Annotated in this window: 401 protein-coding genes, 6 tRNA genes and 1 other RNA gene (2 of these 408 running past the window's edge); 263 read left to right on the top strand and 145 right to left on the bottom strand. The window is 68.7% G+C overall.

The window, feature by feature from the left end:
- Both E4623_RS04670 and E4623_RS04665 read right to left on the bottom strand, forming a co-directional pair.
- On the bottom strand, window positions 1-822 hold the start of the coding sequence (locus E4623_RS04670; RefSeq protein WP_134765294.1) for an ATP-binding protein. The gene continues 1,155 nt to the left of window position 1, outside the view; 822 of the gene's 1,977 nt are visible here — the first part of the coding sequence; it begins with the start codon at window positions 820-822; the stop codon falls past the left edge of the window.
- Window positions 823-839: 17 nt separating this feature from the next.
- Window positions 840-1,397 carry a DUF6174 domain-containing protein gene (locus tag E4623_RS04665; RefSeq protein WP_134765293.1) on the bottom strand — a complete coding sequence of 186 codons (558 nt, stop codon included), beginning with the start codon at window positions 1,395-1,397 and terminating at the stop codon, window positions 840-842.
- Window positions 1,398-1,491: 94 nt separating this feature from the next.
- On the opposite strand from E4623_RS04665, the gene E4623_RS04660 reads away from it, so the two are divergent.
- Complete coding sequence (locus tag E4623_RS04660; RefSeq protein WP_245154864.1) at window positions 1,492-2,289, top strand: thioesterase family protein; 798 nt, start codon at window positions 1,492-1,494, stop codon at window positions 2,287-2,289.
- A gap of 40 nt (window positions 2,290-2,329) precedes the next feature.
- Here E4623_RS04660 and E4623_RS04655 read toward each other — a convergent pair whose 3' ends face one another.
- Window positions 2,330-3,346 (bottom strand): hypothetical protein, encoded by a 1,017-nt coding sequence (locus tag E4623_RS04655; protein WP_134765292.1) that lies wholly within the window; start codon window positions 3,344-3,346, stop codon window positions 2,330-2,332.
- Window positions 3,347-3,375: 29 nt separating this feature from the next.
- On the opposite strand from E4623_RS04655, the gene E4623_RS04650 reads away from it, so the two are divergent.
- The 5 genes from E4623_RS04650 (at window position 3,376) to E4623_RS04630 (ending at window position 7,129) form a co-directional block, all read left to right on the top strand.
- The gene (locus tag E4623_RS04650; RefSeq protein ID WP_134765291.1) at window positions 3,376-3,762 is read left to right on the top strand and encodes a (deoxy)nucleoside triphosphate pyrophosphohydrolase; all 387 of its coding nucleotides are present in this window, start codon (window positions 3,376-3,378) and stop codon (window positions 3,760-3,762) included.
- Window positions 3,759-4,046 (top strand): hypothetical protein, encoded by a 288-nt coding sequence (locus E4623_RS04645; protein WP_134765290.1) that lies wholly within the window; start codon window positions 3,759-3,761, stop codon window positions 4,044-4,046. The genes E4623_RS04650 and E4623_RS04645 overlap by 4 nt, the downstream gene beginning before the upstream one ends.
- A gap of 69 nt (window positions 4,047-4,115) precedes the next feature.
- On the top strand, window positions 4,116-5,054 hold the full coding sequence (mshB, locus tag E4623_RS04640) for an N-acetyl-1-D-myo-inositol-2-amino-2-deoxy-alpha-D-glucopyranoside deacetylase (RefSeq protein ID WP_134765289.1): 939 nt from the start codon (window positions 4,116-4,118) through the stop codon (window positions 5,052-5,054).
- A 104-nt stretch (window positions 5,055-5,158) separates the two neighbouring features.
- The gene (locus E4623_RS04635; RefSeq protein ID WP_134765288.1) at window positions 5,159-5,383 is read left to right on the top strand and encodes a hypothetical protein; all 225 of its coding nucleotides are present in this window, start codon (window positions 5,159-5,161) and stop codon (window positions 5,381-5,383) included.
- Window positions 5,384-5,392: 9 nt separating this feature from the next.
- A complete protein-coding gene (locus E4623_RS04630; protein ID WP_134765287.1) occupies window positions 5,393-7,129 on the top strand; it encodes a VanW family protein in 1,737 nt (578 codons plus the stop codon).
- Between the two features lie 94 nt (window positions 7,130-7,223).
- On the opposite strand, the gene aspS is transcribed toward E4623_RS04630, so the two are convergent.
- Window positions 7,224-8,510: an aspartate--tRNA(Asn) ligase gene (gene aspS / locus E4623_RS04625; RefSeq protein ID WP_134765286.1), complete on the bottom strand. Its 1,287-nt coding sequence runs from the start codon at window positions 8,508-8,510 to the stop codon at window positions 7,224-7,226.
- A 195-nt stretch (window positions 8,511-8,705) separates the two neighbouring features.
- Here aspS and E4623_RS04620 point away from each other — a divergent pair, with 195 nt between their 5' ends.
- Both E4623_RS04620 and E4623_RS04615 read left to right on the top strand, forming a co-directional pair.
- Window positions 8,706-9,662 carry a DUF389 domain-containing protein gene (locus tag E4623_RS04620; protein ID WP_134765285.1) on the top strand — a complete coding sequence of 319 codons (957 nt, stop codon included), beginning with the start codon at window positions 8,706-8,708 and terminating at the stop codon, window positions 9,660-9,662.
- Window positions 9,659-10,624, top strand: coding sequence for a cation diffusion facilitator family transporter (locus E4623_RS04615; RefSeq protein ID WP_134765284.1), 966 nt, complete (start codon window positions 9,659-9,661; stop codon window positions 10,622-10,624). Before E4623_RS04620 ends, E4623_RS04615 begins: the two co-directional genes overlap by 4 nt.
- Before the next feature lie 13 nt (window positions 10,625-10,637).
- Here the strand turns inward: E4623_RS04615 and E4623_RS04610 are convergent, their stop codons facing one another.
- Window positions 10,638-12,737, bottom strand: coding sequence for an acyltransferase family protein (locus E4623_RS04610; protein WP_134765283.1), 2,100 nt, complete (start codon window positions 12,735-12,737; stop codon window positions 10,638-10,640).
- 47 nt (window positions 12,738-12,784) lie between these two features.
- The gene (locus E4623_RS04605; RefSeq protein WP_134765282.1) at window positions 12,785-13,762 is read right to left on the bottom strand and encodes a GNAT family N-acetyltransferase; all 978 of its coding nucleotides are present in this window, start codon (window positions 13,760-13,762) and stop codon (window positions 12,785-12,787) included.
- A gap of 86 nt (window positions 13,763-13,848) precedes the next feature.
- Here E4623_RS04605 and fdxA (E4623_RS04600) point away from each other — a divergent pair, with 86 nt between their 5' ends.
- The 6 genes from fdxA (E4623_RS04600) to E4623_RS04575 are packed head-to-tail and all read left to right on the top strand — an operon-like array spanning window position 13,849 to window position 18,446.
- Complete coding sequence (fdxA, locus tag E4623_RS04600) at window positions 13,849-14,175, top strand: ferredoxin (RefSeq protein ID WP_134765281.1); 327 nt, start codon at window positions 13,849-13,851, stop codon at window positions 14,173-14,175.
- A 47-nt stretch (window positions 14,176-14,222) separates the two neighbouring features.
- Entirely contained in the window at window positions 14,223-15,317 is a 1,095-nt protein-coding gene (gene dapC, locus E4623_RS04595) for a succinyldiaminopimelate transaminase (RefSeq protein ID WP_280633630.1), read from the top strand.
- Window positions 15,317-16,120 (top strand): hypothetical protein, encoded by an 804-nt coding sequence (locus E4623_RS04590; protein ID WP_167736480.1) that lies wholly within the window; start codon window positions 15,317-15,319, stop codon window positions 16,118-16,120. The genes dapC and E4623_RS04590 overlap by 1 nt, the downstream gene beginning before the upstream one ends.
- Window positions 16,121-16,174: 54 nt before the next feature.
- Entirely contained in the window at window positions 16,175-17,023 is an 849-nt protein-coding gene (locus E4623_RS04585; RefSeq protein WP_134765278.1) for a prephenate dehydratase domain-containing protein, read from the top strand.
- Entirely contained in the window at window positions 17,020-17,946 is a 927-nt protein-coding gene (locus E4623_RS04580) for a prephenate dehydrogenase/arogenate dehydrogenase family protein (protein WP_167736479.1), read from the top strand. Before E4623_RS04585 ends, E4623_RS04580 begins: the two co-directional genes overlap by 4 nt.
- The gene (locus E4623_RS04575) at window positions 17,943-18,446 is read left to right on the top strand and encodes an NUDIX domain-containing protein (protein ID WP_134765276.1); all 504 of its coding nucleotides are present in this window, start codon (window positions 17,943-17,945) and stop codon (window positions 18,444-18,446) included. The genes E4623_RS04580 and E4623_RS04575 overlap by 4 nt, the downstream gene beginning before the upstream one ends.
- 52 nt (window positions 18,447-18,498) lie before the next feature.
- On the opposite strand, the gene E4623_RS04570 is transcribed toward E4623_RS04575, so the two are convergent.
- The 3 genes from E4623_RS04570 to E4623_RS04560 form a co-directional block, all read right to left on the bottom strand.
- Window positions 18,499-19,467 carry a hypothetical protein gene (locus tag E4623_RS04570; RefSeq protein WP_134765275.1) on the bottom strand — a complete coding sequence of 323 codons (969 nt, stop codon included), beginning with the start codon at window positions 19,465-19,467 and terminating at the stop codon, window positions 18,499-18,501.
- Window positions 19,468-19,524: 57 nt separating this feature from the next.
- A complete protein-coding gene (dapD, locus tag E4623_RS04565; protein ID WP_134765274.1) occupies window positions 19,525-20,472 on the bottom strand; it encodes a 2,3,4,5-tetrahydropyridine-2,6-dicarboxylate N-succinyltransferase in 948 nt (315 codons plus the stop codon).
- Window positions 20,473-20,635: 163 nt separating this feature from the next.
- Window positions 20,636-21,121, bottom strand: coding sequence for a DUF664 domain-containing protein (locus E4623_RS04560; protein WP_134765448.1), 486 nt, complete (start codon window positions 21,119-21,121; stop codon window positions 20,636-20,638).
- A 120-nt stretch (window positions 21,122-21,241) separates the two neighbouring features.
- Between E4623_RS04560 and E4623_RS04555 the strand changes: the two genes are divergently transcribed.
- Together E4623_RS04555 and E4623_RS04550 are read left to right on the top strand one after the other, a co-directional pair.
- Entirely contained in the window at window positions 21,242-22,420 is a 1,179-nt protein-coding gene (locus tag E4623_RS04555) for a hypothetical protein (RefSeq protein ID WP_134765273.1), read from the top strand.
- A gap of 10 nt (window positions 22,421-22,430) precedes the next feature.
- Window positions 22,431-22,886 carry a DNA polymerase ligase N-terminal domain-containing protein gene (locus E4623_RS04550; protein WP_167736478.1) on the top strand — a complete coding sequence of 152 codons (456 nt, stop codon included), beginning with the start codon at window positions 22,431-22,433 and terminating at the stop codon, window positions 22,884-22,886.
- Here E4623_RS04550 and E4623_RS04545 read toward each other — a convergent pair.
- From E4623_RS04545 to E4623_RS04535, 3 genes are all read right to left on the bottom strand, one after another.
- The gene (locus E4623_RS04545; protein ID WP_134765272.1) at window positions 22,781-23,431 is read right to left on the bottom strand and encodes a hypothetical protein; all 651 of its coding nucleotides are present in this window, start codon (window positions 23,429-23,431) and stop codon (window positions 22,781-22,783) included. The genes E4623_RS04550 and E4623_RS04545 overlap by 106 nt on opposite strands.
- A gap of 72 nt (window positions 23,432-23,503) precedes the next feature.
- Window positions 23,504-24,241 (bottom strand): hypothetical protein, encoded by a 738-nt coding sequence (locus E4623_RS04540; RefSeq protein WP_134765271.1) that lies wholly within the window; start codon window positions 24,239-24,241, stop codon window positions 23,504-23,506.
- Between the two features lie 23 nt (window positions 24,242-24,264).
- On the bottom strand, window positions 24,265-24,978 hold the full coding sequence (locus E4623_RS04535; RefSeq protein ID WP_134765270.1) for a PepSY domain-containing protein: 714 nt from the start codon (window positions 24,976-24,978) through the stop codon (window positions 24,265-24,267).
- Between the two features lie 375 nt (window positions 24,979-25,353).
- Here E4623_RS04535 and ileS point away from each other — a divergent pair, with 375 nt between their 5' ends.
- From ileS to E4623_RS04500, 7 genes are all read left to right on the top strand, one after another.
- Complete coding sequence (ileS, locus tag E4623_RS04530; protein ID WP_134765269.1) at window positions 25,354-28,617, top strand: isoleucine--tRNA ligase; 3,264 nt, start codon at window positions 25,354-25,356, stop codon at window positions 28,615-28,617.
- A gap of 112 nt (window positions 28,618-28,729) precedes the next feature.
- Window positions 28,730-29,410, top strand: coding sequence for a VOC family protein (locus E4623_RS04525; RefSeq protein WP_134765268.1), 681 nt, complete (start codon window positions 28,730-28,732; stop codon window positions 29,408-29,410).
- A 34-nt stretch (window positions 29,411-29,444) separates the two neighbouring features.
- Window positions 29,445-30,512: a succinyl-diaminopimelate desuccinylase gene (dapE, locus tag E4623_RS04520; RefSeq protein WP_209020483.1), complete on the top strand. Its 1,068-nt coding sequence runs from the start codon at window positions 29,445-29,447 to the stop codon at window positions 30,510-30,512.
- Window positions 30,512-31,237 (top strand): TIGR00730 family Rossman fold protein, encoded by a 726-nt coding sequence (locus tag E4623_RS04515; RefSeq protein WP_134765266.1) that lies wholly within the window; start codon window positions 30,512-30,514, stop codon window positions 31,235-31,237. Before dapE ends, E4623_RS04515 begins: the two co-directional genes overlap by 1 nt.
- Entirely contained in the window at window positions 31,234-31,584 is a 351-nt protein-coding gene (locus E4623_RS04510) for a DivIVA domain-containing protein (protein WP_245154862.1), read from the top strand. Before E4623_RS04515 ends, E4623_RS04510 begins: the two co-directional genes overlap by 4 nt.
- A gap of 13 nt (window positions 31,585-31,597) precedes the next feature.
- On the top strand, window positions 31,598-32,023 hold the full coding sequence (locus E4623_RS04505) for a hypothetical protein (RefSeq protein WP_134765265.1): 426 nt from the start codon (window positions 31,598-31,600) through the stop codon (window positions 32,021-32,023).
- Between the two features lies 1 nt (window position 32,024).
- The gene (locus tag E4623_RS04500; RefSeq protein ID WP_134765264.1) at window positions 32,025-32,840 is read left to right on the top strand and encodes a M14 family zinc carboxypeptidase; all 816 of its coding nucleotides are present in this window, start codon (window positions 32,025-32,027) and stop codon (window positions 32,838-32,840) included.
- Between the two features lie 20 nt (window positions 32,841-32,860).
- Here E4623_RS04500 and E4623_RS04495 read toward each other — a convergent pair whose 3' ends face one another.
- Window positions 32,861-33,667, bottom strand: a complete 807-nt coding sequence (locus E4623_RS04495; protein ID WP_134765263.1) for an enoyl-CoA hydratase-related protein — start codon at window positions 33,665-33,667, stop codon at window positions 32,861-32,863.
- 128 nt (window positions 33,668-33,795) lie between these two features.
- Between E4623_RS04495 and E4623_RS04490 the strand changes: the two genes are divergently transcribed.
- Genes E4623_RS04490 through E4623_RS04480 form a run of 3 tightly spaced genes read left to right on the top strand, consistent with a single transcriptional unit; the run spans window position 33,796 to window position 35,899 of the window.
- Window positions 33,796-33,963: a DUF3117 domain-containing protein gene (locus E4623_RS04490; RefSeq protein WP_091024313.1), complete on the top strand. Its 168-nt coding sequence runs from the start codon at window positions 33,796-33,798 to the stop codon at window positions 33,961-33,963.
- The gene (locus E4623_RS04485; protein WP_134765262.1) at window positions 33,960-35,561 is read left to right on the top strand and encodes a leucyl aminopeptidase family protein; all 1,602 of its coding nucleotides are present in this window, start codon (window positions 33,960-33,962) and stop codon (window positions 35,559-35,561) included. The genes E4623_RS04490 and E4623_RS04485 overlap by 4 nt, the downstream gene beginning before the upstream one ends.
- The gene (locus tag E4623_RS04480) at window positions 35,561-35,899 is read left to right on the top strand and encodes a hypothetical protein (RefSeq protein WP_134765261.1); all 339 of its coding nucleotides are present in this window, start codon (window positions 35,561-35,563) and stop codon (window positions 35,897-35,899) included. Before E4623_RS04485 ends, E4623_RS04480 begins: the two co-directional genes overlap by 1 nt.
- 150 nt (window positions 35,900-36,049) lie before the next feature.
- Here the strand turns inward: E4623_RS04480 and E4623_RS04475 are convergent, their stop codons facing one another.
- Window positions 36,050-36,709: an O-methyltransferase gene (locus tag E4623_RS04475; protein ID WP_134765260.1), complete on the bottom strand. Its 660-nt coding sequence runs from the start codon at window positions 36,707-36,709 to the stop codon at window positions 36,050-36,052.
- Window positions 36,710-36,819: 110 nt separating this feature from the next.
- Between E4623_RS04475 and sigE the strand changes: the two genes are divergently transcribed.
- From sigE to E4623_RS04455, 3 genes are read left to right on the top strand one after another with little or no spacing between them, the layout of a single operon-like run.
- A complete protein-coding gene (gene sigE, locus E4623_RS04470; protein ID WP_134765259.1) occupies window positions 36,820-37,467 on the top strand; it encodes an RNA polymerase sigma factor SigE in 648 nt (215 codons plus the stop codon).
- Complete coding sequence (locus tag E4623_RS04465) at window positions 37,464-37,985, top strand: hypothetical protein (protein WP_134765258.1); 522 nt, start codon at window positions 37,464-37,466, stop codon at window positions 37,983-37,985. Before sigE ends, E4623_RS04465 begins: the two co-directional genes overlap by 4 nt.
- A gap of 53 nt (window positions 37,986-38,038) precedes the next feature.
- Window positions 38,039-39,481 carry a trypsin-like peptidase domain-containing protein gene (locus tag E4623_RS04455; RefSeq protein ID WP_167736477.1) on the top strand — a complete coding sequence of 481 codons (1,443 nt, stop codon included), beginning with the start codon at window positions 38,039-38,041 and terminating at the stop codon, window positions 39,479-39,481.
- Between the two features lie 164 nt (window positions 39,482-39,645).
- On the opposite strand, the gene E4623_RS04450 is transcribed toward E4623_RS04455, so the two are convergent.
- Window positions 39,646-39,897, bottom strand: coding sequence for a helix-turn-helix domain-containing protein (locus E4623_RS04450; protein WP_134765255.1), 252 nt, complete (start codon window positions 39,895-39,897; stop codon window positions 39,646-39,648).
- Between the two features lie 100 nt (window positions 39,898-39,997).
- Here E4623_RS04450 and E4623_RS04445 point away from each other — a divergent pair, with 100 nt between their 5' ends.
- Window positions 39,998-40,684, top strand: coding sequence for a hypothetical protein (locus tag E4623_RS04445; RefSeq protein ID WP_134765254.1), 687 nt, complete (start codon window positions 39,998-40,000; stop codon window positions 40,682-40,684).
- On the top strand, window positions 40,684-41,952 hold the full coding sequence (locus tag E4623_RS04440) for a chromosome partitioning protein (RefSeq protein WP_134765253.1): 1,269 nt from the start codon (window positions 40,684-40,686) through the stop codon (window positions 41,950-41,952). Before E4623_RS04445 ends, E4623_RS04440 begins: the two co-directional genes overlap by 1 nt.
- A 77-nt stretch (window positions 41,953-42,029) precedes the next feature.
- Here E4623_RS04440 and E4623_RS04435 read toward each other — a convergent pair whose 3' ends face one another.
- Window positions 42,030-43,373 (bottom strand): hypothetical protein, encoded by a 1,344-nt coding sequence (locus tag E4623_RS04435; RefSeq protein WP_245154852.1) that lies wholly within the window; start codon window positions 43,371-43,373, stop codon window positions 42,030-42,032.
- Window positions 43,370-43,741, bottom strand: coding sequence for a hypothetical protein (locus E4623_RS04430; RefSeq protein ID WP_134765252.1), 372 nt, complete (start codon window positions 43,739-43,741; stop codon window positions 43,370-43,372). The genes E4623_RS04435 and E4623_RS04430 overlap by 4 nt, the downstream gene beginning before the upstream one ends.
- Before the next feature lie 129 nt (window positions 43,742-43,870).
- On the opposite strand from E4623_RS04430, the gene E4623_RS04425 reads away from it, so the two are divergent.
- The 4 genes from E4623_RS04425 to E4623_RS04410 all read left to right on the top strand — a co-directional run bounded on the left by E4623_RS04425 (window position 43,871) and on the right by E4623_RS04410 (window position 47,706).
- Entirely contained in the window at window positions 43,871-45,322 is a 1,452-nt protein-coding gene (locus tag E4623_RS04425; RefSeq protein ID WP_134765251.1) for a wax ester/triacylglycerol synthase family O-acyltransferase, read from the top strand.
- A complete protein-coding gene (locus E4623_RS04420) occupies window positions 45,319-45,669 on the top strand; it encodes a hypothetical protein (RefSeq protein ID WP_134765250.1) in 351 nt (116 codons plus the stop codon). The genes E4623_RS04425 and E4623_RS04420 overlap by 4 nt, the downstream gene beginning before the upstream one ends.
- Window positions 45,670-45,803: 134 nt before the next feature.
- Entirely contained in the window at window positions 45,804-47,441 is a 1,638-nt protein-coding gene (gene pruA, locus E4623_RS04415) for an L-glutamate gamma-semialdehyde dehydrogenase (protein ID WP_134765249.1), read from the top strand.
- Between the two features lie 46 nt (window positions 47,442-47,487).
- Window positions 47,488-47,706 carry a hypothetical protein gene (locus E4623_RS04410; RefSeq protein ID WP_134765248.1) on the top strand — a complete coding sequence of 73 codons (219 nt, stop codon included), beginning with the start codon at window positions 47,488-47,490 and terminating at the stop codon, window positions 47,704-47,706.
- Here the strand turns inward: E4623_RS04410 and E4623_RS04405 are convergent.
- Window positions 47,691-48,161, bottom strand: coding sequence for a DUF2505 domain-containing protein (locus tag E4623_RS04405; protein WP_134765247.1), 471 nt, complete (start codon window positions 48,159-48,161; stop codon window positions 47,691-47,693). The two genes, E4623_RS04410 and E4623_RS04405, sit on opposite strands and share 16 nt — an antisense overlap.
- Before the next feature lie 45 nt (window positions 48,162-48,206).
- The gene (locus E4623_RS22485; protein ID WP_167736476.1) at window positions 48,207-49,139 is read right to left on the bottom strand and encodes a hypothetical protein; all 933 of its coding nucleotides are present in this window, start codon (window positions 49,137-49,139) and stop codon (window positions 48,207-48,209) included.
- Window positions 49,140-49,213: 74 nt separating this feature from the next.
- On the opposite strand from E4623_RS22485, the gene E4623_RS04390 reads away from it, so the two are divergent.
- The 8 genes from E4623_RS04390 to E4623_RS04355 all read left to right on the top strand — a co-directional run bounded on the left by E4623_RS04390 (window position 49,214) and on the right by E4623_RS04355 (window position 65,343).
- Complete coding sequence (locus E4623_RS04390; RefSeq protein WP_134765245.1) at window positions 49,214-50,041, top strand: tryptophan 2,3-dioxygenase family protein; 828 nt, start codon at window positions 49,214-49,216, stop codon at window positions 50,039-50,041.
- 66 nt (window positions 50,042-50,107) lie between these two features.
- Window positions 50,108-54,958 carry an NAD-glutamate dehydrogenase gene (locus E4623_RS04385; protein ID WP_134765244.1) on the top strand — a complete coding sequence of 1,617 codons (4,851 nt, stop codon included), beginning with the start codon at window positions 50,108-50,110 and terminating at the stop codon, window positions 54,956-54,958.
- A 301-nt stretch (window positions 54,959-55,259) separates the two neighbouring features.
- Window positions 55,260-57,053 (top strand): ABC transporter ATP-binding protein, encoded by a 1,794-nt coding sequence (locus E4623_RS04380; RefSeq protein ID WP_134765243.1) that lies wholly within the window; start codon window positions 55,260-55,262, stop codon window positions 57,051-57,053.
- Window positions 57,050-58,909: an ABC transporter ATP-binding protein gene (locus E4623_RS04375; RefSeq protein WP_134765242.1), complete on the top strand. Its 1,860-nt coding sequence runs from the start codon at window positions 57,050-57,052 to the stop codon at window positions 58,907-58,909. Before E4623_RS04380 ends, E4623_RS04375 begins: the two co-directional genes overlap by 4 nt.
- Before the next feature lie 103 nt (window positions 58,910-59,012).
- Window positions 59,013-61,724 carry a M1 family aminopeptidase gene (locus E4623_RS04370; protein WP_134765241.1) on the top strand — a complete coding sequence of 904 codons (2,712 nt, stop codon included), beginning with the start codon at window positions 59,013-59,015 and terminating at the stop codon, window positions 61,722-61,724.
- 108 nt (window positions 61,725-61,832) lie between these two features.
- Window positions 61,833-62,732, top strand: a complete 900-nt coding sequence (locus E4623_RS04365; protein WP_134765240.1) for an ABC transporter ATP-binding protein — start codon at window positions 61,833-61,835, stop codon at window positions 62,730-62,732.
- Window positions 62,732-63,805 (top strand): ABC transporter permease, encoded by a 1,074-nt coding sequence (locus E4623_RS04360; RefSeq protein ID WP_134765239.1) that lies wholly within the window; start codon window positions 62,732-62,734, stop codon window positions 63,803-63,805. Before E4623_RS04365 ends, E4623_RS04360 begins: the two co-directional genes overlap by 1 nt.
- Before the next feature lie 35 nt (window positions 63,806-63,840).
- Window positions 63,841-65,343 (top strand): hypothetical protein, encoded by a 1,503-nt coding sequence (locus tag E4623_RS04355; RefSeq protein ID WP_134765238.1) that lies wholly within the window; start codon window positions 63,841-63,843, stop codon window positions 65,341-65,343.
- A gap of 91 nt (window positions 65,344-65,434) precedes the next feature.
- Here the strand turns inward: E4623_RS04355 and E4623_RS04350 are convergent, their stop codons facing one another.
- Complete coding sequence (locus E4623_RS04350) at window positions 65,435-66,391, bottom strand: Ku protein (RefSeq protein ID WP_134765237.1); 957 nt, start codon at window positions 66,389-66,391, stop codon at window positions 65,435-65,437.
- Window positions 66,392-66,484: 93 nt separating this feature from the next.
- Between E4623_RS04350 and E4623_RS04345 the strand changes: the two genes are divergently transcribed.
- The 4 genes from E4623_RS04345 to E4623_RS04330 all read left to right on the top strand — a co-directional run bounded on the left by E4623_RS04345 (window position 66,485) and on the right by E4623_RS04330 (window position 70,425).
- Entirely contained in the window at window positions 66,485-67,420 is a 936-nt protein-coding gene (locus tag E4623_RS04345) for a DNA ligase (RefSeq protein WP_134765236.1), read from the top strand.
- On the top strand, window positions 67,417-68,349 hold the full coding sequence (ligD, locus tag E4623_RS04340; protein ID WP_134765235.1) for a non-homologous end-joining DNA ligase: 933 nt from the start codon (window positions 67,417-67,419) through the stop codon (window positions 68,347-68,349). The genes E4623_RS04345 and ligD overlap by 4 nt, the downstream gene beginning before the upstream one ends.
- A gap of 188 nt (window positions 68,350-68,537) precedes the next feature.
- Window positions 68,538-69,227, top strand: a complete 690-nt coding sequence (locus E4623_RS04335; RefSeq protein WP_134765234.1) for a response regulator transcription factor — start codon at window positions 68,538-68,540, stop codon at window positions 69,225-69,227.
- Window positions 69,220-70,425, top strand: coding sequence for a HAMP domain-containing histidine kinase (locus E4623_RS04330; protein WP_134765233.1), 1,206 nt, complete (start codon window positions 69,220-69,222; stop codon window positions 70,423-70,425). Before E4623_RS04335 ends, E4623_RS04330 begins: the two co-directional genes overlap by 8 nt.
- Window positions 70,426-70,439: 14 nt before the next feature.
- Here E4623_RS04330 and E4623_RS22910 read toward each other — a convergent pair whose 3' ends face one another.
- Together E4623_RS22910 and E4623_RS04320 are read right to left on the bottom strand one after the other, a co-directional pair.
- On the bottom strand, window positions 70,440-71,192 hold the full coding sequence (locus E4623_RS22910; protein ID WP_209020481.1) for a peptidoglycan-binding protein: 753 nt from the start codon (window positions 71,190-71,192) through the stop codon (window positions 70,440-70,442).
- 159 nt (window positions 71,193-71,351) lie between these two features.
- Complete coding sequence (locus E4623_RS04320; RefSeq protein ID WP_134765232.1) at window positions 71,352-72,074, bottom strand: FCD domain-containing protein; 723 nt, start codon at window positions 72,072-72,074, stop codon at window positions 71,352-71,354.
- A 128-nt stretch (window positions 72,075-72,202) separates the two neighbouring features.
- Between E4623_RS04320 and E4623_RS04315 the strand changes: the two genes are divergently transcribed.
- From E4623_RS04315 to E4623_RS04295, 5 genes are all read left to right on the top strand, one after another.
- Window positions 72,203-72,754 (top strand): gluconokinase, encoded by a 552-nt coding sequence (locus E4623_RS04315; protein WP_134765231.1) that lies wholly within the window; start codon window positions 72,203-72,205, stop codon window positions 72,752-72,754.
- Entirely contained in the window at window positions 72,751-74,145 is a 1,395-nt protein-coding gene (locus tag E4623_RS04310; protein WP_134765230.1) for a gluconate:H+ symporter, read from the top strand. Before E4623_RS04315 ends, E4623_RS04310 begins: the two co-directional genes overlap by 4 nt.
- A gap of 144 nt (window positions 74,146-74,289) precedes the next feature.
- Window positions 74,290-75,318, top strand: a complete 1,029-nt coding sequence (locus tag E4623_RS04305; protein WP_134765229.1) for a hypothetical protein — start codon at window positions 74,290-74,292, stop codon at window positions 75,316-75,318.
- Between the two features lie 4 nt (window positions 75,319-75,322).
- Window positions 75,323-75,910 carry a 4'-phosphopantetheinyl transferase superfamily protein gene (locus tag E4623_RS04300; RefSeq protein WP_134765228.1) on the top strand — a complete coding sequence of 196 codons (588 nt, stop codon included), beginning with the start codon at window positions 75,323-75,325 and terminating at the stop codon, window positions 75,908-75,910.
- Complete coding sequence (locus tag E4623_RS04295; RefSeq protein WP_134765227.1) at window positions 75,907-76,416, top strand: thioesterase family protein; 510 nt, start codon at window positions 75,907-75,909, stop codon at window positions 76,414-76,416. Before E4623_RS04300 ends, E4623_RS04295 begins: the two co-directional genes overlap by 4 nt.
- 256 nt (window positions 76,417-76,672) lie before the next feature.
- Here the strand turns inward: E4623_RS04295 and E4623_RS04290 are convergent, their stop codons facing one another.
- On the bottom strand, window positions 76,673-76,879 hold the full coding sequence (locus E4623_RS04290; RefSeq protein ID WP_134765226.1) for a hypothetical protein: 207 nt from the start codon (window positions 76,877-76,879) through the stop codon (window positions 76,673-76,675).
- Window positions 76,880-77,140: 261 nt separating this feature from the next.
- On the opposite strand from E4623_RS04290, the gene E4623_RS04285 reads away from it, so the two are divergent.
- Entirely contained in the window at window positions 77,141-78,538 is a 1,398-nt protein-coding gene (locus tag E4623_RS04285) for an ATPase, T2SS/T4P/T4SS family (protein WP_245154848.1), read from the top strand.
- 1,583 nt (window positions 78,539-80,121) lie between these two features.
- Here E4623_RS04285 and E4623_RS04280 read toward each other — a convergent pair.
- The 9 genes from E4623_RS04280 to boxC form a co-directional block, all read right to left on the bottom strand.
- Window positions 80,122-80,856, bottom strand: coding sequence for an enoyl-CoA hydratase/isomerase family protein (locus tag E4623_RS04280; RefSeq protein WP_209020480.1), 735 nt, complete (start codon window positions 80,854-80,856; stop codon window positions 80,122-80,124).
- Window positions 80,857-80,891: 35 nt separating this feature from the next.
- On the bottom strand, window positions 80,892-81,752 hold the full coding sequence (locus tag E4623_RS04275; RefSeq protein ID WP_134765225.1) for a 3-hydroxyacyl-CoA dehydrogenase family protein: 861 nt from the start codon (window positions 81,750-81,752) through the stop codon (window positions 80,892-80,894).
- Complete coding sequence (locus E4623_RS04270) at window positions 81,749-82,285, bottom strand: DUF6158 family protein (RefSeq protein WP_134765224.1); 537 nt, start codon at window positions 82,283-82,285, stop codon at window positions 81,749-81,751. Before E4623_RS04270 ends, E4623_RS04275 begins: the two co-directional genes overlap by 4 nt.
- Window positions 82,282-82,845, bottom strand: coding sequence for a gamma carbonic anhydrase family protein (locus tag E4623_RS04265; protein WP_134765223.1), 564 nt, complete (start codon window positions 82,843-82,845; stop codon window positions 82,282-82,284). Before E4623_RS04265 ends, E4623_RS04270 begins: the two co-directional genes overlap by 4 nt.
- 3 nt (window positions 82,846-82,848) lie before the next feature.
- The gene (locus E4623_RS04260) at window positions 82,849-83,730 is read right to left on the bottom strand and encodes an amidohydrolase family protein (RefSeq protein WP_209020479.1); all 882 of its coding nucleotides are present in this window, start codon (window positions 83,728-83,730) and stop codon (window positions 82,849-82,851) included.
- Window positions 83,727-84,056 (bottom strand): ferredoxin, encoded by a 330-nt coding sequence (gene fdxA / locus E4623_RS04255; protein ID WP_134765222.1) that lies wholly within the window; start codon window positions 84,054-84,056, stop codon window positions 83,727-83,729. The genes E4623_RS04260 and fdxA (E4623_RS04255) overlap by 4 nt, the downstream gene beginning before the upstream one ends.
- 67 nt (window positions 84,057-84,123) lie before the next feature.
- Window positions 84,124-85,143 carry an NAD(P)/FAD-dependent oxidoreductase gene (locus tag E4623_RS04250; RefSeq protein WP_134765221.1) on the bottom strand — a complete coding sequence of 340 codons (1,020 nt, stop codon included), beginning with the start codon at window positions 85,141-85,143 and terminating at the stop codon, window positions 84,124-84,126.
- The gene (locus tag E4623_RS04245) at window positions 85,140-86,741 is read right to left on the bottom strand and encodes a benzoate-CoA ligase family protein (protein ID WP_134765220.1); all 1,602 of its coding nucleotides are present in this window, start codon (window positions 86,739-86,741) and stop codon (window positions 85,140-85,142) included. Before E4623_RS04245 ends, E4623_RS04250 begins: the two co-directional genes overlap by 4 nt.
- 8 nt (window positions 86,742-86,749) lie before the next feature.
- Window positions 86,750-88,408, bottom strand: a complete 1,659-nt coding sequence (gene boxC / locus E4623_RS04240; protein ID WP_134765219.1) for a 2,3-epoxybenzoyl-CoA dihydrolase — start codon at window positions 88,406-88,408, stop codon at window positions 86,750-86,752.
- Between the two features lie 314 nt (window positions 88,409-88,722).
- Between boxC and E4623_RS04235 the strand changes: the two genes are divergently transcribed.
- Window positions 88,723-89,580 (top strand): PaaX family transcriptional regulator C-terminal domain-containing protein, encoded by an 858-nt coding sequence (locus tag E4623_RS04235; RefSeq protein WP_134765218.1) that lies wholly within the window; start codon window positions 88,723-88,725, stop codon window positions 89,578-89,580.
- A gap of 7 nt (window positions 89,581-89,587) precedes the next feature.
- Here the strand turns inward: E4623_RS04235 and E4623_RS04230 are convergent, their stop codons facing one another.
- The 3 genes from E4623_RS04230 to paaZ form a co-directional block, all read right to left on the bottom strand.
- A complete protein-coding gene (locus tag E4623_RS04230; RefSeq protein WP_134765217.1) occupies window positions 89,588-90,154 on the bottom strand; it encodes a GNAT family N-acetyltransferase in 567 nt (188 codons plus the stop codon).
- Window positions 90,154-91,632, bottom strand: a complete 1,479-nt coding sequence (gene boxB, locus E4623_RS04225) for a benzoyl-CoA 2,3-epoxidase subunit BoxB (protein WP_134765216.1) — start codon at window positions 91,630-91,632, stop codon at window positions 90,154-90,156. Before boxB ends, E4623_RS04230 begins: the two co-directional genes overlap by 1 nt.
- 79 nt (window positions 91,633-91,711) lie before the next feature.
- On the bottom strand, window positions 91,712-93,259 hold the full coding sequence (gene paaZ / locus E4623_RS04220; RefSeq protein ID WP_134765215.1) for a phenylacetic acid degradation bifunctional protein PaaZ: 1,548 nt from the start codon (window positions 93,257-93,259) through the stop codon (window positions 91,712-91,714).
- An 86-nt stretch (window positions 93,260-93,345) separates the two neighbouring features.
- Here paaZ and E4623_RS04215 point away from each other — a divergent pair, with 86 nt between their 5' ends.
- From E4623_RS04215 to E4623_RS04205, 3 genes are all read left to right on the top strand, one after another.
- Entirely contained in the window at window positions 93,346-94,122 is a 777-nt protein-coding gene (locus tag E4623_RS04215) for an SDR family oxidoreductase (protein WP_134765214.1), read from the top strand.
- 66 nt (window positions 94,123-94,188) lie between these two features.
- Window positions 94,189-94,461, top strand: coding sequence for a hypothetical protein (locus E4623_RS04210; protein WP_134765213.1), 273 nt, complete (start codon window positions 94,189-94,191; stop codon window positions 94,459-94,461).
- 21 nt (window positions 94,462-94,482) lie between these two features.
- On the top strand, window positions 94,483-94,965 hold the full coding sequence (locus tag E4623_RS04205; protein ID WP_245154844.1) for a PaaI family thioesterase: 483 nt from the start codon (window positions 94,483-94,485) through the stop codon (window positions 94,963-94,965).
- Window positions 94,966-94,968: 3 nt separating this feature from the next.
- Here E4623_RS04205 and E4623_RS04200 read toward each other — a convergent pair whose 3' ends face one another.
- Both E4623_RS04200 and E4623_RS04195 read right to left on the bottom strand, forming a co-directional pair.
- Window positions 94,969-95,922, bottom strand: coding sequence for an electron transfer flavoprotein subunit alpha/FixB family protein (locus E4623_RS04200; protein WP_134765212.1), 954 nt, complete (start codon window positions 95,920-95,922; stop codon window positions 94,969-94,971).
- 15 nt (window positions 95,923-95,937) lie between these two features.
- The gene (locus tag E4623_RS04195) at window positions 95,938-96,741 is read right to left on the bottom strand and encodes an electron transfer flavoprotein subunit beta/FixA family protein (RefSeq protein WP_134765211.1); all 804 of its coding nucleotides are present in this window, start codon (window positions 96,739-96,741) and stop codon (window positions 95,938-95,940) included.
- Between the two features lie 154 nt (window positions 96,742-96,895).
- Between E4623_RS04195 and E4623_RS04190 the strand changes: the two genes are divergently transcribed.
- Entirely contained in the window at window positions 96,896-98,068 is a 1,173-nt protein-coding gene (locus E4623_RS04190; protein ID WP_209020477.1) for an acyl-CoA dehydrogenase family protein, read from the top strand.
- A gap of 54 nt (window positions 98,069-98,122) precedes the next feature.
- On the opposite strand, the gene E4623_RS04185 is transcribed toward E4623_RS04190, so the two are convergent.
- Genes E4623_RS04185 through E4623_RS22480 form a run of 3 tightly spaced genes read right to left on the bottom strand, consistent with a single transcriptional unit; the run spans window position 98,123 to window position 100,748 of the window.
- The gene (locus E4623_RS04185; RefSeq protein ID WP_134765209.1) at window positions 98,123-98,893 is read right to left on the bottom strand and encodes a PaaX family transcriptional regulator C-terminal domain-containing protein; all 771 of its coding nucleotides are present in this window, start codon (window positions 98,891-98,893) and stop codon (window positions 98,123-98,125) included.
- Entirely contained in the window at window positions 98,875-99,831 is a 957-nt protein-coding gene (locus E4623_RS04180; protein ID WP_134765208.1) for an MFS transporter, read from the bottom strand. Before E4623_RS04180 ends, E4623_RS04185 begins: the two co-directional genes overlap by 19 nt.
- A gap of 50 nt (window positions 99,832-99,881) precedes the next feature.
- Entirely contained in the window at window positions 99,882-100,748 is an 867-nt protein-coding gene (locus E4623_RS22480) for an antibiotic biosynthesis monooxygenase (protein ID WP_167736474.1), read from the bottom strand.
- A gap of 476 nt (window positions 100,749-101,224) precedes the next feature.
- Here E4623_RS22480 and E4623_RS04170 point away from each other — a divergent pair, with 476 nt between their 5' ends.
- From E4623_RS04170 to E4623_RS04145, 6 genes are all read left to right on the top strand, one after another.
- The gene (locus tag E4623_RS04170; RefSeq protein WP_167736473.1) at window positions 101,225-102,082 is read left to right on the top strand and encodes a branched-chain amino acid ABC transporter permease; all 858 of its coding nucleotides are present in this window, start codon (window positions 101,225-101,227) and stop codon (window positions 102,080-102,082) included.
- Window positions 102,079-103,146 (top strand): branched-chain amino acid ABC transporter permease, encoded by a 1,068-nt coding sequence (locus E4623_RS04165; protein ID WP_134765206.1) that lies wholly within the window; start codon window positions 102,079-102,081, stop codon window positions 103,144-103,146. Before E4623_RS04170 ends, E4623_RS04165 begins: the two co-directional genes overlap by 4 nt.
- Window positions 103,147-103,150: 4 nt before the next feature.
- Window positions 103,151-103,828, top strand: coding sequence for an ATP-binding cassette domain-containing protein (locus E4623_RS04160; protein ID WP_209020476.1), 678 nt, complete (start codon window positions 103,151-103,153; stop codon window positions 103,826-103,828).
- On the top strand, window positions 103,825-104,520 hold the full coding sequence (locus E4623_RS04155; protein WP_134765204.1) for an ABC transporter ATP-binding protein: 696 nt from the start codon (window positions 103,825-103,827) through the stop codon (window positions 104,518-104,520). Before E4623_RS04160 ends, E4623_RS04155 begins: the two co-directional genes overlap by 4 nt.
- An 86-nt stretch (window positions 104,521-104,606) precedes the next feature.
- Window positions 104,607-105,833: an ABC transporter substrate-binding protein gene (locus E4623_RS04150; protein WP_134765203.1), complete on the top strand. Its 1,227-nt coding sequence runs from the start codon at window positions 104,607-104,609 to the stop codon at window positions 105,831-105,833.
- Window positions 105,834-105,918: 85 nt separating this feature from the next.
- Window positions 105,919-108,153 (top strand): acetate--CoA ligase family protein, encoded by a 2,235-nt coding sequence (locus E4623_RS04145; protein ID WP_134765202.1) that lies wholly within the window; start codon window positions 105,919-105,921, stop codon window positions 108,151-108,153.
- Between the two features lie 593 nt (window positions 108,154-108,746).
- Here E4623_RS04145 and E4623_RS04140 read toward each other — a convergent pair.
- Window positions 108,747-109,643: a LysR family transcriptional regulator gene (locus E4623_RS04140; protein ID WP_134765201.1), complete on the bottom strand. Its 897-nt coding sequence runs from the start codon at window positions 109,641-109,643 to the stop codon at window positions 108,747-108,749.
- Window positions 109,644-109,725: 82 nt separating this feature from the next.
- Here E4623_RS04140 and E4623_RS04135 point away from each other — a divergent pair, with 82 nt between their 5' ends.
- From E4623_RS04135 to E4623_RS04125, 3 genes are all read left to right on the top strand, one after another.
- Window positions 109,726-110,901, top strand: coding sequence for a thiolase family protein (locus E4623_RS04135; protein ID WP_134765200.1), 1,176 nt, complete (start codon window positions 109,726-109,728; stop codon window positions 110,899-110,901).
- A 1,214-nt stretch (window positions 110,902-112,115) separates the two neighbouring features.
- Complete coding sequence (locus tag E4623_RS04130; RefSeq protein WP_167736472.1) at window positions 112,116-112,628, top strand: protein kinase; 513 nt, start codon at window positions 112,116-112,118, stop codon at window positions 112,626-112,628.
- A 1,689-nt stretch (window positions 112,629-114,317) separates the two neighbouring features.
- Window positions 114,318-114,647 (top strand): transposase, encoded by a 330-nt coding sequence (locus tag E4623_RS04125; protein WP_134765198.1) that lies wholly within the window; start codon window positions 114,318-114,320, stop codon window positions 114,645-114,647.
- Window positions 114,648-115,336: 689 nt separating this feature from the next.
- Here the strand turns inward: E4623_RS04125 and E4623_RS04120 are convergent.
- Window positions 115,337-116,242 carry a pyridoxamine 5'-phosphate oxidase family protein gene (locus tag E4623_RS04120; RefSeq protein WP_134765197.1) on the bottom strand — a complete coding sequence of 302 codons (906 nt, stop codon included), beginning with the start codon at window positions 116,240-116,242 and terminating at the stop codon, window positions 115,337-115,339.
- Window positions 116,243-116,322: 80 nt separating this feature from the next.
- Window positions 116,323-116,772, bottom strand: coding sequence for a VOC family protein (locus tag E4623_RS04115; protein ID WP_134765196.1), 450 nt, complete (start codon window positions 116,770-116,772; stop codon window positions 116,323-116,325).
- Between the two features lie 112 nt (window positions 116,773-116,884).
- Between E4623_RS04115 and E4623_RS23105 the strand changes: the two genes are divergently transcribed.
- Together E4623_RS23105 and E4623_RS04105 are read left to right on the top strand one after the other, a co-directional pair.
- The gene (locus tag E4623_RS23105) at window positions 116,885-117,436 is read left to right on the top strand and encodes a CGNR zinc finger domain-containing protein (RefSeq protein WP_245154841.1); all 552 of its coding nucleotides are present in this window, start codon (window positions 116,885-116,887) and stop codon (window positions 117,434-117,436) included.
- Window positions 117,437-118,115: 679 nt separating this feature from the next.
- Window positions 118,116-119,441, top strand: coding sequence for an SLC13 family permease (locus tag E4623_RS04105; RefSeq protein ID WP_167736471.1), 1,326 nt, complete (start codon window positions 118,116-118,118; stop codon window positions 119,439-119,441).
- 341 nt (window positions 119,442-119,782) lie between these two features.
- Here the strand turns inward: E4623_RS04105 and E4623_RS04100 are convergent, their stop codons facing one another.
- A complete protein-coding gene (locus tag E4623_RS04100) occupies window positions 119,783-120,616 on the bottom strand; it encodes an SDR family oxidoreductase (RefSeq protein ID WP_167736470.1) in 834 nt (277 codons plus the stop codon).
- 77 nt (window positions 120,617-120,693) lie between these two features.
- Between E4623_RS04100 and E4623_RS04095 the strand changes: the two genes are divergently transcribed.
- The 4 genes from E4623_RS04095 to mdlC all read left to right on the top strand — a co-directional run bounded on the left by E4623_RS04095 (window position 120,694) and on the right by mdlC (window position 127,039).
- Window positions 120,694-122,736: an FAD-dependent oxidoreductase gene (locus tag E4623_RS04095; RefSeq protein WP_134765192.1), complete on the top strand. Its 2,043-nt coding sequence runs from the start codon at window positions 120,694-120,696 to the stop codon at window positions 122,734-122,736.
- A 68-nt stretch (window positions 122,737-122,804) separates the two neighbouring features.
- Window positions 122,805-123,734 (top strand): fumarylacetoacetate hydrolase family protein, encoded by a 930-nt coding sequence (locus E4623_RS04090; RefSeq protein WP_134765191.1) that lies wholly within the window; start codon window positions 122,805-122,807, stop codon window positions 123,732-123,734.
- Window positions 123,735-124,321: 587 nt separating this feature from the next.
- The gene (locus tag E4623_RS04080; protein ID WP_134765189.1) at window positions 124,322-124,627 is read left to right on the top strand and encodes a putative quinol monooxygenase; all 306 of its coding nucleotides are present in this window, start codon (window positions 124,322-124,324) and stop codon (window positions 124,625-124,627) included.
- Window positions 124,628-125,437: 810 nt separating this feature from the next.
- Window positions 125,438-127,039, top strand: coding sequence for a benzoylformate decarboxylase (gene mdlC / locus E4623_RS04075; protein WP_134765188.1), 1,602 nt, complete (start codon window positions 125,438-125,440; stop codon window positions 127,037-127,039).
- Window positions 127,040-127,396: 357 nt separating this feature from the next.
- Here the strand turns inward: mdlC and E4623_RS04070 are convergent, their stop codons facing one another.
- The gene (locus tag E4623_RS04070) at window positions 127,397-128,017 is read right to left on the bottom strand and encodes a TetR/AcrR family transcriptional regulator (RefSeq protein ID WP_134765187.1); all 621 of its coding nucleotides are present in this window, start codon (window positions 128,015-128,017) and stop codon (window positions 127,397-127,399) included.
- Between the two features lie 305 nt (window positions 128,018-128,322).
- Between E4623_RS04070 and E4623_RS04065 the strand changes: the two genes are divergently transcribed.
- Window positions 128,323-129,024 carry a TetR/AcrR family transcriptional regulator gene (locus tag E4623_RS04065; protein ID WP_134765186.1) on the top strand — a complete coding sequence of 234 codons (702 nt, stop codon included), beginning with the start codon at window positions 128,323-128,325 and terminating at the stop codon, window positions 129,022-129,024.
- A 509-nt stretch (window positions 129,025-129,533) separates the two neighbouring features.
- Here E4623_RS04065 and E4623_RS04060 read toward each other — a convergent pair.
- On the bottom strand, window positions 129,534-130,682 hold the full coding sequence (locus E4623_RS04060; protein WP_209020475.1) for a PQQ-dependent sugar dehydrogenase: 1,149 nt from the start codon (window positions 130,680-130,682) through the stop codon (window positions 129,534-129,536).
- Window positions 130,683-130,877: 195 nt separating this feature from the next.
- On the bottom strand, window positions 130,878-131,624 hold the full coding sequence (locus E4623_RS04055) for an SDR family NAD(P)-dependent oxidoreductase (protein WP_134765185.1): 747 nt from the start codon (window positions 131,622-131,624) through the stop codon (window positions 130,878-130,880).
- Between the two features lie 103 nt (window positions 131,625-131,727).
- On the opposite strand from E4623_RS04055, the gene E4623_RS04050 reads away from it, so the two are divergent.
- From E4623_RS04050 to E4623_RS04035, 4 genes are all read left to right on the top strand, one after another.
- Window positions 131,728-132,561 (top strand): helix-turn-helix transcriptional regulator, encoded by an 834-nt coding sequence (locus E4623_RS04050; protein ID WP_134765184.1) that lies wholly within the window; start codon window positions 131,728-131,730, stop codon window positions 132,559-132,561.
- Between the two features lie 126 nt (window positions 132,562-132,687).
- The gene (locus tag E4623_RS04045) at window positions 132,688-133,422 is read left to right on the top strand and encodes a class II aldolase/adducin family protein (RefSeq protein WP_134765183.1); all 735 of its coding nucleotides are present in this window, start codon (window positions 132,688-132,690) and stop codon (window positions 133,420-133,422) included.
- Window positions 133,423-133,512: 90 nt separating this feature from the next.
- Entirely contained in the window at window positions 133,513-134,940 is a 1,428-nt protein-coding gene (locus E4623_RS04040) for an aldehyde dehydrogenase family protein (RefSeq protein ID WP_134765182.1), read from the top strand.
- Window positions 134,937-136,052 (top strand): iron-containing alcohol dehydrogenase, encoded by a 1,116-nt coding sequence (locus E4623_RS04035; RefSeq protein WP_134765181.1) that lies wholly within the window; start codon window positions 134,937-134,939, stop codon window positions 136,050-136,052. Before E4623_RS04040 ends, E4623_RS04035 begins: the two co-directional genes overlap by 4 nt.
- A gap of 24 nt (window positions 136,053-136,076) precedes the next feature.
- Here E4623_RS04035 and E4623_RS04030 read toward each other — a convergent pair whose 3' ends face one another.
- Window positions 136,077-136,622 carry a TetR/AcrR family transcriptional regulator gene (locus E4623_RS04030; RefSeq protein WP_167736469.1) on the bottom strand — a complete coding sequence of 182 codons (546 nt, stop codon included), beginning with the start codon at window positions 136,620-136,622 and terminating at the stop codon, window positions 136,077-136,079.
- A 314-nt stretch (window positions 136,623-136,936) separates the two neighbouring features.
- Between E4623_RS04030 and E4623_RS04025 the strand changes: the two genes are divergently transcribed.
- The 12 genes from E4623_RS04025 (at window position 136,937) to E4623_RS03970 (ending at window position 153,357) form a co-directional block, all read left to right on the top strand.
- A complete protein-coding gene (locus tag E4623_RS04025; protein ID WP_245154831.1) occupies window positions 136,937-138,406 on the top strand; it encodes an aldehyde dehydrogenase family protein in 1,470 nt (489 codons plus the stop codon).
- Window positions 138,403-140,550, top strand: a complete 2,148-nt coding sequence (locus E4623_RS04020) for a hydantoinase/oxoprolinase family protein (protein ID WP_134765178.1) — start codon at window positions 138,403-138,405, stop codon at window positions 140,548-140,550. Before E4623_RS04025 ends, E4623_RS04020 begins: the two co-directional genes overlap by 4 nt.
- Window position 140,551: 1 nt before the next feature.
- A complete protein-coding gene (locus E4623_RS04015; protein ID WP_134765177.1) occupies window positions 140,552-142,537 on the top strand; it encodes a hydantoinase B/oxoprolinase family protein in 1,986 nt (661 codons plus the stop codon).
- Window positions 142,538-142,951: 414 nt separating this feature from the next.
- The gene (locus tag E4623_RS04010; RefSeq protein WP_134765176.1) at window positions 142,952-144,085 is read left to right on the top strand and encodes a substrate-binding domain-containing protein; all 1,134 of its coding nucleotides are present in this window, start codon (window positions 142,952-142,954) and stop codon (window positions 144,083-144,085) included.
- A 7-nt stretch (window positions 144,086-144,092) separates the two neighbouring features.
- Window positions 144,093-145,649 (top strand): sugar ABC transporter ATP-binding protein, encoded by a 1,557-nt coding sequence (locus tag E4623_RS04005; RefSeq protein ID WP_134765175.1) that lies wholly within the window; start codon window positions 144,093-144,095, stop codon window positions 145,647-145,649.
- Window positions 145,639-146,712 (top strand): ABC transporter permease, encoded by a 1,074-nt coding sequence (locus E4623_RS04000; protein WP_134765174.1) that lies wholly within the window; start codon window positions 145,639-145,641, stop codon window positions 146,710-146,712. The genes E4623_RS04005 and E4623_RS04000 overlap by 11 nt, the downstream gene beginning before the upstream one ends.
- Before the next feature lie 73 nt (window positions 146,713-146,785).
- The gene (locus E4623_RS03995; RefSeq protein ID WP_134765173.1) at window positions 146,786-147,868 is read left to right on the top strand and encodes a Zn-dependent alcohol dehydrogenase; all 1,083 of its coding nucleotides are present in this window, start codon (window positions 146,786-146,788) and stop codon (window positions 147,866-147,868) included.
- A gap of 441 nt (window positions 147,869-148,309) precedes the next feature.
- A complete protein-coding gene (locus E4623_RS03990; RefSeq protein WP_348537281.1) occupies window positions 148,310-149,044 on the top strand; it encodes a zinc-binding dehydrogenase in 735 nt (244 codons plus the stop codon).
- Between the two features lie 222 nt (window positions 149,045-149,266).
- On the top strand, window positions 149,267-150,322 hold the full coding sequence (locus E4623_RS03985; protein WP_134765171.1) for a cupin domain-containing protein: 1,056 nt from the start codon (window positions 149,267-149,269) through the stop codon (window positions 150,320-150,322).
- Window positions 150,323-150,326: 4 nt separating this feature from the next.
- Window positions 150,327-151,514 carry an FAD-dependent monooxygenase gene (locus tag E4623_RS03980; protein ID WP_134765170.1) on the top strand — a complete coding sequence of 396 codons (1,188 nt, stop codon included), beginning with the start codon at window positions 150,327-150,329 and terminating at the stop codon, window positions 151,512-151,514.
- Complete coding sequence (locus E4623_RS03975) at window positions 151,511-152,416, top strand: fumarylacetoacetate hydrolase family protein (protein WP_134765169.1); 906 nt, start codon at window positions 151,511-151,513, stop codon at window positions 152,414-152,416. Before E4623_RS03980 ends, E4623_RS03975 begins: the two co-directional genes overlap by 4 nt.
- On the top strand, window positions 152,416-153,357 hold the full coding sequence (locus E4623_RS03970) for an amidohydrolase family protein (protein WP_134765168.1): 942 nt from the start codon (window positions 152,416-152,418) through the stop codon (window positions 153,355-153,357). Before E4623_RS03975 ends, E4623_RS03970 begins: the two co-directional genes overlap by 1 nt.
- 65 nt (window positions 153,358-153,422) lie before the next feature.
- Here the strand turns inward: E4623_RS03970 and E4623_RS03965 are convergent, their stop codons facing one another.
- Entirely contained in the window at window positions 153,423-154,349 is a 927-nt protein-coding gene (locus E4623_RS03965) for a MarR family winged helix-turn-helix transcriptional regulator (RefSeq protein ID WP_134765167.1), read from the bottom strand.
- Window positions 154,350-154,579: 230 nt separating this feature from the next.
- On the opposite strand from E4623_RS03965, the gene E4623_RS03960 reads away from it, so the two are divergent.
- The 4 genes from E4623_RS03960 to E4623_RS03945 all read left to right on the top strand — a co-directional run bounded on the left by E4623_RS03960 (window position 154,580) and on the right by E4623_RS03945 (window position 160,460).
- Entirely contained in the window at window positions 154,580-155,323 is a 744-nt protein-coding gene (locus tag E4623_RS03960) for an SDR family oxidoreductase (RefSeq protein ID WP_134765166.1), read from the top strand.
- 1,391 nt (window positions 155,324-156,714) lie between these two features.
- Window positions 156,715-157,752: an ABC transporter permease gene (locus tag E4623_RS03955; protein ID WP_167736468.1), complete on the top strand. Its 1,038-nt coding sequence runs from the start codon at window positions 156,715-156,717 to the stop codon at window positions 157,750-157,752.
- Window positions 157,749-158,936 carry a substrate-binding domain-containing protein gene (locus E4623_RS03950; protein ID WP_134765164.1) on the top strand — a complete coding sequence of 396 codons (1,188 nt, stop codon included), beginning with the start codon at window positions 157,749-157,751 and terminating at the stop codon, window positions 158,934-158,936. Before E4623_RS03955 ends, E4623_RS03950 begins: the two co-directional genes overlap by 4 nt.
- A gap of 6 nt (window positions 158,937-158,942) precedes the next feature.
- The gene (locus E4623_RS03945) at window positions 158,943-160,460 is read left to right on the top strand and encodes a sugar ABC transporter ATP-binding protein (protein WP_134765163.1); all 1,518 of its coding nucleotides are present in this window, start codon (window positions 158,943-158,945) and stop codon (window positions 160,458-160,460) included.
- A 685-nt stretch (window positions 160,461-161,145) separates the two neighbouring features.
- Here E4623_RS03945 and E4623_RS03940 read toward each other — a convergent pair.
- The 5 genes from E4623_RS03940 to E4623_RS03920 all read right to left on the bottom strand — a co-directional run bounded on the left by E4623_RS03940 (window position 161,146) and on the right by E4623_RS03920 (window position 166,811).
- Window positions 161,146-162,039: an AAA family ATPase gene (locus E4623_RS03940; RefSeq protein ID WP_245154899.1), complete on the bottom strand. Its 894-nt coding sequence runs from the start codon at window positions 162,037-162,039 to the stop codon at window positions 161,146-161,148.
- Between the two features lie 365 nt (window positions 162,040-162,404).
- Window positions 162,405-163,412, bottom strand: coding sequence for an aldo/keto reductase (locus E4623_RS03935; RefSeq protein WP_245154829.1), 1,008 nt, complete (start codon window positions 163,410-163,412; stop codon window positions 162,405-162,407).
- Window positions 163,413-164,105: 693 nt separating this feature from the next.
- Complete coding sequence (locus E4623_RS03930) at window positions 164,106-164,858, bottom strand: SDR family NAD(P)-dependent oxidoreductase (RefSeq protein ID WP_134765161.1); 753 nt, start codon at window positions 164,856-164,858, stop codon at window positions 164,106-164,108.
- A 134-nt stretch (window positions 164,859-164,992) separates the two neighbouring features.
- Window positions 164,993-165,847, bottom strand: a complete 855-nt coding sequence (locus E4623_RS03925) for a helix-turn-helix transcriptional regulator (protein ID WP_134765438.1) — start codon at window positions 165,845-165,847, stop codon at window positions 164,993-164,995.
- Between the two features lie 379 nt (window positions 165,848-166,226).
- Entirely contained in the window at window positions 166,227-166,811 is a 585-nt protein-coding gene (locus E4623_RS03920) for an XRE family transcriptional regulator (RefSeq protein ID WP_134765160.1), read from the bottom strand.
- A 47-nt stretch (window positions 166,812-166,858) separates the two neighbouring features.
- Here E4623_RS03920 and E4623_RS03915 point away from each other — a divergent pair, with 47 nt between their 5' ends.
- From E4623_RS03915 to E4623_RS03905, 3 genes are all read left to right on the top strand, one after another.
- Window positions 166,859-167,704, top strand: coding sequence for a class I SAM-dependent methyltransferase (locus tag E4623_RS03915; protein ID WP_134765159.1), 846 nt, complete (start codon window positions 166,859-166,861; stop codon window positions 167,702-167,704).
- A gap of 173 nt (window positions 167,705-167,877) precedes the next feature.
- Window positions 167,878-169,299 (top strand): MFS transporter, encoded by a 1,422-nt coding sequence (locus tag E4623_RS03910; protein WP_209020472.1) that lies wholly within the window; start codon window positions 167,878-167,880, stop codon window positions 169,297-169,299.
- Window positions 169,300-169,635: 336 nt separating this feature from the next.
- Complete coding sequence (locus E4623_RS03905; protein ID WP_167736467.1) at window positions 169,636-170,046, top strand: VOC family protein; 411 nt, start codon at window positions 169,636-169,638, stop codon at window positions 170,044-170,046.
- Between the two features lie 28 nt (window positions 170,047-170,074).
- Here E4623_RS03905 and E4623_RS03900 read toward each other — a convergent pair whose 3' ends face one another.
- The gene (locus E4623_RS03900; RefSeq protein ID WP_134765156.1) at window positions 170,075-170,887 is read right to left on the bottom strand and encodes a helix-turn-helix transcriptional regulator; all 813 of its coding nucleotides are present in this window, start codon (window positions 170,885-170,887) and stop codon (window positions 170,075-170,077) included.
- A gap of 67 nt (window positions 170,888-170,954) precedes the next feature.
- Here E4623_RS03900 and E4623_RS03895 point away from each other — a divergent pair, with 67 nt between their 5' ends.
- Window positions 170,955-171,248, top strand: coding sequence for a hypothetical protein (locus E4623_RS03895; RefSeq protein WP_134765155.1), 294 nt, complete (start codon window positions 170,955-170,957; stop codon window positions 171,246-171,248).
- Between the two features lie 516 nt (window positions 171,249-171,764).
- Here the strand turns inward: E4623_RS03895 and E4623_RS03885 are convergent.
- Both E4623_RS03885 and E4623_RS03880 read right to left on the bottom strand, forming a co-directional pair.
- Window positions 171,765-173,195, bottom strand: coding sequence for an MFS transporter (locus tag E4623_RS03885; RefSeq protein ID WP_245154826.1), 1,431 nt, complete (start codon window positions 173,193-173,195; stop codon window positions 171,765-171,767).
- A 249-nt stretch (window positions 173,196-173,444) separates the two neighbouring features.
- Window positions 173,445-174,581, bottom strand: coding sequence for an NAD(P)/FAD-dependent oxidoreductase (locus E4623_RS03880; protein ID WP_134765153.1), 1,137 nt, complete (start codon window positions 174,579-174,581; stop codon window positions 173,445-173,447).
- A gap of 62 nt (window positions 174,582-174,643) precedes the next feature.
- On the opposite strand from E4623_RS03880, the gene E4623_RS03875 reads away from it, so the two are divergent.
- The 5 genes from E4623_RS03875 to E4623_RS03855 all read left to right on the top strand — a co-directional run bounded on the left by E4623_RS03875 (window position 174,644) and on the right by E4623_RS03855 (window position 180,740).
- Window positions 174,644-175,351 carry a hypothetical protein gene (locus tag E4623_RS03875; protein ID WP_209020471.1) on the top strand — a complete coding sequence of 236 codons (708 nt, stop codon included), beginning with the start codon at window positions 174,644-174,646 and terminating at the stop codon, window positions 175,349-175,351.
- Window positions 175,352-175,920: 569 nt separating this feature from the next.
- A complete protein-coding gene (locus E4623_RS03870) occupies window positions 175,921-176,559 on the top strand; it encodes a (2Fe-2S)-binding protein (RefSeq protein ID WP_245154825.1) in 639 nt (212 codons plus the stop codon).
- Entirely contained in the window at window positions 176,556-177,539 is a 984-nt protein-coding gene (locus E4623_RS03865; protein ID WP_134765152.1) for a xanthine dehydrogenase family protein subunit M, read from the top strand. The genes E4623_RS03870 and E4623_RS03865 overlap by 4 nt, the downstream gene beginning before the upstream one ends.
- Window positions 177,536-179,803, top strand: a complete 2,268-nt coding sequence (locus E4623_RS03860) for a xanthine dehydrogenase family protein molybdopterin-binding subunit (RefSeq protein ID WP_348537280.1) — start codon at window positions 177,536-177,538, stop codon at window positions 179,801-179,803. Before E4623_RS03865 ends, E4623_RS03860 begins: the two co-directional genes overlap by 4 nt.
- A 628-nt stretch (window positions 179,804-180,431) precedes the next feature.
- A complete protein-coding gene (locus E4623_RS03855; protein WP_167736466.1) occupies window positions 180,432-180,740 on the top strand; it encodes a transposase in 309 nt (102 codons plus the stop codon).
- Window positions 180,741-181,793: 1,053 nt separating this feature from the next.
- On the opposite strand, the gene E4623_RS03845 is transcribed toward E4623_RS03855, so the two are convergent.
- On the bottom strand, window positions 181,794-182,273 hold the full coding sequence (locus E4623_RS03845) for an Lrp/AsnC family transcriptional regulator (protein WP_134765150.1): 480 nt from the start codon (window positions 182,271-182,273) through the stop codon (window positions 181,794-181,796).
- 140 nt (window positions 182,274-182,413) lie between these two features.
- Between E4623_RS03845 and ald the strand changes: the two genes are divergently transcribed.
- Complete coding sequence (ald, locus tag E4623_RS03840) at window positions 182,414-183,529, top strand: alanine dehydrogenase (RefSeq protein ID WP_134765149.1); 1,116 nt, start codon at window positions 182,414-182,416, stop codon at window positions 183,527-183,529.
- Between the two features lie 28 nt (window positions 183,530-183,557).
- Here the strand turns inward: ald and E4623_RS22475 are convergent, their stop codons facing one another.
- Window positions 183,558-184,214: a zinc-binding dehydrogenase gene (locus E4623_RS22475; protein WP_167736465.1), complete on the bottom strand. Its 657-nt coding sequence runs from the start codon at window positions 184,212-184,214 to the stop codon at window positions 183,558-183,560.
- Between the two features lie 365 nt (window positions 184,215-184,579).
- Window positions 184,580-185,725 (bottom strand): NADH:flavin oxidoreductase/NADH oxidase, encoded by a 1,146-nt coding sequence (locus tag E4623_RS03830; protein ID WP_134765147.1) that lies wholly within the window; start codon window positions 185,723-185,725, stop codon window positions 184,580-184,582.
- Window positions 185,726-185,842: 117 nt separating this feature from the next.
- Between E4623_RS03830 and E4623_RS03825 the strand changes: the two genes are divergently transcribed.
- Window positions 185,843-186,643, top strand: coding sequence for an alpha/beta hydrolase (locus E4623_RS03825; RefSeq protein WP_134765146.1), 801 nt, complete (start codon window positions 185,843-185,845; stop codon window positions 186,641-186,643).
- 12 nt (window positions 186,644-186,655) lie between these two features.
- On the opposite strand, the gene E4623_RS03820 is transcribed toward E4623_RS03825, so the two are convergent.
- Window positions 186,656-187,480 carry an IclR family transcriptional regulator gene (locus tag E4623_RS03820; RefSeq protein WP_209020469.1) on the bottom strand — a complete coding sequence of 275 codons (825 nt, stop codon included), beginning with the start codon at window positions 187,478-187,480 and terminating at the stop codon, window positions 186,656-186,658.
- A 118-nt stretch (window positions 187,481-187,598) separates the two neighbouring features.
- On the opposite strand from E4623_RS03820, the gene E4623_RS03815 reads away from it, so the two are divergent.
- The 4 genes from E4623_RS03815 to E4623_RS03800 all read left to right on the top strand — a co-directional run bounded on the left by E4623_RS03815 (window position 187,599) and on the right by E4623_RS03800 (window position 192,538).
- On the top strand, window positions 187,599-188,729 hold the full coding sequence (locus tag E4623_RS03815; protein WP_134765145.1) for a CapA family protein: 1,131 nt from the start codon (window positions 187,599-187,601) through the stop codon (window positions 188,727-188,729).
- Between the two features lie 244 nt (window positions 188,730-188,973).
- Entirely contained in the window at window positions 188,974-190,008 is a 1,035-nt protein-coding gene (locus E4623_RS03810) for a membrane dipeptidase (RefSeq protein ID WP_209020468.1), read from the top strand.
- Window positions 190,005-191,204, top strand: a complete 1,200-nt coding sequence (locus E4623_RS03805; protein WP_134765143.1) for a M20 family metallopeptidase — start codon at window positions 190,005-190,007, stop codon at window positions 191,202-191,204. Before E4623_RS03810 ends, E4623_RS03805 begins: the two co-directional genes overlap by 4 nt.
- A complete protein-coding gene (locus tag E4623_RS03800) occupies window positions 191,201-192,538 on the top strand; it encodes an MFS transporter (RefSeq protein WP_134765142.1) in 1,338 nt (445 codons plus the stop codon). The genes E4623_RS03805 and E4623_RS03800 overlap by 4 nt, the downstream gene beginning before the upstream one ends.
- Before the next feature lie 23 nt (window positions 192,539-192,561).
- Here E4623_RS03800 and E4623_RS03795 read toward each other — a convergent pair whose 3' ends face one another.
- The gene (locus tag E4623_RS03795) at window positions 192,562-193,521 is read right to left on the bottom strand and encodes a LysR family transcriptional regulator (protein ID WP_134765141.1); all 960 of its coding nucleotides are present in this window, start codon (window positions 193,519-193,521) and stop codon (window positions 192,562-192,564) included.
- A 113-nt stretch (window positions 193,522-193,634) separates the two neighbouring features.
- Between E4623_RS03795 and E4623_RS03790 the strand changes: the two genes are divergently transcribed.
- The 6 genes from E4623_RS03790 to E4623_RS03770 all read left to right on the top strand — a co-directional run bounded on the left by E4623_RS03790 (window position 193,635) and on the right by E4623_RS03770 (window position 200,076).
- Window positions 193,635-194,492, top strand: coding sequence for a MaoC family dehydratase N-terminal domain-containing protein (locus E4623_RS03790; protein WP_167736464.1), 858 nt, complete (start codon window positions 193,635-193,637; stop codon window positions 194,490-194,492).
- Entirely contained in the window at window positions 194,492-195,643 is a 1,152-nt protein-coding gene (locus E4623_RS03785; RefSeq protein WP_209020467.1) for an acyl-CoA dehydrogenase family protein, read from the top strand. The genes E4623_RS03790 and E4623_RS03785 overlap by 1 nt, the downstream gene beginning before the upstream one ends.
- On the top strand, window positions 195,640-196,809 hold the full coding sequence (locus E4623_RS03780) for a CaiB/BaiF CoA-transferase family protein (protein ID WP_134765139.1): 1,170 nt from the start codon (window positions 195,640-195,642) through the stop codon (window positions 196,807-196,809). Before E4623_RS03785 ends, E4623_RS03780 begins: the two co-directional genes overlap by 4 nt.
- Complete coding sequence (locus tag E4623_RS03775; RefSeq protein ID WP_134765138.1) at window positions 196,806-197,648, top strand: CoA ester lyase; 843 nt, start codon at window positions 196,806-196,808, stop codon at window positions 197,646-197,648. The genes E4623_RS03780 and E4623_RS03775 overlap by 4 nt, the downstream gene beginning before the upstream one ends.
- A 728-nt stretch (window positions 197,649-198,376) precedes the next feature.
- On the top strand, window positions 198,377-198,553 hold the full coding sequence (locus E4623_RS22470) for a hypothetical protein (RefSeq protein WP_167736463.1): 177 nt from the start codon (window positions 198,377-198,379) through the stop codon (window positions 198,551-198,553).
- Between the two features lie 881 nt (window positions 198,554-199,434).
- Window positions 199,435-200,076 (top strand): hypothetical protein, encoded by a 642-nt coding sequence (locus tag E4623_RS03770; RefSeq protein ID WP_134765137.1) that lies wholly within the window; start codon window positions 199,435-199,437, stop codon window positions 200,074-200,076.
- 236 nt (window positions 200,077-200,312) lie between these two features.
- Here E4623_RS03770 and E4623_RS03765 read toward each other — a convergent pair whose 3' ends face one another.
- The 6 genes from E4623_RS03765 to E4623_RS03740 all read right to left on the bottom strand — a co-directional run bounded on the left by E4623_RS03765 (window position 200,313) and on the right by E4623_RS03740 (window position 207,683).
- On the bottom strand, window positions 200,313-200,522 hold the full coding sequence (locus E4623_RS03765) for a hypothetical protein (RefSeq protein ID WP_134765136.1): 210 nt from the start codon (window positions 200,520-200,522) through the stop codon (window positions 200,313-200,315).
- 486 nt (window positions 200,523-201,008) lie between these two features.
- Window positions 201,009-203,111 (bottom strand): hypothetical protein, encoded by a 2,103-nt coding sequence (locus E4623_RS03760; protein ID WP_134765135.1) that lies wholly within the window; start codon window positions 203,109-203,111, stop codon window positions 201,009-201,011.
- Window positions 203,108-204,262, bottom strand: a complete 1,155-nt coding sequence (locus E4623_RS03755; RefSeq protein ID WP_167736462.1) for an AAA family ATPase — start codon at window positions 204,260-204,262, stop codon at window positions 203,108-203,110. Before E4623_RS03755 ends, E4623_RS03760 begins: the two co-directional genes overlap by 4 nt.
- Complete coding sequence (locus tag E4623_RS03750) at window positions 204,259-204,906, bottom strand: hypothetical protein (RefSeq protein WP_134765133.1); 648 nt, start codon at window positions 204,904-204,906, stop codon at window positions 204,259-204,261. Before E4623_RS03750 ends, E4623_RS03755 begins: the two co-directional genes overlap by 4 nt.
- 100 nt (window positions 204,907-205,006) lie before the next feature.
- A complete protein-coding gene (locus E4623_RS03745; RefSeq protein ID WP_167736461.1) occupies window positions 205,007-206,317 on the bottom strand; it encodes a DNA adenine methylase in 1,311 nt (436 codons plus the stop codon).
- A 4-nt stretch (window positions 206,318-206,321) separates the two neighbouring features.
- Complete coding sequence (locus tag E4623_RS03740) at window positions 206,322-207,683, bottom strand: DNA adenine methylase (protein WP_134765131.1); 1,362 nt, start codon at window positions 207,681-207,683, stop codon at window positions 206,322-206,324.
- 95 nt (window positions 207,684-207,778) lie between these two features.
- On the opposite strand from E4623_RS03740, the gene E4623_RS03735 reads away from it, so the two are divergent.
- Entirely contained in the window at window positions 207,779-208,060 is a 282-nt protein-coding gene (locus E4623_RS03735; protein ID WP_134765130.1) for a helix-turn-helix transcriptional regulator, read from the top strand.
- Window positions 208,061-208,375: 315 nt separating this feature from the next.
- On the opposite strand, the gene E4623_RS03730 is transcribed toward E4623_RS03735, so the two are convergent.
- A complete protein-coding gene (locus tag E4623_RS03730) occupies window positions 208,376-208,969 on the bottom strand; it encodes a hypothetical protein (protein WP_134765129.1) in 594 nt (197 codons plus the stop codon).
- A gap of 575 nt (window positions 208,970-209,544) precedes the next feature.
- Here E4623_RS03730 and E4623_RS23425 point away from each other — a divergent pair.
- From E4623_RS23425 to E4623_RS03710, 3 genes are all read left to right on the top strand, one after another.
- Window positions 209,545-209,811, top strand: a complete 267-nt coding sequence (locus tag E4623_RS23425; RefSeq protein WP_134765128.1) for a helix-turn-helix transcriptional regulator — start codon at window positions 209,545-209,547, stop codon at window positions 209,809-209,811.
- Window positions 209,812-210,720: 909 nt separating this feature from the next.
- Window positions 210,721-211,911 (top strand): site-specific DNA-methyltransferase, encoded by a 1,191-nt coding sequence (locus E4623_RS03715; protein WP_167736460.1) that lies wholly within the window; start codon window positions 210,721-210,723, stop codon window positions 211,909-211,911.
- A 192-nt stretch (window positions 211,912-212,103) separates the two neighbouring features.
- Window positions 212,104-212,466, top strand: a complete 363-nt coding sequence (locus tag E4623_RS03710) for an Lsr2 family protein (protein WP_209020466.1) — start codon at window positions 212,104-212,106, stop codon at window positions 212,464-212,466.
- An 846-nt stretch (window positions 212,467-213,312) separates the two neighbouring features.
- On the opposite strand, the gene E4623_RS03705 is transcribed toward E4623_RS03710, so the two are convergent.
- The 3 genes from E4623_RS03705 to E4623_RS03695 form a co-directional block, all read right to left on the bottom strand.
- The gene (locus E4623_RS03705; protein ID WP_134765126.1) at window positions 213,313-215,430 is read right to left on the bottom strand and encodes a hypothetical protein; all 2,118 of its coding nucleotides are present in this window, start codon (window positions 215,428-215,430) and stop codon (window positions 213,313-213,315) included.
- Window positions 215,431-215,510: 80 nt separating this feature from the next.
- Window positions 215,511-215,810, bottom strand: coding sequence for a hypothetical protein (locus E4623_RS03700; RefSeq protein ID WP_134765125.1), 300 nt, complete (start codon window positions 215,808-215,810; stop codon window positions 215,511-215,513).
- A 1,091-nt stretch (window positions 215,811-216,901) separates the two neighbouring features.
- A complete protein-coding gene (locus tag E4623_RS03695; protein ID WP_134765124.1) occupies window positions 216,902-217,240 on the bottom strand; it encodes a maleylpyruvate isomerase N-terminal domain-containing protein in 339 nt (112 codons plus the stop codon).
- Window positions 217,241-217,782: 542 nt separating this feature from the next.
- Here E4623_RS03695 and E4623_RS03690 point away from each other — a divergent pair.
- Complete coding sequence (locus tag E4623_RS03690) at window positions 217,783-219,276, top strand: ATP-binding protein (RefSeq protein ID WP_167736459.1); 1,494 nt, start codon at window positions 217,783-217,785, stop codon at window positions 219,274-219,276.
- Window positions 219,277-219,757: 481 nt separating this feature from the next.
- On the opposite strand, the gene E4623_RS03685 is transcribed toward E4623_RS03690, so the two are convergent.
- The 3 genes from E4623_RS03685 to E4623_RS03675 all read right to left on the bottom strand — a co-directional run bounded on the left by E4623_RS03685 (window position 219,758) and on the right by E4623_RS03675 (window position 225,371).
- On the bottom strand, window positions 219,758-220,843 hold the full coding sequence (locus tag E4623_RS03685) for a BMP family ABC transporter substrate-binding protein (RefSeq protein ID WP_134764663.1): 1,086 nt from the start codon (window positions 220,841-220,843) through the stop codon (window positions 219,758-219,760).
- 2,801 nt (window positions 220,844-223,644) lie between these two features.
- A complete protein-coding gene (locus tag E4623_RS03680) occupies window positions 223,645-224,391 on the bottom strand; it encodes a thermonuclease family protein (protein WP_134765122.1) in 747 nt (248 codons plus the stop codon).
- A gap of 662 nt (window positions 224,392-225,053) precedes the next feature.
- Window positions 225,054-225,371, bottom strand: a complete 318-nt coding sequence (locus tag E4623_RS03675; RefSeq protein ID WP_134765121.1) for a hypothetical protein — start codon at window positions 225,369-225,371, stop codon at window positions 225,054-225,056.
- Window positions 225,372-225,643: 272 nt separating this feature from the next.
- On the opposite strand from E4623_RS03675, the gene E4623_RS03670 reads away from it, so the two are divergent.
- A complete protein-coding gene (locus E4623_RS03670) occupies window positions 225,644-226,039 on the top strand; it encodes a hypothetical protein (protein WP_134765120.1) in 396 nt (131 codons plus the stop codon).
- 984 nt (window positions 226,040-227,023) lie between these two features.
- Here E4623_RS03670 and E4623_RS03665 read toward each other — a convergent pair.
- Complete coding sequence (locus E4623_RS03665; RefSeq protein ID WP_167736458.1) at window positions 227,024-228,760, bottom strand: ATP-binding protein; 1,737 nt, start codon at window positions 228,758-228,760, stop codon at window positions 227,024-227,026.
- Between the two features lie 956 nt (window positions 228,761-229,716).
- Here E4623_RS03665 and E4623_RS03660 point away from each other — a divergent pair.
- Window positions 229,717-230,937 (top strand): calcium-binding protein, encoded by a 1,221-nt coding sequence (locus tag E4623_RS03660; protein ID WP_167736457.1) that lies wholly within the window; start codon window positions 229,717-229,719, stop codon window positions 230,935-230,937.
- Window positions 230,938-231,367: 430 nt separating this feature from the next.
- On the opposite strand, the gene E4623_RS03650 is transcribed toward E4623_RS03660, so the two are convergent.
- Entirely contained in the window at window positions 231,368-232,030 is a 663-nt protein-coding gene (locus tag E4623_RS03650) for a GNAT family N-acetyltransferase (protein ID WP_134765117.1), read from the bottom strand.
- A gap of 593 nt (window positions 232,031-232,623) precedes the next feature.
- Between E4623_RS03650 and E4623_RS03645 the strand changes: the two genes are divergently transcribed.
- The 8 genes from E4623_RS03645 (at window position 232,624) to E4623_RS22465 (ending at window position 246,545) form a co-directional block, all read left to right on the top strand.
- Window positions 232,624-236,220, top strand: a complete 3,597-nt coding sequence (locus tag E4623_RS03645; RefSeq protein ID WP_167736456.1) for a LamG domain-containing protein — start codon at window positions 232,624-232,626, stop codon at window positions 236,218-236,220.
- Complete coding sequence (locus E4623_RS03635) at window positions 236,220-242,822, top strand: RHS repeat-associated core domain-containing protein (RefSeq protein WP_167736455.1); 6,603 nt, start codon at window positions 236,220-236,222, stop codon at window positions 242,820-242,822. Before E4623_RS03645 ends, E4623_RS03635 begins: the two co-directional genes overlap by 1 nt.
- Entirely contained in the window at window positions 242,786-243,238 is a 453-nt protein-coding gene (locus E4623_RS03630; protein WP_134765113.1) for a hypothetical protein, read from the top strand. The genes E4623_RS03635 and E4623_RS03630 overlap by 37 nt, the downstream gene beginning before the upstream one ends.
- A 589-nt stretch (window positions 243,239-243,827) precedes the next feature.
- Window positions 243,828-244,469: a hypothetical protein gene (locus E4623_RS03620; protein WP_134765112.1), complete on the top strand. Its 642-nt coding sequence runs from the start codon at window positions 243,828-243,830 to the stop codon at window positions 244,467-244,469.
- Entirely contained in the window at window positions 244,466-244,819 is a 354-nt protein-coding gene (locus E4623_RS03615) for an Imm8 family immunity protein (protein ID WP_134765111.1), read from the top strand. Before E4623_RS03620 ends, E4623_RS03615 begins: the two co-directional genes overlap by 4 nt.
- 187 nt (window positions 244,820-245,006) lie before the next feature.
- Entirely contained in the window at window positions 245,007-245,324 is a 318-nt protein-coding gene (locus E4623_RS03610) for a hypothetical protein (RefSeq protein ID WP_134765110.1), read from the top strand.
- A gap of 261 nt (window positions 245,325-245,585) precedes the next feature.
- Entirely contained in the window at window positions 245,586-245,822 is a 237-nt protein-coding gene (locus E4623_RS03605) for a hypothetical protein (RefSeq protein WP_134765109.1), read from the top strand.
- 453 nt (window positions 245,823-246,275) lie between these two features.
- Entirely contained in the window at window positions 246,276-246,545 is a 270-nt protein-coding gene (locus E4623_RS22465; RefSeq protein ID WP_167736454.1) for a hypothetical protein, read from the top strand.
- A gap of 270 nt (window positions 246,546-246,815) precedes the next feature.
- On the opposite strand, the gene E4623_RS03600 is transcribed toward E4623_RS22465, so the two are convergent.
- Complete coding sequence (locus tag E4623_RS03600; protein ID WP_134765108.1) at window positions 246,816-247,178, bottom strand: hypothetical protein; 363 nt, start codon at window positions 247,176-247,178, stop codon at window positions 246,816-246,818.
- A gap of 1,020 nt (window positions 247,179-248,198) precedes the next feature.
- Between E4623_RS03600 and E4623_RS03595 the strand changes: the two genes are divergently transcribed.
- The 3 genes from E4623_RS03595 (at window position 248,199) to E4623_RS03585 (ending at window position 250,509) form a co-directional block, all read left to right on the top strand.
- Entirely contained in the window at window positions 248,199-249,053 is an 855-nt protein-coding gene (locus E4623_RS03595) for a site-specific integrase (protein ID WP_134765107.1), read from the top strand.
- A 252-nt stretch (window positions 249,054-249,305) separates the two neighbouring features.
- Window positions 249,306-249,449: a hypothetical protein gene (locus tag E4623_RS03590; protein WP_209020465.1), complete on the top strand. Its 144-nt coding sequence runs from the start codon at window positions 249,306-249,308 to the stop codon at window positions 249,447-249,449.
- A gap of 220 nt (window positions 249,450-249,669) precedes the next feature.
- Window positions 249,670-250,509 carry a hypothetical protein gene (locus E4623_RS03585; RefSeq protein WP_134765106.1) on the top strand — a complete coding sequence of 280 codons (840 nt, stop codon included), beginning with the start codon at window positions 249,670-249,672 and terminating at the stop codon, window positions 250,507-250,509.
- Window positions 250,510-250,776: 267 nt separating this feature from the next.
- Here E4623_RS03585 and E4623_RS03580 read toward each other — a convergent pair whose 3' ends face one another.
- Together E4623_RS03580 and E4623_RS03575 are read right to left on the bottom strand one after the other, a co-directional pair.
- On the bottom strand, window positions 250,777-251,118 hold the full coding sequence (locus tag E4623_RS03580) for a hypothetical protein (RefSeq protein ID WP_134765105.1): 342 nt from the start codon (window positions 251,116-251,118) through the stop codon (window positions 250,777-250,779).
- 100 nt (window positions 251,119-251,218) lie between these two features.
- Window positions 251,219-251,830, bottom strand: a complete 612-nt coding sequence (locus E4623_RS03575) for a DUF4145 domain-containing protein (protein ID WP_167736453.1) — start codon at window positions 251,828-251,830, stop codon at window positions 251,219-251,221.
- A 255-nt stretch (window positions 251,831-252,085) separates the two neighbouring features.
- Here E4623_RS03575 and E4623_RS03570 point away from each other — a divergent pair, with 255 nt between their 5' ends.
- Complete coding sequence (locus tag E4623_RS03570) at window positions 252,086-252,742, top strand: hypothetical protein (protein WP_134765103.1); 657 nt, start codon at window positions 252,086-252,088, stop codon at window positions 252,740-252,742.
- Between the two features lie 1,379 nt (window positions 252,743-254,121).
- Window positions 254,122-254,622: a SigE family RNA polymerase sigma factor gene (locus E4623_RS03565; protein WP_134765102.1), complete on the top strand. Its 501-nt coding sequence runs from the start codon at window positions 254,122-254,124 to the stop codon at window positions 254,620-254,622.
- A gap of 730 nt (window positions 254,623-255,352) precedes the next feature.
- On the opposite strand, the gene E4623_RS03560 is transcribed toward E4623_RS03565, so the two are convergent.
- Entirely contained in the window at window positions 255,353-256,066 is a 714-nt protein-coding gene (locus E4623_RS03560) for a hypothetical protein (protein WP_134765101.1), read from the bottom strand.
- A gap of 1,074 nt (window positions 256,067-257,140) precedes the next feature.
- On the bottom strand, window positions 257,141-257,728 hold the full coding sequence (locus tag E4623_RS03555) for a hypothetical protein (protein WP_134765100.1): 588 nt from the start codon (window positions 257,726-257,728) through the stop codon (window positions 257,141-257,143).
- 157 nt (window positions 257,729-257,885) lie between these two features.
- Between E4623_RS03555 and E4623_RS03550 the strand changes: the two genes are divergently transcribed.
- From E4623_RS03550 to E4623_RS03530, 4 genes are all read left to right on the top strand, one after another.
- Complete coding sequence (locus tag E4623_RS03550) at window positions 257,886-258,749, top strand: tyrosine-type recombinase/integrase (protein WP_245154822.1); 864 nt, start codon at window positions 257,886-257,888, stop codon at window positions 258,747-258,749.
- 474 nt (window positions 258,750-259,223) lie between these two features.
- Window positions 259,224-259,517, top strand: coding sequence for a helix-turn-helix domain-containing protein (locus E4623_RS03545; protein ID WP_167736452.1), 294 nt, complete (start codon window positions 259,224-259,226; stop codon window positions 259,515-259,517).
- An 837-nt stretch (window positions 259,518-260,354) separates the two neighbouring features.
- Window positions 260,355-261,191, top strand: a complete 837-nt coding sequence (locus E4623_RS03540) for a hypothetical protein (protein ID WP_134765098.1) — start codon at window positions 260,355-260,357, stop codon at window positions 261,189-261,191.
- 2,136 nt (window positions 261,192-263,327) lie between these two features.
- The gene (locus tag E4623_RS03530) at window positions 263,328-265,184 is read left to right on the top strand and encodes a helix-turn-helix domain-containing protein (RefSeq protein ID WP_134765097.1); all 1,857 of its coding nucleotides are present in this window, start codon (window positions 263,328-263,330) and stop codon (window positions 265,182-265,184) included.
- Between the two features lie 615 nt (window positions 265,185-265,799).
- Here E4623_RS03530 and E4623_RS03525 read toward each other — a convergent pair.
- Complete coding sequence (locus E4623_RS03525) at window positions 265,800-269,918, bottom strand: hypothetical protein (protein ID WP_134765096.1); 4,119 nt, start codon at window positions 269,916-269,918, stop codon at window positions 265,800-265,802.
- A 287-nt stretch (window positions 269,919-270,205) separates the two neighbouring features.
- Here E4623_RS03525 and E4623_RS03520 point away from each other — a divergent pair, with 287 nt between their 5' ends.
- From E4623_RS03520 to E4623_RS03510, 3 genes are read left to right on the top strand one after another with little or no spacing between them, the layout of a single operon-like run.
- Window positions 270,206-271,585: a CHAT domain-containing protein gene (locus E4623_RS03520; protein ID WP_134765095.1), complete on the top strand. Its 1,380-nt coding sequence runs from the start codon at window positions 270,206-270,208 to the stop codon at window positions 271,583-271,585.
- Between the two features lie 46 nt (window positions 271,586-271,631).
- The gene (locus tag E4623_RS03515; protein ID WP_134765094.1) at window positions 271,632-271,988 is read left to right on the top strand and encodes a hypothetical protein; all 357 of its coding nucleotides are present in this window, start codon (window positions 271,632-271,634) and stop codon (window positions 271,986-271,988) included.
- A complete protein-coding gene (locus E4623_RS03510) occupies window positions 271,958-272,575 on the top strand; it encodes a hypothetical protein (RefSeq protein WP_134765093.1) in 618 nt (205 codons plus the stop codon). The genes E4623_RS03515 and E4623_RS03510 overlap by 31 nt, the downstream gene beginning before the upstream one ends.
- 28 nt (window positions 272,576-272,603) lie before the next feature.
- Here the strand turns inward: E4623_RS03510 and E4623_RS03505 are convergent, their stop codons facing one another.
- Both E4623_RS03505 and E4623_RS03500 read right to left on the bottom strand, forming a co-directional pair.
- On the bottom strand, window positions 272,604-274,862 hold the full coding sequence (locus tag E4623_RS03505) for a tetratricopeptide repeat protein (protein ID WP_167736450.1): 2,259 nt from the start codon (window positions 274,860-274,862) through the stop codon (window positions 272,604-272,606).
- Window positions 274,863-275,774: 912 nt separating this feature from the next.
- Window positions 275,775-276,338: a hypothetical protein gene (locus E4623_RS03500; RefSeq protein WP_134765091.1), complete on the bottom strand. Its 564-nt coding sequence runs from the start codon at window positions 276,336-276,338 to the stop codon at window positions 275,775-275,777.
- A gap of 1,025 nt (window positions 276,339-277,363) precedes the next feature.
- Here E4623_RS03500 and E4623_RS03495 point away from each other — a divergent pair.
- Window positions 277,364-278,095 carry a hypothetical protein gene (locus tag E4623_RS03495; RefSeq protein WP_134765090.1) on the top strand — a complete coding sequence of 244 codons (732 nt, stop codon included), beginning with the start codon at window positions 277,364-277,366 and terminating at the stop codon, window positions 278,093-278,095.
- A gap of 106 nt (window positions 278,096-278,201) precedes the next feature.
- On the opposite strand, the gene E4623_RS03490 is transcribed toward E4623_RS03495, so the two are convergent.
- A complete protein-coding gene (locus tag E4623_RS03490; protein ID WP_134765089.1) occupies window positions 278,202-278,786 on the bottom strand; it encodes a hypothetical protein in 585 nt (194 codons plus the stop codon).
- Window positions 278,787-279,303: 517 nt separating this feature from the next.
- Between E4623_RS03490 and E4623_RS03485 the strand changes: the two genes are divergently transcribed.
- The 12 genes from E4623_RS03485 (at window position 279,304) to E4623_RS03435 (ending at window position 293,726) form a co-directional block, all read left to right on the top strand.
- On the top strand, window positions 279,304-279,591 hold the full coding sequence (locus E4623_RS03485) for a hypothetical protein (protein WP_134765088.1): 288 nt from the start codon (window positions 279,304-279,306) through the stop codon (window positions 279,589-279,591).
- A gap of 105 nt (window positions 279,592-279,696) precedes the next feature.
- Window positions 279,697-280,149 (top strand): leucine zipper domain-containing protein, encoded by a 453-nt coding sequence (locus E4623_RS03480; protein ID WP_167736449.1) that lies wholly within the window; start codon window positions 279,697-279,699, stop codon window positions 280,147-280,149.
- Between the two features lie 835 nt (window positions 280,150-280,984).
- Complete coding sequence (locus E4623_RS03475) at window positions 280,985-282,124, top strand: hypothetical protein (RefSeq protein WP_134765086.1); 1,140 nt, start codon at window positions 280,985-280,987, stop codon at window positions 282,122-282,124.
- A gap of 824 nt (window positions 282,125-282,948) precedes the next feature.
- On the top strand, window positions 282,949-283,233 hold the full coding sequence (locus E4623_RS03470) for a hypothetical protein (RefSeq protein WP_134765085.1): 285 nt from the start codon (window positions 282,949-282,951) through the stop codon (window positions 283,231-283,233).
- Window positions 283,230-284,342 (top strand): hypothetical protein, encoded by a 1,113-nt coding sequence (locus E4623_RS03465; RefSeq protein WP_134765084.1) that lies wholly within the window; start codon window positions 283,230-283,232, stop codon window positions 284,340-284,342. Before E4623_RS03470 ends, E4623_RS03465 begins: the two co-directional genes overlap by 4 nt.
- A 67-nt stretch (window positions 284,343-284,409) precedes the next feature.
- On the top strand, window positions 284,410-284,574 hold the full coding sequence (locus E4623_RS22460; RefSeq protein WP_167736448.1) for a hypothetical protein: 165 nt from the start codon (window positions 284,410-284,412) through the stop codon (window positions 284,572-284,574).
- Between the two features lie 62 nt (window positions 284,575-284,636).
- Window positions 284,637-285,830 (top strand): hypothetical protein, encoded by a 1,194-nt coding sequence (locus E4623_RS03460; RefSeq protein WP_134765083.1) that lies wholly within the window; start codon window positions 284,637-284,639, stop codon window positions 285,828-285,830.
- A gap of 8 nt (window positions 285,831-285,838) precedes the next feature.
- A complete protein-coding gene (locus E4623_RS03455) occupies window positions 285,839-287,281 on the top strand; it encodes a hypothetical protein (RefSeq protein WP_134765082.1) in 1,443 nt (480 codons plus the stop codon).
- Window positions 287,278-288,900 (top strand): ABC transporter ATP-binding protein, encoded by a 1,623-nt coding sequence (locus E4623_RS03450; protein WP_134765081.1) that lies wholly within the window; start codon window positions 287,278-287,280, stop codon window positions 288,898-288,900. The genes E4623_RS03455 and E4623_RS03450 overlap by 4 nt, the downstream gene beginning before the upstream one ends.
- On the top strand, window positions 288,893-290,626 hold the full coding sequence (locus tag E4623_RS03445) for an ABC transporter ATP-binding protein (protein WP_167736447.1): 1,734 nt from the start codon (window positions 288,893-288,895) through the stop codon (window positions 290,624-290,626). Before E4623_RS03450 ends, E4623_RS03445 begins: the two co-directional genes overlap by 8 nt.
- A 284-nt stretch (window positions 290,627-290,910) precedes the next feature.
- Window positions 290,911-291,831 (top strand): arginase family protein, encoded by a 921-nt coding sequence (locus E4623_RS03440; RefSeq protein ID WP_167736446.1) that lies wholly within the window; start codon window positions 290,911-290,913, stop codon window positions 291,829-291,831.
- Window positions 291,828-293,726, top strand: coding sequence for a GNAT family N-acetyltransferase (locus tag E4623_RS03435; protein ID WP_134765078.1), 1,899 nt, complete (start codon window positions 291,828-291,830; stop codon window positions 293,724-293,726). The genes E4623_RS03440 and E4623_RS03435 overlap by 4 nt, the downstream gene beginning before the upstream one ends.
- 681 nt (window positions 293,727-294,407) lie before the next feature.
- On the opposite strand, the gene E4623_RS03430 is transcribed toward E4623_RS03435, so the two are convergent.
- Both E4623_RS03430 and E4623_RS03425 read right to left on the bottom strand, forming a co-directional pair.
- Window positions 294,408-294,965, bottom strand: a complete 558-nt coding sequence (locus E4623_RS03430) for a hypothetical protein (RefSeq protein ID WP_134765077.1) — start codon at window positions 294,963-294,965, stop codon at window positions 294,408-294,410.
- Window positions 294,955-295,188, bottom strand: coding sequence for a CopG family transcriptional regulator (locus tag E4623_RS03425; RefSeq protein WP_167736445.1), 234 nt, complete (start codon window positions 295,186-295,188; stop codon window positions 294,955-294,957). Before E4623_RS03425 ends, E4623_RS03430 begins: the two co-directional genes overlap by 11 nt.
- Before the next feature lie 447 nt (window positions 295,189-295,635).
- Between E4623_RS03425 and E4623_RS03420 the strand changes: the two genes are divergently transcribed.
- A complete protein-coding gene (locus E4623_RS03420; protein ID WP_134765075.1) occupies window positions 295,636-296,808 on the top strand; it encodes a hypothetical protein in 1,173 nt (390 codons plus the stop codon).
- Window positions 296,809-297,683: 875 nt separating this feature from the next.
- On the opposite strand, the gene E4623_RS03410 is transcribed toward E4623_RS03420, so the two are convergent.
- Complete coding sequence (locus E4623_RS03410) at window positions 297,684-298,535, bottom strand: hypothetical protein (protein WP_134765074.1); 852 nt, start codon at window positions 298,533-298,535, stop codon at window positions 297,684-297,686.
- A 571-nt stretch (window positions 298,536-299,106) separates the two neighbouring features.
- Here E4623_RS03410 and E4623_RS03405 point away from each other — a divergent pair.
- A complete protein-coding gene (locus E4623_RS03405) occupies window positions 299,107-300,747 on the top strand; it encodes a hypothetical protein (RefSeq protein ID WP_134765073.1) in 1,641 nt (546 codons plus the stop codon).
- Window positions 300,748-301,533: 786 nt separating this feature from the next.
- Here the strand turns inward: E4623_RS03405 and E4623_RS03400 are convergent.
- A complete protein-coding gene (locus E4623_RS03400; protein WP_134765072.1) occupies window positions 301,534-302,811 on the bottom strand; it encodes a hypothetical protein in 1,278 nt (425 codons plus the stop codon).
- A 791-nt stretch (window positions 302,812-303,602) separates the two neighbouring features.
- Window positions 303,603-305,165 carry a recombinase family protein gene (locus tag E4623_RS03395; protein WP_134765071.1) on the bottom strand — a complete coding sequence of 521 codons (1,563 nt, stop codon included), beginning with the start codon at window positions 305,163-305,165 and terminating at the stop codon, window positions 303,603-303,605.
- Window positions 305,166-305,655: 490 nt separating this feature from the next.
- Here E4623_RS03395 and E4623_RS03390 point away from each other — a divergent pair, with 490 nt between their 5' ends.
- Genes E4623_RS03390 through E4623_RS03360 form a run of 7 tightly spaced genes read left to right on the top strand, consistent with a single transcriptional unit; the run spans window position 305,656 to window position 309,233 of the window.
- Entirely contained in the window at window positions 305,656-305,898 is a 243-nt protein-coding gene (locus E4623_RS03390; RefSeq protein ID WP_245154820.1) for a CpaF/VirB11 family protein, read from the top strand.
- A 2-nt stretch (window positions 305,899-305,900) separates the two neighbouring features.
- The gene (locus E4623_RS03385; RefSeq protein WP_134765070.1) at window positions 305,901-306,755 is read left to right on the top strand and encodes a type II secretion system F family protein; all 855 of its coding nucleotides are present in this window, start codon (window positions 305,901-305,903) and stop codon (window positions 306,753-306,755) included.
- Window positions 306,752-307,684 carry a type II secretion system F family protein gene (locus E4623_RS03380; protein WP_134765069.1) on the top strand — a complete coding sequence of 311 codons (933 nt, stop codon included), beginning with the start codon at window positions 306,752-306,754 and terminating at the stop codon, window positions 307,682-307,684. Before E4623_RS03385 ends, E4623_RS03380 begins: the two co-directional genes overlap by 4 nt.
- Before the next feature lie 38 nt (window positions 307,685-307,722).
- Entirely contained in the window at window positions 307,723-307,950 is a 228-nt protein-coding gene (locus E4623_RS03375) for a hypothetical protein (RefSeq protein WP_134765068.1), read from the top strand.
- Window positions 307,950-308,345, top strand: a complete 396-nt coding sequence (locus tag E4623_RS03370) for a TadE/TadG family type IV pilus assembly protein (protein WP_134765067.1) — start codon at window positions 307,950-307,952, stop codon at window positions 308,343-308,345. The genes E4623_RS03375 and E4623_RS03370 overlap by 1 nt, the downstream gene beginning before the upstream one ends.
- Window positions 308,342-308,812 carry a hypothetical protein gene (locus E4623_RS03365; protein WP_134765066.1) on the top strand — a complete coding sequence of 157 codons (471 nt, stop codon included), beginning with the start codon at window positions 308,342-308,344 and terminating at the stop codon, window positions 308,810-308,812. Before E4623_RS03370 ends, E4623_RS03365 begins: the two co-directional genes overlap by 4 nt.
- Complete coding sequence (locus tag E4623_RS03360; protein ID WP_245154819.1) at window positions 308,796-309,233, top strand: pilus assembly protein TadG-related protein; 438 nt, start codon at window positions 308,796-308,798, stop codon at window positions 309,231-309,233. Before E4623_RS03365 ends, E4623_RS03360 begins: the two co-directional genes overlap by 17 nt.
- 3 nt (window positions 309,234-309,236) lie before the next feature.
- Here the strand turns inward: E4623_RS03360 and helR are convergent, their stop codons facing one another.
- The gene (gene helR, locus E4623_RS03355) at window positions 309,237-311,465 is read right to left on the bottom strand and encodes an RNA polymerase recycling motor ATPase HelR (protein WP_134765065.1); all 2,229 of its coding nucleotides are present in this window, start codon (window positions 311,463-311,465) and stop codon (window positions 309,237-309,239) included.
- A gap of 162 nt (window positions 311,466-311,627) precedes the next feature.
- Here helR and prfB point away from each other — a divergent pair, with 162 nt between their 5' ends.
- Together prfB and E4623_RS03345 are read left to right on the top strand one after the other, a co-directional pair.
- Window positions 311,628-312,746 carry a peptide chain release factor 2 gene (prfB, locus tag E4623_RS03350; RefSeq protein WP_134765064.1) on the top strand — a complete coding sequence of 373 codons (1,119 nt, stop codon included), beginning with the start codon at window positions 311,628-311,630 and terminating at the stop codon, window positions 312,744-312,746.
- A gap of 34 nt (window positions 312,747-312,780) precedes the next feature.
- Window positions 312,781-314,703: an alpha-amylase family protein gene (locus tag E4623_RS03345; RefSeq protein ID WP_209020464.1), complete on the top strand. Its 1,923-nt coding sequence runs from the start codon at window positions 312,781-312,783 to the stop codon at window positions 314,701-314,703.
- Here the strand turns inward: E4623_RS03345 and E4623_RS03340 are convergent, their stop codons facing one another.
- Window positions 314,704-315,372 carry a hypothetical protein gene (locus E4623_RS03340; RefSeq protein WP_134765063.1) on the bottom strand — a complete coding sequence of 223 codons (669 nt, stop codon included), beginning with the start codon at window positions 315,370-315,372 and terminating at the stop codon, window positions 314,704-314,706. It lies immediately after the preceding gene.
- A gap of 60 nt (window positions 315,373-315,432) precedes the next feature.
- Between E4623_RS03340 and ftsE the strand changes: the two genes are divergently transcribed.
- The 14 genes from ftsE to E4623_RS03270 all read left to right on the top strand — a co-directional run bounded on the left by ftsE (window position 315,433) and on the right by E4623_RS03270 (window position 333,417).
- Window positions 315,433-316,122, top strand: a complete 690-nt coding sequence (gene ftsE, locus E4623_RS03335) for a cell division ATP-binding protein FtsE (protein WP_134765062.1) — start codon at window positions 315,433-315,435, stop codon at window positions 316,120-316,122.
- Window positions 316,123-316,205: 83 nt separating this feature from the next.
- Window positions 316,206-317,126 carry a permease-like cell division protein FtsX gene (ftsX, locus tag E4623_RS03330; RefSeq protein WP_134765061.1) on the top strand — a complete coding sequence of 307 codons (921 nt, stop codon included), beginning with the start codon at window positions 316,206-316,208 and terminating at the stop codon, window positions 317,124-317,126.
- An 86-nt stretch (window positions 317,127-317,212) separates the two neighbouring features.
- On the top strand, window positions 317,213-318,460 hold the full coding sequence (locus E4623_RS03325; RefSeq protein WP_134765060.1) for a M23 family metallopeptidase: 1,248 nt from the start codon (window positions 317,213-317,215) through the stop codon (window positions 318,458-318,460).
- 54 nt (window positions 318,461-318,514) lie between these two features.
- Window positions 318,515-320,440 (top strand): ATP-binding protein, encoded by a 1,926-nt coding sequence (locus tag E4623_RS03320; protein WP_134765059.1) that lies wholly within the window; start codon window positions 318,515-318,517, stop codon window positions 320,438-320,440.
- A 62-nt stretch (window positions 320,441-320,502) separates the two neighbouring features.
- Window positions 320,503-323,397, top strand: coding sequence for a DUF4157 domain-containing protein (locus E4623_RS22455; protein ID WP_167736443.1), 2,895 nt, complete (start codon window positions 320,503-320,505; stop codon window positions 323,395-323,397).
- 8 nt (window positions 323,398-323,405) lie between these two features.
- Window positions 323,406-323,891 carry a hypothetical protein gene (locus E4623_RS03310; protein WP_134765058.1) on the top strand — a complete coding sequence of 162 codons (486 nt, stop codon included), beginning with the start codon at window positions 323,406-323,408 and terminating at the stop codon, window positions 323,889-323,891.
- Between the two features lie 79 nt (window positions 323,892-323,970).
- Window positions 323,971-324,450: an SsrA-binding protein SmpB gene (smpB, locus tag E4623_RS03305; protein WP_134765057.1), complete on the top strand. Its 480-nt coding sequence runs from the start codon at window positions 323,971-323,973 to the stop codon at window positions 324,448-324,450.
- Window positions 324,443-325,330, top strand: coding sequence for an amidohydrolase family protein (locus tag E4623_RS03300; RefSeq protein ID WP_134765056.1), 888 nt, complete (start codon window positions 324,443-324,445; stop codon window positions 325,328-325,330). Before smpB ends, E4623_RS03300 begins: the two co-directional genes overlap by 8 nt.
- 98 nt (window positions 325,331-325,428) lie before the next feature.
- Window positions 325,429-325,798, top strand: a transfer-messenger RNA (tmRNA) gene (ssrA, locus tag E4623_RS03295).
- Between the two features lie 235 nt (window positions 325,799-326,033).
- Window positions 326,034-327,494: a class I SAM-dependent DNA methyltransferase gene (locus tag E4623_RS03290; protein ID WP_134765055.1), complete on the top strand. Its 1,461-nt coding sequence runs from the start codon at window positions 326,034-326,036 to the stop codon at window positions 327,492-327,494.
- A complete protein-coding gene (locus tag E4623_RS03285; protein WP_134765054.1) occupies window positions 327,491-328,648 on the top strand; it encodes a restriction endonuclease subunit S in 1,158 nt (385 codons plus the stop codon). Before E4623_RS03290 ends, E4623_RS03285 begins: the two co-directional genes overlap by 4 nt.
- Window positions 328,648-329,568, top strand: a complete 921-nt coding sequence (locus E4623_RS03280; protein ID WP_134765053.1) for a restriction endonuclease — start codon at window positions 328,648-328,650, stop codon at window positions 329,566-329,568. Before E4623_RS03285 ends, E4623_RS03280 begins: the two co-directional genes overlap by 1 nt.
- Entirely contained in the window at window positions 329,565-329,951 is a 387-nt protein-coding gene (locus E4623_RS03275) for a RusA family crossover junction endodeoxyribonuclease (RefSeq protein ID WP_134765052.1), read from the top strand. Before E4623_RS03280 ends, E4623_RS03275 begins: the two co-directional genes overlap by 4 nt.
- A gap of 49 nt (window positions 329,952-330,000) precedes the next feature.
- Window positions 330,001-333,417 carry a DEAD/DEAH box helicase family protein gene (locus tag E4623_RS03270; protein ID WP_134765051.1) on the top strand — a complete coding sequence of 1,139 codons (3,417 nt, stop codon included), beginning with the start codon at window positions 330,001-330,003 and terminating at the stop codon, window positions 333,415-333,417.
- A gap of 184 nt (window positions 333,418-333,601) precedes the next feature.
- Here the strand turns inward: E4623_RS03270 and E4623_RS03265 are convergent, their stop codons facing one another.
- The 4 genes from E4623_RS03265 to E4623_RS03250 all read right to left on the bottom strand — a co-directional run bounded on the left by E4623_RS03265 (window position 333,602) and on the right by E4623_RS03250 (window position 337,761).
- Window positions 333,602-335,344 (bottom strand): hypothetical protein, encoded by a 1,743-nt coding sequence (locus tag E4623_RS03265; protein WP_134765050.1) that lies wholly within the window; start codon window positions 335,342-335,344, stop codon window positions 333,602-333,604.
- Entirely contained in the window at window positions 335,341-336,465 is a 1,125-nt protein-coding gene (locus E4623_RS03260; protein ID WP_134765049.1) for a hypothetical protein, read from the bottom strand. The genes E4623_RS03265 and E4623_RS03260 overlap by 4 nt, the downstream gene beginning before the upstream one ends.
- Before the next feature lie 125 nt (window positions 336,466-336,590).
- A complete protein-coding gene (locus tag E4623_RS03255) occupies window positions 336,591-337,319 on the bottom strand; it encodes a hypothetical protein (protein WP_134765048.1) in 729 nt (242 codons plus the stop codon).
- Between the two features lie 124 nt (window positions 337,320-337,443).
- Window positions 337,444-337,761 (bottom strand): hypothetical protein, encoded by a 318-nt coding sequence (locus tag E4623_RS03250; protein ID WP_134765047.1) that lies wholly within the window; start codon window positions 337,759-337,761, stop codon window positions 337,444-337,446.
- Between the two features lie 293 nt (window positions 337,762-338,054).
- Here E4623_RS03250 and E4623_RS03245 point away from each other — a divergent pair, with 293 nt between their 5' ends.
- Window positions 338,055-338,357 carry a hypothetical protein gene (locus E4623_RS03245; protein ID WP_134765046.1) on the top strand — a complete coding sequence of 101 codons (303 nt, stop codon included), beginning with the start codon at window positions 338,055-338,057 and terminating at the stop codon, window positions 338,355-338,357.
- Window positions 338,358-338,626: 269 nt separating this feature from the next.
- On the opposite strand, the gene E4623_RS03240 is transcribed toward E4623_RS03245, so the two are convergent.
- The 4 genes from E4623_RS03240 to E4623_RS22445 form a co-directional block, all read right to left on the bottom strand.
- Window positions 338,627-339,532: a hypothetical protein gene (locus tag E4623_RS03240; protein WP_134765045.1), complete on the bottom strand. Its 906-nt coding sequence runs from the start codon at window positions 339,530-339,532 to the stop codon at window positions 338,627-338,629.
- 54 nt (window positions 339,533-339,586) lie between these two features.
- On the bottom strand, window positions 339,587-340,618 hold the full coding sequence (locus E4623_RS03235) for a CHAT domain-containing protein (RefSeq protein ID WP_209020463.1): 1,032 nt from the start codon (window positions 340,616-340,618) through the stop codon (window positions 339,587-339,589).
- A gap of 68 nt (window positions 340,619-340,686) precedes the next feature.
- On the bottom strand, window positions 340,687-340,944 hold the full coding sequence (locus E4623_RS22450) for a DUF1883 domain-containing protein (protein WP_167736442.1): 258 nt from the start codon (window positions 340,942-340,944) through the stop codon (window positions 340,687-340,689).
- A 23-nt stretch (window positions 340,945-340,967) separates the two neighbouring features.
- Window positions 340,968-341,210 carry a DUF2188 domain-containing protein gene (locus E4623_RS22445; RefSeq protein WP_167736441.1) on the bottom strand — a complete coding sequence of 81 codons (243 nt, stop codon included), beginning with the start codon at window positions 341,208-341,210 and terminating at the stop codon, window positions 340,968-340,970.
- Window positions 341,211-341,381: 171 nt separating this feature from the next.
- On the opposite strand from E4623_RS22445, the gene E4623_RS03225 reads away from it, so the two are divergent.
- Both E4623_RS03225 and E4623_RS03220 read left to right on the top strand, forming a co-directional pair.
- Window positions 341,382-342,401, top strand: coding sequence for an XRE family transcriptional regulator (locus E4623_RS03225; protein ID WP_134765042.1), 1,020 nt, complete (start codon window positions 341,382-341,384; stop codon window positions 342,399-342,401).
- Window positions 342,402-342,849: 448 nt separating this feature from the next.
- Window positions 342,850-343,680 carry a ceramidase domain-containing protein gene (locus E4623_RS03220; protein ID WP_134765041.1) on the top strand — a complete coding sequence of 277 codons (831 nt, stop codon included), beginning with the start codon at window positions 342,850-342,852 and terminating at the stop codon, window positions 343,678-343,680.
- 60 nt (window positions 343,681-343,740) lie between these two features.
- Here the strand turns inward: E4623_RS03220 and E4623_RS03215 are convergent, their stop codons facing one another.
- Genes E4623_RS03215 through E4623_RS03200 form a run of 4 tightly spaced genes read right to left on the bottom strand, consistent with a single transcriptional unit; the run spans window position 343,741 to window position 347,433 of the window.
- Window positions 343,741-344,388 (bottom strand): response regulator transcription factor, encoded by a 648-nt coding sequence (locus E4623_RS03215; protein WP_134765040.1) that lies wholly within the window; start codon window positions 344,386-344,388, stop codon window positions 343,741-343,743.
- Window positions 344,385-345,554 carry a histidine kinase gene (locus E4623_RS03210; RefSeq protein ID WP_167736440.1) on the bottom strand — a complete coding sequence of 390 codons (1,170 nt, stop codon included), beginning with the start codon at window positions 345,552-345,554 and terminating at the stop codon, window positions 344,385-344,387. Before E4623_RS03210 ends, E4623_RS03215 begins: the two co-directional genes overlap by 4 nt.
- Window positions 345,555-345,601: 47 nt before the next feature.
- On the bottom strand, window positions 345,602-346,432 hold the full coding sequence (locus E4623_RS03205; RefSeq protein ID WP_134765038.1) for an ABC transporter permease: 831 nt from the start codon (window positions 346,430-346,432) through the stop codon (window positions 345,602-345,604).
- Window positions 346,429-347,433 carry an ABC transporter ATP-binding protein gene (locus tag E4623_RS03200; protein WP_134765037.1) on the bottom strand — a complete coding sequence of 335 codons (1,005 nt, stop codon included), beginning with the start codon at window positions 347,431-347,433 and terminating at the stop codon, window positions 346,429-346,431. Before E4623_RS03200 ends, E4623_RS03205 begins: the two co-directional genes overlap by 4 nt.
- Window positions 347,434-347,524: 91 nt before the next feature.
- Here E4623_RS03200 and E4623_RS03195 point away from each other — a divergent pair, with 91 nt between their 5' ends.
- From E4623_RS03195 to E4623_RS03170, 6 genes are all read left to right on the top strand, one after another.
- Window positions 347,525-348,991, top strand: a complete 1,467-nt coding sequence (locus E4623_RS03195) for a hypothetical protein (RefSeq protein WP_167736439.1) — start codon at window positions 347,525-347,527, stop codon at window positions 348,989-348,991.
- Between the two features lie 99 nt (window positions 348,992-349,090).
- Window positions 349,091-350,473: a M15 family metallopeptidase gene (locus tag E4623_RS03190; RefSeq protein ID WP_134765035.1), complete on the top strand. Its 1,383-nt coding sequence runs from the start codon at window positions 349,091-349,093 to the stop codon at window positions 350,471-350,473.
- 78 nt (window positions 350,474-350,551) lie between these two features.
- Window positions 350,552-351,715, top strand: coding sequence for a glycerophosphodiester phosphodiesterase (locus E4623_RS03185; RefSeq protein WP_134765034.1), 1,164 nt, complete (start codon window positions 350,552-350,554; stop codon window positions 351,713-351,715).
- 18 nt (window positions 351,716-351,733) lie between these two features.
- Window positions 351,734-352,147: an HIT family protein gene (locus tag E4623_RS03180; RefSeq protein ID WP_134765033.1), complete on the top strand. Its 414-nt coding sequence runs from the start codon at window positions 351,734-351,736 to the stop codon at window positions 352,145-352,147.
- Between the two features lie 240 nt (window positions 352,148-352,387).
- Window positions 352,388-353,155, top strand: coding sequence for a 3-oxoacyl-ACP reductase FabG (fabG, locus tag E4623_RS03175; RefSeq protein WP_134765032.1), 768 nt, complete (start codon window positions 352,388-352,390; stop codon window positions 353,153-353,155).
- A 144-nt stretch (window positions 353,156-353,299) separates the two neighbouring features.
- A complete protein-coding gene (locus E4623_RS03170) occupies window positions 353,300-354,313 on the top strand; it encodes a DUF3048 domain-containing protein (protein ID WP_167736438.1) in 1,014 nt (337 codons plus the stop codon).
- On the opposite strand, the gene E4623_RS03165 is transcribed toward E4623_RS03170, so the two are convergent.
- Window positions 354,300-355,037, bottom strand: coding sequence for a TetR/AcrR family transcriptional regulator (locus tag E4623_RS03165; RefSeq protein ID WP_134765031.1), 738 nt, complete (start codon window positions 355,035-355,037; stop codon window positions 354,300-354,302). The genes E4623_RS03170 and E4623_RS03165 overlap by 14 nt on opposite strands.
- Before the next feature lie 116 nt (window positions 355,038-355,153).
- Here E4623_RS03165 and E4623_RS03160 point away from each other — a divergent pair, with 116 nt between their 5' ends.
- The 4 genes from E4623_RS03160 to E4623_RS03145 all read left to right on the top strand — a co-directional run bounded on the left by E4623_RS03160 (window position 355,154) and on the right by E4623_RS03145 (window position 358,383).
- Window positions 355,154-355,681, top strand: coding sequence for a hypothetical protein (locus tag E4623_RS03160; protein WP_134765030.1), 528 nt, complete (start codon window positions 355,154-355,156; stop codon window positions 355,679-355,681).
- Between the two features lie 17 nt (window positions 355,682-355,698).
- Window positions 355,699-356,256, top strand: coding sequence for a YqgE/AlgH family protein (locus E4623_RS03155; RefSeq protein ID WP_134765029.1), 558 nt, complete (start codon window positions 355,699-355,701; stop codon window positions 356,254-356,256).
- A gap of 46 nt (window positions 356,257-356,302) precedes the next feature.
- The gene (locus E4623_RS03150; RefSeq protein ID WP_134765028.1) at window positions 356,303-356,581 is read left to right on the top strand and encodes a DUF3039 domain-containing protein; all 279 of its coding nucleotides are present in this window, start codon (window positions 356,303-356,305) and stop codon (window positions 356,579-356,581) included.
- 92 nt (window positions 356,582-356,673) lie between these two features.
- Window positions 356,674-358,383, top strand: coding sequence for a DEAD/DEAH box helicase (locus E4623_RS03145; protein WP_280633635.1), 1,710 nt, complete (start codon window positions 356,674-356,676; stop codon window positions 358,381-358,383).
- Between the two features lie 6 nt (window positions 358,384-358,389).
- On the opposite strand, the gene E4623_RS03140 is transcribed toward E4623_RS03145, so the two are convergent.
- Window positions 358,390-358,875 (bottom strand): helix-turn-helix domain-containing protein, encoded by a 486-nt coding sequence (locus tag E4623_RS03140; protein ID WP_134765026.1) that lies wholly within the window; start codon window positions 358,873-358,875, stop codon window positions 358,390-358,392.
- A gap of 55 nt (window positions 358,876-358,930) precedes the next feature.
- Between E4623_RS03140 and E4623_RS03135 the strand changes: the two genes are divergently transcribed.
- The gene (locus E4623_RS03135) at window positions 358,931-359,389 is read left to right on the top strand and encodes a PaaI family thioesterase (RefSeq protein WP_134765025.1); all 459 of its coding nucleotides are present in this window, start codon (window positions 358,931-358,933) and stop codon (window positions 359,387-359,389) included.
- A gap of 34 nt (window positions 359,390-359,423) precedes the next feature.
- Here the strand turns inward: E4623_RS03135 and E4623_RS03130 are convergent, their stop codons facing one another.
- From E4623_RS03130 to E4623_RS03120, 3 genes are all read right to left on the bottom strand, one after another.
- The gene (locus E4623_RS03130; protein WP_134765024.1) at window positions 359,424-360,257 is read right to left on the bottom strand and encodes a DNA-formamidopyrimidine glycosylase family protein; all 834 of its coding nucleotides are present in this window, start codon (window positions 360,255-360,257) and stop codon (window positions 359,424-359,426) included.
- Window positions 360,258-360,321: 64 nt separating this feature from the next.
- Window positions 360,322-361,029, bottom strand: a complete 708-nt coding sequence (locus tag E4623_RS03125) for a M50 family metallopeptidase (protein ID WP_134765023.1) — start codon at window positions 361,027-361,029, stop codon at window positions 360,322-360,324.
- Between the two features lie 24 nt (window positions 361,030-361,053).
- A complete protein-coding gene (locus E4623_RS03120; protein ID WP_134765022.1) occupies window positions 361,054-361,509 on the bottom strand; it encodes an Lrp/AsnC family transcriptional regulator in 456 nt (151 codons plus the stop codon).
- Window positions 361,510-361,591: 82 nt separating this feature from the next.
- Here E4623_RS03120 and hppD point away from each other — a divergent pair, with 82 nt between their 5' ends.
- From hppD to E4623_RS03090, 6 genes are all read left to right on the top strand, one after another.
- Window positions 361,592-362,785, top strand: coding sequence for a 4-hydroxyphenylpyruvate dioxygenase (hppD, locus tag E4623_RS03115; protein WP_134765021.1), 1,194 nt, complete (start codon window positions 361,592-361,594; stop codon window positions 362,783-362,785).
- 227 nt (window positions 362,786-363,012) lie between these two features.
- On the top strand, window positions 363,013-364,935 hold the full coding sequence (locus tag E4623_RS03110) for a prolyl oligopeptidase family serine peptidase (RefSeq protein ID WP_134765020.1): 1,923 nt from the start codon (window positions 363,013-363,015) through the stop codon (window positions 364,933-364,935).
- Window positions 364,936-364,966: 31 nt separating this feature from the next.
- Window positions 364,967-365,770 carry an ABC transporter ATP-binding protein gene (locus tag E4623_RS03105; RefSeq protein WP_134765019.1) on the top strand — a complete coding sequence of 268 codons (804 nt, stop codon included), beginning with the start codon at window positions 364,967-364,969 and terminating at the stop codon, window positions 365,768-365,770.
- The gene (locus tag E4623_RS03100; RefSeq protein WP_245154817.1) at window positions 365,767-366,834 is read left to right on the top strand and encodes an iron-siderophore ABC transporter substrate-binding protein; all 1,068 of its coding nucleotides are present in this window, start codon (window positions 365,767-365,769) and stop codon (window positions 366,832-366,834) included. Before E4623_RS03105 ends, E4623_RS03100 begins: the two co-directional genes overlap by 4 nt.
- A gap of 123 nt (window positions 366,835-366,957) precedes the next feature.
- Entirely contained in the window at window positions 366,958-369,054 is a 2,097-nt protein-coding gene (locus E4623_RS03095; protein ID WP_134765018.1) for an iron ABC transporter permease, read from the top strand.
- Between the two features lie 113 nt (window positions 369,055-369,167).
- Window positions 369,168-369,689: a DUF1697 domain-containing protein gene (locus E4623_RS03090; RefSeq protein ID WP_134765017.1), complete on the top strand. Its 522-nt coding sequence runs from the start codon at window positions 369,168-369,170 to the stop codon at window positions 369,687-369,689.
- Here E4623_RS03090 and E4623_RS03085 read toward each other — a convergent pair.
- On the bottom strand, window positions 369,652-370,899 hold the full coding sequence (locus E4623_RS03085; protein ID WP_245154815.1) for an MFS transporter: 1,248 nt from the start codon (window positions 370,897-370,899) through the stop codon (window positions 369,652-369,654). The two genes, E4623_RS03090 and E4623_RS03085, sit on opposite strands and share 38 nt — an antisense overlap.
- A complete protein-coding gene (locus E4623_RS03080) occupies window positions 370,896-371,483 on the bottom strand; it encodes a helix-turn-helix domain-containing protein (RefSeq protein ID WP_134765016.1) in 588 nt (195 codons plus the stop codon). Before E4623_RS03080 ends, E4623_RS03085 begins: the two co-directional genes overlap by 4 nt.
- A gap of 160 nt (window positions 371,484-371,643) precedes the next feature.
- Here E4623_RS03080 and E4623_RS03075 point away from each other — a divergent pair, with 160 nt between their 5' ends.
- On the top strand, window positions 371,644-372,195 hold the full coding sequence (locus E4623_RS03075) for a hypothetical protein (RefSeq protein ID WP_134765015.1): 552 nt from the start codon (window positions 371,644-371,646) through the stop codon (window positions 372,193-372,195).
- 27 nt (window positions 372,196-372,222) lie between these two features.
- On the opposite strand, the gene E4623_RS03070 is transcribed toward E4623_RS03075, so the two are convergent.
- On the bottom strand, window positions 372,223-372,993 hold the full coding sequence (locus E4623_RS03070; RefSeq protein WP_134765014.1) for an enoyl-CoA hydratase-related protein: 771 nt from the start codon (window positions 372,991-372,993) through the stop codon (window positions 372,223-372,225).
- 26 nt (window positions 372,994-373,019) lie between these two features.
- On the opposite strand from E4623_RS03070, the gene clpS reads away from it, so the two are divergent.
- Genes clpS through E4623_RS03055 form a run of 3 tightly spaced genes read left to right on the top strand, consistent with a single transcriptional unit; the run spans window position 373,020 to window position 374,509 of the window.
- The gene (gene clpS / locus E4623_RS03065) at window positions 373,020-373,328 is read left to right on the top strand and encodes an ATP-dependent Clp protease adapter ClpS (protein WP_134765013.1); all 309 of its coding nucleotides are present in this window, start codon (window positions 373,020-373,022) and stop codon (window positions 373,326-373,328) included.
- A gap of 7 nt (window positions 373,329-373,335) precedes the next feature.
- On the top strand, window positions 373,336-373,938 hold the full coding sequence (locus tag E4623_RS03060; protein ID WP_134765012.1) for a DUF2017 domain-containing protein: 603 nt from the start codon (window positions 373,336-373,338) through the stop codon (window positions 373,936-373,938).
- A 40-nt stretch (window positions 373,939-373,978) separates the two neighbouring features.
- The gene (locus tag E4623_RS03055; protein WP_134765011.1) at window positions 373,979-374,509 is read left to right on the top strand and encodes a hypothetical protein; all 531 of its coding nucleotides are present in this window, start codon (window positions 373,979-373,981) and stop codon (window positions 374,507-374,509) included.
- A gap of 21 nt (window positions 374,510-374,530) precedes the next feature.
- On the opposite strand, the gene E4623_RS03050 is transcribed toward E4623_RS03055, so the two are convergent.
- Genes E4623_RS03050 through E4623_RS03035 form a run of 4 tightly spaced genes read right to left on the bottom strand, consistent with a single transcriptional unit; the run spans window position 374,531 to window position 378,004 of the window.
- The gene (locus E4623_RS03050) at window positions 374,531-374,917 is read right to left on the bottom strand and encodes a universal stress protein (RefSeq protein WP_134765010.1); all 387 of its coding nucleotides are present in this window, start codon (window positions 374,915-374,917) and stop codon (window positions 374,531-374,533) included.
- A complete protein-coding gene (locus E4623_RS03045) occupies window positions 374,914-376,458 on the bottom strand; it encodes a tripartite tricarboxylate transporter permease (protein ID WP_134765009.1) in 1,545 nt (514 codons plus the stop codon). Before E4623_RS03045 ends, E4623_RS03050 begins: the two co-directional genes overlap by 4 nt.
- The gene (locus E4623_RS03040; protein WP_134765008.1) at window positions 376,458-376,979 is read right to left on the bottom strand and encodes a tripartite tricarboxylate transporter TctB family protein; all 522 of its coding nucleotides are present in this window, start codon (window positions 376,977-376,979) and stop codon (window positions 376,458-376,460) included. The genes E4623_RS03045 and E4623_RS03040 overlap by 1 nt, the downstream gene beginning before the upstream one ends.
- A complete protein-coding gene (locus E4623_RS03035) occupies window positions 376,976-378,004 on the bottom strand; it encodes a tripartite tricarboxylate transporter substrate-binding protein (protein ID WP_245154814.1) in 1,029 nt (342 codons plus the stop codon). Before E4623_RS03035 ends, E4623_RS03040 begins: the two co-directional genes overlap by 4 nt.
- Window positions 378,005-378,150: 146 nt before the next feature.
- Here E4623_RS03035 and E4623_RS03030 point away from each other — a divergent pair, with 146 nt between their 5' ends.
- The 6 genes from E4623_RS03030 to E4623_RS03005 are packed head-to-tail and all read left to right on the top strand — an operon-like array spanning window position 378,151 to window position 382,553.
- The gene (locus E4623_RS03030) at window positions 378,151-379,758 is read left to right on the top strand and encodes an ATP-binding protein (RefSeq protein WP_209020461.1); all 1,608 of its coding nucleotides are present in this window, start codon (window positions 378,151-378,153) and stop codon (window positions 379,756-379,758) included.
- Complete coding sequence (locus E4623_RS03025; RefSeq protein ID WP_134765005.1) at window positions 379,755-380,438, top strand: response regulator; 684 nt, start codon at window positions 379,755-379,757, stop codon at window positions 380,436-380,438. The genes E4623_RS03030 and E4623_RS03025 overlap by 4 nt, the downstream gene beginning before the upstream one ends.
- 28 nt (window positions 380,439-380,466) lie before the next feature.
- Window positions 380,467-380,922, top strand: a complete 456-nt coding sequence (locus E4623_RS03020; protein WP_134765004.1) for a M67 family metallopeptidase — start codon at window positions 380,467-380,469, stop codon at window positions 380,920-380,922.
- Between the two features lie 14 nt (window positions 380,923-380,936).
- Window positions 380,937-381,221: a MoaD/ThiS family protein gene (locus tag E4623_RS03015; RefSeq protein ID WP_134765003.1), complete on the top strand. Its 285-nt coding sequence runs from the start codon at window positions 380,937-380,939 to the stop codon at window positions 381,219-381,221.
- A gap of 13 nt (window positions 381,222-381,234) precedes the next feature.
- Window positions 381,235-381,792 carry an NYN domain-containing protein gene (locus tag E4623_RS03010; RefSeq protein ID WP_134765002.1) on the top strand — a complete coding sequence of 186 codons (558 nt, stop codon included), beginning with the start codon at window positions 381,235-381,237 and terminating at the stop codon, window positions 381,790-381,792.
- A complete protein-coding gene (locus tag E4623_RS03005) occupies window positions 381,792-382,553 on the top strand; it encodes a hypothetical protein (protein ID WP_134765001.1) in 762 nt (253 codons plus the stop codon). Before E4623_RS03010 ends, E4623_RS03005 begins: the two co-directional genes overlap by 1 nt.
- A 200-nt stretch (window positions 382,554-382,753) precedes the next feature.
- Here the strand turns inward: E4623_RS03005 and E4623_RS03000 are convergent, their stop codons facing one another.
- Complete coding sequence (locus tag E4623_RS03000; RefSeq protein ID WP_134765000.1) at window positions 382,754-383,578, bottom strand: class I SAM-dependent methyltransferase; 825 nt, start codon at window positions 383,576-383,578, stop codon at window positions 382,754-382,756.
- Window positions 383,579-383,703: 125 nt separating this feature from the next.
- On the opposite strand from E4623_RS03000, the gene E4623_RS02995 reads away from it, so the two are divergent.
- The 8 genes from E4623_RS02995 (at window position 383,704) to E4623_RS02960 (ending at window position 392,185) form a co-directional block, all read left to right on the top strand.
- The gene (locus E4623_RS02995) at window positions 383,704-385,332 is read left to right on the top strand and encodes a LuxR C-terminal-related transcriptional regulator (RefSeq protein ID WP_134764999.1); all 1,629 of its coding nucleotides are present in this window, start codon (window positions 383,704-383,706) and stop codon (window positions 385,330-385,332) included.
- A 128-nt stretch (window positions 385,333-385,460) separates the two neighbouring features.
- On the top strand, window positions 385,461-386,408 hold the full coding sequence (locus E4623_RS02990) for a pyridoxal-phosphate dependent enzyme (protein ID WP_134764998.1): 948 nt from the start codon (window positions 385,461-385,463) through the stop codon (window positions 386,406-386,408).
- 28 nt (window positions 386,409-386,436) lie between these two features.
- On the top strand, window positions 386,437-387,552 hold the full coding sequence (locus tag E4623_RS02985; RefSeq protein ID WP_167736437.1) for a DUF3152 domain-containing protein: 1,116 nt from the start codon (window positions 386,437-386,439) through the stop codon (window positions 387,550-387,552).
- Window positions 387,553-387,601: 49 nt separating this feature from the next.
- Window positions 387,602-388,588 (top strand): ribose-phosphate pyrophosphokinase, encoded by a 987-nt coding sequence (locus tag E4623_RS02980; protein ID WP_134764996.1) that lies wholly within the window; start codon window positions 387,602-387,604, stop codon window positions 388,586-388,588.
- A gap of 61 nt (window positions 388,589-388,649) precedes the next feature.
- Window positions 388,650-389,495, top strand: coding sequence for a glutamate racemase (gene murI / locus E4623_RS02975; RefSeq protein ID WP_245154813.1), 846 nt, complete (start codon window positions 388,650-388,652; stop codon window positions 389,493-389,495).
- Complete coding sequence (locus tag E4623_RS02970; RefSeq protein ID WP_134764995.1) at window positions 389,492-390,268, top strand: MBL fold metallo-hydrolase; 777 nt, start codon at window positions 389,492-389,494, stop codon at window positions 390,266-390,268. The genes murI and E4623_RS02970 overlap by 4 nt, the downstream gene beginning before the upstream one ends.
- 82 nt (window positions 390,269-390,350) lie before the next feature.
- Window positions 390,351-391,364 (top strand): ATP-binding cassette domain-containing protein, encoded by a 1,014-nt coding sequence (locus E4623_RS02965; protein WP_209020460.1) that lies wholly within the window; start codon window positions 390,351-390,353, stop codon window positions 391,362-391,364.
- Window positions 391,361-392,185, top strand: coding sequence for an ABC transporter permease subunit (locus tag E4623_RS02960; RefSeq protein ID WP_134764993.1), 825 nt, complete (start codon window positions 391,361-391,363; stop codon window positions 392,183-392,185). The genes E4623_RS02965 and E4623_RS02960 overlap by 4 nt, the downstream gene beginning before the upstream one ends.
- A 51-nt stretch (window positions 392,186-392,236) precedes the next feature.
- On the opposite strand, the gene E4623_RS02955 is transcribed toward E4623_RS02960, so the two are convergent.
- Together E4623_RS02955 and E4623_RS02950 are read right to left on the bottom strand one after the other, a co-directional pair.
- Window positions 392,237-392,893, bottom strand: coding sequence for a response regulator transcription factor (locus E4623_RS02955; RefSeq protein ID WP_134764992.1), 657 nt, complete (start codon window positions 392,891-392,893; stop codon window positions 392,237-392,239).
- The gene (locus E4623_RS02950) at window positions 392,890-394,050 is read right to left on the bottom strand and encodes a histidine kinase (RefSeq protein WP_245154811.1); all 1,161 of its coding nucleotides are present in this window, start codon (window positions 394,048-394,050) and stop codon (window positions 392,890-392,892) included. The genes E4623_RS02955 and E4623_RS02950 overlap by 4 nt, the downstream gene beginning before the upstream one ends.
- Before the next feature lie 127 nt (window positions 394,051-394,177).
- Here E4623_RS02950 and E4623_RS02945 point away from each other — a divergent pair, with 127 nt between their 5' ends.
- From E4623_RS02945 to rdgB, 4 genes are all read left to right on the top strand, one after another.
- Complete coding sequence (locus E4623_RS02945) at window positions 394,178-395,119, top strand: ATP-binding cassette domain-containing protein (protein ID WP_134764991.1); 942 nt, start codon at window positions 394,178-394,180, stop codon at window positions 395,117-395,119.
- Complete coding sequence (locus E4623_RS02940) at window positions 395,116-395,931, top strand: ABC transporter permease subunit (RefSeq protein ID WP_134764990.1); 816 nt, start codon at window positions 395,116-395,118, stop codon at window positions 395,929-395,931. The genes E4623_RS02945 and E4623_RS02940 overlap by 4 nt, the downstream gene beginning before the upstream one ends.
- Before the next feature lie 84 nt (window positions 395,932-396,015).
- Window positions 396,016-396,732 (top strand): ribonuclease PH, encoded by a 717-nt coding sequence (rph, locus tag E4623_RS02935; RefSeq protein WP_134764989.1) that lies wholly within the window; start codon window positions 396,016-396,018, stop codon window positions 396,730-396,732.
- Entirely contained in the window at window positions 396,725-397,354 is a 630-nt protein-coding gene (gene rdgB, locus E4623_RS02930; protein WP_280633629.1) for an RdgB/HAM1 family non-canonical purine NTP pyrophosphatase, read from the top strand. The genes rph and rdgB overlap by 8 nt, the downstream gene beginning before the upstream one ends.
- A gap of 3 nt (window positions 397,355-397,357) precedes the next feature.
- Here the strand turns inward: rdgB and E4623_RS22440 are convergent, their stop codons facing one another.
- From E4623_RS22440 to bcp, 3 genes are all read right to left on the bottom strand, one after another.
- On the bottom strand, window positions 397,358-398,107 hold the full coding sequence (locus E4623_RS22440; RefSeq protein ID WP_167736436.1) for a hypothetical protein: 750 nt from the start codon (window positions 398,105-398,107) through the stop codon (window positions 397,358-397,360).
- 39 nt (window positions 398,108-398,146) lie between these two features.
- A tRNA-Leu gene (locus E4623_RS02920) sits at window positions 398,147-398,227 on the bottom strand.
- Window positions 398,228-398,246: 19 nt separating this feature from the next.
- A complete protein-coding gene (gene bcp, locus E4623_RS02915; RefSeq protein ID WP_134764988.1) occupies window positions 398,247-398,723 on the bottom strand; it encodes a thioredoxin-dependent thiol peroxidase in 477 nt (158 codons plus the stop codon).
- Between the two features lie 159 nt (window positions 398,724-398,882).
- Here bcp and E4623_RS02910 point away from each other — a divergent pair, with 159 nt between their 5' ends.
- From E4623_RS02910 to E4623_RS02875, 8 genes are all read left to right on the top strand, one after another.
- Window positions 398,883-399,575 carry an energy-coupling factor ABC transporter permease gene (locus E4623_RS02910; RefSeq protein WP_134764987.1) on the top strand — a complete coding sequence of 231 codons (693 nt, stop codon included), beginning with the start codon at window positions 398,883-398,885 and terminating at the stop codon, window positions 399,573-399,575.
- Window positions 399,572-399,949: a PDGLE domain-containing protein gene (locus E4623_RS02905; protein ID WP_134764986.1), complete on the top strand. Its 378-nt coding sequence runs from the start codon at window positions 399,572-399,574 to the stop codon at window positions 399,947-399,949. The genes E4623_RS02910 and E4623_RS02905 overlap by 4 nt, the downstream gene beginning before the upstream one ends.
- Window positions 399,949-400,617 (top strand): cobalt ECF transporter T component CbiQ, encoded by a 669-nt coding sequence (gene cbiQ / locus E4623_RS02900; protein WP_134764985.1) that lies wholly within the window; start codon window positions 399,949-399,951, stop codon window positions 400,615-400,617. The genes E4623_RS02905 and cbiQ overlap by 1 nt, the downstream gene beginning before the upstream one ends.
- Window positions 400,614-401,369, top strand: a complete 756-nt coding sequence (locus E4623_RS02895) for an ABC transporter ATP-binding protein (RefSeq protein ID WP_134764984.1) — start codon at window positions 400,614-400,616, stop codon at window positions 401,367-401,369. The genes cbiQ and E4623_RS02895 overlap by 4 nt, the downstream gene beginning before the upstream one ends.
- The gene (locus E4623_RS02890; RefSeq protein ID WP_134764983.1) at window positions 401,366-401,614 is read left to right on the top strand and encodes a DUF3618 domain-containing protein; all 249 of its coding nucleotides are present in this window, start codon (window positions 401,366-401,368) and stop codon (window positions 401,612-401,614) included. The genes E4623_RS02895 and E4623_RS02890 overlap by 4 nt, the downstream gene beginning before the upstream one ends.
- A 4-nt stretch (window positions 401,615-401,618) precedes the next feature.
- The gene (locus E4623_RS02885) at window positions 401,619-401,954 is read left to right on the top strand and encodes a co-chaperone GroES (RefSeq protein WP_134764982.1); all 336 of its coding nucleotides are present in this window, start codon (window positions 401,619-401,621) and stop codon (window positions 401,952-401,954) included.
- Between the two features lie 144 nt (window positions 401,955-402,098).
- Entirely contained in the window at window positions 402,099-403,064 is a 966-nt protein-coding gene (locus tag E4623_RS02880; RefSeq protein WP_134764981.1) for a hypothetical protein, read from the top strand.
- A 55-nt stretch (window positions 403,065-403,119) separates the two neighbouring features.
- A complete protein-coding gene (locus E4623_RS02875) occupies window positions 403,120-403,401 on the top strand; it encodes a hypothetical protein (RefSeq protein ID WP_134764980.1) in 282 nt (93 codons plus the stop codon).
- Between the two features lie 64 nt (window positions 403,402-403,465).
- Here E4623_RS02875 and E4623_RS02870 read toward each other — a convergent pair.
- Window positions 403,466-403,538: transfer RNA gene (locus tag E4623_RS02870), tRNA-Lys, on the bottom strand.
- 70 nt (window positions 403,539-403,608) lie between these two features.
- The gene (locus E4623_RS02865) at window positions 403,609-405,201 is read right to left on the bottom strand and encodes an NAD(P)/FAD-dependent oxidoreductase (RefSeq protein ID WP_134764979.1); all 1,593 of its coding nucleotides are present in this window, start codon (window positions 405,199-405,201) and stop codon (window positions 403,609-403,611) included.
- Window positions 405,202-405,265: 64 nt separating this feature from the next.
- Between E4623_RS02865 and E4623_RS02860 the strand changes: the two genes are divergently transcribed.
- Entirely contained in the window at window positions 405,266-407,137 is a 1,872-nt protein-coding gene (locus E4623_RS02860) for a penicillin acylase family protein (RefSeq protein WP_134764978.1), read from the top strand.
- 68 nt (window positions 407,138-407,205) lie between these two features.
- Here the strand turns inward: E4623_RS02860 and E4623_RS02855 are convergent, their stop codons facing one another.
- The 3 genes from E4623_RS02855 to orn all read right to left on the bottom strand — a co-directional run bounded on the left by E4623_RS02855 (window position 407,206) and on the right by orn (window position 409,014).
- Window positions 407,206-408,078 carry a helix-turn-helix domain-containing GNAT family N-acetyltransferase gene (locus E4623_RS02855; RefSeq protein ID WP_245154810.1) on the bottom strand — a complete coding sequence of 291 codons (873 nt, stop codon included), beginning with the start codon at window positions 408,076-408,078 and terminating at the stop codon, window positions 407,206-407,208.
- 170 nt (window positions 408,079-408,248) lie between these two features.
- Window positions 408,249-408,324: transfer RNA gene (locus E4623_RS02850), tRNA-His, on the bottom strand.
- Between the two features lie 42 nt (window positions 408,325-408,366).
- Window positions 408,367-409,014 carry an oligoribonuclease gene (orn, locus tag E4623_RS02845; protein WP_134764977.1) on the bottom strand — a complete coding sequence of 216 codons (648 nt, stop codon included), beginning with the start codon at window positions 409,012-409,014 and terminating at the stop codon, window positions 408,367-408,369.
- Between the two features lie 71 nt (window positions 409,015-409,085).
- Here orn and E4623_RS02840 point away from each other — a divergent pair, with 71 nt between their 5' ends.
- The 4 genes from E4623_RS02840 to E4623_RS02825 all read left to right on the top strand — a co-directional run bounded on the left by E4623_RS02840 (window position 409,086) and on the right by E4623_RS02825 (window position 412,257).
- Window positions 409,086-409,577, top strand: coding sequence for a MauE/DoxX family redox-associated membrane protein (locus tag E4623_RS02840; RefSeq protein WP_134764976.1), 492 nt, complete (start codon window positions 409,086-409,088; stop codon window positions 409,575-409,577).
- The gene (locus E4623_RS02835; RefSeq protein WP_134764975.1) at window positions 409,578-410,297 is read left to right on the top strand and encodes a thioredoxin domain-containing protein; all 720 of its coding nucleotides are present in this window, start codon (window positions 409,578-409,580) and stop codon (window positions 410,295-410,297) included.
- A gap of 33 nt (window positions 410,298-410,330) precedes the next feature.
- A complete protein-coding gene (locus E4623_RS02830) occupies window positions 410,331-411,350 on the top strand; it encodes an adenosine deaminase (RefSeq protein WP_134764974.1) in 1,020 nt (339 codons plus the stop codon).
- Window positions 411,351-411,690: 340 nt separating this feature from the next.
- A complete protein-coding gene (locus E4623_RS02825) occupies window positions 411,691-412,257 on the top strand; it encodes a manganese efflux pump MntP family protein (RefSeq protein WP_134764973.1) in 567 nt (188 codons plus the stop codon).
- A 27-nt stretch (window positions 412,258-412,284) separates the two neighbouring features.
- Here the strand turns inward: E4623_RS02825 and E4623_RS02820 are convergent.
- Window positions 412,285-412,358 (bottom strand) — tRNA-Arg (locus tag E4623_RS02820).
- Window positions 412,359-412,468: 110 nt separating this feature from the next.
- Between E4623_RS02820 and E4623_RS02815 the strand changes: the two genes are divergently transcribed.
- The gene (locus tag E4623_RS02815; protein ID WP_134764972.1) at window positions 412,469-412,879 is read left to right on the top strand and encodes a hypothetical protein; all 411 of its coding nucleotides are present in this window, start codon (window positions 412,469-412,471) and stop codon (window positions 412,877-412,879) included.
- Between the two features lie 58 nt (window positions 412,880-412,937).
- Window positions 412,938-413,537 (top strand): hypothetical protein, encoded by a 600-nt coding sequence (locus E4623_RS02810; protein ID WP_134764971.1) that lies wholly within the window; start codon window positions 412,938-412,940, stop codon window positions 413,535-413,537.
- A 68-nt stretch (window positions 413,538-413,605) separates the two neighbouring features.
- Here E4623_RS02810 and E4623_RS02805 read toward each other — a convergent pair whose 3' ends face one another.
- The gene (locus E4623_RS02805) at window positions 413,606-415,030 is read right to left on the bottom strand and encodes an aminopeptidase P family protein (protein WP_134764970.1); all 1,425 of its coding nucleotides are present in this window, start codon (window positions 415,028-415,030) and stop codon (window positions 413,606-413,608) included.
- 79 nt (window positions 415,031-415,109) lie between these two features.
- On the opposite strand from E4623_RS02805, the gene E4623_RS02800 reads away from it, so the two are divergent.
- The 5 genes from E4623_RS02800 (at window position 415,110) to ettA (ending at window position 422,085) form a co-directional block, all read left to right on the top strand.
- On the top strand, window positions 415,110-416,231 hold the full coding sequence (locus E4623_RS02800; RefSeq protein WP_134764969.1) for a PrsW family intramembrane metalloprotease: 1,122 nt from the start codon (window positions 415,110-415,112) through the stop codon (window positions 416,229-416,231).
- Window positions 416,228-418,075: a dynamin family protein gene (locus E4623_RS02795; RefSeq protein ID WP_245154808.1), complete on the top strand. Its 1,848-nt coding sequence runs from the start codon at window positions 416,228-416,230 to the stop codon at window positions 418,073-418,075. The genes E4623_RS02800 and E4623_RS02795 overlap by 4 nt, the downstream gene beginning before the upstream one ends.
- Window positions 418,072-419,733, top strand: a complete 1,662-nt coding sequence (locus E4623_RS02790; protein ID WP_134764968.1) for a GTPase — start codon at window positions 418,072-418,074, stop codon at window positions 419,731-419,733. The genes E4623_RS02795 and E4623_RS02790 overlap by 4 nt, the downstream gene beginning before the upstream one ends.
- Before the next feature lie 129 nt (window positions 419,734-419,862).
- On the top strand, window positions 419,863-420,318 hold the full coding sequence (ssb, locus tag E4623_RS02785; RefSeq protein ID WP_134764967.1) for a single-stranded DNA-binding protein: 456 nt from the start codon (window positions 419,863-419,865) through the stop codon (window positions 420,316-420,318).
- Between the two features lie 84 nt (window positions 420,319-420,402).
- Window positions 420,403-422,085 carry an energy-dependent translational throttle protein EttA gene (gene ettA / locus E4623_RS02780; RefSeq protein WP_134764966.1) on the top strand — a complete coding sequence of 561 codons (1,683 nt, stop codon included), beginning with the start codon at window positions 420,403-420,405 and terminating at the stop codon, window positions 422,083-422,085.
- A gap of 85 nt (window positions 422,086-422,170) precedes the next feature.
- Here ettA and E4623_RS02775 read toward each other — a convergent pair whose 3' ends face one another.
- On the bottom strand, window positions 422,171-422,668 hold the full coding sequence (locus E4623_RS02775; protein ID WP_245154807.1) for a MarR family transcriptional regulator: 498 nt from the start codon (window positions 422,666-422,668) through the stop codon (window positions 422,171-422,173).
- A 146-nt stretch (window positions 422,669-422,814) separates the two neighbouring features.
- Window positions 422,815-424,029 carry an acetyl-CoA C-acetyltransferase gene (locus E4623_RS02770; RefSeq protein WP_134764965.1) on the bottom strand — a complete coding sequence of 405 codons (1,215 nt, stop codon included), beginning with the start codon at window positions 424,027-424,029 and terminating at the stop codon, window positions 422,815-422,817.
- Window positions 424,030-424,124: 95 nt separating this feature from the next.
- Between E4623_RS02770 and E4623_RS02765 the strand changes: the two genes are divergently transcribed.
- Window positions 424,125-425,006 (top strand): thioesterase family protein, encoded by an 882-nt coding sequence (locus tag E4623_RS02765; protein ID WP_134764964.1) that lies wholly within the window; start codon window positions 424,125-424,127, stop codon window positions 425,004-425,006.
- Here the strand turns inward: E4623_RS02765 and E4623_RS02760 are convergent.
- The gene (locus E4623_RS02760; RefSeq protein WP_245154805.1) at window positions 424,990-425,361 is read right to left on the bottom strand and encodes a globin; all 372 of its coding nucleotides are present in this window, start codon (window positions 425,359-425,361) and stop codon (window positions 424,990-424,992) included. The two genes, E4623_RS02765 and E4623_RS02760, sit on opposite strands and share 17 nt — an antisense overlap.
- Before the next feature lie 44 nt (window positions 425,362-425,405).
- Complete coding sequence (locus E4623_RS02755; protein ID WP_134764962.1) at window positions 425,406-426,422, bottom strand: mechanosensitive ion channel family protein; 1,017 nt, start codon at window positions 426,420-426,422, stop codon at window positions 425,406-425,408.
- A 65-nt stretch (window positions 426,423-426,487) separates the two neighbouring features.
- Here E4623_RS02755 and E4623_RS02750 point away from each other — a divergent pair, with 65 nt between their 5' ends.
- Window positions 426,488-426,874, top strand: a complete 387-nt coding sequence (locus E4623_RS02750) for a hypothetical protein (protein WP_134764961.1) — start codon at window positions 426,488-426,490, stop codon at window positions 426,872-426,874.
- A complete protein-coding gene (locus E4623_RS02745; protein ID WP_134764960.1) occupies window positions 426,861-427,241 on the top strand; it encodes a DUF5130 family protein in 381 nt (126 codons plus the stop codon). Before E4623_RS02750 ends, E4623_RS02745 begins: the two co-directional genes overlap by 14 nt.
- A 223-nt stretch (window positions 427,242-427,464) precedes the next feature.
- Here E4623_RS02745 and pepN read toward each other — a convergent pair whose 3' ends face one another.
- Complete coding sequence (gene pepN, locus E4623_RS02740) at window positions 427,465-430,032, bottom strand: aminopeptidase N (protein ID WP_134764959.1); 2,568 nt, start codon at window positions 430,030-430,032, stop codon at window positions 427,465-427,467.
- A 185-nt stretch (window positions 430,033-430,217) separates the two neighbouring features.
- On the opposite strand from pepN, the gene E4623_RS02735 reads away from it, so the two are divergent.
- The 6 genes from E4623_RS02735 to E4623_RS02710 all read left to right on the top strand — a co-directional run bounded on the left by E4623_RS02735 (window position 430,218) and on the right by E4623_RS02710 (window position 437,297).
- Window positions 430,218-431,888, top strand: coding sequence for a CHAP domain-containing protein (locus E4623_RS02735; protein WP_167736435.1), 1,671 nt, complete (start codon window positions 430,218-430,220; stop codon window positions 431,886-431,888).
- Between the two features lie 28 nt (window positions 431,889-431,916).
- The gene (locus E4623_RS02730; protein ID WP_134764957.1) at window positions 431,917-432,543 is read left to right on the top strand and encodes a disulfide bond formation protein DsbA; all 627 of its coding nucleotides are present in this window, start codon (window positions 431,917-431,919) and stop codon (window positions 432,541-432,543) included.
- A gap of 83 nt (window positions 432,544-432,626) precedes the next feature.
- Window positions 432,627-433,772 carry an N-acetylmuramoyl-L-alanine amidase gene (locus E4623_RS02725; RefSeq protein ID WP_167736434.1) on the top strand — a complete coding sequence of 382 codons (1,146 nt, stop codon included), beginning with the start codon at window positions 432,627-432,629 and terminating at the stop codon, window positions 433,770-433,772.
- A gap of 26 nt (window positions 433,773-433,798) precedes the next feature.
- Window positions 433,799-434,713 carry an MOSC N-terminal beta barrel domain-containing protein gene (locus tag E4623_RS02720; protein WP_209020458.1) on the top strand — a complete coding sequence of 305 codons (915 nt, stop codon included), beginning with the start codon at window positions 433,799-433,801 and terminating at the stop codon, window positions 434,711-434,713.
- 9 nt (window positions 434,714-434,722) lie between these two features.
- The gene (gene metG, locus E4623_RS02715) at window positions 434,723-436,534 is read left to right on the top strand and encodes a methionine--tRNA ligase (protein WP_134764955.1); all 1,812 of its coding nucleotides are present in this window, start codon (window positions 434,723-434,725) and stop codon (window positions 436,532-436,534) included.
- A 7-nt stretch (window positions 436,535-436,541) separates the two neighbouring features.
- On the top strand, window positions 436,542-437,297 hold the full coding sequence (locus E4623_RS02710; protein ID WP_245154804.1) for a DUF3626 domain-containing protein: 756 nt from the start codon (window positions 436,542-436,544) through the stop codon (window positions 437,295-437,297).
- Here the strand turns inward: E4623_RS02710 and E4623_RS02705 are convergent.
- Window positions 437,287-437,592 carry an antibiotic biosynthesis monooxygenase family protein gene (locus E4623_RS02705; protein ID WP_209020457.1) on the bottom strand — a complete coding sequence of 102 codons (306 nt, stop codon included), beginning with the start codon at window positions 437,590-437,592 and terminating at the stop codon, window positions 437,287-437,289. The two genes, E4623_RS02710 and E4623_RS02705, sit on opposite strands and share 11 nt — an antisense overlap.
- A gap of 19 nt (window positions 437,593-437,611) precedes the next feature.
- Between E4623_RS02705 and E4623_RS02700 the strand changes: the two genes are divergently transcribed.
- The 11 genes from E4623_RS02700 to E4623_RS02655 all read left to right on the top strand — a co-directional run bounded on the left by E4623_RS02700 (window position 437,612) and on the right by E4623_RS02655 (window position 445,971).
- Complete coding sequence (locus E4623_RS02700; protein WP_134764953.1) at window positions 437,612-438,223, top strand: LysE family translocator; 612 nt, start codon at window positions 437,612-437,614, stop codon at window positions 438,221-438,223.
- 14 nt (window positions 438,224-438,237) lie between these two features.
- Window positions 438,238-438,372, top strand: coding sequence for a hypothetical protein (locus E4623_RS23295; protein ID WP_280633628.1), 135 nt, complete (start codon window positions 438,238-438,240; stop codon window positions 438,370-438,372).
- Window positions 438,373-438,382: 10 nt separating this feature from the next.
- The gene (locus E4623_RS02695) at window positions 438,383-438,952 is read left to right on the top strand and encodes a hypothetical protein (protein ID WP_134764952.1); all 570 of its coding nucleotides are present in this window, start codon (window positions 438,383-438,385) and stop codon (window positions 438,950-438,952) included.
- A complete protein-coding gene (locus E4623_RS02690; RefSeq protein ID WP_134764951.1) occupies window positions 438,949-439,836 on the top strand; it encodes an alpha/beta hydrolase in 888 nt (295 codons plus the stop codon). Before E4623_RS02695 ends, E4623_RS02690 begins: the two co-directional genes overlap by 4 nt.
- Window positions 439,837-439,922: 86 nt before the next feature.
- Window positions 439,923-440,426 carry a ribose-5-phosphate isomerase gene (locus tag E4623_RS02685; protein ID WP_134764950.1) on the top strand — a complete coding sequence of 168 codons (504 nt, stop codon included), beginning with the start codon at window positions 439,923-439,925 and terminating at the stop codon, window positions 440,424-440,426.
- Window positions 440,419-441,285, top strand: a complete 867-nt coding sequence (locus E4623_RS02680) for a DNA-formamidopyrimidine glycosylase family protein (RefSeq protein ID WP_134764949.1) — start codon at window positions 440,419-440,421, stop codon at window positions 441,283-441,285. The genes E4623_RS02685 and E4623_RS02680 overlap by 8 nt, the downstream gene beginning before the upstream one ends.
- Window positions 441,286-441,337: 52 nt before the next feature.
- Window positions 441,338-442,441, top strand: coding sequence for a PP2C family protein-serine/threonine phosphatase (locus E4623_RS02675; protein WP_134764948.1), 1,104 nt, complete (start codon window positions 441,338-441,340; stop codon window positions 442,439-442,441).
- A gap of 78 nt (window positions 442,442-442,519) precedes the next feature.
- Window positions 442,520-442,593, top strand: a tRNA-Gly gene (locus E4623_RS02670).
- Between the two features lie 46 nt (window positions 442,594-442,639).
- A tRNA-Pro gene (locus tag E4623_RS02665) sits at window positions 442,640-442,712 on the top strand.
- A gap of 38 nt (window positions 442,713-442,750) precedes the next feature.
- Complete coding sequence (gene tig / locus E4623_RS02660) at window positions 442,751-444,166, top strand: trigger factor (protein WP_134764947.1); 1,416 nt, start codon at window positions 442,751-442,753, stop codon at window positions 444,164-444,166.
- An 89-nt stretch (window positions 444,167-444,255) separates the two neighbouring features.
- On the top strand, window positions 444,256-445,971 hold the full coding sequence (locus tag E4623_RS02655) for a serine/threonine-protein kinase (RefSeq protein WP_134764946.1): 1,716 nt from the start codon (window positions 444,256-444,258) through the stop codon (window positions 445,969-445,971).
- A gap of 18 nt (window positions 445,972-445,989) precedes the next feature.
- Here E4623_RS02655 and E4623_RS02650 read toward each other — a convergent pair whose 3' ends face one another.
- From E4623_RS02650 to E4623_RS02610, 9 genes are all read right to left on the bottom strand, one after another.
- Window positions 445,990-448,107: a transglutaminase domain-containing protein gene (locus tag E4623_RS02650; protein ID WP_134764945.1), complete on the bottom strand. Its 2,118-nt coding sequence runs from the start codon at window positions 448,105-448,107 to the stop codon at window positions 445,990-445,992.
- Window positions 448,104-449,297 (bottom strand): DUF58 domain-containing protein, encoded by a 1,194-nt coding sequence (locus E4623_RS02645; protein ID WP_134764944.1) that lies wholly within the window; start codon window positions 449,295-449,297, stop codon window positions 448,104-448,106. The genes E4623_RS02650 and E4623_RS02645 overlap by 4 nt, the downstream gene beginning before the upstream one ends.
- Window positions 449,298-449,319: 22 nt before the next feature.
- Entirely contained in the window at window positions 449,320-450,309 is a 990-nt protein-coding gene (locus E4623_RS02640; RefSeq protein ID WP_134764943.1) for a MoxR family ATPase, read from the bottom strand.
- Window positions 450,310-450,379: 70 nt separating this feature from the next.
- A complete protein-coding gene (locus E4623_RS02635; RefSeq protein WP_134764942.1) occupies window positions 450,380-452,938 on the bottom strand; it encodes a hypothetical protein in 2,559 nt (852 codons plus the stop codon).
- Window positions 452,935-457,263 carry an FtsK/SpoIIIE domain-containing protein gene (locus tag E4623_RS02630; RefSeq protein ID WP_209020456.1) on the bottom strand — a complete coding sequence of 1,443 codons (4,329 nt, stop codon included), beginning with the start codon at window positions 457,261-457,263 and terminating at the stop codon, window positions 452,935-452,937. The genes E4623_RS02635 and E4623_RS02630 overlap by 4 nt, the downstream gene beginning before the upstream one ends.
- 116 nt (window positions 457,264-457,379) lie before the next feature.
- Window positions 457,380-457,643, bottom strand: a complete 264-nt coding sequence (locus E4623_RS02625; protein ID WP_134764941.1) for a hypothetical protein — start codon at window positions 457,641-457,643, stop codon at window positions 457,380-457,382.
- Between the two features lie 46 nt (window positions 457,644-457,689).
- A complete protein-coding gene (locus E4623_RS02620) occupies window positions 457,690-459,495 on the bottom strand; it encodes a peptidoglycan-binding domain-containing protein (RefSeq protein ID WP_134764940.1) in 1,806 nt (601 codons plus the stop codon).
- A 222-nt stretch (window positions 459,496-459,717) separates the two neighbouring features.
- Window positions 459,718-459,987 (bottom strand): hypothetical protein, encoded by a 270-nt coding sequence (locus E4623_RS02615; RefSeq protein ID WP_134764939.1) that lies wholly within the window; start codon window positions 459,985-459,987, stop codon window positions 459,718-459,720.
- Between the two features lie 65 nt (window positions 459,988-460,052).
- Window positions 460,053-460,892 (bottom strand): hypothetical protein, encoded by an 840-nt coding sequence (locus E4623_RS02610; protein ID WP_209020455.1) that lies wholly within the window; start codon window positions 460,890-460,892, stop codon window positions 460,053-460,055.
- Window positions 460,893-461,071: 179 nt separating this feature from the next.
- Here E4623_RS02610 and E4623_RS02605 point away from each other — a divergent pair, with 179 nt between their 5' ends.
- A protein-coding gene (locus tag E4623_RS02605; protein ID WP_134764937.1) for an alpha/beta fold hydrolase crosses the window boundary here: on the top strand, window positions 461,072-461,373 show its beginning. 907 nt of this gene lie beyond the right edge of the window; the window shows 302 of its 1,209 coding nt (coding positions 1-302); the start codon lies at window positions 461,072-461,074; the stop codon falls past the right edge of the window.

Below are 461,373 nucleotides of genomic sequence, written 5' to 3'. Positions count from 1 at the left end.
CAGAAGCAGCACCGCCGTGGGGACGCTGAGCGGCAGGATGGCGACGAGGACCCGGCCGGCCGGCGGCGGGGCGACGTCGGTGGTCTCCACCCGGCTCGGCGCCCAGGGCGCGATCGACATCGCGAGGCCGCCGAGCATCCAACCGAGGTTGAGCAGCGGGTTGTCGGGGTCGGGGAGCCGCTCCAGCAGCATCAGGATGTCGGAGCAGAGCCAGCAGCCGATCCCGGCGATCAGCCAGGCGCCGCCCCACGCGCGACGGTGCCGGCCCAGCGCGACCCGCACCAGCAGCCCGAACAGGACCGCGTCGGAGACGGGGTAGGCGGTCAGGACGGCGAGGGCGAGGGCCGACCGGTCGTCGTCGACCTCGACGAGCCGGGTGCGCACGTCCCACAGCACGAGCACCGACACCACGACGATCGTGAGGGCGTCGATGAGGGCGTCCACCTCGACCCGCCGGCCGCGGCCACCCCAGGCGATGGCGACGAGGAGGGCACAGATGAGCAGCGCGATCGCGCCGAGGTAGAGCGCGTCGGCCGGGGCGGGGTTCGGCACCTCGCGGTGCGCGTCGTCGATCGCGTACGCGACGTCGCCGGCGGCGTAGACCGTCAGTCCCGCGGCGACGAGCAGCCCGACCCGGCGCTGGGCGCCCTGGTGGCGCCGGGCGCCGACGAGCGCCAGCCCGGCCGCGCCGCCGTTCACCCCGATGTACAGCGCGTTGGTCAGGTCGGACGGGAGCACGCCGTGCAGCAGCGTCGTCGCCACCGCGACGAGCAGGAGGCCGGATGCTGCCCAGAGCACCCGTGGCACCGGGTGCCTGAGCATGTGCTGCCTTTCCCGGGTCAGGGCTGGAGCCGGACCCCGACTGCGTAGTAGACCTCGTCGTCGACGGCACCGGCGATCCGGTCGACCGCGATCCGGCGCGGCACGCCGTTGCGGTAGCGCACCACGACCTCGTCGGCGGTGGCGTGGTGCTCGCGGAGCAGCTCGTAGACGGCGTCCATCTCGTAGCCGTGGCGGGTGAGCTCGCGGCTGCGGCCGACGTGGGTCACCGAGGTGACGCGCCGCCCCCGGACGACGGTCTCGACGTCCTTGATCGGCTCGGGTCCGCAGAAGCACGAGGTGCGGAGGACGGTGGTGTAGCGCCGGTGGTCCTCGCGCGACTGCCAGGTGCGCCACGCCCGGACCAGCCGCGGGTCGTCGTCGGCGCTCGGACGGAACGGGGTGATCCGGTACGGCGCGCTCGCCCCCGGCTGCGCCACGGCGGCTGCACCGGCTCCGGGTGCACCGGCGCGGGCGGCTCCTGCGGCGGGGGCGGGTCCGGCGGGAACGACGAGCGCGGAGGTCGCCGCGGCGGTGGTCACCGCCACGGTCAGGGTCGTGAAGACGTACCTCAGCATGCCGTTGCTTCCTGTCGGGGGGACGGGCCGGGCCCATCGTCCACGACGCGACGCCGGCGGGCCAGTGCCGGGCCCGGCTCGGTACGGTCCGATCGTGAGCGTCTTCGACACCGCGACCGCCGTGACCGCCGCCGGCGAGGGTCGCTGGACCGCCGACCTGAGCGACGGATGGGCGATCGGCGGCAGCCTGAACGGCGGCTACCTGCTGGCCACGGTCGCCCGCGCGGTCGCCGCGGCCCTGCCCGCGAAGCCGGACCCGCTCGTGGTCAGCGCGCACTACCTGTCGGCCACCCGTCCCGGCCCGGCCGAGATCGACGTCGCCGTCCTGCGCGACGGCGGCAGCGTGGGGACCGCCCGCGCCGAGCTGCGCCAGGGTGACGCGGCGCGGATCGCCGTGCTCGCGACGTACGGCGACCTCGACCGCGCACGCGACGACGTCCGCACCACCGCCACCGCGCCGACCCTCCCGCCCCCGGAGGACTGCGTGCTCAACGAGCCGCCGCCCGCGCTGGGCGACGCGGTGTCGCTGCTCGGCCGCTTCGAGATGCGCTTCCACCCCGACCACGTCGGCTGGGCCCGCGGGAGGCCGGACGGCAGCGGCGTCCTGACCGCCTGGTTCCGCCTCGAGGACGGCCGCGAGCCCGACCCGCTCTCGCTGCTGCTCGTCGTCGACGCGCTGCCACCGGTGACGTTCACCCACGGCCTGATGGGCTGGGCCCCGACCCTCGAGCTCACCGCCCACGTCCGCGCCCGGCCCGCCCCCGGCTGGCTCCGCGTCACCCACGCCACCCGCAACATCGCCGGCGGGATGTTCGAGGAGGACTGCGAGGTCTGGGACTCGGCCGGGCGGCTCGTCGCCCAGTCACGGCAGCTGGCGCGCCTGCCGCGGTGAGGGCCGGTGCGGTCCGCACGTCCGGTTGGCCGCGCGGGCGTCAGTCGAACCAGGACCGCCTCATCGTGAACAGCCACCGGACCGAGGGGTGCTCGGAGACGGAGTAGAGCAGGTCCTCGTCGGGGGAGTAAGCGACGTCCTCGTTGCCCATCGGCGTGGCGTGGCGGTGCTCGCGCAGCAGGGACGGGTCCCCGGCGGGACCGCTGAAGACCGATCCGCGGACGAACCGGCCCTGGGAGACCGTGACGTAGACGTGGTCGCGGCCCGCCGCGACGCCCTGCATCCGGCGGGGACCGCTGCCGAACGGCTCGATCGCCGCCCGGTCGACGGCGCCGTCGCCGAGGCAGAGGCGAGCGAGACGGCGGGTGCGGGCGGGGTCGTCGGTGTACTCGCCGGCGAGCAGGTCGGGGCCGGCCGGACCACCGCGTCCGGTTTGGTCCAGGGAGAGGAACGAGAAGCGGAACTTCTCGACGCCCTCGTCGGCGTGGGCGCGGTACTGCCAGCGCACCGGCAGCACGTAGCGGTAGCCGTGCGCCGCCGCACGGTCCGGCACCCGCACGAGGTCGTCGAGCAGGCAGGTGAACAGGCCGCGGCCGGTGCCTGCGACGTGGATCCGCGAGCCCTGCCACACCACGCCGCCGGCGTGCACGTGCAGCGGCTCCACCGTGCCGTCGTCCCGGGGGCGCACGAGGAGCACGTGCCGGTAGCGGCCGCGGTCGAGGTCCATCACGGTCAGCCGCGAGCCCTGGCCGGCGTCCTCGTGGGGGAGCTTCTTGGCGTACCAGGTGGTCATCGCCAGCCGTCGGCCGCGGTGGGTGCCCGCGTCGGCGTTCGTGGTCACCCCCTGCGGCCACCAGCGCAGGTCGAGCTGGTCGCGGGCGTCGTACCGGAACGCCTCGTGCACCGCGCGGCCCGGCGCGCGGGTGGTGCGCAACCGCCGGGGGAGGTCGTCGAGGAGGGCGTCGAGCGGCACCCGGCCGCCGGACCGCGCGACGACCGCCTCGACGGCGTCGGTGCGGTCGTCGACCCGGTCGAGGCGCAGTCCGCTGGTCGTCACCCGACTAGTCTCGCCCCCGTGTGGTCGCGATGAGGAAGCCGGTGGTCGGGGCGGCCGTGGTCCGGGACGGACGCCTGCTCGCGTGCCGTCGTACGGCGCCGCCGGCCGCGGCCGGCCGGTGGGAGCTCCCGGGCGGCAAGGTCGAGCCCGGCGAGACGCCCGAGGCGGCCCTGGTCCGCGAGGTCCGCGAGGAGCTGGGGGTCGACGTCACCGTCACCGGCTGGCTCGCCGGGTCCGCCGAGATCGCCGACACCCACGAGCTGACCGTGGCGCTCGCGACGGTCGCCGTCTGGACGCCGTACCCGCTCGAGCACGACCGGCTCCGGTGGTTGCGGGCCGGCGAGCTCGACGACGTCGACTGGCTCGAGCCCGACCGTCCGTTCCTCACCGAGCTGCGCGGGGTGCTCGCCCCGTGAGCGCCCGCGGCATCTTCTTCGACGAGGACGACGCCCGCGCGGTCGTGGCCCGCCTCGCGACCGACGGCTACCACGCCTCCCTCGCGCGGGAGCGGTTCGCCGGGGAGGACGACGACGAGGACCACCCGTGGGCGGTCGTGACCGACGCCCCGGACGTCGTCCTCGAGCTGCTGGTCGACCAGCACGACGGATGGTTCGACGTCGAGGAGCCGGCCCCGCCGAGCCTGCCGCCGCTCGACCTCCCGGCCGCGCCGAAGCGGATCAAGCGGCCACCGACGGCCTGATCCGGCCCGATCCGGCCCGAGGCCGCCCTCGGCGAGGCCCGGGCTCGCCGCGCTCACTACGCTCTCCCCATGAGCGAGACCCCTGAGCACCGCCTGCTGCTGGTGCACGCACACCCCGACGACGAGTCCATCGGCCAGGGAGCCACGATGGCCAGCTACGTCGCCCAGGGCCGCGGCGTCACGCTCGTCACCTGCACCGCCGGCGAGATGGGCGAGGTCCTCGTCCCCGAGCTCGAGCACCTCGCCGCCGACCGCGACGACAGCCTCGGCGAGCACCGCCGTGGCGAGCTCGCCGAGGCGATGACCGCCCTCGGTGTCACCGACCACCGCTTCCTCGGCGGCTTCGGCCGCTACCGCGACTCCGGGATGGCCTGGCACCCGGACGGCTACGCGATCGCCGCCGACCTGCCGCCGGACGAGGGCGGCCACGACAACGCGTTCTCCCGCGCCGACCTCACCGAGGCCGCCAACCACCTCGTCGAGGTCATCCGCGAGGTGCGCCCGCAGGTGCTGGTGACCTACGACGAGTTCGGCGGCTACGGCCACCCCGACCACGTGCAGGCCCACCGGGTCGCGACGTACGCCGCCGCGCTGGCCGCCGTGCCGTCGTACCGGATCGGCGACGGCGGTCTCGGCGAGCCGTGGGAGATCGCGAAGATCTACTGGGGCGCCATGTCGGAGAGCCGGATGCGGCAGAGCCTCCGCCTGCTCCGTGAGGCCGGCGACACCACGACGTTCGAGGGCATGGACCCCGACGGCCCGCTGCCGCACTTCGTCACGCCCGACGAGAACCTCGCCGCGGCCGTCGACGCCCAGGACTTCGTCGAGGCGAAGATGAAGGCGCTCGCCGCCCACGCCACCCAGATCACCACCGACGGTCCGTTCTTCGCGCTGTCCAACAACGTCGGCGCGACCGCCTGGGGCATCGAGTTCTACCGCATCGCCAAGGGCGAGCGCGGTCCGGTCGGCGACGACGGCCTCGAGGCCGACCTGTTCGCGGGGATCTGACGCTGAGCGCGCTCCGGGCCGCGGGGCTGGTCCTGCTCGGCGCGGTCGTCGGCGGGGCCTCGGTCCTGGTGCACGGCCGGCCGGTCGGGCTGACGCTCGCCGTCGTGGCGTCGGCGTCCGCGGCGTGGGCGCTGCCCGGCGGCTGGAGCACGCGGTTCGCGTTCGTCGCGGGCTGGGTCGCGGTCCTCGGCGCCGCGCTCGTCCCGCGCTCCGGCGGGGGCTACCTCGTCGCCGCGAACGCCGAGGGCTACGTGCTGCTGGGCCTCGGCCTGGTCCTGCTGCTGCTCGGGATCGTGACCGTGCGTCCGCTCCGCCCGGCCGATCCTTAGGATGGCGGCGTGAAGAGACCTGACGAGCGCGGCCGCGCCGGCGGCAGGACGACGGTCGTCGTCGTCCTGGTGCTCGCCCTCCTGGTCGGCGGTGGGTACGCCGCGGCGTACGCCGTCGCCGGCGACAAGACCCCCCGCGGCACCGTCGTCTCCGGGGTCGACATCGGCGGGATGACGCCGGCCGCCGCCCGGGAGGCGCTGGCTGAGGGCCTCGCCGACCGGCAGACCACGCCCTTGCAGGTGTCGCTCGGCGACCGCAGCGACGAGATCGACCCCGCCGAGGCGGGTCTCTCCGTCGACTACGACGCCTCCGTGGCGGCCGCCGGGGCCGAGCGCTCCTGGAAGCCGGGCCGGCTGTGGGACTACTTCACCGGCGGTGACGACGTCGACGCCGTCGTCGTGGTCGACGAGCAGGCCCTGGACGCCGCCCTCACCGACCTCGAGGCCGGGCTGGGCGAGGATCCCGTCGACGCCCGCGTCGTCTTCGCGGGCGGCGAGGTCTCGACGACGCCGGCCGAGCCCGGTCGCGGCCTGGAGCCCGACTCGACGCGCGCGGCCCTCGCCGCGGCGTACCTCTCCGGCGACCCGGTCGACCTCGAGATCACCCCGCTCGAGCCCGACGTCACCGACGCCGAGGCCGCCGAGGCCGTCGCGAGCTTCGCCGAGCCGGCCCTGTCCGGCCCGGTCACGCTGCGCTTCGGCTCGGCCGGGGTGCGCCTCGCGCCGGCCGACTTCGCCGACGCCCTCTCGCTCGAGCCGGGCGACGACGGCACCCTGGTGCCGGCGGTCGACGCCGACCAGCTCGTCCCGCTGGTCGAGGACGCCACCGCGGGCGACGGCGCCCCCGTCGACGCCAGCATCCGGCTGGTCGACGGCAAGCCGCAGGTGGTCAAGGCCAGGCCGGGCATCTCCTTCGAGCCCGCCGACGTGACCGCGGCCTTCCTCGAGGTCGTCACCCGGCCGAAGGGCGAGCGCAGCGTCGACGTCGAGGGCACCGTCGAGCAGCCGGCCTTCACGACCGCCGACGCCCGCGCCCTCGGCGTGAAGCGCGAGGTCTCCGAGTTCACGACGTACTTCCCGTACGCCGAGTACCGCAACACCAACATCGGCCGGGCCGCCGAGCTCGTCGACGGCACCCTGCTCAAGCCCGGCGAGACCTTCTCGCTCAACGACATCGTCGGCGAGCGCACCCGCGAGAACGGCTTCACCGAGGGCTACGTCATCAGCGACGGCATCCTCAAGCTCGACCTCGGCGGCGGCGTCTCGCAGATGGCGACGACGCTCTTCAACGGGATGTTCTTCGCCGGCCTCGAGGACGTCGAGCACAAGCCGCACTCGTTCTACATCGACCGCTACCCGGTCGGTCGCGAGGCCACCGTCGCCTGGGGCTCGGTCGACCTGCGCTTCCGCAACGACACCGAGCACGGCGTCCTGGTCAGCGCCGAGGTGAAGCCGAGCACGCCGTCCACCCAGGGTGAGGCCACGGTGCGGATGTACTCGACGAAGGTCTGGGACATCGAGACCACCACCGGCGACCGCTACGCCTACGTCGGCCCCGCCACCCGCGTCCTCGACACCCCCGACTGCGAGCCGAACGCCGGCTACTCGGGCTTCCAGATCGACGTCACGAGGATCTTCAAGCGGCCGGGCTCCGACGAGGTCGTGCGGACCGAGAAGTTCCACACCGACTACACGCCCAGCGACACCGTGGTCTGCCGGCCGCCCGGGTCGGTCAGGAACCCCTGACCGGGCGACCCAGCACCCACGCCGGCCGAGGAGGGCCCGTGGGCCCGTCCGGGGACCGCTCGTCGAGCGCCCCCGACCGGCGTGAGGGTGGCGCCTACGGCGCGAGCCGGTGCAGGTCGCGCGGGAAGAGCGTGACCTCGCGGACGTTGGCGGCACCGACCAGCCGCGACACCCAGCGCTCCAGGCCGATCGCGAAGCCGCCGTGCGGCGGGATGCCGTGGCGGAACGCCTCGACGTACGACGCGAACGGCTCGGCCGGGTACCCGCGCTCGGCGAGCACCCGCACGTAGTCGGCGTGCCGGTGCAGCCGCTGCGCCCCGCTGACCAGCTCGACGCCGCGGAAGAGCAGGTCGAAGGAGCGCGACCAGCGCGGGTCCTCGGGGTCGGGGTGGCTGTAGAAGGCCCGGGACGCCGTCGGGTAGCCCTCGACGACGAGGAGGTCCGAGCCGTGGGTCTCGCGCGCCCAGGCGCCCAGGGCCCGCTCGTGGGCCGGGGCGAGGTCGGGCTCGTCGTCCGGGGCCCCGACGAGCCGCAGCGCGTCGCGGAAGTGCAGCACCGGGACGTCGTCCGGCACGACCGGGACGTCGACACCGAGCCGCTCCACGGCCGCCGAGGCCCGCTCGCGCACGGCCGCGACCATCCCCGCGACGACGTCGCGCAGGCACGCGACGACGTCGCGGTGCGACTCGACGAAGCCCAGCTCGACGTCGAGCGAGACGTACTGCGCCAGGTGCCGCACCGTGTCGTGCGGCTCGGCACGGAAGACCGGCCCGACCTCGTAGACCCGCTCGAAGACCCCGACCAGCACCTGCTTGTAGAGCTGCGGGCTCTGCGCCAGGTAGGCCGGGCGGCCGAAGTAGTCGACCTCGAAGACGTTCGCCCCCGACTCGGTGGCGGCCTCCACCAGCTTGGGCGAGTGCACCTCGGTGAACCCGCCGGCGTCGAGGGTCGCCCGGAAGCCGTGCAGGCTGGCGGCGGCGATCTCCCAGCGGGCCCGCTGGTGCGGGTGTCGCCAGGTGGTCGCCGCGTGGTCGAGCAGGGTCGGCAGCGCGACGTTCAGCGTCGGGCGCCAGAGCTCGACGACGGGGGTGTCGGCGTGCTCGCCGAGCGCGGTCACCGTGGCCGCGGTGACCTCCACGCCGCCGGGGGCCCGGGCGTTGGCGGTCGCGGTGCCGACCACCTCGACCGGCGTCTCCTCCGGCGGCACGGCACCCCACGCGGCGTCGTCCTCGCGGACGACGACCTGGGCGAGGCCGGTGCGGTCGCGCAGGACCAGGAAGGTCAGCGCCGCGAGCTCGCGGCGGCGGTGGACCCACCCCTGCAGCCGCACGGGCTCGCCGGGGACGGCGTGGGTCAGGTCGGATGTGTGCGTACGTCTCATGGTCACCTCCAGCAGGAAAACCCTGGAGGTGTGGGCGGGGGTCAGGTCGCGGTGCCACCACACCTTCGCCGGTGACTCCGCACCACGGGTGGGAGGGCCGGCCTCTCGTCGGTGACGCCGGACGCGCGGCCCGGGCGTGTGCGGGATCGTCACTCCCCACCCGGGCCGTCCCAGCCTAGGTCGTAGCCTGCCTGCGTGCTCGCCCATTTCCGGCTGACCGTGCCGACGTCGCTCGCCGTCGACGTCCGCGACCTCCTCCTCGGTCACGACCACGTCACCAACGTGACCGTGCAGCCGGGCGCCGTCGTCCGGCCGGCCGGCGACCTGGTCGAGGCCGACGTGGCCCGGGAGTCCTCCGGCGCGCTGATGGACGACCTGCGGCGTCTCGGGTTGCACGAGACCGGCGGGATCGTCATCACCAGCCCCACCGGGACGCCCTTCGCGGCCGCCGACGCCCTCGAGGACCTCGCGCCGGGCCACCCGGACGACGCGGTCATCTGGGACGCCGTGGAGGACAACGCCGAGGCGGGGGCGGTGCCGACGCTGTCCTACCACCTGTTCCTCGTCATCGCCGTCGCGCTGGCGGCGATCGCCGTGCTCACCGACTCGGCCGTGCTCGTGGTGGGCGCGATGGTCGTGGGTCCGGAGTTCGGCCCGATCACCGCGATCAGCGCGGGCATCGTGCTCGGGCGGCCGGGGCTGCTCCTGCGGAGCCTGCGGCTGGTCGTGTTCTCGTTCGTCCTCGCGGTGCTCGTCGTCACCGCGCTGTCGCTCGCCGGCACCGCGGTCGGCTGGGTCGACGAGGAGCTCGTCACCCGCCCCCGGCCCAACACCGGCTTCATCTTCGCCCCCGACCACTGGTCGTTCGTCGTCGGCGTCCTCGCTGGTGCCGCCGGCGCGCTGGCCGTGGCCCTCCAGCGGGCCTCGACGATGGTCGGGGTCTTCATCTCGGTCACCACCGTGCCCGCGCTGGGCAACCTCGCCCTCGGTGTCGCGGTGTGGGAGCGTGACGAGGTGCTCGGCTCCCTCGCGCAGCTCGGCCTCAATGTGGCCGGCATGGTCGTCTCCGGCGTCGTCGTCCTCCTCCTGGTGCGGACGGCGTGGCCGTGGCTGGCCGCCCGGTCCGACCGGATCTTCGGGGTCGTGACGTGAGCGACGTCGAGCCCGAGGAGGGGCAGGGCGACTCGCTGCTGACCGTGCTGGTCGCGCTCGCGGCCAACGCGCTGATCGCCGTCGCCAAGTCGGTCGCGGCCGTGGTCACCGGGTCGGCGTCCATGGTCGCCGAGGCGGCGCACTCGTGGTCCGACACCGGCAACGAGATCTTCCTGCTCGTCGCCGAGCGTCGCGGACGGCGTCCGCGCGACGCGGAGCACCCGCGCGGCTACGGCCGGTCGACCTACATCTGGTCGCTGGTCGCCGCGTTCGGGCTCTTCTCGGCCGGCGCGGTCGTGTCGATCTGGCACGGCGTCACCCAGCTCGGCGTCGACGAGGGCGAGGCCAGCTTCACGATCAACTACGTCGTGCTGGCGATCGCCTTCGTGCTGGAGGGGACGTCGTTCCTGCAGGCGACCCGCCAGGTGCGCGGGGGAGCGGTCCGGTTCGGGCTGCGGCCGTGGCGCTACGTCACCCGGACGTCGAACCCGACCCTGCGCGCGGTCTTCTTCGAGGACGCCTCCGCGCTGCTCGGCATCCTGATCGCGGTGACCGGCATCGCGCTGCACCAGGCCACCGGGAACGCCGTCTGGGACGCCCTGGGCTCGATCGGCGTCGGTGTCCTGCTCGCCGCGGTCGCGGTCTTCCTGATGCGCCGCAACATGGACTACCTGCTCGGCCAGGGCGTCGACCCCGCCACCCGCCGCCAGGTCCTGGCGCGGCTGCTCGCGCACCCCGAGATCGACCGGATCACCTACCTCCACCTCGAGTACGTCGGACCGCAGCGGGTCTTCGTCGTCGCCGCCGTCGACCTGGTCGGCGACGACACCGAGGACCACCTCGCGCTGCGCTTCCGCCGGGTGGAGGCCGAGATCGAGCAGGAGCCGTTCATCGAGGACGCCGTCCTCACCCTCGCCCCGCCCGACGAGGCGGCCCTGACGCCGGAGCGCGACGGCAGCTGACCGACCGGCCGGGTCAGCCCGGCCAGATCCCCAGCGCCCGGCCGAGCGGCTCGGCCAGCTCGCGGGAGCGCGCCACGCTGAGGTGCCCCTTGTCGCGGTAGGCGATGGTCGAGCCGACCACGGCGGGGCACAGCCCCTCGGCGCACAGCCACGGGGCGGGGTCGACGACCTCGACGCCGTTCGCGGCGGCGACCGCGGTCGACATGGCGCGGGTGTCGAGGCTGACGTCGTCGGCGGGCACGGTGCAGTCGGCCATGCGTGCGCCGGGCGTCGAGAGGCACACGGCGGGGTCGATCGTCAGGCGCGGCACGTCGGCGAGCAGCACGGTACGCGCGGCCAGCGGCCGGTAGGCCTCGAACATCCGCTCCAGCCCGGCCGCGGTCTCGGCCTCGACGGCGGCGGCGTCGCGCACCAGGACGCCGTCCGCGAAGTAGGCGTTGACCGGCGCGGAGGTGACCACGAGGAGGTCGGGGTCGAGCCCGCCCAGCTGCTCCTCGGTCCAGGCGTGGAAGTCCTGGCAGGCCGGCCACGGCTCCTGGGTGAACGACGCGGCGATCTCGACCAGCGCGGCCGCGCACTGCGGCTTGACCAGGTAGTAGGCGCGGTAGCCGGCGCGCTCCGCGACCTCCTCGAACGCCGGCGTCCAGGCGAGCGCGTGGGAGTCGCCGACCACGACGAGCGTGCGGGTGCCCTCGTCGCTGCCCTGCGGGCACAGCTCGAGGGGGGCGCCGTCCTCGTAGAGGCAGTCGACCTGCGCGACGTCGTCCTCGAGGTCGACGAGGTCGGGGGTGAGGTCGCTCGGCAGCGGCCGGTCGTCGCGGGCGGCGAGCACGGAGGCCCGCACCAGGGCGGCCGGTCCGTCACCACCGATGCCGTACTGCTCGGCCGTGATCGCCGGGTCACCGCCGCGCTCGCCGACCCGGTACTCCGACCAGGCCCAGGTCGCCGTGGCGGTCATCGCGACGACGGCCAGGAAGGCCGGGTAGAGGAGCAGCGTGCGGCGCGGCCGGTTCCACGTCGCGCCGGTGCGGAACGGCGTCTCGACCAGCCGGAAGGTCAGCAGGGCCAGGCCGAACGTCGCGGCCACCACCAGCAGGGTCTCGCCCGCGGTCAGGTCGCGTCCCAGGGCCGTCGCGGGCACCACCAGGAGCGGCCAGTGCCACAGGTACAACGAGTAGGACCAGTCGCCGACGTGACGCAGGGGCGCGACCGAGAGCAGCCGGGCGGCCGAGCCGCGCTCCCCGGCCGTCGTCGCGGCCCCGGCCCACAGCACCGCACCGGCCCCGAGCACCGGCAGCAGCGCGGCCGACCCCGGGAACGGCGTCGCCTCGTCGTAGGCGACGCACGCGACCACGATCGCCGCGAGGCCGGCCCAGGCCACCACGTCGGCGGCGACGCGACCGCGCAGCGTCCGACCGGCGTGCACCGCCAGCGCGACCCCGGCCCCGACGGCGAGCTCCCAGGCGCGGGTCAGGCTGGAGAAGTACGCCGACTCCGGCTCGCTGCCGGTGCGGGCCACCGACCAGACCAGGCTGAGCGCACCCAGGACGACGATCAGCGCGACCAGCGCGCGGACCGCGACCGCCCGGTCGAGGGACCGGCGGGCCGCCCACCAGAAGCACAGCGCGACCAGCAGCGGCCACACCAGGTAGAACTGCTCCTCCACGGCCAGCGACCAGTAGTGCTGGACCGGCGACGGAGCCTCCTCGGCGGAGAAGTAGTCGACGCCCTCCTGGGCGAAGCGGACGTTGGCGGCGAAGACCGCCGACCACCACGCGTCCTTCGCGAGGTCGATCGCCTCGAGCACGCTCAGCCACACCAGCGAGGCGACCAGCGTGGCCACCAGCACCACGCCCGCCGCCGGCAGGATGCGCCGGGCCCGCCGGGCGTAGAAGCCGGCCAGCGACAGCCGCCCCGACCGGGCCGCCTCCCGCACCAGGAGCTGGGTGATGAGGAAGCCCGAGATGACGAAGAAGACGTCGACGCCGACGTAGCCGCCCGGGAGGAAGGAGACCCCGGCGTGCGCGGCGATGACGGTGAGCACCGCGAGGGCCCGCATCCCCTGGACGTCGTCGCGGAAGCCCGTGGTGCGGGGGGTGCCGGGGGAGTCCATGACCGCGCGAGGCTATCAAGCAGGAGCGCCGCGTCCCGGCCCCGGCGCTAGCGCGGCGTGAGGTACCGGTAGCGGTGGTGGGTGCGGAACCCGAGCCGCTCGTACAGCGCGAGCGCGGGTGCGTTGTCGCCGAGCACCTGCAGGAAGACGGTCGACGCGCCGCGCTCGGCGCCCCACCCGACGCAGGCGGCGACCACGGCGAGCCCGAGGCCCCGGCGGCGCTGCGCCGGGTCGACGGCGAGCCCGCCGAAGCCGAGCCAGTCGCCGTCGGGTGCGGGGTCGAGCGCGGCGTACGCCGTGGCGTGGTCGCCGATCGTGACCCGCGCCCAGTCGCCGGCCCGCTCGCCGGACCGGTCGCCGGCCCGCTCGCCGGGTCCGGCCTCGTGCACCTCGGCGTCGGGGTGGGCCGCGCCGCGCAGCGCCCGGCTCACCTGCGCGAGCGCGGCGACCTGGAACAGGGTGTCGGACTCGTTGCTCTCCGGCACCCACCCGAGCGCGGTGAGCCGGGCGTGCTCCGGAGAACCGGTCAGCACGGCCGCGATCGGACGGTCGTAGTGCGCGAGCACCCGGTCGACGTCGGTGTCGCCGTCGAGGCCGGACGCGCCGAAGGCGAGCACGGAGTTGGCGCGACGCGCGGTCGCGGTGGCGGAGTCGCGCAGCACCCAGCCGCCGAGCGCCTCGGTGACGAGGTCGGGGAAGAGCGCGAACCCGTGCTCCTGGGCCACCCGCGCGGGCACCCGGTCGCGCACCGACGGGCGCGGCGGCACCGGCTTGCCGGAGACGACGTCGCGCAGCGCGATCGTGACCGGGACGCCGTCCGCGGGCCGGACGACGCAGACGCCGTCGCCCCACGCCTCGCAGACGCCGAGCAGGTCGGTCATCGCCGGCCCGCCGCTCGGGCCGGTCTCCCCGGGCACCAGTCGGCGGACGACGACGCGGGAGCCGACGACGTGGGGGCCGAGGGTGTGCCGGCCCGGGGCGGGCCCGCCCACGCCGGTGTCCAGGGGTCGGGGTTCGTCGTTCACCGGCACTGTCGGGATACTAGGCTGCAGAAGGCTCTCGCACCGCCCGGACCCTGGTCCGGACGCCGCAGCATCAATTGGAGGAACTGATGACCTACGTCATCGCGCAGCCCTGCGTCGACCTGAAGGACCGTGCCTGCGTCGACGAGTGCCCGGTCGACTGCATCTACGAGGGCAAGCGGATGCTCTACATCCACCCCGACGAGTGCGTCGACTGCGGTGCGTGCGAGCCCGTCTGCCCGGTGGAGGCCATCTTCTACGAGGACGACACCCCGGAGGAGTGGAAGGAGTACTACACCGCCAACGTGGGCTTCTTCGAGGAGCTCGGCTCCCCGGGCGGTGCCGCGAAGATGGGCGAGATCGACCACGACCACCCGTTCGTCGCGGCGCTCGAGCCGCAGGAGCACGACCACTGAGCGGTCCCGTCTCGGCGCGGCTGCCCGCCGCCGTCCAGACCGGTCTGGTGGCCGTGCGCCGGCGCGCCGAGGCCTACCCCGGCCCGGTCGTCGACCTCTCGATCGGCGCCCCGACCGACCCCACCCCGGACGTCGTCCGCGCGGCCCTGGCCGCGCACGCCGACGCCCCCGGCTACCCGCTGACGGCCGGCCGCCCCGCCCTGCGCGAGGCGGTCGTCCGCTGGCTGGGGCGCGTGCACGGCGTGAGCGGCCTCGACCCGGCGCACGTGCTGCCCGCGGTCGGCACGAAGGAGCTGATCGGCTCCCTGCCGCTGCACCTCGGCCTCGGCGCCGGTGACGTCGTCGCCCAGCCGACGCCGGCCTACCCGACGTACGCCGTGGGCGCCGCGCTGGTCGGTGCCACCACGGCGTACGCCGACTCGGTCGCCGACCTCGACGCGCTCGCGGCCGAGCAGGTCGTGCCGCGGCTGGTGTGGGTCAACTCGCCGGCCAACCCGACCGGCCGGGTGCTGGCGCCCGAGGTGCTGCGCTCGATCCTGGCCTGGTGCCGCGACCACGGGGCGCTGCTGGCCTCCGACGAGTGCTACCTCGACCTCGGCTGGGACGTCGACCCGGTCAGCGTCCTGCACCCCGACGTCTGCGGGGGCAGCCACGACGGCGTCGTCGCGCTGCACTCGCTGAGCAAGCGCTCCAACCTCGCCGGCTACCGGATCGGCTTCCTCTCCGGTGACCCCGCCGTCGTCGCGGAGCTCGTCTCGGTGCGCCGCAACCTCGGCCTCGGCCTCCCGGACCCGCAGCAGGGCGCCGCTGTCGCGGCGCTCGACGACGACGAGCACGTCACGGTCCAGCGGGCCCGGTACGCCCGGCGTCGCGCCGTCCTGCGCCCCGCGCTCGAGGCCGCCGGCTTCCGCGTCGACCACAGCGAGGCCGGCCTCTACCTGTGGGCCACCCGCGACGAGCCGGGCGCCGCCGACCACCGGGGCGTCGAGCTGGTGGGCCGGCTCGCCGACCTCGGCCTGGTCGCCGTGGCCGGTGCCGAGTACGGCGCCGCCGGCCACGCCCACGTCCGCCTCGCCCTCACCGCCCCCGACGACGCGGTCGCCCTCGCGGCCGACCGCCTGATCCAGGAGTTCCGTCCGTGATGCCCACCGCCCTCTCCCTCGCGCACCCCAGCGTCGACCCGCCGACGCTGATCGACCGCACCCGGCAGGCGCTGGGCTGGTCGGGCAGCGAGTTCCTCGTCGGCCTGCGGGGCTACGACGAGCTGATGGAGACCCTCGAGGTCGCCTCCGACGTCGAGGGCCTGGCCCGCATCGGCGACCCGACGTCCCCGCCGGTCCGGCTGCTCCGCGCGCTCAACGCCTCCGGCGCCGGCCTCAGCGTCGGCCGCGTCGCCACGCTCGACGCGCCGTGGCGGTGGGCCCGGATCGGCGAGGGCACCGCCGAGATCACCGGCGTCGCACTGCGCCAGCAGGCCTACGCCGACGTCGTCGGCGCCCTGGGTCGCGCCGGCGTCTCGTTCCGGGTGCTGCCCGACGACACCACCACCGAGGCGCTGCTCGACGTCGGCCGGACGCTCGGCTCCGCCGTCCTCGACGTCGACGAGGTGCCCGCGGACGCCGTCCTGGTGCCCGGCTACCTCGACGACCAGCCGCCGCTCACCTACGGACTGCTCACCCGCCGCGCGTCGGAGTTCGCCGAGGACGTCGTCGTCTGGCTCTCGATGCGGCCCGAGCGGGAGTCGCCCGGCACGCTGATGGCGGCGCTGCAGCGCTTCAGCGACCTGGGCCTCAACCTCGACTTCCTGCACAGCGACCCGCTGGGCCCCGACGTCCACAGCTTCTACCTCGGCTTCCGCACCGACCCGGCCCGCGTCGAGGAGCTGCAGGCCTCCCTGCGCGAGGGCGGGCTCACCAGCCGCGTCCTCGCCGCCTTCGCCCTCTGACTCCCCGTCCGGCCCAGCACCCGGCGAGGGCCGTGCGGGTCTAGGCTCGCGGCCGTGAGCGTCACCTACCTGGGCCCGTCGGGCACCTTCACCCACCAGGCGGCCGTGGCGCTGCGTCCCGACCTCCGCGCCGACGCCGGCGACCTGGTGCCCGCGACGTCCGCGGCGGACGCCCTGGCCGCCGTCGAGTCGGGGGCGGCGGCGTACGCCGTGCTGCCGATCGACAACTCGGTCAACGGCGTGGTCGTGCCGACCCTCGACGGCCTGCTGCTGCGACCGGCGCTCTCGATCGTCGACAGCGTGGTGCTGCCGATCTCGTTCGACGCCTACACCCGCGACCCGACGATCGCGCCCCACGTCGTCGTGAGCCACCCGCACGGGCTCGCCCAGTGCCGCACCTGGATCGAGGCCCGGGGTCTCCCCACGCGCGAGGCCTCCTCGACGGCCGCGGCCTGCCGCGACCTCGGTCCCGGCGAGATCGGCATCGGCCCGCGCATCTGCGGCAGCCTCTACGACCTGCACGCGGTCGCCGAGGCCGTCGAGGACAACGCCGCCGCCTACACCCAGTTCGCGCTGGTCTCGTCGGGCCCCGTGCCGGACGACGGCCCCGAGCCCGGCGCCGGCGACGACGGGTTGCTGGTCGGGCTGTTCCCCGACGCCAACGTGCCCGGTCTGCTGCGCCGCCTGCTCGGCGTCCTGGAGGACCGCGGTGTCAACATGACCAACCTGGTGACCCGGCCGGTGCCGGCGACCCCCGGCATCTTCGTCTTCCTGCTCTTCCTGTCCGGGTCGTTCAGCGCCGACGACGTCGAGGAGATGCGGGCCGAGTGGGCCCACCTCGGGGCCTCGGCCCGGGCCCTGGGCCGGATCGCGCCGCTGGCCCGGATGGCCGCACGGCCGTGACCGGGTTCGAGCGGGTCGCCGTCGTCGGGGCCGGGCTGATCGGCGGGTCCGTGGCGCGCCGGCTGCACGCCCGCGGTGTCGACGTCGTCGTCGTCGACCCGGACCCCGGCACCCGCGCCGCGGCGTCCGCGGCCGGGCTCGCGGTGGCCGACGTGCTGCCCGCCGACCGCGACCTGGTCGTCCTCGCCACCCCGCTCGACGCGCTGGCGGTGGTGCTCGCCGACGCGGCGGTCGCCGCCCCGGACGCCGTCGTCGTCGACGTCGGCAGCGTGAAGGTCGCCGCCGCGCGGGCGGCCGCCGCCGCCGGCCTCGCCGGTCGCTACGTCGGGGCGCACCCGATGGCCGGCACCGAGCAGTCCGGGTTCGAGCACTCCTACCCCGACCTGCTCGTCGGCGTGCGGTGGGCCGTCGCCCGCGGCGACGGTCCGGTCGCGGACGTCGTCCGGTTCGTCGTCGAGGTCTTCGGCGCGACCGCCGTGGTGCTGGACGCCGCCGAGCACGACCGCGCCGTCGGACTGGTCAGCCACGCGCCCCACGTGCTCGCCAACGCGCTGCTCGAGCTCGCCGAGCGCGCCGACGAGCCGACGGCCGCGCACCTGGCCGCCGGCAGCTTCCGCGACGGCACCCGCGTCGCCGGCCGCAATGCCGAGCGCACCCGCAACATGCTCGCCGACAACGCCGACGCGCTCGCCGGCGTCCTCGACGACCTGGTGATCCTGCTCGCCCACTACCGCCGCGAGCTCGCCGACCCCGACGCCCTCGGCGCGCGGCTGCAGTCCGTCGTCGACGGCTCCGCCCCGGTGCGGCGTCCCGACGCCGACTGGCGGGCCTGCCCCGACCTCGGCGTCGTGCTGGCCGCTCCCGGCCCGGTGCTGGTCCGCGCGGGCGCGGGCGGGCTCGAGTGGGCGCCGGCCCACCCGTGAGCGCCGACGAGGTCGTCGCCCTGTACGACGACGCGGGCCGGCCGTGCGGATCGGCGCCGCGGTCCCGGGTCCGCGCCGAGAACCTGCGGCACGCGGCGACCAACGTCGTCGTCCGCGACCCCGCCGGGCGGATCTTCGTGCACCGGCGCACCGACACCAAGGACGTCTACCCCGGCTACTGGGACTTCACCGCCGGCGGCGTCCTGCTGGCCGGCGAGGACCCGGACGACGCCGCGCGCCGCGAGGCCGAGGAGGAGCTGGGTGTCACCTCGCCGCTGGTGTCGCTCGGGGCGGCCGACTACGCCGACGACCGGACGACGTACCGCGCCTTCCGCTACGAGACCGTCTGGGACGGCCCGGTCCGGCTGCAGCCGGAGGAGGTCGCCGAGGGACGCTGGATGACGCCCGCCGAGGTGGTCGCCATGATCGACGACGGGGCCGTCCGTATCATGCCGGACGCCGTCGGCGTCCTCGGCACCTGGCTGCGGGCCCGGGCGTGACGTCGCCCGGCGCCCGCGCACGACGCCTCCGGGGAGGCCCCGGCTGCGCGGGCTAGGCGAACACGTCCACGTGCACGTGGTCGCGGTGCTCGAGGATCGCCTGGGTGGCCGGGTCGTCGTTCGAGGGGGCGTCGTAGTCGCGCCAGGCCTGGTCGCGCCCGGCGACCCAGATCCTGTCGTCGAAGATGACCGTGCGCACGTCGAGCCGCTCGGCGTGCGCGACGAGGTACTGCGCGACCGCCCAGCCGCGCTGCTGGTTGGACGCGTCCACCGGCCGGAAGAAGAGGTCGACGGCGCGGCCGTCGTAGTGCGCCGAGCCCTCCATGTGCCCGGTGCTGACGCCGCCCGGGGCGAAGCCGCCGGTCTCGAGCTCGCCGAAGACCTGCTGCACGTCGCTGCGGACCGCGTCGGCACGCGCCGTCAGCCCGCGGCGGTTGAGCTCGGCGCTGCCCTCGTCGACGTCGCCGTCGACGTCGCAGGCGAACGACGACCCGCTCTGGCCGGTGAGCGCGGAGGCGAGCACCCGGGCGTCGTCCTCGTGGTCGGCGTAGGCGCCGGGGAACGCCGAGCGCTGCACGGCCTGCGCCGCGACGGTGATCTCGAGGGTGCGGTAGTCGTCGACGTCCTCGAGCGCGTCGTAGAAGGCGTTGGTGGAGTAGACGGGGTCGAGGATCTCCTCGACCGAGCCCCAGCCCTGGGACGGGCGCTGCTGGAAGAGCCCGACGGAGTCGCGGTCGCCGAAGTCGATGTTGACCAGGTCCGACTCCTGGTACGCCGTCGCCAGCGCGATCGACGCCGCCCGGGCCGGCAGCCCGCGGCGCACCGAGATGGCGGCGATGAGGGCGGCGTTCTCGCCCTGCTCGACGCTGACGTCGACGCTGCGGCCGTCGACCGTCGCGGTGCACCCCTCGGCGCCCTGGAGGAACGGGACGCGCACGTTGCGCAGCACGCCGACCGTCACCGCGGTCGCCACGACCAGCGCGGCGACGGCGACCAGCGCCGGTGCGGCTCCCCTCCTCATCGCGCCCTCCTCATGGCGGCAAGTGTGGACGACGCCCGGTTGAGAGGAGGCTGAGCGTCAGTTCGCGTGCAGCGCCTCGTTGAGGGCGATGCCGGTGCCCTTCCACGGGATCGCCTCGACGGCGCCGGTGAGCGAGTTGCGGCGGAACAGCACGTTGTCGTGGCCGGAGAGCTCGACCGCCTTGAGGTGCGCGGGCTTGCCGTCGCGGTCGAGGACGGTGAGCTTGGTGCCGGCGGTGACGTAGCAGCCGGCCTCGACGACGCAGTCGTCGCCGAGGGAGATGCCGATGCCGGAGTTGGCGCCGAGCAGGCAGCGCTCGCCGAGCGAGATGACCTGCTGGCCACCGCCCGACAGGGTGCCCATGATCGAGGCGCCGCCGCCGACGTCCGAGCCGTCGCCGACGACGACGCCGGCCGAGATCCGGCCCTCGACCATCGAGGCACCGAGCGTGCCGGCGTTGAAGTTGACGAAGCCCTCGTGCATCACGGTGGTGCCCTCGGCGAGGTGCGCGCCGAGGCGCACCCGGTCGGCGTCCGCGATCCGCACGCCGCTCGGGACGACGTAGTCGGTCATCCGCGGGAACTTGTCGACGCCGTACACGCTCACGTGCCCGAGGGCGGCCCGCACCCGGGCGCGGGTCAGCTCGAACCCGGCCACGGCGCACGGCCCGGCGGAGGTCCAGACGACGTTCGCGAGCAGCCCGAAGACACCCTCCATCGAGCAGCCGTGCGGGCGGACCAGCCGGTGCGAGAGCAGGTGCAGGCGCAGCCAGACGTCCTCGGTGGACGCCGGCGCCGCCGCCAGCTCGGCCTCCACCAGCCGGACCTCACGGCTGACCCGCCGGGCTTCGTCCGGGACGGCGAGGGCGGTGAGCTCCGCGGGCGCGTCGCCGTCGGTCGCACCCAGCACGGGGGCGGGGAACCAGGCGTCGAGCACGCCGCCGTCCGCGTCGAGGGTGACCAGGGCCCAGCCCGAGGCGGTGACAGCGGCGGCGGTTTCACTCATGGTGGCAAGCCTAGTGAGGGGAACCGCCGCGCGCCGGGTGCCGTCCCACCGCTCATGTCGACGAGGAAGGCCACCCACGGCGGGTCCGGCTACGCCGGACCCGGGCTGCGCCACGCGACCGAGAGCTTCACCGCCCGCCGGCGCTGACCCACGGCGTCCCGGGTCAGAGCCCGGTGCGACCGTCGATGCACTCGCGCAGGAGATCGGCGTGGCCGCAGTGCCGCGCGTACTCCTCGACGAGGTGCACCAGGACGTCGCGCAGCTCGACCTCGCCGTCGTCGTGGGTGCCGAGCACGTCGAAGGACAACGCGGCGTCGTACCACCGCTCGGCGTGGGCGACCTCGGTGCGCCACGCCGTCCACGCCTCGGCGACCACCGCGGGGTCGGCGACCGCGCCGTCGAAGTCGGCGTCGCGGTGCTCGTCCTTGCCGTACATCTTCGGGCGGTCGAGGCGGCGCTCCATGACCCGGCGGCACCACGAGTACTCGACGGCGACCAGGTGCCGCAGCAGCCCCAGCAACGACAGCGACGACGGCGGCACGGACCGCCGGGCCAGCTGGTCGGCGTCCAGTCCCTCGCAGGTGCGTTCGAACGTCGCCCGGTAGTGGCGCAGGTAGTCGAGCACCATGGCGCGCTCGCCGCGCAGCATGTCGGTCACGACGGTGACCCTCCCACGTGGGCGGAGGAGCAGGTGAGCCGTCCGCCCCACCGGGCGCGGCCGCTCCGGAGACGGGCGGAACCTCGCGGGACGCTCGATCGTCCACCAGACATGAGATCACTCCTGGTCGGTGCTGTGGCTGCCGCCGTCGTCATGCCGTTGTCCGTCGTCGTGCCCCAGGCCGCGGCCTCGGCTCGGCCGGGCCCGGGGACCGCGCGCGGAGCGGTCGAGGCCCGGGTCGGCGACCTGACCACGAGGACCGCGGGGACGCCCGGCACCGGGGCCAGGCGGCTGACGTCGGCGACGGTGCGGCAGGACCTGTACGCCGACCGGGTCACCGGCACGTTCGTGCTCGACGCGGCGCCGACCGGGCCGAGCACGACCTCGTACCTGCGGGTCGGGTTCGGGCACACCGACGACGCGGGCACCTGCGTCGGCGACCAGCAGTACTACACCGACACCCTCTCCCCGGCCGACGGTTTCACCCGCAGCGGGCGGACCCTCACCCTCGCCAGGACCGACAGTCGCGCGGGCTACATGGACTGGGACTGCGCCTTCGCCCTCCTCGACGCCGACCTCGACGGCGAGCAGTCGTCGATCCACTCGGTCCTGGGCGGCTCGCTGCGCGACGTCGCCACCCGCCCGGACCTGGCCGTCACGAAGGTCCAGCTCCTCGGGAAGGGGCGGATCGGCCTGGTGCGCGGGGTGTGGACGACGCTCGAGGTCACCGTCGGCAACCGCGGCACCGGCGACAGCACCGGCACCGTCGTCACCGGCGCCGGGAAAGGCGTGAAGGTCCGCAGGGCCGGCCTCGGCACGATCCGCGACGACGACACCGGCACCGCACGGGTGCAGGTCAAGCTCGTCGGCACGAGGGCGACGAGAGTCCGGGTCACCGCCAGCGGCGGCGGCGACCGCGCCACGCGCACCGTCCGGGTCCGCAAGGTCGCGCCGCCGGCCGGGCCGACGCCCGGGCGGTACGCCGGAGCGGGCGGCGACGTGAAGTTCGACGTCGTGAAGGGACGGGTGACCGGCTTCCGGATCCGCACCGTGACCACCTGCGGGGCCTTCCCCGACGTCCCGACGACCACGGTCGTCACCTACGACTTCCCGACGGTGAGGATCGCCCGCAACGGCATCGTCGACGCCCGGCAGAAGGGCCGGCTGTTCAGCGCCTACCTCCGGCTGCGGATCGCGAGGGGCACCGTCACCCAGGCGCGGTTCCAGTACTTCGGGCCGAGCTGGTGCCGGGCCAGCGAGTCGTTCACGGCCCGCCGCGTCGGAGGCTGAGGTCGCTGCCGTGCCACCTCCGATCTTCGTGCTCCACGACCACCGCAAGCCCCGTCCGCACTTCGACCTGCGGCTCGAGGAGGACGGCGTCCTGCGGTCGTGGGCGGTGCCGAAGGGGCTGCCCACCGACCCCCGGCACGACCGGCTCGCGGTGGCCGTCGACGACCACGACCTGGCGCACGCGACCTACACCGACGAGCACAAGGCCATCGCCGACCACGGCACCTGGACGCTCGTCGACCGCAACGACCGGCGGTTCGTCTTCGACCTGTGCGGACTCGGGGGCGTGCGGCGCTACGCCCTGGTCGACACCGGGCGCGACTGGCTGCTCCACCTGCTCAAGGGCAACCGTGAGGCTCCTCACCGGGCGGTGATGAACCCGGACACGCTGCACGGGTCGATCGCGGAGCCCGTGACGTCGGTCATCAGGGTGCCCTGGACGACGGCACCCGACGGGTCGCCGTAGGTGAAGGTCAGCTGGGCGAGATCACCGTCGTCACCGACGAGGAGGTCGAACTCGCCGGCGAGGGGCCCGAAGCTGCCGTTCTCGACGTCGCTCTCGAGCGGGGTCGCGCCGGGGGTGTCGCTGAGCACCACCGAGGTGATCCTCGAACCCGCGCGGGACGAGGTCGCGAGGAGCCCGACGCGGGTCCCGCCGCCGGTGACGGTGCAGCGGAGCTCGACGTCGAGCCCGGTGCTGCTGTAGAGGAAGCGGGGTCGGCCGGGACCCGTGCCCAGGAGCTCGTTGACCGCCCTGACCGTGAGGCCGCCGACCGTGCCGGCGTCCGAGGCGTACCTGGCGGTGTCGGCGTTGCGGACCTCGGCCAGGGTGTTCTCCTTCACGTCGGCCCCGGTGACCGCGTCGTTCTTGATCTTGGCACCGGTGACGGCGTCCTTCTTGAGGTCCTCGGTGCCGATCTTGACGGCGGCGTACGACGTGCCGCCGAGGGCGACGAGGAGGGCGAGGGTGCTGGCGACCGCGCTGTAGCGCACGGTGATCGAGGTAGGCATGCGCTGATCCTGCGCGGCAACCTTCCGGGAACGTGCGGGAATCGTGAGGGTGGGGCCGGCTCGCCACCCGGCTCAGCGCCGGGCCTGCCAGACACGGTCGACCTCGGGATGACGCCGGTGCAGGACGACGAGCGAGACCACGAGCGCGGCGAAGACGGCCACCAGCAGCCGCGCCACCCACAGCTGCAGGCCGCTCGAGCCGGCCGCCGGCTCCTGCACCCCGAGGACGGTGAGCAGCAGGTCCAGCACGCCGGCGCGTCGCCGGGACCCGGAGTCGACGACGAACCCGAGCGCGGTCGACATCGCCACCGTGTCGACCAGCAGCAGGCTCAGCAGCACCGAGGCGCGCGCCTCCACGTCGCCGCGGACGGCGGCGGGGGAGTCGAGCGCGATCCGGATCGTGGGCGCCAGCACCATCAGGTGCACCAGCATCGCGAGCAGCAGCGCGCCGCCCCCGATCAGCCAGACGACGAGCGGGACGACCCCGAACCAGCTGGGGTCGGGGTCGACGCCGTCCTCCAGGGTCACCGGGAAGAGCAGGAAGCCGATCACGGTCTCCAGGACCAGCGCGCTGACGACGGGCGCGACCGTCGCCGACATCGCCCGGCCGATGGAGCGCGGGTCGAGCGAGTCGCGGGAGACCAGGAAGGCCAGGCCGAGGACGACGTCCGCGGCGGCCACGACGGCGATCGGACCGCCGATCCGGTCGGCGTCGGAGGCCATCCACCCCAGGCCGGCGCCCGCCGCGACGACGGCGAGCACCCAGACGGTCCAGCGGACCCGACGGGTCCACGAGCGGCGTCCGGGCACGCGTCACCGTACGACGAGCGGGGTCAGTCGTCGCGCTCGACCCGGAGCACGGCGCCGCTGACGGCGTCGATGGTCACGGTCTGCTCGTCGGCGGTGTCCTCGTCGAGCTGGACGTCCCAGGTCGCGCGGCTGCCGTTGTCGTCGTCGAGGTCCAGGTCGATCGAGGTGACGGTGCCACCGGGCACCTCGCCCAGGGCGGCCTGCACGGCGGCGGGCAGGTCGACGGTCGCGTCCTGGAGCAGCCGCTGACGCTCGGCGAGGTCGTCGTCCCCGCCGGCGTCGTCCCCGTCGTCGTCCCCGTCGTCGTCGCGGTCCTCGACCGGCCCGCGGGTGACGGTGGAGCCGTCGGGGCCGACGGTGAGGTCGTGCTCGGTGCCGTCGGCGGTCACCACCGTCGCGTCCCACCCGTCGCGGTCCAGGGCGACGGAGAAGACGACGGCGCCGTCGAGCGCGCCGAGCGCGGTCCGGGCGGCGGCGAGGACGTCGCCGGCCGGCGCGGCCGGGTCGCTGGGGTCGCTCGGGGCGTCGGCGGGTGCCGACGACGAGTCGGTCGCGGCCGGGCTGTCGCCGGAGGACGACGGCGAGGAGGACGAGGCGGACGAGGCCGGCGCGGTGTCGTCGGCGGCGGCGTCCCCGTCGTCGCCGCCGCAGGCGACGAGCGTGAACGCCAGCGGCGCGACGGCGAGGACGGCGAGCCGGCGGCCGGACAGCGGGGACAGGAAGGACGGGCGGTTCATGGTGATCTCCTCGACAGGGTGTGCGACCGGTACCCCCCGACCTTCCCGCCGCGGCCGTCAAGGGGGCGCGAACCGGAGGTCAAGGGCACGCTAAGGCCCGGTCGGTGCCGCGCGGGCCCAACCAATTCGTCATCGTCGCCGGCGCCGCCCTACCCTGGGAGCACAGGCGTTCGAGCCGTCATCAGCGGCGAGCCTCCGGAAGAACAGCCCCTCCCGGGAGGGCGGGGCCCAGTAGAGCCGGACGGGTGGCCCGTCACAGCCGACAACGAAGTGGTCCCGCAGCAGGTGGGCGGGGCAATCGAGGTGGTACCGCGGCAGCCCGTCGTCCTCGTCGTGACATGCACGTGACGTCCGACGAAGCGCCAGGAGCCCCCGATGCCGTACCCCAAGAACGCACCCGAGCAGGGTGTCCCGTCGAGCCCGCGGTTCCCGGAGATCGAGGAGCGGATCCTCGCGTTCTGGCAGGCCGACGGCACCTTCCAGGCGAGCATCGACCAGCGCGACGCCGGCGCCGACGGCGCCAACGAGTTCGTCTTCTACGACGGCCCGCCGTTCGCCAACGGCCTGCCCCACTACGGCCACCTGCTCACCGGCTACGTCAAGGACCTGATCCCGCGGTTCCAGACGATGCGCGGGCGCCGCGTCGAGCGCCGCTTCGGCTGGGACACCCACGGGCTGCCGGCCGAGCTGGAGGCGATGCGCCTCAACGGCATCAAGACGACCGACGAGATCCTCGAGCTCGGCATCGAGAAGTTCAACGACGCCTGCCGCGAGTCGGTGATGAAGTACACCGGGGAGTGGCGCGACTACGTCACCCGCCAGGCCCGCTGGGTCGACTTCGACAACGACTACCGCACCATGAACCCCGACTACATGGAGTCGGTCATGTGGGCGTTCAAGCAGCTCCACGACAAGGGCTACGTCTACGAGGGCTTCCGCGTGCTGCCCTACTGCTGGAACGACGAGACGCCGCTGTCCAACCACGAGCTCCGGATGGACGACGACGTCTACCAGATGCGGCAGGACCCCGCCGTCACCGTCGGCTTCGAGATCACGACCGACGGCCCGCTGCAGGGCGCCAAGCTGCTCATCTGGACGACGACCCCGTGGACCCTGCCGAGCAACCTCGCCGTGATGGTCGGCTCCGACATCGACTACGTCGTCGTCGAGAGGGACGGCGACCGGCTGGTCCTCGCGGAGGCCCGGCTGGCGGCGTACGCGCGCGAGCTCGGGGACGAGCCGACCGTGGTCTCCCGCCACACCGGCGCGGACCTGCTCGGCCTGGTCTACCGCCCGCCGTTCGGCTACTACGAGGGTCACGAGAACGCCTTCCGGGTGGTCGCCGCCGACGAGGCCGTCACGACCACCGACGGCACCGGGCTGGTGCACAGCGCCGGTGCGTTCGGTGAGGTCGACAAGGAGGTTACCGACCGCGAGGGCATCGAGGCCGTGATGCCGGTCGGCAAGGACGGCCGCTTCACCGCACCGGTCACCGAGTACACCGGCATGCTCGTCTTCGACGCGAACCCGCACATCATCGACGACCTCAAGTCCGTCACGGCCGGCGAGCCGGCCGGCGCGGTCACCGCCGGCACGGTGCTGCTGCGTCGCGAGACCTACGACCACTCCTACCCGCACTGCTGGCGCTGCCGCGAGCCCCTCATCTACAAGGGCGTCTCGTCGTGGTTCGTGCAGGTGACGGCGTTCAAGGAGCGGATGCTCGAGCTCAACCAGCAGATCAACTGGGTGCCCGACCACATCCAGGACGGCCAGTTCGGCCGGTGGCTCGAGAACGCCCGCGACTGGTCGATCACCCGCAACCGCTTCTGGGGCAGCCCGGTGCCGGTGTGGGTGAGCGACGACGCGGCCTACCCGCGTGTCGACGTCTACGGCTCGTTCGCCGAGATCGAGCGTGACTTCGGCCGGGTGCCGACGAACGCCGCCGGCGAGCGCGACCTGCACCGGCCGTTCGTGGACGACCTCACCCGGCCCAACCCCGACGACCCCCGCCCCGAGGGGGAGCGTTCGACGATGCGCCGCGTCCCCGACGTCCTCGACGTGTGGTTCGACTCGGGCTCGATGAGCTACGCCCAGGTGCACTACCCGTTCGAGAACAAGGAGTGGTTCGACGGCAGCGCCGAGAAGAAGGGCCACTTCCCGGCCGACTTCATCGTCGAGTACATCGGCCAGACCCGCGGCTGGTTCTACACGCTGCACATCCTGGCGACGGCGATCTTCGACAAGCCGGCGTTCGAGAACTGCATCAGCCACGGCATCGTGCTCGGCTCCGACGGCAACAAGATGTCGAAGTCGCTGCGCAACTACCCCGACGTCCGCGAGGTCTTCGACCGCGACGGCGCCGACGCGATGCGCTGGTTCCTCATGTCGAGCCCGATCCTGCGCGGCGGCAACCTCGTCGTCACCGAGCAGGGCATCCGCGACTCGGTGCGCCAGGTGCTGATCCCGCTCTGGAACAGCTGGTACTTCTTCCAGCTCTACGCCAACGCCGCGAACGGCGGCGCCGGCTACGAGGCGACCTCCGACGCGTCGGTGCGCTCCTCGGTCCCGCTCGACCGCTACCTGCTGGCCAAGTGCCGAGAGTACGTCGAGGAGATGACCTCCGCGCTCGACGAGTACGCCGTCGCCGAGGCCTGCGACGCGACGCGCTCGTTCCTCGACGTCCTCACCAACTGGTACATCCGGCGTTCGCGCGACCGGTTCTTCGACGAGGAGCCGGCCGCCTTCGACACGCTCGGCACCGTGCTCGAGACCGTGTGCCGGGCGACCGCGCCGCTGCTGCCGCTCACCACCGAGGAGATCTGGCGCGGACTGACCGGTGAGCGGTCGGTGCACCTCACCGACTGGCCGCTGGTCGAGGAGCTGCCCGCCGACGTCGCCCTGGTCGTCGCGATGGACCAGGTGCGCGAGATCTGCTCGGCGGCGTCGGCGCTGCGCAAGGCCGCCTCGCTCCGCAACCGGCTGCCGCTGGCCCGCCTGACCGTCGTCGTGGCCGACCCCGACGCGCTCGCGGCCGAGGGCCTCGAGGGCCTGGTCGCCGACGAGGTCAACGTCAAGGAGGTCCGGCTGCTCGCCGTCGACAGCCCGGAGGCGGCGGCGTACGGCGTCGAGCAGAAGCTCACCGTCAACGCCCGCGCCGCCGGCCCGCGCCTGGGCCGCGACGTCCAGCTGGCCATCAAGGGCTCCAAGTCCGGTGACTGGTCGGTGGCCGACGACGGCACCGTCACCGCGGGCGGGCTGGCGCTGGTCGAGGGCGAGTACGCCCTCGAGACGGTCGCCGGCTCGGCCGACGCCGACACCGCGACCGGGGTGCTGCCGGGCGGCGGCTTCGTCGTCCTCGACACCGCGGTCACGCCCGAGCTGGCCGCCGAGGGCCTGGCCCGCGACCTGGTCCGCGCCGTCCAGCAGGCCCGCCGCGACGCCGGCCTCGACGTCTCCGACCGGATCGCGCTCACCCTCGCCGGTAGCGAGGCGGTGGTCGCGGCGGCCCGCACCCACGAGGCGCTGGTCGTCGGCGAGACCCTCGCGACGTCGTACGAGGTGGTGCTCGGCGACGGCGCGGGCGCCGCCACCCTCGTCGGTGACGGCGAGAAGGTCGCGATCACCCTCACCAGGGCCTGACTCCACGCTGACCCGTCACCTATAGGTGACGGGTCAGCCGGGAATCCACGCCGACCCGTCACCCATCGGTGACGGGTCGACGAGGGCCGGCGCACCTGAGAGGGTCGGGAGCATGACCGCTGCCTCCTGGCTCGAGCTCTGCCTCGACGTCCACGACCCCGGGAAGTTCGACGCGATGGCGTCGTTCTGGTCCACCGCCGCCGGGCTGCGCCGCGAGCCGTGGCCGGGCGCGGGCGACGAGCCCGACGACCTGGTCGGCGGAGCGGGGTGCGGTATCTCGCTGTGCCCCGTGCCCGAGCCGAGGACCGTCAAGCACCGCGTGCACCTCGACGTGCACGTCCGCGCGGTCGACGACCTCGTCGCCGCCGGCGCCACCGTCCTCCAGGAGCTGCCGCACTGGACCGTGCTGGCCGACCCCGAGGGCGGCGAGCTCTGCGCGTTCGTGCGCGCACCCGACCAGGACCTGCCCGACTACCGGGTCCACGAGGTCGTCGTCGACGCCGTGGATCCCGAGCGGATCACCCGCTGGTGGGCTGACCGGTTCGACGTCGGCGTCCAGAACGACGGCGAGCCGTGGTGGTGGGTCCAGGACGTGCCGGGCATGCCGTTCGACTCGCTGGTCTTCCAGCCGGTGCCCGAGCCGAAGACCGTCAAGAACCGCGTCCACTGGGACCTCGAGGGCGACGTCGACGACTTCCTCGCCGCCGGCGCCACCCGACTCTGGGACCAGCCGCGCTGGACCGTGCTCGCCGACCCCGAGGGCAACGAGTTCTGCGTGTTCGCTCCGCGTTGACCGGACGGTTCCGGGAGGCTGATTGACTGGGGCTGTGGAACTGGACCTCACCCTGGACGCCGTCACCCTCACCCGCGCCCTCGTCGACATCGAGTCGGTGAGCAAGAACGAGCAGGCCATCGCCGACGCCGTCGAGGGCGCGCTGACGACGCTGCCGCACCTCACCGTCGTCCGGCGCGGCAACACCGTGGTGGCCCGCACCGACCTCGGCCGCGACGAGAGGGTGGTCATCGCCGGCCACCTCGACACCGTGCCGCTCAACGACAACCTGCCGAGCCGGCTCGACGAGGAGACCGGCCTGCTGCACGGCCTCGGCACCTGCGACATGAAGGGCGGCGACGCCGTCATCCTGCGCCTGGCCGCGACCGTGCCGGAGCCGGTGCGCGACGTCACCTACATCCTCTACGAGGCCGAGGAGATCGACTCCGAGTTCAACGGCCTCAACAAGCTCTCCCAGTCCGACCCCGACCTGATGCAGGCCGACTTCGCGATCCTGATGGAGCCCTCGGACGCCGTCGTCGAGGCCGGCTGCCAGGGCACCCTGCGCATCGAGGTCCGCACGACCGGCGAGCGGGCGCACTCGGCCCGGTCGTGGAAGGGCGTCAACGCGATCCACGGCGCGGCCGACGTGCTGGCCCGGCTCAACGCCTACGAGGCGCGGCGGCCGGTGATCGACGGGCTTGAGTATCACGAGGGCCTGAACGCCGTGTCCATCCGCGGCGGCGTCGCCGGCAACGTGCTGCCCGACGAGTGCGTCGTCGAGGTCAACTTCCGCTTCGCGCCCGACCGCAGCGAGGCCGAGGCCGAGGCGTTCGTCCGCGAGTTCTTCGACGGCTACGACGTCCGCCTCACCGACACCGCACCCGGCGCCCTCCCCGGCCTCGACCGGCCGGCCGCCCGCGAGTTCATCGCCGCCGTCGGCGGGGTCGTGAACCCCAAGTTCGGCTGGACCGACGTCGCCCGCTTCACCGTCCTCGGCGTCCCGGCGGTGAACTTCGGTCCCGGCGACCCGATGCTCGCCCACAAGCAGGAGGAGTTCGTGCCGATCGAGCACGTCGAGCGCTGCGAGCAGCAGCTGCGCCGCTGGCTGGGCGGCCTCTGATGGTCAAGGCGAGGATCAAGGGCCCGATCGTCGAGCGACGCGCGCAGCGCGACGGCACCACCGCCGACCAGCGGCTCCTCGACCACCGCGCCCGGCTCGACACCAGCACCGACTACTGGCGCGTGCTGCGCATCCAGGCCGAGTTCGTCGAGGGCTTCGGCGCCCTGGCCGACCTCGGACCCGCCGTGTGCGTGTTCGGCTCGGCCCGCACCGCCGCCAGCGACCCGGCGTACGCCCAGGGCGAGGAGGTCGCCCGCCGCCTCGTCGAGGAGGGCTTCGCCGTCGTCACCGGCGGCGGTCCCGGAGCGATGGAGGCCGCCAACAAGGGCGCCACCGAGGCCGGCGGCGTCAGCGTCGGGCTCGGCATCGAGCTGCCCTTCGAGTCCGGCCTCAACGAGTGGGTCGACCTGGGCATCAACTTCCGCTACTTCTTCGTGCGCAAGACCATGTTCGTCAAGTACAGCCAGGGCTTCGTCGTCCTCCCGGGCGGGCTCGGCACGCTCGACGAGATGTTCGAGGCGCTCACCCTCGCGCAGACCCAGAAGGTCACCGCCTTCCCCGTGGTGCTGCTCGGCACGGCGTACTGGTCGGGACTGATCAGCTGGCTGCGCGACACCGTCCTGGCCGACGGCAAGATCTCCCCGTCCGACCTCGACCGGCTCGTCGTCACCGACGACCTCGACGAGGCGGTCGCCCTCATGGTCGCCGCCCGGGACGCGTCGTGACCTGGGTCTTCGTCGTCGTGGTCGTCGTCGCGATGGGCGGGATCGCCCTGGTCGCGGCCGGGCGCGGGGCGCCGATGAGCGTCGAGCACGACGACAGCCCCGACCTCTTCGTGCCGGCGCACGGCGACCTCACCGGCCGCGACCTGCGCCGGGCGCGGTTCCCGGTGGTGCTGCGCGGCTACCGGATGGCCGAGGTCGACGAGCTGCTGTCGCGGCTGGCCTCGCAGCTGGAGGCGCACGCTCCCGTCGACGGCTCGCCCGACCCCTCGCACCAGCCGGCCGCGGAGCCGGCCGACGAGCTTGGATTCGCGCCGGAGCGCCGGGAGGACGCCCCGCCGGCCGGGTGAGACACTGCGACCCGTGTCCCCGCTCGTCGTCTACCTGCTCACCGGCCTCGCCGCCGTCGCAGTGGTGCTCACCCGGCTGAGGCTGGGGCGCTCGCGCGGCGGCGCGGGCCGCGTCGACGTCGCCCGCGCACCGCTCGGCGTCCACACGGTGGTCGGTGCCCTCGCGCTGGTGGCCTGGGTGACGTTCCTCGCGGGCGCCGACGCACTCGGCGAGGACGCCACCACCCTGCTCGGCCTGGTCGCCCTCGTGCTGTGGTGGATCGTCGCGCTCGCCGGGCTGCTGATCCTCGCGCGCTGGCTCCCGGCCCGGGGCAGGCACGCGGCGGGCGGCCTCGAGGACTCCTGGTCGAGCGGGCCAGGGCTGTCGGTGCTCGCCCACGTCGGCATGGTGGTCACCGTCGGCGTCTTCACCTACGCCTACCTGGTCAAGGCGGTCTGACGTGCGCCCCCGGACGGCGGCCGGCCTGCTCGCCGCCCTCCTCGGGCTCCTCGGGCCGTTCGTCGCCGTCCCCGGCGCCGGCGCCGGTGCCGCACCGGACGCCGGCACGGCCGCAGCGACCGCCCGCCCCGCCGACGCGGTCATCGGCTCCCGCACCCTCGGCCGCACCGTGGGCGGGCGCCCGATCACGGCGTACCACCTCGGCGACCCGACCTCGCCCGGGCTCGACACCGTCGTCCTCTTCTCGACCATGCACGGCAACGAGCCGGACACCCGGCACGCGCTGCGCGGGCTCGTCGACGGGTCGTGGGTGGCCGGGGTCGACCTCTGGGTGGTGCCGGTCTACAACCCCGACGGGCTGGCCCGCGGCACCCGCAGGAACGCCCACGGCGTCGACCTCAACCGCAACTTCCCCTACCGGTGGGCCGATCTCGACGGCAGCTACGAGTGGGGGCCGCGGCCGGCGTCCGAGCCGGAGACCCGGGCGGCGATGGCGTTCCTGCGCCGGGTCGACCCCGACTGGGTCCTCAGCTTCCACCAGCCGCTGAACGGCGTCGACACCGACACCAAGCGGCCGGCGTTCGCCCGGCGGGTGGCGCATCACCTCGGTCTCCCGACCCGCACGCTCGACTGCGGCGGCGTCTGCCACGGCACCATGACCGGCTGGTTCAACCACCACTTCGACGGTGCCGCCCTCACCGTCGAGTACGGCGCCTCACCCTCGCGCGCCCGGCTCCGCCGCGACGTCCCCGACCAGGTGCTCGCGATCTTCGACGCCGCCCGCGGCACCGCCGTGGGCGAGCCGACCCGGCCCTGACCCCGCCGTCGAGGGCGGGCTCAACGGCCCTCGAAGACCGGCTTCTCCTTGGCGACGAAGGACGCGACGGCGGCCTGGTGGTCGGCGGTGGCGCCGGTGCGGTTCATCATCGTGCCCTCGAAGGCGAGCGCCTCCTCGAACGAGTGCCCGGCGGCGTACGCGACCGCGGCACGCATCGCGCCGAGGGCGACCGTCGGGCCGGTGGCGAGCCGGGCGGCCAGCGAGGCGACCTCGGCGTCGAGCCGGTCGGCCGGGACGACGGACGTCGCGAGCCCCAGGGCCAGCGACTCCTCGGCGCCGACCGTGCGCGGGAAGTACAGGAGCTCCATCGCCCTGGCCCGCCCGACGAGCAGCGGCAGGTGGTACGACGCCCCGGTGTCGCACGAGAGCGCGACCCCGGCGAAGGCCAGGTTGAAGCCGGCCGTGTCGGCGACCACGCGCAGGTCGCAGGCGAAGGCGAGGGACGCGCCAGCACCCGCCGCGACACCGTTCACGGCGGCGATGACGGGCTTCTCCATCCCCGCGAGCGCCGTGACGATCGGGTTGTAGTGGACCTCGACGGTGTCGAAGAGCTGCGCGCTGTCGCCGGACTGCAGGATCCGGATGTGCTCCTTGAGGTCCTGGCCGGTGCAGAACGCGCGGCCGGTGCCGGTGAGCACCACGCACCGGGCTGCTGGGTCGGCCGCGACCCGGCGGACCGTCTCGAGCAGCAGCTCCTTGGTCGCCACGTCGAGGCTGTTCATCGCCCCGGGACGGTTGATCGTGATGGTGGCGACCCCGTCGGTGAGGTCGAGGAGCACGGGTGCGTCGGCGGTGTCGGCGGGCATGCAGGGGAGTCTGCCACCGCCAACCTGCAGGTCGGGGCTGCGGCCGGTGCCACTCATGGGGGATAATGGCGGAGCACGTGAGCGGCAGTGTCGGACTGCGCTCCTCGTTCGACAGGAAGAGGTGCCGCATGGCGGCCATGAAGCCCCGCACCGGTGACGGTCCACTCGAGGTCACCAAGGAGGGGCGCGGCATCGTGATGCGCGTCCCCCTCGAAGGCGGTGGCCGGCTCGTCGTCGAGCTCAACGCCGAGGAGGCCGGCGCCCTCGGGGACGCCCTCAAGAACGTCGTCGGGTGAGTCGGGCGTCTCGGGTCCCGTCCGCTCCGAGCCTGCCCAGCCAGGTCTCGCCACCCCAGGTCGCGCTCACCCGCGTGCCGCTGCACGCGCTGGTCGGCGTCGACGTCGTCGCGCTGCCGGTGTTGCCGGGCGACGGTGTTGACGGGGCCGACGGGGCCGACGGGGCCGACGCGCCGCTGCTCGGACCCGGTGCGGCCGCGCTGGCCGAGGTCCTCGACCTCGACCTGGTGGCGATCGCCGAGGCCGGCGGCCTCACCGGCGCCGTCGGCGAGTCCCTCGTCGTCCCGGTGCCGCTCGGCGCGCCCGAGAACGCCGACCTGCGGGCCGTCGTCCTGCTCGGTGTCGGGGCGCAGACCCCGACCGACCTGCGGCGCGCCGCGGCCACGCTGGCGCGCGTCGTCCGCGACCGCGACGCCGTCGCGACCACGATCGCCAGCCTCGACCCCGAGCACGGCATCGAGGCCGTCGTCGTCGGGCTGATGCTCGGCTCCTTCGCCTTCACCTGGCGCTCGCGCCCGCCCGAGCACGTGCCGGTGCGCAGCGTCGTCCTGGCCGGCCTGCCCGAGCGCACCGCCGACCTCGACACCGCCGCCCTCGACCGGGCCCTCGCCCTCGGCGGCGCCGCCTGGCGCGCCCGCACGCTCGCGACGGTGCCCTCCAACCTCAAGAACCCCGCCTGGCTCGCCGCGCGGGCCGAGGAGATCGCCGAGGAGGCCGGGCTCACCTGCCGGGTCTGGGACGACGAGCAGCTGCGCGCCGACGGCTTCGGCGGCATCATCGGCGTCGGCCAGGGCTCGGCGACGCCGCCGCGGCTGATCCGGCTCGACTACAGCCCGCCCGGCGCCACGAGGAAGACCCCCACCGTCGTCCTGGTCGGCAAGGGCATCACCTTCGACACCGGCGGCATCTCCATCAAGCCCGCCCAGGGCATGGTCGCGATGAAGCGCGACATGACCGGCGGCGCCGTCGTCCTGTCCGCCATGGCCGCGCTCGGCGCGGTCGGCTGCCCGGTCCGGGTGGTCGGGCTGGTGCCGGCCGCCGAGAACGCCGTCTCCGGCAGCGCCACCCGCCCCGGCGACGTCCTGCGGCACTACGGCGGTCGCACCTCCGAGGTCACCAACACCGACGCCGAGGGCCGACTGGTACTCGGCGACGCCCTCGCCTACGCCGTGGCCGAGCTCGACCCCACCGTCGTCGTCGACGTCGCCACCCTCACCGGCGGCGCCAAGGTCGCGCTCGGCCAGCAGGTCGGCGCGCTCTTCGCCAACGACGACGCCCTCGCCGACCTCCTCCTCGACGCCGGCACGACGGCGGGGGAGCCGTTCTGGCGACTCCCGCTGTTCGCCGGCTACGAGGAGAAGCTCGCCTCCAAGGTTGCCGACGCCGACAACGGCCCGAGCGGGCCGGGCGCCATCATGGCGGCGCTGTTCCTGCAGCACTTCGTCGGCGGCCTCCCGTGGGCGCACCTCGACATCGCCTCGGTCGGCGACGTGCCCGACGACCGCTACGAGTGGACCGAGGGCCCCTCCGGCTTCGGCGCCCGCGCGCTGCTCACCTGGCTCGGGAGCCCCGACCCGCTCGCCGGCGTCGGCGCCTGATGCGCTCCCTGACGATCCGCTGGTCGCTCGCCGACGCGCCCGACGGCGTCGAGGACGAGCTGGCCGCGTTCGTCGCGGGCACCTCCCACGCGCGCTTCACCGGCATGCCCGGCCTGCGCTACAAGGTCTGGCGGGTCCGCCCCGGCGAGTGGTTCGAGGGGTTCTACGTCTTCACCACCGACGCCGACCGGGCCGAGTTCCAGCGGGCCTTCGTCGACACGATGGCCGAGGCGCCCGGCACCCGGATGATCGGCAGCCTCCCGGTCACCGTCGAGGAGTCCGAGGTCGTCGCCGTCGCCGAGGGGTGGGACGGCTTCCTGCCCGCGGCCCGCGCCTGAGGACCGGAGGCCCCCGGAGGCCCACGGAGGCCCACGGAGGCCTGGCCTCGGTGGGCCAGAGGTCTCGACGCGTCGGTTCACGCGCTTCGCAGGCTCAGCGCGTGACACCTTGCTCGACCACCGATGAGGCGGTCTGAGCTCGTTCCTCGCTCAGTCCGCCTCCGCCACCCACTCCTTCTTCGCGAGCAGCAGGCCGTCGCCCACGGGCAGCAGGACCGGCACCAGGCTCTCGTGCTCGGCGACCAGGCGGGTCAGGTCGCGGACGGCGATGGTCTCCTCGTCGCGCTGCGACGGGTCGGCGACGCGGTCGTGCCACAGCGCGTTGTCGAAGACGACGACGCCGCCGGGGCGCAGCAGGCGCAGCGCCTCGGTGAGGTAGCTGCCGTACTCGGTCTTGTCGCCGTCGGCGAAGACGATGTCGTAGTGGCCGTCGGTGAGCCGGGGGAGGACGTCGAGCGCGGCACCCGGGATCGTGCGGACCCGCTGGCTCACGAACCCGGCCGCGGTGAACGCCTCGCGGGCCAGGCGCTGGTGCTCGGCCTCGAGGTCGACCGTGGTCAGGACGCCGTCCGGGCGCATGCCGCGCAGCAGCCACAGCCCCGAGACGCCGGTGCCGGTGCCGATCTCGACCACGGCGCGGGCCTCCAGCACCGAGGCGAGGAAGCGCAGCGCGGCGCCGCCACCGGTGCCGATCGGCGTGACGCCGACCTCGGTGGCCCGGTCGCGGGCGGCGGCGAGCACGGCGTCCTCGGCGACGTAGTTCTCGGCAAAGGTCCAGCTGGTGGTCGCGAGGGGCGCGGTGCTCGGCATGGACGAACGCTATCGCCACCGTGGGCCCGGAGTCGGGAACACCGGCCGCCGGTCGCTCGTTGGTTGCTCACAGGGAACGTTCAGCAGGGACGTCTAGCGTGTGAGGGCAGATGGCGACCAGCCGCAGGGCACCACGGAAGACCAAGGATCGGGGCGCGACCATGAGCGAGGTCGTCGACACAGAGGTTCCCACCTGGGACGAGATCGTCGAGCGCCACTCCGACCGGGTCTACCGGCTGGCCTACCGCCTCACCGGCAACCGTCCCGACGCCGAGGACCTCACGCAGGAGGTCTTCGTGCGGGTCTTCAGGTCCCTGTCGACCTACACGCCGGGCACCTTCGAGGGCTGGCTGCACCGCATCACCACCAACCTCTTCCTCGACCAGGCCCGCCGCAAGCAGCGGATCCGGTTCGACGCGCTGTCCGACGAGCGGGTCGACCGCCTCACCAGCGCGTCCCCGGCTCCCGACACGGCCTACGCCGACCGCACCTTCGACGACGACGTCGAGCAGGCCCTCGCCACGCTGCCGCCCGACTTCCGCGTCGCCGTCGTCCTGTGCGACGTCGAGGGCCTCACCTACGAGGAGATCGCCTCCATCCTCGGCGCCAAGCTCGGCACTGTCCGCTCCCGCATCCACCGCGGGCGCGCGATGCTGCGCAAGGCCCTCGCGCACCGCGCCCCGGCGGCCGGGCGCGCCCGCTACTCCGGTCCGGCCGCGGCGGCGGTCGCACCGGTCGCGATCGGCGACGCCTCGTGAGCGCCCACCTCGGACGCCGGGTCAGCGACCTGCTCGACGGCCAGCTCTCGGCCACCGAGACCGAGGCCGCCTGGTCGCACGTGCACACCTGCCACCAGTGCCGCGACGACGTCGAGCGCGAGGGCTGGGTCAAGACGCGACTCTCCACGCTCGCCCTCGACGTCGACGACAGCCGCTGCGCCCCCGACCGGTTGAAGGGTGCGCTGCTCGGGATGCCGCCGGGCGACTGCTACCTGCGTCCCTCCGGCCCCGGGATGTTCGCCCACCACGACGGCCTGTCCAACGGCGACCACACGGGCGCCCACCGTCCGCGCGCCCGCCGCACCGCCGGGATGGCCGCGCTCGGCGGCGGCGCCGTCGGGGCGGCCGTGCTGGGCGTCCTCGCCCTCGGGACGGCGCCGGCCGACGCGCCGTCGTTCGACCGGCGCTACCAGCCGGTGCCGGCCAGCCCGGTCAGCTCGCCCAACCCGAGCCCCGCGCGCCTGCCGGTGCGCCTGCCGTCGCGGCTGCCGGGCTGAGCGCCCTCCCTCCGAGTGGAGACCGCTCACCAGGCACAGGGGATGATGGTCCGGTGAACGACCACGAGCCGGGCCCGACGGGCGCCGACGACGGCCTCGACGCCGACACCGACCCCGGCACCGACCCCGGCACCGACCCCGGCACCGACCCCGGCACCGACCCCGGCACCGACCCCGGCACCGAGGCGACCCTGCCGCTCTCGCTCGACGCGGGCCGTCACGTCGCCGACCCCGCCGTGGACGCCGCGCCGGCGACCGACGCCCTGGCCGCGCCGGGTCCCGTGCCGCAGTGGACGCCGCCGTCCGGGCCGCTGCCGTCCGCACCCGACCGGCCGTGGCACGACTACGCCGGCACGACGTACCCGATGCCGCTCGGCCCGGGCCCGATCCCCGCTCGGTCGTCGCGGCCCAGCGGGTGGATCTGGCCGGTCGTCGCGGTGATCGCCCTCGTCGTCGGGCTCCTCGGCGGCGTCGCCGGCGCGGTCGTCTACGACCAGGCCGCCGGCGACGACGCTCCCGAGCGCTACGCCGGCCTCGACGACGACGCGATCGTCGAGCTGCCCCCCGTCGAGACCGGGGGCGTCACCGCGGTCGCCGAGGCGGTGCTGCCCAGCACGGTGCAGATCGTCGCGGAGCTCGACGGCAACCCCCAGGGAGCCACGGGCTCCGGCTTCGTGATCGACGTCGACGGCCACATCGTGACCAACAACCACGTCGTCGAGTCGGCCGCCGAGAACGACGGCCCGGTCCAGGTCGTCGACCAGCAGGGCGACACCTACGACGCCCGGATCGTCGGACGGAGCCCGGTCTACGACCTCGCGGTGCTCCAGGTCCCCGACGACGCCGACCTCGAGCCCGCCGCGCTCGGCACCACCGAGGGGCTCCGCGTCGGCGACGGGGTCGTCGCGATCGGGTCGCCCCTCGGGCTCAGCGCCACCGTCACGGCCGGCATCGTCAGCGCGCTCAACCGCCCCGTCACCACCGGGACGCCGGGCGACGACTCGTCGTACATCAACGCCGTCCAGACCGACGCGGCGATCAACCCCGGCAACTCCGGGGGCCCGCTGGTCAACCTGCGGGGCCAGGTCGTCGGCGTGAACTCCGCCATCGCGACGTCGGGCGGGGCCACCAACGGCGAGGCCGGCAACATCGGTGTCGGCTTCGCGATCCCGGTCGAGCAGGTCCGGATCACCGCCGACCAGATCCTCCAGACCGGTGAGGCGCGCTACCCGGTCATCGGCGCCCAGGTCGGCGGCAGCGGCACCGGCGTCTCCGGGGCCTTCCTCTCGAAGGTGACGTCCGGGACGCCGGCCGACGAGGCAGGGCTCGAGGACGGCGACGTCGTCGTCGAGGTCGACGGCATGCGGGTGGTCGACGGGATCTCGCTGATCGTCAACATCCGCACCCACCAGCCCGGCGACACCGTCGACTTCGTCTACCTGCGCGACGGCAGGGAGCGCACGACGTCGATCACCCTCGACTCCGAGGTGGGTTGACCCGGACCAGGGACGAGGTCCGGGTCACCAACGGTGGTCGAGCAAGGAGTCCCGCGCTGAGCCTGCGAAGCGCGGGACCGACGCGTCGAGACCTCGTGCTCGACCTCGGGAGGGCTCGCGAGGATCCCCAGCGGCCCTCGCCTGCTCGACCTCCTGCGGACGGCTCAGCCGCCGAGGCGCGAGGCGTCCTCCTCGGCCTCGACGAACGGGTGCTCGGCGACGAACGTCGCGGTGTCGGTGTAGGCGCGGGCGATGTACTCCTCGAGCTTCGAGGCCTCGACCCGCCACTGGCCGCGGCCGCCGATCTTGATGGCCTCGAGCTCACCGCGGCGCACCATCGCGTAGACCTGGGCGCTGGAGGTGCTGAGCACCTCGGCGACGTCGGCGAGGGTGAGGAAGCGCGGGGTGCCGGCCATGCGTCCATCGTCGCACCTCCCCGGTGCTCGCCGTCACCCTCCCGGCAGGGCTGTGGACGAAGGGCTGGTCGATCCGGCCGCGCAGGCTCACAATGTCGGCGTGTCCAGGAAACTCGGGAGTCCTGACGACCTCGACGGCCGCGGCCCGGTGCCGCCCGCGGTCCGGTCGTCCTCACCAGGCTGGCGCGACCCACGGCTGTGGGTCGGCGTCGCGATCGTCGCGGCCTCGGTCGTGGTCGGGGCGCGCGTGCTCGCCGACGCCGACGACACCGTCCAGGTGTGGGCCGTGGCCGACGACGCCGGGGTCGGGGAGCGGCTCGACCCCGACGGGCTCGTGGCCCGGCGGGTGCGGTTCGCCGACGGCGACGACCAGACCCGCTACTTCACCGTCGACGACGAGCTGCCCGACGACCTCACCGTGCTCCGCGGCATCGGCGGCGGCGAGCTGCTGCCGCGCTCGGCGATCGGCACGACCGACGACGCGGGCACCGTCACGGTGTCGCTCGCGGTCACGCCGCTGCTGGTGCCGAGCGGGGTCGGACCGGGCGCCGTCGTCGACGTCTACGTCACCGGTGACGCCGCGCTCGACGGGCGGGCGTCCCGCGACGCCGGCGAGCCGGCGCTCGAGGGCGTGACCGTGGTCGCCGCCCCGCCCACCGAGGACGGGTTCGCGCCGGGCGGTGAGCGCCAGGTCGAGCTGGCGGTCCCGGACGCGGAGGTGGGCGAGTTCTACGGCCTGCTCGGCTCGATCAGCACGCCGGTCGTCTCGCTGGCCCAGGTCGCCTGATGATCGTCGTCCTGGTGGTCGCCGCCGGGGCCGCGTGGGAGTCGCCGGCACTGACGGCGCTCGGGGAGCACCCGGGCACCGTGGTGCTCAAGCGGTGCGTCGACGTCGACGACCTGCTGGCGGCGGCGTCCGCGGGGCAGGCGCAGGTCGCCGTCCTCGGCCTGGAGTCCCGCGGCCTCGACGCCGCCGCGGTGGCGCGGCTGCACGACCACGGCGTCCGGGCGGTCGCCGTCGTCGCCGACGACCAGCTCGACGCCGGGCGCGTGCGGGCGTCCAGGATCGGCATCGCGACCGTCGTGACCGTCTCGGCCATCACCACCCTGCCGGACGCCGTCCTGGCCGCCGACGCCGCCGCGACGCTCGGCCCGCCGCCGGCCGGGCCCCCCGCCGGGTCCGTGGCTGCGCGGTCGTCGTCGCTCCCCGACGCGGACCTCGCGCCCGGCAGCCCCGGCGTTCCTGGCCATCCCGGCGGCCCCGGCGGCCGGGTGGTCGTGGTGTGGGGACCCGCGGGCGCACCGGGGCGCAGCACGGTCGCCGCCGCCGTGGCCGCCGAGCTGGCCCGCCGCGGGCGGCGCACGATGCTCGTCGACGCCGACCCGTACGGCGGCACGGTCGGTCAGCAGCTGGGCATCATGGACGAGGTCTCCGGGCTGCTCTCGGCCGCGCGGCTGGCCACCGCCGGCGACCTGGAGGAGCGGTTCACGACCGTGCAGCGCGCGCTCGACCCCCGGTTGACGGTGGTCACCGGACTGCCGCGTCCCGACCGGTGGAGCGAGGTCCGCCCCGGCACCGTCGAGCACCTGCTCGAGCTGGGTCGCGGGCAGGGCGAGGTCGTCGTCGACACCGGGTTCAGCCTCGAGGGCGACGCCGCGGTCGACCTGGGCGCCCGACCGGCCCGCAACCAGCTGACCCTCGGCGCGCTGGACGTCGCCGACGAGGTGCTGGTCGTCGGGGGCGCCGACCCGGTCGGCCTCTCCCGACTGGCGCGCGCCCTGGTCGACCTGCGCGCCGTGGTCGACTCCGGCCCGCCGCGGCCGGTGCGGGTCGTCGTCAACCGGATGCGCCCCTCGCTCGGCTGGTCGGAGAAGGACATCGCCGGCATGGTCGCGGGCTTCGGGCGCCTCGCCGGGCTGCACTTCCTGCCCGACGACCGGGTCGCGGTCGACCGGGCCCTGGTCGCCGGCCGCACGCTGCTCGAGTCCGGCGAGTCCGCGCTGACCCGGGCTGTCGCTGTCCTCGTCGACTCCCTCCTGCCGCTCCCGCGCTGACCCGTCACCGATCGCTGACGGGTCGGTGGTTGCTCGCGCTGACCCGTCACCGATCGCTGACGGGTCGGCGCGGGCGGTCAGCTGGAGAAGAGGAGGAAGAGCCCGCCGCTGGTGATGCCGACCATCGCGAACAGCATCGGCAGCTGGCCGGTGAGCTGGTGGCGCGCGGGGAGCAGGCGCAGCGCCCGGTCGTGCGCGACGACCGCGGCGACCACGTGGCCGACGACGACGGCGCCGACCTTGAGGTTGGCCAGCAGGGTCGGGTGGTAGCCCAGCCAGACGATGCCGGTCCAGCTGCCGGTGCCGAGGATGTCGGCGCCGTTGCTGAGCGGGTCGCTGGCCAGCACGAGGTAGCGCGAGCCGACCTCGACGAAGTAGCTGAGGTAGTGCGCGACGACGTACCCGACGACGATCGGGACGATCGAGTGCGCGAAGAGGTTGGGCAGGTCGCTGCGCCGCTGGTCGGTGTGGACGCCGGTCAGCATCGACGCCCCCGCGACGATGCCCGTCGCGGCCAGGCAGAAGCCGAGCAGCGCCAGGTTGTCGAGCAGGTAGCCGCTGACCTGGGTGCCCTGGAGGAAGCGGACCCACGTCGGCGACTCGCCGAACGAGTCGAACCCGGTGCTACCGACCAGGACGCCGACGACGGCGACGAGCCCGGGCGCGACGCGGACGCTGTCGACGTTCGCGAGCGGGCTGCGCACCAGGAGGACGCCGTCGCGCTCGCCCCAGATCGACAGCTTGCCGACGAGGGTGGAGTAGACCTCGAACGGGTCGGCGTTCTCGTAGAAGCGGTTGCCGAACAGCGCGCCACCCAGCAGCATCGCGGCGACGTAGACGGCGCACCAGAAGCGCACCGGGCTGAGCTCGGCCATGTAGGGGTAGACCAGCTCGAACCACACGAACGCGTACAGGCCGACGGCGGCCGGCCAGTAGCCGAGCCGGTCGGGGTAGTGGTGCAGCCCGTCGTCGGGGTCGCTGCCGACCACCTTGGCGAGGAGCAGGTTGATCGTGCGGACCGGGCTGATCGCCTTCCAGAACGGTCCGAAGAGCAGCGACAGCGGCACGATGCCGACCCAGAGCCACACGAAGAAGATGCCGAAGATCGGGTTGATCACCTTGTCGACGCCGAAGAGCGCGACGAAGACGGTGTAGCCGAACAGCACCATGCCGACCACGCGCAGCGCGATCGTGAACGCCGGGTGCGCCACCAGCCGCTGGACGGCCTCGGGTGCGGGGCGGCCGCTCGTCGCGGCGTCGTAGCGAGGCTTGCGCCACGCCACGGCCAGGACGGTGAAGGAGACGACGAGCGCGGCGACCGCGCCCGCGATGGCCAGGCCCAGCGAGATGGGGAGGTCCTGCTGACCACCGATGCCGTGCGCCGACAGGTCGCCCCCGAACCGACCGGTGGGCGGGATCACTTGATCTGCAGCTCGAGCACGGGCAGGGAGGCCGGCTCGTGCAGCTCGAGCTCGACCAGTCCCGGTCGGTCGAACTGCAGCTCGATGGGAGCGTTCTCGCCCGCGTCGAACTCGAAGGTCTGCTCGGGCGAGGAGTGCAGGTGCAGGGTGCCGGGCTCGTCGGCGGTCACGACGAGGTCGATCGGCTGGTTCACGTCGACGTCGATCCGGTCGCCGTCCGGGGTGATGGTGCCGCCCTCGAGGCTCACCTCGATGACCTTCACCTCGGTGCTGCCGCCCTCGTCGTCACCGCCGCAGGCGGAGGTGGTCAGGAGCAGGGCGAGGGCGGCGGTCGCGGCAGCGCCTCGGCGGATGGTGGAGCCGGTCAAGAGAACACCTTCGAGCGATGGACGGCACGGTCTGCTGCCCCGCGGTGGGGGCCTCTCTGCCAGAATCCCACGAGGGACAAGCCCGGGAACCGCCGGGCCGCCGGGGGGCAGCTCGCGAGAGGACGTGTCATGGTCGAACGCCTGCGGGCCAGGGACCTGGCGTTCCTCACCGCCGAGACGGTCGTCGCGCCGCGGCACAACGCCACGGTGGAGGTCTTCGAGCCGGGCGGTGCGGGCTTCGACCACGCCCGGCTGCTCGAGCTCGTCAGCGACCGCATCTCGTTCGTGCCGCGCTACCGCCAGCGCCTGGTGGAGGTGCCCGGCCGCCTGGCGACGCCGGTCTGGGTCGACGACGAGCACTTCGACCTCGGCTACCACGTACGCCGCTCGGCCCTGCCGCGTCCCGGCACCGACGACCAGCTGCGCGAGCTCGTCGCGCGGATCGTGTCGCGCCGGCTCGACCGCAGCCGCCCGCTGTGGGAGATCTACGTCGTCGAGGGACTCGCCGAGGGCCGGTTCGCGCTGCTGTCGAAGTCGCACCAGGCGCTCGTCGACGGCGTCCACACCGTCGACCTCGGACAGCTGCTGCTCGACAGCGTGGCCGAGCCGAGGCCGCTGGAGCCCGACGACTGGACGCCGCGGTCGATCCCGTCGGCGCTGCGGCTGGTGGCGGGCGCCGTCCGCGACTCCGTCACCGCGCCGGCGACGTTCGTCGACACCGTCTCGGTGACCACGGGCTCGGCGCTGCGGACGGCCGAGCGCGCGTCGTCGCGCGCCAAGGTCGTCGCCGACGCGCTCACCGGACGTCGTCCGAAGCGGCGCGCGATGGCGGGCCCGCTCTCGCAGCAGCGCCGCGTCGTCACCGTCGAGACCGAGCTGGACGACTACCGCCGGATCCGCGAAGCGCACGGCGGGACGGTCAACGACGTGGTGCTGGCCACCGTCGCCGGCGGGTTGCGCGCGTGGCTGATGACGCGCGGGGAGGCGCTCGGCGGCACCCGGCACATGCGCGCCCTGGTACCGGTCTCGGTGGTCGACGAGGAGCTCGAGGCGACGTCGCTCGGCCAGATCGCCCCGCACTACGTCAACCTCCCCGTCGGCGAGGCCAGCCCGCTGGTCCGGCTGCACCAGGTGTCGTACTCCTTCCAGGCCCACGCCGACACCGGACGCAGCGTCGCGGCCGACCGGATCGCAGGGATCGCCGGCTTCGCGCCGACGACGTTCCACGCGATCGCCGCGCGGGTCGCGGCGACCGAGGTCCGCCGCGGCTACCAGCTCAGCGTGACCAACGTGCCCGGCCCGCAGACCCCGCTGTACCTCGCCGGCGCGCGGATGGTCGCGACCTACCCGGTGCCGCCGCTGCTCGAGGACCACCCGCTCGCGATCGGCGTCACCTCCTACGACGGCCGCGTGTTCTACGGCCTGAACGCCGACCGCGACCAGCTGCCGGACGCCGACCTGCTCGGCACCTGCCTGCGCGAGGCGCTCGACGAGCTGCTCTCCACCACGACCGCCACCCGGGCGCCGCGCGGTCACAAGCGCACGTCGTCCCGCCGGCCGCCGCGGGGTGGCGCGACGTGACCCGGGTCTACCTCCCGACCACCCTCGACCGGTTGCGCGACGCCTGGTCGGCCGGTGCGATCACGGTGCCGGACCCCGACGTCGTCGTCCTTGCCGAGGGCGACGACGAGGAGTCCGAGTACGCCGCCCTGATGACCGCCGCGGACGTCTCGGCCGACCTGCTCGCCGGACCCGGCCGCCGCGTCGTCGTCGTCGCCGAGGTGGCCGACGCCACGGCCGGGCACCCCGTGCCGCTGAAGCGCGTCGTCGCCGTCCACGCCGACACGGCTGACCGCCCCGCCGGCGCCGACCCCGACGACGACCTGGCCTGGTACGCGACCCAGGAGGTCCCCGACCTGCTGGCGTGACGGGGCTGTCCGAGGACGAGGACCAGCGCCGTCGGTGGTCGTGACCCGCGGGTCGGGACGGGCCGGTCCGGGGACCCCGACTGCTCGAGCGTCGGCGACTCGGCTCGGCGGCGCGCTCTCAGTACAGTCGCGGGATGGACGCGATCACCACCCCGCCGGCTCCCACCAACGAGCCCAACCTGACCTACGCGCCGGGCAGCCCCGAACGGGCCGCCCTGGTCGTCGAGATCGAGAAGCTCGAGCGTCGCCAGCACACGTTCCGGGCCCACATCAACGGTCGCCGGCGCAACGGCGGCGGCGCGGAGGTCAAGGTCGTGCAGCCGCACGACCACCAGCACGTGCTCGGCACGCTCAAGAACGCCACGACCAAGGACGCCGAGGCGGCGGTCAAGGCCGCCAAGGACGCCGCGCTGCCGTGGCAGCGGATGCCGTTCGACGAGCGCTGCGCGATCATCCTCAAGGCCGCCGACCTCCTCGCGGGGCCGTGGCGCCAGCGGATCAACGCCGCCACGATGCTGGGGCAGTCGAAGACGGCGTTCCAGGCCGAGATCGACGCCGCGTGCGAGCTCATCGACTTCTGGCGCTTCAACGTCCACTACGCCAAGCAGATCCTCGCGGAGCAGCCGATCGCCAACTCGCCCGGGATCTGGAACCGCACCGACCACCGCCCGCTCGAGGGCTTCGTCTACGCGATCACGCCGTTCAACTTCACCGCGATCGCCGGCAACCTGCCCACCGCCCCGGCGCTGATGGGCAACACCGTCGTGTGGAAGCCGAGCCCGACCCAGCAGCTGGCGGCGTCGCTGACGATGGAGCTCCTCGAGGAGGCCGGGATGCCGCCCGGCGTCATCAACATGCTGCCCGGCGACGGCCTCGACGTCTCGAAGGTCGCGCTCACCCACCCCGACCTCGCCGGCATCCACTTCACCGGCTCGACGCCGACGTTCCAGCACCTCTGGCGCACCGTCGGCGAGAACATCGCCTCCTACCGGTCCTACCCGCGGATCGTCGGCGAGACCGGCGGCAAGGACTTCATCCTCGCCCACCCCAGCGCCGACCCCGACGTCCTGCGCGTGGCGATGATCCGCGGCGCGTTCGAGTTCCAGGGCCAGAAGTGCTCGGCCGCCTCGCGCGCCTACGTCGCCCGCTCGGTGTGGGACAAGATGAAGGACCAGTTCCTCCAGGACGTCGAGAACCTCACGATGGGCGACGTCACCGACCTGTCGAACTTCATGGGTGCCGTCATCGACGACCGCGCCTTCGCCAAGCACCGGGCGGCCATCGCGCGGGTCTCCCGCACCAAGCACCTGACGACGCTGGCCGGCGGCCAGACCGACGACTCCGTGGGGTACTTCGTGCGCCCGACCGTCGTGGCCTCGACCGACCCGACCGACCAGATGTTCTCGACCGAGTACTTCGGCCCGATCCTCGCCGTGCACGTCTTCGAGGACCGCTCCTACGACCGGGTCCTCACCCAGCTCGAGGGCATCGCGCCGTACGCCCTCACCGGCGCGATCATCGCCCAGGACCGCCAGGCCATCGCCGACGCCCGCCGCGACCTGCGCTTCGCGGCCGGGAACTTCTACATCAACGACAAGCCGACCGGTGCCGTCGTCGGCCAGCAGCCCTTCGGTGGCGGCCGGGCGTCGGGCACCAACGACAAGGCCGGCGCGGCGAGCAACCTGCTGCGCTGGACCTCCCCGCGCTCGATCAAGGAGACGTTCGTGCCGCCGACCGACCACCTCTACCCGCACATGGGCAGCGAGGACTGAGCCCGAGGACCGGCGCCCGGCCCCGGGTGCGGCACAATCGTCGGTGATGACACCGCTGCACCTGGGGGCCCTGCACCCCGTCGAGCAGGCCCTGACGCTGGTCCTGGCGTTCGGGCCGTTCGTCGTCCTCGCGATCGTGGTCTGGCTGCGCCGGCGCTCGGACGCCCGGACGGACCCGACCGAGGTGGACCCGACCGAGGTGGACCCGACCGAGGTGGAGCCGCGGACGGACCCGCGGACGGAGCAGGCTCAGCGCGACAGGTAGGCGATCCCGGTCCTGTGCTCGGCCTTGAGGGCCTTGAGCAGCAGGTCGGCGATCAGGCCCTCGAGCTTGCCGCCGACGAGGGGGATCGAGACCTTCACGGTCAGCTCGACGGTCTCGAGGGTGCCGGCGCCGGACGGCACCAGCACCGCGGAGCCCTTCATCTCGCCGGGCTTGCCCGGGATGGACACCTCGACGTCACCGTGCGACGGCGTGCCCCACCGCTCGACCTGCACGATGTTGGTCTCGTCGCCGACGATCTTGCGCGCGAACGAGGGGACGCCGGCGGTCGGCAGCCACTGGTCGATGGTGACCGTGCTGCCCTCGACGCTCACGTGGTGGCGCACCGCGCCCTGGGCCCGGCACACCTCCTCGCGGAAGGCCGGGTCGGCGAGCATCGCTGCCACCGTCTCGACGGGGGCGTCGTAGGGCATCTCGTGACGGATCGACTTGGCCATGCCCCCATCATGCCGGGGCGGCGGCGCCGCGACCCGGGACACGCCTCAGGTGCGCGACTCGCAGGTCCGCACGGCGTCCTCCAGCGTGGGGACGTCGCCGTCGAAGGGCACCTGCAGCCGGCCGGGCGGGGCGGTGAGGTCGACGGGGGAGCCGAGCTCGCTCAGGGTGACGACCAGCTGGGCGGACCCGACCGAGTCGACGCCCTCGACGGGCGTGTTGCCGGCGGCGGTGGAGCTCGCGACCAGGTCGGCGAAGGTGGTGCGCCACCCGACCGGGACGCCGTCCTGGATCGCGACCTCGATCGGGGTCTGCTCGGACCCGCCGGCCCCGAGGCCGAGGATCTGCAGGAAGTGGTTGCCGAGCGATCCGACGACCTCGTCGAGCGACGCCGTCACCCGGTCGCCGTCGAACCTCGCCCCGAGGACCGTGGTGACCTCGTTGGGCGGTGCGCCGCCCTCGTAGCCCGGGCTGAGCTCTGTCAGCGTCTCCTGGTCGTAGCGGATCCAGCACTGGTCGAACTCGACGCCACCGGGCTGGTCGACCTGGGTGTAGACGACGCCGTCGACGGCGAGGGTGCGGGTGGTGACGGTCTGGTCGGTGCGGTTGACCACGGTGGTGCTGTACGACGCGCCGTCGGTGAGCCGGTAGATGCCGTCCTTGGTCTGCAGCGTCTCGCCGGCGTTGTCGAGCGAGAGCTGGAACCGGCCGGTGTCCGCGGTCTCGAGGGCCTCGGCCGCCGCGCTCAGGTCGGCCTGGTCGGCGGCCCCGCCCGCGGCGGGCCCGCCCGCGGCGGGCCCGTCCGTGGTGGCCCCGTCGGTGGTGGCCCCGTCGCTGCTGCTCGCGTCGGCGGGCGGCGTGGGGGTGGGCTCGTCGTCGGCCTCGGAGCTGCAGGCGGCCAGGAGGGTCGCGAGGAGCGGGACGACGACGACGGCGACGGCCGGACGCCGGGGACGGGAGTGCGAGCGGGTGCGGTTCATGGCCTCCGGAGCATCCCACGACCTGCGGACCGGTCCGGAGACGAACACCCGACCGGACGTGGTTGGCTGCTCGGATGAGTGACGAGAACCGCGAGCAGTTCGTCTCCTTCGGCGAGCAGGGCGCCCAGCTGACCTACGGCAGCTACCTGCGGCTGCCCGTCCTGCTCGATGCCCAGCACCTCGAGTCCGACCCGCCGGCGCACGACGAGCTGCTGTTCATCACCATCCACCAGGTCTACGAGCTGTGGTTCAAGCAGCTCCTCCACGAGGTGGTCGCGGCCCGCGACACGATGCTCGCCGCGGCGGCCGGGGGAGACCCCGCCGCGGGTCTCTGGCGCGCCCAGCACCTGCTGGCGCGGGTCCACGTCATCGAGCGGGTGCTGGTGCACCAGGTCGACGTCCTGGAGACGATGACGCCGCAGGACTTCCTCGAGTTCCGGCAGCGGCTCGCGCCGGCCAGCGGGTTCCAGAGCGTCCAGTTCCGCGAGCTGGAGTTCCTCTCCGGCGCCAAGGACCCGGCCTACCTGCGCCGCTTCCGCGGGCTCACCGAGGAGGAGCAGGCCCGGCTCCGGGCGCGGCTCGACGAGCCGACGTTGTGGGACGCGTTCGTCGCCGTGCTGCGCGCCCGGGGGCTGCCCGCCGACGACGACGAGCAGGTCGCCGACTCGGTGCGCACCGCCGCCCACGACCGCGACCGGCACGCCGCCGTCTGGGCCCTGGCCGAGGCCCTGCTGCAGCACGACGAGCTCGCCGCGAGCTGGCGCGCCCGGCACGTGGTGATGGTCGAGCGGATGATCGGCGCGAAGTCCGGGACCGGCGGCTCGAGCGGCTCGGCCTACCTGCGCGGACGGCTCCCGCTGCAGTACTACCCGGTCCTCTGGGACGTCCGCAGCATGCTCTAGGAGCGCCCGGCGCGACACCCACCCCGGCGGTTGTGGCCCTCGACGGCGGGCCCTAGGTTGGGCTGCGTGTCAACGACGACGCACGATGCAGACAAGGCCGAGCTCCTGGCGAAGGCCGCCGACCTGGCGAAGCACGGCAAGGGGAGCGGGGGGCCGCCGCACGACGCGGTGGACGGTCTCCTGCAGGCCTACTTCCGCCACGTCGCGCCCGAGGACCTCCTCGACCGCTCCGACGCCGACGTGTACGGCGCCCTCGCCTCGCACTTCAAGCTGGCCGACGTCCGGGCGCAGGGCACCGCGCAGGTCCGCGTCGTCACGCCGGTCTCGGCCGAGCACGGCTGGAGCGCGGGCGGTCACTCGGTGGTCGAGGTCGTCGTCGACGACATGCCGTTCCTCGTCGACTCGTTGACGATGGAGCTGAGCCGCCAGCTGCGCGACGTCCACCTCGTCGTCCACCCGAACTTCGACGTCGAGCGCACCCTCACCGGCGAGCTCGTGTCGGTGACGCCGGTGGCCGACGGTGCCTCGGAGCCCGACGATGCCCGCATCCGCGAGTCGTGGATGCACGTCGAGATCGACCGCCTCCGCGAGGAGGACGACCCGGCGACGATCGTCGAGGACGTCCAGCGGGTGCTGCGCGACGTCCGCGAGGCCGTCGAGGACTGGGCGAAGATGAACGAGCGGGTCGCCGCCATCACCGCCGAGCTGCGCGACGACCCGCCGCCGCTCGACCCCGAGGAGCTGCGCCAGTCCGGCGAGCTGCTCACCTGGCTGGCCGAGGGCCACTTCACCTTCCTCGGCTACCGCGAGTACACCCTCGACCGGGCCGAGGTCGACGGCGTCGAGGACGACGTCCTGCGCGCCGTCCCCGGCAGCGGGCTCGGCATCCTGCGCTCCGACCAGCACCTGTCGGAGTCGTTCGGTCGGTTGCCCGACCCGGTCAAGGCGAAGGCCCGCGAGAAGACCCTGCTGGTGCTGGCCAAGGCCAACTCGCGCGCCACAGTGCACCGCCGGGCCTACCTCGACTACGTCGGTGTGAAGACCTTCGGCGACGACGGCGAGGTCAACGGCGAGCGCCGGTTCCTCGGCCTCTTCTCGAGCGCCGCCTACACCGAGTCGTTGCTGCGCATCCCGCTGGTGCGCGAGAAGGTGCAGTCGGTGCTGCAGCGCAGCGGGTTCGACCCGCAGAGCCACGCCGGCAAGGCCCTGCTCGACACGCTCGAGACCTATCCGCGCGACGACCTGTTCCACACCCCCATCGAGGAGCTCGGCCCGCTCGCCGAGGCCGCGATGCAGGCGCGCGAGCGCCGCGCGGTGCGGATGTTCATCCGCAAGGACACCTACGGCCGCTACGTGTCGGTGCTCGTCTACCTCCCGCGCGACCGCTACAACACCGGCGTCCGCGAGAGGTTCGTGCAGATCCTCAAGGACCGGCTCGGCGCCGACGACGTCGAGTTCAACGTCCGGATCAATGAGTCCACGACCGCGCGGGTCCACTTCGTCGTCCACCAGCCGGCGGGGGAGTCGATCCCCGACATCGACACCACCGACCTCGAGCGTCGGCTCGCCGAGGCCTCCCGGTCGTGGCGCGACGACTTCACCTCCGCCGTCATCGCCGAGTACGGCGAGGAGGTCGGCGCCATCCTTGGCCGCCGCTACCTCGACTCGTTCCCCGAGGCCTACAAGGAGGACTTCCCGCCGCGGGTGGCCTCGGTCGACCTGGGCCGGCTCGAGGGCATCGACGGCGACGAGGGCATCGACCACTCGCTGTACCAGGACGTCGACGCCGGCCGCGGCGAGGCGCGCCTCAAGCTGTACCGGATCGGCTCGCCGCTGTCGTTGAGCCAGATCCTGCCGATGCTGAGCTCGATGGGCGTCGAGGTCGTCGACGAGCGGCCCTACACGCTCGTCGGGGTCGAGCGGCCCTCGCACATCTACGAGTTCGGGCTGCGCTACCCCGGCACCCTCCCCGAGGAGGGCCGGATCCTCTTCCAGGACGCGATCCGCGCCGTCTGGGACGGCTACACCGAGATCGACGGCTTCAACGCGCTCGTCCTCGGCGCCCGGCTCACCTGGCGCCAGGCAGCGCTGCTGCGCGCGTACGCGAAGTACATGAAGCAGGGCGGGACGCCGTTCGCCCTCGACTACATCGAGGACGCCCTGTCCTCCAACGTCGACATCACCCGGATGCTCGTCGACCTGTTCGAGGCGCGCTTCGACCCCGACCGCGACCGGTCCGAGGAGGCCGACGTCGAGCAGCGGATCCTCGTCGCCCTCGACGACGTCGCGAGCCTCGACCACGACCGGATCCTGCGGTCCTACCTCACCCACGTGCAGGCGACGCTGCGCACCAACTACTTCCAGCTCACCTCCGCCGGGGCGCCGCACACCTTCATCTCGCTCAAGCTGGAGCCGTCGGCGATCCCCGACCTGCCGGAGCCGCGCCCGGCGTACGAGATCTTCGTGTACTCGCCCCGGGTCGAGGGCGTGCACCTGCGCTTCGGCGCCGTCGCGCGCGGCGGGCTGCGCTGGAGCGACCGCCGCGACGACTTCCGCACCGAGGTGCTCGGCCTGGTCAAGGCGCAGATGGTCAAGAACACCGTGATCGTGCCGGTCGGCGCGAAGGGCGGCTTCTTCGCCAAGCACCTGCCCGACCCGTCGGTCGACCGTGACGCGTGGCTCGCCGAGGGCATCGCCTGCTACAAGACCTTCATCTCGGGGCTGCTCGACGTCACCGACAACCTCGTCGACGGCGAGACGGTGCCGCCGGAGCGCGTCGTGCGCCACGACGGCGACGACTCCTACCTCGTCGTGGCCGCCGACAAGGGCACCGCGACGTTCAGCGACATCGCCAACGGTGTCGCGAAGTCCTACGGGTACTGGCTCGGCGACGCGTTCGCCAGCGGCGGCTCGGTCGGCTACGACCACAAGGCGATGGGGATCACCGCCCGTGGCGCGTGGGTGTCGGTCCAGCGGCACTTCCGCGAGATGGGCGTCGACTGCCAGACCGAGGACTTCACCTGTGCCGGCGTCGGCGACATGTCCGGGGACGTCTTCGGCAACGGGATGCTCTGCTCCGAGCACATCCGGCTGGTCGCGGCGTTCGACCACCGCGACATCTTCATCGACCCCGACCCCGACCCCGCGACGTCCTTCGCCGAGCGCCGTCGCCTCTTCGAGCTGCCCCGCTCGAGCTGGCAGGACTACGACGCGTCGCTGATCTCCGCCGGCGGCGGCGTCTTCCCCCGCTCGGCGAAGTCGATCCGGCTCACGCCCGAGATCCGCGCGGCGCTGGGCATCGACGACGGCGTGGAGAAGGTGACGCCGGCCGAGCTGATGCGCGCGGTCCTGCTCGCGCCCGTCGACCTGCTGTGGAACGGCGGCATCGGCACCTACGTGAAGTCCGCGGACGAGACCCACGCCGACGCCGGTGACAAGGCCAACGACGCCATCCGCGTCGACGGCGGCGAGCTCCGGGCCAGGTGCGTGGGGGAGGGCGGCAACCTCGGCCTCACCCAGCTCGGCCGGATCGAGTACGCCCGCAACGGGGGCCGCGTCAACACCGACTTCATCGACAACTCCGCCGGCGTCGACACCTCCGACCACGAGGTGAACCTGAAGATCCTCCTCGACCGGGTCGTCGCCTCCGGTGACCTGACCGAGAAGCACCGCAACGCCGTGCTCGCGGAGATGACCGACGAGGTCGCCGGGCTGGTCCTGCGCGACAACTACGAGCAGAACCTCGCCCTCGCGAACGCCGACTCGAACGCCGCCCCGCTGCTGCACGTCCACGAGTCGTGGATGAAGCAGCTCGAGCGGGACGGCGTCCTCAACCGCGACCTCGAGGCGCTCCCGACCAGCCGTCAGGTGCGCCGCCGCATCGAGCGCGGCGAGGGGCTCAGCGTCCCCGAGCTGTCGGTGCTGCTCGCCTGGACCAAGATCGTGCTCGCCACCGAGCTGATCGACTCCGACCTGCCCGACGACCCGTACCTCGACCTCGACCTGCGCAGCTACTTCCCGACGCCGGTCCGCGAACGGTTCGCCGACCGCATCGTCGACCACCCGCTGCGGCGCGAGATCATCGTGACCCAGGTCGTCAACGACCTCGTCAACGGTGCCGGCATGACCTACTGGCCGCGGCTGGCCGGCGAGACCGGGGCCAGCGCCGCCGAGCTCACCCGCGCCAACTTCGTGGCCCGGGAGATCTTCGGGTCCCTGGCGCTGCGTCAGGAGATCGCGACCTACGACAACGACCTCGACGCCGCCGTGCAGACCCACATGCGCATCGAGATGCGCACGCTGGTCGAGCGCGGGTCCCGCTGGTTGATCACGAACCGGCGCCCCCCGCTCGACAGCCAGGCGCTGGTCGACGTCTTCTCCGGCCCGATGCAGGCCGCGATGACCGAGCTCCCCGACCTGCTGGTCGGCGGCGAGCTGGCGGCGTACGAGGGGCGGCGCGCGGCGCTCGTCGAGCGGCAGGTGCCCGAGGACCTCGCCTCCCGCGTGGCGATGCTGCCGACGGCCTACCAGCTGCTCAACGTGATCGAGATCGCCAGCCGCGAGGACCTCGAGCCGGCCGGCGTCGCGCGGGTGCACTTCGCGCTCGCCGAGCGGCTCGGGCTGCCGCTGCTGGTGCAGCAGATCCTCGCCCTCCCGCGTGACGACCAGTGGCAGACCATGGCGCGCGCGACCCTGCGCGACGACCTGCACTCCGTGCACGCCCAGCTCACCGCCCAGGTGCTCGCCGACAGCTCAGCCGACGACCCGGCCGCCGACCGGATCGCGGCCTGGGAGCACGGCGAGGACGTCCGCGTCACCCGCGCCGCGGAGACCGTGGCCCAGATCTGCGCCGACGGCGAGGTCGACCTGGCCCGGATGTCGGTCGGCCTGCGCGTGGTCCGGAGCCTGCTGGCCTGACGAGGGTCGTCGGGCGCGGCGGGCGCGACCGGCCCGAGCCGTGCAATTGCCGCGGATCGGCCAGCTTCGGCGCCCGAGATCGAGCCGATCGCAGCAATTGCACGCGTGGGGCCAGCGGGCGCTGCACCGACCGGCATTATCCGCGCAATTGCCGCGGATTGGCCAGTTCCGGCGCCAAGGATCGAGCCGATCGCAGCAATTGCACGTGTGGGGCCAACTGCGGGCGCGCACGGAGCGGACGCGGTCTGAGGTACCTCAGAGGTTCGTCGGTTGTCGGTGGGCCGACCTAGGGTCGTTGCCGATGGCAACGACTTCTCGCGACGTCGGTCTCGACCCCGACCCTGACCAGCCGCCTGCGGCCAGCGTCCGCTCCCTGTGGCGGCTGCGCGGCTACCTGTGCCCGCACCTCGGCTCGGTGGCGATCATGCTGCTCACCTCGCTGGCGGTGGTGGGCACCTCGATCGGGATCCCGCTGGTCACCCGTGCGGTGATCGACGGTCCGATCGCCGACCACGAGCTGGGACCGGTGCTGCCGCTCGGCCTGCTCGCGCTGGGCCTCGGCGTCGTCGAGGCGGTGCTGATCTTCGTGCGGCGGTGGGTCCAGAGCACCGCGGTGCTCGCCATGGAGACCTCGATGCGCCACGACCTCTACACGCGGCTCCAGGAGCTGCCGATGTCGTTCCACAGCAAGTGGCCGGCGGGCCAGCTGCTGTCACGCGCGATCCAGGACCTCAGCTCGATCCGCCGGTTCAGCGGCTTCGGGCTGATCTTCCTGGTCGTCAACATCGTGCAGGTCGTCGCCGTGACCATCGTCCTGCTCGGCATGTACTGGCCGCTCGGCCTGGTCGTCGCCGCTACCGCCGCACCCATCGTGTGGCTCTCGATGACCTTCGAGAAGAAGTACGTCGTGATGTCGCGCCGCGTGCAGGACCAGCAGGGCGACCTCGCCACCCTCGCCGAGGAGGGCGCACTGGGCTTCCGGGTCATCAAGGCGTTCGGCCGCAGCGAGCACGTCGCCTCCGAGTACGAGCGGCAGGCCCGTTCGCTGCACGCCTCCAGCATGGACAAGGTGCACCTCTCGGCCCGGTTCTGGACCTTCCTGGAGGTGATCCCCAACCTCGCCGTCTGCGTCGTCCTGCTCCTCGGCGCCATCGGCGCCGGCCAGGGCGCGCTGACCACCGGTGAGCTGGTCGCGTTCATCACGCTGCTGCTCTCGCTGGTCTGGCCGGTCTCCTCGCTCGGCGTCATCCTCGCCATGGCCCAGGAGGCGATGTCGGCGGCCGCCCGCATCCTCGAGGTGCTCGACACCGAGCCCGCGATCGTCGGCGGCGACCGCACGATCGCCGAGCCGCGCGGCCACCTGCGCTTCGAGCACGTCGACTTCGCCTTCCCCGACGCGCCCGACGAGATCGTCCTGCGCGACGTCTGCCTCGACGTGGCGCCCGGCGAGACGGTCGCGATCGTCGGTGGCACCGGCTCGGGCAAGACCGCCCTCACCGCCCTGGTGCCGCGGCTGCACGACGTGACGGGTGGGCGCATCACGATCGACGGCGTCGACGTCCGCGACCTCGAGCTCGGTCACCTGCGCTCGCTCGTCGCGACGGCGTTCGAGGAGCCCACCCTGTTCTCGATGAGCGCCCGCGAGAACCTCACCCTGGGGCGCGCCGACGCCACCGACGCCGACGTCCAGGAGGCGATCGACGTCGCCCAGGCCGGGTTCGTGCGCGACCTGCCCTGGGGGCTCGACACCCGCATCGGGGAGCAGGGCATGGCGCTCTCCGGCGGCCAGCGGCAGCGGCTCGCGCTGGCCCGCGCGGTCGTCGCCCGCCCCCGCGTCCTGGTGCTCGACGACACGCTGTCCGCGCTCGACGTCCACACCGAGAAGCTCGTCGAGGACGCCCTGCGGACCGTGCTCGGCGCCACCACCGGCATCGTGGTCGCCCACCGCGCCTCGACCGTGCTGCTCGCCGACCGGGTCGCGCTGCTCCAGGACGGCACCCTCACCCACGTCGGCCAGCACCGCACCCTCCTCGCCGAGGTCCCGGCCTACCGCGAGCTGCTCAGCGCCGACGCCGGCGACCGGGTGCCGGCATGAGCGCCGACGCCGGCACCAAGTCCGGCACCGGCACCGACACCGACCAGTCCTGGCGCGGCATCGCCGCGGGCGAGGCCGACACCATCGACAGCGCCGACCGGATCCGCTTCACCGGCGGGTCGGGCCAGCTGCTCCGCGAGCTGCTGCGCCCCTACCGGCGGGCGATCTGGATCCTCGTCGCCGTCGTGGTCGTCGAGAACGCCGCCCGCCTGGCCATCCCCTACCTCGTCAAGGTCGGCATCGACAGCGGCATCCCGCCGATCCGCGAGAACGACGACCTCGGCCCGCTGGGCGTCGTCGTCGCCCTCGTGCTCGGCGCGACGATCGTGCAGGCCATCACCCGGCAGATCTTCCTGGTGCGCTCCGGCCGGATCGGCCAGGACCTCCTCTACCAGCTGCGACGCCGCGTGTTCCGGCACTTCCAGCGGCTCAGCCCGGCCTTCCACGACGACTACACCTCGGGCCGGATCATCTCCCGGCAGACCTCCGACATCGACGCGATCTACGAGATGCTGGAGACCGGCTTCGACGGCCTGGTCACGGCGTTCCTGACCCTCGTCGGCACGGCCGTCATCTTGATGTTCCTCGACGTGAAGCTCGGCCTGCTGGCGCTGCTCTGCGGTCCGTTCCTGTTCTGGATCACCGCGTGGTTCCGGCGCGAGTCGGCGAAGAGCTACCGCGTCGCCCGCGAGCGGGTCGCGCTGCTGATCGTCCACTTCGTCGAGTCGATGGGCGGCGTCCGCGCGGTGCAGGCGTTCCGCCGCGAGCCGCGCGACCTGGAGATCTTCGACGTCCTCAACGACGACAACCGCCGGGCCAACCTGGTCGCGTTCCGGCTGGTCGCCTGGTTCATGCCGGGCGTCCGGCTGATCGGCAACATCACGATCGCCGCGGTCCTCGTCTACGGCGGCTACCTCGCCTACCACGGCGAGGTCACCGTGGGCGTGCTCGCGGCGTTCCTGCTCTACCTGCGGCGGTTCTTCGAGCCGATGATGGAGATCTCGCAGTTCTTCAACACCTTCCAGTCCGCCTCGGCGGCCCTGGAGAAGCTCGCCGGGGTGCTGCGCGTGGAGCCGTCGGTTCCCGAGCCGGTGACCCCGGTCCCGCTCGCGCACCGTCGCGGCGGGCTCACCTTCGAGCAGGTCCGGTTCTCCTACGTCGACGGCCGTGACGTGCTGCCCGGCCTCGACCTCGACGTCCCGGGCGGGCAGACGGTCGCCCTGGTCGGCACGACCGGCGCCGGCAAGACGACGCTGGCCAAGCTCGCGACCCGCTTCTACGACCCCACCTCCGGCCGGGTGCTCCTCGACGGCGTCGACCTGCGCGACCTGGCCTCCGACGACCTGCGCTCCTCGGTGGTGATGGTGACCCAGGAGAACTTCCTGTTCACCGGCTCGATCGCCGACAACATCCGCTTCGGCCGGCCGGGCGCCTCCGACGCCGACGTCGAGGCGGCGGCCCGCGCCCTCGGTGCGCACGACCTGATCATGGCGCTGCCCGACGGCTACGACACCCAGGTCGCCAACCGCGGGGGCCGGCTCAGCGCCGGCCAGCGCCAGCTCGTCGCGTTCGCCCGCGCCTTCCTCGCCGACCCCGAGGTGCTCATCCTCGACGAGGCGACGTCGTCCCTCGACGTCCCGTCGGAGCGCCTGGTCCAGCATGCGCTGCGCACCGTGCTCGCCGGCCGGACGGCCGTGATCATCGCCCACCGGCTCTCGACCGTCGAGATCGCCGACCGGGTGCTGGTGATGGCGCACGGCGACATCGTCGAGGACGGCGCCCCGGCCGACCTGGTCGCCGGGGGAGCCGGACACTTCTCCGACCTGCACCGGGCCTGGCTCGACTCGCTGGCCTGACCGGGCCCGGTTACATCGCTGTTTCGGCGGCCCGGTTTCCCGGCGGGTGGTTGGTGCGGAGCCCTAGGTTGAGCCGGTTCACCCACTCGACCGAAGGACGAGGATGACCAAGCCCCGCCCCCGCTCCACGAGGATCTCGGCCCGACTCCTCGCCCCGCTGGTCGCCGTCGCGGCCGTCGCGCTGCCGCAGGCCGCGGCACCGGCCCACGCCGAGGACCCGGTCGCCGGGGCGCAGACGTCCGGGGACTCGCTGTTCCCGAACGTCGGCAACGGCGGCTACGACGTGCAGCACTACGACCTGGACCTCGCCTGGACCCCGGGCGCGACGCTGGCGCTGAGCACGATCGCCGCGACGACCACGATCGAGGCGAGCACGACGGGCGCGCCGCTCTCCTCGTTCTCGTTCGACTTCGAGCGCGGCGGTCTCACGGTGTCGTCGGTGACCGTCGACGGTGCGCCCGCGGCGTTCGCGCACGACGAGGTGCCGGCCGACATCAAGCACAAGCTGGTCGTCACCCCGGCGGCCCCGGTCAGCGGCAGCTTCACGACCGTGGTCACCTACAGCGGCATCCCGACCCGCCACACCGACGCCGACGGCTCCTACGAGGGCTGGAACGTGACGGCCGACGGGGCGACGTTCGTCAACCAGCCGATCGGCTCGATGACCGGCTTCCCCAACAACAACACGCCCGCCGACAAGGCGACGTACACGATCGACGTCGACGTCCCCAACACGATCACCAACGCCGCCGGCACCGGCAACGCCGCCGCCGCGAGCAACGGTGAGCTGGTCGGGAAGGTCGTCGAGGGCGAGCGCACCACGTGGAGGTGGGTGCAGCAGGAACCGATGGCCTCCGAGCTCGCGATCATCTCGATCGGCAAGTACGACGTCCTCGAGTCCGACGTCACCCTGGCCAGCGGCCGGACCCTGCACGAGTGGAGCTTCGTCGACTCGGCGAGCACGACGTCGAACAAGAACAGCGTCAACGTGCAGCGCGCCCGCTTCAAGAGCGTCCTCGACGGGCTCGAGTCGCGCTACGGCCCCTACCCGGGCAACAGCATCGGTGTGGTCGTCGACATCGTCCCGAGCGCGATCAGCTACGCGCTCGAGACCCAGGACCGCTCCTTCTTCCCGACCAGCATCAGCGCCGGCACCTTCGTGCACGAGCTGGCCCACCAGTGGTACGGCAACAACGTCGCCCCCACGGTCTGGAACGACCTCTACATCAACGAGGGCATGGCGACCTGGATGCCGACGTACTTCGCCAACCAGCTCGCCGAGCCCGCGACGAGCGGTGCGACCACGGAGTACACCTACTTCACCAGCTGGTCGGCCACCGCCCCCGAGAGCGCGAGCTGGCTGACCCCGCCGGCCGGCATCACCGACGCAGCCGGCCTGTACGGCTACCAGACCTACACCCGCAGCGCGCAGTTCTGGGAGGCGCTGCGGCTCTCGATCGGTGACGACGACTTCTTCGCGCTGGTCCGGGAGTGGCAGGTCCGCCACGCCGGTGGGAGCCGCGGCACCGCCGCGCTGCTCGCCCTCGCCGAGGAGGTCTCGGGTGCCGAGCTCGACGCGTTCTTCCAGGACTGGGTCCACGACGCCGACAAGCCGGCCTGGCCGCAGCGCTACGACCTGGTCCTCGGCCAGGACACCGCCGACGGTGCTCTGGAGCCCGGTGACACCGTGACCTACACCGTCACCGCGACCAACGAGGGCTACGTCCCGCTGACGTCCAGCGTCGCGGAGGTCGACCTGTCCGACGTCCTCGACGACGCCACCCTCGGTGCGCTCCCCGCCGGGCTGACCCGCGTCGGCGACACCCTCGCCTGGGCGCTGCCGACCACGCCGCGCCACGGCCGCCAGACGGTGTCCTTCGACGTGGTCGTCGACGACGACGTCAGCGCCGCCTCGCTCCGCGCGAGCCTCGCGTCGCAGACCCTCGGCGGCTTCTGCGCCCCCGGTGCTCCCTGCACGACCCGCGCCGACGTCGCCGAGCAGGCGGTCTCCCCGGCGCCGCCGCCGACGATCACGGGCACCCCGAAGGTCGGCGCCGAGCTCACCGCCGACACCAGCGGCTGGGCGGCCGGCACCACGTTCTCCTTCGGGTGGACCGTCGGTGGCGAGGACGTCCTGGACGCCACCGGGCCGACCCTGCTCCTGGGCCCCGACGACGCCGGCAAGGTGGTCCGCGTGGCCGTCACCGGCTCGAGGGCCGGCTTCGGCGACGTCACCCGCACCAGTGCCGCCACCGCTGCGGTCGCCCCGGGCGACCTGACCGAGGCACCGGCCCCGACGGTCACCGGCACCGCCCGCGTCGGCGTCCCGCTGACCGCCGTCCCCGGCACCTGGGACGACGGTGTCACGCTGGCCTACCGGTGGACGCGCGACGGCACGCCGATCACCGGCGCCACCGCCGCGACGTACACCGCCGTGGCGGCCGACGCGGGCCGGCGGCTCGCGGTCGTCGTCACCGGCACCAAGCCGGGCTTCGCGCCGACCGAGGTCACCAGCGCGGGCACCGTGCCGGTGGCGCTCGGCCGGCAGGTGCGGCGGCCGACGCCGACGGTGGCCGGCCGGGCGGTCGTCGGTCGCACGCTGCGCGCCGTCCCGGGTGGCCGTGACGCCGGCGTGACGCTGACCTACCGCTGGTACGTCGGCGGCAAGGCCGTGGCCGGTGCGCGCGGCGCCGGTCGCACGTTCGCGGTCACCAGGGCCGCCCGCGGCCAGCGGGTCGTCGTGGTCGTCACCGCCACCAAGCCCGGCTACCTCACCGTGACCGGTCGGAGCGCCAGGACGGCCAAGGTCGCCTGACCCTCCCCACCCCGCACGGCCCGTCGCACGCCTGCGGCGGGCCGTGCGTCGTCTCCGAGCACGGGACCCGGGTTGGCCCCGTCCCGGGAGCGGACCTAGGGTCCCGGCATGGCGGCTATCGAGGTGGACGGCCTGGTCAAGCGGTACGGCGACCTGCGCGCGGTCGACGGGGTGAGCCTCGAGGTCGCGGAGGGCGAGTTCGTCGGCATCCTCGGACCCAACGGGGCGGGCAAGACGACGACCCTGGAGATGATCGAGGGTCTCCGGGAGCCCGACGAGGGCAGCGTCCGGGTCCTCGGCGAGGCGGTGTGGCCGCGCAACCCGAGGCTGCTGCCGCGGATGGGGGTGCAGCTGCAGGCCTCGGCGTTCTTCGAGCGGCTGACGGCGCGTGAGCAGATCCGGACCTTCGCCTCGCTGTACTCCGTGCCGCTGGCGGCGGCCGACGAGTGGCTGGAGCGGGTCGGGCTGGTCGAGAAGGCCGACACCCGCGTCGAGGACCTCTCCGGTGGTCAGGCCCAGCGGCTCTCGATCGCCTGCGCGCTCGTGCACGACCCCGAGGTCGTCTTCCTCGACGAGCCGACCGCGGCGCTCGACCCGCAGGCCCGCCGCAACCTCTGGGACCTGCTCGCCGGGCTCAACGACTCGGGCCGCACCGTCGTCCTCACCACGCACTACATGGACGAGGCCGAGGTGCTCTGCGACCGCGTGGCGATCATGGACGCCGGTCGCATCCTGGAGGTGGACAGCCCCGCGGCGCTCGTGCGCGGGCTCGACGCACCGGCCCGCGTCACGGTGGGCCCCGGCCAGGTCAGTCTCGACGAGGCCCGTGCGATCGACGGCGTCGACGACGCCGCCGAGTCGGTCGACGGCGTCGTGCTCACCACCCGGTCACCGGCCGCGGTGCTGACCCGGCTCGCCGAGCAGGACCGCCTCGACGGCGTCCAGATCAGGACCGCCACCCTCGAGGACGTCTTCCTCGACCTCACCGGACGGGAGTACCGAGCCTGATGCCGGCGACCACCACGACCTTCGAGGCGCTCTCCCTGGCGATCATCAAGGGCTTCCTGCGCGACCGGGCAGCGGTCTTCTTCGCGCTGATCTTCCCGCTGATGTTCCTGGTCCTGTTCGGCGGCATCTTCGACGACCAGGCCCGGTCGAAGGTCGACCTGGTGCAGGTCGGCGACGTGTCCCTGGTCGACGACCTGCCTGAGGATTCGCGCGAGGCCTTCGACGACACCTTCGACGTCACGCGGAGCGACGACCTCGACGCGGCGCTCGAGGACGTCCGCAAGGGCGACGCCGACGTCGCGATCGAGATGCAGGGCGACACCCTCGTGGCGCACTACACCCAGACCGACCAGGTCGGTGCCGCGATCACCCAGGGCACGCTGCGCGCGTTCGTCGACGGCGCGAACATCGCGATGACGGGGTCGCCGCCGACGTACACGCTGGAGACCGAGCCGGTCGAGGACGACTCGTTGACGACGATCCAGTTCGTGACCCCCGGCCTGCTCGGTTGGGCGGTGGCGATGAGCGCGGCGTTCGGCGCGGCCGCGACCATCCAGGGCTGGCGGCAGTCGAAGCTGTTGCGCCGGCTCCAGCTCGCTCCCGTCTCGACGCGGACCGTCGTCGGCGCCCGCGTCACCGTCGCGATCGGGATCGCGTTCGTGCAGATGGCGATCTTCCTCGGGCTCGGCGCCGGCGCCTTCGGGCTGCAGCTCTCCGGGTCGTGGTGGATGTCGATCCCGCTCCTCGTCGTCGGCACGCTCTGCTTCATGGCGGTCGGCCTGCTCGCCGGAGCGATCACCACGACCACCGAGGGCGCGGTGAACGCCGCCAACTTCATGGTGCTGCCGATGGCGTTCCTCAGCGGCTCGTTCTTCCCGCTCGACGCGGCGCCGGCCTGGCTGCGCACCGTGTCGAACGTGCTCCCGCTCAAGCACCTCAACGAGGGCATGCTGGACGTCATGGTGCGAGGTCAGGGACCGGGCTCGGCGCTGCTGCCGGTCGCGATCCTGGCGGGGTTCGCGCTCGTGGTCTCCCTGGTTGCCGCCAGACTGTTCCGGTGGGAGACGGCGTGAGCCGGATCCGGCACCGGACCGGCTGAAGGGAACCGATGGAGCTCCACGAACACCTGTACGACCTCGGCGTGCGTCGCGGCGACGCCGTCCTCACCGACGCGGACCTGCTGCGCGGTGCCCTGGAGGGCTCCTTCGCCGACGTCTCGACCGCGGCCGAGCGCGGCCTGCTCGTCGACGCGGTCCGGTCCGGGGTCTTCGGCTTCCTCCTCGGCCGCCTCGCCGCGGGCACCGCCGTCGACGAGGCCGTCGAGGACGCCGGCGACCGGCTCGCCCGGGTGCCCGGCGGCGACCCGGCGGCCGCCCGCTGGGCGTGCGCCGCGCTGGCCTTCGCGGTCGGCCGGGTCGACGACGCCGACGTCCGACGTCACCCGCGACCCGCTCCCGGCGTCGACCTCGACCTCGGCCTCGAGCCGGACGACACCCGCGAGCGGATGCCGGCGGTGCCGGCCCTGGCGCCGACGTCGATCCCGGTGCCGCTGCCCACGCCGGCGCCGGGCCTCGAGCCGGACGTCGTGTCGCGCCGGGGGTCGCGGGCCGATCGTGGTGCCGCCCGCCGGCGCTGGCCGGTCGTGGCGGCCGCCGTGCTGGTCCTCGCGCTGATCGTCGGCGTCGTCGCCGCGGTCGTGCTCGGCGGCGACGAGGAGCCGGCCCCCGCCGGGGGAGGGGCCGCGACGTCGTCCCCGCGCCCGAGCGAGACCGAGACGATCGATCCCGACGGGACGGACGCAGTCGCGGTGAACGCCAGGTACAGCGGGCTCGCCGAGGCCGTCGTCCCCGACGACGTGACCTGCAGGGCGGCCGGCCCCGCTCGTCCCCGCAGCGAGAAGCTGACCTGCGAGCTGCCGACCGGCACCCTCGAGCTCGTCACCTACGCCTCGGCCGCCAAGCTGGAGGCCGCCCGCGAGGAGCAGGTCGACCACGGCGTCGGCACGGTCCACGAGGTCACGACTTTCGGCACGCTGGCGGCCTTCGAGCGCGAGGACGACACCGGCGCTCCCGTCAAGGCCGCCGTGTACTGGGACGACGACGTCGCCCAGCAGTCCGCGAGGCTCACCGGACCCCGCGGCACCGACCTCGACGACCTCGTCGCCGCGGTCCGGGCGACGGTGCCCTCGATCGCCTACCCGACCGGTCCGTCCGACCCCGGTCTCGTCGACTTCCTCGGCGGCTGGCTCGACGTGGAGAGCTGTCACCGGATCGAGACCGCCGTCGACCTCGAGCTCGAGGAGAGCTTCTGCGACCCCGCCGGCCCGATCGAGGTCTTCGTCGGCCGCTTCGAGTCCGAGAAGGCCCTCGAGGCCTACCGCGACCTCACCCTCGCCGTCGCGAAGGACAGCGAGCGCCCGCTCCGCACCTGGGAGGCCAAGCGGGGCAAGGACGACGGCGCCCTCTACGAGTACACGACCGCCGCCCGCCTCCCGGTCCGCTACTGGGACCTGCCCGGCTGCTTCTGCTACGCCGAGGCCACGCTCACGAAGGGCGACGCCGACAAGCTCGCCACCTGGTGGCGCCGCGGCCCCGGCGTCGAGGGCGACTGAGCCGCTCGTCGGCCCTGTGGGCCGGGACCACGCGGCTGGCCTCGTCGGAGAGGTTCGCGGGGCGGTGCGGCTGGGGGTCTTGCCACGGCCGTCAGCTCGCCTTCTTGGCAGCCGTCTTCCTCGTCGTGCTCTTCTTGGCGGCGGTCTTCTTCGCGGGAGCCTTCTTGGCGGCCGTCTTCTTGGCCGGAGCCTTCTTGGCGGCGGCCTTCCTCGTCGTGGCCTTCTTGGCCGGCTTCTCGTCGGGGTCGTCCGCAGGGTCGTCGTCGGCGGCCTCGCCGCGCGCGGTCTTCGCGTTCTGCACCGAGCGCTGGAGGGCGGCCAGGAGGTCGACGACCTCGCCGGAGGACTTCGTCGAGGTGGGGGTCCGCTTGATCTCGCCGCCCTCGATCTTGGTCCGCACCAGCTCCTGGACGGCGCCGGCGTAGTCGTCCTCGAAGTCGGCGGCGTCGAAGTCGCCGGCGAGGGTCTCGACGAGCATGTTGGCCATCCGCACCTCGGAGTCCTTGATCTCGCCGGTGTCGATGGTGAAGTCGGGCTGGCGGATCTCGTCGGGCCACATCATCGTCTGCAGCACGATCACGTCGTCGCGCACGCGCAGCACGGCGACCGTCGTGCGCTGGCGCAGCGCGACCGTGACGACCGCCATCCGGTCGGCGTCGATCAGCGCCTGGCGCAGCAGCGCGTAGGGCTTGGCGCCGCTCTTCTCGGGCTCGAGGTAGTAGGACTTCTCGAAGAGCATCGGGTCGATCTGCTCGGTCGGGACGAACTTCTCCACCGCGATCTCGCGCGAGGACGTCGACGGCAGCTGCGCCATGTCGTCGTCGGAGAGGATGACCATCTCGCCGTCCTCGGTCTCGTAGCCCTTGGCGATGTCGGCGTACGCGATCTCCTCGCCGTCGATCGCGCAGACCCGCTGGTACTTGATCCGCCCGCCGTCGCTGGCGTGCACCTGACGGAACGACACGTCGTGGCTCTCGGTCGCCGAGTAGAGCTTCACGGGCACGCTGACGAGCCCGAAGGACACCGCACCCTTCCAGATCGCGCGCATGCTGAGGCCTTCCGAGGTCGTCTGCTCGTACGAGTCGCACCAGTCTGACGGGTGGGACGGGCGAAAGTCATCGCCCGCAGGCAGGATGGCCCCATGCGTCCCATGCTCGCCACCAAGGGTGACCACGTGCCCGCGGGCGAGGAGTGGGCCCACGAGGTGAAGTGGGACGGCATGCGCATCCTCGCCGACACCCGCTCCGCCGGCCGGACGGCGGGGAGCAGCACCCGGCTCACCAGCCGCAACGACAACGACGTCACCGCTGCCTGGCCCGACGTCGCCGACGCACCGCTGGCCGGCCGCGATCACCTCGTCGACGGCGAGGTGATCGCCCTCAACGAGCGCGGCCTGCCCGACTTCCGGGTCCTCCAGGAGCGGATGCACGTGCGGCGGGCGACCTCGGTGGCCCGGCTGGTGCACCAGGTGCCGGTCACGTTCATGGTCTTCGACCTGCTCCGCCTCGACGGCCGCGACCTCGTCGCCGAGCCGCTCGCCGCCCGACGCGCGCTGCTCGCCGAGACGTTCGAGGGCACGGCCTGGCAGGTGCCCCCGTCCTACGACGACGGCCCGATGCTGCTCGACGCGACCCGCGAGCAGGGCCTGGAGGGCATCGTCAGCAAGCGGCTGTCCGCGCCGTACCGCCCCGGCGAGCGCTCGCCGCACTGGCTGAAGTTCGCCCACCGCCACCGGGTGTCGTACGTCGTCGGCGGGTGGCGACCGCAGGAGGGCACCACCGACCGCCTCGCCGCCCTGCTCGTCGGCGAGGTCACCCCCGACGGCCTGCTCTACCGGGGCCGGGTCGGCAGCGGCATCGCCGCCCGGCAGAGCCGGTTGCTGGCCGACGCGGTGGCCGGGCTCGGCCGCGCCGACAGCCCGTTCGACGACGAGGTGCCGCGCGTCGACGCCACCGGCACCCGGTGGTGCGAGCCCGTGCTCGTCGTCGACGTCGACTCCCACGGTCGGGGCTACGACCGGCTGCGGCAGCCGTCCTTCCGCGGCCTGCGCACCGACCTGGGAGCAGCCGACCTGTGAGCCCGCGCGAGAGGCCCGACCCGCGGGTCGAGAAGGAGGAGCTCCACGTCGACGTCGACGGCCGGACGCTCAAGATCAGCAACCTCGCCAAGGTGCTCTACCCGCGCACCGGCACCACGAAGGGTGAGGTCCTCGACTACTACGCGCGGATCTCCCCGACGATGCTGCCGCACCTGCGCGACCGCGCCGTCACCCGGATCCGGTGGCCGCACGGCGTCCAGGACGGGAGCTTCTTCGAGAAGAACGCCCCGCCCGGGACGCCGTCGTGGGTGCGCACGGTCACCGTGCCGACCACCGGGTCCCGCGGCTCCAGCCGGCACGGCGACACCCTGGTGTTCCCGGTCGTCGACGACCTCGCGACGCTGACCTGGCTGGCCAACCTCGCCGCGCTCGAGCTGCACGTGCACCAGTGGCGGGTCGGACGCAACGGCCGACCCCGCAACGCCGACCGGGTCGTCGTCGACCTCGATCCCGGCGAGCCCGCCGGGCTCCACGAGTGCTGCCAGGTCGCGCTGCTCGCGCGCGACAAGCTGGCCGAGCGCGACCTCGTCGCCAAGCCGGTCCTCAGCGGCAGCAAGGGCCTGCACCTGTACGCCGACCTGCCCCGACGCCTCCCGCCGGAGGAGTCGACGGCGCTCGCCAAGGAGATCGCCGAGGAGCTCCAGGGCGAGCACCCGAAGCTGGTCACCGCCACCATGACCAAGGCCAGGCGGGGCGGCAAGGTCTTCCTCGACTGGTCGCAGAACGCCGGCTCGAAGACCACCGTGGCGCCGTACTCGCTGCGCGGCCGTGAGCGCCCCTACGTGGCCGCGCCGGTCTCGTGGGGCGAGGTCGAGGCGGGCGCCGACGACCCGCTCGGCCTCGAGCAGCTGCGTCACGACGAGGTGCTCGCCCGGGTCGCCGACCTCGGCGACCTCTTCGCCGGCTGACCGGCCAGGACCTGTTACCGAACTATGGGGCCGGCGTGGGCACGCGGTGGAGACACCGTGGCTCCGGTCCGCCTAGCGTTGTCGACAGGTGGGCCAGCCGCACGTCGTGGGGAGGGTGCGGCTCCTCGGAGTGGCCCACATCTCGCACTTGGCTCCGGACAGCGTGTCGCACCCCCTATGCTCCCCCCATGGGCCACAGAGTGCTCGTCGTCGAGGACGAGGAGGACATCGCGTTCCCCCTTGTCCGGACGCTGGAGCGCGAGGGCTACGACGTCGGCTGGGTCGACAGTGGTCAGAAGGCTCTCGACGAGCTCGCGGGGCGCTCCGCCGACGTGGTGATCCTCGACCTCGGGCTGCCCGACATGGACGGCCTCGAGGTGTGCAAGGACGCCCGCGCCGCCGGGTTCGAGGGCGCGATCATGATCGTCACCGCGCGCGCCGGCGAGCTCGACCGCGTCGTCGGCCTCGACTACGGCGCCGACGACTACCTCGCCAAGCCCTTCGGCCTCGCCGAGCTGCAGGCCCGGGTCCGCGCGCTGCTCCGACGTACCGGTGCCGGGTCCGCCCACGACGAGCCCGACGGCGGGCTGCGGATCGACGTGGACGCCCGCCGCGTGTACGCGGGCGACGTCGAGGTGCCGCTGACCGGCAAGGAGTTCGACGTGCTGTCGATCCTGGCCGCCAACAAGGACAAGGTCGTCTCCCGCGGCCGGCTGATGGCCGACGTCTGGGACGAGAACTGGTACGGCTCCACCAAGACCCTCGACGTGACGATCGGGCGGCTCCGACAGAAGCTCGAGAGCGTGGGAGTCACCGAACGGGTCGTGGCGGTGAGGGGTGTGGGGTTCCGCCTCGAGGCTCCCGCCCCCGATGCGTGAGCGACTCACCTTCGCGTTCATCGCGATCACGCTCCTCCTCCTCGTCGGCGCGGGGCTGATCCGCAGCTACGCCAGCGACAGCCGGGTCCGCGCCCACGAGGCCGCGGACCTCACCGCGACGGCCGAGGCGCTGGGGGCGGTCATCTCCGACGAGGTCGCCCGCGGCGGCGTCCTCGACCAGGAGCTGCTCGAGCCCTTCCTGACGCCGCGCAGCCGGATCGAGCTCACCCGCGAGGTCGGCGACCCGGTGGTGCTGACCGGCTCGGGCTTCGACACCGAGGCTCCGGCCGACCAGCTCGCGTCCGCGGTGATCCTCGGTGACGGCGACGAGGTCGAGCTGACCAGCGTCCACGACGAGTCGCTCGAGGGCGTGTGGGGCGACCGGCTCGAGATGCTCGCCGTGTTCGGGCTGCTCGCGATCCTCGCCGGCGTCACCGGGTACCTCGTCGCGCGGTCCCTGTCCGCGCCGTTCCGGCAGCTCGCCGTGGCTGCCGCCGCGCTGGGGCGCGGCCGGTTCGACCTCGACCTGCCTCGCGGGGGCGTGCCCGAGGCGCGGGCGATCGCCCTCGCCCTGGCGAGTAGCGCCACCCAGATGCGGGAACGGATGGAGCGCGAGCGCGCGTTCGGGCTGCACGCCTCCCACGTGCTGCGGACGCCGCTGACCAGCCTGCGGTTCCGGCTCGAGGAGCTCATCGAGGACCCCTCGCTGTCGGGTGAGGCCCGGGACGCGACGATCGGCTGCCTCAAGGCCGTCGGCCGGCTCGACCAGGTGGCCGGCGAGCTCGTCGAGCTCGGCGGCCGCGGCGTCCTGCTGGCCGGCGCGGCGCTGCCGCTGCGCGACCTCGCCACGCAGGTGGCGCAGCGCTGGGCCGACGTCCTCGACCTCGACCACCGGGGGCTCAGCGCGGCCGTCGAGGGCGACATCGAGCTGCGCTTCACCCCCGGCCCCGTCGAGCAGGTGCTCGACCTGCTGCTCGAGGACATCCTCGAGCACGACACCGGCGCGGTCCGCCTGGTGTTCGAGGGTGCCGCCAGCCGGCTGCGGATCGACGTCAGCTGCGACGACGGCGGTGGCACGCGGCGCGCCCCGGCCCGATCGGCCGAGGAGCGCCTCCAGCTCGTCCTCGGCTCCCTCGGCGGGCGGCTCGAGCGGCCTGCCGACGGCTCCGTGCTGCGGCTCCACCTGCCCCGGCGTTGACCCGGGCTGATCCTTCAGGCGACCGTGGTGACCAGGCCGGCCGCGGTCAGCACGGACGCGAGCGTCGCGCGGGTCGACGCCCCGAGGACGCCGTCGGGCCGCAGGCCGTGGTCGGCCTGGAACCGCCGGACGGCGTGCCGGGTGCGCGGGCCGTCGACCCCGCCCGGGAGGCCGGGGTCGAAGCCGAGCGACACCAGCGCGCGCTGCACGCCGACCAGGCTGCCGACGTCGATCGCCCACGTGTCGCGCAGGTCGGCGGAGCCGAGCAGGCTCCCGACCGGGACCGGCGGCACGTCGTCCTGCTGGAAGAAGGTCACCGTGATCGTCGTCTGGGTCATGCTCAGCTCGAGGTACGACGAGTACAGGTCGATCCCGGTCGGGCGACCCGCGACCAGCTCGCCCAGGGCCAGGTGCAGGTGCGAGGGGACGCCGTCGACGGACAGCACGGTGCCGAGCAGGTCGCCCTGCGCCACCGTCGTGCCGACCTCGAGGCGGGCGGGGACGTCGGTGAGGAAGGTGTGGAAGGCCGAGACCCGGCCGCTGGGGTCGGCGAGGGTCAGCCGGACGCCCGTGTCGGTGCCGTCGAGGCGCTCGGTGACGTGGCCCCCGAGCGTGGCGCGGACCGCGCTCCCGGGGGCGGCGCCGAGCCCCATCGCGGCGCTCTCGCGCCAGTCGAGGTCGGTGCGGCTGCGGGTGCCGGGCCCGCCGAGGCCGCCGGTGAAGGCCGACCCGAGCGGGCCGGCGAGGGTGAGGTCGAACGTGGTCACGGCTGCTCCTCCTCGTCGAGCCTGGTGCTCGCGGAGCTGGCGCCCCCCGGCACCTTCGACGGTAGGCGCGTCGGAGCGCCGTGCGTATGCCCCGACCGGGCCTTGACCGGGTGCCGATCGGGGGGTATCGGGGTAGTCAGGACCTGACCCGGCACCTGGTCAGGCGTCGCCGGACTGCTCGTCGGCGAGCGCCTCGGCGGCCTCGGCGATGATGTCGCGCATGGCCCGCTCGGCGGTCACGGGATCACCGAGCCGCACCGCGCGCGCCACCTCGTCGTGCAGCGCGATCGCCTCGGGCTTCGGCCGGCTCGGCATCATGCCGTACTGCGTGCGGCCGACCAGGACCTGCGTGACCACGCCGCCGAGGGAGCGGAGCATCTCGTTGCCGCTGGCCTCGAGCAGGGTGCGGTGGAAGACCGAGTCGGCCAGCAGGTAGGAGCCGAGGTCGCCGTCGCGGCCGTGCACGACCATGTCGGAGACGGCCGCGGCCAGGATCCGGCAGTGGTGCGCGCTGGCCCGCCCGCCCGCGGCGAGCGCGGCGGCGGTGGGTTCGATGCCGCGTCGCAGCTCCGACAACGAGGCGAGCTGGGCGTCGCGCTCGTCGCCGGCCAGGCGCCAGCGGATGACCTGGGGGTCGAGGACGTTCCAGCGCGACTGCGGCTGGATGGTGATGCCGACCCGGCGCCGCGACGCGACCAGGCCCATCGACTCCAGGACCCGGATCGCCTCGCGGGCGACGCTGCGCGAGACGCCGTACGTCGTGCAGATGCCGTCGAGGGTGAGCACGGACCCCGCCGCCTGGGCGCCGGTGCCGGACGCGATCCGTGCCCCGAGCGCGTCGAGGACGCCGGCGTGCTGGCCGAGGACGGGGTCGTTGGTCACCAACTCATCGTCTCATCTCGACCAATCGAATGAAAAGATCCGGTCAATATCTCGATAGGGGTTGCAATGGTCATACCTTTCGGGTCAGGATGTGGGCACCGTCACTCGTCGTCCACCAGGGAGCCCCGATGCCCGGATCCACCCGCAGGCCCCACCTGCTCGTCGTCATGGGGGTGTCCGGCTCCGGCAAGTCCACCGTCGGCGCCGCCCTCGCCCAGCGTCTCCGCGTCCCCTTCGCCGACGCCGACGACCTGCACCCGCCGGCCAACATCGCCAAGATGAGCTCGGGGGAGTCCCTCGACGACGCCGACCGGTTCCCGTGGCTGGAGATCATCGGCGGCTGGCTCGCCGAGCACGGCACGGCGCAGGGTGGCGTGATGAGCTGCTCGGCGCTCAAGCGCAGCTACCGCGACCAGCTCCGCCGGCACGCGCCCCAGGTGCGGTTCGTGCACCTCGAGGGCTCCCACGACGTGATCGCGGCCCGCCAGGCCAGCCGGCCGGGGCACTTCATGCCGGCGTCCCTGCTGTCGTCGCAGTTCGCGACCCTCGAGCCGCTCCAGCCCGACGAGGACGGCGTCGTGGTCGACGTCGGCCAGTCCGTCGACGAGATCGTCGAGCAGTCGGCCCGGCTGCTCGAGCCCACCGCCCCCGCAGGCACCCCCACCGAGGAGACCCGATGAGCACCCTGACCGCGCTGCTGCCGATGGCCGGCGGCGACCTGATCGAGCCGGTGGCGTCCGGCGGACAGCTGGTCTTCGCCGCGCTGGCCGCGATCGCGCTGCTCGTCGTCCTCATCACGGTGGTGAAGATCCACCCGTTCATCGCGCTGATCCTCGGCGGGCTCACCGTCGGCATCCTGGCCGGTGTCAACGTCAACGACGTCCTGGCCTCCTTCACCGGCGGCTTCGGCACGACGGCCGCGGGCGTCGGCGTCCTCATCGCGCTCGGCGCGATGTTCGCCAAGCTCCTCGCCGACTCCGGCGGCGCCGACCAGATCGTCGACACCATCGTCGGGCGCTCCTCGGAGCGGATGCTGCCGTGGGCGATGGCCGCGGTCGGCGCGATCATCGGCCTGCCGATGTTCTTCGAGATCGGCCTGGTCCTCCTGATGCCGGTCATCTACCTCGTCGCCCGCCGTACCGGCCTGTCGCTGATCACCCTCGGCATCCCGGCGCTGGCCGGTCTCTCGGCGATGCACGGCTTCGTGCCGCCGCACCCCGGCCCGGTCGCCGCGATCGGCTTCCTCGGCGCCGACCTCGGCCTGACCCTCGGCCTCGGCCTCGTCGTCGCGATCCCGACGATCATCGTGTCCGGCCCGCTGTTCGGCGCCCTCGCCGGCCGCTGGGTCGTCGTCGAGGCGCCGTCGACGTACGACGCCGACGAGCGCACCGAGGTCGACGACCGGCCGTCGTTCGCCGTCACCATCGCGACCGTCCTGCTGCCCGTCGTGCTGATGCTCGGCAAGTCGCTCGCCGACATCGTCATCGACGACGAGGACAACACGCTGCGCCAGGTGCTCGACGTGCTCGGCAGCCCCTTCGTCGCGCTGCTGATCGGCACGATCGTCGCCATGGTCACCTTCGGCTACGCCGTCGGCATGAACCTGCAGAAGGTCTCCGACGTGCTCGGGGAGTCGCTCCCGCCGATCGCCGGCATCCTGCTCATCGTCGCCGCCGGCGGCGGGTTCAAGCAGGTGCTCGTCGACACCGGCGTCGGCACCCTGCTGGCGGAGTGGGCGCTCGACGCGAACGTCTCGATCCTGCTCCTCGGCTGGGTGCTGGCCGTGCTGATCCGGCTCGCGACCGGCTCGGCGACGATCGCCACGATCACCGCCGCGACGCTCATGCAGTCGGCGATCGGGGACCTGTCCTCGCCGGAGATCTCGCTGCTCGTCCTGGCCATCGGCGCCGGCTCGGTGTTCTTCTCCCACGTCAACGACGCCGGGTTCTGGCTGGTGAAGGGGTACTTCAACCTCAGCGTGCGCGACACGATCCGCACCTGGTCGCTGATGGAGACGATCCTGTCGGTGAGCGGCCTGATCGTGGTGCTGCTGCTGGGCCTGGTCGTCTGACCCCTCGGCCGCGCCGTGGCCAGACCTCGCGCCAGGTCACGGTTCGGTGCGGATCCGGGCACCGCGCTTCAGTGGCGCCCGGCGGCGGTCGATGAGGGAGGTAGCGGCACCCGCCGCTGCCTCCCCGCGACCGAGGACCGAGCGATGACGAGCCACCGAGCGCCGACGCCACGGCGGTACGCGCTGCGCGACCGACCCGTCGTGCCGCTGCGCCGGGTACTCCTCCTCGGCACCAGCAGCCTGCTCACCGCCACCGGCATCGCGGCCGGGATGGTCGCCACGGCCACCGTCGGACCCGGCGAGTCCGCCCTCCGCGTCGACGTCGAGCCGGTCTCGCTGCCGGCGCGGGTGGCGCCGCCCACGCCCACGTCCTCGCCGGTGGCCGAGGCGCTCGACCCGCCCGTCGTCCTGGACGACGAGGACGCGCCGGTCCCGGTCGCCTCGGCGCTGCCCCGCCTGGGCGAGGAGCACGTCCGCGACGTGCCCCCGGTGGCGGTCGCCGCCTACGAGCGGGCCGCCTCGGTGGTGGCCGACCCCCGGGTCGGCTGCCACGTGAGGTGGACGACGCTCGCCGCCGTGGCGCGGGTCGAGTCCGACCACGGCCGTCGCGGCGGGGCGGACCTCGACGAGGAGGGCCGCGCGGCGCCGGCCGTGCACGGCGTCGCGCTCGACGGCGAGGACGGGCGGGACCGGCCCCGCGACACCGACCGCGGCAAGGTCGACGGGCTGGGCCGCTGGGACCGGACGTCGGGCCCGGCCGGCTTCCTGCCCACCGAGTGGGCGGTCTACGGCGTCGACGCCGACGACGACGGTCGCCGCGACGTCCAGGACGTCGACGACGCCGCGCTCGCGCTCGCCGTCCGGCTCTGCGGGACGGCGCTCGACCTCGACGCGCACCCCGCGCTCCAGGCGGCGTTGACCGCGCACCGTCCCTCCCGCGCCTACGTGCGGCAGGTGCTCCGCGTGGCCAGGGCCTACGCCGCCGACGTCCGGGAGCAGGACGCGGCGCCGACGGCCGACCTGCCCGTCGTCGTGGTGCACGAGCCGGTCGTCGAGGACGAGCCCGGCGAACCGACCGACGAGCCGACGGACGAGCCCACCGAGGAGCCGACCGACGAGCCGACGGTGCCGGTGGGGTCGCTGGGCGACCGGCGGCCGGGTCCGCGACGATAGGTCGGTGATCACGGTCGAGTGGTGCGAGCCGGTCGACGGGCCGGCGCTGCGCGACCTGCTGGACGCCGACGAGGCGGCCCGGGTGGAGCGGCTGGTCCGCCCCGAGGACCGGGCCCGCTTCGTGACGGGCCGGGCGCTGCTGCGGACCGCGGCGGCCACGGTCCTGGGCGGGGAGCCGCGCGCGGTCGTCGTCCGGGTGCGGTGCGCGCGCTGCGGCGGGCCGCACGGCAAGCCGGCGGTCGACGGGCTCGAGGCCTCGATCGCGCACTCCGGTGACCGCGTGGTGCTGGCGTGGCGCGAGCGCGGCGCGGTCGGTGTCGACGTCGAGGAGCGGCGCCCCGGCCGGCACGTCGAGGACGTCGTCGACCAGGTCCTCGCGCCGGGGGAGCGGAGCGAGGACCTGTTGCGCACCTGGGCTCGGAAGGAGGCGGTGCTGAAGCTGCGCGGCGTCGGCCTGACCGAGCCGATGACCGGCGTCCGGCTCGACGACCCGACGTTCCACGTCACCGACCTCGACCTGGGCGCGGGGTACGTCGCCGCGGTGGCCGCGCACGACACGGCGCCGGTCACGGTGCGACGATCACGGCCATGAGCCGAGCGCCGTCCGTCACCGACCTCCGGGCCCTGGCCCCCGCGTACACGACCGAGGTCACCGCCGACCTCGTCGACGCCAACGGCCACCTCAACGTGCGCCACCACATGGCGCTGCACGACGAGGGCGGCTGGGCGTTCTTCGCCGCGCTCGGCTTCACATCGGAGCGGATCGAGGAGGGCCGGCACAACTTCTTCGACCTCGAGCACCACGTGCGCTACCTGGCCGAGGCGCACCTGGGCGAGCGGCTGTCGGTGCACCACCGGCTGGTCGCACGCACCAGCAAGGCGCTGCACCTCGTCTCCTACCTGGTCAACGACACCACGGACACCGTCGCCAGCACCCTCGAGGTCATCACGCTCATGGTCGACCTCGACACCCGCCGCCCGGTCGACCTCACCGACGACGAGGTCGCCGTCATCGACGCGCGCCTGGCCGCCGACCGGGCGCTCGGGTGGGACGCCGGGCTGAACGGCGTCCTCGGGCTGCGTCCCGCGCGCCCCTGACGCTCCGCGGGGTCGACGAGCTGCGTCCTCCCTCGATGGCGCTCGGTGCGGACTCGCGGCCGAGTCGCACGCCGAAGGAGATCGCGGCGACCATCAGCGCGACGTGGCCCGCGACTCCGACCGCGAGGCCGAGCACGGCCAGGGTCTCGTTGCCGGTCTCCGTCGTCTGGCTGATGGCCTCGCCCGAGATGAGACTCGTCTCGGCACGGAGAACTGCCCGGCCCCTGGCCGTGTGGCGCGCCGCTCGACCGCAGGATCAGCGGCGGCGGAACAACCTGGGGCGCGAGCCGGTCTTGCCCCGGTACGCGGCGACCAGTGCGGCCTTCTCCCGGTCGTGGGCGACACCCAGGCTCTGGGCCGACTCGTCGTTGCCGGAGTCGATGGCGGAGTTGATGGCACGCACGTAGGAGGTGTGCAGGGACTGGAGCTCCTCGGCGAGGACGATCTCGGTTGTGGTGGTCATGTCCATGTCAGCAACGAAGGCTCTTGGATCGTTCCAAGAACGGCCCGCATGTGACTCGACGAACATCGGGATGGTGGTGCGCCGGTGGCCCGGTCGGGGCCTGCGCAGGGCCCCTGGTGAGGTGGGTGGGACTGGGGAGACCTCGTGGTGCGCCGTATGCCGGCTGTTCTCCACAGGGAGGAGGTTGCCTCTGTTCGTGGCGGGTTTCGAGGCTTACATTCGTTCGATCGCAGGCTTTCTCACTCGGGAAGGGGATGCCTGATGTCGGTGGTGCAGACCCCTGACGACCTCGGGTCGGTCGTCGAGCAGCTCGATCTCCACGTGCGTGAGCTGGTGCGGCGCGAGGGGGTCGATCCGCAGCGGGACGCCGCGGTGGTGCGTCGGATCGCGGAGTCGGTGGTGCGTGCGCACGACGAGCGGAGCCTGACCGGTCGGGTCGCCCCGGTCGGTGACGTCGGTGCGCTGGTGGGTGAGCTGGTGGCGCGGGTGTCGGGGTTCGGGCCGTTGCAGCCGTTCCTGGACGACCCGACGGTGGAGGAGGTCTGGATCAACGACCCGTCGCGGGTGTTCGTGGCGCGCAACGGTCGGCACGAGCTGACCAACCTGGTGCTGACGCAGGCGCAGGTGACCGAGCTGGTGGAGCGGATGCTGAAGAGCAGCGGACGTCGTCTCGACGTCTCCACGCCGTTCGTGGACGCGATGCTGCCGCAGGGCCACCGGTTGCACGTGGTCCTGGAGGGGATCAGCCGCGGGTTCACGGCGGTCAACATCCGCAAGTTCGTGCTGCGGGCAGGACAGCTCGACGACCTGGTCGAGCTGGGCAGCCTGAGCCAGCGGGCGGCGGCGTTCCTGGAGGCGAGCGTGCGGGCCGGGCTCAACATCCTGGTCGCCGGCGGGACCCAAGCCGGGAAGACCACGCTGCTGAACTGCCTGGCCGCCGCCGTGCCCGGTGGCGAGCGGGTGGTCTCGGCCGAGGAGGTCTTCGAGCTGCGCTTCCCGCACCCCGACTGGGTGCCGCTGCAGACCCGGCAGTCCGGTCTCGAGGGCACCGGCGAGATCCGGTTGCGCCACCTCGTGAAGGAGGCCCTGCGGATGCGCCCGAGCCGGATCGTCGTCGGGGAGGTGCGGGCCGAGGAGTGCCTGGACCTGCTGCTCGCGCTGAACGCCGGCCTCCCGGGCATGTGCACCCTGCACGCCAACAGCGCGCGGGAGGCGCTGGTGAAGATGTGCACCCTGCCCCTGCTCGCCGGGGAGAACATCTCGGCGCGCTTCGTCGTGCCTTCCCAAAGACACTCCCATCTTGGCAGGTCACCCAGACAGCTGGAGGACGCCGGCTCTGGACGGCAGAACGTCGCGGGGCGTCGCGCTTGTAATGGCGCATCCCACCCTCACTGTGCGTCGCGCGTCCCGTCGTTTGCGAGGCGTGGCGTGGCAGACGGCCACGAAAACTCGATGGAGGATCGGCACGACGAGGCCCCACCCCCTGGGTGGTGCGTGGCGAATCGCCCCCCGCACGACGATCCGGTGTCATACCGTTCGCGTCGTGAAGTCTCTGGTCAAAGCCCTTGTTGGGGGCCTGGGTGTGCTGATTTGCGGCTTGGGCGCTGTCGCACTTGCCCTGGGAGTCTTCTACCTCGCGTGGAAGCCGTTGGTGGATGAGGCAGTTTCGCGGGAAACCGGCCCAAACTTCGAGGAGCAGGAGTCGTCTATCGAGTCCTCGCAGCGTTACGTGAGGGAGCGCGATCGGGGTCGTCACCGAGAGTTCGCCCTAGATGAGGCCCGAGGCCAGGCGACTGGCGGCGGTGGGTTCTGGACTTGCGGTCTCGCGCCGACGATGAACTATGACTGGCATGACGATGTTCTGTGCAGCAACGGAACTGACGAGATCCGGCCGTACCTGTTGCCTCAGGACTCGTTCGTGACCGAGTCGGAACTTGTGCGAGCCGCTGTCCAGTACGCCGGAGAGTTGAACTCGCGCTAGTACCCGGGGAGTGCCAGGGGTTTCCTAGATGGCCGACCCGCTTCAGGTACGCCAGGTTCTCGGCCTCGGCCAGGTCGAGGCGGGCCAGGTCGAGGCGGGCCACGACGAGAGCGATCTCCTCGTCAGTTGAGTCGGCGGTGATGCCGTCGAGGACGCGACCTTTCAGGTCTCGGATCGGGTCGTCGGCACCCACTCGAGGGAGGCCGTGATGGCGTCGGCGGTCTCATAGACCGGACGGCGACCTGCGCGGGGACGCCGTCCCCGGCGGAACTCCTCAAACGATGGCGGCTGAAGGGGACGGTTCGTCGATTGTTCCAGATTCACGCCCACTAGATGACCTGACCAGTCGATCTGGTTCCATCCGGCTACCGCGGGTTCACGGTTCCATAGGCCGCGATGGCCACTCCCTCTTAGAATGAGTCAGAGCGGCTAGCGGTCTTGAACGGATCCTGCCCACATGATGCCCTGCGCAACGGCGGCCGGCAGGAACAACGCCTGACCGACCACGAGGAACACCGCAGCGAGCGCCGTCGGACCGTTCCCGTCAGCGAGGATGAGGGCGCCGAGCAACGACATAAGTGCACCCGGTACCCAGAGCGATGCGGGCGCGAGAGGCGCCGCTCTGGTGTGGGGTCGAGTGGCTGGACCACTTCTCGATGTCATGGCTTTCCTAGGCTTGAGGTGCCGTGTTGTCCCGATCATCATGCCTCAGTAGCGGACCCACAATCATCCGATCCCGCCCGCCGACGTGCTGGTCTAGTCGCCATCGACCAGATTCATCGATGCATTGCCAGATGCTTCTGACCAGCGGCGGTGAGGTGTGCCCGAGTGTCCGGACGGACCCCATAGACCCGGGAGAGACGTCAGCAGGGAACGCCCGTTCGGGCTCGGCAGGAACAGCGGGGGCTCGCGTCATGGATTCAGCGCCACCGACCACCACTTCATCCGACTCACCGCGAGCGATAAGGTCCTGCCCCCGCAATGGTTGCGCTAGTGACGATCCGCAAGCGGTTCACCGTATAGGGAGGGCCGGACGCCGGCAGTCCGGCAGGCGAACGGCCGCACGTGCGACGTTACGGTTGCCCTTGACCGGCTCCATGAGCCATTCCGAGAATCATCTCGTCCGCGAGCGACGGGTTGAGGTCAGACCCTTGAAGAAGCAACCCGCCGACCACGAGGGCGGCAAGGTCGTCTGGCACCCTGCCAGTGCCCCGGCGATTCGTCCGAACGGTGTCGGGACGGATCGACCGGATGGACGCGCTCAGTCATCATTTTTCCTGCTCTTTCGGTTGAGGAAGGCGTCCATGCGTTCTGACTTCTCCTCGGTCTCGAACAGAACGGCTTGGGCCACGTTGTCGATCACAGGATGGGCATCTCGAGGGGCGCTCATAGCCAGCTTGGTCATACGCAGCGCCAGCGGAGCCTGTTTGTTGATCCGGTCCACCCAAGCATTTGACGTCTCGATCAACAGTTCCGGCGCCACCAGCTCGTTCAGTAGACGCGCAGCGAGGGCGTCGGCAGCGTCGAGCATTCGGCCGGCGAGAAGGACTTCCTTGGCAAGTGACTCTCCGACCAGTTCGGCGAGTCTCCAGGAGGCACCGGCGGCCGCAAGGATACCCAACTGGCCCTCGGGGTTCCCGAAAATTGTGGTCGGGGTCCCGATGCGGAAGTCGCATGCGTACGCGAGCTCTGCGCCGCCTCCGATCGCCGACCCAGAGATCGCTGCGATGGTCGGCATGGGCAGTCGAGCGATGCGATCAAAGAGCCCGCTGTTGATGCCTGCGAGTGCGTCCTCCCTGCGACGCTCGCGCAACTGGCCGATGTCGGCGCCGGCAGCAAAGGTCCGGGTGCCGCCTGTGAGGATCAGCGTCCGTGGTCGGCGCTCAAGCTGTCCGCACACCGAGTGCAGGCTTTCGACCATCTCTGCGTTGATTGCGTTGCGCACCTCCGGCCGATCGAGCGTCACGACCAGACGATCCGGGGTCGCCCAGTCCACCCTGATCCCCGGCAACGCCTCCACAGTCCAGCCACTCAACGGGCCACCTCGTCCCACGAATAGAAGCCTTGGCCGCTCTTGCGGCCCAACTTGCCTTGCTGAACCATCTGAACCATCAGGGCCGGGGGGGCGAACCGTGGGCCGAGCTCGGAGCTCAGGTAGCGGGAGATTCCCAGACGGACATCGAGTCCAACGAGGTCCGTCAGCTTGAGGGGACCGACAGGGAAGCCGTAGCCCAATGTCATGGCGGCGTCAATGTCTTCGGCCGACGCCACTCCTTCCTCAAGCATGCGGATCGCCTCGAGGCCGATGGCCAATCCGAGCCGGCTGCTGGCGAACCCCGGTGCGTCACGAACTGTTACCGGTGTCTTGCCCCATGACAGCACCCATTCCTCGGCCCTCCGGCGGAGCTCAGGGGAGGTTCGTGAAGACAGCACGACCTCGACGAGGCGGCTCGAGGGCACCGGGTTGAAGAAGTGCAGTCCGATCACGCGCTCCGGGTTCGGGACCGCCTGGGAGAGTAGATCGACGGACAGGCTGCTCGTGTTGGTAGCCAGCACAGCGTCGGGAGAAACGTACGACGCCAAGGTGCTCAGGGTGGACAGCTTGAGGTCGAGGTCTTCAGGAACTGCCTCGACGACGAGTCCCGCATCGGACAACTCGGCCGGGTCAGTCGTGACACCTAGTCTGGTGAGCACGGACTGTGCTTCGTCGAGCAAGCCTCGCTCGACGGTGCGTCGCACCAGGGTTTTGACCCTGTCGTGTGCCGCCGACGCGGCGGACTCGTCCCGCTCAAGGAGCCGCACCGTCGAGCCGGCTAGGAGCAGCGCGTGAGCGATGCCTGCTCCCATCTGTCCACCACCCACCACTCCACAGGTCTTTGGGGTCTCGCTCATAGCAACTGGTCCCGTCCCGCACGAGTGATGACACGGTCCTGCAGGTCCGTGCGCAACAACGGCGGTTCCGCGCTGTAGAGACGTGCCAAGGCGGTCCGGTCGAGGCCCACCTCGCGTGCCACCTGGTGGAGTTCGAGCTTGTTCATTCGGCCGCCGGGGGTCGCCGCAACGCGACCGAGCAAGCTTCGCTGCGGATCGTCCTCCTCGCTGGCGGATTCAGCTCGAGGTGGGTGCTCAAGTAGGGCTTGCAACTGCTGCATGATGTTCCGCAGCGCTTGCTGCACAACCTGCAGCTGGGTCTCCTCTGACACGGCACCTCCGGACCCTTGCCAGGTCCGCTTCGGGTAGCGCTGCAGATACTCCTGCTCAAGCTCGAGCATGCGTGCAGTATGCGTCGCGAACTGCTCGGCCGATCCATGCAGGAACACCCAGTTGCGTGTTGCGTGCGCTTGCGTACCTTGCTGTTCGAGCTCAAGGTCGGTCAGTTCGTGGGCGGGACGCCCGAGCTGGTCGACGGCTGATGTCGCGGTCATGGGTGCACTCCCGGGTGAGATCGAGGTGTGTGGTCGTGGCGAAGGAGTCGTAGGTCGCGGTGGTAGGTCGCACCGTTCCCGATGTACTCCCGCACCGCGAAGTCGATCCAGGTGCTCTGCTTGTCCGGGTCGACGGGTCTAGTCCGCACGGGCACGCCCAGTGCGAGGCTGCCGGAGGGGATACGGCAGTCCTCAGGGACGAGCGCCTGCGCGCCCACGACGCTTCCGGTGCCGATGACGGCGCGGTTGAGAATCACGGTCCCGGAACCGATGAGGCACCGATCCTCTACGGTGCACCCCTCCATGTGGGCGACGTGGCCGACCACGCACTCGTCACCTACGACTGTCGGCCAGTCCTTGGTGGTGTGCAGCACTGAGCCGTCCTGAATGCTGGTACGGGTACCGATCCAGATCTCCCCGAAGTCGCCGCGCAGGACGGCGCCCGGCCAGATCGTGCTCGCGGCCCCAATGGAGACACGGCCGATGACGGTCGCTTCTGGGTGGACGTAGGCGGTGGGGTGGATATCTGGCTCGGACGTTCCGAGTGCGTAGATGGGCACGAGTCACTCCTTCGCGGCGTCGAGGTGGTCGAGTCCGCGGTAGACGCGGCGTGCATTGGCGCCGAGGACGTCTGCGGCGGTCGATGGGTCGTGCACCAGCTCCAGGACCGCACGGGCATTCGCCGAGATGCTGGGGACACCCGGCCAGTCGGTCGCGAAGATCCACTTACGTGCCAGCCGATCAAGGTCAAAGTCCTGGTAGTAGTGCGGGAGCTTCGTCGGGGGTAGGCCCGAGAGCTCAATCCAGACGCTTGGGTTGCTGAGCGCCATGAACGCGGCGGCGTTGTACCACCATCCGCGCCCCCCGTGCGCCAGGACAATGTTGAGGTTCGGGAACAGGCGCGTCACCGGGAGCAGGAACGCTGGATCGGCGAGTTCGTTCATCGACCCCGGGAACGAACTGGTGCCGCAGTGCACCACGAGGGGTACCTCACGTTCGACGAGGAGCTGGTAGGCAGGGAAGAGAGCGGGGTCGTCGCAGCGGAAGCCGCCGTGCACGGGGTGCAGCTTCAGCGCGGCAGCTCCCAGGTTCAACTGTCGCCGGAGCTCGACGTCGATGGGGTAGTGCAGGTGGGGATTGACGTTGGCGACGGGACGGAACCGCGAAGGGTTGTGCTCGACCAGCGGTAGCAGGTCATCAAAGGTCTGGTAGCCCGTCGCTTTGGGGCTGTACTCGCAGAACAGCAGCGCGCAGTCGACGCCCTGTCTGGCGAAGAGGTCGTCCAGAACTGCGGGACGCGGCCGACCCTCTGCGTCCCATATTTGGTCGAGTACGCCCGGCGGCCCGAACTCCTCGGCCCAGCTCAGCCATGAAGGTCGGAGCGAGCCGAGCACAGGCACGTGGATGTGCGCGTCCACCAGCACGTGTTGGTCGAGCACGATCACCAGTCGAGCACGAGCGGCGTGTCGGTATCGAGCTCACCGATCTTGGAAGCGCCGCCGGGTGCCCCGAGGGGCTCGGCGCGCCCGGGGAGGATTTCGATGAAGAAGGCACGGTTGTCGGCGATGAATGCCTTGTCGTTATCCGAGACTCGACGGTCCTGGCTGATTGCCTCGACGGGGCACACCGGTTCGCATGCGCCGCAGTCGATGCACTCCTTGGGGTTGATGTAGCTCTTGCGGTTTCCTTCGTAGATGCAGTCGACCGGACATTCCTCGACGCATGCCTTGTCGTTGACGTCGATGCAGGGGCTGGCAATCACGTACGGCATTCGGGCTCCTCGGGATTTTGTAGCGGCCGGTGACTGATCAGGTGCGGCCAAGGGCCGGACGGGTGGGTCAGGACGCGCCGCCCGGGTGCGGGTCGTCGGTGGAGTGCCCCGGGAAGAGTTGTGCTTCGGGGTTGACGTGCACTGCGGCGTTGTTGACGGCGGTAGCGGCCTCGCCGAAGCCCACCGAGATCAGCCGCACCTTGCCGCGATAGTCGGTGATGTCCCCGGCGGCGAAGACGCCTGCGACGTTCGTCTCCATCGAGGTGCCTACGACCACGTGCCGGTTGTCGTGCAACTCGAGCCCCCAGTCCCGGAGCGGACCCAGGTTGGCCGTGAAGCCGAGTGCGGCCACCACTGCCTGGCAGGGCAGGACGCGTGGGGCGTCCTCACCTTTCACCTCGATGCTCGCCTTCTCGACGAACCGGCCACCCTCGAGCGCCACGATCTGTGCGTCTGTGATGACCTCGATACTCGACGCCTCGACCTGCGCGACGCTCGCGGCGTGCGCCCGGAACGCCGAACGCCGGTGCACGAGCGTCACCGAAGCCGCGATCGGCTCCAGCATCAAGCACCAGTCCAAGGCACTGTCGCCACCTCCCACCACAATCACGTCGCGGCCTGCGTAGTCGTCCTTGGATGGGACGAAGTAGTCCAGTCCGCGACCGAGGAACTCCTCGCCGGCCGGTAACGGGCGAGGTGTGAAGGTGCCGATTCCGCCGGTGATGACGATGGCCGCGCAGCTGACCTCCAGGCCCGCACTGGTGCGCACCAGCTTGCGGGCACGACCGCCGTCGTCGATCATGTGCGCGAGATCTCGGGCCTCCTGGCCCAGCAGATAGGTCGGGTGGTACTGATCGGCTTGGGCCCGGAGGCCGCTGATCAGCTCGCGACCTGTGACGCTCGGAAGAGCCGCGATGTCGTAGATGTTTTTCTCTGGATACATCGCGCTAACCTGGCCGCCCACCTGGCTGAGCGAGTCGACGATCGCCGTCCTCAGGCCGCGGACACCGGCGTAGTAGGCGGCGTAGAGTCCGACGGGTCCCGCTCCGATGATAAGTACGTCGACTTCGTCGCGATTGCTGGTCACGGGGCTCCTCCTGAGGTGATGCCCTTGGGGGCGTCGGGGTGTGCTGGGACGAGAAGCTCGCGCACGCGGAAGCGCTGTAACTTGCCGGTCGGGGTCCTCGGGAGGTCCTTGGTGAAAACCACGTGCCGCGGAGCCTTAAAGTGCGCCAGTCCGTCCCGGCACCAGGTAATGAGCTCGTCCTCGGTGACGCCGTCCGCGACGACGACGGCGACCGGCTTGTCCAGACCGTCGTCGTCCGTCGCGCCTACGACAGCGGCCTGTTGCACCGAGGCATGCTCAAGGAGGCGGGACTCGACCTCGGTGGGGGAGACCCAGATTCCACCGGCCTTGAGCATGTCCGTGCTGCGACCTAGACATCGGAAGTAGCCGTCGTCGTCGGTGACGTACGTGTCGCCCGTGCTCAGCCATGCGCCCCTAAAAACTTCCCGGCTGGCTTCGACGCGTCGCCAGTAGCCTAAGCCGATTGAGTCGCCCCGGACGAACAGGGCGCCGGGTCGTCCAGGCGGGGTGACGTGGCCGTCCTCGTCGCGGACCTCAACGTCATAGCCAGGCACTGGGCGACCGGTCGTCCCGGGGCGGATGTCACCAGGGCGATTGGACAGGAAGATGTGCAGGGCTTCCGTGGACCCGATGCCGTCGAGGATCTCGACGCCGAAGCGCTCGGTAAAGCGCCGTTGCAGGGGCGCCGGTAGTGGCTCGCCGGCGCTAATGCACCAACGGACTGAGGCGAACGCGTCGTCCGGTAGGTCGCTACCGAGCAAGGATGCGTAGAACGTCGGGACGCCGAAGAACAGGGTGGGCCGATCAGCCCGGAGTCTGTCGAGTGCGACGTCGGGCGTCGGTCGCTTCGCCTCTAGTACGGACGTCGCGCCGGCGGACAAGGGGAAGAAGACGGAGTTGCCGATGCCATAGGCGAAGAAGAGCTTGGCCACCGACAGGGTGACGTCCTCGGACGTGATGCCGAGGACTCGGGATCCGTAGGACTCGCAGACGTGGCGGATGTTGGCGTGGCGATGCATCGCCGCCTTGGGCTGCCCGGTCGTCCCCGAGGTGTAGAGCCAGAGTGCCCAGTTGTCCTCGTCCGTGTCGTGGGCATTCAGGGCGATGTCGTCGGCGGCAATGGCCTCGCGGCCGCTCGCGAGCAGTTGGTCCCAGTCCACAAGCGCGGCGGAGCCTTCGCCCAGTGCTCCGGGCGAGCCCACGTGCACCACCTGGTCGATCGCACCGGCGATGGTGAGGCTCTCGGCCACGGTGTCCGCGTGCTCCGGCGTGCACAACACCGTGCGCGCTCCAGAGTCGCGGATGATCCCTCCGAGCTCGCGACTGGTCAGCATCGTTGAGATCGGCACGGCAACCATGCCCGCGTGGAAGGCTCCCAAGATGGTGGCCATCGCGGGCACACCGTCGGAGGCGACGAGGAGAACGCGGTCGTCCGGTCGTGCGCCCAGTAGACGCAGGCCGGCCGCGACCTCGCGCACCAGGGTGCTGAGTTCCGAGTACGTGAGTGTTTGCGTGCCGCTCCGCACCGCCACCTCAGCACCGCCACCAAGCACGTCGTGACGATGCACGAGGTAGTTCGCGATGTTGAACCGGGCCACGACGACCGTCAGATCCGCTCGTAGCCGTAGCTGCCGCGCTGGCCCGAGCCGTATCGGCGCAGAGCGCCATCGGGACCGGAGGCATTGGGCCGGTAGAAGATCCAGTTCTGCCACGCGCTAAGGCGGCCGAAGATCTTCGTCTCCATCGTCTCGGGACCGACAAAGCGATGGTTGGCCTCCATCCCGGTGAGCGAGTCCGGAGATAGAGACGCACGCTCCTCCAGGCCAATTCGGAGCTCTTCCTCGAAGTCGATGTCGTCCAGTGCCACCGTGACGAGTCCGGCCGCGTCGGCCGCGTCGGCCTCCAAACGCCTGCCGAAGAGCTCGCGCACCCCGGAAAGGGCCTGGTCGTGGCCCCAGAAACGGCTCGCCAGTCGGGTCAAACCGTTGCCCATCGGGAAGGGCCCGTCGTTGGACTCGGTCATCACGACTGCCGCCGGTGCGGCGTCCGCGTCGACGTCTTCGTATACCCCCTGGAGCATGTACTGGCGGTCGCAGGCCAGTGCGAGCTCTGCCAGCAAGCCCGCGAAGCAGCTCCCGGGCTCGATGACGGCCATCAAGCTTCGGCTCGTGACGTCGAGTCGCTTGAGAAACCTCTTGTAGAAGTGGTTCACCTCGTTGACGAACCAGTCGTCCGACAGCTCGCGAAGCTGCTGGTCGTAGGCCAGCACTGCATCGGCGTCGCCCTGGGTGCGAAAGACCCACGTGCCCAACTGCTGTTCGTTCGTACGCAGGCGCAGGACCAAGTCGTCCAGGGCGCGGGTGACGGCGAGTGGCCAGTAGTCGATGCCCTGCGCAAGAACCCCTTCAGCGTCGGAAGGCGGTGCCGAGTCCGGGCCGTGGACGGTGACGTCCACCCGGCGAGCCTCGTGGTCGAGCTGCGCGGTCACGAACGGGTAGCTGATCGCGTGATCCTCGATGGTGCGCTCAAGTGGGGTCAGGGAGACACCCTGCCCGCCGGCTCGGGTGGAACGAGCCGCCGCCGCCGTGGCGTGCTCCGCGATCTTCTCGCTCCACACCCGCTTCGGGTAGGTGGCGTCGATGAGGCCCCACTGCACGGCCGTCTCCCCGCGATATCCCTCCGACTTGGTGGCGAACTGGTCGGCACGGTCCTTGCGGACATGGCGCTTGTCGACCACACGTGTCAACCCGCCGGTGCCGGGGAGCACGCCGAGCAGCGGAACCTCGGGGAGCGACACGGTGGAGGACCCGTCGTCGATAAGCACGATGCTCTCGCACGCCAAAGCAAGCTCGTATCCGCCACCGGCCGCGGTGCCGTTGAGAGCCGCGATCCACGTCTGACCCGACGCCTCCGTCGCGTCCTCGATCCCGTTGCGGGTCTCGTTGGTGAACTTGCAGAAGTTGACCTTCCACGCGTGGGTCGACTGCGCGAGCATGCGGATGTTGGCGCCGGCACAGAACATCCGCTCCAACCCGCCCGTCATCACCACTGCGCGGACCTCGGGGTGCTCGAAGCGCAGACGCTGGACCGCGTCGTAGAGTTCGATGTCTACGCCGAGGTCGTAAGAGTTCATTTTCAAGGCGTATCCCGGGACGAGCCCGCCGTCCTCGTCCACCTTGAGGGTGATCGTGGCGACCTCTCCGTCAATCGAGAGCTGCCAGTGGCGGTAGGAGTCCGGGTGCGTGTCGAAGGTGACCACCGGCACGGACGGGGACTCCCCGGTGTCGGACGGACCGGCGGCTCGCTCGGTCGAAGTCGTGTCGTTATGGGCGTCTTGCACTGAAGTCATCTGGTGTGCGCCTCTCGCGGGCTCGGTCTGCGCTGGGGTTCAGGTCAGTAGCTGCGCACTACGAACTGTCTACGAAAAACCTGTGTATCGTCAAGTGTTTGTCGAATAAGACCGCGAGTGGCTCAAGATCTACAGGCTTGGTCACGCGAACTGGACCGCCGTCGTATGGCAAGGTGTGACCGGTCGGCCACCCAGATGTGGTCCGTTGTAGTCCGTTGAAGGAGGAGTAAGTGAGCCCAGGTGTGCCCCGGCCGCTAAACCGTCGCCGAGAAGTCGGCTCCGCAAGCGCCAGGTCGCTCCTCCTCACGGTTCTCGGCGAGTTCGCCCTCCCGCGAGACGAAGGAGTGTGGACTGCATCCGTTGTCGAAGCCCTCGGCACGCTCGACGTCGAGGAGCGTGCGGCGCGCCAGGCACTCGCACGGGCGAGCGCGGAGGGACTGCTAGTTTCGGAGCGGCACGGCAGGCGCACCGCGTGGTCGCTGACGCCGCGGGGTTCGGAGTTGCTGGCCGATGGCAGCACCCGCATCTACGCGTTCATGCGGCAGCCGCGCGCCTGGGACGGGCGCTGGTTCGTGCTGACCCTGTCAATCCCCGAGAGCCAGAGGCGACTGCGTCACCAGCTCCGCACCCAGCTGACCTGGCTCGGTCTCGGCTCGCCGACCTCGGGTCTGTGGGTCAGCCCGGATGCGGACCTGACCAAAGAGGTCGACAAGGTCGTGGCCGGGCTTGGCCTTAGGGCGCAGTCTTTCGCCTGGGTGGGCCCCACATCCGGCATTGGGGACGAGTCGCGTCTGGTGCGGGCGGCGTGGGATCTGGAGGATGTCGAGACGCGTTACCTCGACTTCCTTGGACAGTTTGAGGAGCGTCGGGCTGACTCGCCGGCGGAGACCTTCCTCGCGCAGATCGAGCTCGTGCACGAGTGGCGGCGCTTCCCGTTCCTCGACCCGGACCTCCCCCGGGAGCTCCTCGATCACAGCTGGCCGGGCCCCCGGGCGGCGTCCGTCTTTCACGAGCGTCATGCCCAGTGGCACCGGCACGCCCAGCAGGAATGGGACCGCCTCCAGGCCGAGGCCGCCACGAAAACGTGAACGGTCCTCAGTAGTTATGCTGGTCGACGTTGACGTAGCCGCCCTTGTCCTCTCGTCCAGGCCCCTGTCCTCCCGGGTCCGAGTCGACATCGTAGGGCTCCTCCGCGTGCGCGGGCTTCGAATCCGCGCGCGCTGCCCAATTTGAGCCCACGCGCTTACGCAGGTCCGAGTCGACGGGACCGCGGAATCCACGGACGACGAGCCAGTCATGGACGAAGTCGCGCCGGGGGTGGTCCGAGATGCGATTGTGGACGTAGTTGACGCCCTGAGAGACGACTTCGTCCTCGAGGTGTTGCAGGATGCTGCTGCCGATGCCCTCGCCCTGCCGCTCGGGGTCCACGGCGAGCAGGATCTCGGCGTCGCCTCCCCAGGTGAGGTCGATCCGGCCGAAGCCGACGACCGTGCCGTCGGAGGTGCGCGCAGCCCACCAGTCGCCGGGGAGTGCGTCACCGTCGGCGAAGGAGAGGGTGAAGGTCCCCTCCGGTGCGCCTCCGATCACGCGCTGTTTGTCGGCATTCCAGACCGGGTTCTCTTCCCGTGTCCAGACGAGCTGGGGGGCCGCGCGCTCGACCATTAGGCCACGCCCTCTTCAGCGAGGTGGACGTAGTCGAACTCGACAGGCTGGTCGTTGATGCCGCTCTTCGGTGGGGCGATCCAGCGGGCGAACTTGCCGTACTCGTACTCGGGAATCATCAAGGCTGCCACGGCCTCGCGGTCCTCGGACGTGGGCAGCCACTGACTGACCAGCCCGTCGTAGGCCGCCTCATCGAGCACCTCGCCCGCAGGCGAGACGAAGTGACCTGCGTACCCACCGACCTTCCGGTTGAAGCCCTCGTGCGGCAGGAAGAGTCGGTCGTTGAGGCCGGCTTCCTCGAGTTCTTGGTTCCAACGTGCCACGCCGTTGGCGCAGTCGGCGACGTATTCGTCGCGCAGGTCGAGGTTGAGCGCGGACAGCATCGGTACGATCTTCTGCTTGATCTGGCCGTCTTCGACGTAGTTCATTGACCGGCTGCCCTCCAGCAGGACGTGGTCGTCCTTGCGCCGCGTCTCTTGCCAACGACCCTTCAGGCCGGACGTATAGTAGTTGCCGGCGTTGGTGGACTGCTCGGACCCGAAGAGGTCCATCGATACGGAGAACTGGAAGTTCAGGTACTTCTGGATCACGTCCAGCGGGATGACGCCGTCTTCGAAGGTGGCCGGTCGACCCGCCTCCTTCATCACCTCAGCCGTGCGCTCGACGGTGCGCTGCACGCCCGTGGTGCCCACGAACATGTGGTGCGCCTCCTCCTTCAGCATGAACTCGCACGTGCGCGCCAGCGGGTCGAACGCCGACTCCTTGAGTGTGCCGAGCTGGAACTTGCCGTCGCGGTCAGTGAAGTAGGTGAACATGAAGAACTGGAGCCAGTCGGTCGTCTCCTCGTTGAATGCCCCCAGGATGCGCGGGGAGTCGAGGTCACCGGAGTTGCGCTTGAGCAGCTGCTCGGCCTCCTCGCGACCCTCGCGGCCGAAGTAGGCGTGCAGCAGGTAGACCATCGCCCACAGGTGACGGCCCTCCTCGACGTTGACCTGGAAGAGGTTGCGGAGGTCGTAAATGCTCGGGGCGGTGTTGCCCAGGACGCGTTGCTGCTCGACCGAGGCGGGCTCGGTGTCGCCCTGCACCACGATCAGGCGCATGAGGTCCGCGCGGTGCTCGCCCGGGACCTCCTGCCAGGCTTCCTTGCCCTTGTGCTTGCCGAACTGCACCGTGCGATCAGGGTCCTGCTCGGCGAGGAAGATGCCCCAGCGGTACTCCTCCATCGGCACGTGCTCGAAGTGGGCCCAGCCATCACGGCCCACCGCGACCGCGGTGCGGAGGTACACATCCTTCGTCGGCAGGGACGGGCCGAGTGTCTTCCACCAGTCGATGAACTGCGGCTGCCAGCTCTCGAGTGCCCGTTGCAGGCGCCGGTCGGCGGCTAGGTTCACGTTGTTGGGGATGCGCTCGCTGTAGTCGATCTTGCTGAGGGGGCCGGTGGGCCGGGGAGCGGCACCGGTGCGTTCCGTGACGGTCATGTCAGTGCTCCTTGATTTTGGTGTGTCCTCATAAGTTCTACACAACACTTGCGATGCTGCATAGGCAGTGTCAAATAATTTAGGTGGCGAGCGAGTTCGTGACCCGGGGCGCGCCCTGGATGGCGGTGCGCTGCAGGTGGTTGTGAACCGCTCGCAGGCCGCCCTCCTCCTCGCCACCTCCGGCCCGACCGGGGCCGCCGTGGACCAGCTGCGGCATCGGTATGCCGTGTCCGGTCGATTCGTGCGCGTTCGCACGGTCGATGATCAACACGCGTCCGTGGAACGGGGCGATGTCGATAAGTGTGTCGCTGACGAACCTGTCGTCGGCGCTCACTATGGACGCCGCCAACGACCCCTCTCCACGCTCCACCAGGTCGCGAAGGTGCGCGCCGTCGTCGTACGGCAGCAGGGTGCTCACGGGGCCGAAGGCCTCGACCGAGTGTGGCGTCGACGCGCCGTCGCGCGCGAGGAGAAGGACGGGGGAGAGGAAAGCGCCATTGCGGTCGTCCGCACCGACCACATCCACATGATCGGGGTCTCCGTAGACGAGATCGGCCTCGCGGGTGAGCTGCTGGATGCGAGCTCGCACGTCGTCGCGCTGGTCCAGGCTGACCAGGGCTCCCATAGTCACGCCCTCCGCTCCGGGCGCTCCAACCACCTCCCTCGCGAGGCGGTCGGCGACCGCCTCCGCAACAGCCGACACCGCGTGCCTCGGGACGAACGCCCGCCTGATCGCCGTGCACTTCTGGCCTGCTTTGACGGTCATTTCGTGCGCCAACTGCTCGACGTAGAGGTCGAACTCGGCGGTGCCGGGACCGGCGTCCGGCCCGAGGATCGACGAGTTGAGGGAATCGGCCTCAGCGTTGAAGCGGACTGAACGCTGGGTAACGCACGGGTGCTGCCGGAGCAGTGCCGCCGTGGCCGCCGAGCCGGTGAAGCCCACCGTGTCCTGCCCGCCGAGGTTGTCCATGAGTCCACGTGCCGAGCCGCTCACCAGTGACAGCGCGCCCTCGGGGAGCACGCCCCGCTCGAGCATGATGCGTACGGCGTGCTCGGTAATGTACGCCGTCTGTGTGGCCGGCTTGACGATGCTCGGCACGCCGGCGATCAATGCAGGCGCCAACTTCTCAAGCATCCCCCAGACCGGGAAGTTGAACGCGTTAATCTGGATCGCAACACCGCGCCGCGAGGTCAAGATGTGGCGTCCGGTGAAGCCGCCCGACCGGCTCAGCGGGATCAGTTCGTCCTCAAGTATGATGTTGCTGGCGGGCAGCCCCTTGCGCGCGAGGCTCGAAAACACCAGAGCAGTCCCGAATGCACCGTCAACGTCCACCGCCGAGTCGGCCCGGGTGGAGCCGGCGCGGGCCGACAGTTCGTACAACTCCTCCTTGCGCTCGGACAGGGCTAATGCGAGCTGCTTCACCATGTCTGCCCGCGTCGTGAAATCCATCGCCCTCAATGCCGCTCCTCCGACGGCACGCGCGTGGGTCACTGCGGCGCTGAGGTCGAGGCTGTCGGCGTTGACGCGGGCCACCTCTGCGCCGGTGACGGCATCGCGGACCGCGACTCCTTCTCCGTCTCCGATGGTCCAGCGATCCTGGAGATAGCTGGGAAGGACGTCGGGCATGTGAGCTCCTGTGGTCATGCGGTCATGTGAATTAGTGCGACAATGAATCGACGATACGACACGTAGCAGTAGAACAATAGAGTGCGGTGTGCGACCCGATCCGACGGGACGCGCAAACGAAGGAGGCAGACGTGCCCAACGTTCATGACGTGTCCCTGGTCCTAGGTGGAGCCGGAGGCATCGGCGCCGCCGTCACCCGGAGGTTGGCTCCAATAGGTCCGGTGGTCTTCACCCACCACCACAATCCTTCACGGGCGCGTGCGCTCGTCGATGAGCTGGCCGGCGGCGAATGGCCCTGTGTGTCCGTCTCGTGCGACGCGACCGTCGCCGCGGACGTGGAGCAGGCCTTCGCTAGTGCTCGCGGCCTCGGGTCCGTGACTCGGCTGGTGTTCTGCGTGGGCGGTTGGTCCTACCCGAAGTTGCAGGACCTCGACCCGGCCGCTATTCGGGCCGAGATCGACCTGAACCTAGTGTCCGCCCTGCTCGTTCTGGGCGCCGGGGCGCGGCGCGTGGCCGACGGGGGCCGCATCGTGCTGCTGTCGAGTGCGGCCGCGTACGTCGCCCCTCCCCGTCAGGCCGTCTATGCAGCGGCCAAAGCAGGGTTGGAAGCGGCAGCCCGAGTGGCCGGCAAGGAGCTGGCCCGTCGAGGAGTGACTGTCAACGTCGTGCGGCCGGGTGCCACCGACACCGCTGCCCTGCGCAGCGGCACCGATCCTCGCGCCGTCGATGCAATGTCCAAAGCCAACGCGATGCGTCGTCTCGGCACGCCTGATGACGTGGCCGGTGCGGTGATGCTATTGCTGTCACTGGACGCGGGCTGGGTGACCGGTGCGGTCGTCGACGCGAGCGGTGGTCTCTACTGAGTCGCCGTCCGTAAGGTGGACCCTTACGCGGGGGTTACGGCGGGCTCCGATGACGGAGCAGGAGGGGTGACCATGCCCGAGCCGGGAGCCGACCTTGAGGCCTTGAGTCGAGCATCGGCGCTCGTGATCGCGCAAGCGCGCGACATGGAGGCCGTCGCCAGTTCTGTTGCCGGTACCGACGATCCTGAATCGCAACTCATCCAACTCGGCGTGACGCTCGAGTCGCTGCGCGCGGCACGTCGTGCCCTCGACGATCTGATGCTTCAGATTGCCGAGGTGGTGATGGCGCGAGGTGCCGGGCCCCGATTCCTCGACTGGAACGACGGTACGGACGAGTAGGAGCCATGCGGGGGTTCCGTGGTGGTCGACACGGACCGGCGGCATGATGGCAGTGTGAGCAATTTTGAACAGCCTTTGCCGCCGCCCAGGACCACCGCCTTGTCGGCGAACGACGCAGGTCAATTCGTCTCTTACCTAGGCCTGGGGTTCACCCGTGTCGAAAAGGACGCGGTCGTTGCTTCGTGGACGGCCCGGCCCGAACTTCACCAGCCGTACGGCATCGTCCACGGTGGCGCGCACTGCGCGGTCGTGGAGACGCTCGCGAGCGTTGGGGCGGCGACGTGGCTCGGGGGGTCCGGGAAGGTCGTGGGCGTCAATAACAACACGGACTTCTACCGGGCGGTGTCCGAGGGTGAGCTCGTGTCGACGGCCACTCCGCTGCACCGCGGGCGGCTCCAGCAGGTGTGGATGGTCGAGACCCACGACGCGGACGGCCGGCTGGTGTCTCGGGGGCAGGTTCGCTTGCAGAACCTCGCGGACGACGCCAGCCGACCGAACCCTTGATCGTCAGTTCTTGCGCTCGTTGATCTGTTCGGTGGCGGCGGGCAGGACTGTGTGCAGGTCGCCGACGACGCCGAAGTCGACCAGTTCGAAGATCGGGGCTTCGTCATCCTTGTTGACGGCCACGATTGTTTTGGAAGTCTGCATGCCGGCGCGGTGCTGGATGGCGCCGGAGATGCCGTTGGCGACGTAGAGCTGCGGCGAGACCGTCTTGCCGGTCTGTCCCACCTGGAACGTGTGGGGCATCCAGCCGGAGTCGACGGCGGCACGCGAGGCGCCGACCGCCGCGCCGAGCGCGTCGGCGAGGCCCTCGATCGGCCCGAAGTTGCCGCCGGTGCCACGACCACCCGAGACCACGATCGCGGCCTCGGTGAGATCGGGACGGCCCGACGCTTTACGCGGCTGCTGGGCCACGATCTGGGCTCTCTTGGCGGCATCCGAGATGGTCGCGGCGAACTCCTCGACCACGCCGGCGCCGGACTCCTCGACCGGAGCGGTCGAGTTGGGCTTGACCGTGATGATCGGGGTGCCCTTGGTGACCTTGGCCATGACCGTGTAGTTGCCGGCGAAGACGGACTGGGTCGTGACCGGGCCCTCCTTGACGTCCACGGCGTCGGTGATCAGGCCGGACTCGATCTTGATCGCGAGACGCGCCGCGACCTCCTTGCCCTCGTAGCCGGACACGAAGAGCACCGCGGCGGGCGACGACTTCTCGACCAGCTGCTGCAGGGCCTCGGCCTTGGGGGCCACGAGGTAGCCCTTAATCTCCGCGTCGTCGATGACGTAGATCTTCTCGGCGCCGAACGCCTTGAGCCTTTCGGCGACCTCGCCGGCCTTGTCGGACCCGCCGAAGAACACCGCGGCGGGCTCGCCGAGGCGCTTGGCGATGGCCAGCAGCTCCAGCGTGGGCTTGCGGATCGCACCGTCGACGTGGTCGACGACAACCAGGACCTCAGACATGTTCGTTCCCCGTCCTCAGATGAACTTCTTGGAGGCGAGGAACCCGGTCAGCGCAGCGGCGCCCGACCCGTCCTCGTCCTTGACGATCTCGCCGGCCGTGCGCGGCGGGCGCTCGGTGGTGTCCTCGACCGCCGACCAGGCGACCGACAGGCCGACCTCGCCGGCGTCGACGCCGATGTCGCTCAGCGACCAGGTGTCGAGCGGCTTCTTCTTGGCGGCCATGATCCCCTTGAAGGAGGGGTAGCGCGCCTCGCCGGTCTGGTCGGTCACCGAGAGGACCAGCGGCATGGTGCCGCCGATGACCTCGGTGGCGGTGTCGCCGACGCGCTTGATCCGCACCTGGTCGCCCTGGGTCTCGATGACCGAGGCGAAGGTGACCTGTGGCAGGTTCAGCCGCTCGGCGAGCATCGCCGGGACGACGCTGCCGGACGCGTCCGTGGAGGCCATGCCGCAGACGACGAGGTCGGCCGCGCCCTTCTCCTGGGCGATCTTCTCGATCGCCTTGGCGAGGACCAGCGAGGTGGCGATGTAGTCGGAGCCCGCGATGGCGTCGTCCAGGACATGGACGCCAGCGTCGGCCCCCATCTGCAGCGCCTTGCGCACGGCGTCGACCGCCTTCTCCGGACCCATGGTCAGCGCGGTGACCGTGTTTTCCTCGCCCTGGCGCTTCTCCCGGAACTGCAGGGCCTGCTCAACGGCGTACTCGTCGAGCTCGGACAGCAGACCATCGACGCCCAAGCGGTCGACGGTGAAGTCGTCCTCGAATTTGCGGTCGGCCGTGGCGTCCGGCACGTACTTCACACACACAACAAGGTTCATGGTGGTTTCCTCGGATCGAGTCCTCAGCGTCCGCAGAGTTGACGGATCTTCAATCAATGTAACAAAAATATTGCGCAACGTGTGCGCAGTGTGTCATAAATGGGGGCCTAGCAGGGTGCGTCCGTCACCCGCCCGACGTCTCCGAGGAGAGCTCGTGCTCGATTTCAAGCCCACAGAGGAGGACCTCGCGATCGCCGCGACGGTTCGTGCGTTCGTCGACCGAGAACTAAAGCCACTCGAGTCTTTCCTGCTCGAGCGCGACATTGCCGGCGGGCCCCCCGGCCTCACGATGGAGGAGCGTGACGGTCTTCGCGCTAAGGCCGAGGCCTCTGGGTTGTGGGGTATCAGTGTGCCCGAGGAGTACGGCGGCCCTGGGCTCGGCTACGTCGCGCAGGCCATGGTCGCCTTCGAGCTCGGCCGCACCCCCATCGAGTTCTTCTTTGGAGGATTCGTTCCCGACATCCTCTACCTGCTCAATGACGAGCAGAAGGAGCGTTACCTCCTTCCGACGCTCAAGGGCGACCGCGAGTTCTGCTTCATGCTGAGCGAGCCGGGGGTCGGGTCGGACGCCCGGAACGTGCGCACGACGGCCACCCGGGAGGGCGACGACTGGGTCATCAGCGGCGAGAAGATCTGGATCAGCAACGGTAACGAGGCGGACTACGGAGTGGTGTTCTGCCGCACTGTGGACGGCGGGACGGAGAAAGGCATCACTGCCTTCCTTGTGGACCGCGACATGGGATGGAAGTCCTCCGAGATCAAGATGATGGGCACCCACCACGCGGCGTCCATCTCCTTTCAGGACGTCCGGGTGCCTGACGCTAACCGCTTCGGTGAGGTGGGCGAGGGCTTCACCACGGCCATGTCCTTCATCCACACCAATCGGGCACTCCTGCTGCCGGGTCTGATGGTGGGCGCATGCGAGCGGATGCTCGAAATGGCGATCGAGCACTCCAAGAACCGTGTCACGTTTGGGAAGCCGCTCGCCGAACGCGAGAACATCAAGTTCATGATCGCCGAGTCGGAGATCGAGCTCCGCGCGCTCAAGCTGATGGTGCTCCACGCCGCGTGGCAGGCGGACCAGTCGGTCGATATCCGCCACTCGGCATGCTTCACCAAGTTCTACGGTGCCAACGTCGCGAACCGCGTCGTAGACCGTGTCCTGCAGATCCACGGCGGTATCGGCTATTCCAAGGAGATGCCGATCGAGCGGTGGTACCGCGACCTGCGCGTGGCGCGCATCTACGAGGGATCGGACGAGATGAACCTGCAGACGATCTCGCGCAACCTGCTCAAGGGGTACGAGCCGGTAGGCAAGCTCTGGTAGTCCACGATGCGACGTGAGGGGGGCGCGGTCCGATGGACCGCGCCCCTTGCGTTGCTATCCACCCACCAGTGCGGCCCAGTGCAGCTTCGCTCGCGGCCACCATCGCTCGCGCAGGGAGCGTTCCAGCCGAACGGCCTCTTGTCCGGCCCAGTTGCGGGGGAGCAGCACCCCCGGGAGTGACGGGTCCTCGAACGGGAAGCGTCGGTAGCGATGGACCAGCTGCGTGAGTGCCACGAACGCGTCACGGTCGGATGTGACTTCGCGTCCCTCGAACTCGTCGACGAAGTCACGGTAGCTCTTTTCCAGTTCGGCCAGGTCCCACGCACTCGCGATGAGCTCGTCGACGTGTCCGATGCCGCCGCCGCGGCCGACGATCGAGTGGCTACGGATGCCTAGGTCGGCGACCACTGCCGCGGCTGCGCGTTCGGCGCCGATTTCGGTGCTGATCCAGATCCCGGGTCCGATGGAGCCGAATCCGCTCCACTTCATGCGGGTGCGGAGTGTGTGCCGACGCGCTCGCTCGGACTCCGGCACTGACGCGAACACGACGACGAGACTGCCGTCCCACTCGCGGTCGCTGTCCGCCAGGCGCTCAAGGCGCGAGGACCCTTCGTCCATGAGGCGGGTCCCCGCGCTCGTGAAACCCCAGAGCGAGCGTCGTCCGTCCTTAAATGAGGCGATCCAACCGTCGCTGGCGAGGCGATGCACCGCTTGGCGGGTGGCCCGGTGGTTGAAGTCGAAGAGGTCGAGGGCCGCGACGAGCGCCGAGGTCGGCACGGGAGCTGAGTCCGGGTAGGCGTACACACTCAGCACCGAGAGCACCATGGCGCGCGCGCTGCTCGTGTGCGTGGTTGGACGGTCCTGCGGCACGGTCCCCCCTTCCAAGTCCTCCGCACCGGATGGCCGGTGGAGTCGGTGGAGTCTAGTGGGCGGCGTGTGCCGTGGACGAGGGCGATGCCCGCTCCGAAAGCGACTGGCGAAATAGCGGACACGAACGGGAGCGCCGCGAGACGTCCGGCGATGCTAATGCCGGCCACGACTGTGATTGCGAGCGTCGCAGCGGGGATTTCGCGGTCGACACCTACTGCGACGATCGTGGTAAGTGCAGAGTTCTGGGTGAGCAGGATCAGGCTTACGACGGCGAACGTCCTCCAGAACACGCCGGACGTCAGGACCGACTCGGGAGATGTGGCAGTCGCCGCCTCCGCGCTCCTCGTCATCCCCGGTCGCGCGCGACCGTGAGGCGTGAGGAGAGCGGCGGCGATGAGAACGGTGATGCCGGAGAATGCGGCTAGCATGTCGCAGACGGCTGCGAACCCGATGCTGTCCACGGCTGCCCCGGCCACCGGCGCGATCACCAGTCCCCCGATCGGCATCCCGAGGGTCCCGACCACGAGGGCACGCTTCACGCTGGGCGCTTCGACGATGGCGGCCGTCGCAGGCACTAATCCGGCACACGCGGTGCCCAGCGCCAGGCCGGCGTAGGCGAGGAACGCCGTAGTGGAGTCCTGGGCCAGGCCGAGCGATGCAAGGGAGGCGGCGCCGGTGCCGCCTCCCACCAGGAGGATCGGCAGTAATCCCCACCGCCGTAGTCCCGCCGCGACGGCCGGACTCAGGGCGCTGGTGAGGAGGAGGAAGATCGTTGTGCCGAGTGCGGCCTCGGTCGCTGACACGTTCGAGCTGGCTGGCAACTCGGCCAGGTAAACGGGCGGGCAGTAGAAGCCGACGGCCATCGACCCCAGGAGCAGGACGAACGCGCCCACAACGATGCGTCGGCTTCCCCCCCGACCGCGCGTTCCGGTGCTGCGGCTCGCTACGCCGAGGCGAGGGAATCGTCCCCAGGACCCACCGGGCGGAACCGTTTTACCGACGGTGCCTCAGTGAGTAGGTCGGCAAGGAGGGCGTCGACTCGCCGTCGAGTGTTGGCCTCGGTGTGTTCGGCGAGGGCCTCGTTGTCGGACCACGTCTGGTGGATGACGATCTGGTCGTCGTCGTGGTGTGCTTCATAGCGCAGGCATCCCCGGTCTTCGACCCGAACCGTGGCGACTAGCGAGCGGACGACGCCGAGCGTTTCCTGGAGTTTGTGGGGGTGTGGCCTCAGCCTGGTAACGACGACCACCTGCGTCGCTGCCTCGTCCGTGACGTCCGGCCAGTTCGCTGCAACGAGCTTCAGGTTGGAGCGTGCGTAGGACGCGCCGAGGTCTCGGTAGGTCTGTTGATTCATTTCGACCCATGTCTTGGAGTGGCCAGCGACCGGACCCTTGACGAAGGCCGGGCTACCCAGCGCCAGCATTCGATCGGGTATCTCAGTGCGCGGAACGACCGTCGAGCCCGCTGCCACAAGGGCCTGCGCTCCGATGCGCGCTCCGTCTAGGACCACGGCGCCGTTTCCTATGAGCGCCTCGTCCCCAATGACGGCGCCATGCACGACGCAGCCGTGGCCGATCGTCGCCCCTGCGCCGATGACGGTGGCGTCGGGACCGCCGTGCACCACTGATCCGTCCTGAACGTTGGCGCCTGCCCGCACCACTATGGGGCCGAAGTCGGCTCGGAGGACGGTGGCGAACCAGACCGAGGCCCCTTCCTCGACAGTGACGTCGCCGACGACGCTCGCAGTTGGGGCGATCCACGCTGACGGGTGGATGCGAGGGGTATGGCCTCCGTAAGCGAACAGGGGCATGTTCAGATCGCTTCCTGCGACTGGGAGAGTTTCATGACGTATTCCTAACGCACAGCTCGCGTATTGTCACGCATCGCCTGGCCGAAGCGCGCTGACACAAGCGCCCCGCTTGCGGTCGATGCTCGCCCTCTCGATCAGGCGGGCAGCGTCTCCTGCGTAGGTAAGGGTGCCCTTCACTGTGCCGCGCGTGACTGTCGCCCAGCTTGGCGCGTCCGCGACTGGTGGTCGAAATTTGTCCATCGGCCGCGCAGCAAATCAGCAGACATGTAACGAAGTGCTTGCGTAACGCTTCAAATGTGTGGCATAACTATCCGCTACATGGTCTTATGATGCGCATCACACCCCGGTCCAACAACTTACACCGCGACGCCTTGCTCGGGCGCGGCGGAAGGTGCAGAAACGACCAGCGCAGCCCCGCCCGAAGTGGCGGGAGCGACATACGAGAGCCAGCACGCCGGACGTTGGGAGACAAGAGCTTGAACTCCATCCAGGTATTGAACGCGCTAGCCGCAGGTTCGTTGCTGACCCTGCTTGCCAGCGGTCTCGCCCTGATCTACGGGCTCCGTAACGTGATGAACTTCGCCCACGGGGCGATCTACATGTTCGCGGCGTTCATGACGGCCCGGCTCGTCGAGCACACCAACTATTGGGTGGCGTTCGTCGTCGTCCCCCTGACCTGCGCAGTACTGGGTCTGGTGCTGGAGTTCGGGCTCCTGCGCCCGTTCGCGGACAGGAGCGTTATCACGATCGCGCTCGTCACCTTCGGCCTCGCGTTGGTGCTGAGCAGCGCAACGCACTCGCTTTTCGGGACGCAGCCACGGGTGGTTTCGGCACCGGCTCCGCTCGACGGCACGTTGGACATCCTTGGAGACCCCTACCCCGTGTACCGGCTGTTCCTGATCACGGTCGGGCTCGGCTCGGTCGCCCTGCTCGTCGCGTGGCTCAAGTTCACACGCTCGGGCCTCCATGTCCGAGCGGTGAGTGCCCAACCCGATACGGCCCGCATGGCCGGCGTGAACACCAAGCGCCTCGGGGTGATCATCGTGTGCCTGAGCACCGGGTTCGCCGGCTTGGCCGGCGTGCTCGCCGCGCCCTACCTGTCAATCGACACCGGCATGGGGGACGCCATTCTCATCATCTCGTTGGTGATCGTCGTACTGGGTGGCATTGGCAGCATCGGGGGCGCGATCGTCTCGGCGCTCATCGTCGGCGGCCTCCAGACACTCGGCTCGGTGACCGCGCCCGCCGTAACGACCATCGCTCCGTACGTCTTGCTGATCATCGTCCTGCTCTGGCGTCCGCAGGGCTTGGGCCGAGGGAGGGTTGACCATTGAGTGCCAAGCAGATCACCTCAGGACCGACGAAGCCGTCGGTCGTCGGATCCCGCCGTGAGTCGACACTTCGGCAGCGGCCCGCCCACGTGCTTCGCCTCCTCGCCATCCTCGCCGTGATCGTCGCCGGCTTCGCGGTCCCGTCCCTAGTGACCAACCCCTACCGGCTCACACTCCTGGTCGATGGACTGACCTTAGGCCTCCTCGCACTCTCGCTGGGCTTCCTCGTCACGCAGCTCGGGCTGTTCAGCTTCGGAGCGGGAGCCTTCTTCGGGGTGACTGCCTACGGCTTTGCGTTCGCCTCGATCGAGTGGGAGTGGTCGACTACGGCGTCCGCGCTGTTCGGGGTGGGTGCATCGCTCGCCGTCGCCGCGATGGTGGGAGCGGTTTTCGTCAGGGTCAAGGCGCTGCCGTTCGCTATGGTCACGCTCGCCTTTTCAGTCATGATGATGCAGTTCGTGCACCAGAGCGCCTTCCGGGACAAGTTGGGCGGTGACTCAGGTCTCCTCGCCATGCCGCAGGGTGGTTTCCTCGGGGTCTCGCAGGAGGACTTGTTGACTCCCGACGGCATCTGGCCGCTGGTGTGGTCGGTGGTCGTGGTGTGTGTCGCAGCCATGTTCCTGCTTGGTCGGTCGCGCTTCGGCCGCACGCTGCGAGGGATCCGTGAGAACGACGAGCGCATGCGTTACTGCGGCTTCAACACCTACTGGCCAAAGCTGGCGGCATTCACTATCTCCGCCGGTCTGGCTGCCGTGGCCGGACTGATGCAGATCTTATTCCACGGATTTGCCACGCCAGGCCTATTCAGCTTCGGCTTCACCGGCAACGGCATCGTGGCCGCGCTCGTCGGCGGCATCGGATCGGTGTACGGCGCGATCATCGGAGGCGTCCTCTTCACGCAAGCTCAGTCCTGGCTTGGCACCTCGGGCAACCTCATGCTTTATCAGGGTGCCATTACGGCGCTTGTAGTCCTTTTCCTTCCGCGAGGACTCGCGGGTCTCATCAGTGAAGTGAGCAAGAAGGCACTCGGGCGAATCAAACGAGGAGGTAGCGATGCTTCGAATTGACGAAGTGACCGTCAAGTACCACAGCCTGATCGCCCTTGACGGGGTGAGCATGGACATCGAGCTCGGTGCCATCCACGGCATCATCGGTCCTAACGGGGCAGGGAAGTCCACACTCATGGACGTCGTCTGCGGCGGCAAGAAGCTTGCCGCCGGCGAGGTTTCCTTCGAGGACAAGGCGATCACCAAGCTTTCGGTCCGGACGCGACGGCGCTTGGGCATCTCTCGGTGCTTCCAAAGGACGAGCATCTTCCCTGAGCTGGAGGTCGGCGAGCAACTCGAGCTCGCCGCCTCGCGGTTCGCTGACCACGGACTAGACGAGATCATCGAGGCACTCGGCATCTCCAGCCTTCTCGATGAGGTTGCCAACACGATCGCGTACGGCGACCAGCGTCGAGTCGACCTGGCACTCGCCCTCCTGGGACGTCCTCGCCTGTTGTTGCTCGACGAGCCCGCAGCCGGACTCTCGGTGGCCGAGACGCATGCAGTGTTCACGCACCTCACCGACCTCGTGCGCGACCGCGGCATCACAGCGGTCGTCGTCGAGCACGATGTCGATGCAGTGTTCTCTTTCTGCGACACCGTCACAGTGCTGGATCTGGGTCGGGTCCTGGCGAGCGGCGCACCCAGCGAGGTCCGCACCAATCCCGCGGTGATCAAGGCCTACCTCGGGACGGCGGCATGAGTTACCTCAAGATCAACAATCTGTCAGCTGGCTATGGCAAGGCAGTCGTCATTCGCGACCTCGACCTCGACATGGCGAAGGACGAGGCGATCGCCATCGTCGGTCGCAACGGTGCAGGGAAGTCCACGCTGCTGATGGCGCTCTTCGGCAAAGCGACCGTGTTCGCCGGAGACGTGTCTGTCGACGACAGACAACTCAACATGGCGGCTGGCTTCGACGCCACGGCCAAGGGGCTAGCCGTGTCCCCTCAGGGCAAGCTCATCCTGCCAAACCTCACCGTGAAGGAGAATCTGCTTCTCGGCGGCGCCTCGGGCCGGAACGGCGTCTGGGACGTGAACTCCGTCTGCGACCTGTTCCCGATCCTCGGCGAAAGGCACAACAAGCCAGGCGTGGCGCTGAGCGGTGGTCAACAGCAAATGCTGGCCATCGGGCGAGCGCTCATGGCCAACCCGCAGATATTGCTGCTGGACGAGCCGACCGAGGGACTCGCTCCCGCAGTCATCGACGACATCGTCGACGCGCTAGGCGTGATCCGCACTCAGGGCATCGGGCTGATTGTTGTCGAGCAGCACCTCAACCTGGTGCGACGGGTCGCAGAACGATTCGTCGTGCTGTCCAAGGGAGAGATCCTCCATCAGGGCAGCGTCGACACCTTTGACTCAGAGGCCACCAAGGCAGCCCTGGCCCTCTGAGACGGCCCCGGCCACGTCCGGGACCACACACCACACGGTCGCGCTCCCGCTCGTCCGTCGACGCAATCACCCTGGAAGGCTTCATCATGATGTACAACGTGAAAAAGATGGTCGCGCTCGGCGCAGCGGCCGTTCTGCTGGCCGCCTGTTCGTCCCCGGACGAGGACGGATCCGGGGGGGCGTCGGGGCCCCTCAAGATCGGCGTCCTGGTCAACACGGCTGGCGCGCTCGTCACGTCGTCCGAACAGGCCAACATCGGCCTCAAGTTCGCCGCTGACCAAGCCTCCGAGAAGTACGGTCGCGAGATTGAACTCGTGCCCATCGAGCAGGACGGAACTGCTCAGGGCGCGGTGACTGCCGCGACCCGGCTCATCCAGCAAGAGGGCATCAAGATCATCACCGGATCCAACACCACCGACCAGGGCCTCGCCCTCGGCCCGGTCGTGACGCGATTGGGTGGTGTCTACGTCGACTTCACAGCCCAAGGCAACGATCTGACAGGCAAGGGCTGCCAGGCCGGCTACTTCCGTGTGACCAGCAACGCTGCCGCCTTCGCGCGGCTAGCGGCCACGGTCGCCAAGGGGACCGAGGTCAAGAAGTGGGCGTTCATCGGCTCCGATTACGGATTCGGCCGCGACCTCGAGGCTGGCCTGCAGGACAGCCTTGCTGAGTCCGGCAGCGAGATCACCGAGTCGGTCTTCGTCCCCCTGGGGTCGGCCGACTACGGCAGCTACATCTCACAGCTGCGCGACGACGACGCCACGGGCATTATCGTCGGCCTCGCCGGATCGGACGCGTCAACATTCATCAAGCAAGGTCTTCAGTTCGAGGTATTCGACAAGTACGAGTCGGTAATCGGTGATGGCTTCTGGGCCACTCTGCTACCTGAGGACCTCCCGACCTACGCTCCGCAGATGCCTCAGGCGGTGGAAATCGCGGGTCTGTTCAACGACCGGCTCGACACACCTGAGGCCAAGGAATACGTGGAGGCGTACAAGGCCGCGCACACGGGTTCAGAGGCGTCTCTGGGCGGCAGTGCCCCCGTTTACTCCGCTTACCAGTCCGTCTCGATCATCGCACAGGCAGTCGCTGACGCCGGGACCGACGACGTTAAGGCCGTGAGCGAAGCACTAGCCAGCGGGACCTTCGAGACACCGGCGGGCGAGGTGTCGATGCGCGCCGATGACCACCAGCTCCTGACTAAGGGACTCGTCAGCAAGCCCGAGGAGATCGACGGCTCGTGGGTGCTGAACCCCGTCGAGGTGATCGAAGCGGGCGACATCGAACCGCCGCTCGGCGACTGCAACCTCTAGCACGCTTGAGGAGGTGCAGCCGGGCACCGGCCGGGCTGCACTATCTCGACACCATTTCGTCTGCACACGACCAGGAGATCCACCCGTGGTTTCAGCCCCATTCGTCTCGCCTGCCCGTCTGCGCGAGTTTTTCAACCCGAGGTCGATCGCCCTGCTCGGCGCAAGCGACCGGAACGACATGTCACGACAGGTGCACGAGGGCCTTCGCCGCAACTCGTTCGCCGGCACGGTGCATTACGTCAATCCCAACAGCCCGGTCGTGCATGGGGAGCGCACCGTCCCCTCCCTCGATGCGGTCGATGGGCCGATCGACATGCTGTACGTCCTCTATGGCGGCGACCGGGTGGTTGACGCTGTCGAGCAGGCCGCTAAGCGGGGTACACGCAACGTCGTCGTGCTCTCGGGCGGTTTTGGGGAAACGGTCGAGGGTGCGGCTCGTCAGAGGCGGCTCATCGAGGTGGCTCACAAGCACGAGGTGGCGCTCCTGGGACCGAACACCATCGGGTTCATCAACGCGACGGACCACGTGGTCGCCTACGGCTCCCCTGGCGGGGGCGTGCCTCAGGGCTCTGTCGGTCTGGCCGCACAAAGCGGTGTCCTGCTGGCGGCAACGGTCTCGGGCCTCACCCCGCGCGGTGTGGGGTTCAGCACGCTGGCTGGCGTCGCCAACGAAGCCGTCATCTCCCTCGACCACATGATCGACTACTTCGTGGAGGACCCCGCCACCCAGGTCATCGGCATCTACATGGAGACCACGCGCGACCCCGAGGCGTTCCGTCGCGCCGCCTCACGAGCGCTGGAGGCCGGGAAGCCGATTGTCGCCCTCACGGCCGGTCGGACCGAGGTGACCGTCGACATGGCGGTGTCCCACACCGGCGCCATCGTAGGTGACCAGAAGGTCAAAGAAGCCGCACTGGAGGAGCTCGGAGTGATCTCAGTGCGCTCGCTCGAGGAGTACCTGGCGACGCTCGCCCTGCTCGCCAACCATGGCGTCATGCCGGGTCGTCGCCTGGCTTACCTCAGCGTGTCGGGCGGAGTTTGCGAGATGTTCGCAGACCTCGCGATCGAGGCGGGGCTGAACATGCCCAAGCTTCAGCCGGAGACGGTGACCAGGCTGACCGAGATCCTGCCGGCCATCAGCACACCCAAGAATCCGTTGGATGTCACGGGAGTCGCGCAGACCGACGTGACGATCATCCCGAAAGCACTCGAGGTGTTGACCAAGGATCCGAATCTCGACATCGTGGTGTTTAACGACTTCCTCCCCGGCCCGGACGGCGTACCGGATCTGGCAGCCGCAGTCGCGGCCAGTGAACCGTACGGGGCGGTCGTACGTCGGTCCACGAAGCCGCTACTTCCTGCCTCACTTGTCTACTCCGATCCGCCGGCCGCGTACCGCGACATCGTGGAGCAGTCCGGTAAGGGCTACGAGATCGGCGGCGCCGCACACGGTGTGTTTGCCATCGAGAAGTCCTGCTGGTGGCGCGAGACCCGTGAGCGCTTCCTCGCGCGCGGGGGAGCACGGGCCCTCAACGACCCGAGCAGAAAGCCCGAAGCACGCGAAGTTCCCGACCGAGGCCGGGGTCTCGTCTGGACCGAGGCACGCAGTCTCGATCTCTTAGAGAGCGCGGGCGTTCCGGTGATGCCCTGGCGGGTGTGCGTCACCAGGGATGAAGTCCTCGAGACTGCTCGACAGTTCGGATTCCCGTTGGTTGCGAAGGTGTCCTCTCCGGACATCGCGCACAAGAGCCGGGTAGGTGGCGTGGTGCTTGGCATCGCCGACGAAGACGCAGCGATTGCGGCGTTCGATCAGGTGCGCAGCCGCCCGCTTGCCCACGTCGCGGACGCCCGCATCGAGGGGGCGCTCATCACTCCCCAACGGGACGCAGGGATCGATCTCATCGTGGGACTGAAGCGTGACGAGACCTGGGGGCTCGTGCTTGCAATTGGTCTGGGTGGCGTCTGGACCGAAGTGTTGCAGGACGTCTCGCTCGTCGTTCTCCCCACCACGGAGCAGAGTGTCGAGGACGCCCTAAACAAGCTCCGGGGAAGTTCGATCCTGGATGGCGGGCATGGTCTTGCGCCGGTGGACCGCAAAGCCCTGGCGCGGACCATTCTGAAGGTAGCCGAATTGGGGCAGTCCCTGGGTGACGCCCTCGAATCGCTCGAAGTCAACCCCCTGCGAGCCCATGGCACGACCATCGAAGCTCTGGATGGACTGATCTCGTGGACCGAGCCCTCCACGTCGGCCGATGAGGGTTCCCGGCCGGCCGAGGACCGAGATGCGGGGGACGGGCAACCACGCCCCGAAGCGGTGTGAGCCGGGCCGTTGACCGCCTGGGGCGCCAACGTGTATCGAGGTCAAGGTGGATGGGGTCTTGTTATAGAAACTAATAGGTCAAGGACCGGTTCACGCGGCGGAGGGTCCGCGGGGCGTCCCTTCCCGTACCTGGGGTCGGCTGAGACCCCGGCGTCCCCGGCGGCGCGCTCCCGGTTTTTCGTCACCGGCCCGTTCGTCAGTCAGTCCCCAATACTGCGCGGTGGGGAGGGACTGGCCGGACCTGTGCACGCCAAGGAGATGGGCACTACCCGGGCAGTGTGTGGCGCATCGGCCACGTCATGGGAGAAACTGTGGGACCTACCGTTCCGATGTGAGTTGTCAGCAGCGTGCGGGCAGTGCTTGGTGGGCGTACGCGCGAGCGAAGGTCTGACCGTCGCTACAGACTGAAACCCGCCGGATTTCCCTGGCCTGGTCCGGGTCAATGGCAAGCACCGAGATTGGCGGCACCATCTGGCGAGCCGTCTGGGCCAGGATGGACCGCCCAAAGCCCGGGGCGTTGCTAGGTCGTCTTCATGGCAAACTCAGATCTGGCGCCGATGGTGTGCCGGGCCGGTTGGTCGCTCCGGTCCGATCTAGCTCTCTGCGACCGCGACGCATCGCCTGATCGCTCTGGCAACGAATGCGGTGGCGGGCGAGTGGTCTGAGTTCCGTCGGGCTAGGGCGAGATCGATAGGAACCCTTGTTGCTAGGTCCACGTACGCGACGCCGTCGAGCTGCAGGCTACGGGCCGGTGCGGGGACAAGCGCGACGCCGAGGCCTGCTGCGACGAAGACCGCAAGGGTTGCGGTCTCGCGGACTTCGAGAGTCGAGCGTGGGATGAAGCCGGCGCGGGCGCAGGCCGACAGGACGACCTGGTGAATTGAGGATTGCTCGCTTGAGGGATGGATGACGAAGTCTTCGTCGGCGAGGAGTTCCAGGCGGATCTGCCTTCGATCGGCGAGGGGGTGGGTGTCCGGCAGGACGGCTACCAGTCGCTCGCTGCGCAGGTGTTCGACGAGGAGTCCGGCGGGCGGAGTGCAGGTGGGGCGGATCAGTGCTAGATGGAGCTCGTTCGTCGAGAGCCGCTCCAACAGGGTCGGATTGAGGAGCTCGCCGCGCAGCGTCAGGTCGATTCCTGGCATGTCGGTGCGCACGTAGTGGGCGACGCGCGGCAGCACGTCGTATGTCGCGGTCCCGACGAAGCCGACTGAGACAGCGCCTGTGCGCCCGTCAGCGACGGCGCGCATGTCGGTCGTGGCGTGGTCGGCCGAAGCCACGATGGAGCGGGCGTGCCGTACGAAGCGCTCGCCGGCCTCGGTGATGGTTACTCGTCGGGTCGAGCGGTCGAACAGGCGGACGCCAAGCTCGGTTTCGAGCCGTTTCAGCTGCTCCGAGAGGGCTGACTGTGCGAGGTGTGCCCGGGCTGCCGCGCGACCGAAGTGCTGCTCCTCGGCGAGAACGAGCACGTGACGCAGGACGCGGATCTCCACGGGTTGATCTTATCGGCCCAGGCGATTAATTGTTCACAAACTAGTGTTGGACGAGATCGGTGTCCGTGTCTAGGTTCGGGACGTGCTGGATGCCATGTTGTACGCCGCCGCCCGTACGCCCTTCGGCCGCTTCGGAGGCGCCCTGAGCGGCGTCCGTGCCGATGACCTTGCCGCTGTCGCGCTCTCCGAATTGCTGGCGAAGGTGCCTGCGCTTGACCCTGCGCGAATCGGTGACGTGGTGTGGGGAAATGCCAACGGTGCGGGCGAGGACAACCGCAACGTTGGACGAATGGCGGTCCTACTTGCCGGGTTGCCGACATCGGTGTCGGCGACCACGGTCAACCGGCTCTGCGGGTCTTCGCTTGACGCCGCGATGATGGCCTCGCGCACGATCGAGTCGGGTGATGCGAAGGTTGCGGTTGCGGGGGGCGTCGAGTCGATGACCCGTGCACCGTGGGTGCTGCCTAAGCCGTCGCGCCCGTTCCCGGCCGGCGATGTCGCCGCAGTGTCGACGACCCTCGGCTGGCGCCTGGTCAATGCGCGGATGCCGGCGGAGTGGACGGTCTCGCTGGGAGAGGCCAACGAGGTGCTTGCTGACCGGTTTTCCATCTCGCGTGAGCGCCAGGATGAGTTTGCGGCTCGCTCGCACAATCTGGCCGACGCTGCTTGGGAGGCGGGGTTCTACGACGACTTAGTTGTGCCGGTGCCTGGCGTCGAACTGGCCCGCGACGAGGGGATCCGTCCGGGCTCGACGGTTGAGAAGCTCGCCGGGCTCACGCCGTCGTTCCGTAGGGACGGGACAATCACTGCGGCCAACGCGTCCCCGCTCAATGACGGTGCTTCTGCGGTGCTGCTCGCTGTGGAGGGCGCCGAGGTAGGCGTAGATCCTTTAGCGAGAGTCGCTGGTCGCGGCGCCCATGCCCTTGACCCGCAGGACTTCGGTTACGCGCCCGTCGAAGCTGCCAACAAGGCGTTGGCCCGGGCGGGGATTGTGTGGGCCGACGTCGGCGCGGTCGAGCTCAACGAGGCGTTCGCCGTCCAGTCGCTCGCCTGCATGGACGCGTGGAAGGTCGATCCTGAGATTGTCAATGCGAAGGGCGGCGCGATTGCCGTCGGTCATCCGCTCGGCGCCAGCGGCACGCGGATCCTCGGGACCTTGGCTCACCGTCTGGCCGAGAGTGGCGAGCGTTGGGGCGTGGCCGCGGTCTGCATTGGCGTCGGCCAAGCCCTCGCTGTGGTGCTGGAGAATGCCTCGTGATACGAACGCGAAATCCAGAGCATGGCCGCACAGTGGCAACGGTCCGGCGCTCGACTGGACAGCCTCATCCAAGTGCCACTCTTCACGGACAGCCGCCCAGCCGGCTTGTGCAAGCAGCCGACCTAGTCGCCTACGCCTTCTGGCGCCGCTACGGCCCGCACCCCGACCCCACCCACATCGACCTCATGCGGGGCCTCGTCTCAACTGGTAAGTAGGGCGAGTTCAGCGGCGTCATCCTTATGCACCCCGATTTCCGTGCGCGCGTGCCAGTGTCGACCCTGCGCCTGCGCAAACCGATGATTGAAGCGCCTCCCCGCCCCGTTCGATGTTCAGCCGGGCAAGTAGAAACCTGCTGCTCCCAAACATCCAGAGGGCTGCGCAAAGTCAGGTCACCGAAGCGCGGCGACCCACACGGATATCGCGGCGGAGTTGGGTCGGGAAATGTCAGGCACACGAATGGCTCAACTCCGTCGCCGTCGTGTGCTAACGAAAATGAGCGGTTGAGCTACAACACGCGCGGCTGGATCGCCCGATTAGTGTTCGGGGTCGTTCCTTGTGGCTGCTACTCGCAGAAAGACGGAAGACTGTAGACGGCGGCGAAATTCTGGCCGGCGTAGGTGGGACGCTGGCAACCTCTTTGGCACTCGCAGGCGTTGGTTCCTTCCTCATCACCTCTCGCGGGATGCGTCGGGCAATCGTGGCCGATGGTGAAGTTCGAGACGTCCGCGCGAGCTCGACCACAAATGCAAATCCCCGCCGGAAACGTCACCTACGAGGTGGAAAGTGAGATGGCGTGGCGCGCAGCAGTTGACCGTGACTGTCCATGTCCCATCCTGACGGTGCCCTGAGCAGTAGAACTGGATGCTCGGGCCGAGGTCTCCGCCGCCGGCATGCCCACCGCTGCGTTTCAACTCGGTCAAGCCGGTTCGACGCGTGGGATGGCGTACGAGCGTCGTCCGATGGCGCCGTCAGAGCACCACGCGTGCTGTCAGCGTCTACTCGCCTCCTGGGCGTTGGGTGCCGCCGAGCTCCTGCGTTCGAAGGTCGTGGCGATCCATCGACGTAGGGGTGACACTCTGGGTCTGCTTCATGGGCGGCGAGCGAAGTGAGCCCCGCGGGGCTAGGTGAGGGCGAGGTCGGCGTTCCGGGGTCCTCGTCGGCGTTCGCGCTCTACCGTTGGGCGTTGGTTGCCGATGTTGCGGGGAGCGGGAGCTGTGGTCGACCCTGACTGGCTTATCCCCTTGAAGGCCGGTGACCCTACGTCGCTTAGGAGATGCGAGATCCTTGGCCGGCTTGGTGTCGGCGGGATGGGTGTGGCGTTCTTTGCTCGGTCTGTCGGCAAGGCAGCGGTGGTCATGATGATCCAGCTGGACTTCGCAGACGATCCGGACGCCGGTAGGCGGGTTCGCCGTGAAGTGCCGGCGGCCTCAGCGGTTGAGACGCCATTCGTTCCGGAGGTGCTCGCATCGGACGTGTCGGCTGTGCGGCAGTGGGTCGCGATGGAGTACATCGAAGGGGCCACCCTTGAGCAACTCATCCGGACGTGCGGGTCGCTGGACCGGCACCAGCAGCGGGCGTTGGGGGCAGCGCTGGCGGCCGGATGGACCGACCTGCGTCGTCATGGGCCGATTCATCGCGACCTCAAGCCGTCGAACGTCATCTCGACCAGCGCTGGGCCGCGCCTCATCGACTTCGGCGTCGCCTTCTTTGGGTCGCTTCGAACTTGACTCGGACCGGATTGCTTGCGCCGGGCTCGCCGGGGTGGATGTCTCCGGAGCGGCTCGTCCGTTCTCGACGCCGACCCCAGCCGTCGACGTCTTCTCGTGGGGTTGCTTGTGCTGGTACGCCGCAGCCGGGTCTTCGCCGTTTGGCGGCGACAGCATCGAGGACTGTCTCGCGACCTTGCGGGGTTGGACCGGGTCCTCCTCTATGCCGGCCGAGCTCGATCCAATGCTCGTCCCGCTCGTTGCGTGTGCGCTTGTTGCGACACCAGCCGATTGGCCGAGGGCCGTCGAACTGGCGCACGTCTTGGCCGCTGACGGTGAGGGCGTGTCGGGCGGCCGAGGTCCACGGACCTTAGCTGAGATCTAGCTCAATGCTTGCAGCACACGGCGCTGAGGGGGGCAGTCATGAGATGCCGATTGCTGCTGCTGTGGCCCAGCACAGCGACGTCGGAATTGCGATCGTCCCGGCGGACATCGCACACGGCACCGGTCGGCGACGCTGTGTCCCGCTGATCGTTGCTGCAGTTGTTGTCGTTGCCGCCGCAGTTGGCGCAGCCGCCACTGCACTTAGTGCCCTCGCCGGGGAGCAAGGGCAGGCATCGCCGTCCGTCACGAGAACTTCCGGCCGCGCCACGAGTTCGGGGCAGACCATGACCGCGCCCGGCCCGCCCGCGGCCAGCAGCGCGCCAGAGTCGGGGGAGCGGCCGGCTAGCCCAGGTCAAACCGGCCCGACCAGCAGAGTCAAACCGCCGGAGTTCTTGGCAGGTTACGGCGGGACCGAGCGGGTCGGCTACGGGAACGTGAAGCTCGGTATCACGCTTGAGGATCTCCTGGCAGCAGGTGACACCGCGGCTGTTGACGTTACCCCTAGCGGATCCACTGATTACTTGCTAAAGGCAGGTGGCACTGCGACCTATCCGTCGATGCGGGCCGTGTCGTCCCATCACTTTGTGCGGCCAGATGACTACGTCGAAGGGCGTGACGGTCGGCGCGCCCGACACGGATCCGGCCCAGGCCTACCTAGGCCTGGCCTACGACGCGTACGGAGAGATGGTCGTCCCGGTCGCTGACGTGGTTTCGTACTTGCTTGCCTCCGGCGGCAGCGGCTAGGTCGCTACACTCGTACTGTTCAGCCAGGCCCAGGACTGCGCGAGGTGAGTGCACTCGACTGGGACGGTGCCAACGATAGTTGGCGGCCTTCGGGGTGCTGCTGAGAAACTTGGTTGTTTGTTGGCCCGATGTGCCGGCCGCTTGGCGTGGACAGGCTGACACTGGGCGTTCGGAACTCGCGGTCGGCCGTCCCCCCAGGTCAAGTCCGAACACGAGTTCCAAGACTTGGTGCCGCGCCATCACGGGCGGCAGGTAACGTCAAGTCTCGACTTGAAAGTAGTCTCAGTCGGCTGAGTCCTTGGTATCCGTCACATTCGGGCAGTGCGCTGCCTGTGGTTACCAGCTGCGAGGCGCTTTGCGGGTGGTCCTTGTGAGCAGTCTGATGGGGTGTTCAGCATCGCCTGCTGGGACCTGTTCTGGTCGCGTACTAGTCGTTCCAGGCTAATTGGCGTGGTGGCGCTGGGTGTAGAGAGGTCTCGTGCCGGGTCCTCTGCCGGAGTATGACCATCGGTATTGTTAGTGATGGTTGGGGCGTCGGCGTTTGGCGCAGCTGCACGGATAGGCGACATCTGATCTGCGTCGATGTGTCGGCGCTGGAAGGATATGCACCATGCCGAAGGCGTTCCCAATGGGGAGTTCCGCGAGGACGCGATCCGGATCTATAAGGACTCCGATGCCTCGATGGCCCCGGTCGCGAAAGCTGTCGGTATCTCGCCGTCGTGCCTGAAGCGCTGGCTCGCGACCGACCCGAAATTTTCGACCCGGTCTTCAGGCTCACTCAGCTCCGGTACCGAGTCCGAGGCGCTGCGTGAGGCCCACAAGTGGACCGAGTCGCTCGAGCAGGAGAACGAGGTCCTAGGCCGCGCAGCCGCTTATCTGTCCCAGGCGAACCTGCCGGGAACGGGAAGATGATGTACCCGCCCGTCCGCGAGCTGGCCTCTGACGGGGTTCCTCTCGCTGCGTGCCGGGTGCTCAAGGCTTCCACTGAAGCCAGGTCGTAGTCGTTGCAGACGGGACAAGCTTCGATGTCGCACTCCATGTGGTGATCGACTTCGTCCGCATCCACCTTTGCCAGGTTCGAGGGTCTCTCGAAGAGTCCAAGCCAGCAAACCTGGGTAGGGGCGGCAATGCGTTGCGCAATCGATGGTCCACCGCAGCCATCTTCGCAGGCATCAAAACTTTTCTTGTATAGGTCGGCAGCTGTGTCATCGAAGGCGTCGAGCGTGCGGATCGCATCGGGCGTTGGCTCATCGGGACCGCGAGTCGGGTGATCCTCTCTTGGGTCAGTGTCGATAGTCATTGTGGCCGGAGTGGAGGAGTTTGTGAGCTTCTCGCGACCGGCGAGCCCGCAGGCTGCGACCAGGTGCGAGAGAAGATAGTGGCTGCGCTTGGCATCTTCGTGATTAGTTCTTCAGTGTCGGTGTTGGCGGCGGCATGAGCTCGGACGGGGTCTGCCGGGGAGCGCTCGTCCTTATTGAGGCGTGGAGCACGGACGGAACGAACCGTGCGAGCCGTAACGTCGATGTTTCGCGTCGAATTACGCGTCAGCCGTCTCGCAAAGACCCGCTGGCATCGGCATTTGGTCCCATATTTGGCGTTCGCTAAAGAGGTGATGGGTTGAAGCGCGAATACTCAGGGTCGGTCCACCGCAGCGGGGAGGCGCCTTCGATGCGGACCGATCTCTCGACGGTGAAGTTCACGAGGCGTTGGGCGCCGGGGACGGGCGCGGCGTGGGCTGTGTCCCAGTCGACGCGGGCGGTGCCGGTGAGGTGCAGCAGTGTGCCGGATGCCCAGTCGGGTAGGAGCAGGCCTGCGTGCGGATTGGTCTCGAGGTTGCCGAGGGTGTTGAACATGGAGTTGCCGGCGTAGTCGGGCCACTGCAGGTGGTGGGTGCCTTTGGCGCGGAGGAAGCCGGGGTTGCCGCCGCGGTGGGAGGCATCTGCGTGACCGTCGAGGTCTGCGGTGGCGACGAAGAATGTGTCGGTTTTCTGGATCGTCTCGAGGTCAGCTGTGGTCAGGCCGGAGCTGACTAGTGCTGCACTTGGGGAGGCTGTCGTGTGGGCCGGTGTCGGCACCCGTTTCTGGATGTACTTGGGGCAGTTGGCGTAGACCTGGGCGAGCTCGACCCGCAGGCCGCCGGGCGCCGGGTACGCCGTCCCGTTCATCCGGACCCGCCGGCGCGTGCCCGGCTCGATAGCAATGAGGCCGACGAGCTGCGGGCACCCGAGGGCGACGTGAAGGGGATCGCCCACCGCCGGTGTCGCTGATACCTGCAGTGTCGACGGGCCGGTGACTGTGATGAAGCCGCGGTTGCCGGTCAGCATCGTGGCCCAGAGGTCGCCGTTGGTGTCGGCTGCGCCGATCACCAGCATTGGTTGGGCAGCTAGGAAGGTGATCGCAGCCGGCGGGACCTCGTCTTTGATGACCGCGGCGACGTGCGCTGCCTGTTCGAGCACGCCGGCCTTGCGCTGAGCGATGAGCTCTCCGTGGTGGTAGGGCCTTTTCATTGCAGCTCCTATCGGCCTGGGTGCCCGCTGTTCATGGCGGGGCGCCCAGAGACGTGAAATCGGCGTGCTTGCTGCTCGGCTTAGAAGAACCCGCAGGTCGGGGTCTGACCGTCTGGTGCTGGCGTGTCCTCGGCACCGCTGGCCGTGAAGATTTCGAGCCGTATGCCGTCGGGGTCGTTGAAGAAGATGCCGCCAGAGGATGCACCTTCGGAGTGGGCGACGACGCCTTCGTGCGCGAACTCCGCGCCAAGTTCCTTGAGTGCTGACTCGGCTGCGGTGACGTCCGCGAGTGAGTCCACCTGGAAGGACAAGTGGTGTAGGCCGGCGGTGGTCGCGGAGAACGTGGCGTTGCTCTGCTGCCACAGGGTCAGGACGAGGTCGCTGCCCTGGCCGAGGAACGTCCAGCGGCGGTCTTTGGCGGTGCCCTCGGCGAGGGTCTCGAAGCCGAAGATGCGGGAGTAGAAGGGAACGGATCGGTCTAGGTCGGTGACGTTGATGCCGACGTGGCCGGTGGCGAACTTGGTGCTCATTCGTGTTGCCTTTCGATGGGCGGTGACCGGGAGTAACCAGTGATTTGAAATTTAGTGGTTAGTCCGTCAAGAGTCAACCAGTGAAACACGCATGACTGGTTACACTGCCCCCATGAGTTCTGTCGATCCCCGGCCGCTGGTCGGTGAACCACTGCCGCTGGACCTGCTGAACACTCGGTGGAACGAGGACGACAGTGCCCACGATCTGCTCGACCGACCGGACGGTTTGGGCATCTGGCTGACCTCTGTCGGACTTTTGGGCGAAGTGCCAGAGACCGACGAAACGCTCGCACGGCTCCTCACCACGCGAGCGGCGTTGCTCGCGATCGTGCAGGCTGGTGGCTACGGCCCGGCTCCAGCGCGAGACCTCCTCAACGAGGCTCTCAGTCACGGCCGCATACGACGGGTGCTTGGCGCCGACGGCCCGGTAAGCGTCGTTGAGACCGACACGCCCGGGTGGGCTGCGGGGTGGCGGGTGGCGGAAGAGTTCCTTCAACTCCTAGCGCAGAAGCCAGAGCGGATCCGTAAGTGCGCCAGCACTGCGTGCACGCTGCACTTCTACGACGTCTCGAAGTCGGGGGCTCGCAAATGGTGTTCGATGACTACCTGCGGAAACCGGACCAAGGCCCGCAACCACTACGCGCGAAAGCGCCGCATCAGTTGAACTGAGCCCATGACGTTCAGCTGGGAGACCTTCCAACAAGGCCGGCGTGACGAGTGACTTGGTTGTTCCACCTGCGGTGACGTGGCGATGATTGTCCGTTCGCCAGGCCTGGGCGCTCCGGGGCTGGCCGCGACGTGTTCGTGGGACGAGTTCGCGAGTTCTGCAACATGGAGGCCGGTTGGCGGTGCAAGCCGGCTGCGTGTAGCCAACAGAGGGTACGAACTAAATCGTCCCTATACGGATGATCTGGCTCAGATGAGGTGTGAGACGTGGTCCCTTGACTCGTCGAGGTCGGTTGCTATGACCCTCCTGCCCGGCGGAGCGTTATAGCCCGCGTGGGTGTCTCTGACCGAGGTCCATTCGGTTGCGCCCTTCGAGGATCTGTCGCTAGCCGCCTAGATCGCTGGTTGCGCAGTTACACGGATTCGTGCAGATGGCCTGCATGGGCGGGGTTGGCGTTCGCAGGCAGAGCGACAGGGGCCGACTGAATCACGGTTGTGTGGAGGGACGCTTTGCCGCTTGGGAGTGGTTGGGAGGACGGTGATGCGTCCTAGGCAGTCCCCTCGAAGTGCTTCGCAGATTCGCGAGCGCTAGACGTGAGACGTACGCCACACCTAGACTGTCCTTATACGTACTAATAGCGGTGGCTTGGACGCCGGCGCAGAGGAGGCGGACAGACGTGTGGACTGACGTGGTTGGCGGCGTGGTGCTAGGTCTCGTGTTCTTGCTTGGGAGTGTCACCAGGCTGAACTTAGGAGCCCTCGGTCTAATCGCTAGTTACGTCGTGGGCGGGCTACTTTTGGGGGAGACGCCCGAAGAGCTGCTGGCGGGGTTTCCCATCACGCTCTTCGTTCTGTTCCTGGGCGTCACGTATCTATTCTCGGTTGCCGCCGCAAACGGGACGATGAACTGGATCGTTTCTCGCGCCACGCAATTGATCTACGGTCGTGCTGCTCTCCTCCCAGCGGGGCTGTTCGTGGCGAGTGCAGCCATGTCGTCGATCGGCGTTCCGGCGCCTGCGGCTGTAGCCATGCTGGGCACAGTCGGCATCCGACTTGGACTGCAGTACGGGCAACCCATTTTCGTGAGTGCCTTAGTCGTCATTTTGGGAGCTTGTGCTGGAACCTTTTCACCGATCAGCTTGATCAGCATTACGTCCCTCGAGTCGGTGAGGAATGCGGATCTCGAGGTCCAGCCCGTCGTCTTCTATGTGGTGTGCGTGACTGTGTTCGCACTGCTGGCTCTGGTTGTGACAATGGTGGCCGAACTGGTGCGCGCCCGTGCTGGGTCGCAGGCTATCCCGGTGCACGCAGGCGCGGTCCATGTTGGAGCGTCCGGCCTCGACGGGTCCGTTTCTGACGGTGGCGCCGAGATCGACGAGTCGGCCGCAGAGCAGGACCATGCGGCACCCTTTGACCGTGCAGTCCTTGCCACGTTGGTGGGGATTGGGCTGGTGTTGGCCGGTGCGGTCATCCTGGACGCTGATTTGGGTCTGCTTGCGCTTGGCGTAGCGCTGATTCTCCATCTGCTGTTCCCGCGTGACGGAGCAACCAGCGACATCAGTTGGGACATCATCCTGATGATTTGTGGACTGGTTACCTACATCGGGGTCCTGCAGCGGGCTGGCACTATCGGCCGTGTGGGAGACGCGCTCGCTAACTTCGACGAGCCCATTTTGGCGGCTCTTTTGCTTTGTGTAGCTGCGGCACTGATCTCAGCTTTTGCGTCCAGCCCAGCAACGATCGGTGCTACTGTACCGCTCTCGATTCCCCTGATGACGGATGCCGGGTTGCCTGTCTTGGGTTTGACGGCGGCGATAGCGCTCTCGTCGGTCATCGTCGACGCAAGTCCATTCTCGGCAACAGGTGCATTGGCGGTGGCAGGCGCGCCGGAGGGGTCTCGACCGAAGTTGCTGAACGGATTGATGGTGTGGGGACTCAGCATGATCGTCGTTGCGCCCCTGCTGACTGTAGGTCTCCTGATCGGCGTGCCGTCACTGTTCTAACTGGTCGACGAGACTACAGATGAGAGACGGACTCAGCGGCTGCAACAGTTGTTAGTGGTTCTCGCGCGCGGAGGTCAGCACGTTGCTGACCCGTACGCGCCGTGGGCGGGCAGAACAACGCGTGAAGCCCTTGCTCGGAGGGTGACTACGTTGACCGATGTGGCTCGTCGTTGTCGCGGCACGGGCCCCTAATTTGGCGGGCCGAGGACGGACGGTGCGGCGGTGTGCGCATAGGAGGATGGGTACACCGCCCCCGCGTCCAACCACTCCGCTCGTCGAGGCAACCGGGAGTCACTGAATTTCGTGGATCCGGCGCGTCGACCGTGAGCGGTTGGCGGTCCTCAGTTGGCGCCGGCCCGGAGCACAGCCTGGACGCCCGTTTCGTACTGCTCGAATCTGCCACGTCGAACGATCGCGTCCGCGTACTCTGCGTCGCCGCCTACTAGACGCCGGAAGGGGCCGGTGGGGTCGTCAATCGCGCCGACTACGGCGTCCACGACGGCCTGCGGGTGTGCCCGACCGACGCCTTCAGTGACGCCCTCAATCAACTCCACGAACCGGCCGAGGGCAGGGCGCATCGGGTGGTCTGCCGTAAATGCTGCTGACTCGGTCGTGTTGCCGACGAAGCCTGTCTCGAACGCCCCGGGTTCGATCAGCACTACTACGACACCGGTGTCAGTCAACTCGAGTCGCAGTGACTCAGACAGTCCTTCCACGGCGTGCTTGCTGGCCGAGTAGGCGCCTTCGAATGGGAGTCCCAGCAGGCCGACAGCCGACGACATGTTGATGACGGTGCCCGTGCCTTGGGCCTTCATGATTGGAACGACGGCACGGATCATTCGCACGACCCCCAAGACGTTGGTGTCGAACTGCCGGAACAGTTCTGCGTCTTCGAGTGACTCCACGGGTCCTCGTAGGGCGTATCCCGCGTTGTTGACCAAGACATCGATCCGGCCGAGTGCGGCCACTTCTGCCACCGCTGTGTCTACTGACGCGGCATCGGTGACGTCGAGGATATGGGTGGAGAGGGGCAGGTCTGCGGCGTCCGCCTTGAGGGTGTGTGCAGCTTCTTCGGTGCGCACGGTGGCGAAGACGCGGTCGCCGCGGTTGGCAAGCGCCAAGGCCGTCAGCCGGCCGAAGCCGCTGCTACATCCGGTGATTAGAACGTTGGTCACGTCAGTCTCGCTCTCAAAGCGGGTCGCGGCGGGTTTCGTATCTTGACGAATCGCACCATGGTGTTAACGTTCAGGACGTGACTGTAAGGCACCCGGATTTCCCTGAGCTGCTCTCGCCCTGGCACATCCGTCGGACAGAGATTCGCAACAGAGTCGTGTTCCCGCCCACATGCCCGACGTGGGTCGACAACCCGTGGTCGGGCAAGTTCACCGACCAGGCTGTCGCCTACTACAGGGAGCGGGCAGCCGGCGGTGTAGGGATGGTCATCATCGGGGCTACCCACGTACACCCGTCGTCACTGGCGGCGCCACTTACGATCGGATCGATCTATGACGATCGAGCTATCGAGCCACTAGCTCGCGTCGCCGAGGCGGTCCACGCTGAGGGAGCAAAGCTCTCGATCCAGTTGCTACACACCGGTGTCCGGTCAGCTCTCGCCTTCAAGCAGGACACCCGATACGACCTGGACGCTGAGTGGCACTCACGTGCCCCCTCGCAAATTCCGCTCGGCGAGACACCGGGAGCGCTGACCCCGAAGCCCATGTCAGTCGGCGAAATCGAAGAGGTGATCGAAGCCTTCGGCACAGCCGCAGCTCGCGTCCGAGCGGCAGGGCTCGACGGAGTCGAATACCACCTCTCGCACGGATACCTCCCGTGGCAGTTCCTGTCTCCCCTTTACAACCATCGCGACGACGAGTGGGGCGGAGATGCTGAACGGCGCCTCAAATTCCCAGTCCGGTGCCTCGACGAGATCCGGCGGGCAGTCGGGGACGCCATGTTCCTCGGGTACCGGATCAACTCGACCTCGTTCTGGCCCGGTGATCTCGAAACCGACGACGTCGTACAGATCGTGCAACAGATCGAGCAGCGCTGCGACATCGACTACGTGTCGGTATCTGCCGGAGTCCATCACGCCTTCATCCACACCCCGATGCACTTCGAGCAAGGATGGGAACGCGAACTTGTTTCTCCCATCAAGGCCGTATCAACCAAACCGGTGCTCATGGTGGGCAGAATCAGCGAACCCGAGGTCGCGGAACGAATGATCGTCGAGGGCTACGGGGACGCCGTCTGTCTAGGACGGCAGCTCTTCGCCGACCCAGACTGGGTACTCAAAGCCATCGAGCGACGACCAGACGACATCCGCCGGTGCGTCGCAGCCAACCTTTGCTGGAAGACCGCCATGCAAGGCCGTCGAGTCCAATGTGTCTACAACCCGGCAATGGGACGCGAAGCGGTATGGGGAAGCGGCACCCTGACCATCGGGCCAGCCCCGAAGCGTGTCCTCGTCATCGGCGCTGGCCCAGCCGGACTCGAGTACGCCCGGGTCGCTGCGGCGAGAGGGAACCAGGTCACCGTCCTGGAAGCCACCGCCGAGGTCGGCGGGCACTCCCGAATTCAGTCTCGATTGCCCACGCGTCAGGAATACGGGCGTATCGGTTCGTGGCTCGGTGAGCAAGCGCTCGCGAACGGGGCAGTAATCCGCACTGGCGAACGGGTGGACGCCAGCTCGTTGACAGGACTTCTCACCGAAACCGCCCCCGATCACGTAGTCCTAGCAACAGGGTCCCGCGCGGTCCGCGATGGCTTCCAAGGGTGGACAGGTCAACCCATCCCGGGCTGGGAGAGCACAAACACCGCTGCGTGGGACGACGTGGCGGAGGGCCTCGTGGCGCCGAGCGGGCGAGTCGTCGTCATCGACGATCAGTCCGACGTCGTCGCTCCTCTTACCGCGGTCATGCTTGCTGAACGCGGCGCACAGGTCTCGCTCGTGACGCGCTGGCCCATGATCGGGATGGAGACAATCCTGGACGTCTATCTTGAATGGATCTATCCGCAGCTCTACGCCAGCGGCGTCGAAATGATTAGCGACTACTGGGCGACGTCGATCAACCCGGACGCGGTCACTGTCACTCTGGTGCACGACCATTCAGGCCAAACGACGCGCACCTTGCCCGCAGACTGGGTCGTCATGGCCACCGCACGCCGATCAGAGTCCGCCCTAGTGGAACCGCTGGAAGCCAGCGGCTACTCGTTCGAAGTCATCGGCGATGCGGTCGCTCCCCGCGGTACGTACGAAGCGGTTTATGAGGGTCACCGACAGGCGCGCAAGCTGTGAGGCTCCGACTAGTACAAACCCCGACAGGCATCTCCATTGCAGTCTGGACGGACCTGCCTCCGCGGTGGATGCCACTCAGCGACGCTCTCACCGACCCACTGGTCACCAGTTCGATCGACTCAGCCGAACGCCACAAGGTACTTGAGGTATGCGACGACATCGTGGCGTTCCTTGCACTCGGTTCATCTGCGCAGGAACTGGTGCGGGCCGCGTCCGGACTCCTGAGCGCCGCCACGTTCGAAGTCGGCTCAACGCCTCGACTGCCTTTCGCGGCGAAGTCGTTGCGACCGTTCCTGCTGTCACCTGGACACTCGCGAGGGGTCGTCCGTGGAATGGTGGCCCGCTACGTACCGAACCCGGCCGGTGACCAAGAAGAGGCCGGGGGAGGGGATGCCAGACACGAACGACCGCTGATGCGGACCGTGCCTCTGGCTTACCAAGGCAACCACAACGCCATCGTTGCTGACGGCACGACGGTTGCGCGACCGTCGTACGGGAGCGACCTCGACTACGAACTGGAGATCGGGTTCCTGGTCATTCGCGACGTCCGCGACGAATCGCCAGCCGAGTGCCGCAACGCCATCGGCGGACTCGTCATCCTCAACGACATCTCGTTGCGCGACACCCAGTTCGAGGAAGTCACTGGAAGCCCACTGGGACCAGTCAACAAGTGCAAATCATTCGCGACGGCAATGTCCAGCGAGGTCGTGACCGCCGACGACTACTTGGACGACATGTCGTCCGTCAGCGGCACGGTTCACGTGGATGGCGAGTTGTGGGCGTCAGGTCGCGCCGACGACTTCGTTCACAGCCTGCCCGCCTGCCTGTCCCGTCTCAGTCAAGGCGAGACCGTACGGGCCGGTGAGCTCCTGTCCACCGGGACTCTGGCCGGATGCAGCGGAATCGAGATCGACCGCCTGCCGCCACTCGGGGCAGAAGTAGTACTCGAGGTCGAGCAAATCGGTCGCCTCACCAACCGACTAGGAGAACCATGCTGACCACAGTTCGATGGCCCGCAGGACACGAGCCGGACGGGGCTGCGATCCATGCAGTGAACACCGGTATCAGCACGGCGCCGCCAGAGGTTGTCTGGGGTTGGCTTATCAGGCCAGACAGATGGAGCGAGTACTACAGCAACGCTCGGAAAATGCGGCACCAGGATGGCGCCTGGCCGGCAATAGAACTCGGGTCGGTCTTCGACTGGGTCACTTTCGGCACACGGGTCAAGACGGTCGTAACGGAGTTTGAGCCACACCGGCGACTCGCCTGGACTGGATCGGGTTTGGGCGCGATCGGGCACCATGCCTGGGTTCTCGATGCGACCGAGTCGGGTGGAACGAGAATCCTCACCGAAGAGACCCAGCGCGGAAAGCTGATTTCCCTGGTGCGCAGGTTTCATGAACCTCGAATGCTTGAGGCTCACCAACTCTGGGTGGACAGCTTGGCCAATATTGCAGAGAGCAGCCGCACCCCGTAGATGTGCCAGTCGCCGGCCATGGACTGCATCGAAGAGCTTGAACACGACACCGCAACCAAAGACTTAGCGGCAGCGAAGTCCGCATAACTGAAGTCGAAGGAGATACCCATGGTCGTAGTAACCGGACGCATCCAGTTGAAGATCGGAGAGATCGGAGCTCTCCGCACCGCCGCAAAAACCATGATGGTTGACACTCTGGCCGAGAGTGGCTGCTTGGAGTACCAGTTCTCATTCGACATGAACGAGCCCGCCGTTCTCCGCCTCTTCGAGCACTGGGAATCGGACGAGGCCCTCGAATTTCATTTCTCGTCAACGCACTTCGCGACCTTTGCGGAGGTACTAGTGCAATCTGCCGACGGCCCGGCCGACTTCGTCCGTTACCAGGTCGACTCTGCCCGCCCACTCTTCGGATAGGTGACACGTGCGGCAGCGGCAGACCGGCGCAATCCCTGGAAACGCGAGACCACACTGCGTTCCGGAGTGCAAGTGTTTCCGTTGCTACGCCGATCACGACCGAGCATACCGTTTGTGCCTACGTGGCGAGGGCGTCGCAGGAAGACGGAATGAAGCCATCCTCTCCATGGCCTTCGCCGCAGGTAGGAGATTTGGTTCGGGCCGGGTCGGCAGCAACAGGTGTGACGACCTGTGATCGCCACATGTGAAACCGTGACTCGGACCGTTGTAGTAGCGCGCAGGTGGAGTACAACCGCCGACCCTGAGGATGTCTGGGCTTGGCTTGTCCGACCGGACTGCTGGAGCCACTACTGCTTCTTGCATGCTCAACACGTCCGGCATAGGGGCGGAGCCTGGCCGACCATCGAACTTGAGTCGACCTTTTCCTGGAGTGCGCCTCACATGCCCACGACGACGACCACGGTGACTGAGTTAGTCCCAAACGAGTGCCCTTCCTGGAGCAGCAGAGGAATGGGCGGCAACCGCCACCCAACCTGGGAGATAGGGCATCTGGCAATTGGACATCAAGTCAACTCGCGACTCTCGACCGGAGAGGAGAAGCCATTCGCCCGGCGACGGATTCTCGGGCCGCGGGCCCTTGCAGCTCACGAAACCTGGGTTCACAACCTAATCAAGCTCGCAGAAAGCGGACGGCGTCCATGGCCCGCGGCGAAGCCTCCCAATAGCGCCGGCAAGACCATCCCCTCGCAGTCGACATAGCCAGCAACCGCTCTCCCACCTGAACCACGAAACGGAACGTGACCCGCCGAGATGACGACTGCCCGTGACGCTACTTTCGATCTCCTCCGACGCCACCGCATGACGACAATCTTCGGCAACCCTGGCTCCACGGAACTACCGATGCTGAAGGACTTCCCCGACGACTTCGAGTACGTGCTTGGGCTCCAAGAGCTCGTAGTCATCGGCATGGCCGACGGGTTCGCGCAAGCAAGTGGGACGGTCGGCCACGCCAACCTTCACACGGCCCCTGGTGTCGGAAACGCTATGGGGGGGATCTTCAACGCGCGCGCCAACAAGACACCACTGCTGGTCACGGCCGGCCAACAGGTCAGAGCGCAGATGACGATGGAAGCGAACCTGACCAATCGCGACGCACCAGTACTGCCGGCCTCTCACACCAAGTGGTCCAACGAACCTCCCCGCGCCGAAGACGTTCCACAAGCGATCGCTCGAGCCATCCATCACGCATCGACACCGCCAAAAGGTCCGGCCTTCGTGTCCATTCCAATGGATGACTGGAACATCGAAGTCGAAGACTCCCTTGCGCGACATGCACGACTCAGGGTCGTCCATGGTCGACCCGGCCCCTCTCGCGCGGCGCTCTCGGAAGTCGCAGCCCTACTTGAACAGGCCCGGCGACCGGTACTCATAGCGGGACCAGACATCGATCCCAGCGGCGGCTGGAACGCAGCCGTAGAGCTGGCAGAGAAACAACACCTCGCCGTCTGGGCCACCCCAGCGACCGGCGGAGGACGACTCGGGTTCCCCGAGAACCATCACCTCTTCCAAGGCGTACTTCCCCCAGCGATCGCAGCAGTATCGAATGTGCTCGAGGGACACGACCTCATCTTGGTAATCGGCTCCTCCGTCTTCCCGTACTACCCCTACGTGCCGGGTGAACTTCTTCCGGAGGGAGCGCGCCTGGTCCAGATCACGAGTGACCCAGACGAAGCAGCCCGCGCGCCTATGGGTGACGCCATCGTCGGCGACGTAGCTGCGGCGATTGCCACACTTTTGGAGCTGGTAGGCACGAGCACGCGCGAAGAACCAGACCCGCGGCCGGACCCGGCTGTGCCTGCGACGAGTAGTCCGATTAGCGGGAGCGCCGCAATGGCTGCACTCTCGGCTGCATGGCCTACCGATGGAATTGCGGTGCTGGAGGCTCCCTCAAGCGCTCTTGCGTTGCGCAACAGGCTGCGGCTCGACCGGCCGGGTAGTTACTACTTCGGCGCTGGTGGCGGCCTGGGTTTCGGTATCGCATCCGCAGTGGGGGTACAGATGGCCCAACCCGGTCGGCCAGTCGTGTGTGTCCTTGGAGAGGGCTCCGCTCAGTACGGCATCACAGCCCTGTGGACGGCGGCTACTTACAAGATCCCAGTCACGTTTCTCGTTCTACGCAACGACGAATACATGATCCTCAAATGGTTCGCCGAACTGGAACGGGCGCACGGCGTACCTGGCTTGGCGGTACCAGGGATAGACATGGTCGCGATCGCTACTGCTTACGGCGTGCCGTCGCGCCAAGTCACGACGGCAGAGGAACTCGAAGCAGCCCTACGCGACGAGACGACGGGACTAATGGGCCCTCGTCTCCTGGAGGTGCCTGTTGCCACCGGAATGTGGCTCGATTAACCCTAGATTCCAGGTCACTGTTAACGGCGACGACTGGTCTGGCCGCTGATTCGACCGCCGACTCTGACTTCCGGTCCGCGGTTGGCGAAGAGTGTGCTGGCGTCTCGCTTCGCTGCACCGCCGATCTGTCCGAGAAGACGGCTGTTTGCGTACTCCCGTGCTGCGCCGTCGGTGCCACATGATCCCGGCTGCCGTAGACGCGAGGTGTCTGGCGCTGTGCTGGACGACCGGGTGCTGCGTTCGACCCGACCGCTGCCCCGCTGGCAAGAACAGCGCGGTGGCGAGAAAGGTGTTCGTGTTTTTCGGAACGTCCGCCCCGCATATGGATGATCCAGCGCTGCGCGGTGGGAACGCGGCTCAGCTGTGAGGCGCTGGTAGGTGTGCGCCCAATCCGCGTGACAGCACTCGCACGAGCCGCCTCAACTGCTTCTCGTATGCTTCAGGGGTGATTGTGGCTTCCTCTTTCGGTCCCCTGGCCGCGTCGTAGAGGATGGAGGCGGCGTCGGCTTCGTCTAAGTCGGCGTCGGCTAGCGAGATCTCGCCGGCCGCGTCTGCCTCGGCAAGAACGTTCTCCAGAAGATCCAACGACTGCCTCCGGGCAGCCTGCAAGATGTCCGAGCAGACTCGACTGTTCTCATCCAGGAGCTCGCTGCCAAAGGCGGACGCTGCGGTGATCTCGACGAACGGAACGAACCTCGCTGAAAGGGCTGCATACAGTCGTTCGGAGAGGCTCGCCGAGGATCTCGCTGCGGCTTGCATGGCGGCGAGCCGCTCGTCGTGCAATTCACCGACAATCGTTCGGAAAATGTCGTCCTTCGAACTAAAGTGCGCGTAGACCGTTGGCCGTGCCACGCCGGTCTTAGTTGCAATCGACTCTATCGAGGTGTTGCGAAATCCCTGGTCCATGAATTGTTTACGCGCCGTGTCCAGAATGGCTTCGCGGGCTCGTAGGCCGCGCAATTGGGTCGACTTCGCCATGTCGTACAGGTTAGACCACTGTTCACGGAGCTGCCCCTCTCCCTCAATGACCCTGAGTGGCGTCGGCACCGAGCCCGCGCCGTAGTGATGGATGTCTTGCACAAGAGGCGGGACGCGGTCGTGTCGTTCACGTGCGGTGGGCGCGCATGCTAGGGAAGCTGTCGGGTCCGAGGCCGCCAGACCCGGATCACTGAGAGACTGGCTCGAAGAAGTTGATGTGACGGCTGACTGCGAGTTCTCGTTGGGATCATCGACCGCCGGGGCCGAGTGTTGGACCAGCGGTCCATTTATGTCAAGATGAGCATGTGGAAGCGGTAACGCGTAACCCCAGACGCACTGAACCTCTGTCCCGAGATCGCATCGTTCAGGCGGCCATCGAGTTGCTTGACGAAGCAGGTGAACACGAACTCACCGTGCGCGCCCTCACGGACCGTCTGGCCACCGGACGTGGCGCGATCTATCACCACGTGTCCGGAAAGGCCGAACTCCTGCGGGTTGCCCTCGATAGCGTCGTCGTTGGAGTGATCGCCGGAACCGTCAGTGATGACTCGAGCCTGAAAAGCGGAGATCCGGTGGAGTCGATCCGTTCGCTGGCAGTCGGAATCTTCGACGCGATCGATTCGCACCCGTGGGTGGGGCGCCAACTCGTCGCGGAGCCGCTCCAACCGGCAGTGGTGCGAATCTGGAAGGTTCTAGGCCTCCACCTGCAGCAGTTTGGGGTTCCGGCAGGTGCCCTATCTGACGCCGGATCGGCCCTGATGAGTTACGTGCTCGGAGCGGCCGCTCAGTACGTGGAGGGGGCTCGACACTTACCTGACGATGTCGACCGAGAGTCTTACTTAAAACTGCGAATGGGCGAACTCGTTCAAGACGACACCGACCCCATCATGCAGCAGATCGCAGACCAACTGGTCAGCCATGACGACCGCGGCCAGTTCCTCGCGGGTGTGGACATCTTTCTCCGCGGCATAGAGCAACAGGTAGCGACGAGGCGCTCGCACCCGTAGCTGTCGCGCGGTCGCCCGGATGGCCGAACGTCGGGCTACGGCCCTGGCGCTGCACCGTTGCCTGACCAGGCCGAGTTAGTTCGAGATCGTGGGTGGCTTGACCGGCATAGGTACGTCGCGAGCGCGAAGGGACACGCCGACTACAGGAGGCGCCGTGGGCCTGGCTCCGCTCGCGACTCCAGGCGCAGACTTGCATCAACGTCGTTCTCGACGACCGAAGGACGCGGACGATGGGGTTCATTTCCCGCGGACCTATAGAGCGAGATCGTCGCCAGCTCGTCGTTGCAGTCCGGGCGAGGGCCGACACGAGGCAATCCGCGCGCGTGACGACGTTGTCTGCGAGACCGATCGGTGTACCCGCGACATGCGGCACCAAAGCGATCCGATCCTCGTAGTGGCCGGGTCTCCCGTGCCACCGCAATCCTGCACTCGAGCGTCCACCTCGGTTCAGGCGTGGTGGCGGAACAGCGAAGCTGCCCGCTGCCGCGATCAGTAGGCGTGCTCTATGGCTACTCGGCCGGGACGAGTTCGACTCGCAGGATGCGGTCGTCACCAGAGCGTGGGGGAAGCCCACCGAAGGCCGCCGAGACGCCGTCGGTGTTTGACGTGATGAGCCAGAGCGACCCATCTGGCGCGACTTCAACGGTCCGGATACGCCCATAACGCTCGATCATGTGTGGAACCGGGGACCCAGCCGGCTGGTCACCGGCGACCGGCAGCTGCCAGAGTCGTTGACCCCGCAGCGCAGCCATCCATACCGACCCGCCCGCATATGCGATTCCGGACGGCGATGCGTCTTCGGTTGGAAACTCAAAGATGGGGTCCTGTCCGAAGTCGCCTTCGGATCCTTCGCTTGTCGGCCAGCCGTAGTCGGCGTCGCCCGTGATCACGTTGACTTCGTCCCATTGGCTGTCCCCGAGCTCGGATGCGAACGCAGTGCCGTCCGGCCCGAAGGTGATCCCTTGGACGTTGCGGTGTCCGACTGAATAGATGGCCGACGATGATGGGTTGTCCTCTGGGACGGAGCCGTCCAGAGCGATCCGCAGGATCTTGCCGTTCAAGGTGTCCCGATCGGCAGCGTTGGAGGGCTCGAAGGCGTCGCCTGTCGTGATCCAGAGATGACCGTCCGGGCCGATCCGTAGACGGCCACCATGGTGCCGGTCGGACGTTGCAATACCGTCGAGCAACACGTCGGTCTGGGTCACCGCATCAAAGTCTTCGGCGATCTCAAGGGCCACGACACGGTTCGTCGGGAGCGCTGAGACGTACGCGAAGACGGTGCGGTCGGACTCGAAGGTCGGAGATGTTGCGAGACCCAAGAGTCCACCTTCAGCGCTCTGCGCCACGTCAGGGACAAGCCCGACGAGTTCGGGGTCCCCACCTGTCCGGGGCACCCGCATGATGCGGCCCGTCAGTCGTTCCGAAACGAGGGCGCTGCCGTCGGGCAGGAACGTGAGACCCCACGGGGCGTCGAGCCCTGTCGCCAGTTCGCTGTGACGTCCTAAGGTCAGCTGTGCGGGTGTCGTGGACGACGGTGGAGAGGGCGCAGACGAAGGAGCGGGTTCTCTCGAGTTCGACGTCGTCGCTGAAGGTTGAACCGATCGTGCTGACTCGCTCGGGTCCGAACTTGCGTCGCTGCATGCCGTGACGGTTGCCATCACCAACATCAATACAGGCGCAGCAATTAGACGGCGATCGCAGTTCTGGGGTCGCAACGAAGTCTCCTTTGTGACGTCGTGGCCCACTAGAAGGACCACGAGATGCGTGAGCGAGGTTTGGGTGCCGGAGCCGATGGTCGCCTGGCCGCGCGGAGACCCCCCAGATCTACGCGCGGTCGAGCGGACCTGGTCAGATCAGTGCGGTCCGTTGACCATCGAAACCACCTGGTCGTAATCGCCGCGCTCCGCGGCGTGGCGCAGGAACTTGACCCGCTCGACGAGCACCTCACGTGTAGACGGCTCGACCGCCAGAAGCTCGATAGTCTCGTCTGCGTACTCGTCGAGAGGCATGGCGCGCTCGCTGTTCTCCTGGCCCAGGAGAGTTGTCCGGACGGCGGGCGGCACGATCTCGATGACCTCGACGTTGGTGTCGGCGAGCTGGAGCCGGATCCCCTCGGTCAACATGTGGATCGCCGCCTTGGTGGCGTTGTACGTAGGAGTCACCGTCAGCGGGATGAACGCAAGACCAGAGGAGACCGTCGCGATGGCCGCGCGTGGCTGCGTCTGAAGATGCTCAACTAGGGCCGCGATCACGCGAATCGTGCCGAGAAGGTTCGTGGTGACGGTGCGCTCGGCAACATCGAGGAAGCCCTCGGACGTGTGCCAGTCCTCGAGCTCCATGATGCCCGCGCTCGTGATCACCATGTTCGTGGACGGGAACCCCGCAAGGAGGGTCTGGACCGCGGTGCGGACGCTCTCCGGGGAGGAGGTGTCGATCTCGACGGTGCCAAGGCCGTGTTCGGCAGCGAGCTCGTCGAGCAGGTGGGTGCGTCGACCGCCGATGATGACGGTGTTTCCCTTGGCCTGGAGACGCGTTGCCAGGGCCAACCCGATTCCGCTAGTGCCGCCGGGGATGAAGATCGTGTTGTCGGTGAGGTGCATGACGTGAACGGTGCCTGCATCCAGCCGGCAGCAGAATGGCCCTGCCTATGGGGGGATTGGCAGTCACCTGTTGCCCGTCCGCGTTCGCGCGCATCATGTTGTCATGCGCTCCATCGAACTGGCTGACTTCCTGCGCCGACGACGAGAGGCCCTGCGACCCGAAGACCTGGGTCTTACTTCGGGAGCCCGTCGACGTGTGGCGGGCATGCGACGCGAGGAGGTAGCAGCACAGGCCGGGATGTCGGTGAACTACTACGCCCGGCTCGAGCAAGGGCGCGGTCCTCAGCCGAGCACCAGCATGCTCACCGCGATCGCTCGAGCGTTTCGGCTATCTACAGATGAGCGTGATTACCTCTTCAGAGTTGCGGGGCACGCGCCTCCGGACCGTACCTTCACCAGTCCTCACGTGGCGCCGGGTCTCATGAGGATCCTTGATCGACTGGACCACAGCCCGGCGCTGATCTTGAGCTCGATGCTTGAGACATTGGTTGCGAACAAGATGGCCGTCCTGTTGTTCGGAGACCACACCACCCGCACGGGGATGGATCGGTACGACGTCTATCGGTGGTTCACGAATCCTGAGTCGCGGTTGGTTTACCCACCTGAGGACCACGAACGTCAGGGGAGGGCCGCGGTGGCCAATCTGAGGGTCGCGTTCGGGCAGATGGGTCCTGGCTCCCGCGCGGAGGAGTTGGTCCGGGTGCTCATGAAGCAGAGCGATGAGTTTGTGTCGATGTGGGAACGGCATGAGGTGGCGCGTCGGTTCGCGGACCGCAAGACCCTGATCCACCCGGAGGTTGGCCAAATTGAGCTCAACTGTCAGGCGTTGTTCACCGAAGACCAGTCGCAGGCCTTGCTTGTCTTGACTGCAGAACCGCGGTCAGCTGGCCAAGAGTTGCTGGACCTGCTCGCGGTGGTCGGGCACCAGCGGTTCTGACCGCCCCTCTTGACCGACCCCGGGCGTCTCCGATCCCTGTAGATCCGCTCGCGGTGGTTGACGGCCCGTTGGCGGCGTGGATACTCTCGCAATTAGTACGTATACGTTCTATTTAGGAGTTCTCCCGTGCCTGACTTGGCAACCCAACTGGTTATCGCCAACCGGATCCTTGCTCGCGAAGACGTCGTAGACGCCTACGGTCACATCAGCGCACGAAATCCCGACCGGCCGGACCAGTTCCTACTCTCCAGGTCCCGCAGCCCTCAGCATGTGCAACTCGACGACATCATGGAGTTCGACCTCGAAGGCCGATGCACGAGCGACGACCCGCGACCGCCCTACATCGAGCGGTTCATCCACGCCGCCATCTACGCCCACAGGCCTGAGGTCCACAGCGTGGTTCACGCCCACACCGAGGCTCTGCTGCCCTTCACCATTACCGACGTCCCGTTGGTGCCAGTCATCCACTCCGGAAGCGAGATGGGCACCGTTGTTCCCAAGTGGGACATCAGCGACGCGTTCGGCGATAGCACCGACCTCCTCGTGTCGAACATGGACATGGGCAACGACCTCGCGGATCGACTCGGAAGCCACTCGGTCGTGCTGATGCGCGGACATGGGTTTGCCGCAGCCGACCAATCCATCCTCACTACAGTCGGCATGACGGTCTACCTGGCCAGGAACGCTCGTGTACTCCTGGCAGCCCGAAACATCGGCGCCTTCAAGCCCCTCTCGGCGGGCGAAGCTGAGGGCCGCAAACGCACGCCGGGCTCGAACTTCGATCCCGACTCGCCAGCCGTTCGACGCAGCTGGGACTACTGGGCGACACGAGCAGGGTGCGCCGAGCTTCTCGACGACTGACCGCGGCGCTCACTCGAAAGCCCTCAATCTCGGCCCAGCCAGACAAACCCCGGTGGCACGATCCCGGACACCAGAATCGGAGCAGGACCAATGACCACATACATCCCTCATCACATCGGCGGGCAAGACGAGGAGTCACAGGACGGGCGAACGTTCGACAACACCAATCCGTGGAGTGACGCCGCGCAGAGCGCTGTTGCGCGCGGCTCCTCCGCCGACGTCGAACGCGCGGTCATCGCTGCGAGGACCGCATTCGACGAGGGGCCTTGGCCGCGTATGTCCGAGGACGAACGCGCTTCCCACCTCGACCGCCTTGCCGACCTCATGGTGGAAAACGCAGAAGAGCTCGCGGCTGCGGAGGCTCGTGACATGGGCCGCCCCTATGCCGCTGCGCTGGCAGTGGACGTACCTCGCGCAGCCGCAATGTTCCGCTTCTTCGCTGACCACGTATCCATGGCAACCGGCGAAACCTACCCGCATGGCAACGACTACCACGCGTACTCGGCATTCCGGCCCGCCGGCGTCGTAGCAGCAATCACCCCTTGGAATCACCCGCTCATGCTCGGAACTTGGAAGATCGCCGCCCCGCTTGCCTGGGGCAACACGGTCGTCATGAAGCCGGCAGAGTCGAGCCCAACGTCGGCGTACATGGTCGCCTCATTGGCGCTAGAGGCAGGCATCCCTCCCGGCGTCCTCAACGTTGTTCAAGGCTACGGAGCCGAAGTTGGTGCTGCTCTCACCAGCTCGACAGCCGTCGATCGGATCACCTTCACCGGCTCAACTGCTACCGGGCGGACAGTGGCCCAGGCAGCCGCGGCGAACCTGGTCCCCACGACCCTCGAACTCGGCGGGAAGGGTGCCTCGATCATCGCCCCAGATGCCGACCTCGACCATGCAGCAGAGCTCACCGCCCGCGCCGTCTTCAACAACACCGGCCAGGTGTGCCTCGCAGGCACCCGAGTGTTGGCTCACGAAAGCATCAAGGACGACTTCACCGAACGCCTCGTCGCGCAGGCCGACAAGCTGACTGTCGGGGACCCATTCGACGCCCAGACTGACCTCGGCCCACTTGCCTCCGAGGCACAGCGCGAGCGAGTGACCAACTACTTCGACCGGATCCCCGGTGAGAAGGGAACCGTCCTGTGCGGCGGTCCACGAGACGGGAACTTGTTCGCGCCCACCGTTGCCGTTGACCTTGATCCACGAGGGAGCGTCGCACAGGAAGAAGTGTTCGGGCCCCTAGCGACTGTCATCGGGTACACATCGGACGAACAGGCAGTCGCCCTCGCAAACGACACTCGCTACGGACTGACCAGCGTGCTGCACACGCAGTCCTTGTCGCGGGTACGGCACATGATCCCGCGATTGCGCAGTGGCACGGTCTGGGTCAACTGCTACCAAGTTCGAGACCTGCGTGCCCCGATCGGCGGACCAGGCGACTCCGGTATCGGTCGCGAAGGCGGCGCGTTCAGTCGCGAGTTCTTCACTGAACCTCAGGCGGTGTTCGTCTCCGCATGACTAAGCGCAACTCGACGTTCCACGTCCCGACTCGTGTCGTAGCCGGGATCGGGTCCTTGGACGCACTATCCGACGCGATTCTGTCTTTCGGCGTCACCACGGTGGGCGTAGTGGCCGACCGCGGAGTAGCCGAAGCTGGCGTGCTGGACCAAGTCACCGACGTCCTTCCGGACGGGATCGCGGTGACCACCATGCACATCGACCCGGACCCGGGGGTTGCTGCCACCGAACAGTCGTGTCGGACCGCACGCGAGGCGGGGATCGAACTAGTTGTCGGAGTTGGGGGCGGGAGTGCCCTCGGCGTCGCCAAGGCGGTCGCACTGCGACTGCGTAACGAGAAGACGATCGACGCCTACGAGGTCGGCGCCGATCCGATCAGTCATGCACCGGTGCCGAGTATCGCCATCCCCACGACCGCTGGCAGCGGAAGCGAGGTCTCGCGCACACTCGTCCTTCACGAGCCGGGCCGATCTCGCGAGCTCATCGTTACGGACGAGCGCTTGGCGCCCAATTTGGCCTTCCTCGATGGCCGCTTGCTGCGCTCCCTGCCTGTCCGACCGCTTACCTATGCAGCCTTGGACGCCCTGTCGCATGCGATGGAGTCCCTGTGGTCACGCAACTCGTCGTTCGCTACGGAAGCATTGGCAATGAGCGCAGCGCGGACAATCGTCGCCAAACTCCCGGCCGCTCTGGCCGGCGTGGGAGATTTGAACGGTTCAGGTGACAACGACGAAGTACTCCAAGACCTCCTGGAGGCGAGTTGTGCGGCGAACTTGGCCTGCGGTAACAGCGGTCTCACATTGGTCCACTCTCTCTCGAGCGCAATCGGCATCCATGTCGAGCACGGACACCAGAACGGCATCCTGCTACCTGCGGTGGCTCGCTTCAATGCTGCGGAGGTTCGACCCGAGGTCGCCGCACTGGCCGCGGACATTACGCCGATGTACGAACAGATCGGGTTCCGACCAGAATTCCGTCACGGAACTATCCCCGATGGTGCAGCTGAAATGATGATCGAGGCGGCGGCCAGCCATCCGGCTCGGCACAACAACTTGAAACTGGCGACCGACGACGACCTACGAACACTCTTGGCGACAGTGGGGGCACATTGATTTGCCGGGTTTCGCTACGAGTCTTTAGGTCTTGCGGGCAAGTAGTTCCATAGCGAACGGAATCAGTTCATAGGCGGGTCTAGTTTCGGTCGGGGACCGGGCGCCCTCGAAGATGGCGATGACCATGTCCGTCGCCATGTTGGTGTCGAGTTCGGTACCGGACTCTGTCAGCGCTTCCCTCACCAACCCGGTCAGCCACCCCATGAATTTGGTATGTGCCGCCTCGACGGTCGCTGAGTACGGGAGCCTCTCGTGCATCTCACGGTGCAGGTGTCTGTATGGATAGAGCTCGACCAAGCCGCGCTTGAGCCGGCTGGCGGCATCCAGGGACGCGTGCTGCACGTTGAGTTGCTCGATCTCACGGTCCAGGAGACCGTCCATCACGGCGGCGAAGACATCATCCTTCGACTCGTAGTACCAGTAGACGTTGGCCCGAGCGACGTGGGCTGCAGCGCTGATGCTCGCGATCGTCGTGTTGGCGTAACCGTGGGCAACGAACTCTTGGGTGGCCGCATCGAGGAGTTCGGCTGCGCGCTCATCCCGGGGTATGTGCCTGCGGTTGCGAGGCAACGTGCTGCTCCATCCTGGCGAGAGCCGTCGAGGTCTATTGGTGAAGGTCCGTATAGGTCCTATCCAGCGATGACGTACCACGACGTCCGACGCCGCTTCGGCCGATCAGGGCGACGATAGGCCACAGAACCCGTCCGCGGCATAGCAGACCCGAATTTCGTGCTCCGGATCATCTTGACTTTGGTTCGAGAAGAGCCATGATGGAGTGCAGCAGATGTGATGCGCGCCACCATCTCTCCCTTGGTGGCGCACATCGCAGTCCGAATACTCCGTATACGTGAGATGTGCGCGAAGCGCACGAGAAAGGTGGATGGATGCCCACCCAGGTAGAGCTGTTCCCAATGGTCATCGGGGGACGCGAGCGCAGCGCCAGCGATGGCGAAACGCTCGACGCCATCAACCCAGCCACCGGCGAACTCCTGGCCCGGGTCCCGTCTGCCACGGCAGACGATGTGAACGACGCGGTCACGGCCGCCCTGACAGCGGCTTCTGAGTGGAAGCGTCAGGACCCACAGGTATGGCGCGATGCCCTGCTGGCGATCGCAGACCTGATCCACGAGAACGGCGACGAGCTCGCCCTGCTCGACGTCCAGGACAACGGCAGCCCGATCCGGGAGATGCGCAACGACGTCCGCTTCGCGGTGGAGTGCCTGCGCTACTACGCGTCTCTGACCATGCAAGTTGCCGGGCGCACCGTGCCGACATCCAGCAGCCGCTTGAACTACACGCTCCGGCAGCCGTTTGGTGTTGTGGCCCGCATCATTCCCTTCAATCACCCCTTACTCTTCGCAGCTTCCCGAATCGGGGCCCCGTTGGCCGCCGGGAACACCGTCATCATCAAGCCGAGCGAGCACACCAGTCTGTCCGCGGTTCGCGTGGCACAGCTGGCCCAGAAAGTCCTGCCCCCCGGCGTCGTCAGCTGCGTAACCGGCCTCGGCGCCACTGCGGGCGACGCCTTGGTCACACACCCTGATATTCGACGGATTTCGTTCACCGGTTCGGCCGAAACTGGACGGCGCATCGTCGCGCGAGCTGCGCAGGTGAACCTGAAGACTGTGACCCTGGAGCTCGGAGGCAAGAACCCGCTCGTAGTCTTTCCTGACAGCGACATCGACGCAGCGATCGCTGCGGCGGTGCGCGGCATGAACTTCACCTGGCAGGGACAGTCGTGCGGGTCAACTTCACGGCTGATCGTCCACAGGGACATTTACACCGACTTCGTGGACGCCGTCGCATCGAAGGTCGATGCCATCCGGTCCGGGTCCCCGTCCGATGACGACACCGAGACCGGCGCGATCGTGAACCAGTCTCAGATGGACAAGGTCACCGAATTCATCGGCATCGCGCACAACGAGGGCGCACGCCTAATCGCTGGCGGAAGCCGGCTCACCGACGGGGATTTCAACCGGGGACTGTTCGTCAGGCCGACGGTATTCGCAGACGTCGACCCGAACTCACGCCTCGCTCAGGAAGAGATCTTCGGACCAGTTCTCGCCGTCATGCCCTTCAACGACTACGACCACGCCATGGGCATCGCCAACAGCGTGCAGTACGGGCTGACCGCCAGCGTCTTCACCAGTGACCTCGGACTCGCGCACCGCTTCGCGCGCGACATCGAAGCTGGCTACGTATGGGTCAACGACGTTTCCCGTCACGTTCCGGCCACCCCCTTCGGCGGATGGAAGGACAGCGGCCTGGGTCGCGAGGAGGACATGTCCGAAGTGGAGTCGTTCACCCAGATCAAGAACGTCCACGTCAACTTCGAGACCGAAGGTCCGCGATGACCTACGTCCTGGGAGTCGACATCGGCGGCACGTTCACTGACGCGTTCGGGTGCGACGACGAAGGGCGAGCCTTCTCGGCCAAGGCACCCTCCACGCCCGGCGACTTCGCAACGGGAATGATCGATTCGCTGACCGAACTGGCCAACACGATCGGCCGCCCCATCAGCGAGCTTCTCAGCGAGACCGCCTACATCTGTCACGGCACCACATCAACCCTCAATGCCCTAGTCACCGGCAACGTCGCACGCATCGGATATCTGTGCACTCAGGGGCACGCTGACTCCATCCGCATCCAGAACGCCGAAGGACGACACACCGGGTTGTCCGCTGAGGAAAAGCAGAATCTCTCCCAAACCGACAAACCCCAGCCACTTGTGCACCACAGTCTCGTTCGTGAGCTTCACGAGCGGGTAGACCACTCAGGCTCGGTCATCATTGCCTTGGACGAGGACCACACGAGGAAGGTCGTCCAGGAGCTCATCGATGCCGGAGTCGAGGCAATCGCCGTAAGTCTCCTCTGGTCGTTCATCAACCCCCAGCATGAGCAGACGGTGGAACGCATCATCGGTGAATTGGCGCCGGACATGCACGTCGGTTTGTCCTCGCAGCTCAGCCCAAGAATCCGCGAGTACTCCCGCAGCGTGACGACGATCATGAGCACCCAGGTAGCGCCGCGGCTTCGGGCCTACCTAGATCCGTTGACCGACCGTCTCACAAGCCTGGGGTTCAGCGGCTCCCTGCTCCTGATGCAAGGGTCCGGTGGCGCAGTTACTGCAGCCGAGGCACCGAACCAGGCGATTACTACCGTCGGCTCCGTCCTCACCGGAGGCATCGCAGGCTGCGTCCGGTTGGGTGCACTTCTAGATCACCCGAACGTCATCTCAACCGACATGGGTGGCACAACCTTCCTGACCGGCCTCGTGGTTGATGGGGCACCAGTGGTGAGCCCGACCATGCTGCTCGGCCAGTATCGGGTGAACACACCCATGGTCGACGTCACCGCGATCGGCAGCGGCGGCGGCGCCATCGCATGGCTGGACCACGGGAACCTGCGTGTGGGACCCGATAGCGCCGGCGCCAGTCCCGGCCCAGCATGCTTCGGTGAGGGAGGCACCCGCCCCACGATCACAGATGCGAACCTGGTTCTCGGGCTTCTCGACGCGAACCAGTTCCTCGGCGGCCGCAAGCAGCTCCACCTGGACCTGGCACGCGAAGCCCTCCTTCGCGATGTCGGAGGCCCACTCGGCCTGAACGCTGAAGAAGCGGCGGCGGCGGTTTACGCGATCGCCAACTCACAGACAGCTGACCTTGTGAGGCGCGTAGTGGTCGGCGCCGGGCACGACCCACGCGACTTCGTGGTCTACGCCTACGGCGGATCCGGGCCGGTTCACTGCGCGAGCTATGCCGCTGACCTCGGGGTCCGTGAAGTTGTCGTGCCCCTGGGCACGACTGCCTCCGCATTCTCGGCTTACGGGCTGGCGGCGACTGACGTCGTCCTAGCGGCTGAGTCGTCGCGACCGAGCACCTTCCCTCTCGATGTTGACCAGGTGGCTGCCGAGTTCGCGGCACTCGAGACCACCCTTGCTGACAACCTGAGCCGGCAGAACATCGAGTTCGCCTCAGTCACCACCAGGCGTGAAGTAGACGTCCGCTACTCGATGCAACTGGCAGAGCTCGCCACGCCGGTCGGGGCAGGTGTGATCGATGAGCGAACCGTCGCCGACATCGCCGGGGAGTTCGAGGCCCAGTACGCACGCCTGTTCGGTGCTGAAGCCGGGTACCGCGACGCGGGGTTGCAAGCCATCAGCTACCGGGCGTTCGTCACCGGAGAACTCCCTCTGCGTCCTCAGCTCCCCGAGGCCCCGACCCGTGCGAGTGAGGAACTGCGGCCGCGCAGCCACCGACGGGTCTGGCAGATCGCCAGGCTCGGTTGGCAGGAAGCAGCGATCTACCACTACGCCGACCTCTACGCCGAGGACCAGATCAACGGCCCTGCCGTCATCGAGGCGTCGACCACCACCGTTTCGATCCCCGAAGGCGTGCTGGGGACGGTCGACCGGTACGGCAACCTCCGGCTGACCTTCGAGACTGTCGGGCAATCGAATGCGTCCGTGCTGAGCGGCAACACGACAGGAGGCCAGTGAAATGGCTGTGTTCCATGTGCAGGGCTCCGAGAAATTCGCCAGTGGATCGGAAGACCGAGGCGTTGACCCCGAGCGGCTCGACCCCCGGCTGCGGCTGCACCACCCCGACGACGCATTGTCAGTAGATGCCCTGACCTACGAGATCGTCAGGCACCGGCTCGCAGCCATCACCGAGGAGATGGGCGCAGCAATCAAGCGCATGTCCGGATCGGTTGTGGTCACCGATGCCGTGGACTTCGGGGTCTGTATCACCGATGAGGTAGGCGACGCCGTCCAGGTAGGCATGTACAACGCCCAACTGTGCGCCACCATGGACATGGCGGTGCGCTGGACCTTGCAGAACAGGTCGGACAACCCTGGAATCCAGGCCGGCGACATGTTCCTCTGCAACGACCCTTGGGTCGGTGGCGGCGTCCACCAGAACGATGTTTCGCTGTTTGCTCCGCTGTTCGTCGGCGATGAGCTCTTCGCTTGGACTTGCGCCGTAGCTCACCAGATCGATCTCGGTGGCGTCTCACCGGGAAGCTGGTCCGTCCACTCGAAGGACGTGTTCTGGGAGTCCCTTCCTATTCCCCCACTCAAGATCGTGTCTGGTGGAGTTGTTCTGGCAGACGTGGAGGACTCGTATCTGCGGCGATCGCGAATGCCGGCGCTCGTGGGCCTTGACCTTCGCGCGAAGATCGGTGCCAACAATGTGGCCCAGCAGCAGTTGACTCGCTTGGTCGAGCGCTACGGCGCTGACGTCGTCAAAACGGTCATGCGGCGCATCATGGACGACGCCGAGGGAAGACTGCGGCAGCGGCTCACCGAGCTCCCCGACGGTGAGTGGTCCTCCGTCGCCTACCAAGACCAGGCCCGAGTGGGAGACCGTGGCCTGTACAAGATCGCCTTGTCGATGACGAAACACGGCGACCGCATCACGTTCGACTTCACTGGCACAGACGAACAGGTCGAGGGTCTCATCAACTGCACATTCGCCGGACTCCGCGGTGGTGTAGTTACCGGGATCCTGACCCTGATCTGCGGGCGGATCCCGTGGGCCCCCGGCGGACTTATGCGATGCGTAGAAATCATCTCCGAGCCAGGAACCATCAACAACTGCACCTTCCCCTCCGGGATCAGCAAGGCGTCAGTTGCCAGCGCCTGGGCCACTGGCAACGCGGTACACGAATGCCTGGCGAACATGCTCGACGCCGAAGAGACCTCGACACCAGAGTTCATGAGCGTCTGTAAGGGCACCTTCGGCCTCTCCTTGCTCGCCGGGGTCGACCAGCGTTCCAACCCATTCGTCACCATGCTGTCCGACTGCATGGCCGGCGGATTCGGGGCACGCCCCGACCGCGACGGCGTCGACACCGCTGGTGAGTCGCCAAACCTCGGGGGCAGGATCGCCGACGTCGAGATGAACGAGTTTGCATATCCGGTTCTGTACCTGTGGCGACGAGAAGAACCAGACAGCGGTGGGCCCGGACGATTCCGAGGTGGGCTCGGGGGGTCCAGCTGCCTCATCCCTCATGACACTGCCGCCCGGGCGATCCACTTGGTTAGTTGCTCTTCAGGCAAGGCACTGCCGCAGGCTGCCGGCCTGAGCGGCGGATACCCGGGCAGTGCCTCGTATGAGGTCATCGTCCGCGACAGTGACATTCGTAACCAGCTACGCGAGAGCGGGATGCCGATCGCGTTGGTGGACATCGGGGGGTCCGCAGAGATCGTTCCTCCCGCACTCGAGACAGTTCTCGACTGGGACGACGTGTACTACTTCGAGTGGCAGGGTGGCGGCGGGTACGGCGATCCTTTGCGTCGTGACCCGAGCTTGGTTGCCCGAGACCTCACGGACGCCAAGATCGGTGAGGTCGCTGCGCACGACATCTATGGCGTTGTTGTGAGCGACGACGACACCGGCTTCCTCATTGATGCTGCTGCCACGGTCACGCGGCGAGAGGAACTTCGACAAGTACGTGTCTCCGAGAGTGAGGTGCGTCCATGAGCGCGACGACCCGCAGACTCGACGACAACCTCGACCTAGTTGATGGCGCTGTTCGCTGCCGACACTGCGGAGCGACAGTCGGAAGTGCTGACAAGTGGCTCGCGAATGCGCGCGTCCGGCAGTCCCCGTGGCCCACCGTCGGGACACGTCTGCCAACACATTCCGCGACTTACGTCGACGAGGCAATCGTGCATAGGCAGGCGTTCTGCCCGGGGTGCTACACCGTTCTGCAGACCGAGGTCCTGCCTGAGAAGGACATAGGGCTCCGAAGCAGGCGCATCAGCTAGCGGCCCCACCGCCTCACTACGTCCGTCCGGCCGACAGGTCGGCGGCTAGAGGGCCATGCCCTCATGACGGTCATCCGGGTGACCGGCGCGCCCACCCTGAGAACAAACATCGCGAAGGAGACAACCAATGGTGTTCCACGCAAGGCGTCGTCGAGCCAGCCTGGCACTCGTTACGACCGCCGCATTGCTGGCGTTGGCCGCATGTGGCTCGGATGACACGTCCGACAATTCGGGCCGCGAGGCAGCGACCAAACAGGTGATCGACGACGCGAAGGAGCGGACGAAGACCTACACGGACGCGCCGAGCGACTTCCCGGCCGACGTACCCCTCTCCGCGCCCATCCCCGCCGACACGAACTTGGCTTACCTGCAGTGTGCAGCAGCCGTGTGTGCCCAGCTCTCAGAACTGCTTCAGGACGGCGTCGATGCTCTCGGCGTCAACCTCACAATCGTTAAGGCGGGCGCGTCAACCGCGGACGTCCAGAGTGCCTTCTCGTCCATCCTCGAGCAGTCCCCGGACGTGATCATCGTGCCTGCTATCGAGCCCGACGCCATTGCCTCACAGCTCGAAGAGGCAGAGGCCGCCAACATCCCCGTCGTCAGCACCGGCATCATGGGAATCGAGAAGTACGGCATCGATGCGGCCTCCTTCGGTCAGCCACTCGCTGAGGCCGTCGGCCGTCTGCAGGCCGACTGGGTAGCGGCAAACCATGACCAGGACTCCAAGGTCGTCTTCTACACCACACCCGAACTCGACTTCTTCGGCCCCGAAGGCGACGCGTTCGAGAAGCAGTTGGCCGAGGTGTGCCCGGCGTGCGACCTGCGCGTCGTCGACCTTCCCATCACCAGCTACGGCTCCACCGCACCGTCACTTGTCGTCAGCGACCTGCAGGCAAACCCAGACACCGACATCGCGGTCTTCGGTGCGAATGAGCCGACAACCGGCCTTCCGGCAGCACTCCGGGCCGGCAGCATCGACATCCCATACATCGGGTTCGGTCCCACACCGTCCAACCTTCAGGACATCGAGAACGGAGACCAGGCTGCGGGCCTCGGACTCGACTACCCGGTACTGGCCTGGACGATGGTCGACGAAGCAGCACGTCTGGCAATCGGCGACCCGCTGACTGCGGTCGAACAAGAGCAGTTCGTCCCGATCCAGTGGCTGGACGCTGACTCGCTCAGTGGCGACCTGTCCCTGGGATGGACCGGCTACCCAGACTACGCAGAGCGCTTCTCCACATTGTGGAACGTGGGCTGACCTGCCCATGAACTCGAATCAGTTGCTCCGAACCCGTGGTCTGGGGAAGTCGTTCCCGGGCCAACGCGCCCTCATCGATGTCGACCTCGACCTGCATTCGGGGGAGATCGTGGCGGTGGTAGGCCAGAACGGTTCAGGGAAGTCCACGCTCGTGAAGGCGCTCACAGGCATTCACGACCCTGATCCGGGAAGCCGGATCGAGGTGCGCTCAGCAAGCGGCGATTGGCTCCACGGAGCAGCTACACGTGCTGAGATTCATGTGATCCACCAGGATCTCGGCCTCATCCCGATGCTGAACACGGTCGAAAACCTCAACTTGGCACGGGCGGTGGGGAGCCGCGGCTGGCTCCCCACTTCCCCCAGGCGCGAACGACAAGCTGCCAAGTCACTCATCAGACGCTTCTCCGGTGACTTCGACGTCAACGCGCCCATCGAGAAACTCACGCCCGGCGAGCGTTCCATCGTCGCCATCGCGAGGGCTCTCAGCAACTGGCCTCGACCCGATCAGGTTCTGCTACTCGATGAACCCACGGCCGCCCTCCACGGTGATGAGGCGGCCAGGCTGTTCGAAGCAATTACACGCGTAGCCGAACAAGGCGCCGGTGTCATCTTCATCAGCCACCGCCTAGACGAGGTCCTCGACCTCGCGCACCGCGTCGTCGCACTGCGCGGTGGCCGCGTAGTCGCCGACGTGCCCACCTCAGAACTGAATCGAGGCAAGCTCATCGAGCTGATCGCGGGCAAGAGCCTGGCGTCTCTCGACACAGGGAACCGGAACCTGGGCGCTCCTACGTTGGAAGCACGCGCAATTCGCGGGGGCGAGGTAGACGGAGTCAGCCTGACTGTCCACGCCGGCGAGATCGTCGGCGTCGCAGGAATCCTTGGGTCTGGCCGAGAGCACCTCTGCGGTCTTCTATTTGGATCGACGCCGAGATCCGCTGGCAGCGTGCTTGTCCAGGGCAAGAACCTTCCGGCCTCGCCGCGACGCGCCGTCAGCCGTGGTGTTGGGTTCGTCCCTTCGGATCGGCACGCCGACGGGGCGATCATGACCATGCCGGCCCGAGAAAATCTGACCCTGCCGTCCTTACGTCAACTGCGAGGCAGGCTGGGAAATCTCCGGGCCAACGCGGAGAGGCGCGAGGCAACTCTGTGGGCGAACCGGGTCGAACTCGATCCGCCCGATCCCGAACGGACCCTCGAGCTGTTCAGTGGCGGGAACCAGCAGAAAGTCGTACTCGCCAAATGGCTGCGCAACCAGCCCGTTGTCCTGCTACTCGACGAACCGACCCAAGGCGTAGACGTAGGCGCCAAAGCAGCCATCTATCAACTCGTCATCGATGCGGCGGCTGCCGGGAGCGCCGTAGTTGTTTCCTCCTCTGACTCAGCTGAGTTGGCCGAGCTCTGCGACCGGGTCGTGGTCCTACGCGGCGGACGAATTGCGGCTGAGGTGCAGCGCAACGAGTTGAGCGAAGCGCGACTCGTCACTGAAAGCCTCGAAGCCGAGATCTCTCACCCCACGACCCAGCCCGCCGAAGACGCAGAAGAGGCCCCCTATGTCCATTGACGCCGCAAACGATCGACTCGATGGCGCCCGCCTCGCCACGCCTACTGACCCACCTTCGGTGAGCCGTGCGCGCGTGCTTCTGCGGACCCTGTCTTTCCGCAACATCAGTGCCATCTACATCCTGATCGCGCTCGTCGCAATCTACTCGCTGTGGGTTCCAGACACGTTCCTGACAGCATCGGTCTGGCGATCGATGCTCGACAACAGCGCCCTCGTAGCCATCGTCGCGGTGGGGCTCGTCCTTCCTCTGGCCGCTGGAGCTTTCGACCTCGCCGTCGGAGCCGAGGTTGGCCTGGGCGCGATTGTCGTGGCCTGGCTCCTGACAGAGCAAGGCTTGGGTCCGGCTCAGGCAGTCGTTCTCACACTGGTCGCTGGCGCCGCAGTCGGCGCATTCACCGGAATCCTCATCACAGTCGCAAACATCGACTCCTTCATCGCCAGCCTCGGCATGAGTTCTGTTGTCCTTGCTGCCATCGCCTGGCTCTCGGACTCGCAGCAGATCCTCAACCTGGGCGAAGGGTTCCAGGACTTTGCTACAGGGCAACTCTTCGGCTTTACCCACCCGGTATGGCTTGCGCTGGTCGTCGGCCTGATCGTTTGGTACGTCCTCGAGCGCACCCCGGTCGGACGGCGGATCTATGCCACGGGTGGCAACCTGAACGCAGCACGCCTCGCAGGAGTTCGCACTTCTCTGATCCTGGTTGGAGCACTCGCAGCTTGCGGGGCTATAGCCGGATTCGCAGGGGCGCTCGCGAGCTCGCGACTGGCAACAGGTGACCCAACCATCGGCCCCGCCTACCTCCTACCCGCGTACGCGGCAGCCTTCCTGGGATCTACCCAGTTCCGAAGTGGCCGATACAACGTGGCAGGCACCCTCGTAGCCGTCTTCGTGCTGGCGGTTGGAGTGAAGGGCCTCCAGCTCGGCGGCGCCCCGGTGTGGATCCCCGATCTCTTCAACGGCATGGCGTTGCTCCTCGCGGTGGGCATGGCACGAACCCAACGACGGGCGCGCCAAGCCCGAGCTGCCCGAGGGGTCCGCCGACACGAAGTTAAGGACGAGTGACGGCTCACCTGCCGGTAGCGACGCGCCAGCCAGCAAAACAGCCCCCTCACATATCCCGATCAATGGAGCAGCCATGCGCGCCGCGGTAATGCACGACACGAACCAATCATTCACCATCGAGAACATTCAGCCCCGCGATCCCGGACCCGACGATGTCGTCGTGCGCCTCGAGGCAACCGGGGTATGCCACAGCGACATCTCCGCCACACGCGGGTTCTTGAGAATCGCGCCGCCTGCTGTTCTCGGACACGAAGCAGCCGGCGTGGTCGAAGATATCGGTAGCAACGTCCAAGGAATCGTCAAAGGTGACCGAATTGTCGCCAGCCTGGTTCCCGTCTGTGGCAACTGCTATTGGTGCGTCAACGGTCAAACGCACCTTTGCGCCGAGACAGATGCGGTGCGAGGCACTGTCCGAGCCGAACTCGCCGACGGCCGACCGGTGACAACAATGCTCGGGCTCGGTGCCTTCGCTGAGTACATGACGATCGACCGGCGGTTAGCCGTGAAGATCGAGTCCGAACTCCCCTCCGAACAACTCGCCCTCATCGGTTGCGGCATCGCAACCGGCGCCGGAGCAGCAATGTTCACCGCCAAAGTCAGTGCTGGATCATCCGTTGCCGTTATCGGGTGCGGGGGAGTCGGACAGAGCGTGATCCAGGGGGCTCGGCTCCGTGGTGCGGCACGCATCATCGCGGTAGACCCAATCGCGTTGAAGCGGACCGTGAGTCTTGGGCTGGGCGCCACCGACACAGTTGACCCGACGCTGGCGGATACGGCCGAACAGGTACGAGAACTGACCGGAGGGCGAGGCGTCGACTTCGCCTTCGAGGTCGTCGGATCCCCGGCGACGGTGACGGTGGCATACGAGTGCGCTCGACGCGGCGGGGTCGTCACAACAGTGGGAATCCCTGCACCCACCGCTCGCCTCGACCTTCCGGCTTCTGACTTCTTTCGCGCAGAAAAGCACCTAATCGGGTCGTACTACGGGTCGACGCAAGTTCGCTCGGACTTCCAGCGGTTCGTGGACCTCATCGAAGCCGGACGGCTCGACGCAGAAGGCCTCATTACGACCCGATACGGGCTCGACGCCCTCCCGTCGGCGTTCACCGACCTCGAGGCCGGCCACACAATCCGAGGAATGGTCACCTTCCCGTAAACATCAGCTCCAATCAGGCGGCTACACCCCGACGCTTCCCGACAGTGAAGGAAAATGACAGTGACTCGCGCAGCTGTGGTACCCGAGGCCGGAGCGCCATTCGAGATTCAACAGGTCGAGTTGGACGAGACCAGGCCAGACGAGGTCGTCGTCCGAATGGTCGCAGCCGGTCTCTGCCAGTCCGACATGGGAGCCGCGCACGGTCACTTCCCCTTCCCACTTCCCGGCGTGTTAGGTCACGAAGGCGTCGGTGTCGTAGAGAGCATCGGTAGCCGCGTCACCAAGACTGCCCCTGGCGACCGTGTACTTCTGAGTTTCGCTCAATGCGGCACTTGCCGATGGTGCCGAGGAGGACACCCGGCCTACTGCGAAGTGAAGGTACCGCTGAACCTAACCGGCGGGCGCCGAGCCGACGGGTCGGTTACCATCCGAGCAGGAGCTGTGGAGCTCGGCGGGCACTTCTTCGGCCAGTCATCCTTCGCTGAGCACGCTCTGGTCCACGAGGACAGCCTCGTAATCCTGGGTTCTCACGTACCAGACGCATCTCTCCCGGCCCTCGCGTCTCTGGCATGTGGAGTGCAAGCAGGCGCAGGTGCCGTTCTGAACGTCCTGCGCCCTGTCCCGACCGACGTTGTAGTCATTGCCGGCGCAGGTGGAGTGGGGCTGGCCGCCGTCATGGCGACGAAGTTGCTGCGCCCGAGTCGGGTGATTGTGGTGGACCGCGTTCCGGAACGCCTAGCGCTTGCGAAGACTATGGGAGCAGACATCACCGTAGACACTTCAGGCGAAGACCTGGTCCAGGTTCTTTCTGAACTCACTCACGGCGTCGGTGTCGACGTCGCCATCGACACCACAGGGCACGTTCAGGTCATTGAGGGACTCGTCGCTTCGTTGGCTATTCGCGGCCAGTGCGGAATCGTTGGCGTTCCCCCAGCCGGCCAGCACGCCGCGTTCGATGTGATGCCTCTAGTCATGGGACGGAGCATCCGCGGGATCGCGGCGGGGGACTCCGAGCCCCAGACATTCCTCCCGTACCTCGTCGACCGCGTTCTGGACGGAAGCTTGCCAGTGCAGACCATGCAACAGCACTACGCGTTCGAAGACATCAACATTGCCGCTGCGGACGCCGCGGCCGGTAGGACCGTGAAGCCGGTGCTGGTGTTCGACAGCGTCTGACGAGCTCGCGCGTACAGGGGCCCGCGGCCGTGCGCGACATCGTCGCCGCGGCCGAGGCCGGGGGGACCACCCGGACGGCTGCACGCCCGAGACTCAGGACGGTCCCGGCCGAGAGCCCCGAGGGCTTAAGCGACGGCAAGCCTTTCAGCGGTGGCTGCCGTGTTGACGCGCGCGGCCCCGGCCATATAATCGTCCGTATACGTACTAACTAGGAGGAGTGCCGTGGGCACCGAACGGTTTACCAGCGAAGAGGACGACGTCCAGACCCTCTACAACGATCTAGCGGACGAACACCTCCAGCCCCTATGGGAGCTGACTGGCCTCCTCACGCACGAACCGGCCGTCAGTACTCAACCGTTTCGCTGGAGCGGCCGCACCCTGAAGAAGCTGGCCGCCCGGTCAGGAGAACTGATCCCCATCGACAGGGGTGGTGACCGTCGTGTACTCGCTTGCGCCAACCCGGGGCTTCAGGGCGCGCCCTTCGCTACCTCGACAATGTGGGCCGCAGTCCAGTTCCTCAATCCGTCCGAAGGCGCACCGCCGCACCGGCACACGCCGGCGGCTCTCAGATTCGTACTGGAAGGGGAGGGGGCTTGGACGCTCGTTGACGGTGACCCACTGCACATGGCCACGGGTGACTTGGTGCTGACACCCAGCATGACCTTTCACGAGCACCACAACCCTGGCGCCCAACCAATGATGTGGATGGATGTGCTGGACCTCCCAATGGTCGCTGCACTCGATGCAGTCTTTTTCGAAGAGGGGCCCACCGAGCAGGTGGACACCCGCACGGACCCCCTCTCGAGCTCCGAGCAGCACTGGGGTGGCGGACCTGGACTATCGCCGGTCCGGCACCTCGGCAAGAACGCTGCCGCACCGCACTCTCCGCTGCTGGCCTACCGCTGGGCCGACACCGACCGTGCCTTGAGCCGTCTTCTCGATTCCGATTCGAGCGCCAGCGAAACGACACTCAGGTTCACCAACCCCTTCAGCGGCGGCGATGTCATGCCCACGATGCGCTGCCAGATGCAACGAGTCCTTGCGGGAAACCAGTCCGCCCCGCGTCGACAGACAGGGTCACAGGTTTGCGCCGTCCTCCACGGCAACGGTGTCATCCACGTCGGCAATACGTCGTTCCCAGTGGAGAGCGGGGACATTGTCGTGATCCCCTCCTGGCACACGTGGCAAATCCGCGCTGACGCCGAGCTTGATCTGTTCTCCGTGTCCGACGCGCCCGTTCTAGAGTCGTTGGGCCTGTATCGAGAGACCGCGGAGTAGAGCCGTGAACAAGTCACAGACTGAACCTGTAGAGACTCTGATCATCGGCGGCGGAATCGGGGGCCTGGCCGCTGCCTACGCGATGGCGCGCACGGGCCGCGCCGTACATGTGGTGGAACAGGCTCCCGAGTTCACCGAAATCGGCGCCGGCCTGCAGATGGGCCCGAACGCCAGCGCCGCGCTCGACCACCTCGGTCTCTACGACAAGGTGGTCAGCCGTGCCGTGCTGCCGCGCGCGGGAGTCATGAGGGACGCCATCACCGGCGGCACCATCACAACCCTCGATTTGGGCCCAGCCTTCCAGTCCCGTTTCGGCTACCCATACTTCGTCGTCCACAGAAACGACGTTCTCGAAGTCCTCCTCGACGCTTGTCGGCAAAGCCCGCTTGTCACCCTCCTCACGGACATGCAGGTAGTAGGTCTGGACCGTGCGGATCACGGCCACGAGGTCACCTTCAAGAACGGGCGAAGGATCCATGCTCAACTCGTGATCGGGGCCGATGGTCTTTGGTCGCTGGTTCGCGGCCTGGTCTCCGACGACAAGCCTGTCTTCAGCGAGTACGTGGCGTTCCGTGGGACCGTCCCAACATCGGCTGTGTCGGACGACATGTCACTCGATGACGTGGTCCTGTGGGTCGGCCCGGGCGTGCACCTCATGCAATACCCGGTACGAGGAGGCCAGGTCTATAACCAGGTCGCGGTCATCCGCCGTCCGGACCCATCGCTCGACACACCAATGTCACCAAGCGCCCTAAACGATGCCTTCGCAGCCGCCTGCCCAGCAGTTCGACGGTGCATCCCGCTGATCGATTCCACTAAGGAATGGCCGCTATACGATCGCGACCCGATCGCCCGCTGGACCACCGACGGTGTGGCTCTTATCGGTGACGCGGCCCACCCGATGCTCCAGTACTTGGGTCAGGGCGCCTGCCAAGCCCTCGAGGACGCGATCAGTCTGGCCCGACATCTTGCGACTGAGACGACATTGTCCAACGCACTCACCGCCTACGAGAGCGATCGAATTCCACGAGCCTCGCGATGCCAGCGGTCCGCTCGCCCGTGGGGCGAGCTCTGGCACTCCGCTGACCCACTGACCCTTGCCCTGCGGGATCGGGTCCTGGGGCAACGCCGCCCAGACGACTTCAGCGAACTCGACTGGCTCTACGCACCCTCCGAAAGGACCACAGCATGACCCGCTATCTCAGTGTCAGCCTCAGCGACGGGACTGCCGCAGCTGGCATCCTCGACGAGGACGGAGGGATCCGCGTCCTCGCGCGCGGAGTCCCTGGTGATCACAGTCCGATGCGTCGACTCTTGATGGCAGGTGAGCTCGCAAGCACTGAACCGGAGTCAGACGTGATTCCGCTATCTCAGGTGACTGTTCTGCCGCCGGTGCCCGATCCGGGCAAGATTGTTGCAGCCCCGGTCAACTACACCGATCACCAGACGGAGATGAGCGAGGTTGTTCATATCGGCAGTCTCGGAGTGTTTCTCAAGGCGCCTACATCGCTGATCGCCGACGGTGGGGTGGTCCGACTCCCGTACCACGACCGGAGGTTCGATCAAGAAGGAGAACTGGCGGTGGTGATTGGCCGCAGGGCCAGTCATGTCGACGAAGCGAACGCCCTCGAGCACGTCGTCGGATATACCTGTCTTCTGGACATGACTATGAGGGGAGGCGAGGACCGATCCACACGGAAGTCCTTCGACACGTTCACACCCATGGGCCCACTCCTTGTCACACCCGACGAAGTCGGCCCCCTGGACCAACTCCGACTGATCACTCGAGTTAACGGGGACCGACGACAGGATGCGGACATCGCGGATCTCATCTGGGACGTGCCCAAGCTCATCTCTTACGTGTCCTCCGTCATGGTGCTGGAACCGGGAGACGTCATTGCGACCGGTACCCCCGCTGGCGTCGGCCAGATTCACGATGGAGACGAGATCTCAGTCGAGGTTGGGCGTGTGGGAACACTGACGGTCCTGGTTTCCGCCCAGGACGCTGTCGCGTGCCCCACATCCGGCGCTCGCCGTGGTCCACTCCCGCCCAGCGAGCTCACGCCCGTGCGCAACAGTTCGGAGGCTAGCTGATGGTAGACAGTGCTCCGCGGATTGATACTCACCATCACTTCGTGGCCCCAGAATATCGGCGCTACCTCGAAGGGAAAGGTTACTTTGGGGGACAGGCTATTCCAGCGTGGTCGCCCGAGGCCTCACTGGACCTCATGGGACGACTCGGAATCGGTGCGAGCGTTCTCTCGACTGCACGACCAGGTTTCTACTTCGGAAACCGATCGGAGGCACGCGCGATCGCTCGCGAGGTCAACGAGTACGCCGCCGACCTGGTAACCCGACGACCGAAGGAATTCGGACTCCTAGCCGGCCTTCCTCTGCCGAACGTCGACGACGCGCTGGAAGAGATCGTTCATTCGTTCGACGTACTCGGTTGCGACGGTGTCGTGATGTTGGCTAGCCAAGAAGGAACCTACTTGGGCGACCCATCCCTGGATCCGTTGCTTGAGGAGTTGGATCGCAGATCCGCTGTGCTATTCGTGCACCCCAACGCGCTTCCAGAGGCGCCACCGTTGCAGGACGTTCCAGTCTTCATTGCCGACTTCTTGCTCGACACGACTCGAGCGGCACTCAATCTCGTTCGGCATGGGTGCGTTCGGAGGTACCCACGCATCAAGTTCCTGCTGTCCCATGGCGGCGGCTTCCTCCCCTACGCCGCCCATCGCATCGCGTCACTGACGCCCACTACAGCCGATGGCCCGCCTAACCGCGAAGAGTTCCTGGCGGACTGCCGAGAGTTCTACTTCGACACAGCGCTCACGGCTAGTCCTTCAAGTCTGCCCAGCCTGATGGCGTTCGCGCAGCCTGGTCGCATCACCTACGGGAGCGACTACCCGTATGCCGGCGATGGACAGCCCGAGTACTTCACGAATCAGCTCGACTCGGCGGGACTCGATGACCACGCGGCGAAGTCGATTTCGTCGGAGGCTGCGAAGTCCCTCTTCCCGCGACTAGCGTGAACATTGAGGTCGCCAGTATCGATTCGGACGTAAGCCGATTCAGCCATTGCCGCCGGAAGGCGTCGTCACGTGGTGCCGTAGGCGACGCCTTTCAGGTGGCGGATGAGGTCGGTCTTGTCTCGCGGCCGCATCAGGGGCTGAGTCAACGAGTCTTGAACTGACTGCACAGTCGGCGTCACATCCCTCAGCAGGGCAGTGCCCTGCGGAGCGAGTTCCAGGACCTTCCGGCGTCGGTCCTCGGGGTCACGGTTCAAGACGATGTGTCCGCGAGAGGCAAGCCTCCCGATTATGTCGGCTCCGCTGGACTTGTCGAGAGATGCGAGTTCGCTGACTTCTACTTGCGATGCTTGGGGCTTGCCGGACAACGCAGTAAGCACCGCATATTGAGAGGGCGTGATGTCCGCACCTACCAGTCGTGACCAGGCCGAACCGTGAAGCTGCTCAGCTCGACGAAGGAGATGTCCCGGTGCCGTGGGAAGCGGAAGTACCGGTTCGACGGGTTGGCCGTCTGATCGCTCTGCCGTCGGAACGTCCCCGGCGTAGGCCACGCGTCCCAGCAGTTCAATGAACCGTTGGCGCTGGGTTGCGGGTAACGAATCGAGCAGGTCACCTTGCACCTGTCTTGCAGTGTCTGTGATCCCACGGAGGGCGACGCGTGCAGGGGAGCTGAGCCTGACAATGTTCCTGCGGGCGTCCTCTGGGGCCGGACTGCGGTGCAGCCAGCCACGCCGTTCTAGTCGAGCTACAACGTCGGCGGTAGTCGATTTGTCAAGAGACGCCATCTCGCCGATGGCCCGCTGGTCTAAGTCTGCGGATGAATAGACGACGCACAGAACCGCGTACTGGGGACCTGTGAGGTCACCGTTGAACTGATTCGTCCACATAGCCGTGTGGCGTTGTTGCGAACGGCGCAGAAGGTGGCCGAGCGTGCTGTCGAGAGGCAAGCTCATCTCGTTGCCTACCTTGACTGACGCGGTGCGGGCGTTAGCCATGAACTGATCGTAACGTATGCGGATCTTCTTGACCTGCCGTCCTCGACGCCCCTAATCTTCCGTATACGCACCATCGGATGAGTGCAAGCTCGTCGAGTAGCAGACTCGCGACGGACAACCGGCGATGAGCGGTGCACGGCAACAGATGTGGTTGGCCGCATCAGAGACAAAGTCCCACCAGCGGCCGGCCAGCCCAAGAAGCGGCCCGGCCGCACCAACTGGAGGTACCAATGACTACGAACCGTCGCCGTGTTGCACTCGTTACCGGTGCAGCCGCCGGACTAGGTCAGGCGTTCGCACAGCGCCTCGCCGTGGACGGCCACGACATCGTTGCCGTAGATCTCCGCGGCTCCTCCGAGACAGTGGCGCAGGTGGAGGCTGCCGGCCGACGGTGCCTCGCCATCGAGTGCGACATCACCGACGAAGATGCAGTAACTCGAATGAACGAGACCGTCTTGTCGGAGTTCGACGGCGTCGACGTCCTCGTCAATAACGCGGGTATCTATCCCAAGGGAGACTTGGCCACCCTTGAACTGGCTGACTGGCGTAAGGTCTTCGCAGTCAACGTCGAAGGTGCCTTCCTCGTTACGCGTGCCATTCTGCCGACGATGACCGACCGCCGATGGGGCCGCATCGTCTTCACCTCGTCTGTGAGCTTCCAAGCCGGCTCTCCAGGTTTTCCGCACTACGTCTCCACCAAAGGCGCACTCATCGGGCTCATGCACGCCCTGGCAACAGAGCTCGCTGAGTCTGGTATCACCGTGAACGCCGTGGCTCCCAGCATTGTCGAAACCGAGAGCACGCGGCGTATCAGCGCCGAGGATGACTTCACGATCACCAAGAGTCTGCAGGCGATTCATCGGACGCAACAGCCGAGTGATGTCGTTGGAGCGCTGTCGTTCCTCGTGTCCGACGACGCTGCCTTCATGACGGGTCAGACGCTCGTCATTGATGGTGGACTCGTACGTACCTAATTAGATTTCGGACGCAGAGCAGGTGGGCTGCGCTGGCCGGATACGCCCCCCTCTGTCTACGCCTTCTTGTTGCCGCAGATGATCCGAGGCGCATGGCCCTGTCAGGGAATCTGATCAACGATGTCCCTCAATCAGTTGCGAGGACCCTCTGTGGCCGAAAGTTCCGGTAGCCGCTCTGATGCCAGCTTAGACTGGAAGTACGTTGTTGCCTTCGGTCGTGGTCCGATGTCAGCGTGCCTAGAAGGCACGGCGGCGAATGGATCGCGGTACCTCGTCGCGCTTGGTCTGCAGGGTGATACCGGAGCCGCTACGACCCATCGTCAATGAGCCGAGTATGCGGCATGGTCACCGCTAGCCCGCTCGGGATCGCCTGGACCAATAAGGCGTCACAGCGCCGACGCAGCGGGTGCGCGTGCAGCAACTCGATTGCGAAAGCAGGGTGACCACCTGCACGTTCGCCCGTTGCGGCCATGACGACTTTCAGTCCAAGAACTGGGTGTTCCGTCTTTGAGCTCGGCCGGCGGGTCGGCGTGCTGTCTTCGCTGCCCCGAGGGTCGCTCGTCCTTACCCCTCAGAGTTTCCGCATTTGGTGAGCGTGCCGATGAGGTGACCTAGCAATGAGAGTCGCGACAGATTCCGATGAACAGGTGGTCATCGTCTCGCTACATTCGCATTCGCGGGACGTCGCGACGCTGACCCGGCACGGGCCGAACAATGTTCTGTTGACCGGTTGCCCGTCTTGGTGCGCATGTGACCGCGCGCGCGGCCGTCCCCTAGTCGAGGCAACGATTAAGGACGTCGCGCCTTGCATCAGGCCTGGGAACGCGTTCGCTAGGCCGTTCGCTGTCTGAACGAGGCCAGCCCTCCCTGTCGGCTTGGATGGACCCGCGTTCCCGGTGCCTCGGCATGACGCTTGGAGAGGTTGTGGGCCCCTCGGGTCGCGCAACTCACCCAACCTTGGTGGCTGCCGCAAGCCGATTCCAGGTCGGTGCTGTCGGGGCGCCGAGTCGACCGCCGACCGTTCGTCCGAAGCCGCCCCCCTCGACTCCGTGCCGAAACGTGCTGACGTCCGATCGTCCGGACACGTGGTCAGCATGCGGAGCAACTCGGAGAGTCTGTCTTGCAGAGAGGGCGGCGAGACGACGGACAGAGGGCGACTGTAAACGTTGACACTCCAAACGTATACGGACTAATTTGAGCCGGCCGCACAAGAGTGAGGCTCATCACACGCAAGGAGTGGTCGTGGCGTCAGGTATTCATCCAGCGACACCGTCGACTAGGACGCTGCACGGCTACGCGAACGACGTCCGCGGGCACAGTGCGGCCGAGGGGCGACTGTGAGGCGCCGGACCGAACCGGATCGTGAAGTCGGATCCGCTCAGACTGGGGCGTTGGCCCACGGTCGGGACGTACCAGGGCCGGGCACCCCAGGTTCAGAAGACGCGAGCTCGCTCAAGGCTGAAAGCGGCTCCGCGCCGTACCGATTCCTGAAATTCGACGAACTCGGAACGGCCCTGGCCCTAATTTTCCTCGTCGTGGGAATCGGACTGTTGCGTCCCGACTTCCTCCAAGTCGACGCACTTCTCAACACGCTCCGCACGGCGGCCTACGTGGCGATCGTCGCCTACGGGATGGTGTTCCTCCTGGCGATGACAGAGATCGACCTTTCAGTCGGCGGCATCTACGCCGTGAGTATCGTCGCCGCAGCTCAACTGATGTCCAGCGTCAACCCGTACATCGCAGCGCTGCTCGCTATTGGATTGGCCGCAGCGATGGGCCTGATGAACGGGGTCCTGGCTCAACTGTTCAGGATTCCAGTCATCATCGTCACCCTCGGAACGCTGTCCCTATACCGCGGTCTGGTCACCATCATTTCTGATGGGATGCCTATCGCGGACATCCCCGTCGAGAGCAGCTTCTTCGTCAGGTTTGGTGGCGACCTGCTCGGGGTCCCTGTGGTCGTGTGGGTGGTCTTCCTCACCGGATGCGTCATGACGGTCGTATTCAATAGGACGCGGTTCGGTGCCGCAGTGCGCGCCGTCGGCTCGAACCGTGAAGCCGCCCGGTTCTCAGGTATCCCGGTTGGTCGCGTTCGTCTGTGGGCGCTCGGGCTAGTGGGAGGCCTGGCTGGACTGTCTGGTGTGCTCAGCTTGGCCTACTTCCAGGGCGCGGATCCCACCGTCGGTGTCGGCTTCGAACTTCAGGTCATTGCCGCAGCAATCATCGGCGGCACCGCGGTCAGTGGAGGGTCCGGCACAGTCCCTGGTGCTCTACTCGGAGCGCTCATTGTGGCCGTCATCAATACCGGCCTTGTCTTCTTCGCCGTCAGCACCAACTGGACCAACTTCGTTACAGGCGCAGTGATCCTGGTGGCGGTCGGTACGGACGCCCTAGTTCGAAACAGGCGGGCGCGCCGGGCCTTCGCGTGACCTTCGCCGTCCGTCCAATCGATCCCTTCAGAACCAGAGTCCCGTCAAGACCCACTGAAAGCAGGAATTCAATGATGATTACTCGAAACCAGGCCTGGAATCACACAGCCCAGCGGACGATCGGCGTCGCCCTTGCGACCGTCGCGGTCGTGTCGCTCTCCAGTTGCGCCGGCGAGTCGGGCTCCGGTGGTGACGGCGATGAGGTGAACCTTGCGATGGAACTCACCCTGACCGGAGTCAAGTTCGCACAGGACACGCGAGCGGGAATGGAGGCTTTCGCAGACGAAGACGGCAATGTGAACCTCGATGTCCAGGGACCTCCGTCGATCGACCCGGCCCTCGCTCAGCAGCAGACGAACAACCTGCTCACGCGCAACCCAGACGGGTTCGGCGTATCTCCGTTCCCACCCTCCCTGTGGACCCGCACCTTGCAGGACCTCACGCAGCGGGTTCCGAACTCCCTCGCTTACGCAATCAAGCCTGTAGAGACCCAGGACGAAGCCGCATCGTCGCTGCTCAAGACCTTCGTGGGCATCAATGACGCCGCCCACGCTCGCGAAGCCATGACCACGGTCATCGAACTCGGGGGCCTGGACACTGACACCACGGGGGACGTCATTCTCGGACAGTGCGTCCCCGGGGACACCGGTGTCTTGGCCGAGCGAGTGGACGCTTGGAGGGACGTCGCATCCGAACTGCTGCCCAACACGAACGTCGAGGTGTTCGACTCGAAGGTAGAGCCGCAGGCCAACACCGCCGCATGGGATCAGCAGCTTCGGGCCCACCCTGACACAGTCTTGGCGATCGGTGCCTGTGACCAGGACGGCCCCAGTATCTACAAGGTCAAGAAGGAGCAGGGCTACGACTTTGCCGCTGGCGCGCTCGAGACTTCTCCCGAAACTCTGACTGGCGTCGAGGACGGCACCCTCCTCGCAACGAGCGCCGTGAACTGGTACCTGCAGGGTTACACCGTTGCCAGGCTCCTGACCGAGGGAGCTCGCGGGGACGCGCTCCCCGAGGGATTCGTCGACATCGGCGCCACTCTCATCACGAGCGACAACGTCGCGGAGATCATCAAGCGTGACTCGTCGCCTGAGGAGACGGCGGCTTGGTACGCGCCGAAGATCGAGGAGCTCTTCGCTGATCTCGATGCAAACACCTATCCACTCGAAGAGGCCTGGTAACTGGGCATGTTGATCGCCTCGGAGATTTCTAAGCACTACGGCGGCGTGCAGGCTCTGGACGGCGTCGATCTGCGGATCGAGTCTGGAGAGGTTCATGCATTGCTTGGAGCCAACGGGGCAGGCAAGTCCACACTCGTCAAGATCCTCGTCGGTGCCGAAACTCCGACTACAGGGAGCCTCACGCTGGACGGCGAGCCCGCCGTGTTCAAGTCGGTACGTGAGGCAGCCGACCGAGGTATTGCCATCGTGTCTCAGGAATTGAATCTGTTCCCGGACCTCGATGTCCTACACAACCTCTTCCTTCCGCGGATTCCTGCACACGCCGGTGTGATCAATGACCGGCGGGCGATGCGTCGGCGGGCCCAAGCAGCCGTCGACGCCGTTGGCCTCAAAGTCGATCTCGACCGGAGGCTCGGAACTCTCCGCCTGGGAGAACAGCAGCTGGTCGAGATTGCCCGTGCCCTGATCGACGATCCCAAGGTGCTGATCCTCGACGAGCCCACATCGGCGCTGCAGGCCGCAGAGGCCCAGCGCCTCTTGCAGGTTGTCCGCAACTTGCGGGAGCGGGGCGTTGGCGTGGTCTACGTCTCCCACTTCCTCGAGGACGTGTTCGCTATCGCCGACGTCATCACGGTTCTGCGAAACGGCAAGACGGTCGTAGACCGAGAAGCTCGCCAGCAGCTGTCCATTACGACGGTGGTCAGTGAAATGCTTGGCGACCTTGACGGCACCAGCATGGGCACGCGGAGAGCGCGTGCATCAACCCGAGCGGATCTGCCGAGCGCACAACCGCTGACTCTTCGAGACGTCCACGTCAGTCGCAGCGTGCACCCCTTTTCAATGGTGGCCGAACCGGGTGAAGTCGTCGGGCTGGCAGGACTTGACGGATCAGGGGTCCACACCATCTTCGAGATCCTGTTTGGACAACGTCGAATCAACGGTGGATCCATTTCACTGCCGGGAGGACAAGGAGCACCCCGTAGCATCAACAAAGCCGTAAGGGCCGGCGTCGCCTACGTTCCGGCGGATCGCAAGCGTCTGGGTGTGATGTTGGCGAAGTCAGTGTCTGAGAACGTCTCGACGGTCAGTGGCGGGCCACTTCGACGTCGAGGCCTGTTCCTCCGCCGACGCAAAATGATCGAACAGGCCGATCGCTGGGCACGACGACTAGACATCAAAATGGACTCCGCAACGGCCCCAGTGGGGCACCTTTCCGGCGGCAACCAACAAAAAGTTGTATTCGCCAAGTGGCTCGACACCGATCCGAGTGTCGTGTTGCTCGACGACCCGTTGCGAGGCGTCGACGTGGGAGCCAAACGAGAGATCTTCGCCCACATCTCCCAGCTGGCCGCGGAGGGCCGAATCGTCCTCTTTACGTCTAGCGATCTCAAAGAGACAGCCGAGATCTGCGATCGTGTCATCGTGTTCTTTCAGGGGCACGCTTGCGGTGAACTGGCTGGTGAGGACCTATCCGAACATCGCCTCCTCATGGCTATCAACACGGGCACTGTTGAGTTGGTCTGAGGCACTGATGGTCGCCCGAGCGGACCTGAGTTCGTGGCATCGGTCGACATCGACTCTGCAGACCGGTGCGGCGACCAGCTTCGACTGCTTACGTTGGCCGTGGGGGAGTCAGGGACGCCGTTGTATTGCCGAGTCGCGCCGTCACGCGAGCCGCGGCGCTCGTCCTGCCGGGCGGTTGCAGACGGAATAGTTCACAGCGAGTTACAACGCCGCGTCGTACGTGGCAACTGACGAGTCCAGAATTTGTGCACTGGTGCCCCCTGGATGACAGCAGAGCCCAGGTTCCGGGAGGTGCCAGCGGCGACTCAGGCACTGCAACCAGTTTCGCGGCCAGAGCCGCCGCCCCAACCTCATATAGATAGCGAGCTCACCGCGACCACCGGGGTAGAATTAAGACCAGACAGCTGCGCCAGTCCAAAGCATGGGGTGCCGCGCTGGCCCGGTCGAAGGTCCCGCCACGACCAACCCTGGACCCGCGAGGTCGACACCTCACGCCAGGTACTGGGCGCCGGCACGGGCGGGACCTTTGCCTGAGGCGATTGCTGCTCGAGGCTGTTGACACGTGACGCATTCAGCCAATGGCGATCTCGGTGTCGATATCGTGCACGTGTGGCCGCCGCCAATTAGTCGACTGTGGCGTTGATGAGCTCGATGAGCGCCTCGAAAGAATCCAAGGTGGATCAGTTCAGAGCATCGATCTTCGTGGGGTCGCGAAGCAGTGCGTCTGCGGGCTTGTAGTGGTCGTATTTCCCGTTGAGCGTCGTGAGCCTCTGGACGATGCGGTCACCCCCAGGAGGTCCTTCTCCTTCACGTTCGATGCGAACGCATGGTTGTAGAGGGCGAGGGAGTCGGGGACGGTGAAGAGGTCCTCGACGTCGCTGTAGGTCGTCTTAGTCACCTCGCCGACGCGAACCAGCCGGCTCTTCTTGAGTCGCCCAGCAGCCATGGCGGCATCCAGACGTCCGGCACCTTCGGTTCCCGAGTCCACGAGGACCGTGACGTCGAGTTCTCGACCTATGAGCGAGACAAACGCTGGAATGTTGGACGAGCCACCTGCGGGCAGGATGCGCCAGCGCTCGTCGAGCGCGCTCCGACCCTCGGCACTGAGGCGGCGACCGATCAAGTCGAGGTAGAGAAGGTCACTCGGTCCTTCGACCAGGAGGTTGGTGTCTCCAATGAACAGGTGCTGGGCAATGTCATACCTGAGTGCGGCCTGCAGGGGGAACAGGCTGTCGGACGCGACCGTCATGGGTTCCTGGTTGACGACCGCCCCCTTATCGGGCCCTTGGTCCTCGGCGATTCGGGTGCGCTCCAGCTTGCCGGTCTCGACCATGAATGGCGAGTGGGTCGTGTAGATGACGGACCCGACAGTCGCCAAACGCTCGTTGATGAAGCGTAGGAAGTCGGCTTGAGCTCGCCCGTGGAGTGTCAACGCGGGCTCGTCGAGAAGGATCACGAAGTCGTCGTTGCGAGACTCGAACTCGGTGAAGGCGGCTAGGAATGAAAAGAACCAGCGGAGGCCGCTGGATCGCTGAGAGAAGTTGTTGGTGAAGTAGTGCCTGGTGTCCTCGACGCGGATGTCGAGGTAGTTCTTGGTGACACGGGGACGGCCCTGCGGGTCGTTCTCGACGTGGCGGTCGATGTCGAAGCGAACGCGGAGATTCGGGTTCTGCTTCCATTAGTCGAACACTTGTCGCGTCAGGTCGTTGCTGACCGCTTCCAGTTCGGCTCGACGGTCCTCGTAGTCGTCCTCCGTCAGGCTGGCTGGCGTGGTGTCCGCCAACGCGAGCAGTGACCGTCGCGTTGCTGAGCGGCTCATGACCTATCCGTTGACCTGGGCAAACCGAGTTTTCTGTCTAGGTGGTCAGGGCGGAGCTTCTCCAGCCCTGCCTCGGACCGCGCGGGACCCGGCGACCGGGCCTTCGGCGTTGCCCGGCTGTACTCCTACGACCCGTGGAGGGCAGGGTCGAGGCTCTGTGCCACGTCTCGTGCGCCGGCGGCGGCGCCCATTGGCACTGCGTGTTCGATCCGCTCGAGGTCGCTGGGACTCAACTTCAGGCTTGCGGCGGCAACTGCCTCGCTAAGCCGGTCTCGTCGACGTGCGCCGATGACCGGGACGATGTCGGGACCCTGCGCCGTGGCCCAGGCGATGGCGACCTGAGCGGGGGTCGCGCCGACCGACTGTCCGATCTCTGTCAGAGCGGCGACCAGGGCCAGATTCTTTTCGACGTTGTCCTGGCTGAATCGGTCGATGATCGCTCGGTAGTCGTTGGCGGCGAGCTGGCGGTTGGCATTCCAGTGGCCGCTGAGGAGCCCGCGTGCGAGAACGCCGTAGGCGGTGATGTCGATTCCGAGTTCACGAGTAGCAGGGAGGACATCCTCCTCGATGTCTCGGGACAGCAGCGAGTACTCGATCTGGAGGTCACAGATGGGATGCACTGCGTGGGCTCGGCGGATGGTTTCTACTCCGACTTCGGAAAGCCCGATGTGTCGGACGTATCCGGCGTGGACCATCTCGGCGATCGCCCCTACGGTTTCTTCGATTGGCACGCTCGGGTCGAGGCGGGCCGGCCGGTAGATGTCGATGTAGTCGACGTTCAGTCGCTTGAGGGAGTAGGCGAGCGAGTTCTTGACTGCATTGGGGCTGTTGTCGTGTCCCAACCAGGAGCCGTCTGGGCTGCGCTGCGCCCCGAACTTCACGCTCAGGACGACGTCCTCGCGGTTTACGCCGTCGAGGGCTCGGGCGATCAGCATTTCGTTGGCGCCAAGACCATAGAAGTCGCCAGTGTCGATGAGGTTGATCCCGGCGTCCAGGGAGGCGCGGATGGTGAGCAGCCCCTCGTCGTGGTCGGCTGGTCCGTACAAGTCGGACATGCCCATCGCTCCGAGACCCAGCACCGAAACGTCCGGCCCGGCCGCGCCGAGTTGTGTCCTATCCATCTCAGTCTCCAAGAGTTCGCGTTAGCTACAGGTCTAGTAACGACTATCGTCCGTATACGGAGAATAGTGCGGCGTTGACGATAGGCCCGCGTTCGTCGGGTGTCAATGGACGCTCGCCCGAGTTGCGTCATCTTCATCGTGACCGCCGATCCGGGCAGCGGCCGCGGCGCGTGGCACCTCGGGGAACCCAGTCGTTCGAACAGGGAGCGCGCCGCTCTCAGCGTTCTGATGATTGCCCGCGTGGGGACCCTCAGTTCGCTTCCGGAACCACGAGAGCCCTACATGCCATGACCATCGAGCCGGCAAAGGTGCGGTGGTGTCAGTACCGACCTTCAATTGGGGCTCCATCAGAAACGCTCGAGCAGTTCGCCTCTGACGAGCGACCCGTCCGAGAGCCCCTGGCCTGCATAGATGCAAGCCAGGGGCCGTCTAGGCAAATCTGCCTAGCGCCAGCGTCTCGGGAGATGTCTGAAGCTTCCGCGACCGTGACGTCCTGGGACGATACGTGAATCCTGATGTAGCAGCGCGTCCATGAGGGTCGGGGCTGGACCAGAACAGCAGGCCGGGATCGGACCGCTGCAATCGTTGGCTGGCACCTCTGGAGCGTTGCGCATCGGTGCATGACCGTGCGACGGCGCTGGTCCTGGGCCGTCTCGGCGCACGATCGTTCGAGGTGCTGTGCGGTCCGTTGGCCTGCGTGGCCCGTCAGTCGCGGTAACGGCCGCTGAGAGCGGCGAGCACGTCGGCGTACCGGCCCTCGGCTGCGGCGTTCCGCTGCCACTTGACTCGCTCGACAAGCACCTCGTCTGCCTCCGGATCCTTCTTCAGTAGAGTCATCACCTCATCGAGGAACTCCTCCAGCGGCATGGCGACGGGGCTGTTCTCCTGACCCATGAGCGTCGTCTGAGTGGCGGGCGGGACGAGCTCGACTACCTGGACGTCGGTCTTGGTCAGCTGGATGCGCAGCGACTCGGTGAAGGAGTGGACGGCAGCCTTGGTCGCGTTGTAGGTGGGCGTCGCAGCCAGGGGGACGAATGCGAGCCCCGAGCTCACCGTCACCACGGTGGCGCGGGGCTGCTTCAGCAGGCCCGGCAGGAACGCATGAACGAGGCGGATCGTGCCGAGCAGGTTCACCTCGATCGTACGCTCGGCAACATCGAGGGACGCAGGGTCCAGCAGGTCCTCCGGTTCCATGATTCCGGCCATCGTCACGATGGCATCGAGGGCGGGATAACGCTCGGCAAGGTCTGTCTGCGCGGCGTCGATCGAGGCCGAATTGGTGGTGTCGACCTCGACCGTGCCGATGCCGGGGTACTTCGCTGCGATCTGCTCGAGCAATGCGGCGCGGCGGCCACCGACGATGACCTCGGCGCCTGCGGCCTGAAGGCGCAGTGCCAGGCCGAGGCCGATCCCCGAGGTCCCGCCAGCGATGAAGACGGTGCTGCTGTTGATTTCCATGATTCTCTCTTCTCTTCGGTTAAGGGTGTGGCTGTGATGTCATGCCGTGCGCGGGCGCGCGCGGCCGTCCGGGGCGCCCGTTAGGGGCGCCCGCCGGCGTTCAGGAGGTGTTGCTGGTCAGGAAGTCAGGCGGCTCAGTCGAAGGTCTGCTGTCCGAGCACGGACAGCAAGCCGAGCTTGTCGATGGCATCGGAACCGACGCGCGACCTGAAGATGATCAATCGATGACCCGTTGCTGGGCTCAGGACGACGTCGCACTGTAGGTCCAGGTCGCCGACGACAGGGTGGTGGATTAGCTTGGGCGTCGAACTGAGCGCCGCGACCGCCTGCTCCTCCCACACGCGACGAAACTCCTCGCTGCGCTTGAGTAGGTCATCGACTAGAGCCTGAGCGTGGACGTCTCGCGCCGAACGTTGACCGAGCCCAGCGCGAAGGTCGGCGGCGTAGGTTCGCCCAATCTCCTCGTGCTCGGTGGGGTCGTTGAGCGCTCGGGAGGACGGGTCGGCAAACCAACGCCACGTCACGTTGGACTCGAAACGAGGAAGCCCGACCCAAGTGCCGAGCAGGGCCTGCGCAGTCCTGTTTTGCGCGACAACGGTGAGGAGGTCGTCTGCCACCTGGGCTGGCGTACCGGCTGCGGCACCGTCGAGGACATCGAGGAGGTAACTCATGGCGGGGTCGACATATGACCGTGGCGTGTGCGGCTCTGGGGGACGCTGGCCGGACAAGCGGAACAAGTGCTCGACCTCGTCGCCGGTGAGTCGCAGGGCGCGGGCCAGGCTATTCAGCGCAGACTCCGACGGTGTACGGACGCGGCCCTGCTCGAGTCGCGAGTAGTAGTCGGGGGACAGCATGGCCAGAGTTGCGACCTCCTCGCGTCGCAGACCTGGCGTGCGACGGCGGCCGTGCGCAGGCATGCCCACGTCTTGGGGGCGCAGGCGCTCGCGGCGAGAGCGCAAGAATTCGCCTAGCGCGTTTCGTTCCTGCATCACCGCACGTCCTCTCGTCCGCCTGCCTGGTAACCGCTACCAGTGTCACTCGTGCGTTCCGAGGCAGCCAGGCCGTCCTCTACCAGGGACTCAGAGTCCTACCCTTCTCGACTTCGTCTCGGGTCTAGCCATCCAGCGAAGTGGTTCGGTGTTGCCTCGACGTCACGATGACCCCGCGCGCGATCGTTGCCAAGCAACGAATCGCCCCACTACGTACAACGAGGTCATGTGGGGACATGCCAGTGGGTACCGGTCGATCGCCTAGTTGCAGCCAGTCGGATTTGTCAGGCACCGCAGGCCCCTTCCGATGGGAGCCAAGGGGCACGTTTCGCGACCGCAAATCGACCTTGAGTCGATCCTGGAATGGCACAACGAGTGACTATCGCCGCCGCGAGTCCGTTGGAACAGCGTGCGCCTTGTGACTGTCCTTAGACCAGATGGCGAGTATTTCAACAGGGCCATCAAGGGCGCCGATGGCATGGGGGGTCATGGTGGAGAACTCGGCTGCGTTCCCTGCTTCGATGGGAATTCGTCTGCCTCCCAGATGTAGGAGTGCGGTTCCGGAGAGGACGAGCAGCCAGTCTCTGCCGGGGTGGACTCCCATGTCGTCGGTTGACTTCACGGGACCTTCGATCCGCATCTTCGCTACCGACATCTCTTGGGGCCCTTGGCCCCTGGCTAGAGCCCAGATGGTGCGCCCCGACTGCTGGTCCTTCTCGGGTCGAATGATTACGTCCTCGTCGTCGTCGCCGGCTACGAGGTCGTCAACGGTGACTCCGAGAGCCCGCGCGATGGGGATCAGCTGATCCACGGCGATGCGGCGATTGCCCGTCTCTATCCGGCTGAGGTTGGACGGACTGATGGAGCTGCGAGTTGACATCGCGTCCAGGGTCCAACCTCGGCTGGTCCGCAGCGCACGGATGCGACGACGAATGAGGGAGTCCAGGTCCACTTCTTGCTCCATGAGCAAGAGTGTATCCCATTCTGGCAAGACAGCACTACGGTGAAGGTATGAACTCTGCCGACCGTCGCACTACCTCGCACCCCGGACATGCCCACGGACACGATCACGGACACGGCGCCGGCCTCGTGCGCTTGCTCGAGCTGGACGCAATCGTCATGCAGTCTTTCCTGGCGGAAGCGACCGAATGGGTCGGGAGCATCACCGACGCACGACGGGTTGCGGATGTGGGCAGCGGGATCGGCGCTTCTACCGTTGCCTTGGCTGAGACCTTTCCGGAGTCGTCGGTGGTAGCGATCGATGTATCTGTCGAGATGCTTGCCAAGGTGCGTGAACGAGCCGCTAGACACGGGCTCGACAAGCGAGTTGCCGCCGTCCAGGTTGACATTGAGCAGCCGTGGCCAGATCTGGGCCTGTTCGACGTCATTTGGGCGTCGTCCGTGCTTCACGAGGTTGATGCCGACGCCGTTCTGGGGCGCCTCGCCCTGGCGCTCGAAGATGAAGGCGTCCTCATTGTCGTTGAGATGGACACACCTCCTACCTTTCTCCCCGACCCGACCCTGGAGAAGCGCATCCATGCTTTCTTGCGCCGACTACCCTCCGGCCAAGCGGCGCACCCCGACTGGACCGAACATCTAGAGCGGACAGGGTTCGCGATCACCGAACGCCGCACCTTCGTCGTAGATCAAGTGCCAGACGACCAACGCTCGACAGCCGAGTTTGCGCGTCGCTATCTCGAACGCGTCCGGCCGTACGTCTCTGACCTGCTCGTCGCGGCCGACCTTGAAGCGCTGGACGCCCTCCTTCAGCCCGACGGTCCAACGAGTCTGGAGCAACTCGAAGGCCGCCTACGTGTTCGCGGCTCACGGACAGCTTGGTCAGCCCGTCGGGCGTGATCCCACCTCGGTACATCACGCACAGCACACGTCATCCCCACCCACCCCCGCGGCGTCGCCACTCACGAGGCCGTGCCACGCCACACCACTGAGGAGTGGTCCTACCCATGACAACACCAGAACCCTCGGCTGGAACGCCCCCACATTCCACGTCCGCTCTCGACGAGTCGATCGTGCTGGATGGGACGCCATCGCCGCGCCGCTGGTGGCTGCTGGCAGCTCTGGCTCTGTCGCAACTGATGATCGCCCTCGACACCACGATCGTCACGATTGCGTTGCCGTCAGCGCAGGCCGACCTGGGCTTCGGCAACGACTCACGCCAATGGGTCGTCACTGGCTACGCCCTTGCGTTCGGGAGTCTCCTACTACTGAGCGGGCGCCTGGCCGACCGACTGGGACGTAAACAAACCCTGATAACCGGGCTCGCTGGGTTCGCAGTGGCATCAGCCATCGGTGGTGCCGCCCCCTCACTCGAATTCCTGGTAGGCGCCCGCATCGGTCAAGGGGTGTTCGCGGCGCTCCTTGCCCCCGCCGCGCTGGCAATCGTGTCGACCACATTCTCCAACCCCAGTGAGCGCGCGAAGGCTTTCGGGCTCTTCGGATCGGTATCGATGGTCGGAACGACAGTCGGACTTCTCCTCGGCGGCTTCCTGACCGAAACTCTCTCCTGGCGCTGGACTATGTACATCAACGTCCTCATCGCCGCGCCCGCCGTCGTTGGTGCCGTACTGCTAGCCCCTTCCAGTCGCAGACTTGCCACCCAACTGGACCTCAGAGGCGCCACCGCTGTGACGTCGGGACTCTTTGCGCTTGTTCTCGGAACGTCAAACGCAGAAACAAAGGGATGGACCTCCGCCGTCACGATCGTCACCCTCGTTGCGGCTGTGGTTCTCCTGGCCCTGTTCGTCTTCCTTCAGGCCAGAGTGCCTGTGCCGCTACTTCCTCTGCACGTGATCCTCGACCGCAGCCGTGGCGGGGCCCTCATCGCGCTCCTGTTGTCCTCGGCCGGATTGTTCGCCACCTTCCTCTTCCTGCCCTACTACCTTCAAAGCACTCTGCAGTTCAGCCAGATCCGGACGGGCGTTGCGTTCTTGCCCGTTCCCGTAGTGCTCGTCTTGGCAGCCGCGATCCTGGGTCCGGCACTCTCCCGCGCGCTCGGCGTCAGAGTCGTGATCCCTTTGGGGCTTGCCATTGCAGGCATGGGGCCGCTCCTGCTGACTCGCCTCGAGGTGGACAGCAGCTACCTGACGCATCTGCTCCCTAGCCTCGTACTGATCGGAGCAGGGATCGGTCTTGTTGTCGCCACCGCCACCGGGACAGCCACGGCCCGTGTCCACGACGACGACGCCGGCGCTGCCGCAGCCAGCGTGAATGCCGCACAACAGATCGGCGGATCCATCGGCATCGCAGTACTCAGCACCGTTGCTGCCGCGGCCACCGCGTCCTACACCGCGAACCACACCGGCTCGAACCTCGAAGCGCTGGCGACGGTGGCAAGCTACACAACCGCTTTCGGCTGGACCGCCGCACTCTTCTACGCCGGCGCCGTGCTGACTGCCTTGGTTCTCCCTAAGGCGCGGACTGGACGAAATTGAGACAGTCCTGACACGCGACGGGCCGATCGCGACTGCTCGTGCGAGTTGCGACTACAGCCCTGCAGGTGCAGGTGCAGGTGCAGGTGCAGGTGCAGGTTGCAACGAAGGATCCGTCGCAGTCGGACGACGCGAGGGTAGACACCCGGCGGACCGCAGGACTCTCAGGCCGCCGCCCGGAGCAACGCCGCAGGACGCAACTCATGTGAAACCGACCGCTGGTAGGACTCAGCGTCCTAGGTCCCTGCCACCTAGGACTGCCTGACCTCTTACTAATTTAGGCGGGTGCCAGTTGAATAACCATCGAACTCGAACCATCCCACGCGAATAGGAACTCTCTTGAGAATCGGCGTCAAGCACGACCACGTCGGCATCACCCTGGCATCAACCAAGTTCGAAGAGGCGGTCGACTGGTACTCCGACAAACTTGACTTCGTAATCGCCCAGCGCTTCGAAGCTCACGGATCGACCTTTGTTTTCATCACGAACGGAGACACGAAGATCGAGCTCATTTCTGCGGGTGCAGAGAACCGCAACGGCGTCCCGGACAGCCTCATCGCCAGCCACGATGTCGAGCGTCTCCACCATTTCTGCCTGACCGTCCCGAACATGGACGAGACTTTGGCCGAATTGGAGTCGAGAGGCATCGTCCCGTTTGCAGGACCCTTCCAGGTCGACCAGATCAACCAGCGGATCGCCTTCATCACTGACATTGCCGGGACGATCATCGAGCTCACGTCACCCGCTTAACCCACGATCCCTCGTATCCGACTCTGGGCTAGGTCTCGGACTGTAAATGCTCGAGGACTCGCTCGGTCGATGAACCAGGCTCAGCCCAGTACAGATGAAGCCAGTGTTCCTCTGACAATCGCGCAACTTGGTGCTGTAATGACAACACTCCGAGTTCTGGGTGCCGGTAACCTTTCGGGCCTGACGAGGGGGCTTCGACGTCATGTTCGTCCCACAGTTCTTTGAACTGAGCACTCGACGAGAGCAAGTCGTTCGCTAGGTCCTGGAGACCGGAGTCGTCGGGAAACTGGGTGATTGCGGCTCGTAGGACACCTACCGTTTCACGTGCCGATCGTGCCCAGTCCACCAGGATCAGCTGGGCGGCTGGTGTGTTGAACAGCCAATGAATGTAGTAGCGCTGTTCGGGTGGCTTGTCCTCGAAGTTCGTCGTGAGGGCGCGGTGTAGTTGGTTAGACGCAACGATGGCGGTGCCGCGCCCGACGACGAGTGCTGGAATGTTTAGCGCGCCTAAGAGGCCCGCCTCTGTTCGGGTGATCTCACATGGTGGCGATGGCGCAACTCGGAGATCCCGATTGATTAACGCGTAGAGCTGTGAGCGCTGTGCGTCGGTGAGACGAAGCGCTCTTGCGATGGACTCAAGGACAGAGCGTGATGGCTGAATGTCTCGTCCCTGCTCAAGACGCGCGTAGTAGTCGACGCTGACACCGGCGAGCATTGCTACCTCCTCGCGGCGTAGACCGGAAACGCGGCGAATTCCTTGTTGGTCTAGGCCAACCTGCGACGGTTGAATCGCAGCCCTTCGAGCGCGCAGGAATTCTCTAAGCGCGACATTGCGCTGCACGTGGCCCCCACCTAACCCCTAGTCACACATCGAAAACCGCAATCAGCTCCGTTTGAGAGGAACCTCTATGCGCATCCCGCGCTACAAACTTGCACTACTCAACTGGGTCTCAATATACCCGCTGATCACCTTGATCCTCTGGGCGGGACGACCGCTTACCCGGCACGTGCCCCTCTACGTCACCACTCTCGTCGCGTCCCTGACCCTCGTTGGGCTGATGACCTTCCTCATCATGCCTCTAATGACACGAACCTTCGGCAGTTGGCTGACGAAGCAATCCGGAAGGGACGCAGTGCCGACGCCGACGCCGACGCCGACGCCCCTCAGCCACGACTCGACGGAGGGTGCACTGGCCGAATAGTTCGAATCAGTGGAGGCTGGGACCGTGCGGCTCGACCCCTCCTTAGCGTGAGGTGGGGTTGCGCGCGACACCGTACGCGGTCGTCCATCGTTGGCTCATCGCCCGCGCAGAGGCCGACGCGCAGCGGGTGTGACCATCAGCGTCGATGAGGGTGACGGGCACCAGGAAGCCTTGAATGCCCGTCGGCAGCCGGGACATGAGTGCGATGAGTGCAACTGTCGTGGCTGGAGCGTGCCGCCTCGAGCGTAGAACCTCCCGGGACGAGATTGCGCGAGCCCTCTCGAAATGTGTTTCGAAGAATCCGCGTATCTCGTCCACGCCGAAGATTGCTTCCCCTCTATTGAGGACGAGGTGTGCATTCTGTGTGAAGTGGTCAGCGGCGGCGCCCACGTCGCCGGTATCCAGTGCTCCCAGCAACGAGTCAACAAAGTTCTCTACCTGAGTGGTAGCGATCGACACAGTCATTCCTCCTACCTGAAATCTGTCTACGGTTTGACGCGGAGCCAGTGGTCGCAGTCAGTGGACGAGTGACGCCGCTCTACGGGGCAACAGCGGGACAGCCGCCAGCGATACAGCAGACATGCAGAACACGACTACGAGACTCAAACTCACGGCGTGAACCTGGGACGTTGACAGGGCCGCGAAGTAGACCGACGTGACCGCGGCGGATCCGATTCCGTTGGCTATCTGCTGAACCGCACTGAGCGACCCGCTAGCCGAACCAGCTAGGTCGGGCTCGATGTCACCGAGTGCAGCATCGAAGACCGAGCTAAAGCACAGTCCGGCGCCAAGGCCAATTAGGCCTACGACGAGTGCGAGCGACCACCCCGAAACATCGAGGCCTGAGTGGCGCACGACGTAGAACATCGCTGCTGCTCCGGCCAATGAGACGACCAGTCCGATAGCTACAAGTCGACGGCCGAGCACTGAGATGAGCGCGATCGATGCGCCTGCGCCAACGATGATTCCGACTGCCAGCGGGATCAAGCCCACTGCGGCTTTCGTTGGCGAGTAGCCGAGCCCGAGCTGCAGGAAGAGCGAGATCATGTAGGTGACGCCGTTGAAAGCAGCGAATAGCAGCAATCCCATGCCTAGCCCAGAGACGAAGCCCCGGCTGCGGAACAGTCTCCGATCGAGTAGCGGCTGCGTGGTGCTGAGTTGCCGACGGACGAATGCAGCGCCGAGCGCCGCTGCGACCACGAACATGGCAATCGGCAGAGCCGTCCAGCCCTCACTGGACCCCTCGATCAGGCCGTAGAGGAGCGTAAATACCGTCCCTGCGAGATAGATCGAGCCCAACACGTCGATCCGAGCGTCGGGATTGCGCGACACGTTGGGGACAACGTTCCATGCCATCACGAACGCCGCCCCGCCGAGCACGATGTTGACTAGGAACATCGGTCGCCAGCCCAGCCCGAACAGGTCGGCGTCGATGAGGAACCCAGCCAGGATGGGGCCTGCCACGGCAAAGACCCCGAGTGCTGGACCGAAAGCACCGAACGCCTTCTGGACGGTCTCGCGGGGAAAGATCCGAGTCAGCAGCGCGATGCCTTGAGGCAGCAGGAGCGCACCGAACGCCCCCTGGACTGCTCGAGCAACGATGAGGGTGACCGGGTCGAAGGCGAGGCCGGCCAGGACGCTTGCCAGCGTGAACCCTGCGATGCCTGTGAGCAGCATCTGCCGTTGGCCGTACTTGTCGCCCAGGCGGCCACCCACGACGAGGAGCGAACCCAAGGCCAAGGCGTAGGCAGCACCGAGCCACTTGACCAGTGATTCGCCGCCACCGATATCGGCGGCCACGGTCGGCGCTGCGATGTTGGTGATGGTGGCGTCGATGAGGTCCAAAGCGTCGGCGATGAGCACGACGACGAGGGTGAGCCACAAGGTCTTACGTGGGTAAAGCGTCTGAGACTCGTCGCTGTCGGCAGCGGACTTGATGTCAGCCACGAGAAACGACCTTCTCGTGTGCACGACGCCGCGTACGGTCCGATTGGCGAGGGGTTCGTGAAGGCGTTTGGCCGACGTTGGGGTCGCTCGTCTGTCCTTGTCCGAGACACACCTCGGCCTTCTCGCCCCTGGGCACGGTTGCTTCGAGGTCGAGTCCCTCGTCGAAGATGCCCGAGACGGTGTGATGGGCTTCCTGACCGGCAACAGATGTCTGCCCAGCACGACAACTGGGCGCGAGCGGGTAGCTGCTCATTCCTCCACCTCGTCCAAGCCGTTGAAGAGATTTGCGAGTCCCATGGGCGCGCGGTCACCGAAGATCAGGTCGATGGTCTCGCGGGCCGCCTTGGCCTCGTTCTCAGCTCGGTCGAACATGACCTCCTCGTATGCGGCGAGGGCGCCCTCGATGTCGTCCGTGTGCTCGGCGATCGCCTCTCCGAGCTCGGCACCGTCCAGCATGGCGATGTTCGCGCCCTCTCCGCCCGGGAGAGTGACATGCGCCGCGTCACCCAGCAGCGTCACGCCCTCGGTACGGCTCCACCGGTGGCTGTCGGGAAGCTGATGGATGCTTCGCAGAACCGGTGCTGTGTCAGCATCGGCGATAAGCGCGGTCAGTTCAGTTGCCCACCCGTCGAACTCGGCCGCAATGCGTGCTCTGGTGGCGACCGGCTCGGAGAAGTCGATGTCGGTGAACCAGTCCTCGGGCCGGCTCAGCACCACATAGGTGTGGATGACATCGCCAGCCTCGCGGTGCGCCAGGAAACCCTTGCCGGGGGTCAGCGCATACATGGCACCCGGTCCGACGGCCGCGGCGGCGGCTGGGTGGCGTACCTCGACATCGTGCAGGAACGTGTCGACGTAGCTGACGCCAGCGTAGGTGGGCTTCTCGTTGGAGAGCAGATCACGCACTTTGGACCAAGTCCCGTCGGCCCCTACGAGCACGTCGGACTCGACGGTGGAGCCGTCGGCGAACGTCAGTTCATGCCGACCGTCGCCCAGTGTGGCGGCGTGGTCCAGCTTCTTTCCCCACTGGACAGTTCCCTCTGGTAGCGACTCCAGCAGGATTCGTCGGATGTCTCCTCGGAGGGCCTCGGGGCTAGACATCGAGCCATCGTCGGGAAGCTCGGCAAGCACTGAGCCGTCGCGGGCGAGTACCCGTTGAGCGCCGCCGCCTCGGTGGATGATGGCCCGGAACTCCTCCATCAGGTTCGCCTTCTGGAGCGCCAGCTGGCCGTTGTGCTCGTGCAGGTCGAGCTGTCCGCCCTGGCTTCGTGAATGGGGTGCCGGATCTGCGTCGTAGACCGTCACGCCGATGTCGTTCAGGTGCAGGACACGGGCGAGGGTGAGGCCGCCGAGGCCGGCGCCTACAACGCTGATGTGGGGTGTCATGAGGTGTCCTTCCACGGACATTGGACCGATGGTCCAACCAGTGTTGGACCATCGGTCCACTCGTGTCAAGATGGGCAAGTGGTCTCACCGACCGAACCCGCCTCGCGCCGGTCCGAGGCCTGTCGCGAGAGCGCATCACCGCAGCGACAATCGAGCTGCTGGACGCTGCCGGTGAAGGAGCACCAACTGTCCGCGCGCTGACAGCCAGCCTCGATACCGGCCGCGGCGCGATCTACCACCACGTCGCAGGCAGGGGAGAACTCCTCACTGGGGCAACGGAAAGCGTCATCGGTCACTCCCTCAGCGCCACCGGAACAGTGCAGGACCCTGCGCTGATGCTGCGAGCTCTGTCGCTGAGCATCTTCGATGCCATCGACGCCCATCCCTGGGTAGGGCGACAACTCGCCAGAGAGCCACTGCAACCCGCAGTCTTGCTAATCTGGAAGCGCGTCGGCACGCAGTTACGGCGCCTCAGAGTGCGCGGCGCCGGCCTGTCGAACGCGGGGGCGGCGCTGGTCAACTACGTGCTGGGAGCAGCATCGCCGCACGCAACAGCAGCGAGTCGACGTCCCCAGGGAGCGGACCGCCGGGACTACCTTGCTGGTCTCGCTGCAGACCTGGTTGGCAGCGACCCCGATGCTGTGGTGCAAGAGACTGCTGCATCGATGTCTGCACATGACGACCGCGAGCAATCCCTTGCCGGTGTCGACATCGTCCTGGCCGGCATCGCCGCACGACAGTCACGGGATCGAAAGTCCGACTGGTCGTGACTTTGTCGTTGCACGCTCCACGGCTCGTGTGGGACACGAACGGCCCCTAAGTACGGGATCCGAGAATCGCCGGGGGCGGCGTAGCCCTTGCCGAGCAGCACGACGAGTGGTCAGAGGGCCGGCGCTACCTCGGACTCGACGTCCCCGAACGCGCAACGGCCGTCGACGTCACCACCGGCGTAGCGAGGTGACCGAACCCGAATCCCAGGCACTCACAACACTCGACACCGCCCTGTGCGACATGCGGCAAGGCACTGCTGCCCGCGCCCGACCACATCGGCTTCTGACCGCGGCCGGGCGACGTGCCCGGCGACGCGGTGAACACCATTGCTCCGCCGTCGTACGCGGCAGAGGCCAAGGCGACCGCAGGCAGGGACTGCTGGTCCCTCCCTCCAGAGTCCCCTTTTTCCGGTCGCTGGCAGCAGGCATGGTCGACGCTACGAGACCTTACTAGTCGAGGTCCGATCCAGTCTCTTGATCCCTTCGAGGCAGAGCCCTATCTCGTTCCCTGCATCACGATCACCACTTCGCTCGCGCAATCGCTGCGCGTGACAGATGAGGAGCCCACCATGCATGACGAACCGATGGCCGCAGACAGTCAATCTACGAGGCGCTGGTCCCGGCTCACGCGCCGGACCGTCCTGCAGTTGGGCGGCGCGGTCGCTGCAGTTGGCAGCGTAGGTGCTGGGATGACCCGGGCAGTTGGTGAAGCAAGTGCCGCGGTGTTCTCCCGTCCACGATCGACCTTGGACGTCGTCCTGAAGGTGAATGGTGTGCGACACCGGAAAAAGCTTGAGGCGCGTGTCACCCTGCTCGACGCGTTGCGTGAGGATCTCAACTTGACCGGGACCAAGAAGGGGTGCGACCGAGGCGCTTGCGGTGCGTGCACCGTCATCTCGGACGGTCGCCGCATCAAGAGCTGTATGACCCTCGCGGCAATGCAGGACGGGGCCGAGATCACCACCGTGGAGGGTCTAGCCACCGGCGATCGCCTGCACCCGGTACAAGAGGCGTTCGTGCAAAACGATGGTCTCCAGTGTGGTTTCTGCACCTCCGGCCAGGTGATGAGTGCAGTGGGTCTCATCAAGGAGGGCCACGCAGGCTCCGACGCGGAGATCCGCGAGTGGATGAGCGGCAACCTGTGCCGTTGCAGCTGCTACCCGAACATTGTTGCCGCGATCCGCGAGGCAGCGGAGCAGATGTCATGAGGCCGTTCGAGTACGTGCGAGCTCGCAGTGTCAATGAGGCGCGGACCTTGGTCTCTGATGCGCCCGCAGGGAACTACATCGCTGGCGGCACCGATATCTTGAATCTGCTCAAGGACGGCATGGAGAGTGCCGACCGCCTCGTCGATATCAGCCAACTCCCCATCTCAGAAATCAAGCAACGCGCAGGACGGCTAGAGGTAGGCGCGCTGGCGCGCATGAGCGATGTTGCCGCCAACACGATGGTCCGCCGCAGCGCACCGGTTGTCTCCCAGGCGCTCGAAGCGAGCGCCTCGCCGCAGATCCGGCACATGGCCACGATTGGTGGCAACTTGCTGCAGCGAACGAGATGTTGGTACTTCCGAGACCCCGGTTCGCCCTGCAACAAGCGCGACCCTGGTTCTGGCTGTTCTGCAATCGAGGGCGAAAACCGGATGCACGCCGTCCTCGGGGGCAGCAGCCAGTGCATCGCTGTTCAGCCCTCCGACCTGGCCGTCGCGCTACTCGCCGTGGACGCAAGCGTCGTGGTGACGGGGAAGGACGGGCGTCGAGTCGTTCCAATCGAAGACTTCTACCTTCTGCCCGGCAACACTCCCAACCGCGAAACGGTGATGCGATCTGGCGACTTGATCACGTCGGTTGAGATCCCGGCCGACCGCCTGGCCGCTCGTTCGTCGTACCTGAAGTTGCGCGAGAGGGCGTCATTCGAGTTCGCCACTGTCTCGGTTGCTGTTGCCTTGCAGATGAACGGCGACCGGGTCCAGGCCGTGCGCCTGGCGTTCGGCGGCGTCGGCACGCGGCCATGGCGATCGCGATCAGCCGAGCGCGAGCTCATCGGACAGCGCTTGACCCGTGCTAGTTGCGCCGCTGCCGGCCGGGAGTTGGTGCGGGGGGCGGTGCCGCGTGAGCACAACGCTTTCAAGGTTGAACTCGTACAAAGAGCGCTGACCGATGCGCTGCTGAACCTGGGAGGTAGGCCGTGAGCGGTAAGAGCGTTGTCGGGAAAAGTAGCGGAGCCGTGGAGGCTCTGGCGAGACGCCGTCTACGCCGCCGAGGGCACTCGATTGTCGGCCAGCCCGTCCCTAGGACTGACGGTCGCGCGAAGGTGACAGGGGAGGCGACGTACGCCGCGGATGCGCGTGTCAACGGTGTCGTGCATGGCTTTCTGACCATGAGTACGATCCCGCGTGGCCGGATCGCCGCAATGAACACGACAGCTGCAGAGTCCGCAGAAGGCGTGATCGCCGTCTTCACCCATCTGAACATGCCCCGAGTGGCTATTCCGCCGCCGCAGACCTTGTTCATCAAGGGCTTCCTGCCATTGCAGAACGATCAGATTCATCACCACGGCCAACCGGTAGCTCTGGTAGTCGCTCGTACCCTCGCGCAGGCGCAGGACGCCGCGAGCCTGGTCGAGGTCACTTACGACCCGCTTCCACACGACGTCGACTTCTTCGCAGGGCTGGACAGATCGGTCGTACCCCCCGATGGCCTCGACGGCCCCAACGACTATCGACGCGGTGACGTGGACGCAGGGATGGCGCAGGCTGCGGTCCGCCTCGAGGCCGAGTACACGAATCCAATGCACCACCACAATCCGATGGAGCCGTCGTCAACCGTTGCCGTTTGGGAAGGTCGTCGGCTCACGGTGTACGACTCGACGCAGAGCATAAGTCAGACGCGGGCGGCGCTGGCTGCTGCGTTATCGGTCTCCCTCGACGACGTCCGGGTACGCAGCCCGTTTCTCGGGGGTGGCTTTGGAAGCAAGGGGCCGGTGTGGCCCCACACGATCCTCACGGCGGCGGTCGCCCGGCAGGTTGGCCGACCGGTCAAGCTGACTCTGTCCCGCGCCCAGATGTACACCTCGAGTGGACACCGTGCGGTGAGCACCCAGCGCATCAAGCTGGGGGCTCGGCGCGACGGGCAACTAGTGGCGGTGGAACACGTGACGACGCAGCAGACCACCCGACCGATTCGCGCCGTTTTCAGCAGCAGCGAGGCCACCCGGATGACTTACGCCATCCCGAACCTTGTTTCGCAGCAGCGTGTCGTCGACCTTGACCTTCCCGCGCAGTGCTTCATGCGTTCGCCGGAGGTCGTGGCCAGCCACGGACTGGAGTGCGCGCTGGACGAGCTCAGCGACGAACTCGGCCTGGACCCAATCGAGCTGCGCCGGCGAAACGAGACCGCTGTCAACCCGATGACTGGCGAACCCTGGGGGAGTCGCTACCTGCTCGAGTGCTACGAGCGCGGATCGCGGCTGTTCGGCTGGTCTCGACGTAACCCCGTCCCGGGGTCGATGCGCGACGGGTCGGAGATCCTTGGCTGGGGGATGGCTACATCTGCCCACACCTCGGGCGCACGACCGGGGTCAACTGCCTCGGTGCTGCTCTCTAGGAACGGCACAGCAGTCGTGCGCTCCGGCACGCAGGACCTCGGCACCGGCACCTACACGGTGATGACTCAGATCGCCGCCCAGGAGCTCGGTCTCACGATGCAATCGGTCTCCTTCGAGCTCGGGGACACCACATTGCCACCGGCTGGTAACTCGGGGCAGTCAGCGACCGTGCCAAGCGTCGGCAGTGTGGTGGCTCGTGTCTGCCGACAAGCGCGCGACGAGCTCATCTCCTTCGCTGTGGGCTACCCGGGTGGACCGCTCGCAGGACTCGAACCCGACGGTGTCATGGCCGTCGAGGGATCCCTCGTCTCGCGTGACAACCCCCGTCGCCGATGGCCCATCCGTGATGCAATGCGTGCCCTCGGACGACCGATCGAGATCACCGGTGAGCCTGTCGCCACGAGAGAGGGCTTCTCGGTGGGTGCATCCTTCGTCGAAGTCGGCATCGAGCCCCACCTCGGCAGCATTCGCGTACGCAGAGTGGTCGGCGTCTACGACACCGGGACCGTGCTCAACCACATGACGGCCCGGAGCCAAGCCATCGGCGGCATCATCTTCGCAATCGGCTACGCACTCATGGAACACACAGTCGTAGACCGCAACCTGGGACAAATGATGAACACAAACCTGTCCGACTACCTCATGCCCGTCAACGCCGACGTCCCCAACATGCAAATCGAGTTCTTGGACAAGCCCGACCCAACCAGTACTGCGCTAGGAGCAAGGGGGTTCGGGGAAACGCCCATGACCGGCATGACCGCCGCAATCGCTAATGCCGTTGCACACGCCACCGGACGACGGTTCCGCGATCTACCAATCACCCGCGACCTCATCATGCGTGACGCCTGAACGAGCGCTTCGCCCGCGTCAGTGTGGGGTGGCACCGGGGCGGCGGCGCGGGAAGCCGCCGCCGCGCCCGGTGTCGGTCTGGGTCACATCCGGTAGCCGGTCGCCCGTGGGCGCCTGGCGGCCGAGCTGCGCGAGGGGCGGCAACGGCCCGCCGCGACTCGCTCGAGCAGCTCCTGCAAGAACGGGTTGTCGAGGCTACGACCTCGTGCTTCGCAACGTCCTTAGCCAGTCATGTCGTGATCGGTAGCACCGCTGACCTGACCTGAAAGGAACGCCAGGCGACCGGGTCTCGCCACGCTGATCTGTGCCAACCTCGATGTGGACATGTCGGACAGATATGACGGGTTGAGATGGGTCACCAAGGCGGCAGGTGCTAGTCGACTGGACGCGGCTCTAGCTGCATAGTCGCGGTCAGCTCCGAGCACCGTGACGGACTACTCACCCTGGCTGAAGTCGCTGATCTGGAGGCGATCCGGATGCTTTGCGACCGACGCGACGAGCTTTCGCGTCTGCGGATACGGACCGTGAACCGGATCCACCGGCTCCCTAGCCGAGTTGGTGCCCGGGCGAAGAAGAAGGACCTGTCCGCCCAACAGGCCCCGTCATGTGTAAGGAGGTCCTCGCCACCGTGCGACCCGGCGACATCGCCGGCAAGACCCGCCGCCGCATGGTGGCCGAGCTGATCGAGGACCTCGTGAGCACCGTCCGACGGCTCAAGGCGATCAAGGCAGAACAAGCCACCGCGGTACGGGACCGCGGGTCGTCGTTGATGAGCCGCTACGGCGTCGGCCCGGACGGCGCCGCCCGGATCCTGGCCGACGTCGGCGACGTCACCCGATTCGCTGACCGCAACCGCTTGGCCTCATGGACCGGCACCGCACCACTGGATGCGTCCTCTGGAGAGCCCCGGCACTGTCGCACGACAGGCCCGGGTTGACGTAGACGCGGTCGCCGACTGCCACGTCGGTGACGTGCTCGCCGACCTGGGTGCGACGCCTGCGCTGTCCAGGCCGAAGATCGCGGGGAACTGAGGCAGCGGGAGGTAGGGGAACCACTCGGCGTAGGTCGCGAGGACGTTCTTGAGGTTGGGGACGATGTTGCAGGCCTTGACCTACACGACGACGTCGGTGGAACGGGGCTCGGGGCGCGGCACGCGCTCGAGTTTCATCTCCCCGCCGATCTCGTGGAGTCGGGCAGCGAGCATGTCGGTCATCAGGTCTCCTGTGGGAGTGGCGTCGGGAACGGTCGAGGTCGCGGGGCTCGCTGTGGTGCGGCAGGCGACCTGAACTGGGAGTTTCTCCGCGGCCATCACCCTGACGGCCGCGTACCGCCTTTTGGGCTGGCGTCCTCCTTGAGCAGCTCGACGGCACGCTGGCTGACTGCGAGCTCGGTCTCGAGCTCGCGGATCCGTTTCTTCGCCCTGACCAGCGATGACCCGCGCGCCGGGGGGCAGGGGGAGCGCCGCCGTGTCGCCCGTCCTGGCGGTGCTCAGTCCCGTTTGAAGGCCGCGGTCGATGCGGTCTTGGCGTCGCCAGTTGTAGATCGTCTGGTCGCTAATATCGAGGTCGTGCGCGACGCTGCGTCCTGCAGCGAGCAGGTCAAGACCTTGCGTCGGAACTCGACCGAGTAGCCCTGTCGTCCCATCAAGTTTTTCCTGGCGTCAGGCACCAGAATCCAGAAACTCAGACGCCGTGGAACCCAGGACACACCAGAGCCTCCGGAAAACCCAGGGTGATTCAATCACGCCCACCTGGCTCAGCTAATGAGTTCAGAGCTGCGCCGCCGACCCCAAGCCGGCGTCCCGTCGGCTGTCAATGAGCACATCGACCGCGCCGGCCGTTGGCTCCGTACATCTGACCAGTGGGTCGTGGCAACGGGTAGGTCGGTGGCGCATTACGGCCACGGGTTCTTGGGTGACCACGCGCGTGCCCGGCTTCGACGATTAGGTCGACCTGCCGAGCTTCATGCAATCTGCAGGTGTCCTCAACTGTCAGCGGTCTTGCCCACGCACGTGCTCGAAGACCAGGCTGGTCTGAGTGGATGTGAACTCCCGCGAACCACTCAAGTTATCGGCAACGAAGTGACGGAGTTCCTCCGTCGAACCTGCTGCTACCTGGATGAGGAAGTCCTCGGCCCCGGCAACGAAGAAGACGTTGAGGACACCGGGAAGGCGTGCCAACCGTGCACTCAGTGCACCGATGCGAGGCCGCGCCGCCGGCTGAACCCGTACAGCAATGATGGCCTGCAACGGCCTGCCCAAAGCCACCGGATCCACATCGGCGTGGTGCCCGCGAATGGCACCGATGCGCACCAGCCGGCGCAAACGCATCGAGCACGTGGATGGCGCTACACCGACACGCTCGGCGAGCAACTTATTCGGGATCCGAGCATCGGCCGAAAGCTCGCTAAGGATTTGCTGGTCGACGACATCGAGCTGTGCTCCGTGGTAACTGAGTCGCTCATCCTTCATCCCCGAGCTCCTCGGGGCGACCGACACTGCAGAAGATGCGACAAATCCGGCCGATCACGTATGACGTGCAGACCTGCTACCGACACCGAGGCTCTCAGCAACAAGGTGGACACAACTACTGAGCGCTGGAGGAATTCGAGATGCGAGTTGGCGTACCCAAGGAAATCAAGAATCGCGAGTACCGCGTGGCATTGACGCCGATCGGTGTGCACGAACTTGTCCAGCACGGCCATGAGGTCTTCGTAGAGAAGACAGCAGGCGAGGGCTCGCAGATCCTCGATGAGCAATTCGTTTCGGCGGGTGCCAAGTTGCTCGACACTGCCGACGACGTGTGGGGAACCGCCGAGATGATCTTGAAGGTCAAGGAGCCGGTTGAAGATGAGTACGCGCGGATGCGTGAAGGGCAGACCCTCTTCACTTACCTTCACCTCGCTGCCAACCGGCCCCTGACTCAGGAACTGATCAGACGTAAGATCACCGCGATCGCCTACGAGACAGTTCAACTGCCCTCGGGCGGGCTGCCGCTGCTGTACCCGATGTCGGAGGTCGCAGGCTGCCTCGCCCCGCAAGTTGGTGCGCACGCCCTGCTCAAGGCAAATGGCGGTCGCGGCGTACTCATGGGGGGAGTAGGTGGTGTAGCAAACGCCAAGGTCGTCGTCATCGGCGCCGGCGCCTCGGGACAGAACGCCGCCAACATCGCCCTCGGCATGGGTGCCGACGTAACGCTGCTCGACACCGACCTCGACAAGCTGCGCATGTCGTACTGGCGTTACAACAACCGCGTTCGCGGGTTGGCCTCGTCCAGGCTCGCTATCGAACAACAGGTGATGGAGGCCGACTTGGTGATCGGCGCCGTCCTGATCCCTGGCGCTGCTGCACCGAAGCTTGTCAGCAACGCGTTGGTCTCGCGGATGAAGCCTGGCTCGGTGCTCGTCGACATCGCTATCGACCAGGGCGGGTGCTTCGAAGATTCGCACGCTACGACGCATGACGACCCGACCTTCGAGGTGCACGACTCGGTCTTCTACTGCGTGGCCAACATGCCTGGCGCAGTGCCGAACACCTCGACCTACGCCCTCACCAACGCCACGCTGCCCTACCTCGTGGCTCTGGCGAACAAGGGCTGGCAGCAGGCCGTGCGCGACGACCACAGCCTCGCCTCTGGCCTCAATACCCACGCGGGTCATCTCACGAATGCCCCAGTCAGCAAGGCAGTCGGCATCGAGTCCGTTGAGCTAGAGACCATTGTGGCCTGATCGGCACCGGGTGGCGGCGAGCTGCAGATCAACTTTGCGCCCCTTCGGGGCCGATGGTCAGTACAACCTGACCGTCGGCCCCACGCTCGGCATGTTCGTGCGCCGCGCTGATCTCCCCGAGCGTGTAGGTCGCAGCGATGGTGGGGCGAAGACGGTCTGCCGCCAGTAGGTCCACAATTGCAGCTGCCGCCCGGCGGCGGTCCGCCGAGGGCATCGTGAACACTTGAATGGTGCGCACGGTGACGGCCTTGAACTGGAGGTCGTAGTAGGGGAGTACCGGCCGAGGGTCGGATGTGGACGAGTAGCTCGTGATGGTCCCGTAGTTTGCGATCATGTCGGCGTCGCGCTGAATGTTGGCTGCGAAGTCCACCTCGACAATTTGGTCGACGCCGCTGGCGGTGAGGTTGTGCACTGCGGCCGTTACGTCCTCAGTGCGGTAGTCGACCACGTGGTGTGCACCTGCAGCACGAGCCCTTTTGCCCTTGGTTGGCGAGCTAACGGTGGCGATCACCTTCGCGCCGGCATCGACGGCGATCTGTACTGCGAGCTCGCCAACGGCTCCGGCTCCGCCTTGTACGAGTACCCATCTGTCTGCAACTTGCCCGTCGCCCAGGACGGCCGCGTATGCCGTGAACGCCGGAACGCCCAAGCAGGCACCAATCTCGAAGCTGGTGTCGTCGGGCAAGGGTGCAACGAACTCCGGTGGGATGGCGACGTACTCGGCCGCTGTTCCCGTCTCACCGTCGGCGGGCGACCCGTAACCATTACGGTTCACTGCGTTCCACAACCAGACGCGCCGCCCGACCCATGCGGGGTCAACGCCAGGCGCGACCGCCTCGACCACTCCCGCGCCGTCGCTGTGAGGGATGGTGCGAGTCGTAGGTAGGTGGCCAGGATTTGTCAATCCTCGACGCTTGAAGTCTGACGGGTTCACCCCAGAGGCGTGAATACGGATCAGCAACTCGCCCGGTCCAACGCCCGGCTTCGGTAGGTCACCTACGTGGAGCACGTCTCGGGCTGGACCTGGCTCGTCGTACCATGCGGCGCGCATCATGATTCTCCGTCTCGGAGGTCGGGGCTCCCGGTCGTGGAAGGAGAAAAATGGGCGGTAGCCCGGTCCCGGGCGCGGAGCCAGTGGCCGGTGCGCAACGGTGCGTAGATGTACGGATCGTCGACGCCGAGCTCAAGGGCGGCATCGATGGTCCAGTTCGGATTGCGGAGGAATTCGCGACCGAGAGCGACGAGGTCCGCGTCCCCACCCGCGACGATCTCTGCGGCCAGTCGCGGATGGACGACGAGGCCGACGGCCATGGTGGGGACACCAGTCCGGCGTCGCACTTCACCCGCATACTTGACCTGGTATCCATAGGACGTCGGTAGCGCGCTCGGTGCAGGTCTCCCGGTGAGGCCGCCGGTGCTGCAGTCGATGACGTCTACCCCGCGCGCGTGAAGCCGCTCGACAAGCGACACCGTGCGTTCGATGTCCCAGCCCACATCAACACACGAGAGCCGAACGAACAGCGCCTTGTGGTCCGGCCACACCGATCGGATGCCGTCGATGACTTCCATCAACAGGCGCTCGCGATTTTCCTCGGAGCCGCCGTACCGGTCGGTGCGGAGGTTGGTGACGTCCGAAAGAAATGCGTGGAGAAGGTACCCGTGCGCGGCTTGAACGTCGATGACCTCGTAGCCCGCGGCGTCAGCCCGGCGGGCAGCCTGGGTCCAAGCGTCGACGGTTGAGCGGATCTCCTCGAGCGTCATGGCTCGGGGTGACGCCCAGTCGGCGCCGGAGGGTGGCAGGTCACTCGGCGCTAAGACCGGCCAATCCTCGGCATGTGGTGGGCGGGTTGAGGAGTCTTCCCACGGTGGCTGGCGTCGGGCCTTCGGCCCGGCGTGGATCAGTTGCACCCCGGCAACGGCACCGGCGCCTCGGATGACCTGCACGATGCGTTCGTAATGAGGGATGACGTCGTCGTTCCACAGTCCTACGTCACCGGTTGTTCCCCGCCCGCTGCGATCCACTGTCGTTCCCTCTTGGAACACGATGCCTGCGCCGCCTTCGGCGAGCTTGCCTAGGTGAACCAGGTGGGTCGTGGTCGGCATGCCGTTCACACCGGCGTATTGCCACATGGGGGAGACCACGACGCGATTGCGAGCGCGGACTCCGCGGACCTCGAAGGGACTGAACAGGTGCATGCGGTCTCACTTCCGTGTCCTCCTGCGGGCCGGCGGCCATTGACATGTTGACCGACGACTTCTAATTTCGTACTGCCAAACGATATGGCGTTCCGCAATGTAGCACGAGGAGTAATGATGGAAGAGTCCACCCGAACGCTCGAACCTCGGGTAACGAAACGACCGGACGGTACGGAAATCCACTACACGTCCAGCGGCTCGGGCCACGCGCTTACGACAGTTGTCCTGATCCACGGCTGGGCCTGTCTCCGCTCGGACTTCGATGAGGTCACGAAGCTGCTCCCCGAATCGGTCCGCGCCCTCGCGGTCGATCTAGCCGAGCACGGTGACTCACGATCCACGCGCGAAGATTTCAGCATCGCCGAACTGGCACGCGACGTCCTTGCAGTGTGCGAAACAGAGGACGTATCAGGCGTCGTTGTAGTGGGCCATTCGCTAGGTGGTGCCGTCGCGGTCGAGGTTGCACGGCAAGCCCCCACCCTGGTGAGCCAGGTCGTCGCCCTCGACGCACTGCACTACACGTTCCTGTTCGGCAAGCTGAGCCAGCCAGACGCCGAAGGGCTGCTCACACCCCTGCGCGACGACTTCGCGGGCCTCGTCAGGTCGATGGTCGAAGCTGGCTCGCCCGAGGGCACAGACGAGGCGCTCAAAGACGCGCACTTCGCCAAAATGGTGTCGGTTCGACAGCCAGCCGGCACACGAGCCTTCGAAGGGCTCGTCGATTGGGACATGGAGTCCGCTCTCGTCGAAGTGGACCAACCAGTGACGGTCTACGCCGTCGAGGCCCTACTCACTGAAGAGAACGCCGCCTACCTGCGCGAACGAGGCGTCGAGGTCGTCGGGGTCGACCTCGGAAGCCACCACTTCGGAGTCGAGAACCCTGCGGGCACGGCCAGCCTCCTGGCTGCCCTGGCCTAGAGGAGTGGTCCGTCAGGACGATGAGGTGCCGGTCGAGAGGAGATCGCTGACCCGAGCCGCAGCCCGGACCGTCAGATTGGCTAGTTCGGTCTCGTGACCAGAGTCCCATCGCTGCTCGGGGACCGACAGAACAATGGCCCCTACCGGTGCCCCCGTCGCGTCAACGATGGCGGCGCCCACGGAACGAACATGCGGCCGGTACCACGCTGACATGCTCATGGAGTAACCGCGTTGCGCCGTGAGAGTCAGTTCGGTGCGCAACTCATCCGCAGTCAGCACGGGAGACTCGGTGAAGTCGCCGAGCTCCGTCGACAACAGGGCTTCTACCTCCGCCAGCGGGAGGAGCGCCATCACGGCAACGCCCCCTGAGGTCGCGCGGAGCGGAAGCTCTTGACCGATGTCGAGGTGCACCCGCACCATCTGCGAACTTTCCTCACGCGCCACGATGACGAACCTGTCGGCATCGCGCAGGCCGAGGAAGACAGTCTCACTCGTGGCGCCGGCCAACTCTTTGATCACCGGGGATGCGACATCGCGTAGATCCTGCTCTCCGGCGCCGCGCAGGCCCAGCGCCAGCACCTTGAGTGTGACGCCCCACTGCGCGTGGCGTGGATCAACTACTCGGAGCCACCCAGCCTGTTGCAGCGTGACAAGACATCGCTGAACCGAACTCTTCGGGATCTGAGTAAGGCGAGACAACTCTGACACCCCGACCGGCTGGTGGATCGACACCTGCTCAAACACGCGCAGCGTAGTCAGGACGCTATTCATCGACCGTGCGCGGCCGTCCGGCCCCGACGCGGGCGTATCAGGGGTGCTGGGGGGCTTCGTTGTCACCGGCCGGACAGTACCGCCGCGCCTCGCTCCGTACCACTCGGCGGCACGCGCGCGGTTGAGGTGGAACGGGTGACGCCAGCCGGCGCCAACCGAGCAGCACACGATTAGGAGAGAAGTAATGGATCTGACCCTAGTAGGCGACGTCGTCGTAAGTCGCTGGCCACGGCGGCCAGAGGGCGCGGCTCCCGGTGACTCAGCTATCGGAATGCTGGCAGGTAAGGGCCTCGTCATCGGCAACCTCGAGGCGCCGCTCACCTCAGGCGGAGAACGAGCGGAGAAACTCGTGGCCCTGCGCACCCCCGTCGAAGGAGCCAACGAGTTGGCCGATATGGGGTTCGACCTCGTGTCACTGGCGACGAATCACGCGCTGGACTACGGCGCCGACGGGATGCGCGACACCGTACGCGCCCTCGACGCCGCCGGGATCGCACATGCTGGATTCGGCGAAACCCGCACCGAGGCACTAAGCCCGGCCGTGGTCGAAGTGGATGGCAAGACCCTCGCCTACTTCAGCGTCTGCTCTGCGTTGCCGCTCGGGTTCAATGCCACCGCCACCCGCGCTGGCATCGGAGCGATTCGTGTTCGGCAACAGTTCGAGTTCGACACCGGCTTCCTAGAGGAGACGCCCGGCACCCCGCCATACGTCCACTCCGAGGCTCATGAGCCCGACGTCGTGGCCGTGGAGGAAGCAATCCGCCGGGCCCGCAAAGACCACGATGCCGTTGCCGTCGCAATTCACTGGGGCGTGCCGTTCCCGTATCTCCCAGAGGCTCAGGGGCCACTCGCGGAATATCAGCGTCCGCTCGCGCATCGGCTCATCGACGCCGGAGCTGACCTGATCGTCGGACACCATCCGCACTGCCTGCACCCGGTCGAATTTTATGGCCGCGGTCTCATCCTCTACTCAACCGGCAACTTCGTCTTCGACTGGTGCGACGGTTGGAGTCCAGAGTCCATGGTCGCCGCAGTCGACGCCCACCCCTACGCCCCCTACCGCCCCGTTCTAGTGCGCGGGCAGTGGTTTGAGAGCGCAGTGTTCCGGGTCGGGCTTCGCCATGGGCTTGCGCCTTCGCTGAGGGTCGAGCCGATCGAACTCGACGCCGACAGTCAGCCCGTTCGCCCTGACCCCACTGTCGGGAGGTCAATCCTGCGAGGCCTTCAACGAGTGTCGCGCGAGATCGACCCGACGGTCTCGATCGGCGACGACGGAGTAGTCACCCAGGGTCGCAACAGCGAACTTCGCCCTTGACACGGCACGTTGGTCGCCGACTAGTGTGACCCGCAATACAGCACAGCGTGCCGCGAAGCGGCACAGAAACGGAGTGGTCATGACAAGGCACCATCCGGGCTCGGCATCGTTCGCCTACCTCGACCCAGGGATCGACGTTTCGCCGATCGAACTAGTGGACCCCGCGCGACGGCGTAGCGAGTTCGCATCCGACCTCGACGAGTGTCAACGCTCGCGGGTCGAACGCCTCCTTACGGAGAACGTCATGATCAGCTTCCACGACCACCCGCAACTCCTCCCAGCCGACATGGCGGACGTCGACACCTATCTACGCTCCCGCCGGGAGTTCACCGCTTACGACGAGCTGCGCCGCTCTCGCCTGACCGCAGTATTCGACAACTGGTTCGGGGTGATCGGATCGACACGGCGCTCAGGGTGGCGGTGGGAAGACCTGGTCACCACCCTCGGCCTACGGCTGGCCGACATCGCCCACCAGGACGGAGTCGTAGTAGCCCGCCACGTATCCGACATCCTCGACGCCAAGCGAGATGACAACCTCGCGTTCGTCCTAGGAACCGAGTCAGCGGGCATGATCGACAACGACCTCGACCGCCTCGACGTCCTCTACGGCTTCGGAATTCGCCAAATGGGCCTCGTCTACTCGGCCTCGAACTCCCTCGGCACCGGGCAGCGCGAGCAGCGCGACGCAGGGCTAACCGAACTGGGCCGCGGCGCTGTCAGGCGAATGAACGCACTTGGCATCCTCATCGACGTCTCGCACGCCAGCGACCAGACGTCGCTAGATGCGATCGAGGAGTCCTCGGTGCCAGTTGCCATCACTCACGCAGGGGCACGGTCGGTGTGGCCGATCCGTCGAATGAAGCCCGACAACGTACTGAGCGCCCTCGCCGAGCGTGGGGGCGTGCTCGGCATCGAAGCCGCGCCCCACACCACCTTGTCGCACGACCACCGGGCCCAATCGATCGAATCGGTAATGGACCACTTCACCTACGCGGTCGAGCTCATGGGTATCGACCACGTCGCCTTCGGTCCGGACACGCTTTACGGCGATCACGCCTCGTTCCAGGTTGCGATCAAGGACGTCATAGGTTCTTCCACCATCTTTGATCCCGGCGGGTTGGACGTCGATCCCGTCGATCACGTCGACGGCTTAGAGAACCCGACCGAGAACTTCGCGCACATCGCCGAATGGCTGGTCACGCACGGCTACAGCGACGCCGAAATCACCGCCGTGCTCGGCGGCAACATCCTGCGTCTGCTCGGGGAGGTCTGGAGATGAGCATCGACACCCGCGTGGGGGAGGAGCTTCGTCTCCGGCTGGACTCCGTTCTCGATCTTTCACACCGCATGAGCGAGGACCCCGAGCTCGCCTTCGACGAGCACCGCGCCTCGGCCCGCATCCGCCAACTGCTCGAAGAGCGCGGCTTTGCCATCGAGGCCGGCGTGGCCGACCTGCCCACTGCCTTCATTGCCTCAATCGGTTCCGGCGACCTCGTCCTCGCCGTTTGCGCTGAGATGGACGCACTCCCCGAGATCGGACACGGGTGCGGGCACAACGCCATCGCGGGGGCCGGGGTCGGTGCCGTGCTGGCCCTTGCCCCCTTCGTCAACGACCTCGACATCACCTTGCGTCTTTACGGGACGCCAGCCGAGGAGAGCGGGACCGGCAAGGAGATCATGGTCAACCACGGGCTCTTCGACGACGTCAGCGCCGCGATCATGGTGCACCCCTCACTCAAGGACGTGGTCACACCGGAGTTCCGTGCCTCGCGCTCGTGGCGGGTGGGCTACACCGGAGTGGGCGGGCACGCATCACGGCCGTGGAATGCTCGCAACGCTGCCGACGCGACCGTCGTGGCACAGGTGGGAATCGGCCTGCTGCGCCAGCAGCTCGAGGACCGCATCCGCGTGCACCACGTGGTGTCCGCACCTGGCGGGGCGGTCAACGTCATAGCCGACCGCACGGCCGTGGAGTGCATGATCCGGGCCGACACGATCGACCAGGTCGACGAGGTCTGGACCCGGGTTCAGGCGTGCTTTGAGGCCGGGGCAGTGGCCTCCGGAACCACCATGGAGGTGCAGCAGTTGCCCTCCCTCTACCGCGAGTTCGACCACGATCATCACCTTGCCGAGCTGTTCCGCGTCCGGGCCGAGCAGATCGGTCGCACGTTCCCGAACTACGACGACAACCTCTTCGGGTCCACCGACATGGGCAACGTCTCACAGGTCGTGCCGGCTCTCCACCCGATGCTGTCCCTCGCGTTGCCGTCCGGCGACGGTACCCACACTGCGGCCTTCGCCGCCGCTGCTGCTGGCCCCGAAGGCGACCGGTTCGTCGCCGACGGTGCGCTCGGGATGGCACTCACCCTCGTCGACGTCGCCCAGACGACCTCGGTACGGCAGCGGCTCCAACAAGAACGCGAGCAGCGCCTCAGGTCCGCAGGTCGTTCCGCCCACGAGAGGAGTCCGCGATGACCGGGACCGCGAGCCCGAGTTCCGCCGCCACCGCGGTCGACGCCGACCCGGCCAGTCGCACCCGTCGCAAGGCGATCCTCGCCGGCAGCGTCGGCAACGCGGTTGAGTTCGTCGACTGGGCCGTTTACTCAACGTTCTCGTCGGTCTTCGCCCACCACTTCTTCCCGCCGGGGAACGACGTGGCCGCGCTCCTGGGGACCCTGGCTATCTTCGCCGTTGGGTTCGTCATCCGGCCGGTTGGCGCCGCTGTGATGGGTGTCTACGCCGACCGGGTCGGGCGGCGCAGGGTCCTGATCGTCACTATCACCATGATGGCCGCCGCCACGTTCGCCATTGGCGTGGCCCCAACCTACGAGCAGGTCGGCGTGGTTGCCCCGATCGTGCTGGTCCTGGCGCGCCTGGTTCAAGGGTTTGCCGCGGGCGGCGAGTTCGGGTCCGCTTCGGCCTTCCTCGTAGAGTCTGGCCACGCCCGCGGCCGCGCGTTCGCCGGCTCCTGGCAACAGGTGTCGGTGAGCGTCGGAATTCTCGTCGCCGCCGGCATGGGGGCCATCCTGACCGCGGTACTCCCCGCGGACGCTCTCGACGCATGGGGCTGGCGCCTCGCCTTCGTGGTCGCCGCCTCCTTGGGCCTGGTCGGCCTGTGGCTGCGCCGCAATCTCGAGGAGACCGAGTCATTCCGCGCAGGACAAGAACGCACTAAGCGTCAGGATCGGCGCGGCAACGCGCTGTGGAGCATGGTGTGTCACCACCCCCGAGCCGTCGCGCGAGTGATCGGCCTCAACATCGGCGGTGTCGTGCTCTACAACATCTGGATTATCTATCTCCCGACCTACGCCTCCATCACCACCGACCTCACGCTCAGTCACGCGCTCGTCGCCAACGTGGTTGCCCTGGTCCTGTTCATCGTTCTTCTCCCACTGGGAGGCATGCTGTCGGACCGCATCGGCCGCAAGCCGACGATGTCTGCCTTCGCGGGTGGTTTCGTGCTCTTCTCGTGGCCGGCATTCCAGATCCTCGACGGCTCGCTGGCCTCGTTCTACCTCGTACAGATCGTGGGGATCGTGCTGCTCGTCGGCTACTGCGCCAACGTGGCAGCCGTCATGGCCGAGCAGTTCCCGCCCGAGGTTCGCGCCACCGGGATCGGAGTGCCCTACGCGCTCGCCGTCGCGATCTTCGGTGGCACGGCGCCCTACCTCACGACGTGGCTCAGCAGCTCGGGCCGGGAGGACTGGGTGTGGATCTACTGCACCGGCGCCGCACTCGTCGCGCTGGCGGTCTACCTCACCATGCCTGAGACCCGCAGCGCCGACATCGACGCGACGGACGGTCAATGAGTGGGTGACGAGCGGCGCGAGGGTTAGTCGTCCGCGGAGCTAGCGGCGAGGTCGGGATTGAGCTGCGCCGAGGTCCACGAGCCCGACCTCACCGTTGATCGGACCAGGGCGAGCAGCTCGGTCGCGACCACCTCAACTGCGGGTGAGGTGCTCCCCGTACGCGGCAGGCCGAGCCCGACGGTGCGCACGATTTCGGGCGCACACAGTGGCGCGGCACTGACCCTGGCCGAGCGGACCAGGGACGCGACGCCCGCGGCCGGCAGGAGGGTCCACCCGAGGCCTGACTCGACGAGGACGGTCTGCAGCGTCATGGAGTTCGCCTGGGCCACCACGTGAGGTGTCACGTCGAGGCCCACCCGCGCCTCGTCGAGCAGCAGTCGGATGCCGTGTTGGCCCGCGGCGGGCATGATGAATGGCTGGCGCAGGAGCGAGGCGAGCTCGATCGGACGGTCTACCCGCAATCCGGCCTGTGCCGGCGCCACCGCCCAGAGCTGGTCGCGCAGCAGCGGCAAGACCCGCACCGACTGCGTTGTGGTCAAATTGTAGAGCAGCGACACGTCGAGATCGCCCTCGTCGAGCCACTGCTGCAGATGGCCGGAGTAGGCCGTGATGAGGTGCAGCTCGATGTGGGGGTGCTTGCGACCCATGACCTCGACGAGGGGGCCGGCCAGCAGCCGCTCGACCGAGCCCAGCAGGCCGACCGCGGCGATGCCCGTGACGCCGTCGAGGCTGGGCCGCGCCTCGGCGCGGGCGCGCTCGGCCTCGGAGAGGATCCGACGGGCTCGCACCACGAAAGCCGCACCGGCCGGCGTCGGTTGCATGCCCTGGCTGATGCGGTTGAACAGGGCGGTGCCCAGCTCAGCCTCGAGTCCCGCGATCTGGCGAGACACGGCCGGCTGCACCGTGTGCAGCAACTCCGCAGCGCGGGTGACGCTTCCGGTTTCGGCGACAGTAACGACTGCACGCAGCTGCTTGAAGTCCACCGTCGCCTCCTCCGGGGGGTGCTCAATCGGCCGGGCCTGCGATGTCGCCCCGTGATGACTCTATAACGGATCGGCATTCGACGGCGAATCTGATGCCGGTTCATGATGGGCTGATGACCGATGACGACAGCGCGACCTCAAACGGTTGGGAGAACTGGACGGGGCGGACGACAACGTCCTCCGTAGTGCTGGACCCCGATCAGGCGAATCGGATGGCGGTGACCCTAGACCGCTCTCCCGACTTCGACGCAGGTGATCCGCTGCCCCCCGGCTGGCACTGGCTCTACTTTCACGACCTCGTCGCCGCGTCCGCCCTGGGGCCGGACGGGCACCCCGCGCCGGGGGTCACCATGCCGCCCGTGCCGCTTGAGCGTCGGATGTGGGCGGCCGGGTCGCTCACGTTCGATCACCCCCCGTGCCTGGGCGACACGCTCACCCGCTTCAGCACCATCGCCTCGGTCGTTGCAAAGCGAGGTCGTACGGGTCCCCTCTTCTTCGTCACCGTCGAGCACCACCTGCAGGCGAAAGGTCGGTCCAGCATCCGCGAGCAGCAGACCATCGTCTACCGAGAGGCCGAGCTCGGATCGTCGAGCGAGGCAGCCCCCCAGGCCCGGACCGACGCCGACAGCTCCCAGCGATGGGTGCTGGACAGCACGGCACTGTTCCGCTACTCGGCACTCACCTTCAACGGTCACCGGATCCACTACGACGTCGACTACGCGCGCGACGTCGAGGGCTACCGCGGCCTGGTTGTCCATGGTCCGCTCTTGGCGACCCTGCTGATGGACCTTGCCCAAGTGCACGGAGGCGCCCTCGCCGCCTTCTCCTACCGGGCCCGATCGCCGCTGTTCGCACCCGCAGAACTCGCCACCAACGTCCGTCGCGACAGCGGCTCATCCGCGCTGTGGGCGACCTCCACCGACGGCCGGCTCGTCATGGACGCCACTGCTACCTACCAGGAGACATCTTGATGTTCGAAATCAACGAAGACGAGGCGGCCATCGTCGCCCTAGTTCGCACCTGGGTCAACCAAGAGGTCAAGCCCGTGGTCCAAGAGCTGGAGCATGCAAATACCTATCCCGAGGACCTCATCGAGCAGATGAAGGAAATGGGAATCTACGGACTCGGCATCCCGGAGCCCTGGGGCGAGGCTTCAGTTAGCGCGTCCTGCTACTCCGCCGTTACCGCCGAACTGGCCCGGGGCTGGATGAGCCTGGCCGGCGCGATGGGCGGGCACACGGTCGTGGCAAAATTGATCCTGGCTTTCGGCACCCAGGAGCAGAAGGACACTTACCTGCCCCGTATGGCAACGGGCGAAATTCGAGCCACGATGGCGCTCACCGAGCCCGGCGGCGGTTCAGACTTACAGGCGATGCGCACGACTGCGGTCCGCGACTGCGATTCCTACGTCGTGAACGGTTCGAAGACGTGGATCTCCAACGCCAGGCGCTCCCAACTGACTGCTCTGTTGTGCCGGACGAACCCCGCCGCGGAACCGGCCCACCGCGGCATCAGCATTCTCCTGGTGGAGAAGGGAGAAGGCTTCGAGGTATCTCGTGACCTGCCCAAGCTCGGCTACAAAGGCGTGGAGGCGTGCGAACTGACCTTCGACAATTTCCGTACTCCAGCCGGTTCGCTGCTTGGAACCGAGGAGGGCAGGGGCTTTGCGCAGATGATGCGCGGCCTGGAGATCGGCCGTATCCAGGTCGCATCCCGTGCGCTCGGCGTGGGCCAGGCTGCCCTTGACGACGCCGTCCGGTACGCCCAGGACCGACAGAGCTTCGGCAAGCCAATCTGGAAGCACCAAGCCATCGGAAACTACTTGGCCGAGATGGCCACCGACCTCGAAGCGGCACGCCAGCTCACCTTGCACGCGGCACGTCGCTACGACGACTCCGGCCGAGCAGACAAAGAGGCAAGTATGGCCAAACTGTTCGCTTCCGAAGCAGCGATGAGAATTGCCCTCACTGCTATGCGCATCCACGGCGGCTATGGCTACTCCACTGAGTTCGACGTCGAACGCTACTTCCGCGACGCTCCGCTGATGATCGTCGGCGAGGGCACCAACGAGATCCTCAAGGGCGTCATCGCCCGCCAAGTAGTCGAAAGTGCCACCAGATGAGTGACGCGACCAGGCTTCCCCTCGAGGGGATCACTGTCGTTGCCCTTGAGCAGGCGGTAGCAGCCCCCTTCGCGACCCGACAGCTCGCGGACCTGGGAGCGCGAGTCATCAAGGTGGAGCGCCCCGGCGTCGGCGACTTCGCCAGAGCCTACGACCGCACAGTCCTCGGTCAAGCGAGCTACTTCGTATGGCTCAACCGTGGCAAGGAAAGCGTTGAGCTCGACATCAAGAACGCGACTGACCGCAAGGTGCTGGACGCGATCATCGCTGAAGCCGACGTGCTCATTCAGAACCTCATCCCCGGCGCCGCCGAGCGCCTGGGTTTAGACGCCGACACGTTGCGTGCGACGCGTCCAGAACTCATCCACTGCTCAATCTCCGGATACGGGTCCATCGGCCCTTATCGGTCAAAGAAGGCCTACGACCTGTTGGTGCAGTGCGAAACCGGACTCGTCTCAGTGACCGGCACGGCCGAGGAGCAAGCGAAGGTAGGAGTGTCAATTGCCGACGTTGCAACCGGAATGTACGCCTATACGGGAATCCTCACCGCGCTCTACGAGCGGGAGCGAACAAGCCAAGGAACAACCCTGACAGTCGCCATGCTCGACGCGCTAGGGGAGTGGATGATGCAACCGACCTACTACTCGGTATACGGAGAGCGCGAGGCACGACGCACTGGAGCACGCCATGCTTCCATCGCCCCTTACGGCCCTTACCGCACGGGTGACGGATCGTCGGTCTTCCTCGGCGTCCAGAGCGACCGCGAATGGGCAATCGTGTGCCGCGACGTACTGCACCGACCCGACCTCATCGACGACCCCCGTTTCGCTCGCAACCCCGAGCGGGTGGAACACAACGACGAAGTCACTCCACTCATAGAGCAGGCCTTCGCGCTCCTGTCTGCCGATGCCGTCGTCGAGCTGCTGGATTCCCGCGGGATTGCTTGCGCACGGCTCCGTACACCTGCCGAGTTCTATGGTCACCCACAACTCGAAGCCCGCGACAAATGGCGCACCATTGACACACCCGGCGGACGAGTCCGGGCGCTCTTGCCGCCGGTTGCGGTCCACGGGCGTGAAGCGGCCATGGGCGCGGTTCCAGATCTAGGCGATCACAACTCGTCAATCCGAACCGAGTTTGCGCCGCCTACTGAGGCAACCACATGAGCAACCGCCTGCAGTTGCAGGACGCACAGACCTTCCTGTTCGTCCCAGCCAACCGACCCGATCGCTTCGACAAAGCCAGCGCTTCAGGCGCTGACGTCGTGATTATTGACCTCGAAGACTCCGTCGCGCCCGACGAAAAGGACGCCGCCCGCGAGCACGTCTCGGCCTGGCTCGCCGCCGGTGGCCGCGCAGCGGTACGAGTGAACGCTGCAAGGACCCCATGGTTCCACGCGGACATGGCCGCGATGAACAACGCAATGGCCGTGGTGGTACCAAAGGTGGAAGGTGCCGACGACCTCAATCAGGTAACAGAGTTTGGTCCAACCGGATTGCCCGCGATTCCGCTTATCGAGACGGCCGGGGGAGTCATGTCAGTTCAGGAAACCTGCGCTGCCCCCAATGTCGTGCGCGTCGCTCTCGGTAACGTTGACTTAGCCGCAGATCTTGGCGTCGACCCGGCATCGCGCCTCGCCCTATCGGGTGCCCGCTCCCAATTGGTCTTGGCGTCACGAGCGGCGAGGCTTGCGCCCCCGATCGATGGCGTGACCACCGATATCGGTGACAAAATATTGCTCGCCGACGACGCCCAGCATGCACGAGACCTAGGATTTACTGCCAAGCTCACCATTCACCCGAACCAAGTGCCGGTAGTGGCCAACGTTTTCCGCACAACGACGGATGAAGTCGACTGGGCTATCGGGGTGCTCCGATCCGCTGGAGACGGCGTGCAAGTGCACGACGGTCACATGATCGACGAGCCAGTCCGTGCACGAGCACGATCAATCCTGCGACGAGCCGGTCACACTATCGCGAGTGCCGGGGTGGAAGTTTGTCCTTAACGTTGTCGAACTCGCGCCAGCACCGAGACCCATGCGTCTGCGCTATGCGTCCTTCACCGAACCGGTACTCCTAGCAGCGAATAACTACGGGTCGGAACAGTCGCAGTAGGCGACCTCCGCGAGGCTGTCGATCGATGGCATGAACAGAGCAACGCCGGCGAGTTCGTCTCATGATGACCGGCGCAGTCACAACCGATGAGAGACCAAAGCGGTTGGACCGCTTGTTCCTCGGCTTGTTGGGCGAGAACGACGCGGTAGACCCCGGCGTCCGAGTTTGTCGCCTCTAGGAGGCTGGGTCATCGCGGACTTTCGGAGGCGCTACTGAGACTGGATCGGTTCGCCCGCTATGTGGCTCGCGTCCGCAGATGGCGCTCTGATTCACCTGGCGAGCGTATGACAACTCCTGGTGTGATCCAGCAAGGGTTCTAGGTTGTGCTTGTCGCCGTTGGTGGATTGGCGATGTCGTCTGTAGTGGAACGAGTGCCGTGTATTGCTCCTTGCCGTTGGCGGGGATCGGTGAGCTTGTATTGGCGGCGATGGCTCCTGTTGTTGGGTGCGGAGCCTGTGGGTCTGAAGCAACCTAACCTGCGAGGGCTACCACCCGATGAGCGAGATCGTCGTCAGTAGGGAGCACACCGAAGTTCTGCATCGCAGCCACCATGCCGGCACTGCTGGGGCGGGGTCTGGGAGGGAGAGCGCGGCCGCGGCTTGCGGGCACGTTGGAGGCCGTGAGCACGTTCCTGGTCAGTCGGCTCTTCGGAGTGCCCTCGTACCGCCAGCCAGGCGAGCATGCCTACCGCTCTTGGGAGTTCGATGCCGCCGGCGGCGCCGCGCACTGCGGCAACCTGCCACATGCCGACGTGTTCGGGTGCGTGTGCGCTGGCCTGGGCGTAGATGACATCTAGGGTTGCGATGCCACTGGCGTTTCCGGCCCACTAGTTCGGTCGTGAAAGCGTGCCTACCGCAGTTTGAGGCGCCGCCGACCGGGTCAAGGATTACTGAGCCGATCAATGTAAGTCTTCGCGTTGGGTCACTATATGACCCGCGAGGGAACGAACACCGAGCCTCTAGTTCCGTCGTCGGCTACGACGGTGTAGAAGTCTCGAACCGCAAGGTTCGAGATGATTTCGATGCCGTGCCGCTCTTCGATGCGATCGTAGATCCGCACCTTATCGTGTCGACTGCCCACCTCTCGAGGACGAAACGCGGCACGGTGTGTGACGCGACCCCCACGTAAGCAGTCGTGTCAATCGACCCGAGCCAGCGTTGAGTCTGCTCATCATCTGCCGCTGTGCCATCTCCCTAGCCCAGCGTTGTCCGACAGGGCCGGCTCCGCCGATTCACCGCTGCTAGGCGGCACCATCCATCGACGGCCAGACTGCGGACTCGGTCATAAGCAAGACAGTAGGAACGGCACCGACAACGTCCCTTCCTAAATCGTTTCGGATGTGTCGAACCGCCAGTCATCGATGGGAAGGCGGTGACCATGAGGAGAAGGGCCACAAGTTGAGCAGGCAGCCGCATAGTCGTGACGAGCTACTGCATGCACGCCTAGACAAGTGGGTGCGCGACCAGTCGCTGATATCGCGGGCCGGCAGCGGGTGATGGCGGCTCTTGAGCGGTCGACACGAGCAGTTGTGTCGGACGCAAACGTGCTCCGCGGCGAGATCGGCGCAGTGGCTCGTCGAGGGCATGACACCTCGCTCGTGACGCTCTCCAGGATCGGATTGTTGACCCCTTACGCCGCTGGTCACGTATTCGCCGAGGTTGACGAGCATGCTGAACGGTGGCGCAGGAAATGTCGGTTCCCGTGGAGAAGTATTTGGTGTCTTGGCGCTCGGTCCTTGAGCCGTTGCTGGTCAAGGTCGAATTCACACTCGAGTTGTTGACCCAACATGAGCAGGCGCGCGTCGACGCGCTTGCACGGCCCGCGCCCCTCGGGGACCCAGATGACGTTCCGACGGCGGTCGCGGCATTGATCTTGCAAGCGCCTGTACTCACCAACGACATTCTCGTGGCTCGCGCCGTCTACGGGCCTGACTTCGACGCGACTGCGAGCCGCGCCTACACCGATGCGTTCTTCGGGGCCGGCAGAGCGCTCATCATGAGTGAGGTCGGCTGGGCGGCCCTCTTCACTCTCCGTCTCCCTCACGCAGTTGCCACCGCAGCAGGTTCCGGGATCCGCACTGTTCTCGCGAGTGCGGGCTCGAGTGGTGCGCTGCTTGCCGCCGCGACAGTTTCCGTCGCAGCAACCGCCGCTTCCCCACGCGGCCGCGATCACCTGGCAACTCTCGCCCCGCCAACTAAGGCTGCGATCGGAGCGCTCGTCGAAATGTACGCCTACTACCGCTCTGCCGAACAGAGCTTCGCCAGGCTGCCCAGACCCTCTTCCTTGGAACGAGGGGGAACTGTCGAGCGCGCTTGCTGAGAAGCGACGTGCCACTAGATGTGAAGCACTCTCGTCGCGCTCCGCCGCTAACACACCTGAGTAGTTGGGATGCCGCCCGAACGCTGGCCGAGACTCACATGACCCCCGCTGGAGCCGACGGTGGGGGTGTTCGTCTGCCTTGGGGGACTCATTCGTGACGCCGCCGACTTGGCAGAAAGAGAGCCTCTGCCAACGCAACACGTCACTCAAGACGAGAATGAAACCATCTATTGAGTTCAGTGGTTGGACCGCCCGTCGCGAATGAGGCGCTCGCGCTCTCGCTCAAACACGGCAACCACTAGTTCGGCGACCGCTTCCGGCGGACGCAGCACGGTCTCGGGTGGCAACCGACTGAGGGCGGCTACGACTCGAGTTTCAACAGCCGAAATCAGCATCCGGGCGTACTCGTCTGGGGTGACGTCGACGTCGCGAAACTCAACGCGCACGTGACCGTCCTACTGCCGCGACGACGCCGTTGAAGGCCGTGGCTTGTCCGGCGGGGTCCAAGGTCGGGAGGTGCGCACGGGAATCTCGTTTCGTCAGGTGGCCGCTACGTGGTGTCTTCGCCTGATTTGGCAACGTCCTGAACGTTAACTCTCACGTCCGACACTCTGGCAGGGGTTGGTGTTCGATAGGGCTGCTCAGTTGGGCTGACGACGGTTCTGTGCTGCTTGGTTGGGCTGACATCGGTTCTGCGCTGCTCGGTGGCGCCAGCGGTGGAAGCCGGTTCGTAGAGCGTGTTGATGTCGCGCCGCGTTGGCTGGTGGGGGCTTGAGGTGCTAGTTCGGCTCTGTGTCACTAGCTCGTCCGGTTCGTGGAGGGTGCGGTTGACGAACGATCCTGGCGGTGTGCGCGAAAGGTCTTGCCGTTATTGAGATCCAGGCTTTACCAGTTTAAGTTCGCCCGCCCTGGAAATTTGAGCCACGTGTCATTTAGGGCAGTGGTGGAGAAGGGGGCAGTACGGGTTGAACATTGAGGGCAGCTACGAGTTCAACAAGCAATCGGTCGCCGGTGACGACGCGCTGGTAAACCGCTGCCCAGTCACTTGATGACAGCTTCTCTTTGTGTGCAGCTCGCCTGCGATGATCGCGGTTTAGGTCGGCGAGGAGGGCAAGGCAGTTCCGTAGTTTCAGAAGGTTCATTCCTCGTGCGGTTGCCTCAGCCTGGATCGCTAGGTGGTGGGCCGCGGTGCCATTGCCTAGCGCCTGAGCGATCGTTTCGATCTGTTGTCCTAACATGAAGCCGATCTTTTTGGCATCGCTGTTGTTGAGGCGAAGTTTGGCGGGCGCGACGAGCTCGCTGTCGAGTACCAGTTCCAGGGGGCAAACTGCCCCTAGGACGGGACCTGAGAAGTCGGCTTGTTCGGACATGGTGAATCCGACGTTCTCGGCGGTGGCGAGCATGTCCTGGGCGTCTTCGGTCAGTCGAGACCAGGTGGCTTGGCCTAGTGCCGTCTTCATTCGTCGTTTTGACGCGTCTAGGTCGCTTGGGTGGATTTGCACTCGTAGCGCACGAAGTTCATCTCGGATCCGGTGGACGTGCGCTTCGTGCGTCACCTCGCTGTCCGGGCCTGCGCTGTCGCCGGTGTCAGGGCTTGTGCTGATCGAGTTCCGGTGCGCCGCAGGCAGATCGAGCAGCGACAGCATCATGTCGACTACGTCGATGAGCGATGCGGTGGTCTGGGTCGAGTCAGAAGGATTCAGTGGGGTGGCGATCAGGCAGCCCCGTCCTTCGTCAGCGACTGTTCCAATCGCGACTGGGGTGAAGATGGTGGTGTGTGTTTCGGTTGTGGCGGGATCGTGGAAGAGGATTGCACCTTGTGGGTCGTTCGTCAGGCCGAAGTTGTCGAAGTAGCCGAGTAGCTTATACAGCTCCTCGGTCGGCGGCGAGGAGCGCTGCTTAAGCTTTGCGTCTAGCAGCGCCACGCGAACTTTCCCCGAGTACCTGTTAAGGCCTCGAACGACGATGTCAGGGATGCCGCGCATGGGTTGGGCGGTCCCTTTCTTCACCCACCGCGCCGGTAGTTTGGGATCTATCAGAGGCAGGGACTTCTGTGTATACATTTCGAGTGTTCCGGCGGGACGTTCCCAGCAAAACGCAAGGCCGCTTCCGGTCCATTCGGGGTCAAGGGTGGGGAGGTCGTCAGCGAGTGCTTCCGATAAGGCCTTAGCAACGACGACGAGGCACCATAGTTCAAAGAGGCGGGGGTCGAATGCATCGTCGTAGAACGACCACGTGTTGTGACCTTCATGACCGGTAGGGCCAGTGGTCTGTAACCGCGTTAGCAGAGCGTGGAGAGTCTGGTAATGGTGACCGTGGCCGATCTCGCCGCGCCTCAGCCTTGCCTCCACTCGAGACATAAGGTCACTGTAGTTACCGCGTGTAAGCGCGAGGGCGGCGTCTTCGCGGCAGGGCGCGAGTGTTGGTCCTGAGATTGCTGCTCGGAACTGATTCTCGAGGTCAGTTGCGAGTCGAGCTTCAGGGGATTGAGCTGGCGCTTTCGCTGCTTGGATGCTGCCTCGGAGTTCCTCGATCATCCACATGGCTGCGTAGGCCGTCATCTGGTTCTCGGGTGTTCGAACCGATCGTTCGACTTCTGAGATGGGGTAGATCGTAGGTCCGCCGTCGAAGTACATGCGCGACACGTATGCCGGTACGTCGAGGGTCCCGCCGAGGTGGCCGACGCTCTCACTCTTGGTTAGGGAGTACCGAAACGAAGGTTGGCGGCAAATACTGCGAATGGCGTCCAAGACCGGTTCGGCGGAGGCAAGGGCTGCTCGCAGGCGCAGCCCGCCGAGCAGACGCTGGTCGATGTCGGTTTGTGGCAAGGGTGCGACGTCGAGGGCATTGCGGGCGACAAGGCGTTCGGCGGACCCGACCTTCTGGAAGTAGCGGCCGAGGATTGGCAGCGCTTGTCGGATGGCATGTTCTCGCCCGGCCGGGCTGAGAGCTCCGCCCGGAGCGAACGAGTTTGAGGTGTCTTCGTCTGCGATGTCAGTGATGCTGTCGGGGGCGCCGGCGTCTGTGGTGGTCACGTGACCACGTAGGGCCGAAAGAGGTGAGCTAATTCTTGCGCTGCGAGAGTCAGTGACTCACTTGTCAGGAGCGTCTGGAATGTCTCGAACTGGCCCTGGCTGATCATGGTCATTTGGCCGACTAGTCGTTGAGTGACGGCTTCGTCCAGGGAATGGGTGTTTTCTGGCCCGCTGAGCAGGTACGACTTAAGCACGTCGACTATTTGGGCGGTTCCCACCGGCCACCCGGCTACACCGCTCTTGGGGCGCCGGAGTCCGTCGACCACGCGTTGCAGCCGTTGGAGTGCTTGGGTGAGGTCGGCGGAGTCAGCGATGGTCATCGCGTATGTGTTCTCGAGGCTTGCGCGAGCACCAGCTAGCGCGCTCTGCAGCTCCTGGGTAGTGGGGTCGGCATCGGTTGCACCCTCATCGGAGACTCCCACGGTTATGAACTGGAACCGGCGTCGTAGACCCTGCGACATCCCCGACACGTATCCGGTGTCCAGGTCGTTCATGGTGCCAATGATGCGGAACCTCGCAGGAACCCAGAGCTGGCGGTTTGGGTCGTTGTCCTCGAACCAGAGATCGATCGGGGTGTCTCGGAGGTGAGCGGGTTCACACGAAGACAGCAGCGTGTACAGCGATCCGATGGCCTTGTCGATGTCGGCTCGATTGAACTCGTCGATGAGGAGCCAGGTGCCGACGGGTGCTGATCCGGTGGTGCCTTCAAGGTGGGCTCGGGTCAGTTCAGCGCAGTTCAAGACGGCGTACGGAACAACTCCGAGTGCTGGTGAGAGTCCGCCGTCGTTCGTGGGGCGGAGGCCGCCGACGACGTGGAAAGGCGACCATTCGCTTGTCGCGGTGGATGGGTGCAGGTGGACCTCGAACGCGTTCGCCAAAGCACGTGCCAACGTGGTTTTCCCGGTGCCGGGCGGACCTTGCAGAATGACGTGTCCGACCAGTAGGCCCGTCAAGCATCGCCGTACGAGCGCGTCCTGGTTCGGGTAAACGATGTGGTGCGAAGCAAGTTCAGTGTTTACACGAAGTAGCAGGTCATCTACGTCGATGTTGGGCAGCACATCGTCGGTGAGGTCGCGGGTCCACGCGTAGGTCGTTTCGCCGCCTGCTGCACGGATGATGAGCTGGTGGGCGTTGGGATTGGTGTAGCTCATGTAGGGACTCCCCATCGGGTCAGCGTGTCTGAAAGTGAGGCGGGGTCGAACTCCGCGAGGTAGATGCACTCGAGGGCTTGGCGGAAGTCTCTGCTGCCGCCGAGTCGGTGGTTGCCGCGGATGCGAGCGAGCAGATCTGTGACCCCGGCAGCCTCGGGTACTACGCTGCCGGCCCAGCTCTGCCACTGTGCGACAGTCCCGACGTCGCCGCTTGTCTTTTCAACGAGCTCGGACCACGGGTTGTAGCCGTTGAGGTCAGTCCAGTCGAGGTAACTGGGTAGTTGGGCGTGTTCGACGCTCTGCCACCAGTAGTGGGGTGGTTGTAGTTGACGTAGACGAATCCAACGGGCGTACATGCCGCGGTAGTCGACGTTGCAGCCGAGGGCTGCGGTCGCCTCGACTCCGTGGAGGAACACGTGGCGGATGAGGTGAATGCATCGAGCTACCTCTTCGCCGTCCGATTCTCCGACCAGGCCTTCGTCTTGCCAGGTTTGCAGGACTACGGTGCCCACGGGCGTGAGGGCGAGGTTGTTGTTGTGGTAGCCGGACACGAGCCCTGCTAGGGCTTTCATGTCGATGACTGCTTGCTCTTTCGAGCGGTCGGCGTCCAAGGGGATTGGCTGGCCGTCGCGGATGGCAGTCATCCACGCGACGGTTCGCTTCGTGTTACGTAGCGACGTCCCCCACGGATCGAGGGGAGCGTCAGGCCCCTTTGTGCGGGCGCCGAGCCATGGGAGGAAGCCGCTAGTGAGGGCCTGGTTCGGTGGGGTGGGAGCCATGGGGTCCAGTGTCGCGTCTTCGGGCGATCATGAGTAGTTCGGTGACATCACGGGCCTTGAATCCGCCGTACGAGGCGTAGTTGCGGCGGGGTACCTCGACGACCTCTAGGGTCCCTGACTCGAACAGGTCCCCGGTGAGCATGTCTGTCAGGTGCTGGCGCCCCACGTTGGTGGGGTCGGTGTCGAAGGAACCCCAGTGGTTGGGCCCCGTGTAGTAGCTGACGACGACGGTGTCGCTGCGCGACCTGCCGATGAGTGTGGTCATGTCGTCGATGAAGCGGCGCGGCTTGCAAAGAGTCGAGGTGAAGTCGTCGGCGGGGTTTTGGCCCCGGACGTACCGGACGTCGGCGAAGTAGGCGTCCGGGTCAGGCATGGTGGGGTACCTGCAGATGACGTTCGCGAGAAAGTAGTAGGCGGTGTACTGGCGGAAGTTGTAAGGGGGATCTAGGTAGAGGACAGCGTGGTGGTCGACGTCGCTGATGAACTCGATCGTGTCCTGTTCGCGTCCTACCCGGTGGCCGCCGGGCCCGCCCAGCGTGTCGTCTAGGGGAAGTGGCTTGAACTGGATGGGGCGAAGTGAGCGTGAATCCCAGCCTGTGCGGATGAAGTCATGAAATGTGCCCTGGGTGTTTGAGACCGTTTCTATCGAGCGCACGAGGCCAGCCAGGAGGAGTGAGTAGAGGTGTGTGTCGAGTAGGTCGTCGCGGAACCATGCTCGGACCTGGTTGATAGCGAGGTCGAGGCGTTCGGCGTTGAGTGGGATGAGGAAGCGTCGTCGTCCGGAGGTCCCGCGCGAGCTCACGAACGCTGCGTTGGCTCCTTCTTCGCAGTAGGTGTCGAAGAAGTGGCTGCGACGATGTTCGGGGGCGAGGTCATCTGCAGTCATGGTTTGTAGGTGGGTGAGGACGGCGACGTAGTCCACATACCGGTCGCGCCAGACTGGTTTGTTGAGGAATGTGAAACCGGGTGCGCCTACCAAGTTAGCGACGATGGCCTCGGCTTCGCGGCGAAGGTCGGGGCGGGTACTTGTTGCGGTCCGGTCAGGGATGAGGTCGGCTAGCGGCGTGATTGGCGGTTCGTCGGGGATCAGGTATGCGTCACCGAAGATGGCCGAGAAAAGGTTAATGTCGTTGGCGGTGACACGGTATCCGCTGTTCTTGAGGCCGAGCGATACCGCAAGGGATCCTGAGAACGCGTCGACCACGTGATCGCCGGGGTCGGCGTACTTAGCGATGGTGTCCATGAGCGGTGTCAGGATCGCCGTCTTGTTGCCCAAATATCTAGCGAGCATGGTCTCTCCCGATGATGAGGTACTCCGGGTCGTCACGCCCGGACATGCCCGATGTGGTGTGGTTGAACTGGCGGTAGCGGAGGTCGAGCTCGTGGATGGTCACGTTCGGCTGTCCGTAAGCATCTCCGATGATGGAGACAAGGTCGGGCATCGACACGACCCTCGCATTTCCGGTCTCGGCGGATCGGGTGCCCGAATATGAGACATAGAGTTGGGCCCCAGCGCTTGCGCAGGTATTTGCCAAGTGTGCGAATGCGCCGGGGGCTTGAGTCCGCGACGAGAATGGCGATCGGTAACGATCTGTCGGGTACAGGCCGCGTGTTACTGAACCGCGAGCGTGTTGCAGGTCTGCGGGTACTCCGGCGACCATGACCTCGGGAACGTGGTAGAACCGGCTGTACTGCTGCGAGGTGTACGGAGGATCGGCGTACACGGCTGTCACGTGTCGGTCCTTCAGGGTTTCTGCGGTGACATTCTCGACGCGTGTCTGGGTGGCGTCATGGTGTTCAGTCATGGACGCTGCGACGCGGTCGATGGATTTGACGGCTGCGTCGAATGTCGAGACGACGTCTACTGAACGGTCACTGAGAGCGCGACGCGCGTGGAAGGCAAGGTCCTTGCCTTCACGGATCCGGTGGGGTTGCGCGAAGTGTTTGCCTGCGGAGAAGACGGCCGCTGACGCGGCGTGACACAGAGCAGTTAGTAGGACTGACCTCTGCCATGCAGATGCTCGAGAACTTGCCGGCGTGACGATGTCGATTGCGCCGCGCAACCGTTCGAGGTGAACGGCTTGGGTGAGCCCGAAGTAGGTTCCTGCGTAGGTAGAACTGAGGAGTCCTTCGGCGAGGACTTGCCCGTCGGTCGCGGCGGTGTCCACCGTGGCGAAGAGGCCCGCGAGCGGGCTGTCTGCCTCGATGCTCTTCCATCGCTGGGGGAGCTGGGTGTTCTCTCTCAGGAGGCTGAAGCCGTCCCGGTTGGCGAGAGCGGACTGTTCCCCCGCAAGCCATGGATCCCACGGAGAGGGCGCATCCAGGTGAGCTGCCTGCCGTACGTCTTTGACGACTTGCGTCACGGATGCGGTGCCGGCGTTGCGCCCGCACCCGAGGAGCGCGCTCGCGAATTGCACGCTTGAGGCCATCGCGTCGCACGACCACATGGTGTGCCCGTCGCCGGCGAGACGTTGTGCGACCACGCTTGAGCCGGTGAACGGTTCCCAGACGGTTTGCGGTTCGGTGCCGGTCGTGGTCGTGATGGCGGCTGCGATTCGGTCGAGGCTTCGGAGTTTGCTGCCCAGGAACTGGACGGGTCGCCAAGGCTCGAGGCGCAACCGCGTGTCTGCGTCGTACGTCATCGGTCCTCCTCGGGTTCGGGCCGTCGTGATGAGGCCATGCCAAAGGTATCGGCACGAACTCTGTGTGCTAATAGTACTGTCACAAAAGTGACAACATGTCCGCTGTGGACGTACGAGAGGTGGTGGCGCACGTCATGGGCTCGGTCTTCGACGCTGATGCTGGTGAACCCCTCGGGGCCTACGTTCGCCGGATGCGCCACGAACGTGGTGTCTCGCTCGACGCGCTCGTCAGGCTTACGGATCTGTCGCAGAGCGCGCTACGCAAGATCGAGGATGGGCGTACGGCGAATCCTGGGCTTTTCACTGTCCGCGCCATCTGGGCGGCGCTCGAGCTGCCTGACGATGCGTTGGCGCGCGTGGCGCAGTCGCCCCGATGACGTTGGCGTGACACGTCCTTTTATGCGCGTGCGGCTGCCGACTCGTTGAGACTGCGCTGCTCGGCAACTTCATGGCCGCTACGTTCGCACCGCCCACCGACAGTAGTGAGGAGTTGCGGCGCAGGGGTGGCGTGCTCTGTCTGCCGGTCACCCCTGGGCATAGTTGACCAACTTTGTTCGCCGATGCGAGTTCGGCAGGCTGCGTGTTCGAGTGCTCCCGGTTCGTGTCGGGTCTTGCTGTACGACAGGCTGCGAGCGAACTGCTGGATCTGTTGAGCGCCGGCCAACGTGCATGCCGGCTCTCTGCTCCGCAGCTTAGTTGTCGCAGTACTTGTCGACGTAGTCGGCGACGTCTTCGGCGTTGCTTCTGGCGGACGGATCGATCACCTCGGGACTCTTGACGAAGTTGCGGAACGCCCGGAGGTCGGCGGCCACGATCTTGGGATCGGCGCTGGGGGTCAGGATCGACCCGTTGACGGGAGCGCACTTGCCTCCGAAGTACATCGACGTCTGGACGCCGATGGCCGGCCACCACTGGGGCCCACCTTGGGGCTTGAAGCCTCGGACGACGACGGTGCGTTCTACGACAATGGGTCGCGATGCTGAGTCAGCTGTCCCGCTCGTCGCGTCGGGCGCATCGTCTCTCGCTTCGTGTTTGATGGCGACGGAGAGGCTGACCCCGATTTGGGGTGCAGGTTCGCCGTCGGCGAGCTCGCCGGGGGTGCTTTGCACTTGCCAGCGGAGAGCCAGGATCTCAGGTTGCTTGGTTGGCACCGGCTCGAGCAGTGACACCCACGCCCATTCCCAATCGAAGTCACCGACGGCGGCCGTGGTGGCGATACGCGCGGCGCGAGTTGAGGCGCGGTACTGGTTCGAGAAGGTGTAGTTGAACGCGTCGAGTGGAGCCATGGTGCTTGCTTCGGGCGACATGCCCCGCCGGATGATGTCGATAGCGCGGTCAGCGAATGCTTCGACGTCTGTGCTGGTGAATCCGGGTGGAGGTGCGGGAAGTGTGTCGATGTTGAGGTCGTAAGTTCGGCCGCCGGTGATTCGTTCGATGTCCGAGGCCAGGTCGTCGTTGGGTGTGTTCGCTGTCGTTGGCTCTTGCGATGCGGGCGGCTGAGTTGATGAAGGCGGGCTCGGTGTCGTTGGGGGCGGAGCCGCCGCAGGCGCTGAGAGTCATCAGTGCCACGCAGGTCGCCGCGCAGGTCACCAACAGGTTGGGGCGAGTACTTCGGGTTGGCCTGTCGACCATGAGGTCGGGGGCGGCGGTGACGTCCGTGTTGTGCGTGGGCACTGCGGAGTCGTAATGGGTGGGGGAGGAGTGCATGAGAGTCCAGCCTTCGGTTGGCGGCGCCGCGGAGGCCACGAAGGGTGATCTGGACCTGACGCACAACCACAGATTAGACGTATAACGCTAAGTGTGTCCGGGCTATGCGGTTTAGGCTCTGGTCGGATGCGGCTGAGCCAAGTGTGGTCTTACTATGTCCACGCAACAGCGACCCGACGATGCGCAGTTCGAGATAGCAAGAGCAGAGTTCGGTGACCGTGTCCGGGCTGCTCGCCAAGCCCAAGGCAAGTCGTTAGAGAGCCTGGCGGAGGGCAGTGCGCTGCACTGGTCCTTCGTGTCGCGTGTGGAGCGTGGGCAGGGAAACGTGACACTTCGTAGTCTGCTGCGGCTTGCCGCCGCGTTGGAGGTTGATCCCGGCGCGTTGGTTGTTGGGCTCGGTCTGACGGACGAGCGGGGCTGAGGGGTGTGCGGTACGTCTGTGTCACGACTGGACCCTCGCCGGTGTCTGTAGGGGCTCGGCACCCCAGCCGCCCACGTCGTGAGTGGAGCAACGGTTGCGACGACTTCTGCTTCTCAAACTCGGGGTCAAGGTCGAAGGCGGCGCGATCGCGGGGGAGGTCGTTGCGCCACGTCCGAGTGAGTGACAATTGCCGAGTGAGTGCGAACAGCGCAGGTAGCGAGAACGCGATCAGCCTCGGCATGAATCTCCAGCGTCTCAGAACGGACCGGTCGCTGACGCAAGCCGAGGTGGCCCGATGCTCTGGTATCACGCGGGCTCACTACGCGGCCCTCGAGGCTGGCAGTGGTTCGAACGGGCGAACTGCCAATCCTCGAATGAGCACATTGTCTCACCTGGCTTGGGCGCTTGAGACGACGGTCAGCGACCTTCTCGTCACGTTGCAGCCGTACCCCCCGCTCGTAGACGACTCAGCTGAGTCCGCTGCCGTACGGCCAGCGCCTCGGAGGCCCGACAGACCCAGTTGACGCTGGTTCACCATGAGGTCTGCTCTAGCGTGCCTAGCTTGTTGTCTTCCTCAGGTATTCGTACTCGCCCGCCTCAGGACGTGCGGGGGACTGCTAGGTCCGGGGCGGCGCGTTCGGGGCGTCCGAGCTACCTCTTGCTGAGCAAGAGGGTTGCCCAAGCAAGTTGCGATCGCCAGTGAAGCGGGGCCGAGCGTTGCGCCGTTGTAGGCCGGGTCGCCGGTGCGCGCCCACGGGTCGCAGTTGGTTGCTGGTCAAGGTCGCGGAGCCCAGACGCACCTTCTTCCTGCGTGAGGCCACGGGTGTCGAGCCCCGTGTCCGACCCAGATGTTGCGGGCGCATCCTCGAAGTCGGTCACGACGCCGTCGATCGGGCCGATGGGTCTTGGGTGAACAAGACAAGCGAAGTGCCCAGGACCCAAGTATTCAACGGCGATTGTCTTGAAGTGCTTCGAGGATTGCCGGACGCATCCGTTGACTCGGTCGTGACGGACCCTCCCTACGCGATCGGTTCAGCGGCTGCTCGAACCTCGACCTCTGGCGATGATGCGGCGGACGGCGCCTGCCAGGAGTGCGGGAACGACAATCCTGCGGAAGGTTACCGAACCTGCAGCGACTGTCTCGCTGAGGCGGAAAGCGGCGTGATGCAGGCGAACATGCTTGGCATGCAGTCCCAGAACTGGGATGAGAAGGCTACCCACTCCCGCGGGTACGTGGACAACGATCCGGACGTGTTTGAGGCGTGGTGTGTTCTGTGGGCAACGGAGTGTCATCGTGTGCTCAAGCCGGGTGGGCACCTCGTCGCGTTTGGTGGAACACCGACTTGGCATCGGCTGGCCCGAGGTATTGAACTTGCCGAGTTCACGATTCGCGGGTCGATGGCTTGGCTTTATGCGACGGGATTTCCCAAGGGGGTCAATGTCGAGGCGGCTATCAACGGGTCGAAGAGTATTGGGGGTTCTGCGAGGCAGGGTGCTGGGGAGCGGAGCGGTTTGCCGGGCGCGTTGTGGGCGGGGTGGGGAACGACACTCAAGCCGGCACACGAACCAATCGTCTTGGCACGCAAGAGCTTAGAGGGCACTGTGGCAAGCAACGTGCTGCGTCACGGCACTGGTGCCCTGAACATTGATGGCTGTCGGGTGCGTGCCTCTGATGGCTCTGGGATGGACGGGTCGGTCGGGCGATGGCCCTCGGACGTGTTTCTCAGCCATACCGCTGCGGGGGTGCTCGAGGAGAAGGCTGGGGGTCGCCCGGTGGCGGAGTTCTTCTGGCATCCGAAGCCGGGGCAGAGCGAACGGGTAGTCGTGAACGGGGTTGCGCATCCGACTGTCAAACCGCTTGGTCTGATGCGTGAACTTGTCCGACTCGTCACTCCGCCTGGCGGAGTGGTGCTTGATCCGTTCGCGGGTTCCGGGACGACTGTGGAGGCTTCAATTTTGGAGGGTTTCGCGGTGATTGCTGTCGAACGTGAGGCTGCTTACTTGCCGTTGATTCAGCAACGGATCGCGAGACAGGTCGACCCGGTAAGGGCGGTCCTCGGAGGCGGTGGAGACCCCGGGCTCTTCGCGGGTTGGTCATAGTCGGCGTGATCTGTAGTTCTCTCTGCGCGTATGAATGCTTCGTTCGTCGAGTCTGACCAGGGCCGCAGGACGGACTGTCGGCGTGTTGTGGGGTGCTGTCATTTAGGAGCGGCGGCGACGTTGGTGAGGCAATTTCGTCGTGCGACTGAGCGGGGCGAGATTGAGGTGTGAGAGTTCAACTGGACTTAACCAGTGACGCTGACCATGATGGACCCCATGGCAAAGGAAACGATCACTCACGTTACGGATGACCTCGACGGTTCGAAGGATGCCCAGGAGGTGTCGTTCTCGTTCCAGGGCGTCGATTACACAATCGACCTCGGCAAAAAGAATCTGGCGAGCTTGGAGAAGGCGCTGAAGCCGTACCTGGAGGCGGCGACGAAGGCACCCCGGCGGGCAGGGGCGCCGGCGCGGCGTCGTAGTTCACGGGCGTCCGGTTCGGGTCGCGATCTGACCGCTATCCGGGAATGGGCGAAGGCTTCCGGCATTGAGGTCGCTGAGCGGGGCCGTATCTCGCAGGGTGTCATTGACCAGTACGACGCCGCGCAGTCTTAGGTCGGCGGCTCGACGGTTGACTGACCTCAGGGACGGCTGCGCAGCCAGGGTTCAGCGCCATCGTGGCGGGCCACCTGCTCATTCTGGCTGAGATGAAGTCGTCATTGTTTGGGGCGCGGTGGCGCTGTTTGTGATTCGCTAACAGGTCGGCGCTGAGTCGGAGTGATCGGCTGAGTCTGCTGAGCCTTGTCTTGGCTGTGGACGTCCGGCGGTGCCGACGACGGCCGTCGCAGGGGTGGGTTCATTCGGCGCGTGGGTGGCGGCGATCGGTGCGATGGTGGAGCGGTAAGAGCCACCGGGCGGCAGAGAGTTCAAGGCGGTCAAGGTCGCCGGAGGCGAGGTCGTTGAATGCGGCGTTGACGATGAACTGCCACGTTCCTGCTTTGTGTTGTTGGACTGCAGTGCGCTGATTCGCGAAGTGTCTCTTGGTTCGCGAAAGCAATGACCGCGACGTCTGTCCGACGTAGACGGCGCTGACTTCGTCGAAGGCTACATAGATTCGGGTGACTGCTTCGGTGGGCCAACTGTCAGGGTCCAGGACGCGACCACCGTGCACGTACCGCACGGCCATGGCTTCGCGGCGGGAGATGACAGGGTTTGTGGTGCTGAGATTTAGCCAGGTCTCCCAGTCATCTAGTCGTCGGTCTTGCCGGTAAGCGTGGGGTGCCGGTTCGCCGTGACTCTGCGTGGAGGGTGAAGGCGGGTGTAGCGGGCCGATTGCCAGCTCCGGATGCATGCCTGATATTGGCGGTGCCTCGGCCGGCGCAACTCGGGTCGTCCTCAGACCTGGTGGCTGGGCCCTCGCGGGCGAGAGGTCGCGACTGACGGTGTACGGGTCTTGGGACGTCACGTGAGTCGTCCGACGAGCTTGAGGGCGCTGCTCAGGGAGTCGTGAACTGCGTCCAGTTCGTGTTCGTTGAGCCCGGTGGGCCCTCCGGTTTCGTCGTGGAGGCTCTTGGTGAGTTCGACATCTTGCAGCAGCGCTTTGGTGTCGGTTGGGAGGTGGCGGGCTCGGGCTTGCAGGTTCGCGAGGGGTGTGGGTTCCGGAGTTGTTGACGGGGCCGACGAGGGCGGCGCTCCTCGCGTCTCTGTGCCGACATTGGTGGCTTGGGCCGCGTAGTTGGCGAGGACAGTCTCGGTGGTTCTGATAGGGATGCCGACCCCGTCTCGGGCGACGCGGTCCGGTTGGCGCATGTCGATGGCCGGTAGTCGTGCTGTGCGGAGGCTGCGGCCGGGTTTGAAGTGATTCGCAGCAACAGCGAGGGCGGTGAGGCCTTCCTCGGTGTGGGTGAGAGCGTCCACCGCAGCGTTGACCGGACCTCGGAACGGCAGGGGGCTGAGGGCGCTGCCGGATCCCCCGACGATGGTGGTGGTGAGGACTCCGTCGGCGATGAGGGCGGTGCCGCCGGCGAGCGCGAGCTCGAGTCGTGCGTGGGTGATCGCCGTGGCGGGTTCTGCCGGGTTGAGGGCTATGGCGACGAGCGCGAGGTAGTCAGGCGGGTGCAGGGGAACGAGGGTGGTCTCGCCGATGGATGGGGGGACGGGGCCACCGTAGGCCCAGGCACGCGTGATGGGTTTGAGCGTGCCCCAGGGTTCGCACACAAGTGGCGATAGGTAGTCAATGACTTGGTTCAGGGTGAGCCGTTGGCGTCCGCTGACGTCTCGAAGTGCGGTCTTGAATTGGCTGTAGGTGGAGGGTCCTAGCAGCGTTGCCATGAGGGTGACTGCGCGACGCAGCAAAAGTTGGTCGTGGTCGACGTCTAGGTCTCGGTCGACGACTTGTGGGTTTTCGTCGTGCGGGAGGCGGTGCGATTCGGCCAGCCTGGTCCTGAGGATGCCGGTGTCCCGTGGGTCGCTGCGGTTCGCGCAGAGGTCATAGAGCTCGGTGCTGATCGCGGCGTTTGCGGCAAGTTTCTTGAGCGCGCGGAATGCGGTATGGCGTGACTCGTCCTCGGCGTCCCAGGCATCGACTCCAGTGTGAGAGTCCGACACCACTGCTTCCATGACTGGTTCCATCGCATGCGGGTTTCCTGTCTCGGGGTCAGTCGCGAGGAGGTGGAGGTCAGCGGGCATGGTGAGGAACTGGCGCAGCCTGACGCCGTCTTCGTCAGCTCCGTGTTCGTCGACATGCCGTTTGTACTGCTCGATGAACGACTGGTGGTTGCGGCGCATTCGGCGGGTGAGTTCGTGGGCTGGACTTGACGGTGTCAGCACGCTGGCGGGAACGAGGTGGCTGGCGATGACTTCGGCTGCGCTTACTGGGTCGACGTCGAGTTGTCCGAGTAGGGCGGCACCGCATACTGCGAGCCGGCTGATGCCGTCGCTCAGCATGGGTGCCCATTGCGAACTGGTCCCGTCTTCGAATTGCAACAGCACCATCGCTGCGGAGACGGGTCGCCTTACTCCGGTCGCGGCGATTTCTTGGGGGCGGCCGCGTTTCATGGCCCTGTCTAAGGAGCGGCTGAGAGCATCTGCGCACCAGGCGCGCAGGTGGTCGGTGTCGTTGAACTTCAGCACTCGCAGGCCGAGGCGATCGGCGACGGGCTCGTTTCCGGCGGTGGGTTCACGTACCTGGGTTGGTCGCCCGCCTGCGGCTCCGCCCCGTGGCTGTTCGCCGGGCAGGATCGTCATGGGTGAGAACCTCATGCGAACAACAGCAATGTCGGCGGTGTCAGTCACATCCGTGACGATGCCGGTGCGGATGCGGGTGATTGTCAGAGCCGGTTCGGCGACGCTGGTGCGGGCGAGGGCTCGTCCGAAACTGTCGGGGAGCAGTTGCGGCAAGAGGCCTGTGGAGAACGCGTGCGTGAGCGCCGCGATGTACTCGGTCTCGGTGCTCGTCGTCACTGTTTCGAGGGCCGGGGGAGGGGCCATTCGGGTGATGTCGATCTTGTCGCGGTTGAGATGGACGAATCGTCGCGACTGCGGTGCTCCATATAGGTGCTGGGTGTTTGACTCGGTCATGGTGGTGTTCCTGTCGTTGAGGGACGGGTGAGGGTGCGCGGTGGTTGGGTGTGTCGCTGTGGTGGCCGAGCTGTGTCGAGTCACGACGTTGTCTCGGTCACGCTCCGGAACGCCTTCCCGGCCTCGCTGAGGCTGCGGTGCTGGGTCACGTCGGTGACTTGTTCGGCGGGGAGTCGCAGGATGCAGTTTGCGATCGCGCCGGCGGCTGAGTCGGCGGCTGCGTCGGCGCGTTCCCAGAGCGCAATGATCCAGGTGCCGGTCTCGTCGCAGTAGCGCATGACGCGTTCGGCCTGGAAGATCTGCGGGAGGCCGATGGGGGCGGACCTGGAATAGGTCAGGTGGAACCAGTTCTGGTTGATGTTCCTGGGGGTCTTGTTCATGGGGTGTGCCTCCGGTCAGGGTGCGAGCTTGTTCCCGCAATGTGTAATCTATAGATGACACAAGACAGGACGTGGACGCTCACCCGCATCGGGCTTGAAGACGCTGCGAACCCTGCACGCGATACGCAGTCGAACAAGACGGTCAACCGAGACCAAACAGTAAGACCCTGAAGCCCGCTTACTCGCCGCACAGCGGCACGAACCGCAGCACATTCCGGCTCCCACCGCGCCCGCGCGACCCGAGCTGTCCCTGAATGTGGTCAGCCTGTCGAGAAGGATCCGCGAATGTCAGACCCGCCGAGGTGAGGACTTCCCGCCAGCCCAACAGGGAGGTTCTTACGACTGCTACCCGCGGCTAGTTCGGCGCAGCCGTTGAGCGATAGCGAGAAAGTCGGTGAACTTGCTCAGGCGCCCATTACGGGCTTGTCCACGGGTACGTCTTGGTGCCGAGCGAGGACGTCGAGTCGCCGCAGGTCAACGGCGCCCTATCGGTTACTCCGTCTAGTCCCTACGGGGTACGGCAAGACCGGCCGATCAGACCATAGTCACCGTGCGCCGCGCGCGGAACACTTGTCGCGCGGATCCACCACACCGGGTGACTTCACTCGTGATGGGTGGCCCCGCAAGCTCGAGTTTTCGGGACCCAAGGCCCGATCCCCGGACGCAGAGGCTTCGCAGACGACGTCTCCGGTGCCTGGTCGTTGAGGGTCAGGCCTCGACCGAGCGCAAGGTGAACCCTTCCTTCCGGTCGAGGACTCCGCCTGCAGATCGCGGACGGCTAGAGGGACACGGGGTGCGACGTAGCAAGCGGCACGCCGTCCGGTGCTGGGATGCGTCCGAGACCGACAAGTGCAGCGGACCTGGCGTCTAACCCGGGCGGGAGCTCAGCCTCCGCGATGGCCTCCAGAGGAGGCCGGGTCCATCCGAGCCCACGTGGTTGGTCTTGGGCGATGCCGAGGTCGAGCTGGTGAATGGCAAGCTCGACGACCCAGGTAGCGACGAAGTCGCCGCTACGCATGCGCTTGCTCTGGAACTCGATGACCCCTTCGGGCATCGAAGCTGCCGCAGACGTCGCCGACCGGCTCACTTCCTCAAGATGTCTCACGGCCCCCGAGGGTCGTCCGTAGGCGGCTGCGACCCGGCGGAGCCAGAGGATGTGGCACGGGATCGGTGTCTTCGTCGCCGGGGTCCTTCGACCAATAGGACGCGGCATCGTGGTCGGGCTCGCTGAGGGTGCGGGCAGCACCGATGACCATCTCCTCCAGGCCCGTCCGGACGTGAACGACAAGATCGAGCGCGCTCCAGCCGTGGCACAAGGACGGGGCGAGCAGCTCCATGTCGGAGAGCGACCTGGCCGTCGACACGAACTCCGCTGCCTGGTGGGCGAACTGTTCGGCCGCCTCGGTGTGCTCGAACGATAACGGCGTCATGGGCTCACGCTAAGCCCGGCACGGTCTTGGCTTCTAGGCATCCGCCCGTCGCCAGGCCCGGCCGCCAGGTCGACGTGCCCGCATTCTCGCTCAGACGGTGCCGCCGCCGCCAGCTGGGGCGAGCAGGTGTGTGAAGACGAGGAACGGATCCATGCGTCGAGCGTAGGCCGATTGGGTGGATTCGCTACGGCGCCACTTGAAACGGCTTAGCGTCGGCGGATTACTCTACAGCCCAGGCGGTCCTGGATGAGGCCCTGTCCCTCGCCTGGCCGCCTGGTCTTTTGGCTGGTTCGGGATTGTGACTGAGCAGGCCGCAGCGTCGTGAGCGGCGGAGCCCCGACTCGGGTGAGGTTGTGCGGCGGTAGCCGGGCCTGTGGAATGTGAGGGTGTACGCCGAAAATCACGACCGACCATCAGCAAGACCCGCTCCGTTTGAGTCGTCAGCATTCTCGGGGTCCGCGCCGGACGACGTCGGGGAGAGCGCAACGGACTCCAGGCTCGCGCGGGTTGACTGGAATGTTCCGTCCTGGGAGCGGCATCCCTTGCTGGAGTCCACTCTCGGCGTACGTCTCAGCGACGTCACCTTCGACGTCATCTCTGACCTGATCACGCGTCGTGTCGTTGAAGACGTCGCCATCGACTTCAAGCGGACCCGATACGGAATCGAGCGGCACATCGCTCGAGAGCAGATCAACAGCAGTCCCAAGGCGAAGAGCAACCGCGAGGCCAGCTTGGGTGGCAGTGCAAAGGAGGACGCAAGGTCTGAGATCGACAGCGACGAGGTCAACGCTCGAGTCGAGAATCAGCGAGCAGAATTGGCCAAGGACGTCATCGCCTTCGCAAACGCGGGAGGAGGACTCATCGTCCTAGGCGTCGTCGACTCCAACGGTCGCGCACACCATGGCCCAGGAGTACCACTCAACGACACCCACAAGTCAAGGATCCTCGACACGATCCGCGAACGAACGACGCCCTACATTTCTGGCATTGAGGTAGGACACGTACCGTCACCAACCGAGGCAGGGCAGGGGTTCGTGCTGATCTACGTACCAGCTAGCGTCGATGGCCCACATGCTGAGTCGGCACCCAATCAGCACCGATACCGATTTGCTGTCCGCGACGGAAGCCACACCCGGTCTCTTACGCAACCGCAGATCGCCATTGCGTATCGCGACCGGTTTAGTGGTCGCACCGACATCAACAAGGCAGTCGCAGACGTCTTCGATACCGGAGTCGGTGAACTGGACACACTCGGACGCGCCTGGCTCGCAGTCGCCGCGGTTCCTGCGCGGTCTGCGATCCCTCGTATGCTCGATTCCAATCTGCTCGACGAGGTCGTCCAATGCACCCGGGCTCGCCAAGACGGCCTTCCAGGGCCACACCTTGGCCACCACGCCTCATATGGCCGTGGACGTGTCGTGTTACGTGACAGTCCGCCGGACCGATCGGTCTCAGATCACCTACTGCATTGCTACACGAACGGTCGTGCGTTCGCTGCGGTGACGCTCGACCTAGTCGAGTCCTTGCCCCACCTCTCTCGCCACCCTGAACTCGAAGACGACGCCGTCGGACTCCGGATCGGCAGTCTGACCCACTGGGCGCTCACCCTGATTGGCACCGTCGCCGGGCACCTCGCAGACACCGGGGCGGCAGGCAACGTCGAACTGCAGTGCGGGGTCATCACGTCGACATCGCCCAAGTACTTCTCCCAAGACGGAAGCCCGGCCGATCGTGACCACGTCATTTGTGATCAGACACCGCAGGGCGCGCCTGGATCGCGGAACGACCAAGTTGTCGCCGGCAGCGTCTCACGCAAGCACTTGACGCCGGTGACGATGTCGGTCAGCCCGCTGATTGCGAGCGACGCGCAAGAATTAGCGTCGGTCGCCGCACAAGTCATCACCGAAGTTGTCGTCGAGTTCGGGAGAGTGCCGACGTACCCGATCATAACCGGGGATGGGTTCGTACGGGTCGAGCATTGCGACCCCCGACTTGAGCGTCTCGTGGAGTGGGCGAGACGTCACGAACTCGCCTGAGCACAGGTGTCGGGCGACGCTTGTGTGCCAGCCGTGCGTGGTCTGCGAGCAGTAGCACGCGGGGGCTTCGACTTGCCCAGCACCTGGTCGGGAGTCAGCGAACCCGAGTCGGTGGAAATGCCACAGTTCGCGTTCGGGCTAAGTTCAAGGTCGGCAGTTGCTGTCATGAGTGACGCAAATGACCTCTGAGTCATTCTTAGGCGATGTCCTGCCAGATGTGGTGGTCCCAGCCGTCAACAGCGTCTTCGCCGCAACGCCGTCAGATCAGACGAGCTCCGGCCGGCTTTCGTCGGCCTGGTAGAGGCTTTAGAGGACGCTCATCAGGGTTAACTTGCCGGCGCCGTTCTCCCCGAGCAGGCAGTTGGCCTCGAGGGGGCACAAGGACGCCTGGGGGCCCACCGGCGCGGTGGGCGACCTCTCCGGGAAAGCCAGGAGGGAGGCCGGCCGGGGCCGGACCTCCCTCCTTCTCGTCAGCGGTGGATCAGGGGGTCAGGTACGACGTCACCGGGATGGAGCCGTCGATGATGCCCTCCTTGATCGTGTCGAGCTCGCCCTGCAGCGACTCGTTGACCTCGGTCTCGAAGTTGTGGAACGGGGCGATCGCGACGCCGTCGTTCTCGAGGGTGCCGACGTAGGCCTCGGGGTCGAACTCGTCGTTGCCGGCGGCCATGATGGCGTCGTAGGTCGAGACGTCCATGTTCTTCATGATCGAGGTCAGGATGACCTCCTGCGTCTTCGGGTCGCTCTCGAAGACGTCGGCGTCGGTGCCGATCATGACGGCGTCGGAGCCCGAGTCGGCGATCGCGGTGAGCGCGCCCTCGTAGATCGGGCCGCCGACGGGCAGGATGACGTCGACGTCCTGGCCGAGGATCTGCGTGGCCGTGTTGGTGGCCTTCTCGTTGGCCTCGAAGCCACCGGTGAACGAGCCGTTCTCGCCGTCCCAGCCGGCGACCTTGACGTCGGTGCCCTTCTGCTCGTTGTAGTACTCCACGCCCTGGCGGTAGCCGTCCATGAAGATCGTCACGGTCGGGAACGGCTGGCCGCCGTAGGTGCCGACGGTGCCGGTCTTGGAGTAGTCGGCGGCGGCGTAGCCGGCCAGGAACGCGGCCTGGGCGGTGTCGTAGAGGAGCGGCTTGATGTTGTCCGCGTCCTTGGTGCCGTCGAAGTCGTTGTCGGCCGCGTCGTCGATGAGGATGTACTCGATGTCGGGGTTGGCCTTGGCCGACTCGACGGTGGCCGCCGAGAGGGCGAAGCCGACCGTGACGATGGCGTCGCAGCCCTGGTCGACGAGGTTGGTGAGGTTGGGGGCGTAGTCGTTCTCGCTGTTGGACTCCACGTCCTTGTACTCCGCGCCGAGCTCGTCAGCCGCCTTGACCAGGCCCTCGAAGCCGAGCTGGTTGAAGGACTTGTCGTCGAAGCCTCCGGCGTCGGAGACGATGCACGGGAGGAAGTCGGTCTTCGCCTCGTCGTCGCCGGCCGAGTCGTCGGGGGCATCGCCGCACGCGACGAGCGCGCTGGCCAGGGTGAGCGCCGAGATTCCGCCGAGGACGGACTTCCTGATCTTCATACGTGGTGCCTCCAGATCTCCTGCCCCCGGAGTGGGTGCAGCGCGGTCGGTCACGCTACGCGATCCGGCGGCCGAAAGTCTTCCGAAGTCGCGATGTATCGAAACGTTTACCGTACTGGGATGTTCGGGCCCTCCCACGGGCCCCAGGACGGTCCGGACCGGGGTTTCCGGGGCCGTCGGGTGGCCCCACGGGTGACCAGCGGTCCATGTGGCCGTACAACGGTAGTGGATACGGGCTGGTCCGGCGGGACGGCTGGCTGCCCGCGCTCAAGGCCTATTGGGCCAGTTCGCCAAGCCGGACCCATCGGCCCATGCGGCGCTGTAGACGGCTCCGCTGATATCCGAGAGGACGTTGAGCACGCCGATTTCGGTGGCTCGCAGTAGATGTCGATGGCCTCCTCGACCATCATGCGACCGTAGCGTCTGCAGGGCGTATACAGCGACCTCGATACTCGCTTCTATCCGGCCCGTTGCCGGTGCCACGACCAGCCGATCGCCGCCGTGGTCCACGAACTCGCGGGCAGGCGGTCGCGAGACGGCCAGTAGAAAGCCCAGTCGAGTGTCTCGGCTTCTAGCCGAGCTCGACCACCTTGGCGCCATCCGCGGCACGCTGCACGGCCTCGATTCCCTTTCGCCCCGGCGAGCGCGGAATAGGACTCATCGGCGGCGCAACCTCGCCGTTGCCAGCCTTCAGCCGGAACCGAAACGCTCCGGGCCCGTCCCTATGGTTCTAGAACCTGCCAGCGTCTCGGGTTTGGCTGATCGGGTCGGGGGCCGGCTCCACCTATGGGAGTTAGACGACCTCGGCCCAGGACATGTCTGGATGGTGCGATCTATGTCGGGTTCACCGCGACCGTTCCCGGGACGGGGGCCTGAGCGCGGACGCACACTGGGCGCATGCGTTCCCTAGTCTCGGTCCTGCCGCTGTGCCTCCTGTTGCTGTCAGTTTCGTTAGCGTCCCCAGCCGGTGCGCATGGAAGCGACCCCACTCGGCAAGGCCCTGATGCTGTGGCACCCCGCATCGAAGCCGCCGGCACGGTGACCCGCACAGAGTTCCGCGCCGTGCGACAGGGAATGACCTCTACCCAGGTGGTGCGCGCATTCCATCCAAGGCCGGTGCTCCGGAAGCCCATCAGGTCAGTGGCACGAACCACCATCACGTTGAGGGTGCGAGGCTGCGACCGATGCCTGGTCCAAGCAGTGCAGAACCGACGCGGCGACCTCACCTACGCCACCGATCAGGTCCAGGTCGACGCCGGAGAGGTCCGTTGGGTCGTGCCGACAAATAGGACCAAGAGCATGGCCTTCTTGGTGTATGCGCCGTTCGACGAGATTGCCCAGGGCGGGTACCCGATGGTCGTGGTCACCGGTTTCAAGGGCCGTCGCCCTGATTCGCATATCGCACCGTCCTACCCGCTTAGGAGCCGGCTCGTGTCCGGCTGCTGGTCAGGCACTCACCAGAGAGCAATCACCAACACTCTTCGGATCCGAAAGGTGCGGCTACCCAACCCGATAGCCGGACCGGGACTCTTCGACAGCGCCGCCGGCTACCTCGAACGGACACTCCCGGCCCGCCCGTACTGGGTGCGGACGAAGAACGGTGCCCGCCACGCCAGTGACCCGTCCATCTGCAAGTAGCTCGTGCGGCACTCCAGCCGCCGGAGGGGTCGTAACGGGTAGCGCAGATACGTGGTTGTCAAGGGATCGTGTTGCCGATGTTCAACTGAACCGACGCTAATCCATGGTGTTCTGGTACTTACAAGGCGATGGCGTGAGGGCCGAGTCTGCTCTGGCAGACGGACAGGTCACGAACACGTCACTTACTGGCACGGGCCGGTTGGTTGCGATGCGCGGCCGCCTGACTCGCGTCGTCTAACAATCGGGCCTGCGCTCCAAGACCGCGTCGGACGATCTCGTCTGTGTCGAGTCCATGCCAAGCAGCAATTTGCAAGATTGCTGCAATCCGGTCTGAGTACGCCTCCTCTGGGGTATCAGATGCAGGAAGAACCTTGAGAGGCGGACGTGCTGCAAGGACGGGTCGCACAGCCAACAGTTCGGCGCCAAAGTTCAGCTCGCAAGCGAGGAATTCCTCATCCTGGTGAACGACGACTAATTGAGCGGGGAGCGCCGCGGGGTCTGTCTCCTCCCAATAGAACCGAGGCTCCCGGGACGTTGCGCTCTCGCTCGCACGAGCGTTGACGCGTCGAGCGTCGGCGTCGGAGTCGGCAGAGTCAGAGACATCGCGGGGGAGTTGGGGCATGCCAGGTGTATCGGCCGGTTCACGTGCAGTTCGGGCGGCTCGGTCGATTCTCGGCTTGCCGCGCGACGGCCTCCGCGCGCCGCGGGGCAGGCCAGCCGTCCTCGACGATCAACTTAGCCAACCGAAGACGGCGTCGAGGGGTCAGTGCGGCATCGACATGACTAGTTTCCATGAAAGCGCTATGAGGTTAAGCGGTTCCCAGACAGCTCCACTCCACCGCGGGAGGCCCTCACCTATCTACGGACGCGCCGTACCCAATCGCACATCGTGCCTGGGCATCACAGCTAGTCCGCGATTCCAGCGACCTGTGCCCATTCGGCCCCCGGCTTGGGCAATGTCGTGGCGAAGACCGGGTGATGCGGAAGCGGCGGCACACTCGGGGACCGGACCGACGTCGCGCTTCCATCATGCGTCGCGCGAGGTGCGGGGCTTGCGGCAGCGGGTTGTCATCACAGGTGGGCGTCGGATCATTGACGTGGGCGGACGCACTGAGGCCCCGCACCAGCGAACAGGTGCAGGGCCTCAGTGGACCGGGGGGGGGTTAGCGGCAGGCGCTCCACAGGCCACGGTCGGCACGTTTCGCGACTGCCTGGGCAGCCTTGAAGGGACGGACCCTCTCGAACGGCTTCCCGTCGTAGACGTAGACCGTTGCGTGGCCGCGCCCGACGAGGAGCCGGTTGACCTCCACCCCGCCGTTGACCTTCTTCACGTAGCGCAGGAGACGCCCGTAACGGTCTTTGCGGTCCTGGGTCCGGTCCGAGGTCAAGACCACCTTCGTGCCGCGCGGCAGGACCCGCTTGGTGAACCGCGACGCCTGCGGACCCCAGCACTCGGTACCACCGTGAACCTCGGGAGTATCAATGCCGATGAGCCGGACGTCCTCGACCGCACCACGTGCGAGGCGAACCTTGACGGTGTCGCCGTCGATGACCCGAATGACGGTCGCCTTCTCGACGACACGGTCCGGGCGGCCACCGCCGCCACCGGAACCACCATCCCCGCCGTCACCGCCTCCGTCGCCACCGTCGGTGGACGTCGAACAGGGGCACGGGTTCGACTCACACGCGACGCCATCGCCGTCGTCATCGAGGCGGTGCGGGTCCGACTGCGGCCCGCCCTGGGAGACGTAGAACCGTTGGGCAGCGGCCTGGGTAGCGAAGTCGCCGCAGTCACGGTCAGCCATCTGGGTAGTGGCCTGTCGAGCGCCCTGAACAGGAGCAGCCGACGACGGCGAAGCGAGACTGAGACCGGCGAGCGCGAGGAAGCCGACGATGGCGGCCACCGTCACGGCACGAATAGTTGTCGAGGTCGTTTGGTGGGAAGTCACCGGGCGAACCTAGGTCCCCAACTAGCTCCTGTCAGCAGAACCCGAAAGAGCACTGAACGGGGCGGGGGACGGGGGGCTCAGGCAGTCCTCAATGCGGCCTGTGAGCCAGGACTACCCGTTCAACAGTCGGCGGCGGCCGACTGTTGAGCCAGCGTCGCAGCCAGGTTCAGTTCACGAGGTTCCGTCGGTGGACCTCTACCTGGACATCAGGCTGGAGGCGCACGTTCAATCTGAGGTTCGTGGCAGACAGCGGCGTGCGCGGCGGACCGTCCATCCGATGGTGCGCACAGAAGCTCCAGGCCGTCCATTCCCAAGGGATGAAGCGACGCGTCCGCGACGCAGGTCGCGCTGTGGGTCTCGACGACGCTGCCTGGCGGAGACGCCGAATCGGCGGGTGGCCGACAACGAAGCAGCCGGCCGTCGCAAGTCCGCCGCCGAAGACGCCTCGAACGGCGGGCCTAGGCACGCGAAGAAGCCCGTCAGGCACGCACAATTCAGCGCCAGAGCACCGAGCCCTGGACGCTCAAGACGAGCAGCAGCCTGTCGACGTCTACTACGCCAACGGCACCGAAGCCGCAGGCGCCGCACCGTCGCTGATCGGCCTGGTGGCCTTACTCATGCCTCTACTGGACCAATCTGCCGATCGGGACCCTACGGCCCTCTGCAGCGTCGTGGACGGCGTCGTTGAAACCCAGGATGACGTCGTGCAAACCGACTTCGTCTGCGGCGTTGATGAGCTCGAAGAAGGTCTCGATGGCGCCTTCGACCAGAGACGCGACAGTCGGGTCTGCGGCGCGTTGCTGGACGGAATAGAACACCAACGACACATAAAGCTCGCCGAGCGCGTACAACTCTAGGTCACGAATCACGGCGATTCCGCCGAGGAGAGTCGCGGTTGCGGGATTGTCGAAGTCTTCAGGGGTGGGGGTTGCAGGGTTCACGAGACAGTGGTCCTTCGGGGTGGTGAGGGGCGAATGGATGGTCACTCAGCGTTATCGGCGTGCTTTGTCGAAAGATGGCCACCCTTGGACCCCGACATGTGCGACCCAAGCTCGGACTTCACCACGGTCGCTGCCACCGTGCCGATCAACACCGACAAAGCCACGTCGTTCAGGCGATACCGAGAGGACATACACGGCACCAGCCGTCACAACAAGCTCAGAAGGGTCTACTCATCGGTCAGTTCACCGGCGGCCTGGATGGGCCGCGGACGATGGGCGGAGAGCGTGTGCTCCTAGGGGCGCTGCGACCCGGCGCGACGACGTCCCTGCTCTCGCTGGAGGTTCCGAGGTGTCCGAGGTCCGCCGATGGCGAGTTCGACCTGCCCACCAACCGAAGACCAGCCACGAACGTCAAACCGACCGACAAAGAAGCCGTCCACTATGTGCTCGCTACGACTACTGAATCCGAACTGCACTCGCTGCAGGTGCTCGGACTACGTGGCCTGACCGGCCACTTCAGAGATCGCCAGGTGACGCTCTCGACCGGCCAAGACAATGAGCTCGGTGCCTTCATCGAGAAGCTGCACGCCGCGTACAAGGCGGCACCCGGCGGTTGGGCTGGAATTGTTGGAGGACCACCCGTGGTTCAACTCCGCAAGAAGCGCTGAGACGGCTCGACGGAGAGGACGGGCCGCCAAGGACGGGAGCAAGGAACGTGTCGGACATCGTCGCCCGCCGACCTCTACGAGGTTGCTCCGAGGTCGAGCTGGCGCACCGCGTTGCAGGGATTTCTGACCTGGGGTACGTCTAGCAGCCCGGTAGAACTAGCTGACTCGGCACACCGCGATCTCGTGGTTGCTCGCTTCTGCGCTAGTGCTTCAACCTCGATCGGCCCGGCTGCGGTTAGGCAACCCAGCGGTCCGGGAAGGTATTGAGCGCAGGGAAGTCGTCCCATTTTCCGTAGAGAGTGTCTTCGTCGCTGCGCGTGACGGTCCCGACGTATCCGGACCAGCGGACAGCAGACGGCCGGCCGAGACAAGATCGGGGTACGTCGAATGTGATGGTGTCGCGATTGAAGTTCGTATAAGCCTGAAGGCGTCGGCAGATGACTGCGCGGCCGTCTGCTTCCCACGTGTCGACGCGCTGCACCATCGTCTCGCCAACTTCGGCACCCGGGTACTGGCCCAGCGTGTAGAGAACCGATCAGGATCCTCGGCCTGACGAGGTAGCGGACGACCGACCGCGAAGGTGTCAGCGCCTGGCTACCTCGAGCAGCATCTGCCGCGAGATAGAGGCAGGCGTCGCCGAAGGTCCGACCCGATCCGACTAACCCGCCGGCCGACCATCTACCGACCGTGCTGCCGACCGACCATCACAGCGCTGGCGTCGCCGACACGCACGTGGGCTCCATGTCCGACTAGGGGATGAACCCGGAACACGCGGTCCGATCTGCTGCATCGATGCGTTCTGTCTACATTCGCTTCCTCCGGCGGGGCCAACCGGGGTGTCAGGATCGTTGCCGATCAGCACCACTACTCAGGTCCGATCTGGGGCGGACAGACTTCTGATCGCGCTTGGCATCGCGGGGCGAGATGCTGTGCTGGTACTTGATCCCCTGCTTCCCCCTGCATTCATCAACGCCGAACTCATCTCTACGTGCTGGCCCCCGTCGCGGCCGAACCCGCCACTAGCCCGTTGGCGGCACGGATTCGGTCAGCCAGGGCGAGGACCTGCTCGCGCAGCTTCTCGTCGATATGACCGAGGGTCAGCTCGTCGGCGACGGCCCTGGCGACCTTCACCTTGGAGTAGGACTTCATGCCCTTGAAAGGGTTGTCGAACGGGCCGTGCGTTGCTGGCGTCTTTAGCTTCTTTCCCGCGACCGGATGCAACGTATTGACGGCCGCTCGAAAGACCGGCCGCGGAATGAGGTTTTCGACTGTGCTTACCCATTCGCAGACCACAAGGGTGCCGCTGCCTTCAACGGCGGATTCTCGGGCCAGGCGGGCCAGCGTGGCCCGTGGAGCCTCGTCCGCGGTCTTCTTGTCGCTGTCCGCGATTAGAGTGCACGACCGCCCCAGCCGCAGTAGAGCGATGAGGTCCAAGTCGATGTCGCGGTCCTCCTCGTCACCACGGATGTCCATGCCGTCGACGAGATATCCGCCGTACGTCATCACGGCAAAATGCACGCCCTCCTGCAGATCAGGATCAAGGAGTTGAAGCCAACGTCGCCAGTAGATCCGGTCTGAGGGTCCCTCGACCCACACCGTGTAGTTGGCCTGCAGCAAATCAGAGGCCATGTAGCCGAGGTCCTGACACACCTTGCGTACCTGGCTGGCACGCACCGCTGACGACACCAGCGTACTGGTGCCATCGTGTGTGATGTGGAATATGCGTGCGCCGGGCAGGTCAAGTACGTGGGCCGAGTGAGTCGCAACGATGTATTGGCTCGTGGTTTGCTCGTGCAGGAAGCCCATGAGCTTGCGCTGCAGACCTGCGTGCAGATGGATCTCGGGCTCTTCGAGCAAGATGAGGCATCCCTCGTAATGGATGCACGCGGCAGCGATCATGAGGACCTGCTTGATGCCGTCGCCGAGATCCTGAATCCTCAGCATGGTGTTGGCCTGTGCGAGGTGAACGTGCAGGTCCCGCCCGCCAGCGACCTCGAGCTCGGCGTTGGGGTCTTCCAGGACGTCGCGTAGGAAGTCTCGCAGTCGTGACCAGCGGGCCTTTGCCTCGACGTACGCAGGCGTCGACGGGTTCTGCGGGTGTTGCCAGGCATCGAGCTGCCGCACGAGGTTCTCGCCGCTTGCGAGGTCTGACGTGCCGACGGACTCACCCGAAACCCGCATCTCTCGAAAGGCCGGAATGATGATGGCGTTGTTCGGCACATGAGGGCCAGGGGTGAGCATGCTCGTGGACGCTCGCCTGTGAGGATCACCGATCGCTTCCGTCAAGACGGCGAGCGCGACATTCCTTGCGTTGTTGAGGTCGCCTCCGGTCGTCTTCAGCCAGATCCCGACTCGCTCCTGATCGTCGTCGAGCGGCACGACTATCTGGTCGACCAACGTGCGTCGATCGGCTGGAGTTGCATAGCTGGCATGACGCACAAAGTCGCTGATATCAGCACGCTGGAACGGGACGAGGGTGGCGCGCACCTGGCCAGGTTCCCGCCCGATCTGCGACTCAGTGTTTCGGCGCTCGGACACGACCCAGGCCTTCGCGGCACGCATGACGGTCGACTTGCCGTGGTTGTTGCGGCCCACGAGGAAGTTCATCCTTCCCAGCGGTCCGACGTAGGCCAGATGCTCGCCCCGGACGCCGCCGAAGCCGGTCAGCGCATAGCCGAGCAGCATCGGGTCGCCCGGTTGCGTGGAAGGGGACAGTGGCATGCGCCGAAGCCTCTCACCTGAACGTCGGCACACTGCACAGTTCTGGGAACGGTGGGGCGGACTGACAGGCCGAAGGTGGCGCCTTGCATCAGGGTCGGTTGTTGGCTGATGGCTGAACGACCGACTCCTTCTGAGCTGAACCGCTTCGCTGCGATATGCGTAGGCGTCAATCTGCCAAGCACATCCAGATGGGGGCGCCCCAAGGGCGGACGGAGGAGTTGATGTGTCCGACCCAAGGGGTGGTGGGTATCCGTCACGTGGTGTTGCCAGGGGTGCCACCGCGTAGCGACGCAGGGCGTACCACATGACCTGGGAGAGCGCCGGGCCGGGCGATAGAGCCGGCCTGGCCGTGGCGGTGGGTTCCGGCCGACCGCGTGGATGGTGAGCGCGGGTCGTTGGCCGGGGCAGAACCGCCGAAGGAGACGTGACGGTGTCGCAGGCGGACAACGAGCCGCACGCGACACCTCAACTTCCGAATCTGGGCATCAATGCTTTCAGTGCTGATCCTGAGGTGGAGCGATGGCGACCCGAGTACCCCTTGGTGTAGCCCGTGGTCGCTATTCGGATCCGTCGAGCCCCCGGCCCCTGACCGCCCGGGTGGGAGCTTGGCGACGTGCCGAAGGACGTCGCGAGACGCCGTCAGACCCTGCCGAGCACGAGCGGCACGAGGACAACACCACCGACAGCGACACGCCGCCCGCCGAGGACCCGTCGGCCGAGCAGGAACCCGAGGAGGGCACAGGTGGCGGTGACTAGTCCAAGGGCAAGGACGGGAAGACCGAGCGGCGAGGACGTCCCTCGAGGTATACGGAGATACCGACCGAGCAACCGGACGGCTCGCTGACCGACGGGGTCTTGGGCAGGCCGTGACCTGCTTCGTCGCGCCGAGCACTGGTGGTCCGAAAGTTCAATGTGATCTGACGACGCGCGTCTCGTTTGGGCAGTACGATCTCGCAGTGCCGTTTCGGAGTTCACCCTGCACACTGCTGATATCGCTCGTCTCAGTTTTGGCGACCGCCGCCGTCGCTGTCCCGGCAGCTGCTGCGGAAACGTGCGGGGGACTGTCAGCAACCATCGTCGGGACCAGTGGCAATAACGAGATATTGGGCACCGAAGGCGACGACGTAATCGTCGCGGGGTCTGGCAGCGACCACATCATCGGCACCGACGGCGACGACGTCGTGTGCGGAGGAGACGGTATCGACTTTGTCTACGGTGGCCTCGGGAACGACGTCCTGTACGGCGGAGGTGCCCGGGACTACATCGATGGAGGCGACGGCGACGACGTCCTGCACGGCGATGCTGGTGATGACCGACTCGAGGCGCACAGTGCCGGGGATGACACTGTCCACGGAGGACCCGGGCGCGACGAGCTCGCATGGGACGACACCCTCCAGCCAGTGATCATCGACGTCACCACCCAAACAGCAGTCCAGGACGGGACAGACCGTTGGACCAGTGTGGAGAACCTGTCTGGCTCTCACGGGGACGACACGTTCATCGGCGGGCCCGGCGATGACAACTTCCTGGGCGAGGGCGGCGCCGACACTGTGAGCGGCGGCAGCGGCAACGACGTGTTGACCGTCGAGGAAGGCACAGTCGAGGGCGGCGCGGGCGACGACACCATCTACGGCGGCTCAGTCGTCCTCGCCGGGGCCGGTGACGACGAAGTGGGATTCGCAGGACCCGGCGATCGCATCGAGACTGGCGCTGGTGGCGACTACGTCCTGATCGGCGACGGCGCCATCGTCAACACCGGCCGCGGTGCCGACCATGTGTCCCTCCGGAGCGGTCGCTCAACGGTGAACACGGGACCCGGCGGCGACCTTATCCACTTTAAGGGCGACGTCAGTTCAAGCGTGCACGGTGGGTCTGCACTGGACATCCTGATGCTGGATCGCAGGCGCGCCGCGATAGTCGACTTGGCATCTGGCTGGGTGCGGAGCGGTCGGACCGTCCGTGCGACCGTCCGGGGGATCGAGTGGATCCGCGGATCCAACCTGGCGGACCGTTTGCGGGGCTCGATACGTTCCGAAACACTGATCGGCGGCAGAGGGAACGATCATCTAGTTGGCAGGTCGGGTGCGGATACTCTGGATGGGTCCGCCGGCCGGGACCGAGCAGATGGCGGAACAGGGTTTGACCACTGCACCGCCGAGGTCGTTCTCCGCTGCTGACTGTTGCTGTGGGTAGGTCTTGTTGACAAGGCGTCTTCCTGGCCCCAACGACACCCAATCCGGGTACGCGGGCGAACCCGAGGTTGCGCATGCTCGTCGCGTTGGCCGAGGTGCTTGGCGTCGACGTCCGCGAGCTGCTGCCCGCTGGGTCCGGGGGAGTGGCGCCCGGAGGATGATCGACGGGCCAGATGGTGCCAGATCGACGCTGACAAATGAGCGCGCTCATGGTGGTTGACCCGGCTCCGGCTCACGCATCGGAGCGTTGGCGTTGCCGTGCCTCGACGACGATCCGGGGTACCCACTGGGCCGATCGACGTCGTGCGCCCCATCGCCCCGAGCCACCGAGTTGACTTCGCTTGCGTCAACGTCCCGCTCTGTTCTAGAAATGGTCACTATTAAGCCGCCAAAGTTGCCGACGGCCAGTCGTGAATCAAACAAGCAGATCGGGTGCGTGGACTGCAAGCAGTCGACGCCCCGCGTCGGTGATTGGCCCTTCGACGTCCCGAAGCGGGAACCGAGCTCGTGCTTCTTCGACCAAGGTCGCCCCTACGCCTCGTCGCCGCCAGGCCCGTGCTGTCCAGAGGTGAGCCAGCGACTCGTGCTCCCCGTCGGTGTCCCTGTCGTGAATGATTGCGAAGCCCGCGAGACTTCCGCTCCAGCTCGTGTCGATTGACGCGAAGGGCATGATGTACAAGAGCCATATACCCGCCTCGCCGGGAGAGTGGTCCCAGCGGCACTCTCGTCGGTAGGCGCGAGCCGCCAATGCAAGGGCGGACTGCTCCCAGTTCCATATCTCCGAGACGCCAGGGGGATCGTCGTCGGCGTAGCTGTCGAAGTCCAGTTGCAGGACCGTGGGTGCCCACGCGTCGTCGACGGGGTCTGGTCGCCTCCACCCCAGTGTGGGTCCGAAGTTCGCGGCGGCGGTATCGCGAGCGAGGTCGACTAGGTCTTGCAGTTCGTTCACGATGATAGGTAGATAGTTGTCATCCCCAGCCGCCAGTGTGCCGGGTGGGGCGAGAGCTAGTAGCGCTTGGTGTGCCGCTCGAAATTGAGCGCCGAGCGGCGAGTTTGTCAGCGGATCGTTCTCCGTCATCTTGTTTCCCCCGATCGCCGTGCTTCTCAAGGCTCGGCACGCCATGAGTCAGTCTCGCGGGAGCTGCGACGGGATACATGTCCGGGACGACGTTCACGCGCGAAACGATCGCGTCGCGGGATCGTCTTGGCTGTATCGCGCCCGCCGAGTGAAAGTTCGGGCAATGGAAATCCCAGAGTTTCAGTCAAGCCGGTCTGAGCGCTAAAGGTAGCAGCAGGCCTCTTGTCGAGCATTGTCACTTCGAACAGTTGAGCGCGCTTGCCCGATCGTTGCAGCTTGATGACTAGTCCAATTTATCCGAGGCGGGAGCGAGGTGGCGGCACGAGGGTCCGTCGCCCGCCGCTCCTCCCTCTGTCAACGTCTGATCAGTGATTCGCATCGACACACCCGGCCCTGATTTGAAGATGGTCCGACTGGGCTATTGACACAGCCCGATCGGGCCATCTTCTGCCATCTGTTGACAGATCCCAGCGTCAAATCGACTTTCAGGGTTACGGTTCGGCCTGCTTGGTGGCTTCCGCATGCGGGCTGGCCTGAGTGGTCATATTTCATTGTTAGCCCATCGTTTGGGCCTGTTTCTTGGGAGCTGGCAAGTGCAGCTGAGTCGCGCCGTTATTGCATCGTCCGTATTGATGTTGGTTGGCCCGTTGTTGGTTGACGGGGTGGTTTCCTACGCTGCTCCAGTCTCGGCGGTGGTTGTGCCTGATGAGGCGACGGCGGCGCTGGCGAAGGCAGCCGATACCGGGGACCCGGTGGAGGTGCTGTCGTTGCGCGATGAGTACACGCAGGTGTTCGCCGAGACGGACGGTCAGTCGCTGATGCAGGAGTCGAGTAGCTCTCCTGTGTTCGGACGCAACGCTGAGGGTGAGCTGGCTGAGATTGACACAACTCTGGAGCTGGTCGATGGGGCGATTCGCCCCGTCGCAACCGCGTTGGGGCTCGTGCTCCCAGCTGGTCCGGGTGAGACCCTCGACTTGTCGTACGAGGGCAGCGGACTCGAGCTCGGTCTGCCCGGCACGCTGTCGGCGCCGACCCTTGATGGGGCGACCGCGCGGTACGCGGACGTCTTTCCTGGTGTGGACTTGCTGCTGACCGCGACGCCGGACGGGGTCTCGCAGGTGTATGAGGTGAGAACGCCGGAGGCGGCAGCCGCGGCGCCGCTGGAGCAGCTGGTCTTCCCTGTCGAGGCAGAGAATGGCGACCTAGTCCCGCGAACCGGAGGCGGGTCGATGTTCATCGACAGCTTCGGTGAGGTGGCCTTTGCGTCGGGGCCGGCGCTGATGTGGGACTCCTCCAGCGATGAACTCACTCCGGAGTCGGTCCCCGAGACTGACCCTGCCGAGGTCGCACAGGAGGACTACGCGGCTCCCTCGCCGTATGACCAGCGCGAGGAGATGGCGGTAAAGGTCACCGATGCTGGTCTGCGCGTGACGCCGGACGCTGAGTTCCTTGCCGACCCCGAGACCGTGTATCCCGTGTTCATCGACCCGGACCATGTGCTCGGCCGCGGCGAGAGGACGATGCTCCGTTCAGACGGAGAGAAGAGCTGGCAGTTCAACGACCCTGACGGTGAGGGCGTCGGCCGATGCCCGACCTCCTACGATTCCTCCTGCAAGGGCCCCTACCGCAAGCGCCTGTTTTATGAGTTCGGCCGTGGTGACCTGAACGCCGGCGACCAGGTAATGCGAGCCGAGTTCGTCGTAAAAGAAACCCATGCAGCTTCGTGCACCAAGACCCCGGTTGACCTAGTCCAGACCGGCGAAATTTCGCCCGCATGGGACTGGCCCGGACCCGGTGTCATCAAGCAGATCGATTCCAGGACGGTCGCCTATGGCCGGGCGGGGTGCCCGGCAGCCAACGTCGAATTTGGGAGCGACGCTCTCCTGGTCTCGGCTCGCAATCTCGCCGACGGCGACCTCGGCCGGCTCACACTTTCGTTGCGGGCTGGAAACGAGTCGGACCAGCTGGGCTGGAAGCGCTTCTCCGACGACGCCGTCCTCAGGGTCTGGTACGTCCGGAAGCCGGGCGTGCCGACCGGTGTGGGGGTCGCGGTCAATGGGGTGCCTCTCTGCGGCGAGAACTTCGATGACCGCGAGATGATCGACAGCAACTATCCTCGGCTCAAGGCGACCGTCCAGACTGCGGTCCGACCGGGTCTAAATGCTCCGCCCGGAAAACTGCGTGCCGCATTTCAGCTGCAGGTGCGCCGTAACGGCACATGGATCGATGTTGTGACTCACAAGCGCCCGGCAACCGGCGGCGACGCGGATGGCAGCCCCCAAGTCCTCGACTTTGCAGACCTCCCACGCAGGCTTCCCAACGACGCCTACCGGTTCAAGGTGTGGACCGAGTCCTTCTACGACATCGAGCAGGCCGGCAGTGGCTGGTTGCAGGGTGGGTCGAGCGACTGGTGCCACTTCGGTATTGACGAGGGCCAGCCCTTGCCGCCGCTGGTGACCAGCAAGGACGGCAGGTATCCCGAGGAGATCGCCGGCGTCATCAGGTGGGGCGGCAAGCCGGGGCAATTCGGGGACTTCCTGTATCGCCCGGACCCGACCGATCCCTCGCCGAACATTGTTCGGTACAAGACCGAACTCACCGGCGTCGGCACCGCCGTCGATGGCGCCGTAGGCAATGACGGCTCGGCGACCGCGCGCGTGACGCCTTCCAGCGCTGGTCCCTACTACCTCTCGGTCAAGGCGTACGACCGAAACCAGCGAGCGGGAGCCTCCAAGGTCTACCGGTTCAACGTGCAAGAGAATCGGCCGCCCGTCGGGTACTGGCATGTGCGGGCTGGCGATACGACCACTATCGCGGACTCCGCAACTGGACCGGAGGCGCGCCCGCTCACTTTGAGTTCACTGTCGTTACTGGCTGGCGCAGGTTTCGGGCGGCGCGGGAAACTGACTGTGGGCGCAGACACCGACGTGCCCGACTACGCTCTCCGGTTCAACGGAACCGGTGGCCAGGCCAGGTCCCAGACCTACGTTCTCGACACCAGCACGTCCTTCACCCTTTCGGCGTGGGCGATGCTCACCAACACCGATCAGGATCGGGTCCTTGTCTCTCAGTTCAACGAGGCGGGCACCGAGGGATTCGACCTTCGCTATTCCAAGGCCGCCAACGCCTGGACAGCTGGATGGACCTATAGGGACGCGACGGGTACCCACGTCCGCCGCAGCACGGCGCCGGTCCCGGCGGTAAAGGACGCATGGACCCAGGTCTCAGCGGTCTACGACGACGCTACAAAGACGATCCAGTTGTTCCTGAACGGCCGTCCTTCAGGTGCGCCGTTGGACGTAAGCGGTGCTGCCACCCCTTCGGCGACCAACGGGCCGCTGATCGTAGGAAGGGGCGGGACCGCGATCACGACGACAGCGCCGTTCCACGGACTCATCGACGAGATTCAGGCGTGGAAGAACACCGTTGAGCCCGCGGAATTGTCCCAATCCGGCACTCAGGACGACGAAGGCAACCAAGTCGTGACGTTGGTGCGGAGCTGGCGCGCAAGCGTGGCAGCCGGCACAAACACCGCGACGACCATCCAAGACAGCTCGGTGTTCGGCCACACCGCGAGCGTGTTGAGACTCGAAGGTGACGCGGTCAAGGACACTGCGGCTGGACAGGTGCTCTTCAGTGGCAACGGCGGTCTCGCCGCCACTGGTCCCATGCTCGATGAGACAGGATCGTTCACGGTCTCGGCAGACATCACTGTTGATGACCAGGCCATGGCCGGGCGTGACCGCGCCCGAATCGTCGGGCAGCAGGCCGCCGGTGGCAACCCGAGCTGGGCACTGTGGTTCGTCAAAACCGGCGTTCAGAACGGCCGCGCAATCGGTATGTGGACCTTCGGCCGCTGGTCGGCCCCAGGCCAGCTACGCACGGCCCAGACCGACCCCGAAGATCAGGAGCACGTGATCCTCGGAACGCAGACCCGCATCAACGTGGTCTACAGCGCCAACCTCACCGCCAACCAGATCTGCATCTACGGCGGCATCAACCCGGACGAGATCGGGTGCGCCGACTACGACGCACCCGTCCAGGGCGCCGGGGAGATGACAGTCGGGATGTCACCTGCCGGCCCAGGGCTCGGTCGGACTGACTTCCTTGTCGGACGGATGGCGTGCCTGCATCTCTACGCCGGCGCCGCCACTCCCACCGGACTCAAGACGCTCGCAGGGTGCAACTGATGACTTCCATGAACCGTCGACGCTCGATCGCGGTCACCGTGACGACCACGGTCGCCCTCGCTTGCGCGGCACTGACCGTGGTCCCGGGGCCCGCGCGTGCCTTGGTAGCGCTCGACCCGCCTGCTGCTACCCCGTCGGCTCCCAGCGAGGGCGCGGACCTGCAGTCGGCGACCGGTCGGGCAGCAGCCAACGCAGCAGAAGAGGAGTTTGATGCCCTCCTCGCCGAGGCCGAGGACACCGCCGCGGAACAGGTCGACGAAGAGACCGCGACCCGACAGGCTTTGGCACGCAAGGCCGGACCGACTTCGTTGGCCACGTCCTCAACAATGGCCGAGACCGGCTCAGTCACCCAGGGCAAGACCGGTAACGGCGACTACTCAGCGACACCATTGGCGCCGTCTGCATCCTGGTCGGCGGGGGGCTCGGCCGGCTCGTTCGGCTGGAGCTACCCCTTCGACGCCCCCGCCGCGGCTGCTGGCCCACGTCCCGCCCTAGGGGTCAACTACGACTCCGGTTCGGTCGACGGGCGCACCTTCACCACCAACAACCAGCCCTCCGTCATCGGTGAGGGCTTCGACCTGACCAGTTCCTACATCGAACGCCGCTACATCTCGTGCAGCGACGACGGACACCCGGCCAAGTTCGACCTGTGCTGGCGAGGCGAGCACCTAAGCCTGGTTCTCAACGGCGCTGCCAACGAGCTCGTCCAAGTCGGCGACACCGACGTGTTTCGGCTCAAGCAGGACGACGGGTCCACCGTGCAGCGACTCCGCGGCGCCGAGAACGGGATCCGCAACGGCGAACACTGGCAGCTCGTCACCCCCGACGGCACCGAGTACCTCTTCGGGCGCAACCAGCTGCCCGGCTGGAACGCAGGTGACCCCGAAACGAAATCGGCATGGACGGTCCCGGTCGTCACCAATGACGCCAACGACCCCGCCCAGGCACAGGTCTGCAAAGAGGACGGCTACCCGCTAGCCACCTCGTGGTGTGACCAGGGGTGGCGCTGGAACCTGGACCTGGTCACTGACACCAACAACAATGCAGCGAGCTACTGGTATACCGCCGAGACCAACAGGTACGCCCGCAACGCCAACACCGACAACAAGACCGAGTACGTGCGCGGCGGCTACCTCAACCGCGTCGACTACGGCCTACGTCGCGACAGCCTCTTCTCGGGCTTTGATCTCACCAAGGCGCCCTACCGGCTCAAGCTCGACTACGCCGAACGATGCGTGGTCGGGGCCTGCGAGAACCTCACTAAGGCCACCAAGTCGAAGTGGCCCGATGTCCCGTTCGATTCGGTGTGCGAGCCCGGAGACACCTGCAAGGACGACTACGCCCCCACCTTCTTCTCTCGCAAGATGCTCACAAACGTCACCTCAGCGGTCTCGATCGCTGGCGGTTACCGAAACATCGACGAATGGTCCCTCGACCACATCTTCATCAACCCCGGCGACACCGGAGACTCCAGCGACCACATCTTGTGGCCCACTCGCATCAACCACACCGCAGTCGCCTCAACCCCCCACATCGCCTCGCGGCCCGTCAGACTGATGCCAACCCTCGACGAGGCCATGAGCAACCGCGTCGACCGAACCGGCGACGACATCTCACCGCTCATCCGACCCCGTCTGTCCCGGGTGGTCAGTGATACCGGCGCCGTCACCAGAGTCGAGTACTCGGCACGCGACTGCACCACCGGCAACCTTCCCGTCTCGGTAGCCAACAACCAGCGGCGCTGCTTCCCCGTTTGGTGGGCACCCAACGGCGGCGACCGCGACAAGGACTGGTTCCACAAGTACGTCGTCAACTCCGTCACCGAAACCGACACCACCACCGGCGAAGCTGTCGTCACCTCCTACGAGTACCAGGGCGCCCCGGGGTGGCATTACAACGACGACCCCTTCACCGCCAACACCTACCGAACCTGGTCGCAGTGGCGCGGATACGAACGCGTGAACACCCTTGTCGGCAACCCCGACTCGGCCAAGCGGACCCTGAGCACGACGGTGTTCATGCGTGGCATGGACGGCGACCGCTCCGCCGATGGCGGGACCCGAAACGTCCAGGTCGCCGGCATCAACGCCGACCCGCTCGACGACAAGGAAGCCCTCGCCGGGAGCGTCCGCGAGACCGTCCTGTACGACGGCCGGAACCGTGACGGCAGCAACGGCGCGCAACTCAGCGGCACAATCACCACCCCGGTCGTGCTCGACTCCCGCGCCTCCCACACCTTCGCGGCCGGCAACATCGACGGCAAAGCCGCCGACGCCGTCACCATCCGCTCCACGATCGTGCGCACCAAGACCACCACCGACCGGGTCCGAGTCACCAGCGGCTCGACCCCGTACTTCCGCTCGAAGGTCAACAACGTCGTCGAGTTCGATGCTCTCGGCTATCCCAAGCAGGTCGAGAACTACGCCAAACCCGACGACAGCCTGGCAGCAACCACGGATCGGACCTGCACCACGCGCTGGTACGCCCGTAACACCGACGCGGGGATCCTCGCCGCGCCCGCACGCACCCAGGTCTTGGCCACCGCGTGCACCAACGCCGACTCAGCTGTCCTCCCAACGGACGCGGCGACACCTGGTGATGTCATCAGCGACACCGCTTTCCGCTACGACGGCGCCTCCGCGTGGGCGGGGCAGCAACCCACCCGCTCCAACCTGACCTGGACCGGCCGCGCTGCCGGATACGCCGCAGACCGGACCCCCTCGTTCCAGGCCACGGTAACCACCACCTACGACAGCCTCGGGCGGTCGACCTCGACCACCCGTGGTGAGGCCACAGCGACTACCGACTACCAGCCCTCCGGCGCCGGTGTCCCGGTCTCCTCGACCCAAACCAACGCCAAGGGCCACGCCGTCACCACCACCTACGACCCGGCCTTTGCTGTTGACACCCTGGCGATCGACGCCAACGGACGACGCATCGAGAAGGCCTACGACGCCGCCGGCCGTCTGACCGAAGTGTGGACACCGAACGTCAACCGTGCAGTCGGCGCGCCGCCGACGGTCAAGTTCGGGTACCGCATCGGCGGTGATCGCGACGAGTTCGGCTACGTCACCGGCTCCTGGATCTCAACCTCTCGTCCCAAGGGCGACACCAGCGGCTACGTGACCGACTACGAGATCTTCGACGCACTCCTGCGGCCACGCCAGACCCAGACCCCGTCAGTATCCGGCGGACGCCTGATCACCGACACCAACTACAACGACCGCGGCCTGGTTGACCAGAGCTTCACCGACGTCTGGGACGACGAAACCGGCCCCAACGGAACCCGCTGGGTCGTCTCCGCAGGTGGTTTTCTCCAAGACGACACCACCTACGACGGCGCCAACCGCCCGATCGCGGTGAAGTCCAGCTGGGGTCTTACACAAGTGAGCCCCTCTGGCTCAACCCGCGGAAACCAGACCACCACCACCAGCTACAGCGGTGACACCACCGCCATCGAGCCGCCGGCCGGTGCCCTCGGCACCCGGGTCATCACCGACGCGCTCGGTCGCGTCACCGAGCGGCGCACCTACCCCACGGCTGCCGCCACGGGCGCGACCTACCTGTGGAACAGGTTCAGCTACGACAAGCAGCAGCGGCTCAAGACCCTCACCGCTGTCGACAACACCCAGTGGACCTACACCTACGACCTCTTCGGTCGACAGGTCCGCGCGACCGACCCCGACCGCGGCGCCACCACCACCACCTACGACGCCCTGGACCGGGTCCGCTCGACCACCGACGCCGAGAACCGCACCCTCTCCTATAGCTACGACGATCTCGATCGCAAGACCGGGCTCTTCTCGACCAACACACAGACCCCGGCAAATCAGCTCGCCGAGTGGACCTACGACACCCTCACCAACGGAAAGGGGCTCCCGGCAGCATCGATCCGTTACGTCGGAGGCAAGGCCACCGGTTCGGCCTACACGAAGGCGGTCGCCGCCTACGACTCCATGGCCCGACCCATTCGCACCACACTCAACCTGCCCGCGAACGAGCCACTCGTCACCGGCCCGCCGGCCGGGAACGGTGCACGCGTCGCCGCGACGATGGAGTTCTCGACTTCGTTCAACCGGGACGGCACGGTCAAGACCACCACCGAACCTGCTGTACCCGGCCTGGCTGCTGAGGTCGCCAGCTATGGCTACGACGCCACCGGGCTGGGTCTACCCACCACCCTGTCCGGTGTCTCGAGCCTCGTGCAGAACAGCTCGTACTCGGCCTTCGGTGACCTCACCCAGTCGACCCTTGGGCTCTCGGCCAGCAACAACAACAAGGTCTGGCTCACCTACAGCTACGACTCCCGCCGACGGCTCGAATACTTCTACACCACCGAGAACGGTGCCGCGAACCACCTGATCGACGCCAAGTACACCTACAACGACGTCAACCAGGTGACCGCAATCGACGACCTCGCGGTAGCCGACCCCGACTACCAGTGCTTCACCTATGGCACCTACCAGCGACTCGAAAACGCCTGGACTCCCAAGACCAGGAACTGCGCTGCGACCGGCCGCGTCAAGACCAACATCGGCGGCAAAGCGCCCTACTGGAACAGCTACACCTACAACGCCAACGGCACCCGCGCCACTAGCACCAAACAGCCCGTCACCAGTACCGGTGTCGCCACAGCCACCAACTACGCCTACGGCGGTGCCTGCACCAATGGCACTACCGCGACCACCGCTGGCGCCCACACCCTGACCAAGACTGAGACCCGCGTCGGTACCGCCACTGCCGACGTCGATCTCTTCTGCCCGAATAGGGTCGGCGACCACGCCACCTCGGTTGCACCCAACGACGCCACCCGCACCGCGACCTGGGACGCCGAAGGAAAGCTCGCGACCCTCACCCAAGGCACCACCAAGTACACCCACATCTACGACGCCGACGGCAACCTCCTCATCAAGCGGCCCACCGGCAACACCGCTGGCATCACCACCCTGTACCTCGGAGCCACAGAGATCCGAGTCACCAAGTCCACGGCCGCGACCCCGGTCTACACGGCCAAGAGCTTCCGCTACTACACCCATGCCGCCGGGACCGTCGGCTACCGCCTCGGCGTACCCGGAGTGGCCAGCAAGCTCTACTTCCAAGCCGCCGACCACCACGCCACCACCTCCGCTCAATGGGAGGCAACGAACCCGGCCACTACGCGCACCAAGCGCTACACCGACCCCTTCGGCGCCACCCGCGGCACCGCGCCCACAGGGTGGGTCGACGACAAACGATTCCTCGGCAAGTCACACGACGACACCACCGGAATCACCCACGTCGCAGCCCGCGAATACGACCCCGCCCTCGGACAGTTCCTCTCCGTCGACCCAATCCTTGACGTTGGCGACCCCCAATCACTGAACGGGTACTCCTACAGCAACAACAACCCGCTCAACCTTTCCGACCCCACCGGCATGGTCTTCGACAACGACGACGTCGAGGTCGCCGCCAACACCAGCGCCGGCCCCTCTGCCCCCGCAAGCACCACCTCGAGCGCACCAACCGGCACGACGAGCACCCCGTCCTCGACCAGTACTCAGTCCGCTCCCACGTATGGCAGCGCCGGCAAGGTCTACATCACGGGACAGGGCTACGTAGACCAGGAGTACGCGGCAAGCTACGACCCCTGTGCCATGACAACCCGATGCAACAGCACCGAGGTCTCCCCACTCGTAGTGGCTGCCGGCAAGCTCGTCTTCGACGGCTCCGCATGCGACACATTCAGCTGGGGCTGCATCGCCGAAATCGCCATGGTGATCCCCTTCGCCAAGATCGGCAAGGCCGGTAAACTCCCTGGCCTTATCGACGACCTCGCCGACGGCAGCCGGGCCACCGACAACACAGTCGACGGCGGCCGCGCCGCAGACGAAGTGGCCGACGCGGCAGACAGCGGGTCTTCAGCTACCACTGGTGCGCGCTCTTGCTTAAAGTCATTCGTCGGCGAAACGCTCGTGTTGATGGCCGACGGGTCGAAGAGACCCATCGGGAGCATCAAGGTCGGTGACCGGGTGGTCGCCACAGATCCTGAGACCGGGGAACGAGTAGTCCGTCGTGTCACCCGCGTGTGGGTCCATGACGACCACGTGCTTGATCTCGCGATCGAAGGCGAGACCATCACCACTACTGCTGACCACCTCTTCTGGTCAGTCACCGATCAACGATTTGAACGCGCCGACCAGCTCGCCGCTGGCGAGGTCGTACTCGGAGACCTCGGTCGCGGGTCCATAGTGCTCGGTTTCCGTTCCGGAACCGAGCGGTCCGAAAAGGCGTACAACCTCTCCATCGCTGGCGTCCACACGTACCACGTCGGAGAGGCGTCCATCCTCGTCCACAACGACTGCGGTTATAGGCCCTCAGGTGGATTCGCGGACTCGGATCTCGACGAAGTGGCGCAATCTGTCTATCAGCACGTGGGTGCCGGTGACGTACCGGGTCGCCCAAATTTGACGCAGATTCATGAGGCACTGACTCGAGGGGTCCCCAAGGCGCTTGGGCAGGGTGACGGGGGCATCGCTCAGGTCATCAACTACCGGGGTGTTCGGGTAATCATCAACGAGGATAGCCCGTGGAAGAGCACGGCTTACTTCCCAGGCGGTGGATGACGATGGCTTCGAAGAAACAATGGCAGACGGTTTCAGTCGCGCTCAACCCATACGTATCGTTGAGTATGGGCGAACTCCTCGACGGCTGGAGATCTCACGTTCGCAGACTTTCGGTGGAACTGGACGCCGAAACCTCCGACCGCGCCACGTGGGGAGCTCACGACTACGCAGCTGCACTTCACATCCGCGAGGCGTTCGAGCGCGGCCTCGCACTACTTCAGGCCCAGGATCGAGCGGATGCAAAGCGCGAGGTAGCGGACTCAGATCAGTACCTTCAAACGCGAACTGAGCCAGATGTCGGTGGGTTATTGAACGAGTTGCTCTCAGCCGAAGCAACCAGCGATTCATGGTGGTGGCACCGCGTGCCAAAGCGCGGACCAGTGCGTGATGAACTTGAGTCGTATAAGCGGCGCTAGAGGTGGGACCGACCGTGCTTGGCGTCGATCATCTCACCGTAGACTGCCGGTCAGGTGGCGGTTCTGATGTGCGCGAAGGATGTTAGTTCGGCTTAACCGGTCGAGATTGAGTTCGGCCGCCTGAAGGGTGTGATGGCGGCGATATCTCTAAGCCGGTCCACTTATTGGCTTCGATAACTGGGAGCGTTCCAGTGGCAACAGGCGACACCTGCCCCGCTTGTGGGTATACCGAATTGTCCGAGGCGCCCAGAACTCGAAGCGGAGGCTCCTACGAGATCTGCTGGAGCTGCGGATTCGAATTCGGTGTCACGGACGAAGACCTGGGGTATGACTACGATCACTGGCGCCAGCGTTGGATCGAGCGTGGTATGCCTTGGGATAGCGAGCCACGGCATCCGAGTCCCGAGGGGTGGGACCCGGTTGTGCAACTGGAGCGATTCCTGGATGGGAATAACGAGTAGGTAGTCCGCTCGGCACGGACTGACTAGCCCAACGCTATGAGCCGAATGCCGGACATCGTCATCGGGCCCAATCGGATTGGTTCGGATCGTAGAATCGAGCGCACCAACCGGCACGACGAGCACCGTCCTTGACCAGTACTCAGTCCGCTCCCACCTATGGCAGCGCAGGCAAGGTCTACATCACCGGGCAGGGCTACGTAGACCAGGAGTACGCCGCAAGCTACGACCCCTGTGCCATGACAACCCGATGCAACAGCACCGAAGTCTCACCACTCGTCGTGGCTGCCGGCACGCTCGTCTTCGACGGCTCCGCATGCGACACATTCAGCTGGAGCTGCATCGCCGAGATCGCCATGGTGGTCCCCTTCGCCAAGATCGGCAAGGCCGGCAACTCCCCGGCCTCATTGACGACATCGCCGACGGCGGCCGGGCTGCCGACAACACAGTCGACGGTGCGAAGACAGCAGACGACTGGCCGATCCTCAGCGGAATCGTCCGCGACGCCGGCCAAGGGTAAGGGCATCTTCGGTGTAGGCTCTGGTACGGCTTCACAGGCCTCGAGAGCGGGCGAATCGTGGGTGGGTGATGGTTATCGGATTGCGAGCGATGGCAAGACGCTCGTTAGTCGCGATGGCCTGAGAACTTTCCGGCCGCCGTCATGGAAGCCCGATCTCGGCAAGTATCTGGCCAACTTCTCGTATTGGATCGGGGAGAGAGCCGGCAAACCAGTCGGTAATGGACACCTCGACGTGACGGGCATGGTTCCATGAGGGCAGCAATCCGCTCGATCATGAGCCTCGACGTCGACGACCTTGACGGCTGGGCCCCTGAGAGCGAGTCCTGGGCTCTCGGACTACAGATTCTTGCTGGCCCGGACGACGGTCCAGGCGAGGAGTCGTTCGAGCTCACCGTCTGCAATTTGGCTTGGCTGGCCGAGCGCGTTCGGCGCGACGGCGTATACGACGGGCGTCACCACTTGGTCGTCGAGAGGTACGACTGGTCGACGCTTCGTGTGTTTGTCGAGCGGCGCGTCCGGGCATGCCATGGCCCAACTTGGCGCGACGTGGCCGTGCAACTGGCTCGGTTGGGCTATTGGGAGTTCGAGGACTACCAGCCGTAGTCAGCCGACTTGGCCGCTGAAGGCTTGGCGGGCGTAATGGCGTAGAGGCCAAGCTGGGTCCAAGGAGCGCGTTGACCTCGGCGACGGCATCGGCACGTTTGTCTCGCGACGGTACGAGTATTCCGACTCGAGGGGAATCTCTCGTTACGTGCCGTGGAAGCGTTGACATCATCCTTGGGAGGCCTCAGTGACGACCGATCCCGCGACCTTCCGCACGGAGGTGCTCCTCTCGCTTCAGAGAGCGCTCTGGGACCTGGTTACGCCCGCACTGCGGGCTGTTGCCGTCCGGCCCTTGTATCCGCTGATCGAGGCCCGATTGGTGTACGAGGCCGTGGGAGACGAGGAGCGCCAGCTCGCAGCTGAAGCCGAGTCGTACGTAATCGCCGACTTCCTGCCGCCGATCGACGTCCGATTCGCAGCAGTCGAGGTCCCGCCCGGCTTACAGCGCGAACTCGAAGCAGACGAGGAGTGGATCTATCGCCGCCGGGAGGGCGAGTCGTTGTGACCCGGCCACGCGTTCCAGAAGCACGTGATCGATAAGGCCGAGTTCGCAGGGATCACGACGCGATCGCAGTTCGCTCAGCACATCGAGGACGTCGTCTCCAACGGGGTGATGCGGCCACTGGAGCGCGGGCGCACCGGTACTGGCGGGACGGTACCTTGGTGATCCGAGATCCGAGATCCGAGGAACGTCGACGGGGGTACTGCCTTCCGTCCGGAGGACGGCTACGGCTACTTCCTCGGGCTGGACTGAGGTGGCATTGGAATGAAGCTCCTACATCCGGAATCCTCATGGGTCGGCGACGACGAAGTTCTTGAGGGCGAGGTCGTGATCGCCGCGACTCGAGAAGAGCTGCTGTTGCTCGCCAACGCTCTCAACGAGGCCCTACAGGCCGTCAACGACTGGGAGTTCGGCCCAAGGCTCGGCGGGTCGCCGGACGAAGCTCGAGCTCTCAGGTCAAGGGTTCGCGATCTGCTTCGCGAAACTCGACGGCCGGAGTGAAGATGGGTGAGATCGCAATCGCCTTGTCCCGTGATCAAGCGCTGGCGCTGTTCGTCTTGCTGCCTGCGAATCCCTCGGCGGCCGGCACGAGCCCGCAGTAGATGTCAGCAGATCGTTTGCCCCCGTCCGATTTCGTAGGTCGAGCGATTGCATCGTCCGGTTCAGGAGTTCGAAGTTAGATGCGGTCCCATGGGGGGTGTGCTCGCCGAGCAGTTCAGTTCCGGCCGAGACTTGGGTAGCGCGACCTCGCGGTACCGCTGGTTGAAGCCGCCGCGCGATCTCTTCAGATTCCACATGGATGCTTCGCTCCGCCGATGCGAGCATCGGCGGAGGCTTGTCGAGCACGGGTGGAGCAACATCCGTCTAGCCGGGTGACTAGCGAACAGGTGAGACCACTGAGCCAGTTCTGCCGGACCTGCACCGGCAGTGCCGTCACGCGGTCGGGATCCACCAGTGTTTGTCCGCTCGTTGCTCGAGGGCGATGCTCTCTTGCGTTCCGTCCGCGAGATTTATGACCAGGGTGGTGGCGGCGACGGCGTGGAGCTCGCCGTTGTGGTCGCGGTAGGTGTCTCCGGCCATGACGGGGAGGTTCGTTGGCAGCTGGAGTTGTGCTCGTTCCGATGGGGTCATGCCTTGAATCTGTCACAGGTCGCGGACAAGTCGACGTCGGACGTTTCATCCGGCGTGGTCGACGGCACGCAGGAGTCGAGCAACACCGCTTGACTAGTTGGTCGGACACTGACAGGCGAGGACCCCGGTGATGGATGCCGCTGCTCTCGGCGGCGACTGAGCCGTCTGTCTATGCCTTCGGGCGCCTGGCGGCGCGGCAGCGCCCAGCGCCATCTAGTCAAACCGAGAAGCAGAGCGGGGGACCCGGTGCTTCCTTCCCGGAACTACCTCCGGCCCTGCGGTTCGGCGCGCCATGTGGCGAAGCACAGGGCCGGGGGTGGTTCCGGTACGAGGAGTCGGTGCCTCGGGCTTGTCACCCCTGGGTTAGCGGTCTGTCGCGACTCGAATGTCGTCGCACGGGTTCAGGTTGCAGAACCGGGCGGGACCGGGATGGTTGTCGTTGTGCCAGCGTTCGACTGCGTGGAGTGCGGGGGCGTACTTGGCGGTGGCTTCGTCGTGCCCGTCGTCCCAGGCGGCACCGATTGTCTCTCGAGTTCTGCTGTGCCCGCAGTGCACGTCGGCGTCCTCGAGACTGACGAAACTTTGGGTGGTGCCTTCAACGGTGACGAACTCCATGCTGGGTCGGCCGTCGGCTATGACGATCCGGATCTGTCCGCGGCGGGGCAGAAGAATTTCGAAGACCTCGCTGTAGGAGAGATGGGGGTCTGCTTGGTGTGGATCGGTCACGGGGGCGTCCTAATGAAGGCAGGGGTGGGTTACGTGGTGTTGTTGTCGCGGTATCGGCAGAAGGCCCGAACTAGGTGACGTTGCCGTGGGTGCGATGTTGGTTCAAGTCGACTCCGCAGGGAGCAGCCGCACCCGTACTTCCTTGGGCCTCATGTCGCGCCGGCTCGCGTCGTACTGGGTTCTGCCAAGGGCCCAACGTCGGCGCAGGAGGTGGTCACTAACCGAGTGCGTGCCCGGCAGGAGACGCGCCGGCCCGCGGCCTCCTGCAGGTCTATTGGTGATCCGGTCACCGTCAAGACCTGCCGATGCACTGTGTGAACCCGTACGCGTACCGCACCTGACCGGAGGCCGGCCGGCCGTGCCTCGGTCATGACTAGGAGGACACCGATGGCTCTGCTCAGCGGATCGCAACTCAACGGCGCGACCCTCTACGAGCTAGACGAAGCGCGAGCCGCGATCTCTCAACACTTAGAAGCGACAAAGTGTGGGTTCGAGTCCCACCGGGGGCACAACGAGAAACACCGACCTACCTGGGGAAACGCTTCTGGGGCGGTCGTTAGGCCCCAGTGGATGCACAGGTTCGGCGCTACTCCGGCGCTACGGCATTCGACGTTCCGCGCCTCGGACCGGCGTCGGTCCCACGGCGGTCCGATGGCCCCACGATTGCTGCTGCTGCGAGGTCGGACCGCGGCGAATCGCGGTAGGCTGAGGGCGAAGGCGCCACTCACTGGGACGGCAGCGGGTACGCGGAAGGCCGGGACCGACATTCCGGATCACACCCCACGTACTTAAGTCTCAGTCGGATGACTGTCTGGTGGTTATCGGACCAAGAGCGGCAAGGCGAGCGGCCACCGACAGCACGCGCAGATCATCAACGGCGCGCGGTCGTCTGTCCGCACGACGTGGGGATCGCGTCGCATCGGCGACATCACTCACGGTGACGTCATCGCTTGGGTCGCCGACCTCGGGAGCAAGCGCAGCGCGAGCACCCTGCGCCACAACTTCTACACGTTTCGTCGCGTGGTGCGGTTCGCGGTCGCCAATGGACTGATCCTCCGCGACCCAACCGTGGGGGTGGAGATGCCCGAGCAGCAGGACTTCAACACTCAGCAGGCCGAGCGGGTGATCCCGGCGCCGGCGCAGGTACGCGCCTTGATCTCCGCGACCGCTGAGCCGTGGGCGATGTACGTGCGTCTCGCTGCTGCAACCGGCATGCGGCCGGAGGAACTGACCGCGCTGCAACTGCGCGATCTGTCGAACGAGAACACGACGCTCACGGTGCGCCGGGTTCGCGTGAAGGCGAAGGACGGCGCCTGGACCTTTGAGGACGTCCCGAAGACGAGGCGGAGCCGCCGCGACGTCGACCTGGACGACTACACCGCCGACCACCTCACGGTTTACCTCCGCGACCAGCACGAGCTTACAACGCGGTGGTTCACCGAACACCCCGACCGTCACCACCCGGGCGACCGACTTCCGCTGTTCCCTGGGGTGGGCGAGTTCAAGCGAGGTCAGCGACAGCGTCAGACTGGTAGCGACCGCGATTGGTTGGAGTGGGTCGATGCAAACGGCGAGCCAAGCCCCCTCAATCACGCGTGGTTCACGATGCGCTACTGGTCAGCGATCCGCGAGGAAACGGGCCTGCCTGACACGGTGCGGTTCTACGACCTACGTCACTTCCACGCCTCATGGCTGGTCGAGCAGATCGGCAAGCCCGGAGCGCTGACCATCGTCGAGGTCTCCAAGCGGCTCGGCCACGCCTCGACCAAGATGACGCTCGACCGCTACGCCCACGCCGCGCCCAACCGAGACAAGCGAAACGCCACTGCCGCCATTTGGGGTGAGCCGTCGAACGTCCGACTACGCCAGGCGTAGGTTTCGCCGAACCTCAAGTTCGCGACAAGTCTAGGCAAGTTGCCGTCCGAGCAGGTTGCGGCGACACGCTGGCTCATGCACACTGACTTGTAGCCGGGCATAATCACACTGATGTAGTTCCAAGTCACGCGCATCTTCAGGCGTGTTGATCACATGGAATCGGTGCAGACGTTCGGCTGGTCTGGGGGGACCGCGATGGTTCTCCTGCGTTCAGATGCCGCGCTGACGGCTGAGGGAGGAGGAAGATCGCCAATGAAGACCAACCCCTGGCACTCGATCAAGCAGGACCGGCACCACGACAACACGTCGTGCAACACCGGCAACAACATCGAGTCCGAGAACCGGCGTTCCGGCACGGGCGGCAAGCCCCTGTGCACCGAGTGCGCCCGCCTCTGATCATCGAGGCCTGACCGTGAGCAACACCAGGTCGTCGTAAGTCCGCACGAGGGGAAGCTTGCGGCGTCAACGAGGAAGCCCCACACGGACCGACGTGGTAACGACACTTCGGTACGGGTGGGGCCTCTCCTCTATCTAATCGTTTGCTCCCAGTAGCCGTCACCCCAGGGTTGGGGGTTGGACGCCGCTGGCTGTTTGGAGAGGCAGTGAGTCAGTGGGGATGCTCCCGTCCGAACGACGACGGCAGGACGAGATCGCCCGACGGGAGGCTGATGGCGAATCACTCTGGACAACGGCCTTCGAACGACGCGCACTCGTGCGCATTGGCGAAGTGTGGCGGCGGATTGCCCGCGACGTCGATGTCTACGCGTCGGTGGGCTTCAGTGAGCGTGTGGCCACGATATTGCGCCTGAACGGGGGATGGGAGTTCCACCAGTTCGGCGCCGACTCGCTGGTCTCATCATCGGATGAAGTCATTTTGGACGCGCTCGCGGCGGCATCTGCACTCATGCACGGGTCACCCTTCCCGGATCGGGACTTGGGTGGGCTCTTCGACACAGCCGTGAACAACGTGATGCGAGAGCACCGAATCGCCTACAAGTTCGTAGACGGCGAACTCATCCCGTTCGAGTCCGACGAGCTTCTGCAGGCCGCCATCGAGCCTGCGCTGCGACTCATGGCCGGTCCGCAGTTCAAGTCGGCCCATGACGCCTATCTCAATGCGCTCAGGGAGATCAGCAACGGCGAACCAGGCGATGCGATCACTGACGCAGGGACGGCGCTGCAGGAGGCACTGACCGCCCTTGGGTGCGAGGGCGACGTGCTGAGCGCGTTGATAGGGGACGCGAAGGTCAAGGGGCTGTTCAAGTCGCACGATGCCCAGTTGCACGAGGCGATGATCCTCGTGACCAAGTGGGCCGCGTCAGAGCGCAACAAGAACTCCGACGCGCACAAGCACCCCGACGCATCGCTCGCCGACGCCTGGCTCATGGTCCACGTCGTCGGTGCGCTCATCGTTCGTCTCGCCGACCCGGCGCTCCGAGGCGAACCGACGGAGTAACCGGGAGCGCGGCAACCCAGCCGATGCGGGGTCGGGGCCGCTCGACGTCCCCCGACCCCAGCCCTCGGCCCCTCGCCCAGCGGCAGGCCCATGAAACGGACGCTCGCAGCCCAGCCGGTGTGATCCGACCCCGGCGCGGGTTCGGCTACCGGGGTCGGGTCGGAAACGATCAGTCGTCGGCGAGTTGCAGTCCGTCGCCCGACCAGTACTCGCAGGACGCCTCGCACCGGCACTCGGGCCAGCGTTTGCAGGCGTCGTCAGGCTTGATCACTTCGCGGTCGTCGCGGCGGTCGGCTTCGCGGCGGGCTTCTTCGCCGCAACCTTCTTCGCCGGGGTGGTCGATAGGTCGAGCCGGTCGCCGGTGATCTTGTCGGCCTTGCCGGCGACGATGGCCTTGCACTTGGCGCAGAAGTTGGCCGGGGTCGAGCCGTTCTTCCAGGCCGCACCGCGCGCAGAGGCGGTCGTCTCGGCCCCGTGGTTGAGGCAGGTCGTGCGCCAGTCGTCGCCGTCCTTGCGGGTCCAGGTCGTCGCGCCGGTCGAGCGGCTGACGGCGTGACGGACGCGTGGGGTTTTGACGGTCGCGGTCGGGGTAACGGTCTTCGCGGGCATGGGAGCCTCCTTGGTCGATTAGTTGCCCTCTGCAACTAACGGGCCGAACCGTACGGTCTGCAACACACCGATGACGACTGCCCAGGTCGGCTGTGCCAGGTCAGCTCTGTTCACCCTTGCGCTCTTGCCGACGAGCACGGACACGCGCCACCTGAGCGGGCTCCTGGTAGACGCGAGTCAAGACCGCGTCCATGAGTTCTAGGACGTCCTCGGCGTCGGCAGCAGTGATCGGCTCTTCGGCCAGATCAGCGTGGGCGACCTCGTTGCCTGCGAACCGAATCTCATCTGCCGCGTCTTTCATTGCGTCTGAGATGACGCCTTGCTTCGCCATTTCGACAATCTTCTTGTCGAGCATGCCCTTCTCGATGCCGTGGTGCTTCGCCGTCGCCTCAACTACGGCACGAGCGAGCGCGATGGCGCCTCGGTGAGCGCCGACGCTCATGCAGAGGTGGGCCTCGTCGGCCGTCGAAGCGATGTGCTCGGGTACGTCGAGGAACTCCTTGCCGCCAACCTTTCTCGGCCAGTAGTCGACGATCTGTTCCTTATCGGGCTTGACCCAACTCCCGATGACCCTCTTGCACTCCGGGTTGTTGCAACGGCTCGCGCTGTCGTACAGCGACTCCCCGCCGCTCTTGGCATAGGTGGTTGTGTCGGCCCAGACGACCGAGAAGGTGCTGTAGCCCTTGCAATGCGGGCAGATGAGCGAGGTCATGCGGTGACCATATGCGCGGCCGCCGACAGTCGGCGCTACGTCGGCGCTACGGCATCCCGGGCAAGCTTCCGCATCGGCCTCTCGGCAGGTCGTCGCGTCGAGGGTTGCAGAAATCCAAGATGACCAGCGGAAACGTCGCAAGCTCGCGAGGGCTGCCGCAGGACCGGCGCGGACCCCTACGGCTCGACTCCTCGGCCTTAAAAACCGTCTGCCAACAGGGAGTCGTCGCGGCTGCGCGAGACACATTCGCCGATCATGACGAAGTTCGTGTTGCGAAGGTCTGTCATCGACCTGGGCGACGGTTGCCCGTTTTACATCGTTGACCGAGTGGAGGACGCCAGAGGTGAAGAAGTCAGCATCGCAGTAGCGACGGTCGAAGGCTTGGAGCGAGCGCTAGACGGACCGTTGATGGCGCTGGTCCGTGACGGCTTCCCGGTTGGGCGTCACGACGTGCTCATCGTGGACCTGGGCGCTGGCACGGTGCGCGTTCACGGTCGCCACGACAACGAATGGGTGCGAAGGCACATGTGGGGGCGCGTCCTCCGCTTCGTGGCGCGCAACGTGGGTCACTCGTGTTTCGCCCGCCTTCGACACGATGGACCAATCCAGCCGCGTCCCGGTACTAGCGCGTCCAAGGTTACGTACACCAAGCAGAAGTTCCGCGCCCACGGGTGGAAGTGGAACGTCCGCGCGACACGCGCCAACCGTGCGTGGGCCGGCAAGGAGGTCGTCATGCAGGCCAACCTCTGCGGCGGCTGGCAAGAGATGTTCACCAAGCGCACGAACTCGCGCGGGCAGGCGGCCTTCGCACTCAATCCCAAGGCCGGCTGGAACACCGAAAGTTCTGTGGCAAGCCCGGCGCGCGCATCCCGTTCCGCTTTACCGTCCTCGGCGACACCAACCCCGCGGTGACGTCAGCCCGACCTTCCGAGTAAAGCGCGGCTGATCGAGCACGCCACATCGACCGGCCCGGACCCGTCGCTAGACGCCCGGGCCGGGTCTTCGATTCTAGGCGCCCCGAGGACGTGAGCACATCGGGGACGGTTTGCCGCATCGAGCACGACGGGCCAACTTCCGCTACTACCCTGGCGGCATGTCCACTGGCGCGCGACGACTGATGGGGCTGGGTTTCTTTACAGTGGCATTGAGCCTCGGCCCCATCCTGTATGCAGCCTTCAGCTCTGATGGCATGTACAGCGTTTGGCATAAGGCTGGCGCAGTGTCGATGTTCGGCGGTGTGTGCGTGTACGGCGCTGGTGCATTACTCGACCGTTGCGCCCCGCATCAGTGCCGCTCGCACCGACGTCATACCTAGTACGAGCGTGGCCTCTCTACGCGCCCAGGTGTGGTTCAGTCCGTCGACGAACTGACCCGCCCGACTAACAGGACGTGCGGCGGGTCGGTAGACCTTCTCGATCAGCGCTGCGGCAATTGGGCCCGCGCTGCGTCAGTCGAGTGAGCAACTAGGGCAGGACGCTGGGTGCGGCTATGGACAAGGAGGCGGCTGCATGACCGGGCGGCTAGTCCGGCGCTCGGACCGCCGTGACTGTCGAGAACGTCGCCAACACCGGTGACAACAGTCCGCCCCACGCCCAGAGCCGTCGACCTCCGTCAACGAACATGGGCAGCAAGACGAAGACGACCTGCGCGAGCACGCAACCCACCAACGACAGTCGGGCAGCTCGCTTGGTCGTGATGAACGGCTGGGCCATAGGTCCCCTGTTTCCATCCGAAGGGCGCGACGCCCAACTCTCGGCACGTGCGCGCACTGTGCGCGGCATGGGCGAGCATCTCAGAGGACCGACATGGTCGGATCAACCCCGGCTAGGTCACGATGCTCGGTTCAAGGTGCCTGTACGCGCGAGCAATCTCGTCGTTGCGGTGGCAGTCGGCGAGGGCGCCGTCGGGGCGGCGGTGTGAGGGCGTTGCATAGTCCCGGTTGCTTACAGGCCGGCCGAGCGGTCTCGACGTGTCAAAGGCCGTCGTCATCCCGGCGGGGACCGTGTCAGCGTCGTTCGTCGTAGAACTGACCTGAGTCGGGCCTGGCACGTGCTTCCTCACCGTCGGCCTGACAGGACCCGCCATTGGTCCGACTGGATCTCCCCCAGTCCGTAAGGCAGATCTAACGTGCGGGGGGAAGCTGGGCGGCACTTCTGCATCGCAAGGCACGACGTCTTCTCGTTGGGGGGACGACAGTGGTCGACGGTGAACAACACAGGTTGCCACGATCCGGAACCTTCGTGGCTGGACAACCCGTCGTACTAGTGAGGGCTCGAACAACCGGAGGGTGAATGGAGCAGGACGCGGACTTCGCGGACTACGTCAGCGCGAGGTGGGAAGCGCTGGTTCGTTCGGGGGTCATGCTGGGATGCACTTTGGACGAGGCTCACGATCTGGCTCAGACCACGCTGTTGCGTTGCTACAAGTCTTGGCGGAAGGTGGCGGCTGCCGCGGAGCCGGACGCATATGTGTATCGCATTCTTATCAACTGTCATCGAGACGGAAGACGACGTCGATGGTCGGGGGAAGTCCCGACCGAATTACTTCCTGATCGCAAAGTCGATGATGAGACGCAGCTTGTTGCCCTTCGTGATTCGGTTCGTCGGGCCATCGATGAGCTGAGTTTGACGGGCCGACAGGTTGTGGTGCTTCGTTACTTCGCGAACCTGAGTGAAGCTCAGACAGCCAATGTTCTGAACATTCCATTGGGAACAGTGAAGTCTCGTCTTTCTCGCGCGCTGTCACAGCTTTCAGATAGCGACCATCTAGTCGAAGGGCCGAGTGGTGAATGACATCCGATCGAACGTTCTGAACGACATTGATCGTCTAAGAGTGGATCCGCCCCCGATCGCAGACATTGTCGATTCGGGCCGGGCTGCTCGACGACGTCGGCGCGCGTACGGCGGCGCGGTCGTTGTAACTACCGTGGTTTTGGCAGGCGTAGGAGTAGGCGTTCACCTTCAAGACAGCGGTGGCGCCAGTCCAGATCCGGAGTTTGCGAACGGTGCGGAAAGTTCAGCGGGACCACGAGACTTCACTGCGGGATGCGAGTCGGGGGTGTCCTCGGGCGGGACGTTAGAGTCCATGCCTCCCCAGTCGGCGACCGAGGCTGCTACTTATGCGAGGACCCCTGCAGAGGCCGCTGAGCGGACCCTGCGTGCGCCGGCGTTCCGGGCCGTGTTCGCAGGCGCTGAGGTCGTGCGTTCGGAAGGGGATAGCGAGGTGTCACCTGTGTTTGACGTGGTCCTGGACAGCTCGACCGTCGGGCAGATCACCGTCAGCCGTCTTGACCCATACGGGGTGTTTGTTTCGACCTACATTGTTGCGTGCTCTCCGTAGGTGCGTTCCGAGGCGTCACCCCGGTTGGACTTGAGCGTTAATGTTTCGGGTGGCGGAAACTCGGAGGTGTGCGCGACGGAACGCCGCCCCGCGCACCTCCGAGTGACTTCCGCCGGTACCGCTTGACAAGAAGCAGCTCGACGGGCAAACCTCTGCAGGTCTTCCGTTCCGGCGACCGCGCGGTCAGTAAGCGTTCGCGTAGGTATGAAGATCGTGTGCTTCAAGCGTTCGGAGCATTATGGTGTCGACCAACGCCGGATTTCCGCCGCACATAGTCTCGGTCGTTGCTGGTTGCGGAGTTCCGGGGCAGAGCGTGGCGTTCGCGAAGTGCCCGATGAACCCCGTTGCGTGACCGGTCTCGTGCGCGACGATCGACCAGAGATCCCATCGGTTCTCGGGCGGGTTCCCTGTGCCGGTGTACCAGCCCGTTCCAGTGCCGAATTCGGCGGTTCTCTCCAGGTTCATTGTGAAGGAGACCGCGAAGGTGCCGCCGACCGATGCGTTGTAGCAACTTGGGGTAAATCCAAGCGCAGAGTTCGGTCCGCCGCCGAGAGCAGAACCCAGGTTCTCGCGGACAAAGACCGCACTGTAGCCGCGTTCACAGAAATCGAGGATGTCCGTGACGGAGGATGTCGTAACGCCGCCGTAAACGAAGTTGGGACCGGCGCCGCCCGCGCCGTTGTCCCATGCGGAAACTCCGTTGACGATTCGATCTCGGAATGCGCCCGCAGGGACGTTGTTGTCGATGTACCAGGTCTCGTTCGCATTGGGCGGCCACTTTCGCCCGATTGAATAGAATGTGCCGTCAGGGTGTGCTGACGCAGGCAGAACCGCGACGAGCGTCATCATCAACGACCCGGCCGCGAGAACAATGGCCAGGACGATAGAGCGCTTCACTTTGCACACTGCCCGAGGTAGGTGGGACCCCAAGAGTTCATGCCAAGGTCTCCTACGGTGATGAATCCGACAACGTCGCCGGCGCCCGTTACAACCTCGAAGGACACCGTGTCCTCAGGAGCCTCGGCGCGAGTAAGTGTTTCCGAATCAGCAAGTTGGGAGAGATCTGGATTGAGGTGAGAGAGACTTGAAAAGACCTCGGCCCGTAGGACGCGCTGCGCCGCAGCCGCTGGCGTATCGGCCAACCGACGAGATTGCGCCGCACTAGTAACAGGGGGCAAGTCGACGGTGCCGCCAGCCGCCCGCCCGCCCGGGCATTGTCGAACAAACGCATCGAATGGGTCGTTGACGTCCAAGGCCGCGTTCGCAGGGGACAGCTCCATCCGACCCTCCTCCGAATCAGCAACGGTCGTCTCCCCGCAACCCGTCAATAGAGTCACTACGAATGCGACCCCGGCAGTTGCGGTGCCTCCTAGTATGTTCATGCACGAAGGATATGTCTCTGGAGACCAGAGGTCACGGGTCCTAAAGCGGAAAGGTGTCCTGTATAGACCGACACTTGACAAGTGTTGACAATGGTTGTTTGCTTTCCCGTCGATGTGTCGCTCAATAGGGCAGCTGCAGCGCGGTCGCTCAGGCGGCCCCCATCATCAGGCGCTACTCACGGGCTACAACCGTCGCCGTTGTCGTTTCGCTCAAGGCTGTAGCCGGGATTCTCTCCGGCATGGGTCTACGGCGGCGAAATTACGACGGTGCGGGTCTCCCTGGGTCCGCTAAGCCTGAGCCGGAAAGATCGAATGTCGCAGTGGTGAGCTAGTCGTTTCGTGTACCTGGGCGAGCGGCTGCGGGTCGTGACCGGCAGCACTGGGCGTCGGCGCGACATGCGAGGACGCCGGGCCACAGGTAGGCGCCGGTGCAGACCGGATGTGATGGTCAGGACGCCGCCCGAGCGCAGTGACCACCTGAACGCTCGACACCACCAACGTTGTCGAGGTCCCGCTCGTTCGGATTGGCGTCTGCGCGTGCCCGACTCTCGGCACGACCGCGCACTCAGCGCGCCATGGTCGGGCGTCGTCAGAGTCCCGTAGTGCCGGTCTCCAGAAGTTTGAGCGCCTCGGGCAGAGCGAAGACTGTCGTGACGTTAGGTCGGCGAACGTCTAGGTTTGGCCGTGTTCGCGACGTGTCCAGCCCCCACACTTTGGTTCCGCGACTGCGGACCCAAAGTGTGACGCGGTTGACCCATCGTTCGTAGTCGTCGGAGACGGCCTTCATGGAGTCGGCTTGCGACCCGATGGACCCCGATGCCAATCCGTCACGTCCAAGCGTCGCGGGGGTCCAGAACAGCACCGGCGACTTGTTCGGGTCCGTCAATGTCTCGTGCGGCTTGGGCTTCAGCCGTTCCCAGTTGAGCCTGTTGAACACTCCCGCACGCGTCGCTTCGTTCATGGCAGCGTCGTCCTCGCGCATACCTACCGGGCCGTTGAGACGACGGTTTGCGACCGTCACGTGACGACTCGACAGTGCGTCGGTCCGGCTGAGCGCCGCAGCGGGCGACTGCATAAGCGGCCAGGCCAATAGGGTCACGTCCTCAGGCTCTCCGAGATAGTCGAGCAGGCGTTGCTGGTCGCCCTCGGTGGCGTAGAAGTGGACAGCGGCAACCATGGGACGAAGCCTCTCACTCGTGAGTTGCGACGCCCGGTTCTCGGCAGGGTCGGTCCTTCCAGGTCGAGACTCTTGACCTAACCGAGCTGCGGTGACGCGATTGGGCGATGGAATCCATAGTTCTCGCCCTGGCGCCTCGCTACCCGTCGAAGACCGTTTGCACGTCGCGGTCGCTGCCTGCCTCGCCCGCTATAAGGACCTCTCCCGCAAGCACGCCGCCACCGATCTGCGTGCCTTCATCTTTTGGTGTCAAGAACGCGGACTCCAACCGCTGCAGGCCCAGCGGCCCCACATCGAGCTCTTCGTCCGCTGGATGCAGGAGCAAGCCCGTTACAAGGCCTCGACCGTCTCACGGCGACTCTCGGTGGTCATCGGCTTCTACCGCACCTGCGTCGTTGACGGAGTGCTCGAACACTCACCAGCCGACTATGTCCGACTACCCCACGTGCCACCGGAGTCACCCACTGTGGGCCTGACTCACCTGCAGTTCGAGGCGATACTCAGCACCGCCCGCGACTCCGCCAACCCGAACGACTTCGCCCTGGTCACGTTGCTCGGACTGCTCGGCCTGCGGATCTTCGAAGCCACCGGGGCCGACATCATGAACCTGGGCGAGAGTCATGGACACCGAGTGCTCAAAGTCTGCGGAAAGGGCGCCAAAGTCGTCCTTGTCCCGCTTCCACCCGCGGTCGCGCGAGCTCTGGACCGTGCCGTCGGCAATCGCGACAGCGGTCCCATTCTGCGGAGCCGGACCGGGCACCGGATGGACCGACACTGCGCCACCCGCAGGCTCCACGCCCTCGCGAAACAGGGCCGGGTCATGACACCACGAATGCACCCGCACATGCTCCGCCACACCTTCGTGACCACGATGCTCGACGCCGGTGTCGACCTACGAGACGTCCAGATCGCCGCCCGCCACGTCGACCCACGCACCACGATGCGCTACGACCGAGCCCGCAACAACCTCGACCGACACCCCAACTACATCCTGGCCGCCTACATGGCCTCCGGCACGTAGACCGGGCAGTTCAACGCCCGACTCTGCCGAGAGTCGGGCGCGCGGCGCTAGCGGACGAAGGGGCGCACCTGACTCGGTGGGGGGAGTTCGGTGGGCATCTCATCCGTCACCCATCCGTACTGCAAGCAGTTGATGAAGCCACCGTCGTAGAGCCAGAGGGGAAGAAGGCCGATACCGTCGCGTCGGCATCAACGACAGAAGGCCCACCAGGGACCGGGCTGCCTACGCCCCGAGCAGGCGGCACATCGCCCCGCACACGCAAGTCCATCATGGTGACTGGCCCGTCGACGTACTCCACAGATTCGGCCCTGGTCCTAGGTGTGTGCCTCGAGAGGACGTTGAAGCCCCATTTGACGTTGCTCTTTATTGGATCGGCTGTGCGCGTTTGGTCAGTTCGACCTGTCCGACATGTCATCTATAACTGACATATCGACCAAGTGACGAAGGAGAGACCCGGCTATGCCAGACCAAACCATGCTCACCATCACCGAGGCTGCGGCAGCAACCAGCGTCTCGCGTGACACCATCAAACGTCGTCTCGCGGAGGGGACCTTTCCCGGTGCCACCCGAGGCGCAGGCGGCGGGCCTGGCGGCACATGGCGCATCCCATTCGACGACCTCGCCGACGCGGGCCTTACTTCCGGCCCACAACCAGGGACAACCACCGTCGGCGACACCAACACCCAGCTTGCTGTCGCCCTTGCCGAAAACCGGGCACTACGTGCGCACCTCGCAGACCTAAGACGGATGCTCGTCCGCACACAGTGACCCCACGGCGTTAGCGGGGCAGTCAGACCCAGGAACAGGAACGACCTCGTCTGCTCGGGTTCACGTGTGCCATCGTTGGAGCGTGAAATATCTGGCGCGATCGGCGCCGAAGGTCCCACGTCCCCCTGGCCAGGGCAACGACGCGATGGAGCCGTTCGAATGGTTCATTGAACGCGCCAATTCTGGACGCGGCTGTGGCCCTCGCGGAGCAGTCGGCCCCTAAGGGCCGGAAGGTGTTGAGCGTCCAGGCTTTCGGGGCTGGATTGAGGAAGTGCCCGGCTTCGAGCCCGAGGCGTGAGTGCTCGAGTACGACGGCGTCCGGGAGCGGATTCTGATTCAGACACTCCGCAACGGTGGTGAACCCTCCCGCGAAGCTGAAGTCGGGCACTTCCTCAATCCAGCCCCGGAAGCCTCGGCGGATCAACGGGTGATCGTCAACTGCGGCAACGCGGATCATGGGGCCCATCTCAACTCCAGTAAGGTTCCGTCAGGACCACTCAACAGACAAGCGGCCCGCCGGGCCGCTCTTGTTGTCACGGCGCTCATCCTCGCCGTCCTAGGCCTCACCACGCCCGCGTCCGCGTCGGGCCGAGGCTGGGAAGCGCTACCGCGAGTGGTTCGAGAGGGGCGGCCTAAGTTGGAGGCGAAGTTCGCGTTCCTCCGCACGCCGTCGGAATAGGTCACAGTCACTGGCCGGGGTACCGAGGCAAGGCATGGGCGGGGCTGGGGCGCCCGCGCCTGCGCCTGCGGACGGTTCAGGAGGCAGCGCCTGGTGGGCGCCGGGCTGGAAAGGAGGTGACCGGGATGACTGGAGGACCACGGGCTTACGGGTCCGGTGTGGAGAAAGCGCTGTACCGCCTGTCCAGGGGCACCTGCTACTTCCCTAACTGTCCGCGCCGGATCATGGAGGTCGTCGAGGGCGAGCCGATGGTCGCGGTCGACATCGCCCACATCTGCGGCGCGAACCCGGGGTCAGCTCGTTACGAGGAGTCGATGACTGACGCGGAGCGTCGCGCCTTCGAGAACCTCATTCTGCTCTGCGTGCCGCATCACAAGCTGGTCGATGGACGACGACGTGACGAGTTTACGCCCGAGATGCTCCAGGGCTGGAAGAGGTCGAACGAACCCGCGGAGGGCATCGAGGCGCTCGCGTCGGCGGGGCTGACCGACGAGATCCTTGAAACCGTGATGGAGCAGGTCGTGACGCGGGTCGGCCCAAAGCGCGAGGTCGACGTCGAGCTGGATCCCGGGCTGGTGATGTCGCCGACCGAGGTTGGCGCGATGGGCACCATGGCCGGCATGACCACGATCTTGGACATCAACCCCCACATGAAAGATCAGCCAAAGGTCCTGATCGCGAACATTCGGAACACCGGCACGCTCGCGGCCAGCGTCGAAGGCATCGACCTGCGGGTCGTGCTCGGTGAGCTGGAGAACAGCTCAGGGTTCACGTTGATGGGCCGGAACGACTTCGGTGCCTCGAACCCACGCCTGCCGTATCGGCTCGAGGACGGGAACGCGGTGAGATGGCTGACCAAGATGGAGACCATCACCGACATCGTGAAGGCCGCCCGCGCCGCCGGCTTCACCGTGCTCGGGATCCGTGCCGCCGTTCGCCTCGGCACTGGGGAGAAGGTCGAGTCTGACCTGCTCGAGTGGGTCGATCTCGCCTGAGCCCGAACCTGGACCGAGCCGGCCCCGGGGGAGACCGGGGCCTCGGGGACCGGCTCGGATGCCACCGTCAGCTCAGACGCGGTGAGGGAACGGGTTGTTCCCGTAGCAGTCGCGCTCCCGGATCTGCCCGTCGCGACCGTGAAGAAGGCTCCGCCCCTTCGCGCTCCGCGGTGCCGCGGCCGGACTGCTCGGCCGAGGACTGGGTGTCGTGGATCGACGAGGCACGGTCCGCGTTGTCCCGGATGATGTTCCACCGCCCGTCATCTCGAGGGGTCACGCGAATCCCGGGGGTGTGCTCATTTCAACCTCCATCTGGAAGCAGGCACCGCTCTGGTGCCTGACGGTCTCTGCCGCGATTCGGGCCACCTGATTATGTCGGCGAGCAGGTTTGCGAAGCAACGGTGAATGGGGATCGTGGCCGTGTTGTCGGCGAAATCGTCGAACGTAGAGTGCAAGCAGGAGAAGCCGCGCCCCAACCATCCACGACGACTAAATTCCTCCCCACAGATTGTGGCCTTTAAACCACATGTATCGCGTCACGCCGGACGCTCCCGGCAACCAGCGGGGGCTGGCTGCTCGGGATCGCGGTCCCGCAGCGCGATTCGGTAGACCCTGATGCGTGGCTCCACCGGTGATGAACCCAGCCGTCAGAGGTTGAGATCCCGCACCCGACAGACAGAAACGGATGGTGATTCGTGCACCCACCACCAGTCCCTACGCGCCGCCCCGGTCATCACTACATCAGCAGAATCTTCGCGCTACCGCTCTCCGAATCGACGGCCAGCCCCGGTCCTCTGTCGGCACACCGTCGCTCGGCCCATGGTGCGACGCGCCCGTGAGCGTGACCTCACGAGAGCCGGCTCCGGATCGTTGACAGGCCAGCGATGCGCGCTCGCGGGCGAAGCCCAACCCAGATGAACAACTTGTCTGGGCGGGCTCGAAACCTGAGCGCGTGTTCAGTTCAAACCCAGCGGGGAATCTCAGCTGGAAGAGTCGAACGAACCTGCGGAGGGCATCGAGGCGCTCGCGTCGGCGGAGCTGACCGACGAGATCCTAGAAACCGTGACGGAACAGGTCGTGACGCGGGTCGGCCCAAAGCGTGAGTGAGGTCCACGTCGACCTGGATCCCGGGCTGGTGATGTCGCCGCACAACCAGGCGACCTATCAACCGACACCGCAACCCAACTAGCGATCGCGCTTGTCGAAGTCCGCCTCCCGCAAGGCCCACCTCGCCATCCGCGACCAGCAACCCAGCGCGCGGTGCCCGCAACTCCGCGGCGCCGCCGCAGCCGCGCATCGCACCACGTCAGGCAGATGCCCGTCTGGGTCGCCCTAGGGATGGATGCAACCAAGGGGACAGATGGACCGCGAGGCGACATCGCCACCCAAGACGCAGTCGCTAAACGGGCGGCTTGGCTCCATTGGCAGCCCCCACCTGGGATTCGCCACACCCGGTGCAACAGAAGTTGCTTGTTCACGGCAGTCCGCGCCATGACACCCAACTGACCCATTGGCCCGGACGCGCACCCAACCACCTCTACTGCAGTCGGGCAGTCGGGCAGTCGGGCGACTCATCGCGTGTCCGGCGACTTCGGAGAAACTTCGTCGGACCCGTACGTCCGTTAGGCAACACGCCGATAGCGAAAGGATGCGCACCCTCCTGCCCACGTGGCCGACGACCCTCCATCCCGAGACGGCCGCCGCCGTCGACTCCACAGCCAACCGCACCAATCTTGCAATAAATCTTGCAAGAAATTCTGACCATGCACTAGTGCAAACTGTGAAAGGGCCTCTGACCTGGGGCTTTAGGCGAATTCCGCGAGGCGCCTACATCTATGAGGGAAAGAAATCGGGTCTTCAGCCTGCGGCAGTGTCAGGTCCCGAAAAGACCTTCACGACCGGCATCAGTGCAGGTCAGAGGCACTATTCACGTCTGTGTCCGGGTACTCCGCAGTGGTTGACGGCGAGCGCCGCTGACTGGGGATCTTGCAAGTTTGCAAACGTGCTCTGGGGCGCATCGGTGCAGCACGCCCGGTGCAAAGCGCTGGCAGCGAGCGGTGAGGTCGGCCTTCTGGATGCGGGTTGGGTGCATGACTGGCGCACCGCACTAGGGCACGTCGTCGACGGTGGTGTGCGATGAGCGCCAGGGCGAAGGGCGTCACGCCGACAGGCGCTACGTGGCGGGTGCAGCGGCAGAACGAGAACGGAAAGATCGCGACATCGTTCAAGACCCTCGCAGAAGCCAACGCGTACTCCCACGCCGTGACGGCTGCGTGGGCGGCGGGCCGCAGCGCCCCTACGAAATCGGAGGTGGTGTCCCACCTTCCTAGTGAAGTCGAACGTAATCATCGATCCGGGCCAACCGACCTGGACTCGATGGTTGCCCTCGCGATCAAGGAGCACATGGCTAACAGGCACCTAGACGCGGACGGTGTTCCAGCACACATGACCGCGCGATGGCGTTGCCATGGTGGATGGTTCAAGAACCCAGACGTTCGTGACTTGACCGCTGAAGACGTGCGAGGTCTCGTGCGTCATCTCCACGACGACAAACGGCTATCGAAAAAGACCGTCAACATGGTTCTCCGGTTGGTCCGGATGGGCTGTGACCAAGCCATCTCGGATGGCGTCATCACGTCCAACGTCGCTAAAGGCATCACAGGGATGCATCAGGCAAACCCATTGAGGCCGAGACCGCGCCGCAAACCACGGCCATTGACTCCCCTCGAGGTGAAGTCGTTTGCTGCACAGTTCGACCCTTGGCTGCGGATTGCGATCCTCCTCATGTACGTCGGCTGTCTGCGGTTGAGCGAAGTGTTCGGGCTCGAATTGCGAGACTGGGATCCGGCCACACAGATGCTGGCGATCCGCCGTCAGGGTGGACTGAAAAAGAACGAAGGAAAGCGCGACCCACGGCGACCCGACGAGGCAGACGGCCAGTTGAAGACTAACTCGAGCTATCGGACTATCCCGCTACCGCCCGTGCTCGCCGAAATGTTGGACGAACACATTGCCGTGTTCCACGGTTCATGCCCGGCCGACTCGGCACCGGCCGCAGAGTGGGGCACACGCAGGCTGATTCGGACCGCGAGTATCGAGAAGCCGAGGAACACCGTCCTGGCGGACCGTTGGGACCAAGCTCTCAAGAGAACCGGTCTGGATGCGGAGACGCTGGGGTTCTCGGTTAACCGGCACTATTTGCGGCGACTGGGGTCAACTGTCATCGGCGTCGGCAACATCCGCGGCAAGCTGTGGAGCGCGTACCTCGGTCACGCAATCCCGGCAGAGTTCGGTGGGTCACTGGTGACAATCCAACACTATTTCGACTTGCCCGACGAAGAGCTCAGGGTGATCGCCGAGTATTGGCAGCGATACTTGGTCGCATCGGTCGGCGACCTCCAGATTAAAGACACGTGGTGGTCGATGCCGCACTTGACGATGGCGGAGGCGGCACGCGAGCTGGGTGTCCACGAGGTACAGGTCGGGTGGCTGGTGGGCCGTGGTCGGCTCCGGTACGCACCCGATGACGAAGTCTCTCAGTGGCGCCGACAGGCGGGGATCTACCGCTGCGACGATCGGCTGATGATTTCAGGGCCGAGCGTCGTTGAGGAACGAGAACGGCGGGCTCGGTTCCACGACGCACTCACCGAGAAAGACGTAGCTGCCGAGCTTGGTGTCGGGGAGCACTACGTCAGGCGCTTGCGTGCGCGCGGCGACCTCAAGGCAGAGAAGGTCAATGATCAGCGTTGGTCATTCGACCGCACATCAGTGGACGCTGTCGCCGAGGCCCGTGCTCGCGAACGTCAAGAGGCCGCCTTGTACCTGTCGTTGAGTGACGCCGCCGCGCTGTTGCGGATCAGCCAGCGCGAAGTGATGGTCTCGGTCGCCCCACGTGTGAGAAGCCGTGTGTTGATCACGGACGGACGAGTCGAGTACCTCCGCTCTGACGTTGAGTCACTCGCGGCCGGACCCGCGAGGCCGGCAAGGTATTGACATCCGAACCATCACGAGGAGCCCCAGCCAACCCGGACGCCTCGTGTAAGGCCGGTCCCTCGTACACGCTGTTGAGGAGCCTGGGCTTACCGGAAAGTCGGGGCGGTGGTCGGAGTCCTCTAAGCCCGACGGCAGGCGCATTCGTCAGGCTGCCGGCACGCCCGCACGCCAGGTTCGCGTTCGTGGGACGGTCGACAGGGAGTCCGACCGATAGTCATTCCATGTTTACGGCGACGGAATCGACATCCCTGGAACCCATCTTCGACGGACCAACACAACTCCACCGATAAGTCGCAACCGTCGGGCGGCGACCGCGCTGGGGGACAGGGCGGTGGTGTAGAGGCCGACCTCGTCGAGAAGTCCCTGGTAGTTGTTGACCCCGTTTTGAACCGACCAAGCGAGATATCCGCTGGGCTCCACAATTGAGGCATTCGGCAGGAGAGTCCCGAAATGTCCTCAAGGTTTGTTGGCATTCGCATGCAAAATCTGAAGACCAGCAAGCGTCTCTTGCGGCCGGTGAGTCCGTCGCAGACGCACTGCCCGCACAGCGCCGCAGGACCTGGGCGTGTCATCGAGGGCGGAGGCAGCGGTGCGAAGAAGTGGGCCTGACGAGGCCTACTTGGCCGCCTCGGGCGGGCTGATGTCTAGTACGAATACGACGATGTGTCGCTCGGGCGCGTACCTGTTGGCGAGTTCTTGAAGTGTCGTGCGAAGTTCCTGTGCGTCCAGGTCTCTTGTGCGGTGCTTCGTTCGCAGCGACCCATCCATCCAATAGACAAGGTAGATCCCCTCGGTCAATTTGAGTGGCTCAAGGTATCTGTTGATGAGTTGGTCGTCGATTGCGGTGCGCAACGTGTCATTCGTGACGAGCTTCGCTTCGAAGAGCACGCGACCAATGGCGGTTCCGCCCGAGGTTGCGGTCAGGTCGATGCGAGTGCCGACACCTGTCTGCTTGCGTCGCGCGACTTGTACCTCGCGATCGACCACGACGTGAGATCGCAGGCGTTCGTTGAGGCGGTCGCTTACCCAGTCGGAGATGTCGTCTTCGCTCTTTGGTTGTGCGTCGGGTTGGCCGGGGGTTCCGTTCCAGAGGAACCGGTGTTGGCCGGTTCGCAGGTCGTGTTGGAGGTGGCCCAGTTGCTCGAGCAGCACCACGGAGAGGCCAGCGGCGTCCCGGATGAGCCGCGCATCGGTTTGTCCGGCGAGTCCCATGAGCGTGTCTGGTGTGAGTGGCGCCCAGCGCTCGACTGCCTCGACGGCGCGGGCGTTCTGGAGAAGGAAGCTGGCATGGTTCCGGTCGGCCCGGTCTAACAGTTGGTTGAGTCCTCGGATTTCGGCGACGAGGCCGCGCCCTGCCATCTCTCGCAGCATGTCTTGGCGTAGACGGATGGCGTTGGTCGCTGGGGTGGTGCGTGAGAACCATTCGGACTCGTCGATGTCGGACTGGGAGCCGAGGTCAGCCTGGTACAGCAGGCGTGTGAGGCCGGTCAGCACAGTGTTGGAAAGGTCAGTTGGGTTGAGGTCGAGGAGGTGTTCCAGGGGGCCGACCGTGTTCGAGGCAACCCACTTGGCGTAGGTACCTTCGGGGTCGGCTGCCGCGATGATTGCTTGGGCGCTCGGCACTGCCTGGCCGCGGGATTCGAGGTCGCGGGCAACCGCTAGTGCCTCGTGCGGCCAGTACCGGCGCATGAGTCGCAGGCTCTGGTCCCGCCGAGGCATGTGGACGCCCGAATCAGATGCGACGTTTCGCAGTGCCGCTAGAACTGGTTCGAACTTGAGGTCGGCCAGCCAGTGGCTGGTGAGCCATGAAGGGTCGGTGTCGGCGACTAGGTCAGCCAGCGCCGACTCCATCGCAGCCTTGGCGCCAGACGGCGCAAGCCCGTAGACATCCTTAAGCCACAAGTCCCTGTGGGGGTCGGTGCTGGGGAAGGCGACGATCGCTGGGGCCCAGCGCGTCAGTGTCTGGTCGGCGAGCTGGCCGAACCGTCCTGGCCGGTGTTCGACCAGGGTGCCGAGCAAATGGATTACTGCCCAGTCGTGGTGAAGCGCTGTCTGGTTCACCGGAGCTCGTCGTCGCGGGCTCTCACCTGACGGGCCCTGGGTGGCGAGGAACGCCATCCCAGAAGTGAGGAAGAGGTTTTGGTCCTCGTCATCTAGGAACCGCCACACTGGCCGTCGGGTGAGGTCGAAGTCTCGCCACTCGAACTGATGCACGTAGACCCAGTCGCAACTCACGGCCATGAAAGCGTCGAACCATGAGGCAGGGTCGTCCGCGGCTACATGGATGCGCACACGTGCTGTATCGATCTGCTCCACCGTGGGAGTCGCGATCCGGAACGAGTGCCAGTCGGGCCGCGAGCTCAACGGCTGGGAACCGTGAAACGCGGCCACGACGCCGTAGGCGACGTGGTCAGGGGTCACCGCCAGCACAAGGTCCGCTGTCGCAGCATCAGGCGTGCTGTTGAGAAGATTGCCTAGGATCCACAGCCCGCCGGCACGGTCGGGTTCCGGCACCGTCGGGAGCCAGCCCAGGAGCCAACCGATGTCGCCGGGGTTGACCAGGGCGACGCGTCTGGCCGCAATTGGTGCCTCGTTCGCTGACAGCAGCGCAGCAGCCGCCGTCTTGCGTCGAGCGACGACCTGTTCTGGCTCCAACCACGGCAGGGGTTCTGTGGTGTTGGCGACGTCCTCGACAGCGACGGACTTGCCGTCGAAGATGCGGCCGAGGCGCCGGAGGCTCACGTCGTCGTCGGGTTGGAACGCACGCCTGACCAGTCCTTCGGTCAAACGCGCGTACGTGCGCGCGCCGCTACGGAGGTCGAGGTCGAGTGTCGGCAGCATCGTTTCGAGCATGTCGAGGGCATTGGCTGGCGTGATGAGCGAGGCGAGGTCGCCAAGGAGGACTGCGTAGTTGCCTATGAAGTTGGTATCGCGGCGTGGCCGTAGATGGGTGACGATGTCGGAGACAGCCATCCCGTGCACGACCAGTGCTCGCAGCGCGGCGGCGTGAATCTCGTCGTGCGGGTCGTCGGTGGCCTCCAGTTCGAGCAACGGCAGGAGGTCGAAGACTGGGGCGCCTGGTTCCGATGGCTCTGTGACTGCCGACAGAGCATCGACTGCTTCGGCGCGAACGTTGTCGTCGAGCTTCGGGTCGAACGCGAAGCGCAGCAGTACCTGTGCGGTGCCCGCGACGCGGCAGTCACGTGCGATCCGGCAGATCCACGACACGACCCACCTGTTTGCAGGTGACCGGGCTGCAGCGTTCAACTGGTTGGCGAGGCCAGGGTGGGTCAGGGCGGAAGCGTTGACGCCCCAGCCCTCAAGGACCCATCCCGACGCCGCAGCCTCCAACAGACCGGTAACGAGTTGACCGCGGGCAGTGTTGCTGGCTGCCTCGAGCGATTCTGTGCGAAGCAGTTGCTTAGCGTTGTCGTGGATCAGTTGGGGAGGGACGTCTGCGTCGACCGCAAGGAGCCACCCAAGTACTTCGACCATTGAACCGGCGACCATCCCGTTCGCCTCCGCACCCAACAGGGCAACCAGTCGTTCCCCGGTGACGCCTCGCCGCTTCAGGTACTCAGCGGTGAGGTACTCGTCGTAGGACTGGTGCACTGCCCCCAGTGCGCCGCCGCTGCTGGTCGAGTAGAGCCCGGTGTGGATGACGGCGGCCAGGTCGGTGGGCGATACCGGGGCCGGGCCGAGGTCGGGTTCGGGGTCGAACGGAAGGGCAGTGATGCTGACGGCCGCGCCGGAATGGGTGGCCTCGCCGGTTGGCGGCCGGTTCGGGGCATCAAGTGTGCGGTCCGGGCCGGGGAAGTACCCGCTGAGGCCACAGAACACTGTGGTTGCGGCGAGCCGTTGAGCAAGCACAATGAGTTGTTCGGTGCCGAGGGCCGACACTTCGCGGTACTGGTCGTGCTCTGAGATGAGTCGGCGAACCGTGTAACCCATCGCGTCCGCCCGGTCGACTGGGAGCGTTTGGTCGGCGTTCCACTGGTCGATGAGCTGCCCGGCACGCATCGGGTTTGCGCAGAGCCGGTCAAGGCCCGCCTCGTGTGTCGCTGCTACGAACCTGTTGGCGTTGGCGGCGGCAGCAGCGAGAGACAGGTAGGCGGACGGGTCAAGCGGCAAGAGTTCGTAGACGGTGAAGTCGGTGAGTGCCTCACGCAGGCTGCTGCTCAAGGCGTTGTTCCAAGCGCCGGGGCGGCACACGATTCGCCAGCGTCGTGCATGTGCTTCCGGCGTACTGAGCGCTGCAACAAGAGCGCGCCCGAAGGTGCGGTCGCGCTGCACAGCCTGGTCGAGGGTGTCGAGGTAGAGGACTCCTTCGGGGGCCGAACGAAGTTTCTCGCCGACGATGGCCCGCACCGTGGTGCGGTCTTCGAGGCTCAAGTCGATGATGCGGCTGCGCGGGTCAGACGGATTGTCTGAACCGTTCGCGCCCGCCGCAGTCTCGCGGTGAGCTAGGTCGCGCAGCAAGGTGCTCTTGCCCAGCCCTGCAGGGGCGAGAACTGCGAAGGAGGCGGGAAGGTTGACCAGGTCGTCGACGGAGATGGGTTGAGCGTCGGTGTAGCGGGAGGTGCGGGTGGCGTCGAGGTCGAGGAACCCGCGGGTGGTGCGAGGGATTGTCGCACCGGCTGGCGCAACCCAGCGGGCCACGAAATTCGGGGTCTGAGTGAGACCCGTTGGGGCGCCGTTGCGAGGGTTGCTGGGCTCGCCGCTGTTCGGTGTCATTGGCGTCGAATGTAGTTGAGTGGCGTTGGACTTCGGCGGTGATCGTGGCGGCTGCTCGGCGCGGTGCGGGGCGTACCCCTGTCAGGGGGCCAGGCACGGGTTGTGTGACACCCCGCCAGGCCCAAGATCTACAGCGTCGCGTCTAACGAGTCGGCGGCTTCGCGGCATCGCGCAATGATCCAGAACTCCTGGTTCGCCGGACAGCGGGCCGAGGAACACAGCTTGATGGGGCTGGCGTTGTCTCGTCAGGTCTGGGCACCAGTTGCTGCGACTGCAAAGATTCCCGCGTGGCAGGCGATGGGAACCGGTCGGGTGCACCTGCACCGGACCCCGCCGGTACGTCGCCCCTCGAGCAGCAACACGACGGCGGTGGAACCCGCTGGTTTGCCGAAATCGACATGGACCCGGCTGACCGGCTCCTGGCTCTCGCCCGCGAATGGGACGGACTGCTCGACCAGATCCGCACCAAGCCTGGTTTCGAGAACTTCATGCGCCCCCCATCCATCGACGAGCTTCTCGAAGCTGCAGTGGATGGGCCTGTCATCGTCGTGAACGTCAGCCGCTGGCGCTGCGATGCCATGGTCGTCACCAGTGACGGCGTCCAGGCGGTCCCGCTGCGCGGCTTGAACCTTGCGGAGGCAGACGGGCGGCTGCGTGTGCACCTGGCTTCGCTCGCCACGTTCGACGAAGCCGTTGCAGAGTTCGACCAACACTCGACCGGGCTCTCCGACGGCCGCCTCGACGCTCCCTACCTGGTGCGTCGCCAGGAACTCGGTCAGGCGCGTCGCGACGCCAAGACGCGCCTTGACGCGCAGTTAAGTGAGCTCGTCGGGTGGTTGTGGGACGTAGTGGTCGAGCCCCTCGAGGCGCACCTGCCGACGCCATCACCGGGACCGAAGGACCAGCGGCCGAGAGTCTGGTGGTGTCCGACCGGCCCGCTCGCGTTCTTGCCGCTTCATGCTGCGGGTCGCGGACAGCACTGGTTGCACGATCGGGTCGTGTCCTCAGTGACTCCCACTGTCCGTTCCCTACTTGCAGCGCGGGCGAGGAATGAGGGCTTGAAGCACGGATCGGGTACGCAGCCTGACAGCGACGCCGATGTTGCCCAACGTCTGCGGTTCCTCGTGGCCTCCACCTTCCTCTCGTCCAAGAAGCTTCTCGACGGACCTCTCAGAGGTCTCGCGGAAACTGACGTCGTCACGTGCTCCGAACTCGCAGAACTGCGTCAGCTGCTCCCGGCCTGCGACTTCGTGCACTTCGACTGCCACGGCGATCAGTCCCTAACCGACCCCGCGCAGGGTGGCGTCCAAATGAGTGACGGCGTCCTGCGCGTGTTCGACGTGTCGACGATGCGGGTGGCCGGCGAATTCGCCGGGCTGGCGGCCTGCAAGACCGCAGTAGGTGGGACCGAACTTCTCGACGAGGCCATCACACTTTCCGCGGCGTTGCATGACGCTGGTTTCCGTCACGTCATAGGGACCCTGTGGAACTTGTCGGAATCGGTCGCTCAAGACGCGTTCGTCGACTTGTACAACCGACTCGTCGGCGACGACGGGCGCTTCGACCCCTCCGAGGCAGCACGTGCGCTCGCCGACGCCGTTGACCGTCTGCGCGCGCAGGGAGCAGACCTGCACTCGTGGGCGTCTCTCATCCATATTGGGCCTTAAACAACAACCCGACACCCAAGAAGCATCCGAGAGCGAGAATGACGACATGCCGGATCACGACCTAGACGCTCGGTACCTGTTGCAGACGAGCAGCGAAATCAACGCTGAGGCCACGCGCACCCTCGTCGTAGACCGAAGAAAAGACGAAGTCATCTACCGAGTCAAGTGCCCTGTGTGCCGCGAGGCGGTCGCCGCGGTCGAGTACCCAGGCGGAACGTACCGTGCGATCGCGGTAGACGACCCACTCGGCGACCGAGACACCATGATCACCGTGGCGTCCGAAGATGAGGTGCCGGACCGTTTCAAGGCCGTCGTGCCGATGGCCTGCGGGTGCGGATCGATGCATCCGAAGAGCCCCGAGGGGACAACGGGGTGCGGCGCTACCTGGTTGGTGCCACGGTGACCGCGGAAACGCCTCCTACGGCGATTGAGATTCAAGAAGCGGCGCGGGCTCGCGCCGACCGGCAGTCCCACGAGTTGATTGTGACCCGCGAGCGGGCCGCCAACTGGTCGAAGGGAATCGGGGCGCTCTTGGTTGCGGCTCTTGCGTTCAGCCTGATCAAGGGACGTGACGACCTCACTGAAGTAGACCCGAAGTGGGCAGGAGCGGTCGGTGTGGCGCTCGTGCTGGCCGCAGCGCTGGCAACGGTTGCGGCCTACAGCCTCTTTCGTGCTTCCTACGGCCCGTTGGAACCCTTGAAAGACGTCACCGACCACGCCGAAGCCGTCTCAACCATGACGGCACTCAAGACTGGGCTCGGGTTCGCCGTCGCCGCGTTTGTTCTCCTCCTGGTTGCCGTCGGGGCTACTTGGTACGGCCCAGATGCTGACGGCCCGCGGATCAAAGTGACCGGCAAGGACATTGATTGGTGTGGCGTCCCTCAGACCACCAGCAGCGGCGTGCTGAAGCTCAAGGTCGACGGACAACCGGTCAACATTGACCTGAGCGACGTCGACCGGATCGAAGCCGTCGACTCCTGTCCCGACTAACTGTTGCCGTTATGACGGTCGGCTACCTCTAGTCCGGGGGAGGGTTCGATCTCGCCGGGCGGTGGTGTGACGTTGGTGCTGTGCGGGCATGACGCAGCAGGTCGAAGCGGTCCGCGAGGTCGGGGTGGGCGTGCCGCAGAGCGTCGATCTCGGTGGCTGCCGGCACATCTCGAGACCACAGCTGGGACAGGCTTCCGTCGAGCAGCGGAAGAGCAGCGCGCGGCCCGTCGACTTCGAGGACGACTGCCGCTGCGTCTCGGGCCAGCCCTTGCCAGGGGGAGAGGCGGCGGGTGCGACTTTGAGGGTCGATACCGTGCCAAGCGGCAGCAGGAAGCAGCGCGAGGGCTTGACGGTACAGCTGAGCGGCCTCGAGCGGTGTCTTAACCGACGCGCGTGCTGTCTCGACAAGACCTTCGATTCGAAGCGGCGTGGGCGCAGCGAGGCTGGCTGCGACCTCCCGCCACAGCGTGTGCGCTCGCCCGGCTCGGTCGTTCTCGGGGTGCTCGCTGAGCATTCGCGCTGCGTTGGCAGCGTATGCGGCGTGGGTCGCGTTGCATGGGTCGGTGATCTCGTAGGCCTGCACCGTGCTGTCTACGGCTTCGTCGAAGAGGCCTGCGCGGAACTGGCACAGACCGAGGTTGCTCAGGTAGGCGCTGCGGTCGGGATGGTCGTGCGGACACAACGCGATTGCTTCTTCGGCAGCCTGCAGTGCAACCTGGAGATGGACCGCGGAGCCGAGCTGTTCGAACAGCATCCGCGCAGCAAGCGAGAGGTTCGACAGGGCAATCGGCCCGACCTGTTCGCCTGCTCGTTCAACACCGAGCTGAGCGTGCTTGTAGGCGTTGTGCAACTGGTCGATCTCTTCGGTTGCTTCGAACGCGGTCAACAGGTGCATGGACAAGTTGGAATGCACTGTGGCGCCGCGCGGGTTGTCTGGCGCCGCCGCGGCCGCGGCCTCACCGAGTTCGACCGATGCGAGCACTGCGGCACGATCGCCGGTCCAGTCGAACCACGACATGGCCGTGCCGGCGGCGTTGACTAGTAGGTCTACGCGATCCGCGTGCTGGTTCGGCAACGATTGTGCCGTTGCGCGCGCCAAAGCGAGGGCCTCCTGGAGGTCTTCGATCCTGCCGTAGACGCTTCCTCGGAGGTGCAGTGCTGAGGCGAGGTTGGCGACTCGGGCAGCGTGCCCTGTGGCCGGCCCCGCGGTGGCAGCGCGCCGCCCCAGGTCGATCGACTCGTCGATGTCTTCGCGGCGGCGTCGACGTTCGAAACGTGTGGTCAGAGAGGTGGCAAGGTTGGTGAGTCGCCGGGCCACGTCCAGGTCTTCGGGTCTGGTTTGTCGAACTGCCTCCCGGCCGACCTCGACCGCCTCGTCGAGGAGGTCCTCGTCTGCGTACCAATCGAATGCAGCACGAAGGGCTGCCCCCAGGTTCGACAGGCGCGCAGCGGACGACGGGTCCTCAGGAGGCGTCCGCCTGACTGCTGCACGAGCAGAATCGACTGCGTGGTCGAGATCGGCGCCGCGAGCACCTGCTTCGAACCTGGCCAGGTACGCGACCGCCAAGTTCGCGAAGTCGGCTGCGTTGCCGCGTTCGCTTGAGAGGGTGGCGAACAGGTCGACAGCCTCGTCGAGGGCTGCAACGTCAGATGTCGCCTCGGCAAGGTTGATCAACGCGTTGGCCAGATTGGTAGTGGCGGCTTCACGCACGAGGCCTGTCGTTTCGGGTGAGGCCACGATCCAGCGGCCCAAACCGATAGCCCGGTCGAGGTCGGGCCTGTGTTCGCGTTGCTCGTAGCGGGTTGTGAGGTGGGCGGCGAGATTCGATGCGTACCGGACGGCGCGAACCGGGTCTGGTTGGCTTGTCCTGGCCGTCGCCGGGTCAATCTCGGGGCCCTCAGGGTTGGGGTCTGTGCTGGCTTGATGGAACAAGACCTCGAGGCGGTTGGTGCGGTCGTCGAGTTCGTCGCTGCTGAGCCATTCTGGGTCGCCGAACTCCTCCCACCCTTCGTGGAAGGGGGAGTCGTCGAGCGTCGCGCGGATGGAGTCGGGCACGCGGGATGGGTTCGTGCGACGGACGCGCGCGAACCACTTGAGGCATGGCTCGACTTCAGCGTGGTTGCGCCCTTCGGGTAGCAGGCGTAGTCGTTCGAGATGCGTTCGCGCGAGGAGCGCCGACAGGTCTTCTGAGGCTGCGGACTCGCGGCCGTCCAGATGGGTTTCCAGGCTTCGGAGGGCGGCGTCAACCTCTGGGCTGAGAATGGCTCGTTCGTCGCGTCCGTCCACCCTCTCGGCTAGGGCGCGGACGAGGGTTTCTGCATGCCTTAAGAACGCCTCCGTGAGGGGCGCCGATGGCTCCGCGGATTCACTGTCGTTCGCAGCCACGTCACGTCCTGGGGGGTGAGAATATGCACCTGATTGTCCCGCATGGCGTCACCGATGTCTGTGTCGCGGGGTGTCTGGCTTCCGGTCTGCTGCGTCGTCCGCGCTGAGATCAAACCCGCCCGCGGGTACTCGGGGCGTCGCCTGTTGCGTCGCCGGGTTGGGGGTTCGGTGCCTTGCTGGGTCGTTCGTCAGGTGGTCGCGGGTGGCATCCTTGCCTCGACGAACGTTCATGTCTCCCGGACTGCCATGGCTGTCGCTGCGACCGCGTGATGCTGAACCGGGTGCTGTTTCAGGCTCGCAGGACAAGACACCGTGCTGGAGGAGCCTAGTCTGTGACGCAACGACGGGCCGCGAGTTGGTACTTGGTTGTCAGTTGGACCGTCTAGCAGCTCGCCGACCTGTGGATTGTGGGCGTCCGAACTCCCTAAACCATCGTGCAGAGAACGCTACAAGTCCGGCTGCTACGAGCCCGACGGTCCATGCTGTGACGTTTGCGGTTTGACTGAAGATCCAGGTCCACGGCCGGTTGGCCGACGTCCAGCTCGTCATCTTGGTCTCGGTGACCGCTGCGACTTGGGCGGAAGATCCGGGGTCGTATTCGTCGACCCCGTAGGTGTCGATGACGCCACACGAAGAGCAGACCGACAACTGGTAGAAACCGCCCTCGATGGCGGGCCCACTCGCTTGCGGGTCGCGCAGGAGCTCAGCGTCGAAGATGTTTGCTGGTTCGTCGACGAACGTGCGGAGATCGCCCCAGGGTCTCTCGGGTTTCGCCCAACGCAAGTGGTTGAGGAGAGCTTCGGTGCCGGATGCTTATATCTCGGCTACGGACAATGAACTCACTCGGACCTCTAGGAAGAACAGTCCTACAGCATGAGGAAGTTTGTCCCCGGTTTCTGTCGTCGCCGCAGAGAGCACGGTGGGGTCGATGGAGACGGTAGAGGCTCCCTCGACATCACGCCAAGGTCCGTTGGCTTTGAGCTCGGCACCGCCGCCGGTCGCAACCCGTCCTACGGTCTCTTCATCCAGGGTTCGTATCGCAGTTGCTTGTGGAGGGATTCTCACTGACCACCCGAGATTCTGTTTGGTCTCCCCGGACGGTATAAGAAAGCTGAAGTGGATCGATATGTAGAGTTGAGTATCCCGCAGCGGTCCAGTCGCTGCTTCGTCGTCTTTCTCAACGGTGACGAACATCTGGGTCGCGATGGCGTTGTCGTAGGACGCGGTGACGTCTGGCCAGGCGGACACAGTCGGATCAGGCCGGTGCTCGGTTGTGCCGGACGAGGGCGCGAACATGGCGTGCGCGAAAAACACGTAGAAGGTGATTGTGCCAAGGACGATAAGTGGTACGACTGCGCGCACGATGAACAGCTTCATGAACCCTCGCTTGATGGCGCCTCAGGTCAGGTCTGAATGGGTCACATCAGTTCGTGCGTGCGACCACGTATCGAGGGTGCTCTCCGTCGACGGAGCGGCAACCGACCTGCTGCATACGTATGCCAGAAGTCAACATCAGCCGACCCCGTTCTGTCAGCGAATCGTCTTGGTCCTGCCGTTCCGCGTCGCCTTAAGCCATGAGCGGTCGCCGCGGCGCGAACCGGCCCCGCGCCCGGACCGCCAACGCGTCGCACGCAAGCACCGGGGCAAGTGGCGAACCTGACGTGACGTCGGCTCCGACCCCGGGATTGATGCGCGGCAGTTCCGAGTCGAAGACATCTAGCATTCCTACTACAGGCTCGGCGACCTTCACTGGGTAACACATGTCTTCCTGCCCGCCGCCTCTAACACTGAAGATGATCGTGCCAAGCGAAAGAACCCTGGTTACCACACGACGTGAAGTCCGTGATGTGAACGCGGCATCGGCCAGTTATGTCATCTCGTGGGCGACGTCGCTGTCGGGTCGCGCGCGCCGCACGTCACCGGTCTGGCCTGCCGATACCTTCGGCATGACTTCAACCCCCCCCGACAGTTCCACACTGCACCCTCAGCCGCGATGCGTGCTGCTAGTCAGCGACGACGAGTCGCTCCTCGTCTGGTGTAGCGATCTACGCGAGGCTAATAGGGTGGGCGAAGCAGCGATTTGTTAGCCGGCGGAGTGTCGGCCTACTTGGTTCCGAGTCGAGCGGTGCTATCAGACGATGTCTTGGACGGACTACGCGCCGACTCGACTCTCAAGTCGTTACTTCGGGCGCACGGCCAGGTAGGACGCACGCTCGACAGTCGGCCAGTCGGCCTCAACCGCCGGGCGAAGTTCGCCGTCGCGCTTTCGACATCTGAGGCGTCGGCAGCCCGGACTACGTCGCCTGGGTCACGAACCAGCAGAGCCCAGATGGGCGTCCCGCCCCGAACTCTGCCGATGGCATACGAGTGACACATCCGTCACCTGACCCCGGAGGCCCGTCATGAGACCAACCCAGACGACACCGCACCAAGCCGCGCAATGGATCATGGAAGCCCACGCCGACAACATCGTCGGCAACATGAGCGAACGCGAACACACCGGCTACCTGACGGCCCTCGAGCTGGTGTGCGACGAGATGGACGCGTCCGACCTCCGGCGCACGTTGGGTGCGGTGGTCGACATTGCTTGTGAGCTCGTCTTGACGTTGGCTGACAACGATGTCGATGACGACAAGCTCCTTGAGCTGGTCCGTCACGGGCGTGGGCGCCTTCATGTTGTAGGAGGGCTCCCGTCCCATCCTGCGACCATCGATTCAGGCCCTGCGTTCCGGCTGGCGGAACTGATCGCCAACAACGACGTGTGGGCGCACAATGTCGGCGCGGACGAGGACGCACGGGTTCTAGACGCGTACGAGATGAGCTACGAGGAGGCCGAAGCCGCGATCTCTACTCGTACACTCGACCAACTGTTCCTGGTCGGCTACTACCTAGGCGAGTTCAGCGAAACGCTCCGCGAAGCAGGCGCCCAACTCGCTCAGGAACAACCCCCGTGCCTTTCCCCTGACGGCGCCGCCTGCCGCGGACACATCACGTGTCGGAGCGCCAAGATCAGGAACCAGTCTCGTGCGCTGTGTGGCTCAGCGGCAGGCTCGATGAGCCACGTAGCAGACATACATCGAGAGTTCTTCGCTACCTCGGCTCCGAGCACAAAACCGAAGTCCAGCGGGGACTAATCTCTGAGTCGGCGACCTTCCAGGGCTCTCGGTGGGTCGAAAGTCCGCCGGTAAAGACCCAGGATCTTGTCCCTGACTCTCTACGACGGTCGAGGTGCTCGCCGGTCTATTCGGAAGACGGTGGATGGGTCAAACGCCAGCCAGGGTCGGGTGAGCCCGCCGCAGCGATGGCCCCTCCGCGAAGCCAAAATTGGATGATCGTTTCAGGCGGTTCGATGCCGTGGAGGAGGGCGTCGCACTGCGGCGAAGCCAACAGGGCAACGGCCGCCGCCGTGTATGACGGCCACTCCGGTCGGGTCTCGGCGGCGGCGACCCAGCGTTGACGAAAGGTTCGGCGAACCACGTCCTCTGAATCGCTGACCCCGTAGTCCACGAGGTCCTCCCAAGCGTTGACCGCGGCACTGCCGTCGATGCTCGCCTCCAAGTACAGAGCGCCAACACCCGGGACGGCTTCGTCGAGATCGGCAGCCTCACGCAACGAGTCCTCGACTGCGGTGTCGTAGGTCGCCAGAAAGACCGTGCGGAACACAGCGACGTCACAGGCATAGTCGAGGGCTTTGCTGCGGGGGAGCGCATCAGCGCGCTCAACAAGCTCGTCGCGTAGCCCGTCGTTGAGTTCGTGTCTCGTCCACGACCGCCAGATGTCGTCGCACAGGCTCAATAGCTGATGTGCGGCCCCCTCGACGTCCACCAGCCCAGGGTATCGGGATGCAAGCACGCCGGGGCCAGCTGTCGCGAGACTGCGCGACTACCCACGAGCGGTCATTCTCTTGGTGCAGTCAGTCGTCCCAGGTGGGCGCGGCCGAGCGCGATGAGCCCGGTCTGGTTGGGGCGATCGCGCGGTGGTGGGGGGCCCGCCGCGCGTGCACCGTCCTTCGGCTGAACGCCCAGCGCGACACCGTCCGCTGGGGCGGGATGCCGTCTCATGCGCACGCTCATCTCGGTAGCCGTTCTGCCCTCACACTGACATTTAGTGGTTGCGGAGACTCCAGCGAGTCCAAGGGGCCATCTCCCGACGAGGTTTCAGTGAGCGAGGCGGCTGCACTCGAGGCCGAGGAAGAGGCTGAGGCCGCCAAGCAGGCAAAGATCGAGGCAGACGCGGAGAAGAGACGCTCGCCCGGGCAGAGGCGACCTACAAGTCGTGTTCCTCGTTTACCCAACCCCAAATCGACGCGCTTCAGCAGATCTCGTCGCGACTCAACATCGGAATGCACTACTCCGAGTACGGCGACTACCTCGGGGACGCGCAGGTCGCCTACGACGGTGTGTTCGACGGGCCAGACTTGGATCGTTCCTGCCTGCTGAAGGTGGCGGTGCCGCTCGAGTTGGCCATCAATATCCACCTTGATGTCCTCGGTCTCTTGGGTGACTGCATCGATGAGTACGCCTGCGACTTCAGTGACGGCAAGACGAATGACACCGCCCAGAGGGAGTGGATCGGAGCTGACAACGTCCTTGACCGGGCCAAGACTGGGCTCGCGCGCCTCGCGCCCTAGGTATCTCGGCCAGGAGGTTGGTGACACTCCGGGCCGGTTGTTGACGTAGCAAAGATCTCCGGGTGCGGTGGGTGCTGTCTAGGTACCTACCGTCCCGAGGTCTTCGTGTCCCAGAGTAGTGCCCGGCTGAACGTTCGCGGCCGGCAACTGCTCGTCGAACGCGTCTGCCAGCAGGGCTGGGCTGTCGCCCACGACTCCAAGGCGCAGGGGATCTCGCGCCATTCGCCCACCGCTGGGGCCGAACGGTTCCTGGACGAGGGCGAAGCCGGCCTCCAGGACCGCTCGTCGCGTCCTCATCACTGCCCCAACCACACCCCGATTGAGGTCGAAGAAGCGACCGCGACTACGCGTCGTCAGCAACGCCGGGGCCAGGACTGGATCGGTCCCGAGCTCGGTGTTGCGGCCCGGACGGTCTCACGGGTTCCGCGCCGTCACGGCGTGCCGTACCTTCCCGAGTGCGACGCGCCGACCGGTGAGGTGATTCGAACCTCGAAGACCATCGCGGTGCGCTACGAACGTGACCGTCCGGGCGAGCTGACCCACGTCGATGTGAAGTAGGTGTGCAAGATCCCTGACGGCGGTGGCTGGAGGCCCACGGTCGCCAGATGGGATCAACGAGCGCGAAGAAGAAGGCCCGGATCGGCTACGACTACGTGCACTCGATGGTTGATGACCTCTCCCGACTCGCCTACTCCAAGATTCTCCCCGCCGAGAGAGGGCCGATCTGTGCGGGGTGCATCCTGCGTGCCGCGGAATACTGTGCCCGCCACGGCATCAGCCCTATCGAGCAGGTCATGACCGACACCGCTTCTCCTACGGCAAGTCCCACGACGTCGGCGAGGCCCTCGCTATGTTCGGCGCAAGCACAGGCTCATCGAGCCCGACTGCCCCTGGCAGAACGGCGAGGTCGAGACGTTCAGCCGGACCCTGCAAGTCGAATGGGCCTACCGCCAGTTCTTCCTCACCAAAGCGGCCCCCGGCGAAGATGCCTTCACCGGGACGCTACACCTCGAACGACCTAGTCCGGACCTCGTCTTCATGGACTTGCAGCATGGCTACTTCTGGTCCAGCCAGGTCGGTCGGCATTGGGCCCCACAACTCCCGAACCGGATCGGAGCACCAGTCCGTCACTTGGCGATTCAGTACTGCAGCGCTGGAGTTGGCCCCAGACTGGCCCACCGTCTCCGCCGGTGGTCGGACGCTGGCACACGGGGCGACGCGCCTCGAGCGCGTACTGGACGCGGCAGGGTCGGGCGGTTCGCTAGAGGGAGATGCCCGAGGCAGTGCAGACTTCGTCGGAATCCGGCGCGCCGAGGGCGATCGCAGGTCGGCTTGCGCTTTGAGTCCGTAAAACTGTGCCCCGCGACTGGCTGAGCCAGTACAAACTGAACTCATGAGCAACCAGCGCGTGGGCGTCGGACCCAGTTTGGAAGCCATCCGGTCAGCACGGGCCGAATGGCGGCGGTCTGTGGTTCGTCAACTAAAGATAGTTGTCTTTGCTGCTTTGATTACCTGTGTGACTATCGTTCTCGTTGCGGGGCCCGACAAAGTGGCTCTGACTACGAATTCGCCGGAAGTAGCTCTTAGACACATCGACTGGTCAGGCCGATTGGAGGAGGGGTCCGCAATGACAGCGGTCACCGGCCTAGTCGCACTAGTTGGTGCACTCTCGGTAACGCTGATGGTTGCACCGAGGGTCACGCAAGAGCGGTCTTTGGTCGATCGCGTTGCGTTGGTGCAGTGGGGCGGTTTCACGACCGTCATTAATGCGATTGTTGCAGGCGCGGCAATAGGGGTTGCAACAACGCAACTTGCGTCGAGCGATCGTGCTGGCGGGATTGTGATGCTGCTGATGGCATCCTCTGCGAGTGCGATCGCGGCAATTTCAGTTCAGCGAAGGTATGACAGGTACCACGGTGGCATGGGCGCGGCGGAGATGGCGGAACTGCGTTCGATCGCCTCAGAGCTGAGGTCGCGTCATTCGCGAGCCGTGTTTCATTCGGGACGGCGTCGTTCAGACGAGACGGGCGATATCTTGCGAGTGGTCCTATCGATGGGAGGCGTGTATGCGGTGTGCATGTCTGGAGTGATGCTGAAGATCGCATTGGATGGAGGCTGGAATGTGGCCAGCACCTCAGAGTGGTTGCAGTTGTTGTTAGTTGCAGCAATCGTATGGATAATCTCAATATCTTGCATCTACCCTTGGTATTACGGGCTATATCGGTGGACTCGAGCAAGATTGGAATCCCGTCGTTCCGCGTGGCTACGGTGGTGGGCAGTGCCCTTGGGACCGATTATCTGGTCGTTAATCTACGGGACTGGCTCGGAAAGCGCTTCCGACGCTGTTCTGGTTCTTGCGGTCACCGTGGTCCCAGCAACCATCGGTGGTTTTTTCTTCGTTGCTTTTGCTATGTCTGGTCGTGGGCCGTGGGCCGGGGTGCCGCGCAGCGTTCTCCGCGCCGTGCGTAGAGAGTTGCGAGTCGCGTCGAATCGGCACGACGACCTCGAACGTATCGTCGTTCCTATCGCGTAGTTGCGACGGGTTCTGCGGATCGAGTCCTCCGCACGAACGGAGTTGCACTGCTTTGGACGGCTGAACAAAGTTGCGATCTCTGTGGATAGATGCAAGGTCGAGCGCGGGAGCGCGGAAGTTGCGCCGCTCTGGATTAGCTCGGGCATCTAAGACGCATAGGTCTATTGTCAGTCCGCGCAGTCGACCTATGGAATACGGGGTGTGGACTGGCGGACGAACGTGTCTGGATCGCGGCCGAACGCACCCGTCCCCAGTGTCTCCGTGTCTTGACCAGTGACGACTGAGTGACACCCTCTGCGTCCGAGTATGAACAACCGAGCAGCATCGCTGCCCGTACGAGCGATGCCTAGCGCGCTGCCACGAACTCGGTGAGTCGTCGTCGTTGCCGCTCGCAGTAGGTAGACAACACGGCTCGTGATATTGGTCCCGCAGAAGACGAGCGCCGCCTCAGGTCGCCGGGCACGTAGCGCCTCAGGCAGGCCTGATCTGAGCGCGTCCCGAGCTGGGTCGGCGTGCGCGGTGTCATCGCCTACGCTGCACGTCATCTCCCTCGGTCAGTGGTTGCTTCCGGAACCGGGGAGGGCTGCGCGTAGACCGACTGAAACTTATCGTGTGAACCCGGATCCGGGCTCGCATGGACCGACCGACTAAGCGCTGCGAAGCATCACGCTTGGGTCAGTGCTGGGCGCTTCCGATGCCATGGGAAGGAAAGCCCGCAGCGGCTGCGGTCCTTGCCATCGCATCGACCGAAGGTTACGGTCTGGATTCCTCGTCGCGCTGCACTGCGAGACGTACGCGTCAACGATGATTCTCGGGAGTCGCTGGTGCTTTTCCCCCTGCATACGTCTGGCTGGGAGCTCGAACCGTTTGCGGACATGTCTGCGGCGTTCGTCTTCTTTCACTCTCCGGTTCGGCTGGTTGTCCTCGACCGGCTCACTTGGTTCGTGCTCGAATTATGTGACGGACGGTCCGAGGAAGAGATCGCCGAGCGCGTCATGGCCCTGCGCGCGGGCGCCCGTGGCGCAGGCGCTGGCACGGAGGGGCGCGCGATTGTCGCTGATCGGCTGGCGACGCTCCGTGCTCGCGGGCTGTTGGCGAGTGCCGCGTGAGGGCCGCTTACTCCGACGCTGCGCTCGACCTGGTTGCGAGTGTCGAGACCTACCTGACCAGTGGTCTCTTCGGCGATAATTCGAGCGTCGCGGGCAACGCAGCCGCCTATTACCGTGGTGCTGCTCGCGCATGTGCCCTTACTGTCGACCTTGACCCCGCCTTAGTGGAGGAGGTCGATCACCCGGTTCTCGAGAGTCTGCGTCGGGCTTACGTGGACGAGGCATTGCGAGACTGCATGGGCGGCCGTGACGCCGCCGGCGGGGCCGCGCTGACGTCCTACCTGGCACTGCGCGACCGCGTGTTGGGCGAAAGCCTGATCGAGTCGGGGAGCGGTCGTGCCGGAGTGCCCGGCTTCCTGTCGCGCGACGAGGCGCCCTGGCTCAACGACCTCCTCGTACGCCGGTTCGACGAAACGACCACTATCGACGGGGCCCGCGTCGGCGTGACCCCGGTTGAGTTGACCCCCGAGCTCGAAGGGGCGCGGTCGCGGTCGTTGAACCTGGCTCGTCGTTCGGTTCCACGCCTGGCGGCCGATGTCTTTGGCGGGGTCCGTCACGTCGTCCTTTACCGGGCCGATCAGCCCTACAGCGGTTACACCAACGCTGCGCCGTTGTTCATCTTCCTTGGTGCCGCGACCTTCGAGCGTGAGCACTTCGCGGCCGAGTTGCTCCTGCACGAGAGTCTTCACCAGAAGCTCAATGACATCAGCGTGGTCCGATCGCTCTTCCGTCCTGGTTACGACGACGCGAAGAGCGTGACGGTCACAGTGCCGTGGTCATTCGGTCGAGCCCGCACCCGTCACTTCGCGGCCGACCGCACGTTTGCTGCCTTTCACGTCTACAGCCACCAGGCCCTGCTCTACATCGGCATGGCCGCTACGGCTGGCACCACGGAGGAGGCAGACCTCGCACTCCGCAACGTCGTGCTCTCGTGGGCTCGAGCCGCTCACTTTGCGCGGGCGGTCCGCGGTGACATCCAGGTCGAGTTCGGGCCCGATGGTCGGCGCCTCGCTGGCTGGTTGACCCGTGCAGTCGACGACATGGGCGAGTTTGGGCTGCCCGACGGCACGCGGCTACGTGACCACCGCGAGGAATTCGCGGGCGTCTAGCACGCGGGTTGCCCCCTTGATCGTCCCCCGCGCCGCAGGGGTTTAGTTGCCGAGAGGAGGTATTTCCATGAGCAACATCGCTGAGCTTGAGGCGTCGCTGCAGGACCTGTTCGAAACATTCGACATGTCCGACATCGACCACAACGCCGACCTGGACCTGGTCGACGGTGAGGTTCGTGAGATCCGCACGGATCTCACGGTACTTGCCGCGTCCCGCCCGTCCGGCAACTGATCGGTGGGGCCCGACCACAGTCGTCCTGGGGTCGGGCCCTTCCCTAACCACGAGAGGGCACGATGCCCACCACCACGACCGTGTCCCCACTGGTCACCGGCCCCGGCGCCGACCTTCTCGCTCAACTCGCCGATGTCCCATCACCTGCGCTCGTATACGACCTCGACGGGCTCCGCCGGTCGGTCGAGCTACTTCTGACCGACGTCAGCACGGTGGAGGGCGCCGAGCTCAATCTGGCGCTCAAGGCGTGCCACACGCCGGCCGTGCTCCGATTCCTGGCCGATCTCGGTGTCGGCGCGGATGTCGCATCAACCGGTGAGCTGCGGCTCGCACGCGAGGCCGGTTTCGGGCGATTCACCGCTACGGGGCCGTCCTTCACCGGGGACGACCTCGACGAGCTCGCAGACAGCGGAATCGTGCTTGACGCATCTTCGCCCGACCAGTTGAGCGAGATCTGCGCGGCGCGTCCGGGATCCAATGTGGGCCTGCGTCTGCGGGTGCCTCTTCCCGCCAGCATCGAGGACGGCCGGACAACGTTCGGTCACGGCAGCCGATTCGGTGCCCTCGCCACCGACCCGCGCATCGGCGCCGTCCTAACTGCGAATGGGTGTCGGCTCACCCGTTTGCACACCCACACCGGGCAGATGACCCCGCTGCATCTGCGCTACAAGTTGCGTTACCTGCTTGCCGTCGCCGAGGTCTATCTCGACGTCACCGACATTGACCTGGGCGGTGGCTTCTTTAGCCTGTACGCAGACCGAAAGCAGGCTCTCGATGCCTGGACCGAAGTCGCTGCTGCGCTCGACGCCTTCACTGAGCGCACTGGTCGGGTTATCCGGATTCAGCTCGAGCCCGGAGGTGCGGTCTTGGCCGCCCACGGCTACCTCGTCACCACGGTTCGTTCGGTCGAGATAGGTCACGGTCACTTTGACGCCGACGTGGTCACGGTCGACTGCTCCGCCTGGAACCTCGCACCGTGGCACAAGCCCCAGGTGGTTCCGTTGACTCCGGAGGCGCCTGAGGAGAGGTTGCGGGCGACCTTGATCGCGGGCAACACCCTCTACGAGAACGACTTCTTCGGAACCGATGTCCTCGGTCGTCGTTCGACCTTTGCGTTGCCCGAGATGGCGGCAGGTGACCGTCTTCTGTTGACTAACGCTGGGGCTTACACGATTACTAATGCGCGGGTTTTCAACCGTCTTCCATTGCCCGATCAATACGTTGCGCGAGCTGGCGCGGTCGAGCGGATCTCTTGATCGCGGCGATGTCCCTCATCACAGCGCCGACGCGCGGTCTTGGGCTTGAGCGCGATCTCTTGGTGGAGATGGCTCTTGCGGCCGCGGGCCAGGACTCTGACGATCACGCCGATTGGCTCCGGCTCGCTGACGAGACTCACGCCGTCGTCGCCGACCACAACGATTCAGAGCGTGAACTTGATCGGGCCGCCGACCAGATGCGCCGACTCCTTCTTCGCCGTGGGCATCGGATCGAGGATGATTTTCTGCGTTCGCCCGACCTGACCCGCCCCCGCGTTCTGCCCGGAGGGTCCGTCCTCCAGCACAGCTACGAGCGCAACCTTCCCTCAGTGCAGCTCGAGGAACGGCTCGCCCACCGCGGTGACCTTCCGAGCGGTTGGACGCGACGCACCCTCGCCATGAGCAGTGGCATGGCTGGGCTCGTCCACGTCGTGCAGACGTTGAGCTACCTGCTCGGCCGCGCCGACCGACCGCTCCGGCTCGACTTCTGGGGCGACTACTTCGAGACCGACATCATGCTTGAGTACCTCTCCGGGCCTGGCATGGTGCCGCGCAAACTGGTCGCCGGGACTGGGCCGGTCGCTGGCGACGAGGCGGTCGACGTCGTGCTCGTCGAGCCCGTCCGCTACAGCTGGACCCTCGATGCGGTGGACCCCCGCAACCTCGTCACGCAGTGGCTAAGGGGGCCCAACCGTCCGCCCGTCATCGTCCTTGACACCACGTTGACCTCACCTGCGTGGCCCACCGCCGGGGTCCTCGCGGCCCTCGCAGCCTCAGGTGCCGCGCCTCTGGTGATCGAGGTGCGGTCCGGGCTCAAGTTAGACCAGCAGGGTCTCGAGGTCGCCAACCTCGGTGTCGTCGACATTTTCAGCCACGAGACATCTGCGGCGCCGAACCTGACGGCGCACACGTTCGTAAAGGCCCTGGAGCTGGCTCGTGGTACCGCCGGAGCATGCCTGAGTGCCTCGGCGCTCGCCAGCCTGGACGCTCCGTTCCTTCTCGACGAGCGCTGGACTCGGAGGCACGCCGGGGCGGTCTACCACCACAACGCGCGCCTCGCCGACCGGCTCAGCTCTGCATCCGGCGCACTCTTCGACACCATTGCTCACCCCGCACTGAGCGGCTCCGGGCACGCACCCTTCGTCGTTCTAGGTCTGGCCGAAGACGACCTCGACAACCACGGCTTCCTGCTGGGCGTGGTCCGCCACGAGGTCGTGCAACGCGGTTTGTTGGCCACCCACGGTTCGAGCTTCGGTTTCCGGGGGCCGCGGTTCGAGACCATTATTCCCCGACTCTCGGAAGGCAACGGATTGTTCAAGGTGGCAGCAGGATCGCGCGGCGGGCCCTCACTGGCGGGACTCGAGGACCTCCTCGTTGAGCTCGCCGCCTTCGGGTCGATGCGCCTGCTGCGCTCGGCGTACGACGGCGTGACTCCGGTGCGGCTGCCGTGAGCGACGTCGACGCTGGGGAGGCACTCCGCCGCCTCATGGCGGGTCACAGCCGCACAGAGAAGCGTTCACTCGTCCTATACGCACTGCTGTCGTCCATCAGCGCAATTGGTGCCGCTAGCCAGCCATGGTTGATCGGCCAGATTCTGGAGGCGGCGCTCGAGTCCGGCACCGCGCGACTAACCTGGCTGGTCTCGGCCATGGCTGTGGTCATCGGCGTCGGCATCGCATGCAATGTTTCGCGGCATGTCGTGGCCGAAAGGGTGAAGCTGCGCCTGGCTGCTGACCTGCGGGTCCGCGTCGGAGCGAAGGCAGCGCGCGCGGCGAGCGATGTCGCCGGACACACCTCGCCCGCGCACGTCGCTACCGTCGCGTCCTCCGACGTTGAGAGGGTCTCGAGCTATCCCGTCGCCCGAATCCGGCTGCTGTCATCTGTGCTTGGGATGGCAGTAGTGGTCGCCTACATGATGACGATCTCACCCCTACTAGCGGTCCTGGTGGTGGTCGGTGTCCCGGCATTCATCTGGTTGACCGCTCGGATTGCAGAGCCCTTAGAGGAGCGTCAGGATAAGCACCGAGATTCTCTCGGTACTGTGACCGCGCTGAGCGCCGACATCAGCCAGGGTTTGCGTATCCTGCGAGGTCTTCGAGCTGAGGGCGTCGCCCGAGCCCGACTTGATATTGCTTCCCGGGCGACCGAGGTCGCCGGCGTCCGGGTCGCGCGTATCGAGGCCCTGCTCCTTGTCTCGGGCCAGCTCCTACCGGGGCTCTTCCTCACGCTCTTGATCTGGGTAAGCAGCCATCTCGCGGCCAGCGGCCAGCTGTCAGCTGCCAGCCTGGTGACCGTCTACGCGGCGTCTGGCTACCTCTTTCTACCGATCTCGGCGGCGGTCGACTTCCTCGGCACTCGCAGCGGCGCGCGAGTAGCCGCCCGACGTACGGTGCAGGTGCTCGACGCGCCCGTCTCGGGGTGGGCTGGCTCATTAGCACCGATTCCGTCCGCAGCCGTCCTGACCGACACGGTCACCGGAATCCGCATACAACCGGGAGGACTCAGCGTGGTCGTTTCAGGTGAGCCGGAATCACTTGCCCGCCGCCTGACGGCGTTGTCGTTAGAGTCCGGACGCCTGGACGATACGGCGTTGCGCGACTTCGATCTTGCAGCCCTGCGTGCTTCTCTGCGCTACCAGGGAGCCCGCTCAACGATGTTCTCCGGGACCGTGCGTGAGCTGCTTGATCCGCGGGGCTCTCACGCCGACGCTGAACTTGAAGACGTGCTCCGGGTTGCAGGGGCTGATGACGTCGTGGCGCGACTCGACGGCGGGCTCGACGCTCAGGTCTACGCCGACGGACGCAGCGTGTCAGGCGGTCAGAGGCAGCGCCTCGCCCTGGCTCGTGCGCTGTTGGGTGGTCCGTCGTACCTGGTCCTAGTCGAACCCACCACTGCCTTGGACGCGGCGACCGAAGTCAAGGTCGCCGCCCGGGTTGCGGAGTATCGGAAGGGCCGCACAACCGTTGTCTTCGCCCGCGGGGGAGCTTTCCGGGCAGTTGCCGACCATCAGATCAATGTCGACGACGATGCGGCCGCCGACCAGGTCGTTGCAGGAGGCCGCAATGAGTGAGCCCCACCACCTGCTGCCCATCGCCGGACCCGACGCCGTCCGACGTCGCGCGGCAGCCCTGGTCCGACAGTTCCGCGGTCGGCTGGTTGCCGTCGTCGCGGTGCACGCGGTAGCGGTGCTCTGCGGTCTCCTGCCGCCAGCGCTCCTAGGACTCATCGTTGACAGGATTTCTGCCGGCCGCGGGGTCGAGTTGCCGGTCGTGGTCGCGTTGATCGCCGCTGCGCTGGTGCTTAGCGCCGGTCTCGCGTTCACCGCGACAACCTGGGCCTTCGCCCTCGGCGAACGGGTCTTCGCCATCCTTCGGATGGACTTCTCCGCTGCACTTCTCGACCTGCCCGTGCGGCAGGTCGAGGCTGTCGACCCCGGAGACGTTTTGTCCCGTTCCACCTCTGACATGGATGCCATCTCAGAGATAGTGCGCACCGGGGTCCCCGAGACCCTGGTCGGCACTGTGTCAGTCACCATGACGGTCGCGTTCGCGTTTGTCCTTGACCCTCTCGTCGCTCTCGGGTGCTTAGTCGGGACGCCCTTCATCGTGATCTCGACGCGCTGGTACGTGCGTCGGGCCACGACGGCATACGCCGGCCAGCTCTCGAGCCGAGCTGCCGCGGCCGGAGCAATCTCCGAGACGGTTCGTGGCCACGAGGTCGTTGAATCACATGACCTGGGTGCTGCGCGCGAGGAGGTCGTACGTCGAAGCATCGCCCGGGCGCTCGACAAGGCTGGCGTTCCCATCTGGCTTGAGCAGCGGTGGTTCCCTGTCGTTCAGCTTGGCTACAACTTGCCAGTGCTGGTGGTCTTGGCCTGGGGTGCCTACCTGGTTCGCTCAGACCAAACCACCATTGGGGCCGTCGCAGCCATCGCTCTCTATATGCGTTCTGTCCTCACCCCGCTCGATGACCTTATCTACTGGTTTGGCGAGTCCCAGTCCGCGACCGCCGCGATGGGACGGATCCTGGGAGTCACCGAAGCCGGTGGCGACGACGTTCGCGCAGCGAAGACGCTGGATCCCGCACACGCCGTGGAGCTCGACCATGTCTCGTTCGCCTACGGGACGTCCGGCGACGCACTGACAGACCTCGACCTAACCGTTCGCCGGGGAGAAAGGGTCTGTGTTGTAGGCGCCTCGGGAGCTGGTAAGACGACGTTGTCGATGTTGCTGGCAGGTGTGCTTTCGCCACGCGCCGGGGCGGTGCGCGTCAGTGGACGGGTAGTCCTGGTGGCGCAGGAGGACCACATTTTCCACGGCAGCCTTCGGGACAACCTGACCCTGGCCCGACCCGAGGCTGACGACGGCGCACTGTGGCGCGCTCTTGAGCACGCCGGCGCCGATGGGTGGGTGCGCAACCTCGACGGCGGTCTAAATATCGCGCTCGGCGGTGACGCACATGACCCGACCCCCGCCCAGGCTCGTCAACTCGCCCTCGCGCGGCTTTTCCTGCATGAGCCCGAGGTGTTGCTGCTCGACGAGGCCACCGCGGGTTTGACTGAGGCGGAGACCAAACAGTTCGAGACCGCCCTCGCCGTGGCGCTACCCGGGAGCACAGTCATCCAGGTCGCCCACGATCTGTGGGCCGCCGAGTTGGCCGACACGGTCGTTGTTATCGACGAGGGGCGTCTCGTCGAGTCAGGCACACACCGGGCGCTGCTCGCGCAAGCTGGCCCATACTCAGCACTCCACCGCGCATGGCGCGCCGCTGACGAGCATCTGGGACGTATGCGGTGAGGACCGCACGGCAACCTATGCTCGCCGTCGCACCCGGCGTGGTCCGGGTCGAGAATGGCGCCGGTGGTGACGATCTCTATTGGCCCACCGAGGGTCGGCGGATCACCGTAGGAGCCGCAATGATGCGAGTTCTCGCCCAGTTCGCTGTCCCTGATTCTGTCGAGGCCGTCGTACGTCGCGTCGCTGGTCAGGACCCAGGCGCAGGCAAGACCTTGCGCCATGCGATCGCCGCCCTAGTCGAGTCGGGGGTGCTCTGCGAGGCCGCGCCAGTGCAGCCTCCGGCGGTGAGCCAGCGGACCGGGATGTTCGGGGCTCCGGTCACCGACCTGGCATCGGCACTCCGCAGTGGCGCTGACTTCGTAGTCGTCGGGGCGCCCTACGACCACGGTGCGTCCTACCGGCCCGGATCGCGGTTCGGTCCTGAGGCGCTGCGCCGCGTCAGTACGACGGTTCACCGGCTCGACGACGACCTGCGTGGCAGTTACGACATCGAGCAGGGCCGACGCCTGATGGAGAATGTCGGTGTCCTCGATATCGGCGATCTCTTAGGCACCTTGGGCGACCTGGGCCGAGACGTGCTCGACGCCCTTGAGGACACCGTCGCGGCGCTCGCCGCCGCTGGCGCCACCCCAATGGTGCTGGGCGGTGACCACTCGATCACCCTCCGGGTCGTCGACGGGCTAACCCGCCACCACGAACAAGTTGGCGTCCTGCACCTCGACGCTCATTACGACCACGGGGCGGTCCGCACAGGTCCGCGCGACGCGGTGCACCACGGCAACTTTCTCGACTGGGTGGTGGGCAACCCGCGAGTCGCATGCCTCGCGCAGTTCGGCATCCGTCAGCTGGTGCCTGACCCGCCCGAGGCCAGCGCGACCGTGCTGCGCTGGCCGGGCCGCTCCGCCCTCAGCATCCCACCGGCTGAGATCGTTGCGGCCCTGCCGCCCGACTTGGTTTGGCACATAAGTCTTGACGTTGACGTCCTCGACCCGACCGTGATGCCCAGTACCGGCACCGTTCTGCCCGGCGGGTGGACGTACAACGAGACGGTCGACCTGCTCGGGGGCCTCGCCGATCTCCTTCCGATCGTAGGAGTTGACGTCGTCGAGCTCTTGCCGGGCCCCGATGAAGCCCCCGCCATCACGATCTCGGCGCTACTGCTGCGCCTGATGGATCGCATCGCCAGAAGCAATCTGTCCGCATGACGTTTCTCGAGGAGGAAGCAATCACTGTGTCCAGCTCTATGTCCGGCCCGGTCTCCGCCCCAGGTGCCCCGGCCCTTGAAATCCGCGAACTTACCCAGGCAGACGTTGAAGAGTGGGCCGACCTGCTGCGTCGGGTCAACGCCACCGACCCTCGCGTCGTCGCCTGGGCACCCGAGGTGCTCCACACGCGGTTTTCGAACGACTTCGGGGTCGATGGCCCATCTAGCCTGGCCGGGGCCTGGCTCGACGGTGCGCTAATCGGATACGCCCGGGTGCGCCAGGACGGCGGCGCCGAGTCGCGCCTGCTACGGCTCGCTGGCACCGTCGATCCCGCTGTGCGACGCCAAGGAATCGGGACCAGACTCCTGCGATGGTCGATGGGCACCGTGTACAAGTGGACCCGCGTGCTCGGGCCGATCGACGTTATCGTCGACGCGGCAGCCGCTGAGGAGGACTTGCGGGCAATCCTGGAACAGCTGTCCTTCCGCGAAGCCTCAACCTTCGCCGAGATGAGCCGCACCGTATCCGCCGACACGATCCCAACCGCTACGCGAGGCTTGGTGGTCGTGCCATTCAGGGCGGAGGAGCACGAGGCCGCGGCCCTCGACGTCCACCGGAGCGCACGCGGTGAAGGGGCCGACAGTGAATTCTTGACGGTCCTGGCCAAGCAGACCTTTCGCCCAGAGCTATCGCGGGTCGCCCTCGACCCCGACTCTGGCGCAGTGATTGGCTACTTGCTTGTGGTTCACGCCCCAGGGGACACCCAGGGTTGGGTCGACGCAATCGGTGTGCGCCGCAGCGAGCGCGGCCGTGACGTGACTGCGCAACTTATCGTTTCGGCGCTTGTCGGGCTCTGCGAGGACGGCCTGACCTCAGCGGGAATGGGGTTCATGATCGACGCGACGGCCGAGCAAGATCTGGCGGTCTGCGCGAGCCTTGGGTTCGAGATGACGCTGAGCTGGACCCGGTTTGTGCGCTCCGTTGAACCGCAGGTCGAGTCCGCGGTCTCGATCTCAGTAACCCCGGTCGCCGAGTTGTCCGGGGCGGAGCTCGACGACGTGGCCGCTTGGGTTGCACCGAGGAACGGCCCGCGACAGACGTATGTTGGCTACTTGGGCACCTACGCGCCGCAGGTTAGGGCCGAGCTCGACGCTCTGTCGCCCGGTGCAGTGGTGGCGCAACTCCACTATGGCGGGCATCGGATGGCGATGATGATCGGAGAGTGGGACCCTGAATCGAGCCGCGCCTGGCTTCACGGCCCTTGGGCTGCGGCCGATGAGGTCGCCGACGCTGTGTTCGCCGCTCTCGAGCCTTACCTGCCCGCGGCGAAGAACGAGTGGGAGGTGTTCTGCGACCGGAGCAACCGGATGGTAACCGGCTTCGCCGAACGTCACGGTTTGCTCCCCGACGGCGCTTTCGACATTTTGCAGGTGGCGCGTGGCGGCCAGTTGCCGACGCCGGTAAACACCGTTACGCGCTACGACGAAGCTCACTTCGCCGCGTTCGAGAAACTGCACTACAACGCTCATCCCGACACCCACCTGACGGCAGAGCGCATCGTTACCGAGGGCGTTCCTCTCTGGCTTGGTTTTTACGATGGTGAGGTGCGCGGTTACATCACCATTCGTCGGTCGGCCGGGGAGTCGATCGCACGTATCGAGCACATGTCGACGGCGCCCTCCCTAGCCGAGGGAGCTCGCACACAGCTCAAGACGGATCTCCTCGCCTCGGCCCTGAGCCAGATCTTCGACGAGCCCGAGATCAATCAGGTCGAGATCACAACACGAACAGTTACGAGTGATCCAGCCGCTGCTGCCGTCGGCTTCCAGTTGATTCGCCAGATGGGCCTCTATCGCACCGTGCCGCGTCTGACGACCCATGTATCGAGCGATTGAGCCCTGCCTGCGGCGTGTGCAACCCAAGATGGCTCCGTCAGTTTGCCTTCGACCGTGGGATCCGTGGACGGGATCGCGAACAGCACACAAGGGCCGCTGCTGGCACCGAAAGCCCGCTGTGCTCACTGGTCAAGGCTTGACCGCCAGGCCCGGGCTTCATGCGCGCCGTACGTCACCCGGGGCACCGGCACTGGTCGGGTAGTCCGTCGTCAACCAGTCCACCAGAGCGGCGCACGGAATGACTTGTGCATCAGCAAGAGGCGGATGGACGCACCGCCGGGCGTCTGTCTTGGGCGCAGCCAGAGCACCGTTGGAGTCGGTGTGCCCTTGGCTGACCACCCTCGTGCGCAGCCGCGCTCAGCCGTTGAGGTCCGGGGTCGAGGGTCTAGATGCTGCTCCGGCGTCGGTCAGGGCAACAACGCAGTTGCGGCCTCGGCGAGACGTGTTCGTGCGTGGACGGCCTGGGCATCGGATCAGGCCGCATCCCTCGCCTGTTGAAGTCAGGGATGCTCTGCCGCCGATCACATCCCTCGGGATGGGCGCCCACCCGGGCGCGGTGTCCGGTAACTCCTCCACACTGCGAGTCTCCTCGGGGTTATGGAACCGCCCAGTGTGATGAGCCCGTGGTGATGTAGCCGCCACCGCCACCGGCGGCGAGAAGACCTCCGACTCGGGTCAGGGCTAGGGGCGCTGTTTGGTTTGGTGTTGGCTCGAGCCGAAGTAGAAACCGGTCGCTGCACCAAAGAGCCCGGCAACGACTGAGAGCATCGACTGAACGAACATCGTGCGTGCCTCGAAGGTTGTTCCGTGAGTGGCCGGCGTTGTCACAACGGTCTGGGTGGATGCGATGACGGCAGGGGTGCTGGTGGGGGCAGTCGAGGGAGTTTGCGACGGCCCGACGGTGTCCGAGCCTCCGGGATTGCGCTCATTTGATGCAGGTATGGCGTGAGGTGTCGATGGGGTTGTCGGTGCCCCCGGGGATTTAGCGATGAGCAAGAACCCGAGCAGGACTATCGCTGACAGCAGCGCGAGCAGCCCGATCGCCAATATCGCGCGGACGCGGTCGCGCGCTGCCTCGATGCCTACAGTGGTGGGGGTGTCGAGGTCGGTGATGGGGTCGCCTGTGAGCTCAACGACTCGATAGCCGTTGCTGGTGCGACCGGGGCCTGTCGACCCGGCGGCGTTATCGATGGAGGCGGGGTCGATTGGATTCTCGGGGTCTGGCTGGTCAGCGGCCACGGGAACGGCCGGTGCGATAGTGGTTTGGGGTCCCAACTAGTTCGCGGTCGTTCTCGCCGGCGCGCTGAAGGATCAGCTTGGTGCCGCGATCCTGCTCTTCCTGGAGAAACTTCTGCGTGGCGAGTGCTTGTCGCAGCAGTTCTGTCATGCTGATGCCCTGCTCCTCCGCGCGCCGCTTCATGTCCTCGACGATCTCCTCGGCAAGGTTTGCGGAGATCTTCACGATTGCCATGGTTGGTGCCTTTCGTCTTGTTGAGCCGGCGAGTCCTCGACAGGAGTAACCGGCTGGTCTGCGTCGGGTGTGCAGTGCGATTTCGATGCTCCAGCCCGGCGGAATGTGTGGGGGTAACGGGTGGGGTGATGTCGGTGACCGGAGGTCTGACGTCAACTCTCAGGAGTGCTGGTCTGGTGTCGCGACGGTGCCCTGCTCGTTTCGAGCCGTCCCGACCGCTTGCTGCACGGCGCTCTCTGCAGGGCGCCGACATTCGGATCGTAAGGCATCCTGCTCCTTCTGTCCATACGGGACACGCCACGAACGCATACGCAAAGTGTTCTAAGCCCGCCTGTTGCACTCCAACGATTCACATTCTATGCTCTCGAATGGAGAAGGGGGAGAACGGTGCGCGACCTAAGACGCAGTGCAGCCGGGTTCGTAGGATGCTTCCCCGACATGGTTCTTGACCGTGGTGCCTTCGGGCGCTCGATGTCGCACCTCTCAGGCGGCTCCCACGTTCAGCAGCTCAGTTCGTTCGCCTTGTCGATGCTCAACCACCCTCCCGTCAACTGCCGTTTGATGCCGTTCGTGCAGGCCATGCTCGTGAGCGCCGCAGAATCCATGGGCATCGTCCGCAACGACGCCGAGGAACTCGCCGCTGACGTCTTGACCAAACTCACTGAGCTTCTGCCGCTCGCTGGTTTTGTTGTCGCCATCGGAGCGCCGCGCTCGCGTAGGAACGTCAACCTCCTGCAACGCCATGACAAAGTCATCGGATCAATTCACCGCGGCCTCGAGCAAGAAGGTGCGCACCCGATCGGACCCCGAGAGCACGCACGGGGCGACCAAGAACACTCCACTGCCAGTCAATGGAAAGGGCACCTGCGCCAGGACTGCGACTCGCTCGTCACGCATGATGCGCTCATCGTCATCGCCGGCGCGTCGACCGGACTGGGCGAGTCTGTCGAAGTCGCTCGTAGTCTGAGCGTCCCCGTCGTTGTTGTCGAGCTCATCGAACCCCACCCCGATTACCTTGATGACCCTGGACGATGGAGAGTCGCGCCCACGCCATGTCGCCTTGAAGCGGACGGTGATGTCATCCAGGCCACCGTGCGCGAACAACAACCGGCGGCCGGGATCGCCGACGACGACACCCCGCGGGTCGCACTGGACGCAGTGGCAACGCTGCGCGACCACGCGCGCACCATTCGCGATCGTCAACGTTCACGACTCCGCACCGTAGGCGCATCGCACTCCTACCGCACGCACCTCCTCAGCAGTCCGACCATCGCTGATGCGTCACCGCAACTCGTCCGTCAACTCTCCGAACCATTGCGGTTCGCGGCGATGAGCCAGGTCGAGGTCGCCAGGGCCGCATCGGTCCTCGCTCGCCTCTCTCGGGAAGACTTCGCAATCTGGTCCCGAATGCCAGAGACGACTCGCGGCGGGTTCGACCAGTTCGTTGACATCATCGGACTTACCTCAACCCACGATCAGGGGATGGTGCTGCGAGCCGCACAGAACGAGATGCTGATCTCGGCTGGCGACGCTCGCTCCCACCGGCCAACCGATTGGACAGACCCAAGTAGCTGGGATCAAGTTTGGTCTGCTGTTCGTGGGTCCCTGTGATCCCCTGTAAACGCGTACTGCGCGAACTGCCGTCAGGTGCGCCCACCCATCCTCCCGACCTCGACTCCATCGTCGCAGACCTCGGTATCGAACTGCGTTACATCAAATCCCGGGCCGGATTCAACGGGGCCACAGACCTCAGCGGGCCTCGCCCAGTCGTCGAGCTCGGGTGGGTCCCAGCCTCGCGGAGTCGTTCCGTGTTGCCCTGGGAACCGGGCGTCCGGCTCGCCGACCTGCAACCCCATCAGTACGACGCTCGCACTCGCTTCACTTTGGCTCATGAGATCGGGCATGTTCTAGTCCATCGGCTGGCGGCTCATTCCGATGCTCCGTCTCGTCTAGACCGTGCGGCCCTGGAACGCGCATGCGACGCTGTTGCCGCTGAACTCCTGATGCCAACTGACTGGTTCCTTTCGCAGATCGACCACGATCCGACCATCGCGAACCTGCGTCGTGTGTCGATGCGAGCCGGCGTCTCAATCTCGGCAGCCCTGATTCGAGCGCGTGGCCTGCGCCTAGGCGTCGCTGCCGTGTTTCTCGCGCAGACAGCCGATAAGGACTGGAGGGTCCGCCGCGTATACGGCATTAACGTGCGTAACGCGTTCGAACGAGATTGCGCCGACCATGCGGCCCTGACCGCAGCGCCCCTCAAGTCAATCAATACCTGGCAGATGCCGTTCAGTTGTGGCCAACACGTTCACGTCCTTCGAGGTGAGCTGCGGCGCACCTTTTTGAGCGCCGTCATGGTGGGGGCGACGATCGACGGGCATCGGGTCCCAGCACCCACGACATGGCGGTGCGCACCAAGTAAGCCCCGACACCGCTAACAGACACTAGAAGATTGCCGCGACCAAACCACGGAGCTTGTTTCGCAACTAGTCCTGCCAGATTGGCGCCGAGGACGGGATTCGACGGAGGTCGAGAGGATCGGAGTTCTTCCCGGCCTGTACAACCCGCTCAGCGGCTTCGGTGTCGAGGCATCCTGTCTGCACGAGTTCGGACAGGAGTGCAGACATCTGTGCCCGGTTCTCTCGAGCCCATCTTGCAACCCAGACGTCCTGCCAGTCGGATGGGGTTTGAACGTCTTCGGAGTCACCGTCCTCAGTGACGAAGACCAGTTCGAAGCGGCGGGTGTTCTGACCGCCTGACGCGTTTCTCGGTGGCGTTGAGTGTGTGTCTGTCGTGAACCCTGTTGGGTCCTGATCCGGATCTCGAGATTCGATCCACTGCCAGGTGGGTCGGCCGAGTCGTACGCGGATGGGATCGCGGGTCACGCCCGACCGAGTGAGGTCGAAGTAGCTGGATACCTCATGGAGAGACCGAATGTGTTTTGCATGCTCTTCGGTGACCTCGACAACAGCGCGGATGACGGCGGGGCCGGTCCCGCCGCCGTCATCGTGGGCGTAGTGCGACACTGTGAGCTCGAGGTCCTGAAATGAAATCTGTTCGACGGTAATATCGTCCGACTCGTGGAGATCTACTTCGTATCGTTTGCGGTCCGAGTTGCCATTGTGAGTCGAACTCCAATTTCCGACATTCCACGTGGACCCGTCGTCGGCCTTGATTGATCGAGCGTTCAGGTCGTTCTCGACGGCTTCTTGTAGTGCTAAGGGTGTAAAGAAGTCGATTGAGATAGAACGCAATTTGCTTCCTGTGGCCCGGGAGACACGCCCTTCTTGCTCTTCTAGTTCGAACTCTCGAAACTCACCGGCAAGTCGTAGTTTCATGTGAGTCCTCCTCCAGTTGTGCTGCGATTGTTGATGGATGCGGTCCACGTCGGTGGGGCCCGTGGTAACGGTATCGGCCACTGCCGACATGTGGCCCGCACGTGGTTCAGGAGAGGGAAGTCGACGTGACTTGAGTAGGGAAGGGGGCAGCGAGTTCGCATGCCGCCGAGCGCTGCCACCTTCAAGTCGGCGGTGGGCTCGAAGGATCGTTGACTGGGGTCTTGTCGGAGCAGGCGAGGAGTGACATCGCGACGAGCCAAGCCAACCGGGGCCTGTGCCGATCCGCTGCTCGATGAACTGGCAAGGCCGAAAATTCGACGTCGCCCGTTGCAGGGAGGACCGCAGTCGAGTGCTCCAAATTTCAGTCACTCCCAGGTCGGGGACCGCGACCGCGCGATGGCGGCCTGTCCGAGCCGGCATTGGCGACCCAGGTGCGGGTGTGTCGAGCCGTTCCGAGTCGCTGCGTGTCTCAATCGAGACGTCAACGTCCCTGGCTCGACGAGGCGCGGCCGCTGGGAAAGCGGCAGTAGGCACTAGCGAAACCTCTTGACCGTCGCGAGACGATAGGCGCGTGAATTCTACTCTTGCCAACGAGCCGCCGTTCGCCCTGGACGGCGCCGTCACCGCCGCGAAGGTCAGGGAGCTCATTGACGTGCAGACCGAGCTCAAGTGGCTCGACTACAAGAGCGAATGCGACCTCAATAACACCTACGATCGCGTCGAGTTCGCCAAGGATTCGGGTGCCATGTGCATTGCCGGCGGATACCGACTGGTCGGTGTTGACAATGGCGGCGCCGTAGTCGGCCTCACAACGGGTGCAGCGGCGCAGTTTGACGAGGCAAACCTTCGAGGCAAACTCGATAAGTACCTCGGTCATGGTTACGACGTTCGTTCTGCCGTGCACGCCGTCGACGTTGGCAACGGGCCGAGGAAGGTCGCGATCGTCTGGATCGCTCCTCACCCGGAGGGACACAACGTCTTCAAGATCAACGGTGACTACACCGACAAGAATGGCAAGCAGCAGGCCGCGTTCCGGGTCGGCGAGGTGTACGCACGCCACGGCAGCAAGAGCGAGCCATGGACGCAGGCCGACGTCACCGAATCCAACCGGAACCGCGACGCGCGGGCACGTGATGCTTGGCGCGCGGAGATGGCTGAGGAGTTCCAGAAGGCGCTCCACGCTGCTACCTCAGCCGCGGCTGTCACCGCGAAGCCGGCCGCCGCCTACACCCGGAACCTCGACGAGTCAGCGTTTGAGGCGGCCACTACCGAACTGCTCCGGCGCGACGACGACGTCCCGGTCCGCACGATGTTCCGGTCTGTGCAGGCCGAAGTCCGACGCCTGGTCGGCACCCCGCTTGGCCGTCTTCGCGACGTTGCCGGGTCCGATCGTTCTGCTGAGGCCACCGTCGCGTCCGACGAGCTGGCCTCAGCCCTGGGGCGGATTACGACAGTCGCTGCATTGGCGCTGGAACTCGAACGGCCGAAGTACTTCTCTATGGCCTGCCAGGCTCTCGCCGAGCTATACGGTTGGAGTCTCCAGGATGGGGCTGTGCGGACCTCAGCGCACGGGCTTGTCCCAATCCTATGGCTGAGGATTGCGGAGCGGCTCTATGCGGTGGGTGGTCTGGCTGTCCGGCTCCGACGGTGGAGCGCCGTGCGCGAGCTTGCCCTTCTTGACGTCCCCGGACTCGGCGGTCCCGGTGAACGCACGTGGCACCGTGACGCACTGACTCAGTCCAGCCGGGCCGATCTGTTCCGAGTGACGAAACCGGACGGTAGCCGCTACGAAGGTTCCCTTCTGATGTTCGCTCGTGGTGTCGCCGCAGGTAGCGCCCCACTCCACCCCGACCTCCCCGAGCCAACAGCCAGGGGCGCCGAGGACCCGCTGCTGTCCAGCATCTGCGCGTTCGATCTCCTACTCGCCATCGTGGCTGGCACAAACGTCGACGCAGCAAGCACTCGCAGTCTCTTTGCCGTCAGCTATCCCAACTTCACCCGGTTCGAGGGGCGCTACGACATCATGGTCTCGCAGCTCCTCACTGACCCAGCCATGCGCCAAGCACTTCTCGAGGCCGCACCGGACCAAGTCCTGGCTCGCGTTTTGGCCCTTGTCGAGGCCGCAGCTTCTGAGGAGTCGAAGGACTTCTGGGGCTGGGAGGGCTACCGCGACCAGAACGTGAAAGCGTTCATCACGAAGTACACGACCTGACGGTTCTGCCTGGCTGGGCAGGTCATTAGCCGGCGGCCAGGGCGTGGTCGCTGATTGGTCCGCGGTGGACAGGTGGTGAGCTGTACCCGCGTCATCGCGCGGAGAGCGGAGCCGTGATGTAGATCCGGCCGACCACGTCGGTCGCCTCAATGGACTTGGTGCTTGCCCTCCCACCCACCCTGACCCTGTCGGCTTACAGGCGAGGCTGGTCGTCGGCTGGCTGCCTGTTCATCGAGTTGAGGGCGACGTCCAGGGTTCGTGCGTTGCTGGGGACTGGGTTCGCGCGGGAGCAGGGTCGGACGGCTTCTGTCATGGGACGTGCTCATTGAGTCTGGTCGGGTCCGCGTCTACCGCCCCATCGCAGACGGTGGATCGTTGTCGCTCGGTCCGGTCACGGCTCTCATCGGCCCGAACAACGTCGGCAAGAGTGTTCTGCCATGAGCCACTTTGATGGGTCATGTCGGTGGGGGATGGGTCGTAGACAACTTGAGGCAGGGCCGCCCCACCCCGAACGGTTTGCGGTAAATCTCGCAGAGATGGCTGTCGTCAAGGGGCGGCAAGCCATGAGGTTGAAGGCTCTGCTCATGCGTGAAGTTACCAGGTGTGTGCTTAGACAGACTCGACGGCTCGCGAACAAATAGACATATCGGCGGCCGACTCGATTTCTCACCTGGTTCGAATCGAAGGCGCAATAGTCAAACTTTAGTGAAGAGTTCGACGGCCTACTTCGCGACCTCCTCGCCTAGACTCACACGCCTGCTCGCCCCCGCCTGCAGTTCCGGCCACTCAGAAGAGGAGCCAGGAAACTACGGAACTGACCCACGTAGGCATCCAGTAGGCGATAACCAAGGTGAATGGCAGGCCCCACAGCCAAGCCCGTTTCAGGACTGTGTGAGGATCCGAATCATCTCGAAGTGCTGGCTCAATCGGTCCATTAGACACGACGGCAATAATGGTTTCGCCGACCCTGCGATTGTTGAAGTACGAGACGTGTTCCTTAGGCAAGTCGGAGAATCGTTGAGAGTTCACGACAGCAATACTGATCGCGTCCTCCTCCGTGCCTGCCCCTCCGACGCTCACCGGATCGTAGATGGATGCGATATCGACCCATTCCGCTTGTATCGGCCCACCCCAGTCCGCGGAAGGCTGATCCGGCTCCCAATAACGAAAGACGAGGATGCCCGCCAGCGCCAATGCGGCCGCGAACCACATTGTCGGGCCCGCCGCTACGGTCTCCATCGCGTCGAGCAGCACGTCCAGACCGGCTGTGCTCCGCCCCGACGGATCCCCGCCGACGCCCGCCGTCAATCCATCAAAGGTGGTCCTGAGCGACTCGATCAGCGCAGCAACGAGCAACCTGATCGACCTGAGTGCCTCTCCGAAGAGCCATGCCACCCCGACCCCATAAGTAAGAGCGACGACCCAGCCGTACATCACGCGTCCCCAACGAGCACTTCGTGCTGCTCCAAGGTAGTGGGCGCCCGAGCCCACAGTCACCAACGAGTCCACACGCACACGCGCAGACAACATCCGTCCAAGCGACGCTCCTTGTGAATGGCCAACGACCGTGACTGATCTAGCGACCTGCTGCAAGTCAGTGACGCGGTCAGATAAATGACCCAACACTGACTCCAGAATGTCTGGCGTTCGATAAGCCCAAGCGTCACCAACGACGACGGTAAGTAGATAGGTCACAGGACCGACACGACCGCTACCCTTCCTTCGCCAAGCCTCAAAAGCGATGGCGAAGGGTGCCAGAACAATCGTGAGAAGTAGTACGACAGGCAGCACAACGGCGATCCTGAGATACGCGGATTGGAGCAATCCCGCTGTAACGCGGGCCAGACGCGAGAACTTCATCGAGGTGGCATCCGGATCGCTGTGACGCATCCATGCGCCATATCCGCTGATCGCACCACCATGCAAAACCATGTAGGGCAACGTCAAGACTGCCCAGCCCCACACCTGCCGTGGCGACGGAGCAGCTTTATGTTTAACCACAATGGCGTCCCAGTACCCTTCGGCGCACAATACATCAGCGACCGACCCGTCGGTCCGCGGCACCGACATAACGGTAGCGTCAGGCACTGTTGTAGTGGACGCGCCGGCACCACGATCGACAGCACCGGCCAACGCTAGGCAACGCATTCCTGCGTTGAGCGTCTCGCCAGGTCGCTGTCCGCCGACGCCATGGATGAAAAGAATCGCGTGATCAAACTTCGGCGGTCTCGCCCCCTGGCTTCTGCCGTTCGAGACAATGTGCGGTTTAGGGTTATCGTTCATAACGGTTCCAAGCCACCTGTCGCTCTACACACCCAAGACGCCTGACCCCGCTGCAACGAAGCACACGGCCAGGATCACACGACGGCGCGATGTCTGCGGGATTTCCCTCGGTCCCGTGGACCCCGATCACCCACGGGTTAAGAAAGCGACGAGACAGGGCCGCGTCGGCTGGTTTGACGCGACGCAACACTCGACCGCCACTATGCCACCACGGCGATGTTGCCACGCAGAAACGGCTCTCACCCGGGCGTCGCGACCCAGCAGCAGTGCCTGCCACGCGAAACACGGCCGAGTTGCGACCCCCGCCAAACCGTGAGTGCTCGGAAACCACACATCCCCGCGGACGTTTCTCGTGCAAAACAGGCCGATATCGCCTGCATGGATGAACCAACCAACAACAAGTCCGCCAGTGAGCTCGTGGAGCGATTCGGCTACCTCTGGGCACGGGGGATCGCGGAACAGGAGCAGCGAGACCCAGTCAGCGCAGCCAAAGCCGCCGGCGCGAACGACATTCAGGAATGGATCAGGCGCCACCGAACCTGACTCTTGAACGATCAGCCCGAACCGGATCCTCAACTATAGGACGCGACTCCTTCAAGAGGCTCGACCAGACGAACCAGAATCGACTTATCGCGATGAACAGTAATCGACTCAACGAGCGTCCGGATCATCTCGCGGCGGACATCCATCCCGAGCGTCGGCCAGTCCTTGCGGAGCGTCCTAACCTGAGGAGCGGTCCAGGCCTTCGCGGGCGCGCCCGCCACAGTCGCCGCATCTTCCAACGCCACAATCTCAGCGTCGAGCCTGATCCGCTTCGCTGCTACCTCAATGATCGGTAGCGCCCCAGACGTTGCCAGGTCCACCAGCCGACCCCGATCCGCCCGGACCTTCGCCAACTTCTTCTCGATGCGCCGCCTCTGATTCTCCTGCTCCGAACGGACCGCGGGCGCGACCCGCGAAGCCGCGCGCCCAGCCTCCTCCAACAGTGACGCCAAGACATCAAGCCGATCAAACAACGCCGTCTCAACATCCGCAGTTACACGCCAAACCCCACGACACGCCCTGTTGTCCTGCGCCGTCACACACCTCATGATGTAGCCGCGCACGAGTTTCTTGCCGCCAGGGCTCCCGGTAGTACAAGTCATCGGGCCACCACAAAGCCCACACCTAGTGATGCCACTCAACGGCCACCGATACCGGACAGACGACGCATTGCCTCGCATCCGCGCCCGACGGGCCTTGTACGCCGACCACTCCTCCTCAGAGATCAGCCGGTCCTGCGCCCCCGCAACAAGCTCGGTGTCGTTCGCCTCCGACGGCAAACCTCGACCACCCACGCGAAGAAACCCCGCAGCAAACCCGCTATCCATCAGGTCACCGACCAACGAAGACCTCCACTGACCATTCCTCGTCGTCGGCACCCCCAGAGCGATCAGCCGCGACGCGATAGACGCAAGTGAAGACCCGTCAACATACTGACGATACATCTCAGCCAAGACCGGACCCGTCACCGGATCAATCCGATACTCCTCCCGACAATCGCCACCCGGATGACAATCAGGATCTTTCTCGTTCTTCAACAACCAACCAGCCGCCGTAATGGGCTGCGACCGGCACTTGTGGTGCACGTACCCGAAGCGAGGGTCACCGGTATGGGGTAGGCCGCGCGCAATCCTGTACTCCTGGCTATCGCTCCACTGCTCGCTGAAACGGTTCGACTCAAACGAGGCAACCGCGATGAGCATGTCCCGAGAGAACGCCCCCGCCGCCGTCGTAGCATCGACCACCTCAGTCGACGAATACAACTCACCGCCAGCACCCAAGATTCGACCCAAGTTCAGTTGAACACCCGCGTTGTGTCGTCCGAATCGGCTGAACTTATAGACGACGATGCCGTCAGCTCGCCCATCTTCGACCATGCCGATGCCGGCCTGGACCTTCCGGTTGAAGTTCCGACCGGTCGCGTCCGGGTCGACGATCTCCGTCACGATCGTGTGCCCATGCTGGGCGCACCACTCGCGGACAGAACGGAGTTGGATCTCAGGCGATTCCATCGCCTCACGAGCACGCGAAACTCGCGCGTACGCCACAAGACGCAGTTGCGACGGCTGCTTACTCTTCTTGCGCCGCGCCATCAAGAGCACCGCCCCGACAGACCGTCGGTCCGCGCTGTCCGCGACTGTCCCCGTTTCGTGTCACCAGCCACGACCGACCAGCCGTCACCGCACGTCGCGACCACACCACCAACCCGCACGATGCGGCTCACGCTGTCGGTCAACACCTGGGCTGTACGGCCCAGCCGCGACACCCGAGTGACAACAACACCGTCAGCGGCACCAGCCGCCACCAAACCCACAGCCGTCGACAGCCTCGAGTCACCAGTTACGAACACGACATCTTGACCGCCGGGATTGAACTTGAGCGAGTGGCCCGAGCAGGCAACACGCGCTTGCAGCGCCCGCAACTCATCACCTGCAGCGGCGCCGCGCAGCGGGCATCTCGTGTACGCAACGAGACGGAGTGGGCCTTGAAAGTGGGGTTTCTGAACGTCTTGCAGGGGAGTGCTCATGGGGTTCCTATCGGCACGTTTGATGGACGTGTCTTCAGGAACGCAGCCGTTTCGTCGTGCCCACGGTCGCGTCGTCGGTCGACCTCGTCGTCCACCTCGGGATCGACCACCGCGGCGTGCGCCGGGTGAACGAGATCGTCGCCGTGCCCGGCCGCGTGGAGAACGACGTCATCGAGGCCGAGCCGCTCTTCGTGCGGCACGAGCAGGAGCTGCGCCGCACGCACGGGATGCCGTCGCGGCTCGAGCTCTACGAACGCGTCGGCGTCGACGTCCACCGGCTCCTGAACGACGGGCGCTGAGCGTGGGCGCCGTGGTGGGCCTGGGCGTCGGGGTCGGGCTGCTGCTGGTCTGGTCGGCGTTCGCCCTGCCGCGCCGCCCCGAGCGGCCCGCGCGTGCGCCCGGCCGCACCACCCGGCTCCTCGCCGCCGCGGGGATGAGCGAGGTGTCGGCGACCGGCTTCGTCGCGCTGTGCCTGGGCTGCGGTGCCGTCGTCACGGTCCTGGTCCAGGCCGTGTCCTCGACCCCGCCGGTCGCCGCCGCGTTCGGCGCGATCGGCGCCTACCTGCCGGTCGCCGTCGTCACCGGCCGCGCCCGGCGGCGGCAGCGCGAGCTCGCCGAGGTCTGGCCGGAGGCGATCGACAACCTCGCCTCCGCCGTCCGGGCCGGGCTCTCCCTGCCCGACGCCCTCGCCGGGCTGGCGGTCCGCGGGCCGGAGCCGCTGCGGTCGGCGTTCGACGCCTTCGCGCTCGACTACCAGGTCAGCGGCCGGTTCGGTGACTGCCTCGACCGGCTCAAGGACCGGCTCGCCGACCCCGTCGGCGACCGTGTCGTCGAGGGCCTTCGCATCGCCCGCGAGGTCGGCGGCGGCGAGCTCGGCCGGCTGCTGCGCAACCTGTCGGGCTACCTGCGCGACGACCAGCGCACCCGCTCCGAGCTGGAGTCCCGCCAGGCGTGGGCCGTCAACGGGGCCCGCCTGGCAGTCGCCGCGCCGTGGGCCGTGCTGCTGTTCATGTCGACCCAGTCCGAGGTGATCGAGCGGTACCGCTCGCCGGCCGGCGCCGTCGTCCTGGGCATCGGGGCCGGCACCTGCCTGCTCGCCTACCGCGTGATGATGCGCATCGGGCGGTTGCCCGCCGAACGACGGATCCTCTCGTGACCCCCGCGACCTGCGGCGCGCTCCTCGGCGGCACGGGCGCACTCGGGTTGCTCCTCGTCGTGCGCCGGGTGCTGGTGATCCGTCGCCCGCAGCTCGCGATCCGGGTGCTGCCCTACGTGCGCGACCTCCCGCAGACCGGGGGCCTGACGCGCACCGTTCGACCGCCGACGTCGGCCGCGGTAGGGGTCTTCGGGCCACCGCTGCGGGCCGCCGCCGACGGCGTCGAACGGGTCCTCGGCGGCGCGGCCTCGGTCGAACGCCGGCTGCGCCGGGCCGGCATCGACAAGAGCGTGCACGAGCTCCGCGTCGAGCAGGTCCTCTGGGGTCTCGTCGCGTTCGCCGTCGTCGCGGCCTACTCCGTCCTGCGCGCGCTGGCCGGCCCGACCCCGTCGCTCGGCCCGCTCCTGCTGTGCGGAACCGCGTTCGCCGCCGGGGTGCTCGCTCGCGACAGCTGGCTCACGAGCCAGGTCAAGGCCCGCGAGCGCCGGATCCTCGCGGAGTTCCCCACCCTGGCCGAGCTGCTCGCCCTCGCGGTGGCAGCGGGGGAGGGCCCCGTCGCGGCCCTCGACCGGGTCGTCCGCCGCAGCGGCGGCGAGCTCTCCCACGACCTCGGCCGGGTGCTGGCCGCGGTCCGCACCGGCGAGCCGGTCGGTTCGGCGTTCGACGCGATGGCCGCGGCGACCGGGTTGCCGCTGGTCTCGCGATTCGCCCAGGGCATCGCGATCGCCATCGAGCGCGGGACGCCGCTCGCCGACGTCCTGCACGCCCAGGCCGGCGACGTCCGCGAGGCCGGCCGCCGCGAGCTGATCGAGGTCGCCGCTCGCCGCGAGGTGCTGATGATGGTGCCGGTGGTGTTCCTCGTGCTCCCGGTGACCGTCGTGTTCGCGTTCTGGCCCGGCCTGATCGGACTGTCCCTCACGATCTCCTGAATCCTCCTGAATCCCTGGCCTCTCGGAAAGGAACCACCATGGGAAAGCTCCTCGACCACCTGCTCCGCCTCCAGGTCGTGCTCCTGGTCCACCTCGTGCCGCGACTGGTCCCTCGCACCGACCGGCGGCGACGTGACGACCGTGGCGACGTCCCGGGCTGGGTGCTCGTCACGGTGATGAGCGCGGCCATCGTGATGGGCATCTGGGGCATCGCGAAGCCGCAGCTGGAGCAGATGCTGCAGGCCGCGCTCAACAAGGTGAAGTAGTGGCCCGACCTGGCCGGCGCGCGCGGGGCGAGCGGGGGGCCGCGGTCGTCGACTTCGTGCTGGTGCTCGTCGTGCTGGTCCCGCTCGTGCTCGGGATCATCCAGCTCGCGCTCGTGCTGCACGTGCGCAACACGCTCGCCTCGGCGGCCGCCGAGGGCGCGCGGTACGCCGCCACCCAGGACCGCGGTCCCGGCGCCGGGGAGGCCCGCACCCGCGACCAGGTCGAGGGCGCCGTCTCGGGCCGGTTCGCCGACGACGTCACCGTGCGCCGGGTGAGCGTGGGCGGCGTGCCGACGATCGAGGTCGTCGTCCGGGCGAGCGTGCCGGCGCTCGGGATCGGCGGCCCGGCCGTGCAGATCGAGGTCGAGGGTCACGCGGTGGAGGAACCGCCGTGAGACCGCTCCTCGGCCGGGCACCCCGCGACGAGCGCGGCAGCGCGATCGTCGAGCTGGTCTGGCTCGGCGTCCTCCTGCTGGTCCCGATGGTGTGGGTGGTGATCACGCTCTTCCAGGTGCAGAGCGGCGCGTTCGCCGTGACCACGGCTGCCCGCTCGGCGGGCCGGGCCTTCGCGCTCGCCCCGACCGACGCGCAGGGGGAGGTCGCCGCGCGGCAGGCCGCCCGCCAGGCCCTCGACGACCAGGGCCTCGACGGCGTCCCGGTCACCGTGCACGTCTCGTGCACGCCGTACCCCGACCAGTGCCACAGCGGGACCTCGGTCATCACGGTCCGCGTCGAGACCGCCGTGACCCTGCCGCTCCTGCCCGACGTCCTCGGCAGCGGGCGCCCGCGGTTCGCGCTCGACGCCACCCACACCGTCCCGATCGGGCAGTACCAGGAGATCACCGGTGCGGCGCAGGAATAGCCAGCGGGGCTCGGTCAGCCCGCTGATCGTCGGCTTCGCCGTGGTCCTGCTCATGGTGGTCGCGGTCGTCGTCGACGCCAGCCAGGCGTTCCTCCAGCGCCAGTCGCTGGCCACCCTCGCCGAGGGTGCGGCGCTGCGGGCCGCCGACCTGGGCGCCGAGGGCCGCGAGGTCTACACCGGCGGGCTCGGCGACGACCCGCTCGCCCTGACGCCGGGCCGGGCCCGCGCCGCCGTCCGCGACTACCTCGCCGACGTCGGTGCGTACGGCGAGCACCCCGGCCTCCGCTACGACGTCCGCGTCACCGGCGACCGCGTCGAGGTCAGCCTGACCGCCCGCGTCGAGCTGCCGCTCACCTTCCCCGGCACCGACGGGCACGCCAGCGTCACCGGTTCCGGAGCGGCGATCGCCGACCCCGAGTGACCCTCACCCGGTCGTGAGGACGACGAGCCGCTGGGTCGCGCGCGTCATCGCGACGTAGCGGTCGACCGCCCCCGCGATGCCGTCGGTGCCGTCGCCGAAGGCGTCGGGGTCGAGGACCACGGCCAGGTCGAACTCGAGGCCCTTCGACAGCTCCGGCGTCAGCACCCGCACCCGCGAGGACGCCGCCACGACCGCGCTGCCCCTGACGCCGTCGACGGAGCCGGACGCCGTGATCACGCAGGCCGTGCCCTCCGCGTGCGCGGACAGCCACTCGTCGAGGACGACGTCGAGGTCGGTGTGCGGACGATGCTCGACGGGCACGCCGCCGGCGCGGACCGACGTCGGCACGTTGGCGTCGGGGAGGGCGGCCCGGATCACCGGCTCGGCCTCGGCCATCACCTCCGCCGGCGTGCGGTAGTTGATGCTCAGCGACGCCAGCGTGACGTGGTCGAGGCCGATCCGCCCCAGCCGCTCCTGCCACGACTCGGCGAACCCGCGCCGGGCCTGCGCGCGGTCGCCCACGATGGTCAGGCTGCGCGAGGGGCAGCGGCTCAGCAGCATCCGCCACTCCGCGTCGGTCAGCTCCTGGGCCTCGTCGACGACGACGTGCGCGAACGGACCCGCGAGCGCGTCGGGGTCCGCGGAGGGGACGGCGTCGACGTCGACCAGGCGCTCGTGCAGGTCCTCCTGGTGCAGCATCGACAGCGCGTCGACGTCGTCGCCGGCCTCGAGGATCCGGTCGACGGCCTCGCCGATCTGCTGCCGCTGCGTCGCGGCCGAGGCCTCCTGGCGGCGCCGGCGGCGCGAGGCCTCCGGGTCGCCGAGGCGCTGGCGGGCGGCGTCCAGGAGCGGCAGGTCGGCCGTCGTGAACGCCTGCGGGTCGGCACGCTGCAGCGCCCGGACCTCGTCCGGGTCGAGCCACGGCGCGCACCGGCGCAGGTAGGCCGGCACCGACCACAGGTCGCCGACGACGTCGGCCGCCTCGAGCAGCGGCCAGGCCCGGGTGAGGGTCCCGACCAGGTCGGCGTCGCCCCGCAGCGCGCGGCCCAGCTGCTCCGGTGGGACGTCGGCGTCGTCGACCTTGTCGGTCAGGATCTCGACGAGCGCCTCCCAGACCTGGTCGCGGCCCTCGTTGTGCGGCGTCCCGGGCTCCGGCGCCGCGAACGCCTCCGCCCAGTCGGCGGTGCTGACCCACAGGTCGGCCCACGGGGTGTCGACGGCCAGCCCCTCGGACGGCGGCTCCTCGTAGAGAGCGATCGCCGGCTCGACCGCGCCGACCATCGCGGCCGTCGCCTTCAACTGAGCGACCTCCGGGTCGGCCTCGACCGTCGCCGTCGCGCCCTCGGGGACGAGGTCGCGCAGCGTGCAGGTCCGCACCCCCTCCTCGCCCAGGCTCGGCAGCACGTCGCCGACGTAGGCCAGGTAGGGCTGGTGCGGTCCCACGAACAGGACGCCGCCGCGCCGGTGCCCGAGCCGCGGGTCGGCGTACAGGAGGTACGCCGTGCGGTGCAGCGCCACGACGGTCTTGCCGGTGCCCGGACCGCCGTCGACGACCAGCGCGCCGCGCGAGCCCGCCCGGATGATCGCGTCCTGGTCGGCCTGGATGGTGCCGAGCACGTCGCGCATCCGCGCCGACCGGTTGCTGCCGAGGCTGGCGATGAACGCCGACTGGTCGTCGAGCGCCGCGGCGTGGCCGGCCAGCCCGGCGTCGGTGAAGACCTCGTCCCAGTAGTCGCTGATCCGGCCTGCGGTCCAGCGGTAGCGGCGCCGGCTGGTCAGCCCCATCGGCCGGGCGTGGGTCGCGCCGAAGAACGGCTCGGCGGCCGGGGAGCGCCAGTCGAGCAGCAGCCGGTCGCCCGCCCGGTCGGTGAGGCCGAGGCGCCCGACGTACACGTGCTCGCCGCCGCCGCCGCCGCCGCCGTCGCCGCCACCGGTGTCGAGGACCATGTGGCCCAGGCACAGGTCGAGCCCGAAGCGCTGGAGCGTCCGGAGCCGGGCGGTGAGCCGGTGCACCTCCAGGTCTCGGTCCATGGCGGCCTGGCCGATGCCCCCGGCCTGCCGGCGGGCGGCGTCGATGCGCTCGGTGAAGTCGGCCACCGACTGCGCCAACGAGGCGCCGATGGCGGCGAGGTGGGCCTCGTCGGCGGCGATCAGGGACGGGTCGGCCTTGGCCGCGAGCCGGCCGGGCAGGGCGAACGAGGACGGGGCGGCGGGCGTGGGGGAGGAGGTCACGGCCGGTGATTCTGGGCCCGGCCGGGGGCCTTGCCACAAGCCCCGGGGGCGGCTATACCTTGGAAGTGGAGAGGAGCGGGTCTCCCTTCCTTCGTCGTCCCCGGGGCCCGCTGCCGCCGCCGACAGGGCCGATGTGCGGACCGGCGAGTAGCCTTGCTCCTTGTGGCAGGCACCGACTTCGAGACCGAGATCAAGCAGCTCCAGGCGACGATGCACACGATCGGCCAGGTCCTCGACCTCGACGGCATGCGCGTCGAGATCGACGACCTCGGTGAGCAGGTCGCAGCGCCCGACCTGTGGGACGACGTCGACCGCGCCACCGGCATCACCGGCCGGCTCTCCGCGCTGCAGGGCACGCTCGACCGCTTCCACGAGCTCGAGACCCGCGTCGAGGACGCCGGGCTGATGCACGAGATGGGCCAGGAGGAGGGCGACGCCGACACCCTCGCAGAGGCCCTGCGCGAGCTCGAGAAGGTCCGCAAGGCCGTCGAGAGCCTCGAGGTCCGCACCCTGCTCAACGGCGAGTACGACGCCCGCGAGGCCCTCGTCTCGATCCGCTCCGGCGCCGGTGGCGTCGACGCCGCCGACTTCGCCGAGATGCTGATGCGGATGTACGTCCGCTGGGCCGAGCAGCACGACTACAAGGTGGAGGTCTTCGAGACCTCCTACGCCGAGGAGGCCGGGCTCAAGTCCGCCACCTTCGCCATCCACGCGCCGTACACCTACGGCACGCTCAGCGTCGAGGCCGGCACCCACCGCCTCGTGCGGATCAGCCCGTTCGACAACCAGGGCCGCCGCCAGACCAGCTTCGCCGCGGTCGAGGTCGTGCCGGTGCTCGAGCAGACCGACGAGATCGACATCCCCGACGAGGAGATCCGCGTCGACGTCTACCGCTCGGGCGGGCCCGGCGGCCAGAGCGTCAACACCACCGACTCCGCCGTCCGGCTCACCCACCTCCCCACCGGCACCGTCGTCTCCTGCCAGAACGAGAAGAGCCAGCTGCAGAACAAGGCGAGCGCGATGGTCGTGCTCAAGGCCAAGCTGCTCGCGCGCAAGAAGGCCGAGGAGAAGGCGCACCTCGACTCGATGCGCGGCGACGTGCAGGCCAGCTGGGGCGACCAGATGCGCAACTACGTGCTGAACCCGTACCAGATCGTCAAGGACCTCCGCACGGGCTACGAGGAGGGCAACCCCTCCACCGTGTTCGACGGCGACCTCGACGGGTTCCTCGAGGCCGGCATCCGCTGGCGGCGTGGGTCCGAGAAGGCCGAGTCCAGCTAGCCCGGCCCCCGGGCCGCGCCACTACGGTGGCCGCGTGAGCACTCCCGACGCCGTCCGGTCCGCCGCCGAGGCGCTCCTGACGGGTCTCGACGACCACCGCCGCGCCACCTTCCTGCTGCGGCTCGACCGGTGGTGGCCCGACCTGCTGGCCGGGGTCGCCGCCGTCCACGGCGACGCCGAGCGGGTCGCCACCCGGCTGGTCGAGGTCGCCGCGCGGGGGTACGCCGACCGGCCCGACGACCTGCACCGCCTCGACGAGCGTCGGTTGCTCCGCCCCGACTGGATCCAGCAGCCGGACGCCGTGGGCTACGCCTGCTACACCGAGCGGTTCGCCGAGGACGGCACCCTCGCCGGGCTGGCCGAGCGGCTCGACCACCTGCGCGACCTCGGGGTCACCTACCTGCACCTGATGCCGCTGCTGATGCCGCGCGAGGGCGACAACGACGGCGGGTACGCCGTGGCCGACTACCGCGCCGTCCGGCCCGACCTCGGCACCGTCGACGACCTGCGCGACCTCGCCACGGTGCTGCGCGCGCACGGGATCAGCCTCGTCGTCGACCTGGTCCTCAACCACGTCGCCCGCGAGCACGCGTGGGCCCGCGCCGCCCGGGCCGGCGACGCGACGTACCGCGACTACTTCCACGTCTTCGCCGATCGCGCCGCCGCGGGTGGCCCCGACGAGCTCGAGCGCACGCTGCCCGAGGTCTTCCCCGACTTCGCGCCCGGCAGCTTCACCGACGACCCGGACCTCGACGCGTGGGTCTGGACGACCTTCAACTCCTTCCAGTGGGACCTGAACTGGGCCAACCCCGCCGTCCTCGTCGAGTACGCCGACATCGTCGTCGACCTGGCCAACCTCGGCGTCGAGGTGCTCCGCCTCGACGCCATCGCGTTCCTGTGGAAGCGCCTCGGCACCAGCTGCCAGAACCAGCCCGAGGTGCACGCGCTGACCCAGGCGCTGCGCGCCACCGCCCGGATGGCGGCACCCGCGCTGCTGTTCAAGGCCGAGGCGATCGTGGGGCCGCGCGACCTCGTGCCCTACCTCGGCGTCGGCGAGCACACCGGCCGGGTCAGCGACCTCGCCTACCACAACAGCCTCATGGTGCAGGTCTGGTCGATGCTCGCGACCGGCGACACCGTGCTGGCCCGCCAGGCCCTCGCCGGCCTGCCCCCGACGCCGCCGAGCGGCACGTGGATCACCTACCTGCGCTGCCACGACGACATCGGCTGGGCGATCGACGACGCGGACGCCGGCGCGGTCGGCCTCACCGGCCCGGGCCACCGGCACTTCCTGGCCGACTTCTACGCCGGGGACCACCCCGGGTCCTGGGCCGAGGGCCTGGTCTTCCAGCACAACCCCGACACCGGTGACCGCCGGATCAGCGGTACCGCGGCGTCGCTGGCCGGCCTCGGCGCGCACCGCCGCGACCCCGACGGCGCCTTCGCCCGGCTCTACCTCGGCCACGCGGTCATCGCCGGCTGGGGCGGCGTCCCGGTGATCTGGAGCGGCGACGAGCTCGGCCTGCCCAACGACCCCGACTGGGCCGCCGAGCCCGGCCACGCCGACGACAACCGCTGGGCGCACCGGCCGCGGGTGACCGACGCCGCCGTCGCGCGCCGCCACGACCCCGGCACCGACGAGGGCCGGGTGCACTCCGGGATCGCGCACCTGCTGCGCACCCGCCGCACGCTCCCGCAGCTGCACGCCGGCGCTCCGGTCGAGGTGCTCACCGACACCGACCCCGGCGTGCTCGCCGTGGTGCGCCGGCACCCGAGCGGCGTCCTGGTCGGGCTCTACAACGTCACCACGACGCCCCGGCCGTTCCCGCTCGGCCGGCTGCACGACCTCGGGCTGGCCCGGCCGCTCGACGCGCTCGGCGGGCACGCCGTCACCGCCGGAGCCGACGGCGTGGTCTGGCTGCCGCCGTACGCCGCGTGGTGGGTCGTCGAGGGCTAGCTAGTCCTCGGGGTCGGGGACGACGCTCGCGGCGCCCTGCGCGACCGCGACGCACCACTCGCCGGTGCGGTCGAGCGCCTCGGAGCCGGGGAGCGCGGCGGTGCGCGCCTCGAGCGAGCACGACAGCCACGCGTCGCCGAAGAGCCCCCGGAACGTCGTCACGGTGCGCCCGCCCCGCTCGCAGGTGAGCGCGACGCTCGGCCTCCCGAACGCGGCGGCGCCCCGGACCGGCGTGCAGCCGTCCTCGGCGCGGGCCGCCTCGACGAGGCGGCGCCCCTCGGCGACGGTCACCGCGGGTGCGAAGACCCAGGCCCGCGCGGTCGCCCCGCCGCTGGTCCAGGTGCACGCGAACTCGTGCGCCACGTCGCGGACCCCAGGCACGACGGGGGCGGGCTGGCCGTCGCGGTAGGACACCTCGTCGGTCGCCGGCGCGCCGAGCGCGCGCTCGACGGCCTCGGACGGCAGCGCACCGCAGAACTCGGCCCGCGGGACCGCGACGGTCAGCGTGTCGTAGTCGGCCAGCGGTGTCGGCGGCACCGTCGTCGGGGTGCTCGGTGCCGGGGGAGCGGCGGTGTCGTCGTCGCCGCCGAGGGTGAGGGAGACGCCCACCGCGACCACCACGGCCGTCGCCAGGAGGGCCAGGAGGAGGACGCGGACGGCGGACGACACCCCGCCACGATACGGAGGAGGTCCGCTGGGTGCCTGGGCCGGTCGCGTACCGTCGGGTCAGTGATTCGCTTCGAGAAGACCACGGTGTCCTATCCGGGACCCGGGAAACCAGCCCTCAACCAGGCGTCCATCAACGTCGACAAGGGCGAGTTCGTCTTCCTGGTCGGCGCGTCCGGGTCGGGCAAGTCGACCGCGCTCAAGCTCGTCCTGCGCGAGATGCGGCCGACGTCCGGTCGGGTCTACGTCGCCGGCAAGGAGATCAACCGCCTCGCCGCGTGGAAGGTCCCGCGCCTGCGTCGCCAGATCGGCACCGTGTTCCAGGACTTCCGGCTCCTCCAGGGCAAGACCGTCTCGGAGAACGTCGCCTTCGCCATGCAGGTGATCGGACGCCCGGGTCGCGAGATCCGCAAGACCGTCCCCGAGACCCTCGAGCTGGTCGGCCTGTCCGACAAGGGCAACCGGATGCCCGACGAGCTCTCCGGCGGCGAGCAGCAGCGCGTCGCCATCGCCCGGGCCATGGTCAACAAGCCGATGATCCTCATCGCCGACGAGCCCACCGGCAACCTCGACCCCACCACGTCGGCCGGCATCCTCACGCTCTTCGACCAGATCAACGAGACCGGCACCACGGTGCTCATGGCCACCCACGACCACGGCGTCGTCGACCGGATGCGCAAGCGGGTGGTCGAGCTCGAGCACGGAAGCGTCATCCGCGACGAGGCCGACGGCGGCTACGGGTTCGAGCACTGACCGGCTGACCCAGCCAGCACCCGACTTCCCCACGGGGCACACCGCACCTCACCGCCCCGCACACCACAGGAGTACCCGGCTTCATGCAGCTGCGCCACGTCAGCACCAACCTCCGCCAGGGCCTGCGTCGCAACCTGTCGATGCACGCCGCCGTCATCCTCACGCTCTTCGTGTCGCTGAGCCTCGCCGGCATCGGCGTCATGCTCAGCAAGCAGGCCGACCTCACCGCCGAGGCGATCGGCAACGAGCTGCAGATCTCGGTCACCCTCTGCGTGCCGAACGAGTCCGACTTCCCGCAGTGCGTCGCCGAGGTGACGCCCGAGCAGGAGACCGCGATCAAGGCCGCGATCGACGAGAACCCCGAGGCACGCAGCTACGAGGAGATCTCGAAGGCCGAGGGTCTGCAGAAGATCAAGGACCTCGGCGTCATCGACGAGAAGCAGCTCGAGGGCGACAACCCGATCTTCACCGAGGCCGACGTGCCGAAGACGATCCGGGTCACCCTGAACGACCCCGAGGAGTACGACGGCCTCGTCAGCGCCCTGCAGAACCTCGACGGCGTCCGCGACATCACCACCGCCCGCGAGCTCGTCGGACCGGTCTTCGCGACCATCGACGCGATCAAGTGGGCCGCCTGGGGCGCCGCGGCGATCCTGGTGCTGGCCGCCGTGATGCTCGTCGCCAACACGATCCGGCTCGCCGCGCTCGCCCGGCGCAAGGAGATCGAGATCATGCGCCTGGTCGGCGCCTCGCGGATCTTCATCTCGCTGCCCTTCGTGCTCGAGGCGCTGTTCAACGCGGTGATGGGCGTGGCGCTGTCCGCCGGCGCGCTCGCGGCGTTCACGCGCTGGGGGATCATCAAGGGCATCGACCCGAAGTTCGACGGGTTCCCGTTCGTCGGCTGGCCGGAGTACGGCTTCACCGTGGTCGTGCTCGCGATCGCCGGTCCGGTGCTCACCGTGCTCCCGACACTCCTGCTGACCCGCAAATACCTCAGATTCTGATCCGCGTCACCTACGGTCGAGACGTTCACTTCCCCGAACGAACGGCAGTCCCTGTGCGCTCCTTCCCCGGCGCCGCGCGACAGCGAGTGGCCGCGACAGCAGTCGCGCTCACCTCGCTTGCGGCTCTCACCCTTCCCCTGGCCGTCCCCCTGGCCCACGCCGACGAGGACGACCTCAAGAACCGCAAGCGCGACGTCCAGGGCCAGATCGACGACGCGGCCGACGACCTCCACGAGGCCAGCCGACAGGCGTCGCGCGCGAACGCGGCGCTCGTCTCGGCCCGCGACCGGCTCACGGCCGCCCGCGCCGACCTGGCGGCCGCGCGCACACGGCTGGCGGACGCCCGCGAGCGCGACGCCCAGCTGCAGTCCGAGCTCGACGCGGCCGAGGCCGAGCTGGTGGCGGCGGACGCGGCGTACGCCAGCGGTGTCGCGGAGGTCGAGGAGCAGCGCGGCGTCGTCCGCGACAACGTCATCGGCATCTACACCGACGGCGACCCGCGGCTGCAGGCGCTGAGCAGCCTGCTCGACAGCACCTCGCTGAGCGACATCAACGACCGCCGGCTGGCCGACCAGGTGATCACCGGCGCCCAGACCTACGCCTTCGACCGGCTCGAGGAGGTCGAGGCCGAGCTGGCCGACGAGGCCGCCGCCGTCGAGCGGACCAAGCGGGCCGTCGAGACCAAGCGTGAGGAGGCCGCCGACCACCTCGTCGCGATGCAGGATCTGGTCGAGGAGACCGACGCCGCCAAGGTCGCCGTCCAGGGCTACCTCGGCGAGGCGCGCACCGCCCGCCAGCAGGCCCTCGCCGCACGGTCCCGCGACCGGGCAACCCTCCAGGCGCTGAAGCAGCGCGAGGCCCGCATCCAGGAGCAGCTCGAGGCGCTCGCCCGCCGCCAGGAGGGTCGGACCGGCTACACCGGCGACGCCGGCGGCTTCCTCGACTACCCGGTCGCCGGGGGCTACGTGACCTCGCCGTTCGGCTACCGCACCCACCCGATCTACGGCTACTACAGCCTGCACAACGGCACCGACTTCGGTGCCTCGGGCGGCTGCGGCACCCCGCTGGTGGCCGCGGCCGGCGGTCGGGTCATCGACACCTACTACGACTCGGTCTACGGCAACCGGCTGTTCCTCTCCGTCGGCAACGTCAACGGCAAGAACCTGGTGCTCATCTACAACCACATGACGTCGTACCGGGCCTCCGAGGGTGACCAGGTCGCCCGCGGCGAGGCCGTCGGGACGATGGGCACCACCGGCTGGTCGACCGGGTGCCACCTGCACTTCACGGTGATGGCCGACGGCACCGCCGTCGACCCGATGCCCTACCTCTGACGCAGTCGAGGCGTTCGCGCCCCCGGGACGCCTCGACCTGCGAGCCTGGTCGTCATGGACTTCCTCGGGGCCTGCGCCACCGCGACAGCACGGCGTGGCGAGACTGGCTGGGCGCTCGCGGACGCCGCGGACGCCGCGCTCGCCGTCCTCGGGCACGGCGAGCGGGGCACGGCGGGTGGAGCGGACGGGGCCGACCGGACGCAGGCGCGTGGCGCGACGCGCCTGGACGCGCTCCACCAGCGCTTCGGTCTCACCGCCGTCGAGACCGCGCTGCTCGAGGTGGCCGCGGCGGCCGAGCAGAGCGTCGCCGGCCACCTGCTGCTCGGGTTGCTCTCGGGTGACGACCGGCCGGGACGCCCGACCGTGGCGCTCGCGCTCGAGCTCGCAGGTGTCGGAGTCGACGCGCGATCGGCGCACCGGCGCCTGGGACCGCGCGCGGCACTGGTGCGCTACGGCCTCGTGCGGGCCGTCGGCGCCGACGTCCTGCTGAGCCGCCGTCTGGTGCTGGACGACCGGGTGGCGGCCTACCTCGCCGAGGACGACGTGCCGTCGAGGACCACGCTGTCGATGCTGCTGGACGCCGTCCCGGTCGAGCTCGAGGGCACCGACGAGGTGGTCGCCGCGCTGCGGGCCGACCACGGGCTGGTGTGGGTGCACGCCCCCGGCGGGGGCGCCGGCGCGGCGATGGCCGCAGCCGCCTGTGCCCGCCTGGACGTGCCGTGCCTGGTCGCCGACCTCGGGCGGCTCGACCCTTCGGTGTCGGTCGAGGACGGCGTCGCCGGACTCGTCCTGGAGGCCGGCCTGGCCGGAAGCGTGCTCATCGTCCTCGGGGCGGAGCGGGCCCGGCCCGAGCAGTGGGGCCACGCCGCCGTGCCGGTCTGCGCGGTGAGCAGCGACCCGTGGGACCCCGGCTGGTCCGGCGACCTGCCCGTCACCGTGCTCGCGCCGCGACTGTCGGTCGCGCAGCGCCAGGAGCTCTGGCGCCCGCTGCTGGGCGAGGCGTCCACGAGCCGCGAGATCACGACGATGCCGTTGTCGCCCGAGCAGATCGTGGCGGTCGGTCGGCACGCGACGGCCACCGCGGCCGTCAACGGCGAGGGGCGCGTCTCGGCGGAGCGGGTGCGGCACTCGGCACGCACCCTGAGCCGCGGGCGGTCCGTGCGGGCCAACGCCTCGTCGGCCGCGACCCTCGACGACCTGGTGCTCCCGCCTGCGGCCCTGGGCGAGGTGCGCCGGCTGCTCGACTGGGCCCGCTACCGCGACGAGGTCGTCGCGCTGGGCCCGCTGCACGGCAAGGGCGGCAAGGGCATCGGCATCTGCGCGCTGTTCTCCGGTCCTCCCGGCACCGGCAAGACCCTCGCGGCGCACGTCATCGCCGACTCGCTCGGAATGGACCTCTACCAGGTCGACCTGTCGAGCATCGTCGACAAGTACATCGGGGAGACCGAGAAGAACCTGGAGAAGGCCTTCGTCGAGGCCGAGGCGACCAACGCGGTCCTCTTCTTCGACGAGGCCGACGCGCTGTTCGGGTCCCGCTCGGCGGTCAACGACGCCAAGGACCGCTACGCCAACCAGGAGATCGCCTACCTGCTGCAGCGGATGGAGCAGTTCGACGGGATCACGGTGCTCGCGAGCAACCTGCGCGGCAACCTCGACCCGGCGTTCGCCCGGCGGTTGCACTTCATGGTCGCGTTCCCCGACCCGGACGTGGACACGCGCCGTCGCCTGTGGGAGCACCACCTGGCCGGACTCGACCTGGACCCCGCCGACCCCATCGACGTCGACTGGCTGTGCGCGACCGTGGAGATGGCCGGGCGCGACATCCGCAACATGGTGCTGGCCGCGGTGTACTCGGCCGTCGGCGAGTCCGTGCCGCTCGGCATGCGCCACGTCGACGACGCCGTGCGGCGCGAGCACCTCAAGCTCGGGCGACGTCCCCCGACCGGGCGGACCAAATCGGCTGTTCCCGGGATCCGCTGAGCCGCAGGCGGCAGAATCCTGCGGGAGGCCTCCGACGGTCTCGACCGAGGAGCCCCCCCACCATGACGGATGAGCTGGCACACGCCCGCCGCACCGACGACGTCGACGTCCCGGCGCCCGCCCCCGCGCCCGTCGTGGAGGGCCCGGCGGCGCCGGCTCTCGTGGTCGGGCACGCCGAGGACCACGCCGAGGCCGACGCGGACCGTCGAGCCGACCAGGCGCTGGCCCGGCTGACCCGCAGCGCCGTGGGCGCCGACGGCGCCACCGAGGTCGACACCCACCAGCACGGGCCGGGCTGCGACCACGTGCGCCGCTCGGCGTCCCTGCCGCCGGCAGGCGCGGCCGTCGGCCACGAGGGAGGCGCGGTGCCGACCGACGCCGCCGACCGGATCGAACGGCTGCGTGGCTCCGGGCAGGCGTTGCCCGCCACCACCCGCTCCCAGATGGAGGGCGCTTTCGGTGCGTCGTTCTCCGGCGTCCGCATCCACACCGGCCCGGAGGCATCGAGGCTCAATCGGCTGGTCTCGGCGCGAGCCTTCACCACCGGGCGGGACGTCTTCTTCGGCGAGGGCGAGTTCCAGCCGGACTCGCGTGAGGGGCAGCGGACCCTGGCGCACGAGCTCGCGCACACGCTGCAGGGCGGCAGTGGTGTCCACCGGCTGGGCTTCTTGGAACGGGCCAAGCTGGCGACCGGTCTGGGCAGCGACCAGGAGCGCAGCACCTGGGAGGCCGAGGCCGACCAGGAGAGACGTCGGAAGGAGGCGGCGGCCGAGCAGCGGCGGGTGCAGAAGGAGCACGACAAGCTGATCGAGGAGCAGAACGCCGTCGCGCTCAAGGAGCACGAGCGTCGGATGGCGGTGGAGAAGCAGCGCAAGGCCCAGGAGGTCAAGCAGCAGAAGCTGGCCAAGGCTGCCGCCGCCAAGAAGCTGAAGGCCGATGCCGCCACGACCAAGGTGGCCGAGGACGCGCAGGTGCCCGCGCTGGCCGCCGAGCGCGTCGCGGGGGTCGCCGGGCGGGCCGCCGCCGTCGAGGCGGTCAAGGGCGACGCGACCGCGCGCGGACCGAAGGACAGGCCCGTCGAGGTCACGAACACCGAGACCGGCGCCGTCGTGCGGACCACGACCGGGGACGGCGCCAAGGTGGCGGGCAAGGAGGAGAGGGATCGCTACCACCTGCTGGCCGAGGCGCTCGCCGACGAGAAGCGACGGATCGCCGAGGCGGTCGCCGCCGGGATCGTGCTGACCGCCGAGGACCGCATGCGGATCTTCGACGAGGTCTGGCAGACCCCCAGGTACGCCCCGGTCGTCTCGGGCAAGCCGACCCGCACGACGGCCGACGAACGACAGCTGCGCGCCAACAACCAGATGATGGTCCAGGAGGAGGGCGACGCCCTCGGGGAGCACGCCGAGTCGCACCGCCGGGTCCAGGCCGCGGTCGTCAAGCTCAACAAGCCCACCGACGGCACCGCGCCCGTCGCGCTCGAGGACATCGACGTCGACCAGCTCCGACTCGACGACCACGCCGCCCACGCCATCGCGCCGCCGACCCGGCGGCGAGCGGGAGCGGTGGCGCCGGACCCGGGCGAGACCGAGGACGTCGTCGTCGAGACGTCCGGCGCCGTGCACGAGGCCGGGATCGAGCCGGCGACCGCCGGCCTCGGTCTGGCCGGCGCGGTCAAGGACTACCGCGTCAACAACGCTCCCGCGGCGCCCGCAGCACCTGCCAAGGCCGCCGGGTCAGGCGCGGCCCCGGTCTCCGCGCCGGAGAGCAGCCCGGACCTCGTCCCGGACGCGGGCGGGGCCTCGGGCACGGGTCCGGACGTCGCCAAGGAGCCCGGGGCGGTCCTCGGGACGGACGTCGGCACGGACGCGGCCAAGGAGACTGGCAAGGACGCCGCCAAGGAGACCGGCAAGGAGACCGGCAAGGACGGGCCCGAGGAGGAGGACTACGTCTCGAAGGAGACCGAGGTCGCCGAGGCCATGGGGCTGGTCAAGGACGCCGTCGCCGCCGTCTACGAGATCATCGACGCCGGCCGCCGGGTCTACTACGCCCACAAGAACGCCGACTCCGGGGAGCCGGGCGCCCGGCTCGAGTTCGCCAAGGCGTCCGGGGCCGCCGTCCAGACCGCCACCAGCGTCGCCAAGACGTCCGCGAGCGTCGCGGCGGCGATCACCCCCTCCCTGGCCAAGGCCGTGGGCAAGGTCGTCCCGGGGTTCAACATCGCGATCGCCGTCGAGTCCCTCATCGCGGCCGGGTTCGAGCTGAAGGAGACCATCGGCTCGCGCAGCACCGCGACCGAGGCCCTCCTGCAGGCTCGCGCGGACTCGGCCGGCAAGGAGGTGAGCTCGATGGTGGGCACCCTGGTCCACGTCGTCGACGCCGTGGACCTGCGCCTGTCCCGTGCGGTCGCCGACGCCGCCGGCGCGGTGCTCAGCGTGATCTCCAGCATCGGCTCCGTCGTGGCGCTCCCGGTCGCCGCCATCCTCGAGGCCGGCAACTCGGTGGCCAGCATCGCGGCCAAGATCGCCCACCTGATCGCCGACGAGATCCGGGCGCGTGCCGCCCAGACCGCCAACAACGACAGCGCCCTCGCCCTCGAGGGTGCGGCGCGCGAGAAGCTGCGCAAGGACCCGAAGACGGCGGCCAGGAGCCTGGTCCAGAACGCCCGGTCCGGCAACGACCAGGCGCGGGCGGTCCTGAAGAGCTGCGGCATCTCGGCCCAGCACCTGCAGTCGATGACGGTCCGCGACCTCGAGACCCAGATCCTCAAGACCTTCAACGAGAGCGGCGACCCGCTGACCCTCGTGCAGAAGATCGAGGCCCTCGGCGACAAGATCAGCGCCTACCTCAGCAAGGACGACGACGCGGTGGCGCCGGCCCGGGGCGGGATCGGCGCAGCCTCCGTGCGGGTCCTCCCGCCGCCGCTACCCACGGCCGCGGGGGCAGCGACACCGTGAGCCCACTCGTGAGCCCACTCGTGAGCGCCTCTGCCCGACTCTTCGAGCGCACGCGCGCGGCGTTCGCCGCCGTCGGGCTCGACGTCGCGCCGGACGACGAACTGCACACCTTCACCCTGCGTGCCGGAGACGACCCGGCGGTCCCGACGGTCGTGGTGGTGATGGCCGGCTCCGAGACCGTCTGCTGCTACGCCGTCTGGCCGGTGCTGGTGCCCGAGGGGCTGCGGACGGAGACGTCGATGCTCGTGGCCCGCGCCAACGCGACGCTCACCACCTCCGCCCTGGAGCTCGACCTCGACACCGGCGGGCTGTCGGCCCGCGCGGCGGTGCGCACCGACCGGCTCGACGACGTCGCGGCGCACCTCCTGGGCGTGCTGCTCGAGGACGCCGTCCTCGAGGCGAACCGGGCCCTGGCGGTGCACCGCCGTGCCGTGGAGGCGGTCCTGGAGGGTGCTTCCGCGGCGGCGGCCATCGCGCTGCGGCTGCCGGACTGACCGGGCGCGGCGCGGGTCCGCCGTCGACGGTGCTCCGGGCGAGGTCGAACCGGCTTGCCGACGCTGCGAGAATGGGTCCATGGCCAGGGAGCAGGGGCGCAAGCTGATCGCGCAGAACAAGAAGGCGCGGCACGACTACGCCATCGACGACGTCTTCGAGGCCGGCCTCGTGCTGCAGGGCACCGAGGTGAAGTCGCTGCGCCAGGGCCGGGCCTCGCTGGTCGACGGGTTCGTCGACATCGACCGGGGCGAGGCGTGGCTGCACGGCGTCCACATCCCGGAGTACTCCCAGGGGACCTGGACCAACCACGCCGCCCGCCGCAAGCGCAAGCTGCTGCTGAACCGGGTGGAGATCGACAAGATCGAGCGCCGGGTCACCGAGAAGGGGCTGAGCGTCGTCCCGCTGTCGCTGTACTTCCTCGACGGCCGCGCCAAGATCGAGATCGGCATCGGCAAGGGCAAGAAGTCGTGGGACAAGCGCCAGTCGCTGGCCAAGCGCGACGCGCAGAACGAGATCCAGCAGGAGGTCGGGCGCCGCCTCAAGGGCATGCGTGACTGACCTCCATCGCGACGCCCCCGCGGTCCGGGAGTTCTGGACGGGGCTGGGGCTGCCCGGGTTGTTCGACGTCCACGTGCACTTCCTGCCGCCCAACATCCAGCGCGCGGTGTGGGCGGTCTTCGACGCCGCCGGTCCGAAGATCGGCCGTGCATGGCCGATCCGCTACCGGACCTCGCACGAGGAGCGACTGGCGACGCTGGAGGAGCTCGGGGTGCGCCGGTTCTCGACGTTGCCGTACGCCCACAAGCCGGGCGTCGCGACGTACCTCAACAACTGGTCGGCGGAGTTCGCCGCCGCCCGACCGCAGGTGCTCCGGTCGGCGACGTTCTACCCCGAGCCGGACGCCGCGGCGTACGTCGCCGCCGAGGTCGCGGGCGGCGCCGCCGTCTTCAAGATCCACCTGCAGGTGGGGGAGTTCCACCTCGACGACCCGCTGCTCGACGGCGTCTGGGGCGTGCTCGAGGACGCCGGCACCCCGGTCGTCGTGCACGCCGGCTCGGGGCCGGTCGGCAACGACTTCACCGGGCCCGCGTCGATGGAGCGGTTGCTGCGCCGCTTCCCGCGGCTCGCGATCATCGTGGCCCACCTGGGTGCGCCCGAGTGCGAGGCCTTCCTGGCCCTGGCCGAGCGCTACGACCGCGTGCACCTCGACACCACCATGGTCTTCACCGACTTCTTCGGCGTCGACTACCCCGCCGACCTGCTGCCGCGGCTGCGCGACCTGCAACCGAAGGTGCTGCTGGGCTCCGACTTCCCGACCATCCCGTACCCCTACGTGGAGCAGCTGACCGGGCTGGCCGCGCTCGACCTGGGTGACGACTGGATGCGCGACGTGTGCTGGCACAACGGCGTCCGGTTGTTCGACGCCCCGGCGGGCTGACCGGGTCGCTCAGCGCGTCGTCGAGCCGGTCGCACCGGCAACTGAGGTGCTCCGGGTGTGCCCCGCCCGCTACGATGGTCGAGCACGACAACTCAAGAGGGGCTGATCGGTTTCGACTTGGGACGTTAGTTCCAGGAGAAGCGGGTCGAGGAGCCAGCGTCATCTCGTAAACGATCGCTGGAAACCAATAACTGCCAACGCTAAGCGCAGTTCCTTCGCTCTCGCCGCCTGAGCGGTGATCGAAGCGTCAGACCGGGCATCCGTCTCCGTCCCGGACCCTGGCGTCATCTAGGAGACTTGCTGCTCACCTCTCGTCAGGAGGGGTGACCGGGACTCAAACCTGACTGGGCCTGTCGGCGACGCGTCTGCGCGAGCGCCGGGGCCGAGAAACCGTCATCGCAGACTGCACCCGGAGAAGACCTGGTTCGACGCTCGAGGACGCGGGTTCGATTCCCGCCAGCTCCACACCGGGGTCTTCGCAGAATGAACGCGAAGTCTTCGCAGAATTGCCGGTCCCGGCGGGTCACGCCGCCGAGACTCAGCCCTCTTGAACGAGAGCCGCTCCGACACCACGTCGGAGCGGCTCTCGTGCTGTCTCCGCACGGTGGTTGAGGAGGTTGCGCAGCAACCGTCTCGAAACCCCGCCAGCGTGCACACACGCCCTCCCCGGACAGCGTGGGCGTTCGCGGTTAGGGTTCCGGACGTGATCACCGGCGAGCTCAAAAGCAAGATCGACACTATCTGGAACGCCTTCTGGTCCGGCGGAATCGCCAACCCGCTCGAGGTCATCGAGCAGATCACCTACCTGCTATTCATCCGTCGCCTCGACGACCTGCAGACGCTGGCCGAGAAGAAGGCCAACCGCACCGGCCAGCCGATCGAGGACCCGCTGTTCCAGCCGGGGCAGGCCGACCTGCGGTGGTCGAAGTTCAAGGACTTCGAGCCGGGGGTCATGCACCAGGTCGTGGGCGAAGGCGTCTTCCCGTTCCTGCGCAAGCTCGGCGGTGACGGCTCCACCTACTCGGCCCACATGAAGGATGCGCGCTACGCCATCCCGACGCCGGCCCTGCTGTCAAAGGTCGTCGACCTGCTCGACGAGATCCCGTTGAACGACCGCGACACCAGCGGTGACCTGTACGAGTACATGCTCAGCAAGATCGCGTCGGCCGGACAGAACGGGCAGTTCCGGACACCGCGCCACATCATCGACCTCATGGTCGCGATGACGGCGCCGCAACCCTCGGACGAGATCTGCGACCCAGCCTCGGGTACGTCGGGGTTCTTGGTCTCGGCAGCTCAGTACGTCCGCGAGCACCACCCGTCCGTGATGACCGATGTCGGCCAGCGTCGGCACTTCCACCACAGCATGTTCCACGGCTACGACTTCGACTCCACCATGCTTCGCATCGGCAGCATGAACATGCTGCTCCACGGCGTCGAACAGCCGGACATCCGCTACCGCGACTCCCTGTCAGAGGGCGCCGCGGGGGAGGAGGGGTCATACTCGCTGGTCCTCGCGAACCCGCCCTTCGCTGGGAGCCTCGACTACGAGTCCACCTCCAAGGATCTCCAGCGCGTCGTCAAGACCAAGAAGACCGAGCTGCTGTTTCTCGCCCTCTTTCTTCGGCTGCTGAAGCCCGGCGGCCGTGCTGCCGTCATCGTCCCGGACGGAGTGCTCTTCGGGTCCTCCACGGCACACAAGGCGCTCCGCCGCATTCTCGTGGAGGACCAGGAGCTCGACGCCGTCGTGAAGCTGCCTTCCGGCGTCTTCAAGCCCTATGCCGGGGTCTCCACAGCGATCATGTTCTTCACCAAGACCAACTCGGGCGGCACCGACCACGTCTGGTTCTACGACGTGCAGGCCGACGGCTTCAGCCTCGACGACAAGCGCAACCCCATCGAGTCGAACGATCTCCTCGATGTACTAGCGCGCTGGGAGAAGCGTGACGGTGACGAGCAGAACCGTGCCCGCACCGAGCAGAGTTTCTGCGTGCCCAAGGCTGACATCGCGGCACAGGGTTACGACCTTTCCCTGAACCGCTATAAGGAAGTCGTCCACGACGAGGTCGAGCACCGCGCCCCGCTCGACATCATCGCCGACCTCGAGCGCCTCGAGACCGAGATTCAACAGGGCTTGATCGACCTGAGGGCGATGCTCTCTTGACCACCGTTGCGCTAGGCGATGTCGTCGACTTCTACAGCGGCGGGACACCGTCGAAGGCCAACCCCGACTTCTGGAGTGGGGACGTGCCTTGGTTCAGTGCTAAAGACATCAAACAGTCTCGGCTAACGGATTCCGCTGACCACATCTCTCGATCCGTATTCGACTCGACTTCGATACGGAAGATTCCGGCAGGCACGGTCACGATGGTCGTGCGCGGCATGATCCTCGCCCATACCGTTCCTATCGCGATCCTCGATGTTGAATCTGCGATAAATCAGGACCTCAAAGCGCTCATCCCACGTCGCGAGATCGACCCAAGATTTCTTGCTGCGATGTTGCGGGCTCAGCACGACGTGATCTTGGCGCAGGTCAGCACGGCGGCTCACGGTACGAAAAAGCTCGACGCGAGAGTCCTGGAAAGTATCCGGATCCCCCTCCCACCCCTCGACGAGCAGCGCCGTATTGCCGCGATCCTGGACCAGGCCGGCGCCCTCCGCGCCAAGCGCAGCCAGTTACTTGCCCACCTGGACGAGATCACCCACTCGGTGTTCGACGACATGTTCGGAAGCCATCCGTGGTCAGCGACGCTGGCCGACATCGCCGACGTGCAGATCGGTCCGTTCGGATCGTTGCTACATCAAAGCGACTATGTGAGGGGGGCAGTAGCAGTGCTGAACCCTATGCACATACAAGGGGGTGTGCTTCAGCCGGACCCCGAGTTCTCGGTGAGCGAGGAAAAGGCGGTTGGTCTCGCCCGCTATCGCCTCTGCGAGGGCGACATAGTCCTGGGTCGGCGAGGGGAGATGGGGCGAGCCGGGATCGTCCGACCGGAGCAAGTCGGGATGCTCTGTGGAACAGGCTCCTTGATTCTGCGGCCCAAGCAAAGCCGTTCGACATTCCTTCACGCCGTGGTCACCTCCACAAGGATGAAGAGGTATCTCGAGCGGCACTCACTGGGGGCCACGTTGCCGAACCTGAATGCTGGGATCGTGAAGTGTTCGCCAGTGCCAAACCCAAGCGTAGAACTACAGCGAGCCTTTGAGGAGCATCTGACTGCGGTAGCCCGGACGCGAGCAACGACGCTAGAGGCCGTAATGGTCGATGCCGAGTTCTGCACATCCCTCCATTCCCGCGCGTTTCGAGGTGAGCTCTGATGGCTGCTGTGCCCACGTGGGATCAGTACATGGTGCCGTGTCTACGTGTCCTGTGTGACGGGGAAGTGCACCGCACCCGCCCGATCGTGGAGGCGGCTGCCGACCTCCTGGGGGTGACGCAGGAGCAGCGAGAGATCCTGATCCCCTCGGGGCAGGAGCAGTGGGTGAACCGGGGCAACTGGGCGCTGTCCTACCTGGCCCGAGCGGGTGCCGCCGAGCGGCCGAGCCGGGGTCGCTACCGGATCACCAACATCGGTCGGAAGCTTCTGACGGAGCACCCGGACGGCATCACCGAGAAACACCTGCGCGCGCTCTCCGGGGACGAGAACGCACCGCACACCTTCAAGGCGTTCCCCTCTCCTGCGCAGGCCTCGGCGCCCGCCGCGGTGGAGGAAGCTTCCAAGCTCGATCCCGAGGAGCAGATCGCGTCCGGTGTTGCCCGTATCAACGCTGATGTCGCCGACCAGCTGCTGACCCGCATCCTGGCGCAAGAGCCGGTCTTCTTCGAGCAGGCGGTGCTCGATCTGCTGATCGCCATGGGCTACGGCGGTGCGGAAGGGTCCGCGACCCGCACCCAGCTGTCCAGCGACGGCGGCATCGACGGAATCGTCGACCAGGACGCGCTCGGGTTGAGCCGGATCTACGTCCAAGCGAAGCGGTACGCCGAGGACAACGCCATCGGACGGCCCGCGATCCAAGCCTTCGTTGGCGCTCTGGCCGGCAACCAGGCCAACCAGGGGGTCTTCATCACCACCAGCCGGTTCAGTGGTGAGGCACAGGCCTACGCCGACCAGGTGCCGACGCGCATCGTGCTCATCGACGGCGAGAAGCTGACCAGACTGATGATCCGCTACGGCGTCGGTGTGCAGGTGAAGCGGACCGTCCAGATCGTCGAGATGGACGAGGACTTCTTCGAGTGAGCGAGCAGGCTGCGGTGGAACGTGAAGTGGTTGGGCGACCGACCGGCTACGCGGGCGGCCAAAACGAGCAGCGATGGAAGAAGGCCGTCAGGGATGCCTTCGCCGGCGCCACACTCCCAGGCCCTTCCCGCGTCCAACTGGAGGTCGACTTCGTCCTCACCACCCAGCAACGCGGACGTCTCGAGCCTGATCTCGACAACCTGATCAAGTCCACGCTCGACGCGCTGGACGGCGTACTCGGTCGACGGCCTGCGACGGGGGCCCGAGTCGAGGCCGACGACGTGCGAGTCGACCGCCTCATCGCGACTAAGCGCCACGGGGGCGAGGGCGAGGCGACCGGTGCGCGAATCCGGATGTCCGAACTGCCAGAAGTCCCCGCCTGACCGATCTCTGACCGGCATGATGACCGGCGACGCAGTGGGGAGATAGCCGGTGACGAGCAACTTCGACTTCATCAAGACCGAGTGGCCGCAGACCCATGCCGACTGCGTGCGGTCCGAGGGATACTTAGCGTCGGACCCGCGCACCGCCTGCATCTACGCGCGCCGCGCGGTCGAACAGCTTGTCGGTCTGATCTACGACGTCGACCAGCTGCCACTGCCCTACAAGGACGACCTTTCAGCTCGGGTCAATCAGGCCGAGTTCCGCAACACTGTCGGCGTCGGGATCGGGCAGAAGCTCAACCTGATCCGCAAGCTGGGCAATCGGGCCGTCCACGACACCCAGCCGATCCCGGCCCAGGCTGCCGTCGATGTGCTCCGCGAGCTCCACCACGTCGTGGTGTGGACCGCGTTCCGTTACTCCACCGACCCGGCCTCGGTGCCCAACGGTGCGATGTTCGACCCCGCGCTCGCGGGCAAGAACGCGCCTCTGAGCCGCGCTGACGTCGTCAAGCTCGCGGAGCGGTTCAAGGCCCAGGACGGGGCTCACGCCAAGGCGTTGGCCGAGCGCGATGACCTGGCCGCGGCCAAGGACGTCGAGATCGAGAAGCTGCGCGCGCAGATCAAGGCGGTGCAGGCTGCGAACGTCCTGCCGGACACCCGGGACTACTCCGAGGCCAAGACCCGCGAGCTGATCATCGACGAGCTGCTCCTCGAGGCGGGGTGGCTACTCACCGAGGACCGGGACCGCGAGTTCGAGGTCACCGGCATGCCCAACGACAAGAACACCGGCTACGTCGACTACGTGCTCTGGGGTGCAGACGGTCTGCCGCTGGCGGTGGTGGAGGCGAAGCGCACGACGGTTGAGCCGGCGGTCGGCCAGCAGCAGGCCAAGCTCTACGCTGACTGCCTCGAGCAGATGACCGGGCGACGCCCGGTGATCTTCTACACCAACGGCTACCAGACCTGGCTCTGGGACGACGCCGCTGGCTACCCGCCCCGCAAGGTCGAGGGCTTCTTCACCGCCACCGAGCTCGAGCTCATGGTGGGTCGCCGCACCGGTCGTCTCCCACTGGCTACCGCGACCATCACGAAGGAGATCGTCGGGCGGCACTACCAGCAGCGCGCCATCCGCGCCGTCGGGGACGCCTTGACCGCCAAGCAGCGCGATGCCCTGCTCGTGATGGCCACCGGGTCGGGAAAGACCCGCGTCACCATCGCGCTGGTCGACCAGCTCATGCGAGCCGGCTGGGTGAAGCGAGTGCTGTTCCTCGCCGACCGCACCGCGTTGGTCCGCCAGGCAGCGAATGCGTTCAAGACCCACCTGCCCAACGTCACGACCGTCAACGCCGTCACCGAGAAGAACAGCGACGGCCGGGTCTACGTCTCGACCTACCCGACGATGCTGAACCTCATCAACGACATCGGCAGCGGTCGCCGTCTGTTCGGACCCGGCTATTTCGACCTGGTCGTGATCGATGAGGCCCATCGGTCGGTCTACCAGAAGTACGGCGCGATCTTCTCCTGGTTCGACTCGCTCCTGGTGGGCCTGACCGCGACGCCAAAGGACGAGGTCGACCGCAACACTTACGGCCTGTTCAACCTCGAGGACGGCGTCCCCACCGACGCCTACAGCCTCGACGAGGCCGTGGCCGAGGGCTACCTCGTGCCCCCGGTGGGGGTGTCCATGTCCACCAAGTTCCTGCGCCAGGGGATCCGCTACGACGAGCTCTCCGAGGAGGAGAAGGACGACTGGGACTCCTATGAGTGGAGCGAGGACGGCGAGATCCCCGACGCCATCACCGCCGAAGAGCTGAACCGGTTCCTGTTCAACGCCGACACCGTCGACAAGGTCCTGGCGGCCGTGATGAAGGACGGCCACAAGGTCGCCGGCGGCGACCGCCTGGGCAAGACCATCATCTTCGCCAAGAACCAGAAGCACGCCGAGTTCATCGAGCAGCGCTTCAACCTCGCCTACCCCCACTACGCCGGTGACTTCGCCCGGGTGATTACCCACTCCGTCACCTACGCCCAGTCGCTGATCGACGACTTCTCGATCAGAGACAAGGCGCCGCACATCGCGATCTCCGTCGACATGCTCGACACCGGCATCGACGTCCCTGAGGTCGTCAACCTCGTTTTCTTCAAGGCCGTCCGGTCCAAGAGCAAGTTCTGGCAGATGATCGGGCGCGGCACCCGCCTGTGCCCCGACCTGTACGGGCCTGGCGAGGACAAGAAGAACTTCTACGTCTTCGACGTCTGCGGCAACCTCGAGTACTTCAGCCAAGACCTCCCCGAAGTCGGCGGCTCGGTGCAGAAGTCCCTCGCCGAGCGCCTCTTCGAGGCCCGCCTCGGACTGGTCGCGGCCCTCGACCACACCTCCGGTGACACCAAGGACGATCCGGAGATAGGGGAGGGCGAGACGTCCGAGCGCGGGCTACGCGTCGACATCGCCTGGTCGCTCCACGAAGTGGTCGCCGGCATGAACGTCGACAACTTCCTGGTCCGCCCCGCTCGGGAGTGGGTCGAGACCTACGCGGAGTGGCCCTCGTGGAAGCGTCTCGACACCGACAAGGCCGGCGACATCGCCCGCCACCTCGCCGGGCTGCCCTCCGCGCACCGTGACGAGGACGAGGACGCCAAACGCTTCGACCTGATCCTGCTGCGTCTCCAACTCGCCCGCCTTGAGAGCGACGCCCTCACCTACGAACGACTGCGCAAGCAGGTCCAGGACATCAGCTCGGCCCTGCTCGGTCAGACCACCATCCCGTCGGTCAGGGCCCAAGAGCAGCTGCTCGATCAGCTGGCCGGTGACGAGTGGTGGGTCGACGCGACCCTGCCGATGCTCGAGCTGGCCCGTCGACGGGTCCGGGGCCTCGTGCGGTTCGTCGACTCGACCAAGCGCGCCATCGTCTACTCCGACTTCCAGGACGAGCTCGGCGACGCCAGCATCGTCGATCTCCCCGGTGTTCTGCCCGGCACCAACTGGGAACGTTTCCGCGCCAAGGCACGGTCCTACCTGCGCGATCACGAGGACCACCTCGCGTTGCAGCGTCTGCGCCGCAACCTCCAGCTCACCGCCGATGACCTCACCTCGCTGGAGACGATGCTGCTGGAGTCCGGCGCCGGCACCGAGACCGACATCGCCAAGGCCCGCGAGGAGGCCCACGGTCTCGGCCTTTTCGTCCGGTCCCTGGTGGGGCTGGACCGTGAAGCCGCGACCGCCGCGTTCGACCGCTACCTCTCCGACACCTCGTTCTCGACCAACCAGCTCCGCTTCGTTCAGCTGATCGTGGAGCACCTGACCGCCAACGGGGTGATGGAGGTTGCCCGGCTCTACGAGTCGCCGTTCACTGACCACGCCCCGCACGGCCCGGACACGCTCTTCACCGACGACCAGGTTGACGACATCGTGGCCATTCTCGACGACGTCAGAACGCACGCCCTACCCGACGTAACGGTGGCCTGAGACCGCGCCCAGCCCGGATGGAACCTTCCGCTGTTGAGTTTTCAAAGATCAGAGTTAGTGCTCTGCGTACCTGAGCCGACATCGGGTTGCCGTGTGCGTCAGGCTGCGTCGGGCACGGCCTTCAACGTCTCCTTGCGCGAGGCGCGGAGGTACTCGTCGTCGATCTCCTTGGCCTGTGCCTTGGTCAGGTCGACGAAGCCCCAGTCGTGCTGGTCGGGCTGGAGCAGCGGATGGTCGGCCGGTCCGAGACCGGTGTCCTCGTGCCAGCTACGGAGCTGCTCCTCATTGAAGACCGCGACCTTGAGGCCGTTGATGAGGTTGGCCATGGCCAGCCCCGGGAGGCGGTTCTGTCCGCGGCGCATCCGCTGAGGCTGGGGTTCTTCAGGATCCCGAAGGCACCCTCCACGAGCGTGCGGACGTTCATGGCGCGCCGCCACCGGCGGGTGCCGACGTATTCCCGCTGCATGAGCTTGCGCTGGTGGTGCGGGTTCTTTGGGTCAGGAGTGAAGTCCATGGTCTTGTTGGTGCAGCAGGGGCGTGATTCCCAGTCCTGGGGCGGGGTGATGATGGGCAGGCCGGCCTCCCGGGCGACGGTGACGTTGTCCGTGCCGCGCGCCCAGCAGCCGCCTCTGCCAGCCATCGCGGGGCAGATCCACTTCGAGGAGGGGTTCGCCCCAAGGCCGGACTCCTTGCGGTCGAAAGCCCAGTTGGCCTTGAACTCCTCGACCGCGTTGTAGTGCTCGTCGTCCTCATCCCGGGCGAACGTCGCAGGGAGTGGACGCTGGTCCATCGGGGCGGCGGGGCAGTGCATCCACCCGTACTGCATGACGGCACCGTTGATGTCGACGCAGCCACCTCCGTCCTCGCGCATGGCGAGGATCTGCTCGATGCCACGCTGGGCCAGGGGAACGGCCCACCGGGCGGCCTTGAGGTTGGTGTAGAGCAGGTCCCCGGCAAGCCGGGTGATCTTGGAGCGGAGCTGGATGCGGTCCAGAAGTCGCAGGGAGGCCTCGACGACGTCCTCGTTCGCGGGCACCACGACCAGCCCCTCGACGAGCAAGGGCTCCGGCCGACCGGTGGAGTTCGGATCTGCGGTCCGCACGACCGTGTGCTGGTGGAAGCCGTAGCCGACCTCCTTCTGTCCTGCCTTGCCAGTCTTGTAACCCCAGGCGGCGTCGAGACAGTGGCGCAACGCACCAGTGACCCGCCCCTGGGGTGCAGGTGCGTCCTCGGCGGAGATGGGGGTGACCTGGAGCGAGGTCGACACGTCCTCGCTGGGAGCGTGGGCAGCGCCGGTGTCCAGGCGCTTCTGGGCGTCAGTCCGCTCCTTACGAGGGCCGATGTTCCAGGACCACTGCCCGGTGCCGTCGATCGCACAGGTGGTGCAGCTGCGCGGGATGACGGAGATGGTGATAAGTCGGTCGATGACGTCTTCAACCTGTGTCCGGCGCCAGTCGCGTTCTTCGTCGCTCAGGTCGGGTGCGGTGCCGTGGCCGTAGTCCAGCCGGTCCTTGATCTTGGCGGCGACGTTGACGAGGTCGTCGTATCCGATCCGCTCGTAGCCCTCGTCGGTCCAGATCTCCTTGCGCGGCTTGCCGTTCTTGGTCAGTCGGGCCTGCTCGGGGTCGAAGCTGCGGGGCTTGGTGGCCTTCGTGGTGAGCGGACGCAGTACGCCGAGCTGCCACTGAAGGTCGCGGGGGAGTGTCTCGGTCAGGACGCCGTGGACACCGGCGACGGTGGTCTCGTGTCCGAGGCGGGTGCACAGGATGACGCCGATGGCCCACAGCCTGGTGTTGGCGCGGATCTGGCCCTTGCGTCCGCGCTGGCCCTTGGGTGTCGGCGGGGCGAGGATGTCGAGCACGCCGCTGTTGTCGATCATGTGGACGGTGCGCGCGACCATGGGGCGGGTCAGGCGCTTGGCGCTCATCGGGTCTCGCCCCGCAGCAGGCCGGTGGTGGTGGCCTCGACCTGGGTGAGGTTCTTGTGCGCCAGCCAGGGACCCAGGTGCGGGTGCAGCTCGCTGAGCGTGCGTGCGGACTTGAGCCCGGCCGCCTGCAGGATCACCGCCAGCGGGATGGGGTCGGTCATCAGGTCTGCCAACCAGGTCGCGCGCAGCCGGGCGGGCTCGATGTGCGGCACGTTGTGCAGGGCGGCCCTCTCGACGGCCCGGGCGGCGGTGTTGCGGCGGTCCTGCTTGCGACCGAGCACGAGCTCCCCGTCAGGGATGTCCGCGATGGCAGTGCGCAGCAGCGGTTCGAACCCAGCGCGGAGGATGACGATGCGAGGACGGGGTCCCTGCACGTGGATCCGGATGCCGTCCTCGGCGAGGTCTTCGATGTGGTTCTTCCGCTGGTCCCTCATGTCGACGCTGTCGAGTCCAGCCCCGGCCGCGAGGGCGACAACGATGGCGAGGTCGCGCTGGCGTGTGGCGGTGGGCTGGACCTGGCTGGCGCGGACGATGACGGCGAGCTCGGCGGGGGTGTAGCAGGGCTTGATGGAGCTGTGCCCGATCGGGGTGAGCTTGGCGGGCACGTCGGGGCCGGGGTTCGCGGTGCGGGCTACCGACAAGAGCCGGCGTCGGCGCTCCGCGCGCTGGTGGTCGTCCGCCTCGGCCATGCCGACCCGGACGTACTCGTCGATGAAGGTGGTGGTCAGCAGGATTTCGATGCTCAGGGGGCGTCCGCGCTTGATCGCGAACACGGCGAGCTGAGAGAGGTGGTTGCAGTGCTTGCGCACGCTCTCGGCGCGTGAGAGCGTCGATGCCGTGACCGCGGCGCGGAGGAACGGCTTGATCTTCTCCATGGTTGCGTCGCTGACGCGTGCCGAGCGGTAGTCGTCGATCACGGCGGCCAGAGTCTCCGAGAGTTCGCGGTGGTGCGGGCGTGCCTCGATCTCGGCCCTGAGGCGGGCGACGGACGCCTTGCTGGGGCGCTTCCTGCGGTTGGGAGTGGTGGCCATCAGGCCGGTCCTTTCGTCCGGTCGCCCGTCTGTGGCGGGCGATCTGGACGAGCACGGTGCCGACGCGTCTGCGGCGGGCAATCCCTGCACGGGACGTCCTGGGAACGCGTCGGCACCGGCCCTCAGGGGGTCAGTGCGCCCCGCGGAGCAGGTCGTGGTGGGCGCTGGTCGGTGCGGTGGGAAGGGCGGCTGCGCGGGTCAGGCCGAGGTCGAGATCACGCCGGCTGAGCCCATAGTGGGGCGATCAGGACGGCCACGGGCGCGTCGTGGGTCAGCACCTCGTGGGTGAGGACCCCGTGCAGCCATCGGCGGGTGATCGGGCGTCCCTGCGCTTCGGCGAAGCGCCTGGCGCGCTGCCAGGTCGCCTCAGCGACGGCAGGCACCTCAGAGCCAGCGCAACGCCTCGTGCGGGTGGAGTCGACGGCCGCGATGAAGGCGGCGGCGTCCTCGTCGTCTCCGGCGACGAGCTCGGCGGCCTCCACGAGCTGTCGGAGGTCGTTGAGCGCCTTGTGCGAGACCAGCGCCTGCGCCCGCTCGCCGTCCTTACGGCGGCCCTCGCGCCAGGGAAGCCCGCGGTGTGTCGCCTGGAGGCGACGCGCGATACCGCGCTTGTTCTCTCGGGTCTTGGCGCTGGCGGTCAACGCGGTGTCGAAGGAGAGCAACGTGCGGTCAGCCAGCGCTTCGTCCAGGGTGATCTCGCGACCGCGCTCGACCAGGTGAGCAACGACTGCATCGAGGAGCTGGATGTCCTTCTCGACGCGCAGCCGGGTCGGCTCGCCCGCGCGCATCACGAGCGCGGCCGCCGACGGGCCGACGCGACCCCAGGTGGCGGCCTCGACGTCCTTGGGGCGGTAGGCCGCAAGGAAGCGCTCGAGCTCCTCGGGGTCGTTCAGTGCGGTAGCAGTGGCAGGGACGGTGTCTTCGGCGTCATGGGTGTTGGACATGTGAGGCGACCGTCCGGCGCGGTCTCGATCGCGCAAACCCCGCGTGCGTGGTCAGGCAGGACGCTGAGTGCGCAAGCGTGGGGTGGGCCGAGAACGGCCCACCCCACGTGGTGATGTCCGGCCCTCAGGCCGCGAGCGGTGCCTCAGCGCCGTCGGCGCGGTGCGCGCTGATGGCGTGACACAGGCTGCAGGTTTCCGCCGTCACCAGCGGGCGGTGCTCGGCGGCCGCCTCATCCTCGGCCCAGGAGCCGATGTGCTCCTCGAAGGCATCGGGGAACTCGTCGGCCAGGACCTGCTCGACCTCGAGCTGCAGGAGGTAGAGCTCGATGTGCTCCTCGAGGCCGTGCGAGCGGTACTCGGTAGCCAGCTGCGAGACCCGCTTACCGGTGTACAGCAGGTTCTCCAGACGCCGACGGCGCTTGACCTCCGGGAGGTCGCTCACGCGACGGCTCTGAACTCGGCTCTGCTTGTTTGTGGACATCTCGCCCTCCAGGGCGGTTGGTGCTCGGTCCGGCCCTACGCCGGGCCGTGGCACGGAGCGCCTTGACGCTCACCGGGCACCGTCGGCGCGTGCTCGGGCAGACCAAACAAGGGGATGCTCGTGTCTCACCATGGCTACCTTGCGGGCATCACGAACCTCGTTGTGTGTGGCGGTTGCGCAGCGGAGTCGTCGTCTCACGGTCGGTCTCGAAACGGCGAGCAACAGCTCGCCGACCAAGACAAAGGACCGCTGCCATGGACCCCCTCGACATCCTCTTCCCCGTCCGCCCCGACAGCCGCGGCACGGCGCGAGCCCTGCATGAGATGGGCATCTGCGCCGTGATCGCCGAAGACGGTCTCCAACTCATCAGCTGTGGCGCGTCCAGCTCCCGCGGTGACGGCTCCCCGCACGCCGTGGGCGACAGCTGCCACCCCCGAGACCACCTCGGACAGCCCGTTGCCTACTGGGTGCTCTCCTTAGAGATTGAGACCGACCTCGGCGATCTCGGCGAGTACTATCCGCCGAACTGGCTCGAGGAGCTGCCCGACATCAACTGAGACCGGCACCGATGGGGCTCACTGCCTGGCCCTTCCACGGCGCGAGGACCCAGAGCAGTGCGCAGCAGCTGGGTGCCGCCGCACCTGACATTTCTAGCCGTTATCGGCGCCACTTGTTTCTCGTGCGGCCGTCCCGCCCGACGGCCGTTGCCCTTGCCGACCCCTATTCGTGGCAAGGAGCGTCGTGGCGCTCAGCAGGCACCCGCGACGTGGGTCATCTCTCGTCAGTGACGCGGCTGTTGCCGTGCGACCGGCGACCCACACCGACCTCAGAAGACGCCGTCCAAGCCACCGGTCTGCTTCCATCTGATCTTTGGGGCACCAAGCTTTCCGGCAAGGAAGTCCCCCGTCGCCTGGGTCAAGCTGTTGACGAAGGTCAAGCATTGCCGGGCATCGGTAAGCGTAAGCGACGGGCTTCGGCCTGCCCGAGCTCCGCCCGAGGTGTGAAGCCGAGGGTCCTCGGTACGCATGACGACGTCGTGCTCGTCAACAACATCGACCAGCACTGGGAACCTCTCGTACAGATCGCCCTGTCCGTGGGCGACGGCGTGGCGAATCCGCAGCCACGAGTCCAAACGGGCCATCGCATCGCAGGGGTTTACCCGCACACTGCCCACGCCCTTCCCGCCCCAGGTCTTCCAGGTCCAAGCGCTCGCCGGGTCCACGAGCAAGTTGCGCGTCATCAGTCCTCGAGACTTCGCGGAGTTGGGGGTCGCGAAAAGTTCGACCTCAGATACAACCTTGTTGATCTGGGAGGCCGTAGGTGCGGAACGTAGGCCGGCGAACGCGGCAATGGTCATGTCCTCGACCGCGGCCTGCCAGCTGGCAACTGCCATCAGAACGATGGCGCGGTTCAGTGAAACCTCCGCGCTCCGGCGCCCTCGCCCCGGACCTCCTGACGCGCGATGGACGGCAACCAGGTTGTGCGCGTGGCCGATGCCGAGCCGGTACTGGTCAGCCGCCTGCTGAAGCGTGAGGGTAGGGAGGGTAGCCATCCCAGCATTCTTCTCGGTCGTGTCGCACCGGGCATCGGAAAGCAAGAATTCCGCCGTCTCACCATCAGACGACCGGAGGTTGCCGGACGCGTCGAGGTCGAACGCGACCTCGGTCGGCGGTGCTGTCGCCTTGCCGTCACGCCAGCAGATACAGGCCACCCATGCGTAGTGCTCACTCACAGACGCGCCGTTTGATCCTGCTTCGACACGTGAGCTGCACGCTGCGCGCCGTCGTCAGGAGGGCGTGACAAGCACTGCTTGCGCCGGGTCGACACCGTCTGTGCAGGCAAGCGCGGGGAGTTCCGCGCCGTCGAGGCCGGCGAGTTCGAGGGCTGCGCGGCCGGAATGGTGTGCAGAGAGCACCGACTGCCCGTTGGCGACGGCGGCGTAGAACTGCGCCGCGTAGGAGATCGCGTCTCCGTCGTCGATGGTGTCGGCCATGCCGATTGCGAACGGCGACACATCGGCGACGAGGTCGTCGATCTGGCCCGCTGAGCTGCACGAGTTCAGCATGATCAGGAGGGGCGGGGTATCTGTCGCTCGGACGGCATTTGCAAAGGCCCTCGCGGTGACTACGACGCCGTCGTGGGGCTCGTCGACCTCGTCCTCGAACTCGATGAGGTTCTCGTTGCTGTGTCCGGAGAAGTGAACGACGTGGGGCCGGAACTTGGTAACACCGTCCAGGAGGTCCTGGGGGGTTGCCGCTGGGCGCACGTCGAGTTCGATCTGGTCGCGGTGCAGAGCGGACTCAACCGCTGCACGAATGCGCTTCTGCTCCCGACCGACCCGAAGTCCGCCGTCAGCGGAGGCCCCGAGGATGAGAACGCGCAGTTTCTCGGGCTTCGGGGAGGGGATCTGGCGCGCAATCTGGTCGACGTGGAACTCGGTCTGCGAGATTCGCGAATCTAGCGCGGAACGGTCCGCAAGGGTCTTGCGCTCAGCCTTCTTCAGGTCTTGGGCACGTTTGCGGTCGGCGGCGGCCGCCTCGGTCTGTTCGGCTTTCGCGACCTTGGTCTGGAGGCTCACCTCGTCGCGGAGGTACCCAGTGGCTCGGGTCGACCAGCTGTTTGCCTCCTTGCCGGCGCTGGCGGCATCACGTTCCTTCCGCTCAGCTTCGTTCGCCTTGCTTCGTGCGGTAGATGCGTTGCTAGCCCTCATCGCGGCCCCGCGTGCCTTAGTGGCCTCGGTGCGCTTGATGGACTCCTTGATGCGATAGTTGCTCGCCTTCTTCTCCGCGTCGATGCGCTGCTTGCGCTTGCGGTCCAACTGGCTGCGGTACGTACTGGCGCTCATGAGTCCCTCGAGTTCGTCGCGGTCGCTGATGGTTGTTGGGCTTACCCGAGGACGTCGACGGACGCCTCGACCCGGCCGCTCGGGATAACGATCGCGGTCCAGTGGCCCGTTTGTGGCACCTGCAGGGTGATCGGCGACCGGTTGTAGTGGCCGCCCGTGTACTTGAACGACTGGCCGCGCTTGAACTTCGAGAAGTTCGTTCTGTCGACCAGAAACACGTCGGACTCGGAGCCGCGGAGCGACGCCTGGACGACGGTTCCGGCCTGCTGGTTGCCGACATCGAAGTGGAGGTAGTTCACGACATGCTCCGAAGGGTTTGGTGTCAGGCCCGGTCGCGGGGCGGGTAGGGGTCGTTGCCGGGGGCGACGGTGTCGGAGTCGCGAATCTGGCCGTCGCGGCCGTGAATCCGGAGCTCGCCACCGCCGAGGTTGTGCACGATCTCCCGGCCGCGGTCGATTGCCTGCTGCTGGGTGTCGTGGTGACTGCTCGCGCGCTCGGCGTCGGGCTTGACGACGTCCCATCCGCCGGTCGGGTTGGGGACGACGTGCCGGTTGTTGCTGCTCATCGGGTTCTCCTTGGGTGAGTGACGCGGCCCTAATGAGCCACGCGCCCACTCTAACTAACAATCCGCACATTGAAAAGCACCAGCATTGGGACGCGATGTGGCGTGGGCCGGTGCCCACGAGGCCGCCCGGGTTCCGCCGCACGAGCGCGCACCCGCTTGTACCCTCTTGAGGTGAGCACTGTCTTGTTCCAACCTGAGCGTCTCCGCCTAGCCCGTGATGTTGAGAAGGTCAGTCAGACCGCGCTCGCAGGGGCCATCGGGGTCACGCCTGCGGCGATCTCGCAGTTCGAATCGGGTGAGACCAACCCGTCGGAGGACAAGGTCGCGGCGATGGCGGACGCCCTGGACGTTCCGACCTCCTTTCTCTACCTGCCAATGGTCGACATGCACGAAGGATTCTTCCGGTCGTTGCGAAAGAGCACAGTTGTTGAAAGACGGTGGGCGAGGTCGATGGCTCACTTGGTTCATGACCTCGCGACGCAGCCCGGCGGTGCTAGCGACCTAGCGCCCCTCGACTTGCCGCTGTCTCGGGTTGAGACGTTCGACCCCGATGCTGAACAAGTTGTTGAAGCCGCGAGGTTGGTCCGACGTTCGTGGAACGTCCCGGCAGGCCCCATCGACGACGTCGTCGCGTTGCTGGAGGAGCACGGAATTCTGGTCGTCCGGATGCCTATGGGGTCTGCCGACGTCGACGCGTTCTCTCTTCCTTTCGGCGAACGGCCCGTGGTCGTGTTGAGCAACAACAAGAGCGATCGAGGCCGCTCGCGTTTTGATGCGGCCCACGAGCTCGGTCACCTAGTCATGCATGGCACCTCGGTCTGGGGCGTCAAGGAGGTCGAGGCCCAAGCGCACAGGTTCGCCGCCGAGTTCTTGATGCCCGAGGCAGACATCCGACACGAACTCCCCTCGACCGCAGACTGGGCCAGACTCTTCGAACTGAAGCAACGATGGCACGTGTCCTTGGCGGCGCTGCTCATGCGGGCCAAGACGCTAGGTGTGATGTCGCCGTCCGCGTACACAACCGCAATGAAGGGCATCTCTGCCCGTGGCTGGCGTCGAGTCGAACCGATACCGCTTGGCGCCCCGGAGGGCCCGCGCCGGACGACGGCCCTCCTTGACGTTGCGAGGAAGGACGCGGATTGGTTCCCTCGGGCACTACTCCCAGCCCTTGAAGGCCTTACGGTCGAGTAGCTGCATCAGTACGACCGCCTCCGCCCGGAGGCTTGAGGCCTCGTGTAGCGGTCCCTGCAACCGCGCCAGCGGTCGGCCAGATGAGCACGCAAACCCCAGCTCGGCGGTCTCTAAGCCTGATGTCCGACTTGGGTAGGTGCTGATTTCGGCGGCCATGGGTGCGAACGCTCCAGCGACTTCGCAGAACTGGCTCGCTGACCTGTGGGTTCCTGAATCCGCGAACACCCCACACCAGCCGGGCCGGTGCCCAGCACCGGCTCCAGCCCTCTTGATCCAGAGCCGCCACGACCTCGGTCGGGGCGGCTCTGGTCGTGCGCGCCCGCCCGCACCCCGAACGGGCTGCGCCGGCCGTGGCCGTGGGTGTTTGATCGGGAGGCACACCGGCCGGGCGCGCACCCGGCGCGCACCCGTCGCGAGCGGCGCGCGTGCCGGACGTCCGAGGAGGGTGATGGTCGAGCAGCTGCCGTCCCACCGACCGCTGGTGGTCACCGTCGCCGTCGCCGTCGCCTCGCTCGGGCTGCTCGCGGCGGCTGTCGCCGGCGGCTGGCTGGGCGACGACGTGGACCGCGGCGCGCGCTTCTGCGAGGCGCACGCCGGCACGGTCCGGCAGCCCGTCAACACGCTGAGCAACCTGGGGTTCGTGGTCGCGGGGCTGCTGGTCGCCGCCCGCGCCGGCCGGCCGGACGGACTCGGCGTGGGCACCCTGGCGCGGCTCCCGGCCCTCGCGACGGCGTACGCCTGCCTGGTGGTGCTGCTCGGGCCGGCCAGCATGGCGATGCACGCCACCGAGAGCGACGTCGGCGGGCACCTCGACCAGGCCAGCATGTACCTCGTCGCCGGCTTCGCCGTCGCCTACGCGGCGATGCGCCGGTGGCGGCGCGGGCCCGGCTTCCTGGCCGTGGTGCTCGTCGGCGTGGTCGCCGTGAGCGAGCTCGTGGGACTCTGGCCCGCCGAGCTGCCCGTCGTGGCGTACGCCGGCAACCTGGCCTTCGGGGTCTCGCTGGTCCTGGCGCTCGTCTGGGAGAGCCGCCTCGCACGTGGCGGGCTGGTGCTCGACACGCGATGGGCCTGGGCGGCGGCCGGGTCGTTGGCGGTGGCGTTCGCGATCTGGAACACCGCCACGACCGGCGGCGCGCTCTGCTTCCCCACCTCGCTCTACCAGGGCCACGGCGTCTGGCACCTGCTGTGCGCGGTGAGCGCGTGGTGCCTGTTCCGGCTCTACGTCAGCGAGCGGGCCGTGGGGTCTCCGCCGCCGGCCGGTGCGAGGTCGTGTGCCTGAGGCCGGCCCACAGGTCGTGCCCAGGCACACGACCGGGGCCGGGGCGGGGTCGGGAGCCGCTCAGATCCAGCCCATCCGTCGCGCGATCGCGACGGCGTCGTGCCGGTTGGCGGCGTCGAGCTTGGCCATCGCGTTGGAGAGGTAGTTGCGCACCGTGCCGGGCGAGAGGGACGCGCGCTGCGCGATCTCGTCGATCGGGGCGCCGGTCGCGGCGAGCTCGAGGACGTCGGACTCGCGCGGGGTGAGCGGGCTGTCGCCGGCGGTGATCGCCTCGGCGGCGAGCTGGGGGTCGACGTGGCGGCCGCCGGCGTGCACGGTCCGGACGACGTCCGCGAGGGTCGCCGCCGACGTCGTCTTCGGCAGGAACCCGCGGACGCCGGCCGCGAGCGCGCGCTTGAGGTGCCCGGGCCGGCCGTGGCTGGTGACGATGATGCAGCGGCACCCGGGCAGCTGCGTGGCCAGCCGCTCCGCCACGGCGGTGCCGTCGAGGCCGGGCATCTGCAGGTCGAGCACGGCCACGTCGACCGCGTGCTTGACGGCCATCGCGACCGCCTCGTCACCGGTGGCGGCCTCGGCGACCACGTCGACGTCGTCCTCGAGGTCGAGCATCTGCACGAGCGCGGTGCGGATGAGGTGCTCGTCGTCGGCGAGCAGGACCCGGATGGTGCCGGTCGGGCCGGTCGGGCCGTTCGGGCCGGTGGCGGTCATGCGGGGCTCCCGGTCGTGGTGGCGCTCAGCGGCCCGGACCCGGGCAGGTGGACGGCGACGGTCCAGGACCCGGGCGTCGCGGTGGTGGTCAGGGTGGCGCCGAGCGGGGTGAGTCGTTCACGCAGGCCGTCGAGGCCGGCGCCGCCACCGGACGCGGCGTCGGCCCGGACGCCGTCGTTGGAGACACGCAGCTCGTCGTCCGCGAACTCGATGCGCACGAGCGTGGCCGACGAGTGGCGCAGCACGTTGGTGACGCTCTCGCGGACCACCCAGCCGGCCGCCTCGTGCCAGGCCCGCGGGACGACGTCCACGTCGAGGTCGACGTCGATCCCGGCCGAGCGGAGCAGGGAGCGGGCGCCCTCGAGCTCGGTCGTCAGGTCGGTCGGGCGGTAGCCGCGGGCCAGCTCGCGGGCCTCGGCGAGCGCCTCGTGCGCGACGGCGCGCACCTCCAGCATCTTCTCCGCCGACCGGTCGCCCCGGGCGGCGAGGGTCGCGGCGAGCTCGGCCTGGACGGCGATCGTCGAGAGCCGGCGCCCGAGGACGTCGTGGACGTCGCGGGAGAACCGCAGCCGCTCCTCGGCGACGGCGAGCTGGGCGACGGCGTGCCGGGCGTCGTCCAGCTCGGTCACGACGTCGAGCACCCAGAGCGACGCGCGCACCGCGAACACGAGGAAGGCGGCCAGGACCATCCCGTACACGGCGCCCGAGGCCTCGCCCCGCAGCCCGCCGAGGACGGCGGCCCCGGCCACGACCGCGGCTGAGACCCGGTTGTCCGGGATGCCGCCGAGGGCAGCGGCGACGTTGCCGATCACCATCGCGGTGACCGTGCCGTGCACGGCCTCGACCGAGGACGTGCCGGGCACGAGCAGGTACGCCGCGCTGCCCAGCAGCAGCACCGCCGACCACACCCGGGGCAGCGGGCCGCGAGCCGGGTGGCTGGCCATCACCGCGCGCAGGACGACCGCGGCGGCGACGGCCACGACGACCCCGCCGCCGACCAGGACGCTCCGCTCGCCGGCGTCCTCGACGTCGGTGGCCGCGGCGACCAGGAGCGAGACGGCGAAGCCGGCGAGCATCACGTACAGCGAGGCGCGGGTGTAGAGGTCGACGCGCTCGACCCGGCCCAGGTCCGACCAGCGTCGGGGTCTGCGCAGGGTCACGGCCACGGGCCCCACCCTAGGGAGGGGTGGGGCCGGGGCGGCGGTGCGAGGCATCAGGAGCGCGGCTCCCACCGCATCGAGCGTGAGGCGAGGGCGAGGGCCAGGACCGTCCAGGCGACCATCACGGCGAGCGGGCCGGCCGCCTGGCTCCACGTCTCGGAGAACGACAGGGTGGACTCCGTCGCCCCGGTGCCGTCGAGCCCGAACCAGCCGACCCGGACCAGCTCGCTGATGGCGGCACCGGGGGTGTAGGAGACGAGGTCCTGCACGGTCTCGGACAGGCTGGTGAGCGAGGCCAGGATCGGCCCGGCGATGGCCAGGATGATCACCGGCATGCTGGTCAGCTGCGCCGCCTCGGCGCTGCGGGTCCAGGCCGCCGTCCAGTACGCGAGGCCGGCGAACATGGCCGCGGAGACGAGTGCACCGACGGCGAACAGGGCGGCGTTGAGGGGGAGCGGCTGACCCAGCGCGGACGCCGCCGGGACGGTGACGGCGCACACCGCGAGGGCGCACAGGACGCCGGGGAGCGCGATGCCGACCAGCAGCTCGGAGTCACGGACCTCACCGGTGCGCATCCGCTTCAGCACGAGCTCGTCGCGCCGGTTCACGAACTGCGACAGCACGTTGTAGAACACCGGGAACAGTCCGGCGGTGAGCACGACACCGCCGATGCCGGAGGCGCCGAGGGCGATGTCACCGCGCTCCCCGGGGAGCAGCAGGAGCAGGCCGGCGAGCGGCAGCACCGTGCCGTAGACGAGCGCGAGCCGGTTGCGGGCGAGCAGGACGAGGTTCCACCGGGTCAGGTGGACCAGTCGACGGACGGAGAAGCGGTCGGCCGCGGCGGGGGCGGCGGTCGTGCTCGGGGTGGCGGTGGCGGCGCTCATCGGAGGCTTCCTTCCAGGGGGACGGCGGTGGTCGGGTCGGCGGACCGGGCGGGCGTGACGGCGTCCGGGTCGCGGCCGTCGGCGATCGCGAGGAAGACGGTCTCCAGGCTGGGGCTGCGGGCGTCGAGCCCGCCGAGCCGGACGCCGTGGTGATCCGCCCAGTCGAGGAGGTCGCCGAGCGAGGTCTGCAGGTCGGTGGTCTCGAGCGTCGTCCGGCTGCGCTCGTGCCGGACGCCGGTGACGCCGGTGAGCGGGTCCGGGAGGGTGTCGAGCCGGTCGAAGGTGATCATCGAGGGGTGTCCGGCGGCGATCTCGGTCGGCGTCCCGGACCGGACGATCTCGCCGCGGTGCATGATCTCGAGCCGGTCGGCGAGGGTCTCGGCCTCCTCGAGGTAGTGCGTGGTGACGAGGACCGTCGAGCCCGCGTCGCGGAGCCCGGCGACGAGGTTCCACACCTGGCGTCGGCTCTCGGGGTCCAGGCCCGTGGTCGGCTCGTCGAGGATGACCAGCTCGGGGTCGCCCATCAGCGTGCAGGCGAGGTCGACGCGTCGGGTCTCGCCGCCCGAGAGCGACAGCATCCTGGTGTCGGCCCGGCTGCCCAGCGAGAGCAGGTCGAGCATGTCGTCGACCGGGCGCGGCGCGGTGAGCGTCCCGCTCCACAGCCGCAGGGTCTCGCGCACGGTCAGGTCGCCGGAGAAGCCGCTGCGCTGCAGCAGCACCCCGGTCCTACGTCGGACGGCGGCGCGGTCGGCGATCGGGTCGAGCCCGAGCACGCGGATCTCGCCCGCGGTCGCGGCGGCCAGCCCCTCGATCACCTCCAGCGTCGAGGTCTTGCCGGCGCCGTTGGTGCCGAGGAGGGCGGTGATGGAGCCGGCGGCCACGTCGAGGTCGATGCCGCGGACGGCCTCGAACGCGGTCGCGCCGTGTCCGAAGGTGCGCCGCAGGCCGCGGACGCGGACCGCAGGCTGCCCCGGGGACCGGGTGGTGGGGTTCGTGTTCATGTCTCAACCCTCGCGGCGGCCGGGCGGTTTCCTCAGTCGCGTTCCTCACCGGTCGCCGATGACAAATGTCATCGCCCGCCATGATGGTGTCGTGACCCACGGCATCTCCTTCCCCGCCCGACCCGACGGCCGTCGCAGCACCACCGAGGTGGGACGCGAGGTCGTGGCCGACGCGCTGCGCGCCGTCGACCCGGCCGGCGCGCTCGGCGTCGAGCAGGAGACCGCGTGGCGCAGCGGGTACGTCGTGCACTTCCGCCGCCTGGTCGAGGCCGGCCTGACGACGCCCGAGGCGTGGGTGCAGATCGCCCGCGACGGGCTGGACGCCGTCCACCGGCGGATGGTGGTCGCCGACGACGGCGACGGGGGCGCCGGGCGTGACACCGCGGCTGCCGATCGTCCGCTCGGCTGGCTGCTCGACGCGGCGCCCACCCGGGTCCTGCACACCGAGGAGGTCCGCGGGGACGGTGCCGCGATCACCGAGCTCGTCGTGCCCTACCGCGGACGCGACCTGCGCGGCGACGCGCTGCGCGACCAGCTGGCCGACTGGGTGGTCCGCGGCGTGATGGAGCCGTCGGCCGCCGAGGCCGTCGCCGACGTCGCGGCGCACCCCGAGTGGCTGCGTGCCGAGGGGCACACGGTCGTCGTCCTCGGCGCGGGGGCCGAGATGGGTCCCCTCGCCCCGCTGCTGCGCTGGGGCGCCACCGTCGCCGCCGTCGACCTGCCCCGCGAGGCGGTCTGGGAGCGGGTGCGCGCGACCGCGACCCGGGCGGCCGGTCGGCTCCTGGTGCCCGTCGACGACGCCGGCGCCACCGGTGCCGACCTGCTCGCCGAGGTGCCGGAGGTCGCGACCTGGGCCGAGGGACTCGACGGCCGGCTCGTCCTCGGCAACTACCTGTACGCCGACGGGGCCACCCACGTGCGGGTGACGGTGGCGGCCGACGTCCTGGGGGCGCGGCTGCTGCGGACCAGGCCCGACACCGCGCTGGCCTTCCTCGCCACGCCGACCGACGTGTTCGCCGTCCCGCGTGCCGCCGTCGTGGCCTCGACCGACGCCTACGTCGAGCGCGGCCGCATCGCCAAGGTCGTGGGCCGTCCGCTGCGCTGGGTCTCCCGCGGCCGGCTCCTGCACCGGGCCTACCCGCCGGCCGCCGACCCCGGCATCGGCGACAGCCTGGTGCCGGTCCAGGGCCCCAGCTACGCCCTCGCCAAGCGGATCCAGCGCTGGCGCGCCACCACCGCGCTCGCCGACGGGGGACTGGTGTCCTTCCACGTCGCGCCCTCGACCCGCACCCGCTCGGTCCTCAAGAACCGCGCGCTCGCCGCCGCCTTCGCGGGCGCGCACCGCTTCGGGGTCGAGGTCTTCGAGCCGGCCACCGCCAACACGCTGATGGCGGCCCTGCTCGTCCGCGACCTCGCCCGGCCGCCGACGCCGCGGGCCCACCCGTGGCAGGACGAGGCCGCGGCCGCCGTCCACGGTGGGCTGTGGCGCGCGGCGTACGAGCCCCGCAGCGCGCTCGGCCTCGCCGCCGTCCTCGGCTACGGCAGCGCGCGCGGCTGAGCCCGGGCGCGCGCGGGTCGAGGCGAGGCCGGTGGGACGGTGACGCGACCCGCCGGGCGGGTGACGCCGTTCGTGGCGCCCCTCCGTCATCATCCGGTCATGGCGTTCGGACGGCTCCTGGTCATCGTCTCCCTCCTCCTGCTCGGCACGACGCTCCCGGCGGCCGCCGCCGAGCCGGCGTCGCTCGCCCTGACCGCGACCGCGGGTCCCGCGGACGCGGACGCACCGCTGACGGTCACGCTCACCGCGACCGACGGCGCTCCGCTGGTCGGCGCGACCGTCGTCGTCGAACGGCGTCGTAGCGGCGCGTGGGCGGCGGTGGCGACGGTCGTCACCGACGCCGCCGGTCGTGGCACGGCCGTCGTCCGGCGGGCACGGGACGCCGGCGACAACGTCTTCCGCGCCCGCTACGACGGCGACGGGGTGCACGACCCGGCCCGCACCGCCCCGGTGTCCAGCCGCCTGGTGCGCCAGCCGGGCGTGGTCACCGTCGGCGGCCGCGACCGCGTCGTCGACGAGCGGGCCGTGACCCTCCGCGTGCGGTGGAGCACGGCCGCCGGTGCGGGGGTGCCGGGAACGGTGCGGCTCGAGCGCCGGCTGCCCGGCGAGCGCTGGGAGACCCTCCGCACGCTGCGCACCGACGGCCGCGGCCGCGCCACGCTGGAGGTCTGGCCGCGGGTCGACACCCGGTGGCGGGTCGTCGCCCCCGCCCTCGACTGGGTGCGGGGCGACCGCAGCCCGGTCCACGCCGTCGACAACCTGCCGCCCGGCGTCCCGGTGCGCCTGCCGGCCGCGGCACCCGAGCCGCGCGTCGACCTGCCCCGGCAGCCGCGCGCGACCTCGAGGGGCGCGGACGCCGTCATCACCGCGATCCCCGACGGCATCTGGAGCGACATGACCGGACGCAGCTGGCACGAGGGCTGCCCCGTCGGCCGCTCCGGCCTGCGGCTGCTCCGCATCAACTACTGGGGCTACGACGGCTACCGCTACCGGGGCGAGCTGGTCGCCGCCGCCGGCGCGATCGACAACATGGCCCGCGCCCTCACCGCGATGTACGCCGGGCGCTACCCGATCCGCGCGATGGTCCGCGTCGACCGGTTCGGCTGGTCCGAGCGCGTCCAGGGCGCCGACGACCACCGCTCGATGGCGGCCGGCAACACCTCGGCGTTCAACTGCCGCTGGGTGGTCAACCGCCCCGGGGTCCGCTCGCCGCACTCGTACGGTCGCTCCCTCGACGTGAACACCTGGGAGAACCCCTACCGCTCCGCCACCGGCCTGGTGCCCAACAGCTGGTGGCAGGCGCACAGCCACCCGCGCGTCGCGTGGCGCTCGCGCGACCACGCCGTCGTCCGGATCATGCTGCGGCACGGGTTCCGGTGGACCTACGGCACCGGCGACAGCCAGCACTTCGACGTCCCGGGAGCCTCCGGACGGGTCGCCGGGCCGGCGCCGCGCGCCTGCGGTGGCCACGCCTGCCACTGACCTGCCACTGACCGCGACGTCACCGGGTCGACCGCGGGTGTTGGTGCGCTCGTCACCGATGAGTGGTTCAGTCGACCCATGACATCTCGGAGATCTCGGACCATCCCCGGCGGACGCATCGTCGCGCCCGCCCTCGCCGCCCTCACCATGACGCTCCTGGCCCCGCTCGCGCCGGCCACCGCCGACCGCACGACGGTCGAGCAGGAGCGCTCCGCCGCGCCGTCGAGCGCGCGCGTCCAGCAGCTCGACGAGCCCCTCGTGTTCGGCCACCGCGGCGCCTCGGGCTACCGGCCCGAGCACACCCTGGCGTCCTACGAGCTCGCGATCCGGCTCGGCGCCGACTACATCGAGCCCGACCTGGTCTCCACCAAGGACGGCGTCCTGGTCACCCGCCACGAGAACGAGATCGGCACGACGACCGACGTCGCCGACCACCCGGAGTTCGCGTCGCGGCGCACCACCAAGACCATCGACGGCGTCGCGGTCACCGGCTGGTTCACCGAGGACTTCACGCTGCGCGAGCTGAGGACGCTGCGAGCCAAGGAGCGGCTGCCGCTGGTGCGGCCCGGCAACACCCGCTACGACGGCCGGTTCCAGGTCCCGACGCTCACCGAGGTGCTCGCCCTGGTGCAGAAGTGGGAGAAGCGGCTCGGCCACAAGATCGGCATCGCCCCGGAGACCAAGCACCCGACGTACTTCGACTCGATCGGGCTGTCCCTCGAGGAGCCGCTGCTGCGGGCCCTCAAGCAGGCCGGCAAGAACAAGGCGCGGAGCAAGGTCGTCATCCAGTCCTTCGAGGTGGGCAACCTGCGCGAGCTCGACCACGCCACCGACGTCCCGCTGGTGCAGCTCGCCGACGCTCGGGGCGGCCCCTACGACCTCGCCGACGAGGGCGTCACCTACGCCGAGCTGACCAGCCGCGGCGGCCTGCGGAAGGTCGCGCGGTACGCCGACTGGGTCGGTCCGGAGAAGAGCCTGGTGCTGCCGCGCGACACCGCCGGCGCCCCGGGGGCGCCGAGCGCCCTGGTCGGCAACGCCCACCGCGTCGGCCTGCGCGTGGTCGTCTTCACCGTGCGCGACGAGAACCAGTTCCTGCCCGCGAACTTCCGGATCGGCACCGACCCGAACGCCAAGGGCGACGTCTTCGGCGAGATCACCGCGCTGCTCGACGCCGGCGTCGACGGGCTCTTCTGCGACTTCCCGGACTCGGGGGTCTTCGCCCGCGACGAGTGGGTCGGCTGACGGGCTAACCTCGACGGCGTGCCCGCCTGCGTCTTCTGCGCCATCGTCGCGGGGGAGGCGCAGGCGTCCGTCGTCCTCGACGAGCCGGACTTCCTGGCCCTCCTCGATGTCCGCCCCCTCTTCCACGGCCACGTGCTCCTGGTGCCGCGCGAGCACGTCGAGACGCTGCCCGACCTGCCGGCCGGGCTCCGCGACGGGTTCCTCGAGGCCGCTCAGCGGATCGCGGTCGCCGTCAAGGACGCGCTGGGCGCCCAGGGCAGCTTCGTGGCGATGAACAACACCGTCAGCCAGTCGGTGCCGCACCTGCACCTGCACGTCGTCCCCCGCACCAGGGGCGACGGCCTGCGCGGCTTCTTCTGGCCGCGCACGACGTACGCCGACGGGGAGGCCGACCGGGTCGCCGCCTCGCTGCGGGCGGCGATCGGGTCCTGACCGGCCGCGCGCGCCGGGCGACCGGGGCCCGGCCGGAGGCAACCGAACGGCGTCCCACCGCGTCTACCAGGACATGAAGCTGGACGGCCTCGGCAAGACGGTGCTCGGCACCGTCGGGATCCTCGCGATGACCCTCGTCGCGTTCGCGCTGCAGACCCCGCTCGGGGGGCGTTGAGCGTTCCTCTACGGTGGGGAGGTCCGCCAACTAGTTTGGCCACCAACCACAGAGGAGTCACCGGGATGGGTCGCTACGACGGACGGGTCGCCGTCATCACCGGGTCGGCGCGCGGCATCGGGTTCGCCATCGCCACCCGCCTGGCCGAGGAGGGTGCGTCGGTCGCCGTCGTCGACCTCGACGAGGGCGCGGCCGTCGAGGCCGCCGGCCGGCTGCCCCTGACCGAGGGCGCGAGGGCCGTCGGCATCGGCGCCGACGTCAGCAGGAGCGCGGACGTCGACGCCGCGATCGCGCGCACCGTCGAGGAGCTCGGCGGCATCCACGTGCTCGTCAACAACGCCGGCATCACCCGCGACAACCTGCTCTTCAAGATGACCGAGGACGACTGGGACCTGGTCATGGGGGTGCACCTCAAGGGCGCCTTCCTGATGACCAAGGCCGCGCAGACGCACTTCGTGGCCCAGAAGTACGGGAAGATCCTTAACCTCTCGAGCGTCTCCGCCCTCGGCAACCGCGGCCAGGCGAACTACTCCGCCGCCAAGATGGGCGTGCAGGGCTTCACCCGCACCCTCGGCATCGAGCTCGGCCCGTACGGCGTCAACGCCAACGCGATCGCGCCCGGCTTCATCGCCACCGAGATGACCGACGCCACCGCCGCCCGCCTGAAGATGGACGTCGAGGAGTTCCGCCGCCTCAGCGGCGAGGCCAACCCGGTCAAGCGGGTCGGGTTCCCCGAGGACATCGCCGCGACGGCCGCGTTCCTGTGCAGCGACGAGGCGTCGTACATCACCGGCCAGACGCTGTACGTCGACGGCGGCGCCACGCTCGTCTGACCGACCGCCCTCCGACCGACGTCCGGTCGGACGTCGCCCGACACGCCCGCCCGCCTCCCGGGCGGCGTGTGCCGCGGCGCGCACACTTGAGCCGATAGTCAACCGATCGACTACACCATTGAACTCCTCGAAGGGACGTCCCACGTGCGTCGCACCCGCACCGCTCTCGCCACCGCCACCGCGCTGTCCCTCTGCCTCGCGCTGAGCGCCTGCGGGGGCGACGAGGACTCGCCGGAGAAGGCGGCGTCCACGCCGACGCCGACCGCGGAGGTCTCCGGCGACCCCGACACCTGGCCGCTGACCGGGTTGCCGGTCGCCGACGGCAAGGAGTCGATCCAGAAGCACCCCGTGCTGGTCCTCAAGATGGACAACACCCCCTCCAGCGCGCCCCAGGAGGGCCTCGGGTCGGCCGACCTGGTCGTCGAGGAGCTCGTCGAGGGCGGCGTGACCCGCCTGGCGGCGTTCTACTACTCGAAGATCCCCGGGGACGTCGGGCCGGTGCGCTCGATGCGCGCCTCCGACATCGGGATCGTCGCGCCGGTCGACGGCGCCATGGTCACCAGCGGCGCGGCAGGGGTGACGATCTCGCGGATCAAGAAGGCCGGCATCGAGTTCTTCGCCGAGGGCGCCAGCGGCTTCTACCGCGAGGACTCCCGCAGCGCGCCGTACAACCTCTTCACCAACCTCCAGGACGTCGCCAAGGACGCCACGACCAAGCCCGCACGGCCGGTGGACTACCTGCCGTTCGGCCCGGCCGAGGACCTGCCGGCGGGGCAGGAGGCGACCTCGATCGCGGCGTCGTTCTCCGCGGGGCACACCACCGAGTGGACCTTCGCCAAGGACGCCTACGTCAACGAGAACACCTTCGCCGCCGACGGTGACGAGTTCCCGGCCGACACCGTGCTCGTGCTCAAGGTGAAGGTCGGCGACGCCGGCTACCTCGACCCGGCCGGCAACCCGGTCCCGGAGACGAAGCTCGAGGGCAAGGGCGAGGCGCTGCTGTTCCACGGCGGCCGCCTGGTCCGCGGCACCTGGTCCAAGGACTCGCTCGAAGCGCCGCTCGAGCTGGCGACGAAGGCGGGACCGCTCACCGTGCCCGTCGGCCACACCTGGGTCGAGCTGGTGCCGGACGACGGCGGCGACGTCACCTTCGAGTAGTCGACCCGGCCGTCGACCCGGCCGTCGACCCGGCCGTCGCCCCGGCCGTCGACCCGGCCGTCGACCCGGGCAGCGCGACGCCGGCCTCCGACAGCGCCTGGAAGCCGGCGATGATGAAGGTCATCGCGACCTCCACCCGGTCGGCGGCCGCGACGCCGTCCTCGGCGCCGGCGACCGACTCGCCCGCCGAGGCCATGGCGCCGAAGAAGATCCGCGCGAACGTCTGCACCATCTCCTCGTCGAGCTCCCAGTCGGCGGCGACCTGCACGGAGCGCACGATGTCGACGACGTTGGCGTAGGTCGAGCGCTCCTCCTGCTCGCGGAAGCGCTCGTAGCCCAGCACGGCCGGACCGTCCTGCACGACGATGCGGCGGTACCGCGGCTCCTGGACGACGGCGAGGAAGGCGCGCAGCCCCGTGCGTGCCTTGTCCCACGGGTCGGTCCGGCCCTCCAGCGCCAGGCCGATCGTGCGGGCGGCGTCCGCCTCGACGCGCACGAAGACCGCCTCGAAGAGGGCCTGCTTGCCGGAGAAGTGGTGGTACAGCGCCCCCTTGGTGACCTCGGCGCCGGCCACGATGCTGTCGAGGGAGGCGTTCGCGTAGCCGTGCTCGGTGAACAGGCGCTCCGCCACGTCGACCAGGGTCCGCTTCGTCGAGGCCGAGTACGCCGCCCGGCGGTTGCCCGGGACCTGCGGCGCGAGCTGGGAGACCTTCGGCTTCGACATCGCGCCAGCCTAGGGCGTGCGCGGGATCACGCCGTCGATTCGTTGGCCGGACCACCGTGCTGCTCCATACTGAGAGTACGTACCAACGGTATGTGAATCGATCCGAGGAGCGCACCATGACCTGGACGTCCTTCCACCGCCGGGCCGAGACGCTGCGGAGGGTGGTCGCCACCGCGAACAGCCGACGCGACGGCGTTCTCCCGACCGACGTCGACGGCGTCGCCGAGACCTTCGCCGACGACCTCGACCTGCTCGGCGCCCTGCAGCTCGCCTGGCACACCCGTCTCGGGGGCCACCTCGACCGTCGCCTCGCCGAGGAGCCGCTCGACCTCCCGGCCGCCGTCGTGGCGGCCTGGGGAGCGGCGTACCGCGACCTGCCCGGCGTCCGCGCCGTCCTCGACGCCGGTCGCGAGCGCCCCGCCGACGACGCCACCGCGCTGGCGACGGCCCGGGCCGCGGTCAAGGAGCACGCCCTGCTCGCCGTGACGTCGGGCCTCGCCGGGCTCGGGGACGACGCGGCCGCGGCGCCGATCGGCGCCGCGCTGGAGGAGCGCGCCCGCGCCGCCGTGGCGGCGGTCGAGGAGCGGCGCGACGTGCCCGCCCGGTCGTTGCTCGGAAGGATCCGGGCGGCACTCGCGGCCTGACCCGTCATGATGGTCGGGTGAGCGACGTGCGACCGGGGATGCTGCTGGTGGCCACGCCTGCGCTGGCCGACCCGAACTTCGCCGAGACCGTCGTGCTGATGCTCGACGTGAACGACGACGGCTCGGTCGGCGTCGTCCTCAACCGGCCCACCGGGCTCGCGGTCGCCGAGGTGCTCGGTGCCTGGGGCGAGGTCGTGGCCGAGCCCGAGGTGCTGTTCCAGGGCGGCCCGGTGGAGACCGACGGCGCGTTGGCGGTCGCGCTGCGCCGCGGCGACGACACCGGCGTCCTCGGGCTGCGCGAGGTCGTCGACCGGCTCGCCCTGCTCGACCTCGACACCCCCGTCGAGCTGGTCGACGACGAGCTCGACGGGCTGCGGATCTTCGCCGGGTACTCCGGCTGGGGCGCCGGCCAGCTCGAGCGGGAGATCGAGGAGGGCAGCTGGTACGTCGTCCCGGGACTCGCCCCCGACGTGTTCCGCAGCGACACCACGACGCTGTGGCGCGACGTCCTGCGGCGCCAGCCGGGCGATCTCGCGATGCACTCGACCCGGCCGGCCGACCCGGGGCTCAACTGATCCCAGCGGTTCTTCGGCCGACCCCTGCGCGTACTACCCTGGAGGCGTGACCTCCTCCCCGTTCGGCTTCGGAACCTCGACCGCCACCAAGGAGCGCGAGGACGAGCGCACGGTCCCGACCGACGAGGGCGACCACGAGCGGTTCTCGCACTACGTCGACAAGGACAAGCTCACCGAGGCGATGGTGATGGGCACCCCGGTGGTCGCCCTGTGCGGCAAGGTCTGGGTCCCCAGCCGGGCACCGGAGAAGTTCCCGGTCTGCCCGGAGTGCAAGGAGACGTGGGAGAGCCTCAAGGGCGGCGGCGACTCGGGCTCCGGCGAGTGACGGGCGCGCCCCGACCTCACGACGACGCCCACCTCACCACCGCACTCACCCCGGCCTGGCCGGAGCGCGCGGCGTGGGGCACGGCGCCGTCCCTGCGCGCGTGGCAGACCGCCGCGATGAAGGACTACCTCGAGCGGTCCCCGCGCGACTTCCTCGCGGTCGCGACCCCGGGGGCCGGCAAGACGACGTTCGCGCTCTCGGTCGCGGCCGAGCTGATCGGGCGCCGGGTCATCGACCGCGTCACGGTCGTCGCGCCGACCGAGCACCTCAAGCTGCAGTGGGCCGAGGCGGCCGCCAAGGCGGGCATCCCGATCGACCCGACGTACTCCGCGGGCAAGGGCAAGATCTCCAGCGACTTCCTCGGGATCGCGGTCACCTACGCCGGCGTCGCGGTGAACCCGCTCGCGCTGCGGATCCGCACCGAGCGGTTCCGGACCCTGGTCATCCTCGACGAGGTGCACCACGCCGGCGACGCCCTGTCGTGGGGCGAGGGCGTCCGCGAGGCCTTCGAGCCCGCCGCGAAGCGGCTCGCGCTCACCGGGACGCCGTTCCGCTCCGACGTGAACCCGATCCCGTTCGTGACCTACGCGCCCGGCGACGACGGGATCCCGCGCTCGGTCGCCGACTACACCTACGGCTACGGCCACGCGCTGGCCGACCACGTCGTGCGTCCGGTGCTCTTCCTCGCCTACTCCGGCGAGATGTCGTGGCGCACCCGCGCCGGTGACGAGATCGCCGCCCGGCTCGGCGAGCCGCTCACGAAGGACATGACCAACCAGGCGCTGCGCACCGCGCTCGACCCGGCGGGCTCGTGGATCCCCTCGGTGCTGGCCGCCGCCGACAAGCGGCTCACCGAGGTGCGCCGGCACGTGCCGGACGCCGGCGGGCTGGTGATCGCGACCGACCAGGAGTCGGCGCGGGCCTACGCCAAGACGCTGCGGGCGATCACCGGCGAGGCCCCGACCGTCGTGCTGTCCGACGAGAAGGCGGCCTCGAAGAAGATCACCGCGTTCACCTCCAGCGACACGCGGTGGATGGTCGCGGTGCGGATGGTGTCCGAGGGCGTCGACGTCCCGCGGCTCGCGGTCGGGGTCTTCGCCACCACCATCGCCACCCCGCTGTTCTTCGCCCAGGCGATCGGCCGGTTCGTCCGGGCCCGCAACCGTGGCGAGACGGCGTCGATCTTCCTGCCCTCGGTGCCGGTGCTCCTCGGCCACGCCTCCGAGATGGAGGTGGAGCGCGACCACGTGCTCGGTCGCCGGATCACCGACGAGGACGACATCTTCGCCGCCGAGAACGACCTGCTCGCGCAGGCGGAGGCCGGCGAGGGCGCCTCCGACGAGCTCGACGGGGCGTCGTTCGAGGCGCTCGGCTCGGAGGCGACGTTCGACCACGTGCTCTTCGACGGCGATCAGTACGGCTCGGAGGAGGAGATGGACTTCCTCGGCATCCCGGGCCTCCTCGAGCCGCAGCAGATGCGCGAGCTCCTGCAGCAGCGCCAGGCCGACGGCGCGCGGGCGCAGAAGGCTCGCGAGGCCCTGGCCCAGGCCCGCCGCGGCGCGGCTGGGGGGGAGCCCGACACCGTCGCCGAGGTGAGCACCCACGAGCAGCTCGCCGTCCTGCGCCGCGAGCTGAACGGGCTCGTCGGCGCCTGGCACCACCGCACCGGCCAGGCCCACGGCATCACGCACGCCGCGCTGCGCAAGGAGTGCGGCGGTCCGGCCGCCGCCGTCGCCAACGCCGAGCAGCTGCGAGCCCGGATCGACCGGGTGCGCGAGTGGGCGGTCAAGAAGTCCGGCTGAGCCCGCTCAGGTGTCGCGGGGTCGCGCGCCCGGACCCGGCCTCGGGGCCGCCGCGCGGGGGTCGTCGAGGCGGTGCCCGGCCTCGCAGGTGAGGGTGGCGTGGACGGCGGCACCGCAGTCGCGGTGGGCGATCTCGACCGGCGGCCCGTCGGCGTCGGCGTAGTAGCGCGCCCCCCAGTCGGCGAGGGCGGCGAGGACGGGGTAGAGGTCCAGACCCTTCTGCGTGAGCCGGTACTCGTGGCGCTCGCGGCCGTGCTCGGGGCGGTACGGCACCCGCCGCAGCACGTCGTGCTCGACGAGCAGTGCGAGGCGGTTGCTCAGTACCTGGCGGGGCACCCCGGAGTGCCGCTGGACGTCGTCGAAGCGCCGGACCCCGTTGAAGACCTCGCGCAGCACGACCACCGTGGACTTCTCACCGAGCACCGCCATGGCCCGGGCGACCTGGCAGTTCGCGGTCGACCACGCCAGGGCCGGAGGTGCGACGGTGTCCATGCCGACACTCTAGGTCTTCTTGACAGACTCAGCCAGCCTGCCGCAGGCTCGGTCCATGACCGAGACCCAGGGTGTGCCCGACCTCGCGACGATGGACGGCTACCAGCAGCTCCAGGCGATCTTCGACTCCGAGCTGCCGCCCCCGCCGATCAGCGAGACGGTGGGCATGAGCGGCTTCGAGCTCGAGCGGGGTGCGGTCGCCGTCCACCTCGACGTCGACCCGGCGCGGCACTACAACCCCATCGGCACGGTCCACGGCGGCGTCCTCTCGACCCTGCTCGACACGGCCGCGGGCTGCTCGGTGCACTCGACGCTCGCGGTGGGGGAGGCCTACACCTCGCTCGACCTGACGGTGAAGTTCCTGCGTCCGGTCACCGGGGCGTCCGGCCGGCTGCGCTGCACCGGTCGGGTGATCCAGCGCGGACGACGCACAGCGCTCGCCGAGGCGCAGCTCTTCGACGGCGCCGGCAAGCTGGTCGCGCACGCGACGTCGTCCTGCATGATCTTCGCCTGACCCGCCGCCCCGGCGCACCCGCTCCCACGCCGGGTCAGCCCTGGCACACCTCGCACCAGTACACCGTGCGCGCCGCCATCTCCTCGCGCTGCACGGGGGTGCCGCACCGCCGGCACGGCAGCCCCGCCCGGCCGTAGACGTAGTGCGCGTCGGTGCGTCGCGGGCGCCCGTGCGGTCGAGCGCGGTCGTCGGGATCGGTCGTGACGATGCGTCCGGCCCGGACGCCGGCACCCATCAGCACCACGAGGTCGTCCCACATCGTCGTCCACTCGGCGACGTCGAGGTCGCGGCCGGGACGACGCGGGTCGACGCCGTGGCGGTACAGCACCTCGGCGCGGTAGACGTTGCCGATCCCGGAGACCACCGACTGGTCCATCAGCAGCGCTCCGACGGCCCGCCGGGACCGGGCGATCCGGGCGATGGCGAGCGACGGGTCGGCGTCGGGTCGCAGGGGGTCGGGTCCCAGGCAGGCGAGCAGGAGGTCGCGCTCGGCGTCGGCCAGCAGCTCGCAGGCGGTCGGTCCGCGCAGGTCCACCCACGCGGGCCTCGCCCCGTCGCCGACCAGCCGCAGCCGCAGGGCGCCCCGGGGGTCGGGCGGGTCGCCGTACCCGTCTCGACAGCGGCCGAACAGCCCGAGGTGGACGTGCAACCACGGCTCGGCGTCGCCGGACGGGTCGCCGTCGTGGCGATCGGCGTAGCGGTGGAAGAGGTGCTTGCCCCACGCGTCGGTCTCGACCAGCCGCCGACCGTCCAGGCGCGCGGCTCCTCCGGCGAAGCGGCCCTGCGGGCTCGAGGCCGACACGGTGCGACCGACGAGCAACGTGCGGTGGCGGCGGGCGAGACGGTGGATCGAGTGGCCTTCGGGCACGAGACGCGACGCTACGGCGCGCGCCGCGTGCGGGTGCACACCCGCGCGGCGCACATCGCCGACGTCAGGTCCGGTCGAGGACGTCGGGGGCCAGCGTCAGGGCGCCGACCGCCAGTCCGGCCAGGCTCACGGCCAGCAGCAGCAGGCACCACACGAGCGCGGGGATGCGCGTCAGCCGGGCGAGCTGGTCGGGGTCGGAGGTGCGGCTGCGGCGGCGTCCGGCGGTGATCAGCTCGAGGACCGGCCGCGGCGCGGCGAGGAGCAGGAGCCAGGCGACCAGGTACGCGGCCACCGACTGGGTCTCCGGTCCGGCGTACCAGGTGAGCAGGCCGACGCCGACGCCCGCGACGACGAGGACGGCCACGCCGTAGGCGTTGCGGACCCAGACGAGCAGGCCCAGCAGGAGCAGCAGGAGGAGCCACAGCATCGCGACGCCCCGGCCCGCGGCCAGCAGCAGCGCCGCGCCGACCCCCACCGCGGCGGGCGCGAGGTAGCCCGCCGCCACGGTCGCGACCATCCCGGGCCCGGTCGGGCGACCGCGCGAGACCGTGACGCCGGAGGTGTCGGCGTGCAGCCGGATGCCCTGGAGCCGGCGGCCGACCAGGACGGCGACGACCGCGTGACCGGCCTCGTGGACCACCGTGACCCCGAGCCGCACGTGCGGCCAGGTCGCGGGCAGCAGCACCAGGGCCAGCGCCACGACACCGGTCAGGAGCACGAGGCCGGGGTCGGGCACCGGTTGCACGGCCGACGCGCGGTCCCAGATCTCCATCCGGCCAGTGTGGCGGGCGTCCGGTCAGGCCTCGGTGAGGAGGGGCAGGACGCGGTAGGGCACCTGGGTCGCGAGCGCCATCACCGTCGAGGCGCGCTGGACGCCGTCCACGGCGACCACCCGGTCGATGACCCGTTGGAGGTCGGAGTTCGACCGCGAGACCACGCGGCACCAGAGGTCGCCGACGCCGGTGATCGTGTAGGCCTCCAGCACCTCGGGGATGGAGGCGAGGTGCCGCGCGACCGCCTCGTGGCCGGCCGACTGGCTGATCTCGAGGGTGAGGAAGGCCGTCACCGGGAAGCCGAGTGCCTCCGGCGAGAGGTCCGGGCCCCAGCCCGTGACGACCCCCGAGGCGACGAGCCGGTCGAGGCGGGCCTGCACGGTGCCGCGCGCCACGCCGAGACGGCGCGACGCCTCGAGGACGCCGACCCGCGGCTCGGCGGCGAACAGGTTGATCAGGGTGCGGTCGAGATCGTCCACGGGCGGGCCTCCGGCTGGTCAGGTTGTCCAACGTGCTGGCGCACTGTTGCACAGATTGTCGAAACCCGTGACCCTGGAGCGCATGACGTTGACCCCGGACGAGCTCAAGGCAGACCTCACCCTCGACCAGCTCAAGGAGCTCGTGGGGCTCGTGGAGTACGACGCGAGCCGCGACCCCTTCCCGGTGACCGCGATGGACGCCGTCTGCTTCGTCGTCGGCAACGCCACCCAGACCGCGACCTTCTACCAGCTCGCGCTCGGGATGGAGCTCGAGGCCTACCGCGGTCCCGAGACCGGCGCGCGTGACTCGAAGTCCTACGTGCTGCGCAGCGGCAGCGCCCGGTTCGTCTTCACCGGCGGCGTGCTGCCCGACAGCCCGCTCCACGACCACCACCGCAAGCACGGCGACGGCGTCGTCGACCTCGCGCTCGAGGTGCCCGACGTCGACAAGTGCATCGACCACGCTCGCGCGGTCGGGGCGAACGTCCTCGTCGAGCCGCACGACGTCACCGACGAGCACGGCACGGTGCGGATCGCCGCCATCGCGACGTACGGCGAGACCCGGCACACCCTGGTCGACCGCAGCCGCTACTCCGGGCCCTACCTGCCCGGCTACGAGTCGCGCGCCACGACCGTGACGCGCCAGCAGGGCCACCCCAAGCGGCTGTTCCAGGCCGTCGACCACTGTGTCGGCAACGTCGAGCTCGGCCGGATGGACGAGTGGGTGACGTTCTACAACAAGGTCATGGGCTTCACGAACATGGCCGAGTTCATCGGCGACGACATTGCCACCGACTACTCGGCCCTGATGAGCAAGGTCGTCGCGAGCGGCAACCACCGGGTGAAGTTCCCGCTCAACGAGCCCGCGGTGGCGAAGAAGAAGTCGCAGATCGACGAGTACCTCGAGTTCTACGACGGCGCCGGCTGCCAGCACATCGCGCTGGCGACCAACGACATCCTGCGCAGCGTCGACATCCTGCGCGCCAACGGCATCGAGTTCCTCGACACGCCCGACTCCTACTACGACGACCCCGAGCTGCGCGCCCGGATCGGCGAGGTGCGGGTGCCGATCGAGGAGCTGAAGAAGCGCAAGATCCTCGTCGACCGCGACGAGGACGGCTACCTGCTCCAGATCTTCACCAAGCCGATGGGCGACCGGCCGACGGTCTTCTACGAGTTCATCGAGCGGCACGGCTCCCTCGGCTTCGGCAAGGGCAACTTCAAGGCGCTCTTCGAGGCCATCGAGCGCGAGCAGGACCGGCGCGGCAACCTCTGAGCGACCCGACGCGTGGGTGTGACGCCGGCCGGTCCGGTGTCACACCCCCGTGCTGTCCGGGACCTGGGTCGTCCCGCGGCCTCGCCGTGGCACGACCTGCGTCGTGCGGGACCTGCGTCGTGCGGGACCTGCGTCGTGCGGGATCCGCGTCGTGCGGGACCTGCGTCGTGATGGACTCGCGACGTCGGGGACCCCGTTCGGCCGCCGGTGCTCTCTAGGGTGCTGAGATGAGCCACGCACTCGAACCCGAGACGATCTCGTCGATCTGGTGGCCGGACGAGCCGCGGCTCTCGCCGGACGGCCGACGGGTCGTGTGGACGGCGGCGCCCCTCGGTCGCGAGGGCGAGCACGCCGAGAGCAGCCTCTGGGTCGCCGACGTCGGCGGAGGCGAGGCCGGACGCCGCTGGACCCGCGGGTCCGAGGACTCCTGCCCGCAGTGGTCGCCCGACGGCACCCGGATCGCGTTCCTGTCCGACCGCGCCGAACGGGGCACGGCCGGGCTGCACGTGCTCGACGCCACCGGCGGGGAGTCCCGGCCCGTCGCGGTCCGCAAGCGCAGCATCGCGGGGTTCGCGTGGTCGCCGGACGGTGCCCGGCTCGCGTTCCTCGCGCCCGACGAGCCGACCCCGGACGACGAGCGCCGCGACGAGGAGCGTGACGACGCCGACGAGCACGGCGCGGGATGGCGCCACCACCGGCTCTGGGTGGTGCCGGCCGACGGCGGCGACCCGGTGCGGTCGTGGGCACCCGAGCGGCACCTGGTCGACCTCGCCTGGTCGCCGGACGGCCGCCGGATCGCGCTCCTGGTCCAGCGCAGCCCGCTGACCGAGCACCGGCTGGGCACCGACGTGTGGGTCTACGTCGTCGGGGCGGGCGACGGCGTGCGGCTCGCCGCGGCCCACTCTGGGAGCAGCATCGGCTGGTCGGGCGACGACACCGTCGTGTGGGCCGGCGACCACGAGCCGGTGCCGCAGTGCAGCGGGACCGCCTGGGCGGCCGCGGCCGACGGCGGCGCTCCCCGGGTCGTCGGCACGGAGGTCGACGAGGAGTGCTGCACGATCGGCGTCCACCACGCGCCCGACGGGACCGGCACCCTGGCGACGATCGCCGACGGCCTCGACACCCGTCTCGAGTGGCTGGACCCCGCGACCGGGGTGCGGCGGGTCGCCGAGACCGTCGGCGGCGAGGTGAGGGGCGTCGCGGTCGTCTCGACGTCCGCCGGCCCGGTCGTCGCGGTCGCGGCGCTCGACGGAGGGCTCGCGGGCCGCGTCCTGGCCGGTCGGCCCGGCGACCTGCGCACCGTCTCCGACCACCACCTCCAGGACGGCGGTGACGGTGTCGTGCTGGGCGTCGCGGAGGCCCTGGTCTGCACCGCGTCCGACGGCACCCGCCTCGACGCCGTCGTGATCCGCCCACCCGGTGGCGATAGCGGTGGCGGTGGCCCGTGGCCGACCGCCGTCCTCGTGCACGGCGGGCCCTACGGCCGGTCGGGGCGCTGGGCGCACGCCCATCCGCTCGACTGGGCCCAGCTCCTCGCCACCCGGGGCTACGCCGTGGTGATGCCCAACTACCGCGGCAGCCTCGGCCGCGGCAACGCCTTCGCGACGGCGGCCCGCGGCACGATGGGCAGCGTCGAGTGGGACGACGTGCTGACGACGGTCGATGCCGCCGTCGCGGCGGGGATCGCCGACCCCGACCGGCTCGGCATCGGCGGGTGGAGCCAGGGCGGGTTCCTCACCGCCTGGGCGGTCACCGCGACCGACCGGTTCAGGGTCGGCGTCATGGGCGCAGGCGTGAGCGACTGGGGCTGGATGGCCGCGACCAGCGACCTGCCCGACTTCGAGGCGGTGCTGGGCGGGAGCCGCCCCTGGGACGGACCCGGACCACACCGCGCGGCCCTCGGCTCGCCGCTCTCGTACGCCGCCCGTCGCACGACGCCGTTGTTGATCCTGCACGGCAAGGAGGACCTGCGGGTGCCCTACAGCCAGGCGGTCGCCCTGCACCGGGCACTCGTCGACCAGCCGGCGCCGCTCGCCCTGGTCGGCTATCCCCGCGAGCCGCACGCCGTCCAGGAGCGGGCCCACCAGGTGGACCTGCAGCGGCGCGTGGTCGAGTGGTTCGACCGGCACGTGAGGGGCCTCACCTCTTAGGTAAGGCTTGCCTGCGTTAGAGTCTGCGTCCGTGACCACCGGACCGGCCCTGCGCGGCGACGACCTCGTCCTCGGCTACCAGCGTCACGTGGTCGTCCACGGGGTCTCGGTCGAGCTGGCTCCCGGGCAGGTCACCGTCCTGCTCGGGCCCAACGGCAGCGGCAAGTCGACCCTGCTGCGCGCGCTGGCCCGGCTGCACGGCGTCACCTCCGGGAACGTCACCCTCGACGGGGAGGACGCCGCCCCGCTGAACGCCAAGGCGTTCGCCCGCCGCGTCACCCTGCTGTCGCAGTCGCGGCCCCAGCCGTCGGGCCTCGACGTCCGCGACGTCGTCGCCTTCGGGCGGCACCCGCACCGCGGGCGGCTCGCTCCGCTGGGCGCGGCCGACCGGGCCGCGATCGACCGGGCGCTGGACATCACCGGCACCGCCGTCATGGCCGGGCGTCCGGTCGACGCCCTCTCGGGCGGCGAGCTGCAGCGGGTCTGGCTGGCGTCCTGCCTGGCGCAGGAGACCGGAGTCCTGCTCCTCGACGAGCCGACCAACCACCTCGACCTGCGCTACCAGGTCGAGATCCTCGACCTCGTCCGCGACCTCGCCGACGAGCACGGGACGGCGCTCGGCGTCGTCCTCCACGACCTCGACCAGGCGGCCTCGGTGGCCGACCGGGTCGTGCTGCTGCAGGACGGCCGCGTCCGTTCCTCCGGCACCCCCGAGGAGGTGCTCGACGCCGAGGTCCTCTCCGACGTCTACGGGCTGCCTCTCAGGACGCGTCGCGACCCCGACACCGGGCTCGTCCGCGTCGAACCACTCACCCGAAGGAAGCCCAGAAGATGACCCAGGCCATGACCCAGGCGACGCCCCGCCCGACCGCCCGCTCCCGCGGCCCCCTCCTCGGAGCCACCGTGGCCCTCGTCCTGGCCGGCACCCTCGCCGCCTGCGGCACCACCGAGGAGCCCGCCGAGGACGCCGCCGAGCCGGCCGCCGTCGAGACGGAGGAGTGCGGCGACGACGTCGCCACCTCCACCGGCCCGGTGAGCCTCACCGACTCCTTCGACAGGACCGTCGAGCTCGACCAGCCGGCCGCCCGTGTCGCGGTCCTCGAGTGGCAGCAGATCGAGGACGTGCTCTCGCTGTGCCTGACCCCGGTCGCGGTGGCCGACGCCGAGGGCTACGGCACCTGGGACACCGCCGAGGAGCTCCCGGACGGCGTCGAGGACGTCGGCGTCCGCGGCGAGCCGAACCTCGACGCCCTCTTCCGCACCGACCCCGACCTGGTGATCATCGAGGCCTACACGGCGGACGACGCGATCATCAAGCAGCTCGAGAAGTACGACGTCCCGGTGCTCGCCACCAAGGGCGCCGACGGCGCCGACCCGATCGCCCAGATGAAGGCCACCTTCAACCTGATCGCCGAGGCCACCGGCCGCGAGGAGCGCGCCGGCGAGGTGCTCGACGAGTTCGACGCCCACCTCGAGGAGGCCAAGGCGACCGTGGCCGACGCCGGCGTCACCACCACCGACTTCGTCTACTTCGACGGCTACGTCGACGGCGGCAACGTGACCCTGCGCCCCTTCGGCCAGGGCTCCTACGTCGGCGAGCTCGGCGAGGAGCTCGGCCTCACCAACGCCTGGACCGGCGAGGTCGACCCCGCCTACGGGCTCGGTCAGACCGACATCGAGGGGATGACCGCCGCCGGCGACGCGTCCCTGTTCTACACCGGCACCGTCGACCCCGCGGGCGACGTGTTCGCCGAGCTCGAGAAGAACCCCGTCTGGGCGACCCTGCCCGCCGTCGAGGACGGCCGGGTGAGTGCGTTCCCCGAGGGGATCTGGACCTTCGGCGGCCCGCGGTCGGGCATGCAGGTCGTCGACGCCTACGTCGACCTGGTCACCGACTGACCCGGATCCCCGACGACCCGGATCCCTGACGACCCGGATCCCTGACGACCCGGATCCCTGACGACCCGGATCTGCCACGACCCGGATCCCCGACGACCCGCATCCCCGACGAAACGGACCACGATGGTCGACACCGCCGCCTCGACCCGCACGACGGACGACCCCGCCGCACCCGGACCGCTCGGCACCCGCCGGGCGGTCGGGGCGACGGCGGTGCTGGTCGGGCTGACCGCGACGCTGGTCGTGCTCGCGGGGTGGCACCTCACCCAGGGCACGTCACGGGTCGGCATCGGGGACCTCCTCGACCTGCTGCCCGGTCGCGAGGGACAGGACGCCGCGCGCGACGTGCTGGTCGGATCCCGGCTGCCACGGCTGGCGGCGGGTCTGGCCGTCGGCTTCGCGCTCGGGGTCGCCGGGGCGCTGTTCCAGTCGGTCGCGCGCAACGCGCTCGCCTCGCCCGACACGCTCGCCGTCACCGCGGGCGCCTACCTCGCCGTCACCGTGGTCTCGGCGTTCGGGCTCAGCCTCCCGCTCTGGGCCTCCGGCGCCACGGCCTTCGTCGGCGGGCTCGCGGCCGCCGCCCTCGTGATGGGGCTCGCCGGCGGGCTCGGCACGTCGACCACGCGCCTCGTGCTGGCCGGCTCGGCGGTCGCGCTCGCCCTGAGCGCGGCGACCGCCATGCTCCTCATCCTCTTCGACGAGGAGACGACCGGGCTGTTCGCGTGGGGGAGCGGGTCGCTGAACCAGCTCGGCCTCCGCGCCTTCCAGCAGGCCGGGCCGCTCATCGCGCTGGCCACCGTGGGCGCCGTCCTGCTCGCGCGCCGGCTCGACCTGCTCGGTCTCGGCGACGAGGCCGCCTCGGTGCTCGGCGTGCCGGTGCGCAGCACCCGCTTCGTCGGGGTCGTGGTCGCCGTCCTGCTGACCGCCTCCGCCGTGACCCTCGCCGGACCGATCGGGTTCGTCGGGCTCGCGGCCCCCGCCATCGTCCGGCTCCTCGGCGTCCTCGTGCCCGGGCTGCTCCGGCACGTCGTGCTGCTCCCGGCGGCAGGACTCATGGGTGCCGTCGTGGTCGTCGGGGCCGACGCGACGGTCCGGGCGGTGATCGGTCCGGAGAAGGCGCTCGCGGTCCCGACGGGCGTCGCCACGACGCTCCTCGGCGCCGTGGTGCTGGTCCTCCTCGCGCGCCGACTGCGCGACTCCGGCCCCACCCGGCAGCCGGCCGGCACCGGGATGGGCAGCCGCACCCGCCGTCGCTTCCTGGTCACGGTGACGGTGACGGGCGCCGCGACGCTCGGCGTCGTCGTCCTCGGCCTGCTCGCGGGCTACACCTGGCTGAAGGTCGGCGACCTGGCGCTGTGGTTCGGCGGGGACGCGCCCGCGTTCGTCAGCTTCGCCCTCGACGAGCGTGCTCCCCGGGTCGCGGCCGCCGTCCTCGCCGGGGGTGGGCTCGCGCTCGCCGGCACCCTGGTCCAGGCGACGTGCCGCAACCCGCTCGCCGAGCCCGGCATCCTCGGCATCACCGGCGGCGCCGGCGTCGGCGCCGTCCTGGTCGTGACCTCCGACCACAACAGCAACACCGCGATGCTCCTCGCCGCGACGGCGGGTGCCCTGGTCACCTTCGGGCTCGTCTACGCCCTGGCGTGGCGGCACGGGCTCGACTCCGACCGCCTCGTCCTCGTCGGCATCGGCGTCTCCGCGGGCGCCACCGCGCTGACCACCTACCTGCTGGTGCGCTCCAGCCCCTTCGACACCCCGCGCGTGTTCACCTGGCTGAGCGGGACGACGTACGGCCGCAGCTGGTCGCAGGTCGTGCCGGTGCTCGTCGTCCTGCTGGTCGTGCTGCCGCTGGCCTGGCTGCTGCGGCGCGAGCTCGACCTGCTCGCCCTCGACGAGGACACCCCGCGCCTGGCCGGGCTGTCGCTGGAGCGCACGCGCCTCGTCGTCCTCGGCGTCTCGGCCCTGCTCTCGGCGGCCTGCGTCTCGGCCGTCGGCGTCGTCGGGTTCGTGGGACTGGTAGCGCCGCACGCCGCCCGGGCGCTGGTGGGGGGCCGGCACGCGCGGGTGCTGCCGGTCGCGGTGATGCTGGGCGCGGTCCTGCTGGGGCTGGCCGACGCGCTCGGGCGCACCGTGATCGCCCCGGCGCAGGTCCCGGCCGGCCTGGTCGTCGCCCTCCTCGGTGCGCCGTACTTCGTCTACCTGCTGGCCCGTTCGCGCGCCTGAGGAGCCTCACCCATCCGATCGAGCGGCGGCGGCGAACCACTCCCGACCGGGGCCGGGCCAGCATGGGGCCGGTTCGGCCCCGGTCACGGCCCGGGTGGTGTGAGGATGCAGCCATGACGACGCACGTCGCCTTCCTGCGGGCGATCAACCTGGGCGCGACCCGGAAGTTCCCGAAGGAGGCCATCGTCGCCGCCACCGGGACGGCCGGCTTCGACGACGTCGCGACGCACATCAACACCGGCAACGTCCGGTTCTCGACCAGGATGCGGTCCCGGGCCAGGATCGAGGACGCCCTCGAACGGGCCTACCTGGCCGACCGCGGGTTCGAGGTCCCGACGGTCGTCTACCGGACCGACGAGCTGCGGGACGTCGTGACCGACGCCGACGGATTCGGCCACGACGCCAAGCACTACGTCTGGCTGCTCAAGGAGGCGCCGACCGCCGCGCTCCGGGAGCGGCTCGAGGCCCTGTCGACCGCCGACGAGCGGGTCGGGCTGTCCGAGCGGGCGGTGCACCTGATGCTCGCGGGCGGCTACCTCGACGCCCGGCTCCTCCGGCCGATCGAGAAGTCGATCGGTGTCGCGACCAACCGCAACGTCACGGTGCTGCGGGCTCTGGTGCGGAAGTGGTGCTGACCCGCGGCAGGCGGCGCACGGCGGGGGAGAGCAGCATCAGCAGGCAGGTGACGACGTACACGGCGCCGCTGACCATCAGCACGTGGTCGGAGCCGAACGCGATCGCGAGCGGACCGACGGCGACCTGGCCGATCGGCATCGCGATGAACGAGCCGAGCATGTCGTAGGAGTAGACCCGCGAGAGCATCTCGTCGGGCACGTTCTCCTGCATGGCGAGGTTCCACCCCATGCTGAACACCTCGGTGCCGGCCCCGGCCACGAAGGCGACGACGACCAGCAGGAGCAGCGTCGGGTGGGCGCCGAAGACGAAGATCGGGACGCCGAGCAGGGAGACGCCGAGCGTCCCCCACAGCAGCGGTCGCTGCAGCGGCACCCGCAGCATCACCAGGGTCATCGCCAGCAGGCCGACCGCCTCCGCCGAGAGCACCAGGCCCCAGCCCTCCTCGCCGATCGTCTCCTTCGCGTGCAGCGGGCCGAGGGTGAACCAGGGACCGGCGTGGATCGCGTTGAGGACGCCGAAGGCCAGGACGACGACCCACAGCCACTGCGTGGAGCGGACGTAGGTCCAGCCCTCGCGCAGCTCGCTCCAGGTGCTGGCGCCGGTCTCCCTGCGCTCGCGGGCCGGCAGGTCGACGAAGCCGAGCAGGACCGCGCTCACCAGCCACGTGACCGCGTCGAGCGCCAGTCCCCAGCCGGCCCCCACCCCGACCACGAGCAGCGCGCTGACGGTCGGTCCGACGATGACCAGGCCGGAGCGGACCAGCGACATCAGCGCGTTGGCCTGCTGCAGCTCCGCGCGCGGCACCAACGACGGCATGATGCCGGCCATCGCGGGCAGGCCGGCGGCGGAGACGACGCCGTGCACGGCGCTCAGCGCGATCAGCATCCAGAGCTCGGCGGTGCCGGTGATGACGAGGAACGCGATCGCGCCCTGGCTCGCGGCGGACGTCAGGTTGGAGACCTGCAGCACCAGCGTGCGCGGCAGCCGGTCGGCGAGCACGCCGCCCCAGAGCAGCAGCACGACCATCGGCACCGTGTGCGCCGCCAGGACCAGGCCGAGCGCGGCCGGGTCGTCGTCGGTGACCTCGAGGACGGCGAACGCGAGCGCCACCGAGGCCATCGAGCTGCCCAGGGTGTTGGCGAACCGGGAGGCGAAGTAGAAGCGGAAGTTGCGTCCCCGCAGCGGCGCCATCGAGTCGGCCCAGGTCACGACGACACCTCGTCGTCCCGCTCGTCGTCGCCCGGCCCGTCGTCGCCCGGGGACCGGGTCATCTCGAAGGCCATCGCGGTGAGGCTGACGTGCAGCGTGCCGGCGGTGCGCGGGGGGCGGTTGGCGTCGTGCAGGAGCATCGAGGCCTCCTCGACCAGGGCGAGCGCCCTGGTCCAGGTGGCCTCGTCGACCCAGCCCTCCAGGTCGTTCATCTGCTGCGGACGCTGCGAGCGCCGCTCGAGCACCCGCCGCTCGATCTCCTGGCCGACGGCCCGGACGTACAGGACGCGGTCCTCGGGTCGGGGATCACCGGGCCGAGGGTGCTTGCCGCGCCGCTCGTGCGGGTAGCGGTAACGCTTGGCCACGCCGCCGCGGATCTTCTCCTCGCCGGCGACGACCAGCTCGTCGGCGTCCACCAGCTGGCGCAGGTGGTACGACGCGTTCGCGTGGGTGAGGCCGAGCTCGCGCGCCACCTCGGCCGCGCTCATCGGGGTGCCGGTCAGCAGCGACAGGATCCGCAGCCGCACCGGGTGCGCCACCGCCCGCAGCGCACTCACGTCGGCCCGGCCGTCGTCCTCGCCCATCTCACTCCCCAATGATCGTTGGAGAGTCATCGTGCCGAAGGCTCGCGGTGACTGTCAAGGGGTTCTTGGGGGGTCGGTGGGCGGCTGCGCTGCACGTCACCGACGCGGGACACCGCCGAGCCCGGGTTGGGCCGACCCGGACGGGGGGAGGGTCTCGACCGTGTCGCAGCCACCACGCACGCCCGAGGTCCCGGCAGTCCCGCGGTCACGTCGTCCGGAGGGCGCCGTCAAGGTCGTCGTCGCGGTGGTCGTCGGGGTCGTCCTGGTCTGCGGCGGCCTGGCCGTCATCGTGGTGCGGGGCGTCATCGACTTCGGCACGGCCATCGACGAGGGGCTGCAGCCGGACCGGCCCGCGACCGCCCTCGTGGTCCAGGAGGGCGACGCGTTCGCGTTCGAGGAGTTCGAGTTCGACGAGGGGTGGGCACTCTCCGGCCGGACGGTCTCCGCCGACACCCCGGACCGGCGGGCGGTCCGTGGTCTCAGGGTCTCCAACACCGGGGGCGTCAGCGGCTCCGGTGTCGTCACCACCCCCAACATCCTCCTCACGCTCGAGGACGACGGCGAGGTCGTGGCGGAGATCGGGTGCACGGTGCCCGACAGCCTGGCGCCGGGCGACAGTGCCGCCCCGACCTGCGCCGTCACCCGCGGCGGGCTACCGCAGGGCTACGACCGCCTCACGGTCCACGAGGACTTCTTCAAGGACGGCGCCTGACCGGGGGCGACGGTGCCCGGACCCCGCCTACTCGCCGCGGAACGCCGGCCGCCGCCGCTCGGAGAACGCCCGCATCCCCTCGGCGACGTCGGCGGTGCGCATGAGGAGGGTCTGGCCGCTGCGCTCGCGGTCGAGGGCGGCGTCGAGGTGGGCCAGGGTGGCGGCGTTGATCGCGCGCTTCGTGGCGGCCTGCGCGAGCGGTGCGCCCGCGGCCAGGCGACGCACGAGCGTGGCGACCACGTCGTCGTACTCCGCCGACGACGCGACGTGGGTGATCAGGCCGGCGTCGTGGGCCTCCTGCGCGGAGAGCGGCTCGCCCAGCAGGCCCATCCGCATCGCGCGGGCCCGCCCGACCGCCGCGGCCACCGTCGCCGACGCGCCGCCGTCGACCATGAAGCCGATCCGCGCGAACGGCAGCAGGAACGCCGCGCTGTCGCGGGCCACGATCACGTCGCACGCCAGCGCCAGCGAGCACGAGACGCCGGCAGCGATCCCGTTCACCGCGGCGAGCACGGGGGTGTCGCTGGCCACGATGCCGCGCACCATCCGGGCTGCCACGTCCATCGCGTCGGCGCCGAAGCGCTCGTGCGCCTGCTCGCCGCCGATGTCGGCGCCGGTCGAGAACGCGTCACCGGCGCCGGTCAGGACGACGACCCGGACGTCGTCGCGCGCGTTCACGCCCTCGAGCGCCTCGGCGAGGGCGAGCGACATCTCGCCGGTGAGGGCGTTGAGGACGTCGGGACGGTTCAGCGTCAGGCGCAGGACGGAGTCGGTCAGGTCGACGTCGAGGTCGGGCATGGCGGCGAGTGTGCCACCATGAACTCGTGTCCGCCGCTAGTCCTGTCGAGGTCGACCCGGGGCTCGAGACCACTCCGGAACACGACGACATCACCGTCCTGGCCACCCCGTGGGTGACCATCGTGTGGAACGACCCGGTCAACCTGATGTCCTACGTCACCTACGTCTTCCAGAAGCACTTCGGCTACGGCAAGAAGAAGGCCGAGAAGCTGATGATGGAGGTCCACGAGGACGGCCGGTCCGTGGTCAGCACGGGCACCCGCGAGGAGATGGAGCGCGACGTCCAGGCCATGCACGAGTACGGCCTGTGGGCCACGCTCTCGAAGGCCGAGTGAGCAGCCGATGAGCACGGGCTTCACACGTCACCGCCGCAGCGGCCGGGTGATCGCGGCCTTCACCGGCTTCGAGGCCGACCTGCTGCGCTCCCTCACCGGCCAGCTCGTCGAGCTGCTGCGCAACGAGTCCGCCGTCGTCGACGACGAGCGCGACCCGTTCGAGGCGCTGATGGACTTCTCCGGCCCGACGTCGGAGCCCGAGGACCCGGTCCTGCTGCGGCTCTTCCCGACGGCCTACGCCGACGACGACGAGGCGGCCTCGGAGTTCCGCCGCTTCACCGAGGGCGGCCTGCGCGACGGCAAGGCGCGCGCGGCGTCCCTGGTGATCGACACCCTCGAGGAGGCCGGCCTGCCGCCGATGCTCGAGGAGGACGGGCTGATGATCGACGTCGAGCTCGACCCGCCCGCCGCCGAGACGTGGTTGCGCTCCTTCACCGACGTCCGCCTCGCCCTCGCGACTCGGCTCGGCATCGAGGACGGCGACGAGGAGTACTGGTACGACCTCCCCGACGAGGACCCCCGCGCCCAGGCGCACGACATCTACGAGTGGGTCGGCTACCTGCAGGAGACCCTCGTGCAGGCGCTCACCCACCGGTCGGGACCCCGCTGAGGTCTCGACGACGGCGGACGCCGGTGCGACGATCTGGCGCGTGAAGACGCTCCGTCCCGCCGTCCTGGCCGCGCTCGCCCTGGTCCTGGCCGCGCTCGCCGCCTGCGGTGGCTCCGAGGAGCCCGACGACGCCGACGACGCCGACGAGCCGGCCCCGGCGGCCGCCTCCAGCGACGACCCGCCGGTCGAGCCGGCCGAGCCGGGCACCGGCTCCGACGAGCCGCCGTTCCCGCTCCTCGAGGGCGAACCGTGCCGGGCCGAGGTCACCCTCACCGGCGCCGTCGAGGCGTCGTGGGAGTCGGAGGGCGCCGTGGCCCTCGGCGGGAAGGTCGCGCCGACGACGTACGAGTCGGCCGACGGCCGGCGCGTCGTCACCGTGTACGCCGCGGGCAGCGGCTTCGAGGAGGCGAGCGTCGTCCTGGCCGACGGCGCCGAGCGGTTCGGCACCCTCGGCGGTGCCGCCGGTCTCGACGTCGACCCCGGGGGCGCCGGCGCCGACGTCGACACCGACGTGGTGACCCTGGTCGACGACACCGAGACGGTGCACGTCACCGCCTCGTTCAGCTGCTGACCGCCCCGCCCGGGCCGGGTGTCAGGGCTTGACGGCGAGCACCGGGCAGTCGGCGTCGAGGATGACCCGCTGCGCGACGCTGCCCATGATGAGCTTGCCGACCGGGGTCCGCTTCCGGATCCCGACGACGATCAGCCGGGCGCCGGTCTCGCGCGCGGCGTCCAGGACGGCGTCCGCGACGTCGGCGACGACGTCGTGCCGGATCTCCACCTCGAGGCCCTGCGCCTCGAGCCCGGCGGTGAGGGTGCGGATCTCCTCGTCCGGGGCGAACCGGGAGTCGACGAGCTTCTGGCCGGTCGAGGCGTTGACCACGACGAGCCGCTCACCCCTCGCGAGGGCCTCGCGGGCGCCGTGCTCGACGGCCGCATGGCCGAACTGGTCGGCGCTGTAACCCACGACGACGGTCATCGGGGCACCTCCTGCTTCTCGATGTCGGACGGTTCGGAGGGGTCCGAGGGCTCGGACCCGGTCGGGGCGGCGGTGGCCGGCGGCTTGCGGAGGCCGGTGAGGACCATCAGGAGCAGCAGCACGACCATCAGGGCGTAGACCACGATGGCCACCGGCTCGCTCCACAGGGTGCTCACGTCACCCTGCGAGATGGTCAGGGCGGTGGTGACCTGCTCCTCCAGCTCCGGGCCGAGGATCACCCCGATGATGAGCGGCAGCACGGGCAGGGCGAAGCGGCGCATCGTCAGGCCGAGCAGCCCGAAGGCCAGCAGCAGCCCGAGGTCGAAGGCCTCGAAGTTGACGCTGTAGGCGCCGAGCGAGGCGAAGAACAGGATGCCGGCGTACAGGTAGGGACGCGGGATCTGGAGCAGCTTGGCCCAGATCGGCGCCATCGGCAGGTTGATCACCAGCAGCAGCGCGTTCGCCACGAACAGGCTCGCGATCAGGGTCCACACCAGCTCGGGCTCCGCGTCGAACAGCTGGGGACCGGGCTGGAGCCCGTAGCCCCGCAGTGCCAGCAGCATCACCGCGGCGGTCGCCGTCGTCGGCAGCCCGATCGCGAGCAGGGCGGTCAGGGTGCCGGCGGCCGAGGCGTTGTTGGCGGCCTCCGGACCGGCGACCCCCTCGATCGCGCCCTTGCCGAACTCCTCCGGGTGCTTCGAGAGCTTCCGCTCGGTGATGTAGGAGAGGAACGTCGGCGTCTCCGCGCCGCCCGCCGGGACCGCGCCGAGCGGGTAGCCGAGGGCGGTGCCGCGCAGCCAGGGCTTCCACGACCGGCCCCAGTCGGCCTTGCTCATCCAGGGCCGGCCGACCGGGATGACCTCGAGCGGCTTGCGCCGCAGGTGGGCCGCGACCCACAGGGCCTCGCCGATCGCGAAGATCGCGACCGCGACGACGACGACGTCGATCCCGTCGGCGAGCAGCGGCTGGCCGAAGGTCAGGCGCGCCTGGCCGGTCGCCGTGCCGACGATCGCGATCGTCAGGCCTAGGAAGAGCGAGATGAAGCCGCGCAGCTTGGAGGCGCCGAGCACGGCGGTGACCATGAAGAGGGCCAGCAGCATGATCGCGAAGTACGACGGGGCGCCGAGCTTGACGACGACGTCGGCGACGGTGGGGGCCAGGAGGGCGAGCAGCGCGGTGCCGATCGTCCCGGCCACGAAGGAGCCGATCGCCGCGGTGGCGAGGGCCTGCGCCGCCCGCCCCCGCTTGGCCATCTTGTTGCCCTCGATGGCGGTGACGACCGAGGAGGACTCACCTGGTGTGTTGAGCAGGATCGAGGTCGTCGAGCCGCCGTACATGCCGCCGTAGTAGATGCCGGCGAACATGATGATCGCGCTGTCGACGCCGACGCTGTAGGTCACCGGCAGGAGCATCGCGACGGTCATCGCGGGCCCGATCCCGGGGAGCACGCCGACCGACGTGCCGAGCAGCACGCCGATCACGGCGAACAGGAGGTTGGTCGGCGTCAGCGCCGACTGGAAGCCTTCGAGCAGCAGCTCCATCAGAGCACCCCGTCCAGGATGCCGGCGGGGATCGGGATGCCGAGTCCGGAGTAGAAGCCGTACCAGGTGCCGACCGAGAGGGCGGTGCCGATCGCGAGGTCCCGCACGTGGGTGCGGCTGCCGAGGACCCCGGCCCCGCCGGCGAAGAGCAGCGCCCCGGTGATCGCCCAGCCGAGCCAGTCGATGAGCAGGATGTTGAGCACGAAGACCACGACGAGCAGGGCCACGGTGCGCCAGTCGGCGCCCCCGGTGAGGTCGACGTCCTCGCCGTCCTCGGCCTCCGGGACGTCGCCGCGCGCGGTGGCGACGGCGAGCAGCACCCCGAGCAGGGTCAGCACCGCGCCGACGACGTACGGGACGGCGTAGGGCTGCACGGGCTGGTCGGCGAAGCCGTCCTCGAGCGTGGCGGCGTCGACGAGCACGGAGGCCCCGACGACGACCAGGAACGCCGCGAGGCCGTACTGCGCCTTGTCGACGACGCGGGTCGGGGTCCCGACCGCGGTGGGTACGGTGGTGGTCATGCGATTCCCAGCTCCTTGAGGGTGTCCTCGACGCGGGCGTCCTGCTCCTCCAGGAACGCGGCGAACTCGTCGCCGGTCGCGAAGTTGTCGGACCAGCCGTTGCGGGCGAGCGCGTCCTGCCACTCGTCGGTGGCGTGCAGCTCGGTGAAGAGGTCGGTGAGGTAGGCGCGCTGCTCCTCGGAGATGTCCGGGGGCGCCAGCACGCCGCGCCAGTTGGTGAAGACCATGTCGATCCCCTCCTCGGTGAGGGTGGGCGCGTCCACGGTCTCGAGACGCTCGGCGCCCGACACCGCCAGCACCCGCAGCGAGCCGTCGGCGATCTGGCCCTCGAACTCGCCGAGGCCGGAGGTGCCGACGTCGATCTTCTCCCCGAGCAGCGCGGTGGTGAGCGGGCCGCCGCCGTCGTACGGGACGTAGGTGACCTCGCGCGGGTCGATCCCGAGCTCGGCCGCGAGCTGGTGGGGGAAGAGGTGGTCGGGCCCGCCGGGTGAGGAGCCGCCGCCGACGACGACGCTCCCGGGGTCGGCCCGCCACGCCTCGACCAGGTCGCCGACGTCCTGGAACGGCGAGTCGGCCGGCACCAGGATGCCCTCCTGCTCCTCGACGACGCGCGCGATCGGCGTCATGTCGGAGACCCGCGCGTCGGACTTGTTGGTGTAGACCGCGCCGACGACACCGAGGCCCATCGTCATGACCAGGTCGTCGGCCCCGGCCGAGTTGGCCAGCCGCTGCATCGCGACGGTGCCGCTGGCGCCGAGGACGTTGGTGATCTCGAACCGGCCGGTGAGGTCGTTGTCCTCGAGCGCCTTCGCGGCGGCCCGACCGGTCAGGTCGTAGCCGCCGCCGGGGCTGTTCGGGATCATCATCTGGAGGCGGCGGTTCGAGGGATCGTCGGAGCCGCGGGTGACCCCGCAGCCGGCGAGGGCGGTCACGGCGCAGAGCGCGGCGACGACGGCGACGAGCGGCCGCGCCCGGCGCGGGCGGGCCCGGCGCGGGGGCGGGTGGTGGTGTGATGTGGACGACACGTGGACGAGCATGGAGCCGCGGTGTGGCGCTCGTCACCCTTGCGGTGGCAAAGGAGGTTGTGGTCGTTGTGGTCACGCGCCCGAGGGGCTTCGGCCCGCGGGGTGACCCGGGGAGTCGTGGGCCCACGCTCGCCGGGCAGTTCCTCGTGCTCCAGCTCGTCGTGGTGGCGGTGCTGCTCACGGCGGTCGGGGTGTTCGGCGTCCGGCAGTCCGACGCCCAGTTCCAGGCCGAGCGCGGCCCGGCGATGCGCTCGATGGCCGAGGACGTCGCCGGTCTCGACCCGGTCCGCTCGGCGCTGGGCGGCGGCTCGGTGGACGGCCCGGTCGACGCCCCGGTCGGCGCGGAGGAGCTGGCGCGGCGGCTCGCGCCGTCGGCGGCCCGGGGGCGCGCGTTCTCCGGCGCCACCGACGTCCTGGTCGTGGGCCTCGACGGCACGGTGCTCGGGGCCGCCGACCCCTCCCGCGTCGGGGAGCGGGCCGCGCTCGGCGCCAGCGACGCCCTCGAGGGACGCGGCTGGCTCGGTGACGTCGAGGTCGACGGTCGTCGTACCGTCGCCGCGCACGCACCGATCTACGCCGAGGACGCCCGGTTCCTCGGCATCGTCGTCGCCGAGCAGACCTACCCCACGCTCGGCGACCGGCTCACCGGCGCGACGTCCGACCTCGCGCTGTACCTCGGGCTCGGGGCGCTGCTCGGCGTCGGCGGCTCGTACGCCGTCTCGGTGCTCCTGCGGCGACGCACCCGTGGTCTCGGTGCCCGCGAGATCGACACGCTCGCCGACCACCGCGAGGCGTTGCTGCACAGCATCCGCGAGGGCGTGGTCGCGGTCGGCACCGACGACCGGGTCACGATGATCAACGACGCCGCGCGGCTCACCCTCGGGGTCACCGGCGAGGCCGTCGGGCGCGGGGTCGACGAGCTGGGTCTCGACCCGCACGTCGTCGCGCTGCTGGCCGGGCGGGACGCCTCCGACGTCCAGGACGCCGTCGCGCTGGTCGGCGACCGCGTCGTGGTGTTCAACCGGCGCGAGGCGTCGTCCCAGGGGCGCGGGATCGGGAGCGTGACGACGCTGCGCGACCGCACCGAGCTGCTCTCGCTGCAGAGCCAGCTCAGCTCGAACCTGTCGATCACCGACACGCTGCGGGCCCAGACCCACGAGTTCGACAACCGGCTGCACACGATCTCGGGGCTGGTCCAGCTCGGCGAGTACGACGAGGTGCGCACCCTCGTCGGCACGCTCACCCGCCGCCGGTCCGAGGTCGCGGCCTACGTGTCGTCGCGGATCGACGACCCCGCGGTCGCGGCGCTGCTGCTGGCGAAGGACGCCGTCGCCGACGAGCGCGGCGTCGAGCTGGTGCTCGACCCCGGGTCTCGGCTGCCGGAGCTGCCGGCCGACGTCTCCGCCGACCTGACCACCGTCGTCGGCAACCTGGTCGACAACGCCGTCGACGCCTGCTCCGGCCGGGACGCGCCCACGGTCGAGCTGTGGCTGACGATGGTCGGCGACGTCGTCCACGTGCGGGTCCGCGACAACGGCCCCGGCGTGCCCGCCGAGCTGCGCGAGGCCATCTTCGTCCGCGGGTTCAGCACCAAGCCCGCCGTCCTCGGCGGCCGGGGGATCGGGCTGCCGCTCGTGCAGCTCATCTGCGCCCGCCGCGGCGGGCGGGTCGAGGCCGACCGGGCCGCGGAGGAGGGCGGCGCGGAGTTCCGGGTCGTGCTGCCCCTCGCCGTGCGGCAGGGTGAGGTCTCGTGATCCGCGTGCTGGTGGTCGACGACGACTTCATGGTCGCGCGCATCCACACCCGCTTCGTGGAGCAGACCGACGGCTTCGAGGTCGTCGGCACCGCCCACACCGGCGCGGACGCGCTGCGCCTGGTCTCGGAGCTCGCCCCCGACCTCCTGCTCCTCGACGTGCACCTGCCCGACGAGAGCGGGCTCGACGTCCTGTCCCGGCTCCGCGCCGCCGGCCACCGGGTCGCGGTGGTCATGGTGACCGCCGAGCGGGGTGCGGACGCCGTCCGCTCGGCCCTGCACGGCGGCGCGATGCAGTACCTCGTGAAGCCCTTCGAGCAGGCCGACCTCGCCGACCGGCTGCACCACGTGGCCGCCGCGCTCGGGGTGCTCGGCGCGCTCGGCGGGCTCGAGGAGGGCCAGGCCGACCAGGCGGTGATCGACCAGGCGTTCGGCGCCGTCCCGGGGCGCGCCGCGGCGACCGCGCTGCCGAAGGGCCTGAGCCGCGAGACCGCCGAGCTGGTGCTGAGCGCGATGCGCGAGCGGACCGAGATCTCGGCGTCCGAGGCCGGCGAGCTCGTCGGGCTGTCCCGGGTCACCGCCCGTCGCTACCTCGAGCACTTCGTCGACACCGCGGCGGCGGAGGTGCGGCTCCAGTACGGGACCGCGGGGCGTCCCGCGCGCCGGTACCGCGCGCGCTGACGCGGTCACGCCGCTCTAGGCTGGGGCCGTGCTGACCATCGACCAGGCGACGTACGACGCCATCGTGGCCCACGCCAGGCGTGACCATCCCGTCGAGGCGTGCGGCGTCGTCGCCGGCCCCGAGGGCAGCGACCGGCCCGAGCGGCTGGTCGAGATGGTCAACGCCGCCGGCAGCCCGACCTTCTACGAGTTCGACTCCACCGAGCTGCTCGCGCTCTACCGGCGGATGTGGGACGCCGACGAGGAACCCGTCGTCGTCTACCACTCCCACACCGCCACCGAGGCCTACCCGAGCGTCACCGACATCGGCCTCGCCGGCGAGCCCGCGGCGCACTACGTGCTCGTCAGCACGCGCGAGCACGGGAATAACGACGGCCCCGTGGAGTTCAGGTCGTACAGCATCATCGACGGCGTGGTGACCGAGGAAGAGGTCGCCGTCGTCCCCGAGCTTCCCCCGATCGACGCACCGTCCGACAGCAGCTGAGGAGCACCACCCACATGGCCATCGAGGTCCGGATCCCGACCATCCTGCGCACCTACACCGGAGGCGAGAAGGCCGTCGACGGCACGGGCGCCACGCTCACCGCGCTCATCGACGACCTCGAGGCCAACCACCCCGGCATCAAGGAGCGGCTGGTCGAGACCAAGAACGACAAGCTCGAGCTGCGCCGGTTCGTCAACATCTACGTCAACGACGAGGACGTCCGCTTCATCGGGAGCCTCGAGGCCACGCTGAACGACGGCGACCAGGTCGTCGTCCTCCCCGCCGTCGCCGGAGGGTGACAGACTCACCCGCATGACCGGCCGCCGCACCTTCGTCCTCGTCGACGGCGAGAACATCGACGCCACCCTCGGCAACTCGGTGCTCGGACGTCGTCCGCTGCCCGAGGAGCGGCCGCGCTGGGAGCGGGTGACCGCCTACGTCGAGGAGCAGTGGGGCCAGCCGGTCACCGGGCTGTTCTTCCTCAACGCCAGCAACGGCAGCCTGCCGTCGAGCTTCGTGCAGGCGCTGCTGGCCATGGAGTACCGGCCGGTGCCGCTGTCGGGTCGCTCCGACGAGAAGGTCGTCGACATCGGCATCCTCCGCACGCTCGAGGCACTGCTCGAGCGCGAGGACGCCGACGTCGTCCTCGGCAGCCACGACGCCGACTTCGCCGGGCACCTCACCGGGCTCCTCGGGGGCGACCGGAAGGTCGGCGTCCTCGGGTTCCGCGAGTTCACCAGCACCCAGCTGGCCGTCGACGGCATCACGCACTTCGACCTCGAGTACGACGTCCGTGCGTTCAACGCCGAGCTCCCGCGGGTCCGCATCATCCCGCTCGAGGAGTTCGACCCGACCTACTTCCTGCGTTGATGGCGCGCCCCGTCCCGAGCCCGCGACGCGGCGTCCGCGCCGTCCCTGGTGCGCTCGCCCGCGGCCGCGAGCGGGTGACCGGTGTCTTCCAGCACCGCTACCCGACGGTCGCCGTCACCGGCATGACCGGCGTCGGCAAGACCGAGCTCGTCGACCACCTGTGCGGCAGGGCCGACCCCGAGGGCACCTCGGAGTCCGGCTCGGCGGTGATGGAGCGGCGCGTGCGTCGTGACCGCCGGCTGCGCGGCTTCCGGTTCCGGGTGGTGCCTGGGGAGAACGCCGCCACCCGGCTCGGTGCCCTCGACGAGGTCTTCCACGACGAGCCCGTCGACGGCGTCCTGCACGTGGTCGCCAACGGCCTCGCCACCGGACGTCGTCCGGCCGGCACCACCGGGCTCGCGCTCGTCGACCGCGAGGAGCAGCTGGCCCGCGAGCTCGAGGACTGGACCGTCACCGCGCACCGGATCGCCTCGATGGCCGTGCGCCGCCCGCACCCGACCTGGTTGGTCATCGTCGTCACGAAGGTCGACCTCTACGCCGACGACGTCGACGCGGTCGTGCGGTCCTACTCGCCGCTGAGCGGCACGCCGTTCGGGGACCGGCTCGACGAGCTGCGCGCCCTGGCCGGCGCGGCCAAGCTGTCGATCGACGTCCTCCCGGCGTGCAGCCACCTCGACGGCGACGCCGTCTCGACCGAGCGTCGCGACGCCTACCTGGCCGCGCTCGAGGCGCGGATGGCGCAGCTGTCCGGCCACGTCTGAGGCGGGTCCCGCTCGTCCGGGAGCGGGTGTGTCCGGGACCAGGTGTGTCCGGGATCGGTCACGTCCGGGATCGGTCACGTCCGGGATCGGTCACGTCCGGGATCCGTCGCGAACGGGGCCCGCCGCGAACGGGATCCGTCACGTGCGGGATCCGTCACGAACGGGATCCGCCACGTCGGGGATCCCGTTCGCGAGGGTGTTCAGGCACGCGTCCCCACGCTGAGCAGGTACTCCATCTCGAACCGGGCCGCGCCCGGTGCGCCCAGGTCCCAGTGGTCGCAGAACTCGTCCAGGGCGGCGTCGAGGTCGGCGGCGACCCCGTTCCGCTCGGCGTTGGCGCGCGCCGCGATGGTCGGGCCGTAGTGGGACTTGAAGTGCTCGCCGAAGTCGCGCGCCCGAGGGAAGGCGGTCACCTCCAGCGTCGCGCGCCGGCTCGTGCCGAGCTCGACCCGGCCGCCGAACAGGCCGGCCAGGTGCTCCTCGCTGCCCCAGAGCGGCGGCGACGAGACGCCCGGGGGCGGGGGCGGCACGAAGGCCTTCATCATCGCGAACAGCGACCCGATCATGCCCTCCGGCGTCCAGCTCAGGACGCCGATCGTCCCGCCGGGGCGGCACACCCGCACCAGCTCGTCGGCGGCTGCCTGGTGGTGCGGCGCGAACATGACGCCGATCGACGACATCACGACGTCGAACTCGCCGTCCGCGAACGGCAGGTCCTCGGCGTCCGCCGGCACCCACGCCAGGTCGAGGCCCGCGGCCTCGGGACGACGCGCGCCCGCGTCGAGGAGCTCGGGGGTCAGGTCGCTGGCCGTCACGGCGGCGCCGCGCTGGGCGGCCGGGATCGAGCTGTTGCCGGTGCCGGCGCCGACGTCGAGCACCCGCTGCCCGGCGGTGACACCGCAGGCCTCCACGAGGCGCGGGCCGAGCGGGAGCAGGAACGTCTCGACCATGTGCGGGTAGTCGCCCGAGGCCCACATGGCGCGGTGTCGCGCCTTGAGCTCGGGGTCGGTGACCTGGATCGTCATGGGTCCTCCAAGGGGTTCGTCCGGTTGGTCCGACGAGCCTGACGTGGGACGCCTGTTCCCCGCATCGGGCGAAATCCCCATCACGTCCCCCTCTCCGGGGGCGGTCACGGCTCTAGGATCGGGGCATGGACGCCCGTGGCGTCGCTCTCGCCGAGGGGTTGCGCGCCCTGCAGGAAGCCCGCTGGGCCGAGGCCCGCGAGCGGCTCGAGGCCGCGCTCGTCGAGGGGGCGCCGGTGGCGGCGGGGCTCGACGGACTCGCCCTGGCGCTGTGGTTCCTCGGTGACGGACCCGGTGCGATCGCTGCGCGTGAGCGGGCCTTCGACGTCCACCTCGACGACGGCGACCCGGGCGGCGCGGCGACGTGCGCGGTCTGGATCTCCCACCAGCACTCCCTCCGAGGACGGCGCTCGGCCTCGAGCGGATGGCTGGCGCGAGCCGAGTCGGTGCTGGACGGCGTCCCCGAGTGCGCCGGGTCCGGGTGGGTCGCCGTCGAGCGCGCCCGGCACGCCCCCCTCGGGCTGGAGCAGGCCCGGTGCGCGCAGGAGGCGGTGGCGATCGCGCGCCGGACGCGCGACGCCGATCTCGAGGTCTTCGCCACCAGCCTGCTGGGGCGCGCCGAGGTGGCGGCGGGCCACGCCGTCCGTGGCATGGCGCTGCTGGAGGAGGCGATGGTCGCCGCGACGTCAGGGCGCGTCCGCAACGCCCACACGCTCGGCGAGGCCTACTGCAACCTCGTCATGGCCTGCGCCGACGCAGGTGACTGGGAGAGGGCCACCGAGTGGTGCGAGCACGTCGACGCCTTCGCCCGCACCGCCGGCGCAGCCCCGCTGGTGGGCGCCTGCCGGGCCGTCCACGCCGACGTCCTGCTCACCACCGGGCACTGGCCGGAGGCCGAGGCGGCCCTCGAGTCCGCGCTCGACATCCACGCCCACGCCGTCCCCGAGCTCGGGGACCCGGCAGCCGCGCTGCTGGCCGAGCTCCGGGTCCGGCAGGGTCGCCTCGCCGAGGCCGCCGACCTGCTCGCCCACCGCGCCGAGACCCCGTCCGCCCTGCGCACCCTCGCCCTCCTGCGCCTCGCCCAGGGCCGGCCGGCCGAGGCCGTCGTCCTGCTGGAGCGCGGTCTGCGCGGCAGCGCCGGTGACACCCTCCGCACCAGCCGTCTGCTGGCGACCCTCGTCGACGCCCAGCTCGCCTCGGGCGCGCTCGCCGCGGCGGACGACGCCGCACGACGCCTCGGCGAGGCAGCCGCCGACGGGCTCCGGCTGACCGCGGCCCTGTCCGGTCTCGCCTCGGCCCGGGTCGCCCACGCCGCCGGTCGCCCCGACGACGCCGCCGAGCCCGCGCGACGCTCGCTGGCCGAGTTCCTCGTCCTCGCGATGCCCCTGGACGCCGCGTCGGCGCGCCTGGAGCTGGCCCGGGCCCTCGCGCCCTCCGCGCGGGAGGCGGCGGCCGACGAGGCCCGGGTGGCGCGGTCGGTCTTCGACGGGCTCGGGGCGACCTCGGCCCGCGACGACGCCGACCGGCTGCTGGGGTCCCTCGGTGCGGGCCGCGCCCCGCGCGGGCTGGGGGCGCTCACCGACCGCGAGCTGGAGGTGCTCGACCTCGTCGCTCGCGGACTGACCAACGCCCGGATCGCGCACACCCTGGTGATCACGGAGAAGACCGCCGGGCACCACGTCAGCAACATCCTGGCCAAGCTCGGCGTCCACAACCGAACCGAGGCCGCCGCCCGCCTCGTGGCGTCCCGGTCCTAGGGGATCCCGCACGTCGGGGATCCCCGTCGTGCGGGATCGGCGTCGGGATCGGCGTCGGGATCGGCGTCGGGATCGGTGCCGCTGACGGGGATCAGGGACAACCGATCGGTGGATGTCATGCTGGACGGGTGCGGTATGACAACCTCCTGGCCTCCGTGGGCAACACCCCGCTCGTCGGGCTGCCCCGGCTCTCACCGAGCCCCGACGTCCGGCTGTGGGCCAAGCTCGAGGACCGCAACCCGACCGGCTCGATCAAGGACCGCCCGGCCCTGATGATGATCGAGGAGGCGGAGAAGGACGGCCGGCTCCGTCCCGGCTGCACGATCCTCGAGCCGACGTCCGGCAACACCGGCATCTCGCTGGCGATGGCAGCCAAGCTCAAGGGCTACCGGATCGTCTGCGTGATGCCCGAGAACACCTCGGCCGAGCGTCGCCAGCTGCTGCTGATGTGGGGCGCCGAGATCATCTCCAGCCCGGCTGCCGGCGGCTCCAACGAAGCGGTCCGCGTCGCCAAGCAGGTCGCCGTCGAGCACCCCGACTGGGTCATGCTCTACCAGTACGGCAACGCCGCCAACGCGCTCGCGCACGAGCGCGGCACCGGCCCGGAGGTGCTCGCCGACCTGCCCTCGGTCACCCACTTCGTCGCCGGCCTCGGCACCACCGGGACGCTCATGGGCGTCTCCCGGTTCTTCCGCCAGGCCAAGCCCGACGTGCGCATCGTGGCCGCCGAGCCGCGCTACGGCGAGCTCGTCTACGGGTTGCGCAACCTCGACGAGGGTTTCGTCCCCGAGCTCTACGACGCCGACCTGATCGACGCCCGGTTCTCCGTCGGACCGCGCGACGCCGTCCGGCGCGTGCGCGAGCTGCTCGAGCTCGAGGGCATCTTCGCGGGCATCTCCACCGGGGCGATCCTGCACGCCGCACTGGGCCAGGCGGCCAAGGCCGTCAAGGCCGGCGAGAGCGCCGACATCGCGTTCGTGGTCTGCGACGGCGGCTGGAAGTACCTCTCGACCGGTGCCTACGAGGGCACGGTCGAGGAGGCCGAGGAGCGGCTCGAGGGCCAGCTCTGGGCCTGACCCGCCCGCCCCGCCTACCCTGAACGCCGTGCGCCTCCTCCTCGTCGTCCTGGTGACCGCCGCGTCGCTGGTCCTCCCCACCGCGGTCCCGGCCGGCGCGGCCGGTGCGGCCGGACCGGCGGCCGTCGTCAGCACCAGCCCGCCCTCGATCACGGGCGACCCCGTGTTCGGGAAGCCCCTGCGGGCGGACCCCGGCACGTGGGACCCGGCCGACGTCACGCTGGCCTACCGCTGGCTGCGCGACGGCGAGCCCGTCCGGGGCGCGCGCGAGCGGACCTACCGGCCGCAGCTGGGCGACCTCGGACACCGGCTGAGCGTGCAGGTGGTCGCGACGAGCGCCGACGGCAGCCGGGGGAGCGCGGAGTCCGCCCGCACCACCCGGGTCCGCCGGGCGGAGCTGGTGAACCGGCGGCCGCCCTCGGTGTCGGGGACCGCGCGGTTCGGTCGCACGCTCACGGCCCGCGCCGGACGCTGGTCGGCGACGCCGACCCGGGTCGCCTACGAGTGGCTGCGCGGCCGGGCGCCGGTCCCGGGCGCGACCGGCGAACGGCACGAGATCGCCCCCGACGACGTCGGGCGCGCGATCCGGGTCCGGGTGACGGCGTCCGCGCCGGGGTACCTCCCGAGCACGGCCCTGTCGGACCGGGTGCCGGTGCAGCACCGCGTCGACGTCCGACGCACGGTGACCTACACCGTGCGGACCCGCGGCCGGATCACCACGAGCCTCGCCGAGTTCCGGCGCCAGGCGCAGGAGACCTTCACCGACCCGCGCGGCTGGCGTGGCAAGGGCGTCCGGTTCCGGCCGGTCGCGGACGGCGGCTCCTTCACGCTCGTGCTGGCCGAGGCGAGCACCGTGCCGTCGTTCTCGAGCGCGTGCAGCGTCGAGTGGAGCTGTCGGGTCGGGCGCTACGTGATCATCAACCAGACCCGCTGGAAGACCGCCTCGCCGGCGTGGAACCGGTCCCGGCTCTCGCGCCGCGACTACCGGCACATGGTGGTTAACCACGAGACCGGGCACTGGCTCGGCAAGGGCCACGCCTCGTGCCCGCGGCCCGGGGCGCTGGCGCCGGTGATGATGCAGCAGTCGAAGGGCACCGACGGCTGCCGCTTCAACCCGTGGCCGACGACGTCCGAGCTGCGCTGAGGCCGTCGGGCTGGTTCGCACGACGTGCCGGACGCCGTAGGGTGACGGCGTGCGCGAGATCGTGGTCTTCAGCGGCAGCGCGCACCGTGCGCTCGCCACCGGCATCTGCGAGCGCCTCGGGGTGCCGCTGTCACCGGTCGAGCTGACCCGGTTCAGCAACGACTGCCTGCAGGCGCAGCTCCAGGCCAACTGCCGCCAGCGCGACGTCTACCTCGTGCAGCCGCTGGTGCCGCCGACCCAGGAGCACCTGATGGAGCTGCTGCTGATGGTGGACGCCGCACGCGGGGCGTCGGCCGACAAGATCACCGCCGTCATCCCGTACTACGCCTACGCGCGCTCGGACAAGAAGGACGCCTCGCGGCTCTCGATCGGCGGCCGCCTGGTCGCCGACATGCTCGCGACCGCCGGCGTCGACCGGGTCATCACCATGACGCTGCACGCGCCGCAGGTGCACGCGTTCTTCTCGGTGCCGGTCGACCACCTGACCGCCCTCGGTGTCCTGGCCGACCACTTCCTCGGCCAGGACCTCACCAACGCCGTCGTCGTCTCACCCGACTTCGGCAACGCCAAGACCGCCACCCAGTTCGCCCGGCTCCTCGGCCTGCCCGTCGCTGCCGGGAGCAAGAAGCGCCTGGCCGACGACCGGGTCGTCATCGACGCGATCGTCGGCGACGTCGCGGGCCGGCGTGCGATCGTGCTCGACGACGAGATCGCCACCGGCGGGTCGATCCTCGAGCTGCTCGACCGCCTGGGCGACCAGGGCTGCGTCGAGGCCGCCGTGGCGTGCACGCACGGGCTCTTCGTCGGCAAGGCCGTCGAGCGGCTGCGCGGACACCCCATGATCAGCGAGGTCGTCACCACCGACACCGTGCCGCCGCCGTCCGTCGCCGCCGACTGGCCGGAGCTGCGCGTGCTGTCGGTCGCCGGGCTCCTCGCCGAGGCGGTGGCACGGGTGCACGCGGGGGAGTCGGTCGCCAGCCTGTTCGACGACGTCGACCCCACCCTCGGCACGCCGCAGCCGCGACTCTTCGACTGAGCGGCAGATCACGGCGGCTCCGCCTGCGTGCGCGCGACCGGACGCCGTACCGTTACGTCTTGTGCCCGCCCCGACCGCGCCCCGGTGGCCCAGCAGCCCCGCGCTGCGCGAGGCCCCGATCGGCATCTTCGACTCCGGCTTCGGGGGACTGACGGTCGCGCGGTCGGTCATCGACCAGCTGCCGCACGAGTCGATCCTCTACGTCGGCGACACCGCGCGTCAGCCCTACGGCCCCAAGCCGATCAGCGAGGTGCGCGAGTACGCGCTGGAGTGCCTCGACCACCTGGTGCACCAGGGTGTGAAGGCCCTCGTCATCGCCTGCAACTCCGCCAGCGCCGCGATGCTGCGCGACGCGCGCGAGCGCTACGACGTCCCGGTCGTCGAGGTGATCTACCCCGCGACCCGCCGTGCGGTCGCCGCGACGCGCTCCGGCCGGATCGGGGTCATCTGCACCTCGGCGACCGCGGAGTCGATGGCCTACGACGACGCGTTCGCGGCCGCACCGCAGGTCGAGCTCAGCACGCGCTCCTGCCCGCGCTTCGTCGACTTCGTCGAGGCCGGGGTGACCGCCGGCGACGACCTGATCGCCGCCGCCCACGAGTACCTCGACCCGCTCAGCGCCGCCGGTGTCGACACCCTCATCCTCGGCTGCACGCACTACCCGCTGCTGACCGGTGTGATCTCCTACGTGATGGGCGACGACGTGACCCTCGTCAGCAGCGCCGAGGAGTGTGCGAAGGACGTGTACCGGATGCTGGCCGACACCGGCCTGATGCGCGAGACCGGGGAGCCGGCCTACCGCTTCGTCACCACGGGCTCGCCCGAGGAGTTCGAGAGCATCGGGCGACGGTTCCTCGGACCCGAGATGGTCGGGGCCAGCCAGTTCGCCGGCGGGCTGGCCCGGTGAGGCTGACGGTGGTCGGCTGCTCCGGCTCCTACCCGGGACCGGAGTCGACGGCGAGCTGCTACCTCGTGGAGGCCGACGGCGTCGACGAGGGCGACGGACAGGGACCCCGCACGTGGCGGATCCTCCTCGACCTGGGCAACGGCTCGCTCGGTGCGCTGCAGCGCTACGCCGACGCCCTCGCCATCGACGCGGTGCTGGTCAGCCACCTGCACGCCGACCACTGCCTGGACCTCTGCGGCTACTACGTGATGCGCAAGTACCACCCCGACGGCGCCCCGCCCCGGATCCCCGTCTACGGCCCGAGCGGGATCGCCGTGCGGATGGCGCAGGCCTACGACCTGCCCGCCGACCCCGGGATGACCGAGGAGTTCGACTTCGTCGAGTACGACGGGGCCTTCTCGGTCGGGCCGTTCTCCGTCGAGCCGGTGCCGGTCGAGCACCCGGTCGAGGCGTACGGGATCCGGATCACCGCGAACGGGACCACGCTCGGCTACAGCGGCGACACGGCCCTGTGCGACGGCGTCGACCGGGTCGCCGCCGACACCGCGCTCTTCCTGTGCGAGGCGTCGTTCCGCGCCGGCGACGACAACCCCCCTGGCATCCACCTCACCGGCGTCGACGCCGGGTCGGTCGCCTCGCGCGCCGGGGCGCAGCGGCTGCTGCTCACCCACGTCCCGCCCTGGTTCGACCGCGAGGCGATGCTGGTCGAGGCCCGCACGACGTACGCCGGCCCGGTCGAGCTGGCGTCGGTGGGCGCGGTCCACGAGCTGTAGGACGCCGCTCCGGTCCGGTCGTCGTCCGCGGTGGGTGGGTCGCGCCGCTGATCGCCGGCGACCATCGGGCAGAGTGGCGGCCATGATCAGCGTCGAGGGACTGACCCGCACCTACGGGAGCTTCGTCGCCGTCGACGACGTCACCTTCGCCTGCCGCCCGGGTCGGGTGACCGGCTTCCTCGGTCCGAACGGTGCCGGCAAGACCACCACGATGCGGGTCCTCGTCGGCCTGACCCCGCCGTCGCGCGGCCGGGCGACGATCGGCGGCCTGGAGTACCGCGACATCCAGAACCCCGGTCGCCACGTCGGTGTCCTGCTCGACGCCGGCGCGCAGCACGGCGGACGCACCGGGCGCGAGATCCTCACCCTCGGCGCGCTCGCCATGGGGCTGCCGACGTCCCGCGTCGAGGAGATGCTGCGCCTGGTCTCGCTCACCCCCGACGAGGCCGCGAGGCGGCTGCGGCACTACTCGCTCGGGATGAAGCAGCGGCTCGGCATCGCGCACGCGCTCCTCGGCGACCCCCAGGTCCTCATCCTCGACGAGCCGGCCAACGGCCTCGACCCGGCCGGTATCCGCTGGATGCGCGGGCTGCTGAAGGGGTACGCCGACCGCGGCGGCACCGTGCTGCTCTCGAGCCACCTGCTGCACGAGGTGGAGCAGATCGCCGACGAGATGATCCTGATCGGCCACGGCCGGATCGTGGCGCGCGGCGACAAGAAGTCCCTCCTCGAGTCGAACCGCGGCGCGCGGACCGCGACGACGACGGTCGTCTCCCTCGACAACACGCGGCTCGCCGAGATCCTCCGCGAGCGGGGTCTCGCCGTCACCCCGGGCCCGGCCGCGCTGACCGTCGCGGCCGAGGCGGTCGACGTGGGTCGTGCCGCTGCCGAGCACCAGGTCGTGCTCACCGACCTCCGGTCGGTGGAGAGCGGGCTCGAGGACCTCTTCCTCGAGCTCACGTCGGCCACCCAGCGCGACGGCCGGCCGCCCCGGGGGCCGGGGCAGCCGGCCCACGGACGACCCCCGCAGGGCTACCCACCCCCGCCAGGTCCGCCGCCCGGGTACGGGCCGCAACAGCCAGGAGCTCCCCGATGACCGACCTCGGCCGGCACCCCGGTCCGCCGCCCCAGCCCCCGAAGCCGCCGTCCGGGTCGGCGGGCGTGCCGTTCACCCGGTGGGTCCACCTCGAGCTGCGCAAGTCGGTCGACACGCTCGCCGGGTTCTGGCTGCTCGTGGTCATCGCGGTCCTCCTCATCATGATCGAGGGGTTCTTCCTGCTCGTCGGACTGACTTCCGACGACGCCGGGCTCTCGTTCACGATCTTCACCCAGCCGATGGCCTACGTGCTGCAGCCGCTGGTCGCGACCCTCACGATCATGCTGGTGACCAGCGAGTGGGGTCAGCGCACCGCGATGGTCACCTTCGCGCTCGAACCACGGCGGACCCGGGTGCTGCTCGCGAAGCTCGTCGCGGCGTTCACGCTGACCCTCGCGCTGATCCTGATCCTCTTCGTGGTCGCCACGGTCTGCTCCGCGCTGCTGGAGGCAGTCAGCGGCAACGGCTTCGAGTGGGACCTGGGTCCCGGTGACGTCGTCGGCCTGGTCCTGTTCGAGGCGATCGCGGTCCTGATCGGCTTCGGGCTCGCGACGTCGATCCTCAACACCCCCGGCGCGATCGGGGCCTTCCCGGTCATCGCGTACGCGATCCCGTCCGGACTCGGCCTGGTCGGGCTGTTCTGGGAGGACTTCGGGACCGTCGGCCGCTTCCTGAACCTGCAGAGTTCGACCAACCCGGTGCTCACCTGGTCGGTCGACTCCGGCCAGGACTGGGGCCGGCTCGTCGTCGTGCTGCTGGTCTGGGCGGCGGTCCCGCTCGTGCTCGGCCAGGTCCGGGTCCAGCGCGCCGAGGTGAAGTGACGCCCGACCGGTCGGCGACCGGGATCCCGCACGGTGCGACCGGGATCCCGATCAGTCGACCAGCCCTGCGTCGTGGACGCAGATGGCGATCTGGACCCGGTTGGTGACACCCAGCTTGTCGAAGACCCGCGACACGTGGGCCTTCACCGTCGGCACCGACAGGTAGAGGGACGCCGCGATCTCGGCGTTCGCCAGCCCGCGGCCGATCGCCAGGGCCACGTCCCGCTCGCGCTCGGTGAGGGCGGCGAGGCGGCGTTCGGCGGCCTGGCTCCGGTCGTCGCCACCGTCGTGGCGGACCCGGTCGATGAGGGTCCGGGTGACCGAGGGCGACAGCATCGGGTCCCCGTCGGCCACCTTGTGGATCGCCGCGACGATCTCGCCGGGCGGTGTGTCTTTCAGCAGGAAGCCGTCCGCGCCGACCGCGAGCGCCTCCAGCACGTGGTCGTCGGCGTCGAACGTCGTCAGCACGATCACCCGTGGCGGAAGGGGACGCTCCAGCAGGATCCGGGTGGCCTCGATCCCGTTCAGCCTCGGCATCCGGATGTCCATCAGCACGACGTCCGGGGAGAGCTCCGCGGCCCGCAGCAGTCCGTCGTGGCCGTCGACCGCCTCGCCGACCACCTCGAGGTCGTCCTGCCCGCCGAGCATCAGACGCAGCGCGGACCGGACCAGCGGGTCGTCGTCGACCACGAGAACCTTGGTGCTCATGCCGCCCACGGTATCCATCCCCGCAGGACGAACTCCTCGCCCTCGGTGCCGTGCACCACGTGACCGCCGCGCAGGGTGGCGCGCTCGGCCAGTCCGATCAGCCCGAGCCCGGACCCGGGCGTGGCCGTGGGTCCGAACCCCAGCGGGTTGCGCATGCTCACGCCGATCCCGTCGTCGGGGGTGCCTGAGACCGCGATGCTCAGCGACGCGCTCGGGGCGTGCTTGCGGGCGTTGGTGATGCCCTCCTGCACGATCCGGTAGAGCGTCCGTCCGGCGACGTCCGGGACGGGGGAGTCGGCGCTCAGCGCGTCGGTGAAGTCGATCCGCATCCCGGAGCGACGGGCCTCCTCGACGAGGTCGTCGAGGTCGGCGTAGGTGGGCTGGGGCGTGTGCAGCGGTCCGCCCTCGCCGTCCCGGAGGACGCCGAGCACGCCGCGCAGGTCGGTGAGGGCCTGGTGCGCCGCCTCCCGGATCACCCCGACGCCGTCGCGCAGCTCCTCGGCGCTGAGGTCCTCGCGGTAGCTGAGCGCGCCGGCGCGCATCGAGATCTGCGAGATCCGGTGCGCCAGCACGTCGTGCATCTCGCGGGCGATCCGGCCCCGCTCCTCGAGCCGCGACTGGTTCGCCATCAGCTCCTGCTCGGCCTCGGCGCGCTCGGCCCGGGCGCGCAGCGTCCACAACAGCTCGCGCCGCGAGCCGATGTACATGCCCCACCCGAGGACCGCCGACAGGAAGGCGATGTTCGAGAGCAGGGTGACCCACCAGGCCTCGGTCTGGGTCGGGGGGTTGACCTCGGTGAAGGCGTAGGCCGAGACGACGGAGAGGACGCCGATGCCGAGGACCTGGACCCAGCGCCGGCGGGTCGCCAGGGAGACCGCGGCCAGCGTCGCGGGCCCGGCGGCCAGCGAGGAGACCGTGCCGAGCAGCGCGGTCGCGAAGGCGACCGGAACCGGCCACCGGCGCCGGAAGAAGACCAGCACGAGGGCAGGTACGCCGCACACGACGTCGATGACGAACCGGGTCTCGGTCTGCAGGTCGGCGATGCTGAACCACACGATGCCGCTGATCACGAGGGCGACGCCGATCCGCCAGGCGTGGCTCCACCACGTCAGCGGCGGTTGGTACTCCTCCGGCCGCGGCCGTCGCACGTCTGGCACCGGCCCAGCCTAGGGACGTCGGACCTGCGCGGCATCGTTCCTCGGCACCCGGTGGCCCCTACTTTGGTCGCGGGGCTCGAGCCGCGCGTCCGATGTGCCGCGCCACCGCCGGGAGCATGATGGCGTCATGATCGAAGTAAGCGGACTCACCCGCACCTACGGCGGGTTCACCGCCGTCGACGACGTCAGCTTCACGTGCGAGCCCGGCCGGGTCACCGGCTTCCTCGGGCCGAACGGGGCTGGCAAGACCACCACGATGCGGATCATGGTCGGCCTGACGCCGCCCAGCAGCGGCCGCGTCACCATCGGCGGACACCTGTACCGCGACATCCCGAACCCCGGCCGTCACGTCGGCGTCCTGCTGGACGCCGGGGCCCAGCACGCCGGCCGCTCGGGCCGCGAGATCCTCACCATCGGCGCCCGGACGATGGGCCTGCCCGACAGCCGTGTCGACGAGATGCTCGCCATGGTCTCGCTCAGCGACGAGGAGGCCAGCCGCCGGTTGCGCAACTACTCGCTCGGCATGAAGCAGCGCCTCGGCATCGCCCACGCCCTGCTCGGGGACCCCGAGGTGCTGATCCTCGACGAGCCCGCCAACGGACTCGACCCTGCCGGCATCCGTTGGATGCGCGACCTGCTCAAGGGCTACGCGCACCGCGGCGGGACCGTGCTGCTCTCGAGCCACCTGCTCAACGAGGTCGAGCTGGTCGCCGACGAGCTGATCCTCATCGGCCGCGGCAAGATCGTCGCCCAGGGCGACAAGAAGAGCCTCGGTGCCCTGGACGCCCAGGTGAGCTCGCTGGTCACCGCCCTCGACCCGGCCGCGCTGGTCCGAGGCCTCGAGGCCGAGGGCTTCCAGGTCGTGCCCGAGGGCGAGGGCTTCCGCGTCAACGCCAGCACCGCCGACGTCGGCCGGGCCGCGCTCGAGCACCTGATCGTGCTCACCGACCTCCGCGACGGGGCTGCGGGGCTCGAGGACCTCTTCCTCGAGCTGACCGCCGACACCCAGCGCGAGGTCGCCCCCGGCGTTCCCGCCGCCCCCGCCGCCCCGGAAGGAGCCCACCGATGACCACCCACGCCCCCGAGCGCCGCACGATCGACATCTCGCGCACCGAAGGGATCCCGTTCAGCCGTCTGGTCAAGGTCGAGTGGCGCAAGATGCTCGACACCCGCGGCGGGTTCTGGCTGCTCGCCATCACCGGTGTGCTGCTGGTCTTCGCCGTCGCGATCGTCCTGCTCGTCATCGGGCTCGACGAGGACGTGCGGGTCAGCGCCCTCGACTGGTCCACCATCCTCACCATCCCGCTGTCGCTGCTGCTCCCGGTCTTCGCGATCCAGAGCGTGACGAGCGAGTGGAGCCAGCGCACGGGTCTGGTCACCTTCTCCCTGGAGCCGCACCGGATCCGGGTCCTCCTGGCGAAGGTGTCCGCCGTCATCCTGCTGGTGCTGGCGACGATCGTCGTCGCCATCGCGCTCGGAGCGGTCGCGAACGTCGTCGGAGCCCAGATGGGCGGGTACGACGCCAGGTGGAACCTCGAGGTCTCGACGCTGGCCGCGACGGTCTTCGTCCAGCTCGTCTACTTCCTCATGGCCTTCGGCATCGGGATGGTCCTGCTGAGCACGCCCGCCGCGATCGCGATCTTCTACGTGGTGGCCCTGCTGCTGCCGTTCATGGTCTACGGCACCCTCTACGCCCTCTTCGACTGGGCGCAGGACTTCATCCCGTGGATCGACCTCCAGTTCGCCACGGCGCCGCTGCTCGACCCGAACGACTCGGTCTCGGCCACCAACATCGCGCAGATGGCCGTGGCGTGCACGATCTGGGTGGTGGTGCCACTCGTCCTCGGATCGCGTCGCGTGCTGAGCTCCGAGCCGAAGTAGCCCCACCCGCACGACCCACCAACGGGATCCCGGTCATCGCGACCGGGATCCCGTTCACGTCGGGGGCCCTCTAGGGTCGAGGTCATGACGATCACCCCCCGCGAGGACGGCCGCGCCGACGACGAGCTGCGCCCGGTCAAGATCACCCGCAACTGGCTCGACCACGCCGCCGGGTCCGTGCTCGTCGAGTTCGGCAGGACCCGCGTGCTGTGCGTGGCATCGGCGTCGGAGGGGGTGCCGCGCTGGCGCAAGGGGTCCGGCCTGGGCTGGGTCACCGCCGAGTACGCGATGCTCCCCGGCTCGACCCACACCCGCTCCGACCGCGAGTCGGTCAAGGGCCGCATCGGCGGACGCACCCACGAGATCAGCCGGCTCGTCGGGCGCTCGCTGCGCGCCGTCATCGACTACCAGGCGATGGGGGAGAACACGATCCAGCTCGACTGCGACGTCCTCCAGGCCGACGGCGGGACCCGGACGGCCGCGATCACCGGCGCCTACGTCGCCCTGGCCGACGCCTGCGCCTCGCTCGGCGTGATGGAGACGCTCACCGGATCGGTGGCGGCGGTCTCGGTCGGGATCATCGACGGCGTCCCGCGACTCGACCTCCCCTACGTCGAGGACGTCCGGGCCGAGACCGACATGAACGTCGTGATGACCGGCGCCGGCAGCTACGTCGAGGTGCAGGGCACCGCCGAGGGGGCAGCCTTCGACCGCAGCGAGCTCGACGCGCTCCTCACCCTGGCGGAGAAGGGGTGCGCGGACCTCACCCGCCGCCAGCGGGAGGCGCTCGCCGGTGGCTGAGCCGAACCGGATCCACCTGGCGTCCCGCAACGCCAAGAAGATCGCCGAGATGGAGCGGATCCTCGCCGAGCACGTCCCCGACGTGACGGTGCTCGGTCTCGACGACGTGCCCGCCTACGCCGAGCCGGTCGAGGACGCCCCGACGTTCGCCGGCAACGCCCTCATCAAGGCCCGCGCCGGCGCCGCCGCGACCGGTCTCCCGACCGTCGCCGACGACAGCGGGCTCTGCGTCGACGCGCTCAACGGGATGCCCGGCGTCCTGTCCGCGCGGTGGTCCGGCCCGCCGAAGGACGACGCCCGCAACAACCGGCTGCTGCTCGACCAGCTGGCCGACGTCCCGGACGAGCGTCGCGGCGCCCACTTCCGCTGTGCGGTGGCCGTCGTGGTCCCCGGCGGACCCGACGTCGTCGTCGAGGGCCGGATGGACGGACGGGTCGTCCGCGAGGTGCGCGGTGCCGGAGGGTTCGGCTACGACGTCCTCTTCGTCGCCGACGACCGGCCCGGGCTCACCACCGCCGAGCTCGACGTCGCGGGCAAGGACGCGATCTCCCACCGCGGCAGGGCGTTGCGCGAGCTCGCGCCGCAGCTCCCCGGGCTGCTCGGCGCCACCGGGACCGGCTGAGGGTCAGTCGGTCCAGGACCAGCTCGCGAGCAGCCGCTCGAAGTCCGGCTCGGAGACGGCGTCCCCCCGGAGCGGGAAGGTCAGGGCGATCGAGTACTGGGTGCCGCCGTGCAGGGCCAGGTAGGCCACCTGGGTGAACTCGAGACCCTCGCCGTTGGTCCGCTGCGGGATGCGGACGCCGATCGCCCGCTGCCCGTCGATCTCGATGTCGTCGACGTCCTCGACCTCGGCGCCGTCACTGCCGACGAGGTTGCTCCTCCACAGGCTCTCGAGGTCGTCGGGGTCGGTCGCAGACCCTGCCGGGATGGCCTCGACGATCACGTTGCTCTGCGCCGCCTCGACCGACGGGCCGAGGACGACCAGCACGTCGATCCCGTCCCCGCCCTCGAGGCCGGCGGCGTCCGCCGTGGCGTCCTTCCACGCGTCGGGGAGGTGGAAGGCGTACCCGGTGCCGGCGACGACGACGCCGTCGGCCGGTTCGACGGCGGTCGTGGTGGCGGTGGCGGTCGTCGGGCTCGAGGTCCCCGTCGTCGAGGTGCCCGCCGGACCCGCCCCGGGCTCGTCGCCGCCGCCGACCACGACCAGGACCACGACGAGCGCCGCGACCACCACGAGCGCGACCGTGGCCACGCCGAGCACCACCGCGGTCCGCCCGCGCCTGCGCGGCGGCCCGGCCCGGTGGCCGCGGGACGGGGTGGGGGAGCCCGACGGCTCCGGCGCCGACGGCGATCCCCTCGGGCTCTGGTCACTCACGTCGCCAGTATGGAGGGTGCCGCGTGACCGGTCCGCGGGTGCCGGAGGGGGGACTCGAACCCCCACGCCCTAGGGCACAGGTACCTAAAACCTGCGTGTCTGCCATTCCACCACTCCGGCCGGAGCGCCCAGCAGTCTGTCAGGCGAGGCCGAGGTCGCGCCGCAGCTTCGCGACGTGACCGGTCGCCTTGACGTTGTACTGGGCGAGCTCGATCTTGCCGTCCTCGCCCACGACGAACGTCGAGCGGATCACGCCCTGCACGGTCTTCCCGTACATGGTCTTCTCGCCGAACGCCCCCCAGGCCTGCATCGTCGCCCTGTCCGGGTCGGACAGCAGGCGGATGCCGAGGTCCTCCTTGTCACGGAACTTGGCCAGCTTCTCGGGCTTGTCGGGCGAGATCCCGACGACCTCGTACCCGGCGCCGCGCAACGAGCCCAGGGACTCGGTGAAGTCGCAGGCCTGCTTGGTGCATCCCGGGGTCATCGCGGCCGGGTAGAAGTAGACGACGACCTTGCTGCCGAGGAGGTCGCCGAGCGCGACCTGGTGGCCGGCGTCGTCGGTGAGCGTGAACGGCGGTGCGTCGTCGCCGGGCGCGAGGCGCTGGGGGTTGCTCAACGGATGGCTCCTGTCCGGGTGGTAGCGGTGATCCGCTCCGACTGGGTGGTCCCTGTGGTCCGACCGGATGGTTGTTGCAATATGTTTGCAGCAACGCACTGAGGTCGAGAGCAGGTGGATCCAACCTACTCAGCAGCCACCCAGGCCAAGGAGAGCCCCATGCACGTGCCCGACGGATTCCTCGATGCACCGACATCGGTCGCGACCGGTGTCGTCGCGGCGGGCGTGGTCGCGACCTCCCTGCGCAAGGCCCGCGCCGAGCTCGACGACCGCACGGCGCCGCTGGCGGGCCTGGTGGCGGCGTTCATCTTCGCCACCCAGATGCTCAACTTCCCGGTCGCGGGCGGCACCAGCGGGCACCTGATGGGTGGTGCGATCGCCGCTGTCCTCGTCGGCCCCTGGACCGGGCTGCTGGCGACGGCGGTCGTCTTCCTGGTCCAGTCCCTGCTCTTCGCGGACGGGGGCATCACCGCGCTCGGCACGAACGTCCTCCTGATGGGTGCGGTGACCGTCGCCGTCGGCTGGGGCGTATTCCGTGCCGTCCAGACCGTCCTGCCCAAGACCACCGCCATGGTGCCGATCGCGGCCGGCATCGGTGCGTTCGCGAGTGTCCCGGTCGCCTCGGTGGCCTTCGTCGGTCTCTATGCCGTCGGCGGCACTGCCGACATCCCGCTCGACAACCTGACCACCGCGATGGTCGGCGTCCACCTGCTCATCGGCGTCGGCGAGGGGATCATCACGTTCCTCGCGGTCGGCAGCGTGATCGCGGTCCGGCCCGACCTCGTCCACGGCGCGCGCCGCGTGCTCGAGGCCCGTGAGCTCGAGGTCCGCACGACACGAGCAGCGGCATGAGCGCGACACCGGCCCGCACCTCGGCCCGCACCAGGATCTCCACCCGCGCCGTCGCCGTCGGCATCTTCGTCGTCACGGTGATCCTCGCCGGAGTCGTGAGCTTCTACGCCGCCAGCACCCCGGACGGCCTGACGAAGGTCTCCGAGGACGAGGGCTTCGCCGACACCGAGACCGAGCACGGCACCGGCGACGGCCCGTTCGCCGGGTACGGGAGCAGCTTCATCGACGACGAGAGGCTCAGCGGCGGGGTCGCCGGCGTCGTCGGGGTGGTCGTCGTCCTCGCGCTGGCCGGAGGGCTGACGCTGGTCCTGCGCCGGCGCAGCCCCGAGTCCGGTCACGGGTCAGGTCACACCGCCGAGTCGACGTCGTCCTGATGGGCGGGCCGCACGGCCACCAGCTGCACTTCCACGGTCACTCCCCGGTCCATCGGGCGCCGGCGCACCTGAAGGTCCTCGCGCTCCTCGCGTTCATGCTCGTGGTCGTGGCGACCCCGCGCGGTTGGTACCCGTTGTACGGGGTCCACCTGGCGGTGCTGCTCGCCGTGATCGTGCTCAGTCGGGTGCCTCCGGCGTACCTGGTCAAGCGGATGGTGGTCGAGATCCCGTTCGTCTTCTTCGCGATCCTGCTCCCGTTCGTCGCGACCGGGCCACGTACCGAGTTCCTCGGTCTCACGGTGAGCGAGTCGGGACTGCACGCCGGTGCGGCGCTGCTGGCGAAGGCGACCCTCGGGGTGCTGGCGAGCCTCGCCCTGGCCGCGACCACGGAGCCCCAGGACCTGCTCGCCGGACTGGCGCGGTTGCGGATGCCGGCCCTCCTGGTCCAGATCATGGGGTTCATGGTCCGCTACCTCGAGGTGGTCACCGACGAGCTGCGCCGGATGCGGATCGCACGGGAGTCGCGGGGCTTCACGGCGCGCAACCCCCGACACTGGCCGATCCTGGCCCGGTCGTTCGGGGCGCTGTTCATCCGCAGCTTCGAGCGCGGCGAGCGGGTGCACCTGGCGATGCTGTCGCGCGGGTACACCGGCAAGATGCCCACATGAGCGACCCCGTCCTCGACGTCCGCGGACTCGCCTACGCCTACCCCGACGGGCACCAGGCGCTGTTCGGTGTCGACCTGCACGTCCATGCGGGGGAACGAGTCGCCCTGCTCGGCCCGAACGGCGCCGGCAAGACCACGCTCGTCCTGCACCTGAACGGGATCCTGAACGCGGGCGCCGGCACGGTCGAGGTGAGCGGGCTCCCGGTCGCCAAGGAGCACCTCCAGGAGATCCGACGCCGGGTCGGGATCGTCTTCCAGGATCCCGACGACCAGCTGTTCATGGGCACGGTCCGTGCCGACGTGGGGTTCGGACCGGCGAACCTCGGCCTCAAGGGAGCTGCGCTCGAGACCCGCGTGATGGCAGCGCTCGAGCAGGTCGGCATGGCCGAGTTCGCGTCGAGACCACCGCACCACCTGTCGTTCGGGCAGCGCCGACGCGTCGCCGTCGCGACCGTGCTGGCGATGGAGCCCGAGATCCTGGTGCTCGACGAGCCGTCCTCGAACCTCGACCCGGCGTCGCGGCGCGAGCTCGCCGACATCCTCAGGTCCCTGGACGTGACGGTCCTGATGGTCACCCACGACCTCCCGTACGCGTTGGAGCTGTGCCCCCGGGCGGTGGTGCTCAGCGACGGTCACGTCGTCGCGGACGGCCGCACCTACGACGTCCTCACCGACGACGAGCTGATGCGCGCGAACCGCCTGGAGCTGCCGTTCGGGTTCGACCCGCGGCGCATTGATAGCCTTCCCACGTGAGCGACGAACTCTCCGAGCTGGAGCACGAGATCCAGGAGACGCGCGAGCGTCTCGCCACCACCATCGACCAGCTGCTGTACCGCTCGCACCCGAAGACGATCGTGGGCCGCGAGGTCACCAGCATCAAGGGTCACTACGTCGACGCCGGCACCGGTGAGCCGCGCACTGACAACATCCTCAGGACCGTCGGCATCGTCGTCGGGACGATCGTGGTCTTCGCCGTGCTCCGCCGGGTCACCCGCTGATCCGATGGATCCGACGACGACCGACAAGCATCCGATCAAGATGCTGCACGACCGGGTGCTCTGCGAGCTCGACCCGGAGGTCGGCGAACGACGGTCCTCGGGCGGCATCGTCATCCCGGCGACGGCAGCGATGGGTGCCCGCCGTCTGGCCTGGGCCGTCGTCGCCGCCGTCGGTCCCCACGCCCGCGCGGTCGAGGTCGGTGACCGGGTCCTCTTCGACCCGGAGGACAAGGCCGAGGTCGAGGTCCACGGCGACACCTACGTCGTGATGCGCGAGCGCGACGTCCACGCGGTCGCAGCCGACCGGCTGGCGGACGCCTCCGCCGGCCTGTACCTCTGACGGGCTCGCCCACCGCCGCGTGCCGGGTGGCCCGAGCGACGTCGAGATGACCACGAACCGTCCACAGGCCTCGGCTCAGACGGGGTTGTCCACAGAAGACCGCTGAGCGGCCGCACGAGTCGCCGAGCGGTGTTGAGGTGGGACATGACCTCGACACCCTCCGCTCGACCAGTCGCCCGCATCGGGCGCCCCTCCTGCCCGATCCACGACGCGGTGGCCTCCGCTCGCACCACCGTCGCCGCTGCTGCCCACGCGACGGCCGAGACGCTCGGCGACGAGGAGTGCCGTGGGCTCCTGGTCGAGCTGACCGCCCTGTCCAGCCAGGTCGCCGAGCTCGAGCTCCGGGTGCTCGCCCGGGCCGACCAGGTCCGCGCCGGGCAGCAGGCCGGCGCGAGCTCCACCGCGACCTGGCTCGCCCTGGAGACCGGCCAGAGCACGAAGGCGACCCACGCCAGGGCGCGCCTCGCCAGAGCGGTCGCCACCGGGAGCCCGCGCGTGCGGACGGCGCTTGCCGCGGGCGAGATCCTGCCGGCGCATGCTCGGGCCATCCTCGAGGAGACCGTGGGCCTGGACCGTGGCCGCGACGACGTCGTCCGCGACCTGGTCGAGCGGGCTGCGGGCCACGACGCCTCCGAGCTCCGGGTGCGTGCCCGTGAGGTCGTCCGGACGGCCGTCGCGGTCCGACGTGACGAGAGTCCGTTGGTCCTCGTCGCTCCGGCCACCCGACCGGGTGCCGCTCGCGACGGTTCGCCGCCCGACGCAGCGTCGGTGCCCCAGGCACCGCTCGCGCGGCCGGGCGCGTCAGCAGCGGCGCGGTCGGCTCCACCGCCGGCCACGCCGACCGGCGCAGGGCGGGGAGAGACCGATCACGTCGCCGTGCGTGCGGCGCCACGACCGTCCCTCCGGCACCGTGTGCAGCGGTGGTGGTGGGGCGGTCGACAGGGCGCCCATCGCCGGAGCCGAGCCACCGCGGCCCCCGTCCGACCGGCGATCGGCGGCCTGGCGCGCGCGGCGCACGGCGCCTTCGGCTGGCACGTCCACCTGGCCGAGACCTGTCCGCACGAGGACAGTGGGCGAGGACGCGGTCGCCTCGCTCACCCTCGCGCGTGAGCCGCTCCGCAGCGGCCCGGTGCTAGACACGTGGCACACCAACAGGAGGTTCCACATGTCGAAGCTCACGCTTGCGGTCGCCTTCGGCGCCGGGTACGTCCTCGGCGCTCGGGCCGGGAGAGGCCGCTACGAGCAGATCCGTGCCAAGGCGCAGAAGGTCGCCGAGGACCCGCGGGTCCAGGCGGCCGCCGACACGGCCAAGGAGAAGGCCGGCGAGGTTGCCGCCACGGTCGCCGACACCGCGAAGGTCAAGGCCGGCGAGGTCGCCTCCACCGTCGCGGAGACCGCGAAGGACAAGGTCGGCAAGCACGCCTCAGACGAGGACTCGACGCCGTAGCGCGTCGTCGTGCCCGACGACGAAGGCCCGGTCCGCAAGGGACCGGGCCTTCGTCTTGGTGCTGTACGCCATGTAGGACTTGAACCTACAACCCGCTGATTAAGAGTCAGCTGCTCTACCAATTGAGCTAATGGCGCATGCGTCGAACGCGTGACGAAACGTTACCAGCGCGGGGCTGCCCGGTGAAATCGGACCCGATCCCGGTCGTCAGATCGAGGCGAGCACGGCCTGGGCGGCGTTGTGTCCGCCGATCCCCGACACGGCGCCACCCCGGCGTGCGCCGGACCCGCAGAGCAGGACCGCGTCCCGGTCGGCCTGCACGCCCCACTGCTGGGCCGGGGTGTCGAGCCGGGCGCGCGACGGCGCCCACGGCCAGTCGAGGTCGCCGTGGAAGATGTGACCGCCCGGCATGGCCAGGTCGCGCTCGACGTCCTGGGGGATCTTGGCCTCGATGCACGGGTTCCCGGCCGCGTCGCGCGCGATGCAGGTCGACAGCGGTTCGACGAGGTGCTGGTCGAGGGAGGCGATCGCACGCTCCACCGCGAGGGCCTTGGCTCCCTCGGGATCGCTCTCGAAGAGGGACGCCGGTGTGTGCAACCCGAAGTAGGTGAGGGTCTGGGTGCCGTCCGGGACGTCGCCCAGGATCGTCGGGTCGGTGAGCGAGTGGCAGTACACCTCACCCGGCATGGTGGTCGGGATGCGTCCCGCGGCCGCGTCGGCGTAGGCCGCCTCCAGCTGGCTGTAGTCCTCCCCCAGGTGGAGGGTGCCGGAGAACGCCACAGCGGGGTCCACCCCGGACCGCAGCCGCGGGAGGCGGTCGAGGAGCAGGTTGATCTTGAGCTGGGCGCCCTCCGGCTTGCTCTCCGGTTCCTCGGTCTCGCCGAGCAGGATCCGCAGCACCCACGGCGCGACGTTGGCGAGCACGAACCCGGCCTCGACGGTGCGGACGGCGCCGTCCTCGTGCCAGGTGACCTCCGCCCCGCCGCCGGCCGACCGGTCGGTCCGGATGCCGCTCACGCCGGCGCCGGTCCGGATCGTCGCGCCGGCGCCGACCGCGGCCCTCAGGAGCGCGTCGGTGACCGCGCCCATGCCGCCGACGGGAACCCGCCACTCGCCGGAGCCGTTGCCGATCAGGTGGTAGAGGAAGCACCGGTTCTGGATGAGCGACGGGTCGTGGAGCGAGGCGAAGGTGCCGATGAGGGCGTCGGTGGCGACGATGCCGCGCACGGTGTCGTCGGTGAAGCGCCGCTCGACCGCCACGCCGAGCGGCTCGGTCACCAGGTCGCGCCAGGTGCTCGGCGCCACCTGGGCGCGCAGGTCACGCTCGGAGGGGAGCGGCTGGAGGAGCGTCGGCGCGATCACCCGGGCGGCACCGGCGACCTCGGTGTAGAAGGCGCGCCACGCCTCGTACTCCTCGTCGGACCCCGTGAGTGCGGCGAACGACCGACGGGTCGCGTCTCGCTCGATGCGTTCGACGTGGAGCCCGGCCGGATGACCGTCGCGGAGCGTCGGGGTGTACGAGGCCGTCGTGCGCGACTTCAGCGTGATGTCGAGGTCGAGGTCCGCCATCAACGCCTCGGGCATCACCGAGACCAGGTAGGAGTAGCGCGACAAGCGGGTGGGCCAACCCGCGAAGGCGGGGGCGGAGACGGCCGCGCCGCCGGTGTGGTCGAGTCGTTCGAGGACCAGGACCGAGACGCCGGCGCGCGCCAGGTAGGCGGCGGCGACGAGGCCGTTGTGGCCACCTCCGACGACGACGACGTCGTAGCGGCTGGCGGTCTGTCCGGCGTGATCCGTCATCCCGTCACCGTAGCGACCTGGCGCACCGGTGTCGGTGGTCAGGGATGGCCTAGGGTCACCGCACATGGCTCGGATCTACCGTGACGCCTACGGCATCCCGCACGTCCGAGGTTCCGACGTGCTCGACGTGGCCCACGGCCAGGGATGGGCGGCCGCGACCGACCGGGCGTGGCAGCTCGAGTGGTTGCGGCGGCGCGCGACCGGCACGACCGCCGAGGTGCTGGGTGTCGCCGGGGTGCCGTGGGACGGGTTCGCGCGCCGGGTCCGCCTCGTCGACACGGCACGACGCGGGTTCGACGCACTGTCCGCGGCGGCGCAGGACTTCGTGGCGGCCTACGTCGACGGGGTGAACGCCGGGCTGCGCGACGACGTGCCCGAGCTGGAGGCCGCCGGCATCGGCGCCGCCCCGTGGCCGGCCTGGATGCCGCTGGCGACCTTCCACGCCCAGCAGGTGCTGTTCGCCGACATCGGGGCGCACCTGTGGGGTCGGCGTGTCACCGAGGTGCTCGGCGCGGACGGTGCGCTCCTGGCCCGGGAGGGACCGCGGGCGGCGGGCAGCAACGCGTGGGCCGTGGGTGGGGCGAGGACGACGTCGGGAGCGCCGCTGGTCGGCGGCGACCCGCACCGCACCTTCGAGTCGCCCGGGGTCTACCACCAGGTCCGACTGTGCTCCGAGGATCCCGAGGACCTCTTCGACGTCGCGGGCTTCAGCTTCGCCGGCACGCCGGGCGTGCAGCACTTCGCCCATGCCGGCGACGTCGCGTGGGCGATCACGAACGCGATGGCGACCTACCAGGACCTCGACGACGTCGAGGAGTCCTTCGACGGGCCGACCGTGCTGCCCGGGGTCGGGTTCCGCGGTCCGTCGACGGAGCTCGGTGACCTCGGGTTCGAGGCCCTCCTGCCGCTGTTGCGGGCCCGTACCGTCGATGACGTCGACGCGGCCCTCGACCACTGGGTCGAGCCGGTCAACAACGTCGTCATCGCCGACCGCGCCGGTACCGTGCGCTACCGCTGGGCCGGGCGCGTCCCCGTCCGCGACGACGCGGGGCGGTGGACCGGGTGGCGCACCGATCGGCACCGCGTCGACGTCGCCGACGACGGCCAGGTCGTGACGGCCAACGAGCGGCGTGGACCGGAGAGCGCCGAGATCGGCGAGAGGTTCGCTCCGCCGTACCGCGCCCAGCGCATCGCAGAGCTCCTGGGCGACCGTGCGGGACTCGTCGCTGCCGACTTCGCGGCGATCCACAACGACACCGTGCTGGGCGGGATCGAGATCCTGCGTCCGCTGCTGCCCGAGCGGCTGCGCGACTGGGACGGGCGGATGGAGGCCGACTCCCAGCGTGCCGGTGACTTCGCGGCGTGGCGGGCGGCGTTCGTGCGGAGCATCGCGGCCGAGCCCGTCCTCGACGGGCTCCGCGCGCCCGCGCCCGACCCGCTGTTCGCGCCGTACTTCGACGTCACGGTCGCGATCGGCCTGGCACTGACGACGCTCGTGGCCGCTGGGACGCCGTTCGGGATCGACCTGGTCCGCCACGCCGAGCTCGCCGGTGGCGAGACCGGGGCGACGCCGGCGTGGGGGAGCGGGCACGTGTTCGAACCGATCCACCCGTTCGACCTGAGCGCGGACCTCGAGGCCCCCGCCGTGCCGCGGGTCCCGCTCAGCGGCGACCAGGACTGCGTGCGGTGCGTCGGCTCGTTGCCCGGGATCGACGACGCGGGCTACCGCGGCGCGGTCGCGCGATACGTGTGGGACCTCGCCGACCGGACGGCCGGCGGTTGGGTCGTGCCGATGGGCGCGTCCGGGTCACCCCGGTCCGAGCACCACCTGGACCAGCTGCCGCTGTGGGCGGAGGGAACCCTCGCGCCGATCGTCACCGACTGGGACCTCCTCGAGGAGTCACGCGGTCCGGAGCGACCCGGATCCCCGTCGTGAGCGACCCCGACCGTGCGGGACCCGTGTCGCGCTCGACGGGGATCCCGGTCGAGCACGACGCGGATCCGTCAGGCCAAGGTCTTCTCGAAGAAGAGCTCGGCGTACGGGTTGTCGTTGTAGCGCCCGATCCTCCGGTACCCGCTTCGCTCGTACATCGCGATCGCCTCGGAGAGGGTCCCGTTGGTGTCGAGGCGGATCGCCGTCGCCCTCCGGCTGCGGGCGACGTCCTCGAGGTGCCGCAGCAACCGTGACCCGAGCCCGGCTCCGCGCCACGACGGGTCGACCCACATCCTCTTGATCTCGTCGACGGTCGCCGTGGCGTCGTCGGCGATGCGTTGCAACCCCCCGCAGGCGACCGGGGTGCCGTCGCTCGTCGCGACCGTGAAGCAGTCGAGGGGCGAGGGGGTGCCCGGGTCGAAGCCGTCCGGGAACCGGTCGGCGAGCTCGGCGAAGTACCGGTCCATGCTCTCAGTCGCCGCGGGGCCGGTCGGGTCGACCGCGCGCAGGACCACGGTGGCCGCGCGCACCAGCAGGTCGGCCGTCGCGAGGGCCTCGGTCAACCGGTCGAGCTGACGCTCGGTCAGCGGCGCGACCAGGCGCAGCGCCAGCTCGTCGGACCTCGTCTCCAGGCGCTCCAGCAGCGCCCGGCCGGCGTCGGTCAGGGTGGCGTGGCGGCGGCGGCGGTCCGCCGGGTCGGGTGCCGTGCTCGCCAGTGCCCGGGACTCCAGGTCGCGGAGCAGCCGGCTCAGGTAGCCGGAGTCGAGACCGAGGCGGTCGCGCAGGTCGCGCACCGCAGCGCCGGAGGCGCCGATCTCGAAGACGAGCCGGGCCGCGCCGAGCGGCAGGCCGAGCCCGAGGAACGACTCCTCCAGGACCCCGATGCGCTGGGTGTAGGTCCGGTTGAAGCGTCGCAGCGTGTCTGTCGCCAGGCCTGTGCTCACCTGTCTGACCTTAGTCAGGCAATGGTGGGCCTCGCCGCGTCGGGGCGGCGGCGGCGGTCCGTGGTGCGCGCGCCCGGTGCGGACGGACCCGTTCGACGAGGTCGCTGGCGCCCCGGACGACGACCGAGCCCCCGGCCGAGGGAGAGGGCCGGGGGCTCGATCGATCACGTTGGGGTGAGTAACGGGACTTGAACCCGCGACATCCGCCACCACAAGGCGGCGCTCTACCAGCTGAGCTATACCCACCATCGTCCCGACGTGGTCGGGACCGGTTGAAGTGTAGACGTATCAGGCGCCGGGTTCAGAATCGGTTGCGTCCGCGGTCGGTCCGAGGCCGGTGAGGGCGCCGCCGTGACGGCGGGCGACCTCCTTCGCGGACGCCGAGTCGGGGCCGGGCGGAGCGACGAAGACGGTGTCGCGGTAGTAGCGCAGCTCCTCGATGCTCTCCTGGATGTCGGCCAGCGCCCGGTGGTTGCCGCGCTTGGTCGGGGCCGCGAAGTAGGCCCGCGGGAACCACCGCCGCGACAGCTCCTTGATCGAGGAGACGTCGACGATCCGGTAGTGCAGGAACGCGTCGAGCTCGGACATGTCGCGCGCCAGGAACGAGCGGTCGGTGGCGACGGTGTTGCCCGCGAGCGGGGGACGGCTGTCCTCGGCGCAGTGCTCCCGCAGGTAGGCCATCACCTGCTCCTCGGCCTCGGCCAGGCTCACGCCGTGCTCGAGCTCCTCGAGGAGCCCGGAGGAGGTGTGCATAGAGCGGACGAACTCGATCATCTGCTCCAGGGCCTCGGCGGGCGGCTTGATGATGATGTCGACCCCGTCGCCGAGGACGTTGAGGTCGAAGTCGGTGACCAGGGCCGCGACCTCCACCAGCGCGTCGGCGCCGAGGTCGAGGCCGGTCATCTCGCAGTCGATCCACACCAGGCGTTCGTTCACGATCGGCCACCCTACGTGCCCGCCGGCCTTTCTCAGCGACGGCTCAGTCCCAGCGACTACCGTCTGGCCCTGTGAAGCAGTGGGTCGCGGTTCTTGCACGCCTCGTGGTGGGCGGGGTGTGGTTGTACGCCGGACTGGCGAAGCTGACCGACCCGCTCGGCAGCGTGACCGCCGTCCAGGCCTACGAGCTCCTCCCGCGCGCGCTCGAGGAGCCCGTCGGGTACGCCCTGCCGGCCGTCGAGGTCGTCATCGGCCTCGCGCTCGTCCTCGGCCTGATGACTCGCGGCGCCGCGGTGATCTCCGCGGTCCTGTTCGTCGGCTTCATCATCGGCATCGCGTCGGTGTGGGCGCGCGGGATGGAGATCGACTGCGGCTGCTTCGGCGGCGGCGGCTACGACCCCGACGCCTCCTCGAAGTACCCCTACGAGATCGCGCGCGACGTCGCCCTCCTGGCGGCCTCGGGCTTCCTGGTGTGGGCGGGTTCTCGACGGTGGTCCCTCGACTCGCTCCTGTTCCGTACGACCACTCGCGACGATCGCGAGCACGACCTGGAAGGTGTCTAGATGGCCGGCAAGTCCAAGACCGAGGCGAGGGCCGAGCAGCGCGCCGCGCGCCTGGCCGAGATCAAGAAGGCCGAGCAGGCGGCTGCGCGCCGACGCAACCTCATGGTCGGCGGCGTCGTCGCCCTCGTGCTGGTGCTCCTCGCGGTCGTCATCTACTTCTTCAGCCGTTCGAACGACGTGGAGGCCGCGGCCCCCGGGTCCAGCGACTACGGCGTCACGATCGGCCCCGAGGACGCACCGCACACGCTGGTGATCTACGAGGACTTCCTCTGCCCGGCGTGCGGTGCGCTCGAGGAGGCGACCGGCGATCGGTTGGCCGAGCTCGCCGACGAGGGCGAGGTGTTCGTCGACTACCGCCCGTTCACCCTGCTCGACCGCCTCGGCACGTACTCCGCACGGTCGGCCGGTGCCTTCGGCGTCGTTCTGGAGGAGTCCGGACCCGAGGTCGCCAAGAAGTTCCACGACCTGCTCTACGCCGAGCAGCCCGAGGAGGGCGCCGAGCCGTACCCGGACGCCGCCTGGCTGGTCGACAAGGCCGTCGAGGCGGGTGCCGACGAGGACGCCGTCCGCACGGGCATCGAGGAGGGCGAGAACGACTTCGCCAAGGAGGCGACCCAGGAGGCCGTCGACGCCGGCGTCCAGGGCACCCCGACGGTGATCCTCGACGGCGAGACCTTCACCGGCAGCTACGAGGAGCTGTTCGAGAAGATCGAGAACTAGCAGGCAGGGCGGCGCGACTGGCAGCATCGCCGGATGAGCCAGTCGCCCCACGCCGCCTTCGTGGCCGGCCTCCCCAAGGCCGAGCTGCACGTCCACCACGTCGGGTCCGCCTCGATGCGGATCGTCGCCGAGCTGGCCGAGCGGCACCCCGGCACGGTGCCGGCGGACCCCGAGGCCCTGCGGGCGTTCTACGAGTTCCGCGACTTCGCCCACTTCATCGAGGTCTACCTCGCGGTCGTCGACCTCATCCGCACCCCGGACGACGTGCGCTACCTCACCTACGAGGTGGCCCGTGAGCTCGCGACCGGCCAGGCCGTGCGGTACGCCGAGCTCACCTGCACGCCGTACACCTCGGTGCTCCGAGGGATCGCCATCGAGGGCTACACCGAGGCGATCGAGGACGCCCGGGTCGCGGCCGAGCGCGACTTCGGGCTGGTGCTGCGCTGGATCTACGACATCCCCGGCGAGTCCGGCCTCCCCGCCGCCGACGCGACCCTCGGCTACGCCCTCGACCACCGGCCCGACGCGTTGGTCGGCTTCGGGCTCGGCGGCCCGGAGATCGGCGTCCCGCGCGCCCAGTTCGCGCCGCACTTCGAGGCCGCCCGCGCCGCCGGCCTCCACTCGGTGCCGCACGCGGGGGAGACCACCGGTCCCGAGACGATCTGGGACTCGCTCCGGCTGCTGGGCGCCGAGCGCATCGGCCACGGCACGTCGGCCGCCGCCGATCCCGCCCTCCTCACCCACCTCGCCGACCGGGCGATCCCGCTCGAGGTCTGCCCGTCGTCCAACGTCGCCACCCGCGCCGTCGCCACCCTCGCCGACCACCCGCTCAAGACGTTCGTGGACGCCGGCGTCGTGGTCACCGTCAACTCCGACGACCCGCCGATGTTCGGCACCACCCTGAACCGCGAGTACGAGATCGCCGCCGACCTGCTCGGGCTCGACCAGCACGGTCTCGCCGACCTGGCCCGGGCGGGCGTGACGTCGTCGTTCGCGCCCGACGACGTCAAGACCCGCCTGCTCGCGGAGATCGCCGACCACGTCGGGTCCTGACCCGGGACGTGCAGGGCCCCGCGGTCTCATACACCGCGGGGCCGGTCCCAGCATGTCGCCGGACGTCGGCCGCCCGTCGGAGGCGCGCCGCGCCCGGTGGCGGACGGATTCGCGGGACCGAGCCCGTCCTGGAATGATGGCTCCGCAACGAAGGGGAGTAGTTCCCGCGCCTCACCTGGTGAGGAGCGGAGGTACGTCGACATACCGGTGGGCCCGCCCACCCGGCGTACCGCTCGGCCCGGCCCACCAGGCGGGCCCGAGTGAGCGAGACCTTCGGCACGATCCGTGCCGAAGCGACCCCCGAAGGGCCTCCGGCGTCCACACGAGAGGCACCCGCACCATGTCGTTCCTCACCCTCCTGCTCGTCGCGCTCGGTGTCTCCGCCGACGCCTTCGCCGTGGCCATCGGCAAGGGCCTGCAGATGCGCCGGCTCCGCGTCACCGACGCGGTCCTGCTCGCCCTGACCTTCGGCGTCTTCCAGGCCGCGATGCCGGCGATCGGCTGGCTCCTCGGGACCGGGTTCGCCGACCGCGTCACCGCGATCGACCACTGGATCGCGTTCGGGCTCCTGGCCGCCATCGGCGCCAAGATGATCTGGGAGGCGTTCCACGCCGACGCCGACGCGGACGCCGACGACGGCCGGATCCCGGTGCGGGAGATGCTGGTCCTCGGCCTGGCCACCAGCATCGACGCCCTCGCGGTCGGCGTCGGGTTCGCGTTCCTCGACGTCTCGATCGTCGGCGCGGCGATCCTCATCGGCGTGACGACGTTCGTGATCTCGCTGGGCGGCGTGGCGCTCGGCCACCGGGCCGGCACCCGCTTCCGCGGCCCGGCCGAGGTCGTCGGTGGGCTGATCCTCATCGGGATCGGCCTGCGCATCCTGCTCGACCACACCGGCGTCCTCTGACGCCGGCACCCGAGGAACCGGTCCGGGCGCCCCCGGCAGGACTCGAACCTGCGACCGGCGGATTAGAAGGCCGCTGCTCTATCCAGCTGAGCTACGGAGGCGGAGGGCCGCGTCCGAGGACGCCGACCCGCGGGCGAGTCTATGTCCTCGGGCCGGGAGGTCGAGTGGGCGTACTCATGTGCCGACCGCGCACGCCCGCGAGGCTGGCCCCATGACCACGTCGAGCCGGACCATCGCCCGTTCCCTCCTCCTCGCCGCGGCGACCGCGGCAGCCGCGGCCGCCTGCTGGTGGGGGTGGATGGGGTGGGACCACGAGTACTACACCGACCCGGCCACCGGGTACCCCGCCGGCCCCTACCGCCCGTGGCAGGTCGCCGCCTGCGTGCTCACGCTGCTCGCGGTGGCCGCCGTGGCGTTCCGGGTGCTCCACCCCGCCGTCGCCGGGCTGGCGATGACGCTCGGCTTCACGGTCTCGTTCGCCTCGACCGCGCTGCCCGAGGACGACACCGGGCTGGCCATGGTCGGCGTCGTCATGGTGCTGTTCGCGATGGCGCTCGCCTCGTTCGTGGTGGGCCTGGTCGCCACGGCCGCGCGCGCCCGCCGGCACCCGACGCCCGGCTGAGCCGACCCCCGACGGCGCCGCCGGGTTTGGCAGGCGTCACCGCGGGCAGGGGCCGCAGATGTCGTGGATCGAGCGCTCGGTGCTGACCGACCCGGGCCTGCGCGGCGCCGTACCCGACGGCGAGGTGCCGCGCGCCTGGTCGCCGGCCGGTCAGGTCTCGCCGGGAGCCGAGCGGGTCACGCCGTACGGAGTGACCCGGGAGGTCGCCGAGTCGCACGGCCTGCTCGACCTGGTCACCGGGTCGTGGCTGCCGCGGTGGGCCCGCGGTGACCGGATCGACCGGCTCCTCGGCGGTGTCGCCCGGTGGGGGCTGCCCGGGTCACGCGCCGCAGGCCTGCACGCCGCCCTGGCGGACGCCGACGGGATCCTCGTCACCGACGCCCACCTGGTGGTCGTGGTCGGCGGCTCGCCCACGACGGTCGACGACCCGGCACGACCGGGTCGCCGGGTGTCCAGCCGTCCCTACCGGTCAGCGTGGACGTGCCCTCGCGGGGCCGTGGTGGCCGCGCGACGCCGGGCGCGCCTCACCGGGCGCGGGCGGGTCGAGCTCTACTTCGACGACCGGTCGATGTGCGCCGTCATGACGGGTCTGGTCGGTACGTCGGGCGCGCGCCGGCTGCTCGCCGCCCTCGACCTCGGCACCGAGCCGCCGCGCTGAGCCGCCGCGCCGAGCCGTCGTGCTGACCCGTCGAGGCGCCGCGCCAGAGGGTGCGGCAGGCGGGGACCTCAGCGCCGGTGCGCGTCCATCCACGCCTCGACGTCGACCGCCGTGCGGGGCAGCGAGGCGGAGAGGTTGGTCGCACCGTCGGCGGTGACGAGCAGGTCGTCCTCGATCCGGATGCCGATCCCGCGCAGCTCCTCGGGCACCAGCAGGTCGTCGTCCTGGAAGTACAGGCCGGGCTCGACGGTGAGCACCATGCCCGGCTCGAGGAGCGCGCCCTTGTAGGACTCGGGCGCGGCCTGGCCGCAGTCGTGGACGTCGAGGCCGAGCATGTGGCTGGTGCCGTGCAGCGTCCACCGGCTGTAGACCTTCGACTCCGGGTCGAGGGCCTCCTCGGCGGAGACCGGCAGCAGGCCCATCGCGTCGAGCCCGTGGGCCAGCACGGTCATCGCGGCCTCGTGGGTGCCGGCGAAGGGCAGTCCCGGACGGCAGGCCTCGATGCCGGCGTCCTGGGCCGCCAGCACGAGGTCGTACAGGTCGCGCTGGAGCGAGGTGTAGCGGCCGTCGACCGGCAGGGTGCGGGTGACGTCGGCGGTGTAGAGGCTGCGCGCCTCCACCCCCATGTCGAGCAGCACGAGGCTGCCCGGCGTGATCGGGCCGTCGTTGTCGATCCAGTGCAGCGTCGTGGCGTGCGAGCCTCCGCCGACGATCGAGTCGTAGCCGATGTCGTTGCCCATCGCCCGGGCACGACGGAAGAAGGTGCCCTCGATCCAGCGCTCGCCGAACTCGAGGACCCGGTCCCACTCGGCGACGGAGTCGCCGAAGCCGAGCGCGGTGATGTCGCACGCCTCCTGCAGCTGGGCGACCTCCCAGTCGTCCTTGACCAGGCGCATCTCGGAGACTACCCGGGCGAGCTCGTCGTCGCGGGTGCGGTCGACGGGCACCGAGCGGTCGACCGCGAGCGAGACACCGCGGTGGACCCGGGTCTTGCCCGAGCCCGAGAGGGCGTCCTGGAGGTGGTCGATGTGGCGGACCGGCAGCCCGAGGGACGCCGAGAGCTCGCTCAGCGAGGGCCGCTTGCCCACCCACAGCTGGCCGTACTGGCGGTCGCGGAAGAACTCGTCGGTGTCGCGCCCCGAGCGCGGCCGGGCGTAGAGCACGGCCTCGCCGTCGTCGAGGACCAGGACGGCGTCGGAGGTCTGGTTGCCGGTGAGGTAGACGTGGGCGGTGTCGACCCGGAACCGGTAGTCGGTGTCGTAGGAACGCACCTTGTAGCCGCCGCCGGGCAGCACCAGCCGCTCGCCCGGGAACAGCGCGGCCAGGCGGGCCCGCCGTTCGGCGGCCCGGTCGGCGCCGGAGCGGCGCGGGACGTCGCTGTCCTGGTCGCCCCATCCCTGCCGCATGAAGGCGGAGTAGGCCTCCGGCACCGCCGGGTCGTGCGACTCGGTGTGGAACGCGTCCTGGTCGTCTGGTGTGGTCTGGTCGCTCACCCCGCCGACTCTACGCCGGGCGGGTCGCCCGGCGTCCGCCGAACGTGGGTCGACCGGCCCCTGCCGATAGGCTTGCCCCATGCCCGGCCGCCGTCACGACAGCCTCGCGTTCACGCTGGTCGTGAGCGTGACGGTGGTGCTCGGTGCCCTCACGATGCTGGCCATGCTCGCCCTGTCCGGCGCGCCGTCGGTGGTGCTCGTCGCGACGCTGCTCGCCGCGCTGCCCGTCGTCCCGCTCGTGGCGTGCTTCGTGTGGCTCGACCGCTACGAGCCCGAGCCGGTCCGGCTGCTGGTCAACGCGCTCCTGTGGGGCGCCTGCGCCGCGACGGCGATCGCGGTCGTCGTGGGTGGCATCGGCGGCCTGTTCGGACCGGTCACCGACCACGTGTCCCTGGCCGTCGTCGCGCCGGTGACCGAGGAGGCCGGCAAGGGCCTGTTCCTCTTCCTGCTGCTGTGGTGGCGCCGGCACGAGATCGACGGCGTCCTCGACGGCATCGTCTACGCCGGCCTGGTCGGCGTCGGGTTCGCCTTCACCGAGAACGTCCTCTACCTCTCCGCCGCCTACGACGGCACCGACGGGGTGGGTCCCGGCGGGGTCGCCGGCGTGACCACGACGTTCCTGCTGCGCTGCGTCGTCAGCCCGTTCGCGCACCCCCTCTTCACCGCCTTCACCGGCATCGGCATCGGGATCGCGGTGGCCTCGCGCAGCCGGTCGGTCCGGACGCTGGCGCCGGTCGGCGGGTTCCTGCTCGCCGTCCTCGCCCACGGCCTCTGGAACGCCTCGACGATCTTCGGCCCGGCCGGCAACGCCCTGGTCTACGCCGTCCTGATGGTGCCCGCGCTGCTCGGCATCGCGGCCCTCGCACTCTGGGCCCGCCGCTCGGAGGCCACCATCCTCACCGCCGCCCTCCAGGACGCCGCCCGCCGCGGGCTGATCCCGGCCACCGACATCGGCTGGGTCGTCGACCTCCGTGCCCGGCGCGCGGCCCGGCAGCACGCCCGGCGCACCGGTGGGCGCGAGGCCGAGCAGTCCGTGGCCGACTACCAGCAGGCGCTCATCGAGCTCGGCTTCCTCCACCACCGGCTGCTGCGCGGCACCGCTCCCCACGACTGGCAGGTGCGCGGCGCCGAGCACGTCGACCGGATCCGCGCCGTCCGCCCCCACGTCGCGTTCCCCGGACAGGTGGTTCCCACGGCATGACACCCCCCAGCACCGACCCAGCCGCCGGCAAGTCCGGCCGGCACGGCGGGCCCGACACGTCGAGCAGGTCGGGCGGGCCCGACGCGGCCTCGACCAGGCTCCAGGACAAGCGCGACGCCGCGATGGTGACCGCGCTGGTCCGGCTGCGCCAGTCGCTGGTCGCGGCGGCCCTGCCGCTCGACCTCCCCGGCGTCGCCGAGGCACGGACCAGCCGCGGCGAGATGATCGACCAGCTCGAGGACTACCTGATCCCGCGCCTGATGACCCTCGAGGCCCCGCTGCTCGCGGTCGTCGGCGGCTCGACCGGCGCCGGCAAGTCGACGCTGGTCAACTCGCTCGTCGGCGAGCGGGTGACGACGTCCGGGGTGCTCCGCCCGACGACCCGGTCGCCCGTCCTGGTGCACCACCCCGACGACGCGCACTGGTTCGGCCAGGACCGGTTGCTGCCCGGTCTCGTCCGGGTCGACCACACCACCGACGACCCCGACTCGCTCCAGCTGGTGGCCTCGGCGTCGGTGCCGCCGGGCCTGGCGATCCTCGACGCCCCCGACGTCGACTCCGTCGAGGAGCGCAACCGGCTGCTCGCCGCCGAGCTGATGGCGGCGGCCGACCTCTGGCTGTTCGTCACCTCCGCCGCGCGCTACGCCGACCAGGTGCCGTGGGAGTTCCTGCGGCGCGCCGCGGAGCGTTCGACCGCGGTCGCGATCATCCTCGACCGCACCCCCGACGAGGCGGTCCAGACCGTCTCGACCCACCTCGCCCGGATGCTGGCGAGTCGCGGGCTGAAGGACTCGCCGCTGTTCGTCGTCGCCGAGGGCACCGTCGACGACGACGGGTTGCTGCCCGCGCACCACGTCGCCGACGTCCGGTCGTGGCTGGAGTCCCTCGCCGACGACATCGACGCCCGGACCGAGGTCGTGCGCCGCACGCTCGGCGGCGCCGTCCGCGCGATCACCCACCGCATCCACGCCGTCGCCGACGCCTGCGCGGCGCAGGGTGGCGTCGCGCTCGCCCTCAAGGACGACGTCGACGCGGTCTACGACGACGCGACCGCGACGCTCGCCGCGGCCCTCGGCGACGGCGGCCTGGTCCGCGGTGACCTGCAGGCCCGCTGGGAGGAGTTCGTCGGCAGCGGCGACCTGCTGCGCTCCCTCGACACCCGGGTCGGTGGGCTGCGCGAGCGCCTGGTCAACACCATCAAGGGCAAGCCGCAGCAGGCCGAGCGGGTCACCGTCGCGATCGACGCCGCGCTCCAGACGCTGGTGCTGGAGCACGCGGAGTCCGCGGCCGCGCGCGCCCACGAGGCGTGGAGTGCCCAGCCGCACGGTGCCGCCCTGCTCGCCGGGGCACCCGGCGACCTCACCCGCACCTCCCGCGACCTGCGCCGTCGCGCCGAGCGGGCGGTGCGCGAGTGGCAGGACGACGTCAACGACCTGGTCCGCCGCGAGGGCGCCGACAAGCGGACGTCGGCACGGTTCCTCGCCTTCGGCGTCAGCGGCCTCTCGGTCGCGCTGATGGTCGAGGTCTTCACGCCCGACGCCGACACGGCCGCGTCGGAGACGTCCGGTCCGGCGTCCGCGTCGCGACGGCTGCTCGACGCCGTCTTCGGCGACGACGACGTGCGTGCCCTCGTCGAGCGCGCCCGCCGGGCGCTCGACCGGCTCGTCGGTGGGCTGATGCAGACCGAGCGGACGCGCTATCTTTCGCTCGTCGATGCCGTGGTGCTCGAGCCGGCCGCTGCCGAGAAGCTCCGCGGGGCGGCCCGCCGGGTCGACGACCTGCGCTACCAGGCGTCCCAGGAGGACGCCGTCACCGGAGAGAACCCCCCTGGAATGACGTCGTGACATCGCTGCTCGAAGGCGCCCGCCAGCTCGTGACGCGGGGCACCGACATCGGGGCGCGCATCGAGGGCCTGGAGCAGGCCGCGGCGTCCGCTCGCGGCCGCCTCGACGACGACGTCGTCGACGTCGCGTCGACCACGTCCGCGCGCGCCGCCGGTCGGCTGCGTCTCTCGGCGCAGCACACGGTCGTCGCGATCGCCGGGGCCACCGGCTCGGGCAAGTCCTCGACGTTCAACGCCCTCACGGGGCTCGAGCTCTCCTCCACCGGCGTGCGCCGCCCGACGACGTCCTGGGCCACCGCGTGCGTGTGGGGAAGCGCCGGCGCCGCCGACCTGCTCGAGTGGCTCGGGATCCCGCCGCGGCACCAGACCATGCGCGACTCGATGCTCGACGTCGGCAAGGCCGACCGCGACCTCGAGGGCGTGGTCCTGATGGACCTGCCCGACCACGACTCCACCGAGGTGAGCCACCACCTCGAGGTCGACCGCCTGGTGCTGCTCGCCGACCTGCTGGTGTGGGTGCTCGACCCCCAGAAGTACGCCGACGCGGCGATCCACGACCGCTACCTCGCGCCGCTGCGCAGCCACGCCGGCGTCATGGTCGTGGTGCTCAACCACATCGACACCATCCCCGCCGACCGCCGGCAGTCGATGGTCGACGACGTCCGGCGGCTGCTCGACCTCGACGGCCTCCAGTCGGTGCCGATCTACGCCGTCAGCGCGCGCCACGACATCGGGATCGACGAGCTGCGCGCCGAGATCGCCTCGCGGGTCGCGGCCAAGAAGCTGACCGTCGGACGGATCGAGGCCGACCTCCGTGCGGCCGCCGAGGCGATGGACGTCGCCACCGGCTCCGCAGCCCCGCGCGAGCTCCCGGCCGCGCGCGTCGCCGAGCTCGACGCCGCGATCGCCGACGCCGCCGGTGTGCCGGTCGTGGTCGACGCCGTCGAGCGGTCCACCCGGCACCGGGCCGGCCGCGCGACGACGTGGCCGGTGCTCGCGCCGTTCTCGCGGCTCGGCCCCGACCCCCTCGCCAAGCTCGGGCTCGACCTCGGCGACTCCGCCGCCGAGCTCAGCGGCACCGCCCGGGCGACGCCGCGGGCCGCCGCGGTGCAGCGGGCCCGCCTCGACGCCGAGGTGCGCGCGCTGGCCGACGACGCCTCCGACGGGCTGGGTGCGCCGTGGGTCGCCGCCGTGCACCGTGCGTCGACGGCCCGTCTGCCCGAGCTGGGCGACCGGCTCGACCGCGACCTCGGGGCCGCCGACCTGGGCGTCGGACGACTGCCCGGATGGGTCGCCGCGGTGCGGGTGCTGCAGTGGCTGCTCCTGCTCGCCGCCGTCGCCGGAGCCGTGTGGACCGGTGTCCTCGCCGTGGGCGGCACGCTCACCGACGAGGCCGACCTGGTCGCCGGCGTCCCGCTGCCGGTGCTCCTGCTGGTCGGCGGGCTCGTGCTCGGGGTGCTGCTCGCCGTCCTCTGCCGGTTCCGGGTCGCCACGCTGGCCCGCGACCGCGCCGGCGACGCCGACGAACGGCTCCGCGACGCGGTCCACGCCGCGGTCGACGAGCTCGTCGTCACCCCGGTCGCGACCGAGCTCACGGCGTACTCGCAGGTGCGCACGCACCTCACCGCCGTGCTCGACCACCCCGAGAAGACCACCTAGCGTCCACAGGCACCTCCCGACCGGGGTTGTCCACAGGCCCGGTCGATCGCGGCCGGACCTGTCGGTGGTCGCGCCTTGGCTCGTCCCGTGCCCGACAGGGGCACGACCGACGAGGCGAGGAGCGTGGAGATGTCCAACGAGACGACGGTGACCCTGCAGGGCTGGGTGGGCGGCGACGTGGTGCTGCGGCGGGCTGGTGACGTCCCGGTCACGAGCTTCCGGGTGGCGTGTACCCCACGACGGCTGTCGCGGCGCACGGGGGAGTGGGTCGACGCGCCCACCCAGTGGTACACGGTGAACGTGTGGCGGGCGCTCGCCGAGCACTGTGCGGCGTCGCTGCGCCGGGGCGACCCGGTCGTGGTCACCGGGCGGATCAACATGCGCCCCTACGTCGGCAGGTCCGGCACCGAGACGATCGAGGTCGAGGTCGACGCGCTGGCCGTCGGGCACGACCTGACCCGCGGCACGTCGTCGTTCACCCGTGCCGCCCGGCCCGACGCCGGTGCGCCGGCGGGTGCTCCGGTGGGTGCGCCGGTGGGTGCCCCGGCGGGCGGTGCGGGCGAGCAGGAGGCGCCGGCCGCGTGAGGGCCCGGTCGGGTCGGGCGCGTCCGCGCGGCCGGCCCGACCCGGACGGGCGACGTCGGTCGTGCGGCACTAGGCTCGTCGATTATGGCGGACTATGTCTTCACGCTGCGCAATGTGCGCAAGGCCCACGGTGACAAGGTCGTTCTCGACAACGTCACGCTCTCCTTCCTCCACGGCGCCAAGATCGGCGTCGTCGGACCCAACGGCACCGGCAAGTCGTCGCTGCTGCGGATCATGGCCGGCCTCGACCACGCCAACAACGGCGACGCGATCCTCGACCCCGGTGCCACGGTGGGGATGCTCCAGCAGGAGCCGCCGCTGACCGAGGGCAGGACGGTGCTCGAGAACGTCGAGGAGGCCGTCGGCGACGTCTTGGCGAAGAAGAAGCGCTACGACGAGATCTCCGAGCTGATGGGCGACCCCGACGCCGACTTCGACACCCTCCTCGCCGAGATGGGCGAGCTGCAGGAGGAGCTCGACGCCGCCAACGTCTGGGACCTCGACAGTCGGCTCGACCAGGCCATGGACGCGCTGCGCTGCCCGCCGCCCGACGCGATCGTCGACCACCTCTCCGGTGGTGAGCGACGCCGCGTGGCGCTGTGCAAGCTGCTGCTCCAGCAGCCGAGCCTGCTGCTGCTCGACGAGCCCACCAACCACCTCGACGCTGAGTCGGTCCAGTGGCTCGAAGGTCACCTGGCCAGCTACCCGGGCGCCGTCCTGGCGATCACCCACGACCGCTACTTCCTCGACAACGTGGCGGAGTGGATCCTCGAGCTCGACCGCGGCAAGACGCACCCCTACGAGGGCAACTACTCCACCTACCTCGAGACCAAGAAGGACCGGCTCAAGATCGAGGGGCAGAAGGACGTCAAGCGCGCCAAGATGCTGGAGAAGGAGCTCGAGTGGGTCCGCTCCAACGCCAAGGCCCGCCAGACCAAGAGCCGCTCGCGGCTCGCGCGCTACGAGGAGATGGCCGCCGAGGCCGACCGGATGCGCAAGATCGACACCTCCGAGATCAACATCCCGGCCGGTCCGCGTCTCGGTGACGTCGTCCTCGAGGCCGACCACCTCGGCAAGGGCTTCGAGGGTCGCACCCTCATCGACGACCTGTCGTTCTCGCTGCCGCGCGCCGGCATCGTCGGCGTCATCGGGCCGAACGGCGTCGGCAAGACCACCCTGTTCCGGATGATCACCGGCTCCGAGGAGCCCGACAAGGGCTCGCTGAACGTCGGCCAGACCGTGAAGCTGTCCTACGTCGACCAGAGCCGGGGTGGCATCGACCCGAACAAGAACGTCTGGGAGGTCGTCTCCGACGGGCTCGACTTCATCAAGGTCGCCAACTTCGAGATGAACTCGCGCGCCTACGTCGCCTCGTTCGGCTTCAAGGGCCCCGACCAGCAGAAGAAGGCCGGCGTCCTGTCCGGTGGTGAGCGCAACCGCCTGAACCTGGCCCTCACGCTGAAGATGGGCGGCAACCTGCTGCTGCTCGACGAGCCCACCAACGACCTCGACGTCGAGACGCTGTCCTCGCTCGAGGACGCGCTGCTCGACTTCCCCGGCTGCGCCGTGGTCACCTCGCACGACCGGTGGTTCCTCGACCGCGTCGTGACGCACATCCTCGCGTGGGAGGGCGACGCCGAGAACCCCGCCAGCTGGTACTGGTTCGAGGGCAACTACGCCTCCTACGAGGAGAACAAGATCGAGCGCCTCGGCATCGAGGCGGCCCGTCCGCACCGGGTCACCCACCGCCGGCTCACCCGCGACTGACACCCACCTGCTCGTCGCGACGCGGGCGCGCGTCCTCGGCTACCTTCCCGGGGGCGCTCGCCCGTCGTCGTGCCCGCGCGACCCGCTAGCGGATCTCCATGTCCGGGTGGGCGGTGATGAGGTGGTCGGCGACGGTGTTCATCACCCGGCCGAGCGCGTCGAAGTCGTCGGGGTCGGCGAGGTCGACGATGTGGTCGCGGACCCCGTTCACGTGGGTGGGGGCGACGTTCTCGAGCAGCAGTCGGCCGCGCTCGGTCATCACCGCGACCACGCCGCGCCCGTCGTCGGCGGAGCTGGTGCGGGTGACGAGCTCGGCCGTCTCCATCCGCTTGATGGTGTGGGTGACCCGGCTCCGGCTGTGGGCGAGCGACTGCGCCAGCTGTGCCATCCTCATCTGCCCGTCCCGCTCGGAGAGCCGCACCAGGATCTCGTACTCGACCAGCGAGACGCCGTGGTGGCGGCGCAGGTCGTCGTCGAGTCGGTCGAAGAGCAGCGTCGTGCCGAGGACGAGGGCGCGCCACGCGACCTGCTGGTCCGCGTCGAGCCAGCGCGGTTCGGGACGGATCGGGAACTGGGCGGCCACCCGCTGAGTCTAGGCTTCCGGGTTCTCGCGACCCCTACGGCCGGGTGACCCGGGCGCCCTGGCCAGCAGGACACCGGTCGTCCGATGGGGCGCGAGCCGCGGTGGACGGCATCGCGCCACGCGGCGGCGGGGCCGCGCAGCGCCGACTACATCCGCTCGAGGATCAGTGCCATGCCCTGCCCGCCGCCGACGCACATGGTGATCAGGCCGGTGGTCTTGTCGTGCCAGTCGAGGCTGTTCAGCATTGTGTTCTGCAGACGCGCGCCGGTCATGCCGAAGGGGTGGCCGACGGCGATGGCGCCGCCGTTGACGTTGAGCCGGTCGAGGTCGATGCCGAGGTCCTGGTAGGACGGCACGACCTGGGCGGCGAACGCCTCGTTGATCTCGACGAGGTCGATGTCGCCGATGCTCATGCCGGCGTACCTGAGGGCGTTCCTGGTCGCCTCGACCGGGCCGAGCCCCATGATCTCCGGCGACAGGCCGGACACGCCGGTGGAGACGATCCGGGCCAGCGGGGTGAGTCCGAGCTCGGCCGCCCGGGTGTCGGACATGACGACGACGGCGGCGGCGCCGTCGTTGAGCGGGCAGCAGTTGCCGGCGGTGACGACGCCGTCGGGCCGGAAGACCGGCTGCAGCTGGGACGCGGCCTCGTAGGTGACGCCGGCGCGGGGGCCGTCGTCGGCGGTGACGACCGTGCCGTCGGGCGCGGTCACGGGGGTGATCTCGCGGGCCCAGAAGCCGTCGTTAATGGCCTTCTCGGCGAGGTTCTGGGAGCGGACGCCGAACTCGTCGAGCTCCTGGCGCGAGAGCCCGCGCATCCGGGCGACGTTCTCCGCGGTCTGGCCCATCGCGACGTAGGCGTCGGGCAGGGCGCCGTCCTCGCGCGGGTCGTGCCAGTCGACACCGCCCTCGGCGGTCTTCACGGTGCGGGCCTGGGCCTCCGCGAAGACGGGGTTCTGCGTGTCGGGCCAGTGGTCGGAGGTGCCCTTGGCGAAGCGGGAGACCATCTCGACGCCGGCGGAGATGAAGACGTCGCCCTCGCCGGCCTTGATCGCGTGGAACGCCATCCGGGTCGTCTGGACCGAGGACGCGCAGTAGCGGGTGATCGTGGCGCCGGGGACGTCGTCCATGCCGTTGAGGACGTTGACGATCCGGCCCATGTTGTTGCCGGACTCCCCGCCGGGCAGGCCGCAGCCGAGGTACAGGTCGTCGACGGTGTGCGGGTCGAGCGCCGGGATCTTGTCGAGCGCGGCGCGCACGATGGTCGCGGTCAGGTCGTCGGGACGCAGGTCCTTCAGGGACCCCTTGTTGGCACGCCCGATCGGGGACCGGGTGGCTGAGACGATGACGGCTTCGGGCATGCGGAGCTCCGGTTCTCGAGGGGCGAGGGGCGATCTCCCTGCACGATAGGACACCGCCCCGACCGCCCGCGGTCGCGGAGGGGCAGACTGAGGACGTGCGCCACCTGTACCAGTGCCCGATGCGGTGGGCCGACCTCGACCTGCTGGGCCACGTCAACAACGTCGTGTACGTCGACTACCTCCAGGAGGCGCGGGTCGACCTGATGCGCTCGCTGTTCCCGGCCCCGGCCGGGGTCCAGGACGACCTCGCCGACGGCGTCGTCGTCGTCCGGCACGAGGTGACCTACCTCGCGCCGCTGACCCTCACGCTGCGTCCGGTGAGCATCGAGTGCTGGGTCACCGAGGTGCGGGCCGCGTCGTTCACGATGGCCTACGAGGTCTTCCACGACGATCCCGGCAGCGACGGCGGGCGGCACGTCTACCTCCGGGCGACCACCCTCCTGACGCCGTACGTGTTCGAGACCGAGCGGCCGCGCCGCCTGCGCCCGGACGAGCGCGCCACGCTCGAGCCGTACGTCGAGCCGGCCATCGGGATCCCCGCCGCGCCGCTCCCGTCGGTCGACCGGACGGTGGGGCACCGCTACCCGCTGCACGTCCGGTTCTCCGACGTCGACGTCTACCGCCACGTCAACAACGTGAAGTACTTCGAGTACTTCCAGGAGTCCCGGGTCCGCCTGATGGACGACCTGACCCGCGGCACCGCCGCCGCCGAGTCGGGACCGGGGTTCGTCGTCGTCCAGACCGACGTCGACTACCGGCGCCCGATCCTGCTGCGCCCGGAGCCGTACGACGTGTGGGCCGAGATCGCCCGGGTCGGCACCCGCTCGATGACCCTCGAGTCGGAGATCGCCGACGGCGAGACCCTGCTCGCCCGCTCCCGGGTGACGCTGGTCTTCTACGACCCCGACACGGGTCGATCGACCGAACCGACCGCGGCGATGCGGGACGTGCTGGCGGGGGCTACTCGAACGAGTTGACCATGAACTGGGCGGCGTGGGTGACGTAGTCCCAGAACTTCGCGTCCTGCTCGGGCGTCAGGTCGGCGGCGTCGAGCCCGGCGCGGAAGTGGTGCAGCCAGCGCTCCTTGGCGTCCGGGGTGACCGCGAACGGCGCGTGCCGCATCCGCAGCCGGGGATGGCCGCGGGCCTCGGAGTAGGTGGTCGGGCCGCCCCAGTACTGCACGAGGAAGAGCAGGAACCGCTCCTCGGCCGGGCCGAGGTCTTCCTCGGGGTACATCGGCCGCAGGAGCTCGTCGGTGGCGACGCCCTCGTAGAAGCGGTGCACGACGGTGCGGACCGTCTCGAACCCGCCGATCTCCTCGTAGAACGTCACCCCTCCATTGTCCGGCTCGATGGTGACGTCCTGCGTCGGGGGCATCAGGCGCCGTCCTCGACGTCGTCGGGTCGACGGCGCGCGGGCTCCTCGCGCTGCCACACGACACGCTGCTGGAACGGCTTCTCGATGCCCTCGTAGTCGAAGCGGTTCTTGATCCGCTGACGCATCTCGCGGGCCACCGCCCACTGCTCACCCGGCGTGGTCTTCAGCACGACGCGCACCGTGACGCCGTCGACGCCGAGGTCCTGGACGCCCCAGACGGAGGGCTCCTCGATCACCTGGCCCTTGAAGTCGTCGTCCTCCCAGAGGTCGTGGGCGACCTCGCCGAGCACGCGACGGACCCGGGCCAGGTCCTCGTGGTAGGCCACGCTGACGTCGAGCACGGTGCGGGCCCAGTTCTGGCTCTGGTTGCCGACGCGCACGATCTGGCCGTTCGGGACGTACCAGACGGTGCCGTTGACGTCGCGCAGCCGCGTCATCCGCAGGGTGACGGCCTCGACCGTGCCGATCGCCTCGCCGAGGTCGACGTCGTCGCCGACGCCGAACTGGTCCTCGATGATCATGAAGACGCCGGAGAGGAAGTCCTTCACGAGCGACTGGGCGCCGAAGCCCAGGGCGAGGCCGACGATGCCGGCGCTGGCGATGATCGGGGCGATGTCGACGCCGATCTCGCTCAGCATCATGGTGCCGAAGACGGCGACCAGGAGCCCGGTGACGATGCTCTTGAGCAGGCTCCCCATGGCCTCGGCGCGCTGGCTGCGGCGCTGGCTGGCGCCGAGGGCGACCCGGTCGGGCAGGACGCCGTGGGCGGCGCGCCGCACGATCCGGTCGATCACCTTGTGGACGAGCCAGCGGATGGCGAGGGCCAGCAGCAGCAGACCCGTGAGGGCGAGCGGCTTGCCGATCAGGACGTCGGAGTAGCGCGCGAGGGTGTCGTTGTCGGTCTGGTCGAAGACGGTGTTGCAGACGCTCTCGCCCTCGGCGCACGGATTGGCCACGAGGGCCCGGCCGAAGCTGTCGGGGAGCGCACCGAGCGCGACGATGTCGAGTACGGGCATGGGTGCATGCATAACAGGTACGCCCGCGTCGTTCGACTTCACCGGACGGCGATAGACTGGGCCCCGTGACTGGGACCGTGACGAACCACACCGGCGACCCCCGCGGTCGGCACCACCGGACGCGCCGCCTCCTCACCGTGGCCGGCGGCGCCGGCGTGCTGGTGGCGTGGTCCGCGGGCGCTGCCTCCGCCGACGTCCCCGAGGGCTGGGACACACCGCCGTCGATCGACACGGGCTTCGCCCTCGCCATCCTGGTCGGGATCCCGGTCGGCCTGTTCCTGCTGATCGCCCTGCTGACCTACCTGCCGGCGATGATCCGCGGCGAGCGGCTCGCGCCCGGTGGCCAGGTGCCCGAGGACCAGTGGCTCGGGGGCCCGCGCAAGAGCCCCGGCGAGCTCGCCGCGCCCGACACGGCCGAGTCCCGGGCCGGAGGATCCAGTGCCCGCTGGTGAGTACCTGAGCGAGGCCGACCGGTCCTCGCTCGACCTGGTGATGCGCAAGGCCGAGCAGACCTGTCGGGCGGAGTTCTCGATCTTCGTCGGTCGCGCCCAGGGCGACCCCCGTGCGTTCGCGACCAGCCTGCACAACTCGATGGTCGCGCCGGCGCGCAGCATCCTGATCATGGTCGACCCCGATGCCCGCAGCGTCGAGGTCGTCACCGGTGGCTTCGTCCGCGAGACCCTCACCGACGCGCAGGTCGAGCTGGCCACCGCGACCATGGCGGAGGCCTTCGCCGACGGCGACCTCGTCGGCGGACTGCGGCACGGCATCCGCCAGCTGGGCGAGCACGCCCGCACCGCGCGCCCGCGCAAGGCCTAGCCGCGCCGGTCCCGCCAGTCGGGGATCCGCCACGTCGGGGATCCGCTACGTCGGGGATCCGCCACGTCCGGGATCCGCCACGTCGGGGATCCGCTACGTCCGGGATCCGCTACGTCCGGGATCCGCCACGTCCGGGATCCGCCACGACCGGCGCCCGGGACGACGGGGACCCCGGTCGTCCAGGGTCCCCGGTCGTCCAGGGTCCCCGTCGTGAGCGGGTCGGTCAGCCGGCGTCCTTCGCCTGCGCGGCCAGGGCGCGGGCGACCTCGGCGCGCCCCTCCCGGACGTAGCGCACCGCTCCGGGGTTGGCGGTCGAGGTGGCCAGGTAGGCGTCGACCTTCTCGAGCAGCTCGGCGGAGGCCAGCGGCTTCGGGAAGAAGTGCTCGAGGGCGACCGAGCCGCGGTGGGCGCCGATCCGCTCCCAGGTGCTGTCGACGAGGTCGAGGTACTTCTCGACGTACGGCGCGAGCACCTCCTCCTGGCCCGAGCGCATGAACGACAGCACGATGCTGCGCGCGGTCTCGTTCGGTGTGCCGGCCTCGAGCATGCCGAGCCGCCAGGCGGTCTCCTTGGCCTCGGCGGTCGGCATCGCCGCACGAGCGGCGGCGGCGTGCTCCTGCCCGGAGATCGTGTTGTCGGCGGCCAGCGCCTCGTCGACCCGCGCGTCGTCGGCCCGACCGCGTGCGGCCAGGGCGGTGATCAGGCTCCACCGCAGGTCGTCGTCGACCGCGAGCCCCTCGACCACGAGCGAACCGTCGAGCAACGCCTCGAGGGCGTCGAGCGCCTCGTCGGTGTGGGCGGCGCCGGCGTAGGAGCGGGCGAAGGTGAGCTGGGAGTCGCTCCCCGGCTCGGCCGCGTCGAGCAGGCCGCGCAGGCCGCGCTCCCACTGGAGCCGGAGGTCGGCCCGGTGGGCCGGCGCGGAGTAGGAGTTCACGGCGAGCGCGGCGTAGGCCGGGATGCGGGTGACGCCCCAGGCGTCGGTCTCGCTGCCGATGTTGCCGAGCACGAGGGTCACGAAGTCGGTGGCCGAGAGCTCGGCGTCGCGCGTCATGTCCCAGGTGGCGCCCCAGACGAGGGCCCGGGCGAGCGAGTCGTCGAGGCGGGAGAGCCCGCCGACCACGGTCGCGAGGGAGCGCTCGTCGAGACGGATCTTGGCGTAGGCCAGGTCACCGTCGTTGAGGAGGAGCAGCGCGGGTTGCTTCTGCCCGACGGCCTCCTTGATGTCGGTGGACTCGCCCTCGACGTCGACCTCGATGTAGTCGCGCCGCACGAGGCGGAGCTCGCCGCGCTCGTTGGCGACCTCGTCGTACAGGCCGATCCCGAGGCGGTGCCGGCGCAGCGTCGGCTGGTCGGCCGAGGCCGTCTGGCGGACGGCGAGGCGCGTGTAGGCGCCGTCGGCGTCGAGCTCGAAGTCCGGCGTGAGCGTGTTGACGCCGGCGGTCTGCAGCCACTCCTCGGCCCAGCTGCCGAGCTCGCGGCCGGAGGACCGCTCGAGCGCGACGAGGAGGTCGCCGAACTCGGTGTTGCCGAACGCGTGGTCCTGGAAGTACTGGCGCAGGCCGGCGATGAACGGCTCGAGCCCGACCCACGCGACGAGCTGCTTGAGCACCGACGCGCCCTTGGCGTAGGTGATCATGTCGAAGTTGACCTCCACCGCCTCGAGGTCGTGGTTGTCGGCGGCGATCGGGTGGGTGCTGGGGAGCTGGTCGGCGCGGTAGCCGGTCTGCTTGCGGGCGTTCGCGAAGCCGGTCCACGCGTCGGTGAACTCGGTGGCCTCGGCCTCGCACCAGTAGCAGGCCCACTCGGCGAACGACTCGTTGAGCCAGAGGTCGTCCCACCACTTCATGGTCACCAGGTCGCCGAACCACATGTGGGCCATCTCGTGGGTGATCACCGAGCACCGGAACTCGTAGAACGAGCGCGGCTGGCGCGAGCGGGGGAGGTACTCGTCGCGCAGGGTCACGCAGCCGGCGTTCTCCATCGCGCCCATGTTGTACTCCGGCACGTAGAGCTGGTCGTACTTCTCGAACGGGTACGGGTAGCCGAACTCACGCTCGAAGAACTCGAAGCTCTGCTTGGTGATCTTCACCAGCTCGTCGCGGTCGAGGTGGTCGACCAGGGACTGGCGGCAGTAGTGACCGAGCGGGATCTCGCCGAACTGGCCCTCGTAGGTGTCGAAGACGGCGTGGTACTCGCCGGCGACGACGGCGGTGATGTAGGTAGACATCCGCTTCGTGGGCGGGAAGGCCCACACGGCCGCACCGGCCCCGACGGGCTCCGGCTCGGGCGTGGGGGCGTTGGAGACCACCTTCCAGTGGTCGGGAGCGGTGACGCGGAAGGTGAAGACGCTCTTGAGGTCGGGCTGCTCGAAGGTGGTGAAGACGCGGCGCGCGTCGGGCACCTCGAACTGCGAGTACAGGTAGACGCGGTCGTCGACGGGGTCGACGAACCGGTGCAGGCCCTCACCGCTGGTCGAGTACGTGCAGTCGGCGCGGACGACGAGCAGGTTGTCGGCCTGCAGGTCGGGCAGCGGGATCCGGCTGTCGACGTACGTCGCGGGGTCGAGCGCGACGCCGTTGAGGGTGAGCTCGTGGACGGTGGCGCCGACCAGGTCGGCGAACGTCGACGCGCCGGGCTCGCGGCAGGTGAACGCGATCGAGGTCGTCGAGCCGAAGGTGTCGGTCGTTCTGTCGGGGGCCGTCGTCAGGTCCAGGTCGATGGAGTACGACGTCACGTCGAGGAGTGAGGCGCGGGTAGCGGCCTCGTCCCGGGTCAGGTTGGTTCCAGGCATGCCCCTCATCCTGGCACTGCTCGGTGCCGATGATGCAGGTGGCCGGATCGGCGCCCCGATCCCGGCCCTGCCCGCGCCCCCGTTGAAACGACACGCCTGTGATTCGAAATGCACACCAAAGTGGCCCTTGTGAATTATGTGGTTGCTGTTGCGAAACGCACCGGATGTGCTTGACAGTGGTCCCCGTGCCCCTCCGTCGCAGCCCGATGACCCACCGTCCGACCCGTCGCCCGACCCGTCGTCCGAGCGGTCTCGTGGCCCGGCTCCTGGCGCTGGTCCTCCTCGGATCCCTCGCGGTGGTCCTGCCGGTCGCGTCGCCGTCGCCCGCGCAGGCGTCGTCGAAGTACCACTGCACCGGCTACACCGGGTGCGCGAACGCCGGGTACAGCGACGCCGGCTACGGCCGGGTCAACGACAAGATGTACTGGCGGATGTACTCCGGCCACAACTGCACCAACTACGTCGCCTACCGGATGATCCGGGCCGGGATGTCGACCGAGCGCCCCTGGAGCGGGACGGGCATGGCCTACAACTGGGGCTTCGCCCGCCGCGACATCACCGACACCAAGCCCACCGTGGGCTCGGTGGCCTGGTGGAACCGCGGCGTCTCCGGGGCCGGCTCGAGCGGCCACGTCGCCTACGTCGAGAAGGTCGTCTCCCCGACGGAGATCGTGATCTCCGAGGACTCGTGGAACGGCGACTTCCACTGGCGCACGATCTACAAGGACGGCAGCGGCTGGCCGACCGGCTTCATCCACTTCGTCGACGAGGCGCCGGCACCGGCCGTCGCGGTCCGCACGGCCCCGGCCATCAGCGCCGCCCCGCAGGTCGGCGTCCCGGTGAGCGCCACCTGGGCGGCGTTCACGCCGAAGGTGACCCACACCGTGCAGTGGCTCCGCAACGGCACGGCGATCCCCGGCGCCACCACCAGCACCTACACGCCCACCAGGGAGGACGCCGGTGCGGTCCTGACCTTCCGTGACACCGGCAGCCGCGAGGGCTACACCGCCGCGGTCGCGACGTCGGCACCGTCGGCGCCGGTGGCCGGCGGCGCGTTCCTGCGCCGGACCTCGCCGACCGTCACCGGCGACCCGACCGTCGGCGGGACCCTGAGCGTCGTCCCGGGCGCCTGGTCGCCGACGCCGGCCTCGGTCAGCGTCCGTTGGTCGGCCGACGGCGTCTACCTGTCCGGCCGCAACGGCCAGACGCTCGAGCTGACCCGCGGCCTGGTCGGCAAGACCATCTCGGCCGTCGAGGTCGCCCGGGGTCCGGGCATGCCCAAGGCGTTCGGCTACTCCAACCGGGTCGGGCCGGTCGTCAGCGGCAACGTCGCGCTCGCCCAGCCCTTCGCGGCCGCCGGCACCCCCCGTCACGGCTCGACCCTGAGCTTCGCGGGCGCCTCGTGGACGCCGAGCGACGCGGTCGCGACCTACCAGTGGTTGCGCGACGGCGTGGTCGTGCCCGGCGCGGTCGCTCCGACGTACCTGCTCGGCACCGCGGACGTCGGTCGCACGATCCAGGCCCGCGCCACGGTGGCGAAGCCGAACTTCCGGCCCGTCGTCCAGGCCGCGACGTTCGGCCGGGTCACGACCGCGGCCGCGATCACGGTGCGGGCCGGTGGGCGCAAGCGCGCGGTCAAGGTGACGGTCCGGGTCCGCGCCGCGGGCGCCGTCCCGACCGGGAGCGTCGTGGTGAAGGTGCGGAAGCGCTCGACGACCCTCCCGCTGCGCGACGGGGTCGCCACGATCCGGGTGGACCGGCTGCCCGCCGGCCGGCGCTGGGTCAAGGTGTCCTACTCCGGCGACGGCCTCGTCACGGGCTCGGCCGCCGGTGCGTGGGCGACCGTCAAGCCGTGACCACCGGCCTGGTGGTTGAATCCGGAGGATGAGCACTCCCACCACCGCCGACTTCTGGTTCGACCCGCTGTGCCCCTTCGCGTGGATCACCTCGCGCTGGATCCTGGAGGTCGAGCAGGTCCGCGACGTCCAGGTCACCTGGCACGTCATGAGCCTGGCCTACCTCAACCAGGACAAGGACATCCCCGACAGCTACCGCGAGCTGCTGGCGCCGGCCTGGGGCCCCGTGCGCGTCTGCATCGCGGCCGAGCAGAAGCACGGCCGCGAGGTCCTGCTGCCGCTCTACACCGCGCTCGGCACCCGCATCCACGTCGACGGCCGCACCCTCCACGAGCAGGAGGACGCCGGTCGCTCGATCATCGTCGAGTCGCTCGCCGAGGCCGGGCTGGAGCCCGAGCTGGTCGAGGCGATGGACGACTCCGGACTCGACGCCGCGGTGGCGGCGAGCCACCACGAGGGCATGGACCAGGTCGGCGACGACGTCGGCACGCCGACGATCGCCATCGAGGGCGCCGCGTTCTTCGGTCCGGTCCTCTCCAAGATCCCGCGGGGCGAGGACGCCGGCCTGCTCTGGGACGGGTGCGTCGCCGTCGCCAAGGTGCCCTACTTCTACGAGCTCAAGCGCTCGCGCACCGGCGACCTCGACTTCAGCTGAGACGACGCCACCGCGCCCCGTCACCACGACGAGGCGCGGTGGCGTTGTTGTCTCTGTGACGCACGTGACGCATGATCACGGTGATGCCTTCTCTGATCACGTCGTGGGGACGCCGTTCGGCCGCGCTGGGCGCGGTCGTCACCGCCGCCGCGCTCGCCGCACCGACGCTGGCGGTGACGACCGCGCCGCCGGCGTCCGCCGCCCCGGTGCGGGCGGAGCCCCCGGTGCAGCGGCTGGACCCGGCGGGGGCCGGGCTGCGGGCCGCCGACGTCCCGCTGCCGGCCGGCCGCCGGACCGTCGAGACAGCGACGCCGTTCGCCATGGTGGGCGTGACCTGGGCCGACGACGGCACCGAGCGCGCGGTCCGGGTCCGGACCCGCGCCGACGACGGCTGGTCGCCGTGGCGTGACCTGGAGCGGATCGGCGACGGACCCGACCGCCGGACCCGCGAGCGATCCGCGCGGGTGGCCGCCACCGACCTGGCGTGGGTCGGCACGGCGGACGCCGTCCGCGTCGACGTGGCCGGGACGCGCCCGGAGGACCTCACGCTCGTCCTGATCGCACCGGACGGCGCGCAGGTCGCGACCGCGCCCCGCGCCCTGGCCCGCGACACCCGCAACCCGTGGTCGCCCAAGCCGACGATGCGCGGGCGCGAGCAGTGGGGGGCCGACCCCGCGCTGCGCTCCGGGGCGGCGCGCTACAACAGCACGATCCAGCAGGTGCACGTGCACCACACGGTCAACAGCAACACCTACGCGCGCGACGACGTCCCCGGCCTGCTGCGCGGCATCTACCGCTACCACACGCAGAACCTGGGCTGGTCCGACATCGGCTACAACTTCCTCGTCGACCGGTTCGGACGCACCTGGGTCGGCCGGGCCGGGGGACCCCGCAAGCCGGTGCTCGGGGCGCACACCCTCGGCTTCAACAGCACCTCGACCGGCGTCGCCGTCATCGGGAGCTTCGAGGACGCCCGGCCGCGCCGCAACGTCGTCTCGGCACTGGTGCGGCTGTCGGCGTGGAAGCTGCACCGCTACGACCGCAAGCCCCGCGGTCGCGTGAGCGTCACCTCCTACGGCTCGGACCGCTACCCCGAGGGGGCGCGCCCGCGACTGCCCACCATCGACGGGCACCGCGACACCAACCAGACCGCGTGCCCCGGCGCGATGCTGTACGCCGAGCTGCCCACGATCCGTCGACGGGCCGCCGCGCGCATCGCCCGCTGGTGACGCGCCCGGGGCCGTACCCTGAGGCCGTGCCGATCAGCGTGACGTCCCTGCGCCGCTACCCGGTCAAGTCGTGCCGGGGCGAGGAGCTGCCCACCGCCACCGTCCGGCCGTGGGGACTCGACGGTGACCGGCGCTGGATGCTGGTCGACGACACCGGCGCCGCGATCACCGCCCGCGAGGTGAACCGGCTGCTCCTGGTGCACCCGCAGCTCACCGGGACCGGCCTGCGGGTCGAGGCTCCCGGCGGTGGTGCCGGCGGGGTCGCTCCGGCGCCGCTCGAGGTCGCCACGCCCGACCCGGGGCGCCAGGTCCCGGTCTCCCTGTGGTCGTCGCGGTTCACCGCGGCCCCGGCCGGGGCCGAGGCGGACGCCTGGTTCAGCGAGGTGCTCGGCACCGGTGCGCGTCTGGTGCACCTCGACGACCCGACGCGGCGCCCCACGACGCCCAACTACGGCGACGAGGGCGACGTGGTCTCGCTCGCCGACGGCTACCCCCTGCTGCTGACGACCGAGGAGTCGCTGGCCGCGGTCAACGACCAGGTCCTCGCCTCGGCCCCGCACGGTCGCGAGCCCCTGCCGATGACGCGGTTCCGGCCGAACGTCGTCGTCGCGGGCGCGGCGGCGTGGCGCGAGGACGACTGGCGGCGGATCCGCATCGGCGACGTCGTCCTCCGCGCGGTCAAGGGGTGCGCGCGCTGCGTGATCACGACGATCGACCCCGACACCGCCGTCCGCGAGAAGCAGCCGGTCGCCGCGATGGCCAGGATTCGGCGCTTCGACAACAAGACCTGGTTCGGCACCAACCTGGTGCCCGACCTCCCGGTCGGGGCCGGCGGCGTCCGGCTCCGGGTCGGCGACGAGGTCGAGGTGCTCGACGCGGTCGAGCCGGGTGCGGGTCCGCTGCGGGTGCCCACGCGAAACGCGGTGGCGGAGGCTCACTAGCCTGGGGGCATGACCCATGTCCTGTCCGCCGTCGCCTGGCCCTACGCCAACGGCCCGCGCCACATCGGCCACGTCGCCGGTTTCGGCGTGCCCTCCGACGTCTTCAGCCGGTACTCGCGGATGGCCGGACACGAGGTGCTCATGGTCTCCGGCTCCGACGAGCACGGCACGCCGATCCTGATCGCCGCCGACGAGGCCGGGGTGTCGCCGCAGGCGCTCGCCGACCGGAACCACCGGGTCATCGCCGAGGACCTGGTCTCGCTCGGCTGCACCTACGACCTCTACACCCGCACCACGACGCGCAACCACCACGCCGTCGTCCAGGAGCTGTTCCTCGGGGTCTACGAGAACGGCTACTTCGTCGAGCAGACGACCTACGGTGCCATCTCGCCGTCGACCGGGCGCACGCTGCCCGACCGCTACATCGAGGGCACCTGCCCGATCTGCGGCGCCGCCGGGGCCCGGGGCGACCAGTGCGACACGTGCGGCAACCAGCTCGACCCGGCCGACCTCATCGACCCGGTCTCGAAGATCAACGGCGAGACGCCGGAGTTCATCGAGACCCAGCACTTCTTCCTCGACCTGCCGGCGCTCGCCGACGCGCTGGGGGAGTGGCTCGACGGACGCGAGGCGACCGGGCTGTGGCGGCCCAACGTGATCCGCTTCAGCCAGAACATCCTCAAGGAGATCCGGCCGCGGGCGATGACCCGCGACATCGACTGGGGCATCGCGGTCCCGCTCGACGGCTGGCGCGAGAACCCCACCAAGAAGCTCTACGTCTGGTTCGACGCCGTCGTCGGCTACCTGTCCGCCTCGGTGGAGTGGGCGCGCCGCTCGGGCGACCCGGACGCCTGGCGGCAGTGGTGGAACCCGGCGCCCGAGGGCGGGGCCGAGGCGCTGTCCTACTACTTCATGGGCAAGGACAACATCACCTTCCACAGCCAGATCTGGCCCGCCGAGCTGCTGGCCTACTCCGGGAAGGGCGCGAAGGGCGGCGAGCCGCGCGAGTACGGCGACCTCAACCTGCCCACCGAGGTGGTGTCGTCGGAGTTCCTCACGATGGAGGGACGCAAGTTCTCCTCCTCGAAGAAGGTGGTCATCTACGTCCGCGACCTGCTCAGCCGCTACCAGCCCGACGCCTTCCGGTACTTCGTCGCGGCGGCCGGCCCCGAGAACCAGGACTCCGACTTCACGTGGGCGGAGTTCGTGCGCCGCACCAACGACGAGCTCGTGGCGGGCTGGGGCAACCTGGTCAACCGGACCGCCACGCTGATCGCGAAGAACTTCGGCGAGATCCCGCCGGCCGGCGTCCTCACCGAGGACGACGAGCGGGTGCTCGCCGTGGCCGAGCAGGCCTTCGCCGTCGTCGGCGACCTGATCGGCCGGCACCGCCAGAAGCAGGCGATCGGCGAGGCCATGCGCGCCGTCGGCGAGGTCAACAAGTACGTCTCCGACACCGAGCCGTGGAAGCTGAAGGGCGAGGACCAGCGCGAGCGGCTCGGCACCGTCCTGCACGTCGTCGCGCAGTGCGTGGCCGACCTCAACCTGGTGCTGGCGCCGTTCCTGCCGTTCTCGGCGAACGCCGTCGACGCCGTCTTCGGCGGCGCCGGCGACGTCGCGCCGATGCCGCGGATCGAGGAGGTCGACGACCTCGACGGTGGCGCGGGCTACCCGATCATCACCGGCGACTACACGACCGCACCCGCGTGGCAGCGGCACCCGGTCGTCGTGGGCGCCCCCGTCGAGAAGCCGACCCCGATCTTCACCAAGCTCGACGTCGCGATCGTGGACGAGGAGCTCGCCCGCCTGGCCGGTGGGTGACGGGCCGGTGGGTGCGGGCGAGCGGGTCTGCCTGCACTTCCAGCCCGACTGGCCCTTCGCGGGCGGACGGGTGGTCGAGGCGCTGGCCCGCGACGGCGTCTACCGGTCGCAGTTCGAGACCGGGACGTCGAACGGCGGACTGACGGCGCACGTGGGCGGCGACCGGTGGCGCTGGGAGAGTCGGCTCTTCGCCGCGCGGTACGACGCCGGCCCGGCCGCGGCGCGTCCGGTCTACGGTGCGCTCGACCGGGGCGACCCGTACGGTCCGGCGACCCGGTTCGGGTCCGCCCACCTGCGGCTGCGTCCCGAGGTGGCCGCCCGGACGACGTTCTGCTTCCCCGACTCCTGCCTCGAGCCGGACGCCGTGGTCGGCCCCGAGCGGGCCGCGGAGCTGGTCGCGCTGGCCGAGGCGAGCGGTCACGACCTGCTCGACGACTACGTCGAGGCGCAGGTGCACGGCGGCGTGAGCCTGCGCGACGACGTCGAGGCCGTCGTCCTCGACCCGTGCTTCCGGGGCGGGCCGGTCGAGGACGCGGCGGAGCGGCTGGGCTGCACCGTCGAGTGGCACCCGGGCTACCGGGTGCTGACCGCCGGCCTCGACGAGGTCTACCGGGGCCCGGAACCGCCGGCACTGGCCCGGGCGCTGGGGACCGAGCTCGTGCCCGCCGTCGTCGGCGACGCCGCCCGGTCGGGTCGCCACCACCCCCGGACCGTCAAGCAGGTCTGGCACCTGCTCGCCCGGTTCGGTCGGCTCAGCCGCTGACGTCGTACTCCTCGACCGTGGCGCTCTTCATCGCCGCGGTCTGTCCCTCGTCGGGACCGGATCCGCGGAACGCCTCCAGCTGCGGCCGGCTCGCCCACCGCTCGTGGATGTTGATCCGCTCCGGGTCGAGCAGGTCGGGGGAGATCGCGAAGTCGAGGCAGCCGTCCGCGGTGCGGGCCAGCCGGACCACCTGCTCGCAGCCACGCAGGTAGTCGGGGCGGTCCATGGCCTCGACGAGGAGATGTCCGGCGACGATGATCACGAGAGTACGACCGCTGGTCGGCGCCCGACTCATCGGAGTAGCGTCGCGAGCCATGAGCCTCGCCTTCCTGCTCACCACCCTGGTGATCGTCGCGACGCCCGGGACCGGGGCGCTGTACACGCTCGCCGCCGGGCTGACCCGCGGCGGCCGGGCAGCGGTGCTCGCGGCCTTCGCCTGCACGCTCGGCACGGTGCCCCACCTGGTGGCGGCGACCACCGGTCTGGCGGCGGTGCTGCACGCGAGCGGTGTCGCCTTCGCGACGCTCAAGTACGCCGGCGTCGCCTACCTGCTGTGGATGGCGTGGTCGACCTGGCACGACACCGGGGCGCTCGCCGTGGAGGAGGACCGTCGTCCGGTCAGCCGTCGCCGCGTCATCGGGGAGGGCGTCACGCTCAACCTGCTCAACCCCAAGCTGACCATCTTCTTCTTCGCCTTCCTGCCCCAGTTCGTGCCGGCCGGCTCGCCGGACGCGGTCCCGCACATGCTCGTGCTGAGCGGGATCTTCATGGCCGTGACCTTCGTCGTCTTCGCCGCGTACGGGATCGGCGCGGCCGCCGTCCGCGACCGGGTGCTCGCCCGTCCGCGCCTGGTGAACCGGGTGCGGAAGGCCTTCGCGGCGACGTTCGCCGTGCTCGGTGCCCGCCTGGCCGTCGAGTCACGCTGATCCGGATCCCGTTCGTGACGACCCGGATCCCGTTCGTGACGACGCGGATCCCGTTCGTGACGACCCGGATCCCGTTCGTGACGACGCGGATCCCGTTCGTCGCGACGCGGATCCCGGTCACCGCGACTGGGAGCCCGGTCGCTGGGTAGGTTCCGGGTCATGACCGCACCCAGCCACGTCCCCCTCTTCTACGTGAAGCAGAAGTTCGCGATGACCACCAACCGCTACGAGCTCGTCGGGGCCGGCGCGGGCGGCGCCGAGGGGCAGTCGCTCGGCGTGGCGCAGCAGAAGCGGATGGCGTTCAAGGAGGAGGTCACCTTCTACACCGACGAGTCCCGGAGCCAGCCCGTCTTCAGCTTCAAGGCCCGCAGGAAGGTCGACCTCAACGCCGGCTACGACGTCTTCGACGCGCAGGGCCAGCAGCTCGGCTTCTTCCGCAAGGACTTCGGCAAGAGCCTGCTCCGCTCGACCTTCCACCTCGAGGGACCCGGCTACCAGGCCGTCGGCCAGGAGCGCAGCCAGGCGGTGGCGCTGGTGCGACGCTTCGCCGACATCCCGTTCCTGCCGATCCACTTCGACTTCACCACCCCCGAGGGGCGCACCATCCTCTCGGTGCAGCGGCAGAGCACGGTGCGCGACCGCTACACGGTCACGGTCGGCGACCCCGAGCTCGACTTCCGCGTCGCCGCCGCCGTCGCCGTCGGGCTCGACGCCCTCATGCAGCGGTGACGCTCCACCCGCGGGCCCGCGTCGCGGTCGAGCGGGCCGCGGCCGAGACCCCGGTCTTCACCGAGGGCTACGACGTCGCGGGTGCCCGGGTCGCGGCCCGCGAGGCCGCTGCCCGCCAGCCGCGCGAGGACGTCGAGCGCGCGCTGGACCTCGACGCCGGCGGCGTGCCGTGCCGCCTCTACGTCCCGGCGGACGCCGCGCCCGGCGTCGTCGTCCACGCGCACGGCGGTGGCTTCGTCCTCAACGACGTCGACGTGCACGACGCCTCGTGCCGGCGGCTCGCGAACCGGGCCGGGACCGCCGTGCTCAGCGTCGACTACCGGCTGGCGCCCGAGGACCCGTTCCCGGCCGCGGTCGAGGACCTCGACGCGGTCGTGGCCTGGCTCGACGAGCACGGCGACGGCCACGGGCTCGCCGGGCCGACCTACGGACACGGCGACAGCGCCGGCGCGAACCTGGTGCTCGTCGCGGCCCTGCGCCACCCCGACCGGTTCCGGGCGCTCGCACTGATCTACCCGTTCCTCGACCCGTCGGCGGCGGGAGCCTCGCACCGCGAGGAGACCGAGGGCTTCGACCCGCGCGAGGTCGCCTGGTACTGGGAGCAGTACGCCGGCGGGGACGCCCGCCACCACGACGACCCCGACCTGGCCCCCCTGCTCTCCGACCGGCTCGACACGCTGCCGCCGACGTTCGTGATGACCTCCGAGCACGACCCGCTGCGCGACGAGGGCGAGGTGCTCGTGGCCCGGCTCGCCGAGGCCGGCGTCGAGGTCCTCGGCGTCCGCTACCTCGGACAGGTGCACGGGTTCTGGCGGCACCCCGACGTGTTCCCGGCGGCCGAGCCGCTGCTGCGCCAGGCCGCGGCCTTCCTCCGCGACCACTGACCGGTCCGTCCGGTCGTCCCGGTCGTCCCGGGCGCACGGAAGCGGCGCCGGATCGGTCCGGACGGGGTTCTGGAACACTCGACGCCATGCGCGTCCACCTCGGCAGCGACCACGCCGGCCTCGAGCTCAAGGCCCACCTCGCGACCTGGCTCACCGACCACGGGTACGAGCCCGTCGACCACGGTCCCTTCGTCTACGACGCCGTCGACGACTACCCGGTCTTCTGCCTCCGGGCGGCCGAGGGGGTCGTCGCGGACCGCGCCGAGGGCCGCGACAGCCTCGGCGTCGTGATCGGCGGCTCCGGCAACGGCGAGCAGATCGCCGCCAACAAGGTCGTCGGGTGCCGCGCGGCGCTGGCCTGGTCGGAGGAGACGGCCTCGCTCGGGCGCGAGCACAACGACGCCAACGTGGTCGCCGTCGGCGGCCGGATGCACTCCCTCGACGACATGACCCGGTTCGTGCAGGTGTTCCTGGAGACGCCGTTCAGCGGCGACGAGCGGCACGTGCGCCGGATCGGGATGCTCTCCTCCTACGAGGAGACGCACGTGCTCCCGCCGCTCCCCGCCTCGGCTCGGCGCGGCGATGCCTGAGGGGCACACCCTCCACCGCCTCGCCGGCGAGCTCACCCGGGCCTTCGGCGGCCGCAGGGTCGCGGTGAGCAGTCCCCAGGGCCGCTTCGCCGACGCGGCCGCGCTCCTCGACGGCCACGACGTCGAGGACGCCCAGGCCTGGGGCAAGCACCTGTTCGTCGAGTTCGCCGGCGAGCGCTTCATCCACATCCACCTTGGGCTGATCGGCAGCCTCGACGTCCACCCGGACGTCGACCTCGCCGTCGGCCTGCCGCTCCCGGTCGGACAGGTCCGGCTCCGGCTCGCGACCACCGACGGGCCGGGCGGCGGACCCCTCGCCTACGCCGACCTCCGGGGCGCGATCATCTGCGCGCTGGTGACGGCCGAGCAGCGCGCCGCGACGCTGGCGCGGTCCGGGCCCGACCCGATCCGCCCGGACGCCGACCCCGACCGTGCGTGGCAGCGGATCCGCCGCAGCCACCGGACCATCGGCGCGCTGCTGATGGACCAGGGCGTCCTCGCCGGCGTCGGCAACGTCTACCGGGCCGAGGTGCTGTTCCGCAACCGGCTCCACCCGCTGCGTCCCGGCAACACGCTGCGGGTCGGGCAGTGGCAGGCGCTCTGGTCGGACCTGACGGTGCTGATGGCCGAGGGGGTCGTCAGCGGCCGGATCGACACGGTCCGCCCGGAGCACACGCCCGAGGCGATGGGCCGCCCGCCGCGGCGCGACGACCACGGCGGCGAGGTCTACGTCTACCGGCGCACCGGTCAGCCCTGCCTCGTGTGCGGCCGCCGCGTCAGCACCGCCGTCCTCGAGGGACGCAACCTCTTCTGGTGTTCGCGTTGTCAGCCCGTGTTCCGGTCCCGCGCCGTAGGGTGACCCCGGCGTTCCCCCCACCGAGGTCCTAGCCAGGCCTGCAGCGAGGTCCACCGTGTCCAGCAGCACCGTCTCGTCCCGGGCCGCGTCCGGTCCGGCGCTGCGGCGACGCTGGAACCGGGTACGGCGCCGCACGGCGACCGCCGAGCTGCGCATCGGCGCCGCCCTGTGCCTCTTCTCGGTCACCGTGACGGTGCTGGTCATGCTGTTCCCGTCGCGGACGCCGTTCAGCAGCCTGGTGCTCCCGGTCGTGCTCGGCAGCATCCTGCTCGGGCCGCGCCTGCTCCCGTGGTTCGTCGGGTTCGACATGGTGATGCTGACGATCTGCGTCTCTCAGCAGGAGGACCTCACCGGCCGCGTGCTCGGCGCCGCGGCCGTCCAGCTCGCGGTGGCGGGCGTCGTCCTGATGGCCAACCTGCAGCGGGCCCGGCTCGGGGTCGCCGGGATGCGGGGGGAGTCGATGTTCGTCGACCTGCGCGACCGGATCCTCGACCAGGCCCACATCCCCGACCTGCCGGACGGCTGGCACGTCGAGTCCGCGCTGCACTCGGCCGGCGGGACGGCGTTCGCGGGTGACTTCGTCGTCGCGGCCCGCAGCGCCGACGGGACCTCGCTGCAGGTCGTCGTCGTCGACGTCTCGGGCAAGGGGGAGGCGGCCGGCACCCGGGCGCTGCTCCTGGCGGGTGCGTTCGGCGGCCTCCTCGGCGCCCTCCCGCCCGAGGGGTTCCTGCCCGCCGCCAACGCCTACCTCCTGCGTCAGGCGTGGGACGAGGGGTTCGCCACCGCGATCCACCTCTGTCTCGACCTCACCACCGGCGCCTTCGAGGTGCGCACGGCCGGCCACCCGCCCGCGGTCCACCGGGCCAGCGGCACCGGACGGTGGGCGGTGCTGCACACCGAGGGACCGGTGCTCGGGCTCATCGACGACGTCGAGCTCACCGTCCGGCGCGGTCGGCTCGACCACGGCGACGCCGTCCTGCTCTACACCGACGGCATCATCGAGGAGCCGTGCCGCGACCTGGACCTCGGCATCGACAAGATGATGGGGGAGGCCGAGTCGGTGCTCCGTGACTCCTTCGTCGGCGCCGCCGAGCGGCTCACGACGACGCTCGGGTCGCGCGACGACGACCGGGCGATGGTCGTGGTGCGCCGCACCTGAGTCGGCGCCCGGTCCCGTTTGGGTGCGGTGCCCGCCGCTGTGGCACGATTCAGTGGTGCTGGGCCTGTCTCAGCGTGCGCGGATGTAGCTCAATGGTAGAGCTCCAGTCTTCCAAACTGATTACGCGGGTTCGATTCCCGTCATCCGCTCCAAGCGGTCTCCCGGCGTCCCCTGTGACGCCGCCAGGAGCCGTCTTGGCGGGGCGTAGCGTAGTGGCTAGCGCGCCTGCTTTGGGAGCAGGAGATCGCAGGTTCGAGTCCTGTCGCCCCGACAGCAACCAGCCACAGACCCAGACGAAGGAGACCACCTGTGAAGAGCGCCGTCGAGACCTTGAGCCCCACGAGGGTCAAGCTCACCGTCGAGGTGCCCTTCGAGGAGCTCAAGCCGAACCTCGACAAGGCCTACCAGCAGATCGCCAAGCAGATCAACGTCCCTGGCTTCCGCCGCGGCAAGGTGCCGCCGATGGTCATCGACCGTCAGGTCGGACGCGGCGCCGTCCTCGAGCAGGCGATCAACGACACCCTGCCCCAGAAGTACGTCGAGGCCCTGGAGGCCAACGAGCTGACGCCCCTGGCGCAGCCCGAGATCGAGGGCCTCGAGATCGCCGACGACGAGGGCTTCGGCTTCACCGCCGAGGTCGACGTCAAGCCGACCATCACCGTGCCCGACTACACCGGCATCACGGCCTCCGTCGACGACGTCGAGGTCACCGACTCCGACGTCGACGAGCAGGTCGACGCGCTGCGCGAGCGGTTCGCGACGCTCACCGACGTCGAGCGGCCCGCTGCAGACGGCGACTTCGTGGTGCTCGACCTCAAGGCCACCCAGGACGGCGAGGTCGTCGAGGGCGCCGAGGTGACCGGCATGTCCTACCAGGTCGGCCGCGGCGGCATGATCGAGGGACTCGACGAGGCGCTCGTCGGCCTGACCCCCGGCGAGGACAAGATCTTCGACAGCGAGCTCGTCGGCGGCGACCTGCTGGGCGAGCAGGTCCAGGTGGCCGTCTCGATCAGCCAGGTCCAGGAGCAGGAGCTCCCCGAGTACGACGACGAGTTCGCGCAGCTCGCCTCCGAGTTCGACACCGTCGAGGAGCTCACCGCCGACGTCCGCGAGCGACTCGGCCGGGGCAAGCGCCTCGAGCAGGCCGCCGCGGCCCGCGACGCCGTCCTCGAGGCCCTGCTGGAGCAGGTCGAGATCCCGCTGCCCGAGAGCATCGTCACCGACGAGCTGAACTCGCGTCGCCAGAGCATCGAGCAGCAGCTCTCGATGGCCGGGATCACGATGGACAAGTACCTCGAGGACGAGAGCCAGACCGTCGAGGAGTTCGAGGCCGACCTCGACCGCCGGGTCCGCGACGCCGTCGCCGCCCAGTTCCTCCTCGACGAGATCGCGAAGAAGGAGGAGTTCGGCATCGACCAGGCCGAGCTCTCCCAGCACCTGGTCCGGCGCGCCCAGCAGTCCGGCCAGGACCCGCAGGAGTTCGCGAACCACATGTTCGAGCACAACCACATCCCCGACCTCGTGCAGGAGATCCTGCGCGGGAAGGCGCTCCAGACGATCGTCGACGCCGCCGTCGTCACCGACGCCTCGGGCAACACGGTCGAGCTGAAGAACCTGCGCCCCGACGGCACCATCGGTGACCCCGAGGCCGAGGCCGCCGAGGCTGAGGAGACCGACGCCGAGGGCGACGCCGAGCCCGAGGACGACGCCGCCAAGGACGACTGACCCGTCCCGCACGACACCGACGCCGACCCGTCAGAGAATGTTCTGACGGGTCGGCGTCGTCGTGGGCGGCGTCCTACTAGGGTTGACGCATGGGGTCTGCAGGCATGGGGACGACGGACGGCTCGGACGCCGCGTGGCGCCCGCCCACCGCGGGACCAGCCGCCGTCGAGGAGCTCGACGGCTACACCGACCTCACCGAGGTCGGTCGCGGCGGCGACTCGGTCGTCTACCGTGCGCGGCAGGAGTCCGTCGGTCGCGACGTCGCGATCAAGGTCCTCAGCATCGACACGACGTCCGACCCCGCGCGGTCGGTGCGCTTCAAGCGCGAGATCGACATCACCGTGCAGCTCGGCCGGCAGCACCCCAACATCGTCACCGTGCTCGCGGTCGGCACGACCGCGTCGGGGAAGCCGGCGGTCGTCATGGACTTCTTCGAGGGCGGCACCCTCCACGACCGGCTCAAGGCCCACGGGCCGCTGCCGCCCGAAGAGGTCGGGCGGGTCGGGGAGGTGCTCGCCGACGCCCTCTCCTTCGCCCACGAGCGCGGCGTCCTGCACCGTGACGTGAAGCCGCAGAACGTCCTGGTGCTGCCGACCTCCTGGGTCCTCGCCGACTTCGGGATCGCCCGGCTGGTCGACTCCGAGCACACCTCGTCGGCCGAGACCTTCACCTACCGCCACGCCGCCCCGCAGATCCTCGACGGCCACCCGCCGACGCCGCTCGACGACGTCTGGTCGCTCGGGTCGACGCTCTACACCCTGCTCGACGGGCGACCGCCGTTCGCCAGCGACGACCCCGACGAGGACTCGGCACTGGCCTACCTGCGGCGGGCCCGCACCGAACCGCACCGGCCGTTGCAGGTCCCGGGCGCGGAGCGGCTCGCACCGATCATCGACCGGTGCCTGAGTAAGGACGTCGCCGGCCGCTGGGGCTCGGCCGCCGAGCTGCACGACGCCCTGCACGCCCTGCGCGGCTCGGCCTGGGAGCCGGCGGCGCCGTCGACGCCGCCCCTGCTCGTCAAGGCAGCACCGGGGCGGAGCGCCGGCGGCGCGGCGGAGTCGCCGACCCCCACGCCTACCCCCACCCTGCACGCGTCGGCGCCGATCTCGCCCGCGCCGATCTCGCCCGCGCCGATCTCGTCCGCTCCGGCCCGCGGCGCGGAGCCGGCCGAGCCGTCGCCGGTGGCGATCTCGGCGGTCTCGCACGTCGTCCGGGTCGCCGACGCCGCACCGACCGGCACCGGGTTCCCCGACACCACCGGCGAGGCCGCGGGCGCCTCCGCGGCCGCGCCGGACGCACCCGAGGAGGAGAGGGCCGCGCGCCGGCGGCTCCCGATCGTCCTCGGCGTCTCGGCCCTCGTCATCGGGTTGCTGCTCGGTCTGCTCGGCGCGGTCCTGCGCGGCCGCGACGACGAGACGCCGCCCCGGGCGGTGGTCACGCCCACCGGCAACGCGATCGCGCCACCGAGCGTGGGCGGCACCGTCACCTCCCGTCCCGACACCGACCTCGCGGTCGTCCTCCAGTCCCTGGAGTACGACGGCGTCACCCTCCGGGCGACGTGGACCGACCCCGCCGAGGGCGAGGGGTCCTTCGCCCTGTTGGCGACCGACCCGAGCTTCCCGAACGGCCGGGTGATCGCGACGTTCCCGGCCGGTCAGACCAGTGGCGAGGCCGAGGTCCGCGGTCTCCCGCCGGGGCGCACCTGCTTCTTCATGGGCGTCTTCCTCGTCGACGGCACCTACGGCCTCAACAACCGGCAGAGCCGGTGCGAGGAGGTCGTCATGGGCGGCGGCTTCGCCTCCTGACGCCGGCCGGTCCGGCGGTCAGCGGCGCTGACCCAGGACCCGCGGGTCGAGGTACCACCACCAGCGCCGCCAGGCCGGGACCGTGCGCCGGGCCGCCCGGCGCACCTCGCCCAGCCGGCCCCGCGTGTCGTCCGCGGACACGGCGTCCGACCCGGTGCCCGACCCGGCGGCGGGACCGAACGCGACGGCCTCGGCGCGCGCCGCGAGCGGGACCGCGGCGGTGGTGCCCAGCCGGGTGTCGGCGTCGGCGGCGACGACGTCCGCGGGCTGGTGCGGGGCGGGACGGATGCCGGCCAGCCGCAGCGCGTCGACCACCTCGGCCCACGCACCCGTCGGTCCCTGCCGGGCGTGCCGCAGTCGCCGTCCGCCCCGCAGCGCGACGAGCCCGAGGAGCAGCGCAGCGAGGGCGGCCGCCGCGACGACGTACGGGTCGGGCGTGGTGCCCGAGGTGGACGACGGCGCGGACGTCGCCTCGTCGTCGGCCTCCTCGGGGGCGTCGGTGGTCGGCTCGGCGCCCGACGGCGTCGGGGCCGGGGAACCGGTGTCGGCCGGCTCCGGCAACCGTGGCTCCTCGGCCTCCACCGGGCGCGGGCGCTGGAAGGTGTCGTCGTCGGGGGTGGGGGAGAAGGGGACCCAGCCCAGGTCGCGGAAGTAGACCTCCGCCCACGCGAAGGCGTCCTCGCCCCGGATGACCCGGGTGCCGTCCTCCTGGACCTCGCCGGGCCGGAACCCGACCACGACCCGCGTCGGCAAGCCGTTGGCCCGGGCCAGGACCGCGAAGGCGGTGGCGAACTGCTCGGACGTGCCGACGCCGCCGCCGGCCTGGGTGCGGTCGCTCAGGAGGAACCGCTCGATGCGCCACAGCGCGGAGCCGGAGATCGACGTCGTCGAGAGCTCGTAGGACGTGCGCACGAACTCCTCGATCCGGGCGGCGCGCCGGTAGGCGGTGTCGGCGCCCTCGCCGACCCGGGCGGCGAGGTCGGAGAGCGCGTTGGAGAGCGGTGGCAGGGCGGTCATCGACTCGAGCCCGTCCTCGGGGAGCTCGGCGGCGTCGAGCGCTGCCTGCGGCGGGTCGTCGAAGGCGCCGGTCACCTCGTAGACGAGGCCGGCGGTGTCGATGCCCGAGTAGAGGGTGCCGGTGCCGGGGTCGACCAGCGCGTCGGCCATCGCGATCGACGACGGCAGCCCGGGGCTCGGCAGCCAGTTCCCACCCAGCCGCGAGAACGACACCTGCACGGTGCTCGAGCGCGGGTAGATGCCCGGCTGCAGGCCGGTGCGCCCGTCGGTGGGCAACGCCTCGTACCGGGTGGCCGCGGTCCACTGCAGCCCGTCGTAGTCGTCGAGCACCACCAGCCGCAGCGGCCCCTCGTCGCCGCGGACCTCGAGCAGCTCGTCGGTCGGGTTGTTGGCCCAGGCGCCGAGCTGGGTGAGCGGGTTGCTGGCGACGACCTGGTAGGTCGGGGGGGCCACCAGGTCGCGGGGCTCGAAGGCCTGACCCACCGGGAGGGTGGCGAGGGCGGCCAGCGCGCCGACCCCGACGACCGCGACCGGGCCGGCCATGGAGAGCCGCTGGCGCACCGGCTCGGAGTGCTCGTCGAGGAACACCCAGCCGAGCACCGCCACGACGAGCGTAAGCACCGCGACGAGGCCCCACGGGTCGGCGGAGCCGGCGGTGAGGAGCGCCCCGGCGACGTAGAGGACGGCGGCGCCGAGTACCGCCTCCACCCGGAGCCGGCTGTCGACCCGCAGCCCCACGAGCAGCGAGACCAGGGCGGTCAGCAGCAGCGGCCCGACCAGCAGGTCGGCCTGGACGGCGTACGGCTGGGGCGACGTGAGCAGCCGCGGGACGACGTCCTGGACGGTCTGCTCGAGCGTGAGGTCGGCACCGGTGGTCGCGAGGTAGGCGCCCATCACGGCGAGGAGCAGCAGCATCGAGGTCGCGAACCACCGCGACAGGCCCGCACGGAGCAGGCCGCGCAGCGCGAGCAGGGGGACGGCGGCGACGGCAGCGAACAGCAGCGAGATCGTCCAGCGGTGCCACGCCGTGGCGAGGACCATCGCCCCGAGGACGACCAGGGCGACCGGCCACGCGAGCTGGAAGGCGCGGGTGGCCGGGCTCGGGGTCCCGTCCCTCACCGCTCCACCGCCTCGTCCCAGCCCAGCGCGAGCGTCACCGAGGTGGCCCCGCGCAGCACGAGGAGCCCCGCCTCCTGGTGGGCACCGACCAGCGGCGCCGGGTCGACGACGGCGAGCACCCGGGTCGGCGCGGTGCCGAGCGCGAGGCCGAGCGCGTGCAGGTCGGAGCCGGGGCCGGTCACGCCGACCGCGACGTCGAGGTCGCGGCCGTGCAGCTCGACCTGCGAGCTCGGGCCGGTCAGGTCGATCTCGGCGAGCACCCAGTCGAGCTCCTGGTGCTCGCGCCGCGGGCGGCCGCCGACCGACCCGGGCACGCGCACCTCGTGGCGGTCGCTGGTGGTGTGCAGCCGCACCGGCGAACCTGTCTCGATGCCGCTGCGGCACAGCGCGGCGGCGAGCTCGACGGCCTCCTCGAACAGGTCCTCGTCGCCGAGGTAGCTCGACGCGCGGTCGTCGAGGAGCACGGTCACGTGCGCCTCGGAGGGCTCGGCGTCCTCGCGGACCATGAGGGTGCCGGTGCGGGCACTGGTGGCCCAGTGCAGCCGGCGGAGGTCGTCGCCCATGGCGTACTCGTGCAGCCCGACCAGGTCGGTGCCGCCCAGCTCGTGGGCGTCGTCGCCGCCGGAGAGCGACCGGCGGGTGCCGGCCATCATGCCGCCCAGCGGGATCCGGCGGGGGAGCACGCGCACCTGGTCGACCCGACCGTGCTCGGCGGACCGGGCGGCCATGCCGGTCAGCCCGGCCATCCGCACCTGCACCGGACCGACGTCGACCAGACCGCGCCGCGGGGTGGGGACCTGGTAGCGGACCCGGACGGTGGGCTGACCGGCCACCCGGTCGGCCTCCTCGACCTCGTCGACCCGGTCCGGCAGGACCACCGGCACGAGGGTGCCCTGCACCCGGTCGGCGACGTCGAGGCGCACCAGGCCGCGGCGCCGTCGTCCGCGCACCGCGATCGTGCCCTCGCAGCGACCCTGCCGGACGACGACCGCCGGCTCGATGCTCCGCTCGACCGAGACCCGGCGGGCCGACAGCACGGCGGTGACCTCCACGAGCACGAGGAGCACCAGGCAGCCACCGAGGCCGGCGACCAGCAGGTAGCCCCAGGCGATGCCGGCCGCGAGCAGGACGAGGCCGAGCGCGAGCATCGCGCGCCCGCGCCCCGTGGTGCTCGACCAGATCGGGAGCATCGGCGTCCCCTCCTGCCCGCGCTCAGCCGGCGTCGGGCTGGGGCGGGTTGACGATGTCGAGCACCTCGTGGACGACGTCCTGGCTGGTGTGGCCGGCGAGGATGGCGTCGCGGCCCAGGACCGTGCGGTGGGCGAGCACCGGCTCGGCGAGCCGCTGCACGTCGCTCGGGACGACGTAGTGGCGCCCGCGGGCCGCGGCGTACACCTGGAGGCAGCCGACCAGGGCCTTCAGCCCGCGCGTGCTGACCCCGATCCGCACCCGCGGGTCGCGCCGGATGCCGACACCGAGCTCGCGCACGTAGCGCAGGATCGGGTCGGCGACGTGCAGCCGGGTGAGCTGGGCGCTGACCGCGGCGATCTCGTCGGGGGTGGTCACGGTCGGCACGTCGTCGACGCGACCGGCCGTGCTGCCCGGCCGGAGGACCTCGATCTCGTGCTCGGCGTCGGGGTAGCCCAGCGAGGTCCGGATCAGGAACCGGTCGAGCTGGGCCTCGGGCAGGCGGTAGGTGCCGTCGAGGTCGATCGGGTTCTGCGTGGCGATGACCACGAACGGCCGCGGCACCGGGTGGGCCACCCCGTCGACGGTGACGGTGCGCTCCTGCATCACCTCGAGCAGGGCGGACTGGGTCTTGGCGGCGGCCCGGTTGATCTCGTCGGCGAGGACGACGTTCGCGAACACCGGACCCTGCCGGAACCGGATCTGCCCGTCGCGCGGGTCGAACACCGTGGTGCCGGTGACGTCGCTCGGCAGCAGGTCGGGGGTGAACTGGATGCGCCCGTCCTGGCCGCCCATGGCCCGGGAGATCGCCCGGGCCAGCGTGGTCTTCCCGGTGCCGGGCACGTCCTCGAGGAGGATGTGCCCGCCGGCGAACGTCGCCACCAGGGCGAGGTCCACGACGGCGCGCTTGCCGTGGACGGCCGTCTCGACGGCGTCACCCAGCATCTGGTGCAGCCGGCCGAAGCCCGCGATCTCCTGCTCACCGGGAGCAGCGGGGTTGATCAGGGCGGTCATCGGTGGCCTTCCGGTCGGGGCGCACGACGGGGTCGCGCGGCATGGGTCGTGCCGGCTGCTGGGCTCACGACTACGGGCACGTCGGGGCCGGCGCGGTCGGGTCCGGGTTGGGGCACGGGGGCTCCTCCGGCGTCGGCTGCGGCTGCACCGGCTGCTCGCTGGTGAACTTGAAGGCCGCGCTGCGGGCGACGCCACCGTCGTTGGTCGCCGCGAACGTCACGACGTGCTCGACGACGCCGGAGGCGGGCTCGAAGATCGCGCCGTTGGTGAAGGTGATCGTCACCGTGCGCGCGTCGCACGCGATCGGGGTGGCGGTGCCGGCGTACTCGTAGGCGCAGAGATCGGGGAAGCGGCGCCAGTCGTCGGCGGGCTTCAGCTTGAGCGTGATCCGGCCGGCTCCGTTGGCGTCGGCGGTGGTCTTCTTCACGCTCGTCGGGTCGACGACCTGCTTGCCGGCGTCGGGCAGCGGGTTCGGCGGCCGGGTGGGCGCGGGCCCGCTGGTGGTGCCGATCGCGCCGGTGCCGAGGACGCTGCTCGCGGTCACGCTGGCGGTGAAGGCGCCGCCCACGGTGCACCCCGCGTCGGCGCGGCGGTCGCAGGTCCACTCGAACGAGACGCTGCGGCCCTCGCCCGTGGTGCGCTGGCTCTCGGTGCCGTCCGGGGTGCGGACCGAGACGTCGTAGGCCGTGACGGGCTCGCCGTTGGCCGCGGCCTCCTTCCAGGTGATCACGACGGAGAACCGGAGCTCCTCGTCGTCGATCTCGTAGGCCGCGGTGCCGGCCACGACCGGGGCACCCGGACGGGCGGTCGAGGTGACCGCGTTGCTGGGCAGGGACACCGCCTCCCCGTCCTCGAGGATCGCGGTGACGGTGAAGGTGTTGGACTGACCCGGGACGACGTCGACGAACGCCTGGCGCACCCAGCCCTTGTAGGAGCCGACCACCTTGCCCGTGGCCGAGCGGATCACGAAGGAGTCGGCCTTCGGGAACCCGGAGTGCCGCCAGGTGACCTGCACCTGGCCCTCCGGCATCGGGGTCGCGACGACGGAGTAGGGGGCGTCGACCGCCTGACCCTCGGCGGTGCCCCCCGTGCTGGTGGCGCCGGGCCCGGGGCCGTCGGTGCTGATGCCGGTGCAGCCGCCGCCCTGGCCGCCGCCCTGGCCGCCGCCCGGGCCGCCGGTGTCGTCGCAGCGCGGGCCGCCGGTCTGGCCGCCGCCCGGGTTGCCGCCGGAGGTGGCCGGACCGCCCGGCGACGTGGGGCTCGGACCGTCGGGGTCGAGCGTCGGCGGGTCGCTCGGCGCCGGCGGGGCGGGCGGCGGGCTCGGGTTGCTCGGGTTGCTCGGGGGCGAGGGCTGGTTGCCGAGACCCTCGAGGAGGTCGTCGAGCAGGTCGGGCGAGGGCGGGGGCGGGGGCGCCGAGGACGAGCCGAGGCCGACCGGCTCGACGGCGTCGTCCTCGCGCACCACGGCCGAGGTGTGCCCGTCGGCGTGCACGACGACGCCCTGGGCGGCGCCGGGGGCGTTGACGATCAGGTTGTCGTCGTCGACGACGAGCTCGGGGTCGCGGCTGCCGGGGGTGAGGATGTCGTCGTTGGAGCGCACGCCGTCTGGGCCGAGGCGGACGACGCGGCCCTCGCCGCGGCACGGGACGAAGACCTCGTTGCGGAACACCTCGGGCGTGCCGGGCTCGCTGCACGCGACCGGGGTCATGTCGACCTCGATGATGCCCTCCGGCGTCAGCAGGATGACGAAGCCGTTGTCGGTGGCGACCGGGACCAGGCCGGACGGGGCGCTCTCGGGGGCGAAGACCCTGCCGCTCACCTTCGGGGCGTCCGCGCTGACCTCGCGGTCGGTGCCGACCTGCTCGGCGCGGCCCTCGTCGGGCGAGAAGACCGTCACGCCCCGGTCGTGGGCGACGAGCACGGAGCCCGGTCCGCTCCCGCCGACCTCCTGGGGGTCCTCGTCGTCGAGGGCGAGCTGCTCGGCGTCCCACTCCAGGCGGTGCAGGACGCCGTTGTCCTCGATGGCCCAGATGGTGCCGTCCGCGTCGACCGCGGCGTCGGCGAGGCCGGCGGGGGCGATCCAGACGCTGCCGATCACGTCGGTGGTCTGCGGGTCCATCGCGGAGATCGTGGACTGCTCCGAGTCGACCAGGAACATGCCGTCCTCGGTGGCGAGCGTGTCGATCGCGCCGCCCGCGCTCACCCGGCGCTGCCCCGAGACCAGGATGCTGGTGAGGTCGAAGGCGAGCAGCTGACCGGTGGTGCGGTCGGTGACGTACAGCTGGCCGTTGTGCTCCTCGAGCACGTCGATGTCGTCGCCGGGGTTGCCGACGACCTGCTTGAGCTCGAGCTTGCCGGTGGCCGGGTTCACCTGGATGACCTGGCCGTTCTCGTCGTCGCTGAGCCAGGTCAGGCCGTCGGCCACGTCGACCGCCGTGCGGCTCAGCCCGGTGCCGAAGAAGACGCCCGCGACGAGCGAGCCGGTGACCACCAGGACGGAGAGCTCGGCGGCACCGCGGGATCGTCGCTTGGACGCCGCCGACGAGCGCAACCGGGAGGGCGAGAGCCCGCCCGCGACGGTACGCAGCCGTCCCCGCCATCCGCGACCAGCCGAGCCCTGATCCGTCACGACATCTCCTGTCCGGCCCGGACGTCACCTGCGGTGCCGTCTCGTCGGGCGTTGATGAGCTGTGCCACCCAAGCGGTGCCGTTGTCGCACCACACCCCGCGGCCGGGACCGGTGAGTGGTTCGGTGGTCTTGGTCGGGACCGACACCCCGAGCGCGTCGCCGTCGGTCCACTCCGGGCTGAGGAGGAACCCACGCCGGGTGCGGCGGGCGGTCTCGACCAGGCCCTCCGGACCACTGCGTGCCTTCGCCTGGGCGCTGTCGGCAGTGACCACCACACCGATGCGGCGGCCATGGGTGCCGAGGTCACCCAGGAGACGGTCCCGAGCGGAACGTCGTGCTTCGTCGACTCCGACTCCACCATCCCAGAGATGGGCGTCGTCCACCATGACCAGCGCCCATCCAGCAGGGGAACGTTCCGGTCCAGCCGCGGCGGCGGGATCGGCCAGCCAGGCCCGGACGGCGTCCGCGGTCGCCTCGTAGGAGTCCTCGCGGATGACGTGCGGCGGGGTGTCGCCCCGGGCCACCAGGTCCTGGAGACCGTCGAGCGCACCGGTGCGACCGGTCCGGCTGCGGCCGGCGAGGAGGATCGGTCCGGCGAGCAGGTCGACCTCCAGGACGGCGACCGCGTCGGCGTCCACGGCGATCGCGACCCGCGAGCCCCGCGGAGCGGGCAGCGACGACTGGTCGAGGCGGGCCGGCATCGGCGGCACCGCGGCGCGGGAGCGACCCTCCACCCGCGGCAGCAGCAGCCGGTTGACGGCCTCGATCCGCTCGGCCTGCAGCGGCGTGCCCGCGCCCCCCGTGGTGTGGACCTGGACGCTGCGCTTCCCGAGGAGGCCCGAGCCCGGCACGCTGTCGGAGTCGAGCACGTTGCCGGGGACGCCGAGCATCAGGTAGTCGTCGGCGGTCGTCATCCGCAGCACGACGCGGCGGCCGAACGAGGAGCCGAGGGACGTCGGCACGCCGGTGCGCCCGGGCGCGGTCGCGATCACGTGGATGCCGACGCGCCGACCGTTCTGGAGCACGGTCTGGAGCCTCTCCACATGTTTGGGGGCTACACCTCCGCTGGTCTCCAAAGTTTCGACGAGGCTCGGGAGGTTGTCGACGAGCACGTAGACGCGGGGCAGCGCGGCCCCCTGGCGGGCCAGGTCGTCGAGGTCGGCGCACCCCCGCGCGGCCAGCGCCTGGGCCCGCTCGTCCATGGTCCGGCGCAGCAGCCGGATCAGCCGCATCACCCGGCCCAGCTGGGCCTCGCCGACGATCGCCTCCACGGTGGGGACGCCGCTGATCGCGGCGAGACCGCCACCGGCGAAGTCGATGCCGTAGACGTACGGGGCGACGCCGTAGCGGCCGAACGTGTCGGCCAGCGACGCGCTCAGCGCCGCGGAGCGCAGCAGCTCGGTCTTGCCCGAGCCGGACGCGCCGTGCACCAGGAGGTGCCCGACGGCGGCGAAGTCGACGGTGAGCTCCGGCTGGCGCTGCGCCTCCGGCTCGTCGATCCGCCCCAGGGTGACCTGGCCGCTGGTGCGGCCCTCGGCGCCGGCGACCAGGGCGTCGGGGTCCAGCAGCAGCTCGGCGGGCAGCGCCGGCAGCCACGGGCGCTTGGGCGGGTTCGCCCCGGAGACCAGGAACGCCTCGTTGATCGTGTGGACACACCGCTCCAGGTCGGTGCGCGGGTTGAGCCGCTGGTCGGGACCGCCCCCGCCGGACGCCGACGACGTGACCGCGCTGAACGGGTTGACGAGCACCGGGACCTCGGAGCCCGCCATCGGCTCACGGGCGCCGGTCCACGCCGACTGCACGAGCTCGGCCGTGCCGTGCCCGGTGCGCCGGATCCACGCCCGCCCGGGCGTGCGCCGGGAGATGCGGGCGGCCTCGGGGGAGTCGATGACGTCGCGCGAGTCGTCGGGGGAGGAGACGCGCAGCGAGATCCGCAGGTCGGCGTTCGCCTTGATGTTGCCGGTGACGACACCCGCGGGCCGCTGGGTCGCCAGCAGCACGTGCATGCCGAGCGAGCGGCCCCGCTGGGCGATGTTGACCATGCCGTCGACGAACTCCGGCACCTCCGAGGTCAGCGCCGCGAACTCGTCGACGCAGATGAGCAGGCTCGGCGGGGCGACGTCGGGACGCTCGCGCTCGAGCTGGACCAGGTCCTTGACGCCGTACTCGCCGAGCAGGTGCTCGCGGTAGTTGATCTCGGCGCCGATGGAGGTGAGGGCGCGCTGCACCAGGGCGGGGGTGAGGTCGGTGATGTAGCCGACGGTGTGGGGCAGGTCGGCGCACTCGCGGAACGCCGCACCGCCCTTGTAGTCGACCAGCAGGAAGTTCATCCGGCTCGCCGGGTTGTTCAGCGCCAGCGAGCAGAGCAGCGACTGCAGCAGCTCGCTCTTGCCGGAGCCGGTGGTGCCGGCGACCAGGCCGTGCGGGCCGTCCTCGCGCAGGTCGATCGTGGTGACGCCGTCGATGCCCGACCCGATCTGGGCCCGCAGGCCGTTGGACTGGCCCCAGCGTCGGGTGACGGCGGTGACGTCGTCGAGGTCCTCGAAGTCGCTGGCCACCTCGGGCAGCCGTACGACCGACGGGATGGCGGTGCTCGGCGGCAGCACGGCCGCCTCGTCGACGTAGCCGGTCATCAGACGGGCCGAGCGCCAGGCCTGGTCGAGCGTGACGTGGTCGGGGTGCTCGACACGGGTGATCCCCATCCGGTCGGCCTTGCCGACGCGACCGGACTCGAGGTCGATCAGCAGCGACGTCGCCGCGGGCACCGCGCTCGCGTCGCGGCCCAGCCAGACCAGGCGCAGGCCGCGCTCACCGGCGACGGCGGCGACCGCCTCGACGGTACGACGGGCGATCCCGGCCTCCTCGTCGACGAAGCAGATCGTGTGCCCGCGGCCGGTGTCCTCGCTGACCAGGACGTCGAGCAGGGCGGTCGCGGCGCGCGCCCCGACCGCCACCGGCGGCTCGCCCCCGAGCCGGGCCGTCGCGTGGGGCAGCCAGCGCAGCCAGGCCTCGTGGCCGGCGCGACCGCGCCCGAAGCAGCCGGCGACCGACAGGTCGGTGGGGGAGTGGTCGAAGGCCAGGCGCAGCATCAGCGACCGGACCAGGCCGTCGACCTGGTGCGGGTCTCCCGTGATCGCGACCAGCGGGTGCTCGGTGAGGTCGGCCAGCACCGGCATGTCGGTCATCTCGTCGCGCTGGGTGAACTCCTGCGACACCTCGCGCCGGGTCACGCGGTCGCCGCCGTCGGCGATGGCGCCGCGCAGCATGGCCGGGACCGTGCCGATGCCGAGCCGGGTGACGAGGAACGCCTGCCGGGTCTCGGAACGCGCCCACAGGTAGGGGTCGCGGTTGGCGGCGCGGGTCCGCAGCGTCTCGGCGTCCGGGTAGTCGTCGTGCATCTGCTTGCGCTGGCGGACGGCGTGCTCGTCGATGGCGGTGATGAAGTCGTCGACGTCCTGGCGCCAGTCGGCGAGGTCCTCCTGGAACTGCTTCTCGGCCGCCCGCTTCTGCTGGCGCCACCCCAGGAACCCCAGGAGCGGCCAGGCCAGCATGTAGATGATCGCGTAGGAGCTGCGGGCCCGCATGAACAGCGCGACACCCATCACCATCGGCAGCATCAGCATCGCCCACGGCATCGGGGTCGGCCGGTTCTTCGTCGGCGGCGACGGGATCTCCAGGACGGACTCGGTCAGCGGGTCGCCGAACCGGGGCGGGCGGAACACCGCCACGGCCGGGGCCTCGGTGGGCACCTCGCCGGGGTCGATGACCAGGGTGCTGCGGCCCAGCCGGATCGGGGTGCCCCAGTCGATCTCGCGTCCGGCGACGACCCGCTCGCCGCCGACGATGGTGCCGTTGGCCGACCCCTCGTCGTACACGGTGGGGCGGGTGCCCAGGACGATGCGCGCGTGCCGCTGCGAGACCAGCGGGTCGGTGAGCCGCATCGTGCACGACGGGCCGCGTCCGAGGGTGAGGGAGCTGCCGCGCACGTGCAGGCGCTGGCCGCGGTCGGGACCGTCGGTCACCCGCAGCACCGCGCGCGGACGGGCCGAGGACGACACCCGGCTCAGCCACGACGCCGGCGCGGTGACGACGTCCAGCAGGTCGCCGGTGCGCAGCCCGCACTCCGAGACCAGCCGGTCGGCCGGCCACGGGTGGGTGCCGTCGACCGGCACCAGCAGCAGGTGGGCCTGGTCGGGCGCGACGTGGCGCCCGATCGCGCGGGCCAGGTCGGCCACCGTCGCCTCGTTGCGGGCCAGGACGGCCACGTCGACCGACGGCAGCCCGGTCTCGGCCGGGGTGCGCAGGGACAACATCCAGGTCTGCACGGGTGCCTCGTCTCAGGACGTGCGGAGGGCGAACGGGGTGGGACGGCGACGGCCGCCGGGGCAGGAGCCCCGGCGGCCGGCGAGGAGCCGCAGGCGTGGAACGCCCGCAGCCCGACTCAGTTGGAGACCTGCTCCTGCTCCTGGGCCTGCGTGTTGATCAGCGTCGAGAACTCCTGCAGGGACTGGGTGACCCGCTGGAGCATGGTCACGTAGTCGCCCTTCCAGGTCTCACGGGTGCGGTCGGCGTCGGGGCCGATCCAGTCGAAACCGTCGATGACCTGCGTCATCCGCCCGGTGAGCGTCTCGAGCTCCTGCGAGCCCTGGTTGATCTGCTGGGAAGCCTGGCGGCCGGCCTCGACATCCATACCCTTCATGGCCATGGAACTGCTCCTTCTCTGTGGTGGTTGCTGCTGTCAGCGGATGTGATCAATTGCCGCCGGCGCCCATGCGGGCCCGGACGTGTGCGGTGGCCTCTGCGGCCGTGATGACGCCGTTGCGGTTGGCGTCGAGCTCGCGGTTGGGGCCGTAGCTCCGGTCGCCCTGGGTGAACAGGGCCTCGTCACCGGAGTGCGGGCTGCCCGCGAGGATCGAGGTGTAGACGCTCTCCAGGTCACCGAGGCGACCGCGGTGCGGCTCGAAGTACCGCTCGACGTAGTCGAGCTGGTCGATCGGCGACATCTGGGCCAGGTCCGCGGTCGTCGTCCCCAGGCCCCGGGCGGTGTCGCTCATGAACTGGATGAGGCCGGTGGCGCTGCTGCGCGGGTTGCGGGTGTCGCTGGCGAACTCGCCGCCGGTCTCGAAGCTCATCGCAGCCATCAGGTGCTCCGGCTGGGCGCCGATGCGCTGGGAGATGCCCTCGACCTTGCGGAGGAACTCCGGCGTCACGTTCGGGTTGCCGTTGACCCCGCTGATCTGGTTGTAGTCGTAGCCGCTGGGCGAGGTGTAGCCGGAGCCGTGCTGGACGGGCAGCGGGTTGTCGGCGCGGTAGGCGTCGTAGGCGGCCTGGGTGTTGCCGCCCCAGACCCCGTCCGCGCCCTTCGTGTCGTAGCCGGCGGCGGTGAGCTTGTCCTGCAGCAGCTTGACGTCCTCGCCCCGCGAGCCGCGGCCGTTGGTGCTGGCCAGCTTGTCGATGGCCGGGTCGTTGGAGGAGCCGCCGCCCGCCCGGCTCGCGAGGGCCGCGCCGCCGAGGCCGAGGGCCGCGGCACCACCGGCGATGCCGGCCGCCGCGCCGTACGACGCGCCGCCGTCGGCCGCCTCGCCGGTCGGGGTGGCCGAGCCCATGCTCGAGGAGCCGAGCGACTCGGCGCCGGGTGCGGCGCCGCCGAGACCGCCGTCGGCCACGGGGCCGGTGTGGCCGCTCGGGCTGCCGATGCTGCTGCCGCCCAGCTGGGTCTCGCCGCCGCCCGCGGGGCTGCCCGCGCCGCCCACCGGACCGCCGCCGCCCCCGCCGGACGAACCGCCGGCCGAGCCGGAGGAGCCGCCGGCGTCGGCACCGAGGCCGCCGCCGCCGATGCCACCCGCGGAACCGAGGCCGTGGTCACCGCCGGCGGGGCCGGCGGCCGGGCCCGTGCCGGCCGGGGACAGGTCGCTGCCCTTCAGCTCGGGGCCGACCGTCGAGGACCCGATCTGGGTGGGCGCGCCTGCTCCGGCGCCCGCCTCGGGGGCCTTCACGCCCTCGCCGTCGAGGTCGATGCCGGTGTCGATCATCAGGTGACCGTTCTCGCCGATCGAGAGGCTGGGACCGGACGTCGTCGCGCTGCCGCCGAGCGGGGCGCCGACCGACGGTGCCCCGGACGACGGCGACGTGCCCGACGGGGAGGCGCCGGAGCCGCTGTCGGTGCCCGAGGCGATCGGGGCGTTGGCGCCGCCGGCGAGCGGCTCGCCCTGGTAGGGCTGGATCGGCTCCGGCAGGGCCGGCGACTGGTAGGAGGGGAGCGAGCCGTAGTCGACGGTGCCGCCGTTCGACGCCTCGTCCTGCGCGTCGGCCTGGGCGCCGAGGACCTTGGCGAACATGCCGAGGGCCATCGAGATCTTCTCCAGCCACGGGACGACCGTGGTCTCGAGGTAGGTGGCGTAGGCGAGGCTGGCCCCGCCGCTGAAGAACGACGCCGCCTTGAGGATCGCGATCAGGGCCTTGAGGAACGTGATGACCTGGTCGGTGGTCTCCTTGCCCTCCTGGAACTCCTGACCGACCTCCCGCAGCTCTTCGGTGTCTGCTCCGAGAAACGCCATGGTCCTGCTCCTGTCCGAGATCCGAGTGCCTGCCGTTCTGGCCCGCTGTCGAGGAAACTAGGCGGGCCGCGCGGCGGCGGTACAGAGGCCGCCGGGTGGAAACTTCCGCCCCGTCGGGCCCCCCGGCCGCGGGTCCTGCGGTGCGGCCGGCCGGTCGACGAGCGACCTCCGGACGCGCCACGAGCCACCGGGGTCACCGGTGGCTCGTGGAGGTGCGAGGGGTCAGGAGCTGACGGCGTCCTGCTGGTCGGCCTTGGCGATGAGGTAGCTCGCCTGCTGCTTGATGTCCTCGCAGGCGGCGTTGGCGTTGGGGATGAAGGAGTTGCCGATGTCGTCGGCGATGCGGTCCTTGTCCTGGCCGACCCAGCTGGTGCCCTGGATGCGGGCCAGGAGCCTGGCACAGACGTCGCCGACGACGGCGGCGTTGGAGTCCATGTTCTGGGCCACCGAGCGGGCCTCCTCGGTGTCCATGCCCTGCATGTTGGCGCTCATGGGTGTGTCTCCTCGCGAAGCGGCTGGTCTGGTCCTGCGACCGTAGGTCGCCGCCGTGACGACCGCTAGGAGACCGCCGGTGGAACCTTCCGGGCGGCGGCGGCCCGTTCGACGGTGTCGAGGTCCTCGACGGTCACCAGGCGGACCTCCGCGGTGCGCCGGCCGATCGCGAAGCGGACGTTCTGGGCGCGACCCCGCCCGGCGTTGAAGGGGTCCTCGCGCGGACCGAAGGCCAGCGCGGAGATGACCCGGATGGCGTCGTCGACCCGCTGGGCCCGCTCGAGGTTCCAGGCGTAGCCGTGCCAGTGCAGGACCCGCTCGTAGATCTCCCGGTTCGACGGCGGACGCGGGTAGTCGTCGGTGCCGCTGAGCCACGGCTCGGCGAGGGCGAGGGCGACGTACCACTCCCGCGACCTCGGGGGCAGCTGGGGTGCCGGCGCGGTCGCCGCCGCGTCCAGCTCGCCGGTCTCGTCGGCCGAACGGGGTCGGGGCGGGACCGCGGGCGTGGAGGTGGCGACGTCGACGACGATCGAGAGGTCGTCGTAGGTGTCGGGCCCGGTCTGGCGTCCGCGCATCACGACGAGCATGTTCTCGCCCTCGTCGAGCAGCAGCGACATCCCCTCGGCGAGGGTGACCCGCCGCGCGCCGCCGGGGGCGTCGAACAGGCTGGAGACCTGGGTCTCGCCGGAGCCGTGCCAGCGCAGCCGGGCGATCTCGTCGCCGACCACGAGCTCACCGAGGAGGCGGCTGACGTGAGGGGCGCAGCGCGGGAGGTCGATCGCGGTGACCCGCAGGGCGTCGCCGGGGTCGTCGTCGGGCAGGGCGTGGTGCGGGGATCGACCGAAGAGCAGCGACTCGCCGGACCCGAGGGTCACCGTGGGGAGTCCGGACCCGCGCAACGTCACCCGGAGCATCGAACCCCCGACGCGTCGTTGGCCCCACGAGTCCCCATGCGTGGCATCCAACCACAGCCTCCGCGCGCCGATGCGCTGTTCAGACGAGCGTCATCTGCCGGTCACCGGCTACCCCGGGGGGTGTGGGCCGTTCGGTGAACATGCGTTCACTGGGCGGGTATGATCGGCGCATGCCCCCGTCGTCCGGCCCCCGCCTGCTCGACGCACTCTCGCTGCTGGGCGTCGTCGCCGACGAGCTGGTCCTGCGCAGCGTGCGCGACACCCACCTCGCGTGGGCCGACCGCGCCCACGGACTGACCGACGGGCTGGCCGGTGGCGCCGGGAGCGTGCCGGGCACGCTGCACCGCGGCACCGCCGGCGCCGTGTACGGCGGGCTCGGGCTCGGGCTGCGCGCGGTGGCGTCCGGCCTCGACCGCGCCGCCGCGGCCGGGCTCGGTCCGGGGCTCGAGGAGACCCGCCCCGGTCGCTTCCT

Source organism: Nocardioides sp. 1609, assembly GCF_004522105.1.
GTDB lineage: Bacteria > Actinomycetota > Actinomycetes > Propionibacteriales > Nocardioidaceae > Nocardioides.
The sequence above is the reverse complement of the archived record's forward strand: the minus strand, read 5'-3'. Positions and strand labels throughout refer to the sequence as shown.

Coding starts and splice junctions, on each gene's coding strand:
- E4623_RS02940 (WP_134764990.1), top strand. CDS start 395,116: ATGACCACCCACGCCCCCGAGCGCCGCACGATCGACATCTCGCGCACC.
- E4623_RS04365 (WP_134765240.1), top strand. CDS start 61,833: ATGGCGGCTATCGAGGTGGACGGCCTGGTCAAGCGGTACGGCGACCTG.
- E4623_RS03200 (WP_134765037.1), bottom strand. CDS start 347,433: ATGAACACGAACCCCACCACCCGGTCCCCGGGGCAGCCTGCGGTCCGC.
- E4623_RS03815 (WP_134765145.1), top strand. CDS start 187,599: ATGGATCTGACCCTAGTAGGCGACGTCGTCGTAAGTCGCTGGCCACGG.
- E4623_RS03445 (WP_167736447.1), top strand. CDS start 288,893: ATGAGTGAGCCCCACCACCTGCTGCCCATCGCCGGACCCGACGCCGTC.
- E4623_RS02625 (WP_134764941.1), bottom strand. CDS start 457,643: ATGGCCATGAAGGGTATGGATGTCGAGGCCGGCCGCCAGGCTTCCCAG.
- E4623_RS22455 (WP_167736443.1), top strand. CDS start 320,503: ATGACGGATGAGCTGGCACACGCCCGCCGCACCGACGACGTCGACGTC.
- E4623_RS03945 (WP_134765163.1), top strand. CDS start 158,943: ATGTTGATCGCCTCGGAGATTTCTAAGCACTACGGCGGCGTGCAGGCT.
- E4623_RS02995 (WP_134764999.1), top strand. CDS start 383,704: ATGGACGCCCGTGGCGTCGCTCTCGCCGAGGGGTTGCGCGCCCTGCAG.
- ileS (WP_134765269.1), top strand. CDS start 25,354: ATGCCGTACCCCAAGAACGCACCCGAGCAGGGTGTCCCGTCGAGCCCG.
- E4623_RS03565 (WP_134765102.1), top strand. CDS start 254,122: ATGGAGCAGGACGCGGACTTCGCGGACTACGTCAGCGCGAGGTGGGAA.
- E4623_RS03695 (WP_134765124.1), bottom strand. CDS start 217,240: ATGACGCCGTTATCGTTCGAGCACACCGAGGCGGCCGAACAGTTCGCC.
- E4623_RS03100 (WP_245154817.1), top strand. CDS start 365,767: ATGACCCAGGCCATGACCCAGGCGACGCCCCGCCCGACCGCCCGCTCC.
- E4623_RS04405 (WP_134765247.1), bottom strand. CDS start 48,161: ATGGCCAAGTCGATCCGTCACGAGATGCCCTACGACGCCCCCGTCGAG.
- E4623_RS04490 (WP_091024313.1), top strand. CDS start 33,796: ATGGCGGCCATGAAGCCCCGCACCGGTGACGGTCCACTCGAGGTCACC.
- E4623_RS04545 (WP_134765272.1), bottom strand. CDS start 23,431: ATGCCTACCTCGATCACCGTGCGCTACAGCGCGGTCGCCAGCACCCTC.
- E4623_RS02645 (WP_134764944.1), bottom strand. CDS start 449,297: ATGCTCCCGATCTGGTCGAGCACCACGGGGCGCGGGCGCGCGATGCTC.
- E4623_RS04350 (WP_134765237.1), bottom strand. CDS start 66,391: ATGCGCGCGATCTGGAAGGGTGCGGTGTCCTTCGGGCTCGTCAGCGTG.
- E4623_RS02730 (WP_134764957.1), top strand. CDS start 431,917: ATGAGCACTCCCACCACCGCCGACTTCTGGTTCGACCCGCTGTGCCCC.
- E4623_RS03080 (WP_134765016.1), bottom strand. CDS start 371,483: ATGGGCGAGGACGACGGCCGGGCCGACGTGAGTGCGCTGCGGGCGGTG.
- E4623_RS02755 (WP_134764962.1), bottom strand. CDS start 426,422: ATGCCCGTACTCGACATCGTCGCGCTCGGTGCGCTCCCCGACAGCTTC.
- E4623_RS03830 (WP_134765147.1), bottom strand. CDS start 185,725: ATGCACCTGTTCAGTCCCTTCGAGGTCCGCGGAGTCCGCGCTCGCAAT.
- mdlC (WP_134765188.1), top strand. CDS start 125,438: ATGACGACTGCCCGTGACGCTACTTTCGATCTCCTCCGACGCCACCGC.
- E4623_RS23425 (WP_134765128.1), top strand. CDS start 209,545: ATGTCCACGCAACAGCGACCCGACGATGCGCAGTTCGAGATAGCAAGA.
- pepN (WP_134764959.1), bottom strand. CDS start 430,032: ATGCCTGGAACCAACCTGACCCGGGACGAGGCCGCTACCCGCGCCTCA.
- E4623_RS04335 (WP_134765234.1), top strand. CDS start 68,538: ATGGGCCACAGAGTGCTCGTCGTCGAGGACGAGGAGGACATCGCGTTC.
- E4623_RS03615 (WP_134765111.1), top strand. CDS start 244,466: ATGAGGGCAGCAATCCGCTCGATCATGAGCCTCGACGTCGACGACCTT.
- E4623_RS03575 (WP_167736453.1), bottom strand. CDS start 251,830: ATGACCTCGCTCATCTGCCCGCATTGCAAGGGCTACAGCACCTTCTCG.
- E4623_RS03500 (WP_134765091.1), bottom strand. CDS start 276,338: ATGAAGCTGTTCATCGTGCGCGCAGTCGTACCACTTATCGTCCTTGGC.
- E4623_RS02945 (WP_134764991.1), top strand. CDS start 394,178: ATGATCGAAGTAAGCGGACTCACCCGCACCTACGGCGGGTTCACCGCC.
- E4623_RS04610 (WP_134765283.1), bottom strand. CDS start 12,737: ATGGACTCCCCCGGCACCCCCCGCACCACGGGCTTCCGCGACGACGTC.
- E4623_RS03740 (WP_134765131.1), bottom strand. CDS start 207,683: ATGACGTACGACGCAGACACGCGGTTGCGCCTCGAGCCTTGGCGACCC.
- E4623_RS04185 (WP_134765209.1), bottom strand. CDS start 98,893: ATGGTGCTCTCGGTGCTGAGTGTGTACGCCTACCCGGACTCAGCTCCC.
- E4623_RS02725 (WP_167736434.1), top strand. CDS start 432,627: ATGCCTTCTCTGATCACGTCGTGGGGACGCCGTTCGGCCGCGCTGGGC.
- E4623_RS04480 (WP_134765261.1), top strand. CDS start 35,561: ATGCGCTCCCTGACGATCCGCTGGTCGCTCGCCGACGCGCCCGACGGC.
- fabG (WP_134765032.1), top strand. CDS start 352,388: ATGGGTCGCTACGACGGACGGGTCGCCGTCATCACCGGGTCGGCGCGC.
- E4623_RS03110 (WP_134765020.1), top strand. CDS start 363,013: ATGAGCCACGCACTCGAACCCGAGACGATCTCGTCGATCTGGTGGCCG.
- E4623_RS04345 (WP_134765236.1), top strand. CDS start 66,485: ATGCGTCCCATGCTCGCCACCAAGGGTGACCACGTGCCCGCGGGCGAG.
- E4623_RS02905 (WP_134764986.1), top strand. CDS start 399,572: ATGAGCGCGACACCGGCCCGCACCTCGGCCCGCACCAGGATCTCCACC.
- E4623_RS04525 (WP_134765268.1), top strand. CDS start 28,730: ATGACCGCTGCCTCCTGGCTCGAGCTCTGCCTCGACGTCCACGACCCC.
- E4623_RS03160 (WP_134765030.1), top strand. CDS start 355,154: ATGACCTGGACGTCCTTCCACCGCCGGGCCGAGACGCTGCGGAGGGTG.
- E4623_RS03265 (WP_134765050.1), bottom strand. CDS start 335,344: ATGAGCGCCAAGCGCCTGACCCGCCCCATGGTCGCGCGCACCGTCCAC.
- E4623_RS03040 (WP_134765008.1), bottom strand. CDS start 376,979: ATGACCACCACCGTACCCACCGCGGTCGGGACCCCGACCCGCGTCGTC.
- E4623_RS03015 (WP_134765003.1), top strand. CDS start 380,937: ATGGCCATCGAGGTCCGGATCCCGACCATCCTGCGCACCTACACCGGA.
- E4623_RS04070 (WP_134765187.1), bottom strand. CDS start 128,017: ATGGCGAAGTCGACCCAATTGCGCGGCCTACGAGCCCGCGAAGCCATT.
- E4623_RS04050 (WP_134765184.1), top strand. CDS start 131,728: ATGCGCTCCATCGAACTGGCTGACTTCCTGCGCCGACGACGAGAGGCC.
- E4623_RS02865 (WP_134764979.1), bottom strand. CDS start 405,201: ATGACGGATCACGCCGGACAGACCGCCAGCCGCTACGACGTCGTCGTC.
- E4623_RS04330 (WP_134765233.1), top strand. CDS start 69,220: ATGCGTGAGCGACTCACCTTCGCGTTCATCGCGATCACGCTCCTCCTC.
- cbiQ (WP_134764985.1), top strand. CDS start 399,949: ATGGGCGGGCCGCACGGCCACCAGCTGCACTTCCACGGTCACTCCCCG.
- E4623_RS03635 (WP_167736455.1), top strand. CDS start 236,220: ATGACTTCCATGAACCGTCGACGCTCGATCGCGGTCACCGTGACGACC.
- E4623_RS02960 (WP_134764993.1), top strand. CDS start 391,361: ATGACCGACCTCGGCCGGCACCCCGGTCCGCCGCCCCAGCCCCCGAAG.
- E4623_RS04155 (WP_134765204.1), top strand. CDS start 103,825: ATGAGTTACCTCAAGATCAACAATCTGTCAGCTGGCTATGGCAAGGCA.
- E4623_RS04410 (WP_134765248.1), top strand. CDS start 47,488: ATGACACCGCTGCACCTGGGGGCCCTGCACCCCGTCGAGCAGGCCCTG.
- E4623_RS03810 (WP_209020468.1), top strand. CDS start 188,974: ATGATCAGCTTCCACGACCACCCGCAACTCCTCCCAGCCGACATGGCG.
- E4623_RS04535 (WP_134765270.1), bottom strand. CDS start 24,978: ATGAACCGCCCGTCCTTCCTGTCCCCGCTGTCCGGCCGCCGGCTCGCC.
- E4623_RS03665 (WP_167736458.1), bottom strand. CDS start 228,760: ATGCCACTGTCCCCTTCCACGCAACCGGGCGACCCGATGCTGCTCGGC.
- E4623_RS04650 (WP_134765291.1), top strand. CDS start 3,376: ATGAGGAAGCCGGTGGTCGGGGCGGCCGTGGTCCGGGACGGACGCCTG.
- E4623_RS04195 (WP_134765211.1), bottom strand. CDS start 96,741: ATGAACCTTGTTGTGTGTGTGAAGTACGTGCCGGACGCCACGGCCGAC.
- E4623_RS03605 (WP_134765109.1), top strand. CDS start 245,586: ATGAAGCTCCTACATCCGGAATCCTCATGGGTCGGCGACGACGAAGTT.
- E4623_RS02655 (WP_134764946.1), top strand. CDS start 444,256: ATGGGGTCTGCAGGCATGGGGACGACGGACGGCTCGGACGCCGCGTGG.
- E4623_RS03825 (WP_134765146.1), top strand. CDS start 185,843: ATGGAAGAGTCCACCCGAACGCTCGAACCTCGGGTAACGAAACGACCG.
- E4623_RS03090 (WP_134765017.1), top strand. CDS start 369,168: ATGACGACGCACGTCGCCTTCCTGCGGGCGATCAACCTGGGCGCGACC.
- E4623_RS03685 (WP_134764663.1), bottom strand. CDS start 220,843: ATGAAGATCAGGAAGTCCGTCCTCGGCGGAATCTCGGCGCTCACCCTG.
- E4623_RS02860 (WP_134764978.1), top strand. CDS start 405,266: ATGGCTCGGATCTACCGTGACGCCTACGGCATCCCGCACGTCCGAGGT.
- E4623_RS04090 (WP_134765191.1), top strand. CDS start 122,805: ATGCCACTCAGCGACGCTCTCACCGACCCACTGGTCACCAGTTCGATC.
- fdxA (WP_134765222.1), bottom strand. CDS start 84,056: ATGCCGTACGTGATTGCCAGCCCCTGCATCGACGTCAACGACAAGGCA.
- E4623_RS04555 (WP_134765273.1), top strand. CDS start 21,242: ATGAGATCACTCCTGGTCGGTGCTGTGGCTGCCGCCGTCGTCATGCCG.
- E4623_RS02825 (WP_134764973.1), top strand. CDS start 411,691: ATGTCGTTCCTCACCCTCCTGCTCGTCGCGCTCGGTGTCTCCGCCGAC.
- E4623_RS04310 (WP_134765230.1), top strand. CDS start 72,751: ATGAGCACCCTGACCGCGCTGCTGCCGATGGCCGGCGGCGACCTGATC.
- smpB (WP_134765057.1), top strand. CDS start 323,971: ATGGCCAGGGAGCAGGGGCGCAAGCTGATCGCGCAGAACAAGAAGGCG.
- E4623_RS04150 (WP_134765203.1), top strand. CDS start 104,607: ATGATGTACAACGTGAAAAAGATGGTCGCGCTCGGCGCAGCGGCCGTT.
- E4623_RS04025 (WP_245154831.1), top strand. CDS start 136,937: ATGCCCACCCAGGTAGAGCTGTTCCCAATGGTCATCGGGGGACGCGAG.
- E4623_RS04355 (WP_134765238.1), top strand. CDS start 63,841: ATGGAGCTCCACGAACACCTGTACGACCTCGGCGTGCGTCGCGGCGAC.
- E4623_RS04005 (WP_134765175.1), top strand. CDS start 144,093: ATGAACTCGAATCAGTTGCTCCGAACCCGTGGTCTGGGGAAGTCGTTC.
- ettA (WP_134764966.1), top strand. CDS start 420,403: ATGGCGGACTATGTCTTCACGCTGCGCAATGTGCGCAAGGCCCACGGT.
- E4623_RS02815 (WP_134764972.1), top strand. CDS start 412,469: ATGACCACGTCGAGCCGGACCATCGCCCGTTCCCTCCTCCTCGCCGCG.
- E4623_RS03970 (WP_134765168.1), top strand. CDS start 152,416: ATGGTAGACAGTGCTCCGCGGATTGATACTCACCATCACTTCGTGGCC.
- E4623_RS04040 (WP_134765182.1), top strand. CDS start 133,513: ATGACCACATACATCCCTCATCACATCGGCGGGCAAGACGAGGAGTCA.
- E4623_RS22445 (WP_167736441.1), bottom strand. CDS start 341,210: ATGAGCAGCAACAACCGGCACGTCGTCCCCAACCCGACCGGCGGATGG.
- mshB (WP_134765289.1), top strand. CDS start 4,116: ATGAGCGAGACCCCTGAGCACCGCCTGCTGCTGGTGCACGCACACCCC.
- E4623_RS04375 (WP_134765242.1), top strand. CDS start 57,050: ATGAGCGCCGACGCCGGCACCAAGTCCGGCACCGGCACCGACACCGAC.
- E4623_RS03755 (WP_167736462.1), bottom strand. CDS start 204,262: ATGAGCTACACCAATCCCAACGCCCACCAGCTCATCATCCGTGCAGCA.
- E4623_RS03780 (WP_134765139.1), top strand. CDS start 195,640: ATGAGTGACGCGACCAGGCTTCCCCTCGAGGGGATCACTGTCGTTGCC.
- E4623_RS03930 (WP_134765161.1), bottom strand. CDS start 164,858: ATGGAAATCAACAGCAGCACCGTCTTCATCGCTGGCGGGACCTCGGGG.
- E4623_RS03925 (WP_134765438.1), bottom strand. CDS start 165,847: ATGCAGGAACGAAACGCGCTAGGCGAATTCTTGCGCTCTCGCCGCGAG.
- E4623_RS03515 (WP_134765094.1), top strand. CDS start 271,632: ATGCCGGATCACGACCTAGACGCTCGGTACCTGTTGCAGACGAGCAGC.
- E4623_RS03245 (WP_134765046.1), top strand. CDS start 338,055: ATGGACCCCCTCGACATCCTCTTCCCCGTCCGCCCCGACAGCCGCGGC.
- E4623_RS03785 (WP_209020467.1), top strand. CDS start 194,492: ATGTTCGAAATCAACGAAGACGAGGCGGCCATCGTCGCCCTAGTTCGC.
- E4623_RS03800 (WP_134765142.1), top strand. CDS start 191,201: ATGACCGGGACCGCGAGCCCGAGTTCCGCCGCCACCGCGGTCGACGCC.
- E4623_RS02800 (WP_134764969.1), top strand. CDS start 415,110: ATGCCCGGCCGCCGTCACGACAGCCTCGCGTTCACGCTGGTCGTGAGC.
- E4623_RS03670 (WP_134765120.1), top strand. CDS start 225,644: ATGGGCGGAGAGCGTGTGCTCCTAGGGGCGCTGCGACCCGGCGCGACG.
- E4623_RS03730 (WP_134765129.1), bottom strand. CDS start 208,969: ATGGCTCCACTCGACGCGTTCAACTACACCTTCTCGAACCAGTACCGC.
- E4623_RS04015 (WP_134765177.1), top strand. CDS start 140,552: ATGGCTGTGTTCCATGTGCAGGGCTCCGAGAAATTCGCCAGTGGATCG.
- dapD (WP_134765274.1), bottom strand. CDS start 20,472: ATGAGTGAAACCGCCGCCGCTGTCACCGCCTCGGGCTGGGCCCTGGTC.
- E4623_RS04055 (WP_134765185.1), bottom strand. CDS start 131,624: ATGCACCTCACCGACAACACGATCTTCATCCCCGGCGGCACTAGCGGA.
- hppD (WP_134765021.1), top strand. CDS start 361,592: ATGACGTTGACCCCGGACGAGCTCAAGGCAGACCTCACCCTCGACCAG.
- E4623_RS03975 (WP_134765169.1), top strand. CDS start 151,511: ATGACCCGCTATCTCAGTGTCAGCCTCAGCGACGGGACTGCCGCAGCT.
- E4623_RS03865 (WP_134765152.1), top strand. CDS start 176,556: ATGAGGCCGTTCGAGTACGTGCGAGCTCGCAGTGTCAATGAGGCGCGG.
- E4623_RS03920 (WP_134765160.1), bottom strand. CDS start 166,811: ATGGAGCAAGAAGTGGACCTGGACTCCCTCATTCGTCGTCGCATCCGT.
- metG (WP_134764955.1), top strand. CDS start 434,723: ATGACCCATGTCCTGTCCGCCGTCGCCTGGCCCTACGCCAACGGCCCG.
- E4623_RS04275 (WP_134765225.1), bottom strand. CDS start 81,752: ATGAGCGAGACCCCAAAGACCTGTGGAGTGGTGGGTGGTGGACAGATG.
- E4623_RS02835 (WP_134764975.1), top strand. CDS start 409,578: ATGGCCGGCAAGTCCAAGACCGAGGCGAGGGCCGAGCAGCGCGCCGCG.
- E4623_RS03375 (WP_134765068.1), top strand. CDS start 307,723: ATGGGAAAGCTCCTCGACCACCTGCTCCGCCTCCAGGTCGTGCTCCTG.
- E4623_RS04120 (WP_134765197.1), bottom strand. CDS start 116,242: ATGAAAAGGCCCTACCACCACGGAGAGCTCATCGCTCAGCGCAAGGCC.
- E4623_RS02955 (WP_134764992.1), bottom strand. CDS start 392,893: ATGAGCACCAAGGTTCTCGTGGTCGACGACGACCCGCTGGTCCGGTCC.
- E4623_RS03190 (WP_134765035.1), top strand. CDS start 349,091: ATGGCGTTCGGACGGCTCCTGGTCATCGTCTCCCTCCTCCTGCTCGGC.
- E4623_RS04270 (WP_134765224.1), bottom strand. CDS start 82,285: ATGACCGCGACATCAGCCGTCGACCAGCTCGGGCGTCCCGCCCACGAA.
- E4623_RS04230 (WP_134765217.1), bottom strand. CDS start 90,154: ATGGTCGAGCGCGCGGCCCCCCAGCTCGTCTGGACACGGGAAGAGAAC.
- E4623_RS03495 (WP_134765090.1), top strand. CDS start 277,364: ATGAGACCAACCCAGACGACACCGCACCAAGCCGCGCAATGGATCATG.
- E4623_RS02685 (WP_134764950.1), top strand. CDS start 439,923: ATGCGCGTCCACCTCGGCAGCGACCACGCCGGCCTCGAGCTCAAGGCC.
- E4623_RS03555 (WP_134765100.1), bottom strand. CDS start 257,728: ATGGTTGCCGCTGTCCACTTCTACGCCACCGAGGGCGACCAGCAACGC.
- E4623_RS03790 (WP_167736464.1), top strand. CDS start 193,635: ATGACCGATGACGACAGCGCGACCTCAAACGGTTGGGAGAACTGGACG.
- E4623_RS03530 (WP_134765097.1), top strand. CDS start 263,328: ATGAGCGCCAGGGCGAAGGGCGTCACGCCGACAGGCGCTACGTGGCGG.
- E4623_RS03410 (WP_134765074.1), bottom strand. CDS start 298,535: ATGAAACTACGACTTGCCGGTGAGTTTCGAGAGTTCGAACTAGAAGAG.
- E4623_RS03280 (WP_134765053.1), top strand. CDS start 328,648: ATGGCTGCTGTGCCCACGTGGGATCAGTACATGGTGCCGTGTCTACGT.
- E4623_RS04440 (WP_134765253.1), top strand. CDS start 40,684: ATGATCGTCGTCCTGGTGGTCGCCGCCGGGGCCGCGTGGGAGTCGCCG.
- E4623_RS22460 (WP_167736448.1), top strand. CDS start 284,410: ATGAGCAACATCGCTGAGCTTGAGGCGTCGCTGCAGGACCTGTTCGAA.
- E4623_RS04570 (WP_134765275.1), bottom strand. CDS start 19,467: ATGAGGAGGGGAGCCGCACCGGCGCTGGTCGCCGTCGCCGCGCTGGTC.
- E4623_RS04370 (WP_134765241.1), top strand. CDS start 59,013: ATGACCAAGCCCCGCCCCCGCTCCACGAGGATCTCGGCCCGACTCCTC.
- E4623_RS02965 (WP_209020460.1), top strand. CDS start 390,351: ATGATCAGCGTCGAGGGACTGACCCGCACCTACGGGAGCTTCGTCGCC.
- E4623_RS04000 (WP_134765174.1), top strand. CDS start 145,639: ATGTCCATTGACGCCGCAAACGATCGACTCGATGGCGCCCGCCTCGCC.
- E4623_RS04360 (WP_134765239.1), top strand. CDS start 62,732: ATGCCGGCGACCACCACGACCTTCGAGGCGCTCTCCCTGGCGATCATC.
- rph (WP_134764989.1), top strand. CDS start 396,016: ATGACGATCACCCCCCGCGAGGACGGCCGCGCCGACGACGAGCTGCGC.
- E4623_RS03220 (WP_134765041.1), top strand. CDS start 342,850: ATGGTCGAGCAGCTGCCGTCCCACCGACCGCTGGTGGTCACCGTCGCC.
- E4623_RS03525 (WP_134765096.1), bottom strand. CDS start 269,918: ATGACACCGAACAGCGGCGAGCCCAGCAACCCTCGCAACGGCGCCCCA.
- E4623_RS03460 (WP_134765083.1), top strand. CDS start 284,637: ATGCCCACCACCACGACCGTGTCCCCACTGGTCACCGGCCCCGGCGCC.
- ftsX (WP_134765061.1), top strand. CDS start 316,206: ATGCAGCTGCGCCACGTCAGCACCAACCTCCGCCAGGGCCTGCGTCGC.
- E4623_RS04290 (WP_134765226.1), bottom strand. CDS start 76,879: ATGACCACCACAACCGAGATCGTCCTCGCCGAGGAGCTCCAGTCCCTG.
- E4623_RS03420 (WP_134765075.1), top strand. CDS start 295,636: ATGGTTCTTGACCGTGGTGCCTTCGGGCGCTCGATGTCGCACCTCTCA.
- E4623_RS22480 (WP_167736474.1), bottom strand. CDS start 100,748: ATGCCCCTGTTCGCTTACGGAGGCCATACCCCTCGCATCCACCCGTCA.
- E4623_RS03960 (WP_134765166.1), top strand. CDS start 154,580: ATGACTACGAACCGTCGCCGTGTTGCACTCGTTACCGGTGCAGCCGCC.
- E4623_RS03320 (WP_134765059.1), top strand. CDS start 318,515: ATGGACTTCCTCGGGGCCTGCGCCACCGCGACAGCACGGCGTGGCGAG.
- E4623_RS03060 (WP_134765012.1), top strand. CDS start 373,336: ATGAGCACGGGCTTCACACGTCACCGCCGCAGCGGCCGGGTGATCGCG.
- E4623_RS02910 (WP_134764987.1), top strand. CDS start 398,883: ATGCACGTGCCCGACGGATTCCTCGATGCACCGACATCGGTCGCGACC.
- E4623_RS04560 (WP_134765448.1), bottom strand. CDS start 21,121: ATGCTGCGCGGCGAGCGCGCCATGGTGCTCGACTACCTGCGCCACTAC.
- E4623_RS03750 (WP_134765133.1), bottom strand. CDS start 204,906: ATGACTGCCATCCGCGACGGCCAGCCAATCCCCTTGGACGCCGACCGC.
- E4623_RS03485 (WP_134765088.1), top strand. CDS start 279,304: ATGCACTACTCCGAGTACGGCGACTACCTCGGGGACGCGCAGGTCGCC.
- E4623_RS03650 (WP_134765117.1), bottom strand. CDS start 232,030: ATGACGGAGAACGATCCGCTGACAAACTCGCCGCTCGGCGCTCAATTT.
- E4623_RS02885 (WP_134764982.1), top strand. CDS start 401,619: ATGGATCCGACGACGACCGACAAGCATCCGATCAAGATGCTGCACGAC.
- E4623_RS02810 (WP_134764971.1), top strand. CDS start 412,938: ATGTCGTGGATCGAGCGCTCGGTGCTGACCGACCCGGGCCTGCGCGGC.
- fdxA (WP_134765281.1), top strand. CDS start 13,849: ATGACCTACGTCATCGCGCAGCCCTGCGTCGACCTGAAGGACCGTGCC.
- E4623_RS04590 (WP_167736480.1), top strand. CDS start 15,317: ATGCCCACCGCCCTCTCCCTCGCGCACCCCAGCGTCGACCCGCCGACG.
- pruA (WP_134765249.1), top strand. CDS start 45,804: ATGGACGCGATCACCACCCCGCCGGCTCCCACCAACGAGCCCAACCTG.
- E4623_RS03165 (WP_134765031.1), bottom strand. CDS start 355,037: ATGTCGAAGCCGAAGGTCTCCCAGCTCGCGCCGCAGGTCCCGGGCAAC.
- E4623_RS03590 (WP_209020465.1), top strand. CDS start 249,306: ATGAAGACCAACCCCTGGCACTCGATCAAGCAGGACCGGCACCACGAC.
- E4623_RS04390 (WP_134765245.1), top strand. CDS start 49,214: ATGAGTGACGAGAACCGCGAGCAGTTCGTCTCCTTCGGCGAGCAGGGC.
- E4623_RS03570 (WP_134765103.1), top strand. CDS start 252,086: ATGACGAAGTTCGTGTTGCGAAGGTCTGTCATCGACCTGGGCGACGGT.
- E4623_RS03395 (WP_134765071.1), bottom strand. CDS start 305,165: ATGGCGCGGCGCAAGAAGAGTAAGCAGCCGTCGCAACTGCGTCTTGTG.
- E4623_RS02875 (WP_134764980.1), top strand. CDS start 403,120: ATGTCGAAGCTCACGCTTGCGGTCGCCTTCGGCGCCGGGTACGTCCTC.
- E4623_RS04305 (WP_134765229.1), top strand. CDS start 74,290: ATGACGAGCCACCGAGCGCCGACGCCACGGCGGTACGCGCTGCGCGAC.
- E4623_RS03000 (WP_134765000.1), bottom strand. CDS start 383,578: ATGACGATCCAGGTCACCGACCCCGAGCTCAAGGCGCGACACCGCGCC.
- E4623_RS03435 (WP_134765078.1), top strand. CDS start 291,828: ATGACGTTTCTCGAGGAGGAAGCAATCACTGTGTCCAGCTCTATGTCC.
- E4623_RS03125 (WP_134765023.1), bottom strand. CDS start 361,029: ATGGAGATCTGGGACCGCGCGTCGGCCGTGCAACCGGTGCCCGACCCC.
- E4623_RS02700 (WP_134764953.1), top strand. CDS start 437,612: ATGAGCCTCGCCTTCCTGCTCACCACCCTGGTGATCGTCGCGACGCCC.
- E4623_RS03545 (WP_167736452.1), top strand. CDS start 259,224: ATGCTCACCATCACCGAGGCTGCGGCAGCAACCAGCGTCTCGCGTGAC.
- E4623_RS04515 (WP_134765266.1), top strand. CDS start 30,512: ATGGTCAAGGCGAGGATCAAGGGCCCGATCGTCGAGCGACGCGCGCAG.
- paaZ (WP_134765215.1), bottom strand. CDS start 93,259: ATGCCCGACGTCCTTCCCAGCTATCTCCAGGATCGCTGGACCATCGGA.
- E4623_RS03050 (WP_134765010.1), bottom strand. CDS start 374,917: ATGACCGTCGTCGTGGGTTACAGCGCCGACCAGTTCGGCCATGCGGCC.
- E4623_RS02680 (WP_134764949.1), top strand. CDS start 440,419: ATGCCTGAGGGGCACACCCTCCACCGCCTCGCCGGCGAGCTCACCCGG.
- E4623_RS03455 (WP_134765082.1), top strand. CDS start 285,839: ATGTCCCTCATCACAGCGCCGACGCGCGGTCTTGGGCTTGAGCGCGAT.
- E4623_RS03475 (WP_134765086.1), top strand. CDS start 280,985: ATGAGCAACCAGCGCGTGGGCGTCGGACCCAGTTTGGAAGCCATCCGG.
- E4623_RS03185 (WP_134765034.1), top strand. CDS start 350,552: ATGACATCTCGGAGATCTCGGACCATCCCCGGCGGACGCATCGTCGCG.
- E4623_RS03005 (WP_134765001.1), top strand. CDS start 381,792: ATGGCGCGCCCCGTCCCGAGCCCGCGACGCGGCGTCCGCGCCGTCCCT.
- E4623_RS03070 (WP_134765014.1), bottom strand. CDS start 372,993: ATGCCCGACCTCGACGTCGACCTGACCGACTCCGTCCTGCGCCTGACG.
- E4623_RS04380 (WP_134765243.1), top strand. CDS start 55,260: ATGGCAACGACTTCTCGCGACGTCGGTCTCGACCCCGACCCTGACCAG.
- E4623_RS04115 (WP_134765196.1), bottom strand. CDS start 116,772: ATGAGCACCAAGTTCGCCACCGGCCACGTCGGCATCAACGTCACCGAC.
- E4623_RS03045 (WP_134765009.1), bottom strand. CDS start 376,458: ATGGAGCTGCTGCTCGAAGGCTTCCAGTCGGCGCTGACGCCGACCAAC.
- ssb (WP_134764967.1), top strand. CDS start 419,863: ATGTCCAACGAGACGACGGTGACCCTGCAGGGCTGGGTGGGCGGCGAC.
- E4623_RS02770 (WP_134764965.1), bottom strand. CDS start 424,029: ATGCCCGAAGCCGTCATCGTCTCAGCCACCCGGTCCCCGATCGGGCGT.
- sigE (WP_134765259.1), top strand. CDS start 36,820: ATGGCGACCAGCCGCAGGGCACCACGGAAGACCAAGGATCGGGGCGCG.
- E4623_RS03585 (WP_134765106.1), top strand. CDS start 249,670: ATGCTCCCGTCCGAACGACGACGGCAGGACGAGATCGCCCGACGGGAG.
- E4623_RS03255 (WP_134765048.1), bottom strand. CDS start 337,319: ATGTCCAACACCCATGACGCCGAAGACACCGTCCCTGCCACTGCTACC.
- E4623_RS03805 (WP_134765143.1), top strand. CDS start 190,005: ATGAGCATCGACACCCGCGTGGGGGAGGAGCTTCGTCTCCGGCTGGAC.
- E4623_RS03995 (WP_134765173.1), top strand. CDS start 146,786: ATGCGCGCCGCGGTAATGCACGACACGAACCAATCATTCACCATCGAG.
- E4623_RS03700 (WP_134765125.1), bottom strand. CDS start 215,810: ATGAACAAGACCCCCAGGAACATCAACCAGAACTGGTTCCACCTGACC.
- E4623_RS03205 (WP_134765038.1), bottom strand. CDS start 346,432: ATGAGCGCCGCCACCGCCACCCCGAGCACGACCGCCGCCCCCGCCGCG.
- E4623_RS03915 (WP_134765159.1), top strand. CDS start 166,859: ATGAACTCTGCCGACCGTCGCACTACCTCGCACCCCGGACATGCCCAC.
- E4623_RS03880 (WP_134765153.1), bottom strand. CDS start 174,581: ATGACACCCCACATCAGCGTTGTAGGCGCCGGCCTCGGCGGCCTCACC.
- E4623_RS04425 (WP_134765251.1), top strand. CDS start 43,871: ATGGTCGAACGCCTGCGGGCCAGGGACCTGGCGTTCCTCACCGCCGAG.
- E4623_RS03010 (WP_134765002.1), top strand. CDS start 381,235: ATGACCGGCCGCCGCACCTTCGTCCTCGTCGACGGCGAGAACATCGAC.
- E4623_RS02640 (WP_134764943.1), bottom strand. CDS start 450,309: ATGACCGCCCTGATCAACCCCGCTGCTCCCGGTGAGCAGGAGATCGCG.
- E4623_RS04285 (WP_245154848.1), top strand. CDS start 77,141: ATGTCGGTGGTGCAGACCCCTGACGACCTCGGGTCGGTCGTCGAGCAG.
- E4623_RS04495 (WP_134765263.1), bottom strand. CDS start 33,667: ATGCCCGCCGACACCGCCGACGCACCCGTGCTCCTCGACCTCACCGAC.
- E4623_RS03580 (WP_134765105.1), bottom strand. CDS start 251,118: ATGCCCGCGAAGACCGTTACCCCGACCGCGACCGTCAAAACCCCACGC.
- E4623_RS04450 (WP_134765255.1), bottom strand. CDS start 39,897: ATGGCCGGCACCCCGCGCTTCCTCACCCTCGCCGACGTCGCCGAGGTG.
- E4623_RS04665 (WP_134765293.1), bottom strand. CDS start 1,397: ATGCTGAGGTACGTCTTCACGACCCTGACCGTGGCGGTGACCACCGCC.
- E4623_RS04200 (WP_134765212.1), bottom strand. CDS start 95,922: ATGTCTGAGGTCCTGGTTGTCGTCGACCACGTCGACGGTGCGATCCGC.
- E4623_RS04080 (WP_134765189.1), top strand. CDS start 124,322: ATGGTCGTAGTAACCGGACGCATCCAGTTGAAGATCGGAGAGATCGGA.
- E4623_RS04125 (WP_134765198.1), top strand. CDS start 114,318: ATGTGTCGGCGCTGGAAGGATATGCACCATGCCGAAGGCGTTCCCAAT.
- E4623_RS02895 (WP_134764984.1), top strand. CDS start 400,614: ATGAGCGACCCCGTCCTCGACGTCCGCGGACTCGCCTACGCCTACCCC.
- aspS (WP_134765286.1), bottom strand. CDS start 8,510: ATGAGACGTACGCACACATCCGACCTGACCCACGCCGTCCCCGGCGAG.
- E4623_RS03870 (WP_245154825.1), top strand. CDS start 175,921: ATGCATGACGAACCGATGGCCGCAGACAGTCAATCTACGAGGCGCTGG.
- E4623_RS04020 (WP_134765178.1), top strand. CDS start 138,403: ATGACCTACGTCCTGGGAGTCGACATCGGCGGCACGTTCACTGACGCG.
- E4623_RS03775 (WP_134765138.1), top strand. CDS start 196,806: ATGAGCAACCGCCTGCAGTTGCAGGACGCACAGACCTTCCTGTTCGTC.
- E4623_RS02880 (WP_134764981.1), top strand. CDS start 402,099: ATGACCTCGACACCCTCCGCTCGACCAGTCGCCCGCATCGGGCGCCCC.
- E4623_RS03140 (WP_134765026.1), bottom strand. CDS start 358,875: ATGGACACCGTCGCACCTCCGGCCCTGGCGTGGTCGACCGCGAACTGC.
- E4623_RS03895 (WP_134765155.1), top strand. CDS start 170,955: ATGCGCATCCCGCGCTACAAACTTGCACTACTCAACTGGGTCTCAATA.
- ald (WP_134765149.1), top strand. CDS start 182,414: ATGCGAGTTGGCGTACCCAAGGAAATCAAGAATCGCGAGTACCGCGTG.
- E4623_RS04315 (WP_134765231.1), top strand. CDS start 72,203: ATGCCCGGATCCACCCGCAGGCCCCACCTGCTCGTCGTCATGGGGGTG.
- E4623_RS03215 (WP_134765040.1), bottom strand. CDS start 344,388: ATGACCGCCACCGGCCCGAACGGCCCGACCGGCCCGACCGGCACCATC.
- boxB (WP_134765216.1), bottom strand. CDS start 91,632: ATGACCGTCACGGAACGCACCGGTGCCGCTCCCCGGCCCACCGGCCCC.
- E4623_RS02620 (WP_134764940.1), bottom strand. CDS start 459,495: ATGGCGTTTCTCGGAGCAGACACCGAAGAGCTGCGGGAGGTCGGTCAG.
- E4623_RS23105 (WP_245154841.1), top strand. CDS start 116,885: ATGAGTTCTGTCGATCCCCGGCCGCTGGTCGGTGAACCACTGCCGCTG.
- E4623_RS02615 (WP_134764939.1), bottom strand. CDS start 459,987: ATGAGCGCCAACATGCAGGGCATGGACACCGAGGAGGCCCGCTCGGTG.
- E4623_RS03135 (WP_134765025.1), top strand. CDS start 358,931: ATGACCGAGACCCAGGGTGTGCCCGACCTCGCGACGATGGACGGCTAC.
- E4623_RS03735 (WP_134765130.1), top strand. CDS start 207,779: ATGTCCGCTGTGGACGTACGAGAGGTGGTGGCGCACGTCATGGGCTCG.
- E4623_RS03095 (WP_134765018.1), top strand. CDS start 366,958: ATGGTCGACACCGCCGCCTCGACCCGCACGACGGACGACCCCGCCGCA.
- E4623_RS04010 (WP_134765176.1), top strand. CDS start 142,952: ATGGTGTTCCACGCAAGGCGTCGTCGAGCCAGCCTGGCACTCGTTACG.
- E4623_RS02695 (WP_134764952.1), top strand. CDS start 438,383: ATGACCGCACCCAGCCACGTCCCCCTCTTCTACGTGAAGCAGAAGTTC.
- E4623_RS04295 (WP_134765227.1), top strand. CDS start 75,907: ATGAGCCGAGCGCCGTCCGTCACCGACCTCCGGGCCCTGGCCCCCGCG.
- E4623_RS04475 (WP_134765260.1), bottom strand. CDS start 36,709: ATGCCGAGCACCGCGCCCCTCGCGACCACCAGCTGGACCTTTGCCGAG.
- E4623_RS22485 (WP_167736476.1), bottom strand. CDS start 49,139: ATGAACCGCACCCGCTCGCACTCCCGTCCCCGGCGTCCGGCCGTCGCC.
- E4623_RS04060 (WP_209020475.1), bottom strand. CDS start 130,682: ATGGCAACCGTCACGGCATGCAGCGACGCAAGTTCGGACCCGAGCGAG.
- E4623_RS04035 (WP_134765181.1), top strand. CDS start 134,937: ATGACTAAGCGCAACTCGACGTTCCACGTCCCGACTCGTGTCGTAGCC.
- E4623_RS02795 (WP_245154808.1), top strand. CDS start 416,228: ATGACACCCCCCAGCACCGACCCAGCCGCCGGCAAGTCCGGCCGGCAC.
- E4623_RS02830 (WP_134764974.1), top strand. CDS start 410,331: ATGAGCCAGTCGCCCCACGCCGCCTTCGTGGCCGGCCTCCCCAAGGCC.
- E4623_RS03705 (WP_134765126.1), bottom strand. CDS start 215,430: ATGACCGAGTCAAACACCCAGCACCTATATGGAGCACCGCAGTCGCGA.
- E4623_RS03845 (WP_134765150.1), bottom strand. CDS start 182,273: ATGAAGGATGAGCGACTCAGTTACCACGGAGCACAGCTCGATGTCGTC.
- E4623_RS03965 (WP_134765167.1), bottom strand. CDS start 154,349: ATGGCTAACGCCCGCACCGCGTCAGTCAAGGTAGGCAACGAGATGAGC.
- E4623_RS02705 (WP_209020457.1), bottom strand. CDS start 437,592: ATGAGTCGGGCGCCGACCAGCGGTCGTACTCTCGTGATCATCGTCGCC.